Annotated in this window: 342 protein-coding genes, 6 tRNA genes, 3 riboswitches and 1 other annotated feature (1 of these 352 running past the window's edge); of the genes, 34 read left to right on the forward strand and 314 right to left on the reverse strand. The window is 39.2% G+C overall.

Features of this window, described 5'->3' with window-relative positions; translation table 11 throughout:
* The 5 genes in view from EO113_RS01485 to EO113_RS01505 are tightly spaced (at most 59 nt apart) and all read right to left on the reverse strand, a layout consistent with a single transcriptional unit that may run on beyond the window.
* On the reverse strand, positions 1-699 hold the 5' portion of the coding sequence (locus tag EO113_RS01485) for a lysylphosphatidylglycerol synthase transmembrane domain-containing protein (protein ID WP_009353790.1). The gene continues 300 nt to the left of window position 1, outside the view; the window shows 699 of its 999 coding nt (coding positions 1-699); the start codon lies at positions 697-699; the stop codon falls past the left edge of the window.
* The gene (locus EO113_RS01490; RefSeq protein WP_126940282.1) at positions 696-1562 is read right to left on the reverse strand and encodes a ChbG/HpnK family deacetylase; all 867 of its coding nucleotides are present in this window, start codon (positions 1560-1562) and stop codon (positions 696-698) included. The genes EO113_RS01485 and EO113_RS01490 overlap by 4 nt, the downstream gene beginning before the upstream one ends.
* Before the next feature lie 59 nt (positions 1563-1621).
* Positions 1622-2428 (reverse strand): RNA methyltransferase, encoded by an 807-nt coding sequence (locus tag EO113_RS01495; protein ID WP_062402838.1) that lies wholly within the window; start codon positions 2426-2428, stop codon positions 1622-1624.
* Between the two features lie 12 nt (positions 2429-2440).
* A complete protein-coding gene (locus tag EO113_RS01500) occupies positions 2441-4174 on the reverse strand; it encodes an ABC transporter ATP-binding protein (protein WP_062402840.1) in 1734 nt (577 codons plus the stop codon).
* The gene (locus tag EO113_RS01505) at positions 4164-5912 is read right to left on the reverse strand and encodes an ABC transporter ATP-binding protein (RefSeq protein ID WP_370466805.1); all 1749 of its coding nucleotides are present in this window, start codon (positions 5910-5912) and stop codon (positions 4164-4166) included. The genes EO113_RS01500 and EO113_RS01505 overlap by 11 nt, the downstream gene beginning before the upstream one ends.
* 112 nt (positions 5913-6024) lie before the next feature.
* Between EO113_RS01505 and tpx the strand changes: the two genes are divergently transcribed.
* Together tpx and EO113_RS01515 are read left to right on the forward strand one after the other, a co-directional pair.
* Positions 6025-6540: a thiol peroxidase gene (tpx, locus tag EO113_RS01510; protein WP_127135337.1), complete on the forward strand. Its 516-nt coding sequence runs from the start codon at positions 6025-6027 to the stop codon at positions 6538-6540.
* Between the two features lie 69 nt (positions 6541-6609).
* The gene (locus EO113_RS01515) at positions 6610-7029 is read left to right on the forward strand and encodes a phosphate-starvation-inducible protein PsiE (RefSeq protein WP_038144480.1); all 420 of its coding nucleotides are present in this window, start codon (positions 6610-6612) and stop codon (positions 7027-7029) included.
* Between the two features lie 63 nt (positions 7030-7092).
* On the opposite strand, the gene EO113_RS01520 is transcribed toward EO113_RS01515, so the two are convergent.
* The 13 genes from EO113_RS01520 to EO113_RS01580 form a co-directional block, all read right to left on the reverse strand.
* Positions 7093-8988 carry a glutamine synthetase gene (locus EO113_RS01520; RefSeq protein WP_127135338.1) on the reverse strand — a complete coding sequence of 632 codons (1896 nt, stop codon included), beginning with the start codon at positions 8986-8988 and terminating at the stop codon, positions 7093-7095.
* A gap of 119 nt (positions 8989-9107) precedes the next feature.
* Complete coding sequence (locus tag EO113_RS01525; protein WP_062402848.1) at positions 9108-9560, reverse strand: GatB/YqeY domain-containing protein; 453 nt, start codon at positions 9558-9560, stop codon at positions 9108-9110.
* A 20-nt stretch (positions 9561-9580) separates the two neighbouring features.
* Entirely contained in the window at positions 9581-9760 is a 180-nt protein-coding gene (rpsU, locus tag EO113_RS01530) for a 30S ribosomal protein S21 (protein ID WP_009353131.1), read from the reverse strand.
* Between the two features lie 124 nt (positions 9761-9884).
* The gene (locus EO113_RS01535; RefSeq protein ID WP_127135339.1) at positions 9885-12041 is read right to left on the reverse strand and encodes a TonB-dependent siderophore receptor; all 2157 of its coding nucleotides are present in this window, start codon (positions 12039-12041) and stop codon (positions 9885-9887) included.
* Between the two features lie 18 nt (positions 12042-12059).
* Positions 12060-13010, reverse strand: a complete 951-nt coding sequence (locus tag EO113_RS01540; protein ID WP_127135340.1) for an ABC transporter substrate-binding protein — start codon at positions 13008-13010, stop codon at positions 12060-12062.
* Between the two features lie 291 nt (positions 13011-13301).
* The gene (locus EO113_RS01545; protein ID WP_127135341.1) at positions 13302-14579 is read right to left on the reverse strand and encodes an amidohydrolase; all 1278 of its coding nucleotides are present in this window, start codon (positions 14577-14579) and stop codon (positions 13302-13304) included.
* A 9-nt stretch (positions 14580-14588) separates the two neighbouring features.
* On the reverse strand, positions 14589-15641 hold the full coding sequence (gene mtnA / locus EO113_RS01550) for an S-methyl-5-thioribose-1-phosphate isomerase (RefSeq protein ID WP_127135342.1): 1053 nt from the start codon (positions 15639-15641) through the stop codon (positions 14589-14591).
* A gap of 28 nt (positions 15642-15669) precedes the next feature.
* The gene (hslO, locus tag EO113_RS01555; protein WP_127135343.1) at positions 15670-16542 is read right to left on the reverse strand and encodes an Hsp33 family molecular chaperone HslO; all 873 of its coding nucleotides are present in this window, start codon (positions 16540-16542) and stop codon (positions 15670-15672) included.
* A gap of 14 nt (positions 16543-16556) precedes the next feature.
* The gene (gene ribE / locus EO113_RS01560; protein ID WP_127010404.1) at positions 16557-17021 is read right to left on the reverse strand and encodes a 6,7-dimethyl-8-ribityllumazine synthase; all 465 of its coding nucleotides are present in this window, start codon (positions 17019-17021) and stop codon (positions 16557-16559) included.
* A 70-nt stretch (positions 17022-17091) separates the two neighbouring features.
* Positions 17092-18288 carry a bifunctional 3,4-dihydroxy-2-butanone-4-phosphate synthase/GTP cyclohydrolase II gene (locus EO113_RS01565; protein ID WP_127135344.1) on the reverse strand — a complete coding sequence of 399 codons (1197 nt, stop codon included), beginning with the start codon at positions 18286-18288 and terminating at the stop codon, positions 17092-17094.
* A 14-nt stretch (positions 18289-18302) separates the two neighbouring features.
* The gene (locus EO113_RS01570; RefSeq protein WP_127060754.1) at positions 18303-18956 is read right to left on the reverse strand and encodes a riboflavin synthase; all 654 of its coding nucleotides are present in this window, start codon (positions 18954-18956) and stop codon (positions 18303-18305) included.
* Positions 18937-20067, reverse strand: a complete 1131-nt coding sequence (ribD, locus tag EO113_RS01575; RefSeq protein ID WP_062403453.1) for a bifunctional diaminohydroxyphosphoribosylaminopyrimidine deaminase/5-amino-6-(5-phosphoribosylamino)uracil reductase RibD — start codon at positions 20065-20067, stop codon at positions 18937-18939. The genes EO113_RS01570 and ribD overlap by 20 nt, the downstream gene beginning before the upstream one ends.
* Before the next feature lie 95 nt (positions 20068-20162).
* Positions 20163-20293: riboswitch (FMN riboswitch) on the reverse strand.
* A 133-nt stretch (positions 20294-20426) separates the two neighbouring features.
* Entirely contained in the window at positions 20427-23243 is a 2817-nt protein-coding gene (locus EO113_RS01580; RefSeq protein ID WP_127135346.1) for an FAD-binding and (Fe-S)-binding domain-containing protein, read from the reverse strand.
* Positions 23244-23468: 225 nt separating this feature from the next.
* Here EO113_RS01580 and EO113_RS01585 point away from each other — a divergent pair, with 225 nt between their 5' ends.
* Positions 23469-23963 carry an S-adenosylmethionine decarboxylase family protein gene (locus tag EO113_RS01585; protein ID WP_164726292.1) on the forward strand — a complete coding sequence of 165 codons (495 nt, stop codon included), beginning with the start codon at positions 23469-23471 and terminating at the stop codon, positions 23961-23963.
* Positions 23964-24104: 141 nt separating this feature from the next.
* Here the strand turns inward: EO113_RS01585 and EO113_RS01590 are convergent, their stop codons facing one another.
* Genes EO113_RS01590 through EO113_RS01600 form a run of 3 tightly spaced genes read right to left on the reverse strand, consistent with a single transcriptional unit; the run spans position 24105 to position 28532 of the window.
* Positions 24105-24584 carry a dCMP deaminase family protein gene (locus EO113_RS01590; protein WP_009354146.1) on the reverse strand — a complete coding sequence of 160 codons (480 nt, stop codon included), beginning with the start codon at positions 24582-24584 and terminating at the stop codon, positions 24105-24107.
* Positions 24585-24596: 12 nt separating this feature from the next.
* The gene (gene leuS / locus EO113_RS01595) at positions 24597-27065 is read right to left on the reverse strand and encodes a leucine--tRNA ligase (protein WP_127135348.1); all 2469 of its coding nucleotides are present in this window, start codon (positions 27063-27065) and stop codon (positions 24597-24599) included.
* Positions 27066-27116: 51 nt separating this feature from the next.
* Complete coding sequence (locus EO113_RS01600) at positions 27117-28532, reverse strand: glycosyl hydrolase family 18 protein (RefSeq protein WP_127135349.1); 1416 nt, start codon at positions 28530-28532, stop codon at positions 27117-27119.
* A gap of 138 nt (positions 28533-28670) precedes the next feature.
* On the opposite strand from EO113_RS01600, the gene lgt reads away from it, so the two are divergent.
* Complete coding sequence (lgt, locus tag EO113_RS01605) at positions 28671-29483, forward strand: prolipoprotein diacylglyceryl transferase (protein ID WP_127135350.1); 813 nt, start codon at positions 28671-28673, stop codon at positions 29481-29483.
* 184 nt (positions 29484-29667) lie between these two features.
* Here lgt and trmFO read toward each other — a convergent pair whose 3' ends face one another.
* From trmFO to thiD, 13 genes are all read right to left on the reverse strand, one after another.
* A complete protein-coding gene (trmFO, locus tag EO113_RS01610; RefSeq protein ID WP_127135351.1) occupies positions 29668-30987 on the reverse strand; it encodes a methylenetetrahydrofolate--tRNA-(uracil(54)-C(5))-methyltransferase (FADH(2)-oxidizing) TrmFO in 1320 nt (439 codons plus the stop codon).
* On the reverse strand, positions 30984-33233 hold the full coding sequence (topA, locus tag EO113_RS01615; RefSeq protein ID WP_370466806.1) for a type I DNA topoisomerase: 2250 nt from the start codon (positions 33231-33233) through the stop codon (positions 30984-30986). Before topA ends, trmFO begins: the two co-directional genes overlap by 4 nt.
* A 13-nt stretch (positions 33234-33246) precedes the next feature.
* Positions 33247-34350, reverse strand: a complete 1104-nt coding sequence (dprA, locus tag EO113_RS01620; RefSeq protein ID WP_127135352.1) for a DNA-processing protein DprA — start codon at positions 34348-34350, stop codon at positions 33247-33249.
* Entirely contained in the window at positions 34351-35922 is a 1572-nt protein-coding gene (locus EO113_RS01625) for a YifB family Mg chelatase-like AAA ATPase (protein WP_127135353.1), read from the reverse strand.
* Between the two features lie 15 nt (positions 35923-35937).
* Positions 35938-36294 carry a YraN family protein gene (locus tag EO113_RS01630; protein ID WP_126940261.1) on the reverse strand — a complete coding sequence of 119 codons (357 nt, stop codon included), beginning with the start codon at positions 36292-36294 and terminating at the stop codon, positions 35938-35940.
* Positions 36295-36558: 264 nt separating this feature from the next.
* On the reverse strand, positions 36559-37362 hold the full coding sequence (locus EO113_RS01635) for a ribonuclease HII (RefSeq protein WP_127135539.1): 804 nt from the start codon (positions 37360-37362) through the stop codon (positions 36559-36561).
* A complete protein-coding gene (gene ylqF, locus EO113_RS01640) occupies positions 37349-38242 on the reverse strand; it encodes a ribosome biogenesis GTPase YlqF (RefSeq protein ID WP_127135354.1) in 894 nt (297 codons plus the stop codon). Before ylqF ends, EO113_RS01635 begins: the two co-directional genes overlap by 14 nt.
* 250 nt (positions 38243-38492) lie before the next feature.
* Positions 38493-38834 carry a 50S ribosomal protein L19 gene (gene rplS, locus EO113_RS01645; protein ID WP_009354025.1) on the reverse strand — a complete coding sequence of 114 codons (342 nt, stop codon included), beginning with the start codon at positions 38832-38834 and terminating at the stop codon, positions 38493-38495.
* A gap of 122 nt (positions 38835-38956) precedes the next feature.
* Entirely contained in the window at positions 38957-39856 is a 900-nt protein-coding gene (locus EO113_RS01650) for a zinc metalloprotease HtpX (protein ID WP_127135355.1), read from the reverse strand.
* Between the two features lie 6 nt (positions 39857-39862).
* A complete protein-coding gene (gene glyS, locus EO113_RS01655; protein ID WP_127135356.1) occupies positions 39863-41896 on the reverse strand; it encodes a glycine--tRNA ligase subunit beta in 2034 nt (677 codons plus the stop codon).
* 1 nt (position 41897) lies between these two features.
* Positions 41898-42773 carry a glycine--tRNA ligase subunit alpha gene (gene glyQ, locus EO113_RS01660; RefSeq protein WP_009354040.1) on the reverse strand — a complete coding sequence of 292 codons (876 nt, stop codon included), beginning with the start codon at positions 42771-42773 and terminating at the stop codon, positions 41898-41900.
* Positions 42774-43151: 378 nt separating this feature from the next.
* Positions 43152-43823, reverse strand: coding sequence for a thiamine phosphate synthase (gene thiE / locus EO113_RS01665; RefSeq protein ID WP_206168640.1), 672 nt, complete (start codon positions 43821-43823; stop codon positions 43152-43154).
* A 106-nt stretch (positions 43824-43929) separates the two neighbouring features.
* Entirely contained in the window at positions 43930-44736 is an 807-nt protein-coding gene (gene thiD, locus EO113_RS01670; protein ID WP_127135357.1) for a bifunctional hydroxymethylpyrimidine kinase/phosphomethylpyrimidine kinase, read from the reverse strand.
* Positions 44737-44802: 66 nt separating this feature from the next.
* Positions 44803-44899, reverse strand: a riboswitch (TPP riboswitch).
* Positions 44900-45079: 180 nt separating this feature from the next.
* A riboswitch (TPP riboswitch) is annotated at positions 45080-45187 on the forward strand.
* A gap of 143 nt (positions 45188-45330) precedes the next feature.
* On the opposite strand from thiD, the gene cytX reads away from it, so the two are divergent.
* Complete coding sequence (cytX, locus tag EO113_RS01675) at positions 45331-46524, forward strand: putative hydroxymethylpyrimidine transporter CytX (RefSeq protein ID WP_127135358.1); 1194 nt, start codon at positions 45331-45333, stop codon at positions 46522-46524.
* A 132-nt stretch (positions 46525-46656) separates the two neighbouring features.
* Here cytX and EO113_RS01680 read toward each other — a convergent pair whose 3' ends face one another.
* The 24 genes from EO113_RS01680 to EO113_RS01785 form a co-directional block, all read right to left on the reverse strand.
* A complete protein-coding gene (locus EO113_RS01680) occupies positions 46657-47349 on the reverse strand; it encodes a DNA repair protein RecO (RefSeq protein WP_062402908.1) in 693 nt (230 codons plus the stop codon).
* 150 nt (positions 47350-47499) lie between these two features.
* Complete coding sequence (locus tag EO113_RS01685) at positions 47500-48801, reverse strand: hemolysin family protein (RefSeq protein WP_127135359.1); 1302 nt, start codon at positions 48799-48801, stop codon at positions 47500-47502.
* A 213-nt stretch (positions 48802-49014) separates the two neighbouring features.
* Complete coding sequence (gene era, locus EO113_RS01690; protein ID WP_062402913.1) at positions 49015-49914, reverse strand: GTPase Era; 900 nt, start codon at positions 49912-49914, stop codon at positions 49015-49017.
* A complete protein-coding gene (gene ybeY, locus EO113_RS01695) occupies positions 49907-50383 on the reverse strand; it encodes an rRNA maturation RNase YbeY (protein ID WP_126940254.1) in 477 nt (158 codons plus the stop codon). The genes era and ybeY overlap by 8 nt, the downstream gene beginning before the upstream one ends.
* The gene (locus EO113_RS01700) at positions 50380-51351 is read right to left on the reverse strand and encodes a PhoH family protein (protein WP_127135360.1); all 972 of its coding nucleotides are present in this window, start codon (positions 51349-51351) and stop codon (positions 50380-50382) included. The genes ybeY and EO113_RS01700 overlap by 4 nt, the downstream gene beginning before the upstream one ends.
* A 10-nt stretch (positions 51352-51361) precedes the next feature.
* Positions 51362-52324 (reverse strand): TIGR01212 family radical SAM protein, encoded by a 963-nt coding sequence (locus tag EO113_RS01705; RefSeq protein WP_127135361.1) that lies wholly within the window; start codon positions 52322-52324, stop codon positions 51362-51364.
* Position 52325: 1 nt separating this feature from the next.
* A complete protein-coding gene (locus EO113_RS01710; protein ID WP_127135362.1) occupies positions 52326-54152 on the reverse strand; it encodes a B12-binding domain-containing radical SAM protein in 1827 nt (608 codons plus the stop codon).
* 267 nt (positions 54153-54419) lie between these two features.
* The gene (locus EO113_RS08300; protein ID WP_370466807.1) at positions 54420-54569 is read right to left on the reverse strand and encodes a putative holin-like toxin; all 150 of its coding nucleotides are present in this window, start codon (positions 54567-54569) and stop codon (positions 54420-54422) included.
* 380 nt (positions 54570-54949) lie between these two features.
* Positions 54950-58114 (reverse strand): efflux RND transporter permease subunit, encoded by a 3165-nt coding sequence (locus EO113_RS01715; RefSeq protein ID WP_127135363.1) that lies wholly within the window; start codon positions 58112-58114, stop codon positions 54950-54952.
* 9 nt (positions 58115-58123) lie between these two features.
* Complete coding sequence (locus tag EO113_RS01720) at positions 58124-59290, reverse strand: efflux RND transporter periplasmic adaptor subunit (RefSeq protein WP_127135364.1); 1167 nt, start codon at positions 59288-59290, stop codon at positions 58124-58126.
* Complete coding sequence (locus EO113_RS01725) at positions 59271-59858, reverse strand: TetR/AcrR family transcriptional regulator (protein ID WP_009354034.1); 588 nt, start codon at positions 59856-59858, stop codon at positions 59271-59273. Before EO113_RS01725 ends, EO113_RS01720 begins: the two co-directional genes overlap by 20 nt.
* Positions 59859-60128: 270 nt before the next feature.
* Positions 60129-61115: a deoxyguanosinetriphosphate triphosphohydrolase gene (locus EO113_RS01730; RefSeq protein WP_127135365.1), complete on the reverse strand. Its 987-nt coding sequence runs from the start codon at positions 61113-61115 to the stop codon at positions 60129-60131.
* Positions 61116-61130: 15 nt separating this feature from the next.
* Positions 61131-61949, reverse strand: coding sequence for a pyruvate, water dikinase regulatory protein (locus EO113_RS01735; protein WP_062402939.1), 819 nt, complete (start codon positions 61947-61949; stop codon positions 61131-61133).
* An 8-nt stretch (positions 61950-61957) separates the two neighbouring features.
* On the reverse strand, positions 61958-62587 hold the full coding sequence (locus EO113_RS01740; RefSeq protein ID WP_127135366.1) for a CBS domain-containing protein: 630 nt from the start codon (positions 62585-62587) through the stop codon (positions 61958-61960).
* Positions 62588-62638: 51 nt separating this feature from the next.
* Positions 62639-65011 carry a phosphoenolpyruvate synthase gene (gene ppsA, locus EO113_RS01745; protein ID WP_127135367.1) on the reverse strand — a complete coding sequence of 791 codons (2373 nt, stop codon included), beginning with the start codon at positions 65009-65011 and terminating at the stop codon, positions 62639-62641.
* 809 nt (positions 65012-65820) lie between these two features.
* On the reverse strand, positions 65821-66018 hold the full coding sequence (locus EO113_RS01750; RefSeq protein WP_127135368.1) for a helix-turn-helix domain-containing protein: 198 nt from the start codon (positions 66016-66018) through the stop codon (positions 65821-65823).
* A 369-nt stretch (positions 66019-66387) separates the two neighbouring features.
* On the reverse strand, positions 66388-66852 hold the full coding sequence (locus EO113_RS01755; protein WP_127135369.1) for a hypothetical protein: 465 nt from the start codon (positions 66850-66852) through the stop codon (positions 66388-66390).
* A 3-nt stretch (positions 66853-66855) separates the two neighbouring features.
* A complete protein-coding gene (locus tag EO113_RS01760; protein WP_127135370.1) occupies positions 66856-67377 on the reverse strand; it encodes an N-acetylmuramoyl-L-alanine amidase in 522 nt (173 codons plus the stop codon).
* On the reverse strand, positions 67374-67703 hold the full coding sequence (locus EO113_RS01765; RefSeq protein ID WP_127135371.1) for a hypothetical protein: 330 nt from the start codon (positions 67701-67703) through the stop codon (positions 67374-67376). Before EO113_RS01765 ends, EO113_RS01760 begins: the two co-directional genes overlap by 4 nt.
* Before the next feature lie 121 nt (positions 67704-67824).
* Positions 67825-68376 (reverse strand): hypothetical protein, encoded by a 552-nt coding sequence (locus EO113_RS01770; protein ID WP_127135372.1) that lies wholly within the window; start codon positions 68374-68376, stop codon positions 67825-67827.
* A 12-nt stretch (positions 68377-68388) separates the two neighbouring features.
* A complete protein-coding gene (locus tag EO113_RS01775) occupies positions 68389-69444 on the reverse strand; it encodes a collagen-like protein (protein WP_127135373.1) in 1056 nt (351 codons plus the stop codon).
* Positions 69437-69781, reverse strand: a complete 345-nt coding sequence (locus EO113_RS01780; RefSeq protein WP_127135374.1) for a hypothetical protein — start codon at positions 69779-69781, stop codon at positions 69437-69439. Before EO113_RS01780 ends, EO113_RS01775 begins: the two co-directional genes overlap by 8 nt.
* Positions 69759-69914 (reverse strand): hypothetical protein, encoded by a 156-nt coding sequence (locus tag EO113_RS08090; protein ID WP_164726293.1) that lies wholly within the window; start codon positions 69912-69914, stop codon positions 69759-69761. Before EO113_RS08090 ends, EO113_RS01780 begins: the two co-directional genes overlap by 23 nt.
* Before the next feature lie 12 nt (positions 69915-69926).
* Entirely contained in the window at positions 69927-70325 is a 399-nt protein-coding gene (locus EO113_RS01785; protein WP_127135375.1) for a hypothetical protein, read from the reverse strand.
* 85 nt (positions 70326-70410) lie between these two features.
* Between EO113_RS01785 and EO113_RS01790 the strand changes: the two genes are divergently transcribed.
* On the forward strand, positions 70411-71280 hold the full coding sequence (locus EO113_RS01790; RefSeq protein WP_164726294.1) for a site-specific integrase: 870 nt from the start codon (positions 70411-70413) through the stop codon (positions 71278-71280).
* A gap of 523 nt (positions 71281-71803) precedes the next feature.
* On the forward strand, positions 71804-72028 hold the full coding sequence (locus EO113_RS08095; RefSeq protein ID WP_164726295.1) for a hypothetical protein: 225 nt from the start codon (positions 71804-71806) through the stop codon (positions 72026-72028).
* 684 nt (positions 72029-72712) lie between these two features.
* On the opposite strand, the gene EO113_RS01795 is transcribed toward EO113_RS08095, so the two are convergent.
* From EO113_RS01795 to EO113_RS02030, 51 genes are all read right to left on the reverse strand, one after another.
* Positions 72713-73957, reverse strand: coding sequence for a pyocin knob domain-containing protein (locus tag EO113_RS01795; protein ID WP_127135377.1), 1245 nt, complete (start codon positions 73955-73957; stop codon positions 72713-72715).
* A 3-nt stretch (positions 73958-73960) separates the two neighbouring features.
* Complete coding sequence (locus tag EO113_RS01800; protein ID WP_127135378.1) at positions 73961-74581, reverse strand: putative phage tail protein; 621 nt, start codon at positions 74579-74581, stop codon at positions 73961-73963.
* A 9-nt stretch (positions 74582-74590) separates the two neighbouring features.
* On the reverse strand, positions 74591-75649 hold the full coding sequence (locus EO113_RS01805; RefSeq protein ID WP_127135379.1) for a baseplate J/gp47 family protein: 1059 nt from the start codon (positions 75647-75649) through the stop codon (positions 74591-74593).
* A 4-nt stretch (positions 75650-75653) separates the two neighbouring features.
* Positions 75654-76070, reverse strand: coding sequence for a DUF2634 domain-containing protein (locus EO113_RS01810; protein WP_127135380.1), 417 nt, complete (start codon positions 76068-76070; stop codon positions 75654-75656).
* Positions 76067-76480, reverse strand: a complete 414-nt coding sequence (locus EO113_RS01815; protein WP_127135381.1) for a DUF2577 domain-containing protein — start codon at positions 76478-76480, stop codon at positions 76067-76069. Before EO113_RS01815 ends, EO113_RS01810 begins: the two co-directional genes overlap by 4 nt.
* Position 76481: 1 nt before the next feature.
* Positions 76482-77441, reverse strand: coding sequence for a hypothetical protein (locus tag EO113_RS08220; protein ID WP_240633647.1), 960 nt, complete (start codon positions 77439-77441; stop codon positions 76482-76484).
* Positions 77442-77980: 539 nt separating this feature from the next.
* Positions 77981-78595: a peptidoglycan-binding protein gene (locus tag EO113_RS01825; RefSeq protein ID WP_164726296.1), complete on the reverse strand. Its 615-nt coding sequence runs from the start codon at positions 78593-78595 to the stop codon at positions 77981-77983.
* A 50-nt stretch (positions 78596-78645) separates the two neighbouring features.
* Positions 78646-80664: a tape measure protein gene (locus EO113_RS01830; RefSeq protein WP_127135384.1), complete on the reverse strand. Its 2019-nt coding sequence runs from the start codon at positions 80662-80664 to the stop codon at positions 78646-78648.
* A 166-nt stretch (positions 80665-80830) separates the two neighbouring features.
* Positions 80831-81262, reverse strand: a complete 432-nt coding sequence (locus EO113_RS01835) for a phage portal protein (RefSeq protein WP_127135385.1) — start codon at positions 81260-81262, stop codon at positions 80831-80833.
* Positions 81263-81271: 9 nt separating this feature from the next.
* Entirely contained in the window at positions 81272-81769 is a 498-nt protein-coding gene (locus EO113_RS01840) for a phage tail tube protein (protein WP_127135386.1), read from the reverse strand.
* Positions 81770-81779: 10 nt separating this feature from the next.
* A complete protein-coding gene (locus EO113_RS01845; RefSeq protein WP_127135387.1) occupies positions 81780-83135 on the reverse strand; it encodes a phage tail sheath C-terminal domain-containing protein in 1356 nt (451 codons plus the stop codon).
* Positions 83136-83146: 11 nt separating this feature from the next.
* Entirely contained in the window at positions 83147-83314 is a 168-nt protein-coding gene (locus EO113_RS08100; RefSeq protein ID WP_164726297.1) for a hypothetical protein, read from the reverse strand.
* Positions 83307-83747 carry a DUF6838 family protein gene (locus tag EO113_RS01850; RefSeq protein WP_127135388.1) on the reverse strand — a complete coding sequence of 147 codons (441 nt, stop codon included), beginning with the start codon at positions 83745-83747 and terminating at the stop codon, positions 83307-83309. Before EO113_RS01850 ends, EO113_RS08100 begins: the two co-directional genes overlap by 8 nt.
* Positions 83740-84306 (reverse strand): HK97 gp10 family phage protein, encoded by a 567-nt coding sequence (locus tag EO113_RS01855; protein WP_127135389.1) that lies wholly within the window; start codon positions 84304-84306, stop codon positions 83740-83742. The genes EO113_RS01850 and EO113_RS01855 overlap by 8 nt, the downstream gene beginning before the upstream one ends.
* Positions 84303-84677 (reverse strand): hypothetical protein, encoded by a 375-nt coding sequence (locus EO113_RS01860; protein ID WP_127135390.1) that lies wholly within the window; start codon positions 84675-84677, stop codon positions 84303-84305. Before EO113_RS01860 ends, EO113_RS01855 begins: the two co-directional genes overlap by 4 nt.
* Complete coding sequence (locus EO113_RS01865) at positions 84653-85051, reverse strand: hypothetical protein (protein ID WP_127135391.1); 399 nt, start codon at positions 85049-85051, stop codon at positions 84653-84655. The genes EO113_RS01860 and EO113_RS01865 overlap by 25 nt, the downstream gene beginning before the upstream one ends.
* Positions 85005-85190 carry a hypothetical protein gene (locus tag EO113_RS01870; RefSeq protein WP_127135392.1) on the reverse strand — a complete coding sequence of 62 codons (186 nt, stop codon included), beginning with the start codon at positions 85188-85190 and terminating at the stop codon, positions 85005-85007. Before EO113_RS01870 ends, EO113_RS01865 begins: the two co-directional genes overlap by 47 nt.
* Before the next feature lie 11 nt (positions 85191-85201).
* Positions 85202-86053 carry a N4-gp56 family major capsid protein gene (locus tag EO113_RS01875; RefSeq protein WP_127135393.1) on the reverse strand — a complete coding sequence of 284 codons (852 nt, stop codon included), beginning with the start codon at positions 86051-86053 and terminating at the stop codon, positions 85202-85204.
* Positions 86053-86664, reverse strand: a complete 612-nt coding sequence (locus EO113_RS01880; protein WP_127135394.1) for a phage scaffolding protein — start codon at positions 86662-86664, stop codon at positions 86053-86055. Before EO113_RS01880 ends, EO113_RS01875 begins: the two co-directional genes overlap by 1 nt.
* A gap of 233 nt (positions 86665-86897) precedes the next feature.
* A complete protein-coding gene (locus tag EO113_RS01885) occupies positions 86898-87944 on the reverse strand; it encodes a minor capsid protein (RefSeq protein ID WP_127135395.1) in 1047 nt (348 codons plus the stop codon).
* Positions 87928-89364 carry a phage portal protein gene (locus tag EO113_RS01890; RefSeq protein WP_127135396.1) on the reverse strand — a complete coding sequence of 479 codons (1437 nt, stop codon included), beginning with the start codon at positions 89362-89364 and terminating at the stop codon, positions 87928-87930. The genes EO113_RS01885 and EO113_RS01890 overlap by 17 nt, the downstream gene beginning before the upstream one ends.
* A gap of 11 nt (positions 89365-89375) precedes the next feature.
* A complete protein-coding gene (locus EO113_RS01895) occupies positions 89376-90959 on the reverse strand; it encodes a PBSX family phage terminase large subunit (protein ID WP_240633648.1) in 1584 nt (527 codons plus the stop codon).
* Positions 90960-90979: 20 nt separating this feature from the next.
* Positions 90980-91738 carry a hypothetical protein gene (locus EO113_RS01900; RefSeq protein WP_127135397.1) on the reverse strand — a complete coding sequence of 253 codons (759 nt, stop codon included), beginning with the start codon at positions 91736-91738 and terminating at the stop codon, positions 90980-90982.
* A gap of 2 nt (positions 91739-91740) precedes the next feature.
* Positions 91741-92430 carry a hypothetical protein gene (locus EO113_RS01905; RefSeq protein ID WP_127135398.1) on the reverse strand — a complete coding sequence of 230 codons (690 nt, stop codon included), beginning with the start codon at positions 92428-92430 and terminating at the stop codon, positions 91741-91743.
* Entirely contained in the window at positions 92420-93445 is a 1026-nt protein-coding gene (locus EO113_RS01910) for a DUF4417 domain-containing protein (RefSeq protein WP_127135399.1), read from the reverse strand. The genes EO113_RS01905 and EO113_RS01910 overlap by 11 nt, the downstream gene beginning before the upstream one ends.
* Complete coding sequence (locus EO113_RS01915; RefSeq protein WP_127135400.1) at positions 93442-93633, reverse strand: hypothetical protein; 192 nt, start codon at positions 93631-93633, stop codon at positions 93442-93444. The genes EO113_RS01910 and EO113_RS01915 overlap by 4 nt, the downstream gene beginning before the upstream one ends.
* Before the next feature lie 140 nt (positions 93634-93773).
* Complete coding sequence (locus tag EO113_RS01920) at positions 93774-94115, reverse strand: hypothetical protein (RefSeq protein ID WP_206168641.1); 342 nt, start codon at positions 94113-94115, stop codon at positions 93774-93776.
* Between the two features lie 223 nt (positions 94116-94338).
* The gene (locus EO113_RS01925) at positions 94339-94725 is read right to left on the reverse strand and encodes a single-stranded DNA-binding protein (RefSeq protein WP_127135402.1); all 387 of its coding nucleotides are present in this window, start codon (positions 94723-94725) and stop codon (positions 94339-94341) included.
* Entirely contained in the window at positions 94718-95098 is a 381-nt protein-coding gene (locus EO113_RS01930; RefSeq protein WP_127135403.1) for a hypothetical protein, read from the reverse strand. The genes EO113_RS01925 and EO113_RS01930 overlap by 8 nt, the downstream gene beginning before the upstream one ends.
* The gene (locus tag EO113_RS01935; protein ID WP_127135404.1) at positions 95098-95535 is read right to left on the reverse strand and encodes a DUF5651 domain-containing protein; all 438 of its coding nucleotides are present in this window, start codon (positions 95533-95535) and stop codon (positions 95098-95100) included. Before EO113_RS01935 ends, EO113_RS01930 begins: the two co-directional genes overlap by 1 nt.
* Positions 95516-95719 (reverse strand): hypothetical protein, encoded by a 204-nt coding sequence (locus tag EO113_RS01940; protein WP_127135405.1) that lies wholly within the window; start codon positions 95717-95719, stop codon positions 95516-95518. The genes EO113_RS01935 and EO113_RS01940 overlap by 20 nt, the downstream gene beginning before the upstream one ends.
* A gap of 10 nt (positions 95720-95729) precedes the next feature.
* Entirely contained in the window at positions 95730-96152 is a 423-nt protein-coding gene (locus EO113_RS01945; protein ID WP_127135406.1) for a hypothetical protein, read from the reverse strand.
* Positions 96146-96571 (reverse strand): hypothetical protein, encoded by a 426-nt coding sequence (locus EO113_RS01950; RefSeq protein ID WP_127135407.1) that lies wholly within the window; start codon positions 96569-96571, stop codon positions 96146-96148. Before EO113_RS01950 ends, EO113_RS01945 begins: the two co-directional genes overlap by 7 nt.
* Before the next feature lie 56 nt (positions 96572-96627).
* Positions 96628-96876 carry a hypothetical protein gene (locus tag EO113_RS01955; protein WP_127135408.1) on the reverse strand — a complete coding sequence of 83 codons (249 nt, stop codon included), beginning with the start codon at positions 96874-96876 and terminating at the stop codon, positions 96628-96630.
* The gene (locus EO113_RS01960; protein ID WP_206168642.1) at positions 96866-97588 is read right to left on the reverse strand and encodes an ATP-binding protein; all 723 of its coding nucleotides are present in this window, start codon (positions 97586-97588) and stop codon (positions 96866-96868) included. Before EO113_RS01960 ends, EO113_RS01955 begins: the two co-directional genes overlap by 11 nt.
* Positions 97578-98351 (reverse strand): Lin1244/Lin1753 domain-containing protein, encoded by a 774-nt coding sequence (locus EO113_RS01965; protein WP_127135410.1) that lies wholly within the window; start codon positions 98349-98351, stop codon positions 97578-97580. The genes EO113_RS01960 and EO113_RS01965 overlap by 11 nt, the downstream gene beginning before the upstream one ends.
* Before the next feature lie 16 nt (positions 98352-98367).
* On the reverse strand, positions 98368-99252 hold the full coding sequence (locus tag EO113_RS01970) for a recombinase RecT (protein ID WP_127135411.1): 885 nt from the start codon (positions 99250-99252) through the stop codon (positions 98368-98370).
* A gap of 14 nt (positions 99253-99266) precedes the next feature.
* On the reverse strand, positions 99267-100199 hold the full coding sequence (locus EO113_RS01975; RefSeq protein WP_127135412.1) for a YqaJ viral recombinase family protein: 933 nt from the start codon (positions 100197-100199) through the stop codon (positions 99267-99269).
* Between the two features lie 3 nt (positions 100200-100202).
* The gene (locus EO113_RS01980; protein WP_164726298.1) at positions 100203-100703 is read right to left on the reverse strand and encodes a helix-turn-helix transcriptional regulator; all 501 of its coding nucleotides are present in this window, start codon (positions 100701-100703) and stop codon (positions 100203-100205) included.
* A 4-nt stretch (positions 100704-100707) separates the two neighbouring features.
* Positions 100708-100956 (reverse strand): LysM peptidoglycan-binding domain-containing protein, encoded by a 249-nt coding sequence (locus tag EO113_RS08105; protein ID WP_240633654.1) that lies wholly within the window; start codon positions 100954-100956, stop codon positions 100708-100710.
* 22 nt (positions 100957-100978) lie between these two features.
* The gene (locus EO113_RS08110; RefSeq protein ID WP_164725662.1) at positions 100979-101200 is read right to left on the reverse strand and encodes a hypothetical protein; all 222 of its coding nucleotides are present in this window, start codon (positions 101198-101200) and stop codon (positions 100979-100981) included.
* Between the two features lie 131 nt (positions 101201-101331).
* On the reverse strand, positions 101332-101619 hold the full coding sequence (locus EO113_RS01990; protein ID WP_127135415.1) for a hypothetical protein: 288 nt from the start codon (positions 101617-101619) through the stop codon (positions 101332-101334).
* The gene (locus EO113_RS01995; protein ID WP_127135416.1) at positions 101619-102047 is read right to left on the reverse strand and encodes a hypothetical protein; all 429 of its coding nucleotides are present in this window, start codon (positions 102045-102047) and stop codon (positions 101619-101621) included. The genes EO113_RS01990 and EO113_RS01995 overlap by 1 nt, the downstream gene beginning before the upstream one ends.
* The gene (locus EO113_RS02000; protein ID WP_127135417.1) at positions 102040-102333 is read right to left on the reverse strand and encodes a hypothetical protein; all 294 of its coding nucleotides are present in this window, start codon (positions 102331-102333) and stop codon (positions 102040-102042) included. Before EO113_RS02000 ends, EO113_RS01995 begins: the two co-directional genes overlap by 8 nt.
* Positions 102326-102547, reverse strand: coding sequence for a hypothetical protein (locus EO113_RS08185; protein ID WP_127135418.1), 222 nt, complete (start codon positions 102545-102547; stop codon positions 102326-102328). Before EO113_RS08185 ends, EO113_RS02000 begins: the two co-directional genes overlap by 8 nt.
* Positions 102541-102762 (reverse strand): hypothetical protein, encoded by a 222-nt coding sequence (locus tag EO113_RS02010; protein ID WP_127135419.1) that lies wholly within the window; start codon positions 102760-102762, stop codon positions 102541-102543. Before EO113_RS02010 ends, EO113_RS08185 begins: the two co-directional genes overlap by 7 nt.
* Before the next feature lie 14 nt (positions 102763-102776).
* Complete coding sequence (locus tag EO113_RS02015) at positions 102777-103157, reverse strand: helix-turn-helix domain-containing protein (protein WP_127135420.1); 381 nt, start codon at positions 103155-103157, stop codon at positions 102777-102779.
* Between the two features lie 20 nt (positions 103158-103177).
* Positions 103178-103459 (reverse strand): hypothetical protein, encoded by a 282-nt coding sequence (locus EO113_RS02020; protein WP_127135421.1) that lies wholly within the window; start codon positions 103457-103459, stop codon positions 103178-103180.
* Positions 103460-103483: 24 nt separating this feature from the next.
* Positions 103484-103693, reverse strand: a complete 210-nt coding sequence (locus tag EO113_RS02025) for a hypothetical protein (protein WP_127135422.1) — start codon at positions 103691-103693, stop codon at positions 103484-103486.
* Positions 103694-103706: 13 nt separating this feature from the next.
* Complete coding sequence (locus tag EO113_RS08280; protein ID WP_255416896.1) at positions 103707-103841, reverse strand: hypothetical protein; 135 nt, start codon at positions 103839-103841, stop codon at positions 103707-103709.
* A 166-nt stretch (positions 103842-104007) separates the two neighbouring features.
* Positions 104008-104208 carry a helix-turn-helix transcriptional regulator gene (locus EO113_RS02030; RefSeq protein WP_206168644.1) on the reverse strand — a complete coding sequence of 67 codons (201 nt, stop codon included), beginning with the start codon at positions 104206-104208 and terminating at the stop codon, positions 104008-104010.
* 121 nt (positions 104209-104329) lie between these two features.
* Between EO113_RS02030 and EO113_RS02035 the strand changes: the two genes are divergently transcribed.
* Together EO113_RS02035 and EO113_RS02040 are read left to right on the forward strand one after the other, a co-directional pair.
* A complete protein-coding gene (locus EO113_RS02035) occupies positions 104330-104683 on the forward strand; it encodes a helix-turn-helix domain-containing protein (RefSeq protein ID WP_164726300.1) in 354 nt (117 codons plus the stop codon).
* Between the two features lie 492 nt (positions 104684-105175).
* Entirely contained in the window at positions 105176-106276 is a 1101-nt protein-coding gene (locus EO113_RS02040; protein WP_127135424.1) for a tyrosine-type recombinase/integrase, read from the forward strand.
* Between the two features lie 296 nt (positions 106277-106572).
* On the opposite strand, the gene tyrS is transcribed toward EO113_RS02040, so the two are convergent.
* The 15 genes from tyrS to EO113_RS02115 all read right to left on the reverse strand — a co-directional run bounded on the left by tyrS (position 106573) and on the right by EO113_RS02115 (position 127224).
* The gene (tyrS, locus tag EO113_RS02045; protein ID WP_127135425.1) at positions 106573-107781 is read right to left on the reverse strand and encodes a tyrosine--tRNA ligase; all 1209 of its coding nucleotides are present in this window, start codon (positions 107779-107781) and stop codon (positions 106573-106575) included.
* Positions 107782-107795: 14 nt separating this feature from the next.
* Entirely contained in the window at positions 107796-109898 is a 2103-nt protein-coding gene (locus tag EO113_RS02050) for a transglycosylase domain-containing protein (RefSeq protein WP_127135426.1), read from the reverse strand.
* A 95-nt stretch (positions 109899-109993) separates the two neighbouring features.
* Positions 109994-112369 (reverse strand): endonuclease MutS2, encoded by a 2376-nt coding sequence (locus EO113_RS02055; RefSeq protein WP_127135427.1) that lies wholly within the window; start codon positions 112367-112369, stop codon positions 109994-109996.
* Positions 112369-114822, reverse strand: a complete 2454-nt coding sequence (locus tag EO113_RS02060; protein ID WP_127135428.1) for a DUF3656 domain-containing protein — start codon at positions 114820-114822, stop codon at positions 112369-112371. Before EO113_RS02060 ends, EO113_RS02055 begins: the two co-directional genes overlap by 1 nt.
* A 73-nt stretch (positions 114823-114895) precedes the next feature.
* The gene (gene pheT / locus EO113_RS02065) at positions 114896-117340 is read right to left on the reverse strand and encodes a phenylalanine--tRNA ligase subunit beta (RefSeq protein ID WP_127135429.1); all 2445 of its coding nucleotides are present in this window, start codon (positions 117338-117340) and stop codon (positions 114896-114898) included.
* A 9-nt stretch (positions 117341-117349) separates the two neighbouring features.
* On the reverse strand, positions 117350-118372 hold the full coding sequence (pheS, locus tag EO113_RS02070) for a phenylalanine--tRNA ligase subunit alpha (RefSeq protein WP_127135430.1): 1023 nt from the start codon (positions 118370-118372) through the stop codon (positions 117350-117352).
* Between the two features lie 17 nt (positions 118373-118389).
* Entirely contained in the window at positions 118390-118842 is a 453-nt protein-coding gene (locus tag EO113_RS02075) for a PaaI family thioesterase (protein ID WP_009354207.1), read from the reverse strand.
* 67 nt (positions 118843-118909) lie between these two features.
* The gene (ligA, locus tag EO113_RS02080) at positions 118910-120898 is read right to left on the reverse strand and encodes an NAD-dependent DNA ligase LigA (protein ID WP_126940241.1); all 1989 of its coding nucleotides are present in this window, start codon (positions 120896-120898) and stop codon (positions 118910-118912) included.
* A 12-nt stretch (positions 120899-120910) separates the two neighbouring features.
* Positions 120911-123094, reverse strand: a complete 2184-nt coding sequence (pcrA, locus tag EO113_RS02085; protein ID WP_127135431.1) for a DNA helicase PcrA — start codon at positions 123092-123094, stop codon at positions 120911-120913.
* Between the two features lie 64 nt (positions 123095-123158).
* A complete protein-coding gene (locus tag EO113_RS02090; RefSeq protein ID WP_127135432.1) occupies positions 123159-124445 on the reverse strand; it encodes a manganese-dependent inorganic pyrophosphatase in 1287 nt (428 codons plus the stop codon).
* Positions 124446-124575: 130 nt separating this feature from the next.
* The gene (rpmF, locus tag EO113_RS02095; protein WP_009354192.1) at positions 124576-124755 is read right to left on the reverse strand and encodes a 50S ribosomal protein L32; all 180 of its coding nucleotides are present in this window, start codon (positions 124753-124755) and stop codon (positions 124576-124578) included.
* A gap of 32 nt (positions 124756-124787) precedes the next feature.
* A complete protein-coding gene (locus EO113_RS02100; RefSeq protein ID WP_009354204.1) occupies positions 124788-125300 on the reverse strand; it encodes a DUF177 domain-containing protein in 513 nt (170 codons plus the stop codon).
* Between the two features lie 177 nt (positions 125301-125477).
* The gene (locus tag EO113_RS02105) at positions 125478-125615 is read right to left on the reverse strand and encodes a rubredoxin (RefSeq protein ID WP_009354175.1); all 138 of its coding nucleotides are present in this window, start codon (positions 125613-125615) and stop codon (positions 125478-125480) included.
* Between the two features lie 190 nt (positions 125616-125805).
* On the reverse strand, positions 125806-126576 hold the full coding sequence (locus EO113_RS02110) for a YgcG family protein (protein WP_127135433.1): 771 nt from the start codon (positions 126574-126576) through the stop codon (positions 125806-125808).
* A gap of 93 nt (positions 126577-126669) precedes the next feature.
* Complete coding sequence (locus tag EO113_RS02115) at positions 126670-127224, reverse strand: LemA family protein (protein WP_009354181.1); 555 nt, start codon at positions 127222-127224, stop codon at positions 126670-126672.
* A gap of 330 nt (positions 127225-127554) precedes the next feature.
* Between EO113_RS02115 and EO113_RS02120 the strand changes: the two genes are divergently transcribed.
* Both EO113_RS02120 and EO113_RS02125 read left to right on the forward strand, forming a co-directional pair.
* Positions 127555-128493, forward strand: coding sequence for a nitronate monooxygenase (locus EO113_RS02120; RefSeq protein ID WP_127135434.1), 939 nt, complete (start codon positions 127555-127557; stop codon positions 128491-128493).
* A gap of 121 nt (positions 128494-128614) precedes the next feature.
* Complete coding sequence (locus EO113_RS02125; RefSeq protein ID WP_126940236.1) at positions 128615-129163, forward strand: gamma carbonic anhydrase family protein; 549 nt, start codon at positions 128615-128617, stop codon at positions 129161-129163.
* A gap of 267 nt (positions 129164-129430) precedes the next feature.
* Here the strand turns inward: EO113_RS02125 and nrdG are convergent, their stop codons facing one another.
* The 27 genes from nrdG to mtnP form a co-directional block, all read right to left on the reverse strand.
* On the reverse strand, positions 129431-129928 hold the full coding sequence (gene nrdG / locus EO113_RS02130) for an anaerobic ribonucleoside-triphosphate reductase activating protein (RefSeq protein WP_127135435.1): 498 nt from the start codon (positions 129926-129928) through the stop codon (positions 129431-129433).
* Between the two features lie 25 nt (positions 129929-129953).
* Positions 129954-132104 carry an anaerobic ribonucleoside-triphosphate reductase gene (gene nrdD / locus EO113_RS02135; protein ID WP_127135436.1) on the reverse strand — a complete coding sequence of 717 codons (2151 nt, stop codon included), beginning with the start codon at positions 132102-132104 and terminating at the stop codon, positions 129954-129956.
* Positions 132105-132689: 585 nt separating this feature from the next.
* Complete coding sequence (locus tag EO113_RS02140; RefSeq protein ID WP_009354182.1) at positions 132690-133220, reverse strand: biotin transporter BioY; 531 nt, start codon at positions 133218-133220, stop codon at positions 132690-132692.
* A complete protein-coding gene (locus tag EO113_RS02145) occupies positions 133207-133815 on the reverse strand; it encodes a hypothetical protein (RefSeq protein ID WP_127135437.1) in 609 nt (202 codons plus the stop codon). The genes EO113_RS02140 and EO113_RS02145 overlap by 14 nt, the downstream gene beginning before the upstream one ends.
* A gap of 257 nt (positions 133816-134072) precedes the next feature.
* Positions 134073-134648: an outer membrane beta-barrel protein gene (locus EO113_RS02150; protein ID WP_127135438.1), complete on the reverse strand. Its 576-nt coding sequence runs from the start codon at positions 134646-134648 to the stop codon at positions 134073-134075.
* A 23-nt stretch (positions 134649-134671) separates the two neighbouring features.
* Positions 134672-135688 carry a cell division protein FtsZ gene (gene ftsZ / locus EO113_RS02155; protein ID WP_062402999.1) on the reverse strand — a complete coding sequence of 339 codons (1017 nt, stop codon included), beginning with the start codon at positions 135686-135688 and terminating at the stop codon, positions 134672-134674.
* A 150-nt stretch (positions 135689-135838) separates the two neighbouring features.
* Entirely contained in the window at positions 135839-136189 is a 351-nt protein-coding gene (locus EO113_RS02160; RefSeq protein ID WP_062403002.1) for a small basic family protein, read from the reverse strand.
* Positions 136186-136866 carry a DUF881 domain-containing protein gene (locus tag EO113_RS02165; protein ID WP_127135439.1) on the reverse strand — a complete coding sequence of 227 codons (681 nt, stop codon included), beginning with the start codon at positions 136864-136866 and terminating at the stop codon, positions 136186-136188. The genes EO113_RS02160 and EO113_RS02165 overlap by 4 nt, the downstream gene beginning before the upstream one ends.
* A gap of 12 nt (positions 136867-136878) precedes the next feature.
* A complete protein-coding gene (locus tag EO113_RS02170; protein WP_062403005.1) occupies positions 136879-137754 on the reverse strand; it encodes a cell division protein FtsQ/DivIB in 876 nt (291 codons plus the stop codon).
* 8 nt (positions 137755-137762) lie between these two features.
* Complete coding sequence (locus EO113_RS02175) at positions 137763-138695, reverse strand: D-alanine--D-alanine ligase (RefSeq protein WP_126940229.1); 933 nt, start codon at positions 138693-138695, stop codon at positions 137763-137765.
* 1 nt (position 138696) lies between these two features.
* On the reverse strand, positions 138697-140070 hold the full coding sequence (murC, locus tag EO113_RS02180; RefSeq protein WP_127135440.1) for a UDP-N-acetylmuramate--L-alanine ligase: 1374 nt from the start codon (positions 140068-140070) through the stop codon (positions 138697-138699).
* Between the two features lie 14 nt (positions 140071-140084).
* Positions 140085-141191, reverse strand: coding sequence for an undecaprenyldiphospho-muramoylpentapeptide beta-N-acetylglucosaminyltransferase (gene murG / locus EO113_RS02185; protein ID WP_127011072.1), 1107 nt, complete (start codon positions 141189-141191; stop codon positions 140085-140087).
* 10 nt (positions 141192-141201) lie between these two features.
* Positions 141202-142554: a UDP-N-acetylmuramoyl-L-alanine--D-glutamate ligase gene (gene murD, locus EO113_RS02190; protein ID WP_127135441.1), complete on the reverse strand. Its 1353-nt coding sequence runs from the start codon at positions 142552-142554 to the stop codon at positions 141202-141204.
* Positions 142555-142615: 61 nt separating this feature from the next.
* Complete coding sequence (gene mraY, locus EO113_RS02195) at positions 142616-143578, reverse strand: phospho-N-acetylmuramoyl-pentapeptide-transferase (RefSeq protein ID WP_062403019.1); 963 nt, start codon at positions 143576-143578, stop codon at positions 142616-142618.
* A gap of 17 nt (positions 143579-143595) precedes the next feature.
* A complete protein-coding gene (gene murF / locus EO113_RS02200) occupies positions 143596-144960 on the reverse strand; it encodes a UDP-N-acetylmuramoyl-tripeptide--D-alanyl-D-alanine ligase (protein WP_062403022.1) in 1365 nt (454 codons plus the stop codon).
* A 1-nt stretch (position 144961) separates the two neighbouring features.
* A complete protein-coding gene (locus tag EO113_RS02205) occupies positions 144962-146446 on the reverse strand; it encodes a UDP-N-acetylmuramoyl-L-alanyl-D-glutamate--2,6-diaminopimelate ligase (RefSeq protein WP_062403025.1) in 1485 nt (494 codons plus the stop codon).
* Between the two features lie 48 nt (positions 146447-146494).
* A complete protein-coding gene (locus tag EO113_RS02210) occupies positions 146495-146902 on the reverse strand; it encodes a cell division protein FtsL (RefSeq protein WP_009354187.1) in 408 nt (135 codons plus the stop codon).
* A gap of 15 nt (positions 146903-146917) precedes the next feature.
* On the reverse strand, positions 146918-147850 hold the full coding sequence (gene rsmH / locus EO113_RS02215) for a 16S rRNA (cytosine(1402)-N(4))-methyltransferase RsmH (RefSeq protein ID WP_127011077.1): 933 nt from the start codon (positions 147848-147850) through the stop codon (positions 146918-146920).
* A gap of 10 nt (positions 147851-147860) precedes the next feature.
* On the reverse strand, positions 147861-148298 hold the full coding sequence (mraZ, locus tag EO113_RS02220; RefSeq protein WP_009353022.1) for a division/cell wall cluster transcriptional repressor MraZ: 438 nt from the start codon (positions 148296-148298) through the stop codon (positions 147861-147863).
* 410 nt (positions 148299-148708) lie between these two features.
* Positions 148709-149953, reverse strand: coding sequence for an aminotransferase class I/II-fold pyridoxal phosphate-dependent enzyme (locus tag EO113_RS02225; protein WP_127135442.1), 1245 nt, complete (start codon positions 149951-149953; stop codon positions 148709-148711).
* Positions 149954-150231: 278 nt separating this feature from the next.
* Complete coding sequence (locus tag EO113_RS02230) at positions 150232-150942, reverse strand: ABC transporter ATP-binding protein (RefSeq protein ID WP_127135443.1); 711 nt, start codon at positions 150940-150942, stop codon at positions 150232-150234.
* A gap of 1 nt (position 150943) precedes the next feature.
* Positions 150944-151702, reverse strand: coding sequence for an ABC transporter ATP-binding protein (locus EO113_RS02235; protein WP_126937350.1), 759 nt, complete (start codon positions 151700-151702; stop codon positions 150944-150946).
* Positions 151703-151711: 9 nt separating this feature from the next.
* Positions 151712-152725 (reverse strand): branched-chain amino acid ABC transporter permease, encoded by a 1014-nt coding sequence (locus EO113_RS02240; protein ID WP_127135444.1) that lies wholly within the window; start codon positions 152723-152725, stop codon positions 151712-151714.
* Positions 152722-153603 carry a branched-chain amino acid ABC transporter permease gene (locus EO113_RS02245; protein WP_126937352.1) on the reverse strand — a complete coding sequence of 294 codons (882 nt, stop codon included), beginning with the start codon at positions 153601-153603 and terminating at the stop codon, positions 152722-152724. Before EO113_RS02245 ends, EO113_RS02240 begins: the two co-directional genes overlap by 4 nt.
* Before the next feature lie 10 nt (positions 153604-153613).
* Positions 153614-154762 carry an ABC transporter substrate-binding protein gene (locus tag EO113_RS02250; RefSeq protein WP_126940218.1) on the reverse strand — a complete coding sequence of 383 codons (1149 nt, stop codon included), beginning with the start codon at positions 154760-154762 and terminating at the stop codon, positions 153614-153616.
* A gap of 422 nt (positions 154763-155184) precedes the next feature.
* A complete protein-coding gene (locus EO113_RS02255; RefSeq protein ID WP_127135445.1) occupies positions 155185-156429 on the reverse strand; it encodes an adenosylhomocysteinase in 1245 nt (414 codons plus the stop codon).
* A gap of 32 nt (positions 156430-156461) precedes the next feature.
* Positions 156462-157256, reverse strand: a complete 795-nt coding sequence (gene mtnP / locus EO113_RS02260) for an S-methyl-5'-thioadenosine phosphorylase (protein WP_127135446.1) — start codon at positions 157254-157256, stop codon at positions 156462-156464.
* A 204-nt stretch (positions 157257-157460) separates the two neighbouring features.
* Between mtnP and EO113_RS08225 the strand changes: the two genes are divergently transcribed.
* From EO113_RS08225 to EO113_RS02290, 5 genes are all read left to right on the forward strand, one after another.
* Complete coding sequence (locus EO113_RS08225) at positions 157461-159668, forward strand: nitrilase-related carbon-nitrogen hydrolase (RefSeq protein ID WP_240633650.1); 2208 nt, start codon at positions 157461-157463, stop codon at positions 159666-159668.
* A gap of 246 nt (positions 159669-159914) precedes the next feature.
* Positions 159915-162044 carry a formate C-acetyltransferase gene (gene pflB, locus EO113_RS02275; RefSeq protein WP_062403048.1) on the forward strand — a complete coding sequence of 710 codons (2130 nt, stop codon included), beginning with the start codon at positions 159915-159917 and terminating at the stop codon, positions 162042-162044.
* Positions 162045-162046: 2 nt separating this feature from the next.
* The gene (gene grcA3, locus EO113_RS08285) at positions 162047-162286 is read left to right on the forward strand and encodes an autonomous glycyl radical cofactor GrcA3 (RefSeq protein WP_126938357.1); all 240 of its coding nucleotides are present in this window, start codon (positions 162047-162049) and stop codon (positions 162284-162286) included.
* Between the two features lie 6 nt (positions 162287-162292).
* Positions 162293-163063 (forward strand): pyruvate formate-lyase-activating protein, encoded by a 771-nt coding sequence (pflA, locus tag EO113_RS02285; protein WP_126940921.1) that lies wholly within the window; start codon positions 162293-162295, stop codon positions 163061-163063.
* Positions 163064-163304: 241 nt separating this feature from the next.
* Entirely contained in the window at positions 163305-164486 is a 1182-nt protein-coding gene (locus EO113_RS02290; RefSeq protein WP_127135447.1) for a sodium/glutamate symporter, read from the forward strand.
* Between the two features lie 49 nt (positions 164487-164535).
* Here EO113_RS02290 and EO113_RS02295 read toward each other — a convergent pair whose 3' ends face one another.
* From EO113_RS02295 to EO113_RS02325, 7 genes are read right to left on the reverse strand one after another with little or no spacing between them, the layout of a single operon-like run.
* Entirely contained in the window at positions 164536-165855 is a 1320-nt protein-coding gene (locus tag EO113_RS02295) for a gluconate:H+ symporter (protein ID WP_127135448.1), read from the reverse strand.
* 17 nt (positions 165856-165872) lie between these two features.
* Positions 165873-167426, reverse strand: coding sequence for a gluconokinase (locus EO113_RS02300; protein ID WP_127135449.1), 1554 nt, complete (start codon positions 167424-167426; stop codon positions 165873-165875).
* A gap of 12 nt (positions 167427-167438) precedes the next feature.
* Entirely contained in the window at positions 167439-171137 is a 3699-nt protein-coding gene (locus tag EO113_RS02305; protein WP_127135450.1) for a PolC-type DNA polymerase III, read from the reverse strand.
* A gap of 12 nt (positions 171138-171149) precedes the next feature.
* Positions 171150-172502, reverse strand: a complete 1353-nt coding sequence (locus EO113_RS02310; protein WP_127135451.1) for a VanW family protein — start codon at positions 172500-172502, stop codon at positions 171150-171152.
* 7 nt (positions 172503-172509) lie between these two features.
* Positions 172510-173478 (reverse strand): DNA polymerase III subunit delta, encoded by a 969-nt coding sequence (holA, locus tag EO113_RS02315; protein ID WP_127135452.1) that lies wholly within the window; start codon positions 173476-173478, stop codon positions 172510-172512.
* A gap of 10 nt (positions 173479-173488) precedes the next feature.
* Entirely contained in the window at positions 173489-175699 is a 2211-nt protein-coding gene (locus EO113_RS02320) for a ComEC/Rec2 family competence protein (RefSeq protein WP_127135453.1), read from the reverse strand.
* On the reverse strand, positions 175696-176292 hold the full coding sequence (locus EO113_RS02325; RefSeq protein ID WP_127135454.1) for a helix-hairpin-helix domain-containing protein: 597 nt from the start codon (positions 176290-176292) through the stop codon (positions 175696-175698). Before EO113_RS02325 ends, EO113_RS02320 begins: the two co-directional genes overlap by 4 nt.
* 85 nt (positions 176293-176377) lie before the next feature.
* Between EO113_RS02325 and EO113_RS02330 the strand changes: the two genes are divergently transcribed.
* Complete coding sequence (locus EO113_RS02330) at positions 176378-177604, forward strand: aminopeptidase (RefSeq protein ID WP_127135455.1); 1227 nt, start codon at positions 176378-176380, stop codon at positions 177602-177604.
* 217 nt (positions 177605-177821) lie between these two features.
* On the opposite strand, the gene EO113_RS02335 is transcribed toward EO113_RS02330, so the two are convergent.
* Entirely contained in the window at positions 177822-178493 is a 672-nt protein-coding gene (locus EO113_RS02335) for an HAD hydrolase-like protein (protein WP_127135456.1), read from the reverse strand.
* Positions 178494-178772: 279 nt separating this feature from the next.
* Here EO113_RS02335 and EO113_RS02340 point away from each other — a divergent pair, with 279 nt between their 5' ends.
* Entirely contained in the window at positions 178773-178997 is a 225-nt protein-coding gene (locus tag EO113_RS02340) for a (2Fe-2S)-binding protein (protein ID WP_126938562.1), read from the forward strand.
* Between the two features lie 129 nt (positions 178998-179126).
* On the opposite strand, the gene sufU is transcribed toward EO113_RS02340, so the two are convergent.
* The 37 genes from sufU to EO113_RS02530 form a co-directional block, all read right to left on the reverse strand.
* Positions 179127-179552: a Fe-S cluster assembly sulfur transfer protein SufU gene (gene sufU / locus EO113_RS02345; protein ID WP_126938369.1), complete on the reverse strand. Its 426-nt coding sequence runs from the start codon at positions 179550-179552 to the stop codon at positions 179127-179129.
* 10 nt (positions 179553-179562) lie between these two features.
* Positions 179563-180792 (reverse strand): aminotransferase class V-fold PLP-dependent enzyme, encoded by a 1230-nt coding sequence (locus tag EO113_RS02350; protein ID WP_127135457.1) that lies wholly within the window; start codon positions 180790-180792, stop codon positions 179563-179565.
* A gap of 14 nt (positions 180793-180806) precedes the next feature.
* Positions 180807-181856, reverse strand: a complete 1050-nt coding sequence (locus EO113_RS02355) for a SufD family Fe-S cluster assembly protein (RefSeq protein ID WP_127135458.1) — start codon at positions 181854-181856, stop codon at positions 180807-180809.
* A gap of 9 nt (positions 181857-181865) precedes the next feature.
* Entirely contained in the window at positions 181866-183275 is a 1410-nt protein-coding gene (gene sufB, locus EO113_RS02360; protein WP_127135459.1) for a Fe-S cluster assembly protein SufB, read from the reverse strand.
* A gap of 9 nt (positions 183276-183284) precedes the next feature.
* Positions 183285-184028, reverse strand: a complete 744-nt coding sequence (sufC, locus tag EO113_RS02365) for a Fe-S cluster assembly ATPase SufC (RefSeq protein WP_127069170.1) — start codon at positions 184026-184028, stop codon at positions 183285-183287.
* A gap of 520 nt (positions 184029-184548) precedes the next feature.
* Positions 184549-185802, reverse strand: coding sequence for a diaminopimelate decarboxylase (locus tag EO113_RS02370; protein WP_127135460.1), 1254 nt, complete (start codon positions 185800-185802; stop codon positions 184549-184551).
* Between the two features lie 651 nt (positions 185803-186453).
* Entirely contained in the window at positions 186454-186873 is a 420-nt protein-coding gene (locus EO113_RS02375) for a DoxX family protein (RefSeq protein WP_062403092.1), read from the reverse strand.
* 517 nt (positions 186874-187390) lie between these two features.
* Positions 187391-188860: a catalase gene (locus EO113_RS02380; protein ID WP_177427627.1), complete on the reverse strand. Its 1470-nt coding sequence runs from the start codon at positions 188858-188860 to the stop codon at positions 187391-187393.
* Positions 188861-189225: 365 nt separating this feature from the next.
* On the reverse strand, positions 189226-190854 hold the full coding sequence (gene groL / locus EO113_RS02385) for a chaperonin GroEL (protein WP_127135461.1): 1629 nt from the start codon (positions 190852-190854) through the stop codon (positions 189226-189228).
* Positions 190855-190896: 42 nt separating this feature from the next.
* Positions 190897-191175 (reverse strand): co-chaperone GroES, encoded by a 279-nt coding sequence (gene groES, locus EO113_RS02390; RefSeq protein ID WP_127135462.1) that lies wholly within the window; start codon positions 191173-191175, stop codon positions 190897-190899.
* Positions 191176-191348: 173 nt separating this feature from the next.
* Positions 191349-191921 carry an ANTAR domain-containing response regulator gene (locus EO113_RS02395; protein ID WP_127135463.1) on the reverse strand — a complete coding sequence of 191 codons (573 nt, stop codon included), beginning with the start codon at positions 191919-191921 and terminating at the stop codon, positions 191349-191351.
* Entirely contained in the window at positions 191899-193359 is a 1461-nt protein-coding gene (locus tag EO113_RS02400; protein WP_164726301.1) for a sensor histidine kinase, read from the reverse strand. Before EO113_RS02400 ends, EO113_RS02395 begins: the two co-directional genes overlap by 23 nt.
* Positions 193352-194392, reverse strand: a complete 1041-nt coding sequence (tsaD, locus tag EO113_RS02405; protein WP_127135465.1) for a tRNA (adenosine(37)-N6)-threonylcarbamoyltransferase complex transferase subunit TsaD — start codon at positions 194390-194392, stop codon at positions 193352-193354. Before tsaD ends, EO113_RS02400 begins: the two co-directional genes overlap by 8 nt.
* On the reverse strand, positions 194389-194841 hold the full coding sequence (gene rimI / locus EO113_RS02410) for a ribosomal protein S18-alanine N-acetyltransferase (RefSeq protein WP_127135466.1): 453 nt from the start codon (positions 194839-194841) through the stop codon (positions 194389-194391). The genes tsaD and rimI overlap by 4 nt, the downstream gene beginning before the upstream one ends.
* Positions 194841-195629, reverse strand: a complete 789-nt coding sequence (gene tsaB / locus EO113_RS02415) for a tRNA (adenosine(37)-N6)-threonylcarbamoyltransferase complex dimerization subunit type 1 TsaB (protein WP_164726302.1) — start codon at positions 195627-195629, stop codon at positions 194841-194843. The genes rimI and tsaB overlap by 1 nt, the downstream gene beginning before the upstream one ends.
* Complete coding sequence (tsaE, locus tag EO113_RS02420) at positions 195626-196099, reverse strand: tRNA (adenosine(37)-N6)-threonylcarbamoyltransferase complex ATPase subunit type 1 TsaE (protein ID WP_127135468.1); 474 nt, start codon at positions 196097-196099, stop codon at positions 195626-195628. The genes tsaB and tsaE overlap by 4 nt, the downstream gene beginning before the upstream one ends.
* On the reverse strand, positions 196096-198087 hold the full coding sequence (gene thiL, locus EO113_RS08190; RefSeq protein WP_206168645.1) for a thiamine-phosphate kinase: 1992 nt from the start codon (positions 198085-198087) through the stop codon (positions 196096-196098). Before thiL ends, tsaE begins: the two co-directional genes overlap by 4 nt.
* Positions 198088-198285: 198 nt before the next feature.
* Positions 198286-199014 (reverse strand): ABC transporter ATP-binding protein, encoded by a 729-nt coding sequence (locus tag EO113_RS02435; protein WP_126940903.1) that lies wholly within the window; start codon positions 199012-199014, stop codon positions 198286-198288.
* Entirely contained in the window at positions 199015-200556 is a 1542-nt protein-coding gene (locus tag EO113_RS02440) for a glycine betaine ABC transporter substrate-binding protein (RefSeq protein WP_127135469.1), read from the reverse strand.
* Between the two features lie 113 nt (positions 200557-200669).
* Complete coding sequence (locus EO113_RS02445) at positions 200670-201224, reverse strand: GerMN domain-containing protein (RefSeq protein ID WP_009353602.1); 555 nt, start codon at positions 201222-201224, stop codon at positions 200670-200672.
* A 3-nt stretch (positions 201225-201227) separates the two neighbouring features.
* Complete coding sequence (locus EO113_RS02450; protein WP_126940901.1) at positions 201228-202493, reverse strand: N-acetylmuramoyl-L-alanine amidase; 1266 nt, start codon at positions 202491-202493, stop codon at positions 201228-201230.
* A gap of 390 nt (positions 202494-202883) precedes the next feature.
* The gene (locus tag EO113_RS02455) at positions 202884-204167 is read right to left on the reverse strand and encodes an APC family permease (protein ID WP_062403123.1); all 1284 of its coding nucleotides are present in this window, start codon (positions 204165-204167) and stop codon (positions 202884-202886) included.
* A gap of 92 nt (positions 204168-204259) precedes the next feature.
* Positions 204260-205606 carry an anaerobic C4-dicarboxylate transporter gene (locus EO113_RS02460; protein WP_126940900.1) on the reverse strand — a complete coding sequence of 449 codons (1347 nt, stop codon included), beginning with the start codon at positions 205604-205606 and terminating at the stop codon, positions 204260-204262.
* Positions 205607-205719: 113 nt separating this feature from the next.
* The gene (locus EO113_RS02465) at positions 205720-206328 is read right to left on the reverse strand and encodes an ABC transporter ATP-binding protein (RefSeq protein WP_126940899.1); all 609 of its coding nucleotides are present in this window, start codon (positions 206326-206328) and stop codon (positions 205720-205722) included.
* Positions 206315-207145 (reverse strand): ABC transporter ATP-binding protein, encoded by an 831-nt coding sequence (locus tag EO113_RS02470; protein ID WP_126940898.1) that lies wholly within the window; start codon positions 207143-207145, stop codon positions 206315-206317. Before EO113_RS02470 ends, EO113_RS02465 begins: the two co-directional genes overlap by 14 nt.
* Before the next feature lie 9 nt (positions 207146-207154).
* Positions 207155-208009, reverse strand: a complete 855-nt coding sequence (locus EO113_RS02475; protein WP_126940897.1) for an ABC transporter permease — start codon at positions 208007-208009, stop codon at positions 207155-207157.
* On the reverse strand, positions 208006-208992 hold the full coding sequence (locus EO113_RS02480; protein ID WP_126940896.1) for an ABC transporter permease: 987 nt from the start codon (positions 208990-208992) through the stop codon (positions 208006-208008). The genes EO113_RS02475 and EO113_RS02480 overlap by 4 nt, the downstream gene beginning before the upstream one ends.
* Before the next feature lie 17 nt (positions 208993-209009).
* Complete coding sequence (locus EO113_RS02485) at positions 209010-210602, reverse strand: ABC transporter substrate-binding protein (protein WP_038145150.1); 1593 nt, start codon at positions 210600-210602, stop codon at positions 209010-209012.
* A gap of 453 nt (positions 210603-211055) precedes the next feature.
* Complete coding sequence (locus EO113_RS02490; RefSeq protein ID WP_009354058.1) at positions 211056-211295, reverse strand: GlsB/YeaQ/YmgE family stress response membrane protein; 240 nt, start codon at positions 211293-211295, stop codon at positions 211056-211058.
* Positions 211296-211459: 164 nt separating this feature from the next.
* Positions 211460-212848, reverse strand: a complete 1389-nt coding sequence (gene rlmD / locus EO113_RS02495) for a 23S rRNA (uracil(1939)-C(5))-methyltransferase RlmD (protein ID WP_127135470.1) — start codon at positions 212846-212848, stop codon at positions 211460-211462.
* 260 nt (positions 212849-213108) lie between these two features.
* The gene (locus EO113_RS02500) at positions 213109-213768 is read right to left on the reverse strand and encodes a TerC family protein (RefSeq protein ID WP_082717820.1); all 660 of its coding nucleotides are present in this window, start codon (positions 213766-213768) and stop codon (positions 213109-213111) included.
* A gap of 203 nt (positions 213769-213971) precedes the next feature.
* Entirely contained in the window at positions 213972-214775 is an 804-nt protein-coding gene (locus tag EO113_RS02505; RefSeq protein ID WP_305037026.1) for a peptidoglycan-binding protein, read from the reverse strand.
* Between the two features lie 322 nt (positions 214776-215097).
* Positions 215098-216282 (reverse strand): Na+/H+ antiporter NhaA, encoded by a 1185-nt coding sequence (nhaA, locus tag EO113_RS02510; RefSeq protein ID WP_127135471.1) that lies wholly within the window; start codon positions 216280-216282, stop codon positions 215098-215100.
* Positions 216283-216349: 67 nt separating this feature from the next.
* Positions 216350-217651, reverse strand: coding sequence for a phosphoribosylamine--glycine ligase (purD, locus tag EO113_RS02515; RefSeq protein WP_127135472.1), 1302 nt, complete (start codon positions 217649-217651; stop codon positions 216350-216352).
* Between the two features lie 18 nt (positions 217652-217669).
* The gene (gene purN / locus EO113_RS02520) at positions 217670-218293 is read right to left on the reverse strand and encodes a phosphoribosylglycinamide formyltransferase (protein WP_127135473.1); all 624 of its coding nucleotides are present in this window, start codon (positions 218291-218293) and stop codon (positions 217670-217672) included.
* The gene (gene purM, locus EO113_RS02525) at positions 218286-219347 is read right to left on the reverse strand and encodes a phosphoribosylformylglycinamidine cyclo-ligase (protein ID WP_127135474.1); all 1062 of its coding nucleotides are present in this window, start codon (positions 219345-219347) and stop codon (positions 218286-218288) included. The genes purN and purM overlap by 8 nt, the downstream gene beginning before the upstream one ends.
* The gene (locus EO113_RS02530) at positions 219337-220893 is read right to left on the reverse strand and encodes an amidophosphoribosyltransferase (protein ID WP_127135475.1); all 1557 of its coding nucleotides are present in this window, start codon (positions 220891-220893) and stop codon (positions 219337-219339) included. Before EO113_RS02530 ends, purM begins: the two co-directional genes overlap by 11 nt.
* A 232-nt stretch (positions 220894-221125) precedes the next feature.
* Here EO113_RS02530 and EO113_RS02535 point away from each other — a divergent pair, with 232 nt between their 5' ends.
* Positions 221126-225034, forward strand: a complete 3909-nt coding sequence (locus EO113_RS02535) for a phosphoribosylformylglycinamidine synthase (protein ID WP_127135476.1) — start codon at positions 221126-221128, stop codon at positions 225032-225034.
* Between the two features lie 183 nt (positions 225035-225217).
* Here EO113_RS02535 and hpf read toward each other — a convergent pair whose 3' ends face one another.
* The 5 genes from hpf to EO113_RS02560 form a co-directional block, all read right to left on the reverse strand.
* Complete coding sequence (hpf, locus tag EO113_RS02540) at positions 225218-225751, reverse strand: ribosome hibernation-promoting factor, HPF/YfiA family (protein WP_009372200.1); 534 nt, start codon at positions 225749-225751, stop codon at positions 225218-225220.
* A gap of 162 nt (positions 225752-225913) precedes the next feature.
* A complete protein-coding gene (locus tag EO113_RS02545; RefSeq protein ID WP_009354004.1) occupies positions 225914-226111 on the reverse strand; it encodes a cold shock domain-containing protein in 198 nt (65 codons plus the stop codon).
* 599 nt (positions 226112-226710) lie between these two features.
* A complete protein-coding gene (locus tag EO113_RS02550) occupies positions 226711-227433 on the reverse strand; it encodes an amino acid ABC transporter ATP-binding protein (RefSeq protein ID WP_127011117.1) in 723 nt (240 codons plus the stop codon).
* Positions 227430-228113 carry an amino acid ABC transporter permease gene (locus EO113_RS02555; RefSeq protein WP_009372151.1) on the reverse strand — a complete coding sequence of 228 codons (684 nt, stop codon included), beginning with the start codon at positions 228111-228113 and terminating at the stop codon, positions 227430-227432. Before EO113_RS02555 ends, EO113_RS02550 begins: the two co-directional genes overlap by 4 nt.
* Before the next feature lie 64 nt (positions 228114-228177).
* Positions 228178-228993, reverse strand: a complete 816-nt coding sequence (locus tag EO113_RS02560; protein WP_370466827.1) for a basic amino acid ABC transporter substrate-binding protein — start codon at positions 228991-228993, stop codon at positions 228178-228180.
* Positions 228994-229732: 739 nt separating this feature from the next.
* Here EO113_RS02560 and EO113_RS02565 point away from each other — a divergent pair.
* On the forward strand, positions 229733-230335 hold the full coding sequence (locus EO113_RS02565) for an HD-GYP domain-containing protein (RefSeq protein WP_062403170.1): 603 nt from the start codon (positions 229733-229735) through the stop codon (positions 230333-230335).
* 3 nt (positions 230336-230338) lie between these two features.
* Here the strand turns inward: EO113_RS02565 and EO113_RS02570 are convergent, their stop codons facing one another.
* The 25 genes from EO113_RS02570 to EO113_RS02690 all read right to left on the reverse strand — a co-directional run bounded on the left by EO113_RS02570 (position 230339) and on the right by EO113_RS02690 (position 254749).
* The gene (locus EO113_RS02570) at positions 230339-230992 is read right to left on the reverse strand and encodes a ComF family protein (protein WP_127135478.1); all 654 of its coding nucleotides are present in this window, start codon (positions 230990-230992) and stop codon (positions 230339-230341) included.
* Complete coding sequence (locus EO113_RS02575) at positions 230992-233139, reverse strand: ATP-dependent RecD-like DNA helicase (RefSeq protein ID WP_126940976.1); 2148 nt, start codon at positions 233137-233139, stop codon at positions 230992-230994. Before EO113_RS02575 ends, EO113_RS02570 begins: the two co-directional genes overlap by 1 nt.
* Positions 233136-233903: a shikimate kinase gene (locus tag EO113_RS02580; RefSeq protein WP_062403179.1), complete on the reverse strand. Its 768-nt coding sequence runs from the start codon at positions 233901-233903 to the stop codon at positions 233136-233138. Before EO113_RS02580 ends, EO113_RS02575 begins: the two co-directional genes overlap by 4 nt.
* Positions 233904-233914: 11 nt before the next feature.
* On the reverse strand, positions 233915-234856 hold the full coding sequence (locus EO113_RS02585) for a bifunctional riboflavin kinase/FAD synthetase (RefSeq protein WP_062403182.1): 942 nt from the start codon (positions 234854-234856) through the stop codon (positions 233915-233917).
* 249 nt (positions 234857-235105) lie between these two features.
* Entirely contained in the window at positions 235106-236005 is a 900-nt protein-coding gene (truB, locus tag EO113_RS02590; RefSeq protein WP_127135479.1) for a tRNA pseudouridine(55) synthase TruB, read from the reverse strand.
* On the reverse strand, positions 236005-236946 hold the full coding sequence (locus EO113_RS02595) for a bifunctional oligoribonuclease/PAP phosphatase NrnA (RefSeq protein ID WP_127135480.1): 942 nt from the start codon (positions 236944-236946) through the stop codon (positions 236005-236007). The genes truB and EO113_RS02595 overlap by 1 nt, the downstream gene beginning before the upstream one ends.
* Positions 236946-237296, reverse strand: a complete 351-nt coding sequence (gene rbfA, locus EO113_RS02600; protein ID WP_009372220.1) for a 30S ribosome-binding factor RbfA — start codon at positions 237294-237296, stop codon at positions 236946-236948. The genes EO113_RS02595 and rbfA overlap by 1 nt, the downstream gene beginning before the upstream one ends.
* Before the next feature lie 9 nt (positions 237297-237305).
* The gene (gene infB, locus EO113_RS02605) at positions 237306-239972 is read right to left on the reverse strand and encodes a translation initiation factor IF-2 (protein ID WP_127135481.1); all 2667 of its coding nucleotides are present in this window, start codon (positions 239970-239972) and stop codon (positions 237306-237308) included.
* 13 nt (positions 239973-239985) lie between these two features.
* Positions 239986-240297 carry a ribosomal L7Ae/L30e/S12e/Gadd45 family protein gene (locus EO113_RS02610; protein ID WP_009372159.1) on the reverse strand — a complete coding sequence of 104 codons (312 nt, stop codon included), beginning with the start codon at positions 240295-240297 and terminating at the stop codon, positions 239986-239988.
* Positions 240290-240556 carry an RNase P modulator RnpM gene (gene rnpM / locus EO113_RS02615; protein WP_038145077.1) on the reverse strand — a complete coding sequence of 89 codons (267 nt, stop codon included), beginning with the start codon at positions 240554-240556 and terminating at the stop codon, positions 240290-240292. The genes EO113_RS02610 and rnpM overlap by 8 nt, the downstream gene beginning before the upstream one ends.
* Before the next feature lies 1 nt (position 240557).
* Entirely contained in the window at positions 240558-241655 is a 1098-nt protein-coding gene (nusA, locus tag EO113_RS02620) for a transcription termination factor NusA (RefSeq protein WP_009372179.1), read from the reverse strand.
* 12 nt (positions 241656-241667) lie between these two features.
* Positions 241668-242126 carry a ribosome maturation factor RimP gene (rimP, locus tag EO113_RS02625; RefSeq protein WP_009372209.1) on the reverse strand — a complete coding sequence of 153 codons (459 nt, stop codon included), beginning with the start codon at positions 242124-242126 and terminating at the stop codon, positions 241668-241670.
* Between the two features lie 107 nt (positions 242127-242233).
* A complete protein-coding gene (locus tag EO113_RS02630; RefSeq protein ID WP_009372193.1) occupies positions 242234-242602 on the reverse strand; it encodes an arsenate reductase family protein in 369 nt (122 codons plus the stop codon).
* Positions 242603-242621: 19 nt separating this feature from the next.
* Positions 242622-242996, reverse strand: a complete 375-nt coding sequence (locus tag EO113_RS02635; RefSeq protein ID WP_062403195.1) for a hypothetical protein — start codon at positions 242994-242996, stop codon at positions 242622-242624.
* 4 nt (positions 242997-243000) lie between these two features.
* Entirely contained in the window at positions 243001-244386 is a 1386-nt protein-coding gene (locus EO113_RS02640) for an aminopeptidase (RefSeq protein WP_062403198.1), read from the reverse strand.
* Positions 244387-244417: 31 nt separating this feature from the next.
* A complete protein-coding gene (locus tag EO113_RS02645; RefSeq protein ID WP_127135482.1) occupies positions 244418-245329 on the reverse strand; it encodes a 3'-5' exonuclease in 912 nt (303 codons plus the stop codon).
* A gap of 2 nt (positions 245330-245331) precedes the next feature.
* Positions 245332-246375 (reverse strand): glycosyltransferase family 9 protein, encoded by a 1044-nt coding sequence (locus EO113_RS02650; protein ID WP_127135544.1) that lies wholly within the window; start codon positions 246373-246375, stop codon positions 245332-245334.
* Entirely contained in the window at positions 246375-247394 is a 1020-nt protein-coding gene (gene waaF, locus EO113_RS02655; RefSeq protein ID WP_127135483.1) for a lipopolysaccharide heptosyltransferase II, read from the reverse strand. Before waaF ends, EO113_RS02650 begins: the two co-directional genes overlap by 1 nt.
* A gap of 210 nt (positions 247395-247604) precedes the next feature.
* A complete protein-coding gene (locus EO113_RS02660; RefSeq protein WP_127135484.1) occupies positions 247605-248450 on the reverse strand; it encodes a hypothetical protein in 846 nt (281 codons plus the stop codon).
* Between the two features lies 1 nt (position 248451).
* On the reverse strand, positions 248452-248847 hold the full coding sequence (locus EO113_RS02665; RefSeq protein ID WP_127135485.1) for a hypothetical protein: 396 nt from the start codon (positions 248845-248847) through the stop codon (positions 248452-248454).
* A 429-nt stretch (positions 248848-249276) separates the two neighbouring features.
* Positions 249277-251406, reverse strand: coding sequence for a heavy metal translocating P-type ATPase (locus EO113_RS02670; RefSeq protein WP_127135486.1), 2130 nt, complete (start codon positions 251404-251406; stop codon positions 249277-249279).
* A gap of 3 nt (positions 251407-251409) precedes the next feature.
* Positions 251410-251670 carry a DUF6110 family protein gene (locus EO113_RS02675; RefSeq protein ID WP_127010883.1) on the reverse strand — a complete coding sequence of 87 codons (261 nt, stop codon included), beginning with the start codon at positions 251668-251670 and terminating at the stop codon, positions 251410-251412.
* Positions 251671-251796: 126 nt separating this feature from the next.
* Entirely contained in the window at positions 251797-251985 is a 189-nt protein-coding gene (locus EO113_RS02680; RefSeq protein WP_127010884.1) for a FeoB-associated Cys-rich membrane protein, read from the reverse strand.
* A 140-nt stretch (positions 251986-252125) separates the two neighbouring features.
* A complete protein-coding gene (feoB, locus tag EO113_RS02685; RefSeq protein WP_127135487.1) occupies positions 252126-254504 on the reverse strand; it encodes a ferrous iron transport protein B in 2379 nt (792 codons plus the stop codon).
* A gap of 14 nt (positions 254505-254518) precedes the next feature.
* A complete protein-coding gene (locus EO113_RS02690; RefSeq protein ID WP_127135488.1) occupies positions 254519-254749 on the reverse strand; it encodes a FeoA family protein in 231 nt (76 codons plus the stop codon).
* A gap of 454 nt (positions 254750-255203) precedes the next feature.
* Between EO113_RS02690 and EO113_RS02695 the strand changes: the two genes are divergently transcribed.
* Positions 255204-256502 (forward strand): DEAD/DEAH box helicase, encoded by a 1299-nt coding sequence (locus EO113_RS02695; RefSeq protein WP_127135489.1) that lies wholly within the window; start codon positions 255204-255206, stop codon positions 256500-256502.
* Positions 256503-256734: 232 nt separating this feature from the next.
* Here EO113_RS02695 and EO113_RS02700 read toward each other — a convergent pair whose 3' ends face one another.
* Positions 256735-259101: a DNA topoisomerase 3 gene (locus EO113_RS02700; protein ID WP_127135490.1), complete on the reverse strand. Its 2367-nt coding sequence runs from the start codon at positions 259099-259101 to the stop codon at positions 256735-256737.
* Positions 259102-259539: 438 nt separating this feature from the next.
* On the opposite strand from EO113_RS02700, the gene EO113_RS02705 reads away from it, so the two are divergent.
* Positions 259540-261129, forward strand: a complete 1590-nt coding sequence (locus tag EO113_RS02705) for a peptide chain release factor 3 (RefSeq protein WP_127135491.1) — start codon at positions 259540-259542, stop codon at positions 261127-261129.
* A gap of 194 nt (positions 261130-261323) precedes the next feature.
* On the opposite strand, the gene EO113_RS02710 is transcribed toward EO113_RS02705, so the two are convergent.
* Positions 261324-262160, reverse strand: a complete 837-nt coding sequence (locus tag EO113_RS02710; RefSeq protein ID WP_127135492.1) for a polysaccharide deacetylase family protein — start codon at positions 262158-262160, stop codon at positions 261324-261326.
* A 450-nt stretch (positions 262161-262610) separates the two neighbouring features.
* On the opposite strand from EO113_RS02710, the gene EO113_RS02715 reads away from it, so the two are divergent.
* Positions 262611-263855 carry a sodium/glutamate symporter gene (locus tag EO113_RS02715; protein WP_009372238.1) on the forward strand — a complete coding sequence of 415 codons (1245 nt, stop codon included), beginning with the start codon at positions 262611-262613 and terminating at the stop codon, positions 263853-263855.
* 77 nt (positions 263856-263932) lie between these two features.
* Here the strand turns inward: EO113_RS02715 and rsmA are convergent, their stop codons facing one another.
* The 23 genes from rsmA to EO113_RS02830 all read right to left on the reverse strand — a co-directional run bounded on the left by rsmA (position 263933) and on the right by EO113_RS02830 (position 287781).
* Positions 263933-264796, reverse strand: coding sequence for a 16S rRNA (adenine(1518)-N(6)/adenine(1519)-N(6))-dimethyltransferase RsmA (gene rsmA / locus EO113_RS02720; protein WP_127135493.1), 864 nt, complete (start codon positions 264794-264796; stop codon positions 263933-263935).
* An 8-nt stretch (positions 264797-264804) separates the two neighbouring features.
* Positions 264805-265344, reverse strand: a complete 540-nt coding sequence (rnmV, locus tag EO113_RS02725) for a ribonuclease M5 (protein WP_127135494.1) — start codon at positions 265342-265344, stop codon at positions 264805-264807.
* 298 nt (positions 265345-265642) lie between these two features.
* Positions 265643-266293 (reverse strand): G5 and 3D domain-containing protein, encoded by a 651-nt coding sequence (locus tag EO113_RS02730; RefSeq protein WP_009372246.1) that lies wholly within the window; start codon positions 266291-266293, stop codon positions 265643-265645.
* Between the two features lie 631 nt (positions 266294-266924).
* The gene (gene ppk1 / locus EO113_RS02735; RefSeq protein ID WP_127135495.1) at positions 266925-269045 is read right to left on the reverse strand and encodes a polyphosphate kinase 1; all 2121 of its coding nucleotides are present in this window, start codon (positions 269043-269045) and stop codon (positions 266925-266927) included.
* A 10-nt stretch (positions 269046-269055) separates the two neighbouring features.
* Positions 269056-270618, reverse strand: a complete 1563-nt coding sequence (locus EO113_RS02740; RefSeq protein WP_127135496.1) for a Ppx/GppA phosphatase family protein — start codon at positions 270616-270618, stop codon at positions 269056-269058.
* A gap of 69 nt (positions 270619-270687) precedes the next feature.
* Positions 270688-271455: a TatD family hydrolase gene (locus EO113_RS02745; protein WP_062403237.1), complete on the reverse strand. Its 768-nt coding sequence runs from the start codon at positions 271453-271455 to the stop codon at positions 270688-270690.
* A complete protein-coding gene (gene metG, locus EO113_RS02750; RefSeq protein WP_062403240.1) occupies positions 271455-273404 on the reverse strand; it encodes a methionine--tRNA ligase in 1950 nt (649 codons plus the stop codon). Before metG ends, EO113_RS02745 begins: the two co-directional genes overlap by 1 nt.
* Positions 273397-274263 (reverse strand): 16S rRNA (cytidine(1402)-2'-O)-methyltransferase, encoded by an 867-nt coding sequence (gene rsmI, locus EO113_RS02755; RefSeq protein ID WP_127135497.1) that lies wholly within the window; start codon positions 274261-274263, stop codon positions 273397-273399. Before rsmI ends, metG begins: the two co-directional genes overlap by 8 nt.
* Entirely contained in the window at positions 274256-274975 is a 720-nt protein-coding gene (locus EO113_RS02760) for a tRNA1(Val) (adenine(37)-N6)-methyltransferase (RefSeq protein WP_127135498.1), read from the reverse strand. Before EO113_RS02760 ends, rsmI begins: the two co-directional genes overlap by 8 nt.
* Complete coding sequence (locus EO113_RS02765; protein WP_009372216.1) at positions 274965-275810, reverse strand: stage 0 sporulation family protein; 846 nt, start codon at positions 275808-275810, stop codon at positions 274965-274967. The genes EO113_RS02760 and EO113_RS02765 overlap by 11 nt, the downstream gene beginning before the upstream one ends.
* Positions 275810-276853, reverse strand: coding sequence for a hypothetical protein (locus EO113_RS02770; RefSeq protein WP_127135499.1), 1044 nt, complete (start codon positions 276851-276853; stop codon positions 275810-275812). Before EO113_RS02770 ends, EO113_RS02765 begins: the two co-directional genes overlap by 1 nt.
* Before the next feature lie 223 nt (positions 276854-277076).
* Positions 277077-277757 (reverse strand): thymidylate kinase, encoded by a 681-nt coding sequence (locus EO113_RS02775; RefSeq protein ID WP_127135500.1) that lies wholly within the window; start codon positions 277755-277757, stop codon positions 277077-277079.
* A 46-nt stretch (positions 277758-277803) separates the two neighbouring features.
* Positions 277804-279300, reverse strand: coding sequence for an aminotransferase class I/II-fold pyridoxal phosphate-dependent enzyme (locus EO113_RS02780; protein WP_126941108.1), 1497 nt, complete (start codon positions 279298-279300; stop codon positions 277804-277806).
* A 264-nt stretch (positions 279301-279564) separates the two neighbouring features.
* Entirely contained in the window at positions 279565-279762 is a 198-nt protein-coding gene (locus EO113_RS02785) for a hypothetical protein (RefSeq protein ID WP_009372177.1), read from the reverse strand.
* A gap of 320 nt (positions 279763-280082) precedes the next feature.
* Complete coding sequence (locus tag EO113_RS02790) at positions 280083-280271, reverse strand: hypothetical protein (RefSeq protein WP_009372189.1); 189 nt, start codon at positions 280269-280271, stop codon at positions 280083-280085.
* Between the two features lie 258 nt (positions 280272-280529).
* Positions 280530-281108, reverse strand: a complete 579-nt coding sequence (gene pth / locus EO113_RS02795) for an aminoacyl-tRNA hydrolase (RefSeq protein WP_127135501.1) — start codon at positions 281106-281108, stop codon at positions 280530-280532.
* 1 nt (position 281109) lies between these two features.
* Positions 281110-282063, reverse strand: a complete 954-nt coding sequence (locus tag EO113_RS02800; protein ID WP_009372162.1) for a ribose-phosphate pyrophosphokinase — start codon at positions 282061-282063, stop codon at positions 281110-281112.
* A 115-nt stretch (positions 282064-282178) separates the two neighbouring features.
* The gene (gene glmU / locus EO113_RS02805) at positions 282179-283552 is read right to left on the reverse strand and encodes a bifunctional UDP-N-acetylglucosamine diphosphorylase/glucosamine-1-phosphate N-acetyltransferase GlmU (protein ID WP_009372196.1); all 1374 of its coding nucleotides are present in this window, start codon (positions 283550-283552) and stop codon (positions 282179-282181) included.
* Between the two features lie 472 nt (positions 283553-284024).
* Positions 284025-285347 (reverse strand): MFS transporter, encoded by a 1323-nt coding sequence (locus EO113_RS02810; RefSeq protein ID WP_062403265.1) that lies wholly within the window; start codon positions 285345-285347, stop codon positions 284025-284027.
* Positions 285348-285568: 221 nt separating this feature from the next.
* Complete coding sequence (locus EO113_RS02815) at positions 285569-286291, reverse strand: energy transducer TonB (protein ID WP_127135502.1); 723 nt, start codon at positions 286289-286291, stop codon at positions 285569-285571.
* 9 nt (positions 286292-286300) lie between these two features.
* Positions 286301-286705: a biopolymer transporter ExbD gene (locus tag EO113_RS02820; RefSeq protein ID WP_062403271.1), complete on the reverse strand. Its 405-nt coding sequence runs from the start codon at positions 286703-286705 to the stop codon at positions 286301-286303.
* The gene (locus EO113_RS02825; protein ID WP_062403273.1) at positions 286695-287309 is read right to left on the reverse strand and encodes a MotA/TolQ/ExbB proton channel family protein; all 615 of its coding nucleotides are present in this window, start codon (positions 287307-287309) and stop codon (positions 286695-286697) included. Before EO113_RS02825 ends, EO113_RS02820 begins: the two co-directional genes overlap by 11 nt.
* A gap of 25 nt (positions 287310-287334) precedes the next feature.
* Positions 287335-287781, reverse strand: coding sequence for an ABC transporter ATP-binding protein (locus EO113_RS02830; protein WP_240633651.1), 447 nt, complete (start codon positions 287779-287781; stop codon positions 287335-287337).
* A 264-nt stretch (positions 287782-288045) separates the two neighbouring features.
* Here EO113_RS02830 and rarD point away from each other — a divergent pair, with 264 nt between their 5' ends.
* Together rarD and EO113_RS02840 are read left to right on the forward strand one after the other, a co-directional pair.
* The gene (rarD, locus tag EO113_RS02835; protein ID WP_127135503.1) at positions 288046-288921 is read left to right on the forward strand and encodes an EamA family transporter RarD; all 876 of its coding nucleotides are present in this window, start codon (positions 288046-288048) and stop codon (positions 288919-288921) included.
* Positions 288922-289377: 456 nt separating this feature from the next.
* Positions 289378-291066, forward strand: a complete 1689-nt coding sequence (locus tag EO113_RS02840) for a DUF438 domain-containing protein (protein ID WP_127135504.1) — start codon at positions 289378-289380, stop codon at positions 291064-291066.
* Positions 291067-291217: 151 nt separating this feature from the next.
* On the opposite strand, the gene EO113_RS02845 is transcribed toward EO113_RS02840, so the two are convergent.
* Both EO113_RS02845 and EO113_RS02850 read right to left on the reverse strand, forming a co-directional pair.
* Positions 291218-292429 (reverse strand): pyridoxal phosphate-dependent aminotransferase, encoded by a 1212-nt coding sequence (locus EO113_RS02845; RefSeq protein WP_240629052.1) that lies wholly within the window; start codon positions 292427-292429, stop codon positions 291218-291220.
* On the reverse strand, positions 292398-292907 hold the full coding sequence (locus EO113_RS02850; protein WP_009372185.1) for an Lrp/AsnC family transcriptional regulator: 510 nt from the start codon (positions 292905-292907) through the stop codon (positions 292398-292400). Before EO113_RS02850 ends, EO113_RS02845 begins: the two co-directional genes overlap by 32 nt.
* Before the next feature lie 481 nt (positions 292908-293388).
* Here EO113_RS02850 and EO113_RS02855 point away from each other — a divergent pair, with 481 nt between their 5' ends.
* Positions 293389-294615, forward strand: coding sequence for an MFS transporter (locus EO113_RS02855; RefSeq protein ID WP_009372240.1), 1227 nt, complete (start codon positions 293389-293391; stop codon positions 294613-294615).
* Between the two features lie 75 nt (positions 294616-294690).
* On the opposite strand, the gene EO113_RS02860 is transcribed toward EO113_RS02855, so the two are convergent.
* The 39 genes from EO113_RS02860 to EO113_RS03050 all read right to left on the reverse strand — a co-directional run bounded on the left by EO113_RS02860 (position 294691) and on the right by EO113_RS03050 (position 330167).
* A complete protein-coding gene (locus EO113_RS02860) occupies positions 294691-295035 on the reverse strand; it encodes a hypothetical protein (RefSeq protein ID WP_009372234.1) in 345 nt (114 codons plus the stop codon).
* A gap of 88 nt (positions 295036-295123) precedes the next feature.
* Positions 295124-295212: transfer RNA gene (locus EO113_RS02865), tRNA-Leu, on the reverse strand.
* A gap of 14 nt (positions 295213-295226) precedes the next feature.
* A tRNA-Cys gene (locus EO113_RS02870) sits at positions 295227-295301 on the reverse strand.
* A 7-nt stretch (positions 295302-295308) separates the two neighbouring features.
* A tRNA-Gly gene (locus EO113_RS02875) sits at positions 295309-295383 on the reverse strand.
* Between the two features lie 3 nt (positions 295384-295386).
* Positions 295387-295462: transfer RNA gene (locus EO113_RS02880), tRNA-Phe, on the reverse strand.
* A 6-nt stretch (positions 295463-295468) separates the two neighbouring features.
* A tRNA-Asp gene (locus EO113_RS02885) sits at positions 295469-295544 on the reverse strand.
* 126 nt (positions 295545-295670) lie between these two features.
* Positions 295671-296261, reverse strand: coding sequence for an MBL fold metallo-hydrolase (locus tag EO113_RS02890; RefSeq protein WP_127061429.1), 591 nt, complete (start codon positions 296259-296261; stop codon positions 295671-295673).
* A complete protein-coding gene (locus EO113_RS02895) occupies positions 296227-297741 on the reverse strand; it encodes a TrkH family potassium uptake protein (RefSeq protein WP_127135505.1) in 1515 nt (504 codons plus the stop codon). Before EO113_RS02895 ends, EO113_RS02890 begins: the two co-directional genes overlap by 35 nt.
* Before the next feature lie 29 nt (positions 297742-297770).
* Positions 297771-299111 (reverse strand): Trk system potassium transporter TrkA, encoded by a 1341-nt coding sequence (gene trkA / locus EO113_RS02900; protein WP_127135506.1) that lies wholly within the window; start codon positions 299109-299111, stop codon positions 297771-297773.
* An 11-nt stretch (positions 299112-299122) separates the two neighbouring features.
* Positions 299123-300040, reverse strand: coding sequence for a S1 RNA-binding domain-containing protein (locus EO113_RS02905; protein ID WP_127135507.1), 918 nt, complete (start codon positions 300038-300040; stop codon positions 299123-299125).
* Position 300041: 1 nt separating this feature from the next.
* On the reverse strand, positions 300042-300401 hold the full coding sequence (gene rsfS / locus EO113_RS02910; protein ID WP_127010912.1) for a ribosome silencing factor: 360 nt from the start codon (positions 300399-300401) through the stop codon (positions 300042-300044).
* Positions 300402-300410: 9 nt separating this feature from the next.
* On the reverse strand, positions 300411-301523 hold the full coding sequence (locus EO113_RS02915) for an LCP family protein (protein WP_127135508.1): 1113 nt from the start codon (positions 301521-301523) through the stop codon (positions 300411-300413).
* Complete coding sequence (gene yqeK / locus EO113_RS02920) at positions 301524-302108, reverse strand: bis(5'-nucleosyl)-tetraphosphatase (symmetrical) YqeK (RefSeq protein WP_240633652.1); 585 nt, start codon at positions 302106-302108, stop codon at positions 301524-301526.
* Between the two features lie 59 nt (positions 302109-302167).
* Complete coding sequence (gene nadD, locus EO113_RS02925; protein WP_009372176.1) at positions 302168-302779, reverse strand: nicotinate-nucleotide adenylyltransferase; 612 nt, start codon at positions 302777-302779, stop codon at positions 302168-302170.
* A gap of 129 nt (positions 302780-302908) precedes the next feature.
* Positions 302909-304165: a glutamate-5-semialdehyde dehydrogenase gene (locus EO113_RS02930; RefSeq protein ID WP_127135509.1), complete on the reverse strand. Its 1257-nt coding sequence runs from the start codon at positions 304163-304165 to the stop codon at positions 302909-302911.
* A gap of 3 nt (positions 304166-304168) precedes the next feature.
* Positions 304169-305296, reverse strand: a complete 1128-nt coding sequence (gene proB, locus EO113_RS02935) for a glutamate 5-kinase (RefSeq protein WP_127135510.1) — start codon at positions 305294-305296, stop codon at positions 304169-304171.
* Positions 305297-305318: 22 nt separating this feature from the next.
* Positions 305319-305606, reverse strand: coding sequence for a ribosome assembly RNA-binding protein YhbY (gene yhbY / locus EO113_RS02940; protein WP_062403327.1), 288 nt, complete (start codon positions 305604-305606; stop codon positions 305319-305321).
* 8 nt (positions 305607-305614) lie between these two features.
* Positions 305615-306886: a GTPase ObgE gene (obgE, locus tag EO113_RS02945; RefSeq protein WP_127061324.1), complete on the reverse strand. Its 1272-nt coding sequence runs from the start codon at positions 306884-306886 to the stop codon at positions 305615-305617.
* Between the two features lie 46 nt (positions 306887-306932).
* Entirely contained in the window at positions 306933-308198 is a 1266-nt protein-coding gene (locus EO113_RS02950; protein WP_240629326.1) for a S41 family peptidase, read from the reverse strand.
* Positions 308199-308206: 8 nt separating this feature from the next.
* A complete protein-coding gene (locus EO113_RS02955) occupies positions 308207-309391 on the reverse strand; it encodes a murein hydrolase activator EnvC (protein ID WP_370106371.1) in 1185 nt (394 codons plus the stop codon).
* Positions 309392-309393: 2 nt separating this feature from the next.
* Positions 309394-310281: a permease-like cell division protein FtsX gene (gene ftsX / locus EO113_RS02960; RefSeq protein ID WP_009372198.1), complete on the reverse strand. Its 888-nt coding sequence runs from the start codon at positions 310279-310281 to the stop codon at positions 309394-309396.
* Positions 310271-310957, reverse strand: coding sequence for a cell division ATP-binding protein FtsE (gene ftsE, locus EO113_RS02965; RefSeq protein ID WP_009372248.1), 687 nt, complete (start codon positions 310955-310957; stop codon positions 310271-310273). The genes ftsX and ftsE overlap by 11 nt, the downstream gene beginning before the upstream one ends.
* Before the next feature lie 15 nt (positions 310958-310972).
* The gene (locus EO113_RS02970; protein WP_127135511.1) at positions 310973-311905 is read right to left on the reverse strand and encodes a transketolase family protein; all 933 of its coding nucleotides are present in this window, start codon (positions 311903-311905) and stop codon (positions 310973-310975) included.
* 2 nt (positions 311906-311907) lie between these two features.
* The gene (locus EO113_RS02975; RefSeq protein WP_127135512.1) at positions 311908-312735 is read right to left on the reverse strand and encodes a transketolase; all 828 of its coding nucleotides are present in this window, start codon (positions 312733-312735) and stop codon (positions 311908-311910) included.
* Between the two features lie 38 nt (positions 312736-312773).
* On the reverse strand, positions 312774-313865 hold the full coding sequence (gene csaB, locus EO113_RS02980) for a polysaccharide pyruvyl transferase CsaB (protein ID WP_127135513.1): 1092 nt from the start codon (positions 313863-313865) through the stop codon (positions 312774-312776).
* Complete coding sequence (locus EO113_RS02985) at positions 313858-315882, reverse strand: DUF5693 family protein (RefSeq protein WP_127135514.1); 2025 nt, start codon at positions 315880-315882, stop codon at positions 313858-313860. The genes csaB and EO113_RS02985 overlap by 8 nt, the downstream gene beginning before the upstream one ends.
* A gap of 8 nt (positions 315883-315890) precedes the next feature.
* A complete protein-coding gene (locus EO113_RS02990; RefSeq protein ID WP_164726303.1) occupies positions 315891-316583 on the reverse strand; it encodes a DUF2993 domain-containing protein in 693 nt (230 codons plus the stop codon).
* A 37-nt stretch (positions 316584-316620) separates the two neighbouring features.
* Positions 316621-317728 (reverse strand): peptide chain release factor 2 gene (prfB, locus tag EO113_RS02995; protein WP_240633655.1). Its coding sequence is split into 2 segments (ribosomal slippage): positions 316621-317670 and positions 317672-317728, totalling 1107 coding nucleotides; the frame shifts between segments, so codons are not numbered across the junction.
* 80 nt (positions 317729-317808) lie between these two features.
* Positions 317809-320247 carry a preprotein translocase subunit SecA gene (gene secA / locus EO113_RS03000; RefSeq protein ID WP_127061318.1) on the reverse strand — a complete coding sequence of 813 codons (2439 nt, stop codon included), beginning with the start codon at positions 320245-320247 and terminating at the stop codon, positions 317809-317811.
* A 188-nt stretch (positions 320248-320435) separates the two neighbouring features.
* On the reverse strand, positions 320436-320873 hold the full coding sequence (locus EO113_RS03005; RefSeq protein WP_127135515.1) for a hypothetical protein: 438 nt from the start codon (positions 320871-320873) through the stop codon (positions 320436-320438).
* Between the two features lie 419 nt (positions 320874-321292).
* Positions 321293-321376, reverse strand: a tRNA-Leu gene (locus EO113_RS03010).
* A gap of 112 nt (positions 321377-321488) precedes the next feature.
* Positions 321489-322868 (reverse strand): cobyrinate a,c-diamide synthase, encoded by a 1380-nt coding sequence (locus EO113_RS03015; RefSeq protein ID WP_009372152.1) that lies wholly within the window; start codon positions 322866-322868, stop codon positions 321489-321491.
* 10 nt (positions 322869-322878) lie between these two features.
* Positions 322879-323586, reverse strand: coding sequence for a precorrin-2 C(20)-methyltransferase (gene cobI, locus EO113_RS03020; RefSeq protein WP_127135516.1), 708 nt, complete (start codon positions 323584-323586; stop codon positions 322879-322881).
* Between the two features lie 162 nt (positions 323587-323748).
* Entirely contained in the window at positions 323749-324573 is an 825-nt protein-coding gene (locus EO113_RS03025; protein ID WP_127135517.1) for a sirohydrochlorin cobaltochelatase, read from the reverse strand.
* Positions 324574-324716: 143 nt separating this feature from the next.
* Positions 324717-327143, reverse strand: coding sequence for an ATP-dependent Clp protease ATP-binding subunit (locus EO113_RS03030; RefSeq protein WP_126941338.1), 2427 nt, complete (start codon positions 327141-327143; stop codon positions 324717-324719).
* A complete protein-coding gene (locus tag EO113_RS03035; protein WP_127135518.1) occupies positions 327140-328213 on the reverse strand; it encodes a protein arginine kinase in 1074 nt (357 codons plus the stop codon). The genes EO113_RS03030 and EO113_RS03035 overlap by 4 nt, the downstream gene beginning before the upstream one ends.
* 9 nt (positions 328214-328222) lie before the next feature.
* Positions 328223-328741: a UvrB/UvrC motif-containing protein gene (locus EO113_RS03040; RefSeq protein ID WP_127135519.1), complete on the reverse strand. Its 519-nt coding sequence runs from the start codon at positions 328739-328741 to the stop codon at positions 328223-328225.
* A 3-nt stretch (positions 328742-328744) separates the two neighbouring features.
* A complete protein-coding gene (locus EO113_RS03045; protein WP_127010920.1) occupies positions 328745-329221 on the reverse strand; it encodes a CtsR family transcriptional regulator in 477 nt (158 codons plus the stop codon).
* 460 nt (positions 329222-329681) lie between these two features.
* A complete protein-coding gene (locus tag EO113_RS03050; RefSeq protein ID WP_009372173.1) occupies positions 329682-330167 on the reverse strand; it encodes a ferritin in 486 nt (161 codons plus the stop codon).
* Between the two features lie 277 nt (positions 330168-330444).
* Between EO113_RS03050 and EO113_RS03055 the strand changes: the two genes are divergently transcribed.
* The 4 genes from EO113_RS03055 to EO113_RS03070 all read left to right on the forward strand — a co-directional run bounded on the left by EO113_RS03055 (position 330445) and on the right by EO113_RS03070 (position 334277).
* Positions 330445-331485: a GTP-binding protein gene (locus EO113_RS03055; RefSeq protein WP_164726304.1), complete on the forward strand. Its 1041-nt coding sequence runs from the start codon at positions 330445-330447 to the stop codon at positions 331483-331485.
* A gap of 5 nt (positions 331486-331490) precedes the next feature.
* The gene (locus EO113_RS03060) at positions 331491-332978 is read left to right on the forward strand and encodes a permease (RefSeq protein ID WP_127135521.1); all 1488 of its coding nucleotides are present in this window, start codon (positions 331491-331493) and stop codon (positions 332976-332978) included.
* Positions 332975-333733, forward strand: coding sequence for a TIGR03943 family protein (locus EO113_RS03065; protein WP_062403371.1), 759 nt, complete (start codon positions 332975-332977; stop codon positions 333731-333733). The genes EO113_RS03060 and EO113_RS03065 overlap by 4 nt, the downstream gene beginning before the upstream one ends.
* Before the next feature lie 157 nt (positions 333734-333890).
* On the forward strand, positions 333891-334277 hold the full coding sequence (locus tag EO113_RS03070; RefSeq protein ID WP_062403373.1) for a hypothetical protein: 387 nt from the start codon (positions 333891-333893) through the stop codon (positions 334275-334277).
* 384 nt (positions 334278-334661) lie between these two features.
* Here the strand turns inward: EO113_RS03070 and hydA are convergent, their stop codons facing one another.
* From hydA to EO113_RS03110, 8 genes are all read right to left on the reverse strand, one after another.
* Positions 334662-336044 carry a dihydropyrimidinase gene (hydA, locus tag EO113_RS03075; RefSeq protein ID WP_062403374.1) on the reverse strand — a complete coding sequence of 461 codons (1383 nt, stop codon included), beginning with the start codon at positions 336042-336044 and terminating at the stop codon, positions 334662-334664.
* A 52-nt stretch (positions 336045-336096) separates the two neighbouring features.
* A complete protein-coding gene (locus EO113_RS03080; protein WP_062403377.1) occupies positions 336097-337560 on the reverse strand; it encodes an NCS1 family nucleobase:cation symporter-1 in 1464 nt (487 codons plus the stop codon).
* Positions 337561-337941: 381 nt separating this feature from the next.
* Entirely contained in the window at positions 337942-340851 is a 2910-nt protein-coding gene (locus EO113_RS03085; protein WP_127135522.1) for an insulinase family protein, read from the reverse strand.
* Positions 340852-340977: 126 nt separating this feature from the next.
* Positions 340978-341535 (reverse strand): hypothetical protein, encoded by a 558-nt coding sequence (locus EO113_RS03090; protein ID WP_127135523.1) that lies wholly within the window; start codon positions 341533-341535, stop codon positions 340978-340980.
* Between the two features lies 1 nt (position 341536).
* Positions 341537-342850 (reverse strand): M18 family aminopeptidase, encoded by a 1314-nt coding sequence (locus EO113_RS03095; protein ID WP_127135524.1) that lies wholly within the window; start codon positions 342848-342850, stop codon positions 341537-341539.
* 56 nt (positions 342851-342906) lie between these two features.
* Complete coding sequence (locus tag EO113_RS03100) at positions 342907-343731, reverse strand: Mrp/NBP35 family ATP-binding protein (protein ID WP_009354132.1); 825 nt, start codon at positions 343729-343731, stop codon at positions 342907-342909.
* Between the two features lie 255 nt (positions 343732-343986).
* On the reverse strand, positions 343987-345180 hold the full coding sequence (locus tag EO113_RS03105; protein WP_062403385.1) for a PLP-dependent aminotransferase family protein: 1194 nt from the start codon (positions 345178-345180) through the stop codon (positions 343987-343989).
* A 257-nt stretch (positions 345181-345437) separates the two neighbouring features.
* Positions 345438-348887, reverse strand: coding sequence for a pyruvate carboxylase (locus EO113_RS03110; RefSeq protein WP_127135548.1), 3450 nt, complete (start codon positions 348885-348887; stop codon positions 345438-345440).
* Positions 348888-349183: 296 nt separating this feature from the next.
* Between EO113_RS03110 and EO113_RS03115 the strand changes: the two genes are divergently transcribed.
* Positions 349184-350047, forward strand: coding sequence for an RluA family pseudouridine synthase (locus tag EO113_RS03115; RefSeq protein WP_127135525.1), 864 nt, complete (start codon positions 349184-349186; stop codon positions 350045-350047).
* 49 nt (positions 350048-350096) lie between these two features.
* Here EO113_RS03115 and fba read toward each other — a convergent pair whose 3' ends face one another.
* On the reverse strand, positions 350097-351026 hold the full coding sequence (gene fba, locus EO113_RS03120) for a class II fructose-1,6-bisphosphate aldolase (RefSeq protein WP_062403391.1): 930 nt from the start codon (positions 351024-351026) through the stop codon (positions 350097-350099).
* A 199-nt stretch (positions 351027-351225) separates the two neighbouring features.
* Here fba and EO113_RS03125 point away from each other — a divergent pair, with 199 nt between their 5' ends.
* The gene (locus EO113_RS03125) at positions 351226-352782 is read left to right on the forward strand and encodes a polysaccharide biosynthesis protein (RefSeq protein WP_127135526.1); all 1557 of its coding nucleotides are present in this window, start codon (positions 351226-351228) and stop codon (positions 352780-352782) included.
* 208 nt (positions 352783-352990) lie between these two features.
* Here the strand turns inward: EO113_RS03125 and rplT are convergent, their stop codons facing one another.
* The 4 genes from rplT to nifJ all read right to left on the reverse strand — a co-directional run bounded on the left by rplT (position 352991) and on the right by nifJ (position 357975).
* Positions 352991-353341 (reverse strand): 50S ribosomal protein L20, encoded by a 351-nt coding sequence (gene rplT / locus EO113_RS03130; protein ID WP_009354133.1) that lies wholly within the window; start codon positions 353339-353341, stop codon positions 352991-352993.
* Positions 353342-353388: 47 nt separating this feature from the next.
* Positions 353389-353586: a 50S ribosomal protein L35 gene (gene rpmI / locus EO113_RS03135; RefSeq protein ID WP_009354135.1), complete on the reverse strand. Its 198-nt coding sequence runs from the start codon at positions 353584-353586 to the stop codon at positions 353389-353391.
* An 11-nt stretch (positions 353587-353597) separates the two neighbouring features.
* Entirely contained in the window at positions 353598-354122 is a 525-nt protein-coding gene (infC, locus tag EO113_RS03140) for a translation initiation factor IF-3 (protein WP_009354125.1), read from the reverse strand.
* A 5-nt stretch (positions 354123-354127) separates the two neighbouring features.
* Positions 354128-354237 (reverse strand) — a sequence feature (ribosomal protein L20 leader region).
* A 189-nt stretch (positions 354238-354426) separates the two neighbouring features.
* Positions 354427-357975, reverse strand: a complete 3549-nt coding sequence (gene nifJ, locus EO113_RS03145) for a pyruvate:ferredoxin (flavodoxin) oxidoreductase (protein ID WP_127135527.1) — start codon at positions 357973-357975, stop codon at positions 354427-354429.
* Positions 357976-358399: 424 nt separating this feature from the next.
* Between nifJ and EO113_RS03150 the strand changes: the two genes are divergently transcribed.
* A complete protein-coding gene (locus EO113_RS03150) occupies positions 358400-359332 on the forward strand; it encodes a LysR family transcriptional regulator (RefSeq protein ID WP_009354144.1) in 933 nt (310 codons plus the stop codon).
* 58 nt (positions 359333-359390) lie between these two features.
* A complete protein-coding gene (locus EO113_RS03155; RefSeq protein WP_127135528.1) occupies positions 359391-359723 on the forward strand; it encodes a hypothetical protein in 333 nt (110 codons plus the stop codon).
* A gap of 279 nt (positions 359724-360002) precedes the next feature.
* Here the strand turns inward: EO113_RS03155 and EO113_RS03160 are convergent, their stop codons facing one another.
* The 9 genes from EO113_RS03160 to EO113_RS03200 form a co-directional block, all read right to left on the reverse strand.
* The gene (locus EO113_RS03160; protein ID WP_127135529.1) at positions 360003-361160 is read right to left on the reverse strand and encodes a hypothetical protein; all 1158 of its coding nucleotides are present in this window, start codon (positions 361158-361160) and stop codon (positions 360003-360005) included.
* Between the two features lie 106 nt (positions 361161-361266).
* Positions 361267-364938, reverse strand: a complete 3672-nt coding sequence (cydD, locus tag EO113_RS03165) for a thiol reductant ABC exporter subunit CydD (protein ID WP_164726306.1) — start codon at positions 364936-364938, stop codon at positions 361267-361269.
* Positions 364939-365029: 91 nt separating this feature from the next.
* Complete coding sequence (gene cydB, locus EO113_RS03170) at positions 365030-366049, reverse strand: cytochrome d ubiquinol oxidase subunit II (protein WP_009354130.1); 1020 nt, start codon at positions 366047-366049, stop codon at positions 365030-365032.
* Positions 366040-367425, reverse strand: coding sequence for a cytochrome ubiquinol oxidase subunit I (locus tag EO113_RS03175; RefSeq protein ID WP_082717814.1), 1386 nt, complete (start codon positions 367423-367425; stop codon positions 366040-366042). Before EO113_RS03175 ends, cydB begins: the two co-directional genes overlap by 10 nt.
* Positions 367426-367452: 27 nt before the next feature.
* Positions 367453-367896 (reverse strand): Rrf2 family transcriptional regulator, encoded by a 444-nt coding sequence (locus EO113_RS03180; RefSeq protein WP_009354142.1) that lies wholly within the window; start codon positions 367894-367896, stop codon positions 367453-367455.
* Between the two features lie 185 nt (positions 367897-368081).
* Complete coding sequence (locus EO113_RS03185) at positions 368082-369080, reverse strand: inorganic phosphate transporter (protein ID WP_009354128.1); 999 nt, start codon at positions 369078-369080, stop codon at positions 368082-368084.
* A complete protein-coding gene (locus tag EO113_RS03190) occupies positions 369073-369705 on the reverse strand; it encodes a DUF47 domain-containing protein (RefSeq protein WP_127061278.1) in 633 nt (210 codons plus the stop codon). Before EO113_RS03190 ends, EO113_RS03185 begins: the two co-directional genes overlap by 8 nt.
* 283 nt (positions 369706-369988) lie before the next feature.
* The gene (locus EO113_RS03195) at positions 369989-370564 is read right to left on the reverse strand and encodes a molybdenum cofactor biosynthesis protein B (RefSeq protein WP_127135531.1); all 576 of its coding nucleotides are present in this window, start codon (positions 370562-370564) and stop codon (positions 369989-369991) included.
* A gap of 224 nt (positions 370565-370788) precedes the next feature.
* Entirely contained in the window at positions 370789-372342 is a 1554-nt protein-coding gene (locus EO113_RS03200; protein WP_127061276.1) for a ClC family H(+)/Cl(-) exchange transporter, read from the reverse strand.
* Positions 372343-372926: the final 584 nt, after the last annotated feature.

A 372926-nucleotide genomic window follows, 5' to 3' on the forward strand; every position in this document is an offset into this window, starting at 1 on the left:
AATAGCATATAAAAATAATAAGCTCAATGCAGACTCAATAAATACGATAAAGGATTGCATAGGGTTTGCATATAATAAACTAAGCCCCCCATTAAATTCATCCAGCTTAATGAGCCAACCTTTTGGGTTTCCTTTTTTTGTTATCTTACATATCCAAGTTACTAAGCATTTCATAAGTCGCGTTTGTAATAGATACATTCCCATAAATGTTGAAATCACAACAAAGATTGATATACCTATCAATTGGGAATTAGTAATATATGGTACATCGATAGGCTCTGTTACCAGAATAAACGGTAACATGATGATTAAAAATAAAATAGAAAATACAGTTCGCACTAACACAATAGGTGCTGCTTTTCCGATAGGTACATGATAAGACCGTAAAATCAAAGCCTGTGCTACCGCACCACCACTAGCACCAGGTGTTAGCATAGCCATAAAATAATTACCAAATATAACTCGTAGAATAGCAATTAGGGATAAACTATATCCACCCATACGTACCAATCGTTGTAGCCGCAAACCATCAAAGTACATACCTAAAGCAAGTGCTACCATTGCCAACAATAAAGATGTAAAGTTAAATGTACCTAATGTAGCTAATGAATCTAAATCAATTGTAAAATAAATTGTTATACCTGACACAATAAGGAGTAAAAATCCAATGAAGATTCCTCGCTTTGCCATGGTGCTCATGAACGTTCTCCTTCAGTCCATTGTCCATAATGGATGAGACTAATATCATGAGTAGCAATATATTCTTTTACTCTAGCAGATGTCATAGCCGCTCGTTCCTCATCCCAATGATAGCCCCAATCATACAAGGATCGGAGTGTATGATTATCTTTACCAGGATGTGTCATAATTTCATGGACCCCTTGTTTCTTAGCAACTTTTTTTAAAATTGCTAACAAAGCTTCTTCCCTCAATTGACCACCATTCATCATACCCCAAAAATATAGGGGCGATGAAAATCCAAAATCACGAGATATAGTGTAGGCTTGTTGTGTGATAACCGTTAGCCCTACTTTACCAATCCAACGACCTAGTGAAGACACACCATTCATTAAAAATGGAGTTTCATCGGGCATACGAATCTTAGTTAAACCATAGCGCTTCATTTGTTCTGCCACTATAGGCAACACTTGTGGTAGTACATGCATATGTTGATGTCCATCTACATGTGTTATAGGTAATCCTGTAGACATTACTTTTTGAAATTGTGCTTCAATTTCTTTTCGCAATTCAGAACCTTTTATACGTCCGGTATACAGCCGTTTTATAAATTCTGTGTGTGTCATAGGAAATTTACCATCTATCAACAGACTTGGAATTTCCTTAGGATCACAAACAGGAGAAAGCCCCCCGACCAAGCAAACATGCAATCCCACGCCTAGTGTGGGCGTTGTCTTAGATAATGATAAGGCATCCTCAAAATAGTCTCCAGATGCCAATAAAGACGTACTTGTTACTATTCCTTGTTGATGACTTTCTAGGATTCCTTCATTAATAAGAGGATGTAAACCAAAGTCATCTGCATTCACAATTAGACGTTTCATAGTTACCTTCCTGTACGCACTAAATGGATAATTGTATTCTTATTCTACCAAAATTATTGCTATTTGGATAGACAAAGTTTTCTTTCTTGTACTTTATACATGCACAAAGCTCCAGCTATGGCAACATTCAGAGATTCCATGGGACCATACATGGGGATAGAAATTCTCTGTGTAACCAACTGTAATATATCCTCTGAAATACCATTTGCTTCATTTCCTAGAGCAATCATAGTGGCCCCTGCATAACTTGGTTCTCCATAGTTAACACTATCTTCTAAAACAGTTCCATACAATTTGATTCCTTGCTCTTCTATAAGCTTTACTACACTATCTTTTGTGACATTTGTATAAATCGGTAATTTACACAATCCACTCATAGTACTACGCACTGTTTTTTCATTGTATATATCTACCGTATTAGATGTTAAAAACATAGCCCTTACACCAGCACCAACAGCAGTTCGTATTAAAGTTCCTAAATTGCCTGGATCTTGTACTCCATCAATGAGTACATATAGACCATTCTCTTTTACACGGAAATCTTCTAGTCGATGTACTTTTTGACATACTACAGCAATTATACCTTGTCCATGAACGGTTGTTTCAATCCCTTTCCATAAGTTATCTGAAATGGAAAATATCTGTACGTCATAGATACCACATAAGGATAGCAATGGATCTAACTGTTCCTGTTTTATGGATTCTATGTTGACAATGACATACCGTACTGTACCAGTAGGCAGCATATCTATGACTGTACGATATCCTTCAGCTACAAATTCCTGATGCGTAGTACGATATTTTCGTTTATATAATTGTACAATGTGCTTAATTTTTTTATTATCTCGTGAAATAATATCTTCCATAATACCCTTTCTTTATGCATTCCATAATTGATAAAACAAACCTTTTTGACCTAGCACTTTCTCTAAGGTACCTTGTTCTACAATTTCACCATCGGATATGACAATAATTTTTGTAGCATCACGTAACGTTGACAAACGATGTGCTATGGCAATCATCGTTTTATCACCTTTCATATCTGCAATAGATTGTTGCAATAATTCTTCTGTGTGACTATCTATATTGGAAGTAGCCTCATCAAATACTAATAATGATTTATTCTGTACCAAGGTTCTAGCCAAAGACAATAATTGGCGTTGCCCCTGTGAAAGTAAAGATCCTAAATATCCCACAGGTGTTTGATATCCCTCTTCCAAACGCTGTACAGAGCTATCTAAATGAGCCCGTTTAGCAGCTTCTTTTATCATTTCTTCTGTAATAGAACTATCAAACAAAGAAATATTCTCTTCAATAGAACCTTTAAACAAATGGGAGTCTTGGAATACATAGCCCATTGATTGGCGTATGATCCTTGCGTCTAATGAGCTCAAATCATGTCCATTTATACGAATACATCCTTTCGTAGGCTGTTCAAAACCAAGTAATAATTGCATCATCGTGGACTTACCCCCACCGGATGGACCTGCTATTCCTAAGAATTCCCCCTCCTGTAAGGACCAATTAATATCTTTCAATACGTAATTTTCTGTTCCATCATAAGAAAAATAGACATGATCAAACTCGATAGAATGAATAGAAGAAAATTCTTTTGGTATCACAATATTCTTTTGTACCTGCTTAGTTTCACTTTCCAACATAGGTAAAATACGTTCTGCTCCTGCTAAGGCAGACTGTAAATTACCATATTTTTCAGCAATTTCTTTGATAGGTTCAAAAATCCGATTAATATATTGTAAAAATGCAAAAACAGTGCCTGCCTCCGTAATAGAATCAAAATATCCAGTCACAGTAAAAATAGCAATAAGAGCTACAAAAAATAATCCATCTACAATTGGCCTAAAAATAGCAAATGTTTTTACCTCAAATAGGCCTGCCTCTAGAAACTCTCGACTTACCTTATCGTAGCTTTTTTCCATGATAATTTCACCTACATAGGTCTTAATCATCAAAATAGCATTTAACATTTCTTGTACGGATGCATTGGATGCAGCTACTTTACTACGAACGCCTCTGAAAGCTTTTCTAGCATACTTACGATAGATAAAAATAACCCCAGCAAATACAGGCACTAATAGTAATACTATGGTAGCCAATGTAGTGTCTATAAAGAACATAAACGCTAAAATACCAATAATCTGAAAGATACTACTACTTATTTTTACGAGCACCTCTGTATATAAAGTGCGAATCGACTCTGTATCATTGGTAACTCTTGTCACTAAATTTCCTACAGGATACGCCGTAAACTCTCTAGGACTCATAGTTAATATATTTTCAAAAATTTTATTTCTAATATCATAGATGATACGTTGTCCAAAACTTTGCAAAGCATAGTTCTCAACACCTAATGCAATCATTCCAAACAAAATTAATCCAATATAGGCGACTGCATAATTCGTTATGAGTCCCATATCTTTAGTTGCCACGCCTACATCGATAAATTCTTTCATAATAACTGGTCGTACTAATTGCACTCCTAGCACTAGAAGTAACATAGAAACACCAAGACACATATAGGACATATACGGTTTTATAAATGTGCACAAATGTAATAGCACATGATAATCTGTTTTTTGTTTAGTTCTCATGGCTATCTCCTCGCTTTTGCAACATCACCAACTGATGATACATACCTTTTTGTTGTAATAATTCTGAATGCGTACCAGATTCAACGATATGACCTTCATGGAACACATAAATACAATCTGCACCTTCTAAGGCCTCTAAGCGCTGTGAAATGCATATAATAGTTTGTTCTGTATTAGATCGCAATGTGTCTAAGATATGACATAAACTATGAGCATCTAACGCAGAGAAAGCATCATCTAAAAGCAAGTAGGGAGCATCTTTAAAGAATGCACGAGCCAAAGAAATTCGTTGTCGTTGTCCTCCAGATACATCGGTACCACCTTCTTCTAAGTGATCATACTTACGATTCCCTTCAATACGTTCCTCTAAATCTCTAAATAACCCCGCCCGTTGAGCAGCTTCTTCAATAGTCATTGACAAATCTTTTCCATTGATATAACCAAATTGAATATTCTCTCTAATGGATACACTTAGTAAAGAAGGCGTGGATGATGCATAGGCGATACTATGACGTAATGTACTAAGCGGAATATCTTGAATATCGGTAGAACCAAAATAGATACTATGTTTAGGGGCATGCTGAATATCCAATAATAATTTAAATAAAGTAGACTTTCCCGATCCCGGCCCACCAACGATACCAATAAAAGCTCCTTTTGGAATATGCATAGATACATCTTTTAAAATTGGTTCCTTGCTAGTAGCATAGGCGAAGTTTAACCCTTCTATATGTATATCTTCTAGTGGTAAGTGCCCTACTTGTTCTTGAATTTCTTCCTGAGGAAGTTCAAAGAACTCTTCCATTCGTTCCAAGGAGGCCAAGCCTTTTTGCAATACAGATGTTAAAGAGCCAATCGCCATGATTGGTCCTATAACAAGCATGACATACCCATTAAGTGCCACAAATTCGCCTACTGTTAGTTCTCCATTGATGATAGCTTGACCACACACATACATATTAAGTGCATAGCAAACAAAGGGTGCCATATACGTTAATGGAGTCAGTAAGGAATCAATTCGCACCACATCTAGATTATTTTCATAGTTCTTTTCATTCACTTTTATAAACCGTTTCCAGCTTGTATACTCCTTGTTGAATGCACGAATGACTGCCATACCTAAAAATAACTCTTGAGCATATTCTGTCACATCACTGTAGGAACTTTGTGCTTTCTTTTGACGACTTCGTAAATGTTTTGAAAGCTTCAACATGCCATACACAATAAATGGCATCGGCAATATAGTCACCATTGCTAACCAGAGGGACATCTTTTGAACAAGGATACAAAACGCAATGACCCCAAAGAATAAGGCATCTACAAATAACATAACCCCTAATCCCAGAGACACACGTAGAGAGGTTACATCATTTGTCATCAAAGCCATAACTTTTCCTGGACCATGTTCATCATAATAAGATGTAGGAATGCGTAAGGCATGTCGAAATAACTCTCGACGTAAATAAAACTCAAAATTACGGATAGAACCTAGAAGCATATGACGAGAGATAAATTTTAACACAGTAATAACAATACCTAATACGATAAACCACCATACATACTGCCAGATTCCATCTTTGCCAACATATAATGTATTGATAGCTTCCCCCATCCAAGAAGGAACCAGTAAGAATAGCCCATTTATAGTAAGTAGTAATATGATTCCAATAATATATTTATACGAATGATCTTTGAAAAAGTATCGGAATAAATGAAAACCTTTCATAAGTACCCCCATTCTATGATAATTTCGATTTTTTTCGATAAAGTTTATTTACTAATTTTATTGTACCATGTTATAATGTCATTATACAAAAGATAATATTCCGTATTTTAAGGAGGAACATACAATGGAAAAACGTACAGGTGTAGTAACATTTGCAGGTAACCCAATCGCTTTATTAGGTAATGAAGTAAAAGTAGGTGATAAAGCTCCTGCATTCACACTATTAGACAATGGCTTAGGTGAAAAAACATTAGCTGATTATGCTGGTAAAGTTAAAGTTATTTCTGTAGTACCATCTTTGGATACTGGCGTATGTGATGCGCAAACTCGTTGGTTTAATCAAAACGTTTCTAAATTAGGTGAAAACGTTGTTGTATTGACAGTATCCGTAGACTTACCATTCGCTCAAAAACGTTGGTGTGGTGCTGCTGGTATCGACCAAGTTGAAACTTTATCTGACCACCGCGATCTTTCTTTCGGCGAAAATTATGGTTTCATTCTTGAAGGCTTACGCTTATTATCTCGTGGTATCGTTGTCATCGACAAAGACGACGTAATTCGTTATGTAGAATACGTACCAGAGGTAACTTCTGCTGTAAACTTTGATTCAGCTGAAGCGGCTACTAAAGCGTTAGTATAATTGTTACTTACAAAGTATATAAGGGTGCAGTGATTCGTCACTCCACCCTTTTTTATTGGAAAGGTCCAAATGAATTATTTTTTGCAACAAATATCTACATTTTTTCAGTGGGTTCTAAACTTCACTCTATTCTCTATCGGCATTGTATTAACCGTAGCTGTTTTGAATACAGCATTTCATATTGTAACGCTCATACCAGGTTTATTCACAACCGAAGTGGCATATATTACATTTTTAGAAGAAATTATTAATTTCTTTCTATTTTTTGAATTCTTATCCTTAGTGGTAAAATATTTTAAAAACAACTTCCACTTCCCTCTTCGTTACTTTATCTACATCGGCATTACTGCCATCATTCGACTGATCATCGTATCTCATGAATCTGCTATAGATTTATTTCTTTGGTCTTCTGCTATCTTGGCCTTAGTCATCAGTTTAGTATTAGTCGTTCGATATGGTAAAGAGCCTAATACTGGCGAAAGATTATAGATTATCATAGTAAAAGGACTGAACACAATGTTGTGGTCAGTCCTTTTTTATACTAAGTACCTATTATAGAATATTACGAGTATACTCTGTATACAACGCTTCTAATTCAAGCACTTTTTCATTCATTTCAACTTGTAATGTAGACGCTATATCATAATCACCTTTTGCTAATGCATCAGTGATGCGCGTAAATAAAGATTTGCTATCTACACTATCTTTTGCCAAGTATAAACGCAATGTATTGACTTTATTCCAGTTCGCACTATCAAATGCATCTGCAGAGTCATGAACTGCTTGTAAAGAACGCACTAATTGAATATTAGCTGGCACAATGCGGTTTGCTAGTTCCAATGTCCAACGTTTTAAAATACCCGCCATAAAGGAATCCATTAAATCTTGTTCAAAAGCACCACCCAATGTTAAAGATGCTACTTTTTCTGGATTGTTTGTATAGCCTTGGATATTTTCCCATACCGTAGCAGGGGCTTTACCAAATTTACGATCACGCTCTTCTGCGGTGAAATCATCAAATACGTCAACTTCTGAGCGATATTCACGGGATGTTTCTAGATAATCAGCTGCTTCCCCTTCTTTTTTTGATAATTCAGCTAAAATCGCTTCTGGTGCCTTACCAGATGTGATGACATATTTCATGCCATCGAAAGCAGATAAATAAATCAATGCTAATGCAGTATATGTATTCGTATATGGGTTTGGTGAACGCAATTCAAAACGAGTTGCCATCGGTGTATCCACATCGCGAATCAAGCCACAAAGGATCGTACGATTACGACTTGGCAATGCAGGATCTGTACCCAAGGATGTTACGATACATACAGGTGCTTCAAAGCCTGGTTTTAAGCGGTTCAAGGAGTCTGTTGTGGAGGAAATAAATGGGTTGATAGCTTCGTAGTGTTTTAATAGACCCATAATAGCACCATATGCCAATGGGCTAGCATGTTCTTTGCGTAAATCCGCTGGGGAGAACAAATTGTGGACTTTGCCATTTTTCATTTTCACCATTACACCAAAATGTGTATGCTCCCCAGAACCTGCTACACCGATGATTGGTTTCGCGTTAAAAGTAACATCTAAACCATTTTCACGGAACACTTCACGAACAATGATACGGGCTTGTAATTCATTATCTGCTGTTTGCAATGGATTATTTGTATATTTCCAGTCAATTTCTAATTGTTCTAATACCCAGTCCACATTACCTTCATCGTCAAGTTTGGCTTTTACCCCGCCTACTTCTTTATGGCCCATTTCTGCATGTAAACCATATTTATCCAATAAGGATACTGCTTTTTCTAATGCTGTACGTACGGAACCATGAGTACGTTGCCAGTATTGCTCTTGTAGTTTTTGAGATACGGATAACGCTTTTGCATCTACATTTCTGGACGGTGTTTTCACCCAAAATTCCAATTCTGTAGCAGAAGTGAAAATAACATCTGCAATTTCATTAGCATCAATAAATTCCATACCTTTTACTTGATTAGTTTGTAATAATTTCATTAATTCTTCTTTTACGTACTCACAACTACGTTTTAAGATAGAACGAGAATCTACATAGCGATCACAGTGTTTTAAGAATGCTGGAATACGAAGTGTACCAGTTGGTTTGCCTGTTTTTTCATCAATATGTTCATAGTTATAGTCTACAAACCAATTCACACTTGGATCGCCCCACATATCTACACGGGCATTGTTCAATGTTGCAATATTAGTTAATACAACAGAGGAACCATCTGTTTGTACCGCACGACCTTCAAAAAAAGATTCATAATCATCAAAGAATTGCTCCATTGGAATTTTTTCATCTGTATCATTACCTGCAAGATCAACCCCTACTAAAGATACAAAACGAATTTCTGGATGTTGTTCTAGTAAGGCAAGAACACCTTCTTTACCATATTGGCCCGCTGGAATGTAGTATAATAATTCTTTGCTCATGATAAACCTCCTCATAATAAACAAAAAGACTCTAAGAAACTATGTTTCTTAGAGTCCTCATTGACTTAGTATTATATTATGCGATTATAGTAACATAATCAAATAAGTCTGTCAACTCATTAGTTGACTTTCGCAAGTTCTTCTTTGACAATGGCATTGACTAACTTGCCATCTGCACAGCCCTTAGTCTTTGGCATTACCAATGGCATAAGGTCACCCATCTTAATCGGTGCAGTTAGGGTGGAAATCGCTTCTACCACAATGTGACGAATTTCTTCCTCACTTAATTGGGCAGGCAAATATTTTGCTAATACTTCCATCTCAGCTTTTACTTGAGCAATCAAGTCATCACGATGACCCTTCTCAAACTCAGCTAAAGAATCTTGACGAATTTTCATTTCCTTCGCTAATATAGCGATAATATCTGAATCTTCTAATTCAATTTTCTTATCGATTTCTGTATTTTTTATGGCGCTATTTACCATGCGAATGACTGAAAGAGCAACCTTACCCGCTTCGCGAGCTTTCATAGCTTCTTTCATATCTGTTTTAAGCTGATCTTTTAAGGACATGTTGTACCTCCAAGATTGACTTACGCTTTGAATTTGCGTTTTCTTGCTGCTTCAGATTTTTTCTTTCTTTTTACGCTTGGTTTTTCGTAATGTTCGCGTTTGCGTACTTCAGATAAAACACCTGCTTTTTGGCAGGAGCGTTTAAAACGACGAAGTGCACTTTCAAGCGATTCATTTTTACCGACTTTAATTTCTGACATCTATATCCCCCCCTCCAAAACGTATAATGGAAGTGCAGGTAATTTATATACGCACATACAGATATTATAAGCAGTTGACATACATTTGTCAAGTCTAGTCCCCTATAGTTTCTAGGATTTTATCTTACAATTTCATTTCCATGCCAACACGGAACATGCGACCATCAATATATAAATCATGTACTTCACGGTTTAATAAGTTATCAATTCCTACATAGGCAGATAATCCATTATTCCATTTTTTATTGACACTAAAGTTTAACGTATTAAAAGAGTATTCATTATAACTATTAGCACCGCGATTTCGCGCTTCTTCAAAACCATATTTATGTGTAAAGCTATTCCACAACACAGCACTATAGCCATTGGACTTATGGTCATCATAGATCAACTGTAAAGTGCTCACAGACCGTGGACGATTGCTTAAACGTTCATTGGTGCTCATATCCTTAGCATCCACTAAATTATAAGTACCTTTTACCATGAATCGATTTGTGAATTTGTGACCTATGCTTAGTTCCATACCTTGAATTTTTGCTTTCCCTATATTGTAATATTGATGACGTTGTGCCACACCAGGTACATCAGATTCTATCTGTTTAGTATCTATTAGATTGCTTACTTGTGTATGATAATACGATGCTTTTCCAAATGTTTTACCACGTTCTGCTTCTAAAGCTATATCAAACGACGTAGACGTTTCAGGCTTTAAATTTGGATTTCCTATAATATTCAATACACCCATAGGTGTCGTATGGAACATATTTAAGTACAATTCTGAAATACTTGGAGCTTTATATCCTTTTCCAAAGTTAAATTTCACCCGTGTATGTATATCAAATTCATAGACTACTCCCAATTTTGGTGTAATATTATGCCCAAATTGACTGTTGTTTTCATACCGAATTGCCGATGTTAATGAAAGTTTTAGAATCGGTCGCCATAAATCTTCTACAAATGTGGCCCAAGAATCATAATGAAACTTTTTACTTTGCTTCATTTTGTGGACATCCAATCCGCCTAGGCGAGTGCCTTCATAGATAACACGTCGGTACTCTCCGCCAAACATTACATCATGATGATCTCCTACATACATTGTGTCCTTTCCTTCGAGAACAATGTTTTTGTATGTAGCAGTATCATTATCAGTAGCCGGATACAAAGATTGGTAATCAAACTTCAATGGTGTTGGTGGTTTTGGTGGTTTGCTTGGCATCATTACATTAATAACACCCTCAGGTAGGGTCCGATCATCTATCATTAAATAGGATTTATCTAATTGACTATAATAAGTTCCTATTTCATAATTATTTCTATTTGTTCTACCACTGTAGGTAATACCTGTTTGTATACTCTTATTGTTAAAATATTCTGTTTTATTTAAATTGACAGGTACCATTCTTGAATCTGCCGCAAAGACCATTCCACTTTTGTGAAATACAGTAGCATATTTATCAGCATTATCAGTGTGTAGCTTTTCTTTAAAATAACTGAAATCTACTTTAATTGTATTTAGGTTAGGATTTTTAAAATCATACATAACACTACTATTATAGGATTGTTTTTGACCATACATGATACGACGATATCCTTCTGTATAGCCTGTTAACTGTTTTGTTCTCGTATTGAAAGTCTTTTCTGACATATGTCGATTGATAGGCCGTTCTTTCGTCACATTCATATTGAAGCTTGCATTCCAACGACCTTGGTTTCCACTGCTCAATGCATAATATGCTTGTTCGTGCTTAGTACCACTAGATACACCCAAAGATTGTAACATATCGGTAGTATCGGTAGGCTGCTTCGTAATAATATTAATGATACCACCCATAGCATCTGATCCATATAAAGCAGAAGAAGGTCCACGAACAATTTCAATGCGATTCACTTGGTCTAAATTAATGCGGCGCAGCGTGTATACATTTGTCGTATTAGATGCGTCTTCACCGGCTAAACGACGGCCGTTTACGAGCACAAGAGAGTGGCGTGATTCCATACCACGAATCATCACCTGATTACCAGTCATACCTGCTTCTGATAAATTAATATTTTCCACCAATTGTAGAGCACTTTCTACCGTATCTGCTCCTAAACGTTTCATATCATCTTGCGTAATTAATTGTACAGCTGCAGAACTATTCCTAATAGTTTCTGCTTGTTTCGAAGCCGTAACAACCGCCATATAATTATCACTTGCCTCCATTGCATGTGTCACATATATAGGCGCTAATAAAGTGCTGAAAATAGCTCCGCATAAGGATGCTTTTAAAAGTGTATTCATGACATAACCTCCTAAAAATTATTCATATAATGCTTTGTACATTAATTCGAGAGTTTGAGTAATCCGTGTACCAGGATTTAATGCGAACAAACCACCTGGAACATAGTGAATCTGATCTGTTTTCACCGCTTGCACATGTTGCCACGCTGGGTTTGATTGCATTTCTTTCACAAAGGACTCTTTGATCGATGGATCAGGATACATGACCACAAAAATAATACGTTCAGGATTCTGCTCTTGAATGAACTCTAAACTTAATGGTACATAAGGAGCATCCCCTCCTATATACTTACCAATATTATTAGCCCCTAAACTATCTAATAATTTACCGCTAAAAGAACGGTCAGTACTTACATTCAGATTACCTGGCGTTCCTAGTAATAACAAGGTTTTAGGGTGTGGTTTATCTTTGATTTTTACTTTATACATTGTAAATGCTTGTTCTATTTTCTGTATTTCTTTTTTACTTATTTCTTCATGGTTTGTTAGCTCACCGAATAGTTGCAAGGATCGATTGACATCTTCAAAGGAATCTAAATCATTAATATACAAAGGAATGTTCGCCGATGTTAAAGCCTCCCGAAGTTTTATATGATTTGCTATATTCATACCAATCACCAAATCTGGATGTAGACTAATAATCTTTTCTACATCAGGATTGTATGTGTTCCCTACAGAGGGAATGTCTTTTACCTTTTCTTGTAACTCTCCTGTCAAAGAGGCAGCATCCATACGCCCCACAATAGTTCCTTCAACGGCCAAATACATATCAATATTGGCTGTATTTAAGATGACAACCCGTTTGGGATGACTTGGCATAGTCACAGAAGTTCCCGTCTTGTCAATTTCCGTTCTTGTTGATGTCTCTTGAGTCACTGCTGTTGGCGTATCAGCAGTCCAAGAGCACCCTGATAGCACCATCAAACCACATAGAACAGAGGCACAAGCTACTGCATTCCACAATCGCATTAGTTTCCTCCTAATAAAAAAATCCACTTTCCCTAAGGAAAATGGAACTTATCCGAATACTATATATTGAGCACTTGCTCACTTGTTACTTAAATTTACAAATTGTTAAATCAATTATTTTTATAATATAATAGTTGATAATTTTTGTCAATTAAAAGCGAGGCCATAAAGACCTCGCTTATATAGGTTATACCTATTAAACTTTCATATTATTAGAACCCTACTATGACCCATGATCACAGCATAGGAATTATATATAACTACTATGCCGGGATACACTGATGGATAGCATTACCCTTGAAAGATCGCCTGCGCTTGTTGTATTTCATAACGCAACTTTTCTTCATCAATGGTGAGAAGTTCTTTATCTTTCATCACTACTTTACCACCTACTAATACAGTATTAGCATCGGAAGAGTTAGCGGCATAGACTAAAGAGGCTACATCATTATACCGTGGTTGCCAGTGCAATCCAGATGTATCGTAGAGAACAATATCTGCCCGGTATCCTGCATCTAATACACCAAGATCATCATAATCTAATGCTTTGGCACCCATGACTGTACCAAGCTCCCAAGCCGTTTGAGCAGGTATTGCCAATGGATCGTATAAACGAGCTTTATGTAGCATAGCTGCTAAACGCACTTCTTCTAGCATATCTGCATTATTGTTACTAGCAGAACCATCTGTACCTAAGCCTACCACAATTCCTTTAGCAAGCATTTCTGGCACCGGTGCAATACCACTGGCTAACTTCAAATTAGACTGTGGATTATGAGCTACACGAACAGATTTTTCTTTCATTATGTCCATATCTTCATCAGTAACATGCACGCAATGGGCTGCCAAACAACCTAAATCAAATAAACCTAAGTCATTCATATGTGCAATAGGAGTTTTACCAGTAGCTTTTATAACATTTTCCACTTCCCCTTTTGTTTCACTTAAATGCATATGAATTTGAGCGCCTAAATCATGGCCTAATTGCACCACTTTTTCCAAATATCCGTCTGGACAAGTGTATGGTGCATGAGGTCCCAACATCACTTTAATTTGCTGCTGATTATATCCATGATAGTTAAGGAATAATTCTCTACTTTCTACTAAAGCTTGTTCTGCCGTAGGTGCCACACCAGCCATACCACGAGATAAAACGGCACGAATACCTGTTTCTTTCACAGCCTCAGCCGTCTGATCCATAAAGAAATACATATCACTAAAACAAGTAGTACCAGAACGGAACATTTCTGCAATACCTAATTGAGTACCCCAATAGACTAAGTGATTATTCAATTTAGCTTCTGCTGGCCAGATCGCAGTTTGCAACCAATCCATTAACTCTAAATCATCTGCGTAGTTACGCAATAAGCCCATAGCAATATGAGTATGCGTGTTTACCATTCCTGGGGCTGCTAGCATACCTTTACCATCAATCACTTCTTTAGCTTGAGGTGCAGCATCATTAGAAACAAATTCTTTAATGTATCCATTTTCAATGACAATAGCAATATCTCTTGCAATTGATTTTTCTTGTAACACATCTACATGTGTGATAACAACGTCAACCATGTTCAACTCCTATTTCCTTTTCTTTTCTTGTAAATTGCGAATACTTTCGTTAAACGGAGGTCGTAACACACCTTCTTCTGTGATAATAGCGGTCACTAAATCATGAGGTGTTACATCAAAAGCCGGATTCAATACTTCAATGCCTTGCGGTGCCGAAGGAACGCCTTGAAATTGCAGTATCTCTTGAGGATTACGCATTTCAATAGGAATATCCTTACCACTTGCCATAGAGAAATCGAATGTACTATACGGAGCGGCTACATAAAATGGAATATTATGATGTTTGGCTAATACGGCAACACTATATGTGCCAATCTTATTGGCCACATCACCTTCTAAAGTAATACGGTCAGCCCCCACAATCACTGCATCAATAAGACCTTGTTGCATAGCATAACCAGCCATATTATCTGTTTGTAATGTCACAGGAATACCATCTTCATGAAGTTCAAAAGCAGTTAGTCGAGACCCCTGCAATAACGGTCTTGTTTCATCTGCATACACACGATCCAATTTACCTTGTGCATGGACTTCTCGAATCACTCCTAATGCGGTGCCTATACCTGCTGTAGCCAAAGCTCCTGCATTACAATGTGTCAAAATACGATATGTTTCTTTATCTTGGAATAATGTAGCTCCATGTTTTGCCATGCTTTCATTTAAGGCAACATCTTCAGTATCAATAGCGATAGCTTCTTTTACAAGAACCGCATCTAACTCGCCAATATCGCCTGTGAAAGTATCTACAATACGCAATACTCGATCAATAGCCCACATTAAATTAACAGCTGTCGGTCTAGTTTGGCGTAAGGTTTCCGCAAAAGCTCTAAATTCAGACAAAATCTCTGCACTAGCCCCACCACGATGATAGCTCTCACGGAAGGCAAGAATTAATCCATAGGCGGCTGATACACCAATAGCAGGGGCCCCGCGCACACGAAGCATTTTAATGGCTTCAGACACTTGACGCCAGTCAGTACAACGTACATATTCCACAGATGCAGGTAATTTCGTTTGATCTAAGATAATAACTTCTGATCCATTCCATTCAATACTTTTCATACTGGTCCCTCCATAGAAACAAGTAGCATTAATGTATTTCTTCGATTAATAAGGTTTGCATGTCTTCCTTAGAAAAGCGATATTTTTCATTACAGTAGTGACAAGTTAATTCTGTCACTTCATCTTGGGCTAATTCTTGTTTATCATGCATTGGCAAACTTGCTAATCGATCAAAAAATCGTTCTCGACTACAAGGACATGCAAAATGAATACGCTCACTATAGACTTCTTGGACAGTAAATCCATCCAAAATGCGTTCCATCAAGTGTTCCGCATTAGGATTTGCTTTCAAATAATTAGTCACAGGTCCAATGGTTTTCAAATTTGCTTCAATTTTATCAAATGCATCATTTGTCACATCTGGTAAAGCTTGTACTAAAAAGCCACCTGCCACAATAGTATGATAATCTGGATCTACTAATACACCAAGACTTAATACAGATCCTACTTGTTCAGACATAGCTAGATAATAAGCTAAATCTTCTGCCACTTCACCTGTTTGAATAGGGCTTTGGGAAGTATAATTTTGACGAAGTTTAGTAAACCGAGTCACTTGAACCTCTCCATTATGCCCTACAGCAGCCCCTACATCAAGCTTTCCTTCTCGCAATAGAGGTACATCTACATGCGGATGGTCCACATATCCTCGTACAGTGTTATTACTGAATGCATCCACATGAACAATGCCCAAAGGTCCATCACCACGCAATCGGATACTTACATTTTCATCATTTTTAAAATCACTAGCCATTAGCATAGCCCCAGTCATAGTACGACCTAACGCAGCTGTTGCTACCGGCCACAAATCATGGCGAACTCTCGCCTCTTCTACAGTATCAGTAGTTACGGCAATGGATAGTCGCAACCCTTCCGCTGTTGTATAACGTTTAATAAAATCCACGGATATCCTTCTTTCTACATAGATTCCAATAGATTGATCATTTCGATAGCACCCATAGCGCAATCAAATCCTTTATTACCGGCTTTTGTACCAGCACGTTCGATAGCTTGTTCAATGTTTTCCGTTGTGACTACACCGAACATAACAGGGACACCGGATTCTAAGGATACATGAGCAATCCCTTTTGCCACTTCGTTACATACATAATCGTAATGCGTTGTAGCACCACGGATGACAGCGCCTAAGCAGATAACAGCATCATACTTACCAGATTTTGCCGCTTTTTGTGCAATCAATGGAATTTCAAAAGCACCTGGTACCCAAATAGTAGTAATGTCACTATCTTGCACGTCATGACGCAACAAGGCATCTTTCGCCCCGCTGATCAATTTAGATGTGATGAACTCATTAAAACGAGAGCCGATAATAGCAAATTTCTTACCTGTACCTATTAATTTACCTTCTTGAATCATTGTCATTCTCCTCTATTTTTATCAGACATATTCAGACCTGAGCGAGCTAATTGCTAGTTGCTAGTTTCATACTTTTTTACAACATATGGCGCATTTTTTCTTTTTTTGTATTCAAATATTTTGCATTAATGCTATTGGCTTTAATCACAATAGGAACACGTTTAGATACTGTAATGCCCCAACGTTCTAAATCTTCTTTCTTTTCTGGATTATTCGTCAACAGCTTAACACTCTTCACGTCTAATTCGCGCAACATTTGTGCCGCTAAGGAATATTCACGCATATCTGGTGGGAATCCTAGTTTCACATTGGCTTCCACTGTATCGTACCCTTGATCTTGTAGTGTATAGGCTTTAATTTTATTCGTTAATCCAATGCCACGCCCTTCTTGGCGCATGTAGATAACGATGCCTTCGCCTTGCTCTTCAATAGAGCGCAATGCATTTTCCAATTGTTCCCCACAGTCACAGCGATGAGAACCAAATACATCTCCTGTTAAGCACTCAGAATGAATACGCATCAACACATCAGATTTTCCACGTACATCACCTTTTACAATCATAAGATGTTCTTTATGATCTACTTCATTTTTAAACACAATGATGCGGAAATCACCGAACTTTGTAGGTAGTTTTGTTTCTGCTGCAATGCTTACTAATCTATCGTGTCGCTTTCTGTATTCCACTAAAGCTTCTACAGAAGCAATCTTTAAATTATGTTTTTTACTGAAAGCCAATAAATCATCCATACGTGACATATAGCCTTCATCATTGGTAATTTCACAAATTGCTGCCGCAGGATATAATCCAGCTAGTTTACAAAGGTCAATAGATGCTTCTGTATGGCCCTGGCGTACTAATACTCCACCTTCTTTGTAACGCAACGGAAATACGTGTCCAGGACGTCTAAAATCTTCTGGTTTTGCATTTGGATCAATGAGTTTTTGCATCGTTACAGCACGTTCTTCTGGAGAAATACCTGTGGTCGTATCCACATGGTCTACTGATACAGTAAACGCTGTTTCATGATTATCCGTATTTTTTTCTACCATTTGATGGATACCAAGACGAATCAAGTCTTTTTCCAACATAGGCGTGCATAGCAAACCTCTAGCCTCTTTGATAATAAAGTTAATGCTTTCACGAGTAGCAAATTCAGCAGCCAAAACTAAATCACCTTCGTTTTCACGACTTTCATCATCTACAATAATCACAGGCTTTCCTGCTTTTAAGTCTTCAATTACTTCTTCAATAGAGTTTAATGTATAGGACATAAATATCATCCTTTCTATAAAAAGCCGTTACGCACTAAAGTATCCATCGTCACTGTACTAGTATTAGTAGACTCCAGATGAGTTTCTTTCATAAAATGCTCAATATAACGGCCAAAAATATCTGTTTCTAAATTCACTGTAGTACCAATAGTAGCATATTGCAAAATAGTGTTTCCAATCGTATGAGGTATAATAGAAATTTCAAACCAACCAGTTCCCACCTTGGAAACAGTCAAGCTAGCTCCATCCACAGTGATAGACCCTTTGTATATAACATAGTGTAGAATAGCATCATCGGCAGCAATACGAAACACAATGGAATTACCTACATGATCTTTACCGATAATCTTGCCTTGACCGTCCACATGCCCTGCCACTACGTGGCCACCGAAACGACCGTTGGCAGCCATAGCTCGTTCTAAATTTACCTTACTTCCTGCTGAAAGATTTATTAATGATGTCATTTTAACTGACTCTGGCATCACATCTGCTGTAAATCTTTGGGCTCCTATGGTAGTAGCTGTTAAGCATACACCATTGACCGCTACGGAATCACCAATTTTTAAATCATCGAAAATGATAGTTCCTGCAATTTCAAGGGTAAGTGAGCTTTGGGAACGTTTTACACTCTGTATGGTCCCTATTTCTTCAATGATCCCCGTAAACATAAACGCCTTCTCTTCCTCTTCGATAACTAATTATTTTCATATTATCACCAACAGCCATCACTTCATCAATATCTAGCTGTACTGCTTCATCTAAACTAGAAAAGCCTAAACCACCCACAGCTGGTGTAGCTCCAATACCTCCAATAATACGATTCCCAATATAGGTTACCAATTTATCAAAAGATTTAGTTTCTACAAAACTAGCCACCACTTGGCTTCCACCTTCAATGAGTAAACTCATACATTGACGAGCACCTAGTTCTTCTAAAATAAAGGAAATGTCTAAACCTCTTTCATTGGATGGCGTCACAATAACTTCTGCTCCCTTATCACTGAAAGCTCCCATTTGTTCTAGCCCACACTCTTCGCCAACAAATATTGTTATATTGCGATTAGGTACTGTCCAAATGGTTGCATCTAGTGGAGTTCTACCTTGAGAGTCTAGAATGTATAAATGCGGTTGATTTTCTACGGTTTCTTGTGGAAGACGACAACTTAGTAATGGGTCATCCGCTATAATCGTACCTACCCCTACTAACATAGCATCTACTTCTTTACGAATACGATGACCATCGAGCCTTGCTTCTTCGTTGGTAATCCATTTTGATTCACCACTGGCAGTAGCAATCTTTCCATCTATGGACATGGCAGATTTTAAAATCACGAAAGGCTTACCCGTTTTAATGTATGTAATAAATGCTTCATTCATTTCCACACATTGTCGTTCCAAAACGCCAATCTCCACTTCTATGCCCGCTTCTTGTAGCATAGCTAGGCCTTTACCCGCTACTAATGGATTAGGGTCAATCATACCAATGACAACCCTAGAGATACCTGCAGCTATTACGCGCTTAGCACATGGCGGTGTTTTTCCATAATGTGAGCACGGTTCTAGTGTCACATATAAGGTAGCTCCTCTAGCATCCATACCAGCTTGATGTAATGCATACACCTCTGCATGAGGCTCGCCGGCTTTTTGATGATATCCTTCACCAATGATGCGCCCATCTTTTACAATGATAGCTCCTACCATTGGATTTGGAGATGTACATCCTCTTGCTTTTTCTGCTAATTCAATCGCTTTTGCCATATATTTTTCATCAGTTGTCATATGTGTCATGGCTCACCTCTACACAAAAAAGGGACTATATACATAGTCCCTTTAGCATTCCAAATATTTGATAACATACACAATAGCTATCAATATACTGTCTTTTCCCATCCAGACTTTACTGTCGGTTCCGGAATATCACCGGATCTGCTCTCAAGAGCTTGCGGACTATTATACCGCCGGTCAGGAATTGAGGTTCCCCTCGCACCTTGCCTCAAAGACTTCTTTATTTGATTTTAGTTCTTATCTTTATAAGATGACTTTATTGTATCATAAATTGCTTACTATAGCAATGTAATAAGAAAAACAGCCCTAAAGGGGCTGCTTTTCTTTTCATGTTGTATGAATGTATTACACAGTTATTTAGAACATGCATCTAATAGGTAAGCAATACCGATGAATGGAATACCTGCACGTTCGCCTAAGCCGATTTCACATGTGGAGCTAGAGCTTACTCCTAATGTAGCCCCGTACTCTTTCACTTCATCTCCTAAATCCCGTGTAGCGGAATGGTTCAATTCTGGTGTAAAGAAACCTTTTTGCCCTGCGAAACCACAGCATGCAAAGGATTTAATATTGAATACTTCATCAGTACATGCACGTGCAAGCAGTTCAATGTATTTTTCTTTGCCAGCTTTTTTGATTTTACATTGTTTGTGAACAATAACACGCTCTTTACACTTCACAATATCTAATTTAGGAACAATATGTGTGTATAAGAACTCAGATACATCAAGGATTGTTACAGATTTAATATGTTTGAAAGCATGGGAGAAACATGCAGAATGGTCAATCACAACTGGATATACACCACCACAGCTTGCTTCTAATAAAGCATTTTCTAAATCGCGTAATGCACGTTTATCAATGTCTTCATAGTTTTCAAAGCTCAAACCACAACATAAGTTTTCAATATGACGTGGATAAATGACATTATAACCTGCTTTTTTACATAAGTTTTCCATCACTTGTTGCAAGCTACGAGTGTCTTTTTGACCTTGATTTGGTTTAAATGCACGATTTGCACAAGTACTGAAATACACAACATTATCATTGCCTACTGTATTACGTTGATTTTTCAAGGTATGACGGTTAGCTTTTGGCAATGTAGTTGGAGCATATGGTGTCACTCCTGTTAGTTCGTGAGCCCCTTTTGTAATTTTAGAGATTAACTTATTAGTAATCACTTTACCTGCTGCACCACCTAATGTAACACCCATGCGGGCTGCTGCTAAGGTAGCTGGGAAATTATCATAAATCGCTTCTGCAATACCATGACCTTTTGCTGTCACTTTACGAACAGATAAGGCGATTTGTGCTGTATCAATGCCTAATGGACATAGCATGGAGCACATAGAACATGCTGCGCATGTATCTACACCATAGTATTGATAACCTTCAGATAATGCATCTGCTTCTGCATGTTTACCTTCTTGACGAAGACGTGTTTCTTCACGTACCAAGGAAATACGTTGACGTGGTGTTAATGTTAAGTTTTTAGATGGACAGTTCTTCTCGCAGAAACCACATTCAATACACATATTGAACAATGGATCAATAGCCGCCATCGCTTTCAAGTTCTTTTTATATACATCTGGATCATCTGTAATGATAACATCTGGATTGATTAAGTAATTAGGATCAAATAATTCTTTGATACGACGGTTAACTTGGTAAGCTTTCACACCCCACTCTAACTCAACGAATGGCGCTACCATACGACCTGTACCATGCTCTGCTTTAATACTACCTTCTACAGCGGCTACTTGTTCTGCCATTTCTTTCACAAGTCCACTAAAATTATCACGTTCTCTTGGATCATTCAAGTCTGGAGTAATGATAAAATGAACATTGCCACTTAAAGCATGGCCAAAGATAATACCATTATCCATAAAATCATATTTGCGGAATAACTCTGTAATGATACCGATACCTTTGACAAAGTCCTCAATTTTAAAACATACATCTTCTGTGATTACCGTAGAACCAGATTTGCGTTGTCCTGCTGCAATTGGCAACAACCCTTTACGAATATACCACCAAGAATTGTATTCTTCCGGATTCGTAGAGTATAAGCTAGGAATGATAGTTGGAATATCTTTTAATTGTTCTTTAATATATTCCACTTGTTCTGCTAATTCTTGCTCATTATTACTTTCAGATTGGAGTAGAATACAGCTAGTACCCTCTGGTACTCCACGTACAAAGTCCGGTACTTGTTCTAACTTTTGTACACTCTTAAGACTGAGGTAATCCATCATTTCCGCAGATACTACATATTGACGTCCCATATTCGCTAAGGTTACAACTGCGCGAGACGCATCGGATAGCTCTTTATAGAACACAAGACCACAAGCCTTGAATTTCTTATCTTCTACTGTATTATATACCACTTCTGATACGAACCCTAAGGTACCTTCAGAACCAATAAAAATATGATTTAAAATATCTACAATATCTTCAAAGTCAACTAAGGTATTAATGGAATAGCCTGTAGTGTTTTTAATTTTAAATTTACGTTGGATTAATTCTACTAATTCAGGATCATCAAAAATCCATTGACGAAGGTCTAATAAGCCTTTCACAAGGTCAGCACGAGAGGTCATGAAAGCTTGTACACTAGCTGGATCGCTAGTATCTAAAATTGTACCATCCACTAATACGACCCGTACAGATTTCACCGTTTGATAAGAGTTTTCTACAGTACCGCAGCACATACCTGAAGAGTTATTATTGAAAATCCCCCCTACTAAAGCACTTGCAATAGTAGCTGGATCTGGGCCAATTTTGCGTCCATAAGGAGCTAACTTTTCATTCGCATCGGCCCCAATAACGCCACAATCGCAACGTAATGCTTTGCCTCCGTCTAATACTTCCATTCGTTTAAAGCCATCATTAGCCACCACTAATACATGTTCACTAGAGCATTGTCCAGATAAAGATGTACCTGCTGCTCTAAAAGTCACTGGTGTACCATATTGATTTGCTAAAGCTAAAATACGAATCACTTCTGATTCATTATTAACTTTCACCACTACTTGTGGTACATACGAATAACAAGAAGCATCTACACCATAAGCATAGCGGTGTAAAAAATCTGTAAATACTCGATCAGGGCATACAGCCTGTGCTTCCGTAGAAAAAGAAGCAAAATCGTAACGTAACGGTGCTTTCATAATAGGACCTCCTAGCATTACTATATGTAGTATGATTTATAAATTTGAACGACTCGTTCAAAGGGGCATAGCTCTCTATGTCTTACCTATAGCTTACCATAGGAGTAGAGTTTCGTAAATTCTATAATTAATTTTTATAATCATAACTATTACAAAAAAGTATAACAAATTTACAAAATCAAAAATATTTTATATAATAGATTGTGAATGAAAGTAGGTGAAAACATGCACGTTTTAGGTGAACACGTTTTAATTGATTTATATTCATGTATTGATGAAAAAATAGAATCTCCTGCTGTCTTACAAGATGCTATTGTAAATGCCTTAGCAATTACAAATCAATGTGTTGAGGAAATCGATTGCCAAATTTTAGAAGATGAAATCTTCTTGGTAGCCGTATCCCATCACTGCCATGTAATTCTTCATGCATATCCACAATTAGGCTATGTAGCAGCAGATGTATATACATTTGAAAAATCTGTAGAACCAAAAATAATTATGAAAGAATTACAACGATCTGTGGGTTCTGAAAAAGTAAAGGCTACTAGCATCCGTCGTGGTGACTTCGGTAACGAAAGAGACATGAAGCCTCGTAAACAGTCTTCTCTAACTGCTATGGGTAGAGTCACGCGAACTCGTACACGGTTGACAAAAACTGGCAAAAATATTACTTCTAAAAGTGTAAAAGCCATCAAAAAAGTAATGGGTAACAACAAATAAATATCGAACATACAAACGGCTAGCCCTTAATGGGAACTAGCCGTTATTTTGTTCGATATTATACTGTTCCAACATAAAAGGCTGAACTTAGGAATATATCCTCAAGTTCAGCCTTATTATATACAGATGTAGCCTTTACAATTATAGTTGTAAAGATAATTGTCTACCACTTGGTTCATAAGCCGTAATAGTTACTCCGGCAGTTTGAAACAATCGTTTTGATGCTTGCACTTCTCGTGTATCTTTGTAATCATCGCGCCAATAGATAACTTCTTTAATACCACTTTGAATGATGGCTTTTGCACATTCATTACAAGGAAATAAAGTGACATATATTTTACTTCCTTCTAGTGAACCACCACGATAATTTAAAATCGCATTCAGTTCACTATGAACGATATAAAAATATTTATTATCTTCTTCTCGATTACGATTCCAAGAGAAATCATCATCATCACAACCTAAGGGCATACCATTATAACCGATAGATAAAATTTTATTATCATCGCTCACAATACAAGCCCCTACTTGTGTATTGGGATCTTTGGAGCGTTGCCCTGCTAACATAGCAACACCCATAAAATATTCATCCCAGCTAATATAGTCCTTACGTTTTTCCATAGGAACCTCGTTTTATTTGACTACAATATTAATTAATTTTTTAGGCACTACAATCACTTTCACAACAGTTTTACCCTCTGTAAACTCTTGTACACGTGGTAATGCTTTCGCAGCTGCTTCTAATTCTTCTTTAGATAATGAAACAGATACTGTCAATTTATCACGTACTTTACCATTCACTTGAACTGCCACTTCTACCTCATCTACCACTAGAGCAGATTCTTCATAAGTCGGCCAAGATGCAGCATGCACGGAGCCTTCAAATCCACATTCATGCCAGATTTCTTCAGTAATATGTGGTACAAATGGTGCTAGCAATAATGTTAATTTTTCAACTAGTTCTTTTGCTAAATCACTTTGCACAGATTCATGGCTATCTTTAAATTGGTACATAGCATTTACCAACTCCATAACAGTACTGATGGCAGTGTTAAAATTGAATTTACCATCTAAGTCTTCTGTTACTTTTTTGATAGCACGATGTAATTCACGGCGTAATGCTGTTTCATCTTTGGATAAACTATCATGATGTCCAGACGCACCTAATTGTTGGTATGTATCGATAATACGCCATACACGACCTAAGAAACGATAGGAACCTTCTACCCCTTGGTCGCTCCAGTCCAAATCACGATCCACTGGTGCTGCGAATAAGATGAATAAACGAGCTGTATCTGCACCGTATTTGGCAATGATTTCTTCTGGAGATACTACATTGCCTTTAGATTTAGACATTTTAGAACCTTCTTTTAATACCATGCCTTGTGTTAATAAGGCTTTAAAAGGCTCATCCACTTCTACTAAACCGATATCATGTAGTACTTTCACAAAGAAACGTGCATATAATAAGTGCAAGATCGCATGTTCAATACCGCCAATATATTGGTCTACATTCATCCAGTATTTCGCAATTTCTTTGTTAAACACTTCTTTGTCATTACGAGCATCTGTATAGCGTAAGAAATACCAAGAAGAATCGATAAATGTATCCATGGTATCGATTTCACGTCGAGCAGGACCACCACAGCAAGGGCATGTTGTGTTTAGGAAGTTTTCAGATGTGGCTAATGGAGAGATAGCACCGCCGTCAAAGGATACATCTTCTGGAAGTTTTACAGGCAATTGATCCTCTGGCACTAATTGTTCTCCACATTTTTCACAGTATACAACTGGAATAGGGCAACCCCAATAGCGTTGACGAGAAATCAACCAGTCACGAAGACGGAAGTTTACAGTTTTACGACCTGTACCTTGTTCAGTGAAGTAATCACCTAATGCTTGACGCGCTTCTTCAGAAGTCTTGCCATTAAAGTCGCCGGAGTTCACCAATATACCATCTTCAGTGAATGCTGTATCTAAGGAAGCAAAATCCAAATCTTGTGCTGTATTTTGGATGACCCAATTCACAGGTAAATTATATTTTTTCGCAAACGCATAGTCTCTTTCATCATGAGCTGGAACACCCATAACAGCGCCTGTACCATAGTCTGCTAGTACATAGTTAGCAATCCAAATTGGCACTTCTTTACCTGTTATAGGGTGTGTCGCATAAGAGCCTGTGAACATACCTACTTTTTCTGCTTCTGTAGAAGTACGCTCAATATCACTTTGGTTACGCAATGTTTCAATGAACGCCTCTAGCTCTACTTTATTAGAAGCATCCTGAATCAATTCTTTTACATATGGATGTTCTGGAGCTAATACTACATAAGATACGCCAAATAAAGTATCTACACGAGTAGTATAGACTTCAAAGGATTTATCAATTTTAGGCACATAAAAAGCAAATTGTGTACCTTCACTGCGACCGATCCAGTTACGTTGCATCGCTTTTACACGGTCAGGCCATTGGTCCAATGTATCTAAATCATCTAGCAAACGATCTGCATAGTCTGTAATTTTAAAGAACCATTGTTTTAAGTCTTTTTTCACTACATCATTATCACAGCGCCAGCATTTGCCATCAATAACTTGTTCGTTAGCTAATACTGTATGGTCATGTTCACACCAGTTTACTTTTGCTTCTTTTTTATAGGCCAAGCCTTTTTTATAAAATTGTTGAAATATCCATTGTGTCCAACGATAGTAATCTTCTTTACAAGTCGCAACTTCACGGCCCCAATCATAGGATAAACCCAACTCTTTTTGCTGACGTGTCATGTTGGCAATATTATCTAATGTCCAATCTTTAGGAGATACACCATTTTTAATAGCTGCATTTTCCGCAGGCATACCAAATGCATCCCAGCCCATCGGATGTAATACATTAAATCCACGCATTTTTTTGAAACGTGCCACTACATCACCAATCGAATAGTTACGCACATGTCCCATATGTAAGTTACCAGATGGGTATGGGAACATTTCTAACACATAATATTTTTCTTTACTTGGGTCATACTCTGTTTTAAATACCCCAGATTCTTCCCAATATGTTTGCCATTTTTTTTCAATGTCTTGTGCCACGTATTTTTCGTACATGCTATGCCTCCTCAATTGTATGTATTAATACTCCTAAGTATACTCCAAATCTTAGTCTTTAGGCAAAGGCTTTTTTTCTTTTGTAACCTTTACAACACCTGTTTCATCAGAGTGTTTATGAGGTTTCTTAAACTTTAACACAATTTCTTTACCATCTTTAGAAACCCTTGTCACTTCTGAAGTATCTGTATGTTTAGATTTTTTCTTTTTCTCTTGTTTTTTTACTTCTTTTTTATAATCTTTTTTGTCTGAAATTGCTTTCCCCTTTTCAGTACTATCTATATTAGCACTATCTAGAGCAAAACTCAGCACCGGCCATACATCACTAGCTTCAAAACCTTTACGCCAAGCCGCGACTCCTGCAAGTTGTAATTCTTTTACAAGACCCACTTTATAACTTAAGGACTGTGGATCTTCAAACCAAATTTTAGTCAGTGTCCCCTCATATGGTTTCTTTTCATCATATATACCATAGACATCATTTTTCTTTGTTAATGTCAAATAATTACCTTTTAATCGCTCATCCCAGCGCATCACATCTCTGTATTCACGTTCTAAATCCAACGCTTTGGACATGGCTAGTGTTTTACTTTTTGCTTTTCCTTCCCAAGAACCTTTCACTGGTACAGACCACTCACGCATATAGAATGGAATACCCAGTACGAGTTTTGATGCTGGTACTTCAGAAAGCATTTGCTCTGTATGCTTTCTAACCCATGGATAGGAAGCGACTGGTCCAGCTATATCACTAGATGCCCAAGTTTCATCGTACGCCATAAGTACCACATAATCTACTACATCAGCATAAGCTTTACGGTCATACACTAAAGACCAGTTTTCACTATTAGAATAACCCGTTACATCTATTGATGTATGTAGATTATACGTTCGTAACCCTTTTGCCAGAAAATCAACAAACTTCGTTAGCTGTGCTTTATCTTTATAATGAATATTTTCAAAATCAAAATTATATCCGTCATAACCATACTCTGTAGCATAATTAATGAGGCCTTGCTTATATCGTTCCCACATAGATTCATTAGCAAGGATTTTACTAGTCATATCTGGATCGAATTGGTTTGTAATCAAAGGCCATACGCGATAGCCTTTTTCCTTATAACTATTCACATAGTCATGGGATAGCTTAGAACTAGCTTTTAGACCAGTCGTAGTCAATTCAAACCAGCTGGGAGACATAATTGATGTACCATTCTGTACATACTTTTTATCATACGCCGTTTCTGATACTATAGGATCAAATACCATGGTGATAGGTAATGTAACTTCTTGCTTTTCTGGAGTATACAACATAGGGCCTACATATTGTGTAGGTTCTACTGCTGTTGTTGTATTGGAAAGTGCTGGAAAGGGAATATGGATTGCTGCCTCTGCTACTGGATAAGAAGCAAACAAACTAAATGCCGATATTCCTAGCACCATATGTTTCATAAATTGTAAGTGTTTCATAAGCGCTCCTTTTAACCTTTATATTATATCACATTCAGCCTATATATTGGGAACACTATACTATTTCTCTAAAATTTATGGTACACTACAAAAGTAGGAATATTAAAAATATATGTAATAGAAATATCAGGAGGTACTATGTATCAATATTTATTTTTTATCGGAGGTTTTCCTATAAGAGCCTACGGTTTACTTCTCGCTTTAGGTATTATTAGTGCTGCCATTGTAGGCTACTTCATCATGAAAAAAGATGGCCGGGGATGGGAAAAATATATGGTAGATTTCACCATTACTGTTGCTATAGCTGGTATCATCGGTGCTCGACTATGGGATGTGTTTTTCTTTGACTGGGGATACTATCACAATCATTTATTGGAAATTCCATACGTATGGCAAGGTGGTATGGCTATCCAAGGCGGCGTATTGTTAGGTGCTATTGCTGGAATTTATTATTTAAAAAAACAACATGTTGACCCTTGGGCATTTGCTGATTTATTTGCACCAGCCCTTATGGTAGGTCAATCTGTGGGACGTATGGCGAATGTCATGAATGGTGATGCCTTTGGTCACCCTACTGGGGGAAACTTCGGTATTCTCTATCCAGAAACTACCTTGGCATACCGCACTTATGGTAATCAACCTTTATGGCCTGCTGAAATATGGGAAGGTCAAGTAGATATTATTTTGTTTGTTATCTTACTATTGGCTAACGTGTTCCCTCATAAAAAAGGGCAAATTTTCTGTTTATATGCATTCTTGTACTCTGCCTTACGATTCTTCTTAGAATTCCTACGTGGAGATTATGTAAACCTAACATTAGGCTTTAAATCTGCGCAAGTTACAAGCTTAATTGTCATGGCTGTGTCCTTTGGCATCTGGCTATACCTTCATTATAAAGGAACAACGGATACACATGTATTCCCTATAGGGAAAGGCAAAAAAGAAAAATAATGATTCATTAGTTTCAACACAAAGTGATGCCTATAAAATCAAAATAATAACAGATATAAAGAGGAAAGGATTGCACATCGCAAATCCTTTCCTCTTTTTCTTATCTATAAAATTTCAAATATTATAAAATTCTCTTGCCTTTGTATATGTAAAGCACTATATCTGTCAAGTACAAAACTATTCATTAAGACAGTAACTCTTCTGCTACAATTAATGCATCTAATTCTTCTAAAGCACGTTGCGCAATTAATGCATTTTTTTCTTTTTTCTTACGTACTTTAGCTCCCCAAGGTTCCATAATACCGAAATTAACATTCATTGGCTGAAAATTGGAACCTTCATAGGCACTGATATAATGGCTTAACCCACCAAGAGCCGTTGTTTTAGGGAATGTAACAAATTCTTTACCATGCAACATACGCGCCACTTGAATAGCTACCATCATACCTGCAGCTGCTGATTCTAGATACCCTTCCACACCTGTCATTTGACCAGCAAAGAACAATCGTGCATTAGATTGTAGTTGGAATGCTTGGTTCAATAGTTCTGGAGAGTTAATATAAGTGTTACGATGCATGACGCCATAACGAATAAATTCAGCATTCTCTAACCCTGGAATCATTTGGAATACTCGCTTTTGTTCACCCCATTTTAAATGCGTTTGAAAGCCTACTAAGTTGTACATAGTAGCTTCTTTATTTTCCTTGCGCAACTGCACTACTGCATGCCACTCAATATTGTTCCGTGGATCTACAAGGCCAACCGGTTTCAAAGGTCCATAACGCAATGTATCTACTCCTCGAGATGCCATAATTTCTACCGGCATACATCCTTCAAAATAGATTTCTTTTTCAAAATCTTTTGGTTGTACTACATCGGCTGTAGTTAATGCTTCATAGAAAGCATCATATTCTTCTTTCGTCATAGGGCAGTTTAAATAATCTGCATCCCCTTTATCATACCGTGAGGCTGCAAATACTTTATCGTAATTCAAAGACTCTGCTGTTACAATCGGCGCTGCCGCATCATAGAAATAAAAATCTTTAGAACCAGTTAACTCTTTAATCTTAGTCCCTAACGCTTCTGATGTGAGTGGACCACTTGCAAAAATAACAATACCTTCTTCTGGAATCTCTGTCACTTCTTCATGAATCACGGTGATTAAAGGGTGTTCTTTAATACGTTCTGTAACCCTTTTGCTAAAAGCATGACGATCTACGGCCAAGGCACCACCTGCCGGAACTTGAGTAGCATCGGCAGATTCCATGATTAAAGAGTCTAAACGACGCATTTCTTCTTTCAAAAGCCCCACTGCATTTTCTATCGTATTCGCACGCAAAGAGTTAGAGCATACTAACTCTGCAAATTGATCTGTATGATGAGCCGGTGAAGACACTTTGGGACGCATTTCATATAAGTGCACAGGGATACCACGCTTAGCCAGTTGATAGGCTGCCTCAGAGCCAGCAAGACCAGCTCCAATAATAGTTACAAAATCTTTCATTCTTTATCTTCTTTCTTTGTTCTAGGTTTACGTTTTGGCCTTGTTTCACAGTCAGGATTGGAACAAAACTCTTTTTTATTTCCATTTTTATATACTTTTTCAGCCATTAAGCTACCACAAACGGGACAAGTTTTATCAATAGGTTTATCCCACATTGTAAAATCACAAGATGGATACCCTTCACAACCATAAAAAACACGACCTCTCTTGGATTTACGTTCTAAAATCTCATGAGATTTACATTTAGGACATGTCACTCCCGTGCTAACTGTAATGGACTTAATATTTCGACAATCTGGAAAGTTAGAACATGCTAAATATTTACCATAAGGTCCTAGTTTATAGACCATATCATGTCCACATTTTTCACAAAGAATACCACTCTTTTCTGCCTCCAGTTCTATCTTCTCAGCCGATTCAGCTGTGTATAATTCCTTCTCAAAACTATCATAAAATGAATGGATAACAGCTTCGTAGAAGTTAGTCCCTTGTGCAATATGGTCTAAATCTTCCTCCATAGAGGCAGTAAATTTCGTATTAATGAACTTTTCAAAATGAGTTGTTAAAAATTCCACCACGGCAAATCCTAAATCAGTAGGAATAAATTGTTTATCCTTACGCTCCACATAATTCCGTTTTAAGATCGTATCAATAGTAGCTGCATACGTACTTGGTCGACCAATTCCCTGTTCTTCTAATACTTTGATAAGACCTGCCTCAGAATAACGGCTTGGAGGTTGCGTAAAATGCTGTATACCATCCATAGAGATAGGCATAATAGCTTGCCCTTCCTCTAGGGCTGGCAGTATATGGTCATCCTCTTTTTTAGCGTCTTCATAGACTTCTGTAAAGCCTTTAAATAATACACGATTCCCAGAAGCCTTCAATGTATACTCATCTACATGAAATTGCATAGTTATAGTTTCACTTTTCTGTGGAGCCATTTGACTCGCTAAAAATCGATTCCAAATCAAGGTATATAATTTTAACTCATCACTAGATAGATAGAACGCTACCGCTTTAGGTGGTAATTCCAACATGGTAGGACGAATCGCTTCATGCGCATCTTGAGCATTCGCCTTCGCTCCAAATACATTTGGTTTACTCGGATAAAACTCCTTCCCAAAGGTCTTGAGAATATAGGCTTTAGCTGCTTCTTGCATTTCCTTTGATACCCGAGTGGAATCTGTACGCATATAGGTAATCAAACCTACATGACCATAGCCCCCAATTTCTTTACCTTCATATAAATGTTGTGCTGCAGACATAATGCGTTTTGCATTCATATTCAGTTTGCGTACACCTTCTTGTTGCATCGTCGACGTCGTAAATGGAGCTGGTGCTTTGCGACTACGTTGTTTTGATTGTACAGAACTAACTACACTTTCACGGTCACGAATAACACGTAACACTTCATTACTTTCTATCTCATTAGAAATCGTTAGCTTTTCATCACCTTTGTGTGTCACTACCACATCAATTTGTTCATTCTTAGCTGTTTGATACACACCTTCGATAGTCCAGTATTCTTCTGGAATAAATGCTTGAATTTCTCGTTCCCGATCGCAGATAATACGTACCGCTACAGATTGAACACGTCCGGCACTAAGTCCTTTGCAAATCTTTTTCCACAACAAAGGACTCAATTTATAGCCTACAATACGGTCCAATACGCGGCGAGCCTGTTGAGCATCCACCATATGCATATCAATCGGTCTAGGTGTTGCCATCGCCTCTTGAATAGCATGCTTGGTAATCTCATTGAAAGTCACTCGACATGGTGTAGTACCATCTATATTTAAAATATGTGCTAAATGCCAAGAGATGGCTTCTCCTTCACGGTCAGGGTCAGTTGCCAGATACACAGCCTTCGCCTTATCTGCTTCTTTGCGCAAATCTTCAATAACAGCCTTTCTACCTGGTACATTCAAATATCTAGGTAAAAAACCATTAGTAATAGATACACCCATTTGCATTTTAGGTAAATCCCTTAAATGGCCCATGCTAGCTTTTACCACATAATCATCACCTAAAAATTTTTCAATAGTCTTTGACTTTGCTGGTGATTCCACTATGATTAATGTTTTTCCATCTTTTTTGAAAGTCCGTTTATGCTCTATTTCAACCGGTTCCGGACGCATGACCAAAGGTCTAGACTCTGGTGCTTTGGCGCTTGATTTGACAGCTTCTTTTGTATCTTTGTCTTTTTTCTTCTCCCCTGTAACGAAGGATCTAGTAATGGCCAAAAATCTTCCTCCTCTAAGTATGTAGCACGTACCCCTGAGGGGTATGTGTAATCATTTGTTTTAGCTCTAGTTGTAACAGCAATGTATGAAGATTGGATAAAGGCAATTGTGTGCTATGCACTAGTTCCCCAATCGTCGTATTTCCACCAGGATTCATAGCCTCCAATACACATCGTTCCTCTTCATTCACTGTGTTTACTTTTTCACTATTCATGTTACTATACTTTGCGACTTTTTGCCAACCATATTCACACAATACTTGTTCTGGATCTGTTAATACTGTAGCCCCTTGCTGAATGAGCCAATGATTTCCATCACAAGTATGTGTCAATACATTCCCTGGTATGGTAAACACATCTCTTCCTTCATTTATCGCCATATCAGCAGTAATCAAAGAACCACTACTAGCTTTTGCCTCCACCACAATAGTGCCTCTCGTCATACCACTGATAATTCGATTTCGTGAAGGAAAGTGATGACTCTTTGCTTGCATATGCGGTCCATATTCTGATAATAGCAATCCATCTTTTGCTAAAATTTCTAAAAATAAATTTCGGTTTGTTCTTGGATAGGTTACATTTAAACCGCAGCCCATAACAGCAATCGTTGGAGCTTGTCCTTGCAAGGCCCCTTCATGGCTAGCACGATCGATCCCCATGGCGCCTCCACTAACAACAATAATGCCTAAATTAGATAAAGCCCGTCCAAAGTGTCTAGCTACTTGTACACCATAGGTAGAGCACTTTCTAGCGCCTACCATCGCCAAAGAACGATCCATATGTTGCAACACTTCTATATTTCCACGTCCATACAACACTCGGGGACTATTATAAATTTCTAATAAAGATTTTGGATAGCATGGAGATTCCCAAGTAATCACTTCCATATGATAACGCTTTAAATCTTCTTCTAATTGTAATAGAAAGCTTTCATTGATAGGACGGCGAATTTCATCAAATAATTCATACTTACAACCCAATGATGGTTCCACATTGTGATGTAACACATGATGCCAAGCTTCTTTGGCACTTTCGTAATAAGTAAACAAATTACCTAAGCTTGCATTCCCTAATCCCACTACATGTTGGAGAGCACTCGCATAAATTTCGTCTTTCATTTACAATCCCTCCTGTACCTGCCGATAACTCAAAGCTTCTGCCACATGGTCTGTTAAAATCTCCTCAGATTCTGCTAAATCAGCGATTGTTCTTGCCACTTTAACAATGCGGTCATAGCTACGTAAACTCAAATGTAATGTAGTAAAAGCTGAATCTAGCAATTCTTTAGCTTGCTCAGAAAGTTTCACATATATTTCTATATCACTATGACTTAAATGTGAGTTCACACCAATATTCGTTCCTTTATATCTTTCAGTTTGCATAGATCTAGCACGGATAACACGGCTACGTACTTGCGCTGTACTAACTTTATCCTTAGGGGCATATATCTCTGTTAAAGTAGGTCTTTCTACGGGTACTACTAGATCCATTCTATCTAAAATAGGTCCTGATAACACTCGTTGGTATCTTTGAACTTGCGTAGCTGTACAAGTACATCGATGATCTTCTTCCGTTCCAAACCATCCACATGGACATGGATTCATAGCCATGACAACAATACAATCACTGGGATAGGTAGTTGCCATTCCAATCCGTGCAATATGTACTTGTCGTTCTTCTAAGGGCTGTCTCAGAACCTCTATGACAGGCCTACGAAATTCTGGTGCTTCATCCAAAAATAAAACGCCTTTATGTGCCAAGGTAATTTCTCCTGGTTTTGGCGGTTGTCCTCCTCCCGCCATAGCCACTAATGTACTCGTATGATGAGGACTGCGAAATGGTCGTTGTTCCATTAATCGGCCACTTTTTAATAAACCCATTACACTATAAATACGGCTTACCTCTAGTTGCTCCTCCCGTGAAAGAGGAGGCAATAAAAACGGCAACCGTTTAGCTAACATGGTTTTTCCCGAACCCGGAGGTCCTGTCATCAGTAAATGATGACCACCAGCAGCAGATATTTCTAAGGCTCGTTTTGCCATTACTTGCCCTTTTACATCTTGTAAATCTAGTATTTCCGCACTATATTTTGATGGCACTATAGCTATCTGCGCACATAGATTTTCTTTCTTTTCAGGATGCTCTAATACTTCCACAACTGCAGCTAATGTAGATAGTCCATATACAGGTATAGAGGACCCACTAATAGCCTCTTCATGATTTCCTATAGGCACAATAATATCTTCTACCATAGAAAGATAATTATTGTCATTCCCTAACTCCTGATTTGTCACTCCCATCACCATAGATAACATCCCCATCACTGGTTGTAAAGAACCATCTAGCGATAACTCTCCTATAAATATATGGTGATTCCAATGTATAGACTCCTTTTTCTTGTGTTTTCCCGATTCTTGAGCGGCTAAAATTCCCATGGCAATGGCTAAATCTAAAGAAGACCCATCTTTACGAATATGGGCAGGTGCTAGATTGACCACAATTCTCTTCATAGGAAACTCAAAGCCACCATTTTTGATAGCCGATCGCACTCTCTCCTTTGCCTCTTTCACAGAGGTCGCTGGTAAGCCAACAATATCAAAGCTTGGTAGACCTGGGCTAATATCTACTTCTACGGTCACCACATATCCATCAATACCACTCACACATACTCCATAGGTTTTTGCATACATGATACTCCTCCTATCTTATAAATGACATGCTTTCATATGCCGTAATTTAGAATCTCCCACTTGAGGCACATATACTTCTATCACATCAAATCGTATAGATTCATACTCTATATCACGGGTTGCCAAAAACATAGATATGACATGACGTATGTGTTGTTTCTTTTTCCAATGCACCGCCTCGCAGGGCATTCCATAGGTTTGGGTCCGTCTTGTTTTCACCTCTACTACAATGAGCATATTTTCTTTTTTAGCGATAATATCTACTTCACCAAATCGATAGCGTATATTTCGTTCCAATACATCATAGCCTTGGCTTTTTAAATAGTTGGTAGCTAGGTCTTCACCGTATCTTCCTAATTCAATATGGTTCATAGGCACCTCCTTAGTTCTACATTACTTTCATTATGAAAGAATGTAAACCGTACAACCCACACTGTTAGGAGGGTACTCTACTAAGAGTGTTATAATCCATATACAATTATCGATATTCAAAAAAGCATTCTCATAGAATACTCTATAAGAATGCTTTTATAAGTAATATTATATTATAATCATTTTCAAACAATGGAATCGCTATGGGCAGAGATATCTTTATAGGTATCCTAAGCATGTATAACCTAAATGATATACTAATACTTAGATTTCTTCTACAGGCTTACCTGCCACAATCGATTTGATAGGTTCAAAACTATGACGATGTAATGGCGTAATGCCAAGGTCTTTTATGGCCTGCTTATGTACATCTGTATAATATCCTTTATGGATCGCAAACCCAAATCCTGGATACTCTTCGTCCATAGATTCCATGAAGCGGTCCCGTGTTACCTTTGCTACAATGGAAGCAGCCGCAATAGATGCACTTTTAGAGTCTCCTTTAATCAAAGATTCTACAGGTACCTCTAAATCTGGTAATTTCATCGCATCCGATAATACAGCCTCTGCCTGTACTGGTAAATTATGAATCGCCTCATACATAGCTTGTCGTGTAGCCTCATAAATATTGAGTGTATCAATGACTTCTGCCTCATAGGACACACAGTGTACCGCTACTGCTACCTCCATGATTTGATCAAATAAGGTATCTCGTTTTTCTGGCGTTAGTTTTTTGGAATCGTTCAACCCTACTAGCTTGCAATGAGGTGGTAAGATAACCGCTGCTACTGTCACAGGACCTGCAATAGGACCTCTACCCACTTCATCTACACCAGCCACTAAAAATTTTCCTTCTTCATAAAAACTTTCTTCATAGGTGTACATGGCTTCCAAACGCTGTTGCTCCTCTAAGACTTTTTTCTGCTTTCGTAAATACACACCAGCTGCGTGTTTCACGGATTCACGAGAATCTTCTAATGCCCATTGTACATAATCAAAAGGGCATTCACCTTGCAATAGATTTTTAATATCTTTAACTTTAAGTTCCTGAAACTCACTCTTCGTCAACATAGTACGGCTCCTCATCGACGCCATCAAAGGTAATGTATCCCAATTTGTTATTTCTATAATCCGTCAAAATCACACGGCGCACCTTGTCATAATCCACGACGCCACCGCTTACCAAACAACCACGACGACGACCAATAGCCTCTAACATGGTATCTACGGATGTACGCTCTTCTTCCGTCAATTTATAACGCTCATGCAATAATGTCGGTTCATGCTCTTCTAAATATGCCAACAACTGCTTGATAACAGAATCTAAATCATACACATCGTCGGAAATAGCTCCTGTCATCGCTAACCGAGCTGCTGCTCGTTGGTCTTCAAACTTAGGCCATAATACACCTGGCGTATCTAATAATTCTAGATTTTTACCTACTTTCACCCATTGTTGACCACGAGTATGACCCGGTTTATTAGCAGTTCTTGTTGCTGCTGATCCAGCTAGTTTATTAATTAGTGTAGATTTACCTACATTGGGTATCCCTAGAATCATAGTACGTACTGTACGACCTTTGATTCCTTTTTTTATCCAACGATCGATGATGGGTTGGGCTAAGGATTCTACAGTTTTCACCAACTGTTTATTGCCTTTGCCATTTTTAGAATCAATAGCAATAGCATGAATACCTTCGTTTTTGAAAAATTCAATCCATTCTTTTGTAGCTTTTGGATTTGCCAAATCGCATTTATTTAAAATCACTACATGTGGCTTATCGCCTATCAACTCGCGAATAACTGGATTCGCACTACTGCGAGGAATACGTGCATCTAGTAATTCGATAACCACATCAACTTTCTTTTTATGTTCCGTAATCATGCGAGTGGCTTTTGCCATATGACCTGGGAACCACTGCACGATCGGAAAAATTTCTTGACTCATACTTCACCTATTCGTCTATTATCTATATCATATGCTCATTTTACGGTTATTTTTTTCTGCTAATTTAATATCTTTTATGACATACTACTATCAAACTATCTACATTTTATGAAAGTATATAAAATTGACTATCAAGTAGCAAACTCTCATCTAGGATTTCATAACTAATATGCCCTACTATTTAGCAGTTTCTAAAGGAAATAAAAAAAGGCTAGCCATAGACTTACGTCTCATGGCTAACCCTTTTAAATTAGCGTTTTTCGCGAATACGAGCAGCTTTACCAGTAAGGTTACGTAAGTAGTACAATTTAGCACGACGAACGATACCGCGACGAGTTACTTCGATTTTTGCTAGACGTGGGCTGTGAAGTGGGAATACACGTTCAACACCAACGCCAGAAGCGATACGACGAACTGTGAAAGTTTCACGAACGGAACCACCTTGACGGTTGATTACTAAACCTTCGAAAACCTGAATACGTTCACGGCTACCTTCCACAACTTTTACGTGTACTTTTACAGTATCACCAGCGCGGAACTCAGGAATGTCAGAGCGAAGCTGTTCTTTTTCTAATACATCAATAATATTCACGATTTTTTCCTCCTATTTTGCAGACGTTCATTACTTACACCTTATAAGCAGAGGACCATCTCAAATTAACAGTACTATTCTATCATAAATAAAAGTTTTTATGCAAGAGGGAAATGTAAAATTTATTTTATCTTCCCCTCTACATATTGTCGCAATCGTTCGATACGTTTTTCTGTAGCTGGATGTGTGCTATAGAGTTTGCTAATGAGCCCACTTTCACCAGTTTCAACTGTATAGTTGCGTAAGGTAATCAATGCATTATGGAGTTCAGCGCCTAAGCCGATTTCATAAGCATATTTATCTGCCCGATATTCGGCTCGTCTACCTGTGAATAAGTCAATAATGATCAAAGGCGCTTTAATAACCCACTGCATGAAAAGTATCTGCAATACCACGCAAAGGTAGAAGATTTGCACAATGAATGTAATTATCGGTAGTCGCAAATATTGAATCCATAATATGACACGCGCAAATAGTTCGTACACACGAATGCACATTTGTCCCAAATAGTTCATATAGAAACAAGAAAATCCGTAGGCCCCATCTTTATGATGAATATGTCCCATTTCGTGAGCCACTATGCCCAATAATTCATCATATGGCAACTGTATGATAGCCCCCGTATTAATACAAATTCGATTATGCCCCATTGCAAAAGCATTGATAGAATCATCATTTTTGATAAACCAGTCGAATTGCGACATATCGATACCAGTATGGTTTTGTATATCCTTCTGAATCATCTGTAGAATCTCTACTTCTTGCCCTATAGGACGACGTCCCCCATAGAGCCACATGGTAATGCGATGAAACCAAGGAATTTGCGCTAGTGCCGCCACAAGTAACACAGATGTACCTGCTACGGCATAGCTAATATTTTCCAGGTTAATACGCACATGAAAGAGGTCCATCGCTTTCATCAGAAAAGGATGATCAATAGGACCAAAGATGACTTGGTACATATACACAATGCTACCCATGATGAATACATTCGCAAAAAATGTTAGTACTGTAACAATCATAAGATCTTATTTCAATTTACCTAAGTTACTTACTTCGTAAGTCATACGTAATAATTGAAGACGATTTTGCTTCACTGCTTCGTCTTTATCCATAACCATAACATGTTCAAAGAATGTTTCAATATATGGCACCAAGGATTCTGCCAAACTTACAGCTTTCACATAGTCCCCAACTTCTAAGGCCTTGCGATTTGTTGTATATACCGGTAATGCCGCTTTGTACAAGGCTTGTTCAGAATCTTCTTTTAACAAGGATTCGTCAACGCCTGTGAAAGTCACATCTTTTACCATATTAAAAATACGTGTGTAAGCCTGCATTAATGGTTCGTTTTCATCAATACGGTTTGCTGTTAAGGCTTGTCCTAAACCTTCTGCTAGGGCAACTGTGACAGTCTCTTGGCTCAATACGATATCTACCACTTGATATGGCATACCTTGTTCTAACAAGATATTTTTCAGACGAAGGATGAAGAAGTTTTCTAATTGACCTAGTAATTCTTCTTGTTTTTCACTAGCCACGCCTAATAATTCCATTGCTTTTACCCAGATTGGACGCATGGATAAAGACCATTTGCTATCCATCAAGATGTTGATGATACCGATTGTTTGACGACGCAATGCATATGGATCTTGGGAGCCTGTAGGGATTAAACCACGGCTGAAAGTAGCTACAATGGTATCTACTTTATCTACGATACTCAAAATACGACCTGCATCGGTACTTGGCAAGATATCCCCTGCAAAACGAGGCAAGTATTGTTCAAAAATAGCCTCTCCTACAGCTGGTGTTTCGCCATCTAGTAAAGCATATTCTTTACCCATAATACCTTGCAATTCAGTAAATTCACTCACCATACCTGTCGTTAAGTCTGTTTTAGCAAGGTGTGTAGCACGTTCTAAGGTAGCTGTATCTGCAAAACCTACTTCTTTTGCTAAGGCAGTACCTAATGTTAACAGACGTTCTGTTTTATCTTTTAAATTGCCCAAACCTTCTTGGAAGACAATTTTTGTCAATGCTTCATACCGGCCTGCTAATGGTGTTTTACGGTCTTCATTAAAGAAGAACTTCGCATCGTCTAAACGAGCGCGAAGTACTCGTTCATTACCAGCTGCCACCACATCCAAAGATTTGCTATCCCCGTTACGAACAGTTAAAAACATAGGAAGTAATTTACCTTTGCCGTCCACCATTGGGAAATAGCGTTGATGGTCTTTCATTGGTGTAATAATACAGTCTGATGGTAACGCTAAATAGCTTTCATCAAAAGTACCACAAAGAGCTGTTGGATATTCTACTAGGAATGTAACTTCGTCTAATAAATCTTCATCCCACACCACAGTAGCCCCTTTAGTGGCTGCTAATTCTGTTAATTGTTTACGGATTGTTTCACGGCGAACGTCTTGGTCGATCATAATGAAGTTTTTATTCAATGTATCTACATAGTCTTTTGGTTCTCCAATAGTCAACTCAGATTCACCTAAGAAACGATGTCCACGGCTTACATTTGTACTTGTTACATTAGCAAATGTCACTGGTACTACGTCTTGACCAAATAATGCCACTAACCAACGTACTGGGCGAACGAAACGTTCTTCTAAATCGCCCCAATGCATGGATTTAGGGAAACTTAAACCTGTAATCAAGGATGGTAATATGTCAGATAAGACTTCTTTTGTATCTAAACCAGCTGTCGTTGTATCAGCAAAGATATATCCATCTACTACTTTCAATTCAGATACATCTAATCCTTTACCACGAGCAAAACCGATAGCTGCTTTTGTAGCATTTCCATCAGCATCATAGGCAATGGATACAGATGGACCTTTATGAGTTTCGTGAACATCTTCACCACGTTCTGCTACGTCATTGATGAGTAATGCAACGCGGCGAGGTGTAGCATACACTTTCACAGCACCATGTGGAATGTGACGTTCCGCCAAAGCTGCTGTTGCTAATTCACCTAATTGTTTGATAATATTTGGCAAAAATCCTGCAGGAATTTCTTCTGCCCCAATTTCAAAGAGTAAATCCTTAGCCATCTTATTTATCTCCTTTCAACAATGGGAAACCAAGTTCTTCTCGTTTCGCCAAATAGTTTTGTGCACAAATACGAGCCATGTTACGAACACGACCGATAAAAGCTGTTCTTTCAGAAATAGAAATAGCACCGCGTGCATCTAGCAAGTTAAATGTATGGGAACATTTCAACACATAATCGTAGGCCGGCAACACAAAACCTAATTGACATACACGTGTAGCCTCTGCTTCGTACATGTCGAACAATTTGAACAACATATCTGTATCTGCTAATTCAAAGCTGTACGTAGATTGTTCTACTTCGTTTGCATGCCATACATCGCCATATGTGTATTGTTCGTTCCATTGTAAGTCATACACATTTTCTACGCCTTGAATGTACATAGCCAAACGTTCTAAACCATATGTGATTTCTACAGATACTGGTTTTACATCGATAGATCCTACTTGTTGGAAATAGGTAAACTGCGTTACTTCCATGCCGTCTAACCAAACTTCCCAACCAAGACCCCAAGCGCCTAATGTTGGAGATTCCCAGTTATCTTCTACGAAACGGATATCATGATCTTCTGCATGAATGCCAAGAGCAGCCAAACTTTGCAAGTATAATTCTTGAATATTGTCTGGAGAAGGTTTAATAATCACTTGGAATTGATGATGTTGAAATAAACGGTTCGGATTGTCACCATAACGACCGTCTGCTGGACGACGGGATGGTTCTACATAACATACAGACCATGGTTCTGGTCCCAATGCATGTAAGAACGTAGCAGGGTTCATCGTACCTGCCCCTTTTTCAATGTCATATGGTTGTTGTAAAATACAACCTTGTTCACCCCAGAAGTTTTGGAGTGTAAAAATCATCTCTTGAAATGTCATTTCCATTCCTCCTTATGTTTTACAGGGAATAAAAAAAGTCCCTGCAACGAAAATCGCTACAGGGACGAGATATACCCGCGGTTCCACCCTAATTGGCTAATGCCCTCTTTTAAAAAATAGCCTTTACTAATTGTCCATACCTAGTATGGTACAACGTTCCTGCTCATGCTCCACAGCGCCTTCTACTCAATTGTGAGCTTTCACCATCCTCACTCGCTAAAGGGAGTATACTCCTCTGCTTCATCACTTATGTATATATACTATTGTATGGATAAAAGGGATTAGTGTCAAGGTGTATCCTCTTAATCAGCGATGTAAGTTCTTAATTACTTTTACTATCCCCCTATTCCACAATAGTCTAGGAATATGTTCTGTATATTATTTTTCCAAGAACATCTTACACCATTCCATGTTCTCTATCCACATGGCAGTTTCATATTCGACGTCTTCCATTTCTGTGATGGCTGAGATCACCGCAATACCGTCCACTGGTTCCGCTAAGACATCATCAAAGTTATCTCGATTAATGCCACCAATAGCCACCATTGGAATTGTCGGGTTATGAGCACGTAAAGCTAAAATTAATTCGGGCCCTCGCACAGTTTTGGCATCTTTTTTTGTGCTTGTTTCATACATAGGACCTACACCGATATAATCCACATAGTCCAACTTTGTGTTCTCCAACTCTTCTACAGAGTTAATAGACGTACCCACAAGAGCGTGAGGCAATCGTTTGCGTACTTCTTCAAGGTCCATATCGTCTTGCCCCACATGAACACCATCAGCACCTATCTTTTCAGCTAATTTTACATCATCATTGATGATGAAAGGAACTCCATATTCTTTGCAAATTTTCTGTAACTCCCGTGCCAACTGTTCTTTTTCGTCACCTACTAAAGCACCTTCTCCTTTTTCACGAAGTTGAAAGCAAGTAATACCCCCTTTACAAGCTTCTGTAAGGGTCTTGTGAATATCCTTCGTATTCGGTGTTCCACAAATGAAGTACAACCCCATCATGGAGCGTACTGTATCTATATCATGATGTTTCAAAATAATCCTCGTTTCTTATATAACAACCAAAACAGATTACTTATAGTATACCACGACACTCAAACTATTCGATATGGCTTGTATCATACTCATAGACTTGGGTAGATTATTCAGAATATTCATCTCCATAGGCCATATGATTCACTGGTCCATTGCCTGTGCCCAACCCTGGATTATGCAAGATAGCTAATCGGATATATTCTTTACCAATGGTAATGGCATCTTCCAAGGATTTCCCTTTAGCTAGTTCTGCTGTTATAACAGCAGAGAATGTACAACCTGTGCCATGGGTGTGTACTGTGTCATATTTAGGACTTGTCCAAGAGCGACGCATGGACATGGTATCTTTTGTAAACAAGTAATCTGTAGCCTCATCTCCAATGTGACCACCTTTGATGATTACCGCTTGAGGGCCTAATTCTTGTAAAATGCGAATCCCTGCTGTATGCAAAGCTTCTACCGTATCAATTTTCATATCTGCTAGTACTTCGGCTTCACTACGGTTCGGTGAAATCAAGGTCGCTTTCGGAATCAATTTGCTTTGTAAGGCTTTCACAGCTTCATCTGAGATAAGACGGTCCCCACTAGTGGCAATCATCACAGGGTCTAACACATAGGGTACTTTAGAATCTAGGTAAGTTCCAATTAGTTCCATCATCTCTGCTGTAGCTAACATACCCGTTTTCACTGCTTCTGGCACAATATCTGTAAATACGGCTTGCAATTGTGCTTCAATCATAGAAAGGTCCATGTGAGCAATTTGTGTCACACCTCTCGTATTTTGCGCTACTACTGATGTAATGACAGCCATGCCATAGACGTGACGACTTTGAAAGCTTTTTAAGTCTGCCATCACCCCTGCACCACCTGTTGGATCCGTTCCTGCAATCGTTAATGCTCTATGTAATTTCATAGGTATCTCCTTTACTAGTAACAAAAAAGAACCAATCCTTTGGACGGTTCTTATACAATGTCTAGTATTCGATGCCATCCACTTTCCTACGCCAGCATTATCTGGTTCAGGTCTAGGGTTTTGACACTCATCAATCTCAGCATAAGCACCCCTAGTGGTTCTTCTATTAATTTAGTTATAACATGAAATATACTCTAATGCAATACAATAAATTACAGCTAAGCTACTTTCACTATAAGAGATTTCCTCTCAATATAGACATTCATATATCCTATATATTTCATATGATACATTACATTCACCTATATATTGCTATTGACGTAGTATCATTCAATTCGTATAATACATCTGTAAGGGGTGCTCACTAAAGTGGGCTGAGAAGTGGCTATGTGCTACTAACCCATAACCTGATTTGGATAATGCCAACGTAGGGATATATTAGTATATTTTTGTAGTACCTATACAAACACATAAGGACACATTACCACATGGTTCCTGTTTGCAATACTAGGTATCTTAAGAATATCTATCATCTACAGGCTAATCGTTTCAGATTAGTCTTTTTTGTTCCTACTGGCATAGTTAGGAGTATTCATGAGTGATTCAAAACTTTCATCATCGCGGTTATCCCTCATTTGGTTCGGCGCCGCTCTTTCCATTGCGGAAATTATGACGGGCACCTATTTTGCGCCCCTAGGATTTTCCGATGGCCTATTAGCCATCATCATCGGTCACGTCATCGGCTGCTTGTTATTATTTGGTGCAGGACTCATCGGCGCTCGTGAACACATGAGTTCTATGCAAACTGTATCCACTGTCTTTGGCAATGGGGGCATGAAATTATTTTCTATTTTAAACGTTCTACAACTGATTGGTTGGACCGGTATTATGATTTATGACGGTGCTCTTGGTGCCGTAGAGTTATGGAATCTACCATTCACTGCGTGGACTTTCATTATCGGGGCCCTCATCATTGTATGGCTCTTCATTGGTATCCGTAACATGGGGTATATCAACAGCATCATGGGCTACGGCTTAGGTATCCTCTGCATCTATTTGTTGATTAGCTTGTTACAAGAAAGTTCCATTCACAGCCAAGGAATCATCACTGATGAAATGACTTTTACAGCGGCCTTGGAATTATCCATCGCTATGCCGTTGTCTTGGCTACCATTGATTAGTGATTATACTCGATTATCCAAGAACCCTGTGGCAGGTACTGCATCTAGTGCCATCGTATACGGCGTAACTAGTTCTGTCATGTATGTATTAGGCCTCGCTGCGGCCCTTTTTACAAATGAAAGCAACATTGCAAAGGTTCTTCTTCATGCTGGTTTAGGATTTGGTGGGTTAATTATCATCGTATTCTCTACTGTCACAACTACTTTTATGGATGCCTTATCTGCTGGTATTTCCTCTGAAAGTTTGCAGACTAAATATTCTGGTCGTACTATCGGTATTATCGTTACGATCATCGGTACCATCGGTGCATCCATCTATCCAATGGATAATATCATCCCTTTCTTATATATGATTGGATCCGTGTTTGCCCCAATGATTGCTATTTTATTAACTCACTATTTCTTTTTGCGCAAATGTCCGCGCCTTGACCATGGTCCTACCCTATACATCATTTGTTGGGCATCTGGTACTTATATGTACCATCAATTCCTTGACAGCAACCCATTCTTAGGGGCTAGCCTATCTACTATCGTAGGAACAGCATTAGCAACCATTGCAACGGCCTATATCATTAGCCTAATTTCTAAAAAGAAAAAAGAAATATAACCGCTTACTATACTATTTAGTGCGTATATAAGCACTCATTATTTCATTATACACTTTACAATAACTTCACAAATCAAAACAGGAGCATTCCTTCTATGAAAGGTAGCTCCTGTTTTCATTTTAATATATTAATTATATCATCGTCTCTAAAAACTCAATGCTATGCAATGTATATCCTAGTTGATATGTCAAAAGTTTTCGCAATAGAATTTCTAATTGATCCCATTGATTCGCAGTAAGACGTAAAGGCTTTGTAGGAATCCAATCATAGTTCAAAAGCATTGTTATCCCTTGTTGTAGCTCTTGTTTCACTACATACTGACAGGCTTCATAGATTTCATCGCAAAGACTTGCCATTACCTCAGGGTCTTCACAATGTTGCCCTTGTGGCACAAATCCCGCTAGACTTAACATATGCCACCCCAGCACAATAGAGCCTAAGCGAATAGGTTTATCCTGTATAGATTGTAAAAATCGGCTCATGTTCGTATATACACTGCGGTCTAATTTACCTTTTTCAAACAAAGCACTTACCAGTTCACCGCTAAAAGTAGCATAGGAAATATCTTCTAAACTTTCATAATCACGTGTAGAAATTCCATCTATCTGGATAATATCGTACATGTCTCCGTTAGGTGCTACTGTCAAATATAAACGGCTTAAAGGTTGCAAATACGCACCTTCTTTATAGTTAGCTTTACGCTTATGAGGAACAGAACAAAGTATAATGCCTTCTAACTTCGTGAGAAATGCATAGATACTATAGTATTTTCGTTTTTTACGCCACAGTACGATGGCTTCACTAGTAAACGTATTTGCTTTCATTTACAATTCCTCATACTTAACAGTATATTACTACTAATTCAGCAATATATGTATCATCCTTGTATATACTCTTGATATTCTTCTACATATGCATACTCTATATAGCCTACAAAAACTAAAAATCTACATGATTCTTGCATACAGTATCTATTAATTTGATTCGTCATCTATGTTTTCTTCAACAGGCACTGGCACGGCATATACACGTTCTATTCGATATCCTTGCATTTCTGTGACTGTGAAAGTATATCCATCTACGGTAATGACGTCACCAATGGCAGGTGTTCGCTCTAACATACCGAAAATAACACCACCAATAGTATCTTCGTCCACATCACCAAAGGAAATATCTAACACATCTTCCACTTCGTCTACCAGAACTTTCCCAGCAAAATTATAAGTTCCATTTGGATTTTCTACAATGGCTGGTAAATCTCGTTCGTGTTCGTCTTGAATATCACCCACCAGTTCTTCTAGGATATCTTCTAAGCCAACTAAGCCCACCATACCACCGTATTCATCCACCACAACAGCTTGATAAATACGACGTGTCCGCATGTGTTGTAATAGAACAGATAACTTCATCACTTCTGGAATGACAAGAATATTACGACGTATGGAACGTAAATCCTTACTCGCCTCTTCACGGCGTTCCATTAAATCCTTAATATGCACAAGGCCGATAATATGATCTTTATCTTCTAGACACAAAGGATATCTCGTGTGGCTTGTAGACGATACGATATGCATGGTCTCTTCAAAACTATCTTGGGTATATACGCACACCACATCTTGTCGAGGAATCATAACTTCCTTCGCAATGCGATCCACAAAATCGAATACATTATCGATAAGCTCACCTTCCACATGGTCAATTTCACCTTGTTGATGACTACGGCTTACCAAGGCACGGATTTCTTCTTCTGTATGTACTAGATCGATTTCTGTACGATAGGGAGCTTTGAAAGCTTTCAGTACTGTATTACCAATTTGTTCCGCAAGATATACAAAAGGAATTACAATTTTTCCAGCTAATCGAACAATGGTCACTGTAGTCCCTACATAGCGTTCAGGGAAGGATAATGCCAGCCCTTTGGGAATAATTTCGCCAAATATGAGCACTACTACAGCAAATAATGCTAATACAATCCATTCTACTATAATGGCATATGTGGCATCATACACTCCTAAATAATGTAATACCACATCAGTCCCATCTTCTAAATAGCGTCCTACATAGACTGCTAAAACGACTATAAAGAAGAGAATAAAGAAAGTGGATGTATTCATAAACCGTTCAGGTCGTTGGTATAATTCACGTAATTCTTCTTTTTTTCCATCACTCAAGGAGTCCATATCTTCTAGATGTTCTTCTCGTAAACGAGCAAAGGAGAATTTACTGATAACAAACAAACTAATGATTAAAATACAAAAGATGGCAAATAGAATCATGCCACCCGTGACGGGGGTATCGATATAAATCAGTCCTTTCTATATACACTATTTTAACAATGCCATACTCTATCTCAAGGTATGTGATTTTTTATACGTAATGTTGTCTACACTATGACCTAAAAGATTAACAGCGTGCCATAAAATAACCGGCCTTAAGTATTCATTCCGATATGCCAATTCAGACAACATAACTATTTTATTGCACTAGTACTAATTACGGTATCCCAATTCAGATAACATACCAGATTTATTGCGCCAGTCTTTTTTCACTTTTACCCATAAATCTAGGAATACTTTTGTAGCCAATAAACGCTCTACATCACCACGAGCTTGGCGGCCAATAGTTTTTAACATGGCTCCTTGTTTACCAATGATGATACCTTTTTGAGAATCTCGCTCTACATAGATAGTAGCTCGTACATAGGTAGTGCCATCCTCTCTCGTTTTCATTTCATCTACATCGACAGCAATGGCATGAGGAATTTCATCATGAGTCTGTAACAGGATTTTTTCACGCACAATATCAGAGATAATCAAACGTTCCGGTTGATCTGTAATCATATCATCTGGAAAGTATTTTGGACCTTCGGGTAAATGTTTTTCTAGTAAATTCACCACTTCTTCAATATTGTCTTTTTCTTTCGCAGAAATCGGTACCACCGCTTCAAAAGGATAGCTATTTTCATAGGATACGATAGCCTCTAACAAGTCTTGCTTTTCCATCGTATCAATTTTATTCACAATGAGGAACACTGGTACATTCACCTTACGAAGTTGTTCAATGACAAAGTTGTCACCAGGACCACGCTTCTCATTAGCTGCCACTACAAATAAGACAGCCTCTACTTCACGCAAAGAATCTACCGCTTGGTCTACCATGAATTCACCTAATTTATGTTTTGGCTTATGAATCCCTGGTGTATCCATGAACACGATTTGTTTCTTTTCATCTGTATAGACACAAACAATACGGTTTCGTGTCGTTTGCGCTTTATCAGATACGATAACAATTTTATCATCAATCAATGCATTAATTAATGTAGACTTTCCTACATTTGGTCGTCCTACAACGGCTACAAAGCCTGATTTAAATCCTTTTCCACTATTCATTATATGGCATATCCTCTCGTACATAACCTAAATTACCAAGCACAAATTCTTCCTCTGTGCGCATTTCTTTTTTATCTTCATCTATCATATGGTCATAGCCTAAAATGTGTAAACAGCTATGAACAGTTAAATAGGCAAGTTCACGAATAAAATCATGATTATACTCTTTCGCTTGCTCTGCTGCTCGCTCAAGGGAAATGACAATATCCCCTAATAACTGTCCTTCTTCCTCGATAGAAGCTTCATCTCCTTCATTGAGGGCAAACGATAATACATCTGTAGGCATATCTTTACCACGGTATTCACGATTTAATTCCTGAATTTTTCCGTTGTTACAGAGGAGCACACTATATTCATCTTCCTCGTGTAATCCATACACACGAGCCACTTCATTACAGCACCGTTGAATGACTTCCTCGTAAGTGCTATTCTGTTCGATTCCCTCATCATAGGAAATACTTACAATCATTCTCGTTTCCCTTTCTCTGAAAGTTGATATTCTTCATAGGCTTTCACAATACGACCTACCAAATCATGACGCACCACATCTTGGTCAGAAAAATAAATACACCGAATCCCTTTGATGCGTTGTAACACTTGCTCTGCTTCAATCAAACCAGATGTTATCTTCGGTGGCAAGTCAATTTGCGTAGGGTCTCCATTGACCACCATTTTCGATTGATACCCTAAGCGAGTTAAAAACATTTTCATCTGTTCTGGCGTCGTATTCTGCCCTTCATCAAGGATCACAAATGAACGTTCCAAGGTTCGACCACGCATGTAAGCCAATGGTGCTACCTCGATAGTCCCTTGTAAGAGCATCTTCTGCACTCGTTCTACACCGAACATATCATGTAAAGCATCATAGAGAGGACGTAAATAAGGGTCTACTTTTTCTTGTAAATCACCTGGCAAATACCCTAGCTTTTCCCCTGCCTCTACGGCAGGTCTCGTCAAAATAATACGATCCACTTCACGATTTTTCAAGTAAAATGCTGCCAGTGCAACAGCTAAATAGGTTTTTCCTGTTCCCGCAGGACCAATGCCAAAGGTGATCGTATTGCGACGGATACTATCTACATATTGTTTTTGACCCACTGTTTTAGGAATGATAGGATTCCCCTTCACAGTCACATTGATAGTATCTTCATATAACTGAAAAAGTGATTCTTTTTCGCCTTTCAAGATCATCGTAGTAGCTGTTCGCACATGATGATCGGTGATTTTAATATGATTTTTAAACAAGTATAACAGTACATCTAACACTTCCATTGCTACTTGTACAGATTCCTCTGAACCTGTTATATCCACAATGGTATCTCGATGTAATATATCTACTGTTACTAGTTCTTCTAATACTTTCATGTGAGATCCTTGAGGTCCCACGATAGGTCCTACCATGTCATAAGTAGGTATGGTAAATCTATGATTAGCCATATGCTCCCTTTCACAGAAATTTTTGAACCGCAGCGCCATGTAAATAATCATAGCCACTGCCTTGAGAAATATCTTCGTCTTCCATAATTTGATCAATCAAATCTTGTACGCGCCACCAGCCCATAGACCAATTCGTGAAGATTGTATTTTCCTCTGGCGCACGTCCTACTAGTCGTTGTAAGACAATCTTAGGGTCTAGGTAACGTAAAAATTCTACCACTCGTCGAGCGTATTCTTCTGCACTGATTAAGGTAAATTCACCAGCCTCATAATCTCGTGCCATTTTCGTATTCTTTACTAAGTATAATGCATGAAGCTTCACTTGGTCTACTTGTAAGGCTGATAAAGTTTTCGCTCCTTCAATAACATCGTCCATGGTGTCCCATGGAAGGTTCAGTATCATATGAGCACACACTTCAAATCCATAACGCTTGATGCGCAATACTGCATCGATAAACTCCGCCATCGTATGTCCTCGGTTTACCTTTTGTAATGTATGATAGTTCACCGATTGTAAGCCTAATTCTACATAGATATCAATGCCATATTTGTTTTGTATATCTGTTAAAATATCTAAATAGGCATCATGTACACAGTCCGGACGCGTGGCAATGGCAATGCCTACCACATGTTCTAAGCAAGCTTCTTCCACATACTGGCGAAACTTCTCTGGTGGCAAATAAGTGTTACTAAAATTCTGAAAATACGGTATATATTTATAGGCTTTATATTTTTTAGCAATATGCACCACTGTTTCATGAATTTGCTGTTTCACCGTCATCGAGGCTGGTCGATTTTCATAGCCTGCTCCAATTTCACCACAGAAGGTACATCCACCTACACCTGCTGATCCATCGCGATTAGGGCATGTCAACGGTAATGCCACTGGAATTTTATAGGCCTTTTCCCCATATCGCTCTTTGTAAAAAGCAGATATCATACGATACCGCTTTGGCTTTGTGGTATCACTCATATCACACCTCCTCCCTGATAGTTGAACTAGAAATATGTTCTCGATAATTCAAATTCGTATCTACACATTGTTGAGGACGTATAAAAGGTTTCGTCTCACCTTTTACGTCAATGATGATGACATATGTATTACTTAGTATAACAGTATCTGTCATAGAAACATCAAAATTATTAATCCCTAAGTATAGCAATGCCTCACCACACACCTCAATCGTATGATAATCCTGTCGGATTCTTCGCCATTCTACAAAGGAATAGTTAGGAATATATTGTTGTACCAAGCTTTCCTCACGCCAGAATATTTCGGCATCTTGCATTTCTTGTTTTCTGTCTTTGGACAAACCAAATCGTTCGTCACGGGTTTTCCCATTGAAAGATGTCAATACATCGTAGCGTAGTAAATCACAGGCCACTCGGTCTCCTTTCAAGGTGAAGAACTCATAAAGGAATGCTATTTGATCAGCATCATTTAATTTACGGTCTTGATTCCCTTTTTCTAACCATAGCTTGGTCATGTCTTCAAAATAGGCAAAGGCCGATCCTTCTTGGATTAAGCTTTCACTAATGTACCCAAAAACTGTGCGATACCGTTCACTATTATAGAACCGTTCAAACACATCTTCAAAATGTTTTAACATGCGTACATCATCATAAGGCAAGACATGGGTTTGTAATACTTCATAAGGTGCTTTCGGATTGGCAATATACTCGTACTCTGCCATGGAACGCACGCCAGAGCCTTTTAATAACTTTAAAAATCCAATCTGCAACGCATGAGGTTGCAAACTGAATAAATCATTAAAGGACTTCTCGAAAATAGCTTTACTTTCATAAGGCAAGCCTACAATTAAATCCATATGCACATGGGTGCGCCCAGCCTTGATGATTGGTGGTATCACAGATTGAATGCGCCCCCAATCATTGCGCCGATGGATCGCCTCTAAGGTCTTATCATGCGTACTCTGAACGCCTACCTCAATCTGTATTTGACCATGACGAGTAGAACTTAGAATATCTACTTCTTTTTCCGTCATTAAAATGGATTCCATTTCCAAGTGAAAGTTCGTCTGTCCCCCATGGTCACGCATCCACTCCATCAATGGAATATGATGATGAGGAGCACAGTTAAACGTACGATCCACAAACTTCACCTGTTTTACATTATGCTCGACGAACCAAGCTAACTCTTCGATTACCCGTTCTTGGGGAAAGAATCGTACAGTGTTGCGATTTCCAGATAAACAATACTGGCAACTAAAGGGACAACCACGAGAAGATTCATAATAGACAATTTTATTCCCTAAGGTAAGCATATCTTCCTCTGTGTACGGGAATGGTATGGTGCTTAGATCCTTCACCTCTACCGCCTCTTCAGACCCTTGAATGTTGCCTTGTTCTCTACCTAGGATACCAGGTATGACAGGATCAACAGGAGAGTGACCTGTACGAATTGCTTTCACAAAGGAAGTGAAAGCCTCCTCAGCTTCCCCTTGCACAATATAGTCAATATATGGGTGGTCTTCTAATAGTTCCCGCGCTGTATAACTCACCTCAGGCCCCCCTAAGATAATCTTAGTACTAGGGCGGACCGCTTTGATCATAGAACATAGATGCATTGTCATATCGACATTCCAGATATAACAAGCAAAGCCTATTACATCTGCATCTAACGTAGTGACATTGTTTAAGATATCTAAAATAGGCATATTAATAGTGTATTCCACTATCTCATATGCCTCGTCCTTCGTTCTTCCATAAGCCTGCAAATAACGCAACGCCAAAGAAGAATGTATATATTTTGAATTCAACGTTGAAATAATAACTTTCATTTGTACCTCACTCATCGAATGAACCTAGTTCATCGGCTATTATTTCATTATACCACAAAACACAAACCTCTCCCATAATTTAACTCTTAGAGCGACGCAGTTAGACATAGGAACAAGTAGTATTTTTTTGCAAAGTATGGTATACTTGACATGTAAAAAAGAAGAGCCATCAACGTGTAGCTGGCGTTAGGCTCATCTCAAAAAGTCAAAATTTGATTTCGCCTAACGTGTGAGGGCCGTAAAACCTCATTTAGTTAGGCGTTTTCATTAGCTATAAAAGCAACGAATAACTTCTACAATTAACATAGAAAATTGAATCAATAAAGATAACTTTTCATATGTAGTCATAGTATCACCTCCTCCCATAAAAGGAAGAGATGAGCCTAACAACACGTTAATGACTCTTCTAATCTCCATTATACTATAAAATTACTCAAAATGTTAATATTTATCAATATAGTTCCCTACCCAAGAGGAACGCAGTTAGGTGTAGCAGCCTTCGTGGCGGCCTTTACTGACAAAATGATACAAACACAGGAAGAGCACGGCGTGCTCCGAACAAACATTATGAAATACCGTTTGTGAGGAGTATGTCGTGCTCTAACTATCCCCTGAGGAACGCAGTTAGGTGTAGCAGCCTTCGTGGCGGTCTTTACTGACAAAATTACACAAACATAGGAAGAGCACGGCGTGTTCCGAAGCAAACCTAACCACTGTATCAGTTTGCGTAGGAATATGTCGTGCTCTTCCCTTTTTATCATATTCAATTAAGACCGCCACAAGGCTGCATAGCCTAATTAGTGACGTTTAAAGCCTAGTTTTTCTATAATGATGAACAGCATAGGGATGATTGCCACTCCAAAGAATGTGGCTGTAATCATACCAAATACTACGGTCACACCCAAGGATGCACGGGCACCAGCACCAGCGCCACTTGCCAACATCAATGGCGAGCATCCAATGATGAATGCAAAGGACGTCATCAAGATAGGACGTAAACGAATCTTCGCTGCTTCAATAGCTGCGTCTACATAGTTCATACCTCTTTCATCAACACGAATCTTAGCATATTCAATGATTAAGATCGCATTCTTCGCTGCCAAGCCCACTAATGTAAGTAAGCCGATTTGGAAGTAAATATCCAAGGCAAAGAAATGTGTAGATTTCATCATGGCACCAATCATATTGAATAACCATGGACCAAGAACAGCACCAAAGATACCTGTTGGAACAGATAATAATACTGCAAATGGCACTTTCCAAGATTCATACAAGGCAGCCAACACAAGGAATACAAAGACAATACCGAATCCAAAGATAATCAACACTTGAGACCCCGCTTTGATTTCCTCACGAGTTTGTCCACCCCAATCATAGGTATATCCTTGTGGCAATGTATTTTTCGCCACTTCTTCTAATGCTTTGATAGCATCACCAGAGCTGACACCTTGGTTAGTATTACCACCGATGCTCACTGCTGGGAAGTTGTTATATCGTGTTACCACAAAGGCAGATGTCGTTTTTTGCGGTGTAATATACGTATCAACTGGCACCATTTGACCTGCAGCGTTACGAACAGTTAACAGATGATTCATACTAGGATCGGTACGGAACTGATTGTCCGCTTGTAACATAACTTTGTAGTTTTTACCAAACTTAGTAAAGTCATTTAACTGCATACCACCATAATATCCTTGTAAGGCTGTATAAATATCTGTCACCGCTACGCCATCACGAGCCGCTCTATCACGATTCACATCAAAATTATAGGATGGTGTGGCCGTATTGAAAGTCGTATAAATACTGCGGAACTCAGGACGTTTTTGAGCTTCTCCTAAGAACTGTTGCACTACCGCATTCATTTGTTCTGTACTATGACCCGCTTTATTGATGAGGTACATGGAGAAACCACCTGTATTACCAAGACCTGGGAGGGATGGTGGATTCAACGGAATAATCGTTCCTCGTGGGTCCTTAGAACCATGGATGAAAGTATTTCTAATCTTCGAACCAAGCTGTTGATCTGGTTGCGTTCTTTCATCCCAATCAATTAAGGATGTAAAGATGGCACCACCACTAGTTTGTGCCGTTCCTGACAAGACATCAAAACCTGGCACTGTGATCGTACCATTCATATCTTTATCTTCATTCAAGAAGTGCCCTAAATCAGTTAACACATCTTTTGTACGGCTAGAAGTAGCCCCTGGCGGCAAGGATACCGCAACCAGAAAATAGCCACTATCTTCAGCAGGTACGAATCCACTTGGCACCATACGCATCATACCAAAAGCTGCACCTAAGAAGATAGCCAATGCCAACCATGTGGCCCATAGACGATTGGACCAACGAGCTAAAAGAATACCATACTGATCGATTCTTCGATCCAAGAATCCATTAAACCACTCCAAGAAACGACCCACTATATTAGTAGTCTCTTTTGGCTTATGTGGTTTTAACATAATACCACACAATGCAGGCGTCAATGTCAATGCTACAAAGGCAGAATTAATAACAGAAATAGCTACTGTTAAAGCGAATTGTTTATACAATACCCCCGTTAAACCACCCATGAAGGCCACTGGAACGAATACGGAAATCAATACAAAGGCAATACCAATAACAGGGCCTTGTACTTTTTCCATGGCTGCCACAGTAGCCGCTTTTGGTTTCAACCCATTGTAGCGCATTTCATATTCTACAGCTTCGATTACGACGATGGCATCATCCACGACGAGGCCAATCGCTAACACCATGGCTAGCAAAGTCAATGTATTAACAGTAAAGCCCATTACTTGGAACGCCGCAAAAGTACCAATCAAAGATACTGGCACTGCAATCATTGGAATCACTGTAGACTGCCATGTTTGCAAGAACAAGTACACAATTATCGCTACGAGAATCAAGGCTTCTGCAAAGGTTTTTACTACTTCTTTCATAGAAGCTTTTACGAATTTTGTATTATCTACAATAATCTTCGCTTGCATATCCGGTGGGAATGCTTCTTCTTGTTGGTGAATAACCTCTTTTACAGCATTGATTGTTTCTAATGTATTCGCATCATTCGTTAATGAAACAGCAAATACAGCTACTGGTTTATCATTGCCCGTTTCTTTTGAGAAGCTTGTAGGCTCTACAGAATAACTTTGTGCCCCTAATTCAACACGAGCTACATCTTTTAAATGCAATAAATTATTCTTTTTATCTTTTTTAATTACGATATTTTCAAATTCTGAAATTTCAGCCAAACGACCTTGTACTTTCACAGATGTGTTGAAAGCTTGATCTTTGTCAATTGGATCGGAACCTAACGCACCTGCTGCAGCCTGTTTGTTTTGACTGCGAATCGCATTGCTTACATCTGTTATGGTAACGCCATACTTAGACATTTTTGTAGGGTCTAGCCAAATGCGCATAGCATAGTCAGCACCGAACTCCTGCACTGTACCCACACCATTCACAGATTGGATGGCATCCATCATGTAGTTAGTGGCATAGTTTTTCAAGAAAGTTCTATCATAACTACCATTTGGCGATACCAAGGAGAATACCATGGCCATATCACCAGAAGATTTCGTAGTGGTCACGCCCACCGTTTGTACTTCGGATGGCAAGGATGCCAAGGCACGGGCTACACGGTTTTGTACGTTTACCGTATCCATATCGGCATCAGTTCCTTGCTCAAATTGAACTGTCAAGTTATAAGAACCATCCCCTGTACTCGTGGATTTCATATAATCCATATTTTGGACGCCAACGATTTGTTTTTCGATGACTGCCGCTACCGATTCGCTTACAACCTCAGCATTGGCACCCATATAGGCAGTACGAACCTGTACCTGTGGTGGTGAAATCTGTGGATATCTATCGATTGGCAGTTTTGATAAGGAAATCAACCCTAGCAATGTAATAATAATAGAGATTACGATGGCAAAGATAGGGCGATTAATAAAGAATTTTGACACAATATCACCCTAATTACCTTTCTCAATATCTTCCTTGCTTAATAAAGTTGCCTTAACTTCTGCTCCATTTTTCGCTTTTGTTAAGCCGTCAACAACGATTTCATCGCCTACTGTTAAGCCTTTCCCATCTTTGGAAGGACGAATGATAGTGTATTTACCACTAGTACCACTTGTTGTTACTGGTACTTGTTCTACTTTACCATCTCGGATGACCATCACAAATGTTTTATCCAGTACTTGTAATAAAGCACGAGACGGCACTAAAATTGCCCCTTGAATAGTTTCACCGCTAGTAATAACGGATGCATACATATTTGGTAACAACATATGATTTGGATTTGGGAATGCTGCTTTTAAAATCAACTGACCTGTACCGCTATCTAAGTTTTTCGCAGCTTCCACAATGCGACCTTTAATTGTGCTTACAATTTTGTGATTATCATCGTAAGTACCATAGATTTCACCATTGGACAATTTCAATTCTACTTCGCCATCTACAGAACGATGTGCTTTTTTATATTCTAAGTACTCCGCTTCACTCATGCTAAATTGTACATATACTGGATCTGTAGAGTTCAATGTGACAAGTGCTGTTTGACCAGCTGTAACAAAGGTCCCTAGATCTACATCATCCATTTCCAATGTACCATCAAATGGCGCATATACAACCGTATCTTGCAAATTATTTTCCGCTAAGCGGATTTGTGCTTCCATCGCTTCTAAGGCTGCGCGATTTTGGGCTGCCACACTAACTTGTGTATCTAATGTTTGGCGGGCAATAGCATCTTCATTGGCCAATGTTTGATAGCGCTGTAAATCGACTTGAGAGTTTTGGTACGCTGCGCTAGATCGTGCTGCATTGGCTTGTGCACTAGCTAGGTTCGCTTCATATTGACGTCCATCGAGACGATACAATGCTTGACCGGCTTTTACCGTGTCGCCCCCTTTTACATATTTTTCAACAACTCGACCGGATACATTCGCGCGAATCACAATAGAGTTTTGCGCCAATACAGTACCATTGAAAGATTCTTGTACATTTGTATCAGTAGCTGTGATTTTATAGGAGTTAACCTCCGTTGGACCTTGCCCCGGAGCTTGTCCACCACAACCAGATACAAGTACAAGGGCTGCCAAGCTAGCTGCCACTAAACCATTATACGCTTGTTTTTTCATTCATTTCACCCTTATTTGTAATACCCTGTAATATAACTGAAATAACCTTTGGCATATATTTATAAATATCCTCATGATGATTGGAGCTTTCAAACACAATGCGTCGTACAGCACCTTGCAACATCATAATGATAATATCAACATCCACATAGCGAGCAATAGTTCCTTGCTCTTGTTGGTGTAGTAAATAGTGTTTAAGTAAGTCCCAATCTTTCTTGAACAAAGTTTTCAACGTTTCTTGTAGTTGCGGTATATATAAGAAGATTTCTATGAAAGATTCTCCACTGAAAGCCGCATACAAATTTGATCGTACTCTAAAATACCTATTTAATACTTCTTCTACAGTAAGACTTTTATTGTTCACAATATTCTCATGCTGTCTGTAAAAGTCTTCTGCCCCATGGACTAAAATGGTTTCTACAATTTCATGTTTAGAACGAAATTGTTCATACAACGTACGTTTACTAATAGTCAATGCTTTTGCTAAATCATCCATGCGGAATGATATGCCTTGCTCTTCAATCATTATGGCCGCCGCTGCTAGAATTTTCTCCTTAACGGTAACCAATATAGCCCTCCTTTCATACTCTCTTTTATATCTATTAAAACTCAAAGTATACTACTCAGTACCACTCTTTAGTTTACTTAAAATAAGAACAAATGTCAAACTATGAAACCCATCAATTCGATGATGTCTATATACCCCAAACTTTCATTTTTAGAAAGTTTAGGGCATGAATACCCCAAACTTTTATTTTTTAAGAGTTTAGGGTATGAATACCCTAAATTTGCAAACAAAAAATGCCACGCCTTGGCGTAGCATTTCTGTAAAAACAGATTAGTTATCCCATACTTTCGGTATATAGCATTCTGTAAATAGTTTGATGGCATAATTGTCCGTCAGTCCCGCCACATAATCCACAATATCTTGGTCTGTGATGGGATTGTCATGATGGATTTCATGACGGATTGCCTCAGGGTGTTCCTTATAATACATAAAGAGATGTTTTACCACATAGTCACCTTTATTCCTATCTGGAATTAACGACGGTGCCCGATAGACACGTTCAAACATAAAGCGGCGGAAAATATTCATAGTTTCCACTCCACGGTCTGACATCGATATAACTGGTTGATCCATAGAGGATGTCACCATGTCTGTGACCATGGCAGTAATCATTTTGGAATGGGTATCCCCAAAGACTTGTACCACTTCTTTCGGTAAATCATCCACCCTGAGCATATGTGCCCGTAAGGCGTCATCAAAGTCATGACATAAATAGGCGATTCGGTCTGCAGTGCGTATAATCTGCCCTTCCAAGGTAAGAGGCATATGAGATCCTGTATGCCCTAAAATACCATCACGAACAGCAGTTGTTAGGTTAAGACCTTGTCCATCCTTTTCTATACTTTCCACCATGCGCAAGCTTTGCTCATTATGATTAAAGTGCCCTACCATATCACGAAGAGCATATTCTCCGACATGCCCAAAAGGCGTATGCCCCACATCATGACCCATAGCGATAGCCTCGGTCAAATCTTCATTCAGCCGCAGTGCACGAGCGATGGTACGTCCAATCTGTCCCACTTCTAAGGTATGTGTCATGCGAGTCCGATAATGGTCCCCCGGCGCAATATAGACTTGCGTTTTATGTTTTAATCGACGGAAACATTTGCTATGTAAAATACGATCTCGATCTCGTTGAAAATCCGTCCGATATGGATCAGGCTCTTCCCTACGATCTCTTACAGATTCTCTACTTTTAGCCGCATAAGGACTTAACATAGTATATTCTCGTTCTTCTAGCATTTCACGAATACTCATATGACACCTCCTAGCTTAGCGTGTATCCATGACACGATTTTTTTGAATGATTTGCATCACCATACCAGCTGTTTCTTCGATAGATTTATTAGTTACATCAAGTACTGGACAATGTAACCGTCTCATCACAGTTTTTGCATAATTTAACTCTTCTTCAATACGGCTTACATTCGCATAATTAGCGTCCGCATGTAATCCCATGGTACGAAGACGTTCTTCACGAATATTATTCAATTTGAAAGGATCAATAATTAACCCCACAATCTTGCGCCCTGGAATTTGGAACAATTCTTCTGGCAACGGTACTTCTGGTACCAATGGTAAATTGGCTGCTTTTATTTTTTTATAGGCTAAGAACATAGATAATGGTGTCTTACTAGTACGAGAAATACCAATAATGACAATATCTGCTTTTTCAAAGCCTTTTGGATTTTTACCATCGTCGTATTTCACGGCAAATTCAATAGCCTCTACCTTTTTGAAATATTCTTGGTCTAGTTTATGAATCATACCAGGTGCCAATCTAGGCTCTGTATCTGTCATAGTTCCTACTGCATCCATAACAGGACCCATAATATCTACGGCTTGCACACCTTGTGCTTTACAAGCTGTATCTAAATAAGACCGCAATGCTGGTGATACAATGGTATGACAGATCACATGTCCGCCGGTAGCGGCTTCTTTTACCACTTCATTTATTTGTAATTCATCATTAATATAGGGCACACGAACGATATCAATCGTTTCCTTATCATATTGACTTGCCGTAGCACGTGCCACCGATTCAGCTGTTTCTCCTAGGGAGTCAGAAATTGCATAAATAATTTTAGCCATAATTACTCCTATCCTTTTCCACAGTCCCAAAATAAACGGGTCACTGTGGTTTTAGAAATACGACCTACTACACGATATTCTTTACTTGTCTCTAATAATACCTTATCTACTACCGGTACGCAATCGATTTCAAAATCAATCATCCGTTCTACTGCTTCCACAACAGGCATATCGGGATATGCCACTACGACTTTACTAGTAGGTGTCATGATCATGGAAATAGGCATAGTATTTAAATCAGACCCACCAAGAGAGGCGCGCAATAAATCTTTACGAGAAACCACTCCTTTTAATATACCATCATCGCAGATTAAGATAGTTCCTACATCTTCTGTGAACATGGTAACAATTGTGTCATACACAGATGCTGTGGAACTGACTGCTACCACACTGGACATAACTTGTGCCACAGTAAAACTATTAATCTCAGCCGCTAAGGGATTATTTGCCACTTTACCAACATAGTAATACCCTACCTTTGGCCGTGCATCTAAAATACCCATCATTGTCAGTACCGTTAAATCTGATCGCAACGCAGACCTCGTTAAGTCCAATTTTGTAGCGATAGCTTTACCAGTGATAGGCCCTTCTTGTTGTACAATTTGTACAATCGATTCTTGTCGTTTTGAAAGATTCATATTGTTACCTTTCTATGAAAAAGGAGGCTCCTTCCAGAGCCTCCTCATCTATTACCAATCTAAAGCTTCTGTATTTTGACGACCTTTGCCTGTCAAAGCATCTAACATAATGCGTTGTTCTAATTGTGCCACCATTTTTTTCGTAGACACCACAGCATCTGGATTTACAGAAATAGAGTCAATACCATGTTTTACTAAGAACTCACAGAACTCTGGATATACACTTGGCGCTTGTCCACAGATGGATACTGTTTTGCCATCTTTGTGTGCTGTTTCAATTAAGTGTTTAATAGCACGTTTTACAGCCAAGTTTCTTTCATCATAAATATGTTGTACAGTTTCATTATCTCGATCACAGCCTAATACAAGCATCGTTAAGTCATTGGAACCGATAGAGTAACCATCTACATATTGATTGAATTGATCCGCCAAGATAATGTTCGCAGGGATTTCAGCCATCAACCATACTTTGAAGTCCGCATTACGTTGTAAGCCGTGTTCTGCCATAATACGAGTTACTTCTGCTGCTTCCTTCACAGTACGACAGAATGGAATCATAACTTGCAAATTTTTAAAACCGAATTCATTGCGTACTTTTTTAATGGCTTCTAATTCTAACAAGAACGCTGGTGCATAGCGTTCATCATAGTAGCGAGAAGCGCCACGGAATCCAAGTAACGCGCTAGATTCTTCTGGCTCGTATTTATCACCACCATTTAAATCACGGTATTCGCTAGATTTGAAGTCACTCAAACGCAATACAACTTGTCGAGGGGCTAAGGCTGCACATACTTTACGCATACCTTCGGCTAAGGTATCAATAGCAAAATCACGACGACCTGTTTCGATTAAATGCATTGGGTGTTCATGAATAAAAGTAGTCCAAATGAATTCCTCACGCATTAAACCAATACCATCACAAGGTAATACGCCATATTTTTCAGCCAAGTCTGGATCGCCTAAGTTCATGTAGATTTTAGTAGCTGTAATCGGTGTTGGCTCTACATAGCGAGCTTCTGCTGCCGGTTCTACTTTTTTAGTAGCCTCTTCTAAAATTCCATCATAGACAATACCATTTGTAGCATCTACAGTAATCATTTGACCGTCAGAAATCGTTTTCGTCGCCTCTTCACTGCGAGATTTTGTACCTACAATACAAGGAATCCCCAACTCACGACTTACAATAGACGCATGACAAGTCATACCACCTGCATCTGTGACAATAGCTTTAGCTTTTTTCATCGCCGGTACCCAGTCAGGTGCAGTCATAGTAGTAACAAGGATTTCTCCTTCTTTAAAATCATCGATATCTTCTGGATTTTCAATCACATGAGCACGACCTGCTGCTTTACCAGGGCTCGCAGGAAGACCTTTTACAACAATCTTACGTTCTGTTGTAGTCGCTTCCACTACAGTTTCTTCTTTTTCTTTCTTTTGAGAGAATACAGTTTCTGGACGGGCTTGTAAAATCCATACTTTTCCATCGCGCTCATCGATGCCCCATTCCATATCCATATAGCAACCATAATGTTTTTCAATTGCTTTTGCATAAGTTGCTAATTCGATAACTTGTTCGTCTGTGATAACTTGTTGACGAGCTTGGTCTTCAGGAATTTGAATTTCAACGCAATCCCCTTCTGGTTTACGTACTAATGCAAGATTTTTATCATTAATCATACGATCGGTAATTTGCATTGTTGCTTTATCTACAGTGAAATTATCTGGTGTCACTGTACCTTGCACTACATACTCACCAAGACCCCAAGATCCTTCGATAATAATGGATTTATCATCACCATTCATAATATTCACAGAGAACATAACGCCTGCAGCTTTAGAGTATACCATCATTTGGATGGCTGCTGACAAGGCTACTGTCATATGATCGAAACCTTGTTTTACACGATAGTAGGTAGCACGGTCAGTGAAAGTAGATGCATAGCATTCTTTTACTTTAGCAATGATCATATCTGCACCACGAACATTTAAGTATGTATCTTGTTGACCTGCAAAACTAGCATCTGGCAAATCTTCCGCTGTAGCACTAGACCGAACCGCCACAAACGGGTTCTCTTCCCCTACTTTACGTGCTAATTCTTCATAGCCGTTACGAATGGCCTCAGCTAATGGAGCTGGCATTTCTTCATCCATAATCATTTGACGTACTTCTGCAGTCACCTTACGTAACAAAGCAGAATTTTCCACATCATGTAACTCTTCTAGTTTAGCTTTAATTCGATCTACTAAACCAGTTTCTTCCATAAAATAACGATAGCCATGGGCTGTAGTAGCATATCCATAAGGAACAGGTACATTCGTAGAAGAAGTCATTTCTCCTAAAGAAGAAGACTTACCACCAACAATATCCACATCCTCACGATGCAATTCATCAAACCAAAGAACATATGCAGTATCACGACTCATGATTATCCCTCCATTAGATATAGTGTTCATAATTTAACTATATAGTACAACACATATAATAAATAGTCAAGCACTATTAGGATTAGAATCAAAAGTAAGTTGTAAATTAAGCCCCATTTTAATAAAAGATATATCATAATAAGGTAATTTTAAATAAAAAAGCACCCTTATAGGATGCTCTTCCATTTGCCCTATTCAGTTACAAACGGCACAGGCTACATAGGGAAGCAAGTGATATTGGTAATACACCTACTAACTGTGCTATAATTAAGATAACAAAAGAAGAGCCATCAACGTGTAGCTGGCGTTAGGCTCATCTTAAAACTTTCAAAATGGATAGCCTAACGTGTATAAGTATTAGCGGTACTTATCTTATACGTTAGGCTTTTTCATTAATTATTTAAATAAATCAATGAGATGTACTATTAATTTTAAGATTAAAAATAATCTATACATATTTCTAAACTTTTTCATAGTACCACCTCCTCCCATAATAGGAAGAGATGATTCACACCCAAAATACAATAAGAACACCTGAGGAACGCAGTTAGACGTAGTAGCCTTGTGATGGCCCCTTACTACCTAACTCACACAAACACAAGAAGAGCACGGCCTATTCCTGAGCAAGCATAACCACTGTATAGTTGAATGTTCCGATTAACCATTGATATTATCGCATTCTCATTGGTATAGGTTGAGCAACTGTTGAGCAACCGTAAATAAACTATAATGAATTAGAGTGGATTTATATTATTTAATACTAAATATAAATAAGCCTACCAACCAATTGCAGGCGGTAGGCTTTTAAACTATTTACTTTTCTCTTCGCCATATAGTCGTGACATGCCAGCCACTGTAACTAACCACGATTTACCCGATTTGCGACATTCCTTATCAGTAAACTGCTTGTTAGCATATCGCTTTAAACAACATTGTTTAATAGAGTCCGCAGGAATCCCCCACCGTTCTCCAGCTTCTTGTGTAGTCATTACATCTTCTAATTTCATTACAGTACTCCTAATACGATTAACAACGTGTAAACAGACAATACAAATGCTATTACACTAATTATTAAAGTCAACCTTGAAATCATATGCGTTCCATTGATATAATAGTATGGAAGATGTGGGGCTCTTTCGAGCCCCTGTGGTTACCTATTTAACAGTTCTATTACCGCAATCGCTAGTTGGATAAACGCTGTTATAATTGGTAGCCACTTTTTTATTTTCTTCCTATACCGTTTCAACGGTTTCACCTCCTTCCTTATGTATATATTATAACACGTTTTCGTGTTATTTGCAAGTATTTTATTAACAAAAAAAGCCTATCAATCCTGATATATCAGCGGTTGATAGGCTTTTCTAGTATATAAAATTTTATTTTACAGCCAGCCCGACCAACAATAAACCACTAATCAACACCCACGTGTTGCGCTGTCTGTGCAGTCGCCGTTCCGTTTGGTGATTGCGCTTGATGTCTTTGTTCAACTCGTTCAAAGAGTTGTTCATTTCGTTCAAGTAGGCTTTCTGCCTCATCAAGTCGTTTTGTGCCTTGGATAAGGCTTTCGCTTGCTCGTTGTTGATATTTTTGAGCTCTGTCAATTCGTTCCCTTGCTTGTTGATTAAGCTGTGCGCTTCGCTCAACGGAATCCGTGACATCCTTATTAATGTCAAGGCTTTCTCGTTGTTGGCCTTTAGCTCGTTCCAAGTGCTCAACGGTACTTTGATGGTCTGTGTCTTTACTTCCACCAAAGATGAACCATCCGCATAAGATAATAAGGACGGCCACCACAATATACACAGTGCCAGAATACCGAGTGAAATACGTTTTAAGCTTATCATGCATTAATACCCTCCTTCATAATCCGTCACGCCTCTTGCGATTGCCCTCACGATTTTATCCAAGTTTTCATTCATAAACTCTAGGTCATCATCATTGTCAATGAACGCAATTTCCACAAGTGCTGCTACTGCATCTGTATGTTTTAGCACCCACAGCCCATCAGATTGCTTAACACCACGATCAATAGTGTTAGTGCTACGGATGATTTGAGATTGGATGTAGTTGGCCAACCGCTGTCCGTTGAAGGACTTATACCACGTTTCCGTCCCTCTAGCATTATGGGCGTTACTTGCATTGCAATGCAAAGATACAAATAAGTCCGCTCCCCATTCATTAGATGTAGCACACACCATATCAAGGTCATCGTCTTGCATGATTTTAACAATGCATCCTGCATTGGTTAAGTAGTCCGCAAGCATCTCACCTGCTTTGCGAACTACGTCACATTCTCTTGTTCCTGTATTAGGGTTAACAGCCCCACTGTCTATTCCAGGGTGATGCCCTGGGTTTATGAAAACCTTCATTTCGTATCCTCCTTCTCCAGTTGATCAGGTACTCCATCGCCGTCCTTGTCCACCCATAGGGCAAGGAACCCTACAAGCGCCGTCAATACTGACGGAATAAAGATGTGGTCAATGATGTTAATACCGACTGTAATTAATTTTCCTGTATCATCTGATACACGACCAATAGTGAACGCTAGCACGTACTCGACCACCACTAATAAAATAGGTACTAGCATTACCAGTACCAGCAATCGTGTAGCCAATACCCCAGTAGGGTGGATGTTGGCAATTTGGATGTTTTTGAATACACCCTTAGCCTTATTAATTAACTCTTGTTTAATCATAAAATCTCCAATCTCATATGTTGGCCACGTTCATATAAAGCCATTCTTGGGATGTTCTAGAATACACCCTTAGCCTTATTAATTAACTCTTGTTTAATCATAAAATCTCAATTATCACATGTTAACCATTACCCCTCCATGCTCTGACAATCTCCAATAGTTTTAAATATAACTTATTGAAGTCGATTAAATCATCCTCAACCAGTTCACGCAAATTCTCTATGATTGACCAGCATTCTGAAAAGAATGGGATCAACATAAATACGAATGCGAATAGGTGGTCGAGGTATATTTCTGTACTTGGAATTTGAATATCTGGCAAGGAAACGAATATAACGGACAGCAACATCCATGCAGGGTACTGCACGCATAGCTTAATAAGTAAGTCGCCTCGTAGGCGTTCACTCATCAAATATCGCTTACTTTCATTCGTTTCCTTGTTGAGGTACTTCCCTTTCCCCCACCCATACCACACTAATGTGGTAATAAGGTTGAATGCCGTATTGGGGCGGTCGTTATCTTTGTTGTAACGCAATACTTCCGTTGCCACTCGTTGGGTTGTATCCACAAATAGCAACGCCGTAGTTAATATGATAATTACACCCATATCTACAACGTGCTCATGGGATACACCATTAATCAACGTCAATACTATCTCATTAATTAAGTTCATTTGTATCTCCTTCTAGCCCTTCTTAATCGTAGAGATGGTTAATACACCATTGTTTAGTTGGTTAAACTCACTTGTTGGTGGGTCATCGTCAGTAACCCACGTACAAACACCTAACCTTAATAGTTTTGTAGGTATAGCGTTCCTTGCTTCTGGTCCTTTGCCATCAAAGTGAAATCTAATAAGTTTCAGGTTCTCCTTATCACCGAACATTACTGCACCCACTGTCATACCGTTATCATTAACAATATCAGCATACACTGAGCTAGTTGGAACGAAACCGTCTGGAATTATTGTGTGTCCTTGAAATGATGATCCAGATGGCTTTTGAACTAACAACCAAGTACCGCCCTTACCATTAACATCAGATTCCCTTTTTGGTAATCTGTTAAAGTTTTGGTCCGTCGGTGGAGTTATAGAGATAGTTGCCCAAGAATCACCTTTTGCGCCAACAACCACCGTATTTCCTATTCTAGTGAATAGAAAATGGCTATCGCCATTCATCCAAGAAGCTCCCTTAGGAGTTTTGTAAACGTACTTCTTTTGGGTTGCAGGTTCTGCCACACCGCCATCGCTTGAAACGGCATGAATAGTAACAGTATTGCCACCGCTAATACTTAATTGACCATTAGCATAAGATAGAGTTTGAGGCGCACTATTGGCACCTGTTGGACCAGGTGGACCTTGTGGTCCTACATCACCTTTGGGCCCTTTCAACGATTGCAATTGCTCAGCTGTGAAATCGCTGTATCGAAATGGTTCGCCCTTATCACCCTTTGGTCCCGTTTGTCCAATTGCACCAGGTGGACCTTGCTGTCCTTCTAACCCTTGTGGACCTCTCGGACCTACATCACCTTGTTCGCCTTTAGGTCCTGTTAACCCAATTAGCCCTTGTGGGCCTATCGGGCCTTCTGGACCACGTTCACCTTGAATGCCTTGGGGTCCTTGCTCACCTTTGTCGCCTTTATCACCTTTAGGTCCACGTGGACCAATGCCCCCTGTTCCCGAATAGTCAGCGACCCTAACGACATCGTACTCTTCACTATCAATAATGCGCACTACGTCATCCATTCAATCGCCCCCTATCTGATACGCTACCTTTAACTAGGATGTGGCCTTTTAAAATTTTAAATTTAGGCTTGTTATTTTGATCATACACAAAAACATCATAGACGTGTCGCCCCTGCGGAATGTCTCCTCCTAAAGTGAGTTTGAATGTACTTACTGCATCCTCGTTTACATTCTCTACCTTGGTAATGTTGAACTTTGCCGCAAATTCCTCATCGCTAGTATCTACACGCACTACAGCGAATAGGTCATCTGCCTGTACTTCTTTGTTGTATTCAATGATAAAGGAGCAAGGAACGCCCTGCTCCATAACAAAATTATGCTGTTTGATTTGAGTCATCTTTCTTTTCCTCTGATTCTTTTTCCGCTTCTTCCAATGCATCTAACAATACATTTTGCACGCAATCTTCAATCGGGCAGCGTCCATTTTCTAACAGAACCGAACCGCACCATTCGCAATATTGTTCTTTCATAATCAGCACCTCCTATTTCAATTCACGAATCTTCTTAATAAGGTCAACGTCAATTTGTTTAAATTGCGCCTTAATATCGTCAGTAGACAATCCTTTCATTTGCTTAGTCAAGAAGACTTCTTTTAGCTTTTCACGCTCTGCCTCTGCTTCCTTCTTTAACGCTTCGATTTTATCTTTTTTGGATGGCTCTACTACCTCTGGCACGTAGTCTATGAACTCGCCGTTTACATAGCATTTGTAGTCGACGAATTGACTCTGCATTTCATCCCCTCCTGTCACATAAGTGTGATCAGGGTACTCTTTCTTGGCGAGTTCAAGGCATGCTTCTTCTGATTCAGCGTGCACACCGACTAATAGGGATGTTACTCTTGTTCCCTTTTCGTCTAAAATAAAGATATATTTATTCTCCATTTCTTTATTCTCCTTTCGAGGTAAAATTATGAAACTAATTCATAAATTAAAGGGCGCAAGTAAACGCCCTTATGTTGTTTATTCTGTGGTAGGTTACTTCTCAACCTACGATGAAGCGGTAGATGCTCTCCACCAAAGTCGCCAATCCTTAACACTCAAGCAAGTCTATGAAATGTGGCTCCCGTCTCATTCTAAAAGCGTTAGCATTAACACCCTTAACAACTATGGTTCTGCATTCGCACACCTTGTAAGGATTCATAATGTAGCAATGAGTGACATCACATACTTACAACTACAAGCCATAATTGACCATATGCTTAGTACTGGGCTGTCCTACAGTTCTTGCAAGAAGGTCCGAACCTTGATTAGCCAATTATTCGACTATTCCATCATCAACTGTTGGTGCACCACCAACTATGCCAAGTTCCTAAACCTTGGCCACAATAAGCCCGTCCGACCGCATAAGCCATTCACTACTCAAGCAATCAACCGCTTATGGCGATTAGAGTCACCGCTCCACGATATTCCTCTGATTCTTTTATACACAGGAATGCGTGCATCGGAATTAATCAACCTCAAGGCTCGTGATGTTAACCGTAAGCAACATACGCTTAAAATCACATCTGCGAAGACGAAATCAGGCATCCGTACTATCCCTATCCACGATCGTATATGGCCTATCATCGAGCGTAGGCTCAATACTATTTACGTAATTCAGGAATGTCGTACTTACTCATCACTTAGTAGAGAATTTAATAAGGCAATGCGTGCCATCAATTCTAAACACACAACCCACGATTGTCGCCACACCTTCGCTACACGTTTGGATAATGAAGGTGCTAACTACAATGCCAAGCGATTACTGCTTGGCCATGCTAGTGGTAATGTTACCGATGGCGTATACACCCATAAGTCATTAGGTCAACTGCGTAAGGCAATTCGCCTTCTTAAATGACCAAGGGGGAATCCCCGTCACTACTTATAACCAAACAGATTCAATTAAAGACAAGGTTCACGCATTCACTTTGCCCATTTCTTTCAAGAAGAAGTGCTTATTCGCAATAGGCAGTGTTCAATCAAATAGCACTAGCGGTTACACCTATGTCAATGTGAATTATAGTCCCATCAAGTCAAGCCTCTCAAAATTGCACTTTCAATGTTATCAAGACTGGGAAAGTAGCTATGAAGGATTTAGACTGGCAGTGATTTCTGTTGGCTATTGATCCAAGGGGGAAATGGCTCTGATAACAATTGGAGTGATTATACCCCTAGTCAACCTTTTTACGAAGCTCGGTTTGGTCTTTCATTTAAAAAGAAAGTTTTATCTACCATCCCTATTTTTATATTAAAAGAAAAAAGGAATGAGTCACCTGTTATTGGCAATGTTATTCATTCTACAGCCTCGCTAACTAGTTTCACTGTAATGGCGAATGAAGTCGGAGGGGGCGAGCAATCTTGTCGCATGAAGTATCTGGCAATTGGCTATTAGCCAAGGGGGAAAAGCAACTATAAGCAGAAGAGAAGCTTTACCAGCATCAGCAAACTTTCCTATTTCGTTTAAAAGAGTATTAACTGCGGTAGGGACATTAGATAATTATACTCCCGAATATAGTGGGCATAACTTCGACGATGAAATAACATTAACAAACACAAGAATTACATTCAAATATTATCAACATTATTACATCGCCATCGGCGTTTAACCCCAAGGGGGAATATGTGGTGAATCAACATCTAAATTTGACTACAAAATATTCCCCATTGCATTCAAGCAAAAGTGCCTTATCATGAACGCGACCCCAACGACCGAGCAATACGTGATTAATGCTTGGGCTAGGGCAATTAATCAAACCAAATTTATTGCAGGGATTGACAATGATTACAACGGATTTTATGACTCAAACTCTATCCGATATATAGCTTATGGAGTTTAAACACCATAAGCTATCCAATACAGTTTTGAAATAGTAACATCATCGCTATTTGCCATAAAATTTTGTGCGCTTAGCTCGTTTACACGAACAAAACTTTTATAAGGGTTAGTGCCACTTCTACCAACAGGAGTAACGCTTACATTAACCACTTTCTTAAATGCAATTGGGAATACAATCGTTTCGTTGTAAACATGTAATTGAGCTTTTCCCCCTTGGAGATTAGACTCCTAATGTAATATACATCATGCTTGTTGCAGGGTTAGTACTTTTAGTAACAAACGAGGATTTTGTAACTTTCGTTACACACCATTCCTTAAATAATACGTTATTTGAAGTTAAAGCAGTGCGTTCATAAGCTATCTTTAAAACTGTTAAACACTTACTCGTAAAAGTAATTGGGAAGATAGTTGTTGTATCTTGTTCTAATGATGTTCGATAAACTCCCCCTTGGAGTTACAAACCTATGGCTAACCATGTTGTCTGATATCCCCTATTATCATGTGAATACAGCTTAAAATTTCGTAATGTTACCTCTTTGTAACTAGGGGCATTTACACCCCAACCTTTAGTGGCTTGAATACCTAAGACTTTCCGTTGGAATGCAATAGGGAATGTTACTAAATCGTCATTTGCTTCTGCTCGTTTTCCCCCTTGGATAATCAAGCCCCCAAAAGCCTCCCCGAAGCATATGTACCAGGCATTTTCATTAGAGAAATCAAATCTAACTCCTTTGGATTTTAGCAAGCTCGTTACATCCACGTTTACCTCTCCAATAAGCGCCTTTACAACCGATAATGTAGGGGCTAGTAAAGTGTTAGAATCGGACTTGTTGTTAGTGATTAGCTTAACGAGTTCCGTTGCATCGCCTTTGGTGACATTAATCCCTTCGTTATGTTTGGCAATACCTGTAATCGTATTATCCCAATCTCCAAAGTATTGCCATGCTCCCCATGCAACATAGAATGTACGGCTAGCTTGTTTTATTGCTTTACCTTGGCCGTGAGAGTAAAACGTTTGTGTGATAACGTTTCCGTCTGTTTTAGTCACATGGATTTGGCCATATGGGTAGATTTTACTAGAGCTTGGTGCGTTGCTCCATCCTAGCACTCCAGCATTACATTCGTAGATGCCAGGTTTGGTGAGGTCATTCCAGTTACGAATGTTGCTTGGAATTGCTGCACCACCTGCGTATCTATCTAAATTATGAGCACTCTCATTGTTGTTATGAGTTGTAATCTTGGCGTCCACTTGTTGCTCGTTCAGGCCCTCGTGTAAAGTCACGTTACACGTCACTTGTTGCGCATTACTGAACCCAAATGCCACATTCATGTTTTGGCGATAGATAGCTTGACCATTCGCTACTGGCAATGTGGATGGATCCCCATCATTCATAATGGAGTAGAGGATTAATTGTCCCCGTTTATCTCTTGCATAAAAGCCAATCTCACGCATGACAATTGGTGATTGAATAGATTCGTTTGAGATTCTGAACCGAACTAAGCACTCGGTGTTATCCTGTGTGATTCCAGCAATTTGCAATTTCAATTTCTTTGAGCCTAGGCTGTTGGCTGTTTCCACGTTAGTTACATTGCCATCCCCTAGCCAAATTTCTTCAATATGTAATTTTAATTCATTTGCCATAACGGATGCTTGTAATTGCTTACCGACATTCGTTAGATAGGCTTGACTCCATGCCATCTGTTACCTCCTTGTGATTTCAATTGTGGTGCCTGCTAGTACCCCACCGTTATAAATGGTCGTTGAAATGTCATAATCTCTAGGTTTTAAAATCGTAATTTCCTTATCAACTAGATATAATCCACCGCCAACATTCAATTTTGTTTGAATTTTCTCTTCTACTAGTGTTTTTAACAGCAAATTCTTAGGAACGATTGGTTCCGCATAATTAATGACCTCACTCGATCGTTCACGCATTTCTTTACTTAAAATGAACCAAATTTCATAGAGATTTTCGTTCAAATCCACACCAACAGCGCCACGACCAAATGTGGCATCAAGCATTTCTTGAAGTTTCTCCACAGTATAAGGTCGTGTGCCCGCCAATAGTCGTAGTATGCGATTGCGCCTATCCTCAATGGTGTCAGTATCTTGCGGTAGTACCTCAAGTATCCACTCCCAATGCGACAATCCGAGCTCACCCATGGTAGGAATGAACTGATTATCAAGTAAATCTGCCATGATTTCCCATAAGAGTATAAACTCAGGATTCTCTACACGCATAATTTCTTGCATATCTCGACTGTCACGGCTAACAGGTGGTAAGAATTGTGCTATATCAATATCGTTACGTCTATATTCCATAGCAATCACCTATGTTAATGTTAATCTGCCAACGGTAGGAATTTGATGTGCTTCTAGTAGAACCTTATCATTTCTACCGTTGATTGTGACGGAATCAACATCAATGACGTTAGGGAGTTTTAGGATTTCAGACACGATATAAGCTGTCCTTACCGTGTCACGACCTCTATCGTCATTCTCGCCCCATCCTTTACGAATGCCTAGCAAGTAGGATTCAATCGCCTTGGTTGCGATTGGTTGTAAATCTTGAGATGTTCTTCCACCGCTCAATGTCACTCTTGCGTTAATAGTGAGTGGTGCAGATTCTGCGCTAACCACTGTTACGGTGTGACCAATTGGAGCAATGCCATACCCTTTGCCTTGTGGTACTGGGTCGATTTTATTTTGAACCATTTTAATGAGTTCAGAATCCGCTACACCGTGTTCACTGTTAGTAATAACTAGCTTAACGGTGCCCCCGCCATTCCAACATCGGTATACTTTCACTCCGCCAATACCTGGAATAGCAAGCACCTTTTCTTTGTAATCTGCACCATTACCACCGTAAGCCTTAGATTTTAAGGCATCAAAATATCTTTTACGAAATACTTCGGTGTCTTCTTCATCTTCACCAGGAGTTATGATTTTTACGATTTCAGCGCTTGTAAGGCCGTTTACAGGTACTACAGGGGTAATATATCCAATGCATCCATTTGCACCACGCCCACGGCTCTCACAGCGCAATTTATACCTATGATTGGTATCATCTATCACTTCATCAACAGTAAAATTGTATTCTTCAAAGTTAAAACGACTTCCAAGTGGCACTGGAGCATTAAACTTGCCCTCTACCTCTGCAAAAGTCGCTTCTTCTGGATATATGTTGAACTCCGAGGCTCGCAATTTCAAGAATTCACGGCTCGCTGTTTTAGCGAATGTTTCTTTTAAAATCACATCGGCCATGATATAGAGTTCAGATAGCTCGATAGATGCTGGAGCCGTTGCATCATAAATGATTGATCCCTCACGCCTATCGAATGCATGATTGACTCTACCGAGCATTCGCTGCTCGATTTTGTCAGCCGTCATGTGCTCATACAACGTTAATCAGCTCCTTTCTTAAATCTGTAATCGTACCATAGATTGTGTCTACACTAAAGGTTATGAATACATCGCCTTGATTGTGTCCGAACTCAAATCCATATACATCTATTATGCGATCGTCAGCAAGTAGCGCTTCTGAAATGCGTCGCTGTAACTCTGCGTAAACGTATGGTATTGGTTGGCCAAACAGGTCTTGTAATTCAATCCCATAATTCCAGCTGTAAATGATGTATTCGTACCGTTCAGTATTAATAATCTTATAGATAGCTTGTTTCATCGCTTCTAATTCATCTATAAACCCTCTAATTTGGCTGTCTCTGCCATAGTCAAGAGAATACGTATAACTAGGTTGATGGACAATAGTAACGTCAGCTATCGTTTCATTAGGCGTTAATCTATCACTCATTTAGTAGTACACCCCCTATTCGGATTGTACCAGCGGTCAAGCACAATATAGCGTTGTCCGCCACTCTCTTGAATTAGTATCGCCTTATCCCCTACCTTGAGTGAATTGTGGATAAGGAATTTCTTTCTACCTACATAATCATGATTGTGGCTTTGATATTCCGCCGCACCAACACCACCAGCACGATTCTCTGTAACATGGTCAACGCTTATCTCTGCCGTCCAATCAGTTGTATTTTTAGTAAATACCAAGTTGGTTTCAGGTATGATAATTTTAGGGTCAACCTGTATTTGATAGGGACTAGTGCTTATAACTTCCCCTATCACAATATCACTCATGACGTAGGCATTCATGGTGTCAGTGACCAACGTTTTGAAAGTGTCCACTAGTTTATTAAAATCATTCTCCATGTTACCCCATCCTTATCACTTTGGTAGGAGCTTCACCATTACCCCATGCGTAATTCACATCACCATATCTCATAGCATAACCACGGCTTGAACTATTACCAAATCCACCGCCTGCACCATCTGCTATAATGACATGATCGTTATTGCCATATACGAGTAAGTCACCTTTGTTGGCATAGCCATTGAAGGATTCGACTTTATACCCTTTAGCCTTTAATGAACTTTCAAGCGTGTCAACATCTGCCACGCCTCTATCGGCCAATTCCTTGAGGTCTTTGTTATAGTACGAACCAGTTTTTACAGCTACGTCTACACAACCGACTTCACCATATTGTGAGGCCATGCCCTCATTTGCTTTGAATCCGTAATCCACTTGATTTGGGTTAACTCCTGTCACCGCATTACCTCCGCCGTGCTTCGATTTCTGCTCCGCTGCTTTAATCTGCTCAACGGCTTTTGCATCTTCATCTTTGGCGACTTCATATTTTGCTGGGTCGCCTTGATAGTACACATCAAGGTCCATGGAATGGTAGCCATGCTTGATTGTATGTGTTACTGATTCCACCATAACGTAATTATCTACCACAATATCACCTAGATTCTTCTTGAGGTATAACAAGGTGCCACCACGTACCCTAACATCGCCAATGACATTCTTGAGCCTAATTTCACGTGTTTTGCGGTTCTTTAGGCTTATAATTCGCTTGGCTCTATCAACTGCGTTCGTCACCTTATCATCTGGCATCATAAGATACTGCAACCGTCCCCATTTCTCGATGTTTTCGTCATCTTTTAAAATGGCGGTGGTTACTAACTTCTTAGAATCTCCATCTGGCACGTTTCGCACTATCTTCACTTGATTGTACGTATCTTTGTCGATAGAGGTCTTGTAGTCGATGTTTTCCATCACATCGTCATCAATGAATATATCCGTTTTCATCGATTCCAATGACTTTAGCATTAGTTTCCCTTTGTCATCAAATAAATGGTAAAGGTCATGCTTTGGTGTATTAATTACCGTTTGCTCTAAGGCATACATAATGATGTCTATGAGGGTTTTATTCTTTTCTACACGCATTGGAGTAGCTGGAATAACGTACTGCGTATTGTCGAGTTCGCCTATTTGCAATCCAAAGTCAGTGGCTATCATTTTAACCAAATTGGTGGCGGTGATACCGCCGTATACGTAACAATCCTTGTTCTTCAAATATCGTAATTGGTCGTAGGCTGTAACACTGATTACACCGCTTTTGTCCCGCGATTTCTCAAACACGTTGCCAACGAATACAATATCGTCATTGAGTTTGAATTGAACTGCATTACCTTCTTCAAATTGCAAGATACCATCTGTCATTACTTTGAAAGTCATTTTAGAGGGAATGCCGTCAATTCCTCTTGTGACTTGCACTCCCTCTAAAGGGTCTACTAGGTATTGATCATTGCCATTCCTTATGATGAGTTGGTATCGATACGGTACTGGCATTGCCATTTGAGTAACCATCATTTACCTTCTTTCAACTGAATAACTTGACCAACCGCAAGTACAGCAGGAACTGCAACCTTATTGAGCGATGCAATGGCGAATAGATTGTTAGTATTGCCTAACTCACGTTTTACAATTTGTTGCAAGGTATTACCTTGTTTTACCTTAGCTGTTTGATTAGGCACTTTATCTGACGGCCTATTGGATTTGACCGTACCTTTTGCATTGCCTTTTTCGTCAGTTTCTACGGATAACTTCTTAGACCCCCAATCTTTCCACTGTTTCAAGCGAATAGGTACCTCACAGTCAATGCCTAATTCGTGAGATTCTTCAATTGAGTAGTCTTCTAACGTCACCTTAGTGTTGGTCATACTAAGCATGTCACCCTTTTCACTCATGCGTACTACGATGAACTGAAAAGGCTTTTTCTCTTGCTTAAATCGCTTGAGTTTATCGAGGTAATACTCCGCCTTTTTTGATTTCATAATAAGCGATTGATTGAAGGGGTAATCGTTGTTAGGAAGTAATATTTTGAATGACCAATCTGTGAGCCCTGGTGGCTTAATAATGTTAACCTCTCCAGCGCCTATCAAATCAATGGTTTCGTTTTTCCCATTTATGGATGTAGTCATCGAAGGTGGTGGAATCGGTATCTGCATTGAGTTCAAGAAGAAATAATACATTACATTGCCACCCCTTCCCGTTTCATGCCAACAGCATTACGAATGCCGTCGAGCAACTTGGATGTTACTCCATCTAATTCCATTTCATTTGATATGTTATTATCCATATTCACGTTTACAATTACATGAGACTGATTGAATTGGTTGAGCGCTGATTGAACCGCACTTTCACGTAATTCCTTAATTTCATCCGCTGTCATCTCAACTGCATCTGCCGTCCGTTTTGTATGGTGAGCTGTTTTTCGACCTGCTTTAGAATCTTTGGGAGTCCCGTCTTTATGCGTCGGAATTTCACCTATTTTCTTTGCATCAAAATCAGGAATTTTAATTTGTGGCATTTCAAAGTTAAATAAATTTTCTCCCATCTTATAGCCAGACTCTGCATAATCCATTTGACTTACATAATCCATCTTTCCAAGTAATGTAGTTTCGCCACCTGCAATAGCCTTACGCTCTATATGAAGCGCTCCAGCATTAACCGTGGTGTCGCCTATGATTTTATCCATACCTGGAATTTTCTTAATCAAGGAAAGCGCCGAGTTCACCGCTTGGCCAATCAAATCTACAATGTCATTCCAAATATCTGCAAATAGGTTATAAGTTGCATTTAATGGGTCATTGAATACATTCCCAAGGAAGTTAGCAAATATTGCAATCCTGTTCCATACGAATGCGATCCCATTACGAATGCCTCCCCATAGCCAAGCGAACGCACCGAATATCAACCCTGTGGCACTAATTGAAGTACCCGCGAAATAGTTCACCGCCGATACTGCCAAATAGAACACGCCAATTAAAGCGATGATACCACCAACAATCCACGTAATAGGACATGCATATAGCGCTGCATTAAGTCCCTCTTGAGCATATGTCTCCGCTATTTTAGCAGCAGTTGACGCCCATGTAGCTACCGTTGCAGCTGCTGTTGATGCCATCATTACCGCCGTATTAGCTGCTGAAATTAAGGTCATCGTTGCATAATAAGTGAGCACTCCCACAGCAATTCCGAATGCCACCTCCACAATTCCAAAATTTTCACTGAGAAAATCACTGACAGCACCGAATGCTGTGGTAATGCTCGACATCGTCCACTCTGCTACTCCTACAAGCCAATAGAAGAACGGAGCTACATATTCTATGGCATTGGCTATACCGTCAAACATCCTGCCCATGACTTCACTGTTACCAAGGTCTTTTAATCTCTCGAATACGGGTGTAAATGCGTTGATAGCTCGGTTTTTTAACTCCGTCATATGGTCATCAAATGTCTTAGGCATTTTAGCAAATTGTGCTTCAATTTCTGGCATATTGTCCATAATCGACTTCTTAATTACTTCTGCTGTGACTGCACCCTCTGACGCCAATTTCTTTAACTCACCACGGCTTACACCCATCGTTTTGGCAATCATATTCTCGATAATTGGCGCATTCTCTGCAATTGAACGGAACTCATCACCTTGTAACTGACCGCTTGCCATGCCTTGGGTTAATTGGAGCATGGCACTCTTTTGGCTAGCCTTGCTAGCACCACCAATGACGAATAATTTTTGAATCCCCTCCATAAAACTTACTGCTTCACGTGGATCAGGGAATGCATCATGCGCTGACATGGATAATTGAGCTGTTGCCTCTGCCATTTCCATGTAACCACCTCTAGCTCGTATAGCTGATTCGTAGATTTTTTCATTCAATGCAACAGCATTGCCTTGATCGTTTGTAATCAAATTTAACCGTGCTCGTATTGAGTTGAACTCGTTAGCGGTTTCATTTAATCCTGTAATTGCGCCTGTGACCATGCTAATACCCCGCATGGCCAAGTCTGCAAAGAAATTGCCCGTAAACGATGCAAGGAATCCACCCCAACCGCTTTTAGCCGAGTTTGTGGAATTTATGAATTGTTGCATTTTGCCAGTCGCATTATTAGCGCCATTAGCAAGCTGTTGCATTCCATTTGCTGCACTTTGAGCAACCGCTGGAATATTGGTTGATAAGTTTATATAGTTTGTAATTGTTGCCACTAGATTCCGCCTCCTTTCTGTGCTTTCCTCTCATCCTTGGCGTGTTGTTGCATAAATGCGTAAATACAAGCCCGTTCCTCTAAGTCCATGTTAATGAACTCAGAGGGACGGATGTTGTATTTTACAAATGCTACATAGGCGAGGTATGTCTCACCGTCATTGGCGCTTAGGAGTTTTTTACTTCTTTAACCTTATCCTTAAAGCCAGTTTCAAAGCCTTGCGCCTCTTGAATGGCACGTGTTAAATCTGTTAACTCACCACCATTTAACATAGCTTTCACCAAATCTAACTCGTTGGATACTCCCCAAGAGTTTTGTAATTCCATATCATCTAATGTTGGGAATACAATCGTACGGACTAGCAATTCATCTGTAAATGCTGTCAAATCCATACGCTCTTCGGCGGTACGTGTACCAGGTTCGTATACTTTTTTAGTAAAACGAGCCCGTAACTTATCTAATTCCTTATTAGTTAATACACGGATGCGCCAAACGATAGGCTTACCTTCATCATCTGTAAATCGTTTCGATGCAACGTACTCTACTTCCGTTACAATCTTTGCGTTTTGCTTAAAAAAGCCTTTTAATGTTTCAACCATGTGTGCCTCCTATGCGTTCATTCCATCTAATTCTTTAAAGTGTGTAACGTAACGCACACTTTCAAATGTAAATGCTAATTCATCTTCAAGCCATTTGCCATCCGCATCAAAATCAGCTACTGGCGTAACATCTAAGTTACAGCCAACTAAAATAACAGAACGGGGTCCTGCATTTGACGTTGGATCAAGGTTTGTAACTTGCATATCAAAGTATGTATCTACACCTGTTTTAATCAACTTTTCAATCATTTCATCAAATAAGGATGTATTCTTATAAATCGTAAGTTTGCCCGTACCTTCTAAGGATGTTGTTTTATTGCCTTTCAACATTCGCCCTAAAATAGCAACTTGATCCTTTTTCTTTTTAACTTCTGCCTTTAAATTCTTGGCTTGAAATAATAACTTTCGTTTATTATTGGCAATGACGTAACATGTCGCCAATTTAGCACTGATAACATCGCTAGCATTCATTGTGCCAACTGAATTAAAAGTATTTTCTTCTGCCATATGTTACCTCCTATTCTACGATTACCGTCATATAAAGTTTTTCCATCGCAACCGTAGGTTGAATGTTTACATTTACAATGACATCTTCTTTATTGTCGCCTTGCGTTGGAATTTCAATATCTTTATCGTCAAAGTTTTGAATTGCACGAACTCGTTGATACTGTTCCCCAAGGTAAACTAGGTCACCCCACAACGCACGGCGTCCATCTGCATCATTTTGAACCTTGCCTAAGTACATTTTGTTGAATGTACGACCTGCATCAATCGCCCAATTGTCCAGCACACGGATAACTTGGTTTAATGCAAAATCTTGGTTCTTTTCTTTTGTGAACTCTGTGAACGTATTGATGTCTTTTAACACACGTACTTCACCTTGCACATTACCGCCTACTGGGTCGGATACGTTATGGAACATGAACATGCCATCTTTGATAGCTTGCTCAAGTTCGAACTGTTTATATTTGGTATTGATCGTAAACTCACCATCGTATCTACGGTTAGATAAGGACTCATTGATATTACAAGAGGCCTCACTGCCAACAGTCCAATACACTGCGGAGGTTGGGTCTTCGCCTTGGTCTGTTACTGTATTTAAAATACTAATTACACCCTCGTTGTTAACGCCTTTTTTGCCGTGACATACAAGTTGGCATTTTGCTCCAGTGAAATTACGCACTCGGGATGTAAAGGCAATCAATAAATTCTTGATAGTTTCATCAGAGCCTACATAACCTAAGATATTAAAGTAGTACGGCTCTAAGAACTCAAGGCCGTCTTGATAGTTTTTACTAGTCACAACGGAACCGTTTGTACCACCTGTGAAAGCTGTGTAAGCAGTTGCCACTAAGTTAGCGTTCTTTTTAAACTCAACGTATGCATTATCCACTAAATCAGATGCCTTAGAAACAGCTGTTTGTTTATCCACCACTTTACGCACATCATTTGTTGTGATGTAAGTCGTTACGATGAACGCACTTGTTGCGTCTGGGTCAGATTGTACAGATACCCCGAGGTCATTTCCTCGAATACCAGCATATTTCGCCTTACCATAGTCATTGCTTGCTTTTTCCCCATCGCTATTTAAGCGGTAGAACTGACCTGTTTTTAAATGTTTAAATAAATCACGTAAGCCTTTCATTTTAGGGTGTCCAAAATCGTAGCCAAAATAATCTTGGCAATTCTTTTGAAACTCATCCACATCTACTCGGAATACCTCGCCACTTGGGCCCCAATCAAGGGCTAACATCATAGCGCCGTATCCACGGTCAGCCACTTCTGCGTACGGGCGTGTTTTACTTACAAAGTTGATGTATGCCCCTGGCAAGACTTTGTTATGGAACAAAAACGTTCCTCCACCTAATGCCATATGTGTACCTCCTAATTTTTAAATTCAACAATCGGACGATTGAACTCATTTTGTAAAATCTCATCAATCTCTTCATGCGTATATGTCATATTGTCATCTAATAACACGGCTAAGATATCCTTGTATCGTTTATATTTCTCCGATGCAATGATGGTGTAACCGTCAAATCGTTCATCCATTGTTTGAACTCCTTTCATTAACTTGCAATCTCTCCATTGCTGGAACTTTCTTACTTTCCTTGTGAAGTAGCATTTCGTATGTCACACTAAAGTGCAAAACCCCATCGCTTTCGTCGTATTTCATGCTCTCACCACGTGTGATGCGGTCACCCAATTTCACGTACTCCAATATGTCGTAAAGCTGTTCTCCTATTTGCAGTAGGTCCTTGCGGTAATCCACTGGAATACTTTCAGCATTTAGGAAGTATTTAACAGAATAATCAAGCTTGCGATCATACAACTTGGAAACGTGTAAATCGTGGTTAGAATCGGCTACACTCACAAGGAAGCAAGGAAACTTCATCTTATTTTCTTTCCATTCCAAGTACACTGGCACTCTGAATGCGTCATATAGGGCCTTAGTGATGCCCTCTGTTAATAACGTGTCAATCATTCTGTAACATGCTCCTTAACCACGCATTAAACCCACTATTCATGATGTTATTTGCATTACTTTCAACCACATTCTTCGCATGCAACGTGATATTTAGCCCTTCAACCCAAGATTGTTTTAAACGTCCACCTTGAACCTTACCGCTTTGCCACTCTGCGCCAATGAATGGTAGGAACTGCCCTATCTTTTGGCGGTGGCCATCATCCACATACGATGAATATGTAGACGTGTTGAATACTTTTACAGATAGGGTCAGCCTGTTACGGCTATTGCCATCGTGAAAGAATGGCTTATCCATAAACCAACTACGGCGCATGTTCTGCGTATCAAAGTAGTGAGTTTCGTATTTTGGATTGCCTTTACTGTCATTTCCCACTAGCATTTGAATGCTACGTGGTCCCACTGGGGTTTTCTTCTTCGCCTCACGCAAATATACGGCGCCCATTCGCTTTACAACGGAGCTCATAACTCCAGCTAATTGTGCTGGGTCCGACATTCGCTCAAGGTTTTGTTGAAATGTCTCAATTCCGCTGAAATCAAAATCTAACTCTGCCATCATCGCACCTCCAAATTCTCTAACTGAATTTCTTGGTGGCTGTCATACACGTTTGGCATTGAACTAGACTTTGCATAAAACTCTCTCTGACGTCCTACAATGTGCATGCGTGCTCCTTTAGGCACAATCACATTAGGCGCCAGGAATAACGTTGTATTTTGGGCGAATTTTGGCATGCCATCAGCTTGTGATGTGGTAGAGGATTTAAAAGAGACCCTACACGGATAGGGGCCCTCTTCTATCGTTCGATTGATACTAGTAATTCCCGTAGTTTCATCAACGGTATCCTCTTCGGTGTAAATAGTCACCATGCAATCATACATTCGCTCTAACTGCTTACGGTAAGCGCTCACCATCTGATTCGTCGGTAACATGCTAGCAACCTCCTATCTTCTTGAGTGAGTTCTCCAATGAGTGCTCGCAATCGGTCTTCATCGGTGGTGCCACCTAGGTCAATAGATGTATCACCCATGCGAATAGATTTGGCGACTTGCGCACCATCACTGCCTAAAATCTCCTTGGCGTTCAAGTGAATGAACGTGCCACAAGCTCGACGTACAATGTACGTTTCTAGCTCTATTGGGAGTTCAGTGTGGTTAATGTCGGCTAGCGCCTTATCCAGTTCGCTTTGAATGATGTATTCAATCATCTGCGTTTCGATGGCAACAAACCCTGTGGCACCTTCAATGAATTCAACTGCCTTAGGAATCAGCGCTTGCGCTTTCTTCTGCTCCTGTGTCTCCATCATCTTTCACCGCCTTCTTGCCTTTTGGCATATCTTCGGTTTCATCTACTTCTACAGTTTCCACCTCAGCGCTTGCGCTTTCTTCTGCTCCTGTGTCAACTTCCGTTTCAGGATGTAAATATTGTTGTAACAACATTCCCATATGTGAACCTCCTAGGCTTTAAATGTCATTTTTAAAACACGAGCTGGATTAGTTAATGCTACACCGTAGTGTTCATCTGCTGTAATTACTGTCATCTTGCCAACGATGTCACGATCGGATTCTACTTGTACGTTTCGTTTCAAGTACAAAGATACTGCTGGTAAAGTTGGTGTGCCTTCACCACTGTTAGGAGCCATTTGCACCATGAAGTTAGTGAAGTTAGCTCCCTCTTTTGGTACTCGACGAGATACCACTACTTCAACGCCACAAATAGAACCGATGGCGCCTGTCATCATCAAGTCACCGCCGTATTTGTTTTTGTCGATAAAATCAGTGGATTTGCGGATTTGAGTTAATTGCTCAGGGTGAATGAATAACACCTTAGGCACGTCTGATTCTTCTGCGAACTTATCAACGCCATTTACAATTCCTTCATAAGAGATTTGATTTGCGGATGTTACTTCTAAAGTTGTTGTTTTCAACGTCGCAATAACGTCATCTTCGATTTTGTCAGCGATAGACATGCCTAATTGTCGAACCGCTTCGCCAATGGGGTCTCCGTAACCAGATAACACCGCTTCATCTGTGATTTTTACGCCGATACCCGCTTTTTTGATAGTGAATTTTTTCGCCGTTGTAGTTAATTGATTAAGGTCAATCGCAGCGCCTTCTGCAACGTCCTTTGCGGAGCCAATGTAATCATATGCTGGTACTGTTACAGTGTTACCAGGTTGGCCTTCAAGCGTTGTGTCGACCGCTAAAATGTTTGCGAATTTAATCGCCTTCGGTAAGTTAGCGGAAATCATATCCGCCATAACTTCTGGATTAATTAATTGTGCTAATTTTGTTGTTCCTTGTGGCATTATTCGTTACCTCCATTTGTTAATTCTGAATAAGCATTTGGGTCATCTTCTTTGAGTTTTGCTCGTTGTAAGTACCCCATTTTGTTGAATTGTTCTTGAGTAATTCCTGTGGAGCCTTGGCCACCATGTGGTTCACCTGGTGTGACTCCAGTCGGTTTACTTTCGGACTCAAATAAATAAGGATCAGATTCCTTCAACTTAGTCAGTTGGTCATCCAATCCTTTAATAGTGCCGTCTTTGAGTTTTACGTCTTCTAAATCGAGTAAAGCTCGAACGGCTTTTCCATTTTTCGCCTTGAAAGTCATTAGTGTACGTTCTACAATGCCGTCTACCTCCATCTTGTGAATTTGAGCTGTGTACTCTTCATCTCGTTTGACTTGAGCAGCTTTCATTTCGTCAATTTGCTTGGCTAATTCTGCATTGTCAGCATTGGTCTTTTTCAATGCTTCAATGTCGGACTGCATCGTAGTTAATGATTCCTTGGCTTGCTTTAGTTCTTCATTTTTTTGATTAAATTGATTCTTTGGAACGTAGTTCTTTCCGTAATCCTCTACTACTTTTTCAATTTGCTCATCTGCGAGCCCTAAAGCCTTTAATTCTTCTTTTGTCATCGTTGTGACTCCTTTCCACTTCGCTTTATTTTCGAGTGCAACACCACTCTATGTGAGCTTGTTAGTTTTCGCCCAACAACGCTAAATGGCATAATAAAAGCACCCTTAGGCAATGCCTAGAGTGCTATTACTTTTGATTTTTGTTAATGTGATATAGTTTAAATCCAAGCCATATCACGCATAGTACTTGGATTATTTGTAAAATTGTGATGAAGTCACACATAGAGTTCACCTCATTCCACATACTTTAAATACCATTCATCGTACTTCAATTCACCGTCTACTTGCTCGCTCTTACCTTTACCACCTTCGCCACGGCTAGCCCTTGTTTCTCCTTTGATTTCCAAATCATCGAAATATGGAATCGTGGTACTTCTGCAATGGCAATGGAACGGCGGAATCGTCACGCCTGGCTTAGCGTCCTTGAGTGGCACTATCTTCCCGTCCATACGCTTACATATCTTCGAGGTCTTGCGGTCTAACGTTGCTAGTATCTCCAGTTTCTCCACCCCAATATCATTCATATTGTTGGTGAATGCCTCTTCATACATCCTAGCCGTTTCCGTTTCTACCAATCGTCTTGCGTTCGATTGCGAAACGTTCATTCGTGTAGCAAGGTTCTCCGTCATCTTCGCCATGCCATCACCAGCTAGCACCGATTGAACGAAATCATTTTGAATGGTCTGAACTAGCTTTGTACGATCATCCCATATACGGCTACTAAAATCCTTGCCATCTGGTGCCCATGGTTTCTTTATGACCACATCCACAACGTGGTCAGATACCTTAGGCACGATGTTATATTCACCTAGTACCGTTTGCGTAAGGTAAGCCGTCTTGTAAGTGGTTGTTTCGTATGTATCCCTAAGTAATTGGCTTAGGCTATCATCTTCTGCCTTAGATAAGCGTTCAATCTCATGTACAACACTAATGTAAAGTGCTTGCGTTCTATCCAATCGAGCACGTATAGATGCATTTTCAAGCATACGTTGATGCTCCTTGGATAAATCTTCTCGCTTGGCTTGGTCGATGTATTCCTCAAGTGTCATCTTGAAGTCAGCTAGCTCTCTTTTATTGAGCTGTTTCCTTGCTTCTTCTAGGGTGATACCGTTTTCTGTGGCGTACCGTTTGTACCAATCCTCTATCTCTACCGTTAAGCGCCTAAGTGCCCTATCAAAGTTCATAGATAGTTCATCAACTGTCATCTCTGCGCCATGCATGGCTTCATCTTTTAATGATTCGTAACGCTTCGCCCAATATTCTTTACTCTGTTGGTTCATCTCCACCACCTACGATGTAATCCTGTAGCGCCATCTCTTGCATCATCTGTAATCGTTCTTGCTGCAATCGCTCCAGTTCGCCCGCCGTGTTAGTCGTCCATGGATGGTTGGCCACAATCGTTTCATTAGATAGAATGCCAATACTCGATTTACAGTTGTTGATTACCTCGCCCTCATTGACTGGGGTCATACGATTGAAGATGAACTCTACATCCTTAGGGGCTGTTGCGTTACTCAATCCACGGTATGCGTGATAGAACTCCACCAATTGCTCCAATGTGGCTTGAAATTCCACCTCAATTTGGTTCGCATCGAGGTCAATATCACTGTACATGGATGAAATATTCATCTGATTAGGATTGTTGGCCATGCGGTCATCTTTAGCATCGAACCCTCTACCATTCTCGATAATCGAACGTTTCAAAGCTTGCGTGATGAAATCATAGTTAGTAGCGTTTACCTCTATGTTCAATGTTTCGATACCGCCATCATCTCTGACTTTCACCGCACCAAACTGTGCTAATTTCTTTCTAAATTCAGCTAAGTCCGTTCCGTCATAGTTCCGTAACACTAGCAAGGTTTCCCTAGGGTCTTCTTGCATTCTATCAAGAAACATCGAGTACATTTCGTTCAATGCGTCTTGCAGGCATTTCACCCGATTAATTAGTGGTTGCTCAATGGAATTTGCCTTGAATACTAATAGTGGAATGGAAGGCCAATTATATACTTTTCCTTCGTACTGAATGTAATTTGTTGTTTCCTTATCAGTATTAACCGTTAAGCCACCGTTATTGTAAATGTAATAGCTTACACCATCTGGCTTGTAGAATTCTACGTATTTAACAGTGTGAGTCTTTTCTAGCATATGGTATTGCTCCACATCGTAAAAGTAAATAAATGCATCGAGCTTACTATGCTCTTCATCGTGCCAATACGGGATGATATTCTCGGGCTTCATCCGTTTAAATGTTAGGTCGCCGTTTTCTGCAATGTAAGGATGTAAGTATCCCTTACCACCTATATAGGCGTCTTTTGCTACGTTTAATAACTGCCTGTGGAATTGCTTGCCAAGTAAATCTACTAGTGTCGAATCATCCGTTTTGACCTCTAATGGATTACCAAATAGGTAGTTTACCTTTTGGTCTACTAAGTCATCGAACTTATTATCCACCAATTGATTATTAGGGAGGTTTAACGGAATCTCATTCTGTTCGCTAGCAACAATAGCCGTATTCTCGATGGCCATTGTTCGCTTTTTCTGCTTAATATCATGGTCTCCCTCGTAGTATTTGCGACCAGTAAGGATATTCTTGCGTTCCTTAGAGTTCATGAACCGCTGTAATTCACGTCGCACAAACTCTTTGTCGCTAATACCTGCATTGCCTTTTATAATTGCATCCCATAATTGTCCTAAGTCCACTTTATCACCTCCTACCAACTGAATTTATTCGCATCCATCTCACTACGTAACGAATACCGCACCGAATCAATCGTATGATCGTTACGCTTAGGATAGGCACTAATGAAATTGCCGTGCTTATCCTGGTCGTATTCGTACATCGTAAATTCGCGGTATGCGTTCGGACATCTGTTTTTGTCAATGTAAATCTTGTAACGATCCGATAGCCACTTGATACTAAATTCACGACTATCTGGGCCCTTTTTCACGCCATAGATACGCAAGCCCATATCAGCAAGCTCTGCTATGGATTTTGGTTCAGCATTATCGGCCCATACTACACTCGTGCCTACTTTATCTTTGATTTTCTCGTATGCCATCGAGTTTTTGAGCCTTGTACTATAAACTTCATCGTAAATGTAAATACAATCATGCTTGATGTCATAGTGTAATTTGGTATACACAAACGGGTCTTGAGCAAAACCAAAGTCGATACCGTGATAGTTATTGTCAAAGTTCTCTATCATTTCATCGGTTATGGTCATTTCCTCCACGTTGGCAAATACGTCACCGCCTGTTCCTGTGGCAATTCCCATATACTCATGTTCGTATAGGTCTGGCCTCTGCTCTTTCAGCTTTTCCGCCTCGATAATGAATTGATCGCCTAGCCAATCACTCGGAACCATCGTGTAATTACTGTGACTAATGAGCCTGTCGGGATAATCCGTCAATTGCTCCACGTTCACCCAATTATCACGGCTCTTCGGTGGGTTGAATGAGTAAAAGCACCAATATTTGTCACCACCACGCAACAATGATTGATTGATTGAGCGAATTTCATCCATTCCACTGAATTGGTCTAATTCTTCGTACCATACACATCCGACATAACCGAATGGCATTTTAAGTGATTTAATCTTTGAGCGGTCATCTGCACCCAAGAATAAAATCTTTTGCCCAGTTCGCTTGTAAATAATCTCAAGCGGTGACTTCTTGAACTCGAACTCTTGCAATAATTCCAATTGTTCGAGCGCCCACTCTATTTGAGCGTATACCGAGTTCTTGAGGGTGTTCGCCACTTTCCGTAAGATAACCACATTCACATGTGGATTACCAATGATTAACTGCGGAATTTTCATGCTAATGAATGATGATTTCGTGCTACCACGTCCACCTTTAAACCAGTAATGCGTATGGCCATGGCGCTTAATATCGCCACTTACAGAATCAAAGAACGGAATAATCTTATCTGTGTCATCTGGCACCACAATAGGTGTTTCTGTGATTTGCTCCACCTCTTCATGAGATAGTGAGTATAAGAATTCCGCTGCCTTAGTGTCGCCTTTAGTTGCCTTGACCACCTGTGCTAATATCACCGCTGTTTGCGTATCGATATTCTGCCCTTTTGCCTCGGCTAATGACGTGATTTTATCCTTAACCTTGCCCTTTTGTAGCGGCATTGCCATTATCTCTTTGGCTAGGTCTTTCCATTTCTTCATTTCACGTCTTTTGGCGCCCGAATTCTTGCCACCTTTGGATGACATTGCAGCGTGTGTTTTCTTGTCTAAAGTGTTTGTACTCTTGAGGGTTTCAGGATGCCCTCTAGGATTGGCCACCTGTTACCCCCTCCTTCTTCTTAATCTAGAACATTCTTGAATGTGTAACCATATTTCTTTTGATTGCGTTTGAGCCATCTGTCTACTGCATCATTAGGGCCTTTGCCCTTTAAGCCGTTTTTCTCGACCCTGGCGACTGCCTTGAGGAAGTCATTTTGTTTGAAATGCGATTGTTTGGTAAATTCTCGATAACCTTTAGAATGCGTGGCAATGATACTGCCAACATTCGTACTTGCTACCACCTTCATATCAGCAGGGCTGAACGTGCTGTTATTTGGGTGATTGTGAACGAGTGTAGCTCCTTTCACCGTCCTATTGATGCTGACGTTTGTCTTGTTGCCATTTCTGTAATGGTGAACAAAACCATTTCTATCAATTTGAACTAGTGACTCGCCCGCATCCTTGCCGTGCATATCACGGAATGCCTTAATTGCTTGTTCACGGGTCTTTATCTTGACCTTATTATTCACACGTGCTGGTAAATTATCCATGCTATGGTCAAGCCCTCTATGCGAGGCGCCTTTCCAACTAAACACGGCGCCCATTCCTCCAGCACCACGACCGCCCATAACTTCAAATTCTATTGTTTCTAATTTTCCAATGAGCTCAACCACTTTAGGATGCGCTATTAAATCGTCGATTATCTCGCCTTCTTCAACGTCATCCTCAACATTCCATAATTCCCACTTGCCTTTAGGCGCTTTAAATAAGAAGATACCGTCAGCTAATTCAACGGAATTGAAGTCACGCATTTTGTATATAAATGATTGAATTTCCATGCTTACCACACTCCCGTTTTAATGAATTTATCGACCCTGTCAGCATGCTCTTGAGTAAGCGGCCCAGTATATCTATTACTTCTTGTAAAAGTTCCGTCTGGCTTTAATACAAGCGCCGTTTTTTGTGCTCCAGTGATGAAGTAATGATCAGGGTGCTTTTTCCACTGCTTTACTTTGCCACTATCAATAAGACTTTGAGCGCTAGATGTGACTTTCACTTTCTTACTTGCTTTTAATGTCTTTTCAAAGCTATCCAATTTCTTTTTCCAATTCCGTTCAGTCGCTCTAGTTCTGCCGCTTCTGACCTTGCCTTTTTCAATGTCTTTCAGGAATGAGCGAACTTGCTTGTAATTGTGTTCTGTGATGTTAAGGTTGCCTTTGTAGTCAAATAAGCTACCCTTGGCACCATCACGTTTACGTTGACGCTCAACAACACCTTCTTGTTTTTCAATTTGCTTTCTTAATGATTGAATGCGCCCCATCTGCCGTTCAGCTCGATTATGCTCGGCTCTGCCTTTAGCTTTGTCAGTATGCCATACTTGCCCTTGGCGTGCTTTCATATTGCCCCAATGAGCACTTTCCGCATTCTCCAATTCTTTCTTGAGCCTATCTAATTTCTTTTCGCTAATTTCAGTTCGCTTGCTTTTCTCCCCACTGCCTGTGAGTGAGTAACTAGCACCTCTACCGCCCACTTTTCTTCATCCTTTCTGTTACTGCATTTTGAATGTAAGTAACCTCGCAAGGGAATTGGTATCCAATGTCACCGCCGTATACGATAACGTGCTCTGGCTTTAACTTGCGTATAGCTTCATCCATTCCCTCTGACCACATGAGATAGGCATCATCTGATCGCTTAACGCCTATTGTTGATACTGCTACTGTGCCACCTGGTTCAATGCCATCAAAACAGAATGCGAATGTGTCACGTTCACACCATGATAGAGTAGGAACCACATTTGCCCCATTTTGTTGGAGTATTTGGCCAATGAGCCTTGAGCGGTAAACATTCCAAATCTTCATGGCCATTGGCATTTCGGTGTATAAGCTAAAATCAGGAGTTAGCACGCACTCATAAGGAATTAGCATGTCCACGTATTTATCGGGATCATTCCAAATCCGTTCAAATTGGTAATCATCAATGAAGAAGTGCACGCCTTGCCCTTCTTTCTTTTTGTTGGTTTTGACATAATTAAAGCCAATCAACTCGCTAGGCTTTGCATATGTCCTAGTGATGATTGGCATTTGATAGAACCCCTCAACATTACCGCTGTCATAGTCATGTAAGTTGTAGGCATCCATCGTTCTTTCACGTTCATTTTCTTTTTCATCTGCTGGAGTTAGCAGTCGCTCCACATCGAACCCAAAATCCTCCATATCAAACGATAGGTCTTGGATTTCAAAGGAAAGCAAGTCATAATCCCACTTCGCCATTTCAGCTACCTTGTTATCAGCTAACCGATAGGCTTTAACCTGTGATTCTGTTAGGTCACTGGCAACGATACAAGGAACGTGAGTATATCCCAATGTCTTTGCTGCTTCATACCGTGTATGACCGCAAATAATCACTTTGTTAGTATCCAGGATGATTGGAGATTTAAACCCAAAGTCACGAATACTGTTGGCAACGTATTTAATCGCATTCTTGTTATTCCTAGGGTTATTCTCGTAGGGTGTTAACTCTTCAATAGGCAATTGCACTATGTTCATCGCAACACCTCCCCACTGTTCCGCTTAAATCGTCCATGGCGTTTAGATACGTGAGCCGTTCTTGTACGCATCATGAAGTCTGGTGTCGCATAGGTCTGACATAAGCCGTTATATTCGATTGTCTTCGCCGTGCATATGCCGTGCTCGTTATGCAAGCATTTTCGCTTTATCCATTTAATCTCGGTCATTGTATCACCGCCTTTCTGATTTTGCGCAACAAAAAATGACGTCGCAGCTTTGACGTCATTTCTTGTGTTTGGTTTATAAGATTATAAGGAGTGTAAAACGTTGAAAACTCGTAACCAACATTCTTACAAGTATTATAATATCACGTTGCCTTGACCTTGTTGGCAATTTTGGCATAACTTTTTTTAAATTCTTTTAAGGCTGCTTTATGCAGCTTCGTTCGGAGTTTTTCACGATTTATGTTTAGCACTTGCGCAATATGTCTCCAGGACTCATTGTATAAATAATGATTCCGTATAATCGTAGCATACTCCATCGTTGGCATGTTATCTAGCACCTCATTGATCGTATCGATATAAGTATACCGTCTTTCAATGAGTTCCTTTAAACGTTCAATCCTATCCTCAAGTTTAATCACCCTATCATCAATGCCTGTTGGCGTGCCACCTTGCACCCTAGGCGCACTATAATCCGTTGCCTTCAAGCCGTCACACTCCGCTCGGAGTTTTCGTATTTCATCACGTAGGCAATCAATTTGCCTTGCAATACTCCGCATTTCTTCAAGTATATTCTCTATCTCCAATCTATCACCATCTTTCATGCTTCAACCACGCTGTAAAACTTAAATTTTATGGTCTTATTGCTAGATTTCATGAGTTTTAGATAGATTATGCCTACCACACATAAAATCGAGCTTATGCGCCACATTAGAACGGAATTTCCTCATGTGATGTCGTCATGCTATCGAAATTGCTCGTTGATGATTGAGCTCCTGGTGTTTGGTCTTGGCCTGTGCAGAAGTCCGCCACCACTTCCGTAACGTATCGTTTAGTGCCATCTTGTGCTTCATAGGAGCGTGTTTGTAACCGCCCTTGAACAAATACCTTTTGCCCTTTTGCAAATTGGCTCATATATTCGCCGTTCTTGCCCCACGCCACACAATTCACAAAGGCTGTGAGTTCTTTTGCCTCGCCATTTTGTCCTTTATAGGTGCTTGTTGCTGCCACCGTAAATGTAGCTACCGATGAACCACTTTGCGTATATCGCAACTCCACATCTCTAACCAAATTGCCTAGTAATTGAACATTATTCATCTTTGGCTTCCTCCCAAAATACATCCACATAGTCAACCTGTGGTTTCCTTAAATCTCTGTAAATATAATCCGCCAAGTGTCGTACGCACTTTGGATTATCGTTTTCTAATAACCCTGCTTGCACCATGCCATCTAATACGAATTTCTTGGCAAATGCGATATTGTCGCTGTCATGCCGACCTTTAACATGCCATTTGAAAATCATATCTACTTTACCTTTTGGCTTAACAATCAGTCTGTCTTTACATTGCCACGCCACCATATTTGTTAATTTGTCCTTAATCTTGGCGGCTGCGTATTTATTCCTGCGCTCTGTGTTGATGTACTCGTTTAAGTACATGAAGTCGCATTCAATTTTAATTGTATTTACCATTATTTCACCTTGTAAGGGCATCCCTCGGCGCACTCATCGTACACTGGCACTGACGCATGAATAAGCGCCCTTCTAAGTTCGCAATTCATAAAATCCTGCCTATTGCAGTTTTTGCAACTACCACCTAGCGCATGATCCACTAGTACTGCCAGGTGTTCATCGTTTTCATCGTCTTCCTTCTTCGTGTAAGCTGACGTTTGCACCGTTTGAACGCCATAGTGACTAATTAATCGCATGACTTGCTTGCGTTGCTCCATGTCTAAATCTTCAGTGACATGTAACATCAGCTTTTCAGCAAATGTAGCAATCGTATTCGCTTTCCTTTTCCATTCGCCCTGGAGTTCAAATGATTCAATCATATTCTTTGATTCTTGGTTCATGCATGCTAATAGCAGCATGTTTTGTTTGTTGCGACTATTAAGATATCTCCGTTTCAAGAGTTACCTCCTCACCTTTTAATAATTGTTCAACCTCCTCTACAATCTCGATGCTCGCTAAAATCTCCTCTAGTCGTAAATCATGGTCATATTTATCTAGGAAAAATTCATCTAGGCTCTGACGTCGTTTACGTAATTGGTATTTGATTAAATTAATTGCATCATTTGCGGTTATTTCTTTCATGTTTACTCCTTTATTTGTTATAAATCCACGTATCTCGGTCCCTAAGTGTAACTGATTCACCAAAGTCTCTTAAAGCGTCAATTATCCACTCGAAACTGTCCCATGCTTCATCACAATTCTCACAAACTTCTAACACGTCTCGCAGCTCCAATACTCTGCTGGTGTAAATACTATAGAATAAGTAGTAACACCCCATCATATCAACAACGAATGTATCCCATTGATACATCGCCTTTGACCGACTCATCGTATATGTAGCAATTGTATCGCATGCATGATATAACACCATCGCTTGCGCCTTAATCTTTTGGCGATAACTGTGTTTCATGATCGTTTGCATTTCGTGCTTTAAAAATTCTGCATGGTCATGCAATTTCTTAACCGTCTCGTAATTTATTCGAGTCACTTCATTGCGTTTCATTTCTTTCACCATTCCCACCCCCTAATTTCCACTTCATATGAAGATGAACTCAACCATTCCTTTTTTCTTTTTGCGAGTTCTTTTTTTCTTTTAGCTTCTTCGTGTTTTTTAATTTCTTGTTTTTTAATAGAATCGATAATCTTTTCCCCAAATGCCTTCAATACTGTAATAATTTCATTTAAGTCATCTTTTGCGGCAACTCCAGCATCAACTAAATCTATATAGTCGTTAGGTTCATAATCATTCCAACATTCTTTTCTTAACGATAACACTCCATTTTCAACCGAAATGACATACTTCGTAGATTCATCAAACTCAAACTCCATAGATACTTTGTTTTTGTTAAATTCACCGTTTTCTTTTTCAAGAATGACGTTGTATGCTTCGCCACCTGCGAAATCATACCAACATGGAATCCATAATAATTTCATCGTTCTTTCAACTCCTTAACTATCCGTCCTAAAATTTCATCTTACTCTTATGCATTTTACAATACGCCGTCTTTCTCTAAAACACGTTCAAAATTTTCTAACATCTCGTTATACTCGCTTTGTCGCAACAACCATTTATACTCAATAGCAACATAGTATGCAATTATGCAATTCAATTTATTAATCTCATTTTGGTCTTTGTGATACTCCGAAATATAATCCTCCAATAGTTGCAATCTTTTATAGTATATATACTCTAAATTATGCCGTTGGTAATATGATGGATTCTTTACATTATCGCTCATTATTTTCCTCCTTATTTACTCGTAAGCTTTGGCCTTTAAATTTAAGTACTCCACATGTTTCTCTCAATCTATCGTATATTCTAGTGTTATACCGTTCTACTAAAGCTTCATGGCTTAAATTCGTCGTAATAACAACAGGTAGCATTCGGTCGTATCGTTCGCCAATAATGCTTTCCATTTTCTCTACGAGCCATGAATGGTTGTTTCTGTCAGATTCTGCGCCAAAATCATCAATTACTAGCAACGGTACCGTTCTAAGAAGGTTGTCATAATTCACAAGCTCCTTACGATCACTGTTCAGAAGGTTGAGCAACTTATCATTTAGGCTGATATTGTTTACAAATAGACAACGTATGCCTTGTTCTACTGCCTTGCGCATAATCGCAATAGCCAATGTAGTTTTCCCAGTCCCTACTAATCCTTTTAACACCAATCCTTGCCCATCATTTATGTGATTATGTATTTCTTTTCCATATAAATAGGCTTTTCTATAGCTTTCTCTGTCACACTCATTAAAATTATTACTATCAACAATCCATTCAAATGTAATGTGTTGCTGTCTTTTTTGAACCCCATATTTACCTAATATAGGTTTTGGGTCTATATATACTGGTTCGTCATATTGAGGTTTGTCAAAAAAATACTCTTTAGGATTGCTATTTCCTTTATCTAATAAATTAGCGATAAACTTAGATCGCTCACTAGAGTCCATCTGGCTCTGTGCTCCAATCAATTTCCCTACGCTTTCCACGGATTACACCTCCTCCATTTTTACTATCTATCTCCTTATTTCTTAAAATGCCCTGCACATAGTTCAACATAGGCTTACCTTTATTTACAGCAGTCTCCATAGCATCAAGTACACTAGATTCTCCAAAGTCATTAACCATCGATGCCAATAGGTCACTAGTAAATGCGGTAAGCTCTCCAAAATGATTCATAAAATAAGAAACAACACGATTCACTTCTTTTGTTTTGTTTTCTTTTATTTTATTTTCTTTACTTTTCTTTTCTTTACTTTGTTCATTATTGGATACATTTATTGAGTTAATGTCGACATTAACTAAGTTATTGTATCCATTAATGGAAATGAGCAGAAATCTCCCGTCGTACTGAACCCCTTTTCTTTTTTTTGTTGCTTCAAAAAAAGTCTTCTGGATAGACTCGGAAGTCAGTATTCCAAAGTCGTCCAACATATTGGCATCAAAGAATCCAAGCTCAATCGCTTTCTTAATTATCTCTTCAACAGCGCCCTCACTAATCCCAGATCGCAATGCGTCCGAAATAAGGAAAGCAAGGTCGTTACTCCGCTCAATGTAGTACCCTTTACCTTGGTAGATACGACACAGCAGCTCAATAATCACTGCGATTGAGTTGATTCCTTGTGCACTTATTAAGCGCCTTACCTTTAAATTGGTAAGTAAGTTAACATCTAAGGGGAAGTAGTCAAGGCCTTGCTTGTTAGGTCTTGCCATTAGTTGCCCTCGCTAACTATTTACTAAACATGGATTCCATGTATTCCCCTGTTTCAGTATCCACAGTTCCACCATCTTCGGTGGTAATTACCGTTGGTTCTTCATCATAAACTACCACCGCATCGGCTTCAATGGAGTCTCCATCGAACTCCGCTTCCAGTGTTCCATCATCGTTCATTACCATCTTTCCGCCGTCATTGGTGATGGCATCTACCATTTGTTGCCCTTGCATCTCAATGGATAGGATGCCGTATTTACTGATTAACCGCTTGAGCACCGTTTTAATAGCCATGCTATGAAAGTCTGTGATACCCCACTTGTCAGTGCCACCTTTATAGTTCTTACTAAACTTCTTGGCATGGGCTTGCATTTCCTCAATGCTCATGTAAAGGTATTTCTCGAATCCGTTTACTAGCTTGAAGTAGGCAATGTAACCTACGATTTTATCGGAGGTTTTCTCACCAAACTCATACTCGCCTGTAAAGCGGTTTTGTTTGATGATTTCTCCTTCATATACCTCAGCTGCGTTGATCGTTTGGTACTGACCAGTACGCATTGCTAATTGGATGTAGCCTTTGTAACCCATTTGGAATTGGGCCTCATCTTTATATGGGATGATATAGGCAAAGCCTAAGTTTTGATTAATTGGTAAGTCTAATGATGCCGCCATTGCACCCGCTGCAATGACTGTCTTCGGATTCGCTTTTGCGAGCAATTTGTTGTTATTGACTACCGCTAATAAACTTGAGATAAACCCTGGCGCTTTCTTTCCTAGTAATTCCTCAAATCGTGCTTTCACACTATCTTGAGATACTAAACTTTGGATAGTCACCGCCTTTTGTGATTCTGCCGTTTGTACGGCGCCTTTCTTGATGCTTAGCCCCTGTGTTACACTTGCCATGTTGTAATTCCTCCTTATTTAACACTGAACGTTGAGCGAGTATCCTCGCCTTTTACCATGTATTGCTTATGTAATTCTGGATGATCCGCTTGGAATTGTTTTGTATTGAAACGGCTTGCACCTTTTCGCATTTTCCAAGTAACTTTGAATCCGCCAACAGTTCCTACTTCATTTTCACCGAGCAAGGATTTTAGGATATTTTCCGCTTCATCCTTCGCCTCTGTGGCTTCCTTAATCTTTGCCTTGGCGTTGTTATATTGGTTGATGTAGTTCACTGCCACATCATCAAGTTCTATTGTCTGCGCATTGGATTTTCCGTACATCATCTTGAGTGCTTCGGCGCTCGATTCGCTACCAGTAACAGCTGGTACTGTTCCGCTTTCCACCATGTCCCAAAATACTTTACCTTCTCGAATGATAGCCTCGATGACTTCCTCGTTTCTTGGGATTTCTTTATAGATAAAGGTATTACCCCCAAGTAGGCAAGCAATCCACCAAGATGATTTGCCAGTTACCGCCATATAGTGTTGGCATTGGATGTAATAGGATGTAGGGACTTCATCCCCTTCCCATTCATCTCGCTTGAATGCGTTTGTGGTTTTACATTCTAATCCCGCATCCACGCCTACGATTTCACGATCGATATTGGCCAATAAGTATGGATGCTCGATTGACTGTAATGTATAGTTATTATTTCTAACTTTCCATCCTGTTCGTTTCGCAAACTCCTGGGCGACCACTTCCTCAAGTACGTTTCCCCAATACATTGGTTCGTTTTCCTCAACTGGTGGTAATTCTCCTCGCTTATCGAGCCATACGCTCACCGCATCACGGTATTTGTTAAAGCCTAGAATCGCTGCCATATCGCTACCGCCAATGCCTTGTTTACGAGCCTCTAACCACTCATCATGAGTGGCATTCTTGCCGTTAAAAATCTTCTTATACATGTTTTAGTGAACCTCCTCAATTTCATCTATTTCGGCCTTGATGATATATGGGATATTGCTATGCAAAATGAAATCAGCATAATCGCTATCATCAAAATTATCTGCCACATCATCTGGGTCTTGCCCCTCATTGAGGGGGATGGTGATGTCAATTGGCACCATTGCATACCCCCTCATTCGATATGTTTTACCGCACTTCATAGATTCTTCCATTTGTGGTATACTATGTGTAGTTATTTGTTTAAGTCCCTCGATGTTAGCGCATCCTTGAGGGGCTTTTTCTTTTAAGTAGAATTTTTGGCTATCCATAAATACGGTATAACCACTTGTTACCTGTGATGGCTTTAATCCTAAGAATTTGCAAAACTTCATCAACTCTAGAATTGTTAAGTTTACAGGCTTTCCATTAATCAACCGACAAAGCCTATCTTTTGGGATTCCAACCAGTCTAGTAATCCTACTTTGCTTGATTCCTCGTTCTTTACAGTATGCTTTTAAATCCACAACATCACTCCTTAATCGCTCTAACCTTGAGCGACATCCCAGGATGAATTGTTCCATCTTGTAATTTGTTAGTAGTCATAATCTCCCTGATCGTTTGGCGTACATCCTCTGACTCACCTACCGCATCCTTTGCGATAGTCCATAAGGTGTCGCCATTTTGAACGATTACTTCACGCTCTTCATACTCAACCACATTGCTAGGGAATGCCGCATTATATAAAGCTACTGTCATGATAGGCACCATAGCAACCATTGCCACCCTATCCCAATAGATTTTAAAATTCTTCCGTTTCGAGCATTTGCTCGATTTTTTTTGTTTTTGCATCACTTTGTCCCCACCATTCTTTGAATTTGTGCCAGTACACGTAGTATGTGTACGCTTTGCCATGCATCTGAACTGCATCGCCCCATTCCCATTTGTTGGCACGTAATCCACACCGTACAAATTGGGGGGATACACCCATAATGTCGGCAATGTGTGTAGGTGTTACCTTCATATTGCCTCCTTAAAAGAATACCGACTTAACAACTTGCGCCAATACGTAAACAATGAATGCCACCACTGCCAACCACACTAAAAATGTTGTAAGTAAACCTCCGATTAATTTTGCCAATTCCTTAGCCATAGTTACCTCCCTAACCATAAAATAAATAAACTCATTACTATCAACCCTACCACACAGCTTGCAAGCAAGATTTGTGTAGTTAGCTTGCTTTTCTCATGTGTCGCTCGAATCATTTCCTCAGCCTGTCTCAATCGTTCCTTACTCTTACGATCATATTCATCTGTTTTGCGTTGGATGAATGCGAGCTGTTGCTCGACTTTCTTTTCAACTTCTAATTTCTGTTTGTGCTTGGCCATGATGTGGTACGGCTTTTGTTTCCGCACTCTTGCATTCTTATTTCTTCTTGGCATTAGACCCCCAGTATTTTACATAATTGATTTAACACGAATAATCCTACCCCTGCACCAAATCCAAGTGTTAATGCCGCATAAGTTAGCTCCAATAATTCCCCTGCTTTAGCTAACACTTTAATCATTAGAGTTTTCTCTAATTTCTTGTTACGGTGCACTAGTGCCATGTTTTTTTGATGGCTATCAGCAATATTGTGATACTCTTCATACGTTTTGTTATACTCCCATATTGGGCGTTGATTTAACAAGAAGTGAAGTGTATTGGCAGATAATAAGTTATCTTCTATTCGTCGAAAAATTTCTTCACTCGGATTATCCTTGTACTCATTAATACAAGTTTTTGCTAATTTTAAGAATCCATCTCGCCTATGAAAGATAAATTCTTCTTGCTCTTCGCTAATGCTTGCAGCAAATTCTCCTCTATCCATTAATGCGTTCCTCCATCAAAGAAATAAAGCTGTCTCTGTCCTTAATGAACCGACCTCTATCTGACTTTAACAAGTCAATAAAAGAATCGCTTATAACGCCTGTCATGCGACTAATCAACTGAGCATCGTAGACTGTGCTGACAAAGTTTAATAGGTCGCATTCTTCATCATAATCTACCCATTCATCAAAAAACTCATGGGCTACCTCCACAAATGTGTTCAGCATTTCTTCTAAGTACTCTAATTGCTCTTCTGTGAGCGATTTATAAAATTCATTGCTATCCATAAATTTGCTCCTTAAGCCTTGGGTCTAACTCAAACTGTCCCAATAAATAATACGCAGTTGCTTGGCCCCATGCATCCCAAAACCAGTCGTAATAATGTGAATGTGGATCAGAGTCCATCTTTGCCAACTGCCTATATTTAAGCGCATTGTCCACGGCTTTCTTATATCTAACCTGCAACTCTTGGTTTTGCTCACCAGTTAGTTTTATCAGCATCCTAATCCATCCTTTACAAAATCATTTAGTGGGAACCCACCTAGTTCAGCGTATACCCACGCTCTTTCAAGCTCTTGCTCGTATACGTAATGAGCCTCGCTCTCATCATCGTAGCCTTCTAACCATAAGCCTAGGTTCTTCTCCGCTTCCTTCGCCGACTTATTATGTAATTCATATAAATATTGCCTTTGTTGTTGCGTTAATCCTGGTAGCATCCTTCTTCACCTCCTTACATTCTGTACCGATACATAATTTCTATCCTTAACAACTCCAGCAACGTATTCACATCGCCTTTTGAAAGCCCTGTCCCCTCGTCTTCCATTCTATCCACGATAAATGTAGATAATTCTTTCAGTTCTTTATATTTGTCTCTCCAACAGTCACCTTCTGCTGGAGGTTTATCCTCAGCAAGTGCAAACAATCGAGCAGGAGAAATTTTTAAAGCCTTTGCAATAAGCAACCGTTTATCTTGCTTTGGGTAGTATTTACCATTAATCCAATCAGATATAGTTGACTCCCTAATTCCTGTTAATCTTGAGAGATCTTTTTGAGAGAGCCCATACGCATCTATCAAAGTTGCTAAATGGCGCCCAAACTCTTTTTTTGTCATCCTTCTTCACATCCCCTTAGTCACACCTTATCAAATCTCAAAAGCTCAAAAGTTACATCCATTGAATACTCAGAAGCTTTCTCACTTAAATCGCTTGCATCACTTCCCGATAAGAATTTAAACCAATTTGCAGCATAATATTTTTTCTCGAACTCAACTAATTCTCTTAAATTATTTTGAACATACTTATAACGCTCAAAATGCTTAATCGCCTCTTCTAACTGCTTTTCATATCGTTCTTGTAAATATTCCCGTTGTTCTTTCGTTAATGTTCTTACAAAGTCTTCATTTATCATAATCATCTTTCTGCCCCTTATTCATTCTTATTAATTCGCATTAGCAAAATGTGCGATTGCTTGTACTGCCTCATCAACAAATGCATCAATCTCACTTTCACTGCAAATACTTCTTAAATCTTTCAAAACAAATGAAATGTGAGTGCTTTTGCATCCGAATTCTTCCATATCTTTAGCGTTAACTATTGCATTCAAAGTGTTGTAAAAGTCTTGTTTTAATCTGATTTGTTTTACTATCATGTTTTACTCCTTATTAGCGAGCCTCTCCTGCAGGGACTCTATTTACTTTTTCTTGTAATTCGTGTAACCTTTCCATTTCTTTAATTGCTTCATCTAATTCTGTTTTATCTACTGAAATAGTGATGGTTACTTTGATTTCTTTGTTCATAAAGCCCCTCCAAATTGAATCACCAACACCACAATTAATGATGCAATGCTAAATCCTAGTGAAAACCCTAATAAGATATCATCAAATCTATTGCCCACGTTCATCACCTCGCTTCCTCGGCTGTTTGTATTTCGGTTATATAGTTTACTTTTAGTGAACTACTTAGCTAAAAAAATAAGCTTTGAACTGTAGTATCAAAAAAATGTGCTAAGCGAACCTTTACTTCATCTCTTGGTACCCGCTCATTTGCTTCATACATGGCGATTGCAGATGCTGATACTCCAACTCTTTCAGCCAATTGTCTTTGAGATAAATTCATTTTTAATCTTAACTTCATGATTTTTTCCCCAATTTTATTGTTCATCATTACACCTCCTTTGAGTTCACTTAAAGTTTACACCCAAACTAAATCTTTGTCAATCACTTTTTGTGAACTTTTTTCTTGAACTTTGTTCACAAAATGTGATATATTATTTATGAAAGGAGTGATGAATATGTCATTCGGTAAAATATTAAAAGAATTACGCACCGAACGTAAGGTTACACAACAAGAACTTTCAGACTATTTAGATATATCTAAAAGCATGATTAGCATGTATGAATCTAATCAAAGAAAACCTAGCTATGAAATGCTAGAAGCTATAGCAGATTTTTTCAATGTTGATATGAATAGATTATATGGAGCACCAAGTAATGCTTATTACATCGATCCAGCAGTCAATGCCAAAGCAGAATATGCAAGAACGCAAGAGGGTATTCTGTTAGATGCTGCGAAGGATTTAAGCGATGAAGATTTGGATTATGTGATAGATTTAGTAAATCGTTTACGAGGGGGTAAATAGAGATTAATATCACTATACTGTATACGAAATTACCAAGGAAGATATCCGCTACACTATGTACGAGCGAGGATACAGATTGTTACACCATATTAGTTAATAAGAACAAGCCTATTGATGTATTAAGAGAGAGCATCGCCCACGAGGTGTGCCACATCATGGAAGGACATTTTACGCAAGACATGCATGCAGGGCTAATAGAATCCCTATTGCATGGAAATGAAGCTGATTTCAACCATGAAGAAGTGAACTTTTACTATCAATTCATCGATTGAGTTCTTTCCAAGATGGAAATAGCTCAATCGCTCTAATTTGTTGACCTCAACAAATTAGAAAAAAATCAAGTTCTAAAACCGCATAAAAAAATACCTCTCCAGCGCCAACTGGAGAGGTAAATTCTGAACATACCTAAGGGTGGTACATCCACATATATTCAATACATATATTGTACCACTTTTTAGGTGTATTTGCTACACATGAAAGGTGGTTATTTTTATGGCGTTGAAACGCTCTAACGGATCGGGATCCGTTTACAAGATGAAACATAAGAAATTACGCAAGCCATTCCGTGCCGTCATCACGACTGGATGGACGGATGAAGGTAAGCCAATTCGTAAAACTCTAGGCACATATGCGAGTCAAAAGGAAGCCTACGAGGCATTGGCTCTATTCTCCAATGACCCAACGGCGCTAGAGAAAAAACGAGTGATTACCGTTGAGCAGTGCTTTCAATGGTATTTTGAAGAAGCAGAGCGCATGGGGCTTTCAGCTGGTCGAATAGATGTAATTCATGCTGTTAAAAAGATGATGAAGCCCATCCTACCAATGGATATCACTGTACTAAGAACAGCTCACGTACAACCATTTTTTGATAAATTTACATACAGCAAATCATATCAAGAGGTTATAAAATCGACATTGATTAAAACTTGCAATATAGCCATTAAAAATGAAGTGCTCGTTAAAAATTACATGAAAGATATTATTATCAGCAAGAATGCTACATCTATTAAGAAGGCAACTCCTTTTCGTGAGGAAGATATTCACCAATTATGGTTACACCAGGATGAGCAAATTGTCCGTATCATTCTTATCTATATTTACACTGGAGTTCGATTAAACGAACTCTTACATATAAAGGTGGATGACATTCACTTGAAAGAACGGTACATGGTAGGCGGTTCAAAGACCGATGCAGGGCGCGACCGCATCATCCCTATTGCTGAATGCATTGCGCCATTCATCCAGGAGTTATATGCCACAGCTAAATTTAAGCGTTCAATATGCTTAATGGATGGAATTGTTGGGCAAGATGGATATAGAAGAAGGTTGACCGAAATATGTGAGCGATTGGGGATGGATAGGCGCAAGCCACATGATACTCGCCATACGTTCATAACGTTATGCAGCGATTACAGTATCCCCGAAATTATCATCAAGAATATCGTAGGCCATGCTACATCGAATAACATAACGCAAGGGGTTTACACGCACAAAACAATTGAGCAATATATAGATGCCGTGAATAAACTTCCGTTCGGTGATAGTCTCCAAAAGGTTGAGCAACGGTTGAGCAACCGTCTAGAAAATGCGTAAAATTAGAGCAAATCAAAAATTAGAAACCCCCGTAGATACGCATAGTTACGGGGGTCTTAAATTTATGTAATTATAACCACTGTATAGCTTGCGAAGGAATGTGCCGTGCTCTAAAACCTCAGAGGAACGCAGTTAGATGTAGTAGCCTTATGGCGTCTTTTACTACCTAAATCACTCAAACACAAGAAGACCGTAACATACCCCTGAACAAACATAACCACTGTATAGTTTGAGAAGGGGTGTGTTACGGTCTTCCCTTTATCTTATTTAGTTAAAAACGCCACAGGCTATATAGACTAACAAGAGACGATTTTGATGAATTTCCGTTTTCCAACTTGCAATACCATACCATCTTTCAATACGATATGTTCTTCGTTGCATTTTTCACCATCGATTTTGAAAGCTCCAGCTTTAATGGATCGTCTTGCTTCCCCATTGCTTGCTGTTAAGCCTGCATCAGATAGTAATTGTGGTACAAACACAGGTTCTTCTGTTATTGCCACTTTATATTCTGGAATATCTGTTGGCATCGCATGTTTTTGGAACACACGCACAAACTCATCTTGTCCAAAATTGGCAGCTTCTTCTCCATGATATAGGCGAACGATAGTATGAGCCAATTTCATTTTTACATCTCTAGGATGGGCTGCACCAGACTCTAAATCTTTACTGAGTTGTTCTTGTTCTTCAATGCTCATGTCTGTTACCAACATGAAATAACGCATCATCAATTCATCTGGAATAGACATGGCTTTACCATACATTTCAGAAGGAGCCTCGCTAATACCAATGTAGTTGCCAAGGGATTTACTCATTTTTTGAACCCCATCAAGGCCTTCTAAAATCGGCATCGTGATGATTGTTTGCTCTGGCATGCCTTCTTCGCCTTGTAGATGACGACCCATCAACAAGTTGAAAGTTTGGTCAGTACCACCAAATTCCACATCAGCTTTCAAAGCAATAGAATCATACCCTTGCATCAATGGATACATGAACTCATGAATGCTAATTGGTCGACCTTCTGTATACCGTTTATGAAAATCATCCCGTTCCAACATACGAGCTACTGTATATTTAGAAGCTAGCTTCAATACATCAGCAAAATCTAATTTGCTTAACCATTCACTATTAAAGCGCACTTCTGTTTTAGCAGGGTCTAAGACTTTGAAAATTTGCTCTTGGTATGTTTTTGCATTCGTAATGACTTGTTCTTCCGTCAACGGTGGACGTGTTACACTTTTACCCGTAGGGTCACCGATACGAGCCGTAAAATCACCAATAAGGATGATGACTTTATGACCAAAATCTTGGAACAGTTTTAGCTTGCGCAACACAACAGTATGACCTAAATGGATATCTGGTGCTGTTGGATCCAAGCCCAATTTAACAATCAATGGCGTATTGGTTGCTACAGCCTTCTCTAATTTCTTTTTAAATTCATCTTCCGGTAAAAGATCAGCTACCCCACGGGAAATGAGGCGAAACTGTTCTGCTGCACTAATCATAATTATCTCCTATATTACTGTGAACTTTTAGAGGATTTTGGAGCAATAACTGGGTCTTTCCCTTTATTACTTTTTGATTTAGAAGGACTCTCATCATTTGATGTTGTACCATCATCGTTATCTAAATCTCCGTCTCCATCTTTCTTATCTTTATCTTTTTTATCTTTGTCATCTTTTTTCTTATCTGTAGCTGGGTTTGTATTACCCGCATATGCCTCTGGGCCTACCCCATCTGGCACGGTAAAGTTTGATGCAGGTGTATCAGCCAAGGCTGCTTGCATATATTGTCTCCAGATAATCGCTGGCGTTTGAGCCCCTGTGGTACCATGTAATGTTTCAGAACCACTATCGTCACCCATCCAAACAACTGTGACTAAATCAGGCGTATATCCAGCAAACCAAGCATCTTTTTCTTCGTCTGTAGTTCCCGTTTTACCCGCTGCAGGACGGCCAAAATAAGCATTACCACCTGTACCATATTTAATAACAGATTCCAACATATTCGTCATTATGTAGGCGTATTTAGGTTCTACTACACGAGTTTCTTCAATGGATGATTCTTCTACAATATTGTTATTGCGGTCTACAATTTTTGTAATTGCCACTGGTTTAACTTTCACACCATTATTGGCAAGAACACCGTACGCCACAGCCATGTCTATTGGTGTCACACCTTTTGTTAAACCACCTAAGGCTACGGCTAAGTTATCATCCCCTTTTTTATCCAATGTGGTAATACCCATTTTTTCTGCTAAGTCTAGCACGTTGGACATACCCACTTTATCAGCTGCCAATACAGCTACTACGTTATTGGAATGAGCCACAGCATTACGCATCGTCATGGCACCGTAGTGTTTACGCGAATAGTTTTGCGGTTTCCAACCATGGAACTCCGACGGTTTATCCACATACACAGTCCCTGGATTATCACCATGTTTAAGTGCTACTAAGTACACAAATGGCTTGAAAGATGAGCCCGGTTGACGTACCGCCATAGTAGCGCGATTAAAAGAGTCATTTCCTCTACCCCCAACCATAGCCACAATATGTCCATCATGAGGGTTGATAGAAATCAATGCCCCTTGTGGCTGGCGTAAACCATTTGCATCGGTATAGTAATCCGGCAAGTTTTCCATCGCTTTTTCTGCTGCACGTTGTGCTTTCATATCGATAGTGGTATAGATTTTCATGCCTTCTTTATAAATTGCATTATCACCATAACGTTCCGATACTTCGTTAATCACATAGTTAACAAAGTAACTCATACTACCATATCCATTAGAAGATTGCGGTTTATCTAGCAACTGTATATCAGCATTCTTTGCCTCATCTGCATCCGCTTGTGATAAATATTCATATTTTACCATTTGTCCTAATACAACAGCTTGACGCGCTTTTGCAGCTTTTAGATTATTAAATGGAGAATAGTAGTTAGGACTTTGTGGCAAGCCTGCTAGAATTGCCATTTGCGCTAGCGATAAATCTTGTACATCTTTACCAAAATAAACATGAGATGCAGTTTGCACTCCATACGCACCTTGACCAAAGTAAATTTGGTTCATATACATTTCTAGAATTTCATCTTTGGTATAGCGTTGTTCAATACGTAAAGCCAATAAAGCTTCCATAATCTTTCGTTTGAAAGTACGATCTTGGGTTAGGAATGCATTTCTAGCTAATTGTTGGGTAATCGTAGAACCACCTTCTGTCACACCATCGTGAACAATATTAACCCATATAGCACGCAAGATACCAATAGGGTCGATACCGTGATGACTATAAAAACGATTATCTTCTGTAGCAATAAACGCATTTTGAAGTTTCTTAGGAATCGTAGCCAACTTGACTGGTACACGATTTTCCTCTGAATGAACAGTAGTGATCAAATCTCCATTGGCATCATAAATTTGAGATGATGCCGCAGGTTTTACATTCGCTACATCAGGCAAAGAAGACATGGTGGCACCTAAAAATCCACACCCTGCTCCTGCAACAATTAATATAAATAAGATGAAGAATAACCAAAAGGAACGTTTCCATGATGATTTTTTCTTCACTGGTTTCTTTTTGACAACTCGTCTCCTCGGAGGAATTGCTCTTGATGAACTAGGATTCATATGTCACCTCTCTAAAGCTCTTTATTTCCTATAGAACACCCTTAATTATACTCTATTTGCTGATGTTTGTACAAATCGAATTCCTCTAAACCCTACTATAGGATAACCGTTGTAGCACCTGCACCACCCTCGTCTAAACTAGCTAGGTCATAACTTTTAATTCCTGGTAAGGTTCGTAAATAATCATGAACCCCCGCACGTAATGCTCCCGTTCCTTTGCCATGAACGATACGAACTGAATTTAATCCGGCTAGTATGGCTTGGTCAATAAAACGTCCTACTTCTACAATGGCTTCATCCACAGTCTTTCCAATGATATTAAGTTCTGTCGATGCTTGTTGTTGACGAATCACAGCCATACCAGAACGTTTGCGTTGACGATTGGACATAGGTACAGGATTTTCTTTACGTAATAAAGCACTAGCTTCCTCACGAGTGGCTGCTAATAGATCTTTTTCTTTCACTGTCACCGTAAGTCCATTCATATCTACTTGAATCCGTTTCCCTTGAATAACGAGTATAGTACCTAACGATTGTAGATTATCTAGGAACACTACATCTCCTACTTTTACCTTACTCACATCTAAATGTTCTCGTTTTTCTATAACACCACTAGGGACAGCTACATTGGATACGCCTTTTCTAGCTTTAGAAATAGCATCCTGACGCTTTTGCTTATCCGTCTCATTGAAAGAACCTTTTAACTCTTTGATGATTTGTTCACTTTCAATACGTACAGAACGTTTCATATTTTGTGCTTCTTCACGAGCTTTTTCTAAGATGACCTTTTTCTTATCCTGTAATGTTTTTTTATCTCGTATCACTTGGGTACGCATACGACGCACTTCTTCTTGTTCCTTTTTCAAAGCTCGCTCTCGCTCTTGGGTCTTTCTAAGCTCTTGGTTTAACTCGCGGAGCATATCTTCCATAGCGCTACGTCCGTTCAATTCCCATTGTTTGCGAGCTAAATCCACCACCTCTTGCGGTAACCCTAAGCGAGCCGCAATACTAAGTGCATGTGAACTACCTGCTACGCCAATATGTAAACGGTATGTGGGACGTAAAGTTCTTTCATCAAATTCCACATGCCCATTTTCAACACCTTCCGTTTGATAAGCATAGGTTTTCAGTTCATTATAGTGGGTGCTCACCATCATGAGTGCTCCCTTTTTGCGGAAGTATTCAATAATAGCAATCCCTAAGGCACTTCCTTCTTCTGGATCCGTACCAGAACCTAATTCATCTAATAATACTAAATCATTTGGTCCTACCTTTTTCAGTATCCGAATTACCTGCGACATATGGGCAGAGAATGTACTCAAGCTAGCTTCAATGCTTTGTTCATCTCCAATGTCCGCATAGACATGGTGAAAGATTGGTAACGTAGACCCACTGTCCGCAGGAATACACAAGCCACTTTGGTTCATTAATGCCAACAATCCCAATGTTTTCAACGACACTGTTTTACCACCAGTATTGGAACCTGTAATCAACAAAATACGATACTTCGACCCCAACGTAATGGTAGTAGGCACTACCACATTAGGTGCGAGCATAGGATGGCGAGCTTGTAGTAAATTCACTTCTCGACCTTGACTAATCGTGGCACGGACAGCTTTCATCCGTATGGCTAATTCTGCTTTTCCATAGACAAATTCTACATGGGATACACGTTTACAAGCATCCAATAATGTATCTGCATGAGCTCGTACGAGTTCTGTTAATTCTTTATAGATACGAAGTACTTCTTGTTCTTCTGCCAAGGTAGCTTCTTGCAATTCATTATTTAAGTCTACCAATCGCATAGGTTCAATATATAATGTGGCACCTGTAGCTGATCTATCATGGATAAGACCAGGAAATGCTCCTCGATATTCTTGTTTAACAGGAATCACGTAACGATTATTACGCATAGTAACGATAGCTTCTTGGAAGTATTTTTGATTGTCCTTGTCCTGCAATATTCTTTGTAGGTCATTTTTGATAGCATTTTTGGTGCGGCTCATGGTCATACGCAACTGTTGTAGTTTCGGTGTAGCACTATCTAATAATATACCGTAGGCATCAAAAGTTCGTTCAAAGCGCTTGGTCAGCTTATCGTGACTAGGCAAATCCTGTACCCATAAAGATAGTAATGGATAGAGCAAATATTTTTCTTTAAAAAAGCGATGCATCCGATTATATGCCAAGATAGTGGTATGCAAGTCCCAAAGCTCTTCACGAGTCAAAATAATTTCTTTACGACTTTTCGTACAAGTTGTACGAATATCTTTCGTGCCACTGATGGGTTGCTCCACTTCTTGCTCTAAGGAGCGCATAGCTTCCACAGTTTCATCTAGGGCATCTTCAATTTTTTGACGGTTGTGCATAGGTTGCAAATTCAGTGCATATTCTTTAGCTATGGCAGAGGAACACACATCTGCCAGCTTTTGCCGTATATGTTGAAAGTCTAAGACTTGTTCACTATTCATTATGATTCCCCTAAAATTCCTTTAAAAAAGTGTCCTCGTGTGATATGAGTAGCTCCTTCTTTGCTCGGTGCTTTCACAGTCCCTTCTAGTAATTGACGATACATACTTACCTCGTTAGCAATCCATTTAGGACTTCGTTGTCTTCCATCAATAACCAATCGTTGTAACCCAGAACGTCGTAAGTCATCGATATAGCTTTTCATATCTAACTCACGGCTATTCATAATATGGGTACGACAGAATGGATCTGTATAAATTGGAAATAGTTCACCCTTTCTATCTTGCAAAGCATAGTCTTGTTTCGTACATACCACAGGACAACCTCGTTTATAACCTGTACCGGCAAAACTGCTGATAGGACAATACTCAGAAATCATCAATTCTACACGGCCTTGCACAATAGCTCCAATAGGCATAATATTTTTACTTGCCATCGTATTCATTTGATGCAAGGTAGCCTCTAAGGACACATTGACAGTACTAAATCCTAAGTCATTAAGTATGCCCAAGGTGTGAGAGTTAAAGGTTTGCAATCCTGTATCACCTTCCACCACACCTGTATATCCCAGTTGATGTAATACCTCCAAAGCCCCTAAGAAATGTACTCGAATCCCATCTGGATTGGCTTGTACCATATGATTTACCATATCCCTAAAGGTTGTACTTTCATTATCCTTAATCACCCTTGGGGTACTAAATATAATTTCTTTGTTAGCCTCGCGACAAATCTGTACAACTTCTTCATATACAGGATATGCTACTGGAATTCTGTGTAATGGATCGCCAAACACAATACGGTCTACTGGCGTTATGACCGCCTGCTGCAGGCCTTCTAAGGATTCCACTAAGATTTCTAATTGTTTTGTATTAGATTCTAGGGCATGCGCCTGTGTAAATCCTAAGACCTGCCCCACAGTTTTTGTCATATCTCCTAATAATTCCATCCCTGTGGGCAAGTTCGCTTTACGTGCTTCCCATGATGCCACGTATTGTTCTATTAGAAATTCTTCCATAGCCTCCACAGCATGTCTACGAAGACTATTTAAGACACTGCTAGGCCACATGAAAGAACCTTCTGGAACCGTCACATGATCTAACTCAAATAAAGTATTCCCTAATCGACCTAATTGTTCTGTAATTTTCTCCACAGAAGTAGGTTTATGATTAGCCATTTGTAATACATATTCATCAGTGACTGTTACCGTTTGACCAGAATCTAACATCATCGTCAATGACACAGTACTACCTTCTTCACCATGTAAGAACATATAGGATTTGTATTTACGAGTAAAATCTTTTAAGCCTCGTTGTTTCGTATATCCCCCTTGACTGGCACGATAGACCTTGCCTGCACTAATACTTTCCGTAAGTGGAATCCGATACATATCACGATCGGAAGTCATATCCGCCGTCACCGTAATATAGTGCACATCTCCCGTATGGGCAATGACTTTCAGCAAGTCACCTTCCGCCACAGCCTCCTTAGTGCGCAAGGATAACGTACGGCCTTTAACCTGTCCTTCTCCCAAGTATTTCCCTAAATGGTTAGGCGCACTGATGGTCATCATAGACTTGGAACCATTATTTTCTAAATAAGCCGTAGAGAACCCACGATTAAATCCTTCTTCTAAGCGAGTAAAATCTGCCTCTGTGGCTTGTCCAGATCTATCGATAATAGTCCGATATGTACCGATAACTTCATGCACATAGGATACCTTTTTCATGCGTCCTTCTACTTTGAATGAAGCTACACCTGCTTCGATGAGCTCTTTCATATACGCACTATAGTTTAAGTCCTTAGGACTCATGATATAGGTCTCTTTATCATGAGTAATTTGTTCACCATCTAAAGTAACCAATTGGTATGGCAAGCGACATGGTTGGGCACAAGACCCACGGTTGCCACTACGTCCACCAATGAAACTACTCATCAAACATTGTCCAGAGTAGGAAATACAAAGCGCTCCATGAATAAACACTTCAATTTCAGCCTTCGCATGTTTACAAATATGACGAATTTCATCTAAGCTCAATTCTCTAGATAAGACAACTCGAGTAAACCCCAATCGTTCTAAAAATTGTACAGTCTCCAAATTAGTAGCTGTCATTTGTGTACTACCATGAAGCTCTAAGGTAGGCGCTACTTGACGCGCTATTCTTGCAACACCAAGATCTTGTACAATAATGCCATCTACACCAATGCGTTCTAGTTCCCGTAGATGCTCTGCTAAGGCTTTACTTTCACGGTCACCTACCAAGATATTCACCGTTACATAGATACCCACCTGTAATATATGGGCTAATCGCAAAGCCTCACGCAATTCATCATAGTCAAAATTTCCCGCATGAGATCGCGCATTAAAGACCTTACCGCCTAAATAAATGGCATCAGCCCCTGCTTCAAGGGCGGCCATAAAGTTTTCCATTGTCCCTGCTGGGGCTAATAATTCCATCACAACTCCTTATAATAAATCGGTCATCCCATAAGAGAGATGACCGATTGTTACATCCCGTAGGATTTACGTATTATCGTAAAGTGCAACCTTTGTCTGCTAATTTTGCTAACATAGCTTGGATTCTATCTTCAATATCAGCATCTACTAATGTACCTTCATGAGAACGGAAAGACAAGGTATAGGCTAAGCTACGATATCCTTCTTGGATATGTTCTCCTTCGTATACGTCAAAGATACGAACACTCTCAAGATATTCGCCGCCTTCTCGTTTCATCACTTCTAACACATCAATAGCTTGCACTTCTTTTGGTGCTACAATCGCTAAGTCACGACTAGTACCAGGGAATTTAGAAATTGCTGTAAAAGAAATTCCTTTGCGGTTCACTTGTAACAATGCTTCTAAATCCATTTCAAATAAATATGCTTTACCACTAATGCCATAATGACTTGCTACTTGTGGATGTAGTTCACCAAAGCGTACTATTTCAACACCCTCTACGGAGATACTAGCACTCACACCTGGATGTAAGTAATATTCTTTACTACGGCTAATTGCATAATTTTCAACACCAAGATTAGCGAGTACAGATTCAATGATACCTTTTAGATCATAGAAGTCTACATTTCTAGCCGCTACATTCCATTCTTGGCGATCCCATTTGCCTAGGATAACCCCTGCTGCCATCATCCGTTCGTTTGGCAATTCTGTAAGCGGCAATGCCTTAGGCTCATACACAGCAGCTACTTCAAAAACGGCTAAATCTAAATTCTTTTGAGCTACATTGCGTTTTGCTGTTTCTAAGACGCTAGGTACTAAAGTAGTACGCATCACCGGAAACTCTTCAGAAATTGGGTTTAGAATAGGAATCGCTTGATGTCTGCTATCTGTTTCAGGAATTAACAAATCTTGCAAACTATCTTTATGCATGAAACTAAAAGTAATAATTTCATCTAAACCAGCTTCAGCCAAAGCATGTTTCACATCATGTACTAAGGCATGCATAGGAGATACTGTTCCCGTTTGGATTCGTGCCAATGGCGTAGTAGGTGCAATATTATCATAGTTGTGAATGCGTGCTACTTCTTCTGCAATATCTGGCATGCCTGTTACATCATCACGCCAAGATGGAATAGTAGCCACTAAGGCCTCACCATCAACTTTCACGTCGAAGGATAAAGTTGTTAGGATAGTGATCATCTCTTCTTCTGCAATATTAGTACCTAAATACGAATTCACAGCTTCACTCGTGAAAGACACTGTACGCACTTCTTTTGGTGCTGCATATACATCAACCACACCTTTTGCTACTACAGCACCTGGTGTAATATCCAATAACAATTGTGCTGCCCGATCTAAAGCTAGTGGTGTAACTTCGCTATTCACACCACGTTCAAAACGACCAGATGCTTCAGAGCGCAAGCCTAATGCACGAGAGGTACGACGAATAGAAGCTCCATTAAATACAGCAGCTTCCAATACAACCGTTGTTGTTTCATTGGATACTTCACTATCAGCACCACCCATGACACCAGCCACCCCTACAGGACGGTCAGTATCAGCGATAACTAGCATAGTGTTTGCTAATGTACGATCATTGCTATCCAAGGTTTGAATCACTTCTCCCTCTGTAGCTTTACGCGCTACTAAACTATGTCCATATAGATGATCATAGTCGTAAGCATGCATTGGTTGACCTAATTCCAACATTACATAGTTCGTTACGTCCACTACATTATTAATAGGACGAATACCGCAATTACGCAAACGATTTTGTAACCATAATGGAGATTTTTGAACTTTTACATTTTCAATCAAACGTCCCATGAAACGAGAGCATAACTCTGTATCAGCAATAGAAATATTCAAACGACCTTCAATGGATGGTCCCTCTTCTTGCACTGTTACCTCTGGGAATGTAGCTTCTGTTTTATCTAATACGGCAAATTCACGGCTTAAACCAACCATGGAAAAACAATCTGCACGGTTTGGCGTCAACTCAAATTCATAGACTACATCATTAAGACCTAGTACTTCTTTTACATCTTGTCCAATAGCTGTACCTTCAGGGAAGATATAAATACCAGTAGCTTCTTCTGGTAACACTACATCTGTAGATAAGCCAAATTCTGCTACAGAACAGAACATGCCTTCTGATGTTTGTCCACGAAGTTTGCCTTTTTTAATTTCTGTACCATCTGCTAAACGAGATTTATGATACGCTACAGGAACGATTTGTCCCACTGCCACATTAGTAGCTGCTGTTACGATTTGTTTCGTAACCGGCTCACCTTCTTCTGTTAAGCATTCTACTTGGCACACTTGTAATTTATCTGCATCAGGATGTTTTGTAATTTCTACAATTTTTCCTGTATAGATTTTTTTAATACCTGTATCACAGTTGATCACTTCTTCTACTGGAATCCCAGCTTGTGTTAAGGCATCTGCAAATTCTTGAGGGTTCTCGCCAAGATTCACAGATACATAGTCTTTCATCCATTGTAAACTAGCTTTCACGGTAACCTCCTAGAATTGCGTTAAGAAACGTTTATCATTTTCATAGAATAAACGTAAATCATTAATACCATATTTCAACATTGCAATACGTTCTACGCCCATACCGAAGGCAAATCCTTGTACTTCATTTGGATCATAACCATTCAATTTCAATACATTAGGATGTACCATACCGCAACCAAGAATTTCTAACCACCCTGTATGAGAGCATACACGGCATCCTTCACCGTGGCACATGCAACAAGAAATATCTACTTCTGCACTTGGTTCTGTGAAAGGGAAGAAACTTGTACGGAAACGTACAGCTGTATCTTCACCAAACATGTGTTTCAAGAACAACTCCAATGTTCCTTTCAAGTCAGAGAAGGTAATATTCTTATCGATAACAAGACCTTCTACTTGATGGAATACTGGAGAATGTGTGGCATCATAGTCCCAACGATATACTTTTCCCGGTGCAATCATACGGATAGGTGCATTTTTTTCACTACCTTGCAATGTTCTTGCTTGCACTGGAGATGTATGGGTACGAAGTAATACGGAATCAGTAATATAGAAAGAATCTTGCATATCACGAGCTGGATGATCTGCAGCTAAATTCAAGCATTCAAAGTTAAAATAGTCTGACTCAATTTCAGGACCTTCTTCTACAGCATAGCCCATAGACACAAAAAACTGTTCAATTTCTTCGTTGATTTTTGTTAATGGATGTAAATGGCCTTTACGAACAGGACGACCTGGTAATGTAATATCAATAGTTTCTTGTTCTAATTTAGCTGCCAATACAGCAGATTCCATTTGTTGTTGTACTTCATCTAAGGCTTCTTCCAACGCTACACGCACTGTATTTACCAAGGCCCCCATAGCAGGACGCTCTTCTGGAGATAGTTTGCCCAATCCTTTTAATAAGGAGGTAACTTCTCCCTTTTTACCTAAATAGGTAACACGAATATCTTGTAATTCCTGCAAGTTCGCAGCCCCTTGAATTTGGGCGATTGCTTTCTCTTGCAATGCTTGCAATTGTTCTTTCATTGATTCCTATCCTCCAACTATTCTTCATCTAACAACGACCATGGCAATTCTGGTAATACCAAATCGTCAAGAACCATAAACGTTCCACTTCCCATATAGACAAGTTCTCCCATATCATTATACAAACGACAGGATGTAACCATTGTACTTTGACCTTTGTGTTCCACATTGGATACACCGCGGATTCTTGCATTTTTCGGCAGTGATTTCACAAAATTACCATTAATTTGTGCCGTTGTCACTTGCTTTCCTAGTGTAATACAAGCCAATCCCATAAGATAATCTGATAAACTCAAATGTACCCCACCATACACATCGCCTCGCGGATTACTGTGCAATTGTTCTTCACTGTGAAAGTCTAGTTCCACATGTCCTGGTGACATATTCTTAAGTGTTACGTGATGTAACACCTCAAAAGGATGTGAACTTGTATGCTCTTGAAAGTATTCTAATAATGTTCTATGTTCCATATAGCTAACCTTTCTAAGATTATCTTTTTATTATAGAGGAAAGTCTACCTCATTATCAATAGATAGCTTAGAAATCCTTGATTAAATCTAATAATCCTTGTTCATCCATCACAGGGATACCCAATTGTTCTGCTTTCGTTAGTTTACTACCTGCATCATCACCGGCAATGACCAAAGTAGTTTTTTTACTGACAGAACCTGTTACCTTCGCTCCATGAGCTTCTAGGATTGCCCCTGCTTCAGAACGTCCCATGGAAGTAAGCTTACCAGTCAATACAATGATCTGTCCTTCCAGTTCATTGCCAACGGCTTCTTGCACTTCCTCTTCTAACCGTACTCCCGCATGACGTAACCCTTCAATCAATTGGCGATTTCGTTCATTTCCAAAATATTCTACCAAACTTTTCGCCATGGTAGGTCCTATTTCATCAATATTAGTCAACTCATCTATGGTGGCATTCATTAAGCTATCAATGGAAGTAAAGTATTTCGCAATGGTTTGCCCTGCTTTTGCACCAATTAAACGTATACCCAGTCCAAATAACACTCGACCTAAGCCGCGTTGTTTAGAATCGTCAATCGCTTTTAGTAAATTTTGGGCCGACTTTTTGCCCATTCGCTCTAAGGATGTAATATCCTCTTCCTTCAAATGATACAAGTCCACTACCGTTTCAATACGATGATTTGTCACTAGCGCTTCTACAATACTAGGACCTAATCCATCAATGTTCATGGCATCACGGGATGCAAAGTGAATGATACCTTCCTTCTCTACCGCTGGGCAATGTTCATTACTACAATAAATAGCCACTTCTCCTTCACGGCGCACCGTAGGAGATTCACACACCGGGCAAGCATTGGGCATTTCATAAGGCACAGAATTCGATTTTCGTTTATCTACTACCACAGAAATTACCTCTGGAATGATTTCTGCAGCTTTATGAATACGTACCGTATCACCAATACGAATGTCTTTTTCTTTAATAAAATCTTCATTGTGCAAAGTTGCCCGTGATACATTCGTACCAGATACGAACACAGATTCTAATTCTGCCGTTGGCGTCAACACCCCTGTGCGTCCTACATTGATTGTAATATCCTTCACAATCGTTTCCACTTCTTCTGGTGGATACTTGAAGGCCGTCGCCCATTTGGGGTCCTTCGCTGTGGTCCCCAATGTCTCTTGGTCTTCAAAGTCATTCACTTTGATAACCATTCCATCCGTATCATATGGCAAATTGTGACGTTCTACATCCCAGTAATGAATGTGTTCTATCACCTCTACGATGGAACTACACAATTTATAATGAGGATTCACATGAAATTTAAAAGCTTCGAGTTGCTCTAATAATTCCTGTTGTGTATGTATGTTAGATCCTTCTGATGAACCAATCGCATAGGCAAAAAAGTCTAAATTTCGACTCGCCGTAATGGCTGGATCTTGTTGGCGCAACGATCCTGCTGCGGCATTACGAGGATTTACAAATGTTTGTAAGCCAGCTTCCTCTCGTTCTTCATTGATTCGTTTGAACTCCTTATGCGGCATATAGGCTTCTCCACGAATTTCAATGAAAGGAGGCGCATTGTCAATTATTAGTGGAATAGACTGAATGGTTTTTACATTAGCTGTTACATCTTCCCCTACACGACCATCACCACGTGTGACCGCACGTACAAAGAGACCATTTTCATAATGTAAGTTAACCGCTAAGCCATCAATCTTTAATTCCACTACATATTGCGGCGCGTGACCCAACTCTTTTTCACAACGCACCCCAAATTGTTCTACTTCAGCATCATTAAACACATTGCTCAAGCTGAGCATTCGTTGTCCATGTACTACTTTTTCAAAGCTTCCTTCCACTTTGGCTCCCACACGTTGTGTAGGAGAGGTCGGCACAATATACTCTGGATGTGCTGTTTCTAACTCTACTAATTTTCGATATAATACATCATAGTCATAGTCAGAAATAATGGGAGCATCTTTCACATAATATAAATACGCATGATGGGCTAATTCTTTTTGTAATTGTTGAATGTCTTCTTGAATACTCATTGTATGATTTCCTTATTTTTTTCGTATAGGAGCGAACTTAGCCATAATTTGTCGCAATCCCTGTGTAGGGAACTCAATTTTTAATTTTACATTGGCCCCTTCACCAACTACATCCACTACAGTTCCTTCACCCCATTTAGCATGGATAGCAGTATCTCCCACAGTCCAATCTACTACTTGTGGATTTCGAATCATAGGTTTTGTAACAGGTCGATTCGCTACAGATTGATGAAATGGTACATTTCGTTGTAATTCTTCCTTCACAGTTCGTTTTGTCCGTACTTCTTCCATGAGTTCGCTAGGAATTTCTTTCAAAAAACGAGATGGTAAATACCCTGTAGTTTTACCAAATACAGTCCGTGTAGTGGCATTAGATACATATAGCTCTTCTTCGGCTCTCGTAATCCCTACGTAGGCAATACGGCGTTCTTCTTCTACTTCCTCAGGATTCATCAAGGTACGACTATGCGGAAATAATCCTTCTTCTAAACCAGCTAAGAATACCACGGGGAACTCTAGTCCCTTTGCAGCATGCAAAGTCATTAACGTCACTTTGGACTCTTCTTGTTCAAAGGAATCTACATCATTCACCAATGCTACTTGCTCAAGAAAGTCTTGTAAAGTACCTTCTGGATTTGTATCCATAAACTCTTTGGCTACCGATACCAACTCACCAATATTTTCTAACCGAGCTTGGTCTTGTGGGTCTGTACTATTCTCTAGTTCCACTACATATCCAGTCCGATCTAATACGGCCTCAATAATACCTTGTACGGAAAGCTCTGTAGCCTCGTTGACTAAGGTAAAAATTAAACCCATAAAATCTTCTAACTTTTCTTTCGTTTTACCTTTTATAGTAGGAATTTGGTCCAATTGACTCAATGTCATAAATAGTGAATTATTCGTTTCTCTTGCAAAATCCTGTAATTTACCGACTGTAGTTAATCCAATACTACGTTTTGGCACATTAATAATACGTTGTAAGCAGATATCATCAAATGGGTTGATTAAAATGCGCAAGTACGCCAAAATATCTTTGATTTCTTTACGATCGTAGAACTTGGTACCTCCTACCATTGTATAAGGAATACCACGTTTAATCATGGATTCTTCTAGCACACGAGACTGGGCATTGGTACGATATAAAATAGCCATATCCCCATACCTACGATTGTGAATTTCCTTTTGTTTTTTTATGGTATCTCCTATGAAAGCTCCTTCTTCTTGTTCAGATTGAGCTTCAAAATGACGAATTTTGGCACCCTCTCCTTTATCTGTCCACAAGACTTTTTCAGGGCGTCCTTCATTGTAATCAATTACAGCATTAGCCGCCTCTAGAATCGTTTTTGTAGAACGATAATTCTGTTCCAATTTGATCATCTTCGCATTAGGATAATCTTTTTCAAAGTCCAAGATATTTTGAATATCAGCACCACGCCAAGCATAGATACTTTGATCCACATCACCTACCACGCATAAATTATTCCATTTAGAAGCTAATAAAGATGCTAATGTATACTGTGCATGGTTTGTATCTTGATACTCATCGATCATAATATAACGGAAACGATGACTGTACTTTTCTAGTACGGCTGGATTTTCTTGTAATAATTTAACAGCTACTAGCAATAAATCATCAAAATCTAAGGCGTTATTTTTTCGCAATTCGGCTTCATAATAATCATACACCTTAGACACTTGTTGTGAATAAAAGTCACGAGCTTCACTACGGAAATCCTTAGCTAATTTCATTCTATTTTTTGCATCGCTAATCTGTGATTGCATAGCCCCTACAGGGTAATATTTATCATCTAAATTTAGTGCTTTAATTGCTTGTTTAATAACTGCTTGAGAATCACTAGAATCGTAGATGGAAAAGTTTTTACTGTATCCCATGAAGGAATCTAGTTCAAAGCGCAAAAATTTAGCACAAAAGGAATGGAATGTACTAAGCCAAATACGGTGTGCTGTATCCCCTACTAAGGTTTCCACACGTTCTTTCATTTCTTTAGCCGCTTTATTGGTAAATGTGATGGCTAAAATTTCATAGGGGCTTACCCCTTGTGTCAACAAATAGGCGATACGATATGTTAACACTCGTGTTTTACCTGATCCAGCACCAGCCAATATAAGAAGAGGCCCTTCAGTTGCGTATACTGCCTCTTGTTGCTCTTTATTTAAACCGTCAAATATCATAATACCTCTCTTGCATATAACAAGGGTGCGCTGTGTTTCACTACAACGCACCCCCTATTATAGATTAGCCTTTCATAGCACCCACAATTGGTGGTACTACTTGTTTTTTACGGGATAATGTATGTTCTAAATATACTTCATTGTCCACAGGTTGTGCATTAAATGCGGCTGCTACCACATCATTCGCATCTCCAACAAAGATTAAGTTTGTTGCTTCTGTTAAGATATTTGTAATCATCAAGTAAGAAGCGCTGTAATTATTGGCACTACGTAATTCTTCCATCGCTTTTAATAAGCATGCTTTACGACCCAAAATATCTGTAGTATCCATTACTTGGATTTGGCCAATACTGATGATTTTGCCATTTGCTTCAAATTCTTTTAAGTCTGTACGCACGATTTTTTCATCGGAATAATCAGATACATCAGAACCAGCTTTCAATAATTCCATACCATATTCTTCTAAGTTAACACCAGCAATAGTTGCTAGTTTTTTAGCCGTTTCTTTATCTTTTTCAGTGCAAGTAGGAGAACGGAATAATACTGTGTCAGAAATAATAGCAGATAGCATTAAGCCAGCAATATTTTTAGGAATCTCTTGTCCATATTGCCAGTATAAATTAGCAAGAATTGTACAAGTACATCCTACAGTTTCATAATGAATGAAAATAGGATTATCTGTTACCAACCCACCAATACGATGATGATCGATATTTTCGATTAATTCTGCTTCTTCGATATCGTCAATAATTTGTACTTTTTCATTGTGATCCACAAGAACAACTTTTGTTTTTTGCTTTGGAGCTTCTACATTAGAACGAATGATACCTAAGTATGTACCATTGTCTACTACCGGATATCCACCGATGTGGGAATTAGCTTTGAAGTCACGTAATTTCGTCTCTTTACTAATCACTTGGCAAGATGTTTTTGTACAAATCTCACTAGCTGTTACATTTGCATTGCCACCCATAGCACCTTCTAAAGCATCAATTAAGCGTTGTGCCGTAATCGTGCCTACATAAGTAGTACCATTTTCTACCACTGGAATGCGGTTCATTTCATATTGTTTACGCCATGCTAACACATCTTGTAACGTTGCTTTTGCATCGACTGCTGGAATTGTTTCTAGTACATCTTCTACTGTTACAGCAAAAGAAGTTACAATTTCTGGATGTTCAAAGCCAAAATACTTTAACGCAAAAGATGTTTCTTTATTTGCTTGACCCGCACAAATTGGTTGTGCTGGAAAGCCCATTTGATTTTTTAAATTTGCATAGGAAATAGCAGAACAAATAGAATCTGTATCTGGACTCTTATGTCCTGTTACTAAAATTGTATCTCTTAACATAATGTCACCTCTTATAATCATCACTTGAGTTATTTATTAATGTTTCTTTATTATACCATAATTAGGTATAAAATGCATACAAAAAAGACCTCGTAAACAACAGTTTACAAGGCCTTCTCATTCGTTTCTATTACGCATTTTTAGAAACTACTTGTTCTCCTTTGTAAGAACCACATGTTGGGCAAACGCGATGCGGCATCATTGGTTCGTGACATTGTGGACAAGCTACATAACCAGGTACTTCTAATTTCCAGTTAGCACGACGACGATCTCGACGGCATTTGGAAAGTCTACGCTTTGGTACTGCCATTATCTGCACCTCCTTAACATAATCACTAGGTATTAATCATCATTTTCTTCCTTCAGCAATGTTCTTAGCACTGCTAATCGAGGATCTACCACAAAGGATTCACAAGAGCATGGTGAAACATTTTGATTAGCTCCACACTGAACACACAATCCTTTGCAATCATCCTGACATAACACTTGAGAGGGCTCATTGATGATTAATGTTTCCCGAATGGTCTCCGTTAGATCGATTTCTTCCCCATCGAAAGAAATCACATCACCGTCTCCACTGTTGGAATGTGTAACACCAAAAGTCTCTTCAAATGGAACAGTATGGGTATAATTAGTATCGGTTAAGCATCTTGAGCACTCATATTGTCCATTTGTTGTTATGGTACCATTCACCACATAATGTTGACCATCATAACGAAGCTCACCACTAATGGTTATATCATGACGGCTCCAAGGAAAAGCAGATACGTCACCAAGATCATCACCTGATGTCGTACATAGAAAAGGGACTACCCGTCCAATCTGTTCTTTTGCTTGCTCTACTTGCAGTTTCATAATTTTACCTCGACTATACTATTATAGCTACCTATACTATCTTTGTCAAATACTAGCCCTATATGTTGTTGAGTTTTCAGAAAACTCATACAAGACTTAGCAATTAACTCTCATGTGAAAAAGAGCTCTCCTATAGGAGAGCCCTTATGTATGTGGATTAATTTATCGAAAAATTAATTACATTTCTTCGAATTGGTCTTTACCAACCCCACAAACTGGGCAAAGGTAATCAGCTGGTTGATCTTCGAATTTAACGCCTTCAACAGCTTCGTCATAAACCCAACCGCATACTACGCATACGTATTTTTTATCCATTGTGTGCACCACCTTTCGTACTATAAGATTTGTCTCAGATACTTTATCTATAATCAGTATACCACTACAATCGAAAACTTTCAATCTATTCTCAATCATTTTCTATGTTATTTTTAGATACCTATTTGCAAACTACGCATAATAGGAACATATTGCATCATGATATCTACATTTAGCAAATCTACATCTATTACCATCGACGGCTCGCACCGCCACCACCAGAAGATCCACCGCCGAATCCACCGAAACCCCCACCACCTGAACGGCCGGAGCCACCACCTCGACTAGAAGCTAATACCCATAATAAAGATTGTGTAATAGCGCCACCAAATACAGTGAAGTCCAAAATGAGTAACAAGAGAATACCTCCACCTATAAGCAACATTTGAAAAGGCGTTAATCCCTCTACATTTTGTGTTTCATAAGTACGACTTCCGTCAATGGTGATACCGTACTCTTTAGCCGCTTCACCTACTAAGGTCGCATAGGTATTTACTACTCCTTTACCTAATTGACCTTGTTTAAAATACGGTATGGCATAGTCATCTAAAATTTGGCCCGCTTTGGCATCATTGATTGCACCTTCTAAACCATAGCCAACTTCAATACGCATTTGTTTATCTTTAAGGGCAATCAAGAAAAGAATACCATTATTTTTATCCTTTTCACCGACGCCCCAAGAACGAAACACCTTATTTGCATACTCTGTTACATCCTCACCATCTAAAGTAGAGATGATCAGAACCGCGATTTGAGCCTTTGTCTTTTGCTGTAACTCAAATCCCATACGGTTCATCTTCTGAACATCTTCTTTAGTCAAGGTCCGTGTTTGATCCAAAATATACCCATTTTTTGGTGGATTCGGTATATCTAGGGCAAAAGCAGATAGGTTACCCAGAAATAAGGCTATTGTTACAAATAAAACACTGAGAATAGTAGTCCATGTATATTTATTTCTCATCCTACCCCCTCATGAAAATACCCTTTTATATCGCACTATAACTTAATTCCTTGCAACGATACATAGTCATTGTAAGAACATATGTTAAAAGGATTAAAATTGCACTTTCGGTGCACTTTGCGCCCCTTGGTCTGCTTCAAAATATGGTTTCACCTGAAAGCCCATAGGACTAGCGATGATGGATGTAGGTAAGGTACGAATTTTCATATTATAGGCTTGTACACTGCCATTATAATCCTTACGTGCTACTGCAATACGATTTTCTGTACCTGCTAATTCATCTTGTAAAGCTCTGAAATTAGCATCTGCTTTTAAGTTCGGATAGTTTTCTACTACCACTAACAAACGACTTAGGGCGCTACTTAATTCTTGGTTCGCTTTCGCCGTTTCTTCTACTGTTTTGGCACCACCTAATTTTGCCCGTGCATCTGCCACTGCTTGAATTGTTTCTTTCTCATGGGTCGCATAACCTTTTACAGTATTCACTAAATTCGGAATTAAATCAGATCGACGTTGCAACTGCGTTTGCACTTGTGCCCATTGCCCATTGACTTGTTCTTCCGTTTGTACTAATCCATTGTAGGAACTAAATATCCAAATCAGAAGTACACCTACAATACCTAAACCAATTAACCATGACTTTTTCATAAGTCCTCCTTTACACTATAATTTTTATATACCTAATTTGCCATAATATATATGAGCTTTATAGGTAACTTTTTTAAGCCTAATAAACTCATATACAAGCATATCACTATTCTACGTTCATTAAAATACACATATGTATTGCTATCATTTTAATATCATATATGCACCATGTGCCACATATCTCTTAGTGATAAGCTTAGTTATATTATACATTGTTTTTATCATCTTTTACAGCAACTATATTTTTTCATTCCATTAAGCTATAATGAAAGCATGTTGAAAGCTCCAGTGATTTAAATAAAGGAATCACTATTCTATATAGGAGGAATTATGAAAACTAGTTTAACAGAATTATTAGGCATTCAATATCCTATTATTCAAGGTGCTATGGCTTGGACATCTGAGCACACCCTTGCGGCTGCAGTAGCCAATGCTGGTGCTACTGGTGTTATCGCTACAGGCGGTCGTGACACAGAATGGGTTCGCCAAGAAATCCGTCAATGCAAATCCTTAACTGACAAACCATTCGGTGTAAACTTAATGTTAATGGCACCTAACTTAGATGATATCTTAGCCGTTATCGTAGAAGAGAAACCTGCTTTCGTTACCTTAGGCGCGGGTAATCCTGTTCCTTTCATCGAACCATTACACGCAGCAGGTATCAAAGTAATTCCCGTAGTTCCAAATGTAAAATTGGCTAAACGTGTGGCAGCTGCAGGGGCCGATGCCATCATCATCGAAGGTCAAGAAGCAGGCGGTCATATTGGTACACAAACAACGATGGCCTTGCTAGAAAACGTTGTGCCAGAAGTTGATATCCCTGTGATTATCGCTGGCGGTATTGTAGATGGTCGTGGACTCGCTGCTGGTCTTACTATGGGTGCAGCTGGCGTTCAAATGGGCTCTCGTTTCATCTTAGCGGAAGAATGTAAAATGCATCAAAACTGTAAAGAAGCTATTATCAACGCTACAGATACTGACTCCACTGTGACAGGTCTTACTTTCAATCACGGAGTACGTGGTCTTAAAAGTGAGTTTACAGCTCGTTATTTAGAAGCTGAATACAGTTGTGCCCCTAAAAGTGAATTGACAGCTATGGCTATCGGTACAAATAAAAAAGCTGCCGTTGATGGAGATACTGTAAACGGCGTTGTTCAAGTTGGTCAAGGTCTGAACCGCTTAACACAAGTAGAGCCTGCCAAAACCATCGTAGAATCCGTTGTAGCAGAAGCAAAAGAAGCGATTAAAAAAGCACAACAGTTTATCTAAACCATACATATATCTTCTACTAGTATCATTTATACCATTTACATCCCCTTGGCTTAGTACCTTAACCCAAGGGGATTCATTAAATAACACTATCGTATACAAAATAATATAGGAGGTTTCTATGTTACCATTTAAAGGAAAATATCCAAAATTAGATCCAAAAAGTCACGCTATGCCAGGTGCTGAGCTTGCTGGCGATGTAGAACTAAAAGAATATGCCTCTGTATGGCAAAATGTATCTGCTCGCGGAGATGTCAATAAAATTGTAGTAGGCCGCTACTCCAATGTACAAGACAATTCTGTACTTCACGTAGACGATGACCACGCTTGTATCCTTGGTGACTTTGTAACCATTGGTCATAGTGCTATCATCCACGCCTCTACCCTAGAGGACCACGTATTAGTGGGTATGGGGGCTATCGTTCTTAGCCGTTGTCACATCGGCCGTGGCTCCATCATCGGTGCGGGCGCTCTCGTGCTAGAAGGCACAGAAATTCCACCCTACTCCCTAGTTGTAGGTAGCCCTGCCAAAGTCATCCGTACAGATGAAAAAATGATTGAAAAAATCCACAACCAAGCTGTGAAATACAAAACACTGTGGACTAAAGAATATGGATTTTTACCAGATGCTGATGGTGAAGTGTGGGATCCTAGCCAAACTATTGTATAAAACAATTCAATGAATTTTTATAAAAAGAGCTGTATAGTATTCCCTATACAGCTCTTTTAGTTCACTCTTTATCTCGTAATCGTGCATACCTATTGTCTTATAGTAGAAAATAAGTTACTCGACGTATCCTTATCTTTTCTAAAAAATCTATTATAATTATTTGACTCTCATACATATTTAATGTGAATATCAGTCAATGTAAAGCGGATATTTGACATTACAGTTCAAATATCCGCTATTTTATAATATTAATTTAGCTAGCTCATGTTATTCCAAATACAACACTACTTCTCCACTTTGCAGAGACTTTTGTATATCAATAATCCGTTGATTACTACTACCCCTAAATGCTAATCCTGGATCTCGTAAATCATCCACGAATTTCCCATCCACTAAGATATGGCACCGCTCTAGCAATTGTCGTTTATTAGGGCAAGCCAATATTTCTTCATAAGTATATCCCGAATAGACCCAAATTGGTTTCTGCGGTGCCACCTCTAATACTCTATCCACTAAGGGTACCAATCCGTCAATATTTTGAAACGGTTCTCCCCCTAGTAAGGTCAATCCACTGCATGCAGGCGCACTGACATAGGAAAGTAATCTCTCTGTATCTGATTCTGTCCACTCTTGGCCAGCAGAAAAGTCTTGATACTCTTCGTTAAAGCAATTATAACAACCATGAGTGCAGCCAGTAACGAATAAGGATGTACGAATACCTTCACCATTGGCAATATCATATTGTCTAAGCTGTCCATAGCGCATTGTACATCCTTCTTTCATCATCTTATTAAATATGCATTACTCGATCTTTAATTTCCTTCGTACGGCCTTCATTCCAAAAATTTTCCCCTAAATAACCGCAAGTTCTACGAATTACCGTCAAAGTATCGCGATTCGTATTGTGACAACGAGGACATTCCCATTGCACTTGATCATTAACGATAATCTCACCATCAAAGCCACATTCATGGCAATAGTCTGATTTTGTATTAAATTCCGCATAGGAAATAGTGTCGTAAATATACTGCATCATCGTCAATAAAGCAGGGATATTATTATTCATATTAGGAATTTCCGCGTAGGAAATGCATCCCCCAGTGGATAACCGTTGAAACTCTGACTCAAAGGCAAATTTATCAAACACATTGATTTCTTCACGTACATTCACATGATAACTATTAGTGTAGTATCCTTTATCTGTAATATCCGGAATCTCACCAAACCGAGCTCTATCAATGGAGGAGAATCGGTTGGTTAAACTTTCAGCTGGTGTACCATATAAAGCAAAACCGATATTATGAGTTTTTCTCCAAATTTCTGTAGCTTCATGCAATCGTTCCATTACTTTTCTAGCAAAACGATGACCCTCATCTGACGTATTGGATGTACCTACAATGAGCTTTGTCGCCTCATATAAACCGATATATCCCAAAGAAATCGTCGCATATCCACCTTCTAATAATGGTCGAATCGGAGCCCCTTTAGGAAGGCGTGCAATGGCTCCATATTGCCAGTGAATAGGAGATACATCACTGGTCACATCTTTCAATAGTTCATAGCGGAACAACAATGCTTTTTCAGCTAATTCTAAGCGTTTTTCCAAAATCTCAAAAAAAGCATCTTCCTTACCTTGTGCTAAAATACCAATTTGAGGTAAGTTAAGACTTACCACACCTATATTAAAACGACCATTAAATACATACTCACCTTGCTCATTTTTCCAAGGAGATAAGAAGGAACGACATCCCATAGGAGCAAATACATTACCTTCATAGATTTCTTTCATCTTTTTCGCAGAAATATAGTCAGGATACATGCGTTTCGCCGTGCATTGAGCAGCCAGTTCCGTCAAATAATAATATTCACTATTAGGATGTACATTATGTTCATCCAACACATAAATCAACTTAGGGAAGGCTGGTGTAATATATACATCTGCCTCATTTTTGATGCCTTGTATACGTTGTTTTAGAATTTCTTCATCAATTAAAGCAGCTTCTTTTGCTAGTTCACTGTTCGGATCGAAGTGCATAAACAATGTTACAAAAGGCGCCTGTCCATTCGTAGTCATTAAGGTGTTAATTTGATATTGGATAGTTTGAATCCCATCTTTTACCTCTTTTTTCGTCCGTTGCCAAGCAATTTCCTCTGCCTTTGCTGCATCTGGAGCCATACCATACACTTCGACCTGCTCTTGTAATGTTAACTCTAAATATTTATCATAGGATTTTCTTACATAAGGCGCCAAAATACGATCAATCCCATTAATGCTTTGACCTCCATATTGGCCAGATGCAACCTGTGCAATAATTTGTGTAGTTACCGTACATGCTACTTGAAATGACTTTGGTGTATCAATACGTTTACCATTGATAACAGTCCCATTTGTTAGCATATCTTCTAAATTCACTAAACAGCAATTGAACATAGGTTGGATGATATAATCCATATCATGAAAATGAATAGCACCGCTGTCATGAGCTTGTACGATATCTGTAGGAATTAGCTTTCTACGTGCAATATCTTTACTCACTTCTCCAGCAATTAAATCACGTTGTGTGGATACAATAGAAGCATCTTTATTGGAGTTTTCATCAAGAACTGCTACATTTGATTTATTCAATAAGCCAAATACATCTTTATCTGTGGTATTCTCTACACGCTTGAAAGCTTGTACTGCTTTATAATTTTCATAGGCTCGAGCCGTTGCAGGATTATTATTTTCCAGTAGTTTATAATATACTTGATCTTCAATAGCATAGATTGTAATATTGCGTCCCATTTTTTCTGCATAAGACTCAATTTCATTAGCAATTTGCAAAGCCAATCCAGGCGTATATACACCTGTACTACTATGCATAGCTTTTTCTATAGCAATAATAATTTTTTCTTTATCAAAATCAGCAATAGTACCATCTCTTTTTATCACATGTATCATAATACAGCCTCCTATATACTAATTACACCGCACATAATAAACTATACGGTATATTAGATTTAGTATGAATCATACAAACAATGCATAAGCAAAAAAATTAACATATGCGGTGCACATTTAAATCAAAATATGGACATATAAAAAGAGCAATTTCTGCTCTATCCATACTGTATCTACACATGTAGAAAATTCGTACTGCTTTTTTAGTGTATAGTCATTTTATAAGCACTGAAACAATTAATCGTTTTTTCAAATGCTTAGTAACCTGTGTAACAATCAAATATATAACTTTGTAGATTACCACTATTTTGTACCCTTTATGGATATCACTAGATTCAGTTTACAACATATTGTAGTTTATTTCAACAAAAACCACTATATCATGTATACCAATTAGATATAGTAAACTTGTAAAAATAGGAGAATCCTCTACTTTTACACATTTATATTCATATTTTCTTACCTGAATTGCCTAGGTAAAAGACTTTTAAATAATGAGTAATTGATATGGGAGGTCAGTTGACATCCTTACACAACAAAAGCGACCAAATCCAAAAGGATTTGATCGCTATTCTACTTAGATAACTAGAATTTAATTTTCGTAGCAATCCAGGCAGATAGAATTGCTTTTACAATATCACCAATGATAAATGGATAGAACAAAATTCCTAAGGCTTTTTGTAATCCATCAGCAGTGAATGGTATATTTGCAACAGACATGAAGTACGGCACTGCCGCTACATAAGTAATCACAATACTTACTACTGTAGCTACTACAGCATATCTAAGAAAACTTTTTTCTGTTCCCTTTAAGCAACTAACTGCAGTATAGGCAATAGGCCAAATCAAAATAAACCCACCTGTAGGACCTAGTATTTTTCCCATACCACCAGTAAATCCAGTAAATACAGGTAATCCAACTGCTCCTAATAATACATAGACTAATAAAGTCAAAAATGCCTGCTTTGGTGGCAATATCAAGCCAATCAAACATAATGCAATGGTAATTAAGGAAATCATTCCCACACCCATGGGGTTCGGAACCGACAATTGTGCCATTACACAGGCTAATGCCACTAACAAAGCCATTTTTGTCAAATCTCTAGTCTGTAACATTTACTAACTCCTCTTCATAAATCCATTTGCAGTGTGCACGCCCACCATGAGTTCCAACTAGTTCGCACTCACCAATTTGCGTATGCTTCTCTGAATGGATTATAAGCTTTTCTACAGAAATAACATCTCCACCATAAAATGGTGCAGAAAACGTAATATCTAATTGAAGTAACATTGCTTCATCTAACACATGATGTGCCATATGTGATAAAACCATTAATTCAGGTACTACTGGTACCTCTTCCCGATAGATGGAATTATCATCTTGAATAGCCTCAACAAACTCAAGTATAGATTCAGGTGTAAACACGAATTTTGTTCTTGTTCTATCTTTTAATTCACCTGGCCAAACCTTTGGCATTTCCCCCAATGAAACTTCATCATGGTGGCTCCTTTCGGAGTCAAACCGTTCTAACATCGTGGACACTAAAGTGCCTTTTGAATTACAAACAGTCACTATATGTTCTTGCTTTCTTGGGGTATAGTTAATTTGTAACTGTGGTGATCTTGTAGTTCGTTTATATTGTACATTACGTACAATCACGGTATTAGGAATTTCCCTTACACTTGTCAAGCCCTTACATAGTGTATGCATAGTGCCTCCTCCCCATGATATGGGTATACTGGATCTTACAAGCTTACATGATTCTTACATTCTGTTACACCTTTATTATAATTAATCAAGTTCAATATAGTCAACCTATTTTTCAAATTATTTGTTAACATATACTGATTAACTGTTCACATTTATCACATAAATAAATTAAAAGGACTGCAATACAAAGTAAACTACTATGTATTACAGTCCTAATATATTATCTACTATTTTTCAACAGATATCACTCTTTTCAATTAGAAAGAATAACCTACACCTGCATGCAAGCCTTTTACATCTGTTTTGTTTTGATTCATACTGTATTTATCATATTGATAATATACATTTAAATCAACATCTGGACGCAACCCATAAGAAGCGCCTAATTGATAGGTTCCTTTAATATCATTTCCGAAACCGATTTTAGCAAAACCTTCAATTTTATCAGCTAATTGAGTATGCCCAATCACACCTGCTTGGTATCCAAAACCACTTTGTTTAGGTCCCATATCTACATATGTACCAGCACCGTAGATATTTACATTAGGATGTACTGCATAGGCCCCTGCTAATTGATGATCTTTAATATCTGCGCCGGTGTGACGAACTTTATTAAAAGAATATTGTGCAGCTAATGTATCAGATACGCCTTGTTGTGCTGACACACCAAAACCATCTTTGCGTTTTGTATCTTGTGCTGTTTTTTTAGATAAAGAATACTCTGCGGCCACTTTTGTTTCGCCTACATTAATATTAGTTACAGGCACCGCAGCTGCAAATGCAGAGGCACTAAATGCGGCTAATACCGCTGTGGCTACTAAAACTTTTTTCATAATATCCTCCTTATATGAGAATTTTATCGTTTCATGAAAGCTGGTACTTCTGGAGAGTTACCTGTAGCTCCAAATGGGCTTTTACGAGCAAATCCATTAGTAGAACCTTGATCACCAAAACCTGTAGCAACAACAGTGATAAACACTTTGTCCCCTACGTTTTCATCAATAACAGAACCGAAGATAATATTTGCTTCTGGGTCCGCTGCTTCAGAAATAATTTCTGCTGCTTCATTGATTTCAAATAAGCTTAACTCTTCACTACCAGTAATATTTAACAAGATTCCTTTTGCACCGTCAATGGAAGTTTCCAATAATGGGCTATTGATTGCTTGTTTAGCAGCATCTACAGCACGGTTTTCACCTTCACCTACACCGATACCCATCAATGCTTCACCTTGGTTTGTCATGATAGTTTTTACGTCAGCAAAGTCAAGGTTGATTAAACCTGGCTTTGTAATTAAGTCAGAAATACCTTTGATACCTTGACGCAATACTTCATCAGCTGTTAAGAAAGCATCTTTTAAGGAAGTTTTACGGTCAATAATACCCAATAAACGGTCATTTGGAATTGTAATAATTGTATCAACTTTACCAGTTAATGCTTCAATACCACGTTCAGCTTGTTCTTTACGTTTTTTACCTTCAAAGCCAAATGGTTTTGTTACAACACCTACTGTCAATGCGCCAGCTTCACGTGCACATTCTGCTACTACTGGAGCTGCACCAGTACCAGTGCCACCACCCATACCAGCAGTTACGAATACCATATCAGCACCTTGCAATGCTTTTAAAATATCTTCACGACTTTCTTCTGCAGCTTCACGGCCTACTTCTGGGTTAGCGCCCGCACCAAGACCTTTAGTAGCTTTTTCACCAATTTGAATGCGAACAGGTACATTTGTACCATCTAAGGCTTGTGTTTCAGTATTAGCTACTAAGAAATCAACATTTTCCAAGTCGCTACCGATCATGCGAGATACGGCATTTCCACCGCCGCCACCAACACCAATTACTTTAATTTTTGCGAACTCTGACATCGAATGATCCTCCTCTTTACTAGAGATATATTTCATATTATTGTTACTATGACATTATATTACTAGTCTATCTTATCATTATAATTTGCTTTTATTTTACAATATATTTTATATTTTTTCAATGAAAGTCAAGAAATGACTTTATTTTTTCTATGTATGTAGTCGTTTTGTTAATAATAATCTACGTATAGCTGCCGTATTTTGAAACAGTCGCAACCCAAATGAAATCAATGCTACATAGTATAAGTCTATACCCACTGCATTGCCTAAGAATACTAAGACCGCAGCTAGTAAGGAATTAGAAAAGAACCCCGTAATAAAAATAGATAATTGAAAAGTTCTTTCAATAGCTGCTCTAGTGCCGCCAAAAACAGAGTCTAATGCTGCTAATAGGGCGACAGAAGTATATTTTGCATACGATACAGGCACATCAAAAGGGCTTATGATTCCAATAGCAACCCCTAAGACTAAGCCCCCTAGAATCCATACATATACCATCATTGTCCTCCCTTCACTTTGATGTAATTTTGTTTCATTGTTCCATCATAAGCAGGGACTGTTATATGAGCTTCATCTTGAATTTTTACTTCAATCCCCCAATATTTGAGAGACTCCACCACTCCACCGCGCATGGTCAAAGAGGAGTGTAATGTTTTAGTATCACCAATAGCTTTTATAATAAAAGGAGGAGCAAAAATCTTTCCATTCACGGTAATCGTAGGACCAGAACAACGTATTTCTGATGTTCCTATTAGCCGTTGATCATTAATAGAGATTGCCTCTGCACCAGCTGCTCTTAGTTCATTTACAATACGCAACATATCTTCATCATGAATTAAATATAAATTTGGGTTTTCTCCATCTTTTACGGGAGTCTTACTATCCGTTATTGTTAAGACAACTCCGGGTCCTTCTACATCGACTAAGGAAGCCCTAAGAGATAATACTCTATTTTCTTCTTTAATTCCCTCTAAACTTCCTTCTTCTTTCATAGTAGCAATTTGCTTTCTTAGACCTGCTCGTTCTTCTTGAAGTGAATTAATCTTTAAGGCTAATTCTCCACTTCTTTGCAAGTTTACATTGCCTTCCGCAATGATTTGTGTCATTTTATACTGCGTAACAAGCATAACTCCTACAATCATACTCACTGCAGCTATGGCTATTCGCCCTTGTTTCAACTTTATGCTCCTTTATTGTGTTTTAATAAAAGGGGTTTTAATATTAACATCAATATATTCAGCATTGACATGGCGCTGTGCAATATCTACTAGCATATCTGTCGTTATTTTTGCTTTTTCTTCTAAATTGTTTTGATCACCAATATGAATTGGCAACCCATCAACTGTATAGGCAATGATTTTTTCAGCATCACCTACATTAATTTCACCAATTTGTTTGCGCTTATCCTCAGTGAATGCTTCCATATATGCAATAGCTACTCGAATACCCTCTGCTTCTATAGTATCACCTAATAATGCATTTCCTAAACGAACGCCTGAAATAATAGGAACTGTAGTATCTGGAATAGTAGGGCTACTAGCAATAACCATCCCCTGTCTATCCAATGCTACAAATCCAAATTGTGATGGTACTACAACTACGGCTTTACGAGCTTTTATATCAACTTGCAATGTCAACGGTAAGGCATAGGACACATGCGCAGTATCTACCCTCATATCTTTTTGCAATCGTTCTTCTAATGCACCTGTTCGTACGCGCAAAATATTGACTGGGTATCCTAAATCACCAATAGCTACCACATCTTCCGAAGTTAATTGTTCTGTTCCATTAACCTGAATTTGCCCAATAGGTAATGGTAATGTAAAAATACCAATTAAAATGAATGCTCCTACTACAATTTTCCAAATTGCTGGTTTGGATCTTCGTGTCGGTTTTTGTTTTCGTCTACGTCGTACACGTTTAGGCCCTTCAGGCGTATCTATAGTGACAACTTCCCAAGGATTATCTTCCTCTTCTATAGGATGGATTGGCCTTTCACTAGTTGGATGTTCCCTATATGGAGGCACTCTTTGTCCTCTCTGTTCTTGAAATCCATTTACATTCATAGCTACTCCTAAAATTTATGCAATCCAGCTGAATGAAGAATTTGTTCGCACAATTCAGGAAATTCAATTCCTATAGCTTTTGCTGCTTTAGGTACTAAAGATGTAGCCGTCATACCCGGTACTGTATTATATTCCAGTACAAACATGTCATCTGTGCTGTTCATCATAATGTCCACACGAATGACACCGGCGCATTGCATTTGTTGATATACAGCTTCGCCAATGCGTTGCATAGTAGCAGCTTGTTCTTTTGTAATTGGTGCTGGCACTAAATAATCCGTAGCACCAGTTGTGTATTTAGAAGCATAATCATATTCACCAGAATGTGGTCGAATTTCAATCACTGGTAAAGCTTTACCATCTAATACAGATACAGTAAATTCTCTACCATCTACAAATTCTTCTACTACGATGACATGGTCTATGTCTAATACTTGTTTTACTTCTGCATCAACAGTGGCTTCATCTTTAATAATCGCTACACCAATACTAGAACCTTGACTAGCTGCTTTGACCACAAATGGCACTTTAAAGTTAGCGTGAATATCTTCTAGGATTGCATCCACAGATTCTAATTGATTATCATAGGATTTTGAATTTGCTGTGGGAATCTGAGCCCCCAAAAATACATGCTTGCTCATTTTTTTATTCATACCTACAGCATGAGCCATAACACCGGAGCCTGTATAAGGAATACCTGCCATTTCAAGGGCCCCTTGCAAGGCTCCATCTTCACCATATTTGCCATGAATCGCATTAAATACAACATCACAATTTAAATTTTGTAAATCTTGTACTACTGTACTAGGATTGCATTCTAATGTTGTAGCTGCATACCCTTTGCTTTGTAATGCTTCTGCAATAGCCGTAGCCGTCCTTCTAGATACATCAGCTTCTTTTGATGGTCCTCCCATGAGGACAATAATACGTTTATCCTTCACTTTATTTTTCCTCCAATAAAGCTAATAATTTAGGTCCAAATTGATTAATATTACCTGCCCCCATAGTGATGACTAAATCATTGGGTTGAACATACTCTAACACAGTTTGTGGCAAGTCATTTACATCTGCCACATAATGAATCTCTTTACCTGTCAATTCTTTAATCATCAATGGAATAGACATACCATCAATCCCCGCCTCAGGTTTTTCACCAGCACTATAAATATCTGTAATGAAAACTAAGTCAGCTTCTTTAAAGGCGGTCCCAAATTCACGCAGCAACAGCTTTGTACGACTATACCGATGTGGTTGGAATAAAATCACAACACGATGATCTTCCAAAGATTTTGCCGCTTTAATTGTGGCTGCAATTTCTGTAGGATGATGTGCATAATCATCTACAACCCAAACATCTTTTACATGCCCTTTTGTCTCAAAGCGACGCTTAGCTCCAATAAATTTACGCAATGCTTGAGCAGCTACTTCAAAGGAGATTCCTTCTCCCAAAGCTACTACAAGTGCTCCTAGTGCATTCAACGCATTATGTTGACCTGGTACCGCTAATCGTAACGTGCCTAGTACGGCATCTTTATGGACTACTTCAAAGGTAGTAATCCCTTGTTCAATACGTAAGTTGTCAATGCGATAATCGTTGCCTGCTCCTAAACCATAAGTAATACATTGACGTTTAATATCTGGCATAATCCGTCGAATCGAAGGATTATCACCACATACCACAGCAATACCATCTTCTGGTAACTTCATAGAAAACTCTGTGAAAGCTCGTAATAAGTTTTCTACCGTTCGATAATGGTCCATATGGTCATTTTCAATGTTCGTGATCACAATGCGTTTAGGATTTAAATGCAAGAAAGACCCATCACTTTCATCAGCTTCAGCGATACTATATTTACCTTTACCTACATGGCTACTACCATTTAAATAATCAACTTCTCCACCAATGATGATGGTTGGATCTTGGTTTGCTTCCATAAAAATTTGCCCAATCATAGACGTAGTTGTAGTCTTACCATGCGCACCAGCAACAGCAATGCCATAGGTTTCATCTAACACTGCTTTCACTACATCAGAACGGTGTAAAATTGGAATGTTTCGTTCTCTAGCCCCTAGAATTTCAGGATTATCATCATTGATAGCAGTAGAGCGGATGACCACATCTACTCCTTCTACATGTTCAGCATCATGCCCCATAAAAATAGTAGCCCCTGCCTGTCTAAATTTTTCTGTAATAGCAGATTCTTGAATATCGGAACCAGATACAATAAACCCTTTTTCAATCAATACATGTGCAATAGCACGCATGCCAGAGCCTGCAATTCCGATTAAATGTATACGTTGATAGGTATCTAACATAGAGATACTCCTTCCTATAATCTCTTAATGGATAGAGCCAATGTAGCAATTTCTATAGCTGCCTTAGGCTTTCCTAATTGTAATGTAGCTTGGGCCATGCGTTGGCGACATTCTTGATCCTCTAGCATAGCATCTACCGATTGTAATAATCTTGTACCATCTAATTCTTTATCTACTATCATCGTAGAAGCACCTGCCTCTACAAATGCTTTTGCATTGAAAGTTTGATGGTCAGCAGCTGCATAAGGGTAAGGAATTAAAATAGATGGTATACCACGTACAGCCAATTCTGCCAAGCCAATTGCTCCTGACCGGAAAATAGCCATATCTGATGCAGCCATGGCCATATCCATATTGTCTAAGTAAGGGACAATATGTGATGTTGGGCTGTAAACTTCTCCCTCTTGTATACCTAAGCTTTCACAAACACGACTGTATTCATCAGTTCCTGTAGCATGAATAATTTTAATATCCTCTCTATCTTTATAATGTTCATGGACAGCTAGCATAGCCTTATTAATACTCCGTGCACCACGGGATCCACCAGCTACTAAAATAGCTGTTTGTGTTTCTTGTAAGCCAAAATACGCCCTAGCTTCTTCTCGATTTGCAGTCACCACATTGGGGCGCACAGGGTTCCCTGTATACACTACTTGCTTTGCATTAGGAAAATGTGGAGTCGCTTCTTCATATCCTACCGCTACCACATCTACAAAGCGACTTAAAATTTTATTCGTTATGCCTGGCACTACATTTTGTTCTTGAATTAATGTAGGAATTCCACGCAAAGCAGCTGCTAATAATAGAGGGCCACATACATAGCCACCAGTACCAATCACAATATCTGGTTGAAACTTAGATATTAAGCGATTCGCTTTCCATAAAGACGATATCGTTTTTCCTACAGTAACCAATGTATCTAAAGATAATGTACGCTGTAAACCTTGCACTGGCAATGTGGTAAATGGAATTCCTTCTTTAGGAACAATGCGGGACTCAAGGCCTCTTTCAGTTCCTACATAGAGAAAGTTAGCATCTACCATTGTTTCTAATGTTTTATAAATCGTGAGGGCTGGATAAATGTGTCCTCCAGTACCGCCACCTGAAATCATGATATTCATGTATATCCCCTTACAATCGTTCTACCAATCTTCGGAAGTGATCTCCTCTATCTTCAAATCGTGCATACCAATCAAAACTTGCACAAGCTGGAGATAATAATACTACATCCCCATCTTCCGCTATACGAGCACTTAGGGATACTGCCTCTTCCATAGATTCACAACGATGAATGTGTGGCACTCCCACTTTGACAGCAGCTTCTGCAAAACGTTGTGCTGCTTCACCAATAAGAATTAACTCTTTTACATTAGTTTTCACTAACTCCATCATTTCTTCCAGATCTGTCATTTTATCTTTACCACCTGCAATCAACACAAGAGGTGATGTAAAAGATTCTAAGGCTTTAATAGTGGAGTCCGTATTAGTTGCTTTAGAATCGTTATAATAGGTAACTCCATGCAAGGTACGAATGCGTTCCAAACGATGGGCTACACCATGAAATTTTGCAATAGCCTGATGGATATCTTCTACATCTACACCCAATGCATATGTTAAGGCAATAACACTCAGAATATTTTCAATATTATGAGATCCTGGGATATGAATATCTTTTGTAGTGATAATTGGGACTGCTTTCCCTTGCATCACTGCATAACATGTATTATTTTCAAAATACGCTCCATCTGTGACAGGTCTTTCTTGGCTAATTCCTAACACATGTCCTTTTACTCGTTTTGCCATATCTGCCACAATCGGAGAATCAAAGTTTAATACTGTCCAGTCTCCTAATTCTTGGTTGCGAAAAATATTTTCTTTTGCCTCTTGGTATCGTTCCATGGTTTTATGGCGCAACAAATGGTCTGGTGTCACATTTAGCAAGATAGCCCCTTTAGTGCGAAACTTATCTATACTCTCTAATTGGTAAGATGAAAGTTCTGCTACTAATACACCTGTTTCAGGTACTGCCAAGGCTTGTTCACTCAAAGAGTAACCAATATTACCACCTACATAAACATCCCATTTTGCTTCTTTCAATACTTCTGCCAACAAAGAAGTCGTTGTCGTTTTACCATTCGTACCTGTGACGCCTAAAATTGGAGCTTTTGATACTTCATAAGCAATTTCTACTTCCCCTACTACGGGAATATTTCTTTTTTTCGCCTCTTGAATAATAGGTATCTCTAAAGAAATACCAGGTGATACAACCACTCTTGTAGCTGTATCAAGCAACACAAAATCTTGTTGCCCTGTAATCACTTCTATATGACTCTCTGCCAAACGTTGACTTTCAGTCTGATCAAAATCAATTTTTTTATAATCATTAAGCGTTACAGTAGCGCCTAATTTAGCCAATGTATGGGCTACACCAATACCACTAAGTCCCGCACCTAATACCAATACATGAGAACCTGAATAATCCATTCTAACCACCTAACCCTATATGCAAGAATAACGGCCCTTACTAGTAGAGCCGTAATCTATATTATTTCATGCTTAACAGTACTATACCTAAGAAAGCCATTACTAAAGAGACAGCCCAGAATACATATACTACTTTTCGCTCACTCCAACCACCTAATTCAAAGTGATGGTGAATCGGACTCATACGGAAAATACGAACCCCTCTAGTTTTAAAAGATGCTACCTGTAAAATAACAGATAATGCTTCTACTACAAATACAAAGCCTATCACAATTAATAGAAGTTCTGTTTTTGTGGCAATAGCCATCCCTGCAAAAGCACCACCTAATGCTAAGGAGCCTGTATCACCCATAAACACTTTAGCTGGATTCGCATTGAAATATAAGAATCCTAAGCAAACTGCGCTTACGACAATACCAAAGAAGGTAACACTTAAAGAACCTACTAATAATCCTACCACTGCAAAGGCAGCCCCTGCAATAGCAGAAACACCAGTTGCTAATCCATCTAAACCATCTGTTAAATTAACAGCATTAGTGGTTCCCAATATAATAATAAAAGCTAGCGCATAATAAGCATAACCAAGATCTACAGTGATATCCACTAAAGGAATCCACAAAGTAGTTGGTAAGGCTGCATAGGCGATTGAGATATAACAAAATATGACAGCCAATATCGCTTGACCTAGTAATTTTTGTTTTGCCGTTAATCCTAAGTTACGACGTTTGACAGCTTTGATAAAATCATCACTAAATCCTAATGCACCATGGCCTAAGGTTAAAAATAATAGCATCCACAATGTTACAGAATAGGGTGGTACTATGCAAACTGTAATGACTAAAGCTAGTATCATAAATAATCCGCCCATTGTTGGCGTCCCAGCTTTAGCTAAATGTGCCTGAGGTCCATCTTCACGAATCGACTGTTGTGCTTTCAATCGCTGCAATAGAGGAATCCCTATTTTACCGAATACTAATGTACTTACTAGGGCTAAGCCAAAGGCTAATGCATAGTCCATATTCATGTCACATGTCTCCTTACTTATTCATGTCGTTCTTTAAAATCTTCTATAATACGTTCCATTTTAAGACCACGAGATCCTTTCACTAGAATCACATCGCCATCTCGTTTTACATCATAATAGGCATTGGCAATATCAAGATGACTTTTCCCTACATACACATAAGGAACACCCACTTGTTTAGCTATAGAAGCAGTAGTTTTCATCATATCACCAAAAGTAAATACCATATCATAGTGCTCTTCTCCAAGAAGTTTACCAATCTCTTCATGAGCTAGTTTAGAATGATCTCCTAATTCTAACATATCTCCTAGCATAGCTATTTTACGAGCTCCTTGTAATTGACTCATGGCACGAATGGATTCTGCCATACTATTTGGGTTCGCATTATACGCATCATTCAGAACTGTAAAGGTTGGAAATGCTACAATTTCTTGACGCATTGGAATTCCTGGAAATTCTTTAAAAGCTTCCACAATTTCAGCTTTTGGTACACCCAAAATCGTGCCAACTGCAATAGCGGATAAAGCATCATATACATTGTGAATACCAATCATTGGCAAAAATACTTTCCATTCACCAGAAGTATCACGAACAGTAAAATTAATGCCTTTTGATGTATATTCTAATTGAGTCCCTTGTACGTGAGAACCCTCTTGCATACCATAGGTCATAACCTTTGCATCCGTTACCTGTTCCATAGGCAATACAAAAGAATCATCATGATTCAATACAGCCGCCCCCGTACTCGGTAATGCTTCTATCAATTCTTGCTTAGCTTTTCCAATATTTTCTTGAGACCCTAATAGTTCAATATGGCTAGTACCTACATTAGTAATAACTCCTATTGTAGGTTCTGCAATCTCCGCTAATTCAGCAATTTGACCAAGCCCTCGCATCCCCATTTCAAGAACGCATACATCATGATCTTCCGTCAATTGCAATAACATCTTTGGAACACCAATTTCATTATTATAGTTTTTCTCTGTTTTTAACACTGTAAAAGCTTTTTCCAATACAGCACTAATCATTTCTTTTGTTGTTGTTTTCCCAGAGGAACCAGTGATTCCAATAATAGGGATAGGAAAGCGTCTACGATGATAGGTTGCTAACTGCTGATACGCCTGTAGTGTATCTTCTACTTCAATACAGACTAAGCCCTCTATCGTTTTTCCTCGTTTTACTACAGCACCTGTAGCACCACGTTCTTTGGCAACTGTTAAGAAGTCATGACCATCAAATGTCATTCCTTCCAAAGCAACAAATAATCCATTTTTTTCAATTGTACGGGTATCAGTTGATACATCAGCAAAGGAACAAGTACTTGTTCCTGCATAGAACCCTTGTGTTGCCTCTAGAACTTCTTGCACTGTAAATTGTGCCATATTATTTCTCCTTCAAGGCTTCTCTTGCCACTTCACGATCATCAAAATGAATCGTTTCATCTTTTAAAATTTGATAATCTTCGTGACCTTTACCAGCAATAATAACTACATCTCCAGTAGTCGCCTCTCCGATTGCTTTATGAATAGCTTCACGGCGGTCTACAATCACTTCATAAGTCACAGCATCATGTAATCCTTCTTTCACCCCTACTTCTACATCTTTTACAATTTGTATAGGATCTTCTGTACGTGGGTTATCGGAAGTCACAAACACTCGATCTCCAAACTGTGCTGCAATACGCCCCATGATTGGACGTTTCGTAGCATCTCGATCACCACCGCAACCAAAAACAACTAAAATACGGTTATCAACAATTTTCTTCGCTGTTTGTAAAATGTTTTCTAGTCCATCTGGTGTATGTGCATAATCAACAACCACTGCAAAATCTTGTCCTTCTTCAATGAGCTCAAAACGTCCTGGCACCGCTGTAAAAGTAGTTAAAGCACTTACAATCTCCTCCATCGTCAATCCTTCATATAAAGCCGCTCCTACGGCAGCCAAGGTATTATACACATTGAACATACCCGCAATTTTCGTGGAAATTGAATAGTTTTTTCCATCATAGGACAAGTTGAACTTAGAAGATTTAGCAGTAATAGCTAACTCAGAGGCATTCATAGTACCTTTACCTTCTGTACTATACGTAATCATAGGTGCTGTAGTCACATCTACAATAGCTTGACCATAATCATCATCTACGTTTATAACAGCACCTTTACCTTCTTTCATCTGATAGGATGCACTTACTTGTTTAAATAGCTTAGATTTTGCTGCTAAATAATTATCGAATGTCTTATGAAAATCCAAATGATCTTGAGTTAAATTAGTAAATACAGCTGTATCGTACTCTACCCCCGCCGTACGACCTAATGCTAGCGCATGAGAAGATACTTCCATAATACAATGTGTCACACCAGCATCCACCATTTGCTGTAAAATTTGCTGTAAATCCGCTACATCTGGAGTTGTATTATGAATTGGATAGGATTGATCATCAATCAAAATATGAACTGTACCAATAATCCCCACTGTATAACCTTGGGATCGTAGCATATGTCCAATAATATGTGTAGTTGTAGTTTTACCATTTGTTCCGGTTACACCAATCATCCGCATTTTAGAAGCTGGATAATCATAGAAGAATGGAACAGCATCTTGCAAAGCTTGACGCGTATCGTCTACGTATAGAACGGTTACATTATCTGGTACTATGACTGGTTTTGATGCAATAATCGCCACAGCCCCATCCTCTATAGCCTTATTCACAAAGCTATGACCATCGACAGTAGCACCTACTAAACATATAAATAAACTTCCTTCTTGCACTGTTCTGGAATCCGCAGTAATATGACTTACTACAGATGTTACAGGACCTTCTACCTTCTTAGGAGATACAATTTTTACTATTTCTTCCACTCGTTTCATCTGCATTCCTCCAATCAAAGTGAAAGCAGCCCAAAAGGACTGCCTTCATTATTCTCTAATATCCTTTTTCATCGTAACATTACGTTCTTCCACTGTATTCTTGCTAGTGTAAACGAAATTATCTGGTAATACCATGCCAAGTTTTTGTTGTGCAATCTTTTGAATGCGTGTAGGAGATTTTAACTCTGCTAATACTAGATTATACTCATAATTAGTGCGATTTTCTAAAACTATTTGATCTTGTAGATTGACAGTTTCTTTTCTTGTATTTTCTGTGACACCAGTTAATAGCAAACAAATCATACCGAATACAATTCCCATAAGAACTGTAGCCAAACAGTGTCGCATATCTGGCGTAAGATCCATAATAAAGTCAGGGGCATTGGATTTCTTTCTTCTGACTGGTTCAACATAGGGCGCTGATTGTTCCCAATACGCGGCCTTTCGCACTAACATAAATATTCCTCCTAACTATAATTTTACGGCTACCCTTAACTTGGCACTACGGGACCGTGGATTTACTCCTACTTCTTCTTTGCTTGGCTCTACAGCCTTATTCTTAGCTTTCACTGTTGGCACATGATGACATACACAGACTGGTAAATTAGGTGGACATGTGCAACCTTGAGATAATTCTTTAAAAGTTTGTTTGGTGATTCTATCCTCTAGAGAGTGGAATGTAATCACAGCTATTCTTCCATCAGGCTTTAGCATGGATGTAGCATCTACAAAAGCATCATGCAAAATTTGAAGTTCCTGATTCACTTCGATACGAAGTGCTTGAAAGGTTCGTTTTGCTGGATGCGGACCATCTTGTCTAGCCTTTGCAGGTATGGCACGTTTAATGATATCCACCAGCTGAAATGTAGTCACTATAGGCGATTCTTCTCTAGCTTCCACAATAAATTGAACAATTCGTTTCGCCCAACGCTCTTCCCCATAGTCCCAGATAATGCGATACAAGTCATCACTCGAATAGGTATTCACTATTCTTTCTGCCGTTAAGGATCCACTTTGATTCATACGCATATCCAAAGGTCCATCTTGCATATAAGAAAACCCTCGATCCGCCGTATCTAATTGATGGCTAGAAACCCCTAAATCAAATACAAATCCATCTACTTCATAAATGCCTGACTCTTGTAAAGCTTGTTTTAAGTTAGAAAAGTTTGTTTGAATTACTTTCACCTGACAAGACAAATCAGATAATCTCTGAGAGGCTGCCTCTAATGCCGCTACGTCTTGATCTAAACCAACAATCATACCTTTTGAGGATAACCGTTCTCCAATGGCGTGGGAATGTCCCCCACCACCTAATGTACAATCCACATAGGTTCCATCTGGTTTAATTGCCAATCCGTCTAGCGTTTCACTGAGTAATACACTCACATGATGAAAGTCCATAATGCCTCACTTAAAATCCAATATCATCCAAATCAAGCTCTTCTGCCATCGCCTCAATATTACCGTAAATTTCGTTGTTATAAGCTTCCCAACGAGTTTTACTCCAAATCTCGATGCGTTCACCATTACCAACTACAACTACATCTTTTTTTAATTCCCCATGAGCACGAAGATTACTAGGTATTAGTACACGACCTTGTTTATCAAACTCAAGGTCAGCAGCACCACCTACAAAAAAACGCACTAATCCACGTTGGTTGGCTTTATTAGAGCTTTGAGAACTTAATTTTTTTGCAATTTCATCAAACTTTTCTTGTGTGTAAATGGCTAAGGTGTTATCAAAATATCTAGTAACAACACAGGTATCACCTAGTTGTTCACGCATTTTGGCAGGAACTATCATACGTCCTTTACTATCAATTGTATGTGAAAATTCACCTTTAAACATAGCAAGGACACCTCCTTTTCCTACACCTTCTCGCCCTCATTACCACTATATGGTAAATTTTACCACAATTCCCCACTTTTAACAACAAACAAATACTAATTTAATAGATATTTATACAAATTATTTTCTTATACTCATTACTATCGAACATTGTTGTTAATATTTATTAATATGTTCGCATAATTCACTTTAATATCGAACATTCTATTATTTGAAAAAGGTGGTAAAAAGTGGGGGTAATTTTACATATTTTGCCAACATTTATATAAAATGATATCCAATTAAACAGTACATCCCTAATCCTTATACTTACTAATTTTAAAACAAAAAAGATAGCCGAATCATTGATTCAACTATCTTTTTATCACTTTTATAGTAACTATTCTATTGTCTATATTTTTTCTCTTAGTTTATAATTGCCCCACTCTTTTCATAGCATCATAAATTCGTTGTGCTAATCCAGTAATTTGTCTTTTAGGAATGGAACATACAGCAATGCGAACACCACCAGCTACAGGAATTAAAAATACATTTTCTTTTTTCAATTCATCTGCCAAGGCCTTTGGATTATCGCTTGGAATTGTTGCAAAGAAACCACCCATGTATGGCAACATTGGTAAGCCAATCGCTTTTCCTTCACATTCCAAGATACCTGCCCGCTCTTCTACGAGACGAGAGTAGCAATTACGTTCCTCTTCATAACGTTTTAATTTTTCAGGATCAAGCACGATATTAGCAACCGTACGCATAGCAGGTCTATTAATGTTAGACCAAGTACCACGAGATGTCATTTGGTTAACATCAAAAAACTCCTGTGCCACTGCTTTATCAGAAGTAATACCTAACATACAACCAACACGTTGACCATACATGGTGAATCCTTTTGAAATACTATAGCATACAACTGTTAAAATATCTTTTGACAAATGCTCAAACTTTTTAAAGAATCGACGTACATCTTCTTTAGGTCCGGAGAAATCAATATACGCAGCATCTACACCAATGATAACTTTATTTTTACCTGTATTCACTATACCTTTCACTAAGTCTAATACATTATCCCAATCGCTGTCGCACAAGGAAAACCCTGTTGGATTATTGCCAGGTGTGTTAAAAATCACTACTACATTTTCTTGTTTCTCAGCAATATCTAGCACTAAAGATTGCAAAGCTTCAAAATTGAACTTATAGTTCTCATCAAATAATGGGTATGTAACTAATTCTCGTCCATTATCTTGGCATATTTGCTTGTATGCCCCCCAGTACCAATCAGCGGTAATTACCTTATCACCTAGTTCTGTATAATTGTGAACCAAGTGATGAATACCACCTGTACCACCCGCTGTGGCTATCCCTTCAATATAGGCATCTGGCCGAGATTGTCCAAAACATTCTTGTTTACATGCTTCCACAAACTCTTTTAACCCTTCAATCGGTGCATATGCAACATATTCATTACGTGGCAAATTACGAAACTCATCTTCTACCACCTTCAAGAAAACAATATCGCCATTTTCATCTAGGATAGATCCGACAGTTCCAATTAATACATTTTCTTTGCCATATTGTTTCGCTGCCTCTTGAGCTTGTGAATTTGTCGCAAAGATAACATCATTTGCTTTTTTCCCACGCGCTTGTTTTGCTGCCATACTCATAGTAAACACCTTCCTATATTAGTTATATATTTTATATTTATAATACTAGTTTACAAGAAAAATCATTCTCCTACAAGACATGTAGCTCATGTATACACAATAGTTTTTATCACCATTCAATTTTCTTTATATTGTAAAGAATAGATTCTGCACACTCTTATGATAGTATACATATAGTCACTTTCTATCGGCAACAACCACAAATTCAAAATACTTACACTAAAAAGCAGATACACAACCATAATGGATTGTATATCTGCTAATTATTTTAGAGTATTCTATTCTACTTTACCGCCTAAGTATGCTTCCATCACTCTAGGGTCGTGACGAATTTCTTCGGCTGGTCCTGAAAGAACGATTTTACCTGTTTCTAATACATATGCATAGTCAGCGATTTTCAAAGCTTGACGTACATTTTGCTCTACTAACAATACTGTCGTTCCTTCGGCGCTAATCTCTTTGATAACTTCAAAGATTTCATTCACTACCAAAGGCGCCAAACCCATGGATGGTTCATCTAGTAACAACAGTTTCGGACGAGCCATTAAAGCACGACCAATGGCAAGCATCTGCTGTTGTCCACCAGATAAAGTACCACCTAATTGGTAACTACGTTCGTCAAGAATAGGGAATCGTTTGAACACTTTTTTAATATCATCGTTGATTTCAGCATCCTTACGAATATAGGCTCCCATTTCTAGATTTTCGTAAACACTCATATCTTGTAATATTTGACGACCTTCTGGGACGAGGGAAATACCAGATTTCACAATATCATGGGTTTTCATAGATGTAATATCTTTACCTTCAAAGGTAATGCGACCTTCTGTAGGTTTTACTAAACCCATGATAGAACGCATGGTTGTCGATTTACCGGCACCATTAGCGCCAATCAATGATACAATAGAGCCTCGAGGAACTTCTAGGTTAATGGATTTCAACGCTGTAATATGACCATATCCAGCCACAACATTTTCAATTTTTAACATATTATTCCTCCTTTCCTAAGTACGCTTCGATTACATCTGGATTATTTTGAATCTCTTGCGGTGTACCTTCTGCAATCTTTTTACCAAAGTTCAACACTGCTAAGCGATCACAAATATTCATCATCAACGCCATATCATGTTCTATGACCACAACAGTGATACCTAAATCACGGATTTTACCGATCAATTGGCGCAACACTTCTGTTTCGCTATCATTCATACCCGCCGCAGGTTCATCTAACAAGATTAACTGTGGATGCGTTGCTAAAGCACGAGCGATTTCTAAACGACGTTGCTTACCATATGGTAAAGATGTAGCTACTTCTTCCGCATCTTCTTCTAAGCCAACCAGTTTTAAAAACTCATAGGCAATACCACGGCAACGCTCTTCTTCAATGCGTTGGCGTTTTGTACGGAAGAAGCTAGACAACACACCAGAACCTGTGCGACAATGCATCCCTGTCAGCACTGTCTCCAACGCCGTCATATTACCAAAAAGGCGAATATTTTGGAACGTTCTAGCAATCCCCATTTCCACCGTACGATGTGGTTTTATGCCCACTACATTCATACCATCGAAGACAATATTGCCAGTACTGACAGGGAATACGCCAGTAATCAAGTTGAACAGCGTTGTTTTACCGGCCCCATTTGGTCCGATGACACCAAAGACTTCCCCTTGGTTCACTTGGAAGGTAACCCCTGTCAAGGCAGCCACACCGCCAAAGCTTTTACTTACATCATCTAATTGTAATAGCATGGTTACCTCCTATTCTTGACCAGACTTGCTTTGTGTTTTATAAGCTTCAAAGCGTTCTGTTAATACTTGCGTTTCTGGAATATATGCTTTCTTTTTCACACCCAATTTGCGATAAATTTTGTCCATTAAATCTTCTGTCAAAATACCATCTGGGCGAACAGCCATCAAGATAACTAGTAATGCGCCATAAATAATATCCCGGTAATCTGCTAAGAAACGCAATACTTCTGGTAACAATGTCAAAATGAAAGAGCCTAGTACAGATCCCCATACTACATTGGAACCACCAAACACAGGGAACAATAAAATTTGCACTACTTTGTGGTAGCTAAAATCTGTAGGGTTGATGAAGTTTGTAATATGTGCATACAAACCACCGCCAATACCAGCAATGAAAGCACCGATGACAAAGGCTAACATTTTGTAATACACCACATTGATACCCATTAACTCTGCTGCATGGTCATCTGCTTTAATGGCTTGGAATGCACGCCCCACACGACTATTGTGGATGCGTAAGCAGAACAATATCACTAGTGCTAAAATCACCAACAAAATAATGATGGTCAACAAGTTACCCCATGTTAATGCATCAATGTCTAACAAACCGTCCATATCAAACTCATAGATATAGTTCGTCAATTCTTGAGCAATCGCTGGAATTCCTGAAAGGCCCAAGGCTCCATTGGTCACTTCTAAGTTCAAAAAGATAACACGTACTACTTCACCAAAGCCCAAGGTAGCAATGGCAAGGTATAAACCTTTCAAGCGTGTAGTTGGTAAACCAATCACAATAGCTACTAAGGCCGCCACGACACCACCAATGAAGATAGCAATCGGAATCGGTAACTCAGCTTTCAGAGTGAGCAAAGCACCCACGTAGGCACCCACGCTCATAAAACCAGCCGCACCCAATGTCAACTGTCCTGTAGAAAGGGTGAAGAAAATGGAAATACCCATAATAGCATTGATGATGAAGAACATCACAATTTGTAGATAATATGGATTTAAAATTTCACTCATGGTCGTCCCCCCTTATCTTTGGATCCGAATAACCCTTGTGGTCTCCAGAATAATAAGAGAATGATTAACCCAAAGGCTACAGCATCACGGTAAGAAGATGCCCCATAGGCTACGGAGAATACTTCAGATACACCTAAGATGAATCCACCAACCATCGCACCAGTGATGTTTCCAAGCCCGCCAAGAATTAACACTGCTAATCCTTTAAATCCGATAACAACACCCATCATAGGCTCTACGGCATCGAAGGATAAACCAACTAATACACCAGCTGCAGAACCTAACGCAGAAGCGAGCATCACTGTTACAGAAATAACCAAAGTAGGGTTAATCCCCAATAAGGATGCCGTTTCTGTACTCAAAGATACAGCACGAATAGCTTTACCGATTTTAGTTTTTTTAATAAGTACATTTAAAATCAACATTAATACAATGGATACGCCAAGTCCAATGATTTGAACCATGGAAATTTTGAACATACCAAAATCGATGAGTCCACCAATAAAATCTGGTGGGAAAGAACGTGTTTGTGGGCCCCATACAAGCAAGGCTACACTTTCAATAAAAATAGATACGCCAATTGTGGAAATCAATGGCGCCAAATGGGATACATTTTTCTTACGAAGTGGACGAAGTGCCACAAACTCTAACAAATATCCAAGAATTGCCCCTACGAGCATAGCCACAAGGATGGCTACGAATATATTAGCTTCAAAGACTGTCACCATAAATAAACCCACGAAGGCACCTATCATAAAGATGCCTCCGTGAGCCATGTTGATGATGTTCAATACACCAAAAACCAGTGTCAATCCGATCGCTAATACTGCATAGAGACTGCCTAAAGTAAGGCCATTCACTAATTGCTGTAAAAACATCGTGTAACTCCTATTTTTGTAATGCGTCGAACTGCCCGTTTTTAATTTGTAAAACTTGAACTTCCATAGATGGGTCACGTTTTTCGTTGAATTGGAATTTACCAGTTACCCCTACGAAGTCTGTAATGCCTTTTAAGGCGTTACGGAATTTTTCGCGATCTGTTGTAGAACCTGCTGCTTTTAAAGCTGCTTCGTACAAGAACACAGCATCATATGCTTGTGCTGCGAATTGGTCAGGTTCATGGCCATATTTTTCTACATAAGCTTTGCGGAAGTCGCGAACTTTTTGGTCATCTTTGTTAGGGAACCAAGGTGTACCTACGATCGCACCATCAGCAGCGGCACCAGCATTTTTAATGAACGCTGGACTGTTGAAACCATTGGAACCTACTACTGGTTGGTTCATGCCAAGTTCACGCATTTTTTTCATAATCAATGCCCCTTCTTGGTACAAGGAGGCAACGATGATAATGTCAGGTTTTGCTTGTTGAATTTTAGTCAACTGTGCTGAGAAATCTGTATCTTTATCAGCAAATGTTTCTGTCGCTACAATTTGAACCCCTTCAGATTCCAATGCTTTTTTAGCTGTATTGTTTACAGAAACCATTTGGTCATTGTTGTTGGAATACATAATCGCTGCTGTTTTGAAACCTAATACTTTATGAGATTGACGAATCGCTGCGTCTACTGCCAAAGATTCTGGTACAGCATTACGGAAAATATAATCTCCGATATCAGTGATGCCTTCTGCAGTTGTAGAAGTACCTAATGCTACCACTTTATTTTTGTTAGCAATCGGTCCTGCCGCCATCATTTCACCAGATAACATAGGTCCGATGACAGCTACGACTTTATCTTTAGCAATCACTTTGTTCATCGCATTGATGGCTTCGTTTTTGTCACCTTTTGTATCTTCCACTAACAAATTAATTTTTACATTGTTAGCATCTGCGTTAATTTGTGCTACCGCTAACTCTGCACCATTCTTAATAGATTCGCCATAGGCAGCTGCCGCGCCAGACGTAGTTGTCAGTAAAGCTACTTTTGCTTCATTTGCATTGTTTGTTGATGAACTATTGCCACCGCAACCAGCGATTGCCGCGGCTAAAATAGCTGTAGCACCCAATGCTAGTGCACGTTTGAACATGGATTTTTTCATGTTACACCCTTCCTTCTTAAAATTCCTCTTTTGGATTTTCTAACTGTGAAAGTCATCTTTACCTTTTTCACTTTATCAGCTTAAAGAACAAGTGATAACTCTATAGAAAATCTATGCTTTCCTATTATGAATGTAACATGAGTAGTTTGTCAAATATAAATATAAGAATTTAGTTATGAGTTTATTTAGTAAACCCATAGCGTATATTTTTCTCATTTTTGTATTTATCTAGTAGACAAATATCTTTTTTGAATAGTAACTATAGGAATTGATAGGTTTTGATAGCAATTATATCCTTTTAGAAATATGATCCAATCTACTACTTAGGCATATTAAAACTGGCGACGAAAGTTAGCACCCTCATCGCCAGTTTCACACAGTTGAACTTTTATTTACTTTGTATCAATAAAATTTCACCACTATTAATTCACAGTATATAAATAATCGTATTGTTCCTGTGTTAACGTATCTAAGTCATAGCCCATGGATTGTAATTTCAGTTTCGCAATTTCTGCGTCTACTTCATATGGTAATACATGTACATCATCTGACATGTCTGCCCCATGATGTAAGATGTACTCCGCTGCTAATGCCTGCATAGCAAAGGACAAGTCCATAATTTCTGCTGGATGTCCATCCCCTGCTGCTAAGTTCACAAGTCGACCTTCTGCTAGCACATACAATTGACGACCATCTTGCATATGGTAAGCCTCGATATTTTGACGCACTCGTTCATGAGATACAGCCATTGCTTCTAAGTCTTTTACATTTACTTCACAATCGAAATGGCCTGCATTACAAAGTACAGCGCGATCTTTCATCACAGCATAGTGCTCTTCTGTAATAACGTCTTTACAGCCTGTGACCGTACAGAAAATATCGCCAATTTTAGCAGCTTCCACCATTGGTAATACTTTGAAACCATCAAATACAGCCTCGATTGCTTTAATTGGATCTACTTCTGTTACATACACGTGAGCACCTAGGCCTTTGGCACGAAGTGCCACGCCTTTACCGCACCAACCGTAACCAGCAACCACCACGTTTTTGCCTGTTACTGTTAAGTTTGTGGTACGCATGATACCGTCCCACACAGATTGTCCTGTACCATAGCGATTGTCGAATAAGTATTTACAGTTAGAATCGTTCACAGCGATCATTGGGAATGTCAACTGTTCCGCTTCAGCCAAGGCTTTCAAACGGTGTACACCTGTTGTGGTTTCTTCACTACCGCCCAACAAACGTTCTTTTGCATCAGTTCGTGTTGTATGTAACAAACTTACTAAATCTCCACCGTCATCGATGATGATATGAGGTTTATGGTCTAATGCTTTGTTCAGGAACATCGTATACTCTTCGTCTGTACAGTTGTACCAAGCATAGACAGTCAAGCCCATATCTACCAGTCCTGCCGCCACATCATCTTGCGTAGACAATGGGTTGGAACCTGTAACGATCACATCCGCACCACCACGTTTTAACACCGTAGATAAGTACGCAGTTTTAGCTTCTAAGTGAACGGATACAACGATGGTTTGACCTTTGAAAGTTTGCTCTTTTTCAAAACGGTCCCCTAATGTGTTCAAAGTAGGCATGAAATTAGCTACCCAGTCGATTTTTTTACGACCTTCAGCGGCTAAGGAAATATCTCGAATTAAAGATTGCATTGGCGTTCTCCTTTTAGATTCTTCACCATAGATTATAATTGAAAGCCACCATATTCAGACATACGATGATGAGCTGGATAGTCTGCATTCACATCGATGCCTTTGATAACTTCTTTTACAAGCGATTGTAATTGCTCAGCCATTTCTTTCATCATATCTACCACTTCACCATGGGTCAAAGCAGATTCAGAAATGCCTGCTGCGTAGTTTGTGACCATGGAAATTGTCATATATGCCATTTCCGCTTCATTGGCTAAGGTCACCTCTGGTACGTTCGTCATACCCACCGTTTGGCCACCTAACATAGCATACATGCGAATTTCAGCAGGAGATTCAAAGCGAGGACCCTCTGTACATACGTAAGTTCCACCATTGTGAACCGTTAAGCCTAAGGATTTAGCTGCGCTTTCTACAATACCTCGCAACTCAGGGCTATATGGTTCTGTCACATCCACATGCGCCACCGGACGATCGCCTCCTTCATAGAAGGTATTCACACGGTTTTTAGTGAAGTCTAGGAATTGGTCGGTCAACACAAAATGACCCGGTCCAAAGTTCTCATCCAAAGAACCTACTGCTGTGGTAGATACAATGTATTTCACGCCTAATTTTTTAAGTCCCCAAATATTAGCACGATAATTAATCTTGTGCGGTGGAATCGAATGATCTCGACCATGACGAGCTAAGAAATATATCGTCTTGCCTTCATACGTACCACATACATAGTGAATCTCACCATAGGGTGTCATAAGCGAAGATTCCGTCATAGTTTCAAACATATTTGGATCGTACACACCGGTACCACCAATAATAGCAATGGATGACATATCGTTCCTCCTTGTGAAAGATAGAAAAAATATCTGTTATGAATTTATTATAGCATGGAAAGGACAGTTTTGTGGAAATAGACTATCATTATTAGCAGTTATAAATTTTTCACCATTTTCTTCCCCACTACAAATCATCCATAAAATGCTATAATATACACAACAACTATCAACACGTTAATCTATACAATAAAGGAGTTCTCCATGATTCGTATTGCTTTTGGACAAATTCAGGTACACCCTGGTGATCCTGCTACAAACTTTCAATCTATGATGCAAGCTATCAACTATGCCAAGGCTGTGAGCACGGACATCCTTATCTTTCCAGAATTGTGTCTCAGCGGATACATAGTAGGTGATTTGTGGGACCAAGTGCCTTTTATAAATGATTGCCTCTACTATGGTGAAGAATTAGTAAAAGCCACCGCTAACACAAATCTCACCATTATTTTTGGTAATGTAGGTATTGATGAACGTCTACGTAACTTGGACGGCAATCTTCGCAAATATAATGCCCTCTATTTAGCCTCCAAAGGACAACTGGTATCTAATCCATCCCAGCCTTATCCATTTACAATTAAAACCTTATTGCCCTGTTATCGATACTTTAATGAACCTCGGCATTTCACTAGCGCTAATGTGGTGGCGAAAGAGCGCAATCTATCGTTGTCTGATATTAATCAGCCTCTCACGATTTGCACTCGACAAGGAGCGTTCACTATTGCTCCTGTTATCTGTGAAGATAGCTGGGATACACACTATCCAGATTGTCCCACAAGTCTTATGGTGGAATCTGCAAAAGCGAAAGGTCAGCATATCGATTTAATTGTGAATTGTTCCTCTTCACCTTACACAATCCATAAGCAAAAACAGCGCCACGCCCTATTTAGTGCACAAGCCAAACGAAACAATACTCCTATTGCCTATACAAATCACGTGGGAATTCAAAACAATGGCAAAAATATCTGCATCTATGACGGTTGCTCCACGCTATATGACGTGAACGGTTCTGTTGTGGAAGAAGTACCTGCTTTTGAAAACACGGTACGACCTACCTTGTTGAAAGATACCTTGTGGCAGCCGATTTCATCCAGTAATAGTACTACTAATCATATTGAGCATCCCAAAGATGACATACTATCTACTCATTTAGAAATAAATAAAGCCAATACTACATATGATGCGTATCATACAGACGGTATACATAGTGCAAATGAACCATATGCCACAACGCCTGCATATATCCCTACCCTATTCAAAGCTCTTCAATACGGCATTCGTCAATTTTTAGCACAAACTGGGATTAAAAAAATTGTCATCGGTGCTTCTGGTGGCATTGACTCTGCCCTTAATGCTGCTTTGTACAGCACTGTATTAGCACCAGAAAATTTATACTTAGTCAATATGCCAAGCCGTTACAACTCAGATATGACGAAAGATTTGGCCTACCAATTAGCACAGAACATCGGTTGCCATTATGGCGTATTCCCTATTGAGGAAGGTGTGAACGCCACTATTGCACAACTAGAAGGTCAGACTTTTACAAAATCCCCTCTAAAGGCCTCTGGTCATGTACATAAGCATACACTAGCAGATGATGCTACTATCTCCAATTCTACTACAGATATTATATGTGAATCGCAGCAAATTACTACAAATCATACTGAGCAAACTCATGTGGATACCGACTTAGATACTACCACATTCTTACAGCTATCTACCCTTGCCAAAGAAAACATCCAAGCTCGTGATCGTTCATCTCGTATCCTAGCTGGTATAGCATCCGCTGTGAACGGGGCTTTCACGTGCAATGGCAATAAAACAGAGTTCACCATCGGTTATGCTACGATGTACGGTGATTTGGCAGGTTTCCTCGCTGTAACGGGAGATGTGTGGAAAACAGATGTGTATGCTTTGGCTAGCTACATGAATGAGCACATTTTTAAGCATGAATTAATCCCTCAAGGATCCATCGATGTGGTCCCTAGTGCGGAGCTTTCCGATGCACAGGATGTAACGCAAGGACTAGGTGACCCATTGCAATACGAATACCATGATTGCTTGTTCCGTGCCTTCGTAGAGGGTACACCACATACACTGCCTCATCAGCGTTTGACTCCTGAGGATATCTTGTGCACCTACGAGAACGGTACATTGGAACACCTATTAGGATTGCCAAACCCAATTTCTCACTATTTCACATCCACAGAACAGTTTATCAACGACCTTGAACGCTGGTGGAAATCTTTCAACGGATTAGCTGTAGCAAAACGTATCCAATCTCCTCCACTCTTCCTTGTCAGTGAACGTGCCTTTGGTACTGACCTAAGTGAAAGTCAATTAAAACCGTATTTCTCACGTACTTACCATATCATTAAAGAGAGAGTTCTATATCACCATACTAAAAAGTGAGTATATTTCTTAATTTTAAAAATATAAATCTATGCTATAGTAACGCTATATACAACTTTGTAATATACCTTATTAGATATCTTACATCCTGTATATAGCGTTATTTAATGTTTGACCATTTACTCATGCACCACTTTCAAAAATGATATAACCCATACTGAAAATTATATTGTAATGATAATCGTTATAGATTACAATAAAGTTAACCCTATGGGTTACGTTTTAATGTGTATTTGGAGGTATATTATGCAACAAGCATGGAAAGACTTCAATACAGGTGTATGGGATAAGTCCGTGGACGTACGCGATTTTATCCAACGAAACTATGTGCCTTATGTAGGCGATGATTCTTTTCTAGTAGGTCCTACAGAACGAACTACTAGACTTTGGCAACGGGTATTAGATTTATATGAGGAAGAACGACAAAAAGGTTCTGTCATCGATGCAGACACTGATGTAGCAACTCATATTACGGCGCATGCCCCTGGATATATTATTCAAGAAGATGAACAAATTGTTGGTCTTCAAACTGATTATCCTTTAAAACGTGCCATGTTCCCTTATGGTGGTTTACGAACTGCTAAAAGTGCTATCGAAGAGTATGGTTACAAAATGGATCCAACTCTTGAAGCGTTCTTTAAAACTCATCGTAAGACACATAATGATGGTGTATTTGATGTATATACACCTGAGATGCGAGCTGCTCGCTCTGCTCACATTATTACGGGCCTACCTGACGCGTATAGCCGCGGCCGAATTATCGGTGATTATCGCCGTGTAGCCTTATATGGTGTAGATTATTTGATCAAGGATAAAGAAGATCAATTCAATATCACCATGGGCGATATGATGCCAGATGTCATTCGTGACCGCGAAGAAATTCGAGATCAAATCCGTTCTTTGAAAGAGTTAAAAGAAATGGCTGCGTCCTACGGATTTGATATCTCCAAACCTGCTACCGATGTAAAAGAAGCTATCCAATGGCTATACTTTGGCTATTTGGGTGCTATCAAAGAACAAAATGGTGCAGCTATGTCTATCGGACGTAACTCCACTTTCTTGGACATCTATGCAGAACGTGATTTGAAATCTGGTAAATATACAGAAGAACAAATCCAAGAAATGGTGGATCACTTCATTATGAAATTGCGCATGGTTCGTTTCGCACGTATCCATGAATACAACAATTTATTTACTGGTGATCCTGTATGGACAACTGAGTCTATCGGTGGTATGGGCACTGACGGACGTACATTAGTGTCTAAAACGGCATTCCGTGTCCTACATACATTGCAAAACCTTGGTCCTGCTCCTGAACCAAACCTAACAGTACTTTGGTCTCCTTCCCTTCCTGAAGGTTTCAAAAAGTTCTGTGCGAAACTCTCTATTGCAACATCTTCCATTCAATATGAGAACGACGAAATCATGCGCCCTAACTCCGGTGATGATTACGCGATTGCTTGCTGCGTATCCCCTATGCGTATCGGTAAAGAAATGCAATTCTTTGGCGCTCGCTGTAACTTGGCGAAAGCCTTACTATATGCTATCAATGGTGGCGTAGATGAAAAGCTGAAAAAACAAGTAGGTCCAAAATTCCGCCCTATTACTTCAGAATACCTTGACTTCGATGAAGTGATGGAACGCTTTGAAGATATGACGGAATGGTTAGCAGGTGTGTATGTGAACGCCTTAAACATCATTCATTACATGCATGACAAATACGCCTATGAAAAATTAGAAATGGCATTGCATGACCGTAAAGTCACTCGTTGGTTTGCCACAGGTATTGCTGGACTTTCCGTAGTAGCCGATTCTCTATCTGCTATTAAATATGCGAAAGTAAAACCAATTCGCGATGAAAACGGTATTGCTATTGATTTTGAAATTGAAGGCGAATTCCCTAAATATGGTAATGATGATGATCGTGTAGATGATTTAGCTGCTACAGTGGTATCTGGTTTTATGAATAAGATTCGTAAACATCCAACCTATCGTCAATCCGTGCCAACCATGTCACTCTTGACGATTACATCCAATGTGGTATACGGTAATGCCACTGGTGCTACTCCTGACGGACGTAAAGCAGGTATTCCATTTGCTCCGGGTGCCAACCCTATGCATGGTCGTGACGAACACGGTGCTATCTCTTCCCTTGCATCTGTTGCTAAAATGCCATGGCGTGATTGTTGCGATGGTATTTCTAATACATTCTCTATTATTCCAGATTCTCTAGGTAAATCTGGAGAGTCTATGGTGACACTAGGCGACTTAGATTTAGACATAGACCTAGGCAACATTGAACATGCCTTAGCCGATGGTTGTGAAAATCTAGCGTGTCGTGAGCCAAATGTTACTTTCCCTGAAGAAAAGGAGTAAATATGACTAACGAACAACAAGTTGATAATTTAGTACAATTGTTAGATGGGTACAGCAAAAAAGGCGGCCACCATTTAAACGTAAACGTATTCAATCGTGAAACATTATTAGATGCTCAAAAACATCCTGAATTGTATCCACAATTGACGATCCGTGTTTCTGGTTACGCTGTTCATTTCAACAAGTTGACAAAAGCTCAACAAGACGAAGTGATCTCCCGTACATTCCATCAATCCATGTAATGCACTATGGTAGGTCGCATTCATTCCATTGAGACCATGGGTACTGTCGATGGCCCAGGCATGCGATTTGTCTTGTTCCTCCAAGGTTGCCCATTGCGATGTGCCTATTGCCATAATCCAGACACTTGGGATCCCTCTACGTATGCCCAAGAGATGACTGTGGCAGATGTGTGGACACAATTTGAAAGGAATCGTGACTTTTATATCACTGGAGGCATTACTGTCACTGGTGGCGAAGCATTGTTGCAACTCCCTTTTATTATCGAACTCTTTACTTTCTTTCATGGAAAGGGAATTCATACTTGTTTAGATACAAGCGGGATTTGCTACACACAAGAACAGGCTAGAGAGTACAAACTGCTTCTTGACGTAACGGATTTAGTCATTCTTGATGTGAAAGAGATCGATTCCTCTATACACGAAACACTAACCGGCAAACCTAATGATGCGGTCCTAGAGTTCGCTAAGTTTATAGACGAACAGGGTACCGATTTTTGGGTACGCCACGTGGTAGTCCCAACCATCACAGATAATCGCGATCGCTGGTATCGGCTTGGTTTCTTTCTAGGTGCTTTCAAACATTTGAAAGCCGTAGATTGCTTACCTTACCACGTCATGGGGGTTAATAAATATGAAAGTCTTGGCATTTCCTATCGCTTAGATGGAATCCCGCCCCTCTCAAAAGCTGACGCACAGCGTGCACTCCGCGTTGTCCTTTCTGGAATACGCGACTACCGCCGAGGTTTATGGTGTCCTCTTAAAACACCTGAAAGTTAAACTCATAACAATACTTTCCTGATCTTTCATAAAAGCGCACTATCCCTCGTGGACGGTGCGCTTTTTCTTGTTCATATATTAATATTTATTTCTTATGGATAACTTTTACATATTAGGTAAATCGTTGTATAATGGGAAGGTATTATTTCAGACTGTAACACTATGATTTATGGTTCAAGTGAATCCTATGTGTACCATTGCACCATCATAGTCTTTTGTATCTAAAGTTAGGAGGCATTTCATGGCATCGTCGTACATGCTACAATTACACCTTGGCGCCGTAGAAACGGTCATACTCTCACTCTTTTCCTTTTTACTGGGCACCTTCATGCACAAGCACATCAATATCTTGCATCGTTGGGCTATCCCAGTCCCTGCTATTGGCGGTTTAACCGTAGCCGTGCTTGTATTCCTATTACAAATTTCTGGTCTTATCCTAATTACTTTGGACAAAGCTGTTCTTGTTCCCGCTATGGTGGCATTCTTCGCTACCATGGGCCTAGTAGCACCGGTGCAAATTTGTACCTCTTCTCTAAAAGCTATCCCTCGCTACTGGGGCATGAGCACTTTACTTGTGATTATGCAAATTAGCATTGGCTTAGGACTAGCGAGTTTGTTCGGATTAGATAAACACTATGCCATTTTATTAGGTTCTCTTTCTCTTGAAAGTAGTTACAACTTTGTCTCTGCCTTAGGTCATGATTTAGGGAATGCCTTAAATGGTGAAACGGTAGCACATGGAATCATTGCTTTCACTACCATTGTTGGTGTATTCATCGGCGGTCCTATGGGACAATATTTAATCGAAAAGTTCAATCGCTATGAAACTGCCCCTCCTCCACCAGATTCACCAGCACCCACACCGATTGGGATTATCGTCAACTTATTGTTAGTCCTTATCTGTGTCAGCACCGGCATCGGTGGTTCCCACTACTTATTAGATACCTTCGGATTACATATTCCTACGTTCATCGTATCTATGTTATTAGCCATCCTCATCCGTAATGGTGGTGATGCAATGGGACAGACATTTATCAATTCTAAAGCTATTGCCTTATTCAGTCAAATTAGTATTACTATCTTCTTAACCACTGTATTTATGAGTATACCTGTAATCGCATTACGATCTTTGACAGGACCAATGCTTGTGATTCTGGTTGTACAAGTGATTGCGATTATTCTATTCACACGATTCATCGTATTTCCTGTACTCTGTAAAGATTACGACGGTGTTGTCATCGGCGCCGCTCTCCTTGGTCACGGCTTAGGCATCACACCAAACACAGTGGCAACCATCGCAACCCTTGGTGGTCGCTACAGAAAATCTGTAAAAGCTTTCCTTGTAGTGCCAATTACTGCTACCGTATTAATCAATGTGTTCGGTATTCCTATCTTGCATTGGATCATGCAGTTCTATTGGTAAACACATATAACAAAATCCCCAATCCATATACTGGACTGGGGATGTTTTATTATAAGAATAGATTAATGATTTCTACACCAATCAATCCACATACAGCAATCACTGTTTCCACCATACACCAAGAGCGCAATGTTTGTTTTACAGACAATCCGAAGAATTCTTTGAATAACCAGAATCCTGGGTCATTTGGTGGGCTAAAGAATACTGAACCAGCACCGACTGCGATTACCATCAATTCAGGGCTTACACCTGTTAATGGAATCAATGGGGCTACGATGCCACCAGCTGTCATGGCTGCTACTGTAGCAGAGCCTACAGCAATACGGATAACCACAGCAATTAACCAAGCTAGTACTAGTGGAGATACATTCACTTGCATCACAAGTTCACCAATATAGGTTCCTACACCGCTATCGATTAATACTTGTTTTAAGGCTCCACCAGCACCTACAACGAATAAAATCATAGCTACTGTTAAAATTGCTTTTTCAGAAGTAGCCATAATCTCTTTCATAGATTTGCCTCGAGCGAAGCCAAATGTATAGAAGGCAATGATCAAGGAAATTGTTAATGCCACAGATGGATCACCAATGAAGTTAAGAATAACCATTGCTGGAGATGCTTTTGGCAAGTTCATCATTTTACCGATAGCTGTCGCTGCCATCAAGATAACTGGTACTAAGGCAGTAAAGATGGATACTCCAAAGGATGGCATTTCCTCTTCTGTAAAGTCTTTATCATTGTGAAGACCTTCTGGGATATCTGTTTTAATATCTTTCACCGTATTGTACAATACAGGACCTGCCAAAATAACTGTTGGAATACCGATTAAGATACCATATACCAACGTTAGTCCAATGTCTGCATTGAATAATACAGAAATCGCTGTTGGACCTGGATGTGGCGGCAAGAAACCATGCGTTACAGATAAAGCTGCAACCATTGGCATACCAACCTCTAACAATGGAATATCCGCGGATTTAGCAATGGTAAAGATTAAAGGAATCAATAAGACGAAGCCGATTTCATAGAATAAAGCAATCCCTACAATGAATCCAGTTAAACATACAGCCCATCTTACATTGTTACGGCCAAACATATTAATCAATGTAGTCGCAATACGTTGCGCTCCACCGCTATCGGCCATCAATTTACCTAAAATAGCGCCGAAACCTACTACGATGGTTAAGCCCCCTAAGGTAGCTCCTAAGCCTTTTTGAATAGTTGGGAAAATCTTATCGATAGGTAATCCCTCTCCAAAGGCTAATAATACACAGACTAATAGCAATGATAAAAAGCTATTCATCTTTACTTTTACAATTAGGAAAAATAGTAAAATAATTCCTAATGCGAGAATAATTAATGGCATGTAAGTCTCCTTTCTAATTATAAACGACTGAACGGATGTTCCTTTTGGAACTGAACAAGACGTGCCAAATCGTCTTTCATATGAATATACAAACTTTCATAAATAGAGAAAAGTTCGTCATATACCGTTTGATTCTGCTCCTTAGGGTGATAGATACATTCAGGCTGCACTAACTCAGCTGTATCTTTAATATCTGATAAAGTTCCATCAGAAATAAACCCTAATACAGCGGCACCAAAGGAGGCGCCTTCACTATTATTTGGTAAGGTAATATGTTCACCGAATATATCACTCATAATTTGTACCCACAGTTCAGATTTAGTGAAAGAACCACTGATACGGATATCTTTCACATCTTCAAACTCACGCAATGCATCAAGAACAAAACGTAAGCTATAACAAATGCCTTCCATTGTGGCACGAATCATGTAAGAACGACTATGGTTTAAGGATAAGCCTACGAATGCACCACGCAAGTCTGAGTTCCAGTACGGAGCTCTTTCACCAGTAAAATATGGCATTAATAGCAATCCACCAGATCCAGCTGGTACATGTCTTGCTTTCATAGTCATTAAATCATAAGGGTCCACCGATAGTTGTTCCATTTGAGAGCCATGATAATGTAGGATCCGATCACGCATCCAACGCAAAATCATACCTCCATTGTTGATAGCTCCACCAGCCACCCACATGGTATCTGTTAAATTATAGCACCAAGTGCGACCTTTTGGATCCATTTGCGGCTTTTCTGTGAGCATGCGTATCGCACCAGATGTACCTATAGTAGCACTTAATTGCCCTTTAGAAACAGCGCCAATACCTACATTCACCAGTACTCCATCAGTAGCACCGATGACAACAGGCGTATTCACAGGTAAACCCAATCGTTCTGCTACGTTGGCTAGTAACTTACCACTATATGTTGTGGATACCACCTTAGGCAGTTGCACTTCTTGAATCCCTACATAGTCTAAAATCTCAGAGTCCCAAGTTTCTGTAAAGGCATTAAATAAACCAGAACTAGATGCTACTGACTTATCAGTAACCCATTCTCCTGTCATCAATCGGAACATGTAATCTTTAATAGATCCAATATGAGCCATGCGAGCAAAGATTTCAGGTTGATTTTCTTTGACCCATATGATTTTAGCCAATGGATAGGATGCATGTAACGGGCAGCCTGTTCTAAAGTAGAATTGTTTGCACGCTTCGTCTTGTTCCATGCGGTGTACAATGTTGGAACTTCTGCTATCCGCCCAGGTAATCATATTCCCTAATAAGTCAAACTGTTCATCTTGAGGGATAAAACTATGCATGACTGAACTCAAAGCAATCCCGGATATGGTAACTAGTTTATATTGTAACTCTTTGACTACTCCAGCAATGACTTCTTCTGCCGCATCATAAATCTGTTGAGGATTCTGTTCTGCTCGATCATATTGTGGTGTTTCTAATGGATAAAAAGCATCTCGTACAGCTACCGATTTACCTTGTGCTGTATACGCCATAGCACGTACGCCTGTAGTTCCCACATCAACGCCGATCCATACTGCTTCTCTAACTTCTGACATATATACCTCCTATCATCCAAATAAACTCATTTGTTCGTCTTCTGGTAAGTCACCTAAGCAACCTAATTCTACCATGCGGTTAGCAATGGTTTGAGACATTTTTGTACGTCTTCGCAAATCTTTAATAGACAAAAACTCCGCCTGTTCTCGTTCTTCTACGATGGCATCCGCTACCTTTTCACCTAAGCTAGTAACAGCCACAAATGGCGGCAATAAAGATGTTTCATCTTTAATCATAAATCGTCTTGCTTGTGATTTGTATAACTCTACATTGGCGAAAGAGTAACCTCGCTGTTTCATTTCCAAGGATACCTCTAAGGCAGACATTAAATCTTTTTCCTTTGGTGATGCTTCATACTTCGCAGCTAAGGCTTTTAACCGTTTAAATTCTTGTTGCTGCTCTTCTAAGGAACCCATCATAATTTTCAAGTCAAAGGCTTTCGCCCGAATAGAAAAATATGATGCATAGAAAGCCAATGGATAATTAATCTTGTACCACGCAATGCGGAATGCCATCATAACGTAAGCCACTGCATGAGCCCGAGGGAATAGATAGGAAATCTTTTTACAAGATGCAATAAACCACTCTGGCACTTGCGCTGCTCGCATTTGGTCTTCATAATCTGTTTGAGCAATCCCCTCTTTATTCCGCTTTTCGATACCTTTCCCTTTACGCACATTTTCCATGACGGAAAAAGCTACATTATCTGCTACCCCATGGTTGCGCAAAAAGTTCATAATATCGTCACGGGTAGAGATAGCTTCATTCAATTTACAAGTCCCAGTTTTAATCAAAGTTTGTGCATTATCTACCCATACATTGGTACCATGGGAGAAACCAGAAATCCGCACTAAGTCCGAAAAAGTTTGTGGCTTAGAATCTTCTAACATGGCCCGTACGAACCCAGTACCTGATTCAGGTACTGCCAAGGTCGCTACTTTATCTCCTTGCAATTGAGCTGGTGTCAAACCTAAGGCTTTTGTTGAGGAGAATAAACTTAATGTAGCAGGATCATCAAAAGGAATACTCGTAGACGGAATACCTGTCATATCTTCCAACATACGAATGATGGTAGGATCATCATGGCCCAGTATATCTAGCTTGGTCATACGACCTTCAATCGAGTGATAGTCAAAGTGTGTGGTAATAATACCACTTTCTTTTTTATTGGCTGGATATTGAACGGGTGTGAAATGATGTACATCCATATCTCGAGGGCAAACCATAATGCCTCCTGGATGTTGTCCCGTAGTATTCTTTACTTTTGTAAATCCTGTGGATAGCTTTTCTATAAAACCTCGTCGTTTTTGTAAATCATTGACATCTGCATATTTGTAAGCGTAGCCAATAGCCGTTTTATCCGCAATGGTACCGATTGTTCCCGCTCTAAATACATTATCTCGTCCGAACAATTCTTCCGTATATTTATGGGCACGACCTTGGTAATCTCCAGAGAAGTTCAAGTCAATATCTGGTACCTTATCCCCATGGAATCCCATAAAGATAGCAAAGGGAATATCGTGTCCATTGGCGATGAGTGGCGTACCGCACTCAGGGCAATTACGACGTGGTAAGTCAAAGCCCCCTGCATATTCCCCTTTTAAATAGAACTCACTCCACTTACACTGTGGACACACATAATGCGGTTCTAGTGGATTAACTTCCGTAATATCTGCCATGGTAGCTACGAAGGAAGACCCTACGGAACCACGAGACCCTACAAGGTACCCATCATCTAAGGATTTTTTTACTAGTTTATGGGCGATATAATATAACACGCCGAAACCATTGCCTATGATACTTTTAAGCTCATAATCTAAACGGTCCTGCACTGTTTTAGGCAAAGGATCTCCATAGATAGACTTTGCTTTCGCATAGCACATATCTTCTAAGGCTTTATCGGCCCCTTCGATTTTCGGAGAATAGGTACCATTTGGAATAGGTATGATATAATCTATACTTTGTTCCAATGCTCTGGTATTGGTGACTACCACTTGGTAAGCAATGTCTTCTCCTAAGTAGGCAAACTCTTCCAACATTTCATCAGTAGTACGCATATGCTGGTCCGCTTTGTCTTTGGCATCTTTCTCACCGCTTGCTGTGAGCATGATTTCACGATACATCTTATCTTTAGGGTCCATATAATGCACATTCCCTGTAGCTACGACTGGCATTTGCAATGTCTCCCCTAAAGCAACGATACGACGATTTATGTTTTTTAAGTCTTCCTCATGTTTTAACAAGCCTTCTTTAATAAAGCTCTTATAATTATCATGAGGTTGAATTTCTAAATAATCATAAAATCTAACAATCTCTTGTAACTCTTCATCGGTGGCACCATGTGCCATGGCTTGAATCAATTCTCCAGATTTACAAGATGTTCCTATAAGAATCCCTTCACGATGATCTTCAATGACAGCTCTTGGCAATCTTGGGTACTCATCAAAATAGTTTAAATGGCTTATGGAAATCATCTTATACAGATTCCGCAAACCTACCATATTTTTTGCAAATATAATGATATGATGTGGTACGGCTTGGTCCTCTTTTTCAATCAAATAAGCCTCTACGCCATAGAGGATCTTCACGCCTTTTTCCAAAGAATAGGCCTGAGCTTCTGGAAATGCTTGTACCACCCCATGATCGGTAATCGCTACCGCTGGATGTCCCCATTCTTTCACACGGTTTACGATGTCTTTCACTGCCACTAAGGCATTTTTCTCGGACATTTTCGTGTGCAAATGAAGTTCTACCCTTGTTTCCTCATGGGTATCTGTGCGTTTTGCATTACCCGTATCCTCCACAGGACGGATGGAATCCATATTTAACACATAATCACGTACAAATTGCTCATCATAGATAACTTCCCCTTTGATCTGTACCTTCCCAACAGATTTTAAAATTTTTAATAGCTTGGGGCCATCTTCAGAAGGGCTAGTAAACCGTTTAATAGCCAAACTATTATGGTCATCCACTAGATGACCTGTAATGATATACCGCTTTTTGGGTTCCTCACCTTTTTCGCGAGCTTTTTGTACAGCCTTGCTATCTTCTTTAGGGCGAATTTCTCGTATATCTAAACTGTGAAAGTACCCAGAGATAACAACGTTTTCTCCGGTTCTCACAAAGAAATCATCTGTTCGATGCGTATCTGATTCATCAAAAGCAGGACCTAATAGCATACCATCTTCCGTAGTTAACTTCCGTCTTCTCATAGGATAAGGAGAACTCCCCATTGCCGTTGGAGTTGGCGTATTAGGTCGATCTATGACTACCGGTGCCTCGTATAAATCATCATAATCCGATGAAGTTTTGATCGTACCATCACGACTTACATAGAGTTCCATTTCATCAAATCGATTCTCTTCATCCATATCCCAATAGATATCGTAATCTGCTACTTCATTCGCCTGTTGTAAAAAAAGATACTCTGTATCTTCTAGCCCTTTATTATCTAGATTAGATACAAAAGGAGTCTCTTCTGTTGCATTAGGTATACGAGTAAGAACAATTTGGTTCCTAAAATCCTCTGTATCTACAAGCTCATAAGTGCAACCAATACTGTGACAGATTTCTTCAATACGTGCTTGTACTGCCTTATCTAATGTTCCTATCGACTGAGAACCAAATATATGCAATTTTCCGTTTTTTAAGTAAAAGTGAAAGTCTACTTTAGACTCTCCCTTTAGTACCATATGATAACATTTCATAGTACGTCTCCCTTACGGATTTGACTTCACCGGTTCAGCGTTAGCTTTTTTCACCACATTAGGTCCTGTGACAACGACACGATCCACTGGATCATAATAAGAATTAAATGTATACGTAGAAGATCGACCATCACCATACACAATAGTTCTTGTCGTATCTACGGAAATTCCCTCATGACCAGTTTCTTCAATAGTTTCTTCTTTTACAGTATCATCAATTTTTTCTACCTTTTTATTAGGAATTTTCTGCTCTTTACCTTTCGTAATCGTTACAGACTGTGGTACATTCTCCTTGGCACCTAAGATAGTAATGGTCACATAGCCAGCGCCTTCTTCGGCAATCACATAGATAGGATGGGAATAAGGGTTTTTAAATTGAAAATCTATATATCCCCACGCCACAGTAGCATCTAAGCCAACTGGAATGTAAGACACCGGCGCAAAGTGCGTATCACGCTCTACAATATCCATACCCGATAACAGTGCTGTATTAAATAGAGTGGAACTCACTTGGCAGATACCACCACCAATACCTGGTACTAAACGACCACCCATGAATACCGGTGCATCATCGTAACCCGCTTCAGCCGTTCGCTCTCCTACGACTTGATTGAAGGAGAAAATGCCCCCTGCTGGAATCAAGGTTTGATGAATCTTCTGCGCTGCCAAATGAATATTATGAGCACGACTTGTATTCGCACCATTAAAATACGTTGTATAAGAGCCTAAGATAGAAGTAATAGACACTAAATCTTTATCTGTAATCGTAGGCTGTGCAGACTCATTAATAACAAGTTCTAAGGTCTCTACCTTTCCTTCTTGCAGTTGTTCTTGCAATCGTTTCATAGTAGCTGTCACATCTAACTTACGGCCTACCTTAGCAGGCTGATGTACCACTGTGTTACCTTCTAAAGTAACAGTGGCATTGGCCCCTACTTGTCCCATGGCCTTTGCATAATTCAAAAAATACGACTCAGCCACTGGTCCATCTACTTTATAGCGAATATTCATCGCTTTTCCATGAAGTAATGCATCTACTCGGTGCATGACATAGGTCATGACATCACTTTCATAGCCATAATCCATTACATCGGTTAAGGTTCCCACCCTATCTATGGTAACCCCTAAATCTGCCAAATTCACGGTTGTTTCTTTTCCCTTAGGATCCACTATGCGAATCAATTGTGATTGTGTATTCCGCTCTTGTAAGTAGCTATCTACTTCATCCATGCTTTGATGGGATAGACTATGACCGTCTATAGTTAATCCATAAATAGTCTTTCCTGTAGGCCATGCAAGCCCTGTTACAGATCCTCCCACGACAGCTACGAAGGCTGCCACAGTGACAATATACTTTCCTTTCATACTTCTCCTAGTTTGCACAATAGGCTAAACATATATCTTGAAATTGACTCATATCTGCTATACCTTGGCGGCTTTGCAAAATTAAATGATACAACTGGCTAATCAATGCTGCCACCGCTGGAATTTGAATTTTTCGGCGAGCTTCATAGGCTAATTTGATTGTATAGGGGTTGGCTTTCATCCCTTTTTCCTTAAATAAGCTTTGAATCTCAGGTAATGTCATCCCATAAAACGCACATTCACTGACCATGAGTTGTAAATGCATTTGATTATGTACATACGCCATCGCCATATCTACACTTTTATTCTTAAGCATAGATGGAAATAAATCTAGTAATATTCGTGCATCTTTCGTTAATAAAGCATCTTTAAAGCGGAAAATATTTTTTTCTCCAAAGTCCGTCATATGCTCCTTTAAAAATAGCGCTGTTATGGATTCTCCTTTATTGAGTAGGAGGAACAATCGATCAAATTCTGTACGCAAAAATGCTAAGGGCACATCTTTCCACAAATCTACCAAGTCACGTATATATGCCATGCCATCAGGATCTATTTTTTGCTTATGCGCCTTACAATGTTGCTGTATCCACTGAAAGAGAGCTTCTCCCTCTACTTTTTCAAACTTAAAGGATTCTACAGATCCCAAAAACGCTTTATTTCCTTGCAACCGTCCATCAATAGTTTCGGCATACACTAGAATAATGGGGTCTTCTCCACTATAACTTTGTAAATAATCTCGCAAACCTTGCCATTCTGGTGTCATCTTTTTCTTCGGTTTATCAAAGATGGGCAAATGAACAAGCAAAAATACTCGTGGCTCACCAAAGAGGGATACTTCTTGTAATTGTCCTAAAATAGAACCGGGACCTTGCTCCTCACGCAAGGTAAGCAAGGTCCGATCTGTATATTGATGTAAGAGATTCTGTTTTTTTTCTTCTAATAATTGTGGTTCATCTCCATAGAGTAATGTAACCATCTGTCACCTCTTATAATGTTACTATATTGTCTTCATCACTGCCTACAATATACACGCCTTCCTCCACATCAAATTGACTATGCAAGGTATTCCATACGATAAACTGCGTTGCCCCTTGCTCTTGATAATGCAACAATTGATTACTAGCTGTGAGGCCATATATTGTATTCGTTTCTCTCTTAGTATTATACACTATTTCTTGAACTTTTTCTTCTTCTTTTCTAGGGTGAAAGTGAAACTTTCTCTGTCCTGTTACGATAATTTCATAGCCTGCTTTGGTGTGAAGTTGTACAGATAACCAATCTAGTGCTAGTTCTTTACCAGCTTGTCCTTTACTGTATAGATGTTCTAAGGTATCTACACGGGTATATCCTTTCTGATACCCCTCTACAAAGACACCATTCCACTGACTAAATCCACGATGATGCAAGGCATCTACACATTGTTTCATAGCTCGCGGTGAAATATCGCCATTCTTAGCATCTATATAGAGGTATGCCTCCCTATGAAAGCCTGTTTTACAGACCATGAAAGCTGGTCCTGAAGAGATAGCGATAGGCACCACTTGTACCGCTGGTTTGACATAGGATAGTCCTAAAGGCAACATACCTAGTACTAATAGTGCAATGCTAGCAATCCTATTCCATGCCACTTGAATAGGTTCTTTCAAAGCTAGTAACCAATATACATATCCTACGCCCATATACCATACTACCACTAACCACAAAGGCATAGGAGGTGACCACAATAGCCCTAGATTACGGATAGCAAATAAAAGAGACATGCTTGCTTTTAGAATGAACCCTAAGAGGGACCATCCTAATGTAAAGGTAAATACTACATTGAGCAAAGATAGGCACAGTCCTACAATGATGGCTATATCTAACAAGGGACCTACAATCAGATTGGACAAGATACTAAGAAAGCTGAGGATATGAAAATAATATAGTTCTATAGGAAAGATGAGAACTTGTGCGGATATACATAAAGCCACACCTTTTGAGACAGGATTCGGCGGAAACAGTCGATATACATAGGGATACAATCCAATGATGCCCAAGGTGGACCCAAAGGATAAGACAAAACTAATATCTACCGCGAACAATGGTTTCCACAACAGCAAACATAAGGCAGATAGTAAGAGAGCATGTAAGGCTCTATAAGTACTACCATGCATAACTACATATCCACTTAATAGTCCCATCATGGCAGAGCGTAATACTGGCGGGCTCCAGCCCACGATTGTACAATACAATAAGATCAAAGCACAGGTGATAGAAAAGTCTATGCCTTTCCGTAACTGCAACCGTTGTAACAAGGTCGAAATAATGAGAAATAACAAGGCAATATGAGACCCTGATACCGACAAAATATGGATAAGCCCCGTTTCACTGAATAACTTTACCATCGTTTCTGGCAACATCGCGTATTGACCACCTAGTACCAGGGAGGACCCCAAGGTAGCAATGGATGGATCTAGATTCTCTTCAAATTGTTGTGCCACCCAATGATGGACTCTATCTAGATAAGCACCAAGGGCATATCCCGTATCAGCTAGCCATATGCCTAGGTTCTTCTCTACTGTATAGGTACCTTCTATGGTTCCTTGGTACAAATTCCCTTGTAATCCATCATTGATATGTCTAGTTTTCATAGATAAGGCGCCACTTTGCTCATGATAAGTAAAGCCTTTCACGGTACCACGAATGATGTAGCGGTCTCCCATATGAATTGTTGGTTCTCCTGGTACATATACTCGGATACTGCCCTTTGCTGGCACATGCTCTATAGTGCCATTTTTATCAACATCCATTCCTTCCACAGTACCATCTACTATGGTCATAACCCCATCTAATGTCACAGTAGGCTGTGGATTGCTAGTGAACTGTACATAATAGGCACAATCGGCACCATAATAGAAAGGTCTATCTTCAAAATAGTGTGTGATAACTCGATCTGTATGTATATATCCCACACTAGCAAATGCAAAAATAATACCTAGTAACCCCGTCACATATCGTATGATTTTATACATATGTTCCTTACGTTGTTCGTACCCACGTAACCCTACTATCCCAAGGATACCAAATGTAGTAATAATACTTAACCAATGCATGAGATAGGTATGTAATTCATTTTCATATAATCCAATACAAATGCCTAACAGTATTCCCAACACACTGGTCATACCTAGATCTATTGGCTTTGGTAACCATTTCATAATCGCACTTTCTCCACAATTTTTTTATACAATGCAGGTCCTATGCCCTTCACATGTCGTAATTCTTCTAAACTCTTAAAGGGACCATGCTCTTGACGATAGTCCACAATCTTCTTAGCCATCTTCGGTCCTATACCAGATACTTTTTGTAACTCTGCTTCCGATCCATCATTAATGGATATATTTTGTTTTCGTAATAATTCTTCTGGGCTACCGTGAAAGTTAAAGTCTACATGGATATGTGTACTTTCTTCTAAGGTATCTTGTAGCTGTAGACGATTTACATCTGCGTAAGGTAATAATCCTTTACTCGCCTCAATAGCGGCCTTTACCGTCGCAGGACTTTGTAACTCATACACCCCTGGCTCTTCTACAGCGCCTGTAACATATACCAAAATTGTATTCGTTTTCGTTTCCTTTTCCACTGGGTCCCCTCGGTCCCCTTTTTCTGACTGTCTCACAATCTTTGGAGTACCTGATGGTAATTCATCGCCTTTCATTGGTGTATCTGCTATAATAAGATAGTATCCACATACACACAGTAGGAATAGGCACAAGATGATGCCATTCCGTTTTTGATTTGTTACTTTCATTCTATCACATCCTTTCAAGCAAAAGGTTCGTCATAGATGAGTCGTATCCTTTAAAATTCACTACCAGTATATATTCGGAGGTATTATGAAAGAAGATTTACAACAATATGCCCGTCTTTTACTACAAGAAGGTGTCAATTTACAACAAGACCAACTGTTGGTCATCAACGGAGATGTTGAAAATAAAGATTTTGTATATATCGTTGTAGACGAAGCCTACAAATTAGGAGCCAAAGATGTACACATCAACTGGCGTAGCACTATCACGGCTAAATCTCGTCTATACCATGTAAAAGATGAAGTCTTATCTAACCCTGCTCCTTGGATTCAAGATATGTATCATCATATCCTTGATTCCAATGCCTGTATTTTATCCTTAATCAGTGCTAATCCATTTGCTTATGAAGGTGTGCCCTCTGAAAAAATCGCTCTCGCCTCTCGTAGTATGGGTAAGTTAACTAAATTTTACCACGAGGCCATCATGGATTCTACCCTTACCTGGTGTGTGGCATCTGTAGCAACGCTCACATGGGCTGATTTACTTGGTTATGAAGGCACAGAAGAAGAAAAAATTAATCGCTTATGGAATACTATCTTCACCTTATGTCGTATGAAACACGTACCAGAAGAAGAATCCTTCGGCAACCATTTAGATCGCTTAGCGAAACGTACTAAAACACTAAACGATTTACAACTAGTGTCCCTACATTACACATGTCCAAATGGTACAGATTTAACCTTACAAATGCCAGAAGGTCACTTATGGTTAGGTGGTAAAGAAGCCTCTAAGAAAGGTATCATCTTTGATGCCAATATTCCAACAGAAGAAGTCTTTTCTGCACCGAACTATGCTGGCGCCAACGGTATCGTGTACTCTACAAAACCATTAATCTATGATGGAAACCGTATCGAAGATTTCCACATCACATTCAAAGACGGAAAAGTCGTTGACTACGATGCCAAGCTAGGACGAGAGTATTTAACAAATCTGATTGAGACAGATGAAAATTCTTGCTATCTAGGAGAAGTAGCTCTTGTAGACCACTACTCCCCTATTAGTCAATCTAATATGATTTTCTTTGAAACCTTGTACGATGAAAATGCATCTTGCCACTTGGCATTGGGTGCTGCTTATCCAACTTGTTTGGAACATAGCGATGGATTATCTCAAGAAGAGTTACGTACTCGTGGACTAAATACATCCTTAGCACATACAGACTTTATGATTGGTCATGAAAACATGAACATCATGGGCACTACAAAAGATGGGAAAACAATTCCTATTATGATTGAAGGAAGATTGCAGGTATAGGGAAATTCTGTTTACATAACACTATACTGTTTCCCTTGCAATCATCAGAACTTCCCCACTTATTGGAGTCTGTAAGGACTAACATATAGTAATACAAAAAAGAGGTACATTGCATCACAGCAATGCGCCTCTTTTTGTTTGCCTAAGTTTCATATGTACGTATCTAGTATCAACTAAGGTCCTTATGAGCATCTCATAGTAAATTAATATGTAGAGCTTATAACAATGTATCCACCGCAATATTCACTAATATATCGGATGGACTTTCACATATGTAATCAGCACCAGCAGTTTCTAGCTCTTCTACTGAACCATAGCCATAGGATACCCCCATAGCCACACAGTTTAATTCTTTGGCAGCTTCCATATCGTATTTACGATCTCCCACCATATACCAACGAGAGATTTTATATTTTAGTTCAGTTACCTTTTTCATATCTTGTAAGGCTTCTTGCAAGATATCTTTTTTATGTACTAAGCCAATGTCTCGATTGGCTCCACGAATCACTTCAAAGTATTGATCCAGTTTAAAATGCTTAATAATATCCTTCGCTTGCCCTTCTGGTTTTGCCGTAGCAATCCCAACATAAGCACCTGTCTTACGGAGTGCTTTTAAGGCTTCCTCAATTTGAGGATATACTGCATTTTCATATTTCCCTACAGAATCATACCGTTCTTTGAAGAAGTTGTAGGCCTGCTCCACCTCTTCATCTGTCATATGGCAATGTTCTTTGAAAGAATCTGCCAGCGGTGGGCCAATAAATAATTGTAATGTCTTCTCATCAGGAATCGGATGGTTCATGCTCGTTAAGGCATGACGTATAGATTTTAAAATCCCCTCATGAGAATCTGTTAATGTTCCGTCTAAATCAAAAATAACACAAATCATATTAACTCCTATATAGTATCTAACATATCATTTTATATGTGCATATACACACTATTACCTAGTTTACCATCAACTCAACTATATCATTACTTATGATAGTATCTAAACTCGTATATGCTCTTTCCAATTCTAATCCATCTCCCAAAAATATTCTATGCAAACCACAAAACACAGAATCATCCACCTTATATACTATAAAAGCTTTATGAACATCCTTTACAATACAAGAATTGCAGAGTATACTATATATAGAAAAGTTTCTATATATAGGAGGACAGTATGGAAGATAATCAAATTCCTACGGCCATTTTAGATAAATTAACAAAAGTTTGTACTTGCCGTAGTATTACAAGAAAAGCAATTAAAGAAGCCATCTTAGATGGTTGCGATACATTTCCTAAAGTTAGAGAGCGCACTAGTGCTGGTACCGGTGCATGCGGTGGTAAAGGCTGTGGCCCAAGAGTGGTAAAACTATTAAAAGAACACCAAGAAGGACAATGGTAATCGACCGACATAAGAATCATAGGATAGGTGATACACATCACCTATCTTTTTTAGTTGCACTTAGATTATAAAATCAAGACACAAAAAAGGCTGCTCAAGAATGTAGACCATTCTGTAGCAGCCTTCTATTTATTTCTTTAATGCTTCACGTAATGTATGCCAAGCCAGCACTGCACATTTAACACGGGCAGGCATGTTAGAAATATTTTGTAAAGCTATAGCATCTTCTAAGGCTTCCAATTCTTCTTCATCTGTCACTTCTTTTTTGATCATTCCTAAGAAAAGGTCCACTAATTGGAACGCTTCTTCTAGGGACTTCCCAGTAATGACATCAATCATCATAGATGCCGATGCTTGGCTGATAGCACAGCCGGAACCTGTATAAGCAGCGTCTTTTACAATGCCGTCTACCACATTCACTTGCAATGTTAAATCATCACCACAACTTGGGTTATGACCATGCTCGCTAGCAGTAAACACATCTAACAAACGCTTATTACGCTTGTCTTGGTTATGCTCCAAAATCAGTTCCGTATACACTTGATCCATTTCCATGGTATTCTCCTTACTCTGACAAGCCCATGGTTGGTCGAACTGTTTTTAGGGCTTCCAAAAATTGATCTAAATCTTCTTTTTTAGTATAGATGTACATACTAATACGGTTGGATGCAGGTACCCCATAATACGCACCTAGTGGTTGCGCACAATGATGTCCAGAACGTAAGCACACTCCATGGCTATCCATGATGGTTGCCACATCGTGTGGATGTACATCATCCACAGTGAAGGTAATAACACCATGCTTTTCTTCTGGATTAGCGCTACCTAATAAATGAATATGTGGCATAGCCGCTAGTTTAGGTAATACATAGCGCACCAATTCTTGTTCATATTCATGAATAGCATCCATACCAAACTGTTCCAAGTACTCAATGGCAGCTTTCAATGTGATAGCACCATGAGCATTCGGTGTACCTGCCTCAAATTTATAAGGTACCTCATTGAATGTTGTAGTTTGTTCTTTCACATATTCAATCATGTCTCCACCGAATAAGAATGGATCCATGTCTTCTAATAGGTGATATTTACCATATACAACACCAATACCTTGAGAGGCACACATTTTATGTCCTGAGAAAACGAAGAAATCACAATCTAAAGCTTGCACATCAATAGCTTGATGGGGAGCTGATTGCGCTCCGTCTAGGATAGCGATAGCACCAACAGCGTGAGCACGTTCTACCAATTCTTTCACAGGAAATTCCATACCTAGTACATTACTTACATGGGCAAAAGATACAATCTTCGTAGATGCGTCAATTTTATCCATTTCACCATCTTTAATGTGACCAGTTTCATCTAGGTACATATATTCCAAGGTAGCCCCTGTCATTCGGCATACATATTGCCAAGTCACAAGATTTGCATGATGCTCCGCCACAGTGATGACGATTTTATCTCCCGCTTTCACATGCTTCAGTCCATAGGAATGGGCAATTAAGTTCAAGCTTTCTGTCGTATTTCGAGTGAAGATAATTTCTTCTCGTTTACGAGCATTGATGAAACGTTGCACCACATCACGAGTTCCTTCATAAGCCTCGGATGCTTCCATAGCAAGTACATGGGCCCCACGATGAGGATTCCCATTATGATTTGCCATATGTGTTTCTAATGCTTTCATCACTGGCACTGGAATTTGTGTGGTGGCACCACTATCTAAGTAAGCAATGCGTTTACCACGATGAGTTCTTGTTAAAATTGGAAAATCTTTATATGCCTCTGCTATTGGTTTCATACTATCCCTCTCAACTATATTTTTTGTCGTAGTACTGCTAAGGCAGTTTCTTCCATTTCTTCATTGCCAATACGATCAATCAATGGTCGTAACATGGATTCTACGATGATGTGTTTTGCTTCCTCTTCGTTGAAACCACGGCTCATTAAATAGAATAATTTAGCTTGGTCTAGTTGACCAGCACTAGATGCGTGATTACCAGATACATTATCTTCTTTACATAATAACAATGGTAAAGAGATGGATTTAACTTGTGGCGTTAATAGTAAACATGTATCCTCTTCTGCACCTTCAGATGCCAAGCTACCACGCAAGAAATCTAAAGTACCACGGAATGATTTTTTAGAAGAACCATTCAATGCACCTAAGTTATTAATGTTACTGATTGTTTTTCTACCGATATGTTTCATTAACATGGCGATATCAAATACTTGCGTACCAGTACCGCAGTAGCCTAAATCATGTTCCACTTCTGCGTAGTCTCCTACTAAGTCTTCTTGATAATTCAAGAAGTTTTCAGATCCACCCAACTCAATGTTGATGAACTCTACATGACCAGACTCTTCTACTCGTGTATAACGATGTTCAAATTGCTGCACTTTACCAGTTAACAATTGAACTTTTTTGAATACTACAGACGCCCCTGTGTGAGATACGATTTCTGAAAGCAATCCTACATGACCATCAGTAGCTTCACCTTTCAAGCAAAGCGTTAACTCTAAGGTAGAGTCTTTTTCAGCCTCGATTTGTAAACGAGTTCTTTCACTCACCACACCTTGCACATCAATAACAATAGTCAAGGCTTCTTTAGCACCCGCTGGCACTTGAATATGATAGCCATGTGTAAAGTGATGAGATGCATCGCGCAACGCACCAGCATGAACCCCTTCATACGAAGGTTCTAATACTTCTTTATTTGTAATATCTGTGACAATGTGCTTGGAGCCTTCTACGGTCACCGTTGCCGGTTCTGTACCAGCCCATACATTGCCTTCTGTATGATTTACCTTTAACCAACGGAAAGTCGGTCTAGGCAATTCATTAAAATGTAATGTGTTGCTCATTCTAACCTCCTAACCGATAGAACCTTCAAGTTCTAAGGTAATTAAATTATTCATTTCTACAGCGTATTCCAATGGTAATTCTTTAGAAATTGGTTCTACGAAACCACGAACAAGCATAGCTCTTGCTTCTTCTTCACTAATACCACGAGTCATTAAGTAGAAAATAGCCTCATCAGAAATACGACCGATTTTTGCTTCGTGTCCTAAATCGACATTGTCATTTTCAATCGTAATAGATGGAATTGTATCGGATTGAGATTCTTGGTCTAACATCAAGGACTCACAAGATACAGTTGCTTTAGAATGGTCTGCATTTTTACCGATGTTTAATACACCACGATAAATTGCTGTACCACCACTCTTAGAAATGGACTTGGAGTTAACATTACTTGTTGTATGTGGTGCCGCATGAATTACTTTTGCCCCTGTGTCTAAGTATTGGCCTTCACCAGCAAATGTAACACCTGTAAATTCACAGTGTGCCCCTTCACCAGCCAAAATACTCATTGGATACAAGCAAGATACAGCAGAACCAAAGGATCCGGATACCCACTCAATCGTACCATTTTTACCTACTCGACTACGTTTTGTATTCAAGTTGTACATATTTTTGGACCAGTTTTCGATAGTAGAATAACGCAAAGTAGCATTATCTTTTACGAACAACTCAACGCAACCAGCATGTAAGTTAGCTACATTGTATTTTGGAGCGGAACAACCTTCAATGAAGTGTGCTTTCGCCCCTTCCTCTACGATAATCAACGTATGTTCAAACTGACCTGCTCCTGGCGCATTCAATCGGAAGTAAGACTGTAATGGAATATCTACAGTCACTCCTTTTGGCACATATACGAAGGAACCGCCAGACCATACTGCACCATGTAAAGCTGCAAATTTATGATCTGTAGGTGGCACCAATGTCATAAAGTATTGTTTTACAATATCTTCATGTTCATGTAATGCAGTTTGCATATCTGTATATACAACGCCTTGACGAATCAAGTCTTCTTGAATACTGTGATATACAACCTCAGAGTCATATTGAGCGCCTACACCAGCCAAAGAAGTTTTTTCAGCTTCTTGGATACCAAGACGGTCAAATGTATCTTTAATATCGTCTGGAACTTCGTTCCAGTCTTCTTTCATATCAATTTTTGGTTTTACATAGGTCACGATATCCGCCATATTTAAAGCGCTAATATCAGGTACCCAATTAGGAACATCTAATTGATTGTAAATTTCAAGGGATTTTAAACGGAAATCTAACATCCATTGTGGTTCATTTTTGTTAGCCCACATTTCACGAATGATATCTTCTGTTAAACCAGCTTCTGATTTATAGGAGAATTCAAATTCATTACGAATGTCATAGACGCCGCGATCCATCTCCTCAATTTGAGTTTTCTTTCTCGCTTCCATGAGATCCTCCTATGCTAAATTTTTGTATGCATCGTAGCCTTTTTCTTCGATTTCACGAACAAGTTCAGGGCCACCAGTTTTTACAATACGACCATCGATTAAGATGTGTACGAAGTTTGGTTGTAACTTTTGAAGAATTTGATTGTGGTGAGTGATAATTAACACCGCATTATCTTCATTATGGAAACGGTTGACACCTTCAGATACAATACGAACCGCATCTACGTCAAGACCAGAATCAGTTTCATCAAGGATAGCCAATTTAGGATTCAAAATGGACATTTGAAGGATTTCATTTTTCTTTCTTTCACCACCGGAGAAACCTTCATTTACATAACGATTAGCGTAAGATGTATCGAAGGATAATTCTTCCATTTTTGCTTTCAATTCTTTTTTGAAAGCTAAGGCGCGTACGTTTTCACCAGTAATAGTATTTTTAGCTGTACGAATAAAGTTTTCTACTGTAATACCAGGTACAGAAATTGGATGTTGGAAAGACATGAAAATGCCTTTTTTCGCACGATCGTTTACAGCTTCTTCTGTGATGTTTTCGCCATCGAATACGATGGAACCTTCTGTTACTTCATAAGCAGGATTGCCCATGATTACGTTTGCCAATGTAGATTTACCAGCACCATTTGTGCCCATTACTACATGGATTTCACCTTTATTAATTGTTAAATTGATGCCCTTTAAGATTTCTTTCTCTTCAATAGAGGCACGCACATTGTCTACGCGAAGTAATTCTGCCACGTATGTCACTCCTTATCAAATAAGCTACTATATACAAAAGAAGACTAGTTAGGTCTTAGAATGTGTCGAATACCGTAAAAAAACGGATTCCACCAAAGTGTAATCCGCTGTCATATTCATAGCATGAGAACGCCACTTTGGCTCAAATCTAAAATAGTAAATATACTATCTGTATTATACCGTGTACAGACTTGGACCGCAAGCTAATTTCTACTATTTTACTATGAATTTGATGATAGTTTTGTATATCATCTATTCATTTATAGCATATTGAAATTTAAATTCTCCACCAAGAGACTCAACAATGTTTATTATACCGAATTTTCTCAATATTGTAAATGCTATTCCCATATTTTTTTAGGGATTATGAACGACATTTGATATTGTCATAGCATACTCTATACAAATAGACATATACTCCATCTCTCCGAGAAATATAACAGTTTCTCAGAAGCAGATAAAGTATATGTCTATATAACCCTAAATACCTATCGCGACAGATGGTCCGCTACGCTCCTAATTATAAATTAGAAAAATCTAATGTAGCAAAATAATCGTCTAATGTTTCTGCACGACGAATTTGTGTGACACTACCATCTTCGTGTAATAACAACTCAGCAGAACGCAATTTACCATTGTAATTGAATCCCATAGCATGACCATGAGCACCAGCATCATGAATCACAATACGATCGCCCATGTCGATTTTTGGTAATTGACGATCGATAGCAAACTTATCATTATTTTCACATAAAGAGCCAGTCACATCATACGTCATAGTTGCTGGTTCATTCTCTTTCCCCATCACCGTAATATGATGATAAGAGCCATACAACGCTGGACGCATCAAGTTAGCCATACATGCATCTAAACCAATGTAATGTTTGTAAATATCTTTTTTATGGATAGCAGTAGCTACCAAATAACCATACGGTCCAGTAACCATACGACCACATTCATAAGCCAATTGAATTGGGCTATGTCCAGTACCCACGATTAAACGATCGTAAGCCTCTTTCACTCCTGCACTTAATACTTTGTAATCCACTGGTGTTTGTTCAGGTTTATAGGCTACCCCAATACCACCACCAAGGTCAATGAAAGATACTTCTACACCCGTTTGTTCTTTCACTCGTAAAGCTAAGTTAAACATTAATTCAGCTGTACCTACTAAACCATCGATGTCTAATTCATTAGACACCACCATTGTATGCAAGCCGAAGTTAGTGATACCTTTTCCTTTTAAGTATGTAATAGCCTCAATAATTTGTGCCTCAGTCATACCATACTTTGCTTCTTCTGGAAGACCGATAATTGTATTACCGCCTTCTTTTAAAGAACCTGGGTTGTAACGGAAACAGAAACGTTCTGGTAATGTACCATGCTCTTCTAAATACGCAATATGCGTAATATCATCTAGGTTAATAATCGCACCTAAATCCATCGCTTTTTTGTATTCTTCGTACGGCGTATCATTGGAGGAGAACATGATGTCATCTCCTGTGATCCCCACCTTTTCGCTCAAAATTAGTTCTGCCATAGAGGAGCAGTCTGCACCAATACCGATTTCTTTCATCATTTTCATAATATATGGATTGGGCGTTGCTTTCACAGCAAAATATTGTTTGAACCCTGGTGCCCAACTGAAAGCATCTAAAAATGCGCGCATATTATCCATAATACCTTTCGCATCATAAATATGGAACGGCGTTGGATATTGGGCGATAATCGATTCTAATTGTTCTTTTGTAAATGGTGTTGTCTTTGCGTTCATCATAACTCCTAAATCTATTTGTAATGTACTATGTGACAGCCTCTTTCTGTAACATAGCTATATATTAGACAATAGGCACTCTTCATGTATTATCTCAATAAGGAGCGACACATTTCCGCCTAGACCTTAAGAGTTATACCATTACCTGTGAAAGAAATACATAATACTATGCCATCAATCCAAAGGTAATCCATGAATACCGTAACGTATTGTAACATACATTCTATAGAATTGTAAAGATTCTATAGAATGTTCCAGCAAAAAGAACTGTATTCAATACACCATATACAATTTAGCCATTTCAAGCACTTGTATCTCCTATTACCACTAAACATGGAAACTTATACCTAGTATCACGCCCCTTGAGGAACGCTATTTCGCGTAGTAATCTCATAGCGAGATATATTGCACTGAAACAGCAAACATAAAAAAAGCACGGCGTGCCTTCGAACAAACAGCATAAACTACCACAAGGAACGTAGTTACGAGTAGTAGACTTATGGCGTTCCTTACTGCATACACTACAAAACCCAAAAGACCGCAATATACCTCCGAAGAAACATTATGAAATACCGTTTCTGAAGAGGTCTATTGCGGTCTTTCTTCCCACTGTATTAAGTAAGAACACTACAGACTACATAGCGAATCAAGTTACTTCCCAAATAAAGACGCATCTACACTATATCGTCCACCACCCATAAAGAATATAGCCAATGCAGCAAATCCCATTTGTGATGGATAATCCCATGCAAAGAAACCTGCATCTATATGAAGAATGGTAGCTGTAAACAAAACTCCAGCTAATAACAACGCTCCAAAGCGTGTAAATAATCCAAAAACAACCAACATACCACCAATAAATTCACAAATTGCTGCAAAAGCTCCAAACACTTCAAAGTACCCAGGCAATCCTAATGATCCTAACATAGCACCTACTTTATATAATCCCGATGCGCCACTTAAGAACTTCACATATCCATGATAGACCATAGAGATACCAAGAGCTAATCGCAACACCAATATTCCAAAGTTAACATACGTAGGTTTACCACGCAATAAAAAATGAACCATATGTGTATCCTTCCCTCAACAAATTTTCTTGCAATTAATTAACTAATATACATAAGTATACCATAACACCTTACCACTCACTAAATGCAATTCTATACATAATCCTATACCTTATATCCTACTAAGAACTGTTTAATACGATTGCCCCATGTTCCCCTACCACCTTGAACTCAGTTGTGCGTAGAAGTCTATGGCGTTCCCTTTACCAAAATTATGACAACACAAAAGGAGTGCGACATGTTCCTAAATCTATCTTTGAACGCAGTTGCGCGTAAAAGTCTATGTTGTTCCCTCTGATGGTAATACAAAAAGACCGCAACATATTCCCCTACCACCTTGAACGCAGTTGTGCGTAGAAGTCTATGGCGTTTCCTTTGCCAAAATAATGACAACACAAAAGGAGTGCGACATGTTCCCGAACAAACATTATGAAATACCGTTTGTGAGGGAATGTGTCGCACTCCTACTATTATGCTATTTTCAAAGGAACGCCATAGACTGAATAGCGCTGCAAGTGTTACCCGATGTCAGCAGGTGTAGAGAAATCTACTGTAATTCCCAATGCTTTCGCTACGCCTTCACCATATGCAGGGTCACATGCATAGCAATGTTTTGCATGGCGTTCTTGGATGAACAATGGAACTCCTGCCATGTTGTTCGCTGTATTTTTGAACAATACTTGTTGTTGTTCTGGAGTCATGAGGCGGAACAATTTACCAGGTTGTGTGTAGTAATCGGAATCATCTTCACGGAAGTCGTATTGGTATGCTTTACCAGATACGTCGTATCCTGGATCTTTGTATTGTGGTTGGTTAGCCCATTGGCCAAAGCTATTTGGGGCATATCCAATTGTTGCACCATGGTTGCCATCTACACGACCTTGTCCATCACGATGGTAAGAATTGAATGGGCATTTAGGCGCATTCACAGGAATGGATGGATAGTTTGTACCTAAGCGGTAACGTTGCGCATCTGCATAGGAGAACAAACGACCTTGTAACATGCGGTCAGGACTGAATCCAATACCAGGGATGATTGTGGATGGAGCAAATGCTGCTTGTTCTACATCTTGGAAGTAGTTTTCAGGGTTTCGATTCAATTCCATTACCCCTACTTCGATTAATGGGAAGTCTTTTTTATACCATACTTTTGTAAGGTCGAATGGGTTATATGGAAGTGCTTCTGCTTGTTCTTCTGTCATCACTTGGATATACAATTTCCAACGAGGGAAATCACCTTTAGCGATAGCGTCGAATAAGTCACGTTGTGCACTTTCACGATCATTTGCAATAATCGCAGATGCTTCTTCTTCAGTTAAGTTTTTAATTGGTTGTTGGCATACCCAGTGGAATTTAACCCATACGCGCTCGTCATTTGCATTGATTAAGCTATATGTGTGGGAACCGAAACCATGCATATGACGATATCCGTCAGGAATACCACGATCACTCATTACGATAGTAATTTGGTGCATTGCTTCTGGCAAGCTAGTCCAAAAATCCCAGTTAGCAGTAGCATCACGTAAATTAGTTTCAGGATTGCGTTTTACTGCACGGTTCAAATCTGGGAATTGCAATGGATCGCGAATGAAGAATACTGGTGTGTTGTTACCTACTAAATCCCAGTTACCTTCTTCTGTGTACATTTTCACAGCAAAACCACGGATATCTCGTTCTGCATCAGCAGCACCACGTTCGCCAGCTACTGTGGAAAAACGTACGAACAAATCAGTTTGTTTACCTACTTCAGAGAATACTTTTGCTTTTGTATATTTAGTGATGTCGTTTGTCACTGTGAAAGTACCGAATGCACCGGATCCTTTCGCATGCATACGGCGTTCGGGAATCACTTCACGAGCAAAGTGGCCTAATTTTTCCATCAACCACACATCTTGCATCAATACAGGACCACGTTTTCCAGCTGTAGCACTGTTGTTATTATCCGGCACTGGAGCACCAAAGGCTGTTGTCAATTTTTCTTCTTTCATAACTTTCTCCTTTGTAAACTTATACATATTATAATAAAATTAAAACCTATATCTTTTACAACGGATAATAATTATCCGTTACTTTATGATGTAATTATAAAACTTTTTCTATGTATTGTCAATAATGATTTTCCATTAATTTTCATTATTCTTCATGTTATTAACTATAACATTATCAAGTTATTAATTATATATCATCCATATATATATGAAACTATACCCCAGAAGGATACCCAAGGCATTCAAGGGCATTTCTATATATCCCATATAACAAAAAGGGACTATGAAAGAATAGTCCTCTATTCTTTCACAGTCCCCATAGTATTTACTTAGTCAATACTGCGATCCACGGATGCAATCTGAAATTACATCATACCGCCCATACCACCCATTGGAGGCATTGGAGGCATCATTGGAGCATTTTCATCTACTTTGTCAGCTACAATGGATTCAGTAGTTAATACTAATGCTGCGATGGATGCTGCATTTTGTAAAGCAGAGCGTGTTACTTTAGCAGGGTCCACGATACCAGCTTTTACCATGTCTACATATTCTTCTGTTAATGCATTGAAACCGATGCCGCTTTCAGTAGATTTTACGCGTTCTACTACCACGGAACCTTCTAAACCTGCATTGTAAGCGATTTGGCGTAGTGGTTCTTCCACAGCACGGCGAACAAGATTTACACCTGTCAATACATCGCCAGTTGCTTCGATACCGTCTAATGCTGGGATGATATCGATTAATGTAGTACCACCACCTGCAACGATACCTTCTTCTACAGCTGCACGAGTAGCGTTCAATGCGTCTTCGATGCGAAGTTTTTTATCTTTTAATTCCACTTCTGTTGCTGCACCTACTTCGATCACAGCGACACCACCAGACAATTTAGCCAAACGCTCTTGTAATTTTTCTTTATCGAATTCAGAAGTAGCTTCTTCTGCTTGTGCGCGAACTTGTGCTACACGACGAGCAATCACGTCTTTATTACCATTACCATCAACGATGATAGTTTCGTCTTTTGTAATGCGAACTTGACGAGCTGTACCCAAGTGTTCTAAATCTACATTCTCTAATTTCAAGCCCACTTCTTCACTGATGACAACACCGCCAGTTAAGATAGCGATATCTTCTAACATAGCTTTACGACGATCGCCAAAACCAGGAGCTTTCACAGCCACTGCTTTTAATGTACCACGAAGGCGGTTCACTACTAATGTAGCCAATGCTTCGCCGTCTACGTCTTCAGCAATGATCACAAGTTCTTTACCAAGTTTTACAACTTTTTCAAGAGCTGGTAATAAATCAGCGATAACGGAGATTTTGCGGTCAGTGATCAAGATCAATGGTTCGTTCACAACTGCTTCCATTTTATCTGGGTCAGTCACCATGTAAGGGGATAAGTAGCCACGGTCAAATTGCATACCTTCTACTACGTTCAATTCAGTTTGTAATGTTTTAGATTCTTCTACAGTGATAACACCATCGTTGCCTACACGGTCCATTGCTTCCGCGATCAATGCGCCGATTTCTTCGTCAGCTGCAGATACGGATGCTACTTGAGCAATGTCTTGTTTACCATTTACATCAATCGCTTTGGATTGAATTTCAGCCACTAATTTTTTAACGGCTAATTCGATACCTTTTTTAAGGATCATTGGGTTAGCACCAGCTGCTACATTGCGCATACCTTCTTGAATCATAGCTTGCGCCAAGACTGTAGCAGTAGTTGTACCATCACCAGCTACATCGTTAGTTTTAGTAGCAACTTCTTTCACTAATTGAGCACCCATGTTTTCAAATGGATCTGGAAGTTCAATATCGCGAGCGATGGTAACACCATCGTTAGTGATTGTTGGGGCACCAAATTTTTTCTCTAATACTACATTGCGACCTTTAGGTCCTAATGTTACTTTTACTGCATTTGCTAATTGGTCAACGCCACGGCCTAATGCACGGCGTGCTTCTTCGTTAAATAAAATTTCTTTTGCCATTGTATAGCCTCCTATATGGGGTCGTCCCCTTCTTTGGTCAGATTATAATACTGCTAAAATATCTTTTTCGCTGATGATCAAATGGTCAATTCCATCAATTTTGAACTCAGTACCAGCATATTTGGAGAACATAACTGTATCGCCCACTCTAACTTCTGGTGCTACACGTTCGCCATTGTCACATAATTTACCAGGACCCACAGCAATAACCGTACCTTCAGATGGACGTTCTTTTGTGGAAGATGCTAAAAAGATACCACTTTCCGTTTTTGTTTCTACTTCTAATACACGAATAATGACACGATCGCCTAATGGTTTCATTGTTATACCTCTTCTCTTATACACTATAATATCGATGTTAGCACTCAAGAGTAGTGAGTGCTAATCACAAGTATTATTATAAATCATTTTTAAATTTTTGCAAGTCTTTTTTGACTTTTTGACTAAATACTTTTTCATAGTTAAAACTTTGCTTCATAGCAGCCATAATTTTTTTATGATTTTGCTTCATGAGCTGCGATAATCTTTTTGCAAGTTTCCACGAGGCTAATGCGTTTATCCATACTGAAAGCTCGTATTTTCTCGTACGCTTTTTCCTCAGAAAATCCATGTAAACTCATCAATATGCCCGTCGCTTTCGCCACATATTTTCGTTCTTCTAGGGAACTTTCCAATCCTTTGAGCTGTTCTAGCAAGTTTTCTTCTTCTTGAAAACGACCCATAGCCATCTGTAGAGCTGGACCTAAGTCCGATTCTCGTAGAGGTTTTATTAAATAACCATACACTCCAGATTGAGATGCCTTTTGGATTAAATCATCTTGGCTGTACGCTGTTAATAGTACCACTGGAGCCAATCGTTGATGGCGAATCTGTCGAGCCGCTTCTATGCCATCTAATTCAGGCATCTTCACATCCATCAATACTATATCTGGTTGTACTGTTTGACATAGTTGAATAGCCTCTACACCATTACAACCTTCCCCTACAACGGTATGACCTTGGCTTTCTAATATATCTCGCAAGTCCATGCGAATGAGCGACTCATCATCGACTACTAAGACGCGCATACTCTTCTCCTTTATAAATCCAAATATCTACCATAGTCCCTGTTCCTTTAGATGTCCAAGAAATTCTTCCATCCAATTCATTTCGCACTAAATTCTCTATAATCTGTAATCCTAAATGGCTCTTTCTAGTACTTTCAAAATCGTCTGGCAAACCACAGCCTGAGTCACGGATACTAATGTGTAGCATGTCATGATATCCAACGTCCCTTACGTCTCGTACCTCTACCTGTACTTGACCTTCTATTCTGTCTTTGAAAGCATGTTTAAAAAGATTGGAAAAGAGTTCATTCATTACCAAGGACACATAGCTGGCCTTGTGAGATGACATAATAATGTCTTCTCCAATATATTCCATGTCTATGCGTTGCTCAGAAGACCCTAACCCTTGTCGCAACAAGCGCCACAGTTCTTCTATAATACTGCGCAACGCCACATAGTCTTCATCAAAATTAGACACGATTTCATGGACAAGAGCCATACTTTCAATCCGATGAATACTGTTTTGTAAGGCTTGTTTTACATCTTCGGAAGTACTTCTTCTACTTTGCATGCGCAATAAACCCGCTACAGATTGCAAATTATTTTTCACTCGATGATGCACTTCTTTAATGACAGAATTTTTTACTAGTAACTGTTGATCCCGTTTTCGAAGCTCCGTCTTATCTTGTAACACCAAAATACCACGTTTCCATCTAACTCCAAGAACAACGGGAATCATCACTTGTCGCAAGGCAATATCACCATATAATTCTTCATCAATCGTACCTAGTCTATCTTCTAAAGCCTTTTTAATACGACCTACTTTCAATGTGCTGCTATAGATTGATGTACCCTGTATGCGTCTGTCGATACCAAATATATCCCCTAATTTTTTCGCAGCACGGTTCGCATATAAAATAGTTCCATCCTGTTCAAAGAAAATAATTCCATCTAATACGGAAATCCCATCATATAACTCAGGTTGTTGTAATTGCGGTACTAACATTCCTTGAAACGTGGTCTGTGATACCATGGACATAAATTCATCATAACGATTGGAATACACTTCATACACAGGATTAGTAAAGGCACAAGCACCAATACATTTGCCTCCATTATCTACAATAGGATAGATATAGGCGTGATAGGTTTCTACTGTAATCCCACTATCTGTTTCTTCTTCCCACTCCAATAGGCCTGCAAAAGGTTTTCCTGTATTTAATATCTGTTGAATCGGATGCTCTAGGGGTATGTCTAATTTCTGTACTGTCCCCGTATGACGACTATCCAGCGCTCCACTGAGTAAAAGGTGTCCGTCCTTAGCTTGCACTAAGAGGGACACCCCTTGCTCACTGATAGCTTTACCAAAGCTTAATCGTTCAGAGAACTGCAATAATAAAGCCTGTTGTGTAGGATATAAATCTGTTTCTTTGTCTAGGCTGTCTTTCCAACTAATCATGTTGGTTTCCTTTCCACAAATCACTGCCCAATGGAATGGACGGTTTTGCATTCAAAGTGTAGTTACTGAATTTACCAGCTTGTGCCATATAATAGGCTCGGCAACCAATCATAGCTGCATTATCTGTAGCCAACATAGATCCTGCTGTGAGGTACGTCAAGCCTTCTGCTTCACACATGGCTTGTAAATCTCGCTGCAATCCACTGTTAGCCGACACGCCACCAGCTAAAGCGATCTTCGTTTCTCCTAATGTATGAGCCGCTTCTTTCATTTTTTCTACCAATACGTCCGTAATGGCCTTTTGAAAGGAGGCTGCTACATCTTCATGACAGATGGATTCACCTTTTTGTTGTTTTCCATTGATATAGTTAAGAACAGCCGACTTCAAGCCACTGAAACTAAAATCGAAGTTTCCTTTTTCTAATAAGGGTCTTGGAAACTCTATGGCATCCGGATTTCCCACTTTCGCCAACGCATCAATATGTGGCCCTCCTGGGTAAGGATAGCCTAATACGCGAGCAATTTTATCGAAGGCTTCACCTGCCGCATCATCACGTGTTTGTCCTAATACCTGAAAGCTTTCATAATCTGTCACATGAACAATCATAGTGTGCCCCCCAGATACCACTAAGCACAAGAAGGGAGGATCTAAATCAGGGTGTAACAAGAAATTTGCAAAGATGTGACCTTCCATATGATGAACGCCAATCAAGGGAATATCTTTTGCAAAAGATAGAGCCTTTGCCGCTGACACACCTACCAACAAAGCCCCAACTAAACCAGGCCCATAAGTGACACCGATATGGTCCATATCATCTAATGTTACATTCGCATCTGCCAAAGCTTGGTCAATGACTGGCATAATCTGTTCTATATGATGTCGAGACGCCACTTCTGGAACGACACCGCCAAACTTTCTATGTATGGGTACTTGACTGGAAATTACATTAGAAACGACCGTTCTGCCATCTTGCAACACTGCTGCCGATGTTTCATCACAACTAGTTTCAATAGCTAGTGTGTAGATACTCATGCCAGTTCCTCCATTTCTTTCGCCATAATCAGCCCATCTTCTACTGGATCTGAATAAAATTGTTTGCGTACTCCTACCGCTGTAAAGCCAAGTCTACGATACATCGCTTGAGCTGCAATATTGGAGACACGCACTTCTAAAAAAATATGCTTCATGCCTTGTTTACGGAGCATTTGCGTTAACTTACGAGTCATTTTAGATCCATAACCTGCACGACGATGTTCAGGATGTATGGCAATATTCGTAATCTGCCCTTCATCCAAGACTAACCAAGATCCTGCATAACCAATAATCTTGCCATCTTCTGCTTCTGCCACAAGGTACAGCTTATCTTCTACTTCTAAATCATCTAATAAGGCTTCCTTTGACCAAGGTGTTGAAAAACAGGCCCTCTCTATTTGGTAGATACCTTCAATATCACTTCGTAAGGCTTCTCGTAATGTGACCATTATCGTTCACCTGCTGCTTCACGGACTACTACCGTAGGTTCCACGTAGGTACCAGTGGCTAGGATGTCTTTGTTTTTCTCATCCCACACCACTTCCGCTTCCGATTTACGAATATAGAATGGCTCAATGGACTGCGCATCAGGAATCGTACCACTCACGAATTGTGGTAATGCCACTTGAATGACATGAGATGCCCGTGGGCGTTGTTTCGATTCATGACCGATAACAAGTCTAATAGGGTCAATACGACCTTCTTCTACACCTTTGGCATATTCTTTTTCCAATCGCTTCAGACCATCCCCTACGATGACCACTGGAGTATCTCCAGATAGCTGTACTAGTTTCTCTAACAATTCAGTTACTTGATGTACTTCTATTGTATCTAAAGCAATCATATCCGCGCCATTCCACTCATACTGACGGCCATAGACCTGTTTCTTTTGTGCATCAATGACAGTGCATACCCGATAGTTAGAATACATAAAACTTTGGGCTAACACATCGGTGGTGAGCACGCCTACTACGGGTACATTCCAAGCATAAGCCAAAGCCTTTGCCGTGCCTAAGCCAATGCGCAAGCCTGTAAAGGAACCAGGCCCAATGGTTACGGCAATGCCGGTAATGTCAGATTTCTTTACTTTCCCCGTTGTCAGCACCGTTTCAATATGTGGCACCAATTGCTCAGAATGAGTAAGCCCTGCCTGTACAATGAGTTCGCTTCGTATTTCTTTGTCATTTCCTACCGCTACGCTAGCAACGGCGCTACTCGTTTCAATTCCTAAAATCATAGGTTCTCTCCTATGCATTGTAATGTTTCCGCTGAAAGTAAGTCCGTACGAACTGTAAACTGACGAGATCCATCATTACCGACAGAAATCTCAATCCACACTGTCGTATCTGGTAATTCATCGACAAACTTACTAGCCCATTCCACAACGGACTTCGTTTCCTCTGTATATTCGTAAAATCCGATGGTTTCCAGTTCTTCTACCAAGTCCATTCGATACAAATCGAAATGGTATAAGTTAGAACCATCTACTTCATAGGTGTTCATCAAGGCGAATGTAGGACTTGTCACTTCTTCTGTAACTCCAAAGCCCTTTGCAATCCCTTGGGAAAAATGCGTTTTCCCTGCTCCTAGCGTGCCATCCAGGGCAATACATATAGGACCTTCATAGTCTTTCATAAAATTCCCTAGCCTATAACCTAGAGCCAACGTTTCCTCTACGGAGTGTGTTGTATATTGTATGGTATTCATAGTATTCCTTTATCCAAATGATTATATCCTTTAGGTTCCACTCTCATCCATTGTCCATCACGGTCTACTAATACCTGTGCATTGCCTGTTTTAACATGTCCAATAATAGTGAAAGTCTCCTTAGGTAAGCTATCTGCTTTCTCAGCTGGTATGGTTCCCACTAGCTGAAAATCTTCGCCCCCTGTCCACATCGGAAAGTACAGGCTCATATGATGACTTTCACAATAGGCCTGCACCTCTGGATGGATTGGCAACGCACTTTCATCAATATAAATAATCACCTGCGATGCTTTGGCAATCTCGTTGAGCTCGCTGGACAAGCCGTCGCTGATGTCGTTCATAGACGTGGCACCTAAGTCTCTTGCTATTATACCACATTCTATATGAGGAATGGGCCGTTGATGGACAGACCTACTCACCGGATAGTCCTCGCTGCCCTCTAACAAACTGTGGAGACCCACATAAGATAAACCTAGACAATTCGTGATGAACACTGCATCACCATCTTGAGCACCACTGCGAAGGACAGATCGATTTGTTGGAACATCTCCAAACACTGTGGCAGAAATCACAAAAGGTCCTTCCGTTGATACTGTGTCTCCACCGATGATATTGACTCTATACTCCGCACATATGTCATGCAAACCTTGATACACTTCTTCTACATAGGACGTATGTCGCCCCTTAGGCACTGCAATAGACACCACCATATGCCGTGGGGTACCACCCATCGCTGCTATGTCGCTAATGTTTGCTGCCCCCAATCGATACCCTACATCAAAAGGGGCGGTGGTACTTTCACTAAAGTGGATGCCTTCTACCATCATGTCCGTGCTGACCAGTTGATCCACATCGCAAGGCGTATCATAGACAGCGCAGTCATCACCAACACCGACCTTTACGTATGTAGGATTATAGATACTGTGTTGGGTTAATTTGTCGATGAGAGCAAATTCGTCAAGCGACGATACCCTACCCTCAGGTACAGTAGTACTATTTTCCATATGACAGCGCATTTCCTTTACAGTTTCATTTCCTAAAGAAGTTCTATTACCCGAAGTAGTATCATAACCTACTATAGCATCCTCTGATATAGTGTCCATTTTTATAGTATAACCATCGTCATTATATTGTATGCTTTCTTCCTGTATGTTCCCGTTAGTACTATAAATATGCATACAACGATTCGATAACAAATGACTTTCGTCTAACAACAAATTCTGCAAGAAATGTTCTAAATATTCCGTTGTTCTATACACTCCTAGTTTCAAATTTTGATAATTGGCTCGTACTAAGGAATTTCTAAAGTACCACGCATGGTCAGCGAACATATCATTCGTCACTGTAAAGCCTAGGGTGCGGAGATATTTAATAAAAAATACAGCGGTCGTTCTCGTATTTCCTTCACCAAATACATGAATCTGCCACAATCTGGCAACAAAAGTAGCCAAATGACGAATCGTCTCTGACATATCCAAATTGGCATAGGAAAAATTTTTTTCTTGCTCTATGTCATAGCGTAAGGTTGCCCCTAGTTCAGACACGCTACCATAGGTCACCGTATCACCATCGAGAATCCATTCCTTTTTTGTGATATTGTAATCTCGTATACTGCCCGCATGAGCATAGATATCTGTAAACAATTGTCTATGAATCGATAGGTACTCATTCGGCGTAAAACTGAAAGCTTTCTCTAAGAGCAACTCCGACATACGAAGTGATACTATATCCGCTTCTGCTGTTCTATCTTCTTGATTCGGATAGGATTCATAATAATTTTCCAACAATGTATGAAGAACCTGTAGGGACATCTGCCCTTCAATATTCTTCTTTGCTAAGTCTACTAAATAGGCAGACGGCGTCAACCCATCGACAGCTTGTAAACCAATAGCTGTCTTCCAGGCTTGAGCTTTTTCATATTGACTAGCTTCACCTTGACGGATATATTCCTCAAAAGGATCCTTATGCATGGTACCACCTCGTTTCATTGTGTAATAACAAACTAACGTATCTATGCCGTTACGGATAATAACGATATACTATTGCAATTGAACTATAAGATCTGTATATCACTTTTCTATACACGTTGTTCTTATTGTACCATACTAGGGACCAAAGGATAATAAAAATAAAAGGAACCCCTATAAGGATTCCCTTTTACTATGTTTCCGTAGATTTGTATATCCCTACCGCGTCATCTCCACTAGCTGTTTCACATAGTCATTACTCGGATGATTCTTTACTTCCTCCGTTGTTCCATATTGTTGTATCTTACCTTCGTGCATGACAAGGATATGTGTGCCTAGCTTGAAAGCTTCGTGCATGTCATGGGTGATAAACACAATAGTACAGTCCGTTTGCTTATGAATATGTTTCAAGTCTTCTTGTAGTTGATACCTTGTAATAGAGTCCACTGCTCCAAATGGTTCATCCATGAGCAATATCTTCGGCGAGTTCGCATAGGCTCTGGCGATGCCAACCCGTTGTTGTTGACCTCCAGATAATTCCTTAGGATACTTTTCCTTACTATCTAGTGGTAAGCCCACTAATGAAAGCATGCGTTCTACAATAGCATCTACCTCTTCTTTCGGTGCACCCTCTAGTCTAGGCACATACCCAATATTCTCTGCTACTGTCATATGGGGGAACAGTCCATCCCCTTGAATAGCATAGCCAATCTTTCTCCGCAAAGAAATAATATCCTGATCGATAACACGAGTTCCAAAAATAGTAATATCTCCTTCGTCGGGTACTATCAATCCATTAATCATTTTTAAGAGTGTCGTTTTCCCTGACCCAGATGTGCCTACAATACAAAGAAAGTCACCTTCATTGATTGTTAGATTGCAATCTCTCACCACCCATTTGCCTTGATAGGATTTTCCAATATCTTTATATTCTATAATCTGATTCATCTAATTCACCACCAATCCTTTAGATTGCAAAAATTCCTTTGCCACTTGTTTCGGATCTTCCTTATCAATTTCTACCCTTTTATTCAGCTGTGCCATAGTACTTTCATCTAAGATACCGTCCAAACGATGTAATACCTTTTCTAGCTCAGGATGTTTTTGTAACGTTTCCTCACGAACAACCATGCCCGCCATATAGCTTGGGTAAAAGTTTCGATCGTCCTCTAATACTACAACCCGTGGATCAGACAGTTGACCATCTGTAGTAAACACAGTCATCGCATCAATTTTCTTATCAAACAAGGCTTGATATTTTAATCCATTGTCCATATCTACTTCTTTTTTGAAGTGATAGTTATAGGCTTTAGCTAACGCTTTATAACCATCTTCACGTTCAAAAAAATCATATTCTGCACCAAATGTTAGCTGTCCTGCATACTTCGCCAAATCAGTAAACGTTTTAATACCATATTCCTTCGCTAGATCTGCTCGAATGCCAATACTATAGGTATCGTTAAAACCAAACATGCCCTTCCACAAAAAATGATACTTGTCCTTGTACTCTGCACTCAACATAGGAAACTTGTCATTCTTGTAGTCTTCCTTATGTTTCAACACGATTTGCCAAGATGTCCCTGTATACTCCGGATACATATCAAAATCGCCTCGCACCATGCCAGGATGAATATTAGATGTGCCGCCACCTACACCATGGGTGTACTTAACCTTCAAGTCAGTATCTGCCTCAATGAGAGTACCCACGATTTCCGCCAAAATGTATCCTTCCGATACAGGTTTTGATGCAATGTGAATGGTATCGTTTTTACTATACTGTTGCATTCCCAGGACACCAAAAATAATCACTAAGATAGCTCCCAATGCATAGCCTATTTTTTTATTCACTACCGTATGCATTTTGTGCTGTTCTACTAGTTTACCAATGAAGCCTAGTATGCCGTCTATGACCAAAGCTAAGAGAGCAATTAAAATACCGCCAATCCAAATCAATATTTCATTGTTAGTAGTTATACCACGGTAAATAGCAACTCCTAGACCCCCTGCCCCTACAAAGGAAGCAATCCCTGCTAAGGCGATGGTCATGGTCACCATATTCATAATAGCTCCGAAGATAACAGGAAATGCTAGCGGTAACTGTATTTTCCATAAAATTTGCCTATCTGTACTACCCATAGCACGGCTAGCCTCAATAATCTTTGGATCAATAGTGGTAATCCCTACATAGGTACTACGCACGATAGGTAACAACGCATAGATGGTAAGAGCAATAATAGCCGTCGTATTTCCCACACCAGTAAAAGAAATCAAAAAGCCCAACAAAGCAATTGAGGGTATGGTGTAAGCAATATTCACTACAGATATAACAGAATTAGCCAATTTTTGCTTCCGTGTGATGAACACTCCTATAGCCAAACCCAAAATCGTGGCAATGATGACTGCTGTAAAAGTAATTCCTATATGCTCTAGCAATAAATGCATATAAAATGGCCAGTTCTTACCTAACTCTTCTAATAAATTTTGTATCATCAAATCCTCCCTTTTTACAATATGTTTGTAGATCTTTTTTCATACTAAATTACCATGAATTTAAGGTATAAAAATGTTGGAGACTCTTTATGAAGAGTCCCCTAACATAGTACTTAATCTTTTACGATTTTATCTTTCATTTGTTTCAATGGACGCGTTAAATCAATATTACCATAAGTCGGCAAGGTCACTCCTTTTACCTTTACATACACCTTATGTACACCATCAAATTCCACTGCTGTATTGACGATAGATGCAATGCGAAGTGTGGCTGTTAAACCTGTAGCATCCTGTAAAAAGTCATCATTCAAAACCACGGTCACAGTATCATCATGTTTTGATGTTTCGACTACTTTTGTGCCTTTTGCAAAGACTGGATATTCTGCACGACCATCTTGCTCAATCATCAAATTTATGGCATCTTTTACCGTTTTACGCTCTTTATCAATCGTAAGCGGTTGTGGCATTACGCCTTTCCCATCTTGTCGCGGTACATAGACCACAATTTTTGTCATCTTATCCATCGCTTTTTTATCTTCTGATGTAGTCGATTGAACGGTTGTTTGTTTTCCTAGATCTAGTTTCAAATCTTGAGAATTACACCCCGCCAAAGCAATGACACAAACGCTCATCATAGCCACTAAGCCATAGCGTAATGATTGTTTCATGAATTAACCTCCAAAATAGATTTCCAACCCTTTTGCTAATTCATTAGCAAATTGTTGTCGTGTAGATGATTCTTTTAAATGACCTTCCTCCTTAGGATTTGAAATAAATCCTAACTCTACCAATATAGATGGCATAAAGGAATGTCGTAATACATACAGATTTCCTGGTTGAATACCACGATCACCATTAAATCCACTATGATCAGCAATCTGACCTTGTACGGAAGAAGCTAGTTTTTTCGACTGCTCAGATCCGTCAAAATAGTAGGTAGCAATCCCACCTACATTAGGATTGGAAAAAGAATTAATATGAATACTGATAAATGCATCAGCTTGATTAGCATTTGCCACATTCACACGAGCTTGTAATTCATCAACACCACTCGCATGTGGACCATACACATCTACATCTGTAGTACGAGTCAAGATAACTTTAGCACCTTTCGCTTCCAGTATAGATTTTAAATATTCTGATATAGGCAAGGTCACTTGCTTCTCTTGTAATCCGGTTGGTCCAATAGCACCTGGATCACTACCCCCATGTCCAGGGTCCAACACAATAATCTTACCCTTGATGCCACCAGATGTGCGATAACTTACTGATTGTGGCACTGGTTTTTCTGGGATTGTTGGTAAGACAATTGGTTTTTTAGGTCCTTCCTTGGATTCTGTTTTTGCCGGTGAGTTTACCTTAGGTTTCTCCACCTTAGCCACTGGTTTTGGTATTTCCTTAGGTACAACAGGTTTTACCTCTGCAGATGTAGTAGCTACCACTGGTTTAGCAGCTACAGCAGATTTAGCCTCCACTACAGGCTTTTTCCCATAGTAGTTTTCTCGTGGAGCCACCCCTTTTTTCTGAATATCCACCACCATACGGTATGGCTTATTATTTACAGTGTCTTTTTTTAATGTAAATACTTTTAAATCTTCTACATCAATAGCTTTTGGTGTTTCAATTTTTACTAGCGTATCTTGTCCTTGTTGTGAAAGTGTAGCACTTTTAGCAATACCATCATCCATCATAATTGATGTAGGTGCTCCTGCTAGAGTAGCATTTTTTAGCACTAATGTAGTCGATGTACCACTAGCACTAATAGAAGCCGTAGCATGAACAGGACTTGATAAACTAAAGACCATTCTCACAAAAGGAATTGGTGCATCATTTCTTGTCACCCAATGAAGATCTGTCACATTCGCAGCCTTCGTGACACCAAACAGAACTGGTAACACCAATACTAACATACCCAATAGGGCAAATAACTTACGCAAATATCTCACTCCAATCTGTATTGCACTGGATAGTTTTCTTTAGACAGTATCCTTATTATACCATACTTGTGAGCTATATACATGAAAAAGTAATGAAAGTTATTCTTTTTACAATTTTATCTAAAATCCAGAACTAGCATCTGCTTGTGTATTTCTAGAAAAGATTCACTACATTGAGCATTTCATACAGTATATAAAAAGAAAATAAAAAAGAAACATAAGTAGGCTTTATGTATCCATCAAAACTGACTATATTACATGCCTACCTATGTTTCTTACTTTTATATATACATGTTATGTAGAGCTTTCCGCTCAATCATTCATAACCTACTTATAATCCTCTAATGATAAGAACCCACAAATATCTTATGAACTTATTATTTTAGGCGACTAAGCTGTTTGTTTTCCATTACGATTCATAATGTAGTACAATACAGCACCTACTACTAAGCCACCAAGTCCCCAGAATACTTTTTCCAAAGAAGATTGTGTTATCAACCAAACACTAACTACAATAGCTAATACTGGAATCACTGGTCCCATTGGAACACGGAACGTTCTATCCATATCTGGGCGTTTGCTTCTGAATACAAGTACTGCTAAGCATGTAGGTAAGTATTGAGCAAAACGAGATACTACGGAAATAGCTGCTAATTTTTCAAAACTACCAGTCCAAGATAATACAACTGCAAATACTACAGTGACAATAATAGCTACATAAGGAGCATCTTTTTTATTACGTTTGGATACTACTTTAGGAATCAGTCCATCATCCGCCATAGCTACCCCAGAACGTGGTGCCAAGAAGGAAGATGCTACGTTAATACCACCGATAGAAATCAGTGTACCTGCTGTAACAATTGCTTTCGCCAAAGGTCCCATGAACACAAAGGCTGCATCGGCTACAGGAGTTTTAGATGTAACAAGGGAATCACCCATGATACCAATACAAATCGCTTGAATTAAGATATATACAATAGATACCAGTGTTAATACAAGAATAATTGCTTTTGGCACATTGCGTTCAGGGTTTTCCATATCTTCCGCTGCTACCGCAATAGATTCAAAACCTGTGAAAGCGTAGAAAATAATTAAAGCTGCCGCTCCAAAGCTTGCTTGCGTCATATCTGGCACAGATTGCATTGGTTGGAAGTTAACACCTTTCACATAGAAAATACCTACTAGGATGAAGAAAATTAATGGCAACAATTTACCTATAGTTACGATATTATTGATAATTTTTGAAATCTTAACACCCATGATATTCATGATACCAAGTACCACGATAATCAATGTGGCAATCACATTTTTACCCATTTCTGTACTTGCTGGTTCCCATACCGCACCAAGAGCAGTAGCAAAACCTACTGCCATAGCAGACCAAGCAATTGTTGCAATTGCCCATTTCATAAAACCAACTTCAAAACCTACGAAGTTACCAAATGCTTCCTTTGCATAGACATATGGACCGCCGTTCTTATTGAACATACCGCCCATTTCGGCAAAACATAAGGCAATGGACATCACTAGTAGAGCATCGAATACGATAACCCATAAACTGTTGACGCCTACCAACGCAGCCGCTTTACCTGGAAGCAGGAAAATTCCTGTACCAATAATTGCATTCACCCCTAAGAGTATGATACTCATGAGGCCTAACTTGTTGTTTAACATACTACTTTCTCCTTGTACTGTTGCCTTTCAAAGCTCATAGTTGTACTACTAGAATGTATATACAGACAGTATATACATATCATCACATCATATTAGAATAATGCGTGAGCAATAAAATACCCAACAACACAGCTTGTAAATACTCCGATAATACCTGGAATAATAAAGCTATGATTAATAACAAATTTACCAATTCGTGTTGTACCAGAACGGTCAAAACCAATACATGCTAAGTCAGATGGATACGTTGGCAATACAAAGTATGCATAACATGCAGGTATGAAGGATAACACAATCAATGGATCTACGCCTACACTTAAACCCATTGGCACCACGATAGCGAGTGCTGCTGCTTGAGAGTTAACCAATTTAGAAATGATAAACAATACAAGTGCATAGGTCCATGGATGCTCTACTACCACACTCGATAGAGTTGTTTTGAATTGTGGAATATAGGCACCAAAATAGGTTTCTGCCATCCAAGCTACACCGTATACCGACACAACAGCAATCATACCAGATTTGAATACAGAACCACTTGTTACATCGCTAACTTTTACTTTACAAACCAACAGAATTAAAGCTGCCATCACAAGCATCGCAATTTGAATTGTTGGAGTCATGGATAATGGTTTCCATAGACCTTTTGCATTAGGAACTAATGGCAATAATTGGTTAGGGAAACTACCGAATAAAGCAATGACCAAAATACCTAGTAAGAAAATGATGGTTGCCCAATATGCTGTGCGAGGAAGTTCTTTTACAACACTAGCTTCTTTATTCTCTTCATAGATATAGGCACGTTGTTCAGGATCTTGAATACGAGCTTGGAAGTCAGGGTCATTGGCCAATTCCTTACCACGACGCATACTCCATACACCAGCTACAATAACGCCAATAAATGTAGCTGGAATTGTAATGGATAAAATCGTTACCACGCTAGCTGGGAAGTTGACTGCCCCTAACATAGCTACTACAGATACAACCGCAACGGATGCTGGAGATGCACAAATCCCCATTTGAGAAGCTATGGATGCCACAGCCATTGGTCGTTCTGGACGAATCCCCTCTTTGATAGAAATGTCATAGATGATTGGGAACATCGTATACACTACGTGTCCTGTTCCGCATAACACAGTTAAGAACCATGTTGTGATCGGCGCTAAAATAGTAATTTGTTTGGGATTACTACGAAGAAATTTTTCTGCGTATACAAGCATGACATCCAAACCTTTGGAAGCTTGTAAGAAACCAGAACAAGTTACAACTGCCATAATCGTTAGCATTACGTCAATTGGCGGTTTACCGGGTACAAGACCAATTACAAATACGTAAATAGCAAGACCGATACCAGATACAGCGGCTAAGCCTAAGCCACCATGTCTTACACCAACAATTAAGCAAGCTAACAATAGAATAAATCCGAATAAAATAATCATGAAATTACTAAATCCTTTCTAATAAAAAAATCACTTGTCGTATACATTATACGGCAAGTGACGTAATAAAAACAGTGATAAACCGCTTCTATAGGATATATTTTACATGAAAGTTAGTTATTAATTACATTCATTTCCACTAATTCTTCACAAACTCGGTTTGCTAAATGACGATTATGCGTAATCAGCACCAATGTCATATTGTGCTTATCTACTTCTTCTAAAATGACAGACCATAATTGCGCTTGTGTAATCGCATCTAAACTAGCGGTAATCTCGTCTGCTATCAATACTTTCGTCTGTGGTGAAAGAGCACGTAAAATAGAGATCCGTTGTAATTGACCACCAGATAATTCATTAGGCCAACGAGACAACCATTCTCTTTCGATGCCCATACGATCCAATAAGGACTCTGGAATATCCCAAGCTTCATCTAAACTCTTTTTGAGTTTCCATCTAGGGTTTAAGGCTTTTTCAGGATGTTGATAAATCAATTGAATCGGATTGTATCCTTGTATCTCCCGAATATCTTGCCCATCTAAGGTGACGATGCCACTTCTTTGCAACATATACCCTGCTAAAATTTTAGCTAATGTGCTTTTACCATATCCACTAGGACCCAGTAATGCAATACGCTTACCTTGTTCAATTTGTAAAGACACATCATTCAGTACAAATTCACCCCCATGATACCCAAAGGTGAGATTTTTAATGTCTAACATCATATCCCTCCTTTGTCATCAAAAATTGTTCAACTTCTGCTTTAGAATAGTCCCTAAACTCATTCTGTGGCAATGCATTAAATAAAGCACGTGTATACGGATGTGTTAACAGCTCTGGACTTTGAAAGTTTCTTGCCTCTGTCACATCAATTAAGCGACCATCATAAAATACAGCTACACGATCTGCCACATGAATAGCCAAATCTAAGTCATGGGTAATGAGCATACAGCTTTTTCCTTCATTCGCCATATCACGGAACATCTGTAAGGCTTGCACAGCATCTTTCATTTCCATACCAGGAGTTGGTTCGTCCGCTACAATAAACTGAGCATGACTAATCAATGCTGTCGATACTAGCACGCGCCGTGCCATACCACCAGATAGTTCAAAGGGATACATACGACTCACACCTTCACGCAATGCTAATTTCGCAAATACGGCTTCTTGTTCCGCCATATTCCCTGTTAGTCCAACAACTTGTTTTCCCACTTTCATAGTCGGATCCAAATAGGTGATCGACTGTGGTACTAGAGCCATCTCTGAACCACGATAGAGTTCTTGTTGTTTCGGAGTTAACTCTTCTCCTTTATAGAAAATCTTCCCATCCACAGTAGAGTTATAAGGCAATAATCCCATAATAGCGTGCGCTAACAAGGATTTTCCTGACCCGCTGGCACCGACTACGGCTAATATTTCTCCTGTGTAGACACTCAGTGAAATATCCTTAATCCCCTGTACATGGCGTTTTGAAAGTTTCCCTTGGTACATTTCAAACGTGACTGCAAGGTTCTCTACCCGCAATAATTCTTCTTTCATGAGAACCTCCTATCGCTGCGAATGTGCAGGGTCGAATAACTCTTTTAAAGCTTCTCCCAATCGATCAAAGAAAAATACCACAACCATTAATGTCATGCCAGGGAAAAAGGCCAACCACCATAATCCTAAAGAGATATGACGAATCGATTCAGACAATATGATACCAATAGCTGGTAAGTCTAATGGTAACCCATAGCCTAAAAAGGTAATGCCAGCTTCATGCAAGATAGCATGAGGAAACAATAACACAAGACCAATGATATATTGTGGTAAAACATGTGGCACAAAATGCTCTTTGGCAATACGGAAATAGGAATGACCATAATTACGCGCTGCCAACACATATGGTTCTTTACGAAGTTGCATGACCTCTGCCCGTATCAATCGTGTTAAGCGAGTCCAATGTGTCGCCACCACACCGATGACAATACCTTTCATTCCTCCCCCTAAGGACACAGAAATCATGAGGATTAGCAAAATATGCGGAACCCCCATACATAAATCAACAAGCCACAAGATAAAGGCATCTACTTTTCCACCAAAGGTAGCAGATAAAGTTCCTAGCACCAATGCTATACAAGAACTGACAAAAGCAGCCAATAATCCTACTTGAATACTAATCGATAGACCTTTGATACAACGATATAGCATATCTCTTCCCATATGGTCAGTACCAAATATATATTGCAAGGACGGCTCTGCGTATTTATTACCATAATTGATTGCATAACTTTCTTCTGGCATAAGTGCCCCTGCAATGGTAATCAATACAAGGACAACAGATACAAAAGATGCTAACAGCAACATTTTTTTACGTCTTGTCCAAGAATGAACAGTCGATACTTCTATTACATCGTCATTCATATCTCATGTCCCCCTTTCCTAATTTCTGGATTCACCACTGCATACAATATATTAGCAATTAAATTGCCAACAAATACAAAGATGGCACTAAAAAATGAAATACCTAATAATAATGGAACATCTCCTCGCAAACCTGCCAATGTCACCGCACTACCTAAACCAGGATAGGAGAATACGACTTCTGTTAAAATGGCACCTCCGAATAGTTCAGCAAAAGATGCAAAATGTAATATAATCGCTGGAATCATCACATTCCTCAACCCATGTCGTAACACACGTTGCCACAGCGTTTCCCCTCTAGCTTCTGCAAATAACATATAATTACTGCCTAAGCAATCGATCATCTTTTGTCTCGTATGTAGAGTGATAGCAGAGACACCCGTAACCGCTAAAGTTAATGCGGGTAAGACCACATGGTATAATCGCTCTGCCCATGTGACATCTGCCCCGATTTTACCAATGGGAGTGGATAAGGCAAAGGGAAACCATTGTAATTCCACTGCAAAAATAAATAGCACCACAATGCCTAACCAAAAGGTTGGTATAGATACGCACAACAAGGAAAACCCATTGATGATTTTATCAATCCATGTTCCCTCGTATACGCCACTGACGATACCAAAGAAAAACCCTACCAATCCAGCTAGTACCCATGAAAGCATCATTAACAAAAGAGTTTCTTGGAACTTCTCAGCAATGACATTAATAACAGGTTCATTGTAAAGGAAGGAAACTCCCCAATTACCTTGTAACAAGTCTGCTGCCCAAATACAGTATCGTTCTACTGGTGGCTTATCAAATTGCCAGAAAGCAGCCATAGCCGCTTTTTGCTCCTCCGTCACAGATAATCCCGAAAAATACGCATCAATTGGATCAATCGGAGAAATAACTAAGAGCAAAAAGCTAACTACGCTGACAGCAAATATCAAAAGTACCACACGAATAAGTTGTTGTCTAATAAAAGACCAAATTTGCTGATTCATATGTAATCCTTACTATACTATTTCCATTGCCATTGAGAAAGATTTGCTATAATACCCATGCCTTGTCCACGTTGATTAACGCCTACATTACCTAGGTCTAGACCATCACGAACTAAATATGGAACGGATACATTGGCAATCCATAAATATGGTACATCTTCTTTTATACCTGTTTTTCCATCCCATTGAGCCAACTTAAATTCTTTAATCGCTTCATCCCAGCTGTTAGCTGCCAATGCCGCATCAATATGAGCATCTACTGTTGGATTGCTATACATAGCTGGGTTATTAATTACGTTTTTACCAATTTGGGAACTATGGAAATACATGTAAAGAGACAATGGATTAAAGTCACTAGAATTCCAAATTGTAGGTACATTACGAGCAATTTTACGAGCATCAGACCATGCCATAGATTCCGCAATCATATTGATGCCCAATTTTTTTGCATCCGCTGCTAGCGCTACTGCTGTATTATAACGTTGTAAATCGTTGGAACGACCGGAAATTTTAAATTCAGCTTTTACGCCATTTTTTTCACGAATTCCATCACCATCTGTGTCTTTCCATCCAGCATCTTCAAGAATTTTTTTCGCTTCTTCTACACGATTATCTGTGATATTTAATTCTGGATTAACCCATGCTAGCTCTTTGGAATACATGTATGTTGGTTCACCAAATCCATTCAATGCATTTTTGATAATTTCTGCACGATTAATACCAATATTTAAAGCTTTACGAATGGCTGGATCAGACGTAATATTATTACCTACTTTCATACCATTTTCTTCACGTTCTGGTTGTGTTGGAAGATTCAATGTAAAAGAAGCTATAGTTTGCATCGTAAATACTTTCATATTATCTACTTTTGCATTCGCATAGTCAGAGTTCAAGAATAAAACATCCACTTGACCAGATTTAGCCGCTGCTACTGCAGCATCTTCAGCAATATTTAAAACTGTCACTTTTTTTAATTTTGGTTTTTCACCATAATAATATTCATTCGGTTCCATAATTAACTGTTGCTCTTTTTGGAATGCCACTACTTTCCATGGACCAGAACCAATTGGTTGTGAACCGTAAGTTTCTTTATTATACGCATGGGCTGGTACAATCCCCAATGTAGAAGTTATTTCAAGAAATGGAGACCAAGGTTTTTTCAATGTAAATTCTACCGTATAGTCATCTTTTGCCACGACTGATTCCATGAAAGTAAGATCTACATAGCCACCTGCCTTTTGTGCTGTTTCATAAGTAAATACAATATCTTTAGCTGTTAGTGGTTGACCATCAGAGAACTTAACATCATCACGAATTTTAAATGTATAATGCAAGCCATCTGGAGATATGGTTACATCTTTCGCTAAATCCATTTCCAGTTCTTTTTTATCATTTCTTGTATATAACGCAGAGTGGAATGGATCCGCAGCCCACATACCCCATCCACTAGTAGGGTCATAACCACCATTAATCATATATTTCCCCATGGAAATAACAATTTCTCCCTTGGCTGCACGATCAGCTCTCGCCTGATCTGTATTGCCACCGCAACCAGCAATCATTAAAAATGCCATAATCGTGGTTACAAGCATAAATAATCTTTTTAACATAACGTACGCCCTTTCAAAAATAAAATATTTATACCCTAAACTTAAAACCTATATCCTCCTTTCGAATAAAACATAATGATTAAACGGATATATAATTAATCATCTTTATAAAAAATCCATAGTGCACCTATCGTATAAAAAAGATACCCTCTTCTTATATAAATTAGGTAACCACTATTGATTACAAACATCATAAAACAACTTTAGATATATTCTAAAAGACTTTATGAATTAAAACTTTCTAATATCTTATCAGTTCTTTCACCTATATGTAATTATCTTTAATCTTACAATACACGATCGTCATTCGTCAAATAACTTTCGGTTATACGTGAGAAATAAATATATTCTCAAATTAAAAGAAACATAAGTAGTATAAAAGACCATCTATAAATATATATACACGCATCCATATACTAACTTATGTTTCTTCTCTACTTAATTAACATATTTTTACTTTTTCTTTCCAAAGAAAAAAGATACTACAGCAATGACAATCACTGCACCAATGACTGAAGGAATCAAAGCCATCCCAGCTAAGCTTGGCCCCCAAGTGCCAAAAATTGCTTGTCCCACAGAAGAACCTATTAAGCCTGCAATAATTCTAGCAATAATACCCATAGATCCAGCTTTTTTAGTAATTTTACCTGCAATAAATCCAATCAATCCACCAATAATACATGACCAAATCATACTACCCCTCCTTTATAAAGTGTATATATTTATATGAAAGCACTATACTTAGTAGCTTCTGTAATAAAGACCTCAATTGTATTCTACATCAACTGTGATGATTAATCAAACTCGCTTCCCTCGAACTCTTGGACATCCCCTGACATAGGCCGATCTAATGCTTACTACATGGCTTCACTCCTGGTAAGCAGCGCCACAGCTTCTGTATGATACGTCTGCGGGAACATATCCACTGGTTGAACTTTTACCAATTGGTAGCCCTGTTTTGTCAGTATTTCTATATCTCGTGCCATGGAGGATGGGTTACAAGACACGTACACTATCCGTTCTGGCCCCATCCCAACAGCAGCATGTAATACATCTTCTTTGCAGCCTGCACGGATGGGATCGAATACAATCACATCTGGCTTAATGCCTTGTTTATACAACTTAGGCATTTCCACCGCTGCATCGCCTACGATAAATTCTGTATTATCGTATCCATTTCGTTCTGCATTCTTTTTCGCATCTTTGATGGCAGGCTCAACGATTTCAATTCCAATGACATGTTTTGCTTTGTGAGCCAAGAACAAAGAAATAGTTCCTGTTCCACAATACGCATCTATCACCATTTCATGGCCTTTCAAGTCCGCAAATTCCAAAGCTGTATCATATAGTACCGTGGTTTGTTCTGGATTCACTTGAAAGAAAGAATGCGGTGACAATTGAAAGGACAAATCTTTGATGTAATCTGTAATTTGGTCTTTTCCATAAATGGTACGATTCGTAGGTCCTAAAATCACATTCGTTTGTTTTGGATTGTGATTCACTACGATGGATGTTACCTGTGGCAATGCTCTTACGATACGGTCTACCAATTCCGATTCACGAGGAATATTCGCTGTGCGACTTACGAGGATAACCATCCATTCATCTTTCCCAATACGACCCACAACATGACGAATGACACCTCTTTCCGTATACTCATCATAAGGTTCGATTCCCAATTTATTCATAGCTTCATAGCAAACTTTACGAATCTCATCATTGCCTACATCTTGAATAGGGCAATGTTCATGGTTAATGATGCTATGGGATCCCTTTTGATAAAATCCCATACGAATTTTGTCTACGGTGCCACCTACAGGCATTTGCATTTTATTCCGATACCGCCAAGGCTGCTCTGGGCCTATGCAAGGTAATACCAAATTGGGGTCACATTTAGCAATCCGTTCGATAACGGCTTTCACAGATTCTGTTTTTAGTCGCAATTGTTCTGTATAGGACGCATGTTGTAATTGGCAGCCCCCACAATTGCCATATACCTTACATTCTGGGGCCACTCGCTCTGCAGACGGTGTGAGCACCTCTACAATATCTCCTACAGCATAATTCTTTTTGACTATGGTAATCTTCACTTGCACCATTTCATTCGGTAAAGCATAGGGCACAAATACTGTAAACCCTTCGTATTTGCCTACCCCTTCGCCACTACTGCCGGTGCCGTGAATCTCTATCGTATATGTATGTCCAACGCACACCGGTGCTTTCTGTTGTTTCTTCTTCTCACTCATCTATATATCCTTATACACAATGTAATCGTTTGTATCAATGTATGTCTTTTTATTATATCATTTTTATATGTTCTTTACACGACTCCTTACATCATTGGTAGTGAAAGCAACTCATTGTATTCTATAACCTGCTCCTCTCAAAAAAGAAAAAGCATACAGCCTCCATCATGGAGACTGTATGCCTATGTATCACACTCTTTTTCAAAACTAGTATGCCTTATGTTCTAGTGCATTGAGCTGTTACTTTTACCAATACCAGTTTATTTCACTAAACGATTGCGAATGATCGCTGCTCCTAATACCAATACGACACATCCAACATGGAATGGCAAGCTATATGGTTCAATATATGGTGCTGCCATTGGATCATGTTGAATCATGCTAGCAGAGACCCATCCTAGGATACCACCACCTGCGTATAGAATAACAGGGAATTTATCAATCAGTTTTACAAAGATAGTACTGCCCCAAACAATAATTGGCACTGTTACTAACATACCAGCTACTACTAGCCCAAAATGACCTTCTGCTGCTGCCACAACGCCTAGCACATTATCGATGCCCATCACACCATCAGCAATGATAATCGTAGCAATAGCGCCCCAGATATTATCTTTTGCTTCAATATTGTGTTCATTATCGCCATCTTTCAATAAGGAATAGCCAATCCAAAGCAACATAATCCCACCAACAATGCGTAATGCAGGAATATTATCTAAAGCTTCAATAAACAAAATGGCCATCACTAGACGCAAAACAATTGCCCCTGCTGTGCCCCAGAAAATAGCACGTTTACGCAAATGTTCCGGCAAGTTTTTAGCTGCCATACCAATAACGATAGCATTATCGCCAGCCAATAATATATCAATAATAATAATTTGTAAAATTGCTAATAACCCTTGTGTTGATGTAATATCCACCATATCCTCCTATATTTACTACTTAGAATACATTTTATTATAGCATAGGGAACCCATAAAACAAAGGATAGCCAATTCTCTGAATCAGCTATCCTCTATATTAGTAACAACTAAATTACTCTAGTTCCTACCTCTTTATTTTTGTGTAATAACACGTTTGCAATTAGATGTTCTTTCTGTTTTACAACAAATCAATGACTTCTCTAATCTAAAATATATACTTTTACTGTTCGACGACCAAATTGGATGGCCTCATTATAGCTATCCATAGCCAAATCAATGCGATGACCTATAATAGCACCACCTGTATCATCCGCTACAGCATAACCATATCCTTCCACATACACTTCTGTTCCTAATGGAATTACATTAGGATCTACCGAAACATACCCACGGCGAAGTGCGTTGCCTCTAGCTGTATGTGTACCAGATTCATAACTTGAATAGGCACTTGCTTCCATTTCTAATGTTTTTTTATAGCTTGTTGGTTTGCCTCGTTTGATAGATAATTTTGACCATGTAGCACTATCAACAGTTCCTGTCACTGGTAATCCATAATGACGCTGGAAACGAATCAAAGCTTCTTTAGTTCCATCCCCAAAGACACCATCAACAGCTCCAGGAGAAAATCCACTATCTACTAATTTAAGTTGTACTTCTTCTATGTTGCGACCACGATCACCAAACCGTGATACTTCTACACTACGGGTATTTCGAGATGCTTGTTGCCCCTCAAAGTGTTTTTGATTCTCTAGTAAAGCACGCATAGTTTCCTTGCCAACTCTACCATCTGGAGTTAACCCGTGTTCTTTCTGAAAGACGAGTACTGCGTATTCTGTATTATTCCCAAACACTCCATCTGCTGTATCAAGCAAATAGCCTTGGGCTACTAACAACGCTTGTAACTCTTCTACCTCTTGACCGCGATCACCACGTCCTGATGTTGCCAAAGCTGTCACCATGGTACATACCAACAGGAGAATCGCTAGGAGAGTTATTTTTTTCACGATGTTCACCTCATATCTAAATGCTTATACATTTTACCATTTTTTGGGAGATACGTCAAAAAAATAGGACTTTTTTAACACTTTAACACCACTTAGTACCTATTTTTATTATATTTTTCCCACATGTGGTATAAATCTCTCCCCATAGGAAATACCACCTACTACATATATACACTAATAAATGTTAGTTTTCCTCAATTTCTATAGTAATTATGCATAAAAATGGGGTTGCTATACTAAATTGGCATAATTAAAAAGCTGTAATGAAAGTTTTCTTTCACTACAGCTTATATAGAGCCTCTACTCTCTATGAAGTATACAATTAAATATGTTGTCCTTTGATCATATCATATTCAGATACACTCACTTGTTGTTTACGTCCAGCAATGCGCAATACTATATATCCCAAGATACCAGATACGATAGAGCCTACGAAGATACCAACTTTTGCCATTTCTTGAGCTTCTCCTGGAGGAAATGCTAACAAGGATACGAACAAACTCATGGTAAATCCGATACCACAACATAGGGCAATACCATACACATGAACCCAATTGGTTTGAGCTGGCATTTCTACTAGTTTAGATTTCACTAGCAAGAACAAGGTACCAAACACACCTACTTGTTTACCTAATACTAAGCCTACTGCAACACCTAATACAACTGGATGGGCAAAGCTTTCTAAAGTAAATCCGTGGAAAGATACTCCTGCATTGGCAAAACCAAAGATTGGAATAATTAAATAGGTAACCCAGTTACTTAAGGTGTGTTCCCATTCAGATAATGGAGATACATGACGACCATCACGTATGCCATGGTATGGAATAAAAGCCGCTAAAATTACACCTGCTAAGGTAGCATGCAACCCTGATTTAAACACACAGAACCAAAGGCCAAATCCTAATGCTAAATACGGAATTGGTCTCGTATAGTTCATACGGTTTACGTATTGTAACATGAACACGATGATTGCTGCTACGAATAAGTAAAAGAAGTTTAACTCCGCTGTATAGAAAAAAGCAATGATAACAATAGCCATCAAGTCATCCATAACAGCCAAGGTAGTTAAAAATACTTTCATTGCAATGGGTACTCGATCACCTAAGAGTGAAACGATACCGATGGCAAAGGCAATGTCTGTAGCTGTTGGAATCCCCCAACCATGAATATATTCTGGATGATAACCGACAATGAAATAATAGATTAAAGCCGGCATTAAAAGGCCAAAAAATGCTGCAATACCAGGCAAAAATCGTTTTGCATTGGTATTCAATTCCCCTGCAATCATTTCCCGTTTTACTTCAAGGCCTACAAATAAAAAGAAGACCGCCATGGCCACGTCATTAATCCATAATTCAATGGACAATGGTCCTAATTTAGCATGAAGCAAAGAGTGGTACAAACTTTCTACTGGAGAGTTTGCCAATAGCACTCCTACCACAGCAGCTACAAAGAGTAGTACACCCCCTGCTGATGGTGATGTAAAAAAAGATACAATTCGATTCATACAATTACCCCTCTACTATGTAATATATATCATTAAATAACTAACATATTCTTTTGTTATTATATCACTAATTATATTCTTTATCTATCGAATTTTTTCTATATTGCGCATGTATACAAAATCCAACACTCGATTTTCCGATGTCCTTACGATACTGTTGTCCCTCAAAGTCAATCATTGCCACACGTTCATAGGCATGTCCTAAGGATTGTTCTAATGTATCTCCTACTCCTACAACACCTAATACACGACCACCTTGCGTTACATAGTGACCTCTTTCATATGCCGTACCAGAGTGAAATACCATCGATACAGTATCCATAGTATGAATATCTCCTATGACACTTCGACCTGTCAAGGGCTGTTGTGGATATCCTTTAGATGCTAAGATAACACATGCCGCATATTGTTTAGACCACTCCAAGGTCATTCCCTCTAACTGACCCGTAGCCGTAGCATACATGATATCTCCTAGATCACTCTGTAATAATGGTAATATCACTTGTGTTTCTGGATCTCCGAAGCGAGCATTGAATTCTACTACTTTCGGTCCTTCCTCGGTAAGCATAAGACCTGTATACAAACACCCTATATAAGGATAGCCTTCTTCTGCCATGGCTTTCACGATGGGTTTTACCATAGTGTCTACAATCTCTTGCTCTAAACTGTCATTCAGTTCTAGCACAGGTGCATAGGCTCCCATACCACCCGTATTCGGGCCTTCATCATGGTCTAATAATCGTTTATGATCTCTTGCTCCTATCATAGGTAAGACGTGAGTACCGTCCACAAAGGACAACAAAGATAGCTCCTGTCCTTGCATATATTCCTCAATCACAACGCTTTCTTCCGAACTGCTCAGTATCTCTTCCAACACTTGTTCTGCTTCTGTGAAAGTCTCGCAAATGGTGACACCTTTACCGCCCCAGAGGCCATCTCTCTTTAATACAATGGGCACCCCCCATTGATGAATAATGCTGTTTCCTGTTTCTACATCTTTGCAAACCTCATACTTTGCCGTAGGAATCTCATATCGATACATTAACTCTTTCGCAAACGACTTAGACCCTTCTAATCGGGAAGCCTGCTTGGATGGTCCAAATACTGGAATCCCCACTGCTCGGATCGCATCACTAAGTCCCTCTACTAAAGGGAGTTCTGGACCTATTACCACTAAATCAATCTGATATTCAACCAACCAAGTCATCAGGGTTTCTCGATGTTTCCAATCTATTTCTACCATCGTTGCTACGGATGCCATGCCCGCATTTCCTGGTACTACATAGACATCTGTGACAGATGGGCTATGATGTAACTTCCAAGCTAAAGCGTGTTCACGACCGCCATTGCCGATAATACATACTTTCATAGATACCTCTCATATAGTCTATTTGATAATAGCATGTTTCTTAATAACAACACGAGATCCCACTATCTCCAAGGCATCCTCGCAAAATAAGCGCACCGCTTCAGGGTAGATGCGATGCTCTTCATGTAAGATTCGTTTTGATAAGGTGTCCACCGTGTCATCTTCAAAAACTGGTACCACTGCCTGCACAATGATGGGACCTGTATCTATACCTTCATCCACAAAATGAACAGTACATCCCGTGTATGTTACGCCTTTCACTAAGGCTTGTTTCTGTGCCTGTAAGCCTGTAAAAGCTGGCAATAAGGAGGGATGTATGTTCAAGATATTTCCTCTGTATGTTTGCACAAATGTAGGTGGTAATATACGCATATACCCAGCTAACAAGATGCCCTCCACTTCATATTCTTGTAACAAATCTAGCATAGCTTGTGTCCAGGCTGCTTCAGTACCATAGTTGGCAGTCTCTACTATGTGTACAGGAATGTGCCAAGCACATCCTTTCTCCACAATACCCACATTGGGTCTATCACTAATGACAAGAACTATTTCACCCTCTATATACCCCGCTTCTATGGCCTTATAGATGGCTTCTCCATTAGACCCTCTGCCACTGCCAAATAGAGCCAAACGTTTACCCATGGAATGCCTCACCAAGAATCGTCACATCTCCTTGCCCTTCTGTAACAAGTCCAATGGAGTACACTACCTCTCCCTGTTCTTGTAACACTTCTACGACTCGTTCTACTAATTCTGGTTTCACCACAAGTACCATGCCTATGCCCATATTGAAAGTATGATACATTTCTTTCGTTTCCACATGTCCCCATTCTTGTAATAGCTTAAAAATAGGTGGTACTGGCCAGGCATCACTATGAATAGTGACAGATAACCCTTTTGGTAATATGCGAGGAATATTGTCGTAGAAAGATCCTCCTGTTATATGAGCCATCCCCTTCACTAACTGTTCTTTCAGTAGTGATAGAATAGGTTTTACATACAGTTTCGTTGGTGTTAATACTTCTTCTCCAATGGTACGACCTAACTCTTCTACATAGGTATCCAATGGTATTTGTTGTTTTTCTAAGATAATATGGCGCACTAAGGAAAATCCATTGGAGTGTAAACCTGATGAAGGTAAACCTAGCACCATATCTCCTGCCTCGATAGAGTCTCCCGTAATGCATCGGTCCTTATCTACAATCCCCACTGCAAAGCCAGCTAAATCATAATTGCCATCGCCGTAGAAACTAGACATTTCCGATGTTTCTCCACCGATTAAAGCACACCCACATTCTTCACAAGCCTCACCAATACCATCGATGATACTTTCAATATGATTATGTTCCAATTTACCGACTGCAATGTAGTCTAGGAAAAATAAAGGAGTCGCCCCCTGTGCTACCACATCGTTCACACTCATAGCCACACAATCTTGACCAATCTGGCGATGCTTATTCATGAGGACGGCAAAGCGAATTTTAGTACCCACCCCATCCGTACTCGATACAAGAATGGGTTCTTTCATGGCGTGCTGTGCCAAAGAATAGAGCCCACTAAAACCGCCTAAGGATCCTAATACACCCGGTGTATAGGTGCGTTCCACACGGTGTTTAATCTTTTGAATGAGCTGGTTGCCCGCTTCCATATCCACGCCAGCATCTAAATAGGTAACAGGTGTATTATCAACAGACATAAGTACCTCCCTTAGTATACTCATCCCCTACAGGACTTGGATACTCTCCAGTAAAACAAGCCACACACAAATGCGGTGCTTCTAATTGTTTTATAGACTGCACCAATCCTTTATGAGACAAATAATATAAACGATCAACGCCAATATATTGACGGATTTCTTCTATGGAATATCGATGAGCTAACAACTCTTCTGCATCAGATGTATCGATACCAAAATAGCAAGGATACCGAATAGGTTCAGAAGTTAAACACAAATAGATTTCTTTTGCTCCCGCTTGTCGTAACATGGAAACGATATATCGACTTGTGGTGCCTCGTACAATGGAATCATCAATGAGAACAATACGCTTTCCTTGTACCACATCAGGAACAATACTAAACTTGTTACGCACCGCTTCCTCTCGACTAATTTGGTTGGGTTCTATGAAAGTCCGCAATACCTTCGGATTTCGCACTAATCCTTCCCTATAGAGTATACCAGATTCCTCTGCATATCCCTGAGCAGACAAAGTCCCTGAACTAGGTATGGGCATAACAATATCCGCTTCATACTGTGTTTCTTTTGCCAACTGACGCCCCATCGCTACCCTTGCTTCTGATACACCTTGCCCATCGATAACACTGGTAGGATGTGCAAAATAAATATATTCAAACACGCAAGTATGTTGTTCCACTACCTCCTGTTGTTCTACGCCTGCACTTCCTACATGTAATTGTTTTGTTTTTTCTTTATTTTCTAATCCCTCAACCCCACCTCGAGAAATAGTTCTACTCTGTATACCACCCTCAGTATTTTGGTAGTCCGAGACTTCGTATCTTATACTGGAGTGATACGGTACACTGCGGAAATCTGTTCCATCAATAAGAATTATTTCACCAGGCCTTACATCACGAATGAAAGTCCCCTCTATAGCGTCTATAGCGCAACTTTCAGAGGCAAGTACATACCCATGGGCCGTACGTCCCACACAAAGAGGACGATACCCATGAGGATCTCTCACACCTATCAGCATCTCATTAGCAACAATCGTCAACGAAAAGGCGCCTTCCAATCTTCTACAAGCTTGCTGAATCGCACCTAAGATGGTCGATATATTGGAGCAGTTGATTAAATGGACGATGACTTCTGAATCCATTGTAGTCGTAAACACACAGCCTTGGGTTTCCAACTCACGACGTAACACTTGGGCATTCGTCAAATTCCCATTATGGGCTACTGCGAATGTCCCCCACGGTGATGTTCCTACAAGAGGTTGTACATCACAAGGATTCTCTATACCTGTGGTGGAATACCGCACATGCCCAATGCCTATATGACCTTTTAAGAAAGAAACATCCTGTAAGGCCTCTTTCACGAGCCCAGGTCCTTTCACCACATCTATCTGTAATTCATGAGCAACAGCGACACCCGCTCCCTCTTGCCCTCGGTGCTGTAACGCCATAAGCCCTTCATATATAGTTGTCCCGATGGTAGAGGACTTGTCATAGACTCCAAAGACTCCGCATTCCTCATGCCATGTATCTAACATACTATCATATTTCATTATGCCCCCTAGAGTCATACTCTACTCATATCGTGCACACGGACAAATTATCAAATGTCAAACTATTTCTATTATAACTTGCTACACAGCTATCTTCAATACAAACTCAGGAAATCAACAAAAAACGTGGTATACTTAAGATACAAAAAGTCATGTATGGAACGCTAACAAACATACTATAGGATGTAATAAGAATCTCACTACTGTCCTATTAACCCAAAGGAGGCTATGTATGCACATTTTCCGTCTATTTGTCACTCCTCGCACTACCACATCACAAGAGTCACAGCAGCTACTTGAGACCTTTCAACAAGACTTACAGATTCCTCTCACGGACCTCAGAATCTACGAACGATACGACATCTCTGGAATCACAGAATCAGAGTTTGAACGTGCTAAAACCCTCATTTTTTCTGAACCTCCCATAGAAACTACTTGTACTACATTAAACCTGTCCTCCCTAGACCATCCCATTGCTATTGCACCTACGCTAGGTCAATATGATCAGCGTGCTGATGCTGCAGAGCAATGCCTCTCCATCCTCACCGATCATGATCATAGTACCGTACGTACTGCACGAATCTATGTCTTAAGGGGCCCACTGACTAAAATACATATAGATACAGCTCGACAATATCTTTTGCAATCTATCGATGCCCATGAAAGCTCCATGGACCTTCCTACAACGCTAGATATAGTAACGCCGGTAGTTCCAGAAACTTCGCACATAGAGGAGTTCACCACCCTGACGAAAATAAAGCTAGAAGAACTCCTTCACTCTATGCAATTGGCCATGACTCTAGAAGACCTACTATGTATTCAAAGGTATTTTCAAACAGAGCATCGCAATCCAACAGTGACTGAAATTCGTGTATTAGACACCTATTGGTCAGATCATTGTCGCCACACTACATTCAATACCCAATTAACGGAGATTACCTTTGATGAGTCTGCCCTTACCAAGCCGATTAAAAAAACGTATCAAACCTATCTTGAAACAAAACAACAACTGAATCCATCAGCTGATGTAGCACCCACATTAATGAACCTGGCCACAATGGCTATGCAAGAACTCCGTCATCAAGGCAAACTAAATCAATTAAATGTGTCGGACGAGATCAATGCTTGCACCATTATTGTTCCTGTGCAGGTGGATGGCAAAGAAGAAGAATGGCTGTTATTGTTCAAAAACGAAACCCATAATCACCCCACTGAAATCGAACCTTTGGGTGGTGCTGCCACTTGTTTAGGTGGCTGTATTCGAGATCCTCTCAGTGGTCGTGCCTATGTATACCAAGCCATGCGTATCACTGGATCTGGTAACCCTTTAGTCTCAAAAGAGCATACTTTGCCCGGTAAATTACCACAATCCTACATCACAACCACAGCCGCCAAAGGTTTTTCTTCCTACGGCAACCAAATCGGCGTTCCTACAGGGGAAGTACGAGAATATTACCATGACTCCTATCGAGCTAAACGTTTAGAAGTAGGTGCTGTCATCGGTGCTGTGCCACGATCTCATGTACATCGTGAAAACCCTGTTCTAGGTGATCTCATTATATTGCTAGGTGGTAAAACCGGCCGTGATGGCTGTGGTGGTGCTACAGGCTCTTCTAAAATACATACGAAAGACTCTCTCTTTACCTGTGGTGCAGAAGTGCAAAAAGGAAATCCTGTGACAGAACGAAAAATACAACGCCTATTCCGCAACCCAGAGGTGACACAATATATCAAAAGATGTAACGACTTTGGAGCAGGCGGTGTAGCCGTTGCTATTGGAGAACTCGCAGATAGCATTCATATATACCTAGATGCGATACCTACAAAATACACTGGGCTCACTGGAACAGAGCTAGCCATCTCAGAATCCCAAGAAAGAATGGCTTGCATTATTGATCCTAGCCAATGGAAACGAATCAAATCCTATTGTGCAGAGGAAAATTTGGAGGCTACCATTGTAGGAAAAGTGACAAATACTGGGCACCTAGTGATGGACTTTCAAGGAGAAATTATCGTCAACCTACATCGTCAGTTCTTAGCTACAAATGGAGCTACACAAAGTACTACAGCTCATATCGTGTCTCCAAGAGAAAACCACTCTCCTTCGTATGTTACGAATCTATCTTCCCTCTCTACAACAACCAAAGTTTCCATAGAAACACGCTTTCACCAAACCTTGCAAGATTTGAACAGTACCTCGCAAGAGGGATTACGAGCTATGTTTGACTCTACCGTAGGTGGAAATACAGTACTCTTTCCTTTCAGTGGAACCTATTTGAAAACTCCTGTCCAAGGGATGGTAGCAAAACTTCCTGTATTACAGGGAACTACCACGACTGCTAGCATCATGACTCATGGTTTTGATCCATATCTATCAGAATGGAGTCCCTACCATGGCGCTCAATATGCGGTACTCCTTAGCTTAGCAAAATTAGCCGCTTTAGGAGGAGATATCTCTAAAGCCTATCTATGTTTGCAAGAATATTTTGAAAAACTCAACAGTCCTATATCCTGGGGTAAAGTAGTATCTGCTCTGTTGGGTGCCTATGAGGCGCAACACCAATTAGGTGTAGCCGCTATTGGTGGCAAAGATTCTATGAGCGGTACATTCCAAGAGATCCATGTGCCACCTACTCTTATTTCTTTTGCCGTCACCACCGAAGAAGTCAACCGCATACTATCTCCGCACTTTCATGAGGCACACCATCATATCCTATTTCTGCATGTACCAGAGCGCTCTGATGGTACACCTAATTGGGCCGCCTTTAAAGCACATTGTAAAACCTTGCGTTCCTACAATATCACACAACAAGTATATAGTGCGTATGTCGTAGAACAGGATGGCATCGGACCCGCTACGGTGAAAGCTTGTCTAGGCAATGCCATTGGCTGTGTCTACCATAAAGACGAACTGCAAAGACTAGTTATGGCTGTATCTTCTACGCATAAAAAACGAGAACTAGACCAAACAAGCATAACTCAATCCTGTGCCAATACATCAGAGAATGATAGTTCCCTTGCTTCTCTAACTCCTGAAGATATATTGTTCTATCCCTTCCGTGGTTCCTTCCTCATAGAGGTGGATACTGTGACAGCTCAGGCATTAAGGGACTTACCTCACATGTACCATATTGGCACTACACAAGAAGACCCTTCTATTGTGATGGGGGATACCACTATCTCATTAGATGACTTAACCAATTCCTATGAAAGCACCTTAGCATCTATCTTTCCTATCTACGCAAAAGAAAAAAACTTCGCCGATACCAGTACCTCTGCTAACAGCAAACTACTACACACTACACAAAGCAAACCATGTAGTAAGTATACTTCTCTATCTCATCCTAAAGTGCTGATTCCTGTATTCCCTGGCACCAATTGTGAATATGAATCTGCACGGGCTTTCACAGAGCATGGTGCCAAGATAGAAACTCTTGTCATTCGCAATCGAAGCAGTCAAGAATTACAAGAATCTATTCAAGCCTTAAAACGCAGTATAAACAGTGCTCAAATTGTATGTTTCCCTGGTGGTTTTAGTAGCGGTGATGAACCAGCTGGATCAGGCAAATTTATAGCTACCCTGTTTCACAATCCATACTTGCAAGAATCTTTAGAGAATCTATTATACAAGCGTGATGGTTTAGTGCTTGGTATATGCAATGGATTTCAAGCACTAATTAAGCTTGGATTAGTCCCAACAGGCCATATCCAACCATTGGAGCAAACCAGTCCTACCTTAACGTACAATACAATAGGACGTCACATTTCTACGATAGTCCATACAAAGGTTGTATCCACAAATTCACCATGGCTCAGTGCTTGTCAAATAGGCGACATCTACACAGTCCCTATTTCTCATGGAGAAGGTCGTTTCCTTGCTACAACAGAACAAGTAGAAGAACTCTATGCTCAGGGGCAAGTTGCCACACAATATGTAGACCTTGTGGGTAATACTACCTATGATCCACGATGGAATCCTAACCAATCTATAGGTGCTGTAGAAGGATTACTAAGCCCTGATGGTAGAATATTAGGGAAAATGGCTCATATAGAACGCTTGGGCCATGGTATACATAAAAATATCAATGGTAACCTTGTAATGCCTATTTTTGCATCAGGCGTGCACTACTTTATAGATTAGTACTCTCGCTCGGTAACCTAAGTCCAAACTATAAAAAAACTGAAAAACACAAATAGAGGAAGATGGAGTAAAAGTATCCATCTTCCTCTATCGTTATATGGCTTTACAAAAAAGAGGCTATGACAACATGTAATACATGGTATCATAGCCCTTTATATATGATATATGATGTATGAATTATAATTAACCCACTTCTGGTTCTAACAAACCATATTTGCCATCATGACGACGATATACAACGTTCATGATTTCAGTATCTTCATTGAAGAACATAAAGAAGTCATGTTCCAATAGGTTCATTTGTAAAATTGCTTCTTCCACGCTCATAGGACGTACAGTAAAGTTTTTACGGCGTACTACTTCTAATTCCTTTTCTTCTGGAATCGCTTCCACAGGTGTCACATCTACATGGAATCCAGTTTCTTTACGGAATCGTTTCGCTAACCGTGTTTTATGTTTATGGATTTGACGAACAATTTTATCCACCACTAAATCGATAGCAGCATACATATCTAAATGACTTTCTACACCACGCAATACTACGCTTTCTACAAAACATGTCACTTCTACTTTGCGCTCTTCTTTTTCTAGAGATAACACAACTTGAACCGTAACTGGTGTTTCAAAATAACGGGATAACTTTTCCAACCGTTTTTCAATATATTCACGCAAGGCAGCTGTCACTTCAAGATTTTTTCCTCTTACAGATACTTTCATAGTCGTCACCCTTTCTGTGTAACATATAGTGTTGCTATATGTATATAATTCTACATGAAAGTATGAAAACCCTTTTTTATTTTTCTATATTTTTTCTGCATTTAGTGAAAGTAAAAAAAACTTAGGGACCCTATTTAGGAATCCCTAAGCTTTGTTCATAAATTATGCTTTATATACGTTAGCCGCTTGAAGACCACGGTTGCCATCTACGATTTCAAATTCTACTTGTTGTCCTTCGGATAAAGACTTAAAGCCATCTTCTTGGATTGCAGAAAAATGAACGAATACATCGCTGCCATCTTCTCTTTCAATAAAGCCATAACCTTTTTCTGCACTGAACCATTTTACTTTCCCAAGCATGATAATTCCTCCTACCTTTAATACTGCAAGCGATTTAGAGTATCTAAATCTTGCTTTCATGTTATCACTATATATGTATGATGTCAATCAAAATATCACTTTATTTTCAAGTATATAACATATCGATATAATTTAACGAAACTATTAATCAATTATTTCATTCTATACTAATAAGATAAACATTTAGGGTATATTTTACGCTTTATATATGCATTATATTTTTCAATTTATATTCACATTATACCTTATTTTTATAAATCTATGAATAATGTCAATTATCAAGATTAAATTTATATATTTTATTCATATCGTTGTATTTATTCCATATGCGCATCATTTTAATAATTATTTTATTTTATAAACAACTATGAAACAATACCATAATTATTCTTTTTGCGTAAGTTATTCACTATATTTTATACTCATACAAATAAATACCACTACTATCTAAAACGGTGTACTCCTTACAACATATAGGTCTAGGCATACCAATCAATTCATTAGTAAAATTTTAGATATCATACTTAATTTCACAACAAAAAAACTACCCTACATAGGAAACTCCATATATAGGGTAGTTATATGTCTCTGATATCGTCTTATCGAATAACTTTTGATAAGAAAGACTTTGTTCGTTCATGTTTTGGAGTATCGAATACTTCTGCTGGTGTTCCTTCTTCCAAAATTTCGCCACCATCTACAAATAATACACGTGTAGCTACTTCTTTGGCAAAGCTCATTTCATGAGTAACGATGACCATAGTCATCCCCTCTTTAGCCAAATCTTTCATAACGTCTAATACTTCACTAACCATCTCTGGATCTAACGCTGATGTAGGTTCGTCAAAAAGCATGACTTTTGGTTTCATCGCTAAAGCTCTAGCAATGGCTACACGCTGTTGCTGCCCCCCAGATAATTGTTCTGGGTACGCCTCTGCTTTATCGGATAAACCTACTTTTCCCAATAAATCACGAGCAATGCTTTCCGCTTCAGATTTTGAAAGTCCTCTAATTTTTTGTGGTGCTAAAGTAATATTATCTATTACAGTCATATGAGGAAATAGATTAAACCGCTGGAATACCATGCCCACTTCAGCGCGTACGTTGTTGATGTTTTCTTTCACATTTAAGTTCTTGCCATCTACAATCACGTCACCTTCTGTTGGTTCTTCTAAATAGTTCATACAGCGTAATACAGTACTTTTACCAGAACCAGATGGTCCAATAATGACCACTACTTCACCAGCATCGATTTCTGTAGAAACGCCTTTTAAGACATGGAGTTGTCCAAAATATTTATGTACATTCTGTAATTGAATCATTTGATATTATATTTCCTTTCTAAGTACGCTACGAGTCGGGAAATGGTTAATGTCATAATCAAATAAATCACCGCTACGGCTGTCCAAATTTCAAAGGAACCGTAGGTACGAGCGATAATTAATTGTCCTCGACGTGTCAATTCTTCAAAACCAATAACTGCTACTAGAGAAGTATCTTTCAACATAGCAATAAATTCATTGCCCAATGGTGGAATGATAGCTTTGAAAGCTTGTGGCATAATAACATAGCGCATCGTTTGGAACCAAGTTAAACCTAAAGAGCGACCTGCTTCCATTTGACCTTTATTAATAGATTGGATACCGGCACGGAAAATTTCTGAAACATAAGCACCAGAGTTTATAGAACAAGCCAAGACGGCGGCTAAATAGGGCCCAATTGGTTCTGGCGCACCATTGGCATTAACGATAGCCCCCAATAATTTAGGACCACCAAAGTAAATCATAAAGATTTGTACTAATAGTGGTGTGCCACGAAATAGTTCTACATAACATTTTGCGATCAAACGAATCACTTTAAATCGTGATAAGTTCATCAGCGCCACTACTAGTCCAATAAAGAAACCAAAGCCCACACTCATGAGGGTAATTTGAATTGTAATTCCAGCCCCTCCAATTAACAGGGGTAAAGAGTCGACAATTAACTGCCAATTAAAATCCATCGTTACCTATCCATCCTTTCATTCAACACAGATAAGGAGGCACAAAGCCTCCTTATATAGTACATTATTTTCCTTCGTATGTCACGGGAATATCCTTAGGCATGTCAGTTTTAAACCATGTTTGGTATATCTTATTTAAAGTACCATCTTGCTTCATCTCTGTCAATGCTTTATTTACACTATCTACTAGGTCTTTATTCTTTTTATTCATAGCTAAGCCAAAGTATTCTTTCGTATTTGGATAAGCGATAATCGTTAAGTGTTGATCACTATGTTTGGCTACGTAATACTGTGCCACTGGCAAATCAATTAAGGCCCCTTCTACACCACCATTTTGTAATTCTAATAAAGCATCGCTAGTATGGTCAAAGTTTTTTACTATAGCTCCATTGATTTTATTTGCTAAGTCTGCCCCTGTAGTACCCATTTGTACGGCAATCGTTTTTCCTGTCAAATCATCTAAACTTTTAATAATGCTACTTTCCTTGACAACCACAGCCATACCAGATTCATAATAAGGCATACTGAAACCAACTTTTTCCATCCGTGCTTTTGTAATGGTCATCCCCGATGCTGCTAAATCAATTTCGCCATTATCTAAAGCTGGTACTAGTGCATCAAAAGGAACATTTTTAAATTCAATAGTTTTACCCGTCCGTTTCGCAATTTCTTTAGCTACATCGATGTCAAAACCTTGTAATTCTTCGGATCCTTCTTGCTTAAACTCAAACGGTACAAACGTTGCATTAGTGCCTATCTTCAAGACACTTCCTTTTTGTACTTGGTCTCCTCCTTGAGAGCCACATCCCCCTAGTAGTGCTACTACACCTAAAGCTAATAAGCCCGTACATATTAATTTTTTTACATTTGCTTTCATAATTGGTCTCCTTTACTAAATATCTTATGTATATCTTATACACTAATTATACATCTACATGAATATTTAGTCAACATAAATTTACATATATTTTGTATTTTTATTAATTCTTGTTATATTTGTTAAATTGTATAAGCAATATATAGAAACTGATATACCAAAAAAGCATAAAAAAATACACAGCAGAACAATTTCTGCTGTGTTTCATACGGCTGACCTGGTCTTTGCCCCCACACTCGCCTGCTGGAAGGTTCGCTCTTAAGCCATGCTCCCCACTACTACCCCTCTCGACATATTTTGTCGGCAGGTCTTACATCTAAGCCGCACCATGCTCACAATTTCTCATTGCTTATGTGGATCGTTTCGCCTGCGACTGGCCTCGACTTTCAACCACAGACCCGTTATGTACTCTTATTATATCTATATTTTTTACTTTTGTCACTTAGGAACTATCATGATATTTTTCATTTTACTTATATCATTTTTATATAGTACATTTATAAAAAAGACTTGCTTTTTTTCATCAAATATACATCAGCTTTACTCCATCCCACGTTTATCACATTCTCACTTTTTATGTAAATGATGAGAACTTTTCAGTACATTTTTGTCCACTCTATAGGGTATATTCAAGGATAGAATTTTATTGTATAATGTGTGTACTTAAGTAAACGAAGAATATAAAAACGGTGGTTTTCCAAAAGAGAGTACACCGTTTCTGTTTGTTAGGAAGGATTTGCACATGTTTATGTTATCATTAATTCAAGAATCAGGGGCTTACGAACAAGATAAAAGCACCTTAGAGTTAGTAACCTTACAACTCTTACAAATGATTCAGATGAAAAGCCAAACTTTATATGTGCATTCAGTACAGGTTGCCAATTATGCTGTAGCCATTGCTGCTAAAATGGGTTTGCCAAAAGGTGAAATCGAATTGATTCGCCACGCAGCGTGTTTACACGATTTAGGCTTAATTTGCTTACCTACCACTACCTTGATGAAGTTTCCCTACTTCAACCGTCAGGAATTATCCAAATACAAGCAACATCCTGTATTTGGGGCTAGCATGATTGAAAACTATCCATGTTGCCAGCCTATCATCCCTTACATTAAATACCATCATGAGCGTTGGGATGGCACAGGTTTTCCTAAACACTTACGAGGTGCTAATATACCATTAGGAGCTCGCATTATTGGTATTGCTGATTACTACGTAACAGCCATCGACCCAGCTTCAGATACAAGCCTACAACCTCGTAGCGAGATCAAACAAGAACTATTTAGACACTCTGGCACACAATTTGATCCAGATGTAGTGAAAGCATTCATAGAAATATTAGGATAATCATTAGGCTCCACTTGCTAAAGTGAGAGCCTTTATATTTGCCCTAGGCAAAACAGCATGAATTGTCTCCGCTGCTTCTAGTAAAGTAGCCCCCGTAGTATAGATGTCATCCACTAGCAATACACTAAGGTCTTTATCAACATACGTATCCACCATAGTAGAACGAACTAAGAAATGACCTTTCATATTTTTTCGTCGTTCTTCCTTTGTCAATGTCCACATCGGTTTAGATCCATCTAATTTCAACAATAAATCTACCCAATTCCAACCTTGTTGCATAACCCAACTTTTGAATAGCACATCCACTTGATTATAACCCCGTTGTTTCCGTTTGCTTTCACTAATGGGAATAGGTACAACAATGGTTGGTACATACTTCATATCCAAACAAGTAACTGTAAAACGTTGTAAAAAAGGAGCGGCTCCTAGAGCTCGCTCCTTTTTTCCATTAAATTTTATATCGTGTAGCATGGTTTTAATGCCACCTACATAATCTGCTAGAATATATATACATTCTAAAGAAGAAAATTTTGGACCTATTATACAACGTTCATGCATAACTGCTTGCAAACATGTATCACACCACTCACCTTGAGTATATACATCATTACCACAATGGATACAAGTAGGTGGACACAATAAGTCCCATAATCTCATTAGATCGCCCCCTCTAAGCGTTCTTTAAATAATGTATACCGATAATTTGTATCTACTCGATTCACCGCTGTATCTACAGCCGTTTCGCTACCGATAAGTAACACCTTATCCTTAGCACGTGTAATCGCTGTATAGAGTAGATTTCGCTGTAACATCACATTATAGGCAGAAATAAATGGTAGAATGATACGTTCATATTCACTACCCTGTGCTTTATGAACCGTAATTGCATAAGCAAGTGCCATCGTCATCATATCTTCTTCGTCAAGAGTCATCGATTTATCTGGAAATTTTACATGTACCTGTTTGCCAAGTATATCTGTAATTACACCAATTTCTCCATTGTACACATCTTGATCATAATTATTTTCCATTTGAATAATCTTATCTCCAATGCGATACACTGTACCATCTACTTTTAATTCTTCTTCACCGCTTCTTCTCGGATTCAATTCTTCTTGCAAATATTTAGAAATAGCCGCACTACCTATGACGCCTTTACGCATAGGACAAACGATTTGAATATCTAGGTCAGACTCTACGTACTGTAATTCCTCTCGATAATGCTTAGTAACCGCTAATAGGACACTTTCCACATCATGAGCACTTTCAAATTGAAATTCATCACAACTCGATAGATCGGGCATCTCACCATGATTGATCGCGTAGGCATTATCGATGATTCGATTCCCCTCTTGTTGACGATATATCTGCGTTAACCCTTGATAAGGTATCACAGAACTAGTCAACATATCTCGCAAAATAAAGCCCGCACCGATAGGTGGCAATTGATCTACATCTCCCACAAGGACCACATAAGCACTAGGTGGAATCGCCTGTATCAGGGCATAGTATAGCTCTAAATTAAGCATAGATGATTCATCAACGATAACTACATCTACCTCTAATGGCTCATCTTGATTCCGGGCAAAGGTATAAATAGTATTATCAAGTTCTGGCTCTAGCAAGCGATGAATAGTATAAGCCTCCATACCTGTCGCTTCCGACAAACGCTTCGTAGCTCGTCCTGTAGGCGCACAGAGGACAATACGTTTTAGGTTTCCTTGCTGAAATCCTTCTACTAAGGCTTTGATAATAGTGGTCTTTCCTGTACCTGGACCTCCAGTGATAATAGAGAATCGATGACTAAGCGCCATATGAATAGCTTGCTTTTGCTCCACCCCTAACTCCATGGAATGCTTAATTTCATAACTTTTGCAGAAATCATCACCATCCAATAAAGGTAGTACATCATTATCTAGGAAAGCTTCTGTGAAATCTACGCTGTCTACTTCTGCTCGATACACAGTAGGGTGGTAGATATACAGTACATCGTCGTGATCTACCTGTACATAGCGCTTTGTTTCAATTAAGGTTTCTAAACGGTCTACAATCACATCGATATACTCATCACCTAATAGATTCGACAACTGTACCATCAATTCCTCTACGGGCATACAAGAATGCCCTGAAGATCCGATCTGCTCCATGGTAAAGCGAATCCCTGCATCGATGCGCTTTGGATTATCAAAGGGAAATCCTAATTCTGCTGCAAAATGATCTACTACAGAAAAAGGCAAGTTTGTATCCACCGTCAATAGGTAATAAGGATTATCTTGCAGCATTTCTATGCTTTTAGCACCGTACACTTCGTAAAGTTGGCGACTCCAACGATTACTCATATTGTATTTAGCAAAAAAATCATTAATTTCCTGCAAGACCCCTTCACCTAACAAAACCTTATACAGTTCTTGCTTTGTTCTAAGGGATATATTGGGGACTTCTAATAATTCCATAGGATTTTCGTTTTTCAGAATCTCTAGAATAGAAATTCCAAAATAGTCCAGCAGCTTATCTAATGATTTAGGACCTAACCCTTTCACACTAAGACTTTCTAAATACCGTCTAGCACCTGCTAAGGTATCTGGCATCACACGTTGTATGCTTTGGACAGCAATCTGTTTGCCATATCTTTTATGAATTACAAACTTACCTTTAATTTCCACCTCTTCCCCTACTTTGGGAGGGGCTATATTTCCTGTACAAGTATGAGTATCTTCCTGATAATCCCGCACGATAAATATGCAGTAATCTTCTTGAGGGGACTTATAGATTACACGGTATACCGTTCCTAATACCGTTATCATAGAGATGCATTGGGCAATGCAGAAATAACAGCTTGTACCACATCTGCTACATTGCTAATATTTTCAATTTTAATGTGACTCACACGTTCATAAATTGGTTGACGCTCTTCGTATAAGCGGAAAATATATTCAATACTTTCTTTCAATAATGGACGAATTTCCATATCTAAATCGTCAAGGATTTGTTTTACATCTCGTTGAATCAATACCACATAACCAGATTCACGCATCAGTTCAGCTGTGGCATCACACAATACCGTACCACCACCTGTAGCAATGACACTGGCATTTTTTTTGCTCACCAAATCTTGAATTACATTAAGTTCTAATTGGTGGAATTCTTCTTCTCCATCATGAATAATAATATTTTGAATAGATTTTCCTGTACGCTCTTGGATTTCTGTATCCACATCAAAGAACTCTAAGCCTAATGCCTGTGCTAAGGCTTTACCAATCGTTGTTTTACCTGCTCCAGGCATACCAATTAAGAAAATATGTTGATGAACATGGTTCTTTTCATACTCTTTAGAAATACGAATTACCTCATTCATAAACTCTTTTGCATAATCCGCTAATTCAGGGTTTTCCAATGCTTGTACAGCCGATGCAAGGATTTCTTGCTCTCTTTGTACATCATGAATTTTCATCTGATGCTCTTCTTTATATTTTGCAATATCTACCACAATACTCAAACGTTCTTCAAAGAGGCGAATCATTTCTTTATTAATAGCATCAATTTTTTGGCGATTTTCTTGTAATTTCATAGATATACTCCTTAGAATTTTTTATAGATAGTACTATGTAAATGCTTTAATGCAAAGGTCTTATCATCTTCCATTTGATCGATAAGGGCTTGCAGGGAATCAAACTTTACTTCTCCTCGGATAAAAGCAAGAAATTCTACCGTAGCCACTTCTCCGTATACATCATCAGAAAAATCAAATAAATGGGTTTCAAAACGATGATATTGATTCGTAAAAGTTGGATTATCTCCCATATTACCTACTGCACCATACCATTTGCCACCAATATATACTTGGTTTACATACACACCATCAGCTGGCGCTGCCATAGTATCTGGGAAATGAAAGTTTAATGTAGGAAACCCCAAAGTGCGCCCCCGTTGATCCCCTTTTACTACTGTGCCCGTAAATCGGTAAGGTCTACCTAGCATGGTATTAGCTAATTCAATATCACCACGTAAAATACTACTACGTATGGCAGTGCTCGATATAGGGGCATCAATCCAATCATAACGTACCAATTCTTGATCATGGACTTCAATAGACGGATATAACTGACGAATTAACTGAGAATTACCTAACCCTTTATATCCAAAATTAAAGTTTGCACCTACCACTATTTTCAGTACATCGCGATGGGCACATAAATCATGAATAAAATCTTCTCCTGACTGCGCTACTAATTCTTGAGTCATAGGAAGCTCCAATATATAATCAACACCCATAGCCTTTAACATATCATATCGTTCTTCTCGTTGTAACAAACGAGGTGGAATTTGTCGCGGTTGTAATATAGTAAATGGATGAGCATCGAAGGTAACAATCACAGAAACTCCATGACATGCCTTAGCGCTGTCACAGACTTCCTTAATGATTGATTGATGACCTAAATGCAGTCCATCAAAGGTTCCCATTCCATATACAATGGGCTCCTGTATCGTATCTAACTCTGATATCGTATATAAAATATTCATATTGATCCTTATCTTTTGAAATATGAAATAGAACTTTTATTTCGTTTACTCTTTATTATAACACAACCGAAGACTATAGAAAGTGTATACATGTATTTCTCTAAAAGAAATACAATATCACCTATACAGTTTAATTTGTAATATCCTATTCAGTATAATACACGCCATATAAGATGCTTTTCTATCAAATAGTATACACAAGAAAATGGTCAGGTTCCCATAAGGTTCCTGACCATTTTTATACTTACATCATATGTATATATTTTTCTCTACTTTTAAAGTGTCATCCAATCGTCGCAAGATACTCATAAACCCATTCGCATCATAGGCTCTCACTAATGTATCTACTGTGATTTCATCTGGCGACACACAGAAAGTTCCATTCGGTTTGATTGTATGGATTGGAACTTGTTTCCCTTGCACCAAGCGTGTTCGATTAATATCATTGATATACACCGCTGGCAAGTGCATTAGCAAAGTATCTACTGGCTGTACAGCTTGTTCCACCAGTGTTTCTAGTTCTTCGATGGTCACAGACTGTTCAATGTTGCATTGACCGACTGCGGTACGGCATAATTGTGTCATCATACCACATAGACCCAATCGCTGACATATATCCCGTAACAAAGCGCGCACATAAGTTCCCGCAGAACATCGTACACGAATGGTAAAGAATGGAAATGCATAGGCCAGTAACTCGATGTCATGGATATGAATAAAACGAGATGGCAGTTCAAATTCTACTCCTGCACGGGCTAAATCATAAGCACGTTGCCCATTGATTTTGATAGCAGAATACTTAGATGGCTGTTGTTCAATCGAACCTTGGAAGGACTGCACTGCTTGTTCTAATTCACCCCAACTAGGAGCCTCAATACTATCTAAAGTACGTAATATATTCCCTGTGCTATCTTCTGTATCTGTTTCAACGCCAAATTTGCATTCCGCCACATAGGTTTTACCAATGGACTCTGTGTATTCGATGGCACGAGTGGCTTTTCCGACAAAGATAGGTAGCACTCCATACGCCAATGGATCTAACGTCCCACTATGACCGATACGGCGCTCTTTCAAAATGCGTCGACAAATACCGATCGCATCATGGCTCGTGATACCTGGTGGCTTGATTAAAGAAATAACACCATCCATTAATCAATCACCGCTAAGATTTGTTCCAATGCTTCGTGGATAGGACTTTCGATAGAGCAGCCAGCTGCTCGAATATGCCCACCACCGCCAAAGTGACTAGCAATTTGGTTTGCATCTCGCACTTTGGAGCGAATGCTAGCACGAGTTACCGTCTCTGTTTTCGCTTTTAAAACGATAGCTACATCCACACCTTTGATGTTTCGAATCATATCCACAAACCCATCGGTATCATCCCCTACACGCTCCATAATAGACAATGTTAAACTCATAGATACTACTTGTCCATCATGATGAAAACGTACTTGCTCTAATACTTCTTTCAATGTCTCTATTCGAGATTGTTCGACTTGCTCAATCGCTTCAGAAATCACATGTGGTTGTGCTCCTGCTTGTAAACATAGACCTGACATCTCCATCGTATGTGCTGTTGTATTAGAGAATTTAAAGAACCCTGTATCTGTAGCCATAGCCATGTACAAAGCTTGTCCCATCGATTGAGTGATTTCCCAATTCCATATCTTACATAGGTACGCCACGGTTTCTCCAGTAGAAGAAAAATCAGGACGTAAATATAAGCCGTCTGCAAATTCTGTATTAGAAATATGATGGTCTATATTAAAAGTAGGTGCACTCACTCGTACACCTACTTCTCCAATTCGTTCAAATGTGCTAGCGTCCAAAATAAGTAGCATATCCGATGTATAACCGGTTTCTAAACTTTCAATAGGCTCAATCTTAGAGCATAGTGGAAGAAAAGAAAACTTTTCAGGAATCACATCATCTACTACCATGCGAACTGTTTTCCCTTGGGCTACCAAGGCTTCATACATAGCGAGCATGGAACCAATAGCATCTCCATCAGGACTAACATGAACGGTAAGAAGAATGGAATGGGCTGTATCAATCGATGTTTTTAGTTGATCAATACTAATTTTTGCCATTATTGTTCCTCTTGTTTAATAGAATTTAATAATCCTTCGATGTGCATACTGTAATCTAAGGATGTATCTGCATCAAAGGCAATACTAGGAATATGGCGCAATTGAAGTACCTTTCCTAGTTCAGAGCGGAAGTAGCCAGCGCTTCTACGCAAAGTCTCTAAAGACTGTTGTTTCTCCGCTTCACTACCGAATAAGCTTACATAAATCGTAGCTTCTCGCAAATCACCAGTAACACGTACATCGGTAACAGTGACAAATCCGATGCGAGGGTCTTTCAACCCGCGCAATAAGATTTGACTTGCTTCTTGTTTAATAAACTCTTGTAATTTTCGTACACGAACTTCACTCATGGATACCTCCTATACTTCTGGGGCAATTTCTTCCATTTTGTACGCTTCGATAACGTCGCCTTCTTTCACATCGCGGTAACGTTCTAAGGAAATACCACATTCAAAGCTTGTCGCTACCTCTTTCACTTCATCTTTGAAACGGCGCAAGGAATCGATATGGCCTTCATGGATAACAATACCATCACGGATTAAGCGAATTTCAGAGTTATTTGTGATTTTACCTTCCGTTACATAGGAACCAGCTACAATAGCTTTCGGAGTAGAAATCACTTGGCGCACTTCTGCACGGCCTAAGATCACTTCTTTAAATTGAGGAGTTAACATACCACGCATAGCGGCTTCAATTTCATTGATCGCATCGTAGATGACACGGTATGTACGAAGGTCAACACTTTCTTTTTCTGCTTCTTTACGTACATTCGCATCTGGACGCACGTTAAAGCCGATAATAATCGCACCCGATGCAGAGGCTAACATCACATCAGATTCGTTGATGGCACCTACTGCACTGTGGATAATGTTGATGCGTACTTCTGGGTTTTTAATGCCCTCTAAGGATTGACGTAACGCTTCTACAGAACCTTGTACGTCACCTTTGATAATAATATTTAAGTCTTTCAATTCTCCTTGTTGCATTTGGTTAAACAAATCATCAAGAGTGACTTTTGTTTTCGCATTCATTTCAGTAATGCGTTGTTTTTCAATACGTTTTTCTGCAATGGAACGAGCTTCGTTGTCATCTACAGCGAATATCACTTCACCAGCTTGTGGCACATCAGATAAACCTAAAATTTCCACAGGCATAGATGGACGAGCCACTTTTACTTTTTCTCCACGTTCATTCGTCATAGCACGTACTTTACCATATGCCACACCGGCAAGGATCGTTTCCCCTACACGTAAGGAACCTTTTTGTACCAATACTGTACATACAGGACCACGGCCTTTATCCAATTGGGCTTCGATAACGATACCTTGTGCCTTACGGTTAGGGTTCGCTTTCAATTCTTGTACTTCTGCTACCAACAAGATAGTTTCCAATAGATCTTCAATACCTTGACGTTGTTTAGCAGATACGGGAACCATGATGGTATCACCGCCCCATTCTTCTGGCAACAAACCATGTTCAGACAGTTGTTGTTTTACATGGTCAGGGTTCGCACCTGGTTTATCCATTTTATTGATGGCTACGATAATTGGCACCTCTGCAGATTTAGCATGGTTGATAGCCTCAATAGTTTGTGGCATAACACCATCATCAGCAGCTACCACAAGGACTGCGATATCCGTGGACTGAGCCCCACGCAAACGCATCGCTGTGAAAGCTTCATGGCCTGGTGTATCAAGGAATGTAATTTTATTACCTTCATAGCGAACTTGGTAGGCACCGATATGCTGCGTAATACCACCTGCTTCAGAAGCTGTTACATTGGTAGAACGAATCACATCCAACAAAGATGTTTTACCATGGTCAACATGACCCATGATGGTAACAACTGGTGGACGAGCTTGTAAGCTTTCTGGGCTATCCTCGATTTCGATGATTTCTGTAGGATCTTGTTCAGGTTCTACTTCTACTACTTCCACGCCGAAATCTTCTGCTAATACCATAGCGGTTTCCACATCAATTTCTTGGTTGATGGTAGCCATAACACCTAACATCATCAATTTTTTGATGATTTCAGATACTTCACGGCCCATTTTTTCAGCCAATTCTTTAACAGTTAATGGCCCAGATAGTTCGATAGACGTAGCAATCGCTGCTTCAGCCTTACGACGTTCTTCTTCTTTTTGTTTGATGTGTTGCTCATTACGTTGCTTAACCTTATTTTTATTTTTTTGCAACGCAGAAGATACTAAGGATTGAGTACGTTCGCCTTTTTTACCTTTTTTATCTTTTTTATTGCGACGCTCGCTACGATTTTCATTGCGATGTTCAGATTCAAAACGACGATTTTCTTTTTGACGATCCACTTCACGGCTCGCTTGACGATCACGACCTTCGGTTTTCACAGTAAGAGCTGGATCCACTTGTGGAATCTCTAAGCGGCGTTCACGACGTGGTCCATCATTGCGACGATCATTATTACGATCATTATTACGATCGTTACTACGATTGTTGTTGCGATCATGATTGCGGTCATTATTGCGGTCGAATCTGCCACCGTTGTTAGGACGATTACCACCATTGCGATTGTCTTGACGTTGATCATTGCGACCTTCTGGACGACGACCATCACGGCTTTGACCATTTCGTTGGTTAGAACGATTGTCTCCACGGTCATTTCTATCATTGCGATGATCTCGTTGACCATTATTTTTACCATCACGATTGAATGGGCGGTCACGCTTTTCACCACGGTCATTACGGTCTCCACGATCGTTACGATCATTGCGATTATTTCTATCTTGTTTAGGTCCACGTCTTTCGCCATCTTCATTGCGACGGTATTCGTGTACTTTCTTTTGCGGTGCTTGTTGAGTTGCTTTTGGCGCTTCACTTTGTGCTTGTTTAGCGCCACCAGCTAACGATTGTTTAATCATAGATACTTGTGAATCCTCCACTGTACTCATATGGCTTTTCACTTCTACATTGTGCTTTTTTAAAGCATCAATCACTACTTTATTTTCTACACCTAGGTCTTTTGCTACTTCATATACTCTTTTTTTGGACATCTACATTCCCCCTCTACTGATTCTTATCTATTTCAGCTAGCAAGGATTTAGCAAATCCAGCATCATTTACTAATATAACTGCTCGCATTTCTTTTCCCAATGCTCTACCTAGTTCCTCTTTGGTCCCTACTAAACGAAGGGGCACCTGATGAGACTCGGCTAAGTGCATATATTTTTTAGCATTATTCTGCGCACAATCTTCCGCCATAATCAACAGTGGATAGGCTTGCCGCTTCATGGACCGTTCCACTACAAAATCGCCTGATAATAAGCGACCTGCTCGCTGTGCTAATCCTAATATATTCAACACTTTTTCTTTATTCATGGGATATTTGTTCCTTTAAAGATTCATAAATTTCTTGTGAAACTTTATGTTTTAGCGAACGCTCTAATCGTTTGGCTTTATACGCCATGTCTAGGCATTCTACTTTCATTTCCATATATGCTCCCCGTCCAGGGGCTTTACCTGTGGGGTCAATAGAAATCTCTCCCGTTGGACTCAACACAACACGTGTTAACTCTTTCTTGGGAAGAAGTTCTCCACATCCCACACATACTCGCATAGGCTGAGACTTCTGTTTCATATTAGTCTTCATCTCCAAAAGCATCCAAGGAAATCATATCATCAGATTCCACATATTCACCGGCTTCAGCGGCTTGTGTTTCACTTTTAATATCAATTTTCCAGTTTGTTAATTTCGCCGCTAAACGGGCATTTTGACCTGCTTTACCGATAGCCAGTGAAAGTTGGTAATCTGGCACCACAACAGAAGATGTTTTTTCTTCATCACGAGCTACTACGCTTACCACTTTTGCTGGACTTAAGGCATTGGCAATATATACCGCTGGATCTTCATCCCATTTCACAATATCTATTTTTTCGCCATTTAGCTCATCCACGATATTTTGTACACGTTGTCCTTTAGGACCAACACACGCGCCTACTGCATCCACTTCTTCCTCGCGAGATACAACAGCAATTTTAGAACGCATACCTGGTTCACGAGCTACCGATTTTAATTCCACTGTACCTTCTGCAATTTCTGGCACTTCTAATTCAAACAAGCGTTTTAATAAACCAGGATGTGTACGGGAAATCATGATTTGAGGACCTTTAGTGGTCTTTTTCACTTCCACAATGTAGCATTTAATACGATCTCCCACAGCATAGCTTTCACTAGGAATTTGTTCAGATACAGGTAAAATCGCCTCAGTTTTTCCTAGATTAATGAATACATTTCGACCCTCAATACGTTCCACCAAACCAGTCAAAATATCGCCTTCACGGCTGGAATATTCATCATAGACAATGTTGCGTTCTGCTTCTTTCAAGCGTTGAATCAGCAATTGTTTTGCCGTATGGGCTGCACTACGACCGAAGTTTTTTGGCGTTACATCCACTTCGATAATATCGCCGATTTCCATACGTTTATCCAATTGACGAGCATCTACTAACGCAATTTCTACTTCTTCATTTTCAGGCGTGTCCACTACTGTTTTCTTAGCCAACACTTTATAATCACCTGTTTCACGATTGAAATAAATATATGCCTCTTGATTTGCTCCCACCTCTTTACGATAGGCTTGTAATAATGCCACTTCAAGAGAATCAAAAATAATCTCTGGTGCCACCCCTTTTTGTTTAGTAACTGCTAATACCGCTTGTACTAATTCTTGACTCACTGGTTTCCTCCCTTAAAAATCTAAATGTAAACGAATTTGTGCAATAGCTGCACGTTCTAGATCAATACGTTCTTCTTGCACCTGAATCGTGATGACTTCATCAGAATAGCCTTGCAAAGATCCTGTGTATTGCTTTTTACCATCAATAGGTTTAAACAATTGGATATCCACATCACGTCCATGGTAGCGAATGAAATCTTTTTCTTTTTTCAACACTCGATCCAATCCTGGAGAAGATACTTCTAACAAATAATTTTCTTTGATTGGGTCTTTTGCATCCAATACTTCGCTTAATTTTTCACTCACCATTTGGCAGTCATCTAAGTCGATGCCACCTTCTTTGTCTAAAAATACACGCAAGTACCATTCCCGCTCATGCACGTACTCCACATCTACAAGCTCTAACTCCGTAGACTCTATAATCGTTTCTACTACTTCGGACACAAATTCCTCTACGGCGTCACGTTTCATCTTATCCCCTCCCTGCATTAGTATAAGAGAAAGAGTGAGCCGCAGCTCACTCTTTTAATAGATTCTATAAAAGTTACTTCTAGTATACCACAACTAACTAAAAATAGCTACAGTAAACCATTACGTTTTAAGGCATCTTCCCATTCTTGTTCTTTGAATCCTACAAGCACTGTATCTTCTAAGACCAAAATAGGACGTTTCACCAACATACCATTCGTTGCTAATAAGGCTAACTTCTCATCCTCTGTCATAGTTGGTAATTTATCTTTAATACCTTCTCCACGATAAATTTGACCAGATGTATTAAAGAAGGCTTTAATATCTGCTTTCTTGCTTTTTGGATACCATACACCTAATTCTTCTGCTGTTGGGTTTTCTTCTTTAATATCACGATGGGTATAGTGAATACCATGATCATCTAAATATTTTTTTGCTCGTTTGCAAGTCGTACATTTTGGATATTCAATATATAACATTTCTATGTTCCCCCAATTACTATATTTCACCATTAGAAAATTTTTCTTTTAATACCTGTAATAAAACTTCTGTCATTTCGCTAGCCGCAAAGACATACTCTTTTAATTTACCTCGTTCTTCTGCCACTTTCATAGCAGAAACTTCAAAAGGATCTAACACCACAGATAAGACTGGAGTTTGTGCTTGTTCTAGATCTTCCGTCAAGTACCCCGAAATACTTTCACCTTCCGCAGGATCAAATCGCTCTACTTTTACAATAGGGCAATATTCATACATCAATTTACGCAAAGTCATCATAAAGTATGCCTTATCCTCGATAAATTGCGCTGCTTCATCTTTAGTCATACTAAAAATATCTACTTTCACACGTTCCATTTCACCATGTGTTGTCATAGGATTATTCCCCTTTCGCCGCTAAGAACGCTAAATAACAACGTTTTGCTTCGTAAATATCGGCTTTGCTCGTCACCTCCCAAGGAGAGTGCATGCTGAGCACAGCCACGCCGCAGTCGATCACATCCATACCATACAGAGCCATAATATAGGCAATCGTACCGCCACCGCCAAGATCTACACGGCCTAATTCAGCTGTTTGGTAGGAAATATTATCTTGATCCATCAAATGGCGAATACGAGCCATGTATTCTGCATTAGCATCATTGGAGCCACTTTTACCACGAGAACCGGTAAATTTATTAAATACCACGCCACGACCTAAGAAAGCAGCATTTTTCTTTTCAAAGGCACTCGCATAGAGTGGATCAAAACCAGCACTTACATCGGAAGATAACATATGGCTATTGGATAAAGTTCGTCGTACTGCTAATGGTGAGGTATGACCCATGGCTTCCAATACTTCTGCCATGAAGTTCTCAAAGAAACGAGATTGCATACCTGTTGCACCAACAGAACCAATCTCTTCTTTATCTACCAATAAAGTACAGGTAGTTCGGCTCACATTCTCAGTTTCTAACATCGCTACTAAGGATGTATAAGCACATACACGGTCATCTTGTCCATAACCGATGATCATAGAACGGTCGAACCCTAACTCTCTCGCTGCACCAGCTGGTACAATTTCAAGTTCTGCGGATAAGAAATCTTCTTCTTCAAAATCATATTGTTCTTGTAGTACTTGCAATACATAGGCTTTCACACCATCTTTTAATTCCCCTTTCACAGGACGGCTACCAATAAGAAGATCCAATTGCTCTCCTTCTACCACTTTGGCTGCCTTTTTCTCCATTTGTTCCTGTCCCAAATGTGGCAATAAGTCTGTTACGCAAAATACTGGGTCTGTTGGGTTTTCACCGATGGCAAGATTGATGACAGTACCATCGCGTTTTACCACTACCCCATGGATAGCTAGCGGCATTGTCACCCATTGGTATTTTTTGATGCCCCCATAATAATGTGTATCTAATAGTGCTAAATCACTATCCACATAGAATGGATTTTGCTTCACATCTAACCGAGGAGAATCAATATGAGCACCTAAGATATTCATCCCCTGTTCAATCGGCTCTGTACCTATGTTCACCATAGCTACCGCTTTTTTCATGTGCACATAATAGACCTTATCTCCTGCTTTCAGCGTAGCACCTTCTTTGATAACACTGTCCATATTGCGATATCCCGCTGCTTCTGCTGCCTCCACGATTTGGTCTACACATTCACGCTCTGTTTTACCATGATCTAGAAAATGGCGATACTTCGTGGTTAAAGTATCAATCTCTTGTAATTGTTCTTCTGTATATTCATGCCAAGCATTTCTACGTTCCATACTTAGCTCCTTTCTTTTCAAATTTTAATATTTATTTTTTACGCGCATATAATTCACGCAATCCTTTAGGTGCATTGGTGACCATTTTGGAAACATAATAGCGTTTTCCTAAATGCTTGCTAATAGATTTTCCTACATACCAGTGGACCCCAAAGGTGCCATGTTCCTTGCAAGATCCCATCGATAAAAAGCGGTGTTTTACTACTCCCACGATAGGGTCTAAATGCAAAGGCTCCTTACAAACAGGACATGCAGTTTTCGCCCGATTGCTTTGCCGGAATATACGAGGCATGGTCACAATGGACTCAAATATTTTATGTTCATGTCGTGAAAGCCCATAAAAACACCGTTGTTTTCCTTGTTTTTCTCGCTTCTTTTGTAAGGCTTCTAAAAATGGAAATCGTTGGCATACCATGGCTGTACAAATGGCATCATGCAGGCCATTATGGGCTTGTAAATTCGGCGCTTGCACTTGCATCTCATCCATCGCTTTTTGCAATGCATATTGTTGACTACAATCGTGCATCGTTTTTGCATATAAAGATTGCGCATCAAACCAAGGTACTTCTTGATGTACATGAACCTTATGGCAAAATGCATTATCCATCAGCATATTGATATCATCGGGCCCCCAAGACACCAATATACCATCGGGACCAACAAAACGTAAAAACTTTTCGCACCCACGTCGGAAAGATACCCCTTCTTTACGCAATTTATCCATAGTAATATGGGTCAACTTCTCCACCGAATGATGCATAATAGGTAGAAATTTAGGAGTAATAAATACTTCAAATTGGTCTACAATTTGCAGACTTTCATCTAGTTTTACAGCACCTATTTGTATAATTTCACCAATGAATGGAAATCCTGAGCGCCGTATCATATTCGGTTCTAATGTATAGGGCTGGTTCCATTCCAAGTCAAATACAATATAGTGCATCCTTACTTCATACCCTTTCTCTCTAACATCGTCCGTATGCCTGCTAATACAGATTCCTCAGAAATGACAGACAAACCTTTGTAGTTGCCCTCTTTTAAAACCTGTTTCATATTTTTATTCACATCGTAATGTTCCATAGATTCTAAGACCACAGCCTTCTCTGTGAAAGGCCCATACAAGGCTGGATTCGATGGTCCATAGAGCGCTACGATCGGTACTTTTTGGCTCACCCCTACATGCATAGGACCTGAGTCATTTGTGACCAAGCAATCACATCGTTTCATGGCTGCTGCCAATTCTCCAATGCTAAACTGCCCGGTTCCCTTAATGGCAGGTTCTGTCATCGTATCTAGTACATCCTGTACCATCTCTTCATCCATAGGTCCACCAAAGAATACTATTTTATACCCTTCTTTTGCTAAGGTATCTGCAATATGGGCAAATCGTTCCTTGGGCCAACGTTTTTCTGGTACAGCACTACCAATATTGAACCCAATAAGGCAATCTGTTTCCGTCACTCCTTGCGAGGCATAAAATGCTTGCACCTTTTCATCCCACTCAGGACTAGTAAAGATTTCTAGCCCTTCATGTTCTATCACATATCCTAACTGCTCTAGCACATTCATATACATCTGGGCAGCATGCACCGTTTTACGGTTCAATCGCGTTACCTTCGTCATAAACGGACGGAACAAAAAGTGACTCATCCCCGTTGTTACCTTAGCTTTCAATTTCCAAGCTAAATAGGACGTCCGTTCATTAGGATGCAAGTTGATCACAACATCCACAGCCCCTTGACTGCGAATCTCTTTGGCAATTTGATTCAACCCACCGATGCTATTATGGATGCCCTTTTTATCCACTTCTACTAGAGCATCAATATAAGGATTATGACGATATACATCTGCCAACTTTTTATCAATCACATAGGTAATATGGCTGTGAGGCGCCAACTTTCTAAGAGCATGGATAAACGGTGTGGTCAGCACCACATCGCCTAAATGCATCAAGAAGGTTACCACAATCCGCTTTCCATCTAACTCTATCATAAATTCCTCATTTCTTTCACTGTATCAAATACAGTGTCCACCGTAATCTGTGCCATACATTCCAAATCTTCCACCAATGGTCTCTCTAAGGTCGCCCGTGATGTAGGTGAAACAATAATATGAATATGATCGCCCCCATAAGGACCTGTCCGTTCTGGGCAAGTAGTCCCAAACAAAGCAATCAATGGTACTTTTAAAGCATTAGCAATATGCAAAGGCCCCGTATCGGCGCTGATGTACAAAGCACTGTGACGAATGACCTCAATGAGTTCTTTTAAATTCGTGTCACCAATGAGATTTACTACATTGTTACTGCCGACGCCGTCCACAATAGCACGACCTTTGTCCGCATCCTCTTGGGCACCAATGAGCACCACTGTCTCACCTGCTGCTACCAATCGCTTGCCAAGCTCCACAAAATGAGAAATAGGCCATTCCTTCACTGCCCAACGCGCCCCTGGAGCCATGACAATATAGGGATTTTCAATAAAAGCCCCTCTAGCATTTAACTTCTGTGTCACCGCAGTTTCTGCCTCTGTAAAAATCGGCAATGGGAATGCGATGTCATCTACATCACAGCCCAAGGCACGAGCCGTATCTAAATAGCGCTCGATAACGTGATCCATTTTATGATCACCTACTAGCGCTGTATTCACAAGCCAACTTCCCTCACGAAGTTCCCAATAAGCATAGCGTTTCTTCGCACCACTAAGACCAGCCACAATGGCACTTTTCGCAATGGATTGTAGATCTAAGGAAATATCAAAGTTTTTTTCATGTAATAACTTCCATAGTTGTTTCCAATAGGAAAGCCGTTTTAATTGTTTCTTATCTATGATGATGATTTCATCCACCCAAGGTTTGAGAGGGATAACATCCTTAAACTGTTCATGAACGGCCCATGCAATATGCGCCTTCGGATATTGTTGACGCAACGCATACAGCGTTGGTAAGGCATGAATAATATCGCCTAGAGAACTCATTTTAATGATTAAAATTCGTACATCTTCTTTCATACTACAGCCCTTTCACTGACCTATAACTATACTCTCTTAGTATACCATAAGATATGCTGAAAAAGGAAAAAATGACGCTCTTCCCTAGGTTTTTCAGAAAATTATTTTTATTCACAGAAAACAGGATAAGTTTATAACCTATCCTGTTTCTCACGCTGTATCTAATTCTTCTTATATACTATTTTCTAAGTTTTGTGCCCTTCACGCACTTTAAGCTTTCTTACTTAGCCATAATTTTTCTATTCCTAATCCAATTGCCACACTTAAAGCAATAGCGCAGATTTCAAACACAGACGGCGTAATATATACTAATGGGCTACCTGTAAAAGCTGGCAATGCTTTCCCCGCCCAGACTTTCACAATGTCTGGAATGTATCCACCAAATAGGATATGTGCATTGGTTGCCACCCACCACACTGCCATGACTACGATGGCAGTTACACGAGGCCATAATGCTGTGCGACGTGGATATAAGTATAGGACCATACTACCAATAGTGGTAAGTATCATGAGCACTACCCCGATATATAGGCTAGCAATGAGTCCTGCAAAGCCCTGTGCATCTAACGATGCTTGAATGATAGGATCCTCTAGATTGAGGTACATCACATCCCCTAAAAATAGCATCGGCAATGGCAATGCATAGGTAGAAATGTTCAATACTGTATCGATAAAGTAATGACGTTCTTTTCGTGCCATCCAGCAATCTAATAGTTTCGCTGTACCGATCATGAGTGCCACCACAACTAACATAGTCAACACCCAAACTAGCATCACATAGATAGGTTCTTTTGGCAAGGTAAAAGGCAACACACCATTACCAAAGAAAAAGAATAGATTCCACCAAAGCCAAGAATATGTATAATGGCCTTTCCCTAGGTGAAAGTCAAATTGCCCAGCCAGTCTTGGCACCGCTTTCAGACCCAAAGGGATCCCCAAGGAGGCGATGACGAACATAATAATGCTAGATGTGTCGAACTGCCCTAAGCTAAATACCAAGCTGAGTGGAATAATCCAGAGCATGGACCAGCTGTAAAATTTTATATAACTTCTCATATTACACCTCTGTATTCTTTCCACCTGCTAGCGCTAATACTAAAGACAAGGTCACTTGGCAATACATGATAATGGCAAATACCACATCACGACCGATAGTAGATAGATTCCATAACCAAGATAAATCTAAATTGTTAAACACCAAGAAGGTACCACCTTGTACCAATGCCCAAGCTAGTATGTATACACAAATCGGTATTCTGCGAGCCTTAGGACCAAAGCCACTTTCACTAGAACGCAAGTAAAAAATAGGAATGAATAGAGACAGCACTGCATAGCTCACCCCTGCCACCATGGCGCTCATCCCCGTATGAATCGTATAGGCCCCTAGAGGAATCAATATAAAAAATATACTCATATACATCGTGCGTTGCACTACATCTTGTATGGTTGACATATAATTTCCTTTCTACAACAAATTATCTCTTCCTATAGTATAACAAACATCGGCCATCTTATAAATACATAGGCATTTCAATTTTACAAACAAAAAAGCACCCTTACGGATGCTAATTATGATATACTGATTATAAGAACTCGACGTGAGTTAGGTTTATCACCGAAAGGTGGTGATACTATGCGTAATTATGAAAAGATCCAATTAATCATTGCTTTTCTTACCTTAGTAGTTGCCGTATTACAGTTACTAAAATAATTAGTAGTTTGTAATATAACGACCCTAGCGCTGCACACGTTAGGGTCATCATATTTTGCTTGATTCTAAGATGAACCTAACGCCAAACACACATCGGGTTCTTCTTGTTGTTACAACTATAGTATACCATATTTTAGGCTCTCGTCAAAGACGAGAGCCTTTATAAATATGTTATGCTACAACTGCTTCTACTTCGATGCAGTCATCGTTTGTTGTTTTAGGTTTTTCCAATAATGGAGTCATGCTATACATACCCACACCTAGTGTGAACAAGTTGTGAATCCATGCAGTGGAGCTAGGAGGCATTACACCTAACACGCCCAATCCTACAAGACCACCATTCACGCCTACGATGGAGTTATAGTTAATTTTAATACGATCCATTAATTTCATGGAGATACGACGTAAGTCAACAATAGCAGTTAAGTTATCACTGGACACTGTGACATTGGCAATTTTTTGTGCAATTGGTGCACCTTCATTCATACCAATGCCTACATGCGCTTCAGATAACGCCAAGGAATCGTTGATACCGTCCCCTACCATCATCACTGTGTAGCCTTCTTCTTTTGCTTTACGCACGTAATCAGCTTTGTCAGTTGGCATAACTTCCGCATGAACTTCGTCAATACCAATTTCCGCTGCAACGCGTTCTGCATTTTTACGGCTATCGCCAGTCATCATAACGATTTTCTTAACACCTAACTCATGAAGTTCGCGGATAACAGTTTTCGCTTCTTCACGCACTGGGTCTTTAATACAAATAACCGCAGATAGGACGTTAGAAATCGCTAAGTATAGATAGGAACAACCTTCTGGAAGATTTTCAAATTTAGCTTCTTCTCCAGCTGGAATTGTTGTTTTTTCATCTTCAAAAATGAAGTGATGGCTACCGATACGCACTTTGCGGTTACCCACTTTGGATGCAATGCCATGTGCCACAACATATTCTACTTTGGAATGCATTTCTTTATGTGGTAAATGATGATCTTGCGCCGCTGTCACTACTGCTTTCGCCATGGAATGAGGGAAATGCTCTTCCAAGCAAGCTGCTAATGTCAACATATCATCTGCATCATTACCATTAAAAGGAATGATTTCTTGGAATACAGGTTCTGCTTTTGTTAAGGTACCTGTTTTATCGAAAACGATCATATCTGCTTCTGCAATGCGTTCCAAGAATTTACCACCTTTAACAGTGATACCACGGTTACTTGCTTCTTGCATAGCGGATAACACTGCCAATGGAATGGACAATTTCAATGCGCAGGAGAAATCTACCATAACGAAAGATAAGGCTTTCATCAAGTTGCGAGTTAAGGCAAAGGTTGCGAAAGCCCCTAAGAAACTCACCGGTACTAATTTATCTGCCATGCGATATGCTTTTTGTTCCATACCGGATTTCATTTGTTCAGATTCTTCAATCAAGTTTACGATTTGCTCGAAACGAGTATGTTTGCTTGTAGTACGTACTTCGAAGGAACATTGACCTTCTTCTACGACGGTACCTGCATACACAGATGTACCTGCATCACGACGAACTGGTTCAGGTTCCCCAGTCATGGAGCTTTCATTCACAAGAACTACGCCATCCACAACTTGGCCGTCCAATGGCACCACTTCACCTTGACGAACTACAACTACGTCACCCACTTGTACTTCACCGATTGGTTTGCTCACTTCTACGCCGTCTACAAGAACCCAAACTTTGTCTACGTTCAAGGACATGCTTTCCGCAAGGTTAAGCACGGATTTACGTAATGTCCATTCTTCCAAGATTTCGCCGATGCCTAATAAGTACATCACAGCGCCCGCTGTGGAGTAATCTTTTTGCAATAATGCGGCACCGATAGCTACGCCATCTAATACTTCTACGGTCAATTTGCGTTTCCACAATGTTTTGATCGCTGTACCGATGAACTTGATACCATCGAACCAAGACCATGCTGCTGCAATAGGTGCTGGTAACACGATTTTTTTACCGATATAAAGCAATGTTTTATCGATCATTTCTTCTTTGTAACGCTTGTTGACAAGGCGAGGTGAAAGTTCATGCAATGCTGGTGCATTGGCTAAATCCAAATCGTTAAGTCCGAATAAAGCAGCTTTCACCGCACTTTCATCACCAGTATGCTTGATGATGATGTCCCCAGAACGAGTGTAGAAGTTCGCTTTGGTAATGGCTTCACAGGCCATCAATGTATCTTCAATAAATTGAGCCTGTGCGTCATTAAACTTACGTCCCTCAATGCGTACATGAAGACGACGGGACAAGCGTTGCAACATTTTAAATTGCATCATGGATTATTTTCCTTCTGTTAATACTTCTTCGTCACGAGTTTCGTTGATTTCTTGTGCTTCAGCCAAGATGCTGTCTGTGGAAGCTTGTAATTTTTCAGTAGTTTTTAAGATGCTGTCTTTTGCACGAAGGCCAGCTGCAACTACATTAGCGTATACTTTGCGAGCATCTTTAGAAGTTAATACTTTTACACCTACTGTGCCTAAAGCTAAACCAGCTGCGAATACATTAGCATCTCTTAAAGTTTCTTTTTTTACGTTGAACATTGTTAGTTCCTTTCTGTGATCTCCGTCACATTAATACATGAAAATATATTAAAATTAATAATTATAAAGATAAGAGGGGCCCGTGTTATCGGAGTCCCTCTTACCATACTTATGGTATCGAATTAGTTACTTTTGATCTTGTTCTTCGTGACCACCACAGCCACAGCCGCATCCTGATTCGGATTCAGAAGAGGAACCACATCCTCCACCACATCCGCCGCCACAACCGCCTGCGCTTGTTGCGCTTTTATATACTCGGTATGCAACATAGAGAACAGCTAGTAAACCAATTGCGTATACAATAACACTATCCATAGTATACACTATCTCCTTCTCATTTTCAAGTACTTTTTGAAAATTATTTTGCGAATACAACAAACCGCATAATATCAATAAATTTTGAAATAAAACTTTTCTCAATCTCAATTATATTGTTTGTTTACTATCAATATTGATTAGCCCAAACCTAAAGCACGTCCAAGATGAACTGCAATGTACGCACCCACCCAAGCTAAGATACTAGTGTATGCAAACACAGCACCAAACCATTTCCAGGAGTCAGTTTCACGTTTTAATACCGCCATAGTCGCCAAGCATGGTAAATATAGCAAGGCGAATACCATCAAAGCTAAACCGATGGCTGGTGTGAAGTCTGGATCATTAGCCAAGAATTCTTCTAAGGATGTGGAGTCATCTTCACTTGCTTCGATCGCGTAAATAGTACCTAATGTACTTACCATTACTTCTTTCGCTGCTACTGCGGCTATTACGGCAATGTTTATACGCCAGTTAAATCCAAGTGGTTCCATTATAGGTTGAATAAAACGTCCTAATTCGGCTGCATAGGATTGTTCAATTTTTTCTTTACCTTGTTGAAGATCTAATTCTTTGATTTCATCTTCTTCTGCTTTATGGTTTACATATAAAGCCCAAGCCACTGGATATAACTCTTCAGCTTTTAATTCTTCAAAGTATGCAGGTTCTTCTACAGCTTCTTCTTGAGTTGCTTCTTCTGCTGTAGCTTCTTCCTCTTCAGCCGGAGGGTCATCTTTATGCTCTTCGTCTAAGGCAAGCATTTGACCTAAGATATCATTCGCCTCTGCTTGTTGTTCTTCTGTTACCAACGTAGCATTCACTAAAATCTCATCTGCCATCTGAGCATGTGTCATTGTCACTTGTTCACGAGCTGCATCATAGTCTTGAGAGTATTCTACATCTTGTGGGAAGGATGTTAAGAACCAAATCAAGATGGATGATGCCAAGATGAATGTACCTGCTTTTTTAAGGTACATCACGGAACGTTCCCACATATGAATGCCTACGGAACGAAGTGTTGGCATATGGTATGGAGGCATTTCCATTACGAATGGTTCTGCTTCACCTTTAAATACATACGTACGAAGTACTTTTGCAGTTACAACAGCTACGACGATACCCAATGTATAGATACCTAACAAGATCGTTGGTGCATCTTCTGGTGCGAAGAATGCTGATGCTAATAATGTATATACTGGCAAACGAGCACTACAACTCATAAATGGAGATACTAAGATCGTAATCATACGGTCTCTTGGGTTGTCAAGGATACGAGCACCCATGATGGATGGTACGTTACAACCAAAGCCCAATAACATAGGGATGAAAGATTTACCATGTAAACCTACACCACGCATCACACGGTCGATAACGAATGCCGCACGAGCCATGTAACCAGTATCTTCTAAGAAGGAAATAGATACGAATAATAGAACGATGTGTGGGATAAAGCTAATAACAGCCCCTACACCACCGATGATACCGTCATTCAATAAAGATTTTAACAAGCCATCTTCAAGATTAGCTCCGATGAAATCTGTTAATAATTTGAATGCGTCTTCCAACCATCCTTTAGGATATTCTGCTATGTTGATAACTAGGTAGAACATAACCCACATGATGCATAAGAAGATAGGAATCCCTAACCAACGATTCGTTAAGATTTTATCGATGTTGTCGGATTTGGTATCTTTATGGTCAGGCACTACTTCTAGCACGCCGTTGAATACGTCTACTGCAAAACGATGACGGTATTCTTGGAATACGATATCCATATCAACAGATTTGTTCAATTCTGTGCGCAATGCTTCTGCTTTGCTAAGCACCACACCAGATTTGTCTAATTCTTGTACTTTTTCTATGATATCTGTATCTTGTTCTAATAACTTGATAGCTACCCAGCGATGTGGATAACGACCAGTGTCAAGTTTTGCCACTTCTACTTCTAATTCTGCGATAGCTGGCTCTAATACTTCGCCATAGTTAACGCGAACATTAGGGATTTTGCGTTCTTTAGATACTTTCACAATGCCACGTAGTGCATCTTCTGTACCTTTATTAACACGGCCGATAGTTTCTACTACTGTGGAACCTGTTAATTCTTCTAATTTTTTATTATTGAATTTTAAACCCATTTCTTTTGCCACGTCTACCATGTTCAAAACAAGTAGCAATGGTTGTTCTAATTCAATTAATTGTGCTGTTAAGTATAGGTTACGTTCTAGATTGGACGCATCTACTACATTGGCAATCAATTCTGGATTTTCATTGATGATAACGTTACGTGCTGCCAATTCATCGAGAGAACGTGCTGTTAAGGAGTACGTACCTGGTAAGTCGATGATTTCAATGTCATGACCATCAATTTTCGTCTCCCCAACTTTTTTCTCTACTGTAACACCTGCGTAGTTACCTACGTGTTGACGGGATCCCGTCATATTGTTAAAAATACTTGTTTTACCACAGTTAGGGTTACCCGCTAAAGCAACCTGAATCTTGGTATGTGTGTTGTCTGCCATCTTAGCAATTCTCCTTATTGGACTTCAATTTCGATCATTTGTGCTTCACTTACGCGTAGTGATAATTCGAAGTTTTTCACTTTGATTTCCACTGGGTCTGCTAATGGCGCATACTTCATAACGCGCACAGCCGTTCCTGGTACCACACCCATGTCCACCAAGCGATGCTTAATGTTGCCAAATCCATTGATAGCTACAACAGTACCAACGTCACCTGGTTTCATCTCGGATAGCTTCTTAACCATAGTACACCTCCTACATATAAAACATAACAACCAAACCTATCATATATAGTTATATGAGTATTATTTATATTATAGCACATTATAAAATATTATCAATAATGAATCTCGTTTTATTTTTATCGTTTTGTGAAATTATAAATCTATTTTTATCAAGTGTATTTTGTGCAAACAATCTATTTATCAATAGTATATTAATCATGCCTTTTTATTATTCTCAATTCTTCTTTTTAATTAATAATGATATGTAAGGTATATATTTCTCATTATCTATAACTAAAAATGATTCTACAAATACTTATAAAGAATACCTATTTGGAGCTAATACCCTTTCCTTCACAACTAAACCATCTATTCCATGGCATTACATCACTATGTGAAAGAACTTTAACAGGTCCACCTAGCTAGAAATATGATATAATAATACTATTAAGTCATTTAGAAACGGAGATACATTATGAAATCATTTCAATCCTTAGGCATCGTGCCTGAACTGATACAAGCATTACAAAAGGTGGGCGTGAAAGAACCAACGCCGATCCAAGAAAAATCGATTCCCCTCATCTTCAAAGGACAAGATGTAATCGCCAAAGCCCAAACAGGGACAGGCAAAACGCTGGCATTCTTGTTACCACTATTACAACGCATCCACGTAGATGTGCAACAGGAGCAAGCCCTTATCATCGCCCCAACTCGTGAGCTAATCCAACAAATTGCAGAGGAAGCACGCCATTTAGGTGCTATATTAGGGGTAGATGTACTACCTCTCATAGGGGGCAGAACAATAGAAGGACAATTGCAAAAGCTAGGTCGCCGTCCTCATGTCATCATCGGCACTCCGGGTCGTTTGCTGGATCACGTCAACCGTGGTACCTTACATTTACATTCCATCCGTCGTGTTGTGTTGGATGAAGCAGACCAAATGCTTCATATGGGATTCTTACCAGATATTGAAAAACTCATCAGTGGCACCGACGGTAAACGTCAACTATTAATGTTCTCCGCTACCATACCAGATAAAATCCGCAATTTAGCAAAAGCCTATATGCAAAAACCTACCTCTGTGACTGTACAAGGGGAAAATATTACCCTCGACACCATCGAGCAAAAAGTATACATGATGGAAGAACAGGACAAAGTGAATCGCCTTGTGGCGATGCTAGAAGCAGATAATCCATATCTAGCTATCGTATTCTGTAACACCAAAGAGGGAGCTATCAAACTCGCCTACGATTTAGCTCGCAAAGGTGTAGAGCTTGGTGAAATTCATGGAGATATGACACAGGGCCGTCGTACGCAAGTCTTGAAAGAATTTGCTAAAGGCAATCCCCCTATTTTAGTAGCTACCGACATTGCCGCTCGTGGTATCGATATTGAAGGTGTTAGCCACGTATACAACTTTGATGTACCGCACGACATGGATTATTACATCCATCGCATCGGCCGTACTGGTCGTGCTGGCTCCACTGGTATTGCCGTAACCTTTGCTACGCCAGCTGAAGAAATTTGGGTACGCCGCATCGAACGATCCATCCAAGCTACTTTGACAAAATACACCAAGGATGGACAAGTGAAAACAAAAGGTTCTGGCTTAGCGCCTAAGAAGGAAACTGCTAGCAAGAAACCTAAAATTAAAAGTACCTACCAAGCGACGAAAGCAAAAGCTCACAAAGCTCGTGGTCATAAAGGGGCCAACACACGGGTACGCCGTACAAAATCTAGTGGCTCTAGCAATCGTGGTCGAGGTAAACGATAAGTTTCTAGTACCGGCAGACGGTTCTTCTAAGAGAGGTGTCCGTTGCTTAACAGTATATTACAAAAAAGGCTATAACCAAACAGCCCCAATACAAGGGACGGTAACAAAATAGCCCACATATAAAATAGAGGAAAGTTGAACCAAAAGCATCAACTTTCCTCTATTTTTTATATTCTACTCAGCAAAAAGGCGTCCCTTATATTGATATACCCACTATGCCGAATACATGTAGTTACTTCCGATTCGCATAGATAGCTGGTTTTCCCGCTACATCGGCACAACTTGTGCGGCAAGCTTGACCTTCGCTACATTTCCAAACTGGTTCAGGTTGTGACTCATACTGTATTAGATAGCCCCGTTTACATCGTGGACACGTATATTCCTTATGTGTATCATCCAATACTTTTCCATCCGACAATGGTATGGGAGGCATTATCTCTTCCCTAGGTCCTTGTGGCATCGACACTTTAGTCATTGATGACGTGTTTGCCTTGGTAACTCTTGGTTCCCTAGCTCCTGATACATCTTCCTTTGGTGATAATACATTTTCCGTGTATTTGCATGTAGGGAATTTAGAACATCCATAAAACTCCCCAAACTTTCCTTTCCGCAGGAGCAACTCCCCTGTTTTACACTTTGGACAAGATCGTCCTGTTTGTTGCGCTATGGGAGGGTTTCGGTTCGGTCCCGTTCTTTTGCCACCTGTCTCCGACTTAGGCATTACTATCTTAGCTGTATTTCCTACCCGTCGTTTTACTTCCTCAATCAGTTGTACAACGAATTTTGTTTGGTCTTCTAAAAACACATCAATCCGTTCAATTCCTTCGCTCATTTTTGCTAAGCGCTCTTCCCACTGTGCCGTCGCATCAGGGTACAGCAAGGAATCTGGCAATGCATCTACCAAGGTATAGGCAGACTCTGTAGGAATTAAAATTTTCTTTTTTCCTTCTTCTTTAAGGAAAGGGTTCTTTTTATTATGGATTAAATCTTCAATAATCGTAGCCCGTGTCGCCTCTGTGCCGATACCGGATACATCTTTTAATTGTTTTTTTAACTCTTCATCTTTTACATATTTGTGAATTTCCTTCATTGCCTGCACCAAGGTTGCTGAAGTAAAGCGGCTTGGTGGCTTTGTTTTCCGTAGGTCCACCTTGCTATCCTTCGCTGTTACAGCATCCCCTTTACGTACAGGGGGCAATGACTTTTCTTCATCCTCTTGATTTTCTTCTGATTCTTCCGTGGATTTTACCTTTTTATATAATGCTTTCCAGCCCAAATCGATAACGACACGTCCCGTTGTGGTAAACAGTTCCTCTTGGTGCGTCACTTCGATACGAGTATGCTCATATACATACTCTGGGTAAAATTGTGCAATATAGGCTTGCGCAATGAGGAAGTAAATATTTTGCTCCCCTTTGGATAAGGTATGCAGTGGGCAACGTACAGTGGTCGGAATAATGGCATGATGGGCCGTAACCTTATTATCATTCCAGGCCCGGCTTTTAATAGTAGGATTACTATCCTTTGCCCATGCAGCTAATTCCTTATGACCCATATTGACCAAATTTGACAGGATTGCTTTTCCATCTGAAAGTTGATTCACTGGCAAATATTCACAGTCTGAACGGGGATACGATGTATATTTCTTCTCATATAGTTTCTGTGCGATGTCCAATACTTCCTGTGGCGTATAGTTATATAGCTTACCCGCCACAATTTGTAGTGATGATAAGGAAAAAGGCAGCCGTTGTCCTTCCTTTTTCTTTTTCTTTTCCACTAAAGAAACTGTACCTTCTGGGGATTGCATCAAACGGTCACGCAAGTCATTAAGAATAGTCTGATCCAGCATATGACCATCAGGGTCCAATCCTTGTTGTGTATCTTTCGGTTTCCAAGTGGCCCAAAAGGCTCCCTTTTCATGACCATATTGTACTTGCAACACGTAATATTCTACAGGCACAAAGTTTTGTAGCTCACGTTCTCTTCGTACCACCAGTGCCAAAGTTGGTGTTTTCACACGACCAATCGGAAAGGTCACTTTGTTTCCCAAATGCTGTTGCTCTAACGTATAGGCCCGAGATAAATTCATCCCCATCAACCAATCCGCACGGGATCGCGCTAAGGCAGAATCTTTTAAAGGTTGATATTTCTTATTATCCTGCATATGATCTAAGGCATAATGCATAGATTTTTCATCTAACGCATTCAGTAGAATACGCTCTACTGGCTTAGTGTTACCCAAATAATCGAGCATTTCGTCTATCAACAATTGCCCTTCTCTATCTGGGTCACCTGCATTCACAATGGTCGTTGCTTTTTTGATTAAATCACTAATAACCTTAAACTGCTTAGCACTCGATGATTTAATTTTTAATTTCCAAGAGGTGGGCAAAATTGGCAAAGATTCAAATCTCCAAAATTTATATTTCTCATCATAATCACCTGGCTCTACTTGTTCTAGCATATGACCAAAGGCCCAAGTAATCACATCGTCACCTTGTACGATATACCCATCATGACGTTTAGCACTCTGTGGGTCCGGTAACACTTGGCTCAATTCACGCCCTACACTAGGCTTTTCCGCAATAAATAAACGCATATGCTCCCTTTTCCTATCCATTACTGTTTACTACTCATGTATTACATTATTCTATAATAAATCTTCTCTACATTAACTTTCATTATACTACGAATGAGCTAAATAATTAAACAGACCTCCATTTCTTAACTTCCATTTAGAAAAATTTACTCCCCCATTACTCAGATCATATAATACTGATAATGTAGGAGCTCTCATTTTAAACCACAATACTTTCTAACCTCATACTTCTCTCGCTATCTTTCATACTCCTTTAAAATTTCCTATCAGTGCTACTTTTGCACAGAATTTTACAAACCTATGACTTATCTTATTCATAACCATATCCGCCGTTTTTCAACTTTCAGTATCATATCCTATACAGGGAGGGTTCAAATAGTATATAATTTTAAAGATATGAAAGTATATAACATACACATGTATTAATAGAGGTGAATTATGACATTTTTAGAAGAAGTAACTCGGCGCCGTACGTTCGCCATCATTTCTCACCCAGATGCGGGTAAAACAACATTGACGGAAAAGCTTTTGCTATACGGTGGTGCTATCCACTTGGCAGGGTCTGTTAAATCTAGAAAAACACAAAAATATGCCGTATCTGACTGGATGGAAATTGAAAAGCAACGTGGTATCTCTGTGACGAGTTCTGTATTGCAATTCGATTACGATGGTCATCGTGTGAACATCCTAGATACGCCTGGTCACCAAGACTTCTCTGAAGATACCTACCGCACCTTAATGGCAGCAGATAGCGCTGTCATGTTGATCGACGTATCAAAAGGTGTGGAAGCGCAGACGAAAAAACTATTCGCCGTTTGTAAAGAACGTGGCATTCCTATTTTTACCTTCGTCAACAAGATTGACCATTTCGGACGCAATCCATTTGACTTGATGGAAGAAATTGAAAACTCTCTTGGCATTCGTGCGGTTCCTATGAACTGGCCTGTGGGCATCAACGGCGAGTATCAAGGGGTATATGACCGGGAAACGAATACTGTAGAATTATTTGAAAAAGACGAATCCCATGGTCAAAAGAAACTATCCTCCACCAAAGGCGATGTGCACGATCCAGCATTCCGTGAGCTATTAGGGGAAGAGGTGCATCAATCCTTAATCGATGACATTGAACTTCTCGATGTGGCTGGTGATGCTTTTGATTTAGACAAAGTAAAAGCTGGTGAATTAACACCTATGTTCTTCGGTTCTGCGATGACAAACTTTGGGGTTAAACCATTCCTTGAAAAATTCTTGGAGTTAGCTCCTATGCCAGCCCCACGTGTAGCCCGTGAGGAAACGGTAGAACCTACGTCTGAAGATTTCTCTGCCTTTGTCTTTAAGATCCAAGCCAACATGAATCCGAACCATCATGACCGCATTGTATTCATGCGCATTTGTTCTGGTAAGTTTGAAAAAGGCATGAATGTACTTCACCAACAATCTGGTAAAACCTTACGCTTATCTCAACCACAGCAATTCTTAGCCACAGAGCGCACTATCATTGATGAAGCCTATCCAGGAGACATCATTGGTGTCTTCGATGCAGGTACTATGGGAGTAGGTGATAGCTTATGTGCATCCAATCACAAAGTGACATTCAGTGACTTCCCTGTATTCCCTCCAGAATTTTTTGCTCGTGTAACACCAAAAGATTCTATGAAACGGAAACAATTCTTAAAAGGTATGACTCAATTAGCGCAAGAAGGGGCTGTACAAATCTTTGAACCGCTCTACTCTATGGATTCCTTCGTGGTAGGTGCTGTAGGTATGCTTCAATTTGAAGTATTACAATATCGCTTGAAACACGAATACGGCGTTGATCTTGTGAACAACTCCTTACCATATGGCGTAGCCCGTTGGATCGATGGTGAAGTAGATGTAAACAGCTTAAAAGGTATGGACAATGCTATGATTGTAAAAGATAATCGTGGTCGTCTTGTCGTTCTAATCTCCAATGAATGGCAAATGGGTTGGGTTGTAGAGCGTAATCCAGATGTTACATTCCTACATACTCCTAAAATAGAAGCATAAGTACGAATACAACTAAAATCGTATTCGCATCGGTATGGTTGTTCTTATTTGTTCAACCCCATGTATAGTAAACATAAAAACCGCCTAGGCGATACTATCTTGTATCATCTAGGCGGTTTTAATTTGATCCACATATGTGTTATATATTATGTATTCTTCCTAGTTGTATGTCATTTCAGTATCTGGAAATATTCCTAAAACAACGGTTCCAAATCTGCTAATCCTTTTAAATTCCATTCTAACAATTTATCATGAATACGCCACATAAAAGCATTTTCCCATGGATAATGAAGGCGAACCCAAAAGTTTTGAAATGGTGTGTCATTGAAGAATACAGCTTGTCGTGGCAAATTAAATAGATTCTGTCCTGGCTCTACATTCCCTGCTTGTACTGTAAAAGCCATACGATACCCACTTTCTTCTGCTATCCTATCTATATCTTTATTGGAAAACCCACCTGGATACGCAATGTAACGAACAGGATGCTTCATACGATCTTCTAACACCGCTTTTGAGCCAATCAATTCATCACGTGCTTGGTCTAGGGACATATTTCGCAAGTCTTTATGATTCACCGTATGGCTTTGGATATCGATTCCATTAGCTTGCATTTCTTTCAACTGTTCTACATTGACAAAGCGACTTTCACCAAATGCACTAGTAATCATGAACAAGGTGGCTTTCATATTGTATTCTTTTAAAATAGGGAATGCGTACTTATAGTTGTCAATATAGCCATCATCAAATGTAATGAGAACTGGTTTATCAGGTAATTCCGTTCCCTTTGTCACGTAATCATATAACTCATCCATAGTAATTGTATGATATCCCTCATCATGGAGATATTGCATTTGTTTCTTAAACTCTTCTGGGGGAACCACCAAGGAGTGACGTATACCTGTATCGATTCGATGATAATTTAAAACTGGTACACCTACAGCTTTGTAATCCCAAGATCGCTGATACTGTATTCCTAAATATATACCGATGACCACAATTAGCCCTAGTATACCTAAAATAATTCGTTTCACATTAACCTCACGTGTCAGTAACTTTACTTAATACATAAAAATTAAAATAGCGATGTAAATCTATCCTTATTATAGTACCACACTTCGCTAAACTTATCAGTTATTTTTCATAAGTTTGACATATAGTAATAGAATTATTCATCATATTTCCTTTTATTATTATACTTTTTTTGCATTAATTTTATGATTTTTTTTCATTATAATATTGGTATGTATACATCATGCATTATTATCTATATGCCACTATCTACTTATTTCTCTACATTCTATAGAATTTATACTGTCATTGTTTACAATTAATCTATTTTCTATTGTATTTACTATCTATGAAAAGAGCGCATACAAAGCACTATAGTGCCAAAAATCACTATGACGAACACCCCTATTTCATGCTATGATAAAGACATAAGTTTTATCTAATGTGCTTCTTATTCCAAAGGGGGTTGTACTATGAAAGGTCTTATCGACTTGAGTCTAGTCAATGGAATCTGGACATTAAAACTGTCCATGATTCAAACGGTGGCATTAGCTATTGTCACATTGTATTTAGGGGAATTTATCAAAAAACATTCTCCATTTTTACAGCGTGTGAGCATGCCTGCACCAGCCGTAGGTGGTTTACCATTTGCATTCTTATGTGCATTCTTATCTTATTATAAAATTGTAAACATTACCTTCGATGGTGCTTTGCAATCATTCTTAATGTTGGCTTTCTTTACCACTATCGGTCTTATGGCAAGTCTAAACGTACTTAAAAAAGGTGGCGTCGCTATTATCTTCTTCTGGATTGTGTGTACTATCTGGATTGTCTTCCAAAATGGCGCTGGCATCTTAATTGCGAAAGCAATGGGTATTGAGCCAATCTTTGGTATTATGGCTGGTTCCGTTTCTATGATGGGCGGTCTTGGTACAGCAGGTGCCTTCGGTCCTCACTTTGAAGAATTAACAGGTATCCCTGGCGTAGCTTCCGCTGCTATAGCAGCCGCTACCTTCGGTATGGTGGCTGGTACATTATTAGGTGCTCCTGTAGGTGACCGTATCATCAAAATGCACAATGTCCCTACTCCAGTGGATCATCCTGAATTATTAGAAGCTGACGGTATTGATATTAATGAATCCGATAGTGAAAGTAAATTATTCGACTTACATTCCTTGATGCATGTCATTGCTTTCGTAGGTATTTCTCTTGGTCTCGGTACACTTGTGAGTGCCCTTCTATCTTCCGTATTTGGTCCATTACCAGCTTACATCGGGGCAATGATCGTCGGTGCATGTATCCGAAATTATGCTGACTTCACTGGTCATATTACAATCAACAGTGCTGCACTAGATGCTGTTTCTAATGTTTCCTTGAGTATCTTCGTTACGATGGCAATCAACAGCTTGAAATTAGCACAATTAGTTGATCTAGCATTACCTTTAATGGCAATTTTAGCAGCACAAATGGTGTTGATTACTATCTTTGCATACTTAATCTACTGGTTGTTCAAACGCAACTACGATTCCGTTATGTTAGGTGCTGGTGCTATTGGTTTCGGCTTAGGCGCTACACCAAATGCTTTAGTAAACATGTTGTCCTTGGCTTCTAAATACGGTCCATCTCCAAAAGCATGGTTAGTCGTATCCTTAGTAGGTGCCTTCCTCATCGACTTTACTAACGCATTCTTAATCACATTTATGGCAAAATTGATTTAATCAATTCTCCCATATACTACCCTAAACGAAAAAGGATTCTACAACCTCTGTTGTGGAATCCTTTTTTAATATTGTACTTATGTATTCTTTTGCTCCAATTCATACCAAGCATTGCCGATGAGAGCAAATTCATCTAATGTAAATGTCTCTCCACGACGTGATCCATCAATATTAGCTTTTGCCAAAATAGCTTCAATAGCTTCTTTGCTCAGCCCAGTGGTCTTCATTGTGTTGCTGAACGTCTTACGCCGTTGTGCAAAGCCTGCTTTCACAGCACGGAAGAAATACGCTTCACTATGGACTTTCACAGGTGGTTCACTGCGCAATGGACAACAAATCACGGCACTAGTCACCTCAGGCGCCGGCAAAAACGCTTTAGGTGGCACATCCATGACAATATATGGGTCTGTATAATACTGCACCGCTACTGATAAAGCGCCATACATTTTTGTACCTGGCTTAGCAATCATACGCTCTGCCACTTCTTTTTGCACCATTACCACTAATCGTTCAATAGGTAATTTAGATTCCAGCAAAGACATAATAATTGGTGTCGTAATATAGTATGGTAAGTTCGCTACTACCTTGAACGGTTTATGATCCATTAATTCTGGGATATTGACTTTTAAAACATCCCCATGAATGATGCGTACATTATCGTATGCCTCTAAGGTCGTGTCTAAGACCTCTAACAAACGTCTATCTAGCTCTACAGATGTAACGTTAGCCCCACTTTGTGCCAAACCTTGCGTTAAGGTACCAATCCCAGGACCTACCTCTAACACTGCATCGCCTGCTTCTAATTCCGCAGCCTGCACAATCTTATCCACCACAGTGCGCTTAATCAAAAAATTTTGCCCTAATTTTTTACTCATTTGAATACCAAACCGTTTACATATATAATGTACAACCTCTGGACTTGCAATGACTGATTCTATCATGTATTCTCCTACTGTATTTCTTCTTCTGAAAGTGCCTCAAAAAATGCTTCACGGCTGATACCGTAATGATTTAATCGATACAAAAACTGCTTCCCATTTCCATATCCTATACCCAGCTTAGCACCTATACAAGCCCTCATAGCAGCACTGCTAGAGCCCCCACTTAAATTATGTTGTACTAAATCTTGCATCGTAAACAACTCTGAAGATTCTATAGATTCTATGTGAAGCACTTCTAAGGCCTTACGGATGGATTCAGGACTTGCCTGCTCAATCCCAATATCATTATTGGCATAGGCTTCCTCTCGTGGCACAAAGGCATGCTGTGCCAACGGAAATCGCTTCGTCAAAAAACGACGAATCCGTTCACCTGCATAATCTGGATCCGTCAGAATAATGATCCCTCTCTTTTCATAGGCATCCTTAATCCGGCTGAGCACAGGCTTACGCAAATTAAACCCTTCCGTAGCAATACACTCCACCTCTAAAGCTTGTTGCACCCGTTGAATATCTGATTTTCCCTCAACCACCAAGACCTGTTTTAACATAAGCTCCTCCACAATATAGTATTCTATTATTATACCATACATCGAAACCTATGGCATGCTCTAACAAATCATACTACATCTAACAACAAATCATACATAGCCCAAAATTGCCAAATAACGCTGCTCCGAGACGAACGCAATTAGACGTAGTAGTCTATGGCGTTCACTTTTAAAGTCTAAACATGCAGAAGAGCACGGCATGTTCCTGAACAAACATTACGTAGTGCCGTTTGTGAAGGAATGTGCCGTGCTCTTCTATCAATATAAAGTTAAAAACAAAACGCCATAGATACATAGACTAAGAAGAGAGGATATACACATCTACTGTGCGTCGTCCAAATTGCATGGCAGATCCATAGTCTTCTAACACTACATCAATACGATTCCCAACAATGTCTCCACCTGTATCGGCAGCAATGGCCTCACCATATCCAGGTATATATACTCGTGTTCCTAAAGGAATCACATTAGGATCTACAGCTACTACTCCATGACGAGCACGAATACCTGTGGCAGTAATACCATCTCCACCACCATCTGTTGGCAAGTATGCTGTAGCTTCCATGGTAATGACTTCTCTCACACGATCATAAGAACGTGAGACTTCTACTTCTCGAGTACCTACTTGAACCACTTTTGGTTGCATTGGAGTAATCGTTTTACGTTGTAATTCTTTTGTGTCTATCACATCGCCTTGCTTATAGTGAATTTCTTCTTCCACTTCATCAAGTCCTACTGTACCTTCTTGTAAAACTTTTTCTTCACCTTTTGGTAAAGTATCTACTCGTTCATATTGTACCACTACTGGCACTTCTACTGTTCGTGTTTCTATCTTCGTAGTTTGGAATCCATGATTCCACATAAAGCCTGAGACTGTAACAAAGACTACTAGTAACAGTGTGAGCATAAGCACTGCTTTTTGCTTTTTCTGTATTAATTGATTTGTCATCTATTACCTCCATGGTTGGCATTCTACCATAGATGGATATATAAAGTCAAACATACGCTCCAAAAACGCCTATTAAAGCCATTTTTTAGTATATTATTTATTTAAAAATGAATTCTCTCTTCATTTTTAGTCCACTGTATAAAGACATTTTATTTTGATTAATTCAGCTATTAATTATGCTCAAATATTCTCATTTTGATAATTACTGAATTATCTATAGTTTTAACATATAATAGACTCTTAACTGACACCCATCAGAAAGTATGTGTATAACTATATCCATAAGCATCATATAGCATACAATCTATGATTAGATTGTATATATTGTATTTTTAAAATAGCCCTGTTCTATTGATAATGCAAAATTGATATGATACGCATTTTAGTAATACCCCATTCCTAAAAATCATAATTTGTCCATAGTACATTTAAAAAAATTAGCCATAAATTTCACGAATCGTGTTATTTATAGCTAATTTCATCAATTATATCTTATTTTACTGCTATCATGGACTATTTATTCACTACATTTTCACGCATATAGACATCCTTTGAGTACCTTTCATAATCTTTTAAAACATGGTATATACTTATATCTAATATGCTGCAAAGTATTTCCAGTCCTATGCCTTTACTTAGCATGATCAGTACTGTCAAATTCTAAAATTGGCTCCCACACGCCTAATGCGGCTATACCTTCTGTTGTCTCCATATCCTTAGGATTCAGAAATGAAAGTTGGGCACATACCTTATCTTCTTTAGCAATGACCTTACGATAAGAACCATCAGCTCGCATGACATGGGCTTTTTGATTATCCGCTAAGTAAACTTCTAAAATGTGTTGTAATTCTTTCTGTAAAGCTATATCTTCTACAGGAACCATTAATTCCACTCGATCATTTAAATTCCGTGGCATCCAATCAGCACTAGAAATATAATAAGGACTCTCGCTATGATTCTTAAAATATAAAATACGATGATGTTCTAAGAATCGCCCCACAATGGATCGCACAGTAATATTGTCACTAACCCCCTCAATCCCCGGTCTAAGGGTACATATACCACGAACGATGAGATCAATCTTGACCCCTTTACAAGAAGCTTCGTATAACTTAGCAATGATTTCTTTATCTAGTAAAGAGTTCATCTTTGCAATGATATGCCCGCCCTTACCTTGTTCTACGGCACGTATTTCTCCCTCAATCAAATCCATTAAAGACGATCGCAAAGTCAATGGAGCTACAATAAGATGCTGCCACTGCTGTGATTCCGCATATCCAGAGATGGTATTAAAGAATAGGGAACTATCATCTGCATAGGACTCACGACAGGTCAATAAGCCACAGTCTGTATAATATTTAGCAGTCTTCCCATTATAATTGCCTGTAGCAAAATGCATATATCGGCGTAGTACATCGCCTTCTTTACGGACCACCATAGTAATTTTAGAATGCGTCTTAAGCCCTCTTAAGCCATAAATAACATGACAGCCAGCTTTTTCTAAACGCCGTGCCATAATAATATTATTTTCTTCATCAAAGCGAGCTTTAACTTCCATCAACACGGTAACTTGTTTGCCTAGCTCTGCTGCTTTCACCAACGCTGCTACGATGGGAGAATCCCCACTGACACGATACAAGGTTTGCTTGATAGCCAGTACATCAGGGTCTACAGCTGCTCTAGCCACAAACTCTTCCACCACGGAAAAAGAATCAAATGGATGGTGCAAGAGTCTATCTTTTTCGCGGATATAATCAAAGATAGCTGAATTCCCTCGCTCCGTTACGCAAGGAAGTTCTCGTCGTGTAAAAGCAGGATATCGCAAATGGTCGTAGCCAGGTAAATTACAAAACTCGCCAAAGGAGGCTACGTCTAAGATTCCTTCTGCTATATAAACGGCCTCTTTTTTTGCCTGCAATCCTTGCAAAACAAATTCCAATAACTGTGGATCGTAATGCTCACATACTTCCACACGTACCACTTCACCACGACGACGCCGACGAAGAGATTTTTCAATCTCCCGCAGTAAATCCGTTGCTTCTTCTTCGATGTCTAAATCCGCATCACGTGTGACACGGAAGGTGGTAAAGGAATCGATATGATGACCCACAAAGAAATCTTCACAATAATAGTTGATGACATCTTCTAACATAACGAAGTGACGATGCACATCATTCGGTACTTCAATAATTCGATTCAATACAGAGGGAATTGGCAAAATAGCCATCTTCTCTTGATCTTTATCATGAATAGGGTGAATCTTCACCACCGAGTTTAATGTTTTATTCACCAAGAATGGAAAGGGATGGCTCGCATCCACAGCTAGTGGCGTAACGACGGGAAAGATATGCGTACGAAAATATTGGTATAACCAATGTAATTCACTTTCTTTCAAATCTTTAACTTTGACAAAGCGTAAACCTTCTTTTTGTAATCGTTTTAGAATATCGTGAAAGTACATATATTGCAAGGATACTAATTTTTTTGTAGCCTCACTGATGGCTTTTAATTGTGCTTTGGCATCCATATGGGCGGCATCGTATTTAATAATGTCACTCTGCTCTTGATGGCGCAGTCCAGATACGCGAATCATAAAAAATTCATCTAGGTTAGAGCTGCCAATGGTCAGAAATCGTAGTTTTTCCATGAGTGGATTACTTCTGTCGATAGATTCTTGCAAGACTCGTTGGTTGAATTTCAGCCAAGACAATTCACGATTAAAATAATACTTTGGATTCTCAAAGTCTTTCATAGTATCACTCCTAACGAACTTTCCAATGTATCACTAATTCACGTTTAAATTCTTTCTTACACTGCTTTTTTAATTTTTCGATAGCCATCTCCATCATAGAAATATGGCTTAATTCTTTCACCTCAACATGCATATCTATTTGTTTATCTGTAATATACGTTTGAAAGGAACGTATGGTACGTTCATGACTTTCTTCAAAAGCTTCTGCTAAAGCTAAGGGAAAGGACAACTTTTGTATCATCTCTCGATCTCCTTCTTTTAGTATGGAGAGATACGGAGACTGCTTAATAAATTTACTGTTTGCTCCATGAGAGTAGGATGCAATAAAAGCACTGAGTAATTGTTCTCGATGAGATAATCCATAGAGGTTACTATTAATAATCATATATGCACTATGTCTTGCATGGCTGTAATAGTTGATTTGTTTTCCTAAATCATGGAGCAAAGAAGCTACTTTCAAGATTAATTTTAAGCGCTCTCCCTCAGGCATTAGTTCTTTCCATTGTTTATAAATCTGTTTTGCCAATTTCGCAATATATAAAGAGTGGTCCACATCGTGAGGTGTGAAAGAGCGCAGTACATTCAACGTAGAATGGGTCACAATATCATCTATAACGCCATTTTTATCAAGACATGGTAGCCCATACTTCTCTGCTGAATAGTTGGCTCCATAATACTGAAAGAATAGCCCTTCCCGCAAGCCACAACCGCTGACAATCATAGACGATGCCCTTGTATACTCCATCAATTCCATAATAATGGCCATACCTGCTACGATGATATCAGCCCGTTCTGCAGATAACCCAGAAATCTTTTTCCGTTCCTCCCACGGTGTTTCTTTCACCCGATGAAACAAAGCCTCCATACCCGCTTTTTTTACCTTGTAATTGTGCAATTTAGGGATGGGGTAATTTTTCTCCCGTTGGTCCATTTTGGCAATATTTCGGGCTGTCCCTCCAATTCCAATAAGAGGTAATTTGGCATGTTTCAACCAACTTTCACGATGCAATACCTCTTGGATATGACGCACCATAGCTTCATATTCTACGCTAGTAAACTCATGGCCCGCTTTAAATTGTCCGGTCATTACAAGAGCCCCCATAGGAAGGCTAACAGATTTTTTCAATTGTCGATTTTCAATTAAGCTAATTTCAATACTAGCTCCACCAAGGTCAAACACAATAAAATCATCTAATCCTAAGGTATTGACAACACCTAAAAATCCTAAGTATGCCTCTTCCTCTCCACTAATGGCACGTAAAGGAATCCCCGTTTCTGCATATACACGACGAATAAAACTATGACCATTAGTAGCCAATCGCACAGCCGCTGTAGCAATACCTTGAATCTCTGTAACTCCCATAGCCTTTGCCATATGCGACAAGGCTTTCAATGTTTTAATGGCCCGTTCCATAGCAGGTTTTGTCAACATTTGATGAGTCCACATACCCTCACTGAGGCGAATGGACTCCTTCTGTTGATATACCAAGCGATAACTGCCTGAATCTGTAATTTCTGAAATGACAAACCGTACTGAGTTTGATCCTAAATCTATTAATGCTACTCGTTTCATAGGTCTCCTATGTACACAGAAAGGCACTTTCCGTATATGCTACTGTGAAAGTGCCTTTCTCATTCTATATTACTCAATACCAAAACAACGCTTACCATTCTCTAAGGCAATAGCAGCTAGTTCTTCTACATCCATACCACGCAATTGTGCAATTTCTTGAGCCACAAATTGTGTTTTAGATGGATCATTGCGACGCCCTCTAAATGGAGGTGGCGTCAAATAGGGGGAATCTGTTTCGATGAGCAAACGGTCCAATGGAATGTGCTTCGCTACTTCTTTTAGATTCGTAGATTTAGGGAATACTACAGGTCCGGCAAAGGAAATATAATAGCCCATTTTAATAAATTCTTTTGCCATTTCTAAACTGGTAGAAAAACAATGGAAGACCCCATAATTGCCTTTCCCATGTTCTATTAGCATATCTCGAATAGCCCCGTGCGCATCACGATCATGGATAATAATCGGTAAATCCACTTCTCTCGCAATGGCTAATTGGCGTTTGAAAGACTCTGCTTGCACATCTCTATCGGAAAAATCATAGTAATAGTCTAAACCGATTTCGCCAATGGCTTTTACTTTAGGATGGGACGCCATTTGTTTAAACCATGCATAGTCTTCTTCTGTGGCATCTTTAGATTCATGTGGATGCACACCTACCGCTGCATAGACACGGTCATACTGTTCAGCCAAAGCAATGGCAGACTCTGCTGTTTGACGATCCACAGCAGGGCACATAATATACTCTACGCCTTGGTCAAAACAGTCTTGAATCATCTGTTCCCGATCATTATCAAATCGTTCATCATTGATATGCGCATGTGTATCAAACAATCGCATTATCTCACCACACTTCCTGGAGTTAAGGATTCAATATTCGTTACTTCTAATTGATCCTCTTCATTAGAAGCGGATAAAATCATACCTTCTGACATATGGCCCATGATTTTTTTCGGCGCTAAGTTTGCCAAATAAATCACTTTTTTACCAATTAAGTCTTCTGGTTTGTAGAATTGAGAGATACCACTCACTACGGTGCGTGTTTCAATACCTAAATCTAAGGTAAACAACAACAATTTTTTAGATTTTTTTACAGCTTCGCAAGTCAATACTTTCGCTACCCGTAAATCTAATTTTGCAAAATCATCATATTCGATGGCCTCTTTAATCGGTGGAATATTGCTAGTATCTACCACTTCCTCAGTGGATTCTTCTGCAGTTCCTGGAACTACTTCTACCATTTCAGGAATTTCAAAACGTGGGTAGATTGGATCTCCTTTTACTACTTTTGTACCTGTTGGAAGTGCACCAAATGTGCGCACATCATCTAGCATAGCTTGTGCAAACCCTTGTAAACCAAGTTGTTCCCAAATTTTAGGAGCCCCTGTTGGAATCACTGGATCCACTAAGACAGCGATAATACGCAAGGATTCTGCCAAATGATACATCACAGCTTCTAAGCGCTCTGCATCGCCTTCGTTAGCCCCTTTTGCGAGTACCCAAGGCATCGTTTCATCAATATATTTATTCGTACGACCAATGAAAGCCCACACAGCTTTAAAGGCTTTGTTGTACTGCATATCTTCCATCAATTGTTCGTAGTCTTTTACTGTTTGCTCAGCTAAAGCAATTAAATCCTTGTCAACATCTTCTGTTGGCGCATGTTTTGTAATAATACCACCATGATATTTTTCAATCATCGCTACGGTACGATTCAACAAGTTGCCTAGGTCATTGGACAAGTCTGCATTGATTTTCGTAATAAAGTTAGGCAAGCTAAAATTACCGTCATTGCCCAAATGCACTTCATTCACCAAGAAATAGCGCAACGCATCAGAACCGTAAGTATCAATCAATGGAATTGGGTCGATCACATTGCCTAAGGATTTACTCATTTTTGTACCATCTACTACAAGCCAGCCATGACCATATACTTTTTTCGGCAATGGCAAGCCAAGACTCATGAGCATAATCGGCCAAATGATCGTATGGAAACGAACGATTTCTTTCCCTACTAGGTGCAAGTCTGCAGGCCAGTACGTTTCAAATAAATCACTGTTTTCATCCAATGGGTTTAAAGCAGAAATATAGTTAATCAACGCATCAAACCATACGTACATAACATGTTTTTCATCAAATGGTACTGGAATGCCCCAGTTAAAGCTAGTACGAGATACTGCCAAATCTTCTAGGCCTTGTTTCACGAATTGAATCATCTCATTACGACGAGATTCTGGTTGAATAAAATCAGGATTCTCTTCTATAAATTTGAACCATTGATCAGCGTATTTATTCATGCGGAAGAAATAACTCTCTTCTTGTACTACTTCTAATGGACGACCGCAATCAGGACATGTTTTTTCTGGACCTAATTTAGATTCTGGCCAGAATGTTTCGCATGGTACGCAGTATAAACCTTCGTATGAAGATTTGTAAATATCTCCATTATCGAATGCTTTTTGGAATAAATGTTGGCAATATTTGATATGTCTTTCATCGGTAGTTCTAATAAAATCATCATGAGAAATATTCAATTTTTCCCACAAATGTTTAAATCCATCAACAATTTGCGTCGTGTACTCTAAAGGAGTAATGCCCATCGATTCCGCCATACGTTGGATTTTTTGTCCATGCTCATCGGATCCCGTTAAGAAACGCACATCATAGCCAGCTCTGCGTTTGAAACGAGCAATTGTATCAGCAATGGACGTACAGTATGTATGCCCAATATGTAATTTCGCACTTGGATAATAAATTGGTGTCGTAATATAATACGGCTTCTTAGTCATCTGTTCTCTCCTTACTATACCATTCAATTTCATTATATATATCGCGTCGTGAAAGACCACGTTCTTTTGCAATTTGACGGGCTGCCTCTTTTTTTGGCACCCCTTCTTCGATTAAGGCTAAGGCTGCCTCTAGTGGGGAAAGCACGACTTTCTCCACCTTCGTTTCATCTGTCACAGTCTCCTTGCCACCCACCAAGAGGACAAACTCCCCTTTTTCTACGATTTGGCTGAAATCATTTCGTAACGCTAGCAAGGTAGTTCGTGTGAAAGTTTCAAACTTTTTCGTCAGTTCACGACCTACTGTGATAGGACGATTCCCCAGCCCTTCATATAAGTTTTGGATAGTTTCTTCTATACGATGGGGAGCTTCATAGAAAATCAGCGTTCCTTCGTAGGTAGCAATCCGTGATAACACCTCTTTTACATTCTGCTTTCGTTTCGGCAGAAACCCTATGAAGTGAAATTCCTTCGTGTTTTGCCCCGATGCGATAAGCCCCGTTAAACCTGCATTCGCACCTGGTAAAGGAACAATGGGTATCCCCACATCGATAGCCTCTTTCACCAAATCTTCACCCGGATCAGAAATAGCAGGCATCCCCGCATCACTGACTAAACCGATGGATTGACCATCCAATAAACGCTGGATGAGGTCAGCCCCCTTCTCCGCTTTATTGTGTTCATGATAGGAAATCATAGGCTTAGCAATATTAAAATGTTGTAATAATACCCCTGTATGACGCGTATCTTCCGCTGCTACCACATCTACTTCTTGTAATGTACGCACAGCCCGATAGGTCATATCTTCTAAGTTCCCAATGGGTGTGGGAATTAAAAATAATGTCCCTTTATGACTACTCATAATATGCTTGTACCTCATCTGAATAGGAACCATCCACTTCGTAAATATACAAAGGTGGTTCCACCATCATGCCTAGTTTTCCACCATATTTTAATTCTAATAATACTAACTTGCTCACTTTATCTTGGTTACCATGAACAAAGCGCATTCGTTTTACCCTAAATTGAGTCTGTTCTATAGCACTCAGTAAGGATTCTAACCGTGGGGTTGTATAAATCATCCACAGTGTGCCGCCAAATTTTAAATACCGTTGAGCTTGTAACAATCTATCTTTCATAGAGTGTTGTTGTTCATGTAAGGCTAATGCTATACTTTCTTCTTGTGATAGAAGTCCACTATTCGATTCAAAATAGGGCGGATTCATGTAGATACCATCAAACTGACCATAATACGGTTTGCCAGCATCGGTCATGTAATCTAGGTCCTCCATAGATACAGCATCTGCAATATCATTATGAATAACACTTTTCTGAGCTAACTCAATCACAGAGGAATTACAATCTACCCCCATTACATGACGAGCTCCACGATGATACAATACATGAGGAATCACTCCTGTACCTGTACCTAATTCTAAATAGTTCTTATTGGGTTTTGCCTCTCCAAAATGAGCGAGCAAAATAGCATCAATAGAAAACTTAAACTCTTTTTCGTCTTGAAACAACTGAAACCCACTTAGTAATAATTCTGTGATTGTAATATTACTCTTCATCCGGCAATGCCACTTCCGACCAATGTAAGTCGATAGTTCGTCCCGCTTCTAATTGTACTTTTACTGTCTTTTTCATAGTATTGATTTTTAAAACTTTTCCTAACCCTTCATCGGTGACTACTTCTTTACCGATACCAGGTGGCTCTGCTACAGGAGCTGGTTGTTTTACTTTTTGCGAATACAAGTCTCCTCCTTTTAGGTAGGAGTCATTTTCATAGTTCAAACAACACATCAAGCGACCACAAATGCCAGAAATTTTTGTTGGATTTAAGCTCAAATTTTGATCTTTCGCCATACGAATAGATACAGACGCAAAATCGCCTAAGAAATTAGCACAACATAATGGACGTCCACAAGCGCCAATTCCATTTAATACTTTCGCTTCATCGCGCACACCAACCTGTCGCAATTCAATGCGCGTACGGAATACATTGGCCAAATCTTTTACTAATTCTCGGAAGTCAATTCGACCTTCTGCAGTAAAGAAAAATACAATTTTATTCATATCAAATGTGTATTCCACATTGATTAATTTCATAGGCAATCCACGATAAGCGATTTTTTCTAGTCCAATCTCAAAAGCTTTTTCTTCTCGCTCTCTATTTTTCTCCACTTGTTTAAAATCTTTTGGCGTGGCTTTACGCGTCACTTCTTTCAGCGGTTGCACCACGCTATCTTTCGATACTTTCCGTGGCCCAATTACGACTTCCCCAAATTCCAAACCACGAGAGGTTTCTACTATGACACCATCTCCTGTCGTAAGGGTTACAAACCCTGGGCTAAAGTAGTAGATTTTGCCAGCTTTTTTAAAGCGTACTCCTACTATAGTAACCACTATATATCCTCCTTCACAGCCTCCCTTAAGGCTAATATAACTCCATCTATAACAAGGCCTAAGCGCACATTAAGGCGCAACGCCTGTTCTGCTTCTAATGTAATGGGCACAATTCGTTGCAAAGATTTTGATGACCATCGTGGTAAAATCATTTGCATGCGGAATTGATATTCACTTAATATCATCTTTTCACTCTCTGTACCATATCGCAAGGCTAACATATCTCTTGCTAACACACGTAACCAGCTCAATATATCGAGTACCACTTCTTTTGAAAGCCCCTCAAAGGATAGAGCTAAGGTAGTAAAGAAATGACTTCTTTCTACTACGCATTCTAGTACTTCCATAGCCTTTTCTAAACTTTCAATACCACCAGCCTGCGCCCACTGACGAGCTAATGTTGGATTTCCACGAGCACTTCGCACAGCCCGTCGAATATCTCCTGTATACCCTTCTTTAGTTAAGGCTTGCACCAATTCCTCTTCTGGCACTGGTTGCATACCAATGAGCATACATCGTGACACGATGGTGGGTAGTACATTGTCAATATTGGTAGTGACAATGATAAAATGCATATTTCGTGGTGGTTCTTCAATCGTTTTTAACATCGCATTCGCTAAGACAGTATTGGCTGTCTGAAAGCCTTCTACGATAACCACCCGCGGTGTATCACTAGATACATTGATATACTTTTCTAATAAGGTATACCATTGTTCCACACTGAGCTGTGTTTTCATAGGGCGAATCCAAAAGGCTTGACCTTGATCAATATAGATTGGCAATCCTTTATCTTTGACTGCGCTCTCACTTTCACCAGACTCAATGCGTTGTTGCTCTATAGTGGATAAAAAAGTTCGTCCTTCATCAGGAGAAAAAATCTGACGTCCTACTAATAGGGACCCAATGGCGATGGCCATGGATGTCGACTCTAAACCTGTTTCTCCGTAGAGCAGTAAGCTATGTGGCAAAGCAGAATCTCGGATTAATGTAGTAATTTGTTCTTTCACTTGATGTTGACCAAGTACAGTTTCAAAAAATGACATACATCCTCCTTTACCTCATAAGACTACCCTTTATTATAGCATGTTATGGCAATAAATACACGAATAAAAGAAGAAACACCTCATGGTTTCAGCAAAATATTTGCACTCCATGTGGTGTTTCTATCATATCCTTTTTTTGAACGTGTGTCGTACCATAACAGACTATCCATGATTATACTATTCACACTAGTGAATAGGTACGACACATTTTATTAGCTAGGGACTAGCCTTTACATATATATTGTTTTGCAATACTATACACTTCCTCATGAATGTCATCAATAGTGCGTAACTGATTGCTTTCATTCTCGCAGTGCACACGGTGCCAATCATAGGTATTCACCAACATATCATAAGCATCATGAGCCGCCGTCAAATGAGAGGCATCCTTTTCATGTATATCACCCGTATTGCCACCTGTTTTGCCTGTGCGTTCTGCTAACAGGGATTTTGACAAAGACAAAGGCATATCCAATAAGATAACCGCATCTGGTCTTGGCAACCCATATAAATCGTACTCTAATTGGTCAAGCCATTGTAAAAACGTATTTCGTTCTTTTTTATCAGTGTACTTTATCATTTGATGCACCATATTCGATGTAGTATACCGATCGGCAATAATGATGCCACCTTCTTCGTAAAAGCGTTGCCAATCTTGGCGATAGGACGCAAATCGGTCTATGGCATAGAGCGTACTAGCCACATAGGCATTCACTGAGTTCGCCTCTTTTCCAAAGTCTCCTCGCAAGTACATTTTAATTGGTTCTGCTGCTGGACTATCGTAATTAGGAAAACTTACAGACCGTACTGGGTATCCTTCTGCTTTTAGTCGTTCCAATAATTTTGCCGTCTGCGTGGCCTTACCACTGCCATCGCCGCCTTCAATAATAATTAATTGTCCCATATGTATCTCCTTATGATATCGCAATTCTTCTCGTATACTCTATCAATCAATACCGTACCTCTATCTCTCTATCTTTACACACGAGGATTGTCTGCAACTGGCGATCCCTAGCACCATTCGGCACATACCCATCACATTGTTTCTGTTTCATATATGCCAATACTTCTTCCGTTATAGTCTCACCTACACCTAGACAAGGAATTCCCGGTGGATAATACGTTATAGTTTCCCCACTAATTCGCCCTAGGGCTTGTGGTAAAGGGATTTCTTCCATCTCTGTATAAAATGCTTGCCGCGGTGAAAGTACCACGATTGGTGTAGGTAATGTTTCTACTGTACTTGCATAAGAATCAATAGAGTTAGTAATACTCTCAATCCTATGTCTATATAGATTCGAAATATCTTGCACTGCATCTATGACCTGTTGTATAGATGTATCCGTATCACCTATGGTAATCAATAACAAGACATGGTAGGCTTTCATGAGTTCCACTTCAATATGACGGGCTCGCAACTCTCGTTCTAACTCTTGTGCTGTCAGTCCAAGATTCTTTGCATCGATAATAATCTTAGTTTCATCTAAACTGAAAGCACCTTCTATATCCTCAACACTAGGAGAAGCAATGCCAGGAATCTCATTCAGAGCCCTTCGCAAAGTACAAGCTAACTCCAATGTATCTTTCATGAGAGATTGTCCCTCTGTAACCCATTGATGGCGCGCCATATCCAAAGATGCTAAGAAAATATAATTCGGACTAGTGCTCATCAAGATTTGTTGTAATCGTTGAATACGGTCTACATCAATACGAGACCCTTGGCCATGGAGCATCGAGGTCTGTGTTAAGGAGCCTAATAACTTATGTGTACTTTGAGCGACTAAGTCTGCTCCACTCGCTAAAGCTGGCACTGGCATTCCTAAAGATGATACAAGATGTGGTCCATGAGCTTCATCCACTAACACTAGCATATGTCTTTCATGAGCTACCTCTGCAATTCGTTTTATATCTATACCCACGCCATAATAATTAGGATGTACTAGCAATATAGCCTTTGCCTCTGGGTGTGCATCCATCGTAGCGATGGCCTCCTCCGCTGTGACCCCTACTGGTATGCCCCAGCGCGGATGAAAGCGCCCTTTCATATAGATAGGTTTAGCTCCACTTAATACTAAGCTGTTATGAACAGAACAGTGAGCCTCTCTAGGAATGATGATGGATTCTCCTTCTTTCACTGCACTCATAATCATCATTTGAATCGCACCAGATGTTCCATTAATAGAAAACCATGTATGATCGGCTCCAAAGGCCTGTGCTGCCAGTTGTTGTGCTTCTAGCAATTCACGCTCTGGCTCATGATAATCATCGATAGCATACATTAGGCCTAAATCATAGGGTAAGGCCTTTCCCATCCACTCTGTGAGTAATGCAGGAGCTCCCTTACCAATCTTGTGACCAGGCGTATGAAAAGGCACCATATGTTGTTTTTTATATTGTTCTAAAGACTCCACAAAAGGAAGTCGATTTTGATTTAACCTTTGTTTCATATATTTACTGTTGATTCTTTTACAAAATTATTAAATTTATAGATCTACATACTCTATTTAGTATTCTACCTTACTCTGTACATCGATTCAAGGTATTCTATCACCATCTAATTGTAGATTTCCACCATATTACATATGGATATTATACACTGCATGATTATAAAGTTTATATGTAATATACTTTATATATACTATCTTCTAGCTTTTTAAGAAACAAAAAACTGTTACAATTTGTAATTTCTTACAAACTGTAACAGTTTTTGATTATTTACTATATTCCGCAACGTATTGGGAACCTGCTTGCACATAGTGTTCCATTGTATTTGCCACTTGGTGTAAATCTTGACTAGTCAAAGCATTGATGTCTTGACCGCCCGTTGCACTATTGATAATTTGTGAAATTTCGTAACCACTATATCCTAGCACAGACAAGCGGTTGGATAAACTTTTAATTAAGCTCATTGCTAACCTCCATTTGTGTAGTAATTATTTGAATTCATTTCCAAAATTGGATCCTTCCGTGGTCGGGTTTAACCACCATAGCTAATAGTCCGTCATAAGAATGTTTACAATAAGCATCCATTTGCATACATATCTTAACTAGCATCAGCCTATATTGCTATGTTAGGTAATATTATAACGATTTTTTTCGATATTGTCAAGCTTATTCTATAGAATAAAATATATTAAAAAAATCGACCCCCAAAAGGGGCCGATTTTCCATACTAACTTGTAATCAAAAGCGTTTACGCTAATTAAAACCGATAGTATTGAACATACAATTATTTTCTACTTTTAGATGCCAATGTAGCCAACATTGCTTCTTCAGTACGACGTCGTACTGCGTCCACTAATGGTTTAACTTCTAAAAATTCAGCATCAGTCAAACGAAATGTACGTCCTTTACGTTCAAATAAGGATTTTTTGCGACCTGCACCAGCCCGCTTGCCGCCCCAATTATTACCTTTCATGATAATGCCTCCCTCACAATAAGTAAAAATAAAGACGATTCACATTAAATACTAATTATACTGCTCTAGATTTAGTATATACTTTTATTTTCATAATTTCAAGATGAAAAAACATATATAGTGAATTTATTTGATTGAATTCCTTCATCAATTCAAAAGTCATGCAAGGATTAATCAAAATCACTTTCATATACACAGTATATGCAAAAGAAAAGCCAAAATAGAGCAAGTGCTCTATTTTGGTTGTTTCTGATTTTTTTAACGAGGCCGTCCTTTTTTAGGATTATATAGATTCATTCCTTTATCGATACCTACTTCTACACAACCAAGAACAGCTTTCATCATAGCCTTAACACCCTTCTTTACTGTATCCTGTTGTTCTTCTGGGAATCGTGATAATACATGATCTACCACGGTCCACTCCGGCAAAGGTCGACCAATACCAAAACGAAAATGTGGAAAACCATCCGTTCCTAAATGACTAATCATAGACTTGATCCCATTGTGTCCACCTGCACTTCCATTTGGTCGAATTCTAAGCTTCCCAACTGGTAAGTCCATATCATCATATATGACATAAACATCCTCAGGTGTAAGCTTATAATATCGCATTAAAGGACCTACAGACTCACCACTAAGGTTCATAAATGTTTGCGGTTTTACCAACAATACTTTTTCGCCCGCTATCGTGCATGAACAGAGTTCCGCTTTATAATCTTCTCTCCATGGTGTATGACTCACGCCATCAGCAATAGCATCCACTACCATGAATCCGATATTATGACGAGTTCCCTCATAGTCCCTACCTGGATTTCCAAGTCCAACTATTAACTTCATCTTATTTATCAAACAAAGAGCTTACAGACTCTTCTCGGAAAATACGTAAAATCGCATCTCCCAATAAAGGAGCTACGGACAGTACTGTAATATTAGGTAATCGACGTTCTTCTGGAATATCAATTGTATTTGTTACAATTAACTCTTTAATGTTGGAGTTAGCAATACGTTCGCAAGCTGGATCTGTTAATACTGCATGTGTCACACAAGCGGTTACAGATTTAGCGCCAAATTCTTGTAATGCTTTCGCCCCTTCTACAAGCGATCCTGCTGTATCTACAATATCGTCAATAATGATACAGTTTTTACCTTGTACATCACCAATTAAGTTCATTACTTTCGCAACACCTGGTTGTGGACGTTTTTTCTCGATAATTGCAATTGGTGCACCAATACGGTCCGCTAAATCGCGGGCACGCGTTACACCACCAAGGTCTGGAGATACAACGATGACATCTTCCATTTTCTTTTCATTAATATAGTTTGCAATAATGGAAGCCCCCATTAAATGGTCTACTGGCACATCAAAGAACCCTTGAATTTGACCTGCATGAAGATCTACAGTTACAAGGCGAGTAACACCAGCAGTTTGTAATAAGTCTGCCATTAATTTTGCTGTAATTGGTTCTCTACCACGAGTTTTTCTATCTTGGCGAGCATATCCATAATATGGTACAACGGCTGTGATATGACGCGCGGATGCACGTTTCAAAGCATCTGCCATGATGAACAACTCCACTACATTATCATTCACAGGATAGCTAGTTGGTTGTACGATAAATACGTCTTTACCACGTACACTTTCATCAATCATGACTTGTACTTCACCATTATTGAAGCGACCTACAAAGGCTTCTCCTATTGGAAGGTCCAAATAATCACAAATTTCTTTGGCTAATGCCGGATTTGCATTACCTGTAAAAATTTTGAGTCGTTTACCATCTTCTAGTGTCATGTCATTACTCCTCTAAAACAATTGACTTACAATTTGATGCACAAAGGCTCTATGTATATTGTACTTCATTTTCTCAATTTTGTGTAAACTATTTTATCATTTTTTTTACACATTGTTATTTCTTGAAAGTATCATCTGTTACCCAGTTCTCTTTGACCACTTGGCGAGCCCGTCCGAATGCTAATCCACGGTTTGGCACATTCTTCGTTATAGTGGAACCTGCAGCCACATAACTTTCACTACCAATCGTTACAGGCGCTACTAAATTAGAGTTACAACCCACAAATACGCCATCCTCAATGATAGTTCGATGTTTCTTTTTACCATCGTAGTTCACCGTGATAGTTCCGCAACCAATATTCACCTTCGATCCTACATCACTATCACCGATGTAAGATAAGTGAGGAAGTTTGGTACCTACCCCTACCACGCTATTTTTAACTTCTACAAAGTTACCAATTTTCACTTTGTCAGACAACACTGTATCTGGACGCAAATGAACAAATGGACCAATCACCGTATCGTTCTTGATTTCGCAATCATGTGCATAGGAATCATGGATATGGTTATTATCTCCTACTGTTACGTTGGACAAGCGTGTATTTGGCCCCAATATATTATTCGTTCCTACCACCGTATTGCCTTCTAGCGTTGTATTCGGATAAATAATGGTATCTGGTCCAACCACCACTTCTGGAGCAATATATGTACTATGAGGGTCCACTAGAGTCACGCCAGCTTCCATGAGCGCTAAGTTGGTGCGATTGCGCAAAATTAACTCTGCTTGTGCCAACTGCAAACGGCTGTTTACCCCTAAGGACTCATCACTATCCATAGTCATATATGCACTTACCGTTTTGCCAGCTCGTACAAGGATGCTCACCACGTCTGTAATGTATAGCTCACCTTGTGCATTGTCATCTGAAAGTTGCTCTAAACAAGGCCATAATTCTTTAGAGTCAAAAATGTACATGCCTGTGTTTACTTCGTGCACTTTTAATTCATCTAGTTTGCCATCTTTTTCTTCTACGATGCGTTCTACAGACTTAGCATCATTACGAATGATACGGCCATACCCATATGGGTTGTCCATGTAGGCTGTTAATACTGTGGCTGCCGCCCCTGTTTCTTTGTGGTGCGCCAACAATTGTTCCAATGTTTCTTGCGTTACCAATGGTGTATCACCGCACAACAACAAGATGAGACCATCATGGTTGCCCAATACAGATTCTGCTTGTTGTACCGCATGACCTGTGCCTTTTTGCTCTAATTGTGTGACGTATTCCGCACGGTCACCTAAGTAGGCTTTCACATCATCGCCACCAAAACCGACGATAACCACATTGCGCTTCGCCCCTATAGATTGAGCCGCTTCTAATACACGTTCCACCATAGCTTTACCAGCTACTTTGTGCAATACTTTCGGAAGTTTAGATTTCATGCGCGTTCCTTTACCGGCCGCTAAAATCAAACCAACTAATTCACTCATATGCATCCACCTTTATTGTTGACATAGTAATAATCATATATAAATTAGCATACCATATTGCGGGAGATTTTTCGACACTAAATATAACTTTATTTTCAGTACACTCTATAAGTTCCTGTCATAGTTTTATGGATTCTATACCAAATTTTCTTCAATTTTGTTTATTTTATGTCATGAAGTACATATTTTTCATAACAATAATAGTTTTATGTCATGGACTCCAAATTCTTAATCAAAATAATGATTTTATGTCATGGGATGCAAACTTTTACTACCGTTTCTACCACAACATGTGTTTTATACCCATATCATCGATGATATAAATCTATATACTTTCATACTGTGCACACTCAAATTTCAATACAACTACCATACATGCAATAAAGGAAAGCCTACTTTTAGGCTTTCCTTCGTAACTTTCACTAGCACATTCTACTAGTGTCTATTCTTTTATTAGCATTGAAATATTTGTTTATACTTTATCAGCAGCCGCATAGATTTTTTGTACCCCTCTATTAGATAAGTAGCAAGAGAACATACAAAGGACTACACCCACTAGCAATGTGTAGAAACCCATGTCCCAGCCCCAATGGTCTACAACGAAACCAAAGAGTGTTGTTCCTAAGGAACTACCCACAAGGTAACTCATAAAACCACGCAAGCCCACGGCAGATCCTAAGGCAAAGGTTGGAATGACTTCCATTGCCTGTACTGGAATCATAGATTGTGGAATGTAAATCAAGCAGCCTGTAATACAAGCAAATACAGTGGCCCACAAAATACTATCAGAGTTCATATACCCAATCACACAAGCAAAGATTACCACTAAGCAATAGATTGGTAATTGCATAATGCGACCTTTGAAGTATTTATCTACTAAGTAGCCTGCCAAGATAGTAGATGGAATAGCAGCCCATTCAAACAACATGTACGCTACACTCATCTCTGTTTTCGTAAAACCTTTTACTTTCAGTAAGTATAAAGGAATCCAAGTAATCATGCCAAAGCGTACCATGTATACGAATACGTCGATTAATACCAAATACCAAGAGTTTGGATTTTTAAATACAAAGTTGTAGAATACTTGGAATGCATTCATATTCTCTGGTTTGTCCGCTGCCATTTTAGCAGATTTTTGTCCTGCCGCTTCCTCTTGGAATACTTCCTCTACAGTTGGCAATCCTTCTTCGGTTGGTCGCTTACGAACAAAATACAAGACTAATAAGACACAAATAGCGGCCAAGATAGCTGGTACTGCAAATGTACCGATTCGCCAATGCTCTGTTCCTAAATAGCCAATCGCTACACCCACGATAGGTGCTACAATGCCTCCGCCTAAATTGTGGGACATATTCCAAATCGTACTAGCACGACCCCGCTGAGATCTAGGAAACCAATAGCCTACCGTAATAATTGAAGGTCCAACACCCATCCCTTGGAATAAACCTAATAAAATAACGAGTCCGATAAATAAGGAATAATGTGTGGTGAATCCCATCAATACATTTAAGATGACGCATAAAGTCAAACCGATAGCCATAAAATACTTCGGATTTGCTTTATCTGCCAACACAGACATGAATCCTTTGCTAAGTCCATATGTAATCAATAGACAGCTAGATAATAAGCCTAATTGCGTTTTACTTAAATCTAGCTCACCAGATAAATACGGCAACGCTAAATTGAAATTACTACGCACTAAGTAATAGGCTGCATATCCAATCCATACACCAATCAAAGAATTCATTTGCAAGCGTAAAAAACGACTTTTTACCTCTTGACTAACAACTTCCATACTAACGCCTCCTTTACATTGTATGTCATGGCATAGTATATACCTTTTTCAATTGATAGGCTAGTAGTTTATTTCTAAAAGAGCCTCACCTTTTCTTACGAAAACCTATATACCTTTCTGTTAGGAACACAAAACGCCATACAATTCTAACTACACGTAGTCAGAAGCATATGGCGCTATGTACATCATTTATGGTAACGCATAAACGTATCTATTTAATTTTATAATGCAAACCGATAGGTTCTCGTTGCATAGGCTCGAACTGGTCGTCCGTTTCTAGTGGCTGGTACGAAAGTCCACTGATATGCTACTTGCATAACGGCTCTTTCAAATTCAGGTTGTCCGCTACCGCCGATAATATCTACGGAGCTAACCGATCCATCTTTTTCTACCACTAATTGAACAACTACAGTGCCTGTTTTACCTTGGCGGAGCATTTTAGGAGGGTACGGTGCTTCTACATCATTGACCAGAGATAAACTACCAGCATCGATAATCACTCCATCATCGTTGCCGTCTCCTCCGTTACCATCTCCAGTACCTTTGCCGTCGCCGTCGCCATCTCCGTTACCATCACCATTTCCATCGCTAGGTCCCGTACCTTCTCCACCGCCTCCAGAATTTCCTGGAAGTGCTGATGGTGGTGCGACAATAGCTACACTCTTAGGTGGTTCCGCTTTCACTTGTTCTAAAACCGCTTCTGCATCGGCTAAATTCGTAATCGGTGGTGGAATTTCACGTTTTTCAGTATGGGGTGCTGTAATCGCTGGTCCTGCACTCGGTTGCCCTGCACTACCTTTGTCCTCATGGACCAACTGCACCTCTACAATTTCATCCGATTCTGGTGTCAGTGTTTGGATATGCCCCAATACGCCTAGAAGTACTACAAGACCTATATTTGTCAGTCCGGATATCACTGCGGGTATACGCCATCGTCTATCCATAGTACCTCCTTATTTACTATCTGTCGCAATGGATACTTTAACAATACCCATTTGTTTCAATGTGTCTAAGACAGTAACAAATGCGCCATATTCAGCTTTCGCATCACCACGCAAGATAACGACCATATCATCGCCCTTCGCTTTTTCAGCTTGCAAGTAACGAATCATTTGGTCAAGCGTCACCGGTTGTGCTTCCACATAGATTTGCCCGTTACTTGTTACAGTAATTGGAATTTTACGTTGCAAGTCCACTTTCGATGCCACCGCTTGTGGTAATTGAATTGGCACAGATTTTTGTACGACCATTGTCAACATACTCATCATGAAAAATACCAATAAAAAGAAGATGATATCAATCATTGGAATAATCATGAGTTTCGGTTTAGACGTAGTCCGTAAGGATCTAAGCCGCATGGTTGTCACCTGCCAATTCCGCCATATACATAGCACTTGCATCTTCGATTTGGCTAATCAAAATATCTTGTTGTTGCACTAAGTATGTATGTAAAATTAAAGCAATAATTGCAACGATCAAGCCTGTGGCTGTAGCAATCAAGGCTTCCCCTACGCCGCCAGTGATGGCAAATGGTTGTCCTTCAGAAATGGATAATACACTGAAAGACCCAATCATACCTGTTACTGTACCCAACAAACCCAACAAAGGAGCCATTGTTACGATAGATTCAATATAGTTCAAATATTGACGTAACTTAGCAGATTCACTAATGGCTGCTGCTTCCAACAATTTTTCTTGTTGTTCTTTATTATTGCCACCACGAGCTGCTTCTGCAATGACATGTGTTGCCATCCCTTTGCTTGTTTCTTTTAAGGCTTGTAAGCCCTTCCAATTGCTTTGTTGTACTAGTGGAATAATCTTTTCACGCAATGCATTTACATCATCTAACATAGAGCGATAGAAACGCAACCGTTCTACGAAAATAATCACCGCAATAAAAGAACAGAGTAACAATGGATACATTACATATCCACCCTTAATAAATAATTCAAATAATTCCATGTGATACCTCCTTATACATAAATACTTATTTCACTGTTTCCGTAAAAATAATATGAATAGAATCTTCTGTCGGACCTTCTACGATGCGACTATGTACACCATATAGATTTTGAATAAACTCTGGTGTCAACAACTCTTTTGGCGTCCCTGTGCCAACCACTCGTCCTTTTTCCAAGGCTACTAAACGATGACAGAATTGGGATGCCAAGTTTAAATCATGAACAGCCATCAATACAGTTACCCCAGCATCACGAACGATTTCCAACATTTCCAATTGGTACTTGATATCCAAATGATTCGTTGGTTCATCCAAAATCAAACATGGGCTTTCTTGTGTTAAGGCTCTGGCCAAAATCACACGCTGTTGCTCTCCCCCTGAAAGGCTCAAGAAATTCCGTGTTTCCATATGGTCCATCCCCACCTGTGCTAAGGCTTGTCTAGCTATAGTATAGTCTTCTGGATATACCTCCAAAAGTTTCGTACACCCATACGAATTGATATATATGTATTGCTTTCAATACATAAAAACATACTGATTGTAATTATACTTCATCGCATCTTCATTTTACAATATTTTTTTCAAATATAACTATATTTCATAGTTAAGTCATTCTATATTATCTAAATTTATTATTTTTATGCTACCTTTAGCTTTTCATTATACATAATATTTTCCTATAGAATATGTATGCAATCTATGGTACTATGATAATTGAATACACTAAAGGAGGTATCTATGCAACAAACTAATAAAAAAGGCCTCATCACCGCTTTAGGTTGCTACCTTATTTGGGGGCTTTTACCCATTTATTGGGGACTCCTTCATCATATATCAGCCTATAGCGTATTAGCGCACCGTATCATATGGTCTGCTTTTTTCATGTCTTTTGTTGCTATCCTTTTCAACTTTCAACAATTTAAAAAGGATTGCATTCATTTAAAAACCAATGTATCTCAACTTTTGTTATTATTCACGGCATCCCTTTTGGTATCTAGTAATTGGGGCTTATACATTTGGGCCATATCTAACAATCGTGTGATGGATACTAGTTTCGGCTATTATATTAATCCACTGCTCAACGTTGTGTTAGGAGTCTTTATTTTCAAAGAAAAGTTAACGTTCGCCCAGTGGTTTAGTGTGGGCTTAGCCACTATAGGTATCATCTTTATTTCTTTACAAATGGGGAGTACGCCTGACTTGGCACTAGCCATTGCCTTAACATTTGGCCTCTATGGACTGGTAAAGAAAAAATTGCTGATCCATCCATTTACAAGTATCGCCTTTGAAGCTTGGCTCGTAGTACCATTAGCTATACTCTACACCACCTACATCGATACAAGTTCTTGGACGGCTTTTCAACATGATTCATTCACAGCCGCTTTATTTGTAGGGTCTGGTCTCACAACATCAGTCCCCCTCGTTCTTTTCAGTTATGGCGCTCGCCTATTACCATTAAACTTATTAGGGTTCCTGCAATACCTATCGCCCACCATCGCTTTACTTATTGCCATCTTCTATTTCGGTGAAAGCTTCGATACCAATAAAATGATTGCCTTTTCTTTCATTTGGGTAGCCCTTGGAATCTATACAGCATCCAATTACACTAAATAAATATAAAACAGCCTGTGCATCATTTGCGCAGGCTGTTTTCATAGCATGACCTCTGTATTGTAAGAAATATAAATACTCCTCAATATCCTCATAGGGAAATGCAGATAACCCTATCACTACTGTTTTCAATATATTATATAGCACTAATATTTTTAACGTATTTTTATGATACCCTAAACCTAAAACATCTTACAAAATCATTTTCTTTCTTGCAAAACTTTTATAATTCTGTATCCCTAGCAACTGAAAATTATTTTTATTTACTGTATACTAAACACATAAAAGGAATTGACTCCCCTGAGAGTACGCTCCCTATACTTTATTACGCTAGACCTATGGTATATATATTTGTAGCAATGTCTGTATTCTTTCAGCAACTTTCAGTCAAAAAGTATCTGCAAATGATGATACCATAACAATGATTATACTAATAGTAAACACAGAAAGGACTCGCACATGGACACAATGAAACAAGCTCTTGGGCTTACAGGCAATGACAGAATGGAAGTTATGATCGATATTAAAGACCGCTTTCTCGGTGGCACCTTAGATTTAGAAACAGCTCGTACGTTATTGAAAGAAAAAATCGGAACTTGTACACCTGATGAATTTGCTTATGGCGAGCAACAATTAAAAGGTTCTTATACTGACGAAGAAATCACCCATCGTATGGATGACTTATTAGAATTATTTGATGGTATTTTAATTCGTGCGAACAATGAATATCCTGAACATCATCCATTAACAGTGTATCTAAATGAAATCAACGCCATGGAACAACAGTTAACAGAAATGGAAGCTCTGTTACAAGCACCTCACTTCATTCTCAACCCTTGGCTTGGTGTATATGATGCCCTCACTACTTGGCGCATCCATTTGGCTCGCAAACAAAATCAATTATATCCAGTCCTAGAGCGGTATGGTTTCGATCGCCCTACGAAAATCATGTGGACTTTTGATGACGCTGTTCGTGATACCATCTCTGAAAGTAAACAACTACTAGAATCTGGACAAGAGTCTGAATTTTTAGCAAAACAAGCAGACGTCATCGATATTATCCGTGACCTCAATAACAAAGAAAAAGAAGTACTAATCCCAACAGCATGGAAGTTATTACAAGACAGTGACTTCATTACTATGAGCCAAGGTGATCATGAAATTGGGTTTGCTTTCATCGCCCCTCCTCCATTTTATAAAGGCCGTCCTGATGCGGAACCTAAGAACCTAGGAGAAACTTCTTTGAATGCTGTACAGGTAACAACACAACATAAAAGTGCTGGATATGACGGAAACTCCCAATTAGGTGGTACTGGTAACCCTACTGCATTGTTACAAGAGTTAGCCCAATTAGTTCGTAAATATGGCATTAATGGAAACCCTGAGCAAACGCATGACCTAGCTGTGGGCTCCTTGACAATTGAACAAATTAAATTAATCTTCAAATTCTTACCTGTAGATATTACTTTTGTAGACGAAAATGACTTAGTTCGTTTCTATAATGATACAAAGCACCGCATCTTCCCTCGCAGCTCTAATATCATCGGTCGCATCGTACAAAACTGCCATCCAAAGAAAAGTCTACCTTTAGTACAAGAAATTATCGATTCTTTCAAAGCTGGTAGACAAGATTACGCTGAAATGTGGATTAACAAGCCGGACCTATTCATTCATATCGAATACATCGCCGTGCGCAATGAAGAAGGTCAATTTAAAGGTATTTTAGAGATGGTTCAAGATTGCACGCATATTCGTAGCTTAAGCGGTTCTCGGAAAGAACTTATTTGGGAAGGTTCTAATTCTGCGTACCATGCCGTAGACCACATCGATTACAAACATGTACGCCAAGAGGATAGTACAACTAACTCAACTGAACAAGGTACGGTGCCAGAAAGCACACCACAATCTACGGTCTATGAAAATGATCTAGGTTTAACAGGAGATACCAAACTATTCCCTCTATTTGATATAATCCCTGGTCTAAAAGATCACATGATTCATATCAATCCAAACTTTAAAATGCTAAATTCTCCACTTGCTAAATTAATGAAACATAAAGCTACTTTATCCATGGTGGCAGAACGTGGTGAGATGACATTAGATGCATTAATCCAAGCTATTTTAGCTTTCAAATATAAGAATCAATAATATATTGGAGGACTATCCATGATAGTCCTCTTCTATTCTTATTTCTAGTCCTTTTATATGTTACTAAACAGTTCGCTGAAGGACCTATGTATTGTATAAACGTTAAAAAGACAGACACAGTTTTACTGCAAAACTATGTCTGTCTTTTTGATTACTCAATCTCTTTATTTTTAATTTTTTCCAAGAATATTTCGATCCGTTTTACCGCTTCTTTGATATTCTGCAAGGAATTAGAATAGGCTACACGAACAAATCCTTCACCACAGTCACCAAAGGCATTACCTGGTACAATAGCGATGCGTTGATCATAGAGTAGTTTTTCACAAAACTCTTCCGATGTCATGCCTGTGCTCTTAATGGACGGGAATACATAGAATGCCCCTTCTGGCTCGAATGTATGAAGTCCCATACGATTAAAAGCGCTCACCAACAAGCGACGACGCATATCGTATTCTTCACGCATGTATTGGATATCTTTATCCCCATTTTTTAACGCTTCGATAGCTGCGTATTGGGACATAGACGGAGCACTCATAATACCATATTGATGCATCTTCGTCATTTGTGCAATAATCGGTGCTGGACCTGTGGCAAATCCAAGGCGCCAACCAGTCATCGCATAGGCTTTGGAAAATCCATTAATTAAGATTGTCCGCTCTTGCATACCTGGTATAGATGCAATAGATACATGTGGTTCATCACCATAGGTAAGTTCACTGTATAACTCATCGGACAAAATAAATAAGTCATGCTTGATAACCACTTCTGCAATAGCTTCCAAGTGCTCACGGCGTAATACCGCCCCTGTTGGATTATTAGGGAATGGTAATACTAACAGCTTTGTCTTCTCTGTTACAGCCGCTTCAATCGCCTCTGGAGTCAGGCGGAACTCATCTTCTTCTTTCGTGATAATCTGTACTGGTTTGGCACTACACAATTCAGCTAATGGCGTATAGCACACAAAGCTTGGCACGGGAATCAACACTTCATCCCCTGGGTTTAATAAGGTACGACAAGTTAAGTCAATGGCCTCTGAGCCACCTACCGTTACAATCACTTCTGTTGCTGGGTCATAGGACACGTGATATTTCCGTTCTAACCATTTAGCAATTTCTTCCCGTAGTTCCATAAAACCACGGTTAGGAGAATACCAAGTTTTTCCCTTTTCTAATGTATTAATACCTTCTTCACGAATATGGTAGGGCGTAGCGAAATCTGGTTCACCAATACTAAGGGAAATGACATTATCTAATTCATTAGCAATTTCAAAAAACCGTCGAATCCCCGATGGTTTAACTGCTTTAATTTCAGCATTTAAATAGTTGTCATAATTAATCATCGAATACATTTCTCCGATCTTCACGAACTCCACCCGTGTGGAACACAATATTATTATCTTTATAACGTGTTAAGATAAAGTTTGTCGTGGTGGAAAGCACTGAATCTAATGTAGATAGACGGCGAGATACAAACAAAGCAATATCACGCATGCTAGCCCCTTCTACGATAACCGTTAAATCATAGCTACCAGACATAAGGTATACACCTTGTACTTCTGGAAATTCCATAATTCGTTCTGCCACTTTATCAAAACCTTGATCTGGAGCAGGAGTCACGCCTAATTGGATAAGAGCAGTAGATTTGTTTTGGTCTACTTGTTCCCAATCAATGACTGCTTGGTACCGTTTAATAATACCAGACTCCTCAAAGGCTTGAATACGACTTGCCACATGTTCCTCTTCACTGTTAAGCATAATGGCAAGGTCGGCGGCCGACATAGAGGCGTCCTCATCTAATAAACGTAATAAACGATGATCCAATGTGTCTAATTGTACTGTCATAAGGGAGACTCCTTTCTTATGATTCACATCTATATCTTGTAAACTATAGCATTGTTATATAATTCTCAATGCTTATCTTTTTATTATAGTCAGTTTCTCTGAAAGTAGCAATACATTATATTACACCTACACAATTTAATCGCAAGATAGTCTGCTCGAAGCAAGTCTATACTGATGATCGGACTAGAGATACAACGCATCCCCTCATGTTAGTATTTCTCTCATACCAGTTTCTAACTTCGTGGATAGTCACACTCTAAAAAAATTTTATATCTGCGCTTCCCCTTCCCAATCGCCGGGAACACACTAAATTGATTTATATAATACGCTCACATCACTATTCTTACCTACTCTTTTCTCCTATGTATCCACCCATATATTGTTAACTTAGTTAAGTTCTATAGAAAATATTTATATAACCTTTACAAGATTCGAAATTAGGTATATTCTATAGAACGTATTACAAAAGGAGGAGTTATCCATGAATGCCCAATCGATACAAAATCAAGAAGAAACACTATTTAATTCTGGATTCATCAGTATTACTATCATTAATTTTATTGTCTTTTTAGTGTACTACTGCTTTGTAGTCATTACCGCTAGTTATGCTACCAAGGAACTGCACTCTACTGTCGCTGAAGCAGGATTTGCTACTGGTATTTATATTATTGGCACCTTATTCGCTCGCCTTATTATGGGACAACGCTTAGAACTTATCGGCCGTAAAGAGGTACTTCGGTATGGAGCTATTTTTTATTTCCTCACTACCCTTGCGTATCTCATTGCCAAAGATATTCTAATCTTGGATGCAGTCCGTTTCCTAAACGGTTTTGCTTACGGTACTGTATCCACCGCAGCCAATGCTGTAGTTACTGCTTACATTCCGAAATCGAAAGATGGAGAAGGCATCAATTATTATGGTCTTAGCACTAGTTTAGCAGCGGCTATTGGCCCTTTCATTGGCATGATTTTATTACCTGCCGTTGGTTTTACTTGGATTATTTATTTAGCCGTCCTATTATCCATCGGTGTTGCCATCGCTTGTTTACGATTCCCTGTACAAAATTTAGTACTATCCTCTACGGAAGCAGCCTCCATGACATCTTGGTCTATGAAGAATTTCATTGAACCACGTGTATCCTTCATCGCCTTTCTTGGATTCCTAATGGGCTTAGCCTATTCTAGCGTACTCGGTTTCCTTTCTATCTTTACCCATGAAATCGGTCTCATTACAGCAGGAGCCTTCTTCTTTGTGGTTTATGCCCTTGTGATTACCGTGACCCGTCCTATTGCAGGTCGTATCTTCGATGAACGTGGCGAAAATGCTGTCATGTATCCTAGCTATATATGTTTAACAATTGGTCTTTTACTCATCGCTTATAGCTCCAATGCAGCATTACTACTTATCGCCGGAGCCTTTGTAGGCTTAGGTTATGGTACCTTTATGTCTAACGGACAAGCTATTTGCTTGAAAGCTGTAGAACCTGCCAAAATTGGGGTAGCTCTTTCCACCTATTTTATCGGATTAGATCTCGGATTAGGCGTCGGACCTTATACATTAGGAATCTTACATGGCTTACTATCCTACAGCGGAATCTATATGGTATCTGCCATCATTCCAATTATCGTATTGATACTTTATGCCATCTACTATAAACCTGTAAAAGAAGAAGCGATTTACGAAGAGGAGATTCCTCAACATCAATAAACCTATAGATAAAAAAAGTGTCCTATACCTTATGCTATGACATACATATGCATATCGGTATAGGGCACTTTTATATTATCCTTTTGTTACAAATATACGAATTTTATTCGTTCTATCAATTAAATTAGTATCATTAAACCAAAATTTAAGAGTATCATAGCCAATATATCTTTTTATGAAAACCGTTTTCTCATTACTATAGATTATAGTTCCTAACTCATCATAACAGTTTACAATAAAATCTAAATTACAATTAAATTTACCATCCATAATTTCAAGAAGAATATAAAACGATTGTGTACTCCCTTTATCAACTTCTTGTATTCCATAGGACTGTACATTAATTTGAAAAAACTGAAATGTTTTTTCATTGATTTCAATAGCATTATATAATCGTTCTTCATCAGTAACTGTATTCATAGTCCCTCCCTAAGCACACTCATTGTATGATACTTACATTAAAGTCCATTTAGACATAAAAAAATAGACCAACCGAAGTTGGTCTAAATGGTGCCGAGGACCGGAATCGAACCGGTACGGTTATCTCTAACCGACGGATTTTAAGTCCGTTGCGTCTGCCTGTTCCGCCACCCCGGCATGGGTGGAATTTGTGGAGGCGGCACCCAGAATCGAACTGGGGAATAAAGGTTTTGCAGACCTCTGCCTTACCGCTTGGCTATGCCGCCAAAAAAGTGGAGCGGAAAACGAGATTCGAACTCGCGACCCCCGCCTTGGCAAGGCGGTGCTCTACCGCTGAGCTATTTCCGCAAATGGTGCCTCAGGGCAGAATCGAACTGCCGACACACGGATTTTCAGTCCGTTGCTCTACCGACTGAGCTACCGAGGCAAGTAGTGGCGACCCCGATCGGATTTGAACCGACGATCTTCGCCGTGACAGGGCGACATGTTAACCGCTACACCACGGGGCCATTTGACTACTTTGTTAGTATACCCTATTTCATATTTCTCGTCAATACTTTTTTATATTTTTTTATAAACATTTTTTATTTCTCTGAAATCAGCTGTACAAGCCATTTCATGCATTATGGGAGTACCTACAGATATGGATTAGTCCCTAATTCATATCTCAATGTAGTACTCGAACCATGTCCAGGATATATCACATAAGATGGGTCTAAAGTCATAATTTTTTGCAATGTCTTTTCCATAGCCTTTGAATCACCATTATAAGTATTCACTTTTCCTATAGTCCCCTTAAATAAGGTATCTCCTGTAAATAAAATATGCTTATACCCAATACATACACTACCCGCACTATGCCCTGGCACCTCCCATACATGCAAAGAAAAAGGTTCTATCTGTAAAGGCCCCTCTTCTAACGCAACATATGGAGAAGTAAATCGTTCTTTATATCCCGATGGCATACGCCGTTTGACTAATAATAGTTCCTCATCTTTAGCATGCATATACACAGGGATATGGTAGGATTCTACCAACGTATCTACGGCACAAATATGATCTGCATGACCATGGGTCAGCACAATACCTACGGGTGTCACATCCTGTAATTCTTTCATGATACGCTGTCCATGAAAGCCCGGATCAATAATAAGGGCGTATCCATTTTCTTTCAGAATATAACAATTTGTTTTATACAAGCCTTGAGGCGTTCTTACGATGTCCATCGAATCGTCCATACCCTTTCCCTGTTTTTGCAAAATATCCTCGCCAAAAACCTGGATGCAGTAATACAAGCAATGTAAACAGTTCTAACCGCCCTAACAGCATATTGATGATACAAACAACTTTAGCCAATGGAGACAGAATGGTTAATGTTTCCGTAGGTCCTAAGCTACCAAATGCAAGACCTACATTTCCTAAGGTGCCAGTCACAAGCCCTAATACATCTCCAATCGGTAGCCCTGTAGTAGATATCAACACAGAGGAAATACCAAAGATTAAGAGATAGAAAAAGAAAAACTGTTGCGTCATATGTAACCACTTAGTAGGTAGTACATGTCCATTTAATCGCACCATTTGTACCATATCTGGATGAATGGCTTTACGCAAGTGTAGGATACTACTTTTTGCTAAGATAATAATACGAATAATCTTTATACCACCTGTGGTGGATCCACTGCACCCCCCAAAGAATGTCCCCATGAATAGTACCATCTGTGCTAAGCTAGGCCATTGATTATAATCCACAATGGCAAACCCCGTACCTGTTTGCATAGATACTAATGTAAATAAGGAATTTTGAATATGAGATATATCCAAGCCCCCCGCTTCCCAGCTGAGCGCTACCAACACTAATACTGATCCAATACAGAGGGTCATCAAATACATACGATATTCAAAATCCCGCCAAATTTCTTGTATCCCCTTTTGCCAAATAGATTGATACACCGCAAAGTTTCCTCCTGCTAGCACCATAAATACCAATAATATGATACATACAATAGGTGCATCTGCATAAGCAAAAGTCCCTCCCGTCATAGGGGCCAATCCCCCAGTGGCAACGGTAGCAAATGTTAGGTTAATCGCTTTAAAATAATCTACCCCTGCCAACCACAGCAATGATGAACAAACTATAGTAAATACCATATAGGTGCGCAACAAATTCCCCGCAATGGATCGAATTCTAGGTAATACAATGCCAGGTCTTGGTACAGAGGCTTCCGCTTCAAAAAAATGAGCTGCATCAGCCCCCAAATTACGAAGGAACGCTAAGACTAAGACAATCATTCCCATGCCACCAATCCAATTCGTAAGGCCACGCCATAAAATAAAAGTTCTCGGCAATGAACTGACATCATCAATCATAGTTGCTCCCGTTGTCGTAATCCCTGATACAGCTTCAAAAAGTGCATCTACAAAGCTTGTAAAGACACCACTAAAGTAAAAGGGCAAGGCTGAAAATATAGCTGCAAATAACCAGCTTGAACTGACCACCAAGAAACCATCTCGCAAGCTATAGGAGTCTGTATCTGTTCCATAATAATACAATACGCCCCCTAATACACCAGACAGCGCGCTTGCTACAAGGAATGAATAGTATACTATACCTTCATCTAAGATACCAAAGAAAAAAGGAACTAATATGAAGAGGGCTAGTGTAATCAATACTTGCCCCACTACTCGCATAATATTTTGAATGCGCATGAAATCCTCCTTTCTTTCATCATACTTCCTTATCCGCCTACATAGGTAAGGAGTTTATTAACATATTCTGGCAATGTAAAAATAACAATATGATCGCCTTCTAATAATTGGGTATCTCCTTTTGGCACAATTGTACGATTATCTCGCACCACAGCACCCACTAAAGATTTGCCAGGGAATTTTAAATCTTTTAAGTATTGATTCATTAAATTTGAACGATTGGTAATGCTAATCTCGATAGCTTCTGCTTTGGAACCTTCAAAGGTGGAAATATTAATTAAATTTTCTCCTTCTCGGATGAGTCTCAAAATTTGACCTGATGTTAATAACCGTGGGGAGAATACCACATCGATACCTACTTGTTCCATTAAAGTAATATATTCTAAGCGACCGACACGGACAAATGTTTTAGGAACCCCTAAATGTTTCGCTAACAGTGCTACCAATAGATTCAGCTTGTCATCATCTGTTAAGCAAATGATCACATCGTTGTCACTAATCTCTTCTGCCTGTAATAAGTCAACATCTGTACCATCTCCATGAATCACAATGGATCGACTCACTAGGGCAGCTAGTTGTTCACAACGATCTAAATCCTTTTCAATAACCTTCACATCATATCCATCAGCTTCTAATAGTAAGGTAAGATTCCGCCCTATAAGACCTGCACCAATGATAACGACCCGTTGAGTAGGACGACTTACTTCATTCAACCATACTTCCACCTTATCGATGCTTTCCTTCGCCCCTAGAAAGAATACATTATCTAGGTATTCCAAGGTACTTTTACCATGAGGAATAATCATATCGCTACCACGCATAATCCCAACTATAAGCACATTAGGGGGTAATTCCAATTTTCGCAAGGGTATTCCCGTCACATGTAAATTGTTGCGAATCTTAAACTCCACTAACCGTACAGCACCACTAGCAAAGTCTTCTACATCTAAAGCGGCTGGTGTTTTTAAAACTTTGTAAATTTCTTGAGCTGTTACCATTTCAGGATTGATAAAGAGATCAATGCCCAAACGGTCACGAATCACTGCATTGGTACCATTTTCATACTCTGTATCACGAACTCGTGCAATCGTCTTAGGAATCCCTGCCGCCTTGCCTAGCATGCAAGCCAGCATATTGACTTCATCGGAGTCCGTTACAGCGATAAGCATCCCCATATCTTCAATGCCAATTTCCTGTAATAGGGAAATGCTGCTGCCATTACCTTGAACCAAGTTCACATCTAAATTATTTTCTAAATTTTTAATGCGATCCCCATTTTTTTCAATGACATACACATCATGTTGGTCTTGTTCCAATCGCTGAGCCAAGGAGTAGCCTACTTTACCAGCACCTACTACCACAATTTTCATGACATATCCCCCTATTTTGTTTCCTCTACGGTAGCAGATTGTTCATCCGCCTCTAGTAAAGTGGCTTGCCCTTTCTCTGTTAGCAAAGTCCACCCATCTTCTTGTACAATGAGCTCTGCTTTCATCAGATGCCCTAAGGCACGTTTAAAAGCAGCCTTACTGATGTTAAATTTATCTTTAATGATCGGTGCCGATGTACCATCACCATAAGGCATACGCCCATGCCGGTTGCCTAAATAGGTCATAATTTTTGCACCATCTGAAGCGAGTGCCTCTTCTTTGACAGGACGCATAGAAATATTGATCCGTCCATCATCACGCTTAAAGGTAATACGGCCTTCAATAAGTTCCCCTACTTTTAAAGATCGTGTCATTTCACTGCGATGCATAAACGCAATCCATCGTTCTGGGGTAATCAAGAACACCCCTTCGCTAGTCATGTTATAAATGGCACCTTTCACCATGCCCCCAATCTTAGCATCTGTAGCAGGTTTTGAGGCACGCCGCATCGCATCATCCACATCCATGGATACAGCTAAACGACCTGACTTATCACTATAGAGCCGAACCCAAACTTTTTCACCATTTTGAGGGCGCCCACGCATTTCTGCATGGGGCATAAAAATCCCCCGTTCTGTTCCTACTTCTACGAAACAGCCAAAGTTTGTTGTATTAATGACCTCAACATAACCAATTTGACCTTCCTTCATAGCTGGTAAACGCATACTTGCTGTCAAGCGGCCTTTGGGATCTTTGTATAGAAATACTGTCACTTCATCGCCAATCGCAACGGAACTTGTTTGTTGGTCTTTATGCAACAAAATATCGTCATTCGTATTGCCTGTTTGACCATCTAAAAAAGACCCTTGATCACTTTGACGCAATACCTTTAGCGTAGCAATAGTATTTTCTGATAAAGTACTAGCCATATTAGACTCCTTCAAAGGATTCTCTCGGTGCATCCTTCCACAATTCTTCTAAGCCATAGAAATGGCGGTATTCACCTGTAAATACGTGGGCAATGACATCACCAAAATCAAGTAAAATCCAGTCTCCTTCACGATATCCTTCGCGATGTAATACGGTCATACCTTGCTCTGCACCGGCATCTTCAATGGCATCAGCTACACTTTGTGCATGTTTCACATTATTTGCTGTAACCACTAAGAAATAATCTCCTAACATGGTAAGACCTTCCATATCCATAATGGAAATGTCTTCTCCCTTTTTATCATATCCAGCTTGCGCTAAGATTTTTACTGTTCCTAAAATATCTTGTTTCTTTTTCATTCTAACTCCTTATCTTGTTGTGGGACTCCCTGGTTCTGATTTTTCTGTATCCTTAGACTTATCTTCTTTCGTAGCTTTAGTCTGTTTTTCAGCATCTTTTAAAGAATCATCAGCACTATCTTTTCCAATACCTTTTGGAGTATCTCCAATCACTGGAATCACTTCAGCATCACTTGGAATATCTCCCACAGTAATTCCTACCAATTGTTGTAATTCTATAGGCTCTACATTCCAATAGTCTACACGATCAATTGTTTCTGATGACCCTGGTAAAATATACCACCGCACTTTATCTTTAGGAAAGTCAATCACTTTTGTGATAAACCGAACACCATCCCATGTACTAATATTAGTACTAATATGACTCCATTGTCGCCACACTCGAAAAGCGGTTCCCAAGCTAACGTGATTTCGTTCTCTCTCCCACATAGTCTTTAATAATCGTTCTTGATGCATAGTCCTTGCTAATGTATCACCCTCTTGATTGACATATCTCATATATCCAAAGGCAGTATCATTAGTCATATCTTGGTACCCTTGATGAATGTTGATATCCACTTCACCAGAAGCTGCATCTCGATGTACCATAGATTGCTCCACATATAGGCTTGGAGTTCCAAAAATATTCATCATAGACTGGAAACTCTCTTGATCTACCACTGCATAATAGGGGATAACTATATGGAACATATCTTCCACTACGGCTTTCGTTAATTCTATTCCACCTTGTGCATACATATCATTAATTCGTTGTGGTGTATCACTGTGACGGTTAATTATTTTACTATTACTTGGTATACCAATAATCTGTAAAGTTTTTGCATCCATATTGAAAGCTATCACATACAAAGCATCTGCTTGCTGTGGTTGACTTTTATCAACGCCAACAACCAACATATAGGATGTTTTAATGGAGCTCATATCCATAGGTATTGTATTAGTCACAACCGGCAATGGATGCGACTCTTGACTAGTAGTACTCGGTTGAGATACAGCGCTCACTGCACTACGTATTCCCCATACTAGAAGGCCTACAAAAACTACTAATAAAATTAGGGCCCCTATAATGCGTCCCCATCGCAGTCCATGTCGGCGCGGCTTTCGTCGTATATTTCGCTCCATTTATGTATCCGACCTTTCTAACAATACACTATTTCTACCTCGAATCGTATCTACATGTATACTTAACCCTTGATCAAGCAAATGACGTATCGTTCCATCATAGGCGCGAATCACAGCAGAGTTCAAATCTTTAAATGCTAACGCACGTAGTTCTTCCACACCAGGAAAATCACGATTTGGTTCAATATAATCAGCTAAAAAAATAATCTTATCTAATAGGCTCATATGAGTACTCCCTAATGTATGAACTCGAATAGCCTCGCAAATCGATTCATCTTGAATTTGCAACTCTAACTTAGCATAGGCTGCCGCTGCAGGTCCATGTAGTAATGCCCCGTTGTTAAGCATTTCTAAATCCACTGCTATCTGTGCATCCATCACCATTGTTTGCATTTCTTGTAAAGGTCTTTCTTTCATAGCATCATGCAATACAGCTGCCACTTCTGCTTTCTCTATAGAAACACCATAATGATTGGCTAATCGTCTTGCCATATCTAGCACACCTAATGTATGAGCAAATCGTTTTGGTGAAAGCCGGACTTTCACAACATTTTGTAAATTTTCTATTGTTGTTATATCTTTCACAAGCCTATACCTTTCTAGGGTTATCCATAAAACAAGCATCAACCTAACAACAAATACCCTTATGTATTATATATTTTATGTTCCTTAATGTATTGATATACCAATTTAGGTAACATGTATCGTGTAGATAATCCATACCGCAGTCGGCGACGCAATTCCGTAGCAGATAACTTCATTTCTGGCACCTCTAATATGTGAATACGACCGCCTCGTTGAGCAAGCCATTCGATACTTTCACCAATATCAGCAGTGGCACCAGGGCGGATGGCCCCAATAAACTCACACATATCTAAGAGCTGTTCAATATATTTCCAGGTTGGTAAATTCTGAATCGTATCCGTGCCGGCAATAAAGAAAAATTCCGTATCTGATCCATACAAATCATGAAAATATCGCAATGTATCAATGGTATAAGATTTTCCATCCCGCAGCATCTCTACATCAGAAACTACAAAATTAGGATTATCCAATACTGCTACACGTACCATTTCTAATCGATATTTCGCCTCAATCACATCCGATTCCTTATGAGGAGGTTCCTTAGCAGGCACAAAAATTACCCGATTCAAATCAAATGCTTCTGATGCCATTTCTGCAATCATAAGATGGCCCAAATGAATCGGATTAAAAGTGCCACCTAAAACACCAACTCTCTTTTTCTTATCTACCATGTAACCACGCCCCTATACACACTAGAGATACAATACCTAGTATAACTAATACGATTCCATAGGACTTCCATTCATAAGCTCCTTTGGGAGACTTCATATAATGAAAGTAAGCTTTTACATCTGCTAATTTCATCGCACCTGTCCATGGCCAAAGACAAAATATTTATAGCTTGTCAACGCATCTAGTCCCATAGGTCCTCGAGCATGGAGTTTTTGTGTACTAATGCCAATCTCAGCCCCTAAGCCAAATTCAAAACCATCTGTAAATCGTGTAGATGCATTCACATAAACTGTGGAAGCATCCACTAAGTTCATAAATCGTTCTGCCTCGGTTGGGTCTTCTGTAATAATCATTTCAGAATGTTTTGTACCAAATGTATTGATATGAGTAATAGCATCATCAATGGAAGATACCACTTTGAAATTCACAATATAGTCATTATATTCTGTAGCCCAATTATCCTCTGTGCCAGGTTTCACCTGAGAAGATAAGCTTTGAATTTGTGTATCCCCATAGATGGCAACACCTTTTTCTTCTAACATAGATACAATCTTAGGTCCTAAGTCTTGCAGTCTTTCTTCATGTAACAAAATTGTTTCCATTGCATTACATACAGATGGTCGTGATAATTTTGCATTTTCCAATACCTGTAATGCCATCGTTTCATCAGCAGATACATCCACATAGCCATGAACAACACCACTCCCTGTTTCTATAACAGGAATTTTACTGTTATTCACGACAAATTGAATCAATCCTGCTCCACCACGTGGAATCATCACATCAATCCATTTGCGTTGTGCTAACAATTCACCTACAGCTTCTCTCTCAAGAATAGACACTAATTGAACTAGCTCTTTCGGAGCTCCACACCGCTCTAAAGAGCCTTGCATAATCTGTACCATAGCATCACTCGTATGGTATGCTTCTTTTCCTCCACGAAGAATAATCGCATTGCCTGTCTTAATGGCTAAAGCAGCTGCATCCACTGTCACATTAGGGCGAGCTTCATAAATCATGCCAATAACGCCGATAGGGATTTGCCGTTTTTCAATACGCAAGCCATTGTCTAAGGTTCTACTTTCTAACACAGTACCAATGGGGTCATGCAAATGAGCCACTTGGCGAACACCTTCACAAATACCTTCGATGCGCTCCTTCGTCAAACGAAGGCGATCCATCATCACAGATGGAACTCCATTCTCTTTAGCTTGGGAACAATCGATAGTATTCGCTTCTAAAATCATTGGTATAGCATTTTCCAAATCATAAGCAATCTGTTCCAAAATACGATTCTTATCGTCTGTACTTAGCACTTGTCCTACCATAGAAGCTGACCGTGCTGCTTTGCCTAAATTTTCAAAATATGCAGTATATGGATTCATAATTTACTCCTGTCGTAAGACAACTAAGTTATCTCGATGCACCACTACATGATAGGTATCACGAACGCCTAATATACTAGGGATATCCTGTGATTTATGGCCTTTAATCTTGAGCAAATCGGATAGATTAAAGTTCACAATACCGCGGGCAATTTCTTCTCCATCGTGAACAATAGATATGGTATCCCCTTCTTCAAATTGCCCTTCACCAGATAGAATACCTACTGGTAAAACACTGGATCCATTGGTGAGTAATGCATCACGGCATCCTTTATCTACATGAATGGTCCCTTGTAAACGTGTGCCAAATGCCATCCAGCGCTTTTTAATTTGCGGCACATCTCGATGAGGCCAAAAATGCGTGCCTCGTTCTTCTCCATTCATAATAGCTTTAATACTATCTGGATGGTCACCAGAGGCGATAATCATATGAACTCCAGAGTTCGTTGCAATATGAGCAGCTTGAATCTTCGTATACATACCACCAGTGCCTAAAGAAGACCCTGCACCACCAGAAATTTCATAAATGTACGGAGTTAGAGCCTCTACTTCATGGATTAATGTAGCATTTTTGTCTGTAGACGGATTCGCTGTATATAGGCCTTCAATATCCGATAAAATAATCAATGCATCTGCATCAATAATGCTAGCAATATTAGCAGATAATGTATCATTATCACCAATTTTAAACTCATCGATAGCTACTACATCATTTTCATTGATAATAGGAATAACTCCTAATCCAATGAGGGCCGTCAATGTATTCCGTAAATTAAGATAATGACTACGTTTCACCGTATCTTCACGGGTTACAAGAATTTGTCCTACCGTATGTCCATATTCAGCGAATAGTTTTTCATACATATGTAACAAGATGCCTTGTCCCACAGAGGCTGCGGCTTGTTTTAAAGCAATGTCATCGGGTCTTGATGTAAATCCCAATGAAGGAAGACCAGCAGCAGTAGCCCCAGAAGAAACTAAAATCATTTCTTTCCCTACATTAGCTAAATTACAAATTTGACGGACTAACACTTCCATTTTATCAATGTTAATGCGTCCATTTGCATGCGTTAATGAACTTGTACCTACTTTAACAATTACCCGTTTCGCCTGTCGTAACTCTTCTCTCATCGCTTCACCTCATGTGGATTGATTATCTTGGCAACTCAATTTTTGGATCTTTTGCTTTTTTGTACAACACACCGTTATGTCCGATGATTTGTACTAACTCTGCTCCTAACATATCCGCTAAGTGAGGCAAAATTTCTCTTGGATCTTCCAAGCAGTTATTTAACACTTTTACTTTAATTAATTCACGTTTTGTAATGGCAGCTCGTGCACTGTCGATAACAGGATTTTCCAATCCTCCTTTACCAATCATCACAACCGCTGGCATAGTACTTGCTAAAGCACGTAAATATCGCTTTTGTTTACCTGTCATTCTATCTCCTAATCATGGAATGTAAATCGTTGATCACCGATGACTACTTCATCGCCATCTTGGATACCACGTTTTTTCAATTCCGCATCTAAATCCATGTAACGCCAAATCTTTTGGAATCTTCGCAATGCTTGTTCATCATCAAGATTTGTCATAGCCACCAATTTCTCAATACGAGAACCACTGATAATATAGGATGCATCATCGCCACGAGTAATGACGAAGTCAGTATCAGGTTTTGCTTCATAGTATACAGTGTCATCCACCACTTCTGGCTCTGGCACGTAATTTTCAACATAATACCATGCGCGTTCAACTAATGATGGCAACCCTTCTCCAGTCAATGCATTCACCGCAAATACTTCATAGTCTTGATCAGCAAAGTATTTTGTCACTCTTGGCAATGTTTCTTCATCTTGTAACAAGTCTGTTTTATTCAATACGATTAATTGTTTTTTCTTGCTCAATTTTTCGCTATATTTAGCTAACTCTTCATTGATTTTATGAAAGTCTTCAATAGGATCACGACCTTCTAATCCAGATACATCCAATACATGGAGCAAAATATTACTACGTTCTACGTGACGCAAGAAGGAATGTCCTAAGCCAATGCCTTCACTAGCCCCTTCAATCAAACCTGGAATATCTGCCATAACGAAACTTTTACCTGGTGCTACAGAGACTACCCCTAATACGGGAGTTAATGTAGTAAAATGGTACGCAGCCACTTCTGGTTTTGCAGAAGACACTTTGCGGATGATAGAGGATTTACCCACGCTTGGATATCCTAGTAGTCCCACGTCAGCCAACACTTTAAGCTCTAAGTTTAACCAACGCTCTTCCCCAGGCTCTCCTTTTTCAGCAAAGGTTGGTACACGGTTAGCACTATTTTGAAAGCGTGCATTACCACGACCACCGCGACCACCTTTGGCCACCATGTAAGTTTGTCCATCTTCGACTAAATCAGCCATTAATTTACCAGACTCTTCATCTGTTACCGTTGTTCCTAATGGAACAGAAACAATTAAATTTTCAGCGCCACGACCATGCTTGTTAGCACTTTGTCCAGCACCACCGGTATCGCCTTTGAATTGACGTTTATATCTAAAATCAACAAGTGTATTGATATTTCTATCAGCTTTTAAAATGATGTCGGCACCTTTACCGCCATCGCCACCATTCGGTCCCCCTTGTGGCACATATTTTTCTCGACGGAAACTACTCATACCGTTACCGCCATCTCCCGCTTTTACTAATATACGGGCACGATCTATAAACATATTTTTTTCCTCTAGCCCTATAGATAGAGCGGCCGAAGCCGCTATATCATAGAGTTTTTACAATTTCAATAGCCCGTTCCAACTGTACATCCTCTTCAGGATTTGCTTTGGACGGCTCCACAATTTCATCTGGTATAATACCAATACCATCGATGACCCTATCATTAGGTGTATGATAGCGAGCAATAGTAATTTTTAAGCCTTCTTCATCAAGACCTTGTACTACACTTTGCACAGTACCTTTACCATAGCTTTTTGTACCCACAATAATGCCAGATTTCGTATCTTGCACCGCACCAGCAATAATTTCTGAAGCGCTTGCAGAGTTACCATTAATCAACACAACTAATGGGATTAGACTATGGTCACCTCTAGACATATAGGCGCTATTTCGGCCTTTTCTAGTTTGTACCGTTACAATCGGCCCTTTAGGTATCAAATATTGCCCTATACCATGGGCAGTAGTGATTAAACCACCTGGATTATCACGCAAGTCTAATACTAAGCGTTTCATCCCCTTAGCTTGAAGATCCTCATAAATTTTCGTAAACTCATCTACTGTTTTTTCAGCAAACTGCGTTAACCGAATATAACCGACACTATCGTCTAGCATCTTACCTCTTACAGTAGGCATGACAATAGTTTTTCGTTCAATGGAAATCTCTTGCTCTTCTCCGCTACGAAGGATGCGAAGCACTACAAATGTACCTGCTTCACCACGAATATGATTAGCTACTTCTTCTTTTTCTATATCAGATATAGGTGTCCCATCAATCGCAAGAATTTGGTCTCCTTTTTGAAGTCCTGCTGCTTCTGCTGGTTGCCCTTCCATAGTAGCACCTACTTTGAGAACTTTACCATCGGAAAAATCCAATAATAAACCAATACCGCTATAGGTAGAAGATGTATGCATCTCAAGTGCTTTCATATCTTCTTTATCCAAATAAACAGTATGTTTATCATGGGTACCTTTAGCTAATCCCTTTAACATATTCACAAAAAGTTCTTCTTTAGATGGTGAGTCCATAGCCCATTGTGTAGTGATGTAATAGGTGTAACCAAATTTAGCAAGGCCTAAGGGGGATCCAGAAATATACCAAAAGAAACCAGTAAGCATAATAAGGAATACAATTAATAACTTTATCAGCTTACCTATTAACTTATAGATTCTATCTTTAAAACTTAGCTGCTCTATTTTAGGAGCAACCTCTTTTGACATCTCCATAGTAGTATAAGCTTCATCGTGTTTTTCAGAGATAAACAAATACTCTTTTATTCGTATCCAATTAGATTTTTTTTTGTTATCTTCCATAGTCTCCTCTATAAGTATCCCATTGGATCTGTTGGTTCCCCGTTAATACGCACCTCAAAATGAAGGTGTGGACCTGTAGAACCACCTGTGTTACCTGAGTAGGAAACTACTTGACCTTTTGATACAGTTTGACCAGGGCTTACCGCTACATCACTATTATGAGCATATAAAGTAGACATACCATTACCATGATCAATAATAACTGTATATCCATAGCCACTAATCCAGCCAGCTTCCACAACAACGCCACCATCTGCTGCATGTACTGGTGTTCCTTCATCAACACCAAAGTCAGTACCTGCATGGAGACGACTTGTACCATAAATTGGATGGATACGCCATCCAAAATCAGATGTAATCGGTGCATTAACAGGGGCGGCTAACTGTCCAGTTCCCTGTACCCATGTAGTAGTAGCACCACCACCGCTACCACCTTGGCTAGCTGCTGCGGCTGCTGCCGCACGTTCTGCTGCTCGTTGTTGTAACATAGCTGTAATGCTTGCAGATGATGCCATTAACTCATTATAGGCCCGCTCTGCTGTATCACGGTCATTCATCGCTCGTTCTAATACTGCTTGACGTTCTGCTTTTTTCTGATTGATAATCGTTTGTTTTTCCTGTGCTACTTTTTCAAGTTCTAATACTTTAGCCCGATCTGCCTCCAACTTAGCTTTTTTACTAGCAATCTCTTCACGCTCAGTTTTTATGGTATTAATCAATTCCATATCGGCTTGAAGAATCCGTTTCAACATTTCCATACGATTTGCAAAATCACTAAAATCTTTAGAACCAACCACTACATCTAAGTAACTTAAACGTCCGTTAATATAAATATCTCGTACCCGTTTGTAGAACACTTTTTCTCGTGATTGTAAACGTTCCTGTGCTGCTTTTAATTCTGCCTCTGTTTTCGTAATATCTTGATCTAAACGAATACGATCTGCTTGCACTTGTTTTAAGTCTGCAGTGGCTGTATCTAATTCAATCTGTATAGCATGTAACTGTTCATATACGGTACCAATCGTTTTTTCTGCTTCCGACTTTTTATTGGCCTCATTTGTCAATTGTTGTTGAATATTTGACAACTGATTCGTTAAGTCTTCATCTTGTGCTTGATACCAGTACGGTGTAGCCATCATGATAGAACCGCATAGTAAACTAGCTACTAGTGTTACTGTTTTTTTCTTCATCATTCCTACACTTTCATATATTGTTTTAACGAAATGGTACTACCAATAGCACCTACAATCACACCTATCCCAACTAATCCTGCAGATAGTTGATAGATAAACGGCATCATTGGTACCAATGGCATAAACGCAAAGTTTGCAATCACTTCCACTGTGATATAGCGATAGAATTGCCAAGTAGCAATGCCTGCAATCGCACCACCAATAGCGCCTAAAAACATACCTTCTAATACAAAAGGCCAGCGGATAAACCAGTTTGTGGCACCTACATATTTCATAATTCCAATTTCTTTACGACGGGCAAATACAGTCAAACGAATCGTATTGGAAATGATAAATAAGGTAGCCCCTGCTAGGAAGCCGATGAGCACAATACCACCGATACGAATAATTTTTGTGACTTCAAAAATTTGTTCAATCACGTCTTGTCCATAGTGGGCACTTTCTACTTCTGGATATTTAGAGACAATTTCCGCTGTAGATTTCACTTGGTCTGGTGTATTGAATGTTAACACATAAGACGTTGGCAATGGATTATGTCCATCTAGGGAATCGACTAATTGCTGTTGCTCCCCTAAGCGCTCTTTAAAGCGTTTCATAGCTTCATCTTTTGTGACAAACTCAATGTCCTTTAGCTCTGGCAAGGCTTTTAACTTTTTACCTAATTCCATCACTTGTGGTGTTGTTAAGTTATCCTTCAAGTAGATACTAATTTGTACTTGGCTCTCTAAATGGGATGCCAAATTGTTAAGGTTTACCACTCCACAAGCAAATACGCCCAAGATAAACAAGGATAATGTAACAGTGGAAATAGATGCCAAGGACATCAATCCATTACGGCGCATGGATTGAACGGCTTCTTTTATATAATACTTAAACGTTCTAATTTTCATGGAATGCGGCCCCTCTCATTTGATCACTTACTACACGACCACCTTCTAAGGCGATCACTCGTTTGTTTAGATAAGACACCATATCCATATCATGTGTTACCATCACTACGGTTGTACCAGAGTTATTGATGGCTTTAAAAAGATCAGAAATATCGCGGCTTGTTTGAGGGTCCAAGTTACCTGTTGGTTCATCTGCAATCAGCACCAATGGTTTATTTACAATGGCTCTAGCGATAGCTACCCTTTGTTGCTCCCCACCACTAAGATCTTGTGGCAAATCATTAGCTTTATCGCTGAGTCCGACCAACTCTAATACATTTAAAACTTTCTCTTTAATTACTTTCGGTTTTTCCTCGATAACTTCGAGTGCGAACGCAATATTTTCAAACACTGTTTTTGATGGTAATAATCGGAAATCTTGGAATACAATACCTAACTTTCTACGTAAGTACGGTACTTTACTAGATTTGATACGTGTTACATCAACATCATTCACAATAACCGTTCCAGAATCTGGTGTGACTTCATGTGAAAGTAACTTAATAAATGTTGATTTACCTGCTCCAGAATGCCCACAGACTAATACGAATTCTCCTTTTTCAATATGAATCGATACATCCTCTAAAGCAATAGAACCATTGTCGTATACTTTATGGACATTTCTAAATTCTATCATTCTATCATTCCCTTCCTATTTTCGTGCTATACCTCGTTTGGTAGCTGCTACAATATCAGCTGCTGTTAATCCATATTTTGCCATCAATTCTTTTGGTGTACCAGATTCACCAAAGGTATCTTTCACACCGACAAATTCCATTGGCACTGGGTACTCTTTTACCACTACTTCGGCTACCGCACTACCTAAACCACCAATCACATTATGTTCTTCAGCAGTAATTAATAATCCTGTTTCTTTTGCAGCCTTCACAATTGCTTCTCCATCAATTGGTTTAATAGATGCCATGTTGATAACACGCACAGAAATACCTTCTGCTTCTAATGTAGCTGCTGCTTCTACTGCAGGTCCTACTAAAGCACCACAAGCAATAATCGTAGCATCCTTACCGTCACGTAATTGTTGAGATTTACCCGGTACAAATGTGTATCCTTCTGATGTCACATCTTCTACACCAGCACGGCCTAAACGTACATACACAGGGCCATGATACTCTGCTGCCCAAGCTATGACAGCTTCTGTTTCTGCTGCATCTGCTGGTACCACAACTGTCATATTAGGTAATGTACGCATACAAGAAATATCTTCCAAACTTTGGTGTGTCGCACCGTCTTCACCGACAGTAATCCCTGCATGAGTAGCACATACTTTTACATTTAATTTTGGATAACATACGGCATTCCGCACTTGTTCAAAGGCACGACCGGTAGCAAACATAGCAAAGGAAGATACAAATGGTACTTTTCCTGCTGCTGCTAAGCCAGCACCTACAGAAATTAAGTTTTGCTCTGCAATCCCTACATTAAAGAATCGTTCAGGATATACTTTTTTAAATTCATCAGTTTTTGTAGATTTTGATAAATCTGCATCTAATACAACAACATCTTTATGAGTAGCCCCCACTTTAACTAAGGCTGTACCATATGCTTCACGAGTCGCTTTTCCCATGATTACACCTCCAACAATTCCGCTACAAATTTGTCACATTCTTCTTGTGATGGCGCTTTACCATGCCAGCCTGCTTGGCCTTCCATAGCTTGTACACCTTTCCCTTTGACAGTATTCATAATCACCATAGTCGGTTTATCAGTAGTTGCTTTTGCTTCTGTAACTGCTTCGTGTAAAGCATCAATGTCATGACCATCCACCACGATCACATGCCAACCGAAAGCTTTGAATTTTTCATCAATTGGTAATGGACTCATAACTTTTGTGATATCGCCGTCAATTTGTAATCCATTAAAATCTACAAAAGCTGTTAAGTTAGACAATTTATAATGTGCTGCAAACATCGCTGCTTCCCATACTTGTCCTTCTTCTAGTTCGCCATCACCTAGTACGGAGTACACACGGTAGGAGGCTCCATCAATCTTACCTGCCAATGCCATACCACATGCTGCAGAAATACCTTGTCCCAAGGAACCAGTAGACATATCTACACCTGGAATGTATTTCATATCTGGATGACCTTGCAAGATATGGTCGATTTTACGCAAGTTTAATAATTCTTCTGTTGGGAAGAACCCTTTTTCTGCTAATGTAGCATATAGAGCTGGTGCAGCATGTCCTTTGGATAAGACAAAACGATCGCGATTTGGATCTTTCGGCTCATTTGGATTTACATTCATTTCTTGAAAGTACAACAAACTCATTACATCAGCAATAGATAAGGATCCACCTGGATGACCAGATTTTGCTGCTGTAACAGCTTTCACGATGTTTACACGAATCGCTTTTGCTTTTTCTTGTATCAATTGTTTTTGTTCAAGTGTTAACATACTATACCCTCCCGTGTTATACACAATTCTAAGGTAAATTATTTATCATGCAGCATGCCAATGGCAATGCGGGCATTCTCTAAGGCATTTCTTCGTAGTTCATGGATGTTTTCTAACACAGTTTTGGTGAAAGTCTTTCGTTCCAACACTTCTACTGTACGTGCCACAATAGGTTCTACTGTTAATGTATGTAAATCACCTACTGGCACTTCCCCAATCATATGAAGAAAGTTTAAAATTTTAGGGTCATAGGAGATCCCTAAGCAAGGTGTTTCCATTAACGCACTAAATACTAATGCATGGAGCCGTACACCTATCATGATATCCACACAACTACTCAACGACAGTAGCTCTGTTGTGCTATAGGCATCAGCCAAAACCGTCGATCTAACTGTCATCCGTTTGGCAATGGCTTCTGCCTCCATCGTGTCTTCCCTATGTTGCATAGGAATAAACACGATATGAGCCTCTGTTTCTCGATGAATCTGATCTAGAGCCTCTGCCAATGTAGTTTGATACTCTGTGCAATCTTTCCAAGCACGTACGGAAACGCCCACAATTGGTCGGTCTAGAGGAACCCCATACGATGCCAATATATCACGACCTGCTGTGGCCTCCACTGGGTGCATCCCTAACACAGCATCAGCAGTTACTGTAATTGGTACATGATGGATACCTAGTGAACGTAGTTCCTCTTTTGAAGCATAATCTCGTACAGTAATCATAGACACTTGATTCAAGACACGCCCCACCGTGCTACGGGCCAAGGATTTACGCAAAGGTCCAATGCCTTGTGCATAAATCATCACACGTTTTCCCAATGTATTCGCTAACGCAATAATGCTTAAGTAATAATACAAACTGCGAGCACTTGTTACATCTTGCAACAAACTACCACCGCCACTGATGAGCATATCACAAGAATACACGGCTTGGTATATCTTCCACATATCAAAACGACCAATGGCTTTCACCTTATGAGTGCTCATAGTTTCACTAGGATTTCCAGAAATCACCGTAATCTCGGCCTTCGGTTCTAATTCCAGCAATGCTTGCAAAATAGAACTCAATAGCGCTTCATCTCCGGCATTACCAAATCCATAGTAACCGGAAATGAGTATCTTACACATGACTTTCACCTCGTCCTTGGAACCAACGAATGCCATAGCCGATGAAACGTACCGCTATAATCGCTACTAAACCGATGACGATACCCAATAATAATCCATCATAACCACGGGCAATGGACATGTACACTGGCGTACGTAAATGACAGAACGTTTCCACCATAGACGCAATACCAATAACTGCTGCTACGGATAAAGCAAAGTGCATGACCATTGGAATGCGGCGTCCCACAGCATAGGCTGCCAGCATAAACACTGGATGACCGATTAAAAATTCTTTTTCACGAGGGCGAGCATACATCGTGTTTTCTAAAAATCTACGTAAAGCTAGTTCCCAAGACGGTACTGGTACGCCAGCTGTATGTCCACTACGCCCTACAAAGACATAGGCCACTACCGCTAAAGACCCAACGATTAATAAACTATAGACTTTAATATCAATTTGAACAAATTCTGTAATAAAAGATTTCACATCACTTACAGAAGATATAGTTCGTCCTTTCCAAATAGGAAAGCGTTGCAAATATGCTATGGCTGTCAATAGTACTGGTGCCACAAAGGTTAATTTTACGCCTCGGAATAATGCAAATTCCATGAAGAACTGCGTACTACCTAACATGGCCGCAATACTAATTCCCCCAATAGCTGCAATTAAGGCTGCCACAACTAGATATACCACAGATTCTAAGGTACTTCTCCAAGGGGATATACCCGTGTGGTTCCGTTTTGACCAACAATCAAAGATCATCGTCATTGCCAATACTGGAGCAGAAATAGCGGCTACTAATGCCCAAGCCGACATAATTTTTGTCCCTGTGGTCAATATATAGATACCAACAGAAACGATACTGCCTAGTGCAAATAGACCTAGTAAATATGATTTACGTATATGTACAAGCTGGCCTAATGTAAGTGTAGCCAAGCTTATGACACCTGTCATCGTTAATAATCGCAACAGGGTGTTCGGGAAGTACACTGGATATACAGAGGCTTCTCCAGTAGTAAAACCACGAGCTTGTAGTTTGTCTGTCACTTGTTTCGCCACAAACAATGTAGTTTCTAAAGCAGTTTTATTATCTACACCTTGTTCATAAATTGGAAATAAGTTATACCGTATATTTCGTTCAATATCGCTAATATAGAACCATTGAATTAACTCAGCTGGTGTTAACTTACGCACTTCTTCCTTAGATACTGTGTACAATCTTCCCACTTTATAATGATTGGCATTGGCCATCTCCAAGAACCCTGCTTGTGGAAAATATTGCAATTGATTCACCGCTTCAATTCCTACTAGCGGAATTTGACGTTTCTCTAATTGCTCCAGTGTGCGATCCACATGTAATGGATAGCCCAAGGCTTCTTTTCCAACAAAAATCATGCCTGTTACACCAGATATACCATCAATACGTTGGAATACATGATCTACGTCTTCTACTGTGGCACCTTTATAATTTGTTGGCCGAACAATCACATGAAAGCCAAGTTTAGCTACTTCTTCAGCTTGTAATCTAGAAATACCTAAATTCATATCTTTCAAAGAATCACTTGGCAATGCTAATCCTAACATAGGGCCTAGATCTGTTTGCAATATATGTACTTTATTTTGACCTAAACGGCGCAATAAATCATCCTGTACTTCTTGAAAGTAAGCTTCTTTACCTGGAATCATTCCGATATAGGTAGTACCTGGTTGCACTCCTGTGATTTGCAATCGTTCTAAATCATTGGAAGTATACATGCGAATATGACCAGCATCGGTTTCTTTTTGTAAAGTTCTATCATAAATAGCTAATGCTGTAATCCCAGCCTCCTTGGCAGATACAATTGCCTCCCCTAGAGACCTTTTTTCATAGGCATTAGCACGAAGTAAACCATCATAATCTATAATATTTTCAATTTGTTCTTGCTGAGCCTCAATGTAATGACGCTCTTTTACTAATAGTAATCCACTTACAATACCAGCAACAAGAAAAGCTAATAAAATCCATGTATAGAAAGATATGTTTTTTAACTTCATAGTTCCTCCTACTGTGTTACTGGATGAACAAATACGTGAATCTCTTCACGCCCCGTTTCTACACGATCCAAATGAACAGGAATTGGGAAGTTTTCAAAATTATAAAGAGGTATCGCTTTCACAGCTCCGCTAGACAAGCGATTCAAACTAGCACCACCAATGGATAACTTTTCAGTAGAAAATTGTAGTGTATTACCTTCAATCTCCAAATGACCTTGTATAGTTACCTTACCTGATAAAAAGCCACCTACATCAATCTGACCACTCATAACAACACCTCGATCAGATATATCGACTGTTTCGATCGTCAAACCTTTTGTACCTTTTTCAGATAACTGCTGTTCAATATATTGTTTCAAATCATCTTGATGTATGATTCCCTCAATATGACCTTGCCCAAAACTAGTGAAGTGCAATCGTTCCTCTAAAAACAGCTCTACTGGCTCCACTTTAATTTGTCGTAAATCAAAAGCTAGTCGTTGGACTTTCAATTTACCTAGCATAACACCATCCAAATAGCCGCGAAATGAATCAATATCTCCTAAGGTTAACTTAATTCCTGGCGATGATTCAATGCGCATAGATTGCGCTTCTGGATGTAAAGCCCCTTGCAGTCTAGATTCCACCTGACTACTTACGAAAGATGGTAATACTAAGGAAGAAAGCCCTAGGATAATACCGACTACTACTAAGATAAACACTATTGTTTTTAAAAAGAAATTTCTCACGGTCACTCCATTATATTGATAAATTCGCTTCTTTCTTCAAGAAACCTTCCATAAATTGATCTAGGTTACCATCCATAACCGCCTGTACATTACCAGTTTCCACACTGGTACGATGATCTTTTACCATATTATAAGGATGGAACACATAAGAACGAATTTGACTTCCCCATTCAATAGCTTGATACGTGCCGCCTAATTGTTCTTTTAATTCAGCTTGTTTTTCTAACTCTAATTCAAATAATTTAGCTCGCAATAATTTTAAACATTGCTCTCTATTTTGAATTTGTGAGCGTTCACTTTGACACTGTACGACAATCCCTGTCGGAATATGTGTCATACGTACTGCAGAGTCTGTTTTGTTGATGTGCTGTCCACCTGCACCGCTAGCACGGTACATATCTACCTGTACATCTTTCATATCCAAATTAATTTCTACAGTCTCATCTATTTCAGGCATCACATCGACAGCACAGAATGATGTGTGACGACGCGCGGCAGAATCAAAAGGAGAAATACGAACTAAACGATGGACCCCTTTTTCAGATTTCATATACCCAAAAGCGTTTTCCCCTTTGATGAGGAATGTGGCACTTTTAATGCCCGCTTCATCTCCTACTTGTTCATCCATAAGAGAAATACTATACCCTTGTTTTTCTGCCCACCGCAAGTACATACGAATCAGCATGGAACACCAATCTTGTGCCTCCGTACCACCGGCACCAGCATGGAATGTAAGGATGGCATTGTTCTTATCGTATTCACCACTTAATAAAAGCAATACTTCACGATGTTCTACTTCATGGGTCAACTGTTCTACCATAGTAGTCAATTCACCTTCCATAGATACATCTTCCTCATCGATGGCCATTTCTAACATGAGCTTTGCTTCTTCAATGTCTGTAACAAGTTTTTTATATCCTTCTACGGCATCTTTTAATTGCGTAGCTTCTTGGGAGATATCACGAGCCGAATCTGGATCATTCCAAAAATCAGGATCACTCATTTTTATATCTAATGTTAATATGCGTTCTTCTTTTTGAGCGATGTTAAAGTGAATCCCTCATTCCAAAAATACGCTCCTCTAAATTGTCAATAGGACCTTTTAAGTCTTCTAACAATTTATTCACCTCTTTCTTTCATTCTATAAAACAAATGGCCGCACAGGAGATGTGTCACCTCGCTGCGTGGCCATGAAAGTCTAGTCTACGTTTTGTGGTTCCAACACGTCTTCATGGTGGGTCTTAGCATCAGCTAGATGATCAACCGGTTCTTCTTCTGCTATTGTGTCCACATTAATTTGGATACGGTATAAATACATAATTGTTTCATCCGTAATAGCTTGTTTCATATTTTCGAACATGTCATAAGCCTCAAATTTATATTCTACTAATGGATTTTTTTGTCCATAAGCGCGTAGGCCAATCCCTTCTTTTAACATATCCATAGCATCCAAATGTTCCATCCATTTGCTATCCACAACTTTTAGCATGATTGCTTTCTCAAGCTCACGCATATTTGCTTCTCCAAATAAGGATTCACGTTTTTCATATTCTTTGTGGGCAATGTCAATTAAGTGGTCCTGTAATTCTGCACGACCATACTCTTCCATTTGTTCCACTGTCAACATACCTGGTTCTAAGAAATAGATCTCTAAATGCTTTAATAAACCTTCATAGTTCCATTCTTCTGGATACAATTTTTCATCTGCATATTGATTCATAGAGTTGATAATCAAGTTATCTACCATATGTAAAATCGTTTCACGCAAGGATTGGTTATTTAAGATCAAACGACGTTGTCCGTATAATACTTCCCGTTGTTGATTCATAACATCATCATATTCCAAGATATACTTACGAATATTAAAGTTATGATTTTCTACTTTTTTCTGTGCTCGTTCGATGGATTTAGTAATCAAAGAATGCTCAATTGGCTCATCTTCTTCCATACCTAATTTATCCATCATACCAGCAATATTATCTGCGCCAAAAATACGCATTAAATCATCTTCCAAAGATAAGAAGAATTGAGAGGAACCATTGTCCCCTTGACGGCCAGAACGACCGCGCAACTGATTGTCGATACGACGACTTTCATGTCGCTCAGTACCCAAAATATGTAAGCCACCTAGTTCAGCTACTCCTTCTCCTAAGGAAATATCTGTACCACGACCCGCCATATTGGTAGCAATTGTTACCATACCATACTGACCTGCATTAGCAACAATTTCCGCTTCTTTTTCATGATGTTTCGCATTCAATACATTATGTGGTACGCCAGCTTTCGTCAACATATCACTAAGCATTTCAGATTGCGTAATGGAAGTAGTACCCACCAAGATTGGTTGACCTGTTTTATGACGTTCCACTACATCACGAACTACAGCACGATATTTAGCCTCTTTTGTTTTAAAGATTAAATCAGGCATATCAATACGTGCCAACACTTTATTCGGCGGAATTTCGTAAACTTCCAAACCGTAAATGTTATTAAATTCTTGTTCTTCTGTTTTCGCTGTACCAGTCATACCAGACAATTTTTCATACATACGGAAATAGTTCTGGAAAGTAATAGATGCTAAGGTTTGACTTTCACGTTCTACACGTAAGCCTTCTTTTGCCTCAATGGCTTGGTGTAAGCCATCGGAATAGCGACGACCGAACATCAAACGACCAGTAAATTCATCAACAATAACAACCTCGCCATCTTTCACGACATAATCTTTATCTCGCTCCATCATAGCATAGGCACGAAGAGAAGCACTTAACAAGTGATTCAATTCTAAGTTAGAGGAATCATATAAGTTTTCGATGTGTAACATTTTTTCAACTTTTGCAATCCCTTCATCTGTAGGGGCAATCGTTTTTTGTTTTTCATCAATAGTGTAATCTTCATCTTTCACCAAGTGTGGCACTATTTTAGCTAATTCATAATAGCGTTCCGTAGAGCGTTCCCCTGGACCAGAAATAATGAGTGGTGTACGAGCTTCATCAATTAAGATAGAATCCACTTCATCGACAATAGCATAGTTCAATGGGCGTTGTACCATTTGATCTGCATGGATAACCATGTTGTCACGTAAATAGTCAAAGCCAAACTCATTGTTTGTACCATACGTGATATCTGCTCCATAGGATTGTTTCCGTTGATCGTAATCTAAACCAGCTACGATTAAGCCAGTAGATAAACCTAGGAAATTATATAAACGTCCCATCCACTCGCTGTCACGCTTAGCCAAATAATCATTAACGGTTACCACGTGAACACCTTTACCAGATAGAGCGTTTAAATATACTGGTAAGGTAGCTACCAAAGTTTTACCTTCACCTGTACGCATTTCTGCAATATTACCACGATGTAATACAATACCACCAATCATTTGCACATCGAAATGACGCATGCCCAATACACGTTTAGATGCTTCACGAACTACAGCAAATGCTTCTGGCAAAATATCATCTAATGTTTCACCTTTAGCCAATCTTTCTTTGAACTCTTCTGTTTTAGCTCGCAAAGAAGTATCGCTCAAGGATAACAAAGACGGTTCCAGTCCATTAATTTCTTCAACAATGGACCGAATCCGTTTAATTTCTTTTGCATTTTTATTGCCCAATAGCTTTTGTATAAAACCTAACAAATATCTCAACTCCTTAAATATGGAAAGTATTTCAATTAAATACTATGTATCTAGATTATTATAGCCTACTAGCACTTAATAGTCAAAAAGAACTGCGCTTTTTAAGACATCTTCATGGAACACTCACAAAACAAATACTAGGAAGTCTCCCGCAACGAAGACTTCCTAGCATTCTATACTTATTATGACTAATGCAGCAAAGTTTTATATGTACTTTGCATCCTTTGTTTCATATTCCAATACCGATAGGATCGTTGTAGCTCCCGTAGTTGTTCTGTCAAGGCTACTCCTTCTAATAAAGAACGAACTAAATCAGCAGACTTCATATATAACTCATCGATCTTTACAGCCTGCACATAATTAATACTTCCTTCATTGCGAATAATTACATCCACCAAACTGACATACTCTTCTACAATTCCATCATTAAACTTAGCACTCTCCAATTGATTATGATTGATGGCCATATTCATACAGGTACAAAGCATGCACATATACTCCACCGCACCTGCTAACTTTTTCGGTGTTAAAGCCGTTTGCAGTTGTTCTTTGGCTACTGTCAACGACGTACTAAAAAGGATCTTATAAAAACCTGTTTTGTCTAATGTATAATCGTATTCATTCATAGGTATCCCCCTTACTGGTGTTTCTATTAATTCTATACGTTCTTATAGACCATCTTTCATATTCTCCCGGCCTAGGGCTCCTCCTTTCTCTTACTATTTCATTTCGCAAAAATATGGGCGTTCTTTACAAAGTATAACCAAAGTTGATATTTTGCTATTGATTATCATCCTGATTTGTATTTATAATATATATTTTTTCACTATTCGTCAATTATTTCCCACTATAAAAGTCATATAAAATACTCATAATGCTTTATATATCAGCACTTTTAATCATATATAGTAACATTATGTACTGACGCTATATATTTACATTAAAAACTACTGTCCAATATACAGCTAGAAATATCTCCAACTTTCTAGTAATATATATCAAAAATAAAAAAGCAGATACTGTTTACACAGTATCTGCTAATCCTTGGTGCCGGAGGTGGGACTTGAACCCACACGGTGTTACCCGCTTGATTTTGAGTCAAGTGCGTCTGCCATTCCGCCACTCCGGCTCGTCAATGATATTAGTATACACAGGAGCAGAAAAATTGTCAATCTTTTTCTACCCCTCTATTATACTTAAAACGCAAATTATTCTTGCATTTATATTTCTTATAGTATCCCTCAAGATTTACCTTGTCCATAAGTCTCACAAGAATCTACAAAAGCTCTAGCCGCTGCCTCACTACCTGAAAAATTTATATGCAAATAAGAGGCTAAAATATTTTTATAGGAGTATCCCCCTTGATAGGCCTTAGGCTTACGCCCTCCTACTAACTCAAAGGCCCAAGGAAATGGACTTTGTGTAGGTGTCATAGTAGAAAAATGAAACTCATGTCCCTGTAAAGTATCTTTCACAGACCCTAAAATACTTGGCTCCAACATAGTAGCACTTACATAACCTACACGTTGTAAGCTTTGCTGCATTTCACAGGTAGCTGGTACAATCCCCACCATAGGATACGTATTTCCTTCGAAATCAGTCACTGCTTCTGTCATATACATGAGACCGCCGCATTCTGCATAGATTGGCATACCTTTTTCACTGGCCTTACGTATACTATCTTTCATAGATTCATTATTCCCTAATTGAGATAAAAACATCTCTGGAAAACCACCACCAAAAAAGATACCATCTACATCTGGCAAGGATTCATCTTGTAAAGGACTAAAATAATGCAACTCCGCCCCTTCTGCTTCTAACGCTGCTAGGCTAGCTGGATAGTAGAAGGAGAATGCTTCATCCAAGGCGATGCCAATGCGCGCGCGTTTTTCTATAGCCTCTACTACCTCCTCAGTTTCCACAGACAAGTCCGCCGCACTTTGAGCTAACTCTACTAAGGCTTCTAAATTCACCATGACTTTCACAGCTTCACGAATGGTAGCAATAGCCTCTGTAGGATCAACTTCTGTCACTGGTGTCAATCCTAAATGACGTTCTGGTGATTGCATGCGCTCATCACGACGAATGGCACCTAGTACAGGAACCCCTAATTTCTTCATCGCCGTCCGTATCATATGTTCATGATTATCCGATCCTAATCGATTTAAGATAACCCCACCAAATTGTACCTCTGGGTCATAATCACGAAAGCCTTTAGCAATGGCCGCCGCACTTTCTCCCATAGCCTTACAATCGATAACTAACACCACCGGAGCTTTTAAATCTTTGGCAACTTGCGCCGTGGAACTAACGCCTTCACGTCCCCCATCATAAAGACCCATTACACCTTCTATAATAGAAATATCAGCAGTCTCCGCTTGCCCCACAAAAAAGGGAATCAACTTATGTGGTGGCACAAGCCAGGTATCTAAATTATAGCATTCTCGTTGACTAGCAATTTTATGAAAGCCCGGATCAATATAATCCGGGCCTACTTTAAATGCCTGTACCGCTTTGCCCTGCTCTGTCAAAGCCGCCAATAGCCCTGCTACAATGGTTGTTTTTCCAACACCAGAGTTGGTGCCTGCTATAACAATTCTTGGTCGTTGTACAGTGTTCATAAAATACCTCTTAGCGATCTTTACGTTTCGCCAAAATTGTAGATAAATAGTTTAATTTTGTATCAGATGGCAAAGCATCTACATTACGATAGACTTCTTCCTCTGGTAATCCAACACGAGAAATCATCACAGCCTCTTCTGCCATATCATGTTTGCGAAGCGTTTCTTGCACTTCAGAGAAGTTTCGATACACTTTCATAATGACTGCATCATCAGCTACGGCAAGTACAGCATCAATTTTTTCTTTTGGTGCTGTAGCTGGAATAATCGCTAACACTTCTTCTTTTTCTACAATTGGGTACCCCAAGTGGGATCCGATTGCACAAAATGCAGTAACACCTGGAATAGTTTCAATATCAAAGCCAGCAGATTCTACTAAGCGATATACATACATATATGTACTGTAGAACATTGGATCTCCCAATGTTAAGAATACAACTTTTTTATCTTCTTCTAGTAATCCAGTAATGATTCTACGTGCTTCTTCCCAACCTTTAGATTGTTCATTATCATCCAATACCATTGGGAATACAACAGGTACGATTTCTGTATGTTCTTGAATATATGGTTCTGCAATATGTAAGGCTACAGAGCCATCTTTTTTTTCTGTTTTCGGTGTAATAATGACATCTGCTTCTCCTACAATGCGAGCAGCTTTTACAGTCATCAACTCAGAGTCCCCAGGACCTACACCAATACCATATAATTTACCTTTCATCAGGACACCTCTTTTATATATCAACATTGAACTAGTAAGGATCTCTCATTCCAAACTACTATAACCTTTTTAGTATATCATGACTCGCTATGAATGTACACGACACCATCAAGTATTTCTCTTGTTAAGTCGCACAACTATCGACATGCATGATTTATAATTTTATAATCGTCTTTGATATAAACCTTGCATAGCATCTGCTAAATGTTCTACATAGATATCTTGAATTTCCGCATATTCACCAAGACCTTTTTCGTATTGTACCACTTCATATCCTGCTTTTGTTAATTCGGAAAGTAAACTATCTTCTTCCTCTCCGAATAAATCATTCAATGCATGGTCACCACAAACTAATAATAGAGGATGTAAATGTACTTTCTTAGGTTCGTGACCTTCTCGTTCCCATCGTTCTAAAATATCTTCAGGTGTTGGGAAATTTTCCAATGTAGCAATGGATGTATTTCGTAAACCGTCATGTTGTAATTTCAATTGTAGCACTGCATAGGATGCATTCCCTACATTAAATCCACCATGACCTACTAAGAGTAAATCTTCTGTTACAGGAACCTGTAAAGCCTTAATAAAGCGATCAATCAAGATTTGGTAATCGTCTGGTACTTCCTCCTCTTGTCCCATGAAATACAAAAGCGGTCTGCCAAATACAATTTCTTGTACAGAGCCTTGTCCTTTGAACACCATAATATTTTTACGAAGCTTATCGAACTCTGCACCACCTACTAAATGTGTAGGCTGCACAATGATGCGCTCATAGCCTTCTTCTACAATCGATTCCATTGCCTCAATTTCATTTTGGAATATAATATTTCTATCTTTCAAACGCTTAATGACAATACGTGATGTAAAGGCCAACCGTACTTCATGACTCGGATTTGCTTTACGAATGGCATCTACGACTGGGAAAATTTGATTTTCTCTTGCGCTGTCTACAGTAGAGCCAAAAGATGTAACTAATATAATCTCTTTCATATCTATACCTCATACTTAAATTAAGAACATACCTATCCTATAGTGTATAAGAAAAACAGAGTTCTGTAAAATAAATATAAGTCATTATAAAAGAGCTATACCCAGTTGTCTTCATAACAACTATGTATAGCTCGTTTATTATTTTACTTTACAGTAATCGCAATATCATCATTTTCTACTACTACATGAATTGTTTTACCTTCTCCTGCTTTACCTTCTAAGATAGCATCAGAAATTGGATCTTCTACTAACCGTTGGATAGCTCGTTTCAAAGGTCTTGCCCCCATAGCAAAGTCAGTTCCTTCTGCCACGATTTTATTCATAGCTTCATCAGATACTTCTAGTTCCATACCTTGTTCATGTAATCGTGTTGTCACAGATTGCAATAAAATACGCACAATACTTTGCAATTGTTCTGTTTCTAGAGCATGGAAGACAATCATTTCATCAATACGATTTAAAAACTCTGGGCGGAAATGAGATTTCACAGCTTGGAACACATCTTTTTTCATGGACTCTTTATCTTTTCCACTTTCTTCTTCTCCTTTAGCTGCTAAGAATCCCATAGCTGCCGCATCTTCTTTGAGATATTGCGCTCCTAAGTTACTTGTCATAATGATCACGGTATTTCTGAAATCGACTGTGCGACCTTGGTTATCCGTTAATCGTCCATCATCCAAGACTTGTAATAAGATATTAAAGAAGTCTGGATGCGCTTTTTCCACTTCATCAAAGAGAACCACACTATATGGGCGACGACGAACAGCCTCAGTTAATTGACCTCCTTCATCATATCCTACATAGCCTGGAGGCGCTCCCACTAAACGGCTCACCGCATGTTTTTCCATATACTCTGACATGTCGATACGAATCATAGCATTTTCATCGCCAAATAAATTGGATGCTAAGGATCTAGCTAATTCTGTTTTACCAACCCCAGTAGGACCTAAGAATAGGAAAGAACCAATTGGACGTTTTGGATCTTTTAATCCCGCTCTAGCACGGCGGACAGCTTTTGATACAGCTACTACAGCTTCATCTTGACCGATGACACGTTGATGTAATTCTTCTTCTAAACGTAGCAATCGTTCTGATTCTTCCTCTGCCACACGTGAAACAGGAATTCCACTCCACTCAGACACTACTGCAGCAATTTCAGATTCTGTAACCACTAACTTGGATTCGTTATCTTTTTTGCTATTTTCTTGTTTTGATGCAATGTCAGATTCTAACTCTTTTTCTTTATCACGAAGTGTAGCTGCTCGTTCAAAGTCTTGGGCTGTCACAGCTGCCTCTTTTTCTTTTTGTACTTGCACTAACTCATCTTCTAAGGCTTTCACATCTGGAGTTGCTGTAAACACAGCCATACGCACTTTCGATGCTGCTTCATCCATGACATCGATTGCTTTATCTGGCAAGAATCGATCTGCAATATAACGACTTGATAAATGTACAGCTGCTGCCAAGGCTTCATCTGTAATTTGTACCTTATGAAATGCTTCGTAGCGATCACGTAAGCCCTTCAAAATAGATAACGCATCTTCTTCGCTCGGCTCTCCCACTTGTACCGGTTGGAAACGGCGTTCTAAAGCAGCATCTTTTTCAATATGCTTTTTATATTCATCTAATGTAGTAGCTCCAATCACTTGGAAATTGCCACGTGCTAAGGCTGGCTTCAAGATATTCGCTGCATCCATAGCTCCTTCTGTAGCACCTGCTCCAATCAAAGTGTGAATTTCATCAATAAATACAATCATGTCATCATGATCCTGCACTTCATCCATCACTTTTTTCAAACGTTCTTCAAATTCTCCGCGATATTTAGCTCCTGCTAACATGGAACTCAAGCTGACAGAAATAATGCGCTTATCTCGTAATACATCCGGCACATCACCACTGACAATGCGTTGTGCTAACCCCTCTGCAATGGCTGTTTTACCTACCCCAGGTTCTCCGATAAGAACTGGATTATTTTTCGTGCGGCGGCTTAAAATCTGAATCACCCGTTGAATTTCTGTATCACGACCAATGACAGGATCAATTTTGCCTTGTTTTGCACTTTCATTAAGATCTATAGCATAGTCAGAAATTTCGCCTAAATCACTAGCTGTACCTTGTGTTGGATTAGAACTTGGTTCTTCTCCACCTACAATAGCATTTACTTTTTCTACTACATCTTCTGGACGAATTCCTTTTGCTGCCAATAATTGCATGGCTACCCCACCACCATCGTACAATAGGCCTAATAAAATATGCTCTGTACCGATGTAGTTATGTCCACGACTATTGGCGGCTTGTTGCGCTAAATCCAATACATGTTTCGTACGCGGTGTCATTTGTAATTGGCCTCCACTATGCGTACCTTTACCAACTGCACGAATCACTTCTTGTTCCAATGCCTTTCCTTCTACTCCTAAGGCTAGCAACGCACGTGCAGACACTGATTTTTCTTCTTCCACAAGGCCTAACAACAAATGCTCTGTTCCTACATAATTATGTTTATATTCAACTGCTTTTTCTTGGGCAATTGCTAACGCACGTTTTGCCCCTTCTGTATATCTTTCTATCATTTTCTTCCTCCTTTTGAACCTCGTAACAAGGTATCTTGTATTACTTGTGCCCTTTGACTATCACGTTCTTGCGAGCCCATCGACTCTTTCCCCACTAATTTGGCCAGAAAATTTGGTCTTGTAATGACTAGCATTTCGTGAAAGTTCATGGTCACATCTATTAATTTCATATCTATGCCTAACTGCACATCACTCAATAAGGCCAAGGCTTCTTCTCCTGAAATACGGCGTGCATGGGTCAAAATTCCATAGGACCTCCACACCTTATCTTCTATGCCTTCTTTATCTGTAGTCCATAATTCAGACCGTGCTTTTTCTTCCTCTTTTACAACACCTTGTACAATCTGTGAAAGTTGGTCAATCGTTGCCTGTTCACTGATTCCCATCGTTTGCTGATTAGAGATTTGATATACATGGCCTAATCCCTCAGATCCTTCACCATAGAGACCTCGTACAGAATAGCCCATGCGGATAATACTACGAATAATACGCTGTAATTTGCCCGTCATCGATAACGCTGGAACATGAACCATCACAGATGCTCTCATCCCCGTTCCTACATTGGTAGGACAGGCAGTTAAGTATCCAAAGTCTTTTGAAAACGCATAATCGTATTTACTTTCTATCACATCATCAATAGCTACCGCTCGTTCATAGGCTTTTTCTAATTGTAATCCTAATTCCATGGACTGAATCCGCAAATGATCTTCTTCATTCACCATAATGGCAATACGAGAATCTTCAGAAATGATGACACTTCGTTCTTGACTCTGGGTCGCCAAATTAGGAGAAATTAAGTGTTTTTCTACTAGCACATCTCGTTCCATAGGGCTTAATGATGCCAAGTTAATTTTTGAAAAGCTTTTACCATAGGATGTTTGTAAAGGGGCAACCATAGACCGCATATACCCATCAACCTTAGTTAAATCATTGAGATCTCCCCGATTTGTAAAGGATACTCCTTTAAAGTTTCTTGCTAGTCGAATGCGACTAGATAAAACAATGCGATGATCTAAGCCGGTTTCTTTCATCCAAGGCGACAACGCCTCATCTAAAATAGTGTGTAACATAGACCCTCCTTAATTTGATTCTTTAGACTGTTCTAACGACTTAATTTCATCACGAATTTGTGCAGCTCTTTCAAATTGCTCTTCCTTTACCGCCTGAATTAGCTCATTTCGTAATTGCTTAATAGTTTGCTCTACTTTCAAATCTGCCGCTCCTCGTTGAGGAATGCGACCTTCATAAGAAATATATCCTTGAATACGCTTAATTAAGGGAACTAAGTGTGCTCGAAACGCTTCGTAGCATCTATCACAACCTAATCGACCTTGATGATTAAACGCCGATATAGTCATGCCACATTGTGGGCAAGTAATCTGTTTGCTATTCCCCAATGCACTTTGAGGATACATGACATTGGCAAAAAATTGATTATTAAAAAAGCTATCATCAAACATAGAGGAAAACATGGTTCCACCTCCCTGCTCTTTTTGATTCGCACATTGTTGGCAATAATGATGCTCCTCTTTTGCTCCATTCACAATAGATGTCATATGAATGTTTGCATTTTCTTTACCACAAGAATCACATTTCATAGTCTACACCTCCTCATTTATGATGTTCATAATGGCTTGATAAAAACGCTCCGCTGCTTCTTTTCTACGTTCCACTGGTACATCTTGTAAAATTCTAACAAATGCTTCATGCAACATCGCTGCTTCACGTTTTGTAATACGCGCTTCTTTCATATGTTGAAATAATACTTGGTCAATGTGACCAATTGTAATTGCAGGTTCATCTTCATTACGTTGTGGAGATTGTTCTAAAGGAATCAAGACTTGTTTTCTCACTGGTTCCATAACTCTAGTAATTGTGATAGATCCACCTAGTCCACGTCTAGACTGAACAAGGAACCCTCGATCATTAGAAAAACGTGTACTCAACACATAACTAATTTGTGATGGGGCACAATCCAAAGCCTCCGCTAGTTCGTTTCTCCTAAGCGTAATACCTTCCTGCTCCTCTAACAATTTCGTCAATATAAATTGTTCAATTTTATCTGCTAAAATACTCATAGTATATCCTCATTTCTTTAATTCATGATGTACCATCATCACAACTAGACTTTTTTAAAGAATTAAGTTCCTTCTTATGATGAATGAGACAACCACTTTTTTTGACTTTTTGTTCTTTTCTATGGTTAAAGTATATCTGACTTTTTGACCTTTGTCAAATACTTTTTTGACTTTTTGACTTTTTTGTTTAAAAAAATTGTAGGACCCTATTCATATACGAATAACGCCCCACATCGATGGCACAATAAAAATAAGTAGCCCCTCTATTAGAAAGGCTACCTATTGTATATTCTAGCAAACAACATCACTCTTACAAATATCATTATTTTGTTTAGTTATATGTGTTATATGTGTTGTGTGTTAGGTTTTGTATTATGTGTGTTTGTTATGTTTGTGTGTGTTTTATGTGTAATAGGTTTGATATGAAGTTCTCACTTCACTGTAAGAGCGAGTGTAGCAATTATTGACGGCTACCTAATTTGGAGTCCAAGAATAATTGTGCAGAACGGCTATCTTGTGCAAATGTGAATTGATCTACTAGGTCAGTTGCATTCGCTTCTTCTTCTACTTGTTCTTCTACGAACCAGTTCAAGAAAGATACTGTAGCATAATCTTTTTCTTCTAATGCTAATGCATACAAATTGTGGATTTTGCCAGTAATCATTTGTTCATGAGCTAATACAGCTTTTGCTACTTCTAAAGGATTAGTCAATGTAGATGCTGTGTTTTTTACATCACCTAGTGTTACTTTTTCGTTGTTGCTTTGTAAGTAATCAATGAATTTGAAAGCGTGAGTTACTTCTTCTTGGTATTGTGCACGTAACCATGCGGAGAAACCTTTGAAGTTAGCATCAGCCATAGCTAAGGAAAGAGCTAAATATGTGGATGCTGCATTAAATTCGAAAATTACTTGTTCGTTAAGAGCTTGTGCTACTTTTTGATTCATATTTTTATACCTCATATACTATTTATAAATTGACAATACACTGATGTGTTCCCACATCGTGCTTTCATTATAACAGATAAATCGAAATAAATCAATCTTCTTTTTCTATTTTTTTCGATTTTTTATCATTTATCATGTATTTTGATAATAGTTGTGAGTTACAAAGACTGAAATGCTCAATCATTCATGCATACCTGATAAAAAAAGAGTATACTATCTATGCAAGAAAACTTTCATTGTATTATATATAGCATTATACACATTGGAGGTGAGATGTATGATGAAGCTAATCAGTCGTGCTTTTACTAGAGCTAAACAAAACTTAAGCTCTCATAAAGTAAAAGTCTATATCGTCTCTGGTTTTTTAGGCGCTGGGAAAACAACCTTTATTCAGCAACTAATACAAGAATTACCAGATCCCACAAGAGTTTTAATCTTAGAAAACGATTTTGGTCAAGTCAATTTAGATGGAGCTATCCTCCGAGAAAAAGGCTATACTGTTCGCGAGCTCACATCTGGATGCATTTGTTGTAGCTTAGCCGGCGATTTTCGTAGAGCTTTAGTAGATATTTTAGACACCCAAGATGTGGATTATATTATTATTGAACCATCAGGAGTCAGTCAACTATCAGATATTCTAGCTATTTGCAAAGATTCATCTATTGCAAAACGCATTGAGCTCACCGGTTGTGTGTCCATTGTGGATGCTATGCGGGCACCTATGTATTATAAAAACTTTGGTGTCTTCTTTAAAGATCAAATTGCTTACTCTAGCCAAGTCTTTATTAGCCACCAAGAAGATGAAGATTTGCTACAAAACACCTTAGAAATTATTCGTCTCTTAAACCCGGCAGCTCCTGTATATATATTGCCTTGGAAAGAGATTACACTTGCAAAATATATTTCTATGTATCCACGAGAACAAGCGGTATCAGCTTTATCTCCTAACAAGAATATTGAAAACCATAAGGGTCATCATACAGCCCGGAATCACCCTGAGATTCCCCATCATGATCACATCGCTCATCATGCACAAGCCAAAGATGCTTTCTTGACATGTACCGTGGAGTGTACCTTACCTCGCACCATCGATGAGTGGCAACACCATTTGAAAGCTCTCATTGAAACGAATACAACCGGCCATATATTACGCATAAAAGGTTGCATTCCTCTTTCTACAGGTGGACAAGCTTTGGTACAATACAATGGAACTGGTTTAGAGATTACTCCTACCACGTTACATGATTCATATTTAACCATCATTGGTCCATCTTTGAACAATGATGCGTTACAGTCTTTTATTAACGGAACAATATAGAACTTATGCAAACTATTCCCACCTATGTAGTGATGGGCTTTCTCGGTTCAGGAAAGACAAGTGCCATCACATCTGGTATCGAAAGTCATAAAATTTCAAATGTTCTTCTCTTTCAATTTGAGCAGGGCTTACAAAGTCCTGCTCTTTCCAACGAAAGAGTGCATACTTTCCCCATCGACGATGATCCCAAGAACACCATCTCCGCTTGTCAGCAAGTATTACAAGATCATCAGTATCGTGAACTTTGGATCGAATGGAATGGCATGGGGTCCCTAGAACATTTTGAAACACTTTTTCTACACTCTCCCTTAGGAGATATGTTAGACATTAAACATATTTATTATGTGACCCATCCAGAATGGGTGGAATCACAATTACCGTATTTAGGGGAAATTCCCCTTTCACAAATTCGCTATAGCGATACAGTCATACTGGGCAACACTACGCAAGAAAAGGCTAAAGAGTATACTGAATTAGCTCCTAATAGTACTTGGATTGCCTGCCAAGATGTGAAGCAATGGCCTATCACTAAACCCATACAAATGTCTAAACCTGGATGGAAACAATATACAATCATTCCTATCCTGTTAGCCTTGGGATATATGTTTTATGAACAGCCTAATTGGGTAACTATGACCACGGCCATCTTATTACAGATGATACCATTCTTGCTCTTAGGGACTGGTATTTCCGTCATCGTAGAACAATATGCCTCTCCCTATCGTATCGAAAAATATTTACATCGGTCTCCTATATTTGCCTATATACTAGCTATTATCATGGCTTGTACTATGCCACTCTGTGATTGCGCGGTAATCCCTATCTTACGCAGCCTAACACGGCAAGGTATGGAACCGAAAGTTAGCCTATTCTTTACGATGATTAGTCCTTTGCTAAATCCCATTGTACTACTCTCCACGTATTATGCGTTCCCAAAAGAACCTACGATACTCTGGGGACGACCTGTACTAGGAATTTTGCTAGCTTTTATTGTAAGCCAATATTGTGGCTCTCGTATCTACGGTCGTACTGATGCATTCCCTCCATGGAAACAATTAACTCTAGTAAAATCACTGTCAAAAGACATAGGATTTTTCGGAAGATTACAAGAAGAAACCTTACGCCTATTGCCCTTTATCATAATTGGGTCTATACTAAGTAGTGGGTTACAATTATTTTTACCTAAACAATGGTTGCAAGATATATCCTTATCTGGCTCCATTTTAGTCATCTTCGGCATGATGGCACTCGCCTTTTGCGTATCCATCTGCTCTACTGCAGATGCCATTATCGCCCGGTCTTTTATGAACGTCATTCCTTTACCAGGAATCTTGGCATTCTTACTGTTTGGACCTTTATTAGACATTAAAAACTACGTCTTATTACGAAATCTGTTCCCTAATTCCTTTGTGAAAGTATATAGTATTTCCATTATTCTGGGAACAACGATTATATGTATACTATTTTCGATCATAGGAGGTTATGCACTATGAAATACATTCCTACAATTAACATCCACGCAGCGGTAGAAGTCGTAGCCTCTGCTAGCTGCAGCCTGTCCTTGTTATATTTATTAACAACAGGCTCCATCTATCGCTTAATTGCCCCTAATTCCTATATCATCGCTTTACTATGGGCCTTGACATTATTACTATTATGGAGCACGATTAAAGCGAGCAAAAACATATTCCGTAAATCCTATGGCTCTTCTTATCGAAATGCTATCCTATACGGATTATGTACTTTACTATTAAGTCCATCCATCTTCCATGCCCAAGCCTTTGCATTACCAGCAGAAGAACCGGTAGATCAAGTTATTTCCATTACCAAAGAACCAGTTCCAACGAACGATTATAAAAACATTGGTGATGGTATCGATGATACGCATCGACACATTACATTAACATCTAGAAATTATTACGATACTATTTTAAAAGTATCTAATCACATTGAAAAGTATAAAGGATATACCGTATCTGCTACAGGCTATATTTCTTATCATGACAAAGCATTACAAGGTAACGATTTTGTATTAGCTCGTGATCTAATGATTTGTTGTGTAGCAGATATGTCACCATTCGGATTACCTACTGAGTACTCCTCTACTACGCCATTATTAGAGCATACTTGGTATACAATGGAAGGAACTATCGGCACTCGTAACTTCCACGGTGTAGAACAGCCTTACATCGTAAACAGCAAAATTACACAAGCCGATGCTATCGATGGATATATTTTCCCTAACTAATAAGTAATAGATGATTAAGATATGAGAAAACCACGTATGTCAGTATTATCACTGATATGCGTGGTTTTTATTAATATACTATTCATAACTGCTACTACCTATGTTAGAATAAATAATAAATATATTTCTATATATGTAAATCGAAAGGAGTCTTCTAATGAAACGAATGACTATCGCTTTAATTTCTTCTTGCTTTGCTCTGTTCTTATTTTGCTTTATGCAAATACCTGTAAATGCGACCGATATTTGGGTAAGCTACGATCGATACGAAAACCTAGATACTTATATTATGGATGACACAATTTCTTATGGCAAATCCCAAAATGGTCCTTGGATATCTGTATCTGTAAAGCGTATACAAAATGGTAGAGTAAAAGAAGTACTAACATGGAACTTCATCAAGTATAAAACAGATATGTGGCGATATTACACCAATACAATGAGAGGTAATAGTTCCGTTGTTGACCCTAATAACAAGATTTTCCTATATACAATAAATAGCATTGGTTGGCCTTATTATATTGATGGATATTACATCTATTAATTCCATATTAAATATACCAACTCTAATATAGTATTATTTTCTACACCAATATACACACTTTATATTCGCAACTTCTATACAATCTATATGCATCTTCTAGATATAGATGTATAAGCAACTGATATGTGGAGGTACTATACCAACACAATGAGAACACATTATACTTCAATTGTAATCCCACATCATAAAATATTTGAATATATGACGCACGGAATAGGTTTGGCCTATACTATTCGAGATAATTTATGGTTCTATTAATTATCCCCCCAATAATTTTTACACACGACAAAAAATTACCTATAGCTTAAATATTCTAATTAGCTAAGACCACATTTATTAATTATAATAAACGTGGTCTTAGTTTTTCTATATTCGTGTTTAATATCAACTTAACATTCTATAAATAAATTTCCCATCTCCTTTAGCCCCACAGAATTGCCTATCCTTTGCTATCAATTTTCCACGTGAAAATACTAAATGTACTTCTCCATTTACTGTTAATCCCTCATATGTATTATAATCACAAACACTATACTGGTTTTTGACACTAATTACGCCTGTTTTACTTGGGTCAATAACAACAATATCGGCATCAGATTGCGGAGCTAAAGAGCCTTTTTGCGGATACATTCCAAATATTTTAGCAGCATTTGTACTAGTAATACTAACATAATCATTTAACGAAATACGATTTTTTAATACCCCTTCTGAAAACAAAATAATCATACGTTCCTCTACACCTGGTATCCCACCCGGGGCTAATGTAAAGTTATTTGCAGCTTTTCTTTTATCCCGTTCAAACATAAAAGGACAATGATCGGTTCCAATGGTCTGTATACTACCTTTAGTAATAGCTTTCCATAAATAATTTTGATCTTCTTTTGTCCTTAATGGTGGGGCCATCAAATATTTAGTCCCTTCAATAGGTCCTTCTTTATAATATTTAGACTCATCTAAAAGTAAATATTGTGGACAAGTTTCACTATAAACATTTTTTTGTCCTATCATTCTTGCCAGTTCAATTCGTTTTACTGATTCTCTTGCAGATGTATGGACAATATACACCGGTGCATCCCCCTCCATTTTAGCAATAGATAACAATGTATCCACGGTTTCAGCTTCAGTCATATTAGGCCTAGATTTAGCATGGTAAATGGGTTCTAGTTGTTTATTTTTTATACATTCAGACTGATAATACCTTGTCATAGCATCATTTTCACAATGTATAGTCAAAATTCCTTTTGAAATTTTCATTTGTCTCAAAAGTAACGCAAAGTCTACTTCTGTCATAGCATAGCCATAAGTTGAATACGCTTTGAACGATGGAATGCCTTCATTAGTAATGATATCATTTAATTCATTTAATATATTAGAATTAACTTCTTGAATAACTCCATGAAATCCATAATCTATAACTGACTTCTTGGCTAATTCATGATAAATATCAATTGAATAATGCAAGTTACACCCTTTAGGTCCAAAAGCAATATGATCCAAAATAGTTGTCGTCCCACCAACTGCAGCTGCTACAGTTCCTGTATAAAAATCGTCAACAGAGCGATAGTCAGGACTTTGTTGCAACTCCATGTGAGTATGAGGATCTATACCGCCTGGCATAACATAACAACCAGAAACATCATAAATTTTATCAGCATCAGAGTCCTTAAAATCTCCAATCGCCAAAATCTTTTCTTCTTCAATAAGAATATCACCACGGGATATTTGGGTGTCCGTCACAATTATTCCACCCTTTAATAAAGTTCTCATAAGAAACTCCTATAAATAGGCAATTAAACATTTAACTTATTATTAATAATATCTACTTTTGTTTATTATCCAATTTAAGCATTAACCAATAAATAAATCCTGTGATTATTACGCCATATACATATGAATTATCAAATATAAAATGCAATGATGGCACTTCTCTACTTACAAAAATAATAGCAGTAAAAATTATAAATAATATACAAGCTTTTATATTCCAGCCATTATTATAATAATATTTACCTTCAGTAGTCTTAAAAGCATCTACCATATCAATCTCTTTATTCAGTTCAAATAAATATGAAACAATATATATGCCTGTTAATGGTCCTAATAACGCTCCCAATAGTTGTGTAACATCGAAAATTAAGTGATAAGCGCTAGATAAAGAGTCCCATGGACGAGCTAGTAAAGCCAATGATGCTGTTATTATCGATACTGCTTTATAAGATAATCTTCCACGAACATAAGTTGCTACAATGTTAATCGGCGGAATAAGGTTACCTGCCACATTAGTTGTTAATACAGCAAAAATAATAAATAAGGAAAATAGTATTCTGATAAATGCGTTTTCAAAATTACCTACAATAATTGCTGGCTCCCAAATTTCCTTATTGAAAGCTAGATATGCTCCTGCTGTACCACAAATCCCTACAAAAGAAATATATCCAGTCATTAACGGAGCACTTATTAATTGTCCTACTATTTGATTCCGCTGTTTAAAGCAGTTTCTTGTAAAGTCTGGCATTGATAAAGCAATACCTCCATCAAAAGCAATCATAGCAGATAAAGCAGGCCAAAATAACTCCCAAAAACCTACCCCTTCTTTTGAGTCAAGTACTTTTGCAGATAATAATGTATCTAAACTCCAATTCGCTGTACTAAATCCCCATATAATTACAACAAAACTAAGAAGAATTAAGACGGGAGCGGAAAAACCTTCAAGATATTTTACAGCTTTATTGCCTGATGCTGCAATATATACATTGATAATCCAAAAAATAATAAATGAAATAAAATATCCTATAAACTCTAATTCTAAAAATGAGGGAAATAGTGTTGAAATAATTATAAAAGTTGCTTGTCCTCCAATCCAAGCTTGGACACCAAACCAAAAGACACCTAATATTCCTCTTACTATTGATGGAAATATTAAACCTTTTGGTCCAAAGATAATTTTTCCCAACAATGGATATGTCATCCCATACCTTGTACCATAGTGCCCAATAATGATTGCAACTCCCATGACAATAGTATGACCCAATATGATTGTAAATAATGCTTCATACCAATTCATGCCTGCAACTAATAATCCACTCGCCACCTGATAAACCGCAATAGAGACAATTAGACCAACCCACAAGTTTGCGATATCTTTAGTCGACCAGTCTCTATCTTCAGATGATATTGGGGCTGTTGCTTTACTATACGCATTTGGTCCTTCGTTAATTATGTCTACGCCTTTAGGAGTTAGATCATAAATATCTCCTACTCTTTTTTGAAACAGTTCTTTCATAAGAACTCCCCCTTTCTAATTAACTTAATAATATATCTATCAACTTTCTAAATCAATCTTTTTAACATAAAAACAGTGATTGTTAAGTTACTTATTTGTAATATATTGTTTATGTACCTTTGCATTTCTCATTTTAAATATATTCATATTGTTAAATTCAAGTTTTAAATTAGTAAAATTAATATTTTATAACACCTATCCCTTTTACTCATATCATGTATGTTTTATAGGACTAATTTCAGATATTTTTCACTATGATATCGTCCCTAAAAATAGGCTTACATTTTAATACTGCATTACTATCCATAAATGCTATCACAAAAGCCATACCTTCTTCTGGTGCTCCAGATAGGGTATGGCTTTTACTATGTTCTTATGAAGTTATTGTACTAGGTTACTCACTTTGTCAAAAAGCTGTTCTGCTTCTTTGATACGCTGTTCGCTACCCATGACTACGATATGGTTGTCTTGTAGTACTTTTTCAATGACATCTGCTAATCCACGTAAGTCTTCTACTGTTGTTTCCAAGACTTGTTGACGGAAAGCCGTCATATTTGCTTCATTGGTGTTCCCAAAGTATAAACTCATAGCGCGAGCTCCTTGTAGGAATGGTGTATTAGATACATCCAGTCCACTCATAGTACCAATGATATATTTACGCATTTCTCGTGGAGATAAATCTAATTCACGTAAATACGTCGGCAATCCATCGTACACTTGTAATGTATTTTCCAAGTTTGGATCACGGTAGGAACAGAATACCATATTACCATTATTATGGAAGTTAGCAAAGGCTCCATACGCTCCACCTTGTACACGAATCAAGTTCCACAGATAATCGTAGCGTAACATAGTTTCTAGGACGCTCATGGTACCTGTATGTGTACCACCATGATCACGGAAGTTACCACCTTTTGCCACATATTGTACCTTACCAGATGTAGCTAAGCCTTCATTCACATAGGATTGAGTCATCTCTAGCTGTGCTTCCCAACTATCATCACTTAAAACAGTAGTGATATCATCTAGATGTGCTAAGAAAGTTTCTAGTTCTTCAGTAGTACCTACAAAAGATACTTCCAAGTTATCTTTACGGAATAAACGTTGTTGTACTTTCATCAATTGTTCTGTCACACCAGCTAGTAATGTTTCATTCTCTAAGACTTCGACTAAACGGCGGAAATAACCTAATGTATCTTGGTCTCTAAATTTACCAATTTTCGATACTTTCGCCATAAGCAAGTTAGTAACAATCGTATTACCACGACGGAATGCTTCTGTATCCCAGATGGCCTTTCCTTCTTTTAATAATTCTACAAGACGTTCTTGGCTATCAAATTTTGTATGCCCTACAATTTCTCCAAGTAGAGATGTTAAATGACTAATATTAGATGCTAACGCCTTACTACGAACGACCGCTAATGGTACAAATGCATCACGTTCATTATGGATAGACACTGGCAATACATCCATCGTATAACCACCTAAATGAAGATTAATTTCTTTTGCTATCTCTGCATAGGTAAAACGTTCTGTATCTAGTCGGCCCAATACATCTGACAATAACTCTGCATAGAATACTTCATCTTCTCGCAAAGATTCCATATTGAAATACAAGCTAACATAGTTAATGCCACGAGCTGGTACATCAATGTGATGTACACGAATACCTTTATGATCAATTTCATGACGTGGTGTTACTTCTACTACTGGAGAAATATCAGACAATTCTAATAAAGGAATGGTTGCTAGCGCTTCTTCAGAGTCCACAGCCTGTTGCATTTCTTTTAATTTCGCTGTTTGGTCGATAATATGGGCAATTTCTTCTTTACTCATATCCGCTTTAATAGCCGTCAATTTTGCCGCATCTTCTTGTTCTTTTTTCTCTTGCAATCCTTTTTCCGGATACAAGGAAACTAAACCTTTATGCGTGTTATCTAAGATATAGGTACGCAATAAGTTTTCATAGAAATCTGTGGATAATCCTTCACGAAGTGCTTTCAATACTGGTTCATATTGTAACAGCTCAATAGGATCTTTGTCATATAGCCAATTATCCATCACTCGTAAGCCGTAAGCAAGACCAATTGGACGGCCTCCAAAATCAGCTTCACGCAAAATGAACTCAATACGATTCAAGGAGGCTTCTAATAATTCCTTATCTAATCCTGTATCTACTAATTGGCGTAACGTATTTTCCACCACTTCTTGCAACTGTGCTTGCTTTTCGATTTCAGAACCGGTCACACTAATTTCAAACAATGGCTGACGAATACCATCCATGTAAGAACCGCTCACATCACTACCAATATTTGCTTTCACTAAAGCTTCTTTCAAAGGTGCTGAACCAGATGTAAATAAAGCATGGTTCAACACTTCAAAGGCTAAGCTTTGGGTAAATGTCATTTCTGGGAATACATAGGTTAAAGAATGAATCGCTTTGCCCTTATCACTTTCATCATTACCAATACCATATGGGAAAGATGCCACCACTGGTTCAGATAAAGGCGCTTGCATAGCAATGCTAGAATCTACGTCAATAGCCTGGAAATTTGACAAATATTCCCCATCGATAAATGCTAAGGTTTCTTCAATATTCATATCTCCATATAAATAGATATAGCTATTGGACGGATGGTAATAAGAATCGTAGAAGGCTTTAAAGTTTTCATAGCTCAAATCTGTAATATTGTCAGGATATCCACCAGAATCATGCCCATAGGTAGTATCAGGATATAACAATTTCATCTTGTGATGATCTAATTGAGAGTCAGGTGAGGAATAAACCCCTTTCATCTCGTTATAGACAACGCCTTTATAGGTCAATGGATCTTCTGGAGATTCCAATTCATAATGCCATCCCTCTTGCATAACGATCATCGGATCCTTAGCTACACGAGGATAGAATACGGCATCCAAATAGACATCCATCAAATTATGAAAGTCTGCATCATTCTTACTTGCCACTGGATACACTGTTTTATCAGAGTATGTCATAGCATTTAAGAATGTGTTCAGAGAGCCTTTTACTAATTCAACAAAGGGCTCTTTTAAAGGAAATTTGCGAGAACCACACAGCACAGAATGTTCCAAAATATGAGCTACCCCTGTGCTATCATGAGGGGGTGTACGGAATGCTACATGAAATACTTTATTTGTATCTTCCGTATCTATGTATAACAAACGAGCACCAGATTGCTCATGCTTAAGCATGTAGGCTGTGCCATTCACCTCTTGAACAGGTTCAATTCGCTCTACACGAAAACCTGCATAGACTGTATCTAACTTCATAATACCTCTTTTCTATCTACTAAACATGCAACGGCCATCCCTAGTAAACTAGTTCTGACCGTTGTTATATATGTGTATAACATTTTGTCATAATGCTAACTAATTATATCATGTTCTCACTGAGAATCATAATACAAACAAATGGATAAGACCGGCAAAAATCCAAATGACAGTTCCCCATTTATACGCTTTTCTACCAATCCCAAAAGCAATGCCATGACTCATATTATATCGTGTCACTCCATAAGGAATCAGAATATACAATAACCAAGCAAGAATCATATAGGAAAATTCTAAGCTATACCGTACATGCGCTGCCAACAAACCTACGATAAAAATAGTATCCCAAATCCAACGATCATATACATTCTTAGGTACTTGTTGCCCTTCTAAAATAGGGCGCAAATGAGATACGGAAACAATTTCTAACACTTGTACTAGGGCCATACCTAATGCAATAGCACAAATAGTCTGTACAATGGTGACTCCATCAATTCCTAGCAATGTAAGATTCCCAGTCACACCATACACAGCAAGCACCAACATACCTAATAATTGTAAAGCTTTTGTAACTTCTTCTTTTTGCTGTTCCTTCACCGTCGATTGTTCATAAAACATACGTTGAAAGGGTGTAGAAATTCGATTCAATACTAAAGCTACAAAAATTGCCATCATAGAAACCATGTTATACCTCCCCTAAAAATACAGTTAATAATCGATTTAACTCAATTTGGTCATAGGTACCCATCAACTCACGTGCGGAATGCATGGCCAACAGTGGTAAACCTACATCCATAGTTCGCATCACTAATTGCGCTGAAGAAATAGATCCCACCGTAGAACCTCCTGGAATATCCGATCGATTCACATAGATTTGATGCTTAATGCCATGGGTCTCACATAAATCGGTCACAATCGCTTGTGCCACCGCATCTCCCGCATAGGATTGAGAGCTAGCTATTTTTAAAACTACGCCACCATTCAAAGTCGGGTAATTTGTAATATCATTTTTCTCGCCATAATTAGGATGATATCCATGAGCCACATCAGAAGAAATCATGAACCCTTTTGCAATATCCGCCTCACAAGCTTCTTCTGAGAATCCTAAAGCACGGTACACACGGCGTACTACATTTGGTAATAACAAGGAGGCTCCTCCTTGTTTTGTACGACTTCCCACCTCTTCGTGATCAAATAGGAATGCCATACGAATCCCTGTAGCCTGTTGTTTTTTGGCACTTACAATTCCTTGTAAGCAAGCATAACAGGATGTAAGATTATCTAATCGTGGTGCACTGATATATTCCGCATCAAAGCCGACAGTTTCCACTGTATCCGTATTATACACGGTCAACTCATAGGATAAAATATCTGCCGCTTCACAGCCAATTTCTTCGGCTAATAAGGCTTTTAATAAAGTTTTGTCGTCTTCGTACTCCGTGCCAAGGCCACGCATTAAAATGAGTGGTAACATCTCTTTTTGCTTGTTAAACACAGCCTTTTCATTAACTTGTCGATTCATATGAATCGCTAAGCTAGGGATAGTAGCCACCGGCTTTTCTATATCTACGTAATGCGTCTCTAGGTCTAACCCTTTCCCTTTTGTCACTACCACACCAGCCAGAGAAAGAGGTCGATCGAACCAAGTATATTGAATTAATCCACCATAACTTTCTACATTCAGCTTACCATACCCTTTGTCCGTAATCATTGCATTAGGCTTCACCCGGAATCCAGGAAAGTCTGTATGAGCAGAGGCAATCCGTAATGTCTCTCTTGGATGTTCTCCAATATGGACTGCCACTAAAGTAGTACCATATACATCAATGACATAATCCCCTGCCACCAAATTCCATTCTTCGTCCATCGATAAAGGTGTAAAGCCTTGTTCCTCTAAGCGACGATAAGACTCCTCCACCGTATGATACGGTGAGGTAGAGCTTTCAATATAATCAAAAAAGTCAGCATACATAGTTGCGACTTTATTCTGTTCACACATAGTTCCTCCTATGAAAAATACCATAGGTACAACGTACACTATGGTATTGTCCACGCTCACTCTGGTAAGCCTACTGATTCTAAATTTGTTGTTGTTATGGTTTCAATCTCACCGGCATCACACAACTCTGCTACTTTAGGATCAATTGGTAGTCGGCCTAGTAACAATAAATTGTATTTTTTCAATACTTCATCAATATGACTTTCACCAAAGATTTTATAATCTTTTCCATTATCTGGGCAATGGAAATAAGCAAAGTTTTCCACTACACCAATAATAGGTACTTGCATCATATCCGCCATTTTTACAGCTTTTTCCACAATCATAGATACTAAATCTTGAGGGGATGTAACCACGATAATACCGTCCAATGGTAAGGATTGGAATACTGTCATGGCTACGTCTCCTGTTCCTGGAGGCATATCCACGAACAAGTAATCTACATCGCCCCATACTGTATCGGAGAAGAATTGTTTTACCACATTACCTACCACAGGACCTCTCCAAAGGACTGGATCCGATTCATCATCTAATAGCAAATTCACAGACATCACTTTCACGCCATTTTTAGACACGATAGGATACATCAATTTACCATCATCGCTACGCACTTTGTCTTTCAAACCAAATACTTTTGGAATGGATGGACCTGTAATATCTCCATCAAGAATCCCTACAGATTTGCCTTTACGAGATTGACTCACTGCCATCAAGCTTGTGACCAAAGATTTACCAACACCGCCCTTACCGGATACAATGCCGATGACCTTTTTCACATGACTTCTATCATTTGTTTTTACTGTCAAATCTACTGGTTGTTGCGTACCGCATCCGCTAGAAGATGCGCAACCGCCGCAACCACCGTTATCTCCACATGCCATTATAAACCTTCTTTCTATATGTCTGAAAGTCCTTAGAACTTTCTTTACCAATATAAGTACTGCCATTCACACCTATGAATGTATGGTATATCCTATATATCTATAGGTATATTCCTATTATATCATAGGATATAAAAATTTTGTAACACTCTCATATAAGATAAGCGCAACATAGTCATAAGTAACCAAAACAATTACCTTATATATGTTGCGCTCGTAATTCATCTTTATAAAATACATGTGCAGTGGAAATATTTAGTCCCCACAATACTCACGTGTCAATTCTCCAATAATTTGCATGCCTTTGCGGATGTCTTCAAGAGATGGCACAGTATAGCTTAAACGGAAGTGTTGTCCATAGGGAACGCCATCAGCAGCAAAAGCTCCACTTTTCACAATGCCTACTTTTCGCGCAATGGCCTCTTCAAAGAAAGCGTCACAGTCCACGTGGTCTGGCAAAGTCATCCATATAAACATTCCTCCCGTAGGTTCTGTTAAATGTACTTTAGAACTACCGTATTGACGAAATGTATCTAACATAACATGGCATTTTTCTTGATACACCTTACATACCTTTTGGATTTGCTCATCATAATCGATATGTTCTAGCAAATGGCTTACTACACGTTGTGTGACTAATGGCATTTGACCATCACAATTATTCTTCATCACTTGGATAGCTTGGATTACTTCGCTTGGACCATACAAAAAACCAACTCGCAATCCTGCAGAAATCGTTTTAGAATAGGACCCTGCATATAGCACACGATTATCCGTATCCATTTCTTTGAAAGTAGGCACTCGCTCACCGCCAAAGCGAATTTCTCCATACGGATCATCTTCGTAAATGAACAAATCATAAGCTTTTGCAATTTCATAAATCGCTTTTCTTCGTTCTAAAGGCATAGTAATACCTGTAGGGTTTTGAAAGTTAGGAATCAGATAGATATATTTACCTTTTCCAGATTTTGCCGCTTCTTCCAAAGCTTCTGGAATCATACCATCCCCATCGGTAGGAATGCCTACCGCTTTGGCTCCCACACTACGTACCGCATTAATCGCACTGGTGAACGTATAGGCATCCATGTACACTTCATCGCCAGCATCACACACTGTGCGAGGTACTAACCCTAAATCTTGGCCTGCCCCGATGGACAATAACAACTGTTGGTTTTGGGTAGGCATATGATGCACATGTACCAAACGATGCAATGTTTGCTCTGCTAACTTCGCATCTCCTTGCATAGGACCATATTGTAAAATCTCTAATGGATTCGTATGTACAATGTAGTCAAAGGCAGCTTGAATTTCCGCTACTGGCACCACTTCACCAGCTGGATTTCCTATCCCAAAACTAATAAATCCAGGAATCCCTGCGCCCCGTTCAAACACATCTCGAATGAAATTAGGTCCTTTGCTAATAGACCGTTCTGGCAATACAAATGCCATAAGAATCACTCCTTTTATATTTCTTATTTATTTCAATACTATGGCTATACAATCATAAAACATCAAATATATAATAAAAAAACTATGTATAGGATACGCGTATATAACTGATAGTTACACCATATCCCTCTCAGATATGATAAACAGGAGCAACAGAGTTGCTCCTGTTTTGCATGTTATATACTATAGCCTACATCATAATTTACACCATAACTTGGCCTATATCTGACATACTGACACAATATAAATCGTATCATCTAGTTTGCTACATGCGCTTGCTCTTCGATAGTTAACAAGCAATCGCCACTTTCAATACGGCTACCTTCACGAACATGGATGACACCTACCACACCAGATACTGGCGCTGTAATAGTAGTCTCCATCTTCATCGCTTCTGTCACTACAAGGGCATCACCTTTTTTCACAGCTTGACCCACTTGTGCCACAATTTTCACTACAGATCCGGATAAAGTAGCACCTACCTCACCAGGTTTGGTTGGATCCACTTTATGACGCACTACACCTGTTGTTTTAATGTGTTTGTCATGAACTTTAATCGTTCTAGGTTGACCGTTTAATTCAAACAACACATGACGTGTACCATCTTCATCAGCTTCACTCATTTGAATGTATTTAATCACCAATGTTTTACCTTGTTCGATAGTCACTTCTACGCTTTCACCGCGTTTCATACCAAAGAAGAAAGTTGGAGTATCTAATACACTCACATCGGAATAGTCATGTTTGAACGTGCTATAATCAGCAAATACCTTAGAATATAAGCAGTGAGCAATCACATCTTCATCGGTAGTACCTGCCCCTTTCTCTGCTAGTTCTTTACGAACCGCTTCAAAGTCAACTGATGGCAACATAGCACCAGGGCGACCATCCAATGGTTTCTCACCTTTTAAGACAATTTGTTGTAACCGTTCAGGGAATCCCAAATATGGAGTACCAATGTAGCCTTTGAAGAATTCCACCACAGATTGTGGGAAGTCCAATGTATCCCCTTTGTCGTAGATATCTTGTTCTGTCAAATTATTTTGAACCATGAACAAAGTCATATCGCCAACAATTTTAGAAGATGGCGTTACTTTGATGATATCACCAAATAGCATGCTCACTTCATGATACACACGTTTAATGTCTTCCCAACGCTCTCCAAGACCCACACTTTTCGCTTGTTGTTGTAAGTTTGAATACTGTCCACCAGGCATTTCATGTTGGTATACCGTTGTATTTGGATACGAAGATGTATGATCTACTCCTTTGTAGTATGGACGAATAGAACCAAAGTAGTTGGATGCTTCTTCCATATAAGCTACATTCATAGTTGGTTGACGATCATGTCCAGTCAAACCATAGTACATGGAGCTCATGCTAGGTTGACTTGTACCATTGGCAAAAGCAGAATATGCTAAGTCGATAATATCTACTCCTGCATCTACCGCACGGCCATAGGAGTATATAGCATTGCCAGAACCTTCATGGGTATGTAAGTGAATTGGTAGGTCTACTGCATCTTTTAATGCGCTTACTAAATTATACGCTGCTTGAGGTTTTAATAAACCAGCCATATCTTTGATAGCTAAAATATTAGCCCCTGCTGCTGCCAGTTCTTTACCCATATTGACATAATATGCCAAGTTATATTTATCACGGCGAGGATCTAAAATATCTCCTGTGTAGCATAAAGCCACTTCTGCTACTTTACCTTGATTACGAACTTCATCGATAGCAACTTTCATATTATCTAAGCTATTTAAGCTGTCGAAAATACGGAATACATCGATACCATTTTTGCCAGCCAATCGGATAAATTCACGCACCACATTATCCGCATAGCTTGTGTATCCTACGGCATTAGAGCCACGAAGTAACATTTGTAACAAGATGTTTGGCACTTGTTCACGGAACATGCGCAACCGTTCCCATGGATCTTCATGCAAGAAACGATACGCCACATCAAACGTTGCACCGCCCCAACATTCTAAGGAGAACAAATTAGGCAATCCCTTCGCAACACGACCGGCCACACGAGCCATGTCTGCAGTACGCAAACGAGTCGCAAACAAGGATTGATGCGCATCACGCCATGTGGTATCTGTAAACAATACTTTTGGTTGTTCTTGAATCCATTTAGAGAATTTTTCTGGTCCTAATTCATCCAATTTTTGTTTTGTACCTGCTGCTGGTGCACCTGGCACATTAGATGGCATAATGAGAGGGTCAAATGTTGGTACTTCTTCTTTATGTCCATTGTAACCATTGACAGTTACATCAGCGATGTAGCGAAGAAGCTTTGTACCTCTATCTTTATCTTTTTTTAAGTTGAACAATTCTGGATGTTCGTCAATAAAATGAACATTGTAATCCCCAGATTGGAACACTTCATGTTCTAATACATTCACCAAGAAGTGCACATTCGTTTTTACACCACGAATACGGAACTCCCGCAAGCAACGCAACATTTTACGGATAGCTTCTTCTGTGGACAACGCCCAAGATGTAGCTTTTACTAGCAAGGAATCATAATATGGTGTAATAACTGCACCGGTGAAAGCATTACCACCATCTAAACGAATACCAAAACCACCAGAGCTACGGTACGTAATTAATTTACCTGTATCTGGCATGAAATTATTGTTTGGATCTTCTGTAGTAATACGACATTGGATAGCTACGCCTTCACAACGAATATTTTCTTGTGCAGGAATGGCTACCGCTTCACTGTGCAATGCATGACCTTCGGCAATGCGAATTTGCGTATGTACAATATCGATGCCTGTGATCATTTCTGTCACTGTATGTTCTACTTGGATTCGAGGGTTGACTTCAATGAAATAGAAGTTTCCATCTGCGGTTACCAAGAATTCTACCGTACCAGCGCTGACATAGTTCACATGTTTCATGATTTTCACAGCGGCTGCACAAATACGGTCACGCAAATCACGGGATAAAGCAAAGGCTGGCGCCACTTCTACTACTTTTTGATGTCGACGTTGGATAGAACAATCCCGTTCATGTAAATGTACGATATTGCCATGTTCATCACCGATGATTTGGACTTCGATATGTTTTGGCTCTACAATTAATTTTTCTACGTACACATCATCATCGCCAAAAGCCATTTTTGCTTCAGATTTTGCACGATCATAAGCATCGCGAAGTTCTTCATATTTTGTTACTTCACGCATACCACGACCACCACCGCCATTCACGGCTTTGATCATCAATGGATAGCCATATTTCTCAGCAAATGCTTCTAATTCTGCAAAGTCTTTCAATGGACCATCACTGCCAGGAATCATCGGTATATCTGCTTTTTTGGCTTGAATACGAGCATTTACTTTGTCACCGAACATCACTAAATGTTCTACTTTAGGTCCGATGAACGTAATCCCTTCTTCTTCACAACGTTGTGCAAAATGTGCATTTTCAGATAAGAAGCCATACCCTGGATGGATCGCATCTACGTCATGTTCCTTCGCAATACGAATAATATCTTCAATATCTAAGTATGCATCTACAGGTTTTTTACCTTCCCCTACTAAATAAGATTCATCGGCTTGATTGCGATGTAATGAAAGTGCATCTTCGTTAGAGTAAATAGCCACTGTGCGAATGCCCATTTCGTTACATGCACGAAGTACACGAATAGCAATTTCACCACGGTTTGCTACTAATAGCGAGCGTATTTGTTTCATCATAATCCCTCCTCAACTTTGCATATTCCAGTATTACTACCATTAGGAATAGACATTTGTATACCTCATTATACTCCTAAACGTTGAAATTAGCTAGATATAAACAGTGGTTATTGGTAAAGTTCCTAAAAGAATTATATGAACATAAAAAAAGCCGATATACGACTTTTATCTATACGACAGAGTATGTATATATTTTTTGTAATCATTGACCATATTATCACTTTCTATGATATGATAAATTATATAATCTACATTTGGATACATATATAATTTACTCAACTACAAGGACATCTATGCAACCTATTTTATATTTCACACTTTCATTAGATCATGCTCCATGCTCCATGAATCAAGCTATCCGAGAGCAAAAAGTATCACAAGCTATGCGTCGCCGTCTTCGTCGTGAAGGCTCGTTCCTTGTGAATGACAAAACCGCCACTTGGGATACCTTACTACATCCAGGTGATTCCGTAAAAGTTCACCTCACTAAAACATCACACATCGACCCTACCCCTATGGACCTAGACATTGTCTTTGATGACAACCATCTGCTGGTCATCAATAAACCTGCAGGCATGCTTATACATCCTACTTCCTCTGAAAGATACCACACACTTGCCAACGGCGTATTAGCATACTTTGAAAAACAAGGTATGAACGCTAGCTTTCACCCCATCCATAGACTAGATAAGGACACCTCTGGTCTCGTTATCATTGCTAAGAATGCCTTGGTTCAACATGCTTTCACCAAGCAGCATTCACGCATCCAAAAAGTATACGATGCTATAACCGATGGTATTATTCCTATCAGTAAGTTATCCATTCATTTCCCTATTGCTCGCTTAGAGGGTAGCATTATTGAACGTTGTGCTCATCCACTAGGGCAACCTGCCCATACAGATATAACTGTAGTTCGACAACATCCACATCATACTCATGTGCGCTGTTATCTGCACACAGGACGAACTCACCAGATTAGAGTCCACCTTAGTGCTTTAGGATACCCACTCGCAGGCGATGATTTATACGGAGGCTCCTTAACGTGGCAAACCAAACAATGCCTCCATGCCACAGAACTACATTTTATCCATCCTATGACACAAAAGTGGATCACATTGCAGGCACCATTACCAGAGTATTTTAATAAAATTCCATAACAAAAAAACTGACATACTCTAAGAGCATGCCAGCTTTTCTCAAATCAAATTAAATTTTGTTGTTGCAACCTAATACATTTTTAATTTTATGTTGCACCATAGCTTGGATAGCCTCACGGCCAGGTCCCAAGTATTTACGAGGGTCAAATTCAGCAGGATTGTTTGCTAATACTTCACGAATGCTTGCAGTCATAGCTAAGCGCAAGTCTGTGTCGATGTTAATTTTGCACACTGCCATTGTGGCTGCTTTACGAAGCATATCTTCAGGCACCCCTTGTGCGCCTGGGATAGCACCACCAAAGGAGTTACATTTTTCAACGAATGCTTGTGGTACAGAAGATGCACCATGCAATACGATTGGGAAGTTCGGCAATAATTCACCTACTCGTTGTAAACGACCAAAATCTAAGTATGGAGTGCCTTTAAATTTATAAGCACCATGGCTTGTACCGATAGCAATCGCCAAGGAATCAACGCCAGTTAAACGAACGAATTCAGCGGCTTCCTCTGGATCGGTAAACAACGCATCTTTCTCGCTAACGTTTACGTCATCTTCCACACCTGCTAAACGACCTAACTCACCTTCTACTACAACGCCATGTTTATGAGCATATTCCACTACACGAGCTGTCAATTCTACATTTTTTTCAAAAGGATGTTTAGAGCCATCAATCATAACAGAAGTAAATCCGCTATCGATGCAGTCTTTACAAATTTCAAAATCATCACCATGATCCAAATGCAAAGCAATAGGAAGGTCTGTATCGATTAAAGCTGCTTCCACCAGTTTTGTTAAGTATACAGGTTTTGCATATTTACGTGCTCCTGCAGAAACTTGCAAAATCAATGGTGCTTGCTCCACTTTCGCCGCATCCACAATACCTTGGATAATTTCCATGTCGTTTACATTGAACGCACCAATTGCATAGCCGCCAGCATAGGCTTTTTCAAACATCTCTTTTGTAGATACTAATGGCATAATGGGCCTCCTTGTAGTATATAATTAAATACATTATTAATGACTATATATAGTTATTATACCGTATCTACTAGAGCGATTCAAGAAAAATCTATGTTCTCAAATGTAGTCAATCTTATTGAGAGAGTACTGATTCTATGGTACAATTAAAAGTAAGTCTTTCATAGATTCAATCGAATCTTTCAGTATAGGAGATATCATGGTTAATCGATTTTTACAAGGTACACTCATCTTGACGATTGCGGGGTTTGTGGTAAAAGCTATTGGTAGCTTGAACTGGATTTTTTTATCCCGTGTTCTCAGTGGTGAAGGTATCGGTATCTACCAAATGGCATTTCCAGCGTACTTATTGGCTCTGCAGCTATCTAGTGCAGGAATCCCTATTGCCATTTCCATTATGACCGCGGAAAAATTAGCAAAATATGATGTATTAGGAGCCCAGAAGGTTTTTTCCATTTCTTTTAAAATGCTATTTGTCCTCGGCCTATTGTTCAGTATTGCCGTCTACGGTTCTGCCCAATGGCTTATTGACATTAATTTCATTACAGACCCAAGAGCCTACTATTCTTTAATTGCTCTATCACCAGCAGTCTTCTTCGTCACCCTCATTTCTTGCTATCGAGGCTATTTACAAGGATGGCAAATGATGACTCCTACGGCGATTAGCCAAATTGTAGAACAATTACTGCGTGTAGTGGTCATGCTTGGAGCTGCATATATTTTACTCCCTTATGGATTAGATGTAGCTGCTGGTGGAGCCAGCCTAGGCGCTGGTATCGGAGCGGTCGGTGCCTTAGTGGTACTCATGTACTATTACTATCGCCTACCAAAACAATTAGACGAACCGATGATAACTACAGAAACACCTGAAAGTTCCAAGTCTATCATTCGTCGTTTAATCAACTTGTCCATTCCTATCGCTTTAGCTAGCATGATGCTACCAATTGTAGCCATGTTAGATGTAGCGATTATCCCACGGCGATTGATCGATATCGGGTATCCGCTCCATGAAGCTACGGAACTATACGGATATTTATCAGGCATGGCAGTGCCTCTTATCAACTTGGCAACCATCATTACGGCGGCCATTGCCACAAGCATTGTGCCAGCTGTTTCCAATGCTGTATCCATTAAAGATATAAAACAAGTCTACTATCGCACGGCAGGTTCTATGCGGTTAACCTTCGTAGCAACGATTCCTTTCACTGTGATGCTATACGTTTTGGCAGAACCAGTGGTATCCACTATTTATAACGCACCACGTGCCGCAGAAGCAACGCAAATCTTAGCGTGGGCCATCTTCTTTTTAGGTCTTCACCAGGTGACGACAGGTATCTTGCAAGGTTTAGGAAAACCACGTATTCCTGTCATCAACATGGGAATCGCAGCCATTGTAAAAGTCATCTTAAACTGGGAGTTAACAGCTATCCCTGCCTTAGGTATTGGCGGTGCTGCTTACGCCACTGTAGCCGATATTGGTTTTGCTGCTCTATTGAATCTTATCTGGATTCATCGTCACACAGGATACTTTATCGACCTTATCTTGTTAGGAAAAAATATTATCTCCGCCTCTATCATGGGCGTGGCCATGTACTATTTCTATCCGATCTTACAAGGAAATATTCCTACCTTCTTTAACATTATGATCACCGCTATCATAGGTGCACTTATCTATGTAGCTATCATGATTGTGCTGAAAGGTTTAAATAAAAACGATGGAGCTCGATTACCTGTTGTGGGACGATTCTTTAGATAATTAACAAAAATATATTAATATACCCTTGAAGGATCACTTTCAAGGGTATTTTTTATAGATATATTGCTAACTGCTACTATCATTTATATATCTCTATCACTCTATGTAGCAATATCAACTAAACATTCTGAAAGGTAGCAAAAAAGAACAGCCCAAAAGGACTGTTCTTCTATACACAACCTATTATATAGGTCATTATCTATTTATTTTACGCGTTTTTAGCAATTTCTACTAATTTCGCGAATGCAGCTGCATCATGTACTGCCAAGTCAGCCAACATTTTACGGTTGATTTCCACACCAGCTTTTGTTAAACCAGCGATGAAACGGCTGTAGGATAAACCATTCATACGGCTTGCTGCATTGATACGAGCGATCCATAATTTACGGAACTCACGTTTTTTAGCACGACGGTCACGACGAGCATAGTATAATGCTTTCATTACGGATTCGTTTGCTTTTTTGAATAAGCGAGAACGTGTACCGCGGTAACCTTTAGCTAATTTTAAGATTTTTTTATGACGTGCATGCGCTGTTACGCCTGTTTTTACTCTTGCCATTATTGTATTCCTCCAATATCGTTATATGTTACTAAAATATTTGCATCTTATGCGTATGGTAAGCATTTCACTACGCGTTTGTAGTCAGATTTGCTAACCAATGTAGCTTTACGAAGATTACGTTTACGTGCTGGAGATTTTTTCTCTAAAATATGGCTTTTGAAAGCTTTTGCACGTTTGAATTCACCACTACCTGTTACTTGGAAACGTTTAGCCGCTGCGCGACGAGTTTTAATCTTTGGCATTATTCTTCCTCCTAATTACCTTTTTTAGCTAAAATCATTGTCATGTTTCGGCCTTCTAGTTTCGCTTCTTTTTCAACAACCGCTTGGTCAGTTAATTCACCAGCAAAACGAGTCAGCACATTAAGCCCCAATTCTGGGTGGCTCAATTCACGACCGCGGAACATGATCGTTACCTTAACTTTATTACCATCACCTAAGAATTTAGCTGCATTTTTAAGTTTTACATAAAAATCATGATCTTCGATGTGAGGACGAAGCTTAACTTCTTTCAATGTGAAAGTTTTTTGCTTCTTCTTTGCTTCTTTTTCGCGTTTTTGTTGCTCATAACGGTATTTACCATAGTTCATAATGCGACAAACTGGTGGTTTACCATTAGGGGCTACTTCTACTAGATCTAAATGTTGTTCTTCTGCCATAGCTAACGCATCACGAACAGACATAATACCTAACTGATCATTATCTGCACTTACGACACGAACTTCGCGAGCACGGATTTCTTCATTAATACGCGGTGTATCTTTGCTAATACTAGTCACCTCCAAAGGGATAAAAAAATCGGATGGCACAAGGCCACCCGAGCATAGTTTATAACTATCTGTACCCAACATTTCATGACATCAGGTGAGAAACGGATGGTTTCTACTTGTTAATACCTAATTAGTATACGCTATTAATTCTTATTTGTCAAGAATTCTCCCTTTAAATTTATATATTATCTACAACTTTCCAACAATATACTTTGTAAAATTACCATCATATTATAAAAGAAATTTACCTTCATACAAACTGATAAAAAGGCCCTCCCGAAGGAGAGCCTTTCCATATTACGTTCGCTATTGATTAGCCTTGCAATTCGTCTTCAAACCCTTTTTGTAAACGAACATAGGATTGACGGCGTTCTTTAGCTAATTGTTTGTTGATTTCTAACAATTCTTTGCTCATTGCAGGAACTGCTTTACCCAAAGATGTGTAACGAACTTCTTTTCCTAAGAAGGAATCGAATAATTCGTAATCAGGTTCTTTAGAATCAAGGCTGAATGGATTTTTGCCTTGTGCTTTTAACGCTGGGTTGTAACGGTATAGATCCCAGTAACCGGATGCAACAGCTTGTTTAGTTTCAGCTTGTGCATTGCCCATACCACCTTTAATACCATGGTTGATACATGGAGCGTAAGCAATGATTAGGGATGGACCTGGATATGCTTCAGCTTCTGCCAATGCTTTCATCAATTGGTTCATGTCAGCACCCATACCAACTTGAGCCACATAGATGTTGCCATATGTCATAGCAATCATACCAAGGTCTTTTTTGTTTGTACGTTTACCTTGCGCAGCGAATTGAGCAACCGCACCTACGCGAGTAGATTTAGATGCTTGACCGCCAGTGTTGGAGTATACTTCTGTATCGAATACGAATACGTTAACGTCTTCGCCGGAAGCCAATACATGGTCAAGGCCACCGAAACCGATATCGTATGCCCAACCGTCACCACCAAAGATCCATTGGGAACGTTTTACAAGGTATTGTTTTTTAGCCAATACTTCTTTTACAGCTTCTGTTTGTTCTACTTTGGAAAGAGCATCGATCACAGCTTTAGCGCGGTCACGAGTACCTTCACCTTGAAGACGTTTTTCTAACCATAAGTCAAGAACTTGTTTAGTTGCTTCATCAGCAGTTTCAGCGATAGAAGCTACAGTTTCAGCTAATTGTGTACGGATTTTTTCAGTACCGATGAACATACCGTAACCAAACTCAGCGTTATCCTCGAATAAGGAGTTAGCCCATGCAGGACCTTGGCCTTGTTGGTTTTTAGTGTATGGAGATGCCGGCATAGATGCACCCCAAATGGAGGAACAACCTGTTGCATTGGCAATCATCATACGGTCACCGAACAATTGAGTAATCAATTTAGCGTATGGAGTTTCACCACAACCTGCGCAAGCACCGGAGAACTCAAGCAATGGAGTTTTGAATTGGGAACCTTTTACAGTTTCTTGTTTCATTGGGTGAGATTTAGTTGGTAATGCTACACCATAATCCCAAGCTGGAGCAAATTCTAATTCGCCATCGATAGGGTGCATTTCGATTGCTTTTCCTTTAGGAGCTGGACAAATGTTTACACAGTTACCGCAACCTAAGCAGTCTAATGGAGATACTGCAATACGGAATTGCAATTCACCTTTAGTCATCATTTCTGGAATTGTTTCAAAGTTTTCAGGACCTGCTGCTGCTTCTTCTGCTGTCGCTAATACAGGACGGATAGTCGCATGTGGACATACGAAGGAACATTGGTTACATTGGATACAGTTTTCTTTGATCCAGTGAGGAACGAATAAAGCGGCACCACGTTTTTCGAATGCTGCAGTACCAGAAGGTAATGTACCATCTTCATAGCCTGTGAAAGCGGATACTGGTAAATCATAACCAGCTTGTGCATTAACAGGTTTTGCAATGTTAGCCACATAGCTTGGGCAAGTTGTGCAAGAAGATTTTTCGAAAGTATCTTCGGAATCTTTTGCATCTTTCCATGCTGCTGGAACTTCTACTTTTACAAGAGCCCCAACGCCTTCATCAACAGCTTTGTTGTTCATTGCAACAACGTCAGCACCTTTTTTACCATATGTTTTTTCAATGGAGTCTTTTAAGTACTCTACTGCTTTGTCGATAGGAATGATTGTATCTTCAGTCAATTTGAAGAACGCAGCTTGTGTAACCATGTTGATACGGCCACCCAAACCAATTTCAGCTGCAATTTTCGCTGCATTGATGATGTAGAAGTTCAATTCTTTTTCAGCAATTGTACGACGAAGTTTTGCTGGTAATTTTTCTGCTAATTCTTCTGGAGACCAAGTACAGTTCAATAAGAATGTACCGCCTTTTTTAATACCACGAAGAAGATCATATTCATGAACATAAGATTGACGATGACAAGCGATAAATTCTGGTTCAGTTACCAAGTATGGTTTGTTGATTGGATTTTTACCAAAACGTAAGTGAGACATTGTCACACCACCAGATTTTTTGGAGTCATAGTCGAAGTATGCTTGTGCATACATATCTGTATGGTCACCGATGATTTTGATAGCAGATTTGTTAGCACCTACAGTTCCGTCAGAACCGAAGCCCCAGAATTTACATCCAGTTAAACCTTCAGTTTTTACGGATACACCTTCAGCACGGTTTAAGGACAAGTTAGTTACATCGTCATTGATACCCAATGTGAAGAAACGTTTGCCAGCTTCTGCTAACATGTTATCGAATACTGCTACAAGGTCAGCTGGGATTACGTCTTTAGAAGAAAGACCATAACGACCGCCGAATACTTTAGCATTAATATTGTGTTGAACAAGTGCTGCTTGAACGTCTAAGAATAAAGGTTCAGCTAACGCACCTGGTTCTTTTGTACGGTCTAATACTGCTACGCGTTCTACAGTTTTTGGAAGAGCCGCTACAAAACGATCTGTCGCGAATGGACGGAATAAGTGAACTTGTACGAAACCAACTTTACGGCCTTGTGCACGTAAGTAATCTACAGTTTCAGTAGCTACTTGTGCAGAGGAACCCATTGTTACGATTACGTCAGTTGCATCTTCATCACCATAGTAGTTGAACAATTGGTAGTTACGACCAGTGATTTTGTTGATTTCATGCATGTAATGTTCTACTACATTTGGAACTTCTAAGTAGAATGGGTTAGAAGCTTCACGATGTTGGAAGTAGATATCAGGGTTTTCAGCAGTACCACGAGTTACAGGAGCATCTGGGTTCAACGCACGTTGACGGAATGCTTCTAACGCTTCTTGGTCCACTAAAGGTTTTAATTCATCATATTCTAATACTTCGATTTTTTGGATTTCGTGAGAAGTACGGAAACCGTCGAAGAAGTTGATGAAAGGAACGCGAGTTTTTAACGCTGTTAAATGCGCAACTGGAGCAAGATCCATAACTTCTTGTACAGAGGATTCTGCTAACATAGCACAACCAGCAGCACGAGCTGCCATAACGTCTTGATGGTCACCAAAGATAGACAATGCTTGCGCTGCGATAGCACGAGCTGCTACGTGGAATACACCTGGAAGTAACTCACCAGACACTTTGTACAAGTTAGGTAACATTAATAATAGACCTTGAGAAGATGTGAACGTAGTTGTCAATGCGCCCGCTTGTAAAGAACCGTGAACTGCTGCTGCAGCGCCGGCTTCGGATTGCATTTCAACAACCTGTACAGTATGACCAAACAAGTTTTTACGACCTTGTCCTGACCATTCATCCACATGTTCTGGCATTGGAGAAGATGGTGTGATTGGGTAAATAGCTGCCACTTCAGAGAAACCATACGCTACGTGTGCTGCAGCTTGGTTTCCGTCCATAGTTTTCATTTTACGCATGTTAAAATAGCCTCCTTAAAGCAAATAAAAATTAACACTTGTAGTTACATACAAAATAGGGGGATGTATATAGACTCTTGTCCGTGCACTCGCAGGATGAGTCCTCCCCTCTTGAGTATCAAAATGTTTTTTGAAATATGAATCATTTATTTCTAAAAAGATTGCATATGTTGCAAAAATGTAATAATATATAAGTTATATAGTACCTCTTTGCAAATTTGTGAAGTAGTAACTCTACTTCTTGAACAAATTGATATAGCCTTATGGTTTCATTATACATTGAGAACGAGAACTTCGCAATACCATATACACTATATCCATTGCTAATTATGCGATTATCAATTTACATTTACACATGCTTTATTGCTCAAATAGCATACCAAAAAAGAGGGCTTTTGTTATTACCATATTTAAGAGGTGCATTATGGACTTTCATCACTTAAAATACTTCGTAGAAGTAGCGGATCAAAAAAGTTTCAGCAAGGCCGCAAGAAATCTTCACATTTCACAATCTGCTATTAGTCGTACTATAAAAGCATTAGAAGACGAGCTAGGTGTTGTGTTATTCATTCGTAATGCAAAATCTGTTGAAATGACTGATGGCGGCACCATCTTTTTAACGCATGCGAAACGTGTTGTATTCATGTTTGAACATTTAAAAATCGATTTCGAAAACGAATTCCGCTTAGAACAAGGTTCTGTATTAATTGGTTTACCACCAGTTACAGACGCTCCAATCTTTGCACAATTATTAGGTGAGTTCAAACAAACCTATCCTCAAATCGAATTAGAGTTATATGAACATGGTTCTAAAAAAATAGAAATTTCTGTCCAAGAAGGTCTTATCGATGTTGGGATTATCTGTACAAAACCAAATTCAAAAGAATTTGACTCATTCTATTTAACGAGTGATCCTTTAAGCGTTATCTTACCAAAAGATAATCCATTAGCCCTAGAAGAATCTATTTCTCTTGATCAATTAGCAGATCAATCTTTTGTGTTACATAAAGATGATTTTAACCTTCATGATGAAATTGTAAAATCTTGTAAATCTGTTGGCTTCCAACCACATATTGTATTTGAAACTAGCCAACGCGATTTGATGTTACAAACCGTAGCCGCTCACTTAGCAATCGCTTTATTACCTAGTCGTCTATGCCCTACGGAAGATGAAAATACAAAAGTAGGATCTAGCGTTGTGGTACGTCCTTTAGTAAATCCTGAAATTATGCATACTTTACACGTTATTTGGAAAAAAGGACATTACCTATCTCATGCTTCCCGCTTATGGTTAGACTTTGTGATGGCGCGCTTGCCATTGATTCCTGGCGACACCCATGATGAAACAGCTGAGTAATCTACTTCTGAAAGTAGGTCCTCTCCTAAAGAGGCCACTGTTCTGGATTATCCTCTACGTGCTAAGCACAACCTATTGGATGGTATCACAACAACTAGAAATCAACGCTCTGAAAGAACGAGTTGACACAGAGCATACCATGGAACATAGCGATACATTTCACTATCGCTTGACCAACCTAGAAAACATCAGTAACTCTCACGGAGAACGACTAAAAGAACTAGAACGTGACAACTGGCAGCTCAAACGTTTCGCCAACCAACACCAGTTCCGCATCATGCAATTAGAATGGGAGCATCCCAATATAGAGGCCCCAGAACCAAGCAAATCCACACCGGTGAAAACACCATTCAAAGCAAACCCAACCAACGTCCCAGACGTTAAAAAATAAACAAAGGACTGTACCAAGTGCATCAACACTAAGTACAGTCCCTTTTATATTCCATTTACTACTGCATACTCCCTTGCGACGCCTACCTCAGCACTTACTACATTTGAAAAGGAGGGATATGTGAGACATAAAAACAATTTGCGGCAGCATCCTCCCATGTGACGCCTACCTTAGCACTGACTGTATAAAAAAAGGGGGATATATGTCTGTAAAAAACAATTTGCGGCAGCATGTTTTTTACAGACATATATCCCCCTCCCACCCAAAATACATCAGTGCTTAGTGTATAAGGAGCATCCATTCGAGGAACGTACACAGCACATAGGCTATGATAAACTTTACTTTTTGTTTCCGATCCCGGTCTTCATCAGCCACTTTCAATCGATGTGCCAAGAATCGTTTATCTCGTATTTGCATCAACATTTCCACAATATGTTCTTGTCGTTTCATAACATTTTTATCATTCTCTAAAGCCTGCTTCTGCATAGCAATACGTCGTTGTAATCGTCGCATCTGGATCTTAATATTATTGCTCACAAATACAGATTGCCATTTTTTCCTCGTTTCAAAATACATGTAAATATAACGAGGAATATTCATGACCACAAAACTGAATAGCAAAATGCTCAAGGAAATAAAGAAATACGTAGAGAAAGAAAAGTCCTGTAGCTCTTCATGTGGTAAGTAATGGTTCAAGATAATAAAGCTCACCCAAACCCCTATAGGCATTAACAAAGCTGCCGCCATGTCAATGGAGCGAACCCAGTTCGTTTTTACCGGCATTTCAGGAGCTAAATAGGTTTCTAACTTCTGATGGAATGCATAATACTCCACTTGCAGCACAGATTGTCCCGATCTGATGGCTGTTAATAGCACCGGCCCTACGCTATCTTTTGGTCGCTGTGGCCAAGGAATAAACTCTCGTACAGGGCTATCTGGTGACAAGTCAAACCGAATAATACCTTTCTTTTCTAAACGCATAGATGATGTATCATCACCGATACTGAAAGGATTAAAAAACATCCCTAATACATGCAAACTCCAATTTCCCAAAATATGAGTAATGATATTTAAAAACAAACCACCCATATCTATATTGGCTACATCTAATTTAAGCTGAATGGTAGATGTATAATCATCAAACCAAATATCATCAATATCAAATTCTACATTGATGACATTCCCCAATTTCGTGATGACATTCATGAATACCTTATTGTTTGGTTCAAATTCAAAAATAATGGAATGAAAGAACCAATGATTACGCACCACAGATCGCATCTTACGGTTCACCGCTTCTTCCTCAATGGATAGCATACGATGATCGTACAGCGTATTTCCATCTTCTAGTTGCTCTGGTAAACGTGGGGCTTCTATATGTGTTTGTGTAGTTACAGTATTGGCTAATTTCAACAGCTTTGTAACTAATTGTCCCATATATATCTCCTATCTAGTAGGTTATCTGAATCTAAGTGATACACTTTCATAGTTATCACAATTATATCATAGTCCCCTTACAAATGAAAGAAAAGCCCCACCTATACTAAATGCGTTCCATGCTCAATCTATGGTATTCGTAGAATCGACCTTGTAAAGCTAATAAACGTTCATAAGTTCCACTTTCCACAATGCGTCCATCTTCTAAGAATACAATACGATCCATTTCATGAAGTTGTTCGATATGGTGTGTAATGTATAATACAGTTTTTCCTTGGAACAAAGTACTCAACTGATCTTGTACCAAGTGCCGTGTGACTTGATCTAATCCTTCTAGTGGCTCATCCAAAAGCAAAATCTCTGCATCACGTAAATACAAGCGTGCCATACCAAGACGTTGTCGTTGTCCACCACTGAGACCCATGCCCCCTTGACCGACCATGGTGCGCAAACCTTTTGGTAACGTCCGTACCCAGTCCGCCAATTGCACCGCTTCTAAGGCTTGCCAAATGTCTTCATCTGTAGCACTCGGCTTAGCCAATCGGATGTTATCGCCAATCGTAGCATGGAATATATAGATATCTTGGGTAGCGTATGCCATATACGATTGCAATTCTTCCTCTGAAAGTGCCCTTGTATCAACTCCATCAATAAAGATAGTACCACTGTATGCATACCATCCTTGTAACAGTGCAAACAATGTGCTTTTACCGGACCCACTAGGACCTACAATAGCTACTTTCTCACCTTTTTGAATGGACAATTCTAATCCCTCGTAAATAGGCAGTACATCATAAGCAAAGGATAGAGCTTGCATACGAATCATTGGAATCTCTGTTTCAATGTTTTTATCATCCTCTAAAGGTTCATTATCAGAAGGTATATCAGCAAGTCTACTTCTATGAACGCCCACATTATCTACTGATGGGTTCTGTTGTTTCTGTTGACCTTCTAACTGTTCCAATCGCTCCATAGCTAAAGCGCTTTCATAGCCATGCAAGGATGCTTCTGTCATAGGTTGTAATGCTTCAAAGTAGGACTGCAATCCAATAGCGATGACCGCCACCCATAGCGGTCCATAGGTAATGCCATCAATCACCCATACGCCAACGATAATCCCTACTAATAAGGTAGATTGTGCTAACCCTAAGAGGATAGTCTGATTCCAATGAACACCACGATTCCATAGACTTTGCCAACCATCAAAATCACGAAAAGATGCTTTCATAGACTGTACAAATCGTTTTTCTTGATGACTCATAATAATATCTACCACGCCATGAATGGATTCGATGAGTTCCTCTTTCATACGCCCTCTTGTATGTAATCGCATAGGTGGGACTTGCCGTAGCACATAGGTAATGATCATTGGCAGCACTACGCCTACAAGAATACTGTACAATGCAATCACCATAGCTACTATCGGATGCAATTGGTATCCTATGATACAACCCAGTACTGTGACACCGATGAAAGACAAACTAGGTACTAAGGTGCGCAAATAAAAAAACTGTAGCGTCTCAATATCTGCCATAATCCGTCCTAGGAGGTCCCCCATTTTCATAGATTGAAAGATCCGTGGCACCAATGGTTCTAATCTTTTAAAGAAGGCAATACGCAATTCGTATAAACCTTGGAAAGCCATAGAATGCGACACATAACGTTCCCCATACCGACAGATAGCACGGCTAATCCCAAAGAATCGTACTCCAACAATTGCCAAGCTCAACACCACCAATAGAGGATGCTCTGAGGCTTTCGTTATGAGCCATGTGGACGTAGTAAGTAAGCCAATATTCATAAGCACCGTAGCCATAGCAAAAACTACACTACCCACTAGCAAGGCTTTATGCCCAGATAGTAACTTCCAGAGTGACCATAAGCCTCGACGGATATTCTGTTGCGTATTTCCTATTTTATTATGTTCTTTAACATTCGATGCATGTGTATTATGTAACGCTTCTATTTCAACTTGTCGCACTATATCGTACGATGTATCGCCACTGCTATAGTCTGCTCCTAATGCTGGATTAGGGGATTCAGACTTTAGTGTCTCCTCCACTACCTTTCGCATCACAGGATTACTATAGGTATTCACTAGGGATGTAAAATATCCATTTTGTGCGACTAAGTCTCTATAACTACCAGATTCTACTAATCGCCCTTCTTGCATTACAAATAAAATGTCCACATACTTCATAGTTTGCACACGATGCCCCACATACAAGACGATTTTATCTTGCCCATACTGATGCAATACCTGCATGATTAGATGCTCAGTTTCCACATCTAAATGAGCTGTTACTTCGTCAAGAATAAGGATTTGTGCTGGTCGTAACAAGGTTCGTCCTAAAGCTAATCGTTGGCGTTGTCCACCGGACAATCCATAGCCACCTTCTCCAATCAATGTATCTAATCCCTTTGGTAAAGTAGCTACAAAATCAGCTAGCTGTACTTGTTCTAGAACCTGCCATAAGGTTTCATCAGTCGCCGGTAATCCAAATTGTAAGTTCTCCCGTAAGGTACCACTCATAATATATGGGGTTTGACTAAGATACGCAATCTGCTCATGGTACCATTGACTGTCTAAGGTTTGTAAATCATAACCATCTACGGTCACTTGGCCCTTAGTAGGCGTTAATAATTGCATGAGCACATTAGATATAGTAGTTTTACCCGCTCCACTTTCACCAACTAGCATATAAGAACGGCCACGTTCCAATACACCTGTAAAAGTGGCTAAGCCTACATGATCTTCTTCATATTCGTATGCCACATCCCGAAACTCAATAGTTTGAATCGGATCCTTAAGTGTTTTCTGACCTGTATGAATTACTTCTACACCTGATGTTACATACTCCTCCACTGCTGTAAGGCTCACTTTACCTGATAAACCCGTATGAAACGCAGATCCCAACTGTCGTAGGGGAGCATAGAAATCTGGTGCTAGTAGCAAAATAAAGAAAGCTGGTAAAAACTCTACTTCCCCATATACTAAGGATACCCCTAAGTAGACAGCAATCATGGCTGTACTTATTGTACCGATTAATTCTAACACTAAGGCAGACAAAAAGGCGATACGCAATACCTTTAATGTAGCATCGCGAAACTCTCCAGATAAACGACCTATCACATGAATCTGTTCTTTGGCACGACCAAATACTTTCAGTGTTGTTAAACCTTGTAATACGTCAAGGAAATGTCCTCCTAAGAATTGCATTCGTTCCCATTGCTGCTTATTTAGTTTATCTGCTTCCTTACCAATGAGAATCATAAAAAAAGGAATCAAAGGGTAGGTTAGCAATAAAATCCAACCAATCCAAGAGATAGAATTAATAATAGCAATAGACAATATAAGTGGAATCAATACAGCATATAATGCTTGTGGAATATATTGACTCATATAAGCATCTACATGATCTAACCCATCAGTCAATATATGTGTGATAGAACCAGCACTCTCGGATTGACGTACCCCTTGAGATAACATATGGTGTAGCACACGATTGCGTAGGTCATCATGAACTGCACTTGCAATATGATCTCGCAACCACTGCTCTCCATGGGTACAAACCATACGTAGAAAAATCATTAACATTAATCCTAGTATATAATCAAAAGATATATCTCCACCTTGTACTACTAGCCTATCAATAATACAAGCAAAAGCATATGCTTGCCCTAACGTTGCTACCGTGCCAAGCAAGGTAAACAATAGTAATCCTCCATAGGAACGAGGATGCAATTTCACTAATTGCCAAGCAAAGGGATGAATCATCAGACCTCCTTTCCAGAATACGTGTTTGTCGATTCTTATCATATGCAAGAAAAGGGACGTGTAATCACGCCCCTTTTAAAATCACTATAGATTAATAGTGTAAGTCATCTTGTGTAACACGATGACGGAAATAGTAGTATGCCCATGCTTGGTACGCCAATACGATTGGTACGAAGATGCACGCTACGATTGTCATCAATGTTAATGTATACGTAGAGGATGCAGCATTCATGATTGTTAAGCTGTACGCTGGATCAATGCTAGATACCATGATACGAGGGAACAATCCTGCAAAGTACGCAAGGGTTACAAATAGAATTGTCAATGCACTGAACACGAAACCTTTACCTGTTTGGCGAGCACGTGTAAAGCCCCAAGATACTAAGAAGCTAAGAATAGCTAATGCAAATGCTACGGTAGCTAATGTGCTGTTGAATAGGTCTGTGTATACATAGGTAGCTCCTACCAATACCAACGCACCTACTGCTGTAATCACACCTTCTACTAATGCAGCTGCACGAGCGCGTTCAGAGATTTCCCCTGTTGTTTTCACGGATGCATATAAAGCACCATGGTACAAGAATACGCACACAAAGGCAACGCCACAAAGAATCGTGTATACGCTCAATAAATCTAAGAACCCACCTACAAAGTTCATATCTTTATCGATAGGTGTACCTTGGATCAAGTTACCTACTGTAACACCCCAAAGAAGTGCTGGGATAGCAGATCCAAAGAAAATGCACCAGTCGAAAGCAGCACGCCATGTTGGGCTTTTATCTTTACTGCGGAAGTCAAAAGATACGCCCCGAGCGATTAACGCTGCTAACATCAAGAACAATGCCAAGTAGAAACCACTGAATAAAGTAGCATATACTTGTGGGAAGGATGCAAACATAGCACCACCAGCGGTGAGCATCCATACTTGGTTACCGTCCCATACAGGACCGATAGTATTGATTAATTGACGGCGTTCACGGTCTGTTTTACCCAAGAATGGGAGCCACATGCCTACACCATAGTCAAGACCTTCTAAAATGAAGAATCCCGTAAATAGAACACCTACTAAGATGAACCAAATTAATTCTAAGTTATTTGTAATTATTTCCATAATGTAGCCTCCTCTTGTTCAACCACATCATGAGCTGGGTTACCCGCTGGCCCCGCTTGAATATGTTTTACTGCCAAGTAGATTGCGGCAATTGCCATGACTACGTATACAGCTGTAAAACCGATAATTGTTGTCCAGATTTCTGGGGCTGTTACTACTTTAGATGCACCATCCGCCGTTTTTTGTAAGCCATATACAAGCCAAGGTTGACGACCCGCTTCTGCTACATACCAGCCTGTGGAGTTCGCAATGAATGGAAGGGCTAACATATGATAAATCGCTTTTAAGGCTGCTTTGTTATTAAGCAATTTGCCTTTCATATGCAAGTAGTAACCTACGATAGATGTAACAAGCATCAAGATACCTGCTAAAATCATCACACGGAAAGACCAGAACATAGATGTTACATGTGGCACATAATCGCCTGCACCGTGTTTTAGTTCTGCTTCTTTTTGAAGGTCATTGATACCTTTTACTTCGCCTTTGAAAGAATCATGAACCACAAAGGATAACGCTCCTGGTACACCAATTTCAAAATTGTTCTTTTTACCATCTTGGTCAATGCCAGCAACGATAGCAAATGGAGCTGGATCATGTGTTTCCCACAATGCTTCAAAAGCAGCTACTTTCATTGGTTGTAATTTGGCTACTGTTTGGCCTTGGAAGTGACCTGCGCCACTAACTAATAAACCACCAATTACTGCTGCACCTAAACCAAACTTAATAGATTTAGAGTAAAAATCTACGTGATTATTCTTCAATAAATGCCATGCACTAACAGAAGCAATGATAACACCTGCTGTTAAGATACCATCTGTAAAGATGTGCAAATATTGACCTGGTAAATACCCATTTTGTAGGATAGCCGCAAAGGAATCCATTTCTGCACGGCCATTACGAAGTGCATATCCAACTGGATGTTGCATAAATGAGTTCGCTACTAAAATCCAGAATGCGGATAAGTTACTTCCGATAGCTACCAACACTGCTACAAATGCATGTGCTTTAGGGGATAATTTATCCCAACCAAAAATCCAAGCCCCCATAAAAGTGGACTCTAAGAAAAAGGCTGTTAAGGCTTCTAACGCCAAAGGAGCTCCGAAGATATCTCCCATGAAGCGAGAGTATTCCGCCCAGTTCATTCCAAAATGGAACTCTTGAACGATACCTGTTACAACACCCATTGCAAAGTTAATTAAGAATAATTTCCCCCAGAACTTTGCCATTTTTTTGTACACTTCGTTTTTCGTACGCACATAAGTAATTTCTAGTATTGCTACTAATACTGTCATACCTAGCGTAAACGGAACGAAGAGCCAATGATAGATCGTTGTCAATGCAAATTGAAAACGAGCTAACAAGACTGCATCCATCATGTTAATTCCTCCTCACTTGAATACAATTTATACCACATGGTGCAATGATATTTGAATCGAACGCTCACGTTTTGCTAACGTTTCGAAATCAACATTTTTTAACTCTTGTATTAGTACAGCTTGAATTTTACCAACTGCCTCTTGTACGGCGCATTGACCATGGCAGCCACGAGAGCAACTTTCAGAGTCATATAAACAATGTTGTAAATATGTGTCTCCTTCTACCGCTGTTACCACATCATACAAACTAATATCTTTAGGCTTTTTGGCCAATGTAAATCCACCATCTACGCCTCGGTAAGAGTGCAATAATTTTGCATTCACTAAATATCTCATAATTTTTAGTAGAAATCGTTCAGGAATCTTGCTAGTACGTGCTAACTCTGAGCCTACCTTACGAGTACCAAAAGGTAATGTAGACATATATAAAAGAATACGAAATGCATAGTCTGTCGCTTGATTAAATTTCAATGAGTCCTCCTCTTTTGTTATCTATCCTTCATAAAACTCTATCCGTCATCAAAAGTACACTACTTAGGTATACTTTAAACTTGCAAAAAAATGCTCGAGTGCAAAAGCGTTCGAGCATCTCTTGTTTCTATTATAAGAAATTATTGAGAATGTTGCAACCTATTTCTTCACAACTTCTTCATTTTTTATATATGTGCTAATGTATCAATAATCACATAAGCTAGTGCAGATACGCCTGCAGATAATGGTATCGTAATAAACCAAGCAAATACCATAGACCTTGCAGTGCTCCAGTTAACCGCTCTTACACGCATGGCTGTACCTACCCCCATAATAGATCCACTCACAACATGTGTAGTAGATACTGGTAAATGCAATAATGTAGCTGTAAAAATAGTAATGGCAGAGTTCAAATCAGCTGCAAATCCATTAATACTTTCTAGTTTAAAAATTTTACTACCTACAGTAGCAATAATTTTCCAACCACCTGCTGCTGTACCTAATGCCATTGCTGTAGCACAGGCAATTTTAACCCAAATAGGTACATCTAAGGTTTGCAAATGTCCACTAGCTACTAAGGTTAACGTAATTATGCCCATCGCTTTTTGTGCATCATTGGAACCGTGCGAGAATGACATAAGTGCCGCAGATACTAATTGCATATTCCGAAATCGATCATTTAAGATAATTGGCGAAAATCGTCCAAATAGGATCAGTAGTATTTTCATAACAATATAGCCCAATACTAGTGCTAGAATAGGAGATGCCACCAAAGAAATAAAAATCTTACCAATCCCACCAGCTTGCAGAGCTTCAGGGCCTACAGAAATCAACACAGCACCAATGATACCACCAATTAAGGCATGGGAAGAAGAGCTTGGAATCCCATACCACCAAGTTAAGAGGTTCCAGAAAATAGCTCCTACAAGAGCTGCAACAATAATTTCTCCGTTAATCATCTCTGGGGCTGTAACAATATCTCCACCAATTGTTTTAGCAACACCCGTACTCACCATAGCTCCCAAAAAGTTTAACGTGGCTGCCATCATAACAGCCGTCTTTGGCGCTATGGCTCGAGTAGATACTGATGTGGCAATTGCATTAGCAGTATCATGGAATCCATTTATATAGTCAAAGGCCAATGCGAGCAAAACGACGGCCCATATCACCCAACCATCAAGCATACTTTAATACTACCCGGCGGAATGTTCCTACCAAAGTCTCAGAGCCATCGATAACTTCTTCCATGGAGCTAAGAATTTCCTTCCACTTAATGATTTCAATAGGGTCACTGCACTCTGTAAAAAGTTTCGCCATTTCCACATGATAAATATCATCTGCCTCTGCTTCTAGACGCAACACCTCTAATGCACGACCTTCTACTTTTAGATAGTTCTTTTTTAAACTCCCCATATAAGAAATAGATTTTTTAATGTGTTTGCAACATTTAGCTACGATTTCTGCCATACGGATTGCTCCTGCAGTTGGTTCGCTTTGCACTTGATACATTACCATTTTATCCATAATTTCTTTAATATTATCAATCGTGTTATCTAATTGATCAATCAAAAGTTGAATGTCTTCACGATCCATTGGCGTAATAAATGTTTTACGCAAACGGTCCATAGTAGCCGCTACCAATTCATCTGCCTCATGTTCCTTTTGTTCAATTTCGCGAAGAGCTTCTCGCTTCTCCACTTCTCCTTCAAACACATCTTGCATCAATTGTGCTGCCTCATGACATAACTCAGCATGATCATTGAGCATACTGAAAAACTTTTCTTCTTTTCCTTTTAAATTGAAAGCCATTACTTCCTCCAATAACTTACTATGTAATTTAGATAATTCCATTATAGCACGTTACCATTCACTTGTGCATACAAATTACAAAAGCCTATATACATTTTTTACTTTTAATACGTAATACTATTCATTTAGATGTCTCTATTATTATAATTGCCTATTTTTCAGAAGACTTCTATCTGTTGCCGCTTTGCTTTACTATCTTTACATCACATCTATGGGCGCAACAAAAATAGCTATCTTAGCACTACTATAATACATAGTTACTAAAGATAGCTATCGCAATCCACTATTTAATTAATTCTCGCTTTAAATGTTTAACTTCCGGTAAAATCAATTCTTTCATGGCTAGTGTAACAGCCCCTACTGATCCTGGAATAGCAAATAAAATCGTATGATCTTTTACCCCGCCAATAGCACGAGATGCCAACGCTTTCGTTCCAATATCATCACGGTAGCTTAAAAAACGAAATAACTCGCCAAACCCTAGAATTTCTTTATCCAATAAGGGTTGCACTGCTTCGATGGATACATCACGTTTGGCAATACCAGTGCCTCCAGTGCTAATAATAATATCTGCACCACTGACATTGCTCTCATAAGTCCAAGCTCGTACAGCATTATTTGTGGAAGTATCCAAAACTAGAACTTCTTCATCATAATTGCCAGTGAAAGCCTGATGAATGGCTCCTTGAATCTCATCAATTGTATCTGTCACAATTTGACGAGATACCACCACAAATCCAGCCTCGCGAGCTAATTCTTCAACTCGGGCTCCACCTTTATCTGTCTCTTTTGTTCTTGTATCAGACACTGTAATCACCGCTACTGTTAGGGGGCGGTCTGTAAATTCCATCATTGCCATATGTATGGTCCTTTCTATGTAGTACATGCTATTTAATATAAAATCATCCGCCAGTCTATTACTCTTAATAGGCTGGAACCAACATACTAGAAAACGTTTCTCAGATAGCTTCTAATACAGTATAGTAAGACTTGTAATGATATACCATCTTTCAAAATTTTAATACTCCAACTAGTACCTATATGTATAGTAGCATATCTCCTATCGTAACTCCATAAGAAATGTTAAAGACCAAAAAATTCTTTTACTTCTTTTAACTGACCTTTTGTACAGGACACATATAGTTCGTCTCCACACTGTAATACTGTTGTGGCCACTGGTACAATCGGTTGTCCTCCTCGATCAATGCTGACGATCATAGATCCTCTTGGCATTTCAATATCTTTCAACATCGTATCTACATAAGGGCAAACGACTGATAGACGAGTTTGGAAAAATGTTTGCTCTTCTTCTGCTCCTACAATGCCTTGGCTCATACGAAGTAATAAATTATCATAAATTGGTAATTCTTTCATAAATTCAGCCGTTAAATACGCAATAATGGCCACAGTACCTACTTGGTAAATACTGTGAAAGCTATTTGTCATTTCTAGTACCAATAAGATAGCTAACAATGGAGTTCGCATAGAGGCTGCTAACATACCTGCCATACCGCAAATGATAAAACTACTTCCAAAGGCATTCGGTAGCATGTGTAATTCTACTAATATGCTATGCATCAATGCCCCCACTGCTGATCCAATTACAACCATCGGTAGAAATATACCACCTTGTGCACCATTACCATAACAAATGGAAGTTAACACAATTTTACCTATCACAATGTATAGCAATACTTGTAATGTCTGTTGATGAGCAACCATCATGGTTACTACATCATTACCACCACCTAGCAGCATTTGTGAATCTAAGCCTAATAGAGTTACCCCAAGAAATGTTAAAGAAATTTTCCACCCTCTAGATATGGGTAGTCTATCATAGATACACTTTACTCCTACAATCATACGATTAAAAATAACTCCAAAGCATCCCACAGCAACTCCTAATATGAAAAGTGTTGTGAAATACTCAATAGGAATACTTTCCATAACAGAAAATCCCAATGACGGTGTTAATCCAAATACTAAAGACGTAATTAAGTTAGATGATATAGTAGCAGAAAATGTAGGAATCACAAGCTTAGGATAAAAACTTTTATGCACTTCTTCAAATACAAAGATAGCTCCTGATACTGGTGCACTGAAGGCAGCAGTCAAACCAGCTGCCGCCCCTGCAGATGTTAAAATCCGCTCCTCACGTAACGAGCTGCCAAACCAATTCGACAAGAGTTTTCCTGTAGCTCCACCTAATTGCACAGAAGGCCCTTCGCGCCCAACAGAAAATCCTACGATACCTGTAAAAGCACCACCAAAAAATTTAGATACCAACGTAGGGAAAGGATTCATATTAAAAATCCCCTTCATTTCTCCTTCAATTTGAGGTATTCCTGAACCTCCCGACAAGGGTGCCCATTTTAGCAAAAGATGACAACACCAACCTAAGATCATCATAACGATAATCCATATAATGATTTGCTCTATCGTAGCACTAGCCATGAATTCATGACGATAGTCATTTCCCCAATGAATAATATATCTGAAAGCAGAACCAATTATGCCGGCTGCAATTCCTATGACTATACCTTTTACAATTAATAGGAGAAATTCCTCACGATCAAAGGTATTAAAAAATTCCATTTTAGGTTTTTTGAAAATATTATTACGTGTAGTATGTATCATATTATCACCTTAGTTACCTTAATAATAGATATAGTATACAAGGTTACGATTGATTTGTCATTATGTAAAATTATCTTTATTATTTCAAGTGTTTTTTTCATGTTGGCTGGAAAGGGCTTGCAAAAATAGTTTTTTCATTGGCAACTTCCTGTTCTGCCCTGTGGATTTTCTTACTCCCTTCGGTCGTAGAAAACCTTACGTTAAGGACTTATATCCCTTGTCCTTTTTGTTCCTAGCTGTGGGTTTTGTTAGCTCCTATAGAGCTACAAAACCTTACGCTAGGAACTAAGCGATACTCTATGATTTGCGCGTCGTTTCACTCCTTCAAATCATGAGTCCTGCTTATGCGCGTGCTTTGCTCCTTTAAATCATGAGCCCTGCTTATCCCAGGCCTTATTAGGTATACCATAGTTGCTACTTGATCAATCTGGCTGGAAACGGCCAGACCAAAATAATATATTGAATGAGAAAATAAAAAAGACGCCTTTCGGCGTCTTCTTTATTTTCTTAATCAGCAACTTCCTATCCTCCCAGGCCGTTTCCAGCCAAGTACTTTCGGCGTTTACGAGCTTAACTACTGTGTT

Origin of the sequence: Veillonella sp. 3913, from assembly GCF_003992235.1 — a bacterium.
Classification (GTDB): domain Bacteria; phylum Bacillota; class Negativicutes; order Veillonellales; family Veillonellaceae; genus F0422.

Excerpts from the sequence above, each read along its gene's own strand:
- EO113_RS01490 (WP_126940282.1), bottom strand. The coding sequence starts at position 1,562 with ATGAAACGTCTAATTGTGAATGCAGATGACTTTGGTTTACATCCTCTT.
- EO113_RS01495 (WP_062402838.1), bottom strand. The coding sequence starts at position 2,428 with ATGGAAGATATTATTTCACGAGATAATAAAAAAATTAAGCACATTGTA.
- EO113_RS01500 (WP_062402840.1), bottom strand. The coding sequence starts at position 4,174 with ATGAGAACTAAACAAAAAACAGATTATCATGTGCTATTACATTTGTGC.
- EO113_RS01505 (WP_370466805.1), bottom strand. The coding sequence starts at position 5,912 with ATGGGGGTACTTATGAAAGGTTTTCATTTATTCCGATACTTTTTCAAA.
- tpx (WP_127135337.1), top strand. The coding sequence starts at position 6,025 with ATGGAAAAACGTACAGGTGTAGTAACATTTGCAGGTAACCCAATCGCT.
- EO113_RS01515 (WP_038144480.1), top strand. The coding sequence starts at position 6,610 with ATGAATTATTTTTTGCAACAAATATCTACATTTTTTCAGTGGGTTCTA.
- EO113_RS01520 (WP_127135338.1), bottom strand. The coding sequence starts at position 8,988 with ATGAGCAAAGAATTATTATACTACATTCCAGCGGGCCAATATGGTAAA.
- EO113_RS01525 (WP_062402848.1), bottom strand. The coding sequence starts at position 9,560 with ATGTCCTTAAAAGATCAGCTTAAAACAGATATGAAAGAAGCTATGAAA.
- rpsU (WP_009353131.1), bottom strand. The coding sequence starts at position 9,760 with ATGTCAGAAATTAAAGTCGGTAAAAATGAATCGCTTGAAAGTGCACTT.
- EO113_RS01535 (WP_127135339.1), bottom strand. The coding sequence starts at position 12,041 with ATGAATACACTTTTAAAAGCATCCTTATGCGGAGCTATTTTCAGCACT.
- EO113_RS01540 (WP_127135340.1), bottom strand. The coding sequence starts at position 13,010 with ATGCGATTGTGGAATGCAGTAGCTTGTGCCTCTGTTCTATGTGGTTTG.
- EO113_RS01545 (WP_127135341.1), bottom strand. The coding sequence starts at position 14,579 with ATGGTTGACGTTGTTATCACACATGTAGATGTGTTACAAGAAAAATCA.
- mtnA (WP_127135342.1), bottom strand. The coding sequence starts at position 15,641 with ATGAAAAGTATTGAATGGAATGGATCAGAAGTTATTATCTTAGATCAA.
- ribE (WP_127010404.1), bottom strand. The coding sequence starts at position 17,021 with ATGACAATGATTCAAGAAGGTAAATTAATAGGTACAGGTAAGAAATTT.
- EO113_RS01565 (WP_127135344.1), bottom strand. The coding sequence starts at position 18,288 with ATGTCCTATACATTAAACTCTATTGAAGAAGTAATTGAAGACTTAAAA.
- EO113_RS01570 (WP_127060754.1), bottom strand. The coding sequence starts at position 18,956 with ATGTTTACGGGGATCATTGAAGAAATAGGGACCATACAGAGTGTAAAA.
- ribD (WP_062403453.1), bottom strand. The coding sequence starts at position 20,067 with ATGACAACTGATGAAAAATATATGGCAAAAGCGATTGAATTAGCAGAA.
- EO113_RS01580 (WP_127135346.1), bottom strand. The coding sequence starts at position 23,243 with ATGAAAGCACCGTTACGTTACGATTTTGCTTCTTTTTCTACGGAAGCA.
- EO113_RS01585 (WP_164726292.1), top strand. The coding sequence starts at position 23,469 with ATGCACGTTTTAGGTGAACACGTTTTAATTGATTTATATTCATGTATT.
- EO113_RS01590 (WP_009354146.1), bottom strand. The coding sequence starts at position 24,584 with ATGGAAAAACGTAAGGACTATATTAGCTGGGATGAATATTTTATGGGT.
- leuS (WP_127135348.1), bottom strand. The coding sequence starts at position 27,065 with ATGTACGAAAAATACGTGGCACAAGACATTGAAAAAAAATGGCAAACA.
- EO113_RS01600 (WP_127135349.1), bottom strand. The coding sequence starts at position 28,532 with ATGAAACACTTACAATTTATGAAACATATGGTGCTAGGAATATCGGCA.
- lgt (WP_127135350.1), top strand. The coding sequence starts at position 28,671 with ATGTATCAATATTTATTTTTTATCGGAGGTTTTCCTATAAGAGCCTAC.
- trmFO (WP_127135351.1), bottom strand. The coding sequence starts at position 30,987 with ATGAAAGATTTTGTAACTATTATTGGAGCTGGTCTTGCTGGCTCTGAG.
- dprA (WP_127135352.1), bottom strand. The coding sequence starts at position 34,350 with ATGAAAGACGAAATTTATGCGAGTGCTCTCCAACATGTAGTGGGATTA.
- EO113_RS01625 (WP_127135353.1), bottom strand. The coding sequence starts at position 35,922 with ATGTATGCAAAAACCTATGGAGTATGTGTGAGTGGTATTGATGGATAT.
- EO113_RS01630 (WP_126940261.1), bottom strand. The coding sequence starts at position 36,294 with ATGAACCATATTGAATTAGGAAGATACGGTGAAGACCTAGCTACCAAC.
- ylqF (WP_127135354.1), bottom strand. The coding sequence starts at position 38,242 with ATGAGTCAAGAAATTTTTCCGATCGTGCAGTGGTTCCCAGGTCATATG.
- EO113_RS01650 (WP_127135355.1), bottom strand. The coding sequence starts at position 39,856 with ATGATTGTTACAGTACTAACATTTTTTGCGAATGTATTCATCATGGGT.
- glyS (WP_127135356.1), bottom strand. The coding sequence starts at position 41,896 with ATGGCTAAGGATTTACTCTTTGAAATTGGGGCAGAAGAAATTCCTGCA.
- glyQ (WP_009354040.1), bottom strand. The coding sequence starts at position 42,773 with ATGACATTTCAAGAGATGATTTTTACACTCCAAAACTTCTGGGGTGAA.
- thiD (WP_127135357.1), bottom strand. The coding sequence starts at position 44,736 with ATGAAATTACATAGAGCATTAACGATTGCAGGAACGGATCCAACAGGT.
- cytX (WP_127135358.1), top strand. The coding sequence starts at position 45,331 with ATGAGTGATTCAAAACTTTCATCATCGCGGTTATCCCTCATTTGGTTC.
- EO113_RS01680 (WP_062402908.1), bottom strand. The coding sequence starts at position 47,349 with ATGAAAGCAAATACGTTTACTAGTGAAGCCATCGTACTGTGGCGTAAA.
- EO113_RS01685 (WP_127135359.1), bottom strand. The coding sequence starts at position 48,801 with ATGATTCTATTTGCCATCTTTTGTATTTTAATCATTAGTTTGTTTGTT.
- era (WP_062402913.1), bottom strand. The coding sequence starts at position 49,914 with ATGAATAGTGGAAAAGGATTTAAATCAGGCTTTGTAGCCGTTGTAGGA.
- ybeY (WP_126940254.1), bottom strand. The coding sequence starts at position 50,383 with ATGATTGTAAGTATTTCCTATGATGAGGGAATCGAACAGAATAGCACT.
- EO113_RS01700 (WP_127135360.1), bottom strand. The coding sequence starts at position 51,351 with ATGGCTAATCATAGATTTACCATACCTACTTATGACATGGTAGGACCT.
- EO113_RS01705 (WP_127135361.1), bottom strand. The coding sequence starts at position 52,324 with ATGAGTGATACCACAAAGCCAAAGCGGTATCGTATGATATCTGCTTTT.
- EO113_RS01710 (WP_127135362.1), bottom strand. The coding sequence starts at position 54,152 with ATGAAAGTTATTATTTCAACGTTGAATTCAAAATATATACATTCTTCT.
- EO113_RS08300 (WP_370466807.1), bottom strand. The coding sequence starts at position 54,569 with ATGGAGATTAGAAGAGTCATTAACGTGTTGTTAGGCTCATCTCTTCCT.
- EO113_RS01720 (WP_127135364.1), bottom strand. The coding sequence starts at position 59,290 with ATGAAAAAACAAGCGTATAATGGTTTAGTGGCAGCTAGCTTGGCAGCC.
- EO113_RS01730 (WP_127135365.1), bottom strand. The coding sequence starts at position 61,115 with ATGAGTATTCGTGAAATGCTAGAAGAACGAGAATATACTATGTTAAGT.
- EO113_RS01735 (WP_062402939.1), bottom strand. The coding sequence starts at position 61,949 with ATGGCTAAAATTATTTATGCAATTTCTGACTCCCTAGGAGAAACAGCT.
- EO113_RS01740 (WP_127135366.1), bottom strand. The coding sequence starts at position 62,587 with ATGAATCTTTCAAAACGACAAGAATCGATTGTACAAATTGTACAACAA.
- ppsA (WP_127135367.1), bottom strand. The coding sequence starts at position 65,011 with ATGAGTCGTGATACTGCATATGTTCTTTGGTTTGATGAATTGCATCGT.
- EO113_RS01750 (WP_127135368.1), bottom strand. The coding sequence starts at position 66,018 with ATGAAATTAGAAGATGTAATGACTACACAAGAAGCTGGAGAACGGTGG.
- EO113_RS01755 (WP_127135369.1), bottom strand. The coding sequence starts at position 66,852 with ATGATAAGCTTAAAACGTATTTCACTCGGTATTCTGGCACTGTGTATA.
- EO113_RS01760 (WP_127135370.1), bottom strand. The coding sequence starts at position 67,377 with ATGAAGGTTTTCATAAACCCAGGGCATCACCCTGGAATAGACAGTGGG.
- EO113_RS01765 (WP_127135371.1), bottom strand. The coding sequence starts at position 67,703 with ATGATTAAACAAGAGTTAATTAATAAGGCTAAGGGTGTATTCAAAAAC.
- EO113_RS01770 (WP_127135372.1), bottom strand. The coding sequence starts at position 68,376 with ATGAACTTAATTAATGAGATAGTATTGACGTTGATTAATGGTGTATCC.
- EO113_RS01775 (WP_127135373.1), bottom strand. The coding sequence starts at position 69,444 with ATGGATGACGTAGTGCGCATTATTGATAGTGAAGAGTACGATGTCGTT.
- EO113_RS01780 (WP_127135374.1), bottom strand. The coding sequence starts at position 69,781 with ATGACTCAAATCAAACAGCATAATTTTGTTATGGAGCAGGGCGTTCCT.
- EO113_RS08090 (WP_164726293.1), bottom strand. The coding sequence starts at position 69,914 with ATGAAAGAACAATATTGCGAATGGTGCGGTTCGGTTCTGTTAGAAAAT.
- EO113_RS01785 (WP_127135375.1), bottom strand. The coding sequence starts at position 70,325 with ATGGAGAATAAATATATCTTTATTTTAGACGAAAAGGGAACAAGAGTA.
- EO113_RS01795 (WP_127135377.1), bottom strand. The coding sequence starts at position 73,957 with ATGGCATGGAGTCAAGCCTATCTAACGAATGTCGGTAAGCAATTACAA.
- EO113_RS01800 (WP_127135378.1), bottom strand. The coding sequence starts at position 74,581 with ATGGAATATAGACGTAACGATATTGATATAGCACAATTCTTACCACCT.
- EO113_RS01805 (WP_127135379.1), bottom strand. The coding sequence starts at position 75,649 with ATGACGGCTGACAAAATCGAGCAGCGAATGCTCGGTAGAGTCAATCAT.
- EO113_RS01810 (WP_127135380.1), bottom strand. The coding sequence starts at position 76,070 with ATGAGTGATAGATTAACGCCTAATGAAACGATAGCTGACGTTACTATT.
- EO113_RS01815 (WP_127135381.1), bottom strand. The coding sequence starts at position 76,480 with ATGGAGAATGATTTTAATAAACTAGTGGACACTTTCAAAACGTTGGTC.
- EO113_RS08220 (WP_240633647.1), bottom strand. The coding sequence starts at position 77,441 with ATGCTAAAGTCATTGGAATCGATGAAAACGGATATATTCATTGATGAC.
- EO113_RS01825 (WP_164726296.1), bottom strand. The coding sequence starts at position 78,595 with ATGACTACATCCATAAATGGGAAAAACGAAACCATTGATTTGATAGGC.
- EO113_RS01835 (WP_127135385.1), bottom strand. The coding sequence starts at position 81,262 with ATGGTTGAAACATTAAAAGGCTTTTTTAAGCAAAACGCAAAGATTGTA.
- EO113_RS01840 (WP_127135386.1), bottom strand. The coding sequence starts at position 81,769 with ATGGCAGAAGAAAATACTTTTAATTCAGTTGGCACAATGAATGCTAGC.
- EO113_RS01845 (WP_127135387.1), bottom strand. The coding sequence starts at position 83,135 with ATGGCATTAGGTGGAGGAACGTTTTTGTTCCATAACAAAGTCTTGCCA.
- EO113_RS08100 (WP_164726297.1), bottom strand. The coding sequence starts at position 83,314 with ATGGATGAACGATTTGACGGTTACACCATCATTGCATCGGAGAAATAT.
- EO113_RS01850 (WP_127135388.1), bottom strand. The coding sequence starts at position 83,747 with ATGATTGACACGTTATTAACAGAGGGCATCACTAAGGCCCTATATGAC.
- EO113_RS01855 (WP_127135389.1), bottom strand. The coding sequence starts at position 84,306 with ATGATGGCAGAGTTAGATTTTGATTTCAGCGGAATTGAGACATTTCAA.
- EO113_RS01860 (WP_127135390.1), bottom strand. The coding sequence starts at position 84,677 with ATGTTACCGACGAATCAGATGGTGAGCGCTTACCGTAAGCAGTTAGAG.
- EO113_RS01865 (WP_127135391.1), bottom strand. The coding sequence starts at position 85,051 with ATGATGGAGACACAGGAGCAGAAGAAAGCGCAAGCGCTGATTCCTAAG.
- EO113_RS01870 (WP_127135392.1), bottom strand. The coding sequence starts at position 85,190 with ATGGGAATGTTGTTACAACAATATTTACATCCTGAAACGGAAGTTGAC.
- EO113_RS01875 (WP_127135393.1), bottom strand. The coding sequence starts at position 86,053 with ATGCCACAAGGAACAACAAAATTAGCACAATTAATTAATCCAGAAGTT.
- EO113_RS01880 (WP_127135394.1), bottom strand. The coding sequence starts at position 86,664 with ATGACAAAAGAAGAATTAAAGGCTTTAGGGCTCGCAGATGAGCAAATT.
- EO113_RS01885 (WP_127135395.1), bottom strand. The coding sequence starts at position 87,944 with ATGAACCAACAGAGTAAAGAATATTGGGCGAAGCGTTACGAATCATTA.
- EO113_RS01900 (WP_127135397.1), bottom strand. The coding sequence starts at position 91,738 with ATGGAAATTCAATCATTTATATACAAAATGCGTGACTTCAATTCCGTT.
- EO113_RS01910 (WP_127135399.1), bottom strand. The coding sequence starts at position 93,445 with ATGAACATAGTGCAATTGCCTATTGAAGAGTTAACACCCTACGAGAAT.
- EO113_RS01915 (WP_127135400.1), bottom strand. The coding sequence starts at position 93,633 with ATGACCGAGATTAAATGGATAAAGCGAAAATGCTTGCATAACGAGCAC.
- EO113_RS01925 (WP_127135402.1), bottom strand. The coding sequence starts at position 94,725 with ATGAATAATGTTCAATTACTAGGCAATTTGGTTAGAGATGTGGAGTTG.
- EO113_RS01930 (WP_127135403.1), bottom strand. The coding sequence starts at position 95,098 with ATGGTAAATACAATTAAAATTGAATGCGACTTCATGTACTTAAACGAG.
- EO113_RS01940 (WP_127135405.1), bottom strand. The coding sequence starts at position 95,719 with ATGAAAGAAATAACCGCAAATGATGCAATTAATTTAATCAAATACCAA.
- EO113_RS01945 (WP_127135406.1), bottom strand. The coding sequence starts at position 96,152 with ATGGTGAAAGAAATGAAACGCAATGAAGTGACTCGAATAAATTACGAG.
- EO113_RS01950 (WP_127135407.1), bottom strand. The coding sequence starts at position 96,571 with ATGAAATTATTATGGATTCCATGTTGGTATGATTTCGCAGGTGGCGAA.
- EO113_RS01955 (WP_127135408.1), bottom strand. The coding sequence starts at position 96,876 with ATGAGCGATAATGTAAAGAATCCATCATATTACCAACGGCATAATTTA.
- EO113_RS01960 (WP_206168642.1), bottom strand. The coding sequence starts at position 97,588 with ATGGACTCTAGTGAGCGATCTAAGTTTATCGCTAATTTATTAGATAAA.
- EO113_RS01965 (WP_127135410.1), bottom strand. The coding sequence starts at position 98,351 with ATGGCAAGACCTAACAAGCAAGGCCTTGACTACTTCCCCTTAGATGTT.
- EO113_RS01970 (WP_127135411.1), bottom strand. The coding sequence starts at position 99,252 with ATGGCAAGTGTAACACAGGGGCTAAGCATCAAGAAAGGCGCCGTACAA.
- EO113_RS01975 (WP_127135412.1), bottom strand. The coding sequence starts at position 100,199 with ATGTATAAGAAGATTTTTAACGGCAAGAATGCCACTCATGATGAGTGG.
- EO113_RS08105 (WP_240633654.1), bottom strand. The coding sequence starts at position 100,956 with ATGGTTGCTATGGTGCCTATCATGACAGTAGCTTTATATAATGCGGCA.
- EO113_RS08110 (WP_164725662.1), bottom strand. The coding sequence starts at position 101,200 with ATGAAGGTAACACCTACACACATTGCCGACATTATGGGTGTATCCCCC.
- EO113_RS01990 (WP_127135415.1), bottom strand. The coding sequence starts at position 101,619 with ATGCCAAGAAGAAATAAGAATGCAAGAGTGCGGAAACAAAAGCCGTAC.
- EO113_RS01995 (WP_127135416.1), bottom strand. The coding sequence starts at position 102,047 with ATGGATAGAGGAGAATTTGCTGCAAGCATTAGCGAAGAGCAAGAAGAA.
- EO113_RS02000 (WP_127135417.1), bottom strand. The coding sequence starts at position 102,333 with ATGGATAGCAATGAATTTTATAAATCGCTCACAGAAGAGCAATTAGAG.
- EO113_RS08185 (WP_127135418.1), bottom strand. The coding sequence starts at position 102,547 with ATGCTGATAAAACTAACTGGTGAGCAAAACCAAGAGTTGCAGGTTAGA.
- EO113_RS02010 (WP_127135419.1), bottom strand. The coding sequence starts at position 102,762 with ATGCTACCAGGATTAACGCAACAACAAAGGCAATATTTATATGAATTA.
- EO113_RS02015 (WP_127135420.1), bottom strand. The coding sequence starts at position 103,157 with ATGACAAAAAAAGAGTTTGGGCGCCATTTAGCAACTTTGATAGATGCG.
- EO113_RS02020 (WP_127135421.1), bottom strand. The coding sequence starts at position 103,459 with ATGATTATGATAAATGAAGACTTTGTAAGAACATTAACGAAAGAACAA.
- EO113_RS02025 (WP_127135422.1), bottom strand. The coding sequence starts at position 103,693 with ATGATAGTAAAACAAATCAGATTAAAACAAGACTTTTACAACACTTTG.
- EO113_RS08280 (WP_255416896.1), bottom strand. The coding sequence starts at position 103,841 with ATGAACAAAGAAATCAAAGTAACCATCACTATTTCAGTAGATAAAACA.
- EO113_RS02030 (WP_206168644.1), bottom strand. The coding sequence starts at position 104,208 with ATGATGAACAATAAAATTGGGGAAAAAATCATGAAGTTAAGATTAAAA.
- EO113_RS02035 (WP_164726300.1), top strand. The coding sequence starts at position 104,330 with ATGAATATGTCATTCGGTAAAATATTAAAAGAATTACGCACCGAACGT.
- EO113_RS02040 (WP_127135424.1), top strand. The coding sequence starts at position 105,176 with ATGGCGTTGAAACGCTCTAACGGATCGGGATCCGTTTACAAGATGAAA.
- tyrS (WP_127135425.1), bottom strand. The coding sequence starts at position 107,781 with ATGATTAGTGCAGCAGAACAGTTTCGCCTCATTTCCCGTGGGGTAGCT.
- EO113_RS02050 (WP_127135426.1), bottom strand. The coding sequence starts at position 109,898 with ATGAATCCTAGTTCATCAAGAGCAATTCCTCCGAGGAGACGAGTTGTC.
- EO113_RS02055 (WP_127135427.1), bottom strand. The coding sequence starts at position 112,369 with ATGAATAGTGAACAAGTCTTAGACTTTCAACATATACGGCAAAAGCTG.
- EO113_RS02060 (WP_127135428.1), bottom strand. The coding sequence starts at position 114,822 with ATGGAATTATTAGCCCCAGCAGGGACAATGGAAAACTTTATGGCCGCC.
- pheS (WP_127135430.1), bottom strand. The coding sequence starts at position 118,372 with ATGAAAGAACAATTGCAAGCATTGCAAGAGAAAGCAATCGCCCAAATT.
- EO113_RS02075 (WP_009354207.1), bottom strand. The coding sequence starts at position 118,842 with ATGGAACATAGAACATTATTAGAATACTTTCAAGAGCATACAAGTTCA.
- ligA (WP_126940241.1), bottom strand. The coding sequence starts at position 120,898 with ATGAGTATTCAAGAAGACATTCAACAATTACAAAAAGAATTAGCCCAT.
- pcrA (WP_127135431.1), bottom strand. The coding sequence starts at position 123,094 with ATGATATTTGACGGTTTAAATAAAGAGCAACAAGAGGCAGTATACGCA.
- EO113_RS02090 (WP_127135432.1), bottom strand. The coding sequence starts at position 124,445 with ATGTTAAGAGATACAATTTTAGTAACAGGACATAAGAGTCCAGATACA.
- rpmF (WP_009354192.1), bottom strand. The coding sequence starts at position 124,755 with ATGGCAGTACCAAAGCGTAGACTTTCCAAATGCCGTCGAGATCGTCGT.
- EO113_RS02100 (WP_009354204.1), bottom strand. The coding sequence starts at position 125,300 with ATGAAACTGCAAGTAGAGCAAGCAAAAGAACAGATTGGACGGGTAGTC.
- EO113_RS02105 (WP_009354175.1), bottom strand. The coding sequence starts at position 125,615 with ATGGATAAAAAATACGTATGCGTAGTATGCGGTTGGGTTTATGACGAA.
- EO113_RS02110 (WP_127135433.1), bottom strand. The coding sequence starts at position 126,576 with ATGAGAAATAAATATACATGGACTACTATTCTCAGTGTTTTATTTGTA.
- EO113_RS02115 (WP_009354181.1), bottom strand. The coding sequence starts at position 127,224 with ATGAAAAAGTCATGGTTAATTGGTTTAGGTATTGTAGGTGTACTTCTG.
- EO113_RS02120 (WP_127135434.1), top strand. The coding sequence starts at position 127,555 with ATGAAAACTAGTTTAACAGAATTATTAGGCATTCAATATCCTATTATT.
- EO113_RS02125 (WP_126940236.1), top strand. The coding sequence starts at position 128,615 with ATGTTACCATTTAAAGGAAAATATCCAAAATTAGATCCAAAAAGTCAC.
- nrdG (WP_127135435.1), bottom strand. The coding sequence starts at position 129,928 with ATGCGCTATGGACAGCTTAGACAATATGATATTGCCAATGGTGAAGGT.
- nrdD (WP_127135436.1), bottom strand. The coding sequence starts at position 132,104 with ATGATACATGTGATAAAAAGAGATGGTACTATTGCTGATTTTGATAAA.
- EO113_RS02140 (WP_009354182.1), bottom strand. The coding sequence starts at position 133,220 with ATGTTACAGACTAGAGATTTGACAAAAATGGCTTTGTTAGTGGCATTA.
- EO113_RS02145 (WP_127135437.1), bottom strand. The coding sequence starts at position 133,815 with ATGCATACACTATGTAAGGGCTTGACAAGTGTAAGGGAAATTCCTAAT.
- EO113_RS02150 (WP_127135438.1), bottom strand. The coding sequence starts at position 134,648 with ATGAAAAAAGTTTTAGTAGCCACAGCGGTATTAGCCGCATTTAGTGCC.
- ftsZ (WP_062402999.1), bottom strand. The coding sequence starts at position 135,688 with ATGTCAGAGTTCGCAAAAATTAAAGTAATTGGTGTTGGTGGCGGCGGT.
- EO113_RS02160 (WP_062403002.1), bottom strand. The coding sequence starts at position 136,189 with ATGATGGTATATGTATGGATTCTAGGGGGCTTAGTCTTAGGGGTTGCT.
- EO113_RS02170 (WP_062403005.1), bottom strand. The coding sequence starts at position 137,754 with ATGAATGTAAATGGATTTCAAGAACAGAGAGGACAAAGAGTGCCTCCA.
- murC (WP_127135440.1), bottom strand. The coding sequence starts at position 140,070 with ATGTTAGATACCTATCAACGTATACATTTAATCGGAATTGCAGGCTCT.
- murG (WP_127011072.1), bottom strand. The coding sequence starts at position 141,191 with ATGAATATCATGATTTCAGGTGGCGGTACTGGAGGACACATTTATCCA.
- murD (WP_127135441.1), bottom strand. The coding sequence starts at position 142,554 with ATGGATTATTCAGGTTCTCATGTATTGGTATTAGGTGCGGGACTTAGT.
- mraY (WP_062403019.1), bottom strand. The coding sequence starts at position 143,578 with ATGAATATGGACTATGCATTAGCCTTTGGCTTAGCCCTAGTAAGTACA.
- murF (WP_062403022.1), bottom strand. The coding sequence starts at position 144,960 with ATGGCACAATTTACAGTGCAAGAAGTTCTAGAGGCAACACAAGGGTTC.
- EO113_RS02205 (WP_062403025.1), bottom strand. The coding sequence starts at position 146,446 with ATGAAACGAGTGGAAGAAATAGTAAAAATTGTATCTCCTAAGAAGGTA.
- EO113_RS02210 (WP_009354187.1), bottom strand. The coding sequence starts at position 146,902 with ATGTTAGTGCGAAAGGCCGCGTATTGGGAACAATCAGCGCCCTATGTT.
- rsmH (WP_127011077.1), bottom strand. The coding sequence starts at position 147,850 with ATGGACTTTCATCATGTGAGTGTATTACTCAGTGAAACGCTAGACGGA.
- mraZ (WP_009353022.1), bottom strand. The coding sequence starts at position 148,298 with ATGTTTAAAGGTGAATTTTCACATACAATTGATAGTAAAGGACGTATG.
- EO113_RS02225 (WP_127135442.1), bottom strand. The coding sequence starts at position 149,953 with ATGAGTATGGCAGCAAAACAAGCGCGTGGGAAAAAAGCAAATGATGTT.
- EO113_RS02230 (WP_127135443.1), bottom strand. The coding sequence starts at position 150,942 with ATGTTAAAAATTGAAAATGTTGTGGCTGGATATGGTCATATTACAGCG.
- EO113_RS02235 (WP_126937350.1), bottom strand. The coding sequence starts at position 151,702 with ATGCTATTACAATTAGATGATGTAAGTAAAAGCTTTGGCGGTGTGGCT.
- EO113_RS02240 (WP_127135444.1), bottom strand. The coding sequence starts at position 152,725 with ATGAGTGAAATTTTAAATCCATATTATCTACAAATTGTGATGTTCTTC.
- EO113_RS02245 (WP_126937352.1), bottom strand. The coding sequence starts at position 153,603 with ATGTTTTTACAGCAATTAGTGAATGGCCTTACTTTAGGCAGTCTCTAT.
- EO113_RS02250 (WP_126940218.1), bottom strand. The coding sequence starts at position 154,762 with ATGAAAAAATCCATGTTCAAACGTGCACTAGCATTGGGTGCTACAGCT.
- EO113_RS02255 (WP_127135445.1), bottom strand. The coding sequence starts at position 156,429 with ATGCAATCTTTAATTCGAGATATTTCCTTAGCCGCTGAAGGTCGTAAA.
- mtnP (WP_127135446.1), bottom strand. The coding sequence starts at position 157,256 with ATGTCATCCATTGCTATTATTGGTGGTACCGGTGTGTACGATCCAAAT.
- EO113_RS08225 (WP_240633650.1), top strand. The coding sequence starts at position 157,461 with ATGATTCGTATTGCTTTTGGACAAATTCAGGTACACCCTGGTGATCCT.
- pflB (WP_062403048.1), top strand. The coding sequence starts at position 159,915 with ATGCAACAAGCATGGAAAGACTTCAATACAGGTGTATGGGATAAGTCC.
- grcA3 (WP_126938357.1), top strand. The coding sequence starts at position 162,047 with ATGACTAACGAACAACAAGTTGATAATTTAGTACAATTGTTAGATGGG.
- pflA (WP_126940921.1), top strand. The coding sequence starts at position 162,293 with ATGGTAGGTCGCATTCATTCCATTGAGACCATGGGTACTGTCGATGGC.
- EO113_RS02290 (WP_127135447.1), top strand. The coding sequence starts at position 163,305 with ATGGCATCGTCGTACATGCTACAATTACACCTTGGCGCCGTAGAAACG.
- EO113_RS02295 (WP_127135448.1), bottom strand. The coding sequence starts at position 165,855 with ATGCCATTAATTATTCTCGCATTAGGAATTATTTTACTATTTTTCCTA.
- EO113_RS02300 (WP_127135449.1), bottom strand. The coding sequence starts at position 167,426 with ATGTCAGAAGTTAGAGAAGCAGTATGGATCGGCGTTGATGTGGGAACT.
- EO113_RS02305 (WP_127135450.1), bottom strand. The coding sequence starts at position 171,137 with ATGAAATGTTATCATATGGTACTAAAGGGAGAGTCTAAAGTAGACTTT.
- EO113_RS02310 (WP_127135451.1), bottom strand. The coding sequence starts at position 172,502 with ATGAAAGGAAAGTATATTGTCACTGTGGCAGCCTTCGTAGCTGTCGTG.
- holA (WP_127135452.1), bottom strand. The coding sequence starts at position 173,478 with ATGGTTACATTACTCTATGGAGATGAACCACAATTATTAGAAGAAAAA.
- EO113_RS02320 (WP_127135453.1), bottom strand. The coding sequence starts at position 175,699 with ATGAAATGGTTACCAAAGCCAATAGATCTAGGTATGACCAGTGTGTTG.
- EO113_RS02325 (WP_127135454.1), bottom strand. The coding sequence starts at position 176,292 with ATGAAAGTAACAAATCAAAAACGGAATGGCATCATCTTGTGCCTATTC.
- EO113_RS02330 (WP_127135455.1), top strand. The coding sequence starts at position 176,378 with ATGAAAGAAGATTTACAACAATATGCCCGTCTTTTACTACAAGAAGGT.
- EO113_RS02335 (WP_127135456.1), bottom strand. The coding sequence starts at position 178,493 with ATGATTTGTGTTATTTTTGATTTAGACGGAACATTAACAGATTCTCAT.
- EO113_RS02340 (WP_126938562.1), top strand. The coding sequence starts at position 178,773 with ATGGAAGATAATCAAATTCCTACGGCCATTTTAGATAAATTAACAAAA.
- sufU (WP_126938369.1), bottom strand. The coding sequence starts at position 179,552 with ATGGAAATGGATCAAGTGTATACGGAACTGATTTTGGAGCATAACCAA.
- EO113_RS02350 (WP_127135457.1), bottom strand. The coding sequence starts at position 180,792 with ATGAAACCAATAGCAGAGGCATATAAAGATTTTCCAATTTTAACAAGA.
- EO113_RS02355 (WP_127135458.1), bottom strand. The coding sequence starts at position 181,856 with ATGAGCAACACATTACATTTTAATGAATTGCCTAGACCGACTTTCCGT.
- sufB (WP_127135459.1), bottom strand. The coding sequence starts at position 183,275 with ATGGAAGCGAGAAAGAAAACTCAAATTGAGGAGATGGATCGCGGCGTC.
- EO113_RS02370 (WP_127135460.1), bottom strand. The coding sequence starts at position 185,802 with ATGAACGCAAAGACAACACCATTTACAAAAGAACAATTAGAATCGATT.
- EO113_RS02375 (WP_062403092.1), bottom strand. The coding sequence starts at position 186,873 with ATGGTTCATTTTTTATTGCGTGGTAAACCTACGTATGTTAACTTTGGA.
- EO113_RS02380 (WP_177427627.1), bottom strand. The coding sequence starts at position 188,860 with ATGAAAGAAGAAAAATTGACAACAGCCTTTGGTGCTCCAGTGCCGGAT.
- groL (WP_127135461.1), bottom strand. The coding sequence starts at position 190,854 with ATGGCAAAAGAAATTTTATTTAACGAAGAAGCACGCCGTGCATTAGGC.
- groES (WP_127135462.1), bottom strand. The coding sequence starts at position 191,175 with ATGAAACCATTAGGCGATCGTGTCATTATTCGTGTATTAGAAGTAGAA.
- EO113_RS02395 (WP_127135463.1), bottom strand. The coding sequence starts at position 191,921 with ATGCGCGTCTTAGTAGTCGATGATGAGTCGCTCATTCGCATGGACTTG.
- EO113_RS02400 (WP_164726301.1), bottom strand. The coding sequence starts at position 193,359 with ATGATTAGTTGGAAAGACAGCCTAGACAAAGAAACAGATTTATATCCT.
- tsaD (WP_127135465.1), bottom strand. The coding sequence starts at position 194,392 with ATGAGTATCTACACACTAGCTATTGAAACTAGTTGTGATGAAACATCG.
- rimI (WP_127135466.1), bottom strand. The coding sequence starts at position 194,841 with ATGGTCACATTACGAGAAGCCTTACGAAGTGATATTGAAGGTATCTAC.
- tsaB (WP_164726302.1), bottom strand. The coding sequence starts at position 195,629 with ATGATTTTAGGAATTGAAACGAGTAGCGCCGTTGCTAGCGTAGCGGTA.
- tsaE (WP_127135468.1), bottom strand. The coding sequence starts at position 196,099 with ATGAATACCATACAATATACAACACACTCCGTAGAGGAAACGTTGGCT.
- thiL (WP_206168645.1), bottom strand. The coding sequence starts at position 198,087 with ATGAAACGAGGTGGTACCATGCATAAGGATCCTTTTGAGGAATATATC.
- EO113_RS02435 (WP_126940903.1), bottom strand. The coding sequence starts at position 199,014 with ATGAATCAGATTATAGAATATAAAGATATTGGAAAATCCTATCAAGGC.
- EO113_RS02440 (WP_127135469.1), bottom strand. The coding sequence starts at position 200,556 with ATGATACAAAATTTATTAGAAGAGTTAGGTAAGAACTGGCCATTTTAT.
- EO113_RS02445 (WP_009353602.1), bottom strand. The coding sequence starts at position 201,224 with ATGAAACAATCATTACGCTATGGCTTAGTGGCTATGATGAGCGTTTGT.
- EO113_RS02455 (WP_062403123.1), bottom strand. The coding sequence starts at position 204,167 with ATGTTAAACAACAAGTTAGGCCTCATGAGTATCATACTCTTAGGGGTG.
- EO113_RS02460 (WP_126940900.1), bottom strand. The coding sequence starts at position 205,606 with ATGATTATTTTATTCGGATTTATTCTATTGTTAGCTTGCTTAATTGTT.
- EO113_RS02465 (WP_126940899.1), bottom strand. The coding sequence starts at position 206,328 with ATGTTAGACATTAAAAATCTCACCTTTGGGTATCATGGGGGTGAATTT.
- EO113_RS02470 (WP_126940898.1), bottom strand. The coding sequence starts at position 207,145 with ATGAAAGAAGAATTATTGCGGGTAGAGAACCTTGCAGTCACGTTTGAA.
- EO113_RS02475 (WP_126940897.1), bottom strand. The coding sequence starts at position 208,009 with ATGAATGACGATGTAATAGAAGTATCGACTGTTCATTCTTGGACAAGA.
- EO113_RS02480 (WP_126940896.1), bottom strand. The coding sequence starts at position 208,992 with ATGAATCAGCAAATTTGGTCTTTTATTAGACAACAACTTATTCGTGTG.
- EO113_RS02485 (WP_038145150.1), bottom strand. The coding sequence starts at position 210,602 with ATGTTAAAAAGATTATTTATGCTTGTAACCACGATTATGGCATTTTTA.
- EO113_RS02490 (WP_009354058.1), bottom strand. The coding sequence starts at position 211,295 with ATGATTTGGTCATGTATTATTGGTGGATTGATTGGATTTATTGCAGGT.
- rlmD (WP_127135470.1), bottom strand. The coding sequence starts at position 212,848 with ATGAGTGAGAAGAAGAAACAACAGAAAGCACCGGTGTGCGTTGGACAT.
- nhaA (WP_127135471.1), bottom strand. The coding sequence starts at position 216,282 with ATGAATCGAATTGTATCTTTTTTTACATCACCATCAGCAGGGGGTGTA.
- purD (WP_127135472.1), bottom strand. The coding sequence starts at position 217,651 with ATGAAAGTATGTATTATCGGCAATGGCGGTCGTGAACACGCTTTAGCT.
- purN (WP_127135473.1), bottom strand. The coding sequence starts at position 218,293 with ATGGGTAAACGTTTGGCTCTATTTGGCAGTGGCAGAGGGTCTAATGGA.
- purM (WP_127135474.1), bottom strand. The coding sequence starts at position 219,347 with ATGTCTGTTGATAATACACCTGTTACCTATTTAGATGCTGGCGTGGAT.
- EO113_RS02530 (WP_127135475.1), bottom strand. The coding sequence starts at position 220,893 with ATGAAATATGATAGTATGTTAGATACATGGCATGAGGAATGCGGAGTC.
- EO113_RS02535 (WP_127135476.1), top strand. The coding sequence starts at position 221,126 with ATGCACATTTTCCGTCTATTTGTCACTCCTCGCACTACCACATCACAA.
- hpf (WP_009372200.1), bottom strand. The coding sequence starts at position 225,751 with ATGAAAGTATCTGTAAGAGGAAAAAATCTTGAAGTGACAGCTGCCTTG.
- EO113_RS02545 (WP_009354004.1), bottom strand. The coding sequence starts at position 226,111 with ATGCTTGGGAAAGTAAAATGGTTCAGTGCAGAAAAAGGTTATGGCTTT.
- EO113_RS02550 (WP_127011117.1), bottom strand. The coding sequence starts at position 227,433 with ATGATTCAATTACAGAATGTACATAAATATTTTGGACAACTCCATGTC.
- EO113_RS02555 (WP_009372151.1), bottom strand. The coding sequence starts at position 228,113 with ATGGATTTTAATTGGCAGTTAATTGTCGACTCTTTACCCCTGTTAATT.
- EO113_RS02565 (WP_062403170.1), top strand. The coding sequence starts at position 229,733 with ATGTTTATGTTATCATTAATTCAAGAATCAGGGGCTTACGAACAAGAT.
- EO113_RS02570 (WP_127135478.1), bottom strand. The coding sequence starts at position 230,992 with ATGAGATTATGGGACTTATTGTGTCCACCTACTTGTATCCATTGTGGT.
- EO113_RS02575 (WP_126940976.1), bottom strand. The coding sequence starts at position 233,139 with ATGATAACGGTATTAGGAACGGTATACCGTGTAATCTATAAGTCCCCT.
- EO113_RS02580 (WP_062403179.1), bottom strand. The coding sequence starts at position 233,903 with ATGAAATTACAAGAAAATCGCCAAAAAATTGATGCTATTAATAAAGAA.
- EO113_RS02585 (WP_062403182.1), bottom strand. The coding sequence starts at position 234,856 with ATGAATATTTTATATACGATATCAGAGTTAGATACGATACAGGAGCCC.
- truB (WP_127135479.1), bottom strand. The coding sequence starts at position 236,005 with ATGGATGGTGTTATTTCTTTAATCAAGCCACCAGGTATCACGAGCCAT.
- EO113_RS02595 (WP_127135480.1), bottom strand. The coding sequence starts at position 236,946 with ATGGCAAAAATTAGTATTGATCAACTAAAAACATCGATTGATACAGCC.
- rbfA (WP_009372220.1), bottom strand. The coding sequence starts at position 237,296 with ATGAGTGAAGTTCGTGTACGAAAATTACAAGAGTTTATTAAACAAGAA.
- infB (WP_127135481.1), bottom strand. The coding sequence starts at position 239,972 with ATGTCCAAAAAAAGAGTATATGAAGTAGCAAAAGACCTAGGTGTAGAA.
- EO113_RS02610 (WP_009372159.1), bottom strand. The coding sequence starts at position 240,297 with ATGAATAAAGAAAAAGTGTTGAATATATTAGGATTAGCACAGCGAGCA.
- rnpM (WP_038145077.1), bottom strand. The coding sequence starts at position 240,556 with ATGAAACAGAAGTCTCAGCCTATGCGAGTATGTGTGGGATGTGGAGAA.
- rimP (WP_009372209.1), bottom strand. The coding sequence starts at position 242,126 with ATGAAACGTGACGCCGTAGAGGAATTTGTGTCCGAAGTAGTAGAAACG.
- EO113_RS02630 (WP_009372193.1), bottom strand. The coding sequence starts at position 242,602 with ATGTTATATATTGAATATCCAAAATGTACGACTTGCAAACGAGCAAAA.
- EO113_RS02635 (WP_062403195.1), bottom strand. The coding sequence starts at position 242,996 with ATGACAACACATGGTGAAATGGAACGTGTGAAAGTAGATATTTTTAGT.
- EO113_RS02640 (WP_062403198.1), bottom strand. The coding sequence starts at position 244,386 with ATGGAACGTAGAAATGCTTGGCATGAATATACAGAAGAACAATTACAA.
- EO113_RS02645 (WP_127135482.1), bottom strand. The coding sequence starts at position 245,329 with ATGCACTATATTGTATTTGACTTGGAATGGAACCAGCCCTATACATTA.
- waaF (WP_127135483.1), bottom strand. The coding sequence starts at position 247,394 with ATGAAAGAAGATGTACGAATTTTAATCATTAAAATGAGTTCTCTAGGC.
- EO113_RS02660 (WP_127135484.1), bottom strand. The coding sequence starts at position 248,450 with ATGAGAAGTTATATAAAATTTTACAGCTGGTCCATGCTCTGGATTATT.
- EO113_RS02665 (WP_127135485.1), bottom strand. The coding sequence starts at position 248,847 with ATGTCAACCATACAAGATGTAGTGCAACGCACGATGTATATGAGTATA.
- EO113_RS02670 (WP_127135486.1), bottom strand. The coding sequence starts at position 251,406 with ATGATGCAATTTAAAATGTTGCAACGCTTGTCCCGTCGTCTTCATGTA.
- EO113_RS02675 (WP_127010883.1), bottom strand. The coding sequence starts at position 251,670 with ATGTTCAACGTAAAAAAAGAAACTTTAAGAGATGCTAATGTATTCGCA.
- EO113_RS02680 (WP_127010884.1), bottom strand. The coding sequence starts at position 251,985 with ATGGATAGTGTTATTGTATACGCAATTGGTTTACTAGCTGTTCTCTAT.
- feoB (WP_127135487.1), bottom strand. The coding sequence starts at position 254,504 with ATGGCAGACAACACACATACCAAGATTCAGGTTGCTTTAGCGGGTAAC.
- EO113_RS02690 (WP_127135488.1), bottom strand. The coding sequence starts at position 254,749 with ATGGTTAAGAAGCTATCCGAGATGAAACCAGGTGACGTTGGTACTGTT.
- EO113_RS02695 (WP_127135489.1), top strand. The coding sequence starts at position 255,204 with ATGAAATCATTTCAATCCTTAGGCATCGTGCCTGAACTGATACAAGCA.
- EO113_RS02700 (WP_127135490.1), bottom strand. The coding sequence starts at position 259,101 with ATGCGTTTATTTATTGCGGAAAAGCCTAGTGTAGGGCGTGAATTGAGC.
- EO113_RS02705 (WP_127135491.1), top strand. The coding sequence starts at position 259,540 with ATGACATTTTTAGAAGAAGTAACTCGGCGCCGTACGTTCGCCATCATT.
- EO113_RS02715 (WP_009372238.1), top strand. The coding sequence starts at position 262,611 with ATGAAAGGTCTTATCGACTTGAGTCTAGTCAATGGAATCTGGACATTA.
- rsmA (WP_127135493.1), bottom strand. The coding sequence starts at position 264,796 with ATGATAGAATCAGTCATTGCAAGTCCAGAGGTTGTACATTATATATGT.
- rnmV (WP_127135494.1), bottom strand. The coding sequence starts at position 265,344 with ATGTTAAAACAGGTCTTGGTGGTTGAGGGAAAATCAGATATTCAACGG.
- EO113_RS02730 (WP_009372246.1), bottom strand. The coding sequence starts at position 266,293 with ATGACAAATCAATTAATACAGAAAAAGCAAAAAGCAGTGCTTATGCTC.
- ppk1 (WP_127135495.1), bottom strand. The coding sequence starts at position 269,045 with ATGAAAGACTTTGAGAATCCAAAGTATTATTTTAATCGTGAATTGTCT.
- EO113_RS02740 (WP_127135496.1), bottom strand. The coding sequence starts at position 270,618 with ATGAAACGAGTAGCATTAATAGATTTAGGATCAAACTCAGTACGGTTT.
- EO113_RS02745 (WP_062403237.1), bottom strand. The coding sequence starts at position 271,455 with ATGCGATTGTTTGATACACATGCGCATATCAATGATGAACGATTTGAT.
- metG (WP_062403240.1), bottom strand. The coding sequence starts at position 273,404 with ATGACTAAGAAGCCGTATTATATTACGACACCAATTTATTATCCAAGT.
- rsmI (WP_127135497.1), bottom strand. The coding sequence starts at position 274,263 with ATGAGTAGTCATAAAGGGACATTATTTTTAATTCCCACACCCATTGGG.
- EO113_RS02760 (WP_127135498.1), bottom strand. The coding sequence starts at position 274,975 with ATGAAGAGTAATATTACAATCACAGAATTATTACTAAGTGGGTTTCAG.
- EO113_RS02770 (WP_127135499.1), bottom strand. The coding sequence starts at position 276,853 with ATGTCATTTTTTGAAACTGTACTTGGTCAACATCAAGTGAAAGAACAA.
- EO113_RS02775 (WP_127135500.1), bottom strand. The coding sequence starts at position 277,757 with ATGGGACAATTAATTATTATTGAAGGCGGCGATGGCAGTGGTAAGGCC.
- EO113_RS02780 (WP_126941108.1), bottom strand. The coding sequence starts at position 279,300 with ATGAAACAAAGGTTAAATCAAAATCGACTTCCTTTTGTGGAGTCTTTA.
- EO113_RS02785 (WP_009372177.1), bottom strand. The coding sequence starts at position 279,762 with ATGAGCTTAATTAAAAGTTTATCCAACCGCTTGTCTGTGCTAGGATAT.
- EO113_RS02790 (WP_009372189.1), bottom strand. The coding sequence starts at position 280,271 with ATGAAAGGTAATAATTGGGGCGGCAAGCGGGCTGGTGCAGGTCGCAAA.
- pth (WP_127135501.1), bottom strand. The coding sequence starts at position 281,108 with ATGAAGTTAATAGTTGGACTTGGAAATCCAGGTAGGGACTATGAGGGA.
- EO113_RS02800 (WP_009372162.1), bottom strand. The coding sequence starts at position 282,063 with ATGACACTAGAAGATGGTAAACGACTCAAAATTTTTACAGGTAATGCA.
- glmU (WP_009372196.1), bottom strand. The coding sequence starts at position 283,552 with ATGAGTGAATTAGTTGGTTTGATTTTAGCGGCCGGTAAAGGAACGCGC.
- EO113_RS02810 (WP_062403265.1), bottom strand. The coding sequence starts at position 285,347 with ATGGAAGTTGTTAGTCAAGAGGTAAAAAGTCGTTTTTTACGCTTGCAA.
- EO113_RS02815 (WP_127135502.1), bottom strand. The coding sequence starts at position 286,291 with ATGGATAGACGATGGCGTATACCCGCAGTGATATCCGGACTGACAAAT.
- EO113_RS02820 (WP_062403271.1), bottom strand. The coding sequence starts at position 286,705 with ATGCGGCTTAGATCCTTACGGACTACGTCTAAACCGAAACTCATGATT.
- EO113_RS02825 (WP_062403273.1), bottom strand. The coding sequence starts at position 287,309 with ATGGAATTATTTGAATTATTTATTAAGGGTGGATATGTAATGTATCCA.
- rarD (WP_127135503.1), top strand. The coding sequence starts at position 288,046 with ATGCAACAAACTAATAAAAAAGGCCTCATCACCGCTTTAGGTTGCTAC.
- EO113_RS02840 (WP_127135504.1), top strand. The coding sequence starts at position 289,378 with ATGGACACAATGAAACAAGCTCTTGGGCTTACAGGCAATGACAGAATG.
- EO113_RS02850 (WP_009372185.1), bottom strand. The coding sequence starts at position 292,907 with ATGACAGTACAATTAGACACATTGGATCATCGTTTATTACGTTTATTA.
- EO113_RS02855 (WP_009372240.1), top strand. The coding sequence starts at position 293,389 with ATGAATGCCCAATCGATACAAAATCAAGAAGAAACACTATTTAATTCT.
- EO113_RS02860 (WP_009372234.1), bottom strand. The coding sequence starts at position 295,035 with ATGAATACAGTTACTGATGAAGAACGATTATATAATGCTATTGAAATC.
- EO113_RS02890 (WP_127061429.1), bottom strand. The coding sequence starts at position 296,261 with ATGGACATCGTAAGAACGCCTCAAGGCTTGTATAAAACAAATTGTTAT.
- EO113_RS02895 (WP_127135505.1), bottom strand. The coding sequence starts at position 297,741 with ATGCGCATTCAAAATATTATGCGAGTAGTGGGGCAAGTATTGATTACA.
- trkA (WP_127135506.1), bottom strand. The coding sequence starts at position 299,111 with ATGAAAATTGTGGTAGTAGGTGCTGGTAAAGTAGGCTACTCCTTGGCT.
- EO113_RS02905 (WP_127135507.1), bottom strand. The coding sequence starts at position 300,040 with ATGGCTAGTACTTTATCAGAAAATACTATTGCTACGCTAAAGGTATTG.
- rsfS (WP_127010912.1), bottom strand. The coding sequence starts at position 300,401 with ATGAAAAAGAAACAAGATATTTTAGGAACAGTAAAAATCTTAGCGCAA.
- EO113_RS02915 (WP_127135508.1), bottom strand. The coding sequence starts at position 301,523 with ATGGAGCGAAATATACGACGAAAGCCGCGCCGACATGGACTGCGATGG.
- nadD (WP_009372176.1), bottom strand. The coding sequence starts at position 302,779 with ATGGTAGATAAGAAAAAGAGAGTTGGTGTTTTAGGTGGCACTTTTAAT.
- EO113_RS02930 (WP_127135509.1), bottom strand. The coding sequence starts at position 304,165 with ATGAATCCATATACTGCATATTTTGAAAATTTAGGCAAAGCAGCACGG.
- proB (WP_127135510.1), bottom strand. The coding sequence starts at position 305,296 with ATGAGAGAAGAGTTACGACAGGCGAAACGGGTAATTGTTAAAGTAGGT.
- yhbY (WP_062403327.1), bottom strand. The coding sequence starts at position 305,606 with ATGACAGGTAAACAAAAGCGATATTTACGTGCTTTAGCAAGTACTATG.
- obgE (WP_127061324.1), bottom strand. The coding sequence starts at position 306,886 with ATGTTTATAGATCGTGCCCGTATATTAGTAAAAGCGGGAGATGGCGGT.
- EO113_RS02950 (WP_240629326.1), bottom strand. The coding sequence starts at position 308,198 with ATGGAAGATAACAAAAAAAAATCTAATTGGATACGAATAAAAGAGTAT.
- EO113_RS02955 (WP_370106371.1), bottom strand. The coding sequence starts at position 309,391 with ATGATGAAGAAAAAAACAGTAACACTAGTAGCTAGTTTACTATGCGGT.
- ftsX (WP_009372198.1), bottom strand. The coding sequence starts at position 310,281 with ATGAAAATTAGAACGTTTAAGTATTATATAAAAGAAGCCGTTCAATCC.
- ftsE (WP_009372248.1), bottom strand. The coding sequence starts at position 310,957 with ATGATAGAATTTAGAAATGTCCATAAAGTATACGACAATGGTTCTATT.
- EO113_RS02970 (WP_127135511.1), bottom strand. The coding sequence starts at position 311,905 with ATGGGAAAAGCGACTCGTGAAGCATATGGTACAGCCTTAGTTAAAGTG.
- EO113_RS02975 (WP_127135512.1), bottom strand. The coding sequence starts at position 312,735 with ATGTTAACACTTGAACAAAAACAATTGATACAAGAAAAAGCAAAAGCG.
- csaB (WP_127135513.1), bottom strand. The coding sequence starts at position 313,865 with ATGTGTAAGATACTCATTTCCGGTTACTATGGATTTGGTAATGCCGGA.
- EO113_RS02985 (WP_127135514.1), bottom strand. The coding sequence starts at position 315,882 with ATGAAGTTAAAAAACATATCTTTCTATACATGGATTTTATTAGCTTTT.
- EO113_RS03005 (WP_127135515.1), bottom strand. The coding sequence starts at position 320,873 with ATGAATGAATACGATTATACATTAGACAAAACAGGTTTTTATAAGATC.
- EO113_RS03015 (WP_009372152.1), bottom strand. The coding sequence starts at position 322,868 with ATGAACACTGTACAACGACCAAGAATTGTTATAGCAGGCACCAACTCT.
- cobI (WP_127135516.1), bottom strand. The coding sequence starts at position 323,586 with ATGAAAGGTAAATTATATGGTATTGGTGTAGGTCCTGGGGACTCTGAG.
- EO113_RS03025 (WP_127135517.1), bottom strand. The coding sequence starts at position 324,573 with ATGAAAGAGATTATATTAGTTACATCTTTTGGCTCTACTGTAGACAGC.
- EO113_RS03030 (WP_126941338.1), bottom strand. The coding sequence starts at position 327,143 with ATGATAGAAAGATATACAGAAGGGGCAAAACGTGCGTTAGCAATTGCC.
- EO113_RS03035 (WP_127135518.1), bottom strand. The coding sequence starts at position 328,213 with ATGTTACACACTATTTTAGATGAGGCGTTGTCGCCTTGGATGAAAGAA.
- EO113_RS03040 (WP_127135519.1), bottom strand. The coding sequence starts at position 328,741 with ATGAAATGTGATTCTTGTGGTAAAGAAAATGCAAACATTCATATGACA.
- EO113_RS03045 (WP_127010920.1), bottom strand. The coding sequence starts at position 329,221 with ATGAGTATTTTAGCAGATAAAATTGAACAATTTATATTGACGAAATTG.
- EO113_RS03050 (WP_009372173.1), bottom strand. The coding sequence starts at position 330,167 with ATGAATCAAAAAGTAGCACAAGCTCTTAACGAACAAGTAATTTTCGAA.
- EO113_RS03055 (WP_164726304.1), top strand. The coding sequence starts at position 330,445 with ATGATGAAGCTAATCAGTCGTGCTTTTACTAGAGCTAAACAAAACTTA.
- EO113_RS03060 (WP_127135521.1), top strand. The coding sequence starts at position 331,491 with ATGCAAACTATTCCCACCTATGTAGTGATGGGCTTTCTCGGTTCAGGA.
- EO113_RS03065 (WP_062403371.1), top strand. The coding sequence starts at position 332,975 with ATGAAATACATTCCTACAATTAACATCCACGCAGCGGTAGAAGTCGTA.
- EO113_RS03070 (WP_062403373.1), top strand. The coding sequence starts at position 333,891 with ATGAAACGAATGACTATCGCTTTAATTTCTTCTTGCTTTGCTCTGTTC.
- hydA (WP_062403374.1), bottom strand. The coding sequence starts at position 336,044 with ATGAGAACTTTATTAAAGGGTGGAATAATTGTGACGGACACCCAAATA.
- EO113_RS03080 (WP_062403377.1), bottom strand. The coding sequence starts at position 337,560 with ATGAAAGAACTGTTTCAAAAAAGAGTAGGAGATATTTATGATCTAACT.
- EO113_RS03085 (WP_127135522.1), bottom strand. The coding sequence starts at position 340,851 with ATGAAGTTAGATACAGTCTATGCAGGTTTTCGTGTAGAGCGAATTGAA.
- EO113_RS03090 (WP_127135523.1), bottom strand. The coding sequence starts at position 341,535 with ATGGTTTCTATGATGGCAATTTTTGTAGCTTTAGTATTGAATCGAATT.
- EO113_RS03095 (WP_127135524.1), bottom strand. The coding sequence starts at position 342,850 with ATGTGTGAACAGAATAAAGTCGCAACTATGTATGCTGACTTTTTTGAT.
- EO113_RS03100 (WP_009354132.1), bottom strand. The coding sequence starts at position 343,731 with ATGGCATGTGGAGATAACGGTGGTTGCGGCGGTTGCGCATCTTCTAGC.
- EO113_RS03105 (WP_062403385.1), bottom strand. The coding sequence starts at position 345,180 with ATGGCATTTGTATTGCCAGAACGGTCTATTAGCAAAGGACCTAATTTC.
- EO113_RS03110 (WP_127135548.1), bottom strand. The coding sequence starts at position 348,887 with ATGAAACAAATACGCTCGCTATTAGTAGCAAACCGTGGTGAAATTGCT.
- EO113_RS03115 (WP_127135525.1), top strand. The coding sequence starts at position 349,184 with ATGCAACCTATTTTATATTTCACACTTTCATTAGATCATGCTCCATGC.
- fba (WP_062403391.1), bottom strand. The coding sequence starts at position 351,026 with ATGCCATTAGTATCTACAAAAGAGATGTTTGAAAAAGCCTATGCTGGC.
- EO113_RS03125 (WP_127135526.1), top strand. The coding sequence starts at position 351,226 with ATGGTTAATCGATTTTTACAAGGTACACTCATCTTGACGATTGCGGGG.
- rplT (WP_009354133.1), bottom strand. The coding sequence starts at position 353,341 with ATGGCAAGAGTAAAAACAGGCGTAACAGCGCATGCACGTCATAAAAAA.
- rpmI (WP_009354135.1), bottom strand. The coding sequence starts at position 353,586 with ATGCCAAAGATTAAAACTCGTCGCGCAGCGGCTAAACGTTTCCAAGTA.
- nifJ (WP_127135527.1), bottom strand. The coding sequence starts at position 357,975 with ATGCGTAAAATGAAAACTATGGACGGAAACCAAGCTGCAGCACACGTA.
- EO113_RS03150 (WP_009354144.1), top strand. The coding sequence starts at position 358,400 with ATGGACTTTCATCACTTAAAATACTTCGTAGAAGTAGCGGATCAAAAA.
- EO113_RS03160 (WP_127135529.1), bottom strand. The coding sequence starts at position 361,160 with ATGGGACAATTAGTTACAAAGCTGTTGAAATTAGCCAATACTGTAACT.
- cydD (WP_164726306.1), bottom strand. The coding sequence starts at position 364,938 with ATGATTCATCCCTTTGCTTGGCAATTAGTGAAATTGCATCCTCGTTCC.
- cydB (WP_009354130.1), bottom strand. The coding sequence starts at position 366,049 with ATGGAAATAATTACAAATAACTTAGAATTAATTTGGTTCATCTTAGTA.
- EO113_RS03175 (WP_082717814.1), bottom strand. The coding sequence starts at position 367,425 with ATGATGGATGCAGTCTTGTTAGCTCGTTTTCAATTTGCATTGACAACG.
- EO113_RS03185 (WP_009354128.1), bottom strand. The coding sequence starts at position 369,080 with ATGCTTGATGGTTGGGTGATATGGGCCGTCGTTTTGCTCGCATTGGCC.
- EO113_RS03190 (WP_127061278.1), bottom strand. The coding sequence starts at position 369,705 with ATGGCTTTCAATTTAAAAGGAAAAGAAGAAAAGTTTTTCAGTATGCTC.
- EO113_RS03195 (WP_127135531.1), bottom strand. The coding sequence starts at position 370,564 with ATGGCAATGATGGAATTTACAGACCGCCCCCTAACAGTAGCGGTGATT.
- EO113_RS03200 (WP_127061276.1), bottom strand. The coding sequence starts at position 372,342 with ATGATACATACTACACGTAATAATATTTTCAAAAAACCTAAAATGGAA.